Here is a 461,373-nt window from a genome sequence, read left to right as displayed (position 1 = left end):
ACTTCGGTGTTGGTGCTGTGCGACATTAAATTAGTAGTCGCAATCTCAATATGCTTAAGTATCCCCAATACTTCCAAATAATACGTTTTGCCAGCAGGCGTCAATGAAATACGCTGCGGCGTACGATGAAACAGAGAAAGGTTCAGCATCTCCTCTAATTGCGCCACCTGCTTGCTCACAGCGCTTTGAGTCATGTGCATCTCTTGTGCAGCATTGGTAAAGCTTAAATGTCTAGCCGCAGTCTCAAAACATTGCAGCGCGGTGGTCGAAGGATACCTTCTAAAAGCCAAGGGTTTACTAGTGTCAGTGTTCATAGTGTGGTTTCTGTTCGCCCATATCAGTAAAAGTAAAGCCAATAGACTCTATTTTAAACTGTTTAGCGTCCTTTATACTTATAAAGCTTGTTAGCTTAAAGTATTTTTTGAACTGCCTAATATGCCATGCCGATAACACTATTTCTGTATTGAAAAGTAGAAAAATAATAAATCATTATTAGCACCCATATCTAGTCACTGAGCGGTTTAAAGCGTTTTGACAACATTCAATAATATCTTTAAAACTTAATATCATTTATCAAACCACCACTGGTAATTTTTCTTGTTTGAGACCAATGGTTCTCAGCGTACCTTTCGCATCGACCTCTTTAATCACTAACGACCATTCATCATTAATAGCCACCGTATCTCCTGAAACAGGGGCTGTATCTAAGCTTGAAACGATATATTCAGCCACGGTTTGTTGCCACATATTGGTTGACGTATCGTCCGTTTTAGACTTCAGCTTGGTCACTAGAGATTCAGATTCCATAACACCCGTAAAGAACGGTAAATCTCCCAGTTTAACGCTTGGAGATAACAACCAATCCCCATAAAAATCATCAATGGCTCTACGATCTAATTTCGTATCATTAAAAATTTGGGCAATTTGGTTGGCATGATTGCCGCGCATGGCATACCAAACATTGTCGCCAAACTGTAGCTGCGTGTCTTTATCCACCAGTATTAATTTTTGCCGACGAATTAAAGCAAAAAGGTTAATTTCATTAGGACTGATACGGGTTGAAACGGCTTTTGGATGCCGACCCGTTGCAAATGCACCTGCCTTTACTTCAAACTCATAGAGAGTAATGCTGGTATTGTCGGACACCCAAACTTCATGCTCTTCTTTTGGTTCATCGTTGGCAGGAATACGCACTTTAAAAAAGTCCGCCATAATAGGAATGGTCATCCCTTGCAATACTAAAGACAACACCACGACGCCAAACGCAATATCAAACAACATAAATGCGCCGTCTACCGCTGATATCACTGGCAGAATCGCAAGGGTAATCGGCACTGCACCACGCAAACCGACCCACGAAATAAAGCCTATTTCTCGATCTTTAAATTTAAAGGGTTTAACACTGGTATAAACGGCAATAGGACGGGCCACCAAAATCATAAAGGCGGCAATGGCGACCGAATAGTACCAAACGTTAATCACGTTTGATGGGGTGACCAATAACCCCAATACCACAAAAAGAACCGCTTGCGATAACCAAGCAAAGCTATCCATCACGCGCAGCACATGCTCAGTGGCGCGTCCCTTACGATTGCCAATCAGCACACCGGTTAAATACACTGCTAAAAAACCACTACCGCCAATTAAATTGGTCGCAGCAAAAACAGACAAGCCCGCCGATAATATTAAAATCGCATACATGCCTTCAGCTAAATGAATCTTCGGTAGCAATCTAGATAATAAGTAACCGGCAAGTAAGCCCATACCTAGCCCAAAGCCAAGTTGCTGTAATAACAAGCCTATAAAACCAAATATGGTCTGCCCTTCTGGATCCACATTGAGCGCAATTAGACCCGTAACCAACAGAATAGCTAAAGGGTCATTCGCTCCAGACTCTAGCTCTAGCGTGGCTTGTACGCGGTCGTTCAATTTCACGCCCCCATTACGCAATAGTGAAAACACTGCCGCCGCATCGGTTGAACCGACAATCGCCGCCATCAATAAGCCAATGCGCCAGTCCACATCCAATAGCCACGTGACAAAGATGCCTAATACCAATACGGTACATAGTACACCCCAAGTCGCTAACACGACCGCAGGCTTGAGACCTACCCGAAAAGATTGAAAAGAGGTGCGTAGTCCACCATCGAGCAAAATACAGGCAAGCGCGGCTTGTCCAATAAAATTTGCAATACCGTACTGTGAAAACTCAATACCCAAAATACCATCTTCACCCGCCAACATTCCGACGACCAAAAATAGCAATAACAACGGTACGCCTAAACGCGCAGATAACGTACTTGCCATGATACTGGCGAAAATTAACAATGCCCCTACGAGATATAGGATATTCAAGGTATCCATTTTTTTATAAACCCTATTATTTAATAACGCTATGAGTTAATAACGCTTGCGGTAACCAAATGCCCAAGTCTATGGATTTTGACTATATTGAAGAACGACAGATAGAATAACCTACATTTTAATTTTGCTAATGCCAAATGCGATGCCCTCCCTGACCTCCCATCCGCTATTTTTATCCGTCTCGTGACGGTGACTATCATATTCTGCTGTCCGCGATGACCTTTGTTAAAAAAGGCACTCCTTGAATAGTATATAGCGCTCAGGGTTTACTCAACCCCTTATTCAATAATAACGCTGCACAGCGGTTACTTTATGTCTGTATTTATCAATAAAAAAAGGACATGATAATGATTACCATGTCCTTTTTATGATTACTTATAAGTGCAACCACTTTAGCTTTAATAAGTTATAGCCGCTTTGATAATAAGATAATTATTCAGCAGCAATAACCGTTACTTCTACCAGTAATTCAGGACGTGCAAGCGCCGATTCGCCACAAGCGCGGGCTGGTGGTTGTACACCTTCAAACCATTTATCCCATACTTCATTCATTGCGGCATAATCTGACATGCTTTTTAACCAGACAGTGGCGGATAGCATTTTTGACTTATCGCTACCTGCTTCTTCGAGCAACGCTTCAACTTTTTCTAAACAGGTTAGCGTTTGGGTGGCGATATCATCCTCGGCATTGCCGGTTTGACCAGACAGATAAACAGTCTGATTATGAATGACAATTTTACTCATACGTTGGTTACTTTGCAGTTTTTGCATGCTGTTCATCCTTGTGTGTTTACTAACTATTTTTAGCTAACTTAACTATATGTAACTGATAGCGCTAACTGATAATTTTGAGGCAATATCTTAACATACTTATATTTGTGAATTATAAGTTAGAAACACTATGACTTAGAAAAACGCTGCGCATTAAACGGTTCGACATTGACGGTCAATGGCTTGTCATGAATCAGCTCTTCAACGAGACGTCCAGTAATGGGTCCTAAAGTAAAGCCTTGATGGCTATGACCAAAGGCAAACCAAAGATGTTCATGCTTGCCAGCTGGACCAATAACGGGCTTCATATCTGGCATACATGGACGTGAGCCTGCCCACGCCTCAGACTCAACCGCTTCATCTAATGGTAGTATCTTACGCGCCAATTTTAGCACGGTATTGAGCTGTCCAAAGTTCTTTGGTGCATCCATGGTGGTCATCTCAGCGCCGGTAGTAATACGAATACCTTGCTGCATCGGACCCATGACAAAGCCTTTATCCATATCAAACATACTGTGCTTGATGGTATTTTTTCCCGTGATTTTAAAATGCTGATGATAACCACGCATAGGGAATAGTGGCAAATCATAACCTAGTGGTTTGATTAATTCATTCGACCACGGACCAGCGGCAATTACCAAATCATCACTATAAAAAGTGCCGTTATCAGTAAAAACTTTCCAGCCATCCGCTTCCGGAGTAATTTCTTTTACGTCATTCTCTCTTATCTCGCCTTGCATCTCTTGAAAGCTTTTAGCATAGGCTTTAACAAGGGCACTTGGGTTAGAAACCTGCCAAGAGTTTAACCAATGAATCGCACCAACAAAACCATCGAAATTAGCATTAGGCTCCATCGCTTTTAATTCTTCAATGGTCAATACATTATGTTCAACACCCTGCTCGCGATCTTTGTCTGCCGCTGCAATTGCGCTTTTAAGCGTCTCTTCAGAGCGATGCAGTTGCAACCAGCCTTCGCGGCTGATTAGATTTTCAGCGCCAGAGGCGGTAATCATGGTCTGATGCTCATTGGTACAATGCTCAATCAGCGTCTGCCATTCTGCTTCTATTTTTTTAACAGAAGCGGGTGAAGAATATTTCCAATACTGCAGCAGCGCTTGATGATAACGTAGAATAGCCGGTATGCGATAGCGAATATCGGTGCCCTGATTGGGTAATACTCTGACCATCTCAGAGATTTGGCGGGGAAAAGGATGAGTATGAATGGCTTCACGCTGAATCAGTCCTGCATTACCGTAGGAAGTCTCTGACCCTGGTAATTTTTTATCCAACAATAAAACTTTTGAACCGTTTTTTTGTAAATGCCAAGCAGTCGATGTGCCAACCATACCGGCACCAATAACAATAACGTCGTAGCGCATAACCTATCCTTTTCTGTGATGGAAATATAGGAACTTAAAAAATTAGGAGCTTAAATATTTAACAGGTCATGGTAACGCTATTCAGAAAAATATAAAACCACTATCGAACCATTTTTTTTGTTAAGGGCTACTTTTATTTATGATTGCTATGAGAGAATAAGGCGAGACGAATTGCCTCTGTATAGTGTTGTTTGTGAATAGATTCTACTGATTACTTTTAAAAATAGTTTGGCTTTGGAGCTTGATGTATGAACCCTGTTTTTATTGGCTATGGATTTTTAATGTTGGCTATTATTTGTGAAATCATGGCGACGACGTTATTGGTAAAGTCCGAGCAGTTCACACGTCTGCTACCCACACTGTTGATGGCGGTACTATATATAGTCTCGTTTTACTTTTTGTCACAAACGCTTAAAACCATTCCTTTAGGCATTGCCTATGCGATTTGGGGCGGTATTGGTATCGTACTGACGGCGATTATCGGCATCGTCGTCTTTAAGCAAACGATTGATGCCGGAGCAGTGGCGGGTATTACTTTGATTGTCAGCGGGGTTATCGTGATTAATATATTTTCGCAAACGGTGGCTCATTAGAATGCAGGCATTAGCGTTTGGATTTTGGATTTTTAAACCTTTTTTGCGTATTTAAGGATACTCAACTGATTATAAACTACAGGAGCAGACCATTCTATTGCAAGTTGCGGTACGTCCTTGCCAGCCGTAATCATCTTAGCCGCATTAATCCAACCTGCATGACCCACTGCTAATACGGACATATCTATAGACGTAGAGATAGCACTTTGCTCAAGCATACGCGCATTTAACCAATCTTCAATACGATGAAACAACTGTTGCAGGCTTTCCCCATTTTCCGGTGCAAAGTGCGCAAAATTAGCACACCACTCATCAATTTCTTCTTTAGTAATCCGTACCCAAGGGCGACCATCCCAAGCGCCAAAATTAAGCTCAGTCAGGTCAGGCGAAATATGACACTGAAAGCCACGCTTTGCTAGCAGTTGACCCACTTTCAATGAGCGTTGTAAAGGACTAACCCAAATCACTTTGGGTAGATGATGCAGGCGCGCAAAATGCTGAATCTGATTGGCAAGGCGCTTTAGCTTGCGCCTATCAACACTCATATCGGTATGTCCAAGACAAATACCTTTTGCGGCAACAGGCTGAGGATGCCGCCAGATATATAAAGTCATCATAAATCGAACTACTCTTGATAATAGTGCATTTAGATAAAAGGTAGAGAAGCGGCAAGCCCTGCATAAATCGCAACTTCGCTCAACTGCTGAGTCGCTCCCAAACCGTCACCCGTATAGCCGCCTAAGCGTCGACGTAGTAACCGCCGCATATAATCAGTGGCGATTAACGCAAGCACTAATGCCAATAACCAATGCCAAATACTAATTTGGCGCATCGTATTAGGAAACATCGCAATCACTACAGCGATGCCTACTAGCAGCCAACCACTTGCCATCAATCCTTGCAATGGCGTCAATTGCTGCGCCATCGGTTTGGCTTTGGCATGTTCAATTTCACCACCGTAAGGTAAGAATGTAATCAAACTGATAGAGAATAAACGCGACGCGCTATGCCCGATAATAAGTGCCACCAAAGCCACTGATAACGGCATTGACGCTAACAAGGTAACTTTAAGCAATAACGCACTGACTAATCCCAACGTCCCATAAGTACCTAGGCGCGAGTCTTTCATAATCGTCAAGGTACGCTCGCGCGTCAGACCGCCACCCAGACCATCACAAGTATCAGCTAGACCGTCTTCGTGAAACGCGCCAGTCAGCTTAATGCTAAAAGCCGTACTGATAACCGCAGCTACCAAAGGATTAAATAAACTACTACTCAGCCAAAAGACCAGCGCACAAAGTAGTCCTATCAACAAGCCAACTGCCGGAAAATGCCGACTACTTTGGTGTAGCCACTGCGGTTGGTAGTTTGTAAACTCAGGTACTGGGATGCGCGTTAAAAACTGCGTGGCAACCAACAGCAGCCGACACTCATGTTTTATCCTTTGCAATAATCGCTGCCCTGATGAATGAGGATATGACATCAGCTGTTTTGCTCACTGATGCCCGCATCACTAAAACTTGCCATCTCATTCATAATGGCACAAGCCGATTGTAATAACGGATAGGCTAGCGCCGCGCCACTACCTTCCCCTAGTCTCATATGCAGATTCAATAGTGGCGTGGCATGTAATAATTGCAGTAAAATTTCATGCCCTGGCTCTGCGGAATGATGGGCAAAGATGGCATATTGACGAACACCCGGTGCTAAATGCTCTGCAACCAACAAAGCAATACTGGCAATAAAGCCATCAATTAATAAAATCTGGCGTTGGCTAGCGGCTTGTATCAACGCCCCAACCATCATTGCAATTTCAAGACCGCCTAATGCCGCCAGTGCGGCAAATGGCGTTATAGCATCTTCATGACGTTGCAAGACTTGCGTTAAAATCTGCTCTTTTCGCAGTAGTCCAGCATCATCTAGCCCAGTGCCGCGACCGATACAATCAGCAATGGGTAAGTTCCCTAATCTAGCCAGCAACAAACTGGCAGCAGAGGTATTACCAATACCCATTTCACCAACAATGAGTAAATTACCTGTTAATTGCTTGGCAACTTCCATACCGTTATTAAGGGCGATCACGCACTCTTCATCTGTCATCGCTTGCTCATTGAGCGCATCACGGCTGCCATGGCGCACTTTATAATCAAGCAATTGCGGCTGATTTTTAAAAGCAGCACTGTCAAAATCTGTCGCTACACCTGCATCAACTACCTTTAATTCAATATTATGCTGACGTGCCAAGACATTAATTGCAGCACCGCCTTGTAAGAAATTCAGCACCATCTGCGCAGTAACGGCACTAGGAAATGCCGACGTACCATGCACTGCCAAGCCATGATCGGCAGCAAACACTCGAATCTGTGGCTGCTTAATTTGTGGAGAAGTCGTTCCTAGAATCAGACCAATTTGCAATGCTAAGGTTTCAAGTTTCCCGAGTGCACCCAGCGGTTTGGTTTTTGAATCTATTATTTGCTGTAGCTGTAGGCGTAAATCATTACTTTCTATATTAGCTATAGTGGGCGCTGTAAATGTGTTCAATGAAGGAGTCCTGACGGTAATGAATATAAAATAAATGGGTGCAAATGAATACCGCATACTAGCAGATTATGAGGCTTTAACATTTATGAAGTTGTTATTTTTACTCTAAAATGGCAGCTATTTCCTAACTTTATAGTTATGTATAACATTGAGATTAGCCTCATATCTGCCGATTTTAACGTCCTCATTATTTATCTAAAACGTCACTATCAATCATACTTAATAGCGCTTCAGTCAGTGCAAATTGGCGGATATCATTCAGCATGGTCACATCAAAATTATGAACAAAGGCAAAGGATAATTGCCGCGCAGGAGAACACCAAGCAACCGAGCCGTTATAGCCCATATGCCCAAAACCTTGGGCTGCTACGCTTTCATTTTGAGCCTGAATAAGGCTTTGATTATCATTTTGGCACAGGTGAACTAAACGATGATAACCCAAACGCCAGTCCATATTAGTTGGCATCACTGCATCAATACCCGAAATTTGTGGTGTAGATAATTGGATAAACGTTGCCTGATTAATCAAAATTTTACCTTGCCACACGCCACCATTTGCGAGCATGGCATAAATAGTCGCCAACGCTTGCGCTGAGGCAACCCCATTAACTGCAGGCATTACTGCTTGTAGCGTGCGTTCATCATAATAATCAATAGGCGTTGGACTGTTGGGCAATAATGCGGCTTTATAATTTTTTAAATTAAGCTGACTATGGTCAAAATACAAACGATTGATTTGGGTTGCTGTCAATTTATTCTGTATTGATGCAAGATTTCCATCATTAGCAATCTGTTGCCAACAAGAGTAACTGGGCAAACTAGCATAAGTATTCAGTGTCGCTTCAGAGTCTACTTTTAGCACGGGCTTATGTCGTTTACTGCGCTTTTGGCTACTGTCTGAGCTATTGGGATTTACACTTTCAGGCTGACTACTGGTAAAGTTTTTTACTAAGGTAGCCACACGGTTTGCTTTATCAGCAGGCACACCGTAATAACAGCTATCTGCAATACCTAACGGCTCCGTTAAATAATGACGTAGCGCATCAGCCAACGACATATCAGTAGCGGCTTCTATCAACCCGCCTAGCACCCAACCATAAACCAGTGCACTATAAGCGCTGTCATAGTGCTGGGCATTATCGGGCTTGGTTGTTGGCATCGCAGCCACTTTTTCCAACATCCCATGCCAATCAAGGAGCGCTTCACTATCAGTATCTATCGTAGTAATCGCAAAGAGATTGGCTTGATGCGACATCACAGCACGTAAGGTGATATCTTCTTTGCCATTGGCAGAAAATGCCGACCAATAGCTCGCAATCGGTGCGTCATAGTCAAGTAATTGCTGTGATACTAGGACATGTACTAAGGTTGCCAGCACCCCTTTACCCGTAGAAAAATTCAGGGATAACGTATCAGGCTGCCATGGCATTTCTAATTGAGCCATCCCAACGCTTGCCTGTGCGATACACTTGCCAGCCTGATAAACGACCAATGCGCCACCTGCTGGCGCATCATCCAATTGCAAGTCAGTCAATATCTGCTGTAGTCGTTGTTCAAGTTGTTGATTAATATGACAGTGACTACTGTTATGAGAATAATTGTTGTTATTATGACTTTCTGTCATTGTTACCTCGTTATTATTGGTTCATTAAGGTCAGCATTAAAAAAGGCAACCTAGTGGTCGCCTGTTTTTTTAATAAGCCGCATTTATTAGTAGGCACATTTGGTTTAAATTTTAACGTGGCACTAATAAGCGATTGTGCACCTCTTGTTCAAGCCCTGTCAAACCATGGCTATATCCACGCTCCATCGCAGTTTCTATCTTACGCCCACGCAACCAACCGGCACGCAGGGCTGACGCTGCCCCCACCCGATTGCCAGACTTGCAATGCATGGCTATTTTTTTACCATGATACTGCCGCAATAAATTATCAAATGCCAAAATTTTCAGCTGTTTTAAGTCGTCAGCACCGCTTATAGACAGTTGCTCATACTGCATGCCAGTTTTTTTAACAGCGGTCGCCTCATCAAAGCTCAGCTCCTCATCGGGTTGTAAATTAATAACAAGCTCAACACCGGCTGCTGCTAATGCTGCCACTTTATCCTTATCAAGCGCCCCGCATACAATAGTTTGTGCATCAGGGCGAAAATAAGGGACGAGCGCGTCTGCAAGCGCAATGCCGTTATCGTTATCGGTATTGGTTAATTCTTGGATAGTTTGAGTCATAGTCATCATTCTGATATTTAAATACGGATGTTGGAATTGGAAGTGTTTAGCTTACTTATCGTCGCTCAGCAATTTAACCAAACCCGCAAGATGCGGTTTATCATTTTTGGCACTATATAAACCAAAATGACAGCTGTCCTCTGCAGTTTTGAGTTTAGAGATTGGCTCAGCAATCAGCTCTACTTCTGACGGCAAAAATATTGGTAATTTAAAAGAGACATTAACTGTGCAAGCATCTGGTAATACGCCCATCATGCCCAAACATTTGGCTTTAGACCACATGCCATGCGCAATCGCTTTTGGAAAACCAAAGGCACGCGCTGATAAAGGATGCAAATGAATTAGGTTGAAATCACCAGAAACAAAGGCATAACGACGACCAATATCCTCGGGCACTTCAAAAATATTATGCACGCCCTTTTCATCTACCATCGGTTTTACGTTTACCGGACGTGGTTTACTTTTATCGCCAGTGCTTTCCGGTTTTTTGCCACGCGCTAGATAGGTTGATACTCCTTCCCAAATAATATCGTCTTGCGACTTAACCGTAGTCACAAAGTCAAACTGCTGACCTTGCGTGTGGTCACGTAAATTGGCAAAAGTCACGGACATATTCACCGTTTCACGCTCGCCGATAGGACGATATTGGGTCACACTATTGTCTACATGTACCAAACCTAGCATGGTAAAGGGGAAGGCTTCTTTGACCATCATATTCATTTGTAAGGCTTGCGAGAGTACGGCAAAGTAAGTAATGGGTATTTTACCATTATCCGCAAAACCGCAAATCTTACGATAGTCGTTAAGGTTGCCCTGATCAATGTGTAGATCATCCACAAAATAGGTCGCTTGCGGCAACGCATCTTTACCGACTTTTGAGTGATCACCGATAGGCAATAAGCTTTTGATGATATTGGCGTAGGTAGTATGCGCTTTCGGCAACGCATCATAGTGTTTATCTGACATAAATCAATCCTAAGTGGGGCTTTGGCGAGTTTTCTTTAAGTATGAGCTAATTTCTTATTGACAGTTGTTTTACAGTACTTTTATTTTACAGTACTTTGTTGAGTATTTGCTGAAATGCTGCATTAAACACGTTACTAAATAAATCATTGAAAAAAGTTATTTAAACAAATTAACCATTTAGAAAAGCAGCTTATTTCATCAATCGTATATTTTTATCATGAAAAAGCCGCCCGTAGGCAGCTTTTTTACACTTTAATATCAATTCTTTCGTAAATAGTTATGATTTTAGTCATTACCATTAGCTATCAGTGGTTATCATTGATTCATTAGCCTAGCCATTAACTGACTAAGTTTTGACTATTTATGCACCAAGTAAACTTTGACCACAAACGCGTACCGTATTACCATTTAGTCCACCAGATGCTGGTGACGCCAACCATGCAATAGTTTCAGCAACGTCAACAGGTAAGCCGCCTTGACTCATGGAATTCATACGACGTCCCGCTTCACGAATGGCAAATGGAATCGCTTCCGTCATTTGCGTTTCGATAAATCCTGGGGCAACAGCATTAATAGTCATGCCTTTATCGTTATCGGCTAACTGCTTGGCGGTAGCATCAACCAGTCCAATGACACCCGCTTTCGACGTAGCATAGTTAGTTTGACCCAAGTTGCCTGCGATACCTGAAATTGATGAGACGCAAACGATACGCGCGTTATCTTTTAGCACTTCGTTATCAAACATATAACGATTCAGCTTAGCGATACTGGCTAAATTGATATTCAGTACCATGTCCCATTTTTGCTCATCCATTTTTGCTAAGGTTTTATCACGTGTCACCCCAGCATTATGGATAACGGCATCTAAACCACCACGCTTTTCAGCGGCTTCCGCAATCTGCTTGCCAGCATCATCACTGGTGATATCAACCATCAATGTTGCACCGCTAATCTCACTCGCCACTTTTTGTAAATCTACTTGCTGCTGCGGCACATCTAAACAAATCACATGCGCGCCTTCGCGAGCTAACACGCGCGCAATCGCCTCGCCAATACCGCGACTTGCACCCGTAACCAGCATAGTTTTACCACCTAACGGTTGTGACCAGTCGACAGCAACAGCATTGCCTTTATCGACACGGACTACTTGACCTGAAACATAAGCTGAACGAGCTGAGGTGAAAAAACGCAACGTTGAATCAAGATTTTGCTCCGCGCCTGCGCCAACATAAATCAATTGGGCAGTAATGCCACGTTTAAATTCTTTACCAACCGACTTTACAAACCCTTCAAGCGCACGCTGCGCCAATGCGGTCTCGATATCTTCAATCGCTTCTGGCGGACGACCAATAATAATGACGCGACCTGAATTTTCTACATGACTCGCAACCACGTGAAAAAACGCATACACTTGCTTGAGCTCGGACACGTTACTAATATTACTGGCATCGAACACTAATATTTTGAATTTATCTTCATCCTCTGTGTTGGTTTTGGCTTCAATACCCGCGTCAGCAAGCGTAGCTGTGATACCGTCATCACTATTGACAAACACCTCGGCATGCAGCTCAGATAAAATACGAGCGACTGACTGACTAACGCGCTTATCTTCACCGATGGCTGAACCAATCAAAACGCTACCACGTACCAAACGCTGACCACTTTCAAAGCGATCAAGATTTACCGGCAGTGGCAAACCTAGATTTTTCGCGACTTTTTTACCAATAGAAGACTGAACAAAATTACCGTAACGGTCTGACATAATATAATCCTGTGGTTAAAAATTAAAAGGTTTATTAACAATAAAAGAATTTGAGGCGCTTTATTATTATAATACGATATTTTAATGTACTGCTTATAAAGGCGAATCAGCTACACTATTATTAGAATTTAGTAAATGGCGATTGGTTCATAAATACCTTTAAAACGACACTTAACTATACACGGACACGGTAAATATGTCCAAAATCTAATAAAGTCCATACAAATTCGTAAACAGCCAGTCTACAACTTAATAACTTTCCGCATACTTCAATCTCTAAGGCGTATGGTAGAATCAAATATATAGGTTATGACTTATACGCTTAATAATAACCATATATTATCAAATATGCTTTTTTATAATTCATATAAATAAGACTGACCAGTATTATGTTGAGATTTTTAACACTTGCCATTAAGTTATAGTAAACGTTTTACTTAGGTTTTATTTAGATTTTACTTGAAAGATTACATTCGTTACCTGATTTGCTAAAGACATACAATACTGTCGTACAAAGCAATTATGATAAGCCACTGATTTGCTATATATTAATACCACCTTTTATTTGTGATGCCTTTTTATCATTATTTTTTATCGCTACATTAGGCATTTGCATATTTCGCGCCACTTTTACCTTTCGTCTTTTTATAGACTCGTTTTAAGGATAATGTTATGAGTAACGAAAACACTAACTCTACAAGCCCAGTCGTTGACAGCGTTGTGGTTAAAACCAGTGATACGGATAATAGCAAAAACATTCCTAGTGCTAAAACCAAAGCCGATACCACCAGTGATTCTTTTGCCAAGCTTAAAAAAGCCACTGATATTGTCGATGCGGATGGTAAACCTGTAGACAATAGCGCTGAGAACGAACAAGCGCAGAAAAAAGCTAAAATTAAAGCCGATCTGCTGGCTGAAGCTGAGCTTGAAGCATCTGACGAGCCTACTAGTTCTGAAAAAACGGTAACCTCAAAAACAACTAAAACTGAGACAGACAAAGCAGAACAAACCAATAGTGATCAAAAAGACAGTCAGAAAGAAGATAGTAAGCAACAAACCAGTCAGAAAAAAGAGAACACTCAAGATAAAAAAGCGGACAATAAAAAATCTAACGACACCGCTACTGAGGAAAAGACGACAAAAAAACCAGCGAAAGACAACAGCGTGTCAAAATCTAATGACTTAGAGAGTAAGGACAGCAAAGACAGTAAGAATGACAGCACCAAAACAGAAGATAAGAAAACCACAGAAAAAAATGATGCAAATTCTGACGACACCGCAGCCAAGAAACCAAGCACTGTCGCTAAAAAAGCCAGCAAGACTAAGCCTGTTGCCGGTCAACATCGTGTAGCCATCTTAGGTGGTAATCGTATTCCATTTGCTCGCTCGAACGGTGCTTATGCGGATGCCAGTAACATTGATATGCTGACCGCGGCGCTGAATGGTCTGATTGAGCGCTATAATTTACAAGATGAGAAAGTTGGCGAAGTCGTTGCTGGTGCAGTCATGAAGCTAAGCCGCGATATCAACCTAACGCGTGAAGCCGCCTTTAATACCGCGCTCGACCCACATACCCCTACTTATGATATCGCGCAAGCTTGTGGCACTGGTCTACAAGCCACGTTCGCTTCTGCCAATAAAATTGCGCTTGGTATCATTGATTCAGCCATTACTGGCGGTGTTGACACGACCTCAGATGCGCCTATTGCTATTGGTGACGGTCTGCGTAAAGTCATCATTAAACTGGGCGCTGCGAAGAATAACAAGCAACGTCTACAAGCATTGCTGAGTTTGAATCCAACAGATTTAATCGATTCACCGCAAAACGGCGAGCCGCGTACTGGTTTATCAATGGGCGATCATCAAGCTATTACCGCGCTTGAGTGGAACATCAGCCGTGAAGACCAAGATAAGCTGGCATTCAATAGCCACAAAAACCTAGCCCGTGCTTATGATGATGGCTTCTTTGATGATTTGATTACCCCTTATAAAGGGTTAACGCGTGATGACAACTTACGTCCTGACTCTACTCTTGAAAAACTGGGTACGCTTAAACCGGTATTTGGTAAGCATAATGCCAATCCAACCATGACAGCAGCGAACTCAACGCCATTGACCGATGGTGCATCTTGCCTGTTATTGGGTAATGATGACTGGGCGGAAGCGCACGGATTAAAACCACTAGCTTATATCGTCCATCAAGAAACGGCAGCGGTAGACTTCATCGGTAAATCTGGTAATAAAGAAGGTCTGCTCATGGCGCCAGCGTATGCCGTACCGCGTATGCTTGAACGTGCTGGATTGAGCTTACAAGACTTTGATTTTTATGAGATTCATGAAGCATTTGCGTCACAAGTGCTATCGACTTTAAGTGCATGGGAAGATGAAACCTTCTGCCAAGAGCGCTTGGGTCTTGATGCGCCATTAGGCTCTATTGACCGTGACAAACTGAACGTTAATGGTTCATCACTGGCGGCTGGACATCCTTTTGCCGCCACGGGTGGTCGCATTTTAGCCACTGCTGCAAAACTGCTTGACCAAAAAGGGGCAGGACGCGCACTGATTTCTATTTGTGCGGCGGGCGGTCAAGGCGTGACTTGTATCTTAGAAAAATAATAATTTTTAATTAACCGCTGGTTAGTTAATCAAGATCGTATGAACTAAAAAAGCCCTTTCATTTATTAATGAGAGGGCTTTTATTTGGCTTTTATTCTTTATACGGCGTTGCTAGGTTGTTTTTATTTACTTATTTTTATTAAAAATAACTACATCGTATAAGTGGCTAGCTGGCTATCAATTTTACCCGCCAATAAACGTTCTATTTCATTTTTTATTTTTTGTCCTGCGGCATCCGTCCCAATCTGCACCGCAAACCCTGCTGGTCGGTTGGCTTGAGCGGTATGATTAATCCATACTATTTTACCATTCATCGGTAAACGTTCACTAGAATTGGGTAAAGTGACGGCAATAAATACTTCGTCTCCTAGCTGTTGCGCAAGCGTACTGGGTACGAATAATGCACCATTTTCCACAAAGGACAAATAGCTGGCGTATAGGGTTGCGACATCTTCAATATGACAGGTGAGAATCCCGCCACGTCCGGGCATTGCCATGAGCCATTCCTTATGTGAAATAGAGGGTTAAATAAAGGGTTAAATAAAAAGCCTCAGTAAATAATATCGCGATGATCTAGAGATATAAATACGTGCCTTAAAGGCGACAAAATTCTCGCTGTAAACTTATAACTGCGCTAATTGTTGCATCAGCTTATCATAGGCAAATTTTTCTTGCACATTTTGTTGTAAGGCTATTTTTGTTTGCTGTAAATTGCTTGCGAGGGCTGCTAGGGCATTATCACTCGGTTGATAGTTTTGTATGGCAGTGACCAAATCAATATCTTGTTGATTACTGGCAAGACCAAGACTCACGCGCTGAATATCGAGCAGCATCATCTCAGTTAACTGAATAAAATCGCTAATGCCAAGTTGAGTTTGCCAATAATCACTGGCAGCTACGCTACTGCGCTTACCTTGCTGCAGCGCTTGCCATGTGGTCAGCCACAACGCACGCTTGCTATACCAAGATGCTTGCGCCAAATCTATCGCGGTTAAAGGCGCACCATTGGCTAATTGTAGTAATTGTTCTATTTGCGTGGGGCTGACCACTTCACGATTAATAGTGCTGCCGAGGGCATGAGTCACATAATCCTGTGCTGTCGATGCAGCGATAATTTGTAAAGGCAATTGCTGCACGCGGCTCTTAATCGTCGGTAGTAGTTTTGCCGGTGTGTCACTAATTAAAAATAAATAAACTTGCGCTTGTGGTTCTTCTAACGTTTTGAGCAAGGCATTGGCAGCGGCAATCGTCATTTGCTCAGCATGATCCAAGACGCAAATGCGCATCCCTTGTCCACCTTGATAAATAAAAGGTTGTAGGGCGCGGATATCATCTACCTTTGTCGTCAGTGCCGCATTATCAATCGCCTTGGTAGCCGTAGCCTTACTATCAGCTTTTGTTTTTTTGCTAGTACTTTTTAATGCCTCATAGCTCTCGCTACTTGCCGCGCTAATCGGCTTGCTGATTGCGGGTAATACTTGCAAACTTGGGTGCGTACCCGATTTCAGCCATTGACAACTCTCACAACTGCCACAGGCACCAAGGGGATGATTTTCACGCTCGCGGCACAATAACCACGCTACCAAACGCCACACAAACGCACGCTTGCCCATACCTTGCATGCCAGCAGCGAGAAGCGCATGTGGTAACGACTGCTGCGGGGTTAATACTCGCGCGGTCAGTTGTGTCCATAATGTTTGCTGCCAAGGCAATAGTGGCGCAAAATAAATACTATCTGTCATATTTTCCACGTCTATTGCCTTATGATTTGATGTAACTTTTAAGAGCTCTTAGTTAATAATATCAATACTTAATTTAAGAGTGCTATTATTTTTTACTTAGGCTAATTTTTAGTAGTAAATGCTATAAATAATACTCACTACTAATATTATCGATTACTAAAAGCTCTGAAAGTCAGTTAAGCTCATAGCATTTAAACGCTCTAAATCCTCTTGAGTATCTACCCCTGCCGGCAACTGCAAAGCTGCCGCTGCAATCGCGATGTTGCCACCATTTTCTAAAATACGCAGCTGCTCTAAGCTCTCAAGTATCTCAAGTGGCGTTTGTGCCCAATGCACAAATTGCTGCAATAAGCTAACTCGATACGCATAGAGACCTAAATGACGATAGGCGTTTTTTGGCGCAGGCAACACTGAAGATGGTTGCATATCAGACTCTATGGCAAGCGCCACATCGCGATCACAAGGAATGGGCGCACGACTAAAATATAGCGCCCGTTGCGTATCAGCAACCATAGCACTGACCACTTTGACCACTGACGGGCGCATAAAGGTATGATAATCATCAATCGGTTCATATAATGTTGCCATCACACTAGCGCTGTCTTGCACCAATAGCATTTTTACCTGCTCTAGCAATAATGGCGGTACTAACGGCTCGTCGCCTTGCATATTAATAACAATATCATCATCTGCCCAGCCTTTGATGGCAGCAACTTCCGCCAAGCGGTCAGTTCCTGACATATGGTCAGCACGCGTCATTACCACATCATAACCGGCATCCATGCAAACTTTGGCAATACACGCATCATCGGTCGCAATACACATATCATCAGCAAAGTGAGCAGCCTGCGCCTTTTCAGCGACCCAAAGTATCATCGGCTTACCATGAATAGTTAATAACGGCTTACCGGGCAAACGCGTGCTTTTAAAACGTGCCGGAATAACAATATGAGTTTTGATAGGCATTAATATATTTGGCATAAATTATTCCTAGAATAGGTAATACTTTAATAATCACTGACTGCATTTATCAATAAGACAATTATTTATTATAATAAATACGGCACTAAATTCACAATCAATGGACAGCATCTAACCCGATACCCAATGCTATTAATTGCTGCTCCAACGTCTGATAGCAAGCTTCAGAAAGTATAGCGGTCACTGGCAATACCCATAACCGACTTGCGATTTCCTGCTCATCTCTACTGAGTTCCTGACGGTTTTCTGCTTGCAAAAATAATGCACGGATTTTTACCGCATCTTTACTGGTAACAATAATGGGATAATGAGTATATTGCAGCAGTTCTGGCACATTAAAATTATAGTGGTCTGGATAAGCATGTTCAATAACAGCAAAGCCTAGTGTGCTGAGCGTGTCAAAAAAACGCTGCGGATAACCAATGCCACTGACCGCATGAACTTGGCTCCCAACAGATACAGGCGACACCATATTATTGACTTGAAATTCAGGTAATAAAGGCAGCAAAGTATCGGGTTGCAGTTGCATGGTTAAGCGCTTGGTTGGTTGCTTAACGTTATAGGCGATTGGCTGCGCATTTGGCTTTTCATGATAAATGACCGTTGCATTGTTTAACCGTGACATCGGCTCCCGTAAGAACCCTGTCGGTAACAACTGATGACTACCAAAACCGCGTGCCGCATCTACCACAATCCATTCAATATCACGCTGCAACGCATAATGCTGTAAGCCATCATCCGCAATAATCAATTGCAGCTCAGGATGTGCGTGCAATAAAACCTCAATAGCTTGCTGACGATTGGGGCATACTGCCATCGGCACGCCCGTATTCATGACCATTAAATAAGGCTCATCCCCAACGACGCTTGGCAAGCTAGCGCTCGTCACTAACGCAGGCATTTGACGACTATCACCACCGTAGCCACGGCTAATCACACCAACCTGTACACCGTGTTGCTGCAAATGACTGACCAAAGCCATAATCAATGGGGTTTTACCACTACCGCCAACTGTGATATTACCAATCACCATCACTGGAATGGGCGCGCGATAACTTGAAAATAGACCCGCTTTATAAGCTTGTCGGCGCAGCATTGTGACCAGACCATATAACCAACTGATAGGCAGCAATAGCCATAACCAAGCAGCTTGGCGCTGCCATGCGCGGGTAACTGCCGTCTCCATACTCATCAATGCACGCTCATATATCGCTGCTTATTTATTAATATCTATGAAACTCAAAAACTACAATCTTGCGCAAACTACTTAAAATCACGGGCATACATTTGCGCGTAATGACCTTGTTTTTGCATCAACTCGTCATGTGTACCCAGCTCGACAATCCGACCATTATCCAACACCCCAATCCGGTCAGCAGATTCAATCGTCGTGAGACGATGCGCAATAACGATTGTCGTGCGGTCTTTCATGACATTATCAAGCGCCTGCTGAATATAATATTCTGACTCATTATCAAGCGCACTGGTCGCTTCGTCTAATATTAAAATAGGCGCGTCTTTTAAAAGCGCTCTAGCAATGGACAAGCGCTGACGTTGTCCGCCCGATAGCTGCAAGCCCTCTGCACCAATCTGACTTTGATAGCCGTTTGGCATTTTCATAATAAAGTCATGCGCAAAAGCATCTTTCGCGGCACGTTCCACTTCCGCTTGAGTCTTATCTGCTAAACCACCATAGGCGATATTATTAAACACGGTCGTATTAAATAATACCACTTGTTGATTCACCATCGCAATCTGCGCCCGCAGACTCTCTAGAGTAATATCCTCAATCGGTAGCCCGTCTATCGTGATTTGTCCAGATGTTGCGGTAAGGGTTCGCGTCAACAAATTAACCAGTGACGACTTACCTGCCCCACTACGACCGACCAATGCCACGGTCTCGCCCGCATGCACATTTAAATTAAAATCTCGCAGTGCCACGGTCGAGTCTGGATAAATCAAACTGACATTATTCAAATGAATATCGCCTGCCAACGTTGGGTTCAGGACCCCGCTATCTTGTTCTTCAGGCTCATCCAGAAGCGCAAAAATAGATTCACCCGCCGCGATACCTTTTTGTAGCTTTTGATTCACATCGGTCAGTGAGCGTACCGGCTTACTGAGTAATCCAGCAGCCGCAATGTAAGAAATAAATTCACCGGCTGAAATATTATCAATCACCGCAGGACGTAGCGCAAGCCATACCACCACCGCCATTGCAATCGCCATCAATAGCTGCACGGCTGGCGTATTGATACTATTGGTAACCACTACTTTCATACCTTGGCGCAAGTTCTTTTTTGAGATGACATCAAAACGCTGAGATTCGTAGGCTTGTCCGCCATAGTTTTTGACCACTTGATAACCACCAATCACCTCATTAGTAACATGACTGACATCGCCCATAGTCTGCTGAATACCTTTGGACAACTTTAAATAGCGCTTGGAAGCCAGACGAATCAACCACAAGATAGGCGGCAGCACTAAAAATAAAATCAAGGTCAAACGCCAATTGCTATACAGCAAAAACCCAAGCAACGCTACTACCGTCAAACCGTCACGTAATAGGGTTTTCATTGAGTCTGTGCTGGCTGCAGTCACTTGCTCAACATCAAAAATAAGCTTTGATGAAATCGTACCGGCTGGATTCGCTAAATAAAACGAGCTTGGCAAGCGTAATAGCTTGTTAAAAACCTGAACCCGCAGCTCATAGACCAAATTGCGCGACACCAAAGCCGAATAATAATTACCCAAAAAGCTACCAACACCACGCACAAAAAACAGCATGATAATTAACGCAGGAAACCAATCTTGTTTGCTTTGGTCATTTTGATTAATGGCATCAGTGATATATTGTAATAACTTGGCAATCCAAATTTCAGTGGCGGCATTAATAGCAAAGCCGATAACCGTGAGTAACAGCGCCCACCAATATGGCTTAAGATAGCTTAACAGACGCAATAAAGTTTTGCGTTTAAGCGGGCTTATCGGCATGCTTTTAGCAGAAGTCTTTGTAGAGTCAGGGTGATGAGATTGGCTCATAAAAGCCTCAAATGTGATGTGAATACGTGGATTTGCAATGCAGGTTTTCAACATTGACAAATTGGTAAAACCATGAGGATACAGACAATAATAATAAAAAGTCAGTACTAATAGTAAACGCTAAAGTATAGCATTTTCTAAAATATCTGCTTAGGGCTATTACAACAAAGGTTTACCAAGCAACATCTCAGTACCAATTTAACAAGCCCAATCAGCCTCACTTCTATTATTATCCCTGCACGTCTAGATGCTTCATTAAAGCCGTAAACTGGTCTTGATTATGAAAGAATATTTCCACACTACCTTGACCCTCTTTTTTATGTTTAAGCTTAACTTCTGCACCTAATGCATCACTTAATCGTTGGGTTAAACGCTCGATATCAGGTGTCTGCAACACTTCAACACGACTGGCTTTAGGTGCTGGATTTAAGATAGATTTCACCAGCTTTTCAGCTTCTCGTACTGTCATGCCACCATCAATGATTTTTTGCGCGATGATAGGCTGCTGCTCAGACGATAGCGCTAACAATGTACGCGCATGCCCCATATCAAGAGCACTGGTCGCTAAATGATCTTTAACCGTATCGTGAAGTTGGTTAAGACGGAGCAAATTCGAGACAGTGGTACGTGCTTTACCGACCACTTCGGCTATCATGGCATGACTCATACCAAATTCAGTATGAAAACGTTGCAATGCAGCGGCTTGCTCAATCACTGATAAATCTTCGCGTTGAATATTTTCAATCAGTGCCAAAGCGATGGCTAATTCATCGGACAAGGCACGCTCAATCGCAGGAATAACCGATTTACCCGCCATTTTTGCCGCACGCCAGCGTCGTTCACCAGCGATGATTTCATGAGTGACATCAGCGGTACTTTTATCTTCACGCGCCAGCAGTGGACGAATAACGATAGGCTGCATAATGCCATGCTGTTCAATAGAGGACGCCAACTCTCTCAATGCCGTTTCACTCATATCACGGCGCGGTTGATATTTACCAGCTTGCAAGCGCATCACATTAATTTGTATCAGACTGATTTGGTCTTCAGCCACAGTGCTATCGATACTACTGAGCGCCTTAGAATTATTGCGTATCGCACGCATACGGTTCGTACCCGCAGCATCTTGGTTTGCTTTTACCCGTCCTTTAGTGCGACTGCTGTTAGCAGACGCATCTAAAACAGGTTCGGCTAGGTTGTCCAATTCGGTATCTGGCAGAATAGCATCACGCGCGACCATATCATCTTGCAAGGCAGAGGCGGTAATTTGCTTTTCTTTTTTGATTGACCCCAATAAGGCATCTAAACCTCGATTGGCTGCCAATCCTCGTTTTTTCGCCATGATTACCTATCCTCTAACGCTAAAATAAAAGCCAAATTTTTATTAATAATAGCTTACTGTTACAGACAACAATTGCTAAACGTGGTTTTAATATCTTTAATAATGAAGAGTTTATAAAAAACCGTTCATCATTAATTTTACACTTTAAATGACTAGCCTGCTATTTACGACTTTGCTCAATCACTTCAGCTGCAAGCTTTTGATAGGCGCGTGACCCTTTAGACCATCTATCATAAGTCAACACGGGCATACCATGTGCTGGCGCTTCCGCTAAGCGCACGTTCCTTGGAATATGGGTGTCGTACATGATATCGCCAAAATGCGTTTGCAGTTCAGCCGACACATCATTGGCTAAGGTATTACGCGCATCAAATAAGGTTCTTACCACACCACGAATATAAAGCTTAGCATTCAGCTCTTTTAAACGATCAATCGTTTGTGACAAATCTGCCAAGCCTTCAAGTGCATAATACTCACACTGCATCGGAATAATCACCCCATCAGTTGCTACTAAGGCATTGATGGTCAGTAGATTTAAACTGGGCGCACAATCCATAATAATATAATCATAAGGCTGTTTTTGCCCAGTGACTTGGTCTGTGACTAAGTCACTCATTGCCGTCTTTAGTAGCTCATGGCTATTGGTCTGACCCATCAAGGTGATATCCATACCGGCAAGCTCACGATTGGCACCAATAACATCAAAACCTGCTGGACTGGTAACGATGGCTTCTTGTAGAGACACGCCATCGAGGAGCACATCCGCCATGGTTAATGCCAAATCATTTTTATCCAGACCTGTGCCTGTGGTGGCGTTGCCCTGTGGATCTAAGTCAATTAGCAGTACGCGCTTGCGTTTAGCCGCCAAGCTTGCCGTCAAATTCACTGCCGTCGTGGTTTTACCAACACCGCCTTTTTGATTCGCAATGGCTATGATTTCCATACACTCACTCAATTTAATTAATATCGCTTGACTATAAAGCTAGCTTAGACATTTTTATAAGATAATTCAATCAAATGACGGCTGTCATCTAAACGCGGCACGTTCAGTTTAATGGTGTCAATCTGCCATTGTGGTAATAATTCCTGTAGCTCTTCTGCCGTTGGTGCTTTGCCTTTCATCGCACACAAGCGACCGCCACTCGCCAAACGCGGCTGTGCAGCATCGACAAAATCAATCAGGCTAGCAAAGGCTCTAGAGGTCACCACGTCATATTGTCCATCATGCGCCTCAATACGTGCCGCAATCGGAGTCATATTACTCAGTCCAAGCTCACTGCTGACTTGCTTAATAAAGCGGATTTTTTTCTTATTACTATCGAGCGCGGTGCAATGGCGCTCAGGCTGACAAATCGCAATAATGACGGCGGGTAACCCTGCACCCGTACCGATATCCAACAAAGACCCAGCCGGTAAATGCGCTATAATAGCCAAGCAATCAATCACATGCTTAATCAATGCTTCAACCGGATCGGTGATGGCGGTGAGATTATACGCTTTATTCCATAATAAAAGCTGGTCTAAGTACAATAATAACGTGCGCTGCTGACTATCGCTTAACGGTAAGGCTAATGTTTGAACGGATTGTGCCAAAATACTAGCCAGCGTTGGCAACTGTGCCCCAATTTTTGTAAACCCAGTCGGGTCAGTAATAGCAAGTCCTGTACCAGCAGAGGATGATACGGTAGCGCTCTTAGCAGAATCTGACATACAACACGTTATCCCATTTTGATAGGTGAATCATCTATTTTATCATGCGCTCTGCGTGTTGAATAGTTGCAGATTGCGTCAATGTCCGCCATCTTATACTATCTTCGCGGGTATTAAAGCCTTATTCTGCCTAGACAATAAGAATAAAACCTTAAACTGGTCACCAAGAGCGGACAATAATTAACGAATGGTACAAATATTGTGCTTGATAATCAGGCGCATACACCGACATACTCATACACCTTAACTCCCTATTTTTTGAGACGATCACCCTAACGCTTATGACTCAACAGCAGAATGCCCATATGACTCAACCTGTAGCCAATGCCGATATCACAACGACTTCGACAACGACCATTCCTAATGCCGCAAAAACTGACCTCTCAACGCATCAGTCAAAGGTAATAAAGAACAGTCAAAAAAATCCGTTACCAGACCCGATTTTAACGGAAGTTAACCGACGCTGTCGCATCGCTGCTGAGCAATTAAAACGCTATAGCGATGTCAGTCAGCTGCCTGCTGACACCCGTACCGCTCCAGATTTAAACATCGGCTTTGGGCAACAACGTGCACTTAAAGCATTACAGACGGCTTTGGATATCCATGCGAGCGGTTATCATGTCTTTGCGGCTGGTGAAAATGGATTGGGTAAACGTACAGTCATCAGTCGCTTATTGCAGCGCATTGCTGTAGAGCAGCCAACGCCTGATGATTGGGTGTATGTGCATAATTTCACTGACCCGCGTACACCGATGGCATTACATCTACCTGCCGGACAATCAATCCTATTGCAGCAGCAGGTCAACAACTTATGGCAACAAGCCAAAAAACGGCTGAACCAACGCTTTCGTAGCGATCACTATCAAAGCAAAATTGAAGCCATCAAAAATGCCACCCATCAACAAGAAACCCATGCTTATGATGCGCTAAATGCTGAAGGCAAGCAGTACGACTTAGCATTGACCTTTCGTCCCTTTGATAATAAAGCCGTCTTTGTACACCCAAGCCAGCTGCCCACAGAAGATACCAGTGTCAGTGATAGTATTAGTGATGCTGCTAACAGTAATACCGCTGATAATAATGATGATGGTGAGGTAAAAGTAGCAACCAGCCATTTAAATAATAATAATAAATCAACCTCTGCTAAGACTAAAACAACCAGTAAAGACATTGAAAATAAGCATGATGATAATGGTTATGAAGCGGAACTCAGTAATTTTGCACAAAAGAACCATATGCAAAAACGGCTCAATCAGCTCACCATTGCCTTAGAACAGTTAGAAGACGAAGCCAATGATGCCATAGAAGAGCTGCATCACAATATCGCCAAACGGGCGCTACAGCCTTTATTCACGCCTATTCGTGAATTATTTACCGAAAATCAATCCGTTCTCGACTATTTAGAAGCAATGTTTGCTGATATGGTGACCCATGTCGAGCGTATTGTGAATGGTGATGATGAAGAATTTATCGCAGCAGTTTTGGCAACCACGCCAAGTCGTTATGCGGTCAATGTCATGGTCAGCCATAAGCCTGACAGTGGCGCACCCGTTATTTTTGAAGACCTGCCAACCCATCTGAATTTACTTGGTCATGTTGAGCAAATCACCCAACTTGGCACTGTAACCACTGATGTCAGCATGATTCGTGCCGGAGCGCTACACCGTGCTAATGGCGGCTACTTGTTATTAGAAGCCAGTCACGTACTTGAACATCCTTATGCATGGCAAGGGCTCAAACGGGCGCTACAATCGCGCAAAATTAAATTGTCTAGCCTTGAGCAAATGCTCACTTTAACGGGTAGTTTGTCACTATCCCCTGCGCCTGTTGATCTGAATGTAAAAGTCATCTTATTGGGGGAAGCAGACTTATATTATGAGCTGTTAGAACTTGAGCCTGAGTTTGATGCGGTATTTAAAGTACGCGCTGACTTTCATGATGATGTGATTCGTACCAATGAGCACGAATTGGCATTGGTAGCTAAAATGGCGGATATCATTGATTTTGCCAAGCTATACCCCTTTGATAATAGCGCGCAAGCCGCCTTGCTAGAACATTTAAGCCTGCAAGCTGAAGACCAAGACCGCTTAAGTTTGCACAGCGACTTGTTGATTAAACTGCTACACGAATCCAATCGTCATGCCCGCCTTGAAAATCAACGTATCGTTGATGTCCATCATGTCACCCAAGCAATTGCCGATATGGACGAGCGTTCAGGATACTTACGCGACCTCTATTGGGAAGAGCTGAAAAATGGTCAGCAATTAATTAACACCCAAGGTCAAGCCGTTGGTCAGGTCAACGCCTTAACGGTAGTCAGTTATGCCGATAGTGAATTTGGTATGCCTGCGCGCTTAACTGCCGTTATTCAGCCTAATATTGGCGCCGGTGATATTCTTGATATCGAGCGCGATGTTGATTTGGGCGGCAGCTTGCACGCGAAAGGCATGCTCATTATGACCAGTTATTTACGCGCTCTCTTTAGCCAACATCATGCCTTAAACTTTAGTGCGTCATTGGCATTTGAGCAAAGCTACGCCCATATTGATGGTGATAGTGCCACAGTGAGCGAAGCCTGTGCGCTATTATCCGCCTTAGCCAATATCCCGATTAATCAGGCTTATGCCATCACTGGCTCAATGAATCAGCTGGGTGAAGTACAAGCGGTTGGCGGTATTAATGCCAAAATAGCCGGATTCTTTGATGCCTGCCGCGAACAAGCCTTGACGGGTCAACAAGGTGTGGTCATTCCCATGGCAAATGTTAAGCAGTTAATGCTGCGTGATGACATCATTGAAGCCGTGAAATCTGGCAGCTTCCATATTTATGGCGTGAATACACTGAGCGAAGCGTTAACCTTAATGACAGGACTGCCGATTGATACGCTTAATAAAAAGAAACGCTATCGCAAAGAGACCTTATTTGGCAAGGTATTACAGCGGCTGATGCTATGGGATAATAACCAAGATACCGGAGATACACAGCTTGAGGAGGTAACGGATAAAAAATCTAAGAAAAACAAAAAGAGAAAAAACGTAAAGAAAAAAAGAAACGTCAGCAACAACAAGATGATATTGAGTTAGATAAATTTTAATAAACCCAATACTAAAGCGACTGCATACAGGTTAACTCTTAATGACTGCGCAAAAACCAAACGCTCAAAAAACAGCCACGCTCATTAATAATGATGACAGCGCAAGCGAAACCGCGGCAAGTCGTCATGGCGCGGCAACCACCGCTCGCCAATGGCAAGTGCTGTCACAATTGCAGCGTAATCGCTGGGTTGGCACCAGTCATATTTATGAGCAGCTCACGCTTGCAGGCTTCGATATCAGCTTGCGCACTGTGCAACGCGATTTAAACGCCTTAGCCAAGCGCTTTCCTATTGAAAAAAACAATGCCAATCCACAAGGTTGGCGCTGGTGCGATGATGCACCGCTACAAAGTTTACCGCACATGAACCTATCACAAGCGGTCGCCTTTAATATGGTTGAAGCAAACTTAACGCAGCTGCTACCGCCCGTTATCTTGGACGAGCTGTTTCCTTGGTTTGATTTGGCACGTCGGCAACTTAAAAATAGTAAAGTGACGCACTCATGGATTGACAGAGTACGCATTGAGCCTGCAACCCAGCCGCTTATCGCCCCGCACATCGACTTAGACAGTAAAGACCATATTTATCATGCGCTGTTTTATCAATTACAAATCAAAGCCTGCTATACCCGCAGTGACAAAGCGGATGCCAGCGAATATACCCTCAATCCGATAGCCATTATTCAGCGAGGCGTGATTATTTATTTGCTTGCCACGCGTACCGATGATGCTGACGCGATTATTCGCACGTTTGCACTACATCGATTTGCCAGTGTCGAGATACTTGAAAGTATTGCCCAAACACCTAATGACTTCCACTTAGATACCTACTTAGATGCTGGCGGCATGGGCTTTACCCATCCGCTATTAAGCCAAATGCCTGATCATGGTAAAAATACCGCTATCGAATTACACTTTACGAAAACGGCTGGCAAAAGTCTCACCGAAAGCAAACTGAGTCATGACCAGACGGTAACGATTCATGCCGATGACACCCTAACGATTCATGCCACGGTCAACTTAACCTCTCAACTGGTTTGGTGGCTGCGCGGCTTCAGCAACGGTTTATTAGATGCCAAACCAAAGCTACTGTATCAAGCCGTATTGAACCACTCACTGGAATAAAGATCGCAATCCATTATAAAAACTGAATACTATAAAGGCTTATTATGTCGATTACCGCTCCATCATCGCTACTCTCAGACAGCCTGACCGCGCTTGGTTTAACCTCTGATACACTATTTTTTGCCCTAAATTATGATTTTACGCCGACCAAACCGAAAGGTATGCTGAAGCGCTTTAAAGAAAATCAAGGGGCGATTGATATTGATTTGGCGTGCGTATTATATGATGCTAAATGTACAATGAGTGACCTTGTATGGTTTAAGCAATTACGCGATAACACAGAGTCAGTATGTCATCAAGGCGATAGCCTAGACGGTAAAGATCGCGGCGCGCAAACCATGTATCGTGCGCCGTTAGATCAAGAACAAATCCGCCTGTATTTACGCAAAATTCCGGCACATATCACCCATATTGCCTTTATTGCCAGCTCTTACTTTGGACAACCTTTCAGCGCCATTGATGAAGGTGAAATCCATCTCAGTGATGATGAAGGTAACCGTGCTTTTGCAGTAAACTTAAAGCAACTACCGCGCAACTGCAATGCTATTTGGGTCGCTGCCCTGCGTCGTGAAGTGGATGACTGGCATTTAACCCTGCAAAACCTGCCATTAACTGATAACAATCTGCCAAAAGCAGCGCAACAAGTGGCACATGAACTCGCCCGCGCCCTACCTACACCACAAGGAATGAGCAGCTCACACCATGCTGTGTAGGTATAAACCATGCAAAACAGCTATAAAAAATAGGCGATAAACCCATCAGCAGTTTATCGCCCATTTTTAAATAGCCTTATGACTTATGTTAATAATTATGACTTATAACTTATGTTGTCACTAATGTCCACTTAATCTAAAGTTTCACCGCAATGTGGACAGAAGTTCTTTTGACGCACTTCTTCTTCACGGCGCTCAAGCTCCTGCTCACGCAATACCTGCAACACGATATCTTGCGCCTGCTCTTTATCCAATCCCAACTCGCGACGTATTTTATCAATAATGCGCTGATTTTGTATCAAGTCAAAATCACCATCGACTAGAAGCTCACGAAATTGCTGCTCAATATCTTCACGACGCTGCGCCAGCTCATTTGCCAAACCTGTTGCTAAGATACCAGCGGGCAATGCGGCTAGACCCACACCCAATATCGTAATAATCGCCCCTAATATTTTACCTGCGTTTGTTATCGGTACCACATCGCCATAGCCCACAGTCGTAAGCGTGACTACTGCCCACCACATAGCTTTTGGTATCGACTCAAACACCTGTGGTTGGGCAGTCTTTTCCACCAAGTAAATACCACTTGCTGCCATCACAATCATAATGAACAAAATGAAAATAACCGCTTGAAACGAGCCTTTTTCTTTATTGATAACCACCAGTAAAATACGTAAGGAAGCAAAATAACGCGTGAGTTTTAAAATCCTAAACAAACGCAATATGCGTAAGAAACGCAAATCTATATTAACGAAGTGGTTTAAAAATGCAGGCGCAATCGCGACTAAATCAATCAGCGCTGAAGGACTTTTTAACCACTGCCAACGCTGCCGCCACGTCGTATTATCCGGTTTATCGTCAGCCACGCTCCATAAGCGTAGCAAATACTCAATAGAAAACACGGCTATAGAGAAGTTCTCAAAATATACAAAGTAGGTTTTATAATTGCGATACCACTGATCGACAGACTCTGCAATGACAGCTGCCACATTGGTCATAATCAAAAAAATGAGGAAATAATCAACGCAACGACTGAACAGCGTATCATGCTCATCATTCTGTAAAATATTATAAACAAAATGACGAAAGCGCCGTATAGATTGAAATATCATGCCATCCCTTAACGGTATATCATATCGCCAGTATTTTGCTTAACTAACCAGTATTTTTCTTAACTAAAACAATGCGATTAAAAAGCAAATGTAGAGGCAATATTATCAAACTTAATAATGGCACTTATACTAAAATTGCATAGTAGATATAAACTACCACTAATAATAGAATGACTGTGACAGCTAAGCTTAATTGTAAAAATCGTTGTTCAAAATGAGCGCTGCCACTCAAATTATTATCAGGCACCAGTGACATCTCACAGTGTGGACAGTTATCATCCACCTGATTTAATACCATCAAAGAGCGCGCGTGGTGACAACGTAATGGAGAGTTACTGCAATAGCCCATCATAAATTATTGCCACTTTTATTGTCATTATTGTCTTTAAATATTGGTTGTTAAAGCTATCGTCAATAGCTATTTCAATTTTTTATGTCTTATTACTACCATTCTGCATTAGTACCATTCTGCCATAAAAAATAAGGCTAGAAAAACAGTAACTTAAAAGGCATGAAATCTTAAAATTGTAAATTTACATAAGTAAATTACCCGTTTCTGTCTAACTCACTACAGTTTGTAAGGAATATGTATTATAATCAACATAACAGTTAGCAGCCAATTAATGGCTGTAACTTTGCCAATCAGTAATAGATGTCATCCCTCATCTCATACTACTGATAATCATTGATTACCTTAAGGAACAAAATGATGAAACTACAATCCCTAGTTTTAGCTGCTGCTACTGCACTTACTATGACCACCGCTTTTGCTGTACCTGCAGGTACTTGGACAGTTGCCGCGGGCGCACACTATGTTGACCCAAAAAGTGATAATGGTGATGTTACTATAGGTGGCACAAAATATGCTGTAGATGTTGATGGCGATGTACGCCCAACTATCAGTGGCGAATACTTTATCGCTAATAACGTTGGTGTTGAACTACTAGCAGCCATTCCATTTCATCATGACTTTACGTTAACAAATCCTAACGATGCTAATCCATTGACTAATACAATCACAGGTAAAACTCAACATTTACCACCAACGCTTTCACTACAATATCACTTTGATGGCTATAACCTGCCTATGAACGTGAAGCCATTTGTTGGTGTTGGTGTGAATTACACCACTTTCTTTAAAGAAAGAGTCTCGGCTGGTGGTAACTTAAAGCTTGATGATAGCGTTGGTGTAGCTGGTCATATTGGTCTTGATATCCCATACGCCCCAACTGAAGCTTTCCGTATTGATGCCCGTTATATAGATATCAAAACCGATGCTACTTGGAATGGCACTGACATTGGTGAAATCGACATCAGCCCATGGGTTTACGGCGTTGCTTTTGTTAAAAAATTCTAATTTAGCAATAGTATAAGCTAAATAGGATGAATAAAAAAGTCAGCTTTCAGGCTGGCTTTTTTATGTCTAGCATTGAGTACGTCTCATCAATCATAAGTTATAACTTTAAAAAGATCCAATAAAAAAGACCATCCATAGATAGTCTTTTTTAACACGATTAATGCACCAAATCGCTGTTCACGACAGTGCTTATAGCAAGATACGACGCGGATCTGCAAGTAAACTTGCAACATAACGAGTAAATACAGCAGCATCCGCACCGTTAATCACACGGTGGTCATACGATAATGACAACGGCAACATTAAACGCGGCTCAAAAGTTTGCTTAGCAGCGTTCCACTGTGGCTGCATGGTTGCTTCTGAAGCGCCCAAGATACCGACTTGTGGCCAGTTAACCAGTGGTGTAAATGCTGTACCCCCTAAGATACCTTGGCTTGAAATCGTAAAGCTAGCACCTTGCAAATCTTTGGTGCTCAGCTTTTTATCACGGGCTTTAATAGCTAACTCGCCGATTTCAATGGCAATTTGCTTAATGCCTTTTTCGTGAGCGTTTTTAATCACTGGTACGATTAAGCCATCATCCGTTGCTACTGCAATACCCATATTTACACTTTTGCGTAGAATAACTTGGGTATTGTCATCGCTCAAATGACTGTTAAAGCGCGGATGTTGCGTCAATGCATAAGCAGTCGCTTTAACAATAAACGCTAAAATCGTCAGACCAATACCTTGCGCTTTCATACCACCTTTAAGCTCATTACGCAGACTTTCTGTTTCAGTGATATCTGATACATCAAACTGCGTCACTTGTGGTAAGTAAGTATTGTAATTAAGCTGCGGTATCGAGACTTTTTGCAGACGAGTTAAATCTTGCGTTTCAGCCTCACCCCAGATCTCAACATTGCTCATATCAGGCAGTTTTGGCAAACCTGAGCTGGCGACGTTACCACTAACAGGCGCTGCTTGCTGCGTGGTTAAGCTGGTTTTAACATAGGCAAACAGATCTTCTTTTAAGATACGAGCATTTAGCGCTGAACCAATCACTTGTGTGATATCAACACCCAATTGACGCGCCAGCTTACGCACGGCAGGACCTGCATACACTTCTGTTAGTTTAGCGTTGACTTGAGCTTCAGTCAGCTTACCGCCAGTACTTGCCGCTTGATTATTAGCAACAGACTTAGTATCTGCTTGCTTCGGCTGGGTAGATTGAGCTACTGGTGCCGGGGCTTCGGTAGTCGTTGCTGGTTTATCTGACACTTTATCATTTGAAACAGCGTTACTAGCGCTATCAGCTTCAGACGCCGTATCAGTACCCACAATCACGATAAAGTCTTGACCGTTCGCGACCATGTCACCAGTTTTGACCAGTATTTTTGCAATCTTACCTGCTACTGGAGCAGGTACTTCAACTGAGGCTTTATCAGATTCAATCAAGATAATGGACTGATCAGCAGTCACCATATCACCTTCGCTGACCATAATCTCAGCGACTTGCGCTTCATCAACACCTAAGTCTGGTAGGGCGTACGTGGTTGCTGAAGCTGCTTGAGCAGGTTTTGAGGTGCTAGCTTCGCTTGAAACATTGTGACTTTGACTGACTTCAACAGCTTTTTCTTCGCTAGCTACTGATTGCTCGACTGGTGCTTGCTCAGATGCTTTATCAGCATTTTGAGCATCCGTATCTTCAGCAGCTTCACTTTCAAGCTCAATCAGCACCATGCCTTCGCTAACTTGGTCACCAATAGCAATATTAATCTTTGTAATTTTACCAGCAGCAGAGCTTGGTACTTCGACTGACGCTTTATCAGATTCTAATAGGACAATGTTATCGTCTTTGGCAATAACGTCACCGACTTGCACCATAATTTCACTGACTTCAGCGCTATCGACACCCAAATCGGGGGCTTTAATTTCCATCCTTGTTCTCCTTGTCTGGTGATTATGATTCTTTGACGTCATCATCATTGAGTAAATTGGCATCGGCTTTATCTTCAGCGCGACCTTCACTGCTGATTTCATCATCATCTTCAGCAACAAACTCAGGTACAGGAATCGGATTTACATTGCCAGGTGCTGGTGCATCTGGAGAATGGTCATAATAAGGCTGCTGTTGCCACGCAGGTGGATGATCGATATCAATATTCAAGCTTGAAATCGCATCTTTCACCAAACGCATTTCTACTTCGCCTTCATCAGCCAAGCGTTTTAGAGTAGCGACAACGATATGTGCGGCATCAACGTTAAAGAAGCTACGTAGATTTTCACGGGTATCAGAGCGACCATAACCATCAGTACCTAATGTGGTATATGGACGGCTGTCAGGTAACCAAGCACGGATTTGTTCTGAATAATTGCGCATATAATCGGTTGCTGCGACTACCACACCTTCGTGCGGTGCAAGCTGCTCAGTAACCCAAGGCACACGCTCTTCATCCATTGGATGCAGACGGTTATAGTCATCACACGCCATACCATCACGCGTCAACTCATTAAAGCTGGTTACGCTCCACACGTTGGAGGTGATATTAAATTCGTCTTTTAAGATACGCGCCGCTTTTTGCACTTCACGTAAAATAACACCAGAACCCAATAGCTGAACTTGTGTTGAACCATTATCTTCTAACAGATACATACCACGTTTGATGCCTTCTTCAACACCTTCTGGCATGGCATGGTGCTCATAGTTCTCATTCATCAAGGTGAGATAGTAATAAACACGCTCGCCTTCCGCATACATCCGGCGCAAACCGTCATGCATCACCACTGCCAACTCATAACCAAAGCAAGGATCATAGCTCACGCAGTTAGGAACAACGTTGAATAGAATTTGTGAATGACCATCTTGATGCTGTAGACCTTCACCATTGAGCGTGGTGCGACCTGCTGTTGCACCCAACAAGAAGCCTTGTGCTTGACAATCACCCGCTGCCCACGCCAAGTCACCAACGCGCTGGAAACCAAACATCGAGTAGTAAATGTACATCGGAATCATCGGTAACGCATTCACAGAATAGCTGGTTGCTAAGGCAATCCATGCACTCATTGCGCCCGCTTCGTTGATACCTTCTTCTAACATATGACCATCGATGGCTTCTTTATAACCCATCAAGGCTTCACTGTCTTCAGGGGTATATTTTTGACCAACAGCAGAGTAAATACCCAACTGACGGAACATTCCCTCTAGACCAAAAGTGCGCGCTTCGTCAGGAACGATAGGCACAACGCGATCTTGGATGTCTTTATTTTTCAGCATCGCAGCAAGTAGACGCACAAACACCATAGTGGTCGATTGCTCTTTACCGTTACTGCCTTCTAAAACACGATCAAAGATAGACAATTCAGGGATATTCAAAGGAATATGACCGCTGCGACGATTGGGCAAATGACCACCCAACGCTTCACGGCGACCTTTTAGATATTTCATTTCCGCTGAATCTTCAGCCGGACGATAGAAGGGTAGCGTCTCTAATTGCTCATCAGTAAATGGCAGGTCAAAGCGATCGCGGAAATACACCAATGCTTCTTGATCGAGCTTCTTGACTTGATGCGATTTGTTAACTGCTTGGGTAGTAGATAGACCATAGCCTTTAACTGTCTTAACCAATACAACGGTTGGCTGACCTTTGGTTTTCATCGCTTCACTAAATGCAGCATAAACCTTCATTGGATCATGACCACCACGATTTAAACGTGAGATATCATCATCCGTTAACGCATCTGCCATCTCTTTTAGCTCAGGATACTTATTAAAGAAGTGTTCACGAGTGAATTCAGCACTACGCGCTTCGTACAGCTGATACTCACCGTCAACCGCTTCTTCCATACGGTATTTGAGAACACCTGTTTCATCTTTAGCAAGTAGCGAATCCCAATTACCGCCCCAAACGACTTTAATCACTCGCCAGCCAGCACCACGGAATACTGACTCAAGTTCTTGAATAATTTTACCGTTACCACGAACAGGACCATCAAGACGCTGTAAGTTACAGTTAACGACCCAAATTAGGTTATCAAGTTTCTCACGACCGGCAAGTGAAATCGCACCTAAGCTTTCTGGCTCATCGGTTTCACCATCACCCAAGAACGCCCAAATCTTGCGATCTTCTTTCTCTAATAATTTGCGGTTTTCCATATAGCGATGCACATGCGCATGGTAAATCGACATGATAGGACCCAAACCCATTGATACCGTTGGGAACTGCCAATAGTCCGGCATCAAATAAGGATGCGGATAGCTTGATAGTCCTTTACCACCCACTTCACGGCGGAAGTTATCCAGCTGATCTTCAGTCAGACGACCTTCTAAATAAGAACGCGCATACATACCAGGCGCAGAGTGACCTTGGTAATAAATCATATCACCGCCGAAATGATCACTGGCAGCACGGAAAAAATGGTTAAAACCCGTTTCATAAAGGGTTGCACTAGAGGCAAATGAGGCTAAGTGACCACCCAAATCATCATCATTTTTATTGGCACGCATCACCATTGCCAAGGCATTGTAGCGAATCAAAGCGCGAATCTTACGCTCAATCGCCAAATCGCCGGGATACATTGGCTCATCTTCAACCGCAATAGTATTGATATAAGCAGTATCCAAACGATTGAATGGCAGACCTTCTTGCACACCCATGTTATAGAGGGCTTTTAATAAGAACTGAGCGCGATCTTTATCCGCATGCTTAATGACCGACTCAAAAGCCTGTAGCCATTCCTGCGTTTCGGTGCTATCAGCATCCTTATAATAGTTCATCTGTGTTAATCCTTTTATATAAGTCACCCCTGCAACGAGGCAGGGCGTTATTGAATGGAATAGAGTGATAATGCAACGGCTTACTTAACGACTTCCTTGATCCATTAAAGCAGTCCATTGTCTAACGCAGCGATACCACACTGTTAGATTCGAACGATACCTAACTAGCAATCTACTAGATACAAGCTATGTTCAATATATGAGCTAAAGCACTAGCCCTTAATCCAGCGACATAAGTTACCATAATATGGCGAGTTAGGTACAAAAAGATAATATCAACTACCCTACTGCATACCAAACAAGACACCATAGGTGAAAAGTGCTATCCATAATAAGTATATCAAAATTAGATACAAAGCATCTTAATCATAACCGTCTTGTTATTACAAGTCACTTAATAGAGTATGGCATCTTATTATAATCTTTTATTGCTGCAATGTTTATGGTGATTAATACATGACAATATGACAGGCATTTCTCAAATAAATAATGCTTGATGAAAAATCATATAACTTATTAGACATCATAACGTTAGCAAAAATTTCCTTAAACCCTCCCACACCACTTTCTAAACCGCTTATCTAAATACTATGTATAATTACGTATAGATATCGTTATAATAAGTAACTCTTTATTACTATTTTCTGTTTATTATAAAAACATTTTCTTGATTAAAAAATGTTTGATTTTGCTATCTCTATAGGATGATTTATGACTGGTTGCTTTGTATTTACAGCTAATAGTTTAGCCAATTATTTAGCATGGGCAAAATATACAGTCGTATTCGCAATGATGTTGTCGCCGCTTATATCTCATGCTACCCCTCAAAACATGGGACAATTTAAAATAACCAGTCGAAATGTAACAAATGGGACTGCTAACGGCACTTATATAACTTCACAAGGAGCGACTGGTAGCTTTACAATTATACGTAATGAAACCCGTGGTTATAACGCCATGACTTTCACACCTACTACCGACGGTATGCAAGGTATGAACGGTATTGAAATTAAAAATGAGGTCACTACCACCGTCTCACAAGATAAATTTACATATACTTTTACCATTACTCCCGATGATCCAAAATCCATACATACGATTAAAATTGGTCAAGCAAGCTATGCAACAACGGGTAACTCAGAGGTTGCTCGTCAGACTCTAGATTTTGCACAAAGTGACAACACTGCTATACCAGTAAGGGCTTTTGTTAAACAAAACTCTAGTGCTGATTATTATTATGATGCCATGGGCGACTACTTCATGGGAGCAAAGTTCGAAGGTAAAATAGATACTTTCCTTGCCAATCAAAGCACCAGTGCACCTCAGCTCCGTCAAAATGATAGTGGTCCTGCTGGCACAATCCCTATTAATAAACTTTATTACTTTGCTATACCAAATTTAAAAGAGGCTGGAACGACTCCTCCTCCTCCTTATAAATTAACGTTGAATGACGAATTCGTAGAATTTAAGACCGGATTTAGGAAAGGTCAGCTGCCACCTATGCCAACTTTCAAAGATATATTAAAATCTGAAGCACAAAAAGATACATATGCTGTTTTAAGTGAAAATACTACCCTAGCCAAAAACATCAGTTATGTCAGTTATGGGGTTTCAAATATAAATAGCACCTATGTTATAGCCGTCGAAAATGCAAAATCGGTAACTTTGACTTATGAAGGTATCATGAATGGTCATACCGGCTCAACATCTGACGTATTCGGTGAAACCTATAGTGAGTGGATCAGCTTTGGCGTAGAAGGTACGCCAAATTATACTTTCTCAGGCAAAGTATTCAATGATAATGGCGGTATTAATGATACCCAAGCTGATCCACTGCTGGTAGGAGGCATTTATGCTAACAATAAATTTTTTAATGGAATTTTAGATACTGGGGAAAATGGTATCACTGGTAGCACCATTGAGCTAAATAATTGCGCTAGCCCCTCAAAAACTGTTTACGCGATAACCACTACCGATGCTGTAGGATTTTATAAATTTATTCTACCAACTACTAGTATCACAGGAGATGTCTGTATTACAGAAACTGTCCGCCCAGTAAATTATCCTAATGCAACATCATCAAGTACCAGAACAGTCGTGCTAAATGGTACTACCAAAGACTATCCTAAGCAGGACTTCGGGCGTGTCATCGATAAAAATGGCGCGCTTGTATTGGTCAAAGAGCAATCAGCTAACACCTGCACATTTACTAACTTTACTGCTCTAACTTATAGTAAAAATGCGCTTACTAGCTCTGATATAGGCGTAGGAGCAGACATTAAACTCGGTCAATGTATTGCATACAAAATAACGGCACATAATCGCGCTAATATTAATATTAGCGACATTATTGTACAGGATACACTACAGGAAAAAGGCGTAAAAAACGCTAATGTTACCTCATTGCTAGCCCTTCCTGAGCGTGTATCTACGGATTTTACAGATACTCTCGTGGTAGGACAAAATGGTACTGTTAAAACCGTTGCCTTTCCTTTATTAGCTCAGGCTAACCGTTCCTTTTATTTCAACGCTCAATATGGTTCGACTCAATCGAACTAAAAACCAGTTAGTACTCGATTATAGTTCTACAAGAAACTTTTCGTATGTATTACCGCTAAATCTACTTTATCCCCCACTTATCTGATTTTTACCTAGCAAATAGAGGTTTCTCTTCGTATTTTCAATAATTTATATATAATCAAAAAATTACATTAACAATACATTAATATACACCAAGTATACGTAATTTATCTGTTGATTATAATGTAAATTTACTACCTCTCTTTGCTCGGTTGAATAAGGCTTGTATTCTTACAAACCTTTTATATGACCAGGAATTTACTATGAAAACCACATACGCTTTGAAAAGATTATTTTTAACGGTCTTGATATTTACTGCTGTTTTCGGTAGCGCCCAAGCGGCAGATGCTCTAAAAATGGAGCTTCAAGCCAGTAAAATCACTAAAGCCGCTAACGGTAAAGCAATCTATGTTGCCGCCTCCGACGCTAAAACAGGCGAAACGGTACAATATCGCGCCGTCTATACCAATGTTATCGAGCAGCCTATTAGTGACGTTGCTGTCACTTTACCCATCCCTGCCAATATGACATTTACGGGTGAAGCGAAACCTAATAGTGCGCAAGCGACTGTCGATGGGAAGAACTATGCCGATATGCCACTCATGCGTAAAGTAAATGGCAAAGTAGTCAAAATCCCATTATCAGAATACAAGGCGCTGCGCTGGAATATCAAATTGTTACCAGCAAAAAAATCAGCAGACGTTTCCCTAAATACTATTGTTAACTAAATTTAATTACTATTCTACGTTGTATACTTTTGAGGAATCACCGAATGCAGTCAGGCTTATTTAAATATTCAGTATTAACCGTTGGTATTGTTACTGCTATGGGCCTAGCGAGTATCGCTAATTCAGCGGGTCCTTCTGGCGGGGGCTCTGCAAGTTTTAACGTGACAACCAAGCAACCGCTAGCTATATGGTTGCCGGTGTTCCACAGACTGCTGTTTCAAATATAGTAAAAGTCACAGTATCTGAAACCGGCTCATTTACTTTAGACACTGATCGTACGGGTACTATTAATCCACAAGCACAGTCGAACGTGACCTTTACGCATAAACTTACGAATGCCGGTAACGTTACAGATACCTATACCATTGATATTGCCAATATCGCTACAGGCGATGACTTCGATTACGATCTTACAACCAGTAAGATTACCTATAAAATAAATAGTGCAGGTGCAGCAATTGATCTTCCTGCTAACAAACAGATCACACTAGAAGCAGGACAATATGCCGATATTGAGATTGTCGCTAAAAAAGAGACATCTGCAACTAAGAGTCGTATTGATGATATTGGTAAACTTACGGTTAGCGCAGCCAGTGCCTATTTAAGAGCACAGTCTACAAATACTACACCAGAAAAATATACTGCGGTTAATACTGACACTGCTACGACCGCAACTCCTATCTACGCCATTAACAAATCAGCATCTACTAATTTAGGTCTTAATAATAGAAACCTAGATTTAAATAATTCAGGTGCATTCGTTGATTATACGATTACAGTCAAAAACGAAGGTAACGCTACAGGCAGTGAGGTCACCGTTGTAGATGAGCTACCAAGCGGTTTAGTAGCGATACTATCACCAGACGCCAACTATAAAGCACCCACTACTAAGTCATCTATAACTGGCTCTAAAGCAGCTCCTATCATAACAGCAGCAGGAAAAACCATTACTGTATCTGGTTTAGATATAGCAGCTAATGAAGTCATTACTATTACCTTCCGTGCTAAAAAAGCGGAAGGTGCGGATAAATCAAGTGAGTTCAACAACTATGCAACCGTCAAAGACAGTACTAACAATGACGCTACCTTTGATCTTATCGACCACTCTGATGACCAAGCGCATGGTGCTCTAACAGAGAATAACTACGAGACGGTTAAAGCTGGCTCACTCTTTAAAGATAAAGGTAAAGATGACAATACAGCTGCCAACGTCACTGCTTCCAATCAAAGTCGCAAAATCGACCTCACTGGCGGCGATAATAAAGAAGTAGGTTTAGCAAGTGAGAGTTATTACAGCTATACGATAACAAATAACGGCATAGATCTGACAGAAGCAAAAACAGCCGGAGAAGTGTACTTTACTGTTGCGCCTACCGTAGATAACCTTAAAGTGGCTATTGAGAAGGTATATGTAGATGTAGACGGTAACGGCGTCTTTAGCGGTGGCGATGTAGAGTTAACTAAAGTAGGTGGTACTGAGAATTATGATTTACATGATGTTTTAGTAGCATTAGGCAAGACAGGCTTAGCCCCTGCCCCTACTGAGGCAGTAAAAATACTAGTAAAAGTGAACACTACTGGTGCTGACAATGCAACTCCTACCGCTAGTGATCTTGGTAAATCCGAAACCATGAAAGTGGTTGTCACAGCCCAAGGTGCATTACAAGGTACAGCAGCACCGATAGCGGGTGAAAAATCTACCACAATTACGATGCAAGGTATTAAATTAGAAAAGTACCAATATGCTAACACCTGTGGAACAGCACTAACGACTATCGCGCCTGCTAGCTGGGTGAAAACTGACATCACTGATAGCAGCATCGCGAAGCCTGGTAACTGTATCTACTATAAACTGGTCGCCACCAATACCTTTACTGGTACCGATCTCAATACTATTGCTATCCGAGATGAGATACCAGCTAAAGTAACGTACACAAGCGGTGCAGAATCTGAAACTAGTAAAGGCTCTCTAGGTGCATCTATAAACTTTACTAGCCCTAATCTTGTGGGTACATTTGCTACGTTAAAAGGTCAAGAGGCAGGTACACTGTTATTTTCTACTAAAATATCTCAAGCAGGCACAAAGTAATCATATCTTTATATATTATTTGCCACTTTATTTAACCTGATAATTTAGAGAGTATTTCCTAATACTCGTTAGGGAAACTCTACCTTCAGTTTTCATTTACTATTTTCTTTCATAAGTAGGATTACTAATTATGCACCACGCTGTGTCTTCGTCTTGTAACCCACGTTGCCGTATTGGCGCGCTTACTACGTTAGCCACATCGATTCTACTTACGCAAGCAAATATCGCCCATGCCGAAAATGGTAAAGGCGTTATAGATGTGAACAATATCGCTAGTGTCAGCTATATGGTTGACACTGATATTCAACAATATGCCCTATCAAACAAGGTTAACCTTAAAGCCTATACGCTGCCAATATATGACATCAGCATTACGCAATCCCCATTACAAACTATTGGGCTTGGCAGTACGGCAGAATGGGTAAACGTTCTAACCAATAATGGCACTTTCGACCAAACCCTTGCTTTAAGCTATAACTACCCAAGCAGCTTATCCAATTTAAAAGTCTATCAAGACATCAATAAAAACGGTCTTATTGATGCTGATGATTTATTACTCATCAATCCCAATCTACTTAAAATTGCTCAAGGCGAGAGCATCCAACTTATTATTCAAGCGCTTACTGATAGCAATGCTCGCGACGGCGATACCGCTGATATCAAAATCAGGGCGGTGGTAGTTGAAGATAAATCAGTAATGGCGGCTATAACCAATAAACTGGTTATTGTTGCACCCAGTATTCACTTCACTAGTTTTGATTTTAATGAACGTAGAAATAGCTCACAGGTTGGTGAGGATGTTTTTATTGAAGCTAGTTACGTACAATGTAACGTACAACCGAATAAGCCTGACCAAGTATGGCTGACTATTACCTCACCAATGACGGGTGACACTTATTCGCTCAAAGCCATCGAATCAGGCAATAATACGGGCAAGTATCGTCTATCAGCACCAACACAAAATAATGCTAATAAAATTAACGATAAAACCATTCAAACGTTACGGGGCGACAAATTATCCGCTCAGTTAGTCGCTTGTATTGCGCCATCTGTTGGTATTGATGAACAACCAATCCAATCTGACCTGACTTATATCAACGGTTATAGCACTCAAATCGATATCGTTAATAAAAACTCTAGCCTACAGATTATCAAAGAAAGTGATGTTAGAAGTGCTGAGCTTGGTGACTATGTCAACTACACCATCAAAGTCACTAATGATGGCGCAGCGACTGCCCATAACGTGCAGTTAAAAGACGCACTACCGCGTGGTTTCGACTATGTCAAAGGCACCGTACGCTATAATAAAGGCAACATCAATATCAATAAGGCTCAAACGACTGAGTTTAAAGCCGATGGTAAATATCAAGTCTTAAACTTAGGCAATATGGATGTTGGCACGAGTCAAGAAATCACTTACCGCGTATTAGTTGGGTCATCCTCATTAGGCGGTGATGGTATCAACCGTGCGACCGCATACGCTCGCGATGAGCGCAATCAAGTATTCGTGTCCAGAGAAGCGCAATGGGCAATTGATGTCAGCCGTGGCGTTATGAATACTGATGGGATTATTGTCGGTAAAATCTACCACGATATTAACCGTGATGGCATTCAGCAAAAAGAGAATGGCGAGCTTGGTGTCGCAGGTGTGCGTATTTATATGGAAAACGGCAACTTTGTCGTTACCGATCCTGAAGGTAAATATAACTTCTATGGTATCAATGCTAAGACTCACGTCTTGAAAGTCGACCGCACGACGCTACCGACTGGCACAGAACTGATCACCCAAAGTAGCCGTAATGCGGGTGATGCGGGTAGCCGATTTGTCGATTTAAAATATGGTGAGCTTCATCGCGCCGACTTTGCTTTGGTGGGCGGTATGGCAGACAGCACTGCCAGCCTGAACGAACAGCTTATTGCACGTAGCAAAAGTGTCAATGCCAAAAATGATACGCTAGAGCAAGCGGTCAAAAGCGAGCTGATATTAGAGCCAGATTATAATGGTAATCGCAATGACAATATCGATGCTAGCGGCTGTAAGTCGAACGATCATTTAGACCAAGGCATTACCTGTGATTCAGCCATTGTTGCAGATATGGCAAATGCTAACAGCAGACGTGCAGATATGAGCGTTGCCCTCATTGCCCCACCAAAAGCAGAAAAGTTGGAAGAATACCTCAAAGAGATCGTAAATAATAACGTCCATTTTATTAATTTAAGTACAGGTCAACAACTGGCATCATATAAGCAACTGGTACAAGTCCAAGCACCGCTAGGCTCAGAATTCACTTTATATGCCAATGGCAAAATGGTATCTGAACAACAAATTGGTAAAACCGCTGAACAAGAAAAGCAAAACGTCACCGCATTTGACTATTATGCTGTCGAGCTAAAGCGCGGTAGCAATACGTTACGCGGTGTGGCAACAGATATCAATGGTAAGGTCATCTCTGAACAAACTATCGAAGTGATAGCGCCAGATAGCTTACAAGCTATTGACTACCGTACCCAGCAAACGTTAGTAGAAGCCGATGGCATCAGCGAATACCAAGTTGTCATTAGCCTAAAAGACCGTGATAACCGTCCTTATATTTCATCAACGCCAATGACCATCGATACCAATATTGGGCGTATCAACCTACAAGACAGTAATAAAGACCAAGCGGGCACGCAAATAACGGTTAATGGTGGTGAACTACTCATTCCTATCATAGCGCCAAGCGTACCCGGTAAAGGCGAACTAATCATCGATACTGGCAGCAGCAAGCAAATTATTCCGCTACAGTTTACTGCCAAATTGCGCCCCCTTATTGCCGTTGGTATCGTTGAAGGCGTGATAGCGCTCAAAGACTTTGATGGTAACAATATCACTGACGCTCAAGGAGCGTTTGAAAAAGAGCTGCACGAGTTTGCGGGTAATGATGACTATGCCGCTACAGGTCGTGCGGCGATGTTCTTAAAAGGTAAGGTGCGCGGCGATTATCTTCTCACCTTAGCTTATGACAGTGATAAAAAAGGTGAACGTCTGTTCCGCGATATCGAGCCGGGCGAATACTATCCGGTATATGGTGATTCCTCAGCCAAAGGCTTTGATGCGCAATCGACTAGCAAGCTCTATGTGCGTCTGGATAAAGGTCGCTCATTTGCGATGTATGGCGATTTAAAAACACAAATTGATAATGATGATGGCATTAAACTTGGGCAATACAATCGTACTCTAACGGGTATCAAAGCCCAATATGAAGACACTAATACTCGTATTACCGCATTCGTCGCTGAGACCAGCTCATCGCAACGGGTTAACGAGACTCGTGGGCTTGGTATTTCAGGACCTTATCCGCTTGCTGAAAATTTCGATGCCGTCCTTGAAAATTCAGAAACTATTGAAGTCATCACTCGTGATGCCAACAACCCCGGATTGATTATTCGCCGCGAGACCCTAACACGCTTTGCCGATTATGAAATCGATCCTATCAGCCGTAGCTTATACCTAAAAGCGCCGATTGCCAGTCAGGACTTTGATGGTAATCCTATTTACCTACGTGTCACCGTTGAAGTAGATCAAGGCGGTGACAACTATTGGGTTGGTGGTGTGGCAGCCAAACAACAAGTGACTAATAAATTGGCGATTGGTGGTAGCTACATTCATAGTGATGACCCACTCAATAAAGAACAACTTGCCAGCATTAACAGCGTGATTCACTTTAATAATAAATTGAAATTGGTAGCTGAATATGCCAAAAATAAGGCTGAGAATCCAAATTACCAAGCAAGCAATCAAATCAATGCCACACCATTAGCAGACAATAATGTGGAGGGTGATGCTTTACGCATTGAGCTGAATTATGATAATAAGAAAAATACCCGTGCCAAAGCCTACTATAACGATGCTGATAAAGGCTTTGTTACCGGCGCATCGCCTTTAACGGCTGGGCGTACAGAATCAGGTATAGAAGTTACTCACGCCCTCACGAATAAGAAAACAGCACTAAAGCTTGAAGGTATTCGCACCAAAGACCATACCACTGAAGCCAGTGTTGAGGGCATCCAAGCCAGTATTGAACAACGCCTTAGCAAAAATATCACTGGTGAAATTGGGTTGCGTTATTATAAGCAAGACGCGACGGCTGCCTCACGTAATACCCAAGCAGCAACCGATGTAGTCGATATCACCAATGACACCATAATCAACAACGATATTATTAATCAATCTCCTCTTAACGGCGTTAATAACTCAGACAAAGACATTGAAGGCACGACTGTTCGCGCCCGCCTCACGACCCGTCTGCCCAAGCTAAATAATGCTCTACTGTTTGCAGAATATGAGCAAGATATTGACCAAAGCGCCCGCAATGCCACCTCTATTGGTGGTGAAACGTCTCTTGGTAATTTAGGTCGTCTGTATGCCCGCCATGATTTAATCAATAGCTTATCTGGCAGTTATGGTTTGGATGATACTGATGAGCGCCAACGTACTGTATTTGGCTTTGATGCCACTTATATGAAAGACGGTAAAGTCTACAGTGAATACCGCGCCCGTGATGCCATTAGCGCCCGCGAAGCTGAAGCTGCCATTGGTCTTAAAAATAAATGGTATGTGCAAAAAGGCTTAACCTTAAACACCTTATTTGAGCGCGTCGAATCGCTTGAAGGTGAAAAAGATACTACCGCCACCGCTGCTGGTTTTGGGATTGAGTATCTTGCTAAAGAAAACTACAAAGCCTCCGGACGTTTTGAGCAGCGTTGGGGGGAAACCAGTGACACGGTACTGGGTAGTGCAGGCATTGCCTATCGTTATACGGATAACGTTACCTTATTGGCAAAAGATATTTATTCACGCGTCGATTATGATGATGGTCATCGTGCCATTAACCGCTTTCAGCTAGGTGCGGCTTACCGCGAGCAGGATAGCACCAAGCTCGATATGCTGGCTAAACTTGAGTATCGTCTAGATGACAATGCAACCGGTGATGATCCCTACCAAAAAGATGCGGTGATTTGGTCATGGAGCGGCAACTACCATCCAACCCGCCCACTCACCTTATCTGGACACTATAACGGTAAATATACTAAGTATGCTGCTGACGGTATGACGAGTGATAACACTGCCCATGCTATTTCTGCTCGTAGTGTCTATGACATTAGTGAGCGTTGGGATGTGGGGCTGCAAGCAGGTACGTATTGGAATAAGCAAGCAGCTGACTTATCCTATCTGCTTGGTGCCGAAGTTGGCTATAGTCCGATGACCAATCTATGGCTATCACTTGGCTACAACTTTATGGGCTTTGAAGATGAAGATATCGCCTATGACGACAGTACGCAACAAGGGTATTATTTTAGACTACGCTTTAAGTTTGATGAAGATTTATTTAAGCGCCACGACAGCCAAAAAAACAATCGACTCACCACTAAGACCACGCTATAGCGTTTATTCTTGATGCGACATGGTTGATTTTGTCTTACAAAACACTATAGATTATAGACCATATCATCAGTATCATCTTTGATACTAGCTATTACATGGCTCATTATAAAAGCAGGTTTGTATGATATTTAACCTTACCACTCTAGCGACAAAATATATTTTGCAGCGGCTACCGTCTAGAGCTGTATATTCAGCGTTGTTGTTAATAGCTGCTGTGCCAGTGACACACGCTGCCAGCGTTAATAAGAGTAACGCTAGTGATATTTTAGTTGTCCGCTCTATTCGTGCGGCTGCTCACTGCCCTAGTGATGGCGTTAGAGATGTCAAGACTCTCTCACCGCAGCAAAGCTCACAACAGCGCACCATAGACTGTATGCTCATGCAGTTACAGGTCTATCAGCAAGACGACAAATCCGCACGTCAGCACTATCTTGCCTATAAGGCACAAGCGTGGCTGAACTATGCTTATCATAAAGACAGCATCAAAAGTAGAAGCGCAGCGGGCAGCCAAGCCTTACAAGCAGGCAGCCTTTTATTAGCAGCGCTACAAAACGGCACAGATGAACAATTAAGTATCACCACGGATATTCCAACGACGTCAGCGTTGATGCGCCCCGACCTTTGGGCAACGCTGAATGCATTAAAGGATAGTGGTGGTATCAGCGCAGCACCACGCGAATTGGCATTTAGTGAAGTCGCTCTCGTTTGGGCAGCGGCTGACCAATGCGAGCACGGCTGGAGACAATCGGGAACGCATTTTCGCATGGCTGATCGCTGGCTTGAACAGGCGCGTGAAGCTTACGTCAACGCTCATGATTCAGAGACTAATGTGGAACTTGAAAGTCTGATTAACCGTTACTTTAAACAGTACACACCTTTAGATACAGGAGACGATATTTGTCGTGGTCAAAAAATGGACAGTCATAAGTTATATATATCACAAACAATAACCATTCCGATGCCCGTTCCTACCGCTACTTATAACGTTGTTTATTAAAAAAACCAACCATATAATTATTGATAAAAATATAGTTATTCATAAAAATATAGTTATTAATAAAAAACTGACATTAAAAAGCCGGACTAAATCCGGCTTATTTTTTATATTATCTATCGAAATACCTTGAAGTTTTTATCGGCTTTTACGTGGTAATTTTTCTGGCAAGTAGCAACGTAGATAAGCGATAGAAGCAGTTGTGGCTTCTTGTAGATAGCTGTCTGTGATACTCTCATGACGGCGATAAGACAAAGTAAATATACCATTAATAATGCTATAAGTGACTAATAAAACGTCTTCAATATCTTCATAGTTTGGCATCTCATAACGCTCTGATAAACGCTTATAGACCAACTGCACGATTTGATGATCAATGGCTTCACCGAAGCTATCGCCTTCAAAGTCTGGCGTATTGGTATCATAAATCAGCTTAGCTTTAGTATGATCACTATGAAATATTTTCACACAACACTCAACGAGAGCCGTTAAGTACGCTTGCCATCTGTCGTAATCAACAGTCTCTACCGTTGCCAATATCTCTAATATTTCAATCGCATTTAAAAAACGTAATGCTAAAAAGATTGCTTCGATATTAGGAAAGAAATGGTACGCAGAAGCACGTGGAATGCCCGCTTCTTCACATACTGCCGCTAAGGTAATATCGTTAATCGCATGAGTTTCACTCAGCTTTTTGGCACCCATCAATAATTTCTGACGGCGGATACGACCTTGCTGACTGGTAAATTTAAACTTATTGGGTACTAGTTTTCTCGCCAATTCTGAGTCTACTAGTACATCTTCTATTTTATCGTCTTTATTGTCGCTCATTATAGACCTCTTGATGTGACGCCCTAGATTTATATACATGGTATTTATATATATGGTCATTATTGAATAATATGTGCAATGAATGAGCACATTATTGGTAAATTTTGGTTAATACAACCGCTATCAAATTCAATAAAAATACCTAATAAATACTGATATCGTATTAAACAAGGGCGTGAATGGGTTAAAAGAATAATGTATCAATTAACCAAATAACGTAATTAATCATGGAGTTGTATTTTCGCGCGTATAATACCATGATCTGTGACTCTATCGGTATAATCCCACTTTAAATGGTCGTTAAAATAATCTACCCGCTCAACCCGACCACGGGTAAATTTACTATCAGATAAAAACTCTTCTGAGACAAATAATTGATCAATCACTTCGGGCATACCCTGATAAATGTGCGTATATGCCACATCTCTCATCCAACCATAGCGTGCTTGAACCCGTGCAGCGTCAAACAAAGCCACGTCACGCATGCTTTTATCATAATTCACCTCACCTGTCTCCGTCATCAATTGAGTCGTGACACTGCCAGTGACATCATTCATGTCCCCTAGCAGAATTAATGGCTCGCGAGTATGATGCAATCGTTCAATAATCGACATTCGTATTGATGCCGCTTCAGCAGCGCGCATACACAAGCTGCGCAGCTTGGCACGAACACGAATATTTGGATCGTTCATATCTTCTAACAAATTACCTGCCTCATCTCGTAAGAAAAAGGCACGTTTACTTTTAAGATGAGCCGTAATAATCGTAATCGGTTGCCCGAAAGCATTCACACGTAAGACAAGTGGCGGACGATTAAAGCGGCGATACGGTCCGATATCCGGAATATCTATAATCGCCTTATCAGCAATTACTTCTAATAAACTGCTTTCTAACTGCTCAAAACGAGTGATTATGCCCACTGCTGGCGTATTTTGTGCACCGCGTCCTTTAGTATGTGGGCTATTTGGGTCATTACTTGCCAGCGGTATCACGACGTGTTCCGGCTTAAACCCTAATGCTATCGCGACTTCTACCAATGCCTGACTGTCCCAAACTTCCTGCACTGCAATAATATCGGCATGAGCTTTAACCAGTAATTCTGTAATACCTCGTACTTTTTTGTCATAAGCTTTTTTATCATAAGGCGGCGTGTTTTCATAATAAGTACGATTAGGATTGGCGAAGTTCAGCAAGTTAGCAGTGGCTATATAAAATTGCTTATGAGCATCAGTTTCGAATTGGTTTACCATGTACCTCACCTTTTTCTATTTATTATTTTTATTTATTAAAATGTATGTCATTAACGATTGTTTTATAAACTGCTTTTACAAATACTATTTCTAGCGTTTATTAAAACTGTGATTCATTAAACTTAAAATAATTTTACTCTATATTCTTATTAAATAACGATTTATATTTTAAAAATCCATATTTAATTATTTTATAAAAACAAAAAAGCTTCCAAACATTAGTTTGAAAGCTTTAACATAGCATAAATATTATGAACTTACCGTTTAGATTGTAAGTGATATACATTTAAATTTATCTTAATAACAAAGCAGTAATTTTTTTCATTATTTTTTTGTGTTGTAACATTTAGAACTTAAATGGTATAAACATATTGAGTTTTTTAAATTAACTCACACGATTCCAAGCGTCACGAGAGGCGGCACGTGCTTCATTCCATTCCATACGTGATTCGCCTTTGACTTCATGCCATGAACGCTCTAAATCGGCTTCGTGATCTTCAAAGCGAGCGCCAACAGGATAGCGAGCACGATTGGCATAACCTACTGCATAGGCAGGGTGCAAATCACGGTCGTAATCATAACCTTCTCTGTAATAAGGCGCATTGGCATATTGTGCACGCCAATAGGCTTCTTCATGTGTAGGGTCAATTGCTTCTGCTGCTGCATGACCGATACCACCGCCGACGATTGCACCAATCGCGCCACCAATGAGGGTTCCGAGTGGACCTGCTATCGTACCAATAGCTGCGCCTGCTGCCGCACCACCAAGGCCACCAATACCGGTTCCTACTGGATGTGAACCGGGCTCACCGGTAATAATATCCGCATTTAAATCTTTTTTTGTTTCTTTTGACATCTGCTTTACTGCGCTACGATCAATGTCATCATGATGACCTACAACATGGTTACCAATGATATGATGGTCATCTATAATATTATCGTTTTCATGTCTGATGATATGCCCATCAAGCGCATGATCTGTACCTGTTAATCTGCGTTCATTATCGTCAATTATTCGTTCTTTATCGCCTACTTCAAGGTAATGCTCATCGATGACAAGGTTGTTAGGATTTGTAGTGCGGTTATCGTTACTCATAATGTTATCCTTAAATTCATTGTTATATTTTAAATTTATTGTTTATTAAGTTATTTAACTGAATTGTGACATTAAATTGAGGCTTAAAACTGTGTAGGTTTAAAACTATTAAAGATTAAAACCAATGCTCGGTTAATCGGTCACAGATGGAGTATAGGGAGTTAATGGGGATAGCAGATAGGCTGATTATGTAATCTGTGTCCATATTGATATGCGCTTCAGTTACAGCGTGTATCTTTATAACCTCTTTACGAAGCCGAGCGTGATTTAAAGTAACTATTTTCAAATTAACTATTTTTAGGTCAGCTACTTTTAAAATAATTATTAAAGTAGCTATTAAAGATATCATGACTGTCATTATTAAATGGCTATTAAATTTTAAGGAAGGTTATCTGTTGTTAAAAAATACTGTATTTATCAACAATCTTTATTGACTGTTTTAAATACATATTTTAACAGATGATTCAAACTTCTATTAAGGCTCTTTTAACCGCTTGATGCCATTTATCAAGATGTTGCTGACGATTATCCTCAGACATACTCGGTTCAAAGCGTCGATCAAGCTGCCATGAGTCTGCCATTGTGGTGTCATCGTATAGACCACTTTTTAGCCCAGCCAATAACGCTGTACCTTTAGCTGTAATTTCAGTATCTTTCGGGCGCAATACGGGCACGCCTAATAAATCCGCTTGAAACTGCATCAATAAATCGTTATTTGCTGCCCCACCATCAACGCGTAACTCAGTGAGTGGATGCGGACTGTCTTGTTGCATGGCGATAAGTACGTCATAAGTTTGATAAGCGATTGATTCAAGCGCCGCACGGGCAATATGCGCTTTGGTTGTACCGCGAGTCATACCGCTAATACTGGCATTAATATCTGAGCGCCAATATGGTGCGCCAAGACCGGTGAATGCCGGTAACAAAACCACCTCTTCACTACTGCCCACTTGCTGGGCTAACCTTTCAATATCGCAGCTTTGTTTGATGATTCCTAAGTTATCACGCAGCCATTGTACAATTGCACCTGCCATAAACACACTGCCTTCTAGCGCGTAGGTAACCTCACGACTTGCTGTAGAATTGGGTGCTTGTAGTAGGCGCTTACCAGATTCCATCATCTGCCCAAGGGATAAATTATCCGCATGATTAGGTAACGTTGCTCGTTGCCAAGCAATGGTCGTCAGCAGTTGATGTTCGCTAAGTTTCGGCGTCGTACCGATATTCATAAGCATAAAACAGCCAGTGCCATAAGTATTTTTCGCCATGCCAGCCTCAAGACAACCTTGCCCAAAAAGGGCAGCTTGCTGATCTCCTAATACTGCCTGAATGGGTATTTGCTTGGCGAATAGTCCTTTTTTAGTCTTACCAAAGTCACCATCAGAAGGTAACACTTTTGGCAATATGGTCATTGGAATGTCAAAGCACGCGCACAGCTCATCCGACCATGCTAATTTATGAATATCGTATAACAAGGTGCGTGAAGCGTTGGTAATATCAATGAAATGCTCACCGCCTGTCAGCTTGTAAATAAGCCAACTGTCGATAGTACCGACGGCTATCTGACTCCCTTGACTGCTGTTCACGCGCTCTTTAATTCCAGGGTTATGCTCAAGTAACCACGCAATTTTACTGGCGCTAAAATACGGGTCAAGGCGCAAACCTGTGATATTACGAACCTTTTCTGACATACTGCTGCCTTTACGATTTCCCCTTTCATTAGCTTCAGCCGCCAGCTGCTTGCAGTAATCAGCACCGCGCCTATCTTGCCAAATAATCGCTGGTGCGAGTGGCTCTCCCGTTTGTTTGTCCCACATAACGATGGATTCACGCTGATTGGTAATAGCGATACTCATCACATCAGTCGCCAGCAATCCGGCTTGATTAATCACATCATGTGCGCAGCTGATTTGTGTCTGCCAAATTTGATTCGCATCTTGCTCTACATAACCTGATTTTGGCGTTTTCAAGGTCGTCGGTTTTTGTACTATTTTAATGGGTCGGGCATGGTCGTCGTATAAAATCGCGCGACTCGATGTTGTTCCTTGATCTAAGGCTAAAATATACCCTGCCATTACCGACTCCTTTTTTAATGAGGCTTTTTTACAGCATACACCATCACTCGCTTATAGTTATAAGCGAGTGATGTACCAAAACGTTGACTTTTAACGGTAGCAAACATTGTATGATTTTGGCATATCCGTACCTTTATAATAGGGTCTAACATAGCTGACCGTTTTTTTCAATGCCAAACAAACGATTAATGAGCATTGACCCGTCATGATTGTGGCTCTAAAGTGTAAGCCTTGTTATGATTAAATTATTATCATACTTTTTATTACTGGCGTACTGAATTTATGAAATTTGCTTTGTCGTCTTTGTCTACTGCCATGATTGCTGTCATGTTAATGGGATTATCCGTGCCTACTTTTGCAAATACTGAGAACGGTACACAAAAGGGCGACAAGCAATCAAATGGGCTGAACCTGAGTACTTTAACGGATCCTATCACTCATAAAAAAGTTGAGAATAGCTATCCGTTAGAGGTGTCCAGTTTTTTAAGTCTTGAGCAAGCACAAGACATACTCTTGCAAGTCTCGCCCAAGCTTGCGGCTAATCAAGCCGCCATTGCTGCCAGTAACTATCAAACAGACGCGCTTAAAACTATAGACAACCCTTTTGTGTTTGCTCAGGTATCCGCTAACGCCTATACCTTGCAAGAAGATATTGATTTATCGACGCTTAAAAACGGGGTGATTAATGGCGTTAATAATGTTGGTGCCGGTGTCGGCGATGTAGTTGGCGACATCATCCCTCCTACTCCTAATCTACCTAATTTTGGTGAATTAATTGGTGAGCGTCTTCCCGATTCTTATGACTTTAAACGTTCAGGCACACGCGCGAGCGTAGGTGTGGGCGTGGTGTGGCCAGTATATACCGCTGGTCGTACCACAACATTGACTGGATTGTCAGAGGCTCGAACACAAGAAACCGTAGCAGACGGAATATTGGATAAAAACGAGCTGTATAACACGTTGATTGAGCGTTATTTTAAAGCGCAATTGGCAATTATCGCTGCCTACTTACGTGACGATGCTTACGATACGTTGCAGCAAACCGACCATATGGCAAAGCGCTTATTTGAAGAAGGCTTTATCTCGCGTGTTGATCGTCTAGAAGCACAGTCAGCGCTGGCGAATGCCAACAGTGAAGCGGTAAACGCCAATAATGATGCCCGTCTTGCTATGATTGCGTTGCAACGTCTGCTGCGTACGGATTACCGAATTAAGCCCACCACGCCATTATTTGTCTCTAGTCGACCGCTACCTGACGTGAACTACTTTCAAGACTTAGCACTACATCATCATCCGGGATTACAAAAAGTTGCCGCGAAGCGTGCGCAAGCGCAGCAGCTCCATGCGCTGTCAGATACCGGTCATAAACCCACCGTTATGCTATACGGCTATGGTCAATTAGAAGAAAAACCCAGCTGGGTCGCTGGCGTATCAGCCAGTTGGAAGCTGTGGGGCGGACTGGATAAAACCGCAGCACTCGCATCAAGTAGCGCAAAAATCCGCCAAGCAGATTTATCAGAAATTGAAGTCAGTGATAACTTATTATTACTGGTTGAAAAGAACTGGCACGATGTTAATAATGCCCAATCTCGTTATCAAGCGCTGCAAAGCAATGTCGACTTGAGCGCAGAAGTATTACGTTTGCGGCGGTTGGGTCTACAAGAAGGCGTCAATACCACCGTAGAGGTGGTGCAGTCACAGACTCAATACCTCAAGGCGCGTACCGAACAAGCACAGGCAGCGAACAGTTATGTGCAAGCGCTTGCCGCCTTAATGCAAAGCTGCGGTACGCCATTAGCATTCAACGCTTATCTGAATGCCGCTGATATTCGGCTACCAGCGCTATATAAAGAATAATGGCTAGTAAACTCTGCCCTCTTTATCGTAATTATGATTGACCTTACTATTATTTTTGACCCTGTTATTAATACCACTATTAACGCTAATATTAAGCTTATTGCTTTAGGAATCTCATTGTCATGCATGAACCTCACCATAAATCTGACGACTTAAGCAAACCCGAAACGGCGCATAGTGAGGACGTGACTGATAATAGTGCACAGACTGATAATGATGCTAACTATACTGAATTAACAGAATCTGAAACTGAGCAACAACAGACCGCACCTGCATACATACGTGGACAACAGCGTCAGTCAAAAAATGATAAATCCGGCACAATTAAAAAAGCGATCATTGCGCTGATTATTATTAGTGTCCTTGGCATCATCGCTTATGGATTATTCAAAAGTAAGCAGAACAGCGAGCCAGAAATCATTACCTTGCAAGGACAAATGCAAATGCAGCAAACGTCCATCGCGGCAAAAGTACCGGGGCGTATTGCACAAATCTTAGTTACCGAAGGCGATGCCGTAACCGTAGGTCAGCAGCTTATTGAGATGGATTCGCCTGAGATTAATGCCAAGATTAATCAAGCACGTGCTGGCAAACAAATGGCACAAAGCCAACTGGATAAAGCCGAAAACGGAGCACGACCGCAAGAAATTGCGCAAGCAAAAGTAGCATGGCAAGCCAATAAAGCCGCTTCTGACTTAGCAGCCAATACGTATGAGCGTATCAATCGTCTGTATGAAGAAGGCTTAATGGCGCGGCAAAAGCGTGATGAAGCATTGGCGCAATCTTTAGCGACTCAAGACCAAACTGAAGCCGCGCGATTACAATATGAGCTAGCAAAAGAAGGCGCACGAGACGAGGATAAATCAGCCGCTACCGCCCAAGTTGCACAAGTAGATGCCCAACTTGATGAAGCCTTAGCCGCTAAAAAAGAAGCCAATCTAAAAAGCCCGATTGCCGGTATTGTTGATAGTGTGATTGTCAGTCCTGGTGAAGTAATCGGTCAAGGCGTGCCAATATTGACGCTAGTCGATACCAACAATCAATGGGTGGTATTAAATGTCACCGAGACTTATTTGAATCAGTTTGCGATTGGGCAGCAGTTTATCGGTACTATTCCTGCTTTATCAAGTACAGAACGCCCTTATTCTAAACAGTTTACTGTCTATGCCACCTCAACCTTGTCCGACTTTGCCACGTGGCGACCCACCAATAATGACGATGGCTTCGATGTGCGTACCTTTGAAATTAAGGCGCGCCCAACTTCTCCAGACGCACGTATTCGTTCAGGAATGAGTGTCATCGTACGCATTAATCCGCAAGTATCTCACTCTTCAACTCGCAATCCGCCAGAGTAAACCATGCGTCTGATAAAAGCCTTTGTACGTAGTGCTGCCTACGAGCGCCGTTTTTTAGCCAAAAGTCCGTGGGATTTGGCAATGGTAGTCTGGATACCACTTGCGACAGTGATACTGATTTGGTGGATATTTTCGCGAACCCAAATTACTGATTTACCTATTGGGGTCATTGACCAAGACCATAGTCCTCTTGCCAATACGCTCGTACGCTATTTAGAAGCCAGTCCTGATATTACCGTTAAGCAGCTTTATCACTCGCCAGCCGCTGCTAAGGACGCTATTTTGCAACGTGATATTTATGCAATCGTTATTATCCCACCAGATTTTTCACGTAATATTTTATCTGGCAAGCCTTCGCCATTGGTGTTACAAGTGAATGCCCAATACGGCACGCATTCGGGTATTATCCAAAAAAGCGTGCAATCCGTTGTCGGTACATTATCGGCTGGGGTTGAGATTCAGCGTTTGGTCAAACAAGGTATGGCACCCTCGCAAGCGGCAATAGCCTACTCGCCTATCGGTATTCAGCGTGTGAGCTTATTTAACGCAGCGACTAACTATCAGCAATTTTTGGCATCGACCGTCATTCCTGCATTGCTACATATTTTAGCCATGGTTATTGGCGCCACCACTATTGGACGCGAGCTACGCGATAAAAATTTAGGTCACTGGTATCGCTTTATTGCACGCAGTCGTCCTGATTTAACGGTAGAAAATGGTGATAATTGCGATAATCACACACCAAATAACAATATGCCAAATAACAAGACGCCAAATAATCCGTTAAAAAATCAATTACACGCAACACAACACGTCAGTATTTTAGTCGTACTATCAGGTTTAGCAGGTAAATATTTTTGGTCAACGCTTGCTTACAGCCTGTGGTCGGCATTGGCAATATGGCTAACCATTCAGCAGCAAGCTATTGCGAGCGCTTCTATAATAGCGACCTATTTTGGGTTAGTGATATTAATGATGCTGTCTTTTTGGTTAGGTGCTATTTTTACGTTAGGGTCATTTTCGCTGCGCACGGGTTTATCAGCTACTGGTTTTATCTCCGCGCCCTCTTATGCTTTCGCTGGGGTCACTTTTCCTTATATTGCGATTAGTGACAGCGCCAAGCATTGGTCGGATATCTTACCCTTGACCCATTATCTGAAACTGCATATCGCACAATTACAGATGCAAGCTCCGGTCGCCATATCATTGCCTATCATTTATGGCTTAACCTTAGCGACGCTCATTGCTATGCTGCTGACCGCCTTGTTGAGCAAACGTGCGTTGGCGCATCCTGAACGTTGGGGCGCACGCTAATGCCAAAATCAAATCTTGCACCACAACATACCCTCTCAGCACCGACTTTTTTTGCCAGTTTTATACAAACACTTACAGACATCTTTGTCGATAAAGGCGTGCTGTTAATGCTCATTATCGCACCCATTATCTATGGCTTTTTTTATCCGTGGCCGTATTCTACTGAAGTCGTTAATCACGTGCCTGTTGGTATTATTGACAATGATAATAGCAATCTATCACGCACCATCATTCGTTACGCCAGTGCCAGTCCACAATTGGATACACAACGTTTTATCAATGAACACGCTGCTAAAGAGGCGATGTGGTCAAACGACATTGCCGGTTATATGATTATCCCTACTGGACTTGAACGCCAAGTGCTGTCAGGGAAAGCCGCCAATGTCATTGTTCTTGGTAATGGTGGTTATTTTATTTTAAATAAAAATGTGCAGCTTGGTTTTTTGCAGGCAGTCAGCACCGTATCTGCCGGTATTGAGGTTAAAAAAAGTGTGGCACAAGGCGCGTATGCACCTACTGCTGCCAAAAACACCCAAGCCGTGCCCCTAAAAATAATGCCGTTATACAATCAAACGGAGGGCTATGGCGCTTACGTCGTGCCAGCTGTATCTATTCTTATTCTACAACAGACCTTATTAATGGCGACGGCGATGCTGATTGGTACGTGGTATGAGCAGCGCCGCCATGCGACCAGTATTCGTGGCTGGCTTGGGCGTATTATGGCGCTCAGCTTACTCAGCTTTATCATGGGCTGCTTTTATTATGGCTGGGCTTTTGAGCTCCATCATTATGCACGCGGCGAGAATATGCTGGGCAGTTTGCTATTTTTGGCGCTATTTTGCCCAACCGTGGCGACGCTTGGCTGTGTATTAGGGCTTTGGTTCCGGCAGCGTGAACGCAGCTTGCAAATATTAATTTTCAGCTCACTACCGATATTTTTTGTCAGTGGTTATCCGTGGCCAGCCGACCAACTACCTGACATACTACAAGCCGTGCGTTGGCTATTCCCCACCACTCCTGCTATCAATACCTCTGTTCAACTCAATCAAATGGGTGCATCTGTCTCGCAAGTGGCATCTGGATTTTATGTGCTTGTCGCCTTATGGTTATTTTATTTTATCTTATTATTACTTTTCAGATGGCGCACGCAACCTCAATCTAGCAGTCAAAATAAAACTGCTGGATAAGAAAAAATAGTGAATCACTTAATCATATTTTTTATTAAAAAATGAGCAAAAAAAAGCGCCTACAATATAGCAGACGCTTTTTTATTAAATTACAGTTCTAAATAGTAAGCCTTAGAATACGCGGTTAAGACCATTTAACGCTGCTACTCGATACGCTTCTGCCATCGTCGGATAGTTAAAGGTGGTATTGACAAAGTATTCAAGGGTAGCATTACACTTCATGACCGCTTGCCCAATATGAATAATTTCTGAGGCATGGTTGCCGTAGCAATGAATCCCCAAAATCTCAAGCGTCTCACGATGAAATAAGATTTTTAAGACACCAGAACGTTCACCGATAATTTGCGCACGTGCCAGATGTTTAAAGAATGCCTGACCGACTTCATAAGGGACTTTGGCATCGGTTAATTCTTGCTCGGTTTTACCAATACAAGAGATTTCAGGAATGGTATAGATGCCAGTTGGTACGCTAGACACGGGTTCCGCATCACGGTCACCAACCATAAATGCCGCCGCACAGCGCCCTTGGTCATAGGCTGCGGATGCTAATGACGGCCAACCGATAACATCACCAGCCGCATAGATATTCTCTACTTCCGTACAATAAGTATCATCTACTTTCAGCTGTCCACGGCTATTGGCGGTAAGTCCAATAGCTTCTAAATTGAGCCCTTCCGTATTTCCTGAGCGTCCATTTGACCATAAAATCGCATCAGATTTGATTTTTTTACCGCTTTTTAGATACAAGACAACATAGTCATCATAGGTTTCTAAATAGTCAATTTCTTCATTACTACGAATGACCACCCCAAATTGTCTAAAGTCATGGGCAATCGCATCGCTAATTTCGCTATCAAGATAGCTCAATAATTGATTTTGGTTGTTAATCAGGTCAACTTTATAACCAAGACCGGTAAAAATAGACGCATATTCACAGCCAATCACACCTGCACCATAAATAATGATTTTTTTGACCACATAATCCATTTGTAGGATTTTGTCAGAATCAAATACGCGTGGATGGTCAAAATCTAGAATATCAGGGCGATAAGGACGACTACCGACCGTAATAATGGCTTTATTGAAGGTGATGGTTTCAAAGGTATTTTCATCAATCTCAACACGTATCGTATGTTTATCAATGAAATTTGCCCACCCATGAATCACTTCAACTTGGTTACGCTCATAGAATCGCGTGTGGGTATTGACCTGTTGCTGAATCACTTGTCGCGCTTTAGCGAGCACGATATTTAGCGGGACTTGGTGATAGTCCATCGCTTTAGTAAACATCTGGTCACGGCGGAAGTTGATTAAGTTAAACACAGATTGACGCAATGCCTTACTTGGAATCGTACCAACGTGCGTACAGTTACCACCCACTTGCTCACGCGGATCGACCACCACCACTTTCTTACCCGATTTAGCAAGCTTCATCGCCGCTGCTTCACCGGCAGGTCCAGCACCTAATACAACAACATCATAGTCAAACTCATGCTTATCGCCTTTTAGGCGTTTTGAGTCTTTCGTAAAACTAGATTTTACGTAGATACGGGTATCATCAAGGGGATTAACTAAATCTGGATGATGCATGATGTCTTCTAAGACTTGTTCATGTGTTTGCTCTATTCGCTCGTCCTTGCTAGCGGCAGTAGTGACTTCAGGCATCGTCACTGGCGCATCGCCATTATCTGTATTTGATACAGCATCAACGTCTTCACCAATATCATTAGTTGTATCGGCTTTGATTTTTCTTCCCATTGTATCCTCTTTACTCTTTGATTTATCAGCGGGTTCATAGGTGATTATTCAATCATATACTATTAAATAGAATGAACCTTGCAAGATTCATTGGGCTATTTATATTCGTATCGATGTCATAACCACATCAGTGAATTAAAGATACCCGCCTGATAGGTGATAAATACTTCTGTAATATTGATTGCATCGATTGATAGGCGATATATTTGCTTAACCAATGCGACGCTTGAGACCTGTCATCTGTAAGATACGCGTGGCAATCTCTTCCACAGACATCTCTGAGACATCAAGGCTTGGAATCCCTTGAGAGATATAAATACCTTGTATCGCGCGCTGCTCTTGCTGACACTGCTGATAGCTTGAATAGCGGCTACCGGCACGGCGTTCCTGACGTATTTTTACCAAGCGATCGGTATCAATAATCAGCCCAAACAGTTTGTCTTTATGCTCACGTAACGCTTTTGGTAACTGATTGTCGTATAAGTCATCTTCGGTTAACGGATAGTTAGCGGCGCGAATACCAAATTGTAAGGCTAAATATAATGACGTTGGCGTTTTACCTGAACGCGAGACGCCAATCAAAATAATATCGGCAGCATTATAATGACGTGTGCGCGCCCCATCATCATTATCTAAGGCAAAATGCACCGCATCGATACGCTCTTTATAAGTCTCAGAGTCTACATTATCATGAGCATGACCCGAATGACCATCAGGCTCAATGCCGATTTCTTCAGCGATACGCCCAATTAACCCTTCATACATATCTAAGTTACAGCTATGAGCGGCATTAATCTTTTCACGAATCTCAGGATTCACAATCGTATCAAATACCAATGGCAATAGCCCATCACGCTGATACGCGATATTGATTTGTTCAACCGCATCATCAGCGCGCTCCAAGCTATCAACATAGGGCAACACACGGGTTTCAAACGGCACAGAGGCAAACTGACTCAATATAGAGCGACCCAGCGTCTCAGCAGTAATCGCCGTCCCATCAGAGATAAAAAACGCACTGCGGAGGGTTTGTGAATTATCCAAGCTTAACGCATGGTGATTTTGAATGGTGGGCTTATCTTGTTCAGGTGGATTGTTTGAGTACATAACTTGAGAACCTCGAGAGTAGCCTTTGGGTGACTTATTATTGTCTTCTACATCAGTCACTATTTATGAGTACATTATCAGCGCGCTATTTATTCAGACATCAACACACCTTTTATTAGGCGTGTTTTATCATACGTGCTTATTTTATAGCTTACATTATACTCATAATAAACGGCTAATAGGAATCAATGTTAGCATAACTGCTGAACATACATAGCAGTTCAAACCTACTGTTTCTATCCTTTCATTGATATAAATTTTTGCGCCTATTAGGGCTCTTTTAAGCGCATTTGTAAGAGCCGCTTATTTGCTTAAACAATAAAAACATTGACCTCAATGCTCCATTTTTTCAATAAACTTTGTTAATTTTCCATCATTTTCAGCTTTTTCATAAAATATTTAACTAAAGCACTCGAAATTGTCCAACTATAGCGGTATAATTGACCGTTATAATCCTTAATAAATAACCTTATTTTCTGGAGTTATCATGGCAGCGCAATCTACAGCACTCGTAATTAACCTTGATCAGTTAGGAAAAGACGACATCGAGATGGTCGGCGGCAAGAACGCTTCACTTGGTGAAATGATCAGCCACTTATCTGATTTGGGCGTTAGTGTTCCAGGCGGCTTTGCCACAACTTCAAATGCTTTTTACCGTTTTTTAAACGAAACGGGCTTATTGGATAAAATCAATAGCGAGCTTAAAACGCTTGACGTTGATGACGTTGTTAAACTTGCCGCGACGGGTAAAAAAATCCGTAACTGGATTGTTGAACAAGAATTACCAAAAGATTTAGAGCAAGCAGTGCGTGATTCATTTGCAGAAATGAGCGATGGTCAAGAAATTGCGGTTGCCGTACGTTCTTCTGCGACTGCTGAAGATTTACCAGATGCGTCATTTGCTGGTCAGCAAGAAACGTATCTAAATATTCGCGGTATTGATAACGTTCTTATTGCTATTAAAGAAGTATTTGCTTCTTTATATAATGACCGCGCGATCTCTTATCGTGTGCATAAAGGTTTTGAGCATGAAGGCGTCGCCTTGTCTGCTGCCGTACAACGTATGGTTCGTTCAGAAACTGGCGCAGCCGGCGTTATGTTCACCCTAGATACCGAAAGTGGCTTTGACCAAGTGGTCTTTATCACATCAAGCTACGGCTTGGGTGAAATGGTCGTACAGGGCGCAGTAAACCCTGATGAATTCTATATCTCAAAACAGCTACTCGCTAATGGTAAACCTGCGATTATTCGCCGTAACCTAGGTAGCAAGCAAAAGAAAATGATTTATGGCGAAGAAGGCAGCACAGCCAAATCAGTTAAAGTGGTTGATGTTGAAAAGCAAGAACGTATGCAGTTCTCTTTGACTACTGAAGAGCTGACCAATCTTGCCAAGCAAGCCGTGACCATTGAAAAACATTACGGTCAAGCGATGGATATCGAATGGGCAAAAGATGGCGATAGTAATGAAATCTTTATCGTCCAAGCCCGTCCTGAAACCGTTAAGAGCCGTCAAGACAGCAACGTGATGGAACGTTATGTCATTAATACTAAAGATGCCAAAATCTTATGCGAAGGTCGTTCAATCGGTCAGCGTATCGGCGCAGGTAAAGTACGTATCGTTAGTAACTTAAACGAGATGGATAAAGTACAAGATGGTGACGTTTTAGTTTCAGACATGACCGATCCAGATTGGGAACCGGTAATGAAGCGTGCGGCAGCAATTATCACTAATCGTGGTGGTCGTACCTGTCACGCAGCGATTATTGCGCGTGAGCTTGGTGTCCCTGCTATTGTTGGTTGTGGTAATGCCACCGAATTATTGGTTGATGGTCAAGACGTGACTGTTTCTTGTGCCGAAGGCGACACAGGCTTTATTTACGAGAGCCAAATTGATTTTGAAATACAAACCAACTCTATCGAGTCTATGCCTGAGCTTGCTTTTAAAGTCATGATGAACGTCGGTAATCCAGACCGCGCCTTCTCATTTACCCAAATGCCGAACGAAGGTATTGGTCTTGCCCGTCTTGAATTTATCATCAACCGTATGATTGGCGTGCATCCAAAAGCCTTACTAAACATGAACAGCTTACCACGCGAAGTGGCACAAGCTATTAATGAGCGCATTGCGGGTTATGCCTCACCTGTTGATTTTTATGTTGATAAGTTGGTCGAAGGTATCTCAACTTTAGCCGTTGCCTTTATGGATCAGCCTGTTATCGTGCGTATGTCTGATTTTAAATCAAACGAATACGCCAACTTGCTTGGTGGTAAATTATACGAGCCATCAGAAGAAAACCCAATGCTGGGCTTCCGTGGTGCGAGCCGTTATGTTTCTGACAACTTCCGCGATTGCTTTGAGCTTGAATGTAAAGCCCTTAAGCGCGTACGTGATACCATGGGCTTGACCAACGTTGAGATTATGATTCCGTTTGTTCGTACCGTTGATGAAGCCAAACAAGTCCTTGAATTACTTGAGAAAAATGGTCTAAAACGTGGTGAAAATGGTCTACGCGTTATTATGATGTGCGAGCTGCCAACCAACTGTTTACTTGCTGATGAGTTCCTAGAACACTTCGATGGTTTTTCAATTGGCTCAAACGACTTGACGCAATTAACCCTCGGTCTTGACCGTGACTCAGGTATCATCTCTCATTTATTCGATGAGCGTGATCTTGCGGTTAAAAAGCTATTATCAATGGCGATTGCCGCTTGTCGCAAAGCAGATAAATATATCGGCATTTGTGGTCAAGGACCTTCTGATCATCCAGATTTTGCTTACTGGTTAATGGAACAAGGTATCAGCTCAGTATCATTGAACCCTGACTCAGTGCTTGATACTTGGTTCTTCTTAGCAGGTGAAGAAGTCCAATAATGAATGATTACTCATAAGTAATCATTCATAAGCAATAAGACATTACAGTCAAATATTTTAAGAAATATTTAATAAAATATACTGTTATTGGGGTTTGTCTGCCATTCATCATTTATACTGATGAGTGACCAGCCAAACCCTAAGTTGTATATGGCGGATGCTAAAATTGCTTCTTACCTTTACTAAATGTGTTAATAAAGCACACTTGTTAATAGCAAACGTATCCTAATATAATGCAATAAGACATCACTCTCAATGAATGTAGGCAACTATGCAGATTTTCCTTGCTCGAAATAACGTACAAGCGGGTCCTTATGATGTAGATCAGCTCAATATCATGCTAGCATCTGGTGAAGTGACACTAGAGGACTTGGTATGGCATGACGGATTAGATCAATGGCAGCGTCTTGGTAACTTGACGGGTAATCAATACGCTTATCGCCCTATCAACACCTCTACACCTAACACCTCTAGCACCAACGACCATATTATTAATAATGTCACCATCTTTCCTGAAGACTCTGATGCCAATCAAAACGCAGCAAACCCTCAGGATGGCACAAAGGTATCCATTGATAGACTTTATGGAAAACCGGAACGCCCAGCTGACAATACTAAAATCGATATGACGACCAATCGTCAACAAAACCCAGCTCGTAACGTCTCCTTAAATAAATCAAATACCGCGCCCATTACTGCCAAAGATAAAATCATTGGTAATGTCGTGCTCGCGCCTATCATGTCGCGCATATTAGCAACCGCGATTAACGGTTTGCTCTATTTGTTAGCCATCATCCCGCTAGTGATGGCTTTAAGCAAAATGAATATAGACTATACTAAGTTTGAAAATATTCAGAATATGGATGCGGCTTACCAATACTCTATGAAGCTAATGGAGAACATTCCAAGCGCCACCCTAATGATGTCGCAAGCGATGATTTTTGGGTTATTTGCCTTACAGCTATTATTTATTATGCTGCGCGGTCAGTCACTTGGTAAACTGCTTACTGGTATTCGCGTTGTAGATCAAACCACCCACCGCTTACCCTCATTTATCAAGCTTATTGGTATACGCACTCTACTACTGTTTATTATTTACAACTTACTGTTTTCGTTTACCAGCTTTTTAGGTTTTATCGTGATTGCTATCCATTATTATATGGCATCTAAAAGCCCTGAAAATATCGGCTGGCATGATAAACTGGCTAAAACCTTAGTGGTAAAAGCTGATAATAGCCAATTAGCTAAACAGCCAAAATAAATGTCTACAATAAGATAAAAGTCATATCACTAGAAAAGTAGCGCTTAGCCGCTGCTTTTTTATTTGCCCTTCACTAGCATTCTATAGTTATTCAGCAATGCGTATCGATAACCCTTTGTGTTAATAGATAGTTACTGTTATAATATGGCGCTTTATAAGCTAAGCTTATTTCTCATTATTTTGAGATTAGGCTTACCTTATAGATCTCCTTGCTATTAACATAGGGTTGATAGCTACTAATCCGTAAGGAGTCCATTATGCGACATTACGAAGTGGTGTTACTTGTACACCCAGACCAAAGCGACCAAGTTGTCGGTATGGTTGAACGCTATATCAAGCTGGTTCAAGACAATAACGGCATCATCCATCGTCTAGAAGACTGGGGTCGTCGTCAATTAGCTTACCCAATCAACAAGATTCATAAAGCTCATTACGTTCTTTTCAACATTGAAACTAACGGTGAGACTTTAGCTGAGCTTGAAGAGCTGTTCCGTTATAATGACGCGATCATTCGTAGCCTAGTCATGCGCCGTGACGACGCGATCACTGAAGAGTCACAGTTAGCTAAGAATGCCGATGAAAAGCGCGCACGCAAAGCAACTACTCGTCGTCCAGACAGTCGTGAAAACGATAATGACGACAACGACCACAGTGAAGACTAATTAAAGGAGAATACTCATGGCACGTTTCTATCGCCGTCGCAAATTCTGCCGTTTCACTGCTGAAGGCATCACTCACATCGATTATAAAGATGTAGAATTGCTAAAACAGTATATCAGTGAAAATGGTAAAATCGTACCTAGCCGCATCACCGGTACGTCTACTAAATATCAGCGTCAGCTAGCCACTGCTATCAAGCAAGCTCGCTATCTTTCGCTATTACCATACACTGATAACCATCAGGGTTAACCGTTAACTAGGAATGACTCATGCAAATTATTTTGTTACAGCGTATCGTCAACCTTGGTAAACTCGGTGAAACTGTCGATGTAAAACCAGGTTACGGACGTAACTTTCTTATCCCTCTTGGCAAAGCGTTACCTGCAACTGCAGCTAACATTGAAAAGTTCGAAGCACGTCGTGCTGAACTTGAAGCTGAAGAGAAAAAAGAACTTGATGCTGCCCAAGAACGTGCTGACGCATTAACTGACGTTAATGTTATCATGCGCGCTAAATCAGGCGATGAAGGTAAATTGTTTGGTTCTATCGGTACACGCGATATCGCTGAAGCATTAACCAACTCAGGTCTAGAAGTAGATCGCGCTGAGATTAAACTTCCTGAAGGCGCGTTACGTCAAGTTGGCGAATATAATGTTGATATTCAGCTTCATCATGACGTTACTGCTACTATCTTAGTTACCATTCTTTCTGAAGATGGCGATGACCAAGTAGAAGAAGACGATAATGAAGGCGATTATTCTGAAGAGTAATCTTTAGAATATCTGATTCAATGTTAATAAAAAAGTCAGCTTATTGCTGGCTTTTTTGTGTGTAATATTTTTACTATTATAAACAAGGCATCAATAATCTTAATTGGCTAATATTAGGGCGTGTCATCAATTAGAACCGTTATTTTAGGAGAAGTTATACTAATTCTATGTTTAATAAACTGAGTTCAACCACCATGACAAGACGACATGCCCTACATGATGCCAATGGGAGTGAATTAAAGACATTCTTCCAGGTTAACCAAGTGACGTTGGTGTTACCGCCAAAGACAACCAATTTTTTGTAGAAGAAGTTCTGTACCGCTATAAGACAGGCACACCTTGGCGTGACCTACCTGAACGCTTCGGCGACTTTAGAGTCATTCATACTCGTTTTAGTCGTTGGTCAAAAAAAGGTGTGTGGGAGCAGATATTTAATCTGCTGTCTGAACAGTCAGATGATGAATACGCCATGCTAGATGCCACTATTATTAAAGCTCATCAGCACAGTACTGGAAAAAAAGGGATCAAGCCATTGGTTGTAGCCGATGTGGGCTGATGACTAAAATACATACTCGAACAGATGCATTAGGCAATCCTACTGGCTTTTATTTAACGGGTGGCGCAGCTCATGACGTATGTGGCTCAGATAAACTGCTCTATATCAGTATTACTAAAACTTGGCTTGCTGATAAGCCTTATGATGCTGATGCACGCGTCATTGAACGAATTAAATCAGTACAAGGCTATGCATTCATACCGTCCAAGTGTCACCGACTGCAGCCAAGAGACTTTGATAAACAACTTTATAAAGCACGGCACCTAATCTAGAACTTCTTTGCCAAGATTAAGCAGTATCGTGCGATTGCGACTCGCTATGATAAGTTAGCCAGTCATTTCTTGAGTGCGATTCAATTAGTTTCTTGTGTCGTTTGGCTTAATTGATGACATACCCTATATTTTTTCTGTGAATAACTTAATAAAGATGGAAAAACAATAGAATTGAAAACTTCAAATCTCTACCTACATGCTTATAACTTGCTTTATACATACTTATAGTTATGATGAAAAAGTATAGCTATTTTAAATACTGGAAGAAGAGAGATTATGCAGAATTCGTAAATTAAGATGGTGGTATTTAAATCTTTATGGTAAGCAATGGTCATGATCAGCCTATTAGTGTTCCATATATCATCTTTGCGCTGCATGTTTACCAATTTACAGTTATCAATAGATCTCTTGCAAAAGTAACATCATGACTCAGAGTAACCGTATCACTTTTAATCAGATTATTACTATGCCCGACATAAAAAAACTACTTATACAAAACAATGCAGGTTTTAAACGTTACACAGGCATCCATAAAACCACCTTGAACGCTATGTTAGCAGTGATGCAACAGTATGGGGCGTCCAAGTGAATTTAGCTTACAGGCGTAAATCATGCTAGTACTGAGCTATTATCGTGAATATCGAACGCTTTATCACATTGGTATGAACTTCGTTATTCATGAATCGTCTGCCAGTAGTATCCTTCATAAAGTAGAAGATATTCTTATTAAATTAGGTCAATTTGACTTACCTAAAATACTATCTCGAGGTAATGTTGATGATACCAACTGGCCAGCAGTCATTATAGATGCAGCCGAAAATCCCATTGAGCGTCCAAAATAACAGGGTGACCACTACAGTAAAAAAAGAAAGCAACATGACTTAAAAATATAAGTTATCGTGCGTTGGCGAACGGGTCTAATACTCGATGTTCAAACACTCAAAGGGTCTGTACATGACTTTAATCTTTACCAGCAGACCTGCCCTGATTGGCTACCTGTAAACACCAGCCACTTAGCAGAAAGAGGCTACCAAGGTATTGCAAACCTACATAATCAAGCCTTCATACCTTTTAAAAAACCAAAAGGTGGTTAACTATTAGACTGCTGTAAACAAGTAAATCAGTATTTAGCGAAGTGTCGTATTCTGGTTGAGCACAAAATAGGTCTGGCTAAGTTATTCAAAATTGTGACCCAGCGTTAACGCAATCGACGTAAGCATTATGACTTAAAAATGAGGATGTTCGCAGGGTTGGTTAATTTTGAGCTTAATCTTTGACTTTTGCAAGAGGTCTTCTAATACCTGAACCCAGTTGACCTGAGTTCAAGCTTTTTCTTTGATAAGACTATCGATTATAACGTACTACCCTCTAGAACGACGTCTGCAGAGCAATACTTGCCCCTTGATCATTGTAGTTATCACGCCACTCTCCACGATAGCCTGCGGACAGCTTCGTATTGGCGGTTGGCATATAGCTTAGACCAACACCTACAATACCAATTTCACGGCCAATCTCTTGCCCGGTAGTCGTAAAGTTCGCATTAGGCATACCAATGAAGCTGGCAGTAATATCAGAGCGGCGATCACCATTCTCTATTGCTGCTGCTAACTGGCCTGTGAGCGCTAATTTAGGCGTCAGTGCTTGTGACATTTTTACACCAGCTGTCCAGCGTAGCGATTCGTACGTATTCTCATCTACATCTAGGTTGTAAACCCCAGCACCGGTTTCACGATAACCGTCACTTTCAGCACGAGCATAATTCATTTGTGCAAATGGGGTGAAGTTACGTAACTCATTACCGATACGATGACCGATACCAAATCCTGCCTGTAGGGTATCAACAGAATAGTCAGAGCTAGCGGTGGCGTCGGTCAATATTGTAATATGACGCTGACCTTTAACATCGCTGCTACCGGCACCGGCATGGAAGTTCACCTGAGTGGCTTCACTCGCTGCGTAATTACCATACCCAAGTATTTGCCAATTCTTAGTTTTCATTTCATGATCAAGGGCACGGCTATTGCTATCGACATCACTGTCGATATAAGAGAACGCAACACCAAGGTTTAGATTGTCGTTAATGGGGCTGTCAATACCAACGATGGCACCGTAGCTACTTGCATCATAACCAGCAATACCATCTTCTTCGTCATGACTGCTGTCACTACCGATAATTTTCGCCCATACACCACGATTAGGATTGGTGAGACTGCGTTCGATAATAGCTTCCGTGGTCGCGTAGTTGCTGTCGGTGATGATCCGGTTGGTGGCACCCATCAATAGTGGCTGTAATTCATTGGCCGCTGCTGCAAGCTTTGGCTTATTAAAACTTAGCGTGTTAGTAATGAGTGCATCTGCAAGCGCACTGTTACCATTGTTGACCCTATCTTCAATTGCTTCGTCTAAGACACCGGCAAGATCTAGTGCTGCAAGCTTGAACTGATCCAAGCTAATGTTTTCGCTGAGCAGGCTATCAGACAATATATTTTCGTTATTACCCAAGCGATCGGTGGTGGATAAATCTAACATTCTAGATAGACCTAACGCAGTTTGGCTAGTTTCGCTCTCAATAGCATCCACAAAAGTGGCATCGCGCACCATTTTTAAATGCACGCTATTAGCATCGCTATAGTCGGCTACAAAGCTGACCAATGGACTGTTGTCATTAACGGCTGCAAATTTACCAGTAAGACTATTGGCGGATACGACATTATTCCATACAGGATTACCGGTTAGGACTTGTACGGCGTCTGCGGCATTCACTTGCAGCTTACCTTGACTGATATCAGCACTACCCGTCACCTTAAGTTGGCCGTAGTCGGTCAGCGTATTCAGTCCAATCGCTAATACTTCACCCTTGCGCATGTTGTAATCGCCATTTAACTGCAAGGTACCTTGGTTGATGTCGGTGTCGCCGCTCCACGCTTTAGTGGCACTGTTCATGGCCAGTTTACCACTACCCATTTTAGTGAAGTTGCCACTGCCAGTGATTCTGGCGTCATTGAATACGCTGATATCAAACTCATTGGTGTCAATAGTACCGCCACCGCTCGCAAGGTTAATGGTGTTTGCGCTGGTGAAGTTATTGAACAGTGCGGGCTGATTAGCGGCTAACTCTAAGGTGCCATTATCAAAGTTGATCACTGATAATTTAGAATCACTACCTCTGCCAATACTTCTGGTTTTAACCTGTCCGTTGTCAGTGATGTTTAAAGTGCCTTTACCTTTACCTTGATTACCCACTTGCAAACCATTAGTATTCAGTTGTGAATTGCTACCAGTAACGGTTAAGTCACCTTCACTACCGGCTAAAAACCCAAGATAAATTTCACTTGCTTGGGCTGATCCACCATCGGCAATGGTGGCGCTGCCTTTATCACCAAATCCGACGTACGCAATATTAGTATTCAGTTGTGAATTGCTACCAGTAACGGTTAAGTCACCTTCACTACCGGCTAAAAATCCAAGATAAATTTCACTTGCTTGGGCTGATCCACCATCGGCAATGGTGGCGCTGCCTTTATCACCAAATCCGACGTACGCAATATTAGTATTCAGTTGTGAATTGCTACCAGTAACGGTTAAGTCACCTTCCCCCTTGCTTTTACTACCAAGATAGATAACCTGTGATTGGATTGATCCACCGCCAGCAACCGTTGCGCTTCCTTTGCCAGTAGTTCCAACGTACAAATTATCGGTACTCAGTTGCGAATTACTACCGGTAACGGTTAAATTACCTTTACTTCCTGCTAAAAAACCAAGATAAACATCTTGAGTATGGACTGACCCACCGTCAGCAATCGTTGCGCTTCCTTTGCCTGCACGTCCGACGTACGAAGTATTAGTATTCAGTTGTGAGTTGCTACCAGTAACGGTTAAGTCACCTTCACTACCGGCTAACACACCAACATCAATAAGATTCGCTCTGACATATCCACCGTTGGCAATAGTGGCGCTGCCTTTACCGTAACGTCCAATAATCAATAACTCATCAGCATTCAATTGCGAGTTGCTACCAGTAACGATTAAATCACCTTCACCAGTGTCTTTATGCCCAAGACTAATCGTCTTCGCTTGGACAGAACTCCCGTTGGTAATGGTAGTGCTACCTTTACCGTAGTTTCCGATGCGCAAAGATTCGGTTTCCAATTGCGAATTGCTACCAGTAACCGTTAAATCACCTTTGCTACCTATATACTCACCAAGATAAACTGTATTCGCTCTGACGGATCCGCCGTTGGCAATGGTAGTACTGCCTTTACCGTAACGTCCAATAATCAATAACTCACCAGTAGTCAGTTGCGAGTTGCTACCGGTAACGATTAAACCACCTTCACCAGTGTTTTTATGCCCAAGACTAACAGTCTTCGCTTGGACAGATCCGTCGTTGGCAATGGTGGTATTGCCTTTACCGTAGTTTCCGACGCGCAAAGATTCAGTATTCAATTGCGAGTTGCTACCGGTAACCGTTAAATCACCTTTGCTACCTATATACTCACCAAGATAAACTGTATTCGCTTGTAGTTGACCACTAGTAGATATATTAAGGTTGTTATTGCTGCCCTCAGTACCTACATATAATCTATCAGCGGTTAACATACTGTTATCTTTGATTTCTAAGGCAGCGTCTCTATCCATCGTTACAGTGTTAGCTATTTCAATATTACCTTTATCAGTAACAAGTAAACGAGTTTCGCTTATCGATAATGCATTCGCTTTTACAACCGTGTTTACACCTCTGACCTCATCACCAGCAGCAGAAACGCTATAGCTGGCTCCTAGATTAGTGGTCAACCCATTATTATAAATCGCTGCTAAAGCGCTGGTGGTTGTCCCTAATGCTGATACACTGAGTATCGATAACGACAAGACACGTAGGCTAAAACCAACACGTCTATTGGTGATAGCTGAACGACCAGATGACTTACCTTGTGTTTTAGCAATCTCAGACACGCATTGATAAACACCCAACGAGCGATTAAAGACGATACGATAAATATGGTTCATAAAAATACTCTTTATTCTTGTCAGTTATTTGCCCCCCTGTTTATCAATATATTACTTAACCAATTAGTATATTGAATAATTACGGAGTTAAGGGGCATTTTATGAGTCGCAATTAAAATCAGACGTCGATTCAACAACAAAATGGATGGCTGATAGATACTTGTCTAAGGATAATGGCAAATTAAAGTGGGTAATAGTATGCTTAACAGAAGTTTATTTATCCAAATATTCACCATTATCTTTAAATATGTGCATATCAATAACATTAGTGAATCATAACTCGATCTATATCCTTATCATACTGACACTGATATTCTGCATACATTTTCTGGTATTCAAAACTCTCTTTATTGGGTGCTTGCAGTTCCGCGTTATATTTAAGATTGTAGCTAATCTCAACGATATCGCCCTCGTTAGGTAGTGCCTAAAACCTGTCTAGTTTATGGTAGATTTTTTCACCTATCGAAGTTTATTATATGAGGCCAAGCCGATTAACAGCGATTATCTCAACGATATATTGTCGCCCTATAATAGCGTCTCGTTTGTCCCATCTGTATGAAGAATGAGCGCTTCAGATGTCTGTTCGTGCTTGGCATGGTCTTGTGGATTTATCTATTGAATGTTGTACTGAGAATCCATTTTAAAATGCCACTTTGCAATGCGCTGAAACTCTCGCTTCTCTTGCCGATATTATATACCAAGAGCATCGGTTTGTGTTTTACGCTTATCGTTGCCGAAAAAAGCCTTACTATTAGCTAAATTTTCGTATTCTTTTGCAAGCTTATTCATATCCGCTTTAATATATTTTCTTTGCTGCTCTCTTATCTGTTCACATCTTTGTGTAACCAACTGATCGTATTTATGTTAGATATCCAAGGCTTGATTCACTGTCTGTCCCTCGATGATAGAAGGCTGCTTGGCGGTATTTACTTCTTTTTCATATTCAGGTGGCGGTACGGCGATCTTTTTTACCAATCGCGTCAATTTGTAACACTTCTTTTGCCTACTTGATATGCTTATCAAGCACCTTAACCATCATTGATGGTGTTCTTAAATTCTCAACCTATGCGATTGTAGTCGCCTATAGCGATTTTAATACCTTTACGCTCAATGGCTGATCCTTCCCAGCGTAATTTTTCAATAGGTAGTAAGTCTAATCTACGGTCTGCATGGCTGCGGTGGTCTATACATGCTTCAGACCATACATTTTGTAGCTGACGATTAGCAATAGTCGTCCATTCTTTGCGTAACTCTTTGAGTTCATCTTGTGCTCTAGGTAGCTCTAAGTCTTTTAACTGGATGTTTGATAGTTCCATCTGTGATTTATTAGTTAGGGCCATACGTCAATTATCTAGATAGTTCTAGTTTGCGGGTGGTTAGCAGCAAATGGGTATGGTAATTACGGTTGATACCCTTTCATCCGATTCATGTGTGAAAGCATCAACAGCAAAGCCATATTTATTGACCAAATGCCTCATCAACTTATAGACGGCTCGCGCTTTTTCTTTATTAAGCGTCTCGCAAAAGTCATCGCTAGCCCTTGTAAATCCATCATTGGAAGTCAATGAATTGGTACTTTTGTAAGAGCTCTATTACTTAGCTCATGCGGTAGATTAATGACAATTTCTCTAGCGGTACGGCTATTTTTGCGGGTCTCTGCTATCTCCGCTAAATTCCACAGTTTCGCTTGATGTGTTTTTACATTATTAGGTATGTATAACTACTTTGCTAGAACACCGTTGCGCTTACTATAGGCGTGTACATTGCAGGTGCGATCATCTTTAGCCTCAACATCAACACGGTAAGCAGCCGAAGCCGTACGTTTACTACTGCGTGATACTGGCTTAGTCAGTCGGTAATAGTTAGTAGATTACCATATTAAGACTGTCTTGTGCTTTAGTGTTTTAATTTCGAGGGTTAAGTGTAGTGTTCAACTAATTTAGGACAGCCGATAAGAGTTTTTTATTAAAGCAGTGTCTCTCTTTCTCTAGCGGTATTAAGTAATTATTAAAACGGTACGGTCTCACGGGTAGATAATAGCCTCAGATATAATCAATAATGGCGCTTTTAGTCTCACAGATATTCTTATACCCACCTTTTGGCATCCATTGTGTTTTAAAGTTTCTAAGAAAGCGTTCAGTTTGGGCGTTGTCCCATGAGCGAGGATTAGCAAAGCACTGCTTTGCCCGAGTGCAAGGCGAAAGGCTATGCAAGTAATTATTCGGCGATGGCTCATACTTTGTGTCGTACCGTCACAGTCAGCGAATATCTTACTGATGTAATGGGTTCCCTGATCGGAATGAAACACACATCATTTAGTTTCAGGCGGGTCTGATACGCCATCTGCAGCGCTACAGCCCACCAAACAACGGGCATATAAATCTAAGACCACCGCTAGATAATACCAACCGTCTTTAATGCAAATATAACTAACATTACCTGTTCAGGCTTGATTAGGCACAGTGGGGCTGAATGTGCGGTTCAATAGGTTCTCATGTGTTTTATGCGCGTCATCAGCGTACTTATATTTGTGATTTTTTAACTGACAGCTTTTAAATCCTATTTGCACCATCAGCTTACCTATCATATAGCGAGTCAGCTTGATATTATGTACATTCATTAGTATGGCAACGATACTACGAGCGCCTGCTGAGCAGTTGGAGTCGTTGAATATTTGACGGATTAACGCCTTGTACCTAACAGTGTCAAGGCTGATTGGTTTTGGCTAAATTCTATGGTAATAAATACTCTTTGTCATACTAAACAGCTTACACAGAAGGCTTTTACTGACCTGTTTGTCTTGCTCTGCAAGCTGGCGTTCAGGCTGTCCAATGTCAGCAGAGAAGAAGCCTTTTTTAAAATGTTGCACTCCATGGTAAGTCGCTTAACTTATTTGCGCAGTTCTTGTAGCTCTCGCTGCTCATCCGTTAAGGAATTACCAGGTGTAGGTACTTGGCCATTTACTTCTTGACGATATTAGCTCAGCCATTTCTGTAAGGTGGATTTGCCACATCAGCTATTTTACGGTGGTGATCAACGACTAAGCTGGTAGCTTTTAATTTGAATTCTCGGGTATATTAATTGCGTTTGTTGGTCATACTATTTTCCTTCTTTGGGTTAGTATAACCTCTTAGCAGTTGTCCAATTTTATTATGCTACTACAGTTGATGTCTTAACATCTAATACGTGAGACATGCAGGTAGTACTAAATATTTTCTGGTTATCCTTGATAAAAATGTACTTCATCAACTGTCACTGTGGGTATAGCCCTACGTCTTGCGTCACTAAAACAGTTTACTAGACTGTTTTAGTGACGTTCCTCATTCGCGAAGTACGCTGTGTTTTTAGAATGTCTCGCTCATCCTGAGCAACCTTGAGATCACGTTTAATACCTTTATTCTCCTCTATCATGGCCATGAGTTCAGGATCATATTGCTTAGTACCTATAAGCTTGCCTTCATTCGCTTTGTTTTGCCAGTTAGATAAGGTCTGCATGGTTATACATAGCTGCTTTACAGTCGCTGAAATATTACCTTTATTACTGCTATCTTTTTGATGTCCTCAGCTTTGCAAGCTGCACCGTAGATTTTGACTTTCTTAGTCATGATAAACTCCCGTTAATATACTTAGTTTACCAAATTTGGTTCTACAGTTTCTTCAGCATAGATCAGTCCGCAGGATTGGTTAATTTCGAGCTTAATATTTGACTTTTGCAAGAGGTTTACAAATATTCTAACTTTTATTTACTAATAATTGTCTAGTCTTGAGCATATTACTATATAATCATATATATTCTTTTAAGCGGATATTCAATAATTATATATATTCGTTTAAACGAATATTATTACGCTAATCAAGCGTTTATATGGATCATATTATCAATAGTTAGGTTTTCTTAATATTTCAATAAAAATATGACTAATAATGTTTTATATTTTTAAGCTTATAATAAGGGAGATGTTGCCATGGACAGACGAAATTTCCTCAAAGTTGGTTCAGGATCTTTAGCGATTGGTGCGATGGGTATGAGTGGTAATGCATCAGCTCTTATCAACTATAATCCATCTAACCAGCAGGACACACTTATAGATACTAGACTAGCTTTTATCAATGCAAAAGATCAAAGGAATACTCAATGGTGCTGGGCGGCCTGTATAGGTATGGTATTTCTTTATTATGGTTTGAACGTCTCTCAAGAAACGTTAGTTGAGCAAACTTGGGGAGGATTAGTTGACGATATAGGAACTCCTAAACAAATACTTATGAACTTAAACCATCCTTGGATGGATTTAAGAGGTCATGGCTTTTATGTTACAGGTGACTCTTATGCTGCTAATCACATAATGGCAGCTCAAGACTTATCTAATGATATGCCACTAATTATAAGTACTATGGGACACTCAATGGTATTGACTTCTCTTCGGTATGTAGGAGACCAACATGGGCGTGGTGATGTTATTGATGCTATCGTACTAGATCCTTGGGAAGATAAGGGTAGAAGGTCGCTTTCTGAACAAGAATGGTATAGCGCTGATTTTTTGACTCGTATCAGAGTACAAAGCTAGTGATAGTTGTTACTATATAATAAGTTCAAGATAAAATCGATACAGCCAATATCATAAAATAGTTTATTTAAGTTATTTTCCATCCAGCGTTGGCGTAGAAACTTAGCTTGTGCCCATTTCTTCTCGATAGGGTTTAGATTAGAGCTATAGTGTGGCAGCGATAGGATACGATGACCTTTCTTATTAGGGCGTGTTGAACATTCATAACTTCAACCAAAGATAAGCACAAGCGAGAGCTACCGTATTTTCATAACTCTGCTTGAGCTTATCAAACCTAGTGGCAACTGCTCTATAGTTTTTTAACTTAGCGAAAGCGTTTTCTACTAAATGTCGAGCCTTGTACAAGTCCCAGTCCATATGCTCGTTGGTAGACTTCGTATTCTGTTTGCGAGGAATATTATTGGCGCAACCAGCTTGCTTAATATGCGCACGTAGCGCCTCAGAATCATGACCCTTATCGGCACATACGATCACGGTGTCGCTTAAATCCATCTTATCGATTAAATCTGATGCTACCTTCACATCATGTGTGGTGCCATCTGATAAGAGAAAAGTAATAGGGTTATCATGAGCACCGCTGCTATGTTGGTGCGCTTTAATATGAGTACCATCAATAAAAACCCATTCGCAGTCTGAGTCTTTTATTAATAAAGCAAATAGCGCAATAAGCTTATTACTACGAAACCAGCGTTGGTAAGCTTTGTAGATGGTGTTAGGCTTACCAAAATACTCGGGTAAGTCACGCCAAGGGCAACCAACACGCATCCGATAAAGGATACCTTCAACTGTTTGTCTCAGATTTCCTTTGTCATAAATACTCAGTTCTAGTAAGATAGGTCTTAGTCTAGTCCAGTTTTCATCTTTGAGCATGGTGCCAGGCATAGCGAGCGTGATCTTTTGGTGTGAGAACTTAAAGATTAGACGTTCGCTATTTTTGTGGCCTATGCTGTCAATACCGTAGACATTAGCTTGGAAGACTTTGGTTACGCAGCCCGACGGTAAAAGTCAAACCATATCTGTCTTGGCGTTTTATAACTGGACATCTATTAAGAGGTTATACTAACCTAAAGAAGAACAATAGTATGACTAGCAAACGCAATGGTAATCATCCCAACCATAAGACACTTATCAAATAGAATTAAGCTGAGTGGTTTAGTTTCTGTATTAGCGTAAAGCCAACATTGCCCATGTTCAGGGGCTCTTGATTGTAGTGGTATCACCAATCTTCAGGTTGCTGACGAACTTGGTTTAAATTAGCAAACAACTCTTTGTTTAACCAATCATAACGCATCGTTCTATTATATGCGCTCAACATAATATAACACTCTTTACCTGAAAAACACTCAAAATAAAGGGCTAACAGTCTATGACGGTCAGCCCTTTATCGTTGTTTGGTGGAGATGGCGGGAGTTGAACCCGCGTCCGCCAGCATTACGCTCATGAATCTACATGTTTAGTTTCTGTCTTTGGCTTTAATCCGCACCGATCCGACAGTCAGGATGGATTGGACGATTCTCTACTTTTGAACCCAAGCGATTGAGACAATCCCTTGTGGCGATCCTACATGCGGACGCTTCAACTTAGTTGACCGACTATAGGTGATCAGCTACTAAGTAAACAGGGTTTAAGCTGCTAGAGCGTAATTTTCGTCGTTTGCGACTATAACAATATATGTTTGATTAACGAGAGGACATATACTCTCGACATGCATCATTAAGTTTCATTACCAGCGTCGAAGCCAGAACATCCCCAATTGATAGCCGCATTATATAGGAATAATGACCTACGTGACAACCCATTACTCATGGTTATTACATCACGTTACACGTTATCCTTACTTATATCATGCACCGTTTCACGATAATACTTTATTTAACCACTTTCCTATACTTTTAATTTGTGGCATACACACTTGATGCGCCATTGGATAAGTCTGACAATGAACATTGTATCCTTTAGATAATAATAGCTGCTGAGCTTGCTCACCTAGAATAACGGGCACAACGGGGTCATGAGTACCATGCTCAATCAATATTGGCATGGCTTGATTAGCAGCGCTATAATCTATATGGTCATTAGTGGCTAAATAAGTAGACAACGCCATCAAACCTGCTAAACGTTGCGGATAGCCCAATGCTACATGATAGGCGACTGCCCCACCCTGCGAAAATCCAGCAATGACAATATGCTCAGCTGCCACGCCGCGTTCTATCTCACGGGCGATTAAATCACGAATTTGTTGCGACGACTCTTCAATTTGACTGACATCAACTTTACGCTCGATACTCATCTCTAGGATATCGTACCATGCGGGCATCACCATGCCACCATTGATAGTCACTGGACGCTCGGGAGCATGAGGGAAAATAAAACGTACGGCAATATCATCTGCCAAGCCTAATTCCGGTACAACGGATTCAAAGTCATGTCCGCTAGCACCCAAGCCATGCAACCAAATAACTGCGCGTTTGATTTCTTTTTTCGTAGGATTGTGTTCGACAATAACGGCATCTAAATATTTACTCATTGGTTATCCTTTTTAAAACTTTATAGATATAAAAAAGCCCTTTGCAACTCTAAATTGAAGAGCAATAAAGGGCTAGTCATTATTAATAGATTAATAGCCTAATGCACAATAGCTGTTATAGGTGGCACAACATCAGCATTTTGCCCACGATTGCGCAGATAGTGATCTAGTAATACGATGGCAAGCATGGCTTCGGCAATAGGCGTGGCTCGTACACCAACACAAGGATCATGACGACCTTTGGTTAACATATCGACCGCTTCGCCTTGAGCATTAATACTTTTACCCGCAGTGGTGATACTAGAAGTGGGTTTGAGTGCAATACTGACGCGAATATCTTGCCCCGAAGAGATTCCGCCCAAAATACCACCCGCATGATTGGCGGTAAAGCCATCTGGTGTCATCTCATCGCGGGCGCTATGTCCAAATTGTTCAGCGACTGCCATACCATCGCCGATTTCAACGCCTTTAACGGCATTGATACTCATCATAGCATGGGCAATATCGGCATCGAGACGGTCAAAAACAGGCTCACCCAATCCGACAGGGACGCCACTGGCAATAATTTCTAAGCGCGCGCCACAGCTGGTACCTTCACGGCGCAAGCTGTCTATTAAGGTTTCAAAGCGTACAATCGCGTCTTTATCCGCACAAAAGAACGGGTTACTATTCACAAACTCCCAATCGATTTCACTAGACTCAATCTCTTTGCAATGCTCAGAACCCATTTGGGTGACATGACCACGGACTTGGACACCCAAACGCTCAAACAGGTATTTCTTAGCTATCGCGCCCGCAGCAACACGCATTGCCGTTTCGCGTGCTGAGGAACGCCCGCCGCCACGATAATCACGAAAACCGTACTTCATACTATAAGTATAGTCGGCATGACCAGGGCGAAAGGTATCTTTAATCTCGCCATAATCTTTCGATTTCTGATTGGTATTGCGAATGAGCAAACCAATTGGCGTACCCGTCGTTTTACCCTCAAAGACGCCAGAGATAATTTCCACCTCGTCAGACTCACGGCGCTGGGTTGAGTATTTTGAGCTGCCTGGTTTACGACGGTCTAAGTCGATTTGCAAGTCTTCAGCACATAATGCCAAACCAGACGGCACGCCATCGACAATAGCCATCAAGCCTGCCCCATGTGACTCACCGCAAGTGGTCACAGAAAAAAGTTTTCCAATACTATTGCCTGACATGTTTGTCCTTAAACGGGTAAAAGATATCGATTGGTATTTATTATTCGTTTTTCTATAAATAAGTAGTCATCACTCATTAGCCATGACTACTATTAAACGCTATTACTGACTATTGTCTAATAGCTGTACATAATGCGCAAATAAGTTACGGTGTGCGGTTAATTCATCAAACGTAATCGCAAATATGCCATGACCACCATTGGCAAATTTAAGCCAATCAAACTGAATATCAGGGTATGCTTGATTCAATGCCCACTCGCTATCACCAACTTCACAAATCAGTAAGCCTTCTGGACTTAAGTAATCAGCCGCTTCAAATAAAATACGATGTACCAAGTCCAGTCCATCTTGACCAGCGGCTAGCGCATGCTCAGGCTCATATAAAAACTCAGGTGGTAAGTCTGCCATAATCGCCGCATCCACGTACGGTGGATTGGTCACGATAAGCTCATATTGATGCTCAGGTGGAAGCTTGGCAAATAAGTCAGACTCAATCACATTCACTTGATGATTTAGGTCATGATGATCAACGTTGACCATTGCCACTTCCAACGCGCCTTTATCAATATCAACAGCATCAACCAATGCATCGACAAAACGCGTTGCCAGTGCAATAGCAATACAACCAGAACCGGTACACATATCCAAAATGCGCTCAGGCTGTGACAATTGCATCACCTCTAACCCATGCTCATAGAATTTTGACGCCTGCTCAGTGCCCTTTTTACCAAGTGGCTTTGCCAACTCATTGGCATCAAAATAAGGATAAAACTGCTGTTGAATCAGCTCAGCAATAGGTGAACGTGGAATTAAGACGCGTTCATCCACATAAAATGGCAAATCACAAAAATAGGCTAAATTAATCAAATAACTTAGTGGCTTACGTTCAGCAATACGCTCTTCTAACAATGCCAATACTGCCTGCTTTTCTGAGGACGTCAAACGACAGTCCAAGATTTGCTCATCAGCCGACCAATCTAGCGATAAAGAATGCATGACAATGGCTGAGGCTTCAGCGAATTCGTCGGTTGTTCCTTGCGCTACCACTACCTCATAATTGCGCAATTGCGTGACACCAAAGCGGATAAAATCGCGAATACTAAATAACTGCTCACGAGCTTCCTCGAGTTCTGCATGCAAATTAGCAAATTGGGTATGCTCAGTGAGCAATCCAGTCTCGTCCGATGCTGAGTCACTATCTAAATCAACATCAAATTCATGCGAATCATGACCGCTAAAATATTGATTCTGAAAATCTTCTGCACTGATAGTCTGGTGTTCTGACATAACTCACCTTATTGATTACATGCTCATTGGTTACATGCTAATTGGTTAATTAAAATACGGTTAGCGCATTATAGACATAAACGTTATGCAGCGCCAATAACTGTAGAATTTACTTTAAGACTTACTCAAATATTTACTTGAATAAAAGCTACTTTTATCCTATTACGAGGACTTCATACGGCACTTATTCGCTCGCTGTATGACCTTATTCAAAACTTACTAAATCAAGCCTGACGCAATATTGCAGATAGAGCATAACCCAATCATTGCCAAATTGTATTCGATACGTCAGCAACTCATACTTAACGTTATATCACTACAAAAAGATGTATCAAAAATTTGCGAAGCGCCCGAATTATGCGCATAATAGCCCCATTATAACCTTCAACTGTGACTCAATATGATGAAAATAAAGCCACTTATTATTTCTATGTCAATCACTGCCTTGAGTGCTACTATCAGCATCAGCGCTCTTGCCGCACCTATTGATAGTAATCGCACTTTACCAGTGCGCACTGTAAACAATCTACCTAGTCTAGCTGTAAAAACTAGCCTTGAAATTCAGGAAAATCGTAACCGCTCAACAACCAGTAGTAGCGCTGCTATAGCCAAACCTGCGAATAAGCCTAAACTTGCCGCTGATAATATGAGCGTTGAAGAGTTAACGCGCAAAGACGGACAGTCTGATGACATCAGTGGCGGTCAAGTGGTCGCTGATCCGAGCAGCTCCGCATCTTTTAACTCAGCTGATTCACAGGGTTTTGCATTACCTGATGCCGGACAACTTCAAGATGCCAGCAACGACGCTGCCATCAAAAGTATCGCCGATATCGATGGTAAAAAACACACAACGCTGAATCTCTCAAGCTATGCCAAGCAAGTAAATGAGGCGACGTGGACGCCGAACATGAACGTCAACTCAGCAATGACCATCAAAATGCAAGCCTTGCTGGATTGGAATCATGCTTCTCCGGGCGCGATTGATGGCGGTTGGGGTATGAACAGCAAAAAAGCCTTGATTAACTTTCAAAATATGAGAGGCTTGCCAGCAACCGGTAAAATGGATCAAGCAACATGGGATGCCCTTAATAAGAACATTCCTGCTAATAAGCCCGTTTTGGTGACTTACACTTTGACTGATGAAGATATCAATACTAATTTTGCGGTGACTCCAGCAGGCGCAGAAGAAAAGTCTAAGATGAAAGGTTTGTATTATCAAGATATCAAAGAGATGCTGGGTGAACGCTTCCATATGGACGTACGCTACCTTGATAAGTTAAATAAAAATAAAGGCTATAAAGCAGGCGAGACGATTACCGTCCTTAACACGCGTGCGCCGCTAAAAGAACGCATCACTCGTGTGGTCGCTAGTAAAGCAGATAAAACGCTATACGCCTATAATGGTGACAAACTGGTCGCCACCTATCCAACCACAGTCGGTAGTGACAGCACGCCATCACCGCAAGGCACCTTTAAAATCGTGAATAAAGTAAAAATGCCTTGGTATAAAGCCACCGTTGGTGAAGGCGATCAGAAAAAAGTACACATGCTACCACCAGGTCCAAATAGCCCCGTTGGTGTAGTATGGATGGGATTGTCTAAACCTTCTTATGGTCTACACGGTTCACCTAAACCTGAAGGCATTAGCCGCCAAGCATCAGCAGGCTGCGTCCGCTTGACCAACTGGGACGTACTAGAAGTGTATGCCAATATCGAAAATGGCGCGACAGTTGAGCTAAAATAGTGACTGTCGTTTAAATATATTTTTATAATCAAAAAAAAGACCTTTTAAAAGGTCTTTTTTGCGTTTAAATCATTAATGATTATGCGCCAAATGTATCAATAAACGATGCCTTAAACTTTATAACCTTCCTCATTGCCGGTAATACTGCCCACTTTTTTGGTGAAAAACAACCCAACAGGAATAGAGATTAATATACCAACCGCCACTGCCATTTGTATATGTGGAATTTGGTTAAATGGAGATAACAGTGCTGTAATCATCAACACACCAGTGATAACGGTTGCTGCTATTGAATAGATGACAGAGAATAGTGGCCAGTTCATGATGTAATCCTCATATTATGTGTGGGTATAACACCTTTATACGCTATATCCATACCAATAGTAAGCCTTTCTTGTAGACGCGTTGGCTATTTATAGTGACTGACTTTCGTTTAAAACCATGATAATATTATGGAGTTAGTTGAGGTCCTGCAAAAATCGTCGATTTCTCTAGTTTATTATCCCTCCTTTTCGTATTTCTCTCCTTTTCGTATTTCTCTTCTTAATGTCCTCATAAATGCTATCACGCCACCGATACGCGTTATTCAAAATACTTATTCAATAAATGTTAGGTTTTTATTCATTTATCCTTACAATAGAGTCTTACTTTTATTTTCTTGATAAAGACCTATTGCCATGCCATTACCTTCTGCAAAAGACAATCAAAATGGTCAAAATCACATTGCTACGCCTGAAAGCAATGCTACTGATTCTGTGTCAAGTACGGGAGAGGCAGAAGATATGAATCAAAAAATTGATAATGCCAATAACGATAATGATGCAGAAACTGCAGAAACACAGATGCCTGAACCTAAGATAACCCTAACGTCACCAAGCCCCGATATTGCCATCGCTACGTTAGAGACCCCAAATCCTGAAACCCAAATCGCTATCAAAGTGCTCAACTCAGAACCTCAACACGAAAATAATAGCGACCTTCAGCTTGAGGATGCCAGTCAGCCTGAAGAAGTGGTGGTTAAAGAAAATCTTTATACAGCGTCACCCACTAACGACGCAGCTCAAGATACCGCTTCTCAAGATATTGATGAAGAGAATGAAACACCAAAAACAGCAATCCTCGAAAAAGAGGAAGAAAAAGTAGTAGAAAAAATAATAGAAAAAAAAGAAGCCAAACTTGAGTCGTATAAGCAGTTCGTAGCGGAACAATTCAACCATAAAAAAATAGATTATCCTGAAGTACGGATTTCCATTGAAGCCAATGCGCTACCAAGCAAAATGTACTTTGTGATGAACTTTCTGTCCGCCATTATTGCCAGTTATGGACTGATTGCCAATTCAGTAGCAGTAGTTATTGGGGCGATGCTCGTTGCCATGATGCTAGGACCGATTACGGGGGTTGCACTAGCGATTATTGATTATCGAATGCCGTTGCTGCGTAAGTCGCTATTTACCGTTGCGGCAGGCATATCTTTGGTCATATTTGTAGGCTATATCGTTGGTTGGTTACATCAAGGCGAGCCGCTTACTGCTGAAGTTCTCTCACGTACTCAGCCAACCTCTATGGATCTTATGATAGCGCTTGCTGGCGGTACAGCGGGTGCTTATGCCATGGTCTCCCCCAATCTTTCTGTAGCCGTCGTTGGGGTTGCAGTTGCTACCGCTTTGGTACCACCACTAGCCGCAAGTGGTATTTTATTTGCCAATGGCGAGGGGCAACTTGGTTTGGGGGCGCTACTATTGGCCATTACGAATATTATTGCGATTCAATTTACCAATGCGATGGTGTTATGGTTTTTAGGTTTTAGGCGTTTGGTTGATGACGATTATAAATCAAATACCTTTTTCACCTTTCTGCGACGTAATGCGGTCACTGTATTATTATTGATTGGTTTGGGTGTTTATCTCACGATCAATTTAAACACCAGTGCTCGGCAGCAGACTTTTGAGAATCATGTTAAACAGACGATTAGTAGTTACTTTGAAAGCAAGGGTAATGTACTGACCAATACACAATTTGACAAAGCAGATGGCAAGCAGATTATTCGTGCCGTTATTCGTGGAGAAACAACGCCTAGCGCTTATGATGTGCAGCAGATTGAGGCGTCAATTACTCAAGATATACATGATAATTTTCCCAACTACTTACCTATTAAGCTACAGCTACAATATCTTCCCGTACAAGTCATCGAATCCAATCCGCTGATACAAGATAAGCTCGATAAGACGGATGCGAATATTTTAACCAATTAGATTATAGAGTCCACTATTTTTCAGAATAGCTAACTTACAGTACTTACTCATAATATTTACTTTCAATACTTACTCTTAATACTTACTTACCATGCTGAATAATACCCACCCAAGCATATCGTTTGCCAAGAGCTTAGCCGAGTGTGCTAAAATCGCTGGCAAAATTATTTTATTTACTTCTCATTCATTCTATCCGCCAGTAAGGAGCCGCTGTGAGCCAGCCATTTCGCTCAGCCGATATTCGCCAAGCCTTTATAAATTTTTTTATAAGCAAGCAGCATACCCCAGTTCCATCATCAAGTCTGATTCCGCATAATGACCCGACGCTATTATTTACCAATGCGGGTATGAATCAGTTCAAAGAGACCTTTTTGGGTATGGAACCTCGCGACTATACGCGTGCCGTGACCTCACAAAAGTGTGTGCGCGCTGGTGGTAAGCATAATGACTTGGATAATGTTGGCTATACCGCCCGCCATCATACTTTTTTTGAGATGCTCGGTAATTTCTCTTTCGGTGACTACTTTAAGCAAGCAGGTATCGCCTATATTTGGGAGTTCTTAACCGCTGACAATTGGTTGGCAATTGATAAAACGCGTTTGTACGTGACCATTTATCATACTGACGATGAAGCCTTTGATATTTGGCACAACGAAATCGGCTTGCCAGCAGAACGTATTATTCGTATTGGCGATAATAAAGGCACACCATACGCCTCGGATAACTTCTGGACGATGGGTGATACCGGTCCTTGTGGTCCTTGTACCGAAGTATTTTATGACCACGGTGCCGATATCGAAGGTGGATTACCCGGTACACCTGAAGAAGATGGCGACCGCTATATTGAGATTTGGAACTGCGTGTTTATGCAGTTTAATCGCCAAAAAGACGGTACGATGTTGCCACTACCGGCACCAAGTGTTGATACTGGTATGGGACTTGAGCGTATAAGCGCCATCATGCAAGGCGTTCACGGCAATTATCAAATCGACTTATTTACCCATTTGATGGATGCGGCTGCTAAGATTTTAGGCATTAATAATGAGCAACAATCATCGTTAAAAGTGATTGCCGATCATATCCGTGCGGTATCATTTTTGATTGCTGATGGCGTGATGCCAGGCAACGAAGGTCGTGGCTATGTGCTGCGCCGTATTATTCGTCGTGCAGTGCGTCATGGTAATAAGCTTGGCGCAGAAAGCGATTTCTTTTATCAAATGGTTGCGCCATTAGTAGCAGAGATGGGCACGGCTTATCCTGAACTTGTCGCCAAACAAAGCGTAATTGAAAACGCCATTCAAAAAGAAGAAACCCAATTTGCTAAAACCTTGGCTCAAGGTTTACGTTTATTAGCTACTGAGCTTGAAGGTTTACAAGATGGCGATGTATTGTCAGGTGAAGCAGCATTTAAGTTATATGATACTTACGGCTTCCCTGTTGATTTGACCGCAGATATTACGCGTGAGCGCGGTATTCGTATCGATGAAGCCGAGTTTGATGAACACATGCAAGCGCAACGTGAGCGCGCGCGTGATGCCGGAAAATTTGACGTTGATTATAGCAGTGTCATTCAAGTCGAGACGCCAACGACCTTTATTGGCTATGAGCAATTGCATGACGATAATGTCAATATCGTTGCGCTTTATCAAGACGGTAAAGCGGTTGATAGCTTAGCTGAAGGGATGGAAGGCGTTATTGTTCTTGACCGTACGCCATTTTATGCTGAAGGTGGCGGACAAGTCGGTGAGCTTGGCGAAATTCGCAGTGCGTCTGGTGTGTTCGAAGTGCAAGATACCAAAAAATCAGGGCAAGCGATTATTCATTATGGTGTCGTCACCATGGGCGAAATAAATGCCAAGCAAGTGGCTGATGCGCAAGTGCTGTCTAGTATTCGCTCGGCAAGTGCCAAAAATCACTCTGCGACGCATTTATTGCACGCAGCTTTACGTCAAGTATTGGGCAGCGACGTGACCCAAAAAGGCTCGTTGGTATCAAGTGAAGTCCTGCGTTTTGACTTTTCTTATGATAAGCCTGTTAGCCCTGCCGAACTCAGCAAAATTGAACGCTTAGTTAATGAGCAAATTCAAGCCAATGCCCCTGCTTGTATCGAAAATATGTCTATTGATAAAGCGATGGATAAAGGCGCCATGGCATTGTTTGGTGAAAAATACGGTAGCGATGTTCGCGTTCTAACCATGGGTACGGATGTTATCGTTGATGGTAAGCAGCAGCCATTCTCGATTGAGCTGTGTGGCGGTTTGCATGTGCAGCGTACGGGTGATATTGGACTGTTAAAAATTACTAGCGAGGGCGGTATTGCCGCAGGTATTCGCCGCATTGAAGCCGTGACTGGCATGAATGCGGTAAAATATATTCAACAAAGCGAGCAGCAATTGAGCGAACTTGCAGGACAACTTAAAGTAAAACGCCCAGAAGTTGCCCAGCGCGTACGCACCATGAGCGATAAACAGCGTGATCTTGAAAAACAACTTGAACGCTTAGAGCAAAAAATCGCCAGTGCCCAAGCCGCCAATTTACTTGACGACGTACAGACTATCGCGGGTACACCCGTCTTAATCAGCACTTTATCCGGTGTCGATGGTAAGTCTATTCGTACGCTTATGGACGATATTAAATCGAAACTACCTGATAGCATTATTGTTCTCATTGGTGATAAAGATGAACAATTGGCACTAGCGGCAAGTGTGGCGAAATCTGTGATGGCTCGCGTCAAAGCCGGTGACATCATTCGTCATTTGGCAGGTGAGCTTGGTGGTAAAGGCGGCGGTAAGCCTGACTACGCGCAAGGCGGTGCATCAAAAGGAGATAATAGCGTCACCGTTATCAGTGCCCTACCTGCTTGGTTAGAGAGTCAACTTGGTTAAGCAGTTAAATGGTTATTGCTAAAAACACCAGTCTACGCGATACCATTGGTTATGATCCTCATAACCAATTACCATCTATTTAGCTCGTGTCTTGTCTTAAATTTATAGTGCAAATATGGTATAACGTGTAACGGTTAGCAAGAACGGCAATACAGCAGAGCATTCTACAAAACCACTTATTTTATAATCGTTATATTTTTTATAGTTAGGCTTTATCTTCATACACTCAATCAATAATGACATTCGTTTTGCTTGATGCTGAGCGAGAGCCTTTGATAATAATAGGTACATTTTATGGCGTTAATAGTACAAAAATACGGCGGCACCTCAATGGGCAGTATCGACCGTATCAAAAATGTCGCTAAGCGGGTGAAACGCTGGCATGATAACGGTCATCAAATTGTCGTTGTTGTTTCTGCTATGAGCGGCGAGACCAACCGTCTTATCGACTTGGCACGCCAAATCAGCAGCCAGCCTGATCCACGTGAATATGACCAAATGGTGTCAACCGGTGAGCAAGTATCCATCTCACTGCTCGCCATGGCGATTAAAGAACTGGGTGTTGGCGCACAGTCTTTTACTGGTCGCCAAGTTGCCATTAAAACTGACAGCGCGCATAATAAAGCCCGTATCGAGTCTATTGAAGATAAAAATATTCGTGAGCAATTAGACGCCGGTAATGTGGTTATCGTTGCAGGCTTTCAAGGTATAGATGAGCAAGGCAATGCGACCACTTTAGGTCGTGGCGGTTCTGATACCACTGGTGTTGCGATTGCAGCAGCATTGGGTGCGGATGAATGTCAGATTTATACTGATGTCGATGGCGTTTATACCACTGATCCACGGGTCACTTCAAAAGCCAAAAAACTTGAAAAGATTACTTTTGAAGAAATGCTAGAGATGGCGAGTTTGGGCTCAAAGATTTTGCAAATTCGCTCGGTAGAGTTTGCAGGTAAATATGGCGTACCGTTACGCGTGTTGTCTAGCTTTGATGAAGACAATGACGGCAGCTTTGATCAAGACTTTCAAGACAATGTCGGCACCCTAATTACGATAGACGAAGGAGACAACATGGAACAGGCAATCATCTCAGGTATCGCCTTTAATCGCGATGAAGCAAAAATTGTGGTACGCGATGTGCCTGATCACCCTGGTATTGCGTCGGCAATTTTAAGCCCTATCGGTCGCGCAAATATCGAAATTGATATGATAGTCCAAAACCTATCGACCAATGGCATGACTGATTTTAGCTTCACCGTCAATCGCTCTGACATGGAAAAAACCATGAAAGTGTTGAATGAAGAAGTAAAAGACGAGATTGGTGCTAAAGAAGTGATCGGTAACAGTGATGTCGTTAAAGTATCATTGGTTGGCGTTGGCATGCGCTCACACGCAGGTGTTGCTAGCTTGATGTTCCAAACATTGGCTGAAAACAATATCAATATCCAAATGATATCAACCAGCGAAATCAAAGTATCAGTGCTTATCCAAGAGCAATATTTAGAAAAAGCGGTTAAATCACTGCATACTGCTTTTGGTCTTGACCGCGTAGACGGTGACACTAAAGTTGCTGGACAATAATTTATAACAGTCTTGATTAATAACCGTCTTTATTGATAACAATCGTTAGTGATAAAAGCGGTAAGTTATAAATCCTTTGATGTATAGAAGCTTTAATTGGTAAAGCATATAGTTTATCAAAACCGTTATTCACAATATTTGGCCATTACTGATTTAATAGGGTCTTCTACGACCCTATTTTTTTACCTTTTATTTGCCTTTTAGTTGCTGCTCTTAGTATTTACCGCGCAGTTTTGTGAAAAGCCGTGACAGTCTCTATGCTGGCACTTATAATGATTCGTTCATTTGGGCTAAATGAATTTACCTATTATCATCACTATTCACCGCATCTAGGTGATTTTCCTAGCTATCGGATTTTTATAGATAAACAATTTTATCTTAGAAAACCTACAAGTCGCATGAATAAGTGATATCCTGCAACTGAGATATAATCTAATGAGTAATAACTTGTTGATGCGACATAAGGAGTGTGACGCATGTTAATTTTGACACGCCGCGTGGGCGAAACCTTAATGATTGGTGACGAGGTCAGTGTGACTGTCCTAGGCGTTAAAGGCAATCAGGTACGAATTGGTGTGAATGCGCCAAAAGATATTGCGGTACATCGTGAAGAGATTTATCAGCGTATTCAACACGAGCGGTCGGTACAGTCGCAAATGCAACATCTTGAACAAGGCAACTTTGCGCCTTCATTCGATGACGAAGACTATTTTAACCGCTAAGCCGTCATCCTTAACATTTAATCACTAAGCATCTATTCAGCATAAATTATTTTCTGCTTTTGCTACTTGCTTTGAGGTCATTTATTTATGAGTCTCCGCCAATCAGACGTTTCGGCTTTACTCAATGGTTTGAATAAAAAAGCCATTGGTTTCAAGGATGTTATCAGCTTTATTGATGACTTTTATCATTATGTTCCTGTGCCCTTTGTCAATGGCATGGTGCACAATGCTGCTGGCGAAAATGAAGGCAGTGCCAAGATTTTTGGTTTTGCCAAACATCATGGTCTCAATCAGCTGGACACCTTAAAGCTATTCGGTGAGCATTATGCACACGTGCAAGCAACACCAAATGGTGTCGATCATGCCAATATTCGTAATTTTTTACATTGGGGTTGGCAAGGGTTTTTGATGCAAAATAACCCTTTAACTGAGCTTTGAAGCATTGACACGACTGCCATTTAATCGACTGTAAAATACGATAAAAAAGCCACACTATTCAGATAGCGTGGCTTTTTTTATCGTAATAAATAATCACTATTACATCTTTCTGATTCATCAACGTCTTATTTATTAGACATTGTTTATTACATACCGTTTATAAAACATTATTTATCACGAAATTTTACGGGTTGAATAGCGCCTTTCGGATTTGGCATATTGGGATAATGATGTTCATGTTCAACATCGCATTCCTCGCCAACGATAGAGCCATCACTTTTTATGGGTTTATGAATATAGCCAGTGCGTTCAGACGGGGATAGATGTTCATGCTCCCAAATCATAACCGCTTGCATACAAGTTTCGCGCTGTTCGGCAGTTAATTTACGACCATCAGACCATTTACTCAGTTCAATAGCCATACGAAATTTCTCAACCACTTCAGGCGTTAGTGTTGCTAATATCGTCTCTTTATCCATCCTATCTACACTCCTCTACCTTGTGTTTAGCATTTTTTATGCTATCAATTAAATAGTGAACGTTCAATTTTTTATCGTCAAATGCTTGTCGTGAATTCGTCGTTGTTAATCATTCATTTTCAATAATATCATCATCGGTATCCAGACTGAACTCTTCAGCATGTACGTTCCAGTGCAGCTTGGTGCGGCAAGCCTCATAGAAGTCAAAACCTGGTGGGTGTAATAAGGTCAATTTATCAGGATGTTTACGAATATATAAGCGCTGATTTTGCTCAAGTGGCATGCCTTGTTTACCATCTGCACTGACCATCGGCTGCGTACGATTGTCCTCATGAATACGAATGCTAATGTCGCTATTACCACTCACTACAATGGGTCGACTCGATAACGTATGCGGATGCATCGGTACCAGACATATCGCATCCATACTCGGATGGATAATAGGACCACCACCGGATAGTGCATAAGCCGTTGAGCCGGTAGGAGTAGCGACAATCAAGCCATCACTATGTTGACGATAAACATCATGACCGTCAATTTTCATTTGAAAATCGATCATATGTACGGACTTGCCTGCGTGGAGTACGATGTCATTGAGTGCCATATCGGCATGGATAATCTGCTCCCCTTCCCGAATCTCCATTGCCAATAAAAATCGATAATCCAGCTGATAGTCACCCATCAATACTTGACGCAGTTTAAAATCAACCTCGTCAGGATTAACATCGGCTAAAAATCCAAGGCGACCACGGTTGACACCCAGTACAGGCACGCGATAAGGTGCTAACGCTTCCGCAGCGTGCAATATTGACCCATCACCACCAACGACAATGACTAAGTCACAAATCTCGCCAATTAAACTGCGCTCAACGATTTTGACTTTTTCTATTTCAGTAAGGTCTAAGGTTGGTACGTTGGCAGTTTCTACATCCATAATCAGCGTCAGACCCATCTCATTGACAGTTTGGGCAACTCTAGTAAGACTTTGGATAACGCTGCGTTTTCCTGCCCGCCCCATGAGACCAATACGACGAAAGGCGGGGTTTTTGATGGCATGCAACAGTTCTGATTCATGTAAGGGTGGCAATCTTTCTGACTGCGCTGAGTTTTCCATAAAATGACTCGGTATGGCTTTAAAAAGGGCTTTAAAATACGGGACAATGATAACGATAATTGGCTGCTTAAACTAGCATGTTTTAGCGATTATCGTTGTTAACTGTCGTAATTGACCCCATGTACTTTCTATTATGCACTGCTTTCAGACGCATAAACGTCGCTACTTAACATGACTCTCTATATTAGTAAGCTAGCATCTATCTTAAGACGCTAAGCTTTGAGTATCATCACGCAAACACAATTGACAATAATGGCGTTTTTGCTAGAGTAGTCGACATCTATCACATTAACATTTTATTTATATTTTTATTGAGGACACTTCTATGGCTAATCCTATTGTCAGTCGCGCAGAGCTTGCGATTGGTGGCACGCCGATGACCGTCAAAGGCGTAATACAAAAGACCAGTTTATTACTTGGGTTATCTGCCCTGACTGGTGTGGGCTTTTTCTTTTATGCGCTTATGGCAGGTCTGTCGCAAGGTTTTATTACAATGGCAGCCTTTGGCAGTATGTTCGCCGCATTTGGCTTGGCAATGTTTATCACTTTTAAACCACACAAAGCCAAAACTTTTGCAGTGCCTTATGCACTATTAGAAGGTATTTTCTTAGGCGGTATCTCACTATTTTTCATGAGAATGTATCCAAGCGTGCCCGTTACTGCAATGTGTGCAACCTTTGTGACCGCAGCGGTTATGCTGGGCTTATACCGTTCTGGACTGGTTAAAGTGACTGCGAAATTTCGCTCAATCGTTACCTCAGCCCTGATTGCTATTATGTTGGTTTATGTCGCGCAGTGGATATTGTCGCTAGCCTTTGGCTCAAGCCTACCGTTCTTATTTGAAGGCGGCATGATTTCTATTGGCTTTAGCTTATTCGTAATTCTTATCGCTTCTTTCACGCTGTTAATGGACTTTGATAACATTGATCGTGGCGTTGCAGCAGGGGTTTCTGAAGACTATGAATGGTTATTCAGCATCGGTATTCTTGCTACACTCGTATGGATGTATATTGAATTTATGCGTCTGCTAAGCTATCTACAAGATTAATTTATAAGCTTTTATCACTGCTGATGGATGATGAAAAATAAAAACCGTCTGTTGCAAATAGCGACAGACGGTTTTTTACGTTTCAGTTATTGATATTAAAACAAACTAAGCCCGTTTTAAACGTAGTGCATTGAGCACCACGATTAAAGAGCTAAGTGACATACCAATGGCGGCAAGCCACGGTGGCACATAACCAAACACGGCGGGTATAAGGACACTAAAATTATAGCCCAGTGCCCAGCGGAAGTTTTGTTTGATAATACATTCTGTTTTATTAGCGATACGTTTAGCGGCGTAAATGGCTTCAATTTGACCGTTAAGGATAATACTATCGCTTGATACCTGCGCCAAATCAGCAGCACCTGCAATGGAGGTTGACACATCAGCAGCAGCTAAAACGGGGGCATCATTAATGCCATCACCAACCATAAGTACCACTGCGCCCTGCGCTTGTAATTGCTGAATATGGTTCACTTTATCTGTGGGTGATAATCCGTTATATGCCGACTGCATCCCTAAAGAATCTGCAAGTGTAAGCGCTTGTGGGCTTGGGTCGCCGGTTAGCATTATTGAGTCAATACCGAGTGCTTTAAGTTTATCTAGCATCGGTTTTGCCGTATCACGCACCTTATCATTAAAGTAAAAACAAGCCAACGCTTGCCATGAAGCAGACTGTTTTTGGCAAGATGATGTTTGACAAGGCAAGGTTTGATAAGATAATACCACCGCCGAGCTGGCACGATGGGTATCTAAGTCAATATTTAACTTATGACTGCCCTGACTGTCTAAAGCAAAATTCACATGACCGATTCGATATAACACCCCATCAATCAGCGCCTCTACGCCACCTGCGGGATAGTGCTGTAAATGTTGAGTAGCAGGTAAATGCAACTGATAGGCTGCTGTAAGCAGTGCATGCGCAATCGGATGCCGGCTGCCAACTTCTAGAGCAGCTGCAATGGATAACACCTTATCTTTTTGGTCAGTGACGTCCGATATAGCGTTAATGGGCGCTAATAACTCAATATCTAATAAATTGGGCTTACCATAAGTCAGCGTTCCTGTCTTATCAAAAGCAACATGGGTAATCTCTGCTAAGGTTTGCAGCGTATGACCGCGAGTAGTCAAAAAGCCATAGCTCGCCAAACGATTGGTCGCAACGGTTAAAGCAATAGGCGTGGCGAGCGAGAGCGCACAAGGACAAGTGGCGACTAATACCGCGACGGTCGCCCACAGCGCTTGGCTTGGGTCTACAATATACCAACCCACAAACACCAATACCGATAATACCAAAATTCGGGCGACAAACCAGCGAGCCAGCTTATCCGCCTGCTGCGCTAGTTTTGGTTTTTCACTCATTGCACGGTTCATGAGCCTATCAATCAGACCAATCTGACTGTCTTCCGTCAGTGCGGTCACCAGCATTACAAAGGGCTGACTGTCATTCTGTGAACCACCGACAATATAATCCCCTTCATTTTTGAGGATTAAATCGCCCTCGCCTGTTAATAAACTTTGGGATACGGTGGCAGTTTTACTGAGCAAAATACCATCACTGATAATTTCAGCACCGGCATCAATCATAATGATGTCGCCAACTTGCAGGCTTTGCGCGGTTACCATTTTTTTTTGTTCTATACTTAGATTTTGTTCAGTAGTCGGTTGTTGTACTGAAGACTGCATTTTCGGATTGGCTTTCTGCTGCCATTCTTTGGCAATACGCGTCGTCATTTGTAGCGTGCCAGCGTCCATACTTTGCATAAAATCGGGTGAAAACTTTGGTGTGGCTGTGCTTGATGTAGCCGTGCTTAGAACGTCACTTTGAGTGTTTAGCACATTAGGAATAACTGCGGGAGATTCATTATTATCAGACGATTTTAAATGCTGTAAAATTAACTCAGCCGCGGCTTTATCTTCCGCAATTTTTTGTACTAAAATAGGTTCAACGACGACCAAATCATTCGCCATCGTTGCCGCTTTTAGACGTGCATTGTGCTCAATATAACGCCCTGCCAATAAAAAGAAAATAAACATACTGACCGAATCGTAATAGGTCTGACCATGTCCAGTAATAGTCGCGTAAAGACTGGCGAAAAAAGTAAAAATCAGCGCGATACTAACCGGTACATCCATATTAACTTGGCGCGCGCGAATCGCTGACCATGCCGAGGTAAAAAATGGCACACCCGCATAAAAGAACACTGGAATACTAACAAATAACGATACCCAACGTAAAAAATCACGCTGCATTATCAACATGTCACTATATTCACCAAAATAGAGCGCCACGGCATACATCATCGCTTGCATCGCCCCAAGCGCAGCAATACCCAGTCGTAACAGCATTTTATTGGTATGTTTTGCCAACATCGCTTCGTGGGTATCTTGCCGATACGGCTTGGCTTCATAACCGAGAGCATTAATCACCGCTAAGATACGGCTAATCGGCAATTTGCTTTCGTCCCACACCACACGCATACGCTGATTGGTCAAGTTCACCTGACATTTACTAATGCCCTCGATTTCATATAACCGCGACTCAATTAACCACGTACACGCCGCACAGCGCAAGTTATTAACGGACAACTCCGCCACCGATAGACCGTCCTGTGCATAGACAAATTGCGATTTTATTTCATCGTGGTCATAGGCTTCTAGACGGTTCAACTGCGTGGGCAAACTTGCTGTGCGGTTAATCTCTGAGCGATCAAGATAATATTGCTCAAGTCCAGCCTCCACGATGCTTTGTGACGCGAGCTGACAACCCATACAGCACATCTCACGCGATATTCCCAATACCTTCGTATGAAAAGGTGGTCGTGGCACGGGGTCACCGCAATGAAAACATTGTCCTGCTGGTGGTAGCACCAAGCCTTGAGTAATAGAGTGAGCGTCGTAATGAGCGGCGGTAGATGACAAGGCGCTGGACATGGCAGATATAATTTCCTTTAGACAGGCTTGCTTGGAACAACTCTAAGCTTAAAATAAACAAAGCAACGTGAACTTATAGGCTGCTCAGTCAACTCATGTATAGAAAAATCAGCAATAATTATTATCAAAACTAGGTAATAAGCAGATGAATCATTAGGTTATATGGTACTGAGCCATCAGATTAAAAGCCTAAAAAGGTGGCATATAGATGGTTGATAGTGAATACATTTAGTATACACCTTCCCCGCTTGGCTTTAATGAATCAAGACGTCGATGATGATAGATTGAAAATCTTGTCAATTTGCGTCATTATGGAACAGTTTTTTTATGTCAAAATGGTGCGTTATCAGTGCAAAAATCCCCTTCTACTCTATCACAGTATCCTAAGTCTGCCGTAAATACCCTACCGTCGCAGCAGCGTGGGCTTGTGTTTAGCAGTATTTTATTAATTATTGTCATCGTTGGCATGGTTTTATTGGCGCTGTATTTGGTCAAGCTTGATCGTACCATTACCAATAAGTTCGAGGGTAAACGCTGGGATATTCCAGCAAAGGTGTACTCACAGCCGCTTGAACTCTATCAAGACGCCAAAGTAAACGATAGCACCATTAAAACGTGGCTTGAGCTGCTCAATTACCGCAGCAATAAATTTCATGAGCGCACGGGTACTTTTTATAAGTCAGGCAATGATTACATTATTCATACACGTGGTTTTACCTATAGCGCCAGTGATGTTGATAAAGAACAAGTTATCAAGATGACCATCGTGGATAATAAGATTAAGTCGATTCAAAGCACCCAACAAAATGCATCAGGAATTATTCGACTTGAGCCGGTAAGTATTGGCGGTATTTATCCCGATAATAATGAAGATCGCTTGGTCGTTTCATTAGAAGACGTGCCGCAGCCGCTGATTGATGCGCTGATTGCTACTGAAGATCGTGGTTTTTATGAACATAAAGGGGTTTCGGTACGTGGTATCGGTCGCGCTGTCCTGAATAACTTTACAGGGGGCGCTCGACAAGGTGGCTCGACCATTACGCAGCAGCTGATTAAGAACTTTTACCTCAACTCTGACCGCACGATTAAACGTAAAGCGAATGAGGCAATAATGGCAGTGCTCCTTGAGCTGCATTATAGCAAAGATCAGATTTTGCAGGCTTATCTCAACGAGATTTACTTGGGTCAAAACGGCAATCGCTCCATTAATGGTTTTGGCTTGGCTTCAGAGTTTTATTTCGACCAGCCACTTAGTGAGTTGCGTATCGATCAGCAAGCTTTATTGGTGGGTATGGCAAAAGGACCGAGCGTCTACAATCCACGCCGCCATCCAGAAGCCGCTAAAACACGCCGTAATATTGTACTGAATAATATGCTGACTATAGGCACACTTTCGCAAAAAGACTATGATACGGCTATCGCTAAGCCACTCAGCGTTATTGATAAACCTGCGGACGGTAAAAGCCGTTTTCCTGACTTTTTAGATATTGTCAAACGTGAGCTTAATGACGTTTATTATTCAGATGACCTCAAAAATGAAGGTCTCATTATTATCAGTACGCTGGACCCTATTACCCAAATGGCAGCGGATAAATCTGTTTCCAGCAAACTTAACGAGCTACGTCGTACGAGCAGCAAAACCAAGGAGTTACAAGGCGCATTGGTTAGTGCCAACCCTGAAACTGGCGAGCTGGTTGCTGTGGTAGGCAGTGGTAGCGAATTTACTGGCTTTAATCGTGCTGTCGATGCCAAACGCCAAGTGGGTTCATTATTAAAACCGGTCATTTATATGACCGCGTTAGAAAGTGGTCGTTATAATTTGGCAAGCTCTATAGATGATTCACCGATTACGGTTAATCTAAGCGATGGTACCGACTGGACGCCTAAAAACTATGACGGGCGCGATCATGGTCAGGTATCTTTCACCACCGCAATTGCCCAATCGTATAACCAAAGTGCCGTGCGCTTAGGCATGGAGTTTGGCATTGATACTTTTACCAAACAGTTACGCCGCTTAGGGGTTGAAGAAAAAATTCCTAACTATCCTTCCGTATTATTAGGTTCAGTCAATCTTAGCCCGATGGATATGCTTGGTGTTTATCAAGTTTTTGCCACTGGTGGTTTTCGCACACCCATTCATAGTATTCGTACGGTCATTGATGATAAAGGGCGTATTCTACAACGTACAGGGCTGAACACTCAGCGCAGTATCCCACCTGAGACCAACTACTTGACCAACTATGCTTTGCAGCAAGTGGTCAAAACTGGTACGGCTAGACGCATTGAATCGCTTGGTAGCGACCTTAATTTAGCGGGTAAAACTGGTACAACTAATGACTACCGTGATGCTTGGTTCGCAGGCTATAGCGGTAACTATGTCAGCGTGGTTTGGGTCGGGCGTGATGACAACAAACCGATTGGTTTAAGTGGTGGCACAGGGGCATTACCGGTATGGGTTGACTATATGAGCCGTCTTAAGTTAACGCCCGTATCGATGCCGAAACCTGAAGGAATTGAATGGTTATGGCTTGAAAATAACTCTGGTAAACTGTCTAATGAGCGCTGCCCTGATGCGCGCTATCTGCCAGTCATGTCGGCATACTTACCACAAGAAACTAGTAGTTGTGCGACTGACTTGTACCAGCAAGACCGTGCTCGTGAACAAATGCAGTGGCAAAGTCAGCAAGATGATATCAATCAACAGCGCCGCCGTGAGGGTTTAGATATTCCGAATAATGAAGTCATTGATGAGCAAAATAGTAATGATGACATGAACGAAAGTATTGGCAAAGTGTTTAAACGTGCTATTGACTTGTTCAAGAGCCAGTAAGTAGCATTTTTTAAATTTAGACAAGGGGCTTGAGATGACGTTGTTTATGCAACTCTCTAAAACGATGTTTATCAGCAGCATGATAATCGGCACACTCAGCCTAACTGCCTGTGAAACGGTACCGATAGCAGCGATGTCTACTACAACGACGTCTACTAATAGTATCAAAACGTCTGTCACTCAAGTTCCTGTCACTAAAGTCATTGTTAGTTCAGAAAATATGAGTCCAAAAAATGTCGTTTCAAAAAATGCGACTTCAGAATATATGATTACCGAAGATGACTATGTCGACGAAGATGAGGCACAGCACTACCCTCTTGAACCTTATATCATACCTAAGCTGCCAACGTCTTCAGACCGCATAACACAACAAGCACCTGCTGTGCCTTCTCACCATGATGAAAAAATACAGCAACCTGTACCTCCCTCTTATCAGGATTTATTAGAACGCGCACGCCAAAAATCACAACAGCCGACTCATGCTACTACCTCGAATAATAGCAGCTTGCCAGCATTTCAAAAACTAATGCAAACCGGTATGAGTCAACTACAAGCAGGGGACTTAACTGCTGCAGAAAGTAGCTTTACTCGTGCTCAACGTCTCGTGCCTCAGTCGTCAGCGGTATATTTTTATTTGGCACAAGTGGCGCTTAAAAAGAATCAGCCGCATAAAGCGGAAGCCATGGCACGACGCGGTCTCAGTTTCTCGACAGATACCAATCAGCGTCGTGCTTTATGGCAGCTTGTATTGCGCTCAGGGCAACTACAGAACAATGCACGCGTTATTAAAGAGGCGCAGCAAGCTCTACGTTAGAGACTCAAGTAGTCATTTTTTAGCAGCAATTATTTTAATTTTTCAAAAATAAGCACTACCTATCAATAATAAGTACTGCATAATAACTATTATTTATCCCAATTTTTATTTATTTTAACTTAAGGTTATCGTTATGGCATGGCAACAACTGCACCTACAATGTGAAAAAGCAAATGTTGATTTCGCAGAAGCACTCTTATTAGAAGCGGGTGCATTATCTATCTCGCTAGATGATGCCGGAGATCAGCCGTTATTTGAGCCGTTACCTGGGGAATCGCCGCTGTGGGATGAGGTAATCTTGGTAGGGCTTTTTGATGCCACGACAGATATTGGTAGCCGACAAGCGGTTGAGCAATTGAGTCACGATATTGCCGCGCAAGTACACGCCAGTCGTACGTGGGTGACGTCGGTCGATGATAAAGACTGGGAACGTGAATGGATGTCGCATTACAACCCGATTGAATGCGCCAATAATCTATGGATTGTCCCAAATTGGCTGACACCGCCTAATCCTGAGGCGACCAATATTATTATGGATCCAGGTTTGGCATTTGGAACCGGCTATCATGCCACGACCCGCTTGTGCCTTGACTGGCTGACAGAGCAGGATTTAACCGATAAAGTGGTGATTGATTATGGTTGCGGCTCCGGTATTCTTGGGGTTGCAGCGTTATTATTAGGCGCGCGACACGTCTATGCCGTAGATATTGACCCGCAAGCGGTACTGGCTACTAACCAAAACGCGGCACGCAATCATGTTGAAGGTAAGCTACAAGCTTTCTTACCTGAAGAATTCAATGCTTATTGCGCTCAAAATAATGTTGCGCCAGTTGATACTATTGTCGCCAATATTTTAGCAAAACCACTCATTGGTCTTGCCCCTTATTTTGCCACATTAATTGCACCAAAAGGTCGTATTGTGCTGGCAGGATTAATTGAATCGCAGACTGAGCAAGTCACCGATGCTTACAGCCCTTACTTTGCACTCGATGCCAAGCACGCTTTCACGGCACAAGAAGACCAACATTGGCAGCGTTTATCAGGCACATTTACAGGCTAGCAACATGAAATTACATCTGTTACGATATCGTATCAGTATTAATCTAAACTTATGCCGTGTCGCTCTACCTGTAAAAGCTCTAAGTAAGCATATGAGGGTATCGGTCGGTCGTTAATTGACCGAACATCGGCATAGCTACCCCGTATATTTGGATATAAATCTATGACCACGACCAGAAAAATTCAGTGTCCGCATTGTCATGCTTCTTTTAATGTACCGAACGCGCCATTAAATCAAGCTGCCGTTAAAGGGCGCTGTGGTCATTGTCAGCAGATTTTTTTAGTCAATGAAAATAGCGTTGTTTCTGCGCCTACGCAGCTATCATCCACGGCTGAAACAACGCCTGCCCCTAACTCACCAACCAATCATCAGCAAAAAATACTTCTGAATGACAAGACCGTGACCGATAACGTTAAACCGTCAACCACGTCTAAAAAGACAGATAGTGATGTCGACACTAACATCCTTATTTATGACGATATGGAAATGGATGAGACTTCTGATTCCATTGACGGCTATGGCTCACTTGATGAGATGGACGCTTGGCTAACCCAATCAGATGCCCCACCTACCCTTGCTATTGATGCCGAATTAACAGGCATAACAGATAACACAGACACGCTTGATACTCTAATCTTACCAAGTACTGGTCATAGTCAACCCGCTATAGACACCTCTATAAGCTCAGCCGATGCCAATGATATTCATGCCAGTGTAGGTGCTAGCAGTGGCAATCACACCAGCGAAAATGCTTGGCTCGAAACGCTGTTAGAAGAACAAAACCAAGAACAAGATGAACCCACTACCTCAAGCGTAAGCCAGCCAGATAATACTGACTTGACCCAGCTCCTAACAAATATCGGCGTTAAAGCGATTGACGAAGAAACCTTCAATCAAGCACGTGCCAGCAAAATCCAAGAACAAGGACAATCGTCATCACTGTATCATCATCACTCTATTGCCAAGGGCTTATGGCTAGCGGGCTGCTTGGTAATGCTACTATTGCTATCAGCGCAATATGTTATTTTCAATATAGACACTTTGGTGAAAAATCCAACGGTAGCGGCGTGGCTACAGACTATTTGCTCTAGTACGGCCTGTCGTTTACCGCATGCGGATATTAGCGCTCTTACAGTCAATAATATCTCTTATAGAACCAGCCAAGTCACAGCAGCATCTACATTTAGTGATATTCAAGCGAATTTAGTCAATGAAAGCACGCAATCACAGCTATTTCCTAGTCTTAAAGTAAGTGTTCATGGTAAAAATGACATCATTGGAGAATTTATCGCACAACCAAAGGACTACTTATCAAGCACAGAAAGCCAGCTTGCTGGTGAGCGTAGTAAGTCAGTGATGTTTACTGTTCCTGTGCGTGCCAAGCAAATTAGCCAAGTAATAATTAGTCCTATTTATTAATGCATGCATGATTGATCGATGGATTAATACTGATAGCTCAAAGTGTTAACTCATTTAGAATTTTTTGATAGTGATAAGCAAGATTAGCAACAGCTCAACCTCATCAATGATTATTTGAATACTGACTCTCAATTGTTAATGGTAAGGACTTCACCTTATGACCTATCCTACGCGCTCATCTGCCAACCATTTTGCTCATAACGCTGACCCGTCAAATGACTATAACAGCGTAGAGCATTTTTATGATTTAAAAACGCAACACTCAATCATGCCAATGGAAGAGCAGATGACTGAATTTTCAAGCTATCATTCACAGCCTATTGCAGCGTCTGATGCCCAAGCGCCATTACGAGTGCATGTTGAGCGCGTGGTACGTGAGTATTTTGCCACATTGGGTGATGAGCTACCGACAGACTTATATGACTTAATTTTAAGAGAAATAGAGCTGCCGCTATTGACCGTTACTCTTGAGCAAACACGCGGTAATCAAACCAAATGTGCGCAAATTTTAGGGCTTAATCGCGGCACATTACGTAAAAAACTTAAAACGTATCATTTAATGTCGTAGTATTCTTTGGTTTTGCTATAAACCAGCGTAGAATTTTGTGTAAAGTATCCAAATGTTTTATGATAGCGCACATTAATTTTTAAATATCAGTCTTTATACTGATAATATGAGTTCTACGCGGCAATTCATGACGACACTTTATCATGACTATAATTGTCATTACTATCTTGCCAGACGGTTACGTCAGGCTTTTTTATGGAATTGATTTATGGGTACCACACCTCTTGCATTACTCTCAGTCTCAGACAAATCCGGCATTGTTGAATTTGCACAAGGTTTGATTGGTTCAGGATTTGGCTTACTGTCTACTGGCGGCACGTATCGTCTGCTCAAAGAACATGATGTTGCGGTCACCGAGGTGTCTGACTATACGGGCTTTCCTGAGATGATGGATGGTCGCGTCAAAACCCTACACCCAAAAATTCATGGTGGTATTTTAGGTCGCCGTGGGATTGATGATGAGGTAATGAGCGAACATGCTATTGATCGTATTGACTTGGTCGTGGTCAATCTTTATCCGTTTGCTGAGACCATTGCCCGTGCTGATGTGACGATGAATGAGGCTATCGAAAATATCGATATTGGTGGTCCTACGATGGTACGTGCCGCCGCTAAAAACCATGCGCATGTGGGTATCGTTACGGATTCAGCTGATTATCCGCGCGTGCTTAGTGCATTAGCTGACGGCACTGAGCTGAGTGCCGCTTTACGCTATGATTTAGCGGTCAAAGCCTTTGAACATACCGCCCAATACGACGGTATGATTGCCAATTTCTTGGGCAGTCGCGTGAATGAAACACAACAGCCAGAAGATTTTTCACGCACGCTAAATTTACAGCTTGTTAAGGTAGAAGACCTACGTTACGGTGAGAACCCGCATCAAAAAGCAGCGTTTTATGTCGACAGTCATACTGCGCAAAATCCACAAGCATCTATTGCCACTGCCAAGCAGCTACAAGGTAAGGCTTTATCTTATAACAATATCGCTGATACCGATGCCGCCCTTGAATGTGTCAAAGCCTTTACGGCACCTGCTTGTGTGATTGTCAAACATGCCAACCCATGTGGCGTGGCGATTGATAACGACCAAGTTGCCGCCTACCGTACCGCCTTTAGCACCGACCCTGAGTCATCATTTGGTGGCATTATTGCTTTTAACCGTCAGTTAACGCTTGCTGCCGCAAAAGCCATTATTGACAATCAGTTTGTCGAAGTGATTATCGCACCAAGTCTTGAAGATGGCGTATTGGAAGCAACGGCTAGTAAGAAAAACGTACGGGTTCTAATTTGCGGTGAGCTACCGGCACCAACTGAGCGCTTAACGCAGCTTGATTATAAACGCGTTAATGGCGGTCTTTTGGTACAAGAGCAAGATTTAGCCATTATCGGTGCTGCTGACTTAAAAGTGGTGACTGATGTGCAACCCACAGAAGCACAAATGGCAGACCTACTATTTAGCTGGAATGTAGCAAAATACGTCAAATCTAATGCCATTGTCTATGCTAAAAATCAGCGTACGATTGGTGTTGGCGCAGGTCAAATGAGCCGTGTCAACTCAGCGCGTATCGCAGCGATTAAAGCGGAACATGCAGGATTAGTTACTGAAGGTGCAGTCATGGCATCTGATGCCTTCTTCCCATTCCGTGATGGTATTGATAATGCAGCCGAAGTGGGTATTTCTGCGATTATTCAACCCGGTGGCTCAATGCGTGATGATGAAACCATCGCTGCGGCAAATGAGCATGGTATCGCCATGGTATTCACGGGTATGCGTCATTTCCGTCATTAATTTAACCCTTAATAATTAGTCATAAATTGTCAATAAAAAAAGCCACTGTCATTGATACAGTGGCTTTTTTTATTGCTATTTTTTGCTATGATTTTAATTAATGAATGATAAAGTAGCGTTACCTAATGAACGCTACAAGCTCTAACGACCGCGTGCGCCCGCCATATTTGCTTCATTAATTTCAACCTTATAGACCGAACGCAGATAATCTAAATAATCCTGTAGCTGATCCTGCCCTAAGTTATCACGAATAATGGCTGCCGTTTGCGACTTCTCTACAGCAGATAACTGTGATTGCTGCTGGGTTTTGATCGCGTCACCTACGATAACGGTTGCGCCCATTTCCGTCTCGCTCGCCAACGCCATCACGCTATTAGCAGGTGCTTGCTTGCTAAATGCCAAGCCACGCTCTTTTTCTGTTAATAATGGCGTTTGACGATTGACCTCACCCAATGCTTGAAACTTCACAGACTGCGCATTAATATCAGCCGCCGTTTTGATACCAGCCGCTAATTGCTTGGCATCTTTCAGCGCCAACGCACTGGCTTGTTTCTGACGTAATATCTGAGTAATCTGTGGGGTAGCAGCCGCTAAAGTCAGCGTTTTAGTCGGACGATAATTACTTGGTTGTATCCAAGCGATACCGTTACCAACCTCAATGCCCGTGGTCACTGCTTGGTCTTGTACAGTAAACTCATCAAACGCCTGTTTGATGACGGCAGGTTGCGCTAGCACTGAGGTATTGTTCTCTTTACGATAATCTTTAATTCGTTTAAGCGGTATATTTTCTTGCTGCGCAATATCTGAGATACTAAAACCATCTGCCGCTAAGTCATTAATAGCTGTAACTTTATCAGCATAAAGTGATTGACGCTTATACTCTTTGGCTTTAGCCGTCAGCTCTGCACGCATACTCTCTAAGCTCGGTGCTTTACTACCATTATCTTCGGTCACGGTAAATATCTGATAACCAAAACTGGTCTTGATAGGTGCGGTGACATCCCCAACACTTAAACCACTTAATGCTTTTTCAACTACAGCGGCGTCTTTGCCAAATACGGATGGATTAAAGCTACCAATAGCACCGCCACTTGCTCCTGATGGATCATCAGATTCTTTTTTGGCAATAGCGGCAAATGCTTCGCCTTTAGCAAGACGTGCTTTTATTTGTTCTGCTTTTGCTTTAGCGTTATTACCTGTTAATAAGATTTGACTGATTTTGCGTTCATCAACTACGGCAAGCCCTTGTTTAAAGGATTCATACTGTTGTTTTAACTCTTCAGGCGTCACACTATCGACTTTTATCAGCGCAGGGCTGAGCTCGATATACGCCAAATCAACCATCGCATCACTTTTTAGGCGGTCTTTATTAGTATCATAATAGGCTTGCACATCGGCTTTGGTCAATTTTACTTGTTGCTGATAGTCTTGCCAATTGAAACGATGTACCCAAACATTGCGTGCTTCTAGTTGTAAATCAATCAGTTGATTCACCGCTTTCATCGGATAAATTGCGGTACTGACAATACTAGCATTGAGCTGATCCAGACTCAGCTGATTACGGAACTCTGCAAATAGTTGGTCTTTAGTCATGCCACGCTGACGCAAGAAATTTGAAAATTGTTCATTAGAAAACTCACCGTTTTCATCTTTAAAGATCGCTTCTTGGCGTAACAGGCGGTTAATCGTATCATCAGATACGGTCATTCCAAGCTTACCTGCTTGCTGCTCCAATAAAGTACGATCAATCAGACCTTTGAGCACTTGCTCATGCAGCACATCTTCATTTAATAAACTGGCATCATCAAGTTGGTCTAAAACCTCAGAGCGCCGACCATTGACTGCCGTTTGATACTCTGACAATCCCACACTTGCCTCACCTACTTGAGCGATTTGGTTGGGATCAACGCCACTTTGAAAGTAGCTTTCGATACCCAGTAGAGCAAGTGGCGATAGGCATAGAATCAATAAAATGCGACCAGGCCAGCTTTTTAAAAAATCGCGCAATTTATCCATAATTATTTCTGCTTATTAACCTATATTGATTAAAAACCATTGCAATACAATCAGTGTGGGCAATGGTAAAGTGAAGGATGTCAGTGCTTTATAACAGCCAGAGCTTTAAAATAGCCAAACACGGCTTATGTGAGCCAACTGGCTATGCGCGCCCTATGATACGTGAATTTTAGTCTAGACTCAAAATATTCACACTATCGACCGCATATATTTTATATAACAAAAAAGCACCCAAAATAAGGTGCTTTTTTATCACTACATTACTGACAGTCAGTAACGAGCTAGCAAGTCAATAGCGGCTTAGTTCAAGCGCTCTTTTAAGTTTTTACCGGCTTTAAAGCTTGGCACTTTGCTTGCTGGAATAGCAAGTTCTTCGCCAGTTTTAGGGTTACGACCAGTGCGAGCTTTACGATCTTTTACACTGAAGGTACCAAAACCAACTAATGAGATACTTTCGCCTGCTTCTAAAGCTTCACCGATACTTTCCATAACGGCATTTAAAGATTCACCAGCTTGGGTTTTGTTTAGACCACTTTTTTCTGCGATGCTATCAATTAATTCTGACTTATTCATAAAAATTCCTTCAAGTTTAAGGGCTAAAATAAACGCTAATGTCAGGCATTGTATCGCTCTCATATGATTTAAGCAATAAAAACAACTTTCGACTCACGTATTGACGGGTTACACATTATTAACGCCTTTATATCAAGGCTGCATAAGGAGCGCAAGCGATTTTACACTTTTAAGCGCCCTGAACTACGTATTTAACACTTAACATTACGTAAATCACCTGTAATTTGCTATTTATCGTACTATAGCTATATATTTGTCGGCAGCAACCCGCAATTTGGTGCATCATTTCTTAATAGCGCAACAATTTGCTAACTGACACAGATAGGTGTTAGTTTTTATGATGGAAACCTATTAACTATGAGCTATCCTAATTAGGCACTGCGCCATCTTAACGATACGCTATGTTAATAATTATGCCCTATGTTAATTATGCTCTATGATGGTCATCTTGAAACATCAGATGACCTTGTAGTCTACGTTAAGGCAATAAGAATTCATGAGTTTTCTTATGTCTATTTTTAAATTCTCACTTGCCCAATAAAATGGATTATCTACATGAAGCGTTCTACGTTGTCTCACTCTCTTCTTAATATCATTCTGGTGTTCATTGAGTCAGCATTGACGCTACTGCTACGCTTGGACCCTGAGCTACGCAAAGCGGCTTATCCACTCGCCAAACAAGACACCGTTGTCTGTCTGCGTATGTACCTACCGCATGTAGAAGTTTTTGCGACATTTAGTTTTAAAGGCGTGTTGCTCGATGCTAATTTGCCTGCGGGGCGCACTGAGCCCGACGTCATTATTAATGCCTATAGCATTCAAGTCTTAAATGCGCTCACCACACATGATGCTGAAACCACTGATAAGTTACAAATGCGCGGGGATTCTGCCCAAGTACAACTGGTCAAGCATTTCATTATGCAGATGGGTTTTGGTAGTTTGATTCAGAGTGTTATCAAAAGATTTAAAGGCGGTAAAGGTAAACCCAAAGCTAGCGATGCTGAAAGGGAAGTAAAAAATAATAACTACAAATTACGCATCACTGAACAACAAACCCAAATCAATACCCTCACTATTAAAAACCGTGAACTTGAAATGACTGTTAAAGAACTACAGAGCAAGCAAAAATTATTTATGATAACGGCGGTCGTTGCAACCATCATTGCTATCGGCGCTATTATTACCTTATTAATGAATTAATAATCATCACGTTGGTTTAAGACACTTTGTTTAAAACACGTTTATGAATGATTGTTTTTATCAATAACCGTGTTAAATGAGATTAACTGTTTAACACCAATTCAATCTTGACTAAATTAGTCAGGATTGAGTATAATGGCTTTATCGCAGCACACATACAGTTAGCCACCTGTTATTTAATAGCGATGACTTTCGTCTTAGGTACGCATCCATTTCTATATATTTCATTAGATATAAGATACATACTCTAAGCTCGTTATTAACTTTGGTTTATTACTGGACAGTTTGGAGAGGTTTTATGCGCTTAACAACTCGAGGAAGATATGCGGTTACCGCATTGCTGGATTTGGCTCTACAAACCAGCCAACATGATAGTGCTGTTTCCTTATCCGATATTGCTAAGCGGCAATCAATCTCAATATCCTATCTTGAACAGTTATTTTCAAAACTGCGTAAGCGCGGCCTAGTCACCAGTATTCGCGGTGCAGCAGGTGGCTATCGTCTAGCCAAGCCATTAGATCAGATTGACGTGATGAGTATCATCTCAGCCGTTGATGAATCGGTCAACGCCATGCAATGTGAAGGACGTGGCGACTGCCAAGGCGGTACGATGTGTTTGACCCATGATTTATGGTGTGCGCTGTCCAATCATATTGAGCAGTACTTGAAAAATATTACATTAGCACAATTATTAAATATGGAAAATGTGCAGTTCATATCAGAACGTCAGCAACTTCCTTCCATAAAAGATATTAATACTATTACCTTATCGACCAGCGAGGCAAACCCAGCATGAGCCAACATAACAAACTTATTTACCTAGATTATGCCGCCACTACGCCAGTAGCCAAGTCGGTCGCCGCTAAAATGAGCGAATACCTGACGGTAGATGGCATTTTTGGTAACCCAGCATCACGTTCACATGGGTATGGTTGGCAGGCTGAGGAAGCGGTTGAAACCGCGCGTCAACAAGTCGCTGAAGTCATCAATGCTGATCCTCGAGAAATTGTTTTCACTTCAGGTGCAACTGAGTCTGATAATCTTGCTATTAAAGGTGCCGCGCATTTTTATCAGTCGCGTGGTAAACATATCATTACCAGTAAAATCGAACATAAAGCAGTACTTGATACCTGCCGCGAGCTTGAGCAAGAAGGATTTGAGATTACTTATCTTGAGCCACAACCAAGCACAGGTTTAATTTTACCTGAACAAGTGAAAGCGGCATTACGCGAAGATACTATTTTAGTATCCTTGATGATGGTAAATAACGAACTTGGTACATTAACCGACGTTGCCGCTATCGGTGAAATTACACGTGAAGCTGGCGTAATTTTCCATGTAGATGGTGCGCAATCAGTTGGCAAAGTAAAAATTGACCTTGAGACTACTAAAATTGATTTAATGAGCTTTTCTGGTCATAAAGCCTATGGTCCTAAAGGCATCGGTGCTTTATTTGTCAGCCGTAAACCTCGCGTCCGCCTAAAAGCTGAGCAACATGGCGGTGGTCATGAGCGTGGTATGCGTTCAGGTACTTTACCTACGCATCAAATCGTCGGTCTTGGTGCGGCATTTAAATTAGCTAATGAGCGCTATGAAGAAGACCATGCGCATGCGGCAAAACTACGCCAAAAATTATGGGACGGTTTGCAAGATATCGAAGAGATTTATCTTAACGGTGACTTAGAACATAGCGTACCTAATATTGTGAATATCAGCTTTAACTTCGTTGAAGGCGAATCACTCATGATGTCGCTAAAAGACTTGGCGGTATCTTCAGGTTCAGCCTGTACTTCAGCCACTCTTGAGCCATCTTATGTGCTACGTGCTATCGGTCGCCCCGATGAATTGGCGCATAGTTCTATCCGCTTTAGCTTTGGTCGTTACACCACTGAAGAAGATATTGATACCGTTATCAAACAAATGCATGAAGCCGTTGACAAATTACGTGCCCTATCGCCACTTTGGGATATGTATCAAGAAGGCGTTGATTTAGATTCAGTAGAATGGTCTGAACATTAAAACAAAATACTACTGAGACTAGATACTCAGTAATAAGCAAAATTTCGCAATATAATTATTAAACTATTCATCAGACAATTATATATTAAGTGTTTGACCCCAATTATCGATGAGTGCAGAGAAGATATAAACACTCATCATCTAACTAGGAGAAAACTCATGGCCTATAGTGACCAAGTTATTGACCATTACGAAAACCCGCGTAACGTTGGCAATCTTGATAAAAATGCCAAAAACGTTGGTACTGGTATGGTCGGTGCCCCAGCCTGTGGCGATGTAATGCGTTTGCAAATTCAAGTTGATGATAATGGTATCATTGAAGATGCACGCTTTAAAACGTACGGTTGTGGTTCAGCTATTGCCTCAAGCTCACTGGTAACAGAGTGGCTAAAAGGTAAAAGCTTGGAACAAGCCGGTGAAATTAAAAATAGTCATATCGCTGAAGAATTGGCATTACCACCTGTAAAAGTGCATTGCTCAGTATTGGCTGAAGATGCTATTAAAGCGGCTATCAGTGACTATAAAGGTAAACACAGCGCTGCAGAAGCAACGAGCTAAACCCTTTAGCGTGTTAGTTGTGTCGTGGTAGCAGTGTACTAAAAAGCGCCCACGCTAAAAGGTGACAATGACTCTACTGTAATTGTCACCTTTTATTTTATAGACATTGCTAGCAATATTTTTAGTGATTTCAAATTTTTAAATATACGTTATTAGTAGGCGGTTTTTTAGAAAATATTGTCGTATTAGTGGCAATCAATAGGAGTTGGCATGATTGAAATGACAGAACGCGCCGCTCAGCATGTTCGAGACTTTTTGGACAATCGCGGCAAAGGTGCAGGCATCAGAGTGGGTATTCGTACAGCAGGTTGTTCAGGCTTAGCCTACGTTTTAGAGTTCGTTGACACGCCCGATGATAATGATACACGTTTTGATAGTCATAACGTGAGCATCTTTATTGATCCTAAGAGCTTGGTTTATTTAGATGGCTTGTTAATGGATTATGAAAAGGAAGGTTTAAACGAAGGCTTTAAGTTTACCAACCCGAATCAAAAAGGCGAATGTGGCTGCGGTGAATCATTTACGGTATAAATGCGTCTTAGCGATAGACGTTTAACAGGTCGTTGATAGACACAATAAAAACAGAATGTAAGGCGTATGATATGACAGATATCACCCCAGAAGCGCAGTTTGACAACTTCTTTGCATTATTTGAGCAGCCTGTACAATTTGAACTACTTCAAGACAGTCTTGATCAACGCTTACGTCTATTACAAAAGCGCTATCATCCTGATAACGCTGTAAATAATCTTACTGATAACGTAAAAGCTGAGCAAGCATCTGCTCTGATTAACCAAGCATACCAGACGTTAAGTGCGCCAGACAGCCGCGCCGCTTACCTACTCGATATAGCAGGACACGCACAAACGTTAGAACAATCCATCGCTGACTTAAAATTTTTAGAAGATGCGATGGAAATGCGTATGGATTTAGACGACGCCATCAATGATAAAAACTGTGTAACGTTGCAGCAGTTACATCCGCAAGTTGTCGAGCGTTTAAACATCCAATCTACTCGCTTTAACAACGCTTATCAACATAAAGAGTGGCAAACTGCTATCGATGCCACCCAAAAGCTGAAATTTTTAGTTAAGCTCGATGCCGATATTACGACAGGTCTTGATGATGTTGCCAGCACTGAGCAACTTGACGATGATGACTTATATGTCTAATTAGCGTTATAGAATGCTTATGATGGTTAAAATAATGCCTACAATACCGTATAATCAGCTGTTTTAAATATAGATACGTATATTTTACTCATATCGCGGAAAGATGATGATATGCGTGAGCCGTAATCCATTAGTTATTGTCTATCTATATTCGTAGTTATAGCTCTGCCTAGCTTTGCCAAACATTTTTTATTCACTTTATATCTGAGTTGCCTTATGTCTTTATTGCAAATTGCTGAACCCAATCAAAGTGCCAAACCTCATCAGCATCGTTTTGGACTTGGTATTGACCTTGGTACGACGCGTTCATTGGTCGCGGTAGTACGTTCAGGCAAATCGCAAGTCTTAGAGGCAGACCATGATTCAGATACCCTATTGCCTTCTGTGGTTTACTATCCGGCTTCGGGTTCGCCACTCGTCGGGCAACAGGCGTTAGCTCACCTTCCTGATGACCCAAAAAATACCATCATTTCTGCCAAACGCTTTATGGGTCGCAGTCAATCTGATATTAAATTCTCACATCCTTATGAGTTGATTGGTGCAGCAGATGCCATGCCCGCATTTGTCACCGCTCAAGGAGAAGTGTCACCTGTGGAAGTATCGGCTCGTATTCTTGCAGCGCTTAAACAGCGTGCGGTCAGCGCCTTGCCTGAAGACAGCATTGAAGGTGCAGTGATTACTGTTCCTGCATACTTTGATGAAGCCCAGCGTCAAGCCACCAAAGATGCGGCAGAAGCTGCCGGTATCACCGTTTTAAGACTCCTAAATGAACCCACTGCTGCCGCTGTTGCTTACGGTTTAGATAAACGCAGCCAAATACAAGAACAAAGTTATTACCTCATTTACGATCTTGGTGGCGGTACTTTTGATGTCTCTATTTTAAAGCTCACTGACGGCGTCTTTGAAGTTCTAGCAACAGGCGGTAATAGCGCCCTTGGTGGTGACGATATTGATCGTTTACTGACAAATTGGCTCATAAAACAGCTCAATATTACACCCGCTGATGTCAGCCTTCATGACAAGTCGATATTGGCGCAGCAAGCTAAACAGTATAAGCAAGCCTTAACAGATGCCGCGCAAGTGGAGATTAATATTGTTATTAATGACCAGTCTTTTCAAGGGATCTTAAGCCGTGAAGCGTTACTGGCTATTATCGAGCCTGTCAGCCGCCGGACGCTCAGTGTATGCGAGCAAGTGTTACGGGATGCTAAATTAAGCGTACAAGATTTGGACGAAGTCATTTTAGTCGGTGGCTCGACACGCATGCCTGCTATTCAACAAGTGGTCACCAATTTTTTTGCTAAACAGCCTTTATGTCGTCTTAATCCAGACGAAGTAGTCGCATTAGGTGCAGCGCAAACGGCACATCAACTGGTGAATGGCGACAGCAATTTGCTGTTGCTTGATGTGACACCGCTATCACTTGGACTTGAAACGATGGGCGGCTTGGTTGAAGTGCTCATTCCGCGTAATACCCCTATTCCTGTTAAAAAACGTCAAATCTTTACTACTTATCAAAATGGTCAAACCGGCATGGTGATTCATGTGGTTCAAGGCGAACGTGAAACGGTTGATAACTGCCGCTCACTGGGTCGTTTTGAGCTGTACGGTATCCCGCCTATGAAAGCTGGATTTGGACGTATTGAAGTTACCTTTAGCATTGATGCCAATGGTCAATTGACCGTGAGCGCGCAAGAAACCAGCACAGGTACTGAAAGCAGAATTGAAATCAAGCCCGCCTATGGTTTATCTGATGAACAAAAAGAACAGCTGCTTATTGCAGGATTCCAACATGCTGAAGAAGATAAGAATCTGCGCTCTTTGATAGAAACCAAAGTGGAAGCTGAGCGTGAGCTATTGGCTTTACAGTCGGCGCTTACTGATTTTGCTACCTTATTGACGTCTGAAGAACAACAAACACTGACTACAGCCATGCAAACCATGCAAACCACTTTAAACTCTGATGATTTGACCCTTATTGAGACGCAGCAGACCAAACTAAAACCTCATAGCGATGCTTTTGCGGCACGTATTATGAACCAAAGTGTTAAAGCCAGTATGGCAGGAACCAATGCCCGAGACTGGTAACGGATAAAAATAGTTCATTGAACACGATGTCATTACCACCTCATAGCCTTTTAATTTTTTTGAATTAATTAGTACTGGATATATTACCCATGCCAAAGATTACTGTACTACCTCATTTTGAGATTTGCCCTGAAGGCGCTGAAGTTGAACTGGAAGCAGGTAGCAATTTATGTAAAGCGCTGTTGGAAAAAGGCATAAAAATTGAACACGCCTGCGAGATGTCAAAGGCTTGTACCACTTGCCATGTGGTCGTGCGTAAAGGATTCAACGGTTTAGAAGAAATGGACGATATCGAAGCCGATTTGCTGGATCGCGCTTGGGGATTGGAGCCTGATTCGCGGTTATCCTGTCAAGTCATCATAGAAAATGACGACTTAATTATCGAAATACCTAAATATACACTGAACCATGCGAAAGAAAATCATTAATCATTATTGATTTGAACGTCATAAAAAAAGCCTATCATGAGTATGGTAGGCTTTTTTTATGGTGGATAATATTGTCATTAATGATGGCCAGTTGATAAATAGTTAATCAGTAGTAGCGCACTATTTTATCGCATCAAAGCAATCAAAATTATTATGCATTAGTATTTATTATGCGTTAGTCTTATGTTCACTATAATCTTGTCGCTGACTTGCCCTCCTAGCCACTCTATCTTCTTTTTCAAGGCGTTCAAGCGCAAGATTTAAGCGGCTTTTAATCTCTTGATAATCGTAGTTCTTTATATCTTTAAAGTTCAAATGCAGATTAAAGCCAGGCAAGGTGTGGTCGATCCATTTAGATAGCTGACCTTTATTAGCATCAGGGTCAAGCACTTGCCATGCTTTAACCTTATTATCAAAACCTTTTAAGGTGAAAGCGCCTGCATATTCACACTCATAATCATGACAAATATAATCATAAGTACTCTGGCTGATCAGCACCTCACCTTTGCCAGCCGTAGATTCAAGGCGCGAAGCTAAATTAGCCTCTTTGCCAATGAGCGTATAGCTAAGACGATTAGTACTACCAAAATTACCAACATGACAGTAACCGGTAGTAATACCAATACGTACATACAGACCCTCAAAACCCATAAGTCGCCACTTTTGCCGCAGCATGCGCATTTCACGGCGCATATCAATCGCCATAGCCACGCAATCTAGGGCATCTTGACGAGTGCCCCGACTGTCAGGCTCACCAAAAAAACACACCATACCATCACCAATAAACTTATCCAGTACCGCACCGTGCTTGTTAGCAATTAAGGTCATATGGTACATATAGGTATTAAGAATGTCAGCAAGGTTATCCGCACTTAAGCTATCTGACAGCTCAGTGAAGCCTACAATATCTGAGAACATAATGGTCAGCTTGGCGCGTTTATTAAACACAGTGACAGGAATATCAGATTGTACAATCGGTTGCCACACTTGTAACGGCACAAAGCGCGTCAACTTATTAATCACGGATACCATCGTGTTCAACCGTCCTGACGTCTGCTGCACTGCCTCATGATTAGTAATAGCTTGATGATGTATGCCCCAAAACTGCCACAGAGTAGTCAGAATACTTGCCAACAATATCGTCGGTGCTAAAAAACCGTCATCACAGTTCATGCTCATGCCATTTAAAGTGACACTGACATAATAGAACATCAGCATAGTAACGAGCGCTACCATGATAAGTTTAATACGATTTTCAGGGAGACTAATAATGATACGAAGAGCAATTAATAACCCCAAACTTAATGACAATACGCTACACAGCTGCATCACACCCATCACTATAGATAGTAGGGTAACTACGATAGTAGATGTCCAAAAACTTGGCTGCCTACGATAGTTATAGCCTAAAATAATTAAACTTGGCAAGCAAACGACAACCAATAATGCCATAGACATCGGACTGAAATCATCATTTAGGGCTATCAGTAATACGGTAACAATAAGCACAAAGGCTTCAGGATAATCAAAGCGACCCACTTCATCATTTTTTAGCCCAGTTTGAGCGATTAATTTTTTTAAGAAAAGCATGCTAGGCGTCCGCTTAGACAAGAAAGAATGAAGAATAGTAGAGCGATTAGATTTCGAGCGGTAGTAGTATGCTGATAGGCATTTATTAGGTCAGCGTTTATTGTTAAAGTTAGGCTAACTTACTAACTGATGCTCAAAACCGGTCTTAGAGATGACGTAAATATTTACTTAGACAGAGCGGCACGGGAATTATTATCAGAGCGCCAGGCGATATAACATACGCTACTCATAGCTAAAAAGACACCATTTATCGCTCATTTTAAGTAATAATAGCGTTAAGTGATGTCTTGGGTAAAAAATGGTAGTAAATGACGGCTTTTTATTAAGTTTTTGAACTTATACCGAGACATCTAGCATGCAGCTATAACCCAACTATGAGGCTATAGTTGTTTCAAAATCAGTGATTTAATAGTCATTAACAAGTTAAGTTACATTTGCCAATCAAACGGCATTTGATGATGACCACGCAGCGCCATCATTAAGGTTTGTTGCATTTGCGCCAATACTTCTTGGGTATAAGGTATGGCAGGGACGCCCCACACTGGGTTTGGCCACTGCATGTCGTTTTGGTAGCGCACAATATGATGAAAGTGGAGCTGCGGTACTTGATTACCAAGCGCGGCAACATTCATTTTTTCCGCCTGAAAAGTTTTAGCTAGCTGACTTGATAACCAGCTCGACTCACGTAAAAACTGTACCTGATCAGATTCAGACAGCTCATATAATTCTTTGATACCCGAGACACGCGGCACTAAAATCAACCAAGGAAACTGGCAGTCATTAATCAAACGACACGTCGATAATGGGAAATCGCCCACCAAAAAACTATCGGCAGCAAGCTTAGGATGCAATTGGAACATAATGACGGTTTCTCTTGTTATAAAATATCAATAAAAGTAAGGAAAAATAAATGTTAGTGCTATTTTATCAGGTATCCACAGGATAAAATAGCGCCATCACTATTTAGGTGATTTTAGGTCATAGCGATACAGCGTGCTGTAGATAATAGGCAATTAATAGGCAGTTATGTCGCCTCTATAACCATGTGTTCAGTGAAGTAGCGCAATAGGTCTTCTACCACAGTGACCCGTTGCAGGGCGGTCTCAAGCTTATCAGCGTTGCTATAGCGAATACCAGACGCGCCATTCATACGGTAATGCTGACTGTCCGACTGAATTAATTTTATAATAGCGAATGCATCAACAGGCGTATCAGGCGCAAATTCCAGCGTCATACTATTAGCATTTGCATCGATTTTATTAATCTTCAAGGGTTCCGCTTGCAGACGCAGACCATGAACAGCAAATAGCTGTTGAGTTTGCGCAGGTAACGTGCCAAAACGATCAATCATCTCAGTACGAATATCAATCAGAGCTTCTTTATCACCCACGCTACCAATACGCTTATAAAATAATAAACGCTGATGGACATCGTGCACATATTCTTCCGGAATCAGTGCCGATGCATGTAAATTAATCTCACTGGTCAATGATAACGGTGTATTTAAATCTGGCTCTTTTCCTGCCTTAATTGCCTTAGTAGCACGCTCCAACATATCCATATACAAGCTAAAACCAATCGCTTGCATATTACCACTTTGCTGTTTACCCAGTAACTCACCAGCACCACGAATCTCTAAATCTTCACTTGCTAACATAAAGCCTGCACCTAGCGTATTGGCGCGCTCAATGGCATGCAGACGACGCTTAGCATCGCCTTTGAGCCCTTTAATCGATGGTACGAGCAAATAACAATAGGCTTGATGATGGCTACGACCTACCCGACCACGCAATTGATGCAGCTGTGCTAAGCCAAATTTATCCGCCCGTTCAATGATAATGGTATTGGCATTGGGGACATCAATACCGGTTTCAATAATCGTACTACAGATAAGCACGTTGAATTTTTTATGATAATACTGCTGCATAATTTGTTCAAGTTGGCGCTCTTGCATCTGTCCATGTGCGACGCCTACTCGCGCTTCAGGAACCAAATCACGAATGGTTTCTGCCATGCGTTCAATACTGGCAACATCGTTATGCAGTAAATAAACTTGTCCGCCTCGTAATAGCTCTCGTAAAATAGCCTCTTTCATTAAAGCATCAGTCTTTTGCATCACAAACGTTTTAATCGCTAAGCGGCGCGCTGGCGGTGTAGCAATAATAGACATATCACGCATACCTGACAACGCCATATTAAGCGTACGCGGAATCGGAGTAGCCGTCATCGACATACTATCCACATCAGTCTGAATCGCCTTGATACGCTCCTTATGGCGGACACCAAAACGGTGCTCTTCATCAACTATCATCAAGCCTAAATTGGCAAACTTAACATCAGGTTGCAGCAACTTATGAGTGCCAATAACTATATCGACTTTGCCAGCGGCTAAGTCTGTCAAAACCGTCTCTTGATGTTTTTTACCGCCAAAACGCGACAACGTTTCAATACGTATCGGCCAGTCGGCAAAGCGGTCTAAAAAGTTATCTTCATGCTGACCTGCCAGCAAGGTCGTCGGTACCAGAATTGCTACTTGATAGCCCGCATTTACCGCAATGAATGCTGCGCGCATAGCCACTTCAGTTTTACCAAAACCCACATCACCACAAATCAGGCGATCCATCGGCTGATTTTGTTTCATATCTGCCATCACGGCATGAATAGCATTGGCTTGGTCAGGCGTTTCTTCAAACTCAAACTGACTGGCAAATAACTCATATTGCGAGTTATCAATTTTAAAATGAATACCAACTTTGGCTTCACGCCTTGCCTGCATATTCAGCAATTCGGCAGCGACGTCATGAATTTGTTCCAGCGCTTTTTGCTTGGCTTTATCCCATTTCCCGCTACCGATTTTATGTAAAGGAGCATGCGCCGGATCGCCACCGCTATACCGGCTAATCATTTGCAGATTAGCAACCGGTACATAAATACTGGCATCATCTGCATATTTTAGATGAATAAACTCTTGCTCACCATCACCCACATCTAAGGTAATCAAACCACTATAGCGTCCAATACCATGCTCAATATGGACAATTGGACTGCCCTCGGTCATCTCAGTGACGCTTTTAACTAAGAACTCTTCTGAGACGCCACTCTGACGACGGCGGCGTGTTTGTAGTACCTGCCTGCCAAACAGCTGCGTTTCACTAATCATCACCAAACGTTCAGGAACGTAAACCCCGCGCTCAATGGGAGCGACCGTCAGTCCGACATGCGGACGTTGATTGTCATCATTCAAAGCACTAGAATGTTCAGCCGCCAGAAATTCTTTAAAAGTCGCATACCCAGTTATATCAATCTTGCCTTTGAACAGCTCAATTAAAATCTCGCGACGACCCGCAGTTTCAGCAACGATTAATACGGGTGTACCCGTTTGCGCTTGCAGCAGCAAAAAGTCTAGCAGCTCCGCTAACGGCTCTGCTTTCTGATGATTAACCGATAATTGCGGTGGCACTTGGGCGCTTAAAGTCACTAAGCCTTGCAGCTGACTGCTTGCTAATGCGAGCTCGTTGCGCTCACTTAAGATGACTCTCGGATAATTATTAAGATGCTCATTTAGAGTATTGGATAATAAATATAAAAGTTCAGGGGCAACGATAGGTTTATCCACATCATGACGACGCTCCTCATAACGGCGCTGAATTTGTGACCAATAATCGACCTGTCGCTCACTAATCAACTCATCCGTAATAAACAACGTATCGCTGGGCAAATAAGCAAACAGACTACTCTCTTGCTGCCAATCCTCTGCGCTAAAGAACAACGGCTGATAGTACTCAAGACCGCTACTAGCAATCCCTGCCATCACATCTTTATACAGCTCAAATTTACGGCTACTGGTATTGGGAAACATCGCGGCAAAGTTTATCCGAAAGGTCTCTTTGCCTTCTTCTAATGGAAACTCTTTTGCCGGTAGTATCTGAAATTGCTCAATAGGCTGAGAGATATCTGGCAGTTTGTGCAGTAGCGACAATGACTCTTGCCCCATACTGTTATCATTGCCGGCGACTAGATTTTTTAGATCCACGTCTGTCAGTGTGCGCTGTGTTTGCGGATGGAAAAACTTAATGGTTTCAATTTCATCATCAAATAAATCTAAACGCAAAGGGAATGGTTGCCCCATCGCAAAAATATCAACAATGCTACCGCGTACCGCAAACTCACCCGGCTCAAACACATTATCAACTGCTCGGTAGCCTGCCTTTGCCAATAGCTCACGCTGAGTATTAATATCAAAACGATCGCCAACACTCAAATCAAAATGCTGACCAATCAACCAGCTCGGCGGTGCAACACGGTGCATCAACGCTTGGATTGAAATCAGCAGCACGCCCGATTTTGGCATATCGGTTAGCAAATTAATACGCTCGCTAACGATATCCTGATGCGGTGATAGCTCGTCATAGGTCAAGGTTTCCCAATCTGGGAACACATAAGCATCGACGCCGCAAAATGCCAGCTCAGTTTCTATTTGATTGAGCTGGTTTTGATCGCGCGCCACCACAACTTTTAGACGGCTCGCCACATTCCAAATAGGCGTTTGTACTAAACTGGCAAGCCAAAGACTGCTAGCAGCGCCATGAGCAGGTGCCAGCCAACGTCGCTGCGTATGTTGAATAGGAAATAGTTGCTGATTAATAGGAGCAAATGCATCAGTTAAAGCAGAGATAGGCATGGCATATAGGATCGAAGTTAAGAGTCAGAAGTCTATTATACGAACATTTTCACCATTGACCAAAATTTATGCCGTAACGGTTTGTCACTTACACCATAAACCTCGATTTATGCTTGAAAATACAGAAAGTTGCAGAAAGTATTTGTATAAAATACAAAAAAACCTCAGCTTATATACTGAGGTTTTTATTTAATATCATGATAGATAGCTATTTTTTATAATTGGATTGTTTTGGATGGTTATAGTAGAGCGCTATCACTAGCAATCATACCGTTGTTATCGGCATAAATGAACATACCAGAGTTTAAAGTTAAGTCACCAAAGCTGATTTCAATATCCGTCTGCCCTTCATCACGGCGATTTGACTTGCGTGGGATACAACCAAGCGCCATGACGCCCAATTCCATCTGCGCCATATCATCGACATCGCGGACACAGCCATAAATCACCACACCTGCCCAACCATTCACAATCGCTGACTCGGCAATCATATCACCCAAAAGTGCGCAGCGCATAGAGCCACCGCCATCAACGACCAATACTTTCCCGTCGCCATTTTTATCTGTACCATCACTATTTAATAGCTCTTTAACACGGCTATTATCTTCAAAACATTTAACCGTGACAATTTCACCACAGAATCTGTCTTTGCCACCAAAGCTGTAGAACGACTTGCCTTCGATATTAGGCAGACAAACTTGCGATTCAGGATGAGCATCCAATAAATCACAGGTTACAAAGTTTTCTTTATCCATCGTGGTCGCTTCTGACATTATCACATTCCTTGTTGGTGTTTATTTAGTAGTTAATGATTTTTTAGTATTTAATGACTTGGTGGTTAATCAATCATTATGGATGGCTAGCAGCATTTTTTATGGTCATCTAGCTTACTATTTTGCACGCGTCATCGCAAGCATCTGCTTATTTTCAACAATGGTGATGCTAGCAGATATTGGCGCAGCGTGATATTTACGACGCTCATACCCATCATGCGCCGTCACCGCCATAGCAATCGCCACACGCTGGGCAGAAATAGGATGTAGCGGTAATGATTCTGACACCAAGGGTGAAATCAATTGAAAGGCTTTTTGACTGATACTTTCAAGTGGACGACCTTTGTGTTTACCTAATAATAATGACGGGCGAAAAATGACCAACTTTGCAAAATCTAGCGCCATAATAGACTGCTCAGTCTCCGCTTTGACACGATTATATAAAAATCGGCTATCTAGCTTGGCATTCATAGACGACAGCAAAAAGAAATTTTCAACGCCTTTATCGCGGCACAACTTAGCAAAATTCACATTATAATCATAATCTATTTTACGAAAAGCTTCATCGCTACCCGCCTGCTTTTTAGTCGTACCAAGGCAACTAAAGGCATCAGCCGTTCTATCAGCACCCACACTCGCAAACACTTCTGTTAAGTTATCAAAATCATTGACCTGATAAAAGCGCATACTGGCATTAATATAGCGAGGTGGACGCCGTGCAATCACAATCAAGGTTTCATAAAGTGCACTTAGCTGCTTGATAAGGTGTTGCCCTACCAATCCTGTGGCGCCGATTACAATTGCTTTTCGCTGCATATCTCATCCGTCTTTTTTATCGTTATAAACTATCGTAAAATACTGGCATAAAAACAACGCATTCCGTTAAAGTCCGTTAAAGTCCGTTAAAGTCCGTTATTTTGACCTTACACATTTGATATCATATACAAGGTACGCGATAAGTAACGCGATTATTCCTAATATATTGTAAGATATCTTAACAGATAGCCCATGCTGAATATGATTGGTATAACTTCTTTGAGCATTGCTCATCAAATATATTGTCCTAAGCGCAATAATTTGCTAAGATATCCGGCTTTACACGTCGAAGCTGTTTAATTATTCCAAACGGTCTCGGCGCAAGCGATGAGCCATTTATATTGGGCATCGATATCATATTTGACGAGACGGCTACTCGTCACCGATGATTGTACAATCCATTATTTATTGCAATCAACTTTCTATATTTACCTGTCTTTCATAAAGGAGATTCGCGTGGCTAATACTGCACAAGCTCGTAAACGCGCCCGTCAAAATACCAAACGTCGTCAAAACTCTGCATCACAACGCTCAATGGTTCGTACTTATTTGAAGCGTGTTGATGCGGCAATCGCTGCTAAAGACTATGATGCGGCAACTGAAGCTTATAAAAAAGCGATACCAGTTCTTGACCGTATGGCTGACAAAGGTATTATTCATAAGAATAAAGCTGCTCGTCGTAAGAGCCGCCTAAACAAAACAATCAAAGGCTTACAAGCTTAAGATTGGTTGAATTTAGACCAAAAACAAAAAAACCTTGCACTAGTGGCAAGGTTTTTTTATGTCTGTGTATTAATACATCAATGATAAACCTAACAATATGCTTAAAACAAATAGCTAAAATATAGCCCTAATAATCATTAGCAAAAAAGATGTTTTATTAAAGCAGACGGTCTATGTCCATTTGACATCTGGTGGAAGTAACAGCTTGCTTTGGTGGAAACCAGCCGCTTGATAGCTGTCTAATAAAGACCTAATTGCACGACTATATAGCGTGCCGCGCCATACAAAATAAGCATTGGCATCATAAAAAGGCTTATCATCGAACCACAAAAACACTCCTTCCATCATCTTTGGCCAATCTTTCCAATCAATCTCCTGCACATCAAACATGACGGCTAAAAAAGCAGATAATAAGGTGTCATGACTAACCGCCAACATTAAATGTCCGTGTTGTGGTTGATGCTGGTAAAAAAGCGATAAAATATCCAGCCCGCCTTGATAAGCATTTTTTGTACCCTCAAGATTGCCCTGCAAAAATCGATTGATAAAATTAAGCACACCAATCTCTTTAAAGACGACATTGGCAATTTCAGGTTCAGTTACTAAACTTCCTGGCTCAACCAATAGAGACTGATGAGTAATTTGACGCTGTAAACCCGCACCTTCTTGCATAAGCTGCGCGGTATCGATACAACGACCGATTGGGCTTGAGAGACTATCAACATCAAGAGAATAAGGTAAATGACTTGATAACCAATCTCCCCAAGACTTTGCCAATACACGACCTTTAGGCGTCAGTGGCAACTGACAACTGGCAAAGCCATTACCATCAGAACGCTCACGTAATGAATGCCTAGTAAACAAAATCAGCCGCTTGTCTGTGGGTAATAAACTAACGGAAGATATCATACTCTCAGGTAGGTGCGCAGGCGCTGGCATATTTGATATATGCGGTATTAGCGGCTCTACTTGCTGCTCAGGCTTGGGCGAAACAGGTGGTTTACTCATGATGGCTAGCGTAGCAGATTTTTTGTTTATAGTGAACGTAATATAAAATTAGTCGCCATAAAACGATGCTTTATAAAATAATGAGTATAAAACTATGAGTTATAAAACATAAGGCAATAACAGCCACTTATTTAGCCGATATCAACAACCTTGTCCCACGCAAATGCTAGCGCGGTGCTGCTCACTTCATTCGGATAGGCACGTGGATTCACCACTACTCGAGTATTATTAATTCGATAATCAAACGCCTCGTGCGTATGACCATGCACCCACAGTGTAGGCGCCCATGGCTCGTGCATCCATACAGAAAAGTCACTGACAAAAGCGGCATTACTTGGCAAAGTTGCATACTTCTCAGATACCGACAAGGGGCTGATACTATGATGGCTCATAACCACCGTTTTTTTCCCTAGCTGCTTTGAGGTGATCAATGCTTGCTGTAACCACTGGCGCTGCTGTGCATGTAGCTGCATCGATATCTCAGGCGAAAATAATTCGCCACCCGCATAAATCTCCTTATAATCGCGCATAAAGCGTTTCGCAACGTCCATAGTATCTTCCTTAGCTTGATACCGATAGTCGGTCCATAAGGTACAGCCTAAAATACGTACGTCATCACCAATATCGATATGCTGGCACTGGAGCACACGAACGCCTTGGTTATTTGCTGCATTATAGTTATCCCACATCACCAGTTTTTTATCAAAATGCAGCACATCTTCATCAAAGTATTCGTGATTACCCGCAATAGTAATGAGTGGCACTTGCAAGCGCGTGGCTTGCTCTTGTAGCCACAGCATACCCCTATCGCTGTTAGCGGTGTCGCCAGCGACTAAGATAACATCGGCATCTGTTTTCGGAATATGACCTATGGGATGAGATTGTCTAGCATAACTGTCAATATGCAGGTCACTTAAAATCTGTAATTTCATACAATCCAATATTAATAAAAAAGTTAAATGAGTTTAAATATTTAGTGTAGCACTCAACCCCTACTCGTCAAAAAGTAAAAAAGACAACCATAAGTTATCTTTTTTATATCTAGCGATACCTACTGGCTGGTGAGACCTTTAAATACTCTGCAAAATTTTCTGTAATTTTGCCGCCGGATCGACTGCTTGTGTAATTGAGCGACCGATAACTAAATAGTCAGAACCATCCTGTAACGCCTGCGCAGGTGTACAGATACGGTGCTGATCATCAGCACTGTCCTCTAACATACGAATACCCGGAGTTACCAATTTAAAATCAGCACCACATAAGGCTTTTAATACTTTAGCCTCTTGAGCGGAACAAACAACACCATCCAAACCTGATTGCTGGGTCAGCTGTGCTAAGCGGCTTACTTGTACATCTAAAGGATCATTAACGCCTATTTGCGGTAGAACTTCTTGACTCATAGAGGTCAGCACCGTAACTGCAATCAGCAAAGTATCATAATGACCAGTGACCAATTTTTGCTTGGCTAATGACATGGCAGCGCTGCCAGCACTGGCATGAACATTAACCATCCATACCCCTAAGTCTGCTGCGGCTAACACTGCCTGCGCCGTGGTATTCGGAATATCATGGAACTTTAGATCCAAAAATACATCGAAACCACGCTGCTGAAGCGCTTGTACAATAGAAGGTCCAGCACGGGTAAACAATTCTTTACCGACTTTAAGTCGGCACAAAGCAGGGTCTAATTTATCAGCCAAAGCCAATACACCCTCTACCGTCAGATTATCTAAGGCAACGATAATAGGTGACGTCACTATCTGACGGGCGGTACTAGTAGCGGTCTTATCAATCATGAAGTTACCATTTTTCTTAAAATTTTATTATTGAGCGCTATGATATGAATAGCGCGCACCTCATCTTTATCACAATTATGGTTATTACAATAACTTTATATTGCAGCCCTATTGTTATCATCAGTCGCGTTTACGCTTAGTAAGCCCTGTCGCATCATCAGAATAATTAGTCGTCAGTTGCCCTTTCGCCTCATGTAAATGCAGACCTTCGGTATTAGAGGGCACGGCGTTGGTACCATAAACGGCTTGTTCTATAGTCGCCGCATTTGCTTGCCGATCAATCACAATATTTGCTTGAGCAACCTGCTCTTCCAAGTTTTTATTGAGCTTTTGTAGGCGCGCTATTTCCCATTTATTCTGTAAAACACGGAAAATTAATAGCGCCAGCAATATGCCAATGACAACACCTAGTATAAGACAAAGTATCAACAGCAACCCTAAATTCATGGTAGGTGCTTGTGAAAACAGTAGATTAACCCCAATTTCAGTATTATTCGCCAATACCAAACCCAGTGCATAAGCAAAGCTCAAAAATAATAATACCAACAATAAAATGCGCATAATAATTACCTCCCTTTGAAGTGTAGGTTTAATAGCGGCAAATAAAATAAACCGGCTATCAGTAAATACTAGCATTCATTTTATTGAGTAATTGTAGTGATTATCTATCTATTGTTATGATAACGCGACATTATCGTTGACGGCTTCTCGTAACGCCTTGCCTGGCTTGAAATGCGGAATCGCTTTAGCAGGAACCGGCACACTCTCACCTGTTTTTGGATTACGTCCTGTGCGTGCACGACGATGATGTAAGCAAAAACTGCCAAAACCACGAACTTCCACACGGCCATCTTTTGCCAAGGTGTCTATCATTAGGTTTAGAATTTCGCGTACGGCATCATCAATAACCATATCAGTTATGGTGTCACAGTTAGCACTCAAATTGTTAATAAAGTCGGACTTATTAATAGCTTGTTGCATTATTACGCTTGCCTCATTAATGGATGGTTATTATAACTGCGAGAGTAAATCTTGTATTAAGTACTCATATCTTAATTAAAATACTGAATATTCATATATTAATTAAAAGCATTCTCATGAACTACTCTTATTACCACTATTTAAAAGTTCATGATATTTCAAATACTTAGCTCTATTTTACATTTTGTTACTCAGTGTTGCAAATAATAGCGAGAATTAAATAAGCGATAAAATCCAGACAAAAAAAAGCGACCGAAGTCGCTTTTTTTATTACTACTGATTATTACAAGCGTAAAACTTACTGCATTTGCTCTTTAATCAAATCACCAATAGTTTTTGGTTGAGCATCAGTAGTTGCTACTTGTGGTGCACTGCTGCTTAACTCTTTAATCGCTTGACGCTCTTCAGCTTCGTCTTTTGCTTTGATTGACAGGCTGATATTACGTGTTTTGCGATCAACGCTGATGATTTTAGCTTCAACATCATCACCAACATTCAGATGCTTAGTCGCATCTTCAACGCGGTCACGTTGAATCTCTGAAGCGCGTAGATAAGCTTCAACTTCGTCAGCAAGTTCAATCGTTGCGCCTTTAGCGTCAACTTCTTTTACTTTACCATTAACGATAGCACCACGGTCATTATTGACTAGGTATTCGTTAAATGGATCTGAAGTTAATTGTTTCACGCCTAAGCTGATACGATTGGCTTCTGAATCTACAGACAATACCATTGCTTCAACGGTGTCGCCTTTATTGTAGTTACGGATAGCATCTTCACCAGTTTCATTCCAAGAAATGTCTGACAAGTGAACTAAACCATCAATACCGCCATCTAGACCAATAAAGATACCAAAGTCAGTGATTGACTTGATCGTACCAGTGATTTTATCACCGCGCTCATGTTTCTTATCAAACTCATCCCATGGATTGGCTAGAGTTTGTTTGATACCTAAGCTGATACGACGACGTTCTTCATCGATATCAAGGATCATTACGTCAATATCGTCACCAACTTGAACTACTTTTGATGGATGGATATTTTTGTTGGTATGATCCATTTCTGATACGTGTACTAGACCTTCAACGCCTTCAGAGATTTCAGCAAAACAACCATAGTCAGTTAAGTTGGTTACGCGAGCTTTAACCACACTACCTACTGGGTAAGTGCCGCCAACGTTATCCCAAGGATCAGTACCCAATTGTTTTAGACCTAGGCTTACGCGATTGCGCTCACGGTCAAATTTAAGTACTTTAACTTTAAGGTCTTGACCCACTTCAACCACTTCAGATGGGTGCTTAATACGGCGCCATGCCATATCAGTGATGTGCAATAGACCATCAATACCACCAAGATCAACGAATGCACCATAATCAGTTAGGTTCTTAACGATACCTTCGATCTCGATACCTTCTTCAAGCTTATTCAATAGCTCTTCGCGCTCAGCTGAGTTTTCAGCTTCCATAACGGCACGGCGGCTGACCACAACGTTGTTACGTTTTTGATCAAGTTTGATAACTTTGAATTCTAACTCTTTGCCTTCTAGGTGCGTCGTATCACGGATAGGACGAACATCTACCAATGAACCTGGTAGGAACGCGCGCACAGTACCGATATCTACTGTGAAGCCACCTTTTACTTTGCTAGAAATAACACCTTTTACAATCTCATTGTTGTCATAGATTTTTTCAAGGATATTCCACGTCTCGACGCGTTTGGCTTTTTCGCGTGACAGTAAGGTATTACCCATACCGTTATCAACCGCTTCAACCACGACATCAACGCTATCGCCAACTTCTACTTCAAGCTCGCCTTCGTCGCTTAAAAATTCTTCACGTGCAACGATGCCTTCAGATTTCAGACCAGTGTCTACTGTGATCCAATCGTTATCGATGGCAACAACAGTACCGGTAATAACCGAGCCACGCTCGATATCCAGACCCTGATTTTCAATACTTGCTTCAAATAGTTCAGCAAATGATTCCATTATGTCTACCTTTGTATAGCCGTAGCCTGTCCAGCACAGTACGGATCAAATTTATGAAGATGTAAAACGAGAACGAGATACTGGGTTTATATCTTATACCTTCATATAAAAAAACATTTGTTGGTAATAAGCATGTTATTCATAATACTCACTAGCAAAAACTGTCTTTACTTCTTTTAGCACCCATATTCTTATATTAGTAAACAATATGTCTTACTACAATCTTATACTAAAAGCGGATAAAGTGGGCTATTTTTGTAAATTATATTTTATATGCTACGCTTTTCAAAATAATGGCATCAGATAGTCATTAAGCATTAATAATCATTAGTGCAATAACAACCATCAAAAACAAATACCTAATGCCTGACAATGTTCTTTTATCCGCTGATAAACAGTATCAGCATCAAGGGTTGAGCTATCAATCAGTAAGGCATCTTCTGCAGGTTTTGAAGGTGCTGTTGTACGGTTTTCGTCACGATCATCACGCACTTTAATAGTTTCTAAAATTGCATCAAAATCTGCTGTCTGTCCAGCGGTAATCAGTTGAGTGACGCGGCGCTGGGCTCTAGCTTCAGCACTAGCAGTCAAAAATACTTTAACATCGGCATCAGGAAAAACGACTGTGCCCATATCACGACCATCGGCAATCAATCCTGAACGAGTCGCCATATCTTGCTGTAGTTTTAGCAAGGCTTGACGTACTTGTGGGAATACCGCTATTTGTGATGCATATCCGCCAACAGTTTCATTGCGAACTTGCTCACCTATGATGTCACCGTTAACAATAATATCGACGCGACCTGAGTCATGATTAGGTTCAAAAGCAATGTGTAAACTTTTGGTCAGCTCCAATAAAGCTGTTTCATTAATGGGCTGCTGTTGTGTATCCGCACTAATCAATCCTGCCTCAAAAGCTTTTAGTCCAACGATGCGATATAAAGCACCTGAATCTAATAGCTGATATCCTAACGTTTTTGCTAAACGCCATGCCGCTGTCCCTTTACCCGCGCCACTGGGTCCATCAATACAGATCACAGGATAGCGCAAAGAATGTGTCTCCGCGTTATTTATAGTGTAATCAGTCAACGAGCTAGAAACAGTCATAGGGAACACTTATTAAACAATATTTGCTTAGTTATCAATTACTTACTAGATAAATTGCATTGGCACAGCCAAATAGTGCGCCATTATAACAAATAAACCCTACTATCACTAGCATTTCACTGGATATCTTACGGCGGCGTAAGCGCGCTTTTATTCTTTTTTGCTGCCTGCCTACGCTGATGAAAGAAAGTTTTAAGCATTTGACTGCTATGCTCAGCACATAAGCCTTGTTGCACTTGAATACTATGGTTATAAAAGGGTTGAGTGGGCAAGTTTATTTGGCTATTCACCATACCAGCCCGAGGCTCAAATGCTGCATAGACTAACCTATTAACCCGCGCATGAATAAGGGCACCAATACACATGGTACATGGCTCTAGTGTCACATATAAGGTCGTTTGCTGTGGCAACCGATAATTATGTAAACGTTGACACGCGTCCCTTAATGCGACAATTTCAGCATGTGCAGTGGCATCGTGGCGACCAATAGGCTCATTAAAACCTCTACCAATGACTTCATTTTCATGAACCAGTACCGCGCCCACAGGCACTTCTCCACGCTCAGCGCCATATTGTGCAAGTTCTATGGCGTCATTCATCCAGTTAACATCTTGGAGTGACCAAAATTTACTGGTGCTTATGTTATCAATAGAAATAATAGATGGCTGTAGGAGTCGGTTCTGCATGTGCATACTCATTGCTATCTACTCTAATTTACTGCGGCAACTGCCAATCTATAGCCGTTTGACCATACTGAACCAGATAATCATTGGTTTTAGAAAATGGCTTAGAGCCAAAAAAACCGCCACGATTGGCAGCTAATGGCGACGGATGCACGGCAGTTAAAATTAAATGTTTATCCGTATTAATATACTTGCCTTTCTTTTGGGCTTTGCTGCCCCACAGAATAAATACGGTATGGTCTGTTTGCTCATTAACAATATTAATAACCGCATCAGTGAACGATTCCCAACCAGCATTCTGATGGCTATTGGGTTCACCTTCATTGACCGTCAATGAACTATTTAGCAGCAACACGCCTTGCTGTGCCCAATAAGTCAAATCACCATGCGCTGAATAATGCGTACCAATATCATCCGCCATTTCTTTAAGGACGTTATTCAGTGACGGTGGCTTCGGAATGGCTTTCGGCACAGAAAACGATAATCCCATGGCTTGCCCCGGACGGTGATAGGGATCTTGACCCAATATCACGACTTTAACTTGTGATAATGGGGTTAAGTTAAAAGCATTAAACATTAAATGTGCAGGCGGATAAACGCTCGTATCTGACTGATAGGCTTGCTTCAAGAACTCACGCAGTGCATCCATATTATCAGAAGTCAGCTCATCCGCTAACGCTGTTTTCCAGTCTGCTGGCAAACGTACCTTGTCTAAAATGGCTTGTTTTTGTTCAGCCGTTTTAGCTATTTCCTGATCTGTTTGCTCATTATCAAATAATTCCATTGAAATTTAGCCTTATTTTAATTGTTTTATAAAGGGTTAGGATACATATAACGATGAAAAATATCGCTATCTAATATAGGAAATACTGTCAAATAGGATAGTAGCAAAAAACTATATTATTTTTCATTATAAAAGTGGATTAATAACATAAATGAGATGAATAAGTGGCGGTTACCTGACCATAAAAAAACGGCTACTTATCATAGTAACCGTTTTATACGTGTCTTAGTTGTTAATACTAACCAGTTATTAATACCAACTACTTATTAATAACAGCTTATTAGCTGGCTAGTGACTCAGAGTCTGAATGCGGCTCATGAGTTTCCACCACCGTCAATATGATGCGGCTATCCGCTGAACCTTTATCACTTTGCATATTATTGCTGTTATTAAAAGAGGTCTTCTCTATAGAAACACCTTCAGCATCTGTTTCTTTCGGCTCTAACGTCAGATGGACAACGCCGCCATTCACCAAGTCACCAAACAAAATCATATTTGCCAATGGCTTTTTAATCTCATCTTGAATCAGACGCTGCATTGGGCGTGCACCCATCAGACGGTCATAGCCTTTTTCCGCTAGATATTCGCGTACCTCATCGTCAATCTCTAAGGTCACTTGCTTATCATCAAGCTGCACTTGTAGCTCAACTAAGAACTTATCAACGACAGATACCACGACTGAGGTATCAAGCGGATTGAACTGAATAATAGCATCTAAGCGATTGCGGAATTCAGGACTGAACACCCGCTTAAGTGATTCATTATTATCACGGCTATGGTCTTGTTCAGTAAAGCCCATCGAAGAGCGACTGATACTCTCTGCCCCGACGTTAGTGGTCATAATGACAATGACTTGTTTAAAGCTGGCAATACGACCATTGTTATCAGTCAATGTGCCATGATCCATCACTTGTAATAACAAGTTAAAAACGTCGGGATGCGCTTTTTCAATTTCGTCAAACAACAGCACACAGTGCGGATGTTGATTAATTTTCTCGGTTAATAAGCCTCCTTGATCATAGCCTACATAGCCTGGCGGTGCACCAATTAAGCGTGATGCCGTGTGCGCTTCCATATACTCTGACATATCAAAGCGTACTAATTCAACGCCTAATAGATTTGCCAATTGACGCGACACTTCTGTTTTACCTACTCCTGTAGGACCTGCAAACATAAAGGAACCAATCGGCTTTTCAGGTGCTTTAAGCCCTGCTCGCGACAATTTAATCGCATCAGCAAGGGTAGCAATCGCTTCATCTTGCCCAAACACCAAGCGTTTCAAATCGCGGTCTAAATGCTTAAGAACGCCTTTATCGTCACTTGATACCGATTTGGGCGGAATACGTGCTAACTTAGCAACAATAGCTTCGATATCTGCCACATCAATTTTCATCGGTGGTTTTTTATTTGGCACTTTCTGTGAACGATCAGCAGTCTTAGATTGGTCATCCGCTTTAGCGGATGCTACTTCATTCTGCATCTCGTTATCGGTATCAGCGTCATCGTCGATGTCATCAGCATTAAGTACTTGCTCTAAATCAGCAATTAAACTGTCTTCAGTATTAATATCATCCGCATCAGGGATAACGCCTAGACGCTTATATGCACCCGCTTCATCGATAACGTCAATCGCCTTATCCGGTAAGAAACGCTCGTGAATATGCTTGGCTGATAGCTGTACCGCACTAACCAAGGCGGCATCAGTATATTCAACATTATGGAACTCTTCGTAGCGTGGTTTAAGACCGCGTAAGATATCGATGCTTTCATCAATACTTGGTTCTTTAACATCAATTTTTTGAAAACGGCGTGATAGTGCATGATCTTTTTCAAAGACCTGACGATATTCTGTAAAAGTGGTTGAACCCACACAGCGCAATTCACCATTCGCAAGCGCAGGCTTAATTAAATTAGACACATCCATATTACTGCTCATGGACGAGCCTGCACCAATAATCATATGAATTTCATCAATGAATAAGATAGCATTAGGTTTATTCTTAAGCGCGTCCAATAATGCCTTCATACGTTTTTCGAAATCACCGCGATACTTAGTACCGGCAATCAATGCACCAATATCAAGGCTATAAATCACGCAGCCGCTGAGAGGTTTTGGCGCTTTATTATTGATAATTAACCATGCCAAACCTTCGGCAATTGAGGTTTTACCCACACCTGGTTCACCCACTAACAACGGATTGTTTTTGCGACGGCGACATAACACTTGCGCGGCACGCTCAATCTCAGGACCGCGCCCAATTAAGGGATCAGTTTTCCCTTCCGCTGCACGCTGGTTTAGATTACTAGCAAACTCCACCAACGGATCTTTGCTAGTTTTTTCCGACGCAGTACGGCGATCACCCGTCATTGAAGCACGAGGTTCAGAAGGTTCATCTTTATCTTGACCATGCGATAGATACTGAGTCAGCTCAAGACGACTAATACCCTGCTTTTTAAGCAGATAGACAGCATACGTATCATGCTCTGAGAACATAGATACTAAGATATCTGAGCCTTCAACCAATCGACCGCCGCCAATAGACTGCACATGGAAGATTGCACGTTGCAAGATACGATCAAAGCTTTGCGTCGGCTGCGGTGACTGCTCAATATCCACATCTATCGTTGGCGTATGCTTATTGATATAAGCTTCAAGCTCGGTACGTAGGCCAGATATATTGGCATTACAAGCATTCAGCGTATTAGCGGCATGCGTATTCTCTAATAATGCCAATAATAGATGTTCAACAGTGAGGTACTCATGCGATTTTTGGCGCGCAAGGGTCATTGCTAAACGCAAAGAGACTTCAAGATGACGACTTAACATAAGGAATTCCTACGGTTATACCTATCTTTATAATTTGATAGTTTTGTGAATCACATGGTTACTAAATCAGGGCGGCAACTGGACTGTTCAAGGGTAATAGTTGGTTCTTAGCATTATTATTCAATTACTCATTAACCTCTAAAAATGCTGCTCAAAAATTGCGATGATATTGGTATCAGTATTTATCAAAATCATTAACGACTGCCTATATTCATATCAACATGATAAAGCAAGATAGTCAATCTATTAACACGTACTAAAATGTATCAAAGCTTATATCAGCAACATACCATACCCATCAGACCAGCTAATTAAGTTGCTAATTTAGCATACGCTCAATGAACAGACTGACCATAATAAATAGCTGACAATAAGCCCTAAGCTTGCCTGACTCAGGCAGAAAACATCAAAAGTATAATGAGTATAGAAAATAAAGAGTTGTGAAAAGAAGATATAAGAGAATGCTAATAAATCTTAAGACAAAACAGATAATCACTGACGATTAAACCTATATAAGGCTAATCATGGCAAAAATCAAGGGCATCAAAGTTGATGACAGGAGAGAAATAGCGGGGATTTTAAGAAAATTTTACAGCGAAATAAACAGTGAGATAAAATAAGAAAATAGATTAGCATGATTACGTGAGTCATAAAGAATGACGTCTCATTTAATCATGCTGACATAGCAATTTTTTTAAACCACTATGGAGCAAAAAACTAGAATAAAACGATGGAGCGAAAAGCCAGAATAAGACAAAGGTCATTTACCTTATTCGCCATGCTTTATTCGCCCTGATGCGGTTCGATTTGAGTTAATAAAGGATAGCCTTCACGATGCGCCAAACTATTGACTTTTTTAGCTTTAGTTTCAGCAATATCCTTGGGATAAATACCAGCGATTCCTTTACTACTATTATGAATCGTCATCATAATTTCGATCGCGGTATCGACATTGTGGCGAAACTCCGATTGCAGTATATAAACCACAAACTCCATCGGTGTGTAGTTATCATTATACATAACCACCGCATACATTGGGGGCTTGGCGATTTCAGGCTCGGCAACCAGTAAATCAGTGTGTGGAGTGGTCTCGCTTTCAGGATTATGAACCTGCGCACGATGACCGAATGGCAACGCTGGAAAATGCCAATCATCAATCATCGAATGCCTATCAATTAATGTATTTTTTATCATAGCAATCAGTATTCAACAAGGTATGTAAAAAAGGTTTGGTAAATTCATATAAAAAGAGCGTGATGACTCTTTTTATAGATAACTGGTTTAGATAAGTATTAAAATAGCTGGCATACTATTTTTCACTACCTGCCTTACTATCGGTTTTAGGGTTGGCACTCGCTTTCTTCGTAATGACTGGGTTATTACTGGCAATTGGGCTTTGATCCACTTCTGGTAAGTCCAAAAGCGACAGCGGCATACTGTCTACCATATCGCCAAGATTCCAATCATATAATTGTTCTACTTTTTGATCACCGGCTTCTAAATTAAGCTTAACTTGTAACGGTTTAAAGCCTGCTGGCATCACAAAACGACCACGAATACGTACAATCCCTTCAATCGCATAATTTGCAGGTTCTAAAGGCACTTCAATAAAGTTATCTTTATCTTGTAAGGTCAAAGTGACTGCTAGATTTTTGGCTTGACCGTCTTCACTGAGCATACCCACATCAAAGCCGAACTCAAATGCATTCTCAGGTAACGGGTCTATTTTAGCACCCAAAATCTGTAACGGCATACCACCTTGTTTAGTAATCAGTTTGGCATATAAATCATTAAGCTGAGAAATTTGCTTACTTTCTACTTTTAAGGCCTGCTGTGTCTGACGCAGCTCATCTAAGTTGGTTAGACTAATTAACAGCTCTTGTTTGGCTGTCGCGACTTGATTGGTAAGAATTTTATGCTTAATTTTTAAATCTTTTAGCTCTTTACTGCTCTGTTCGATACTGACAGCCGATTGCTTGGTTTCATTTTGCAGCGAATAGTAACCGCGTTGGTAGCCAAGCTTATGACCCAGTAGTAACGCGACGACTGCTGTTACGAGAACGGCGACTACAAACAATGCCAGCAACCATGTTCCTGCACCCCGTTGATTGTTGCCAATACCTGCAGTACTTATAACACGGAACGACCGATTGATGCTCAACGGCAATCGTTGTTGAGATGATTCAATGGACTCAGAGGCAAGCGCGTGACACGACAATCGTGCTGGCTGCAAGGGCAAGCGGGGGGCAGTCTTAACACGCATTTAGACAGTATCTCTTAACAGGAAAACGAGATATTATAACGGAATTTAGAGTCAATACCTAGCACAGCGCTGTAAGCATGCTGACTTCACAGTAAAGATTCTGTGATACGGCGCTACTAGACTCTATATTAAATACTCGATTAAACGTTATTTGTTGGACATTATTAATTTACTGAATATCGCTCATGGCAATGTGTTCATTTGGTATTGTTCATGACGATATTCGTGTGATTATAATCTTACTTAGCATTTAAGGAACAATGGGCGCAGCGTTTAAACCTAGCGTTTCATTAAGCCCAAACATGACGTTCATATTTTGCACCGCCTGTCCTGCTGCACCTTTGACTAAATTATCTTGTACCACTAATATGGTCAATTCAGCGCGCTCGTTGTCTTGATGCACAGCAATACGCAAACGGTTGCTAGCACGTACACTACGAGTATCTGGATACATACCACGTGGCATCACGTCAATAAACGCTTCTGAGGCGTAGCTGTTCTCAAATACTTGCTGCCAGTCCACACCTTGCCCAGCGTCCGTAAGCTCCAAATGAATAGAGCTAAACATACCACGGATCATGGGTACTAAATGTGGTAAAAAGCGCACACGATGAGTAAATTGGCTATTTAATAATTGCGCAATGCCTTGTTCAATCTCTGGTAAATGGCGATGTCCGGTCACGCCATAAGCCTTAAAGTTATCAGTGGTTTCAGCGTAATTAAGCGCGATACTTGCTTGACGACCTGCGCCTGATACGCCAGATTTAGCATCAATCACGATTCGTGCTTCAATTAAACGGTTCGCTTGCTGATTTTGGGCTTCTATAATTGGTTTTAAACCTAAAATAGCGGTAGTCGGATAGCAACCAGGATTACCAACAATCAAAGCATTAGCAAGTTTGTCACGGTTGAGCTCTGGCAAACCATATACAGCTGTTTTCAATAAATCAGGACAAGCATGCGGCTGTTGATACCAATGTTCAAAATCTGCTAGCGACTGTAAACGAAAATCTGCTGCCAAATCAATCACTTTAACGCCAGCTTGGGTCAAGGCTTCAGCTTGCTTCATCGCTACGCCATGTGGCGTGGCAAAAAACACCACGTCACATTGTTGTAGTGTAGACAAGGTCTCATTGCCTAAGTCGCTAAAAACCAAATCAGAAATACCGCGTAAGCTTGGAAATATTTCATCCGCACGCGTACCCGCTTCACTACGCGACGTTAATAAATCAATGGACACCTCAGGATGGGCAGACAATAAGCGAATAAGCTCGATACCGGTGTACCCTGTTCCACCGACGATGGCTGCTGAAATCATAAGATGTCCTTTTTATGAAAAAAATATTAACTATAACGGCTCAAAAATAACTCAAAAAATTTGATTAGACCGCTCATCTATTGAAGATAATCGTAGCTATTAAATTTGGTACTCATGTACCGCATCGATAAATACTTTAGCACGCTCAGGGTCAACCCATTGTGTAATACCATGACCTAAGTTTGCCACATAGCCTGTCTTTTCACCACACGCATACGCACTGTCGAGCATGAATTTCACTTCAGAACGAATGGTTTCTGGTGAACCATAAAGCGTTGCAGGGTCTAAGTTACCTTGAATCGCCTTGCTACGTTGCAGCGTTTTATGCTGCTTGGTAAATTGACGCTGACTTTCGGTTAATACTTGACGCGCACGGTCTAAAGGCATCGTCCAGTCTAGCCCCAACGCATCCGCTTCGCTGTCTGCTTGAATATCCAACCAAAGACCACCGCCTTTGGTAAATAAAATAACTGGAATATTAGGATGACGCATTTTTAGTTCTGCAACGATACGCTTATTATACGCATGGGAAAATTCAACAAATTGACGATGACCAAGTGCCCCGCCCCAACTGTCAAATATCTGTAGTGCTTGTGCACCAGCGATGACTTGTGCATCAAGATAATCAATGACGGCAATCACAAGCTTATCGAGCAGTTGATGTAAAAACTCAGGTTTACTATAAAGCATACCTTTTGTATAGCGATAATCTTTTGAGCTACCACCTTCAATCATATAAGTTGCTAGCGTCCAAGGACTACCTGAAAACCCAAATAGCGGCACTTGACCATTCAATGCGTGACGGATACTGGTGACTGCTCGCATCACATAATCTAGCGAATCATTAACATCAAGCGTTGGTAATCGTTCTAGATCTGACTGCTGACGAATAGGGTATTTAAATTTAGGACCTTCGCCCGCCTCAAAATACAAGCCCAATCCCATCGCATCAGGAATGGTCAAAATATCACTGAATAAAATGGACGCATCCAAATCAAAGCGACGTAGCGGCTGTAAAGTCACCTCGGTGGCGCGAGCGGTATCTTTACACAGACTCATAAAGTCACCCGCTTCAGCACGGGTCGCTTTATACTCTGGTAAATAACGTCCTGCTTGACGCATCATCCATACAGGAGTGGTGTCTACTGGCTCAAAACGCAACGCACGCAGTAATCTATCATTTTTCAAAGTAGGGAATTTTTGATTCGTGGAATTATTATTGTCTGAGAGGCTCATGTACCAATCTCCAAAGTAGAACAATAGGTATTATTGTCAATGTTAATAGAGGATTAATTAAAAAAAACGGATAAATCAAGTTTATTAAAAAATGAGTCGATAAAGCTTATCTAACAATCATGGCGTTTCATAGCCCTGCTATGTATCTCTTAAAATTAAACCACCCGTTTACTAGAGCGATAAGCACCTATCAATAAAAACATATCTGTAAAAACATATCTGTAAACCAATCAATAAACTTATTAACAGAAAAATAGAAGCTTACATCGATAAGGCTAAATTATCACGGTGTACCATCACCACACGCTCTTCTTTATTACCAAGAATTCTATCAAACTGTTCAGTACGTTCACGAGCCACACGGCGCGCATCGGTAGACGAGAAGTTAACTTGTCCAATCGCCAAGCGTTCTCCGGTATCTTGATGAATAATTTCTACCACATCGCCTTCATCGAAGTCGCCACGCACTTCCACCACCCCAACAGGCAGCAAGCTTCTGTTATGCTCGATGACCGCTTTGGCAGCACCTGCATCTACAATTAGCGTTCCTGACATGCGTAAATGTGCGGCTATCCACTGTTTGCGCGCGATGATTTTATCGTGCTCATTGGTCGTTAATAAGGTGCCAACCGCCTCGCCTGATACCACACGGGTAATGACATCATCAATAGCACCACTGACAATCACTGTCGGGCAGCCGCCCATTGCTGCTAAGCGACCCGCGCGAATTTTGGTTAACATCCCACCGCTTCCAAGCTTACCGCCATCACCAGCAATATCAAATAAATAATCCGCCATCGCACGTTCTTGGCGAATCATTCTGGCATCGGGATTATTACGTGGATTATCGGTAAATACACCTTCTTGATCGGTTAAAATAATGTATAAATCCGCATTGACCATCGCTGCCGCCATCGCGCCTAACGTGTCATTATCACCAAACTTAATCTCATCAATTGTAACGGTATCATTTTCATTAATAACTGGCAGCACACGCCATTCTAATAATTGCGTGAGCGCACTACTGGTATTTAAATAACGACTACGATTGGATAAATCATCATGGGTCAATAGCAGTTGCGAGCTTTGTATTCCATGTTGAATCAGGGCTGACCACCATGTTTCAATTAAACCCATTTGCCCAATAGACGCGCAAGCTTGTAAAGCCGCAAGCTTTTTTGGACGTTCCTCAAGGTTCATACGTACCACGCCTTCAGCCACCGCACCTGACGATACAAGAATGACTTCCATACCCTTATTATGCAGTTTTGCAATCTGCTTTGCCCACTCGTAAATGGCAGTTCGATCCAGCCCACGCCCATTATTGGTTAATAATGATGAGCCAATCTTGACAATAACGCGCTTAATATCAAAGTTGCGGGTTTGCGTCATAAACCTTGCTTCTTCGGTCGTTTGCTCGATGTCACCTGCCATAAAAACTCCTGTATATTGCGGGATAGGTTTTAAAATAAGTCTAAAAATAAACCACTGCTCTATAAAAGAAGACTCTGCAAACTAGCAGATATCTTCTTTTATAAGGTACATATTTATAAGGTACACATTACGGGGCGTAAATCACTTCGACACCATCATCGTCATCATCGAAAGCTTCACCATCAAAGCTATCGTCGTCAGGCAAGTCAGTACCTTCACGTTGTGCTTTACGAGCCGCACGATAGGCTTCGCGCTGTGCTTCTGTATTACGGCGCACCTCTATTTCTAAACGCTCAAAGCGTGCTCTTTGTGCTTCAGCAAATTCTGGAAATTCTAACTCACGCTCGCGCTCAAGTTCAATCTCATTCATCAAATGGTATTTAACCGGATCAACACCCTCACCTGTTAAGGTTGAGGTACGAAACACAGCGCCTGTCCAGTCAAGCTCAGCAATAATATGTTCGCAAAGCTCATTTAACTCGTCTGCATCAACTATTTGATCGATTTTATTCAAGATCAAAATCTGTGGCAAATTCGCTAGCTCTGGTGAAAAACGCTCAAGCTCATTAAAAATAATACGCGCATTTTGTACTGGGTCACTACCATCAAGCGGTTGAATATCAACAATATGTAGCAGACGGCGTGTGCGTGCCACATGCTTTAAGAAGCGAATACCAAGACCTGCGCCTTCTGATGCGCCTTCAATCAACCCTGGAATATCTGCCATCACAAACGAACGATGACGACCAATATCGACCACACCTAAGTTTGGCACTAAGGTAGTAAATGGATAATCGGCAACTTTAGGGGTCGCAGCTGATACTTGACGAATAAAGGTTGATTTACCCGCATTTGGCAAACCAATAAGACCAACGTCCGCCACAACTTTTAGCTCAAACTTAAGTACTTTGAGCTCGCCCTCAAAACCTGAAGTGGCTTTGCGCGGTGCTTGGTTGGTTGAGCTTTTAAAGTGAGTATTACCCAGACCACCATCACCACCTTTGGCAATCAGGAAGGTCTGACCGATTTCGGTCATGTCACCAAGCACTTCATCCGTTTCAGTATCAATAACGGTGGTGCCCACTGGCACCGGTAGGAAGACATCGTCTGAGCCTTTGCCTGAGCAGTTTCTGCTATGACCATTTTCACCGCGCATGGCATCGTAGCGACGGGTGTAGCGATAGTCGACTAAGGTGTTGGTATTATCTTCAGCAATAACATAAATGTCACCGCCAGTGCCACCATCACCGCCATCTGGTCCGCCACGTGGGACATACTTTTCTCGGCGAAAACTGGCGATACCGTTACCACCATCGCCTGCTTTTACGGTTACGATGGCTTCATCAATAAATCGCATGTTACGTTCCTTAATTTATAATTTGGGTTACAGCTCGGGCTAATTTTGCCTGTATGTAAAGACGCTCTGCTTAACAGTGCGACCTTACATAAAGCCAATATCGGCAATTACTATGGCGACAACACCCGATAACCAATCAGACTATCGGGTGCTGTATTTAATATCAATGATGACTAGTATAACATTGAAGAACAGTATTCAAACCATGCTTATATAGCGATGTTTAACATAGCCCTCTTTTATACTAGAAATATTAGGCTGGCACTTGAGTATAGCTAATGCCTGCCATTTGTGTGGCTAAACGTAGCACTTGGGTGCTGTAGCCCACTTCATTGTCATACCAAATATAAACGATGGCATGATTATCGGTAAGGATAGTCGCTTGCGCATCCACAACACCAACATGCGTGTCACCAACAAAGTCAGTCGATACCGCTTCTGTTGAGTCAGTATAAGCAATTTGTGACTGCCACTGATTGCTGTTAGATACTTTACGCATAAAGTCATTTAAAGCATCAGCACTAGCTGGCGCAGTTTTTAGATTTAAGTTCAAAATCGCTAAGCTGACGTTTGGCGTTGGTACACGAATAGCGTTACCCGTCAATTTACCACTTAACTCTGGCAATGCTTTACCGACTGCTTTTGCCGCGCCAGTGCTGGTAATGACCATATTTAACACGGCACTACGACCACGGCGATCGGCTTTATGATAATTATCAATCAAGTTTTGATCATTGGTAAACGAGTGAATGGTCTCAACGTGACCATTTTCGATACCGAACTCGTCGTTCAATACTTTTAGCATAGGCGTAATAGCATTGGTGGTACAGCTAGCGGCACTAACAATCGTATCGTCACCAACAGTATTATTATTCACACCGTAAACAACGTTTTTAATCTCGCCACCAGCAGGTGCGGTTAATAACACTTTTTTCACACCTTTAGAGTGTAAATGCTTACCTAAACCGTCTTCATCTTTCCAGATACCCGTATTGTCAATAACCAATGCATTGTCGATACCGTAAGCGGTATAGTCAATTTCACTTGGATCGTTAGCATAGATAACTTGCACAAAACGACCATTAATAATCATTCCGTTATTGTCGTCATCAATACTCACGCCGCCTGTAAAGCTACCATGAATAGAATCACGCTCTAGCAATGACACACGCTTGGCTAAATCACCCGCCTTAGCAGGGCGTACAACAATCGCTTTTAATTGCAAGCCTTTAGCGCTTGATGCTTTTGATAACAGCAAACGCGTTAAGATACGACCGATACGACCAAAGCCGTATAACACCACGTCAGTTGCGCCATTTTGTGCTTGCTCAGAGGTATTTACCGCTTGCAATGCCGCTTCTAAGTCACTGTTATTCACAATGAGCTGACCGACATCAATGCTTGCCGATTGAATATTCGTATGCGCAGCAATCGCTTTTACCATATCTAACGTATCGGCAATAGCAATAGGCTCAGCGCCCGACTCGCGGATTGCCGCTTTTTGATGCAACGCCAATACGCGGCTCACTGATGTGCTATCAAGCGTTTCACCAAACAAAGTTACTTGTACGTCTTGCTCGTTATATAGCTTATTTAACAAACCAATCAATTCGATGGCTTGTTGTTCTTGGTTATTATATTGGCTTAAATGGTCTTGATGTAATTGGCGTAAGGTATCAGCGTTGCTCACGAGAAACATCCTTATAATCAGTAAAGAGTAGGTTCAATAGAAGTTATGATGACTAGGTAACAATAACTTATAACAGTAATGGCACTATGAAGAAACTAGAAGTTGTGTATAACAGTAATGCAATAAGTCTCAGTCTTTATTGCTATCCCTGCGATTAAATCGCTTAGATTTTAGCTTAAAATACCCCATTTTGCCAGTGATAACCGTTATTACTCGCAATTATGCCTATAATGAAAAAGAATTTGGTGTATTGTTAAAATAAAAAGACCGCTTATAAAGCAGTCTTTTTATGCACTCATCACCACTTAGTAGAAAAACTCATTAAGATGCATTGTTAAGGTACAAGAGATTAAGCTCTAACATTCATTAAGGCACAAGAGTAACATTCTGATTGGTTTGGGTGGTTAGCTTAAATTCTTTTAAATCATAGCCTTGTTGCTGGGCAATCTGGCGATACTTAGCATAAGTTTGCTGACTGATATTGGGCGAACGGGCGAGTAACCACAGATACTTGCGGTTAGGCATGCCTACTAATGCTGTTTTATAATCAGCATCACGCGCCAATACCCAATAATCTGCTTTTCCTACCGGTAACCAACGAATCCATGAAGGCAAAAACGTTACTTTGAGCTTACTACCTGAGCTATCGACTGCTTTTGCCAGTCCATTAGCGCTCATCATTGAGCCATCTTCTTTACGGCATTGATTAAGCACATCAATACCTGAACCATCTGCCTTACCTGTATACGTCGCTGTCACGTCACGAGCACAGTTACGCTGAAAATACATCGGTAAACGACCTATTTCATACCACGTGCCTGCGTATTGATCAAGGTCGACACTATCTACAGCCGTCGGTACGGTTGCTGATTGATTATGAATAATTGATGAAGGCTCAACCGCTAGCGTTGCCATACTATTTGCTGCGGTCTTTGTTGCTGTGGTATCCGCAGGCGTTGCATTCATCGGCAAGTTTTGCGGTGCGGCATAAGCTGAGAAAGCAGCTAACGGTATGATAATTGCTAGTGCAATAGCCGTATGTTTAAGAAGTCCATTCATAAATACGCGTTCCGGAATTTGGTTGCTAGGCGCTGATGATAAGCGATTACTTGATTTAACGTTGTTATTTTTAGCATTGCTTTTTTTAATATTATTAAGCGTCGGCTGCGCCTGTCCTTCTGATTGATAAAGGATAGCTGAGGATTTCTCCACCTTATTATTAACCTTGATAGCCGCTTTTTTATACCCGCTATCTTTTTTATAACTGCAATCAATGGTAGCTTTTGCTTGCGGATGATTAGGCTCCATCGTGCCGACCTTAGCATTAGTGACAAGATCATGAGTTGCTAAGCTACTCGGCACAACTTTATCAGAGCTGCTTTTATAAACATCATCATTACTGGCACAGCCGGTTTGTTGCTTTTTATCGTAAGCAAGATAAGGAGTAGTTGACTGCTTAGCCGACTGCAACTGAGAACCGGCTGCCTGTTCGTCATTCCATGCTGACTGAGGTAACTGAGTGGTTTTCATAGTAATACCATTGATTATTATGTAAATAGTGGCGTGTTTAAATTCATCATCTATAAAATCTTAAAATTATTCATTTAAAATATATTGAGCTATTTTGGTAGCTATTAGCTTATTCATTGATGATTTATATTAAGGGCATGGACTCCGTTAATACAGTGTGACAGTGTAGGAAAACGCAACGGTTTGTAAGCAATACTTTCCTTATTCACTGGAATGAGTACAGTGTAACGCTGATGTAAAATATAGGCAAAACAACGCTTTATCCGGCAATATTTTGTCTCAGAATTATGTGTTAATTCAATAAAGTCATAGTATTGACCATTTGCTTGTTAATCTTTTAAAAACTCGCGAATACCGGCAATACTTGTCGCTCCATAATGGCTGGCTTGTTGCGACATTATTGGTGATAGACCACCCAACGAGATAACGGGCATATCAGCCAGTTGCGCCAATGCCGACCACGCCTCCCATCCGAGTGGTACGTCATCAGGATGGCTTTGCGTCGCTAATACCGGTGATAGTAGCATTCCAATAACGGGTGGTTGCTGATTTTTTAGACGGATCGCAGCAAGTTGATTGGCAGCGTAAATACTGTCTATATCATGGCAGCTTATGATTAAGGGTTGGTCTATAGACAGGCATTTAGTATCTTTCTGATTAGGTTTGGGCTGTTTTTTAAGGTCACTAAACCATTGCATCAACTCAGTATGGGTTAAATGACCCGCTTTTATATGCGGATGATTTTGAATATAAGCTTGATGAACGTCTTGATTATCCGTTGTGAGCATTTGGCTAATATGATGATTAGGCAATACGCCATTTATATCAGGACGCAAATCCATTAACTGCTTAATAAGCATTATTTCCTGACTTTGCTCATTGACCGTACTGGCTTTAATACGAATATATACCCACGCGTCTTGCGGTAAATGCTGTTGCTGATAAGCAAGCCATGCGGCAGTTGCGTTTGATTGGTCACTAAAATGCGCTAATGGATAAGTAATCACTAAATGGGTTGGCAGTTGTAACCATGCCAAAATCGTTTGATTCGCAGCGGGTAGCGGATAGTCGCCTGCCAGCAACTTATTTTTATCCGCCCAAACTAGCGGCTGTCCCTCTAACCCGTGACTCTCATACTGATGCTTGGCAAACTGCGCATCTGTTAATGCCACTTGATATACCTGTAAGCACACGTGCTTATCACCGTAATCATGATGCAGACGCCCAAGCTTAACAGCGACATTATCCTTAATATTAATACCCGTCTCTTCACTCACCTCTCGTATCAACGCTGCTCTTGCTGTCTCATCTGCCTCTATCTTACCGCCCACGAACTCATAACGATTGCCTTGATGCTGGGTTTTATTGCGAAATCCTAGTAAATATTGTTGTTGATAATGAATAACGGCAACCGCGACGTTGACGATTGTAGAGGTTGGTTGTACCTGATAACTGAGCATAAAAACGTCCTGTGCATTAAGCCTGTGTATTAAACTTGGGTAGATTTAATCACTCTACTAGAACCTGAGAAAAATTAAAAAATAACGGCATAACTTTCCAAAAGCAACTTTAGAAAAGCCAATAAATTATGGATGTAGAATTACACAAGTTTACATAATAAAGGCATTTTACTTTATTAACCACTTGCAAATAACTTTAATGTAAATGATAATTGTTATCGTTAATTGACTCATTCAGCATATCGTTGTTTCTCCTGTCGCTGTCTATGATTTACACTTACTGAACACTCAACGCCCGCCAAAAGGAATTAATTATGAGTATGGTCCTCTCTCGTTACTTAAACTACCGTGAAAATCGCCTACCTACCCTACAATCACAACATTTATTTGCGCTCACTAAAGAGGTACGAATTAAGCATGAAGGTGAAGAATATCGCCTACGCTTAACCCGTAATAATCGCTTAATTTTGACCAAGTAGTTTTGCTCCATTACTATTTTCTGTATTACCGTTTACTGTAAAACTAACAATATTCTCATAATAGTAAGCAAAAAAAACGCCTTTGATAAGGCGTTTTTTATTGGATAACACTCCTAATATTTTTTAAGCGAGTATTTCTTAAATTGATACCTTTTTAAATTGATACCTATTTTAAAATAGCACCTTTTTAAAACTGCCAACTATATACCACGTCAACGGCATTTTCCGCAGCGGACGTTGCTTCGACATAAATACGGCGCGTGAGCTGATAACGAATCGACAAGCTATTTTGCGCATTAAAAACACCAACACCGTAGCGAATATACAAATCAGGAGTCACGTAACCCGTAACATTAACGTTGGTATCTTCACTGTTACCGGACGCATCAACGGTTAGGCTTTGTAGCCCAAGCGCTTGCCCAATTTGATTGGTGAGCGTGCGCGTGCCACTCAGACCAAAGCTCAAACCCGCTGCCGCTAAGTTATTAGTGACTTCAGACTTAAAGCCTTGTTCACTAATTTGCGTCGCACCAGTATTATTAATACGACCGGTAACCAAGGCGTTCATCGCCTGCTGCTGTGTGAGTCCAGCATTGTTAAAGACGACAATGTTGGGGTTCTCCGTATTGCCTTTGACCCGTAAACCCACCGTTTTTCCGCTAATAGTTTTGACCGCTTCAATACTCAAATTAGGCTTCATCACGTCGCCATTAAAGCGCACTTGCCCATAATTAAGCTCGAGACTTTGCCCAAAGACGTTGATATTGGTACGACGTGATACTTGAATCACACCTTTTGCACGCATCACACCGCTACCGTTTTGGGTAACATTCAATGCGCCTGCCAATGGAATCACTGCGCCAAAGCCACGGAAGTTAATATCATCACCTAAGTCGATACCGACATCGGCATTGATAGACCATGGTTTTGATATCGCTAATACTTCATCGATATTACCAATCAAACGTCTATCGAGAACCACCGCGTCTCCCGTTTGAGTAATGATATCATTGCTCGCCTCTGGTGGACGGATAGTCGCTGAAGGCACACTGATTGCACCTTCAATATTGACATAACGGTCGCCTGGACGCACGATGATGTCAATATCAGGATTAATCTCTGCCAACAATAAGGGTGGCTGCGTCAATACCAAACGATCGCCAATGATACTTAACTTAGCTTGCAGCTTTTGTTGCCAGTTGACTGTGCCTGTCAGCGTGCCTTTACCCGTACCACTATTAAACTTACCATCAATGATTGCTTCAGTACCCCGAATTTTGGCGTCAGCATTGATCCTGCGCAGATTTATCGGTAAATCTAGCATGGCAATACGCCCATTAATAAGCTTCACATCACCGTAAAACTGTGGCTTATCAAGCGTTCCACCCAGTCCACCTGCCATCGTGATATTACCCTCAAGTACCCGCATTCCTGGGAAGAAGGGTTTAAATATGGCTAAGTTCAGCTCATTGAGCACCAGTGCTCCTGAAATTGGCTTTGGCGTTTTGTACGGATCAACGATGACCTCTGCATAACCACGCGCACCGCCACCCGTATTGATATCCGTACGTAGTTTTAATCCTTCAGGAACGGACAACGCAATCAGAGACACGCGCTTGTACGGCAAGATAACTGGGTCAGCGTCGCCATCTTGAATCAGACCAATTTTACCGTTATCTGAGTATAATGTGGTGTTAATGGTCGGTGGCTTGCCACGTTGCCAACCTACAATCGCTCTGCCATCAATTTTGCCGTGCCAATCAATATCTTTAGGTAAGAATACCGCAAATAGCGAGCTATCTAGTTTTTGTACGGCAAGGTTTACTTGTCCACTCGCCGCGGAAGCGATAAGATTTTCACGCAGACATAACTTACCTGTTTGGTCTTCGGCTTGCCAACAATGCGCGGCGAGCTGTACTTTTACATCACTCTCTTTACCTTGATTTTGTGGCAGATTGACAATTAACTGTGCCGGTTGTAACTGGTTCAAAGTGGCATATTTAGACTGCACACGCCCTTTACCAATGATACCAGACCAGCTAACATTTTCACGGTTAAAGCCACCTTTTAGCATGGCTGATACTTCGAGTTTCTCATTAGTCACATCAAGGTTTAGTGTATGCGCCTGTTCTGTACCGTCAAACAACGCAGTGACATTTTTAAAGCTTTGTCCGGCGACATCTAAGCCTTCAGCACTCACAATCAACTGACTTGGACTATTAGCAAGATTGACCACCTTGCCACTGATACGACCTTGACGCAGAATAAAGCCGGGTAACGAGATGCGCTCACCAATCAAGTCAATATAGACAGTCGGTAACGCCTGCCCTACGGGTTGCGTTAAGGTGGCACCGCCAGTGACTTTACCGCTTAGCTTATCCGATAGCTGATCCAGACTGGTAATATTAATCTTCGTCTGTAACTGCCGCGCATTACCATTGGCAGTAACGTAATTATCACCCCAACGTATCACTAAATCATCGGCATTTAAGCTTTCTATTAAAGCGTTGACTTGCTTATATTGCGCTTGTGCATCTTGCGCTTGCAGACGTTTGAAGTAGCTTGCTAAGTCTTCCGGTAAATGTAGTTTGGCGTCTAGACTGCCTTTGGCGCTTAAGGGTTGACCTTTTAGTATGCCACTTAAATTAATTTGTTTTAAGTTGATAGTTTGCTGTTCTTTTGTCCAACGTCCATCACTATTTACCGAGCCTGTAATAACACTCGGGGTATCTTTTAAGAAGTAGCCGAGATTAAAGCGATCCATCTCAGCGCTGATATCCCATGCGATACCTTGGCGTAAATCGACTGACCCTTTAGCATCGATACTGCCGGCTGCACCCACATGGCGGAAGCGGTTAATACGAATCAGCTTATCATCACCGCTGGCATCAATGGTTAATTTACCCACGGGCAATTGATCGGCATCTAATATACCTTCGAAATCCACCGCAAATTGTTGTAATTTACCGGCTGCTTTTGGATTGTTTTGAGGTGCAGGCTGCCACTCGCCGCTGGTGGTCAAATCGCCAGTTAAAATCGCGGCATTGTTAGGTAAGAAGTAGCCTAGATTAAACTTATCAAAGCGTCCATCAACCGTCCAACCGATATTTTTACGTAAATCGAGCGCCCCTTTTGCATTGACCGTACCGGCTTCACCCGCATAATTTAATTTGCGAATACTGATAAGCTCAGGCGTACCAGCGGCGTCTATCGACAGACGACCTTTAGGCACATCTTTGGTATCAATATTACCGTCAAAGCGCGCATCAAAGACCGATAATGTACCACCGATGATATCCACGCTCGCATCGCCACCACCAGTAATACCAATAGCACGGCTATCTTGTGAGGCATCTAGCTGCGCTTTTAAATCGGTGTTATTAAAGGTGAAAATATGGCGTTGACCTTTGACACTGTTTTTGCTGATATTCAGCATTTTCCCACTCGCGTTGATACGTCCAGTCAGACGTTCAAGCGGCAAGTCGCTACGATATTGTTTTGGTAGCAAGCCGTTGGTGCGTGCATCTATCTGCCATGTTAATGGACGTTGTTTGCTTGCTAGCTGAATCTGACCGCTACCCGCTAAATCACCCACAATCCCTTTATAGTTCAGTTTACTGATATCAATAACGTCGCCCGCTTTGCGCACGCTTACGTCATAGTTGCCTTTGGGGGCGACATTGAGCTCATTAATCTCTGCTTTGGCATCAACGGATAAACGCGAGCCACGAACAATGATACTTGCCTGCCCACTTGGGCTGTCGACGTTACCAATATCTGGTAGTTGCTTGCGGATAATATTTTGCCAAGTGGCATCGACATACCAAGGCGCAGGTTGCTTTGACTTTGCTGACGTTTTACCCTGTATAATTTTGGCATTAACATGCTCACCGTCACGCTGACGTAAATCAGCATTGAGCTGTAGGTTGCCCGTAGGATTTTTTTGTTGATAATGAACGGACAAATCACCATTCAGCTGTTGCGGGGCATATACTTTATAGTCAGCATAGTCCTCAGGAATGACACGGCGAATATCAAAGTCGGTAGCAGTCGCCGATATTTTGGCATCAAAGCTATTTTTCCAATCCAATACCCCTTGCGCAAACAAACGCCCAGCAGGAACATTCGCATTCAAGTGCTCGATACGCAGCTGACTATCAGCAATCACAGCGCGTCCACGATAATTTCCCGAGGGAATATCTTTGGCGGTCAGGTCAGTATTAATACGCAAACGAATTTCTGAGATGACACCATCGGCGGTTAACGTGCCATCTTTTACATGGATTTTTTGCGCATCAGCATACGGTATAACGATATCGTCCCATTGCAATTTGGCATGGAACGGTGCGCCTTCATCAAGCCCTTGTACGACAATATCACCGCGCACATCACCTTCATTATAACGGCTACGCACTTTACCAACCGTACGTTTTAGGCTGCCTGTCGCGGTGATATCTAGCGGGTCAATATAGACTTTCTCTAAGGCACTGACTTCAGCGATTGCGGTAAAATCAAGCGGATAATCGCCTTGTAAGTCAATATTACCTTTTAAGGCGGTGACTTTGACAATATCACCATAATGTAAATTTCCGCGACCCACGGTAACTAGACTGTCTACCCACGTTAAATCACGCGTTTTAATATCATGAATAACAATCGGCTCTTTGGTGACTTGCGTATAAACAATGGTCTTTATTTTAGCTTGATCAAAACGTAAACTGACTGGCAGCTTAAGGGTTTTATAATCGTACGGCTCATCTGTTGGTGGCTTTTTATTAATAATTTCAATACGCTGAATATCAGCATCACGCAGATGTACTTCTTTAGCAAAAATGGCTCGCCAGCCAATTTTTACATAAGCTTTATCGACTAAGACTTCTAGCTCATCATTCACCTTAATATCAATATCAGTAACCCACAGACCATCGCGCAGATTACCAGTACCATACTTAAGGTTAATGCCTGTTTCTGCACTAATCTTATCTAAAATAAACTTAGTACCTGAATTAGTACCCGCCATATAAAAGAATATCGCGAACATAATCGCTAGTACGATAAGAATCAGCACCAATAATTTGAGCACAAAAGACAGTGGATACCAACGACGTACCGCGCGTGCATCTCTTTGTGCTGGATCTTCAAGCATTGGATCTTGAGAAGGCTCTTCAGGCGGCGGGGTCTGATTATTCAATGGGGAACTCAACTGATTTAAAAAGGTTCAGTAACGATCTAGGATTTATTTTATCGTAGACCGTTACAATTGGCGCAATATATAGATATTGTTACGGGTTATCGAGCTTAGCATTTACTGATTTACTTATAAAGACTAGTTGCTTATAAAGGCGAGCCAATAAAGAAGTGTAGTCTAATGGGAATATCCTCTTCTGTCACGCCAGCCGCCACATCGACGCGCACCACGCCCACAGGAGACGCCCAACGGATACCAACGCCCACCCCGACTTTGGTATCGGTATTAAAGTCTTTATCATAGGCATTACCCACATCGCTAAATACCGCACCGCGAAAACCGGGTTTAAATTCATAGTTATATTCTGCACTGCCAACAGCGAGTATTTGCCCGCCTGTGAGATAGCCTTTATCTATCGCGGATAAACTATTGTAGTCGTAGCCACGAATACTTTGATCACCGCCGGCAAAAAATCGCAATTTATAAGGCACATCATAGAAATCATCCGCCCAAATATAACCCCCATTTAGACTGCCAAGCACTTGATGTTTCTTATCCTCACCAAAGCTATAAATACCGCTCACCCCAGCTCTCACAATCGCTAAATCGGTGTCGCTAAATGCCTTATTTGCCCCTGCTTCGATACCATAATACTGGCGATAACCGCGTGTTGGATTGGCTACATTATCAACGGTTGTTTTACTAATGCCATAACCGAACAATAATGCTTGCTGTTTGGGATTGGAAGAAACAAAGCGTACGGGTAAGTCGTCTAAATCAGCGTCATCAACACCAGTTTCCAGTTGATCTAGACGATAACGCACAAAGTAGCTGCTATCCCAGCCATTTTCACGATGAATATTGCGTGCCAGCGCTGCTTTTAAAGTTTTAGTCGATAAGTCAAAGTTACCTTTACCTTGGTCGATCGTTTCTTCTTCATAGGTCAGACGCGCCTCTAACTTATCGTTAAGCGGATGATTCCATGGGCGACTACCATAAATCGTGGCATTTTTATTAATCCGCGATACCGCCACTTCAGCGCCTGCTTGATAGCCTTGACGATTGATTAAATTATAGTCAATCTTTCCGGTCGCGCGTACACCGGTATCAGTCCCATAACCAATACCAACTTGGGCATCACGGGGCTTATCAGCGTAGACGAATACATATAGCGGTATTTTTTTACTGGCTTGCACTTGCTCAGGCGTTTTCCGACCTGCAAGGGTAGGAGAAACAAAGTCCTCATCTGCAATCAATAGCTTTTCATCAGGGAATATTTTTTTAGCAACGTTACTGATTGAATCGCTGATTTTACCTAAAATACTGTCTGTTTCTCGGGTCTTTTCGTCAAGTACTCTGTCATTGGGCAGACGACTTAAACGATCCGCTTTTTGTTTAATAGCCGCCAGCTTTTCGTACGTTTCTTCGTCCACTTCAAAATCAATAGGCGCAATATCTGCTGCGTTAACGGTAGCGCCGCTATTGGCATTAATATTGTCATCAGCAGCCACGCCATTATCAGAACGTACACTGGCAGTGCTGATATTGTTGTCAGTACTTGCATTGCTAATATTTGTCGCATTAAGCGCATTATCGCTATTTACATCACTATCTATACCGCTGTTAGAGGTATTATCAAATGCTAAGGTACTGGTTGCGCTAAGATCATCCGGCGGCACGATGGTTTCAACGTTAACGGTATTAAAGTAGCGGGTCGCAGACAAGTCATTACTGAACTTAGCAATATCAGGACGGTAAAATGGATCACCCGCTTTAAAGTTATAGAGCTGGCGCAATAAAGACAACTCAACCGGTAGTTTATCGGGGTCTTGGGTTAAGGTACCCGATTCTTTATCATAAGTAAAAAATACCACATCATCGAATTGGTAACGATCACCCGTGTTATAAACCAAAGATACGTCAGCGGTATTATCAGGTAAGATAATATCAACGGATTTATTCAGCCAATATTGATCAAAATAACCGTAAGTATCACTTAAAGATTCAAGTGCTGCTTTACTGTCTTTATAAATGCCATGATTAAATATATCACCCTCTTTTGGTGGCAGGTTTTGCTCAAGTGCCTTAAATTCTGCCTGCTCACTACCCTCACCGCGTATATTAACAATACGGCTGTCAACGCGCACCGGTTCGCCAAGCTTTTCGATAATCACTTCAATCGTATCGCTGCTAGGTTGACGTAAGCGTAAAGTGATGTCGTAGTAACCAACGGCTTTTGCAGCATCGAGGGCGGTTTGGCGCAAGCGTGGTAAGGCGGCGGTAAAATCAACAACCGACTGTACCGTGGTATCATCAAGTGCCGCTTTAATATTATTTATCGGCTGAATATCGTTGTCAGCTTTGATCAGTTTGGGTGTGCCATTGGCGGCACTGACAGCAGCATCTTGCTGTAAATAAATGATCGTTTTGATGTGTGGTAAACCCATATAACCGCCATTAAATAAGCGATTGTAGGTACGTTTAATAAAACCACCGTTATCACGAGCACGCAGTGCCGGCTTAGCGCCTTGCTGCATACTTTCGGCAACTGCTTGTGTCTCTGCTGTCTCTTCATAACTGGGCAGATAATCTTCGGGATTTAAGGCATCTACTGATTTATTAGCATTATCCGCTCCAGTGAGCAATTCAGAGTTTTGCGTAGCATCTTGCTGAGCTAACGTTTGCTTAGGATTGGCTTGCTGATTGATATCGGTGCTTGCATCAACACGCCCACTACTGACCGCATCGCTCACATTAATAGGTCGCGCCATGATTTCAGCATTCTCAGTACGCGTCTTCGCGCTGTCTCCAAATCCAAGGGTTTCAAGATTGGTCGGTGCAGGCAAAGTGGCAGCATCTAAGCTCACGTCTAAGCCAATAGGTGTTGCACGCCCATTTAACGTTGCCACTGGCGCATCAAAACCACTATTATTACGGTTATTAAGATTGTTACGGTTACTTTGATTGTTCGCAGCATTGACAGCTGCCAGCTCGCGCTCAATTTGCTCAGGAGTCATCATTTGATAACCTTGCTGCTGTACGCTTGCTACTTGCTGCCGCAAATTATCATTGGACGTGCTAGATGATTTACCGTTAATACCGTTATTTGGATTTGAGATTTTCTTAGATTCATTTTTGGACGAATTGTTAGGCGGTTTCTTAGGATTAATGCCTAAGTTTTGCTTGCTATACTCTTCTAAGACTGATTGATCAATAGTACCTTGTTCAACCGCCTTTTTTAAACGTAGCGCATCTAATGCGGTATCAAGCTGAGCGTCAGACAATGCCGTATTATTAGTGCTATTAGCAGTATTATTGGTTTCGGCAGCCATCGCAGGCGCAATACCGAAACCAACCAAGCTACTGGTCAGCGCAGTAAATAACGCAGTGCGACCAAAATAAATGCGTGATTGGGCATCGCCTTTTTGTTCACATTCGCTAAGCCACTCATTTTGGCTAGAGTCTTGATTAAGGTGCAAGCCTGATAACTTGCAAGCTGGACTTAAAGGCTGACGGCTCATGACTACTTATTTCCTATCACCTCACACGGCACAATGATACTGACGACAGTTGTTATTAATAAATAGTCATTAATAGATAGTTATTAATAACAACTATCGTCAAAACGTCTGCTACTAACTAAACAATATCAAAATTTACCGGCGAATAAACTTATGGCACGTGGTTAAAACAGACACGTAAAATTTACGAAGCATAACTGAGTTAATTATTAAATCATAGTATCTGGCGTATGTATTTCTAGCAAAGCCTTGCTATTATACGGTCTAATATTTATTAAACCTATCCTAAAATTTGATAAGTTTTTGATAAAATTAACAATAATCCATAATAATAGTTATAAACCTTACCTTTACTTTGCGTATTTCATCTGTTTTTTACCTTAAACGCTGTCCGCTTGTAGGAGCCCTCATGGCAAACCAGTTTCAACTATTCAAGCGTCGCCGTTTTAGCGCCATGTTTTTTACCCAATTTTTGGGTGCGTTCAATGATAATATTTTTAAGCAAGCACTGATATTAGTGTTGACCTATACCGCTGCCAGTCAGTTGGGAGTAGAAGTTAGTATTTTGAATAACTTAGCAGCGATGCTGTTTATTCTGCCCTATTTTTTGTTTTCGGCATTAGCCGGACAAATCGCTGATAAATATGAAAAATCTAAGCTGACACAAATCACAAAACTGCTTGAGCTGTCAATTATGGTGATTGCAGCCGTGGGCTTTGTATTCGAGTGGTACGCGCTATTATTTGTCGCGTTATTTTTAATGGGCACACAATCTACCTTTTTTGGTCCGATTAAATATGCCTATTTACCACAAGCCATGAAAGGTGAAGAATTAGTCGGTGCCAACGGTCTATTCCAAATGGGCACGTCACTGGCGATTTTACTGGGTATGATTATTGCGGGTGTGTTGACGCAGCTACCACAGTCGTTATATTGGATTAGCGCGGTGGTATTAATAGTGGCAATATTAGGTTACGTGTCAGCGCGGTCTATTCCCAATATGCCAGCGATGCAGCCAGATATTAAGATTAATTGGAATATTTTTACCACCAGTATCGCTACTGTACGCTATTTATACTCGCTACCGTTTTTATACTTTATCATTTTGGGTAACAGCTGGTTTTGGTTTTATGGAGCGACATTTTTGACCCAGACCCCAGAGTTTAGTAAAGTTATCTTACATGGCGATGAGTCAGTGGTAATTTTTCTACTGACGTTATTCTCGGTAGGCGTGTCTATTGGTTCACTACTATGCAAAACCTTAACCAAAAATCAGGTCAGTTTACGTTTACTACCGTTTGGTATTGCAGGCTTGAGTATTTTTGCGATTGACTTGTATTTCTCGTTGTCGGGACTTTCGATTGACATGAGTCAAGAAAAGTTATTAGGCGTTGGTGAGTTGTTTCATGTAGCAGGTAGTTGGCGCGTTTTTGCGGACTTATTCTTTTTAGGGTTTAGTGGTGGCTTATATATTGTGCCTCTATATGCCTCAATGCAGGCATATGCACCCAAAAGTCATCGCGCACGCATCGTTGGCGCCAACAATATTTTTAATGCCATTTTTATGGTCAGTTCTGCCATTTTTGCGATTGTTTTATTGAATAGTTTAAAACTGTCCCTGCCGCAATTATTCTTAATCACCGGTGTGCTTAATATTATCTTTGGAATATTTTTATTTCTTAAGTTAAATAAGCATATTAAACAGGCGATGATACAAACGCATGATGAGTAACTTTAATGCAGGAATATTAAATTTAAAACAACGAATATCAGCATGACATTCAGTTACAGACGTGTCAGTTAAATGGAAGTTATGCTGACAATTTTCATGCCAATATTAAAGATTGTTTGCTATAGTAGAACAAAATCGCATCTATCATTGCATCAATATTGCCTTAATCTGGAGCTATTTATGGCGCTGCGTTCCTTAACCAAAATGGATCATGTATTGCTTGGCGTTGATAAGGCGCTGCGAGCAATGGTTCCCCATTCAAATCCAAGTACGCGCCCACTTCCGGTCAGTAATGATACGATACCTAAACTGAATATCACCGAGGCGCGCCATGTTGCAGGATTGATGCGTATCAATCATACAGGCGAAGTTTGTGCACAAGGGCTGTATCATGGGCAGGCATTTAGCGCCAAAGACAATGACGTTAAGCAAGCGATGCAACAATCAGCACAAGAAGAAGTCGATCATTTGGTATGGTGTGAGACCCGTTTAAGCGAGCTTGGTAGTCATCCCAGTATCTTTACGCCGCTATGGTATGGCATGTCGTTTGGGCTTGGGGCAATAGCGGGCGCCATCTCTAACGAATTTAGCTTGGGTTTTGTCGCTGAGACTGAAGCGCAGGTCAGCGAACATCTCCAAGATCATATTGGGCTACTCCCTGCGCAAGATATACGCTCTAAAGAGATATTGGCGCAAATGGATATTGAGGAGCTGCATCATCGCGAGCTTGCGCTTGAAAACGGTGGTATCGCATTGTCTGCACCTGTTCGCCATACGATGCGTTGGATGGCAAATTGTATGAAAGCTACCGCCTATCACTTATAATTTATATTATATAAAGTTTCATTGAACCATTATTAGCCAGTTTACTGCTGATATTTAACACTCAGGCTACTGAGAAGTATCATTGTTAATTTACTGGGATAATAAAAATTTGTACGATTTTTCATCTGTTTTTCATTATTACACCATAATAGAAAATAGACGATATATTTCTTAACTAAGGTAACTATTTTTATGACTACAACCAGCCAACCCACTCCATTTAAAAAGTCGCATAAGTTTGCGACTATGACCGCATTAGCAGCCGCATGTTCTATGATGCTAACTGTCCCTGCTCTAGCGGCAACCACTACACCAGAAGCAACGGTAACAAGTAGCGTACCAAGCGCTGTTGACTCAACTAAACGTGTCGTTCGTCGTGCAACACCACCTACCACGGCAGTGAACGAGACCGCAAACACGGCTGAGGCAGTTGACGAAGCCACTGCACCATCTTACGCAGCACCACAGGTTGATACACCGGTCAACGTTGCGCAAGTGGCTAAACTTAGACCGTTACCTATAGTAACAGCCTATAAACCGACCTCTTCTGCTCCAATGCAAACACCAGCAGCCAATACGTACCAACCTGCTCCTACAACCAACGCTGGTGCCAATACTGGAAGCAATATCAGTGGCGTTCAACTGGCCAATATTCCAACACCGCAAGCGCAAATTTCAAACATAAGCTTTGTACCAACCGTCATAATCGCGCAAAAACGTGGCTCTGACACTGAAAAATTAGATGTAAGTTTACTTGATGACTTTATCAAAGAAGTTTCGCCTAATGCACGCCATTATCCGCCAAACTTCCCTACCCGCACGCAACGCCATAATGCTCGTGAAAAAATCAAAGTATTAACCGATTGGATCGACCCTTATGCTCGTGCGCCTGAAGCGTCTTACGACATATTGCTACGTGCCGCTAAGCTTAATGGTATGGGTCGTAATTTAGATTTGGGAACAGAATACACCGTACGTGGTGGTCAGTATATTGACCGTGCGATTAAGAATAATCCAAATAGTGCTGAGGCAAACTTCATATTCGGTATGATGTTGTCAGAAGGTGGTGGTTTTAAAGAAGGGCAAAAATATCTCGATCGCGCAGTAGCACTTGGCTATACCGAAGCGGAACAAAGCTTGGCGCAGTCAGATTTATTGAGTGACCGTCGCAGTCAAGCATTAGACCGTTTGCGTCGTCTTGAAAAGCAAGTACCTGACAATGCGGTCATTCGCCAACAAATTAAGCTGGTTGAAGATGGTAAATACTATATTTGGGACTTGTCATCGTCTGATGCCTATGCTAAACCCTCTATGTAGAAGTTAAATAATACAAGCTCAATACTTATTTTTAACATTGCACCATAGTTAAGAATAAGGCTCAAGCGTGAACATTTTATGTTGATACCATGTCAATATAAAGTGTTCGCGCTTTTTTGTGCTTATGGTAATAATAGCGCCATATACTAGCAGTCAAAATATCCATACTTTGAGTGGTAAATAATAAGAACGATAATGTCTTAATGAAAAATAAGCTACACTGATTCCTATATATTATTGCTACCTTTATTAATAATGACCTATTACCTGTTGAGATTATCTATGGCACTTGTCCGCCGTGTTGCCACTGCAACAGTATCTACTGCTAAAAAGCCAACCTTTAACGCTGCTCTAATGACATTAGTGGTTACTATAATGATGCTTACGGCATGTAGTACCGTTTCAGTGAATAAGCAAGCATCGTCTAAAACCATCGCGGCACAGCGCGGTAATATCGTGACGGGCAATAATCTCAGTAGCGATACGGCATCGACATTATTGTCGGCAGGTCTTGATGAGCAAGCATGTTTGCAGCAGTTTGATTTGTGCTTAGATCAGCTGACGGATAGCCTGCTCAATGAGCACTATCGCTCCGCACTGGCTATCTTTTCTGAGCTGCACTACGCTAAAGCAAAACAGCTGGCAAAATCGCCAGACTGCCGTAATGCACTCACGCGTCCACCGCTTGACCCTTATTATGCCAATGCCGCGTTGAGCAAATCACAAACGGATACGCAACGACAAAATACCAATACCTGCCTAACCAATTATCAGGCACGGCTATTTGACGCCATCAAATCCAGTTATACCTATCTATTTTATGACCAATTAGACCATGACTTTGAAGGCGCGGAGACCGAAGAAGCCAAGGCACGCCACCCAAACCGCATTCCAACCGACCTTGATATCCAAACCCAAGACATCTATAACGCTGCCAGTAACGATGTGATTACCCAATTATATCAATCCACGAATAACGCGAATACGATGTTAGGAGATACTGAGAATATTAAGATTGATTATTTGCCGACCTTAGCGACACTGGACAGTAGCAATCAAGCTGCTATTGCTAATAATACACCGCTACGTGGCAAACCCACCGACCAAATTAGAGTCATGAAAATGCAAGTGGATGATTATGGTCTCAATATCTATTTGCCCAATGAAAACAACTATCTACAAAACGCTCACAAGCAAGCCTCTGCCCTTGCCGATTTGGTCTCAACTTATGAGCTACGTTTATCCGGACTTAACTCAATCAGTAAACGCCCCGGCTTAGGCATAAGCTTAGTCGCCTCACTTGACGACCGTTATACCACCACAATTCGCCAATTATTAGTATCGTCGCTCTCTGGAAAATTAACAAAAGCGGCAAGCAATGGCAGTATGGATGATAGCGAGACTAGCGCGCGCATTTATCCGACAGGGCACTTATTAATGACTGGTCTGATTATTCCTGCCGGTGACAGCGTACTTGATGTACTCGGCAGCGAAGAACTTAATATCCACCTCTATAATCCCTACCGTAGCGAAAGCGTGAGTATTTTGGGCGATGATTACCCACTTGCTGCCAACTTCTCTGCCGGTTACGGGCTATGGTTAGCAGAAAATCAGCTTGATGGCGTGGGTTACTTAAACTTATTGACGCGCCGACAAGAAGCCAGTTTGCCCAAATTATTTATGTTAGAACCGTACGATCCTGATAAACGTGTCATCATTATGATACATGGTCTAGCGTCAAGCCCTGCAACTTGGGTCAATTTAACCAACGATATTTTTAATGATGACAAGCTGCGCGATAACTACCAAGTATGGCAAATTTTTTATCCTACTAATTTACCTATTTTAGAAAACCGCTATCAAATCCAAAAATTACTAACCGCCACTTATCAACAAACAGATCCTAGCGGGCAACATCGTGCCAGCAAAAACAGCGTGATTATTAGCCACAGCATGGGCGCAGTCATTGCACGCATGATGCTATCTGATGATAATTTAGCCAAAAATTTAAATGCTCTCGACAATAAAGATTTACTACCTAATACCAATAAACGCCAAATTAACGACTCTCTCAAACAAGCTTTTGGTAATCAAGAATTGGGCATGCGCTTTAAGTTACAAACCTTGCCACAAGTCGATACCGCCGTATTTTTATCCGCGCCCTTTCGAGGTACAGACTATGCGGATCGTTGGTTTACGCGTGCTATTCGCCGCGTCATCTATTTACCCTTGAGTGTGATTAAAACCGTTACCGATAACTTGGCAACCATCGCCACCCAAGGCGACTTGGCGAATAACCCATTAGGGGCGCTATACCTGCAAAATGGTGCGAGTCAATTGAGCGATAAATCGTCATTTATTCAGCTGACTAAAAATATTACCATTAACAAACGAATTACCTTTCATTCAATTATCGCTAATAACGACTCAGATATTACTCAAGGGCTTGCACAAATGCAGCCCAATGGCGCGAAGATTGACTTATCCCAAGCCTTACCTGAACAAGATAAAAACGCCATTTCTACCTCAATACAGTCTGATACAGATGAAAGGACGACGCTAGCCAATGAACCTCTCGTTGCCGCGGTTACTGTGAATGAGGACATTAGCCAAGCGCTCACTGAGCGTTTATCTGATGGGATTGTGCCGTATACCAGTGCCCACCTCGATGGCGCAGCGTCAGAAACTGTAATCAGCGGCGGTCATAGTATTCAAGCCAATCCACAAACCATTCTGACCTTACGTCGTATTTTGCACAAACAACTACAACAACAAACCTCACCGTAATTTAATCTCGCAAATAACGTGTAAGCGTTACTAAATTAACCTTACTAATCTTTTATTTCTGAATATCTGAGCATAAAAGATTGATAAGGTTATATTCCCCATAATCCCCTAGTGGAAAGTTACAAACACTCGCAAAAGCAAACATCTCGAAACAAAACAGACTGATATGAGTATTACAATATTACTCATGCTTCACGAATATTGTTTTAGATATTATCTTAAACCGTACCTCTTAAACATAAATGGTGCGTTCAAAACCAATTTTAAATACAACATAAATTTAAGAAACTATTCAAATCTTAACAAAGACGATACAGTGAGTATGTTTTTAGATTGATAAATATACTTAAACAATACTCAATATATTATTCACTAATTATTTTTATTTCAATAAAGAAAAATATCTCGAATGATGACTGATAGGTGTTAATTGTTTATTAACGTAGCTTGCGTGTACACATAGGGTGGCGCATAATATATTTACTTCAAATTGAAGCCTATTTTGATTTTAAAAATAAATGTTTGATGGTTTATATGGATATAGATTATTCAATTTAGCTAAATAGTCGGTCACCTAATCGCCTTTAGCTAACCCACATTTACAGCTAAATAACTGGCTATTGACCGTAAATTGATGCCTTGATTGATAGGCAATTACGGGCAGTTACCTGAGCGTATCATGGAGTATAGCGCCAGTCAGCTAACAGATAAGGGTAACCGCTTATGTTCGCTACATTTATGATTGACCAACTTGATGCGCTGACGCTTGCGCGTATCCAGTTTGCTTTTGTTATCTCATGGCACATTGTCTTTCCTGCCTTTTCTATCGGACTTGCCAGCTTTTTAACCGTACTAGAACTTCGTTGGCTCAAAACAGGTGAGCCTGTTTATGCGGAAGTTTATAAACACTGGGTAAAAATATTCGCCGTCGTCTTTGGGATGGGCGTGGTATCGGGCGTGGTAATGTCCTACCAATTTGGTACTAACTGGGCTGTCTTCTCCGATAAAGCAGGTAATGTGTTAGGTCCATTACTTGCCTATGAAGTATTAACCGCGTTTTTCTTAGAAGCTTCCTTTTTAGGTATTATGCTCTTTGGTTGGGGGCGCGTTAGTAAACGGATGCATGTGATAGCAACAGCTATTGTTGCTGTCGGTACGCTGATATCAGGATTCTGGATTTTAGCGGCCAATAGTTTTATGCAGACGCCACAAGGGTTTATGGTAGGCGCTGATGGCCTGCTATATCCGACCAATTGGTTAGAAATCATCTTTAATCCCTCATTCCCTTACCGCTACGCACACATGATGACCGCAGCATTTTTGACGACTGCTTTTGTTATTGGTGGTATCGGTGCGTATTATCTGCAGTCCAAGAAACATATCGAACACCGCAAACATGGTCGTGTCATGCTAGGTATGGCAATGGTGATGGCTATTTTCGTCGCGCCTGCTCAGGTAATTATTGGTGATGAGCATGGTCTCAATACGCTAGAGCATCAACCAGCTAAAGTGGCTGCAATGGAAGGGATTTGGGAGAATGAGCGCGGCGCTGCATTACGCTTATTTGCGATTCCTGATCAAAAAAATCAGACGAATAAATACGAGGTTAAAATTCCTTATGTGTCTGGGCTGATTTTGACGCATTCACTTGATAAGGAAGTTAAGGGTCTCAAAAACTGGGCACCTGAAGATCAGCCTGTTGTCATTATCGTCTTTTGGGCATTCCGCATCATGGTTGCTATTGGGTTATTAATGATAATAGTCGGGCTATTTAGTCTTTACAAATACTTTAAAAAACAACAATTCAATCCTGAAAGTAAATGGTTTCATCGCTTATGGATGTTTATGACGCCAATGGGTTTTATCGCCCTACTGGCTGGTTGGTTCGTCACTGAAACGGGACGCCAACCGTGGACAGTGTATGGTGTGATTCGGACGGCTGAAAGTATGTCTCCGGTTGCTGCGCAGCAAGTGGCAACGACACTTATTGGTTTCATTGTGCTGTATGTCTTTGTGTTTGGCGCGGGTAGCTTTTATATCTTACGCTTGATTGCTAAAGGTCCACAGCCGTATGAGAATCCAGCTGATGACAATTTCTACGAGCACTCTATTACTGAAGGTCAAGGTCGCACATTAAGTGGCGATAGTAATGCCAGTGAGAATATGGAGAAAAACTCAGCTGACGATCTGGATAAACCCGCGAATGACAAAGATGACGGAGGGTTACGCTAATGTTTAACTTCGGCAATGTATTAGATTTACCCTTAATTTGGGGCGGATTAATCGCCTTAGCGGTCTTTGTTTACATACTTCTTGATGGGTTTGACTTAGGCTGCGGTATCTTATTCCCATTTGCAGGCTCCGATAAAAACCGTAGCAGAATAATGAACTCTATCGCTCCATTTTGGGACGGTAATGAGACCTGGTTGGTATTGGGAGGTGGTGGCTTGTTCGCCGCCTTTCCAGTCGCTTACGGTATTATTATGACCGGTCTTTATTTACCCGTAACCTTTATGCTGTTTGGTCTTATTATGCGCGGGGTCGCCTTTGAGTTTCGATTTAAATCCTCTTCACGACGCTATGTATGGGATACCTTCTTTTTTATTGGTTCGGTAGTCGCTACCTTTTTCCAAGGCATCATGCTGGGCGCTTTGGTACAGGGTATGGAGGCAAGTAATCGTTTATACAGCGGTGGTCCATTTGATTGGTTCACGCCATTCTCAATCGTTTGTGGTATCGCACTTCTTATTGGGTATGCGCTACTCGGCTCAACATGGCTCATTATTAAAACTGAACATAAGCTACAAGTATGGGCACGTAAAGTGTCTGGTTGGATGCTATCAGCATTGGTTTTGGCGATGATTGTCGTGACGGTATTTATGTACTTTTCTGATATTGAGGCGCTTGAAGGCTGGTTCAGTTTCCCAGGTTTATTGTATCTGGCACCGATGCCGATTATCGTTGTGGCATTATTCTTCTTAATGCGTAAAGATTTGACTGGCGAGCGTGAATATCGTCCGTTTTTATTGACGGTAGCGCTATTTTTAATGGGTTATATCGGGGTTTGTTCTGCGATTTTCCCTTATATCGTACCCTATCAAATGACCATTTATGAAGCTGCCGCGGCTGATACTTCATTATCGTTTATGCTCATTGGCGCAGGTATTATGCTACCGATTATTCTCAGTTATACCGCGTTTGCCTATTATACTTTCAAAGGTAAAACCGACCATGAGCATATGTATTAAGCATCGTTGTTAGAAGATATATATTTAGGAGATGAACATGAAAAATCTCAGCAAAAAACAGTCCCAATGGGCATGGTTTATCGGCTTATATCTCGCAGGTTTTTTGACTATTTTTACCATTGCGCAACTGATTAAACTGGCAATGGGCGTTTAGATATTCATCTATCAGCTTTATAAGTTAATAAAAAACCGCAGTTCTAATCTTATTAAAGCTGCGGTTTTTTTAATTGATTTATTTTTAATATAAAGTTTGAATCGTGCACTGCCTAAATGCTATTTAAGCACCGCGATGCGTACCTGTACCTTTGGTTTCTATAAAAGTATTTATTTGTTCTAAACGCTCAGGTGTTCCCACATCAATCCAGTTATCAGTAATCACTTCAGCGGTCACTTGAAATTTTATCATCGCTTGCCTCAGTAATGGACCAAGCGCAGCCGACTGACCTGTCACCAAGCCATCCACCAAACGTGGCGACATCACACTGATACCCGAAAAGGTATATTTATCCGCGTCACCAATCGGCTGCTCACTTGCCAAGCCATTATTGATAGCAAAGTCACCACCGTTATTGTGCTCAGGATTATCAATCAATAATAAATGAGCGCGCTGATCGGCGCCTAACTGATAATCTCGCAACGGTGCGAAATCAAAAGTCGTCCAAACATCCGAATTAACTAAGATAAAAGGTTCATCTTGCAACTTGCCAGTTTGTAGTGCCTGAAAAATGCCGCCAGCCGTTTCTAGTGGATCATCGTCTTCAAGTGACCAATGCAACTGCACGCCGTATGGCGAGCCGTCACCTAAGGTGTCCATCAATTTTTTCGCAAGCCAAGACGCATTGATGGTGATATCAGTAATACCCGCGGCTTGTAACGCTTTAATATGCCAAACGATGAGCGGCTGACCGCCCACTTCTACTAAAGGCTTAGGAGTTTCAAGCGTCAATGGACGCAGGCGCGTGCCTTTACCTGCTGCTAGAATCATGGCTTGGGTTATTACCGACATGGATATTCCTTATTCTTGAATAAATTAAAGCAAGGCATCTTCTTATCATTAATAGCGTTAGATATATTGCTGTACAAATTTATTTTGATAAGCCGGCAACACAGTATCAATCAACCACTTATTAAAAGGCTCTACTGCTTGCTGCATACTGTCGCTGCCATGTGCACCGAGCCATTCTAGCTCAAAGATAAAATCACACATGACTTTTGGAATATCTGTCAAATATCGATTTTTACCATCGCGCTCAAACAAGCGAATAAAAATTCCCAGTACTTTTAAATGTCGTTGTACACCCATCACGTTGACATCATTTTCAAACTGTTCAGCACTATGAACCGTTTCTAACTCAGCTTGTTTTTGCAACTGCCAAAAGTCATGAATCCAACGTGACACTTGAGTCTCTGACCACTCTACATAGGCATCGCGTACTAATGAGACTAAGTCATAACTGTATGCACCAATCACCGCATCTTGGAAATCAATCACGCCCAGTCGCGTCTTATCTGCTTGATCTTGCATTAGATTGCGACTGTGATAATCACGATGAACAATAACTTGTGGCTGTGCCAAAATTTCTGCAATCAACGCAGATTTTAGGTTTTCCCAAAGCCCCTCATCAAGCTCGACACCGATATAGGGAATGAACCACTCGCTGAACAAATTCATTTCACGAGTCAACATTGCGGCATCATAATCAGGTAATTGGTGCTGAGCTTTTGCTGTTTTTACCGGTAGCTTTTGTAATTCAACTAGCGTTTGCATAGCTAATTGATAATATTCATTAACTTGCGCAGGTGTTGCACCAACCAATAAATGAGCAAACTCTACTGCACCGAAATCTTGCAACACTAGAAAACCTTTGGTCAGATCTTGCGCTATCAATTTAGGCACATTTATCGCAGGCATCATCAGCTTATCTACCATGATAAATTGCTGCATCGCATCTTGTTCATCGGCTGAATCCATGACAATATAGCGCGCCACCTCCGCCCCATTGCTATCCAGTAATTGAATGCGATGATAGCGGCGGGCACTGGCATCACCTGCTAAACTATCAAGGATAAAGTCTTGGTCTTCAAAAACCTGCTGCAACCATTGCTCCAGTTGCTGCTGACGAATGTCAATGGTATCAGTGGTCGTAGCAGGGGTTATTAAGGTTTTATTGGTCATAGAATACATCGCCAGTTAAAGAGTAGTTATCAATAAACTAAAAGAGTGATAAGTTGAGCAAATAGTTGTTAAAATAGCCAGTAATTCGAGTAGGCGAGATTTCTTATAGACTCTGTACCCTGCCGTATTTAGAGTATAGAACGCAAATACACACAAACGTCTACCTACCCTACAAAATTTAGTAATAAAATAAATAGTGTAGCTGATTTGGTTTTTTTTGACTATGATAAGCTATGAATAGTTATCAAAATGGTGATAAAAATTCAGCATATATAACCATAGATTAGCATCTATAAACCGTATTGTGTGCTATTAATAGTATGATAATAAAGTCATACACTGATTTACTAGCAGTCTTATTATTACTAAATCAGTTATCAGTTATCAGTTATCAGTTATCAGTTATCGAAAGTTAATATAATGCGCCGGCATTATGCTAGTACGCTTGCCGTTTGGTTTCATAGTAATGAAATCGCTACGTTACTGAATCCAAATCGCAATCCATTAGGCTCTGCAATCATAGGTGTGCCCTTGTTATATTCTCCGCTTTACCAAAGCATCCGTCTGATTTTATTTGGTGCTTTAAGTTTGACTGGCTTAACCGTGACTATCAATGCCAACGCAAGTCTTGATATACAAACGACTAAGCCACTTATCACTCCGAGCACCGGTGTCGCTAGTAGTGCCTCTAAAACCAATCTCATTGATGCTACTGATACTAGTGACGCCAATATTGACATTGGCACCAATAATAAAGATGCTGATAGCGCCAATGCTGAGGCTGATTTTAGCAGTGATAGCGCTGCCAATGATATTACTGAAATCATCGAGAATAACGATAACACTCCCGTACCATCATTAGCTAACGTTAATACTAACAATGACAGTAAGAGAAATAATACAAAAGCGCGTGTGGCTCAAAGTGCAGCGACAGCTCCAACCATAGATAATAGCCGAATCAATGTCAATGATGATAGTATTCAAGCCAGTCTCACGCGCTTGGCAGAATTTTACGAGTTAAAGCCTGAAACTAATAACAGCGAAAAAAATCTCGATAACGAGAATAGCCAAAATACGGCGCAAACCATTCCAAAGTTGGGTACGAATTTAAATTTACTGCCTAGTGCAGTAGATAGCGCCCAACGCTGCGAAGGACAATGGATTTATCCGACCAGCAATCCTAATTATCAGCGCGCCGTTAATGAAAGTGGACAATCAGCAACCAATCTAAACGGCATCCCTAATAATCAATCACCGTTATTTTCTGAGTCTGATTATGGCTATTATGATAACGTTGATTATGCTGAGCTATCCGGTAATGTCATTATTGATCAAGGCACTCAGCACATCGAAGCGGATAAAATCGTACTGGATTTAAGCAGTGGTGTCGCTGCTGCACAAGGTAAAGTACTGTTTACCAATCAAGCAACTAATAACAATAGCAGCACTAATCAAAATTCGCCTAATAATAATAAAACCACGCTTACCGAAAAGACCTCACAAGGCGGTTTAATTGGTGTCGCGGATAATTTGGCTTATAGTACCGAAACTGGGCAATCAACGGCTTATGACGTGGCTTTTGCAAGCGTACCATTGCAAGCGCATGGCTATGCCAAACGTCTTAATCGTCCTAATGACAGTCAATACGAGCTAGATAATGTCATGTTTAGCACCTGTCCACCGACGGATCGTAAATGGCAACTGGAAGCCAAAAGTATTGACTTAGATACCGATACTGGTCGTGGTAAGGCATATAACACTACTTTCCGTATCGCCGATGTGCCTGTGCTTTATTTGCCTTATTTTAACTTTCCTATCGACAGTCGACGCAGCAGCGGATTTTTATTGCCTAGCGCCAGTATTGGGAGTAAAAGTGGACTTGAAGTCGACGTTCCTTATTATTTGAATTTAGCGCCTAATTACGACGCGACGATTAACGCGCACGTTTATACCAATCGTAATCCGATGCTTTCCGGTGAATTTCGCTATTTGACTGAAAACTATGGTGAAGGTATCTTTAACGGTTCTTATTTACCGAATGATAAAGAATATGATGGCGAAGATCGCAGCAGCTTTTTCTATGATCACTATTGGTCATCAAAGACCATTCCGCGTTTAAGTGGTGATGCTAAATACAGTTATGTCTCTGATGCCGATTATATTAATGACTTTGATACGCTAGGCTTGTCGGATAATACTTTGAACTTGCCACGACGCGCGCGTCTTAATTATTATAACGACTATGTCGATGGTGAGCTAAAAGTCGAAACCTTCCAAACGCTGAATGCATTTACTAATAATGGTGAGGCGTTAGAAGATAAAGATAAACCTTACTCACGCCTGCCACAGTTAACCTTAAACTATCGTTTACCGTGGGCAGAAAAATTTGATATTACTGGGGTTCATGACTCTGCTTATTTTAAAAAGTCCATTAACGATGGCTCAGAAGATGAAAAAAGTGGCGTACGCATCTATAATAAGCTGAGTGCTGTTTACCCTATTGAGTCGGCATGGGGTTATGTGAAGCCCGAGCTTAGCCTACAGCATCTATACACCTCTTATGATCAGGACAGCTTAGAAGATAACGCGCTGAATAAAGCCGATGGCAATCAGTCCGTCTTTGTACCGCAAGCGAGTATAGATGCAGGACTTTATTTTTACCGTGCCGGTTCGCCGTTTGGCGCATTTGACGATACCATGGGTGGTTATCAGCTATTAAGCCCACGTCTTAAATATACCTATTCGCCTTATAAAGACCAGAACAGCATTCCTAACTTTAATACTCGTATTGCGTCAATTAACTATGAGCAACTGTTTTCTGACAGTTGGTTCTTAGGTCATGATCGCCTGCAAGATTTGCATGCCTTTACGCCGGGTGTCAATTATCGTTACATCGACGCAACGGGCGTGACACGTTTTGATGGTAGCATTGCAGAGCAGTTTTATATCGATGAGGGACGCGTTACGCTAGAAGATCAAAAACCGGTCTTCAATACCAATTCTTCAGGCATGGTGTGGAATGCGAGCGCCCAACCTTATAATAATGTTTGGGTCGATGTTAGCGGTGCATTTAATAACAGTTATGACTTGAACTTTATCACGACTGAACTGCGCTATCAGCCTTCTGAAAACAGCTTATTTAACGTCGGCTTTGTGAAACGTCAGCTTGATGACAATACCAATCAGTTGCCTTTGTCTGCATTTACCGCGTCAGCTATTTTCCCTGTTAATAATAATTGGCGCGTACTGGCACAAGGTCAATACGATTATCGCGATAATAAAGTACTTGACTCATTGGTCGGCATTGATTATGAAGATTGCTGCTTTGGCTTTGCCGTTTATGGTCGTCGTTATTACAACGATTTGAATGTAAATGACAAACCAACACAAGCCATTATGGCAGAGATTAGATTGAATGGTCTGGGTAGTGGCAATAGCCGCCTAACCCGATTGCTCGCTGATAAAGTGCTTGGCTTTGAGCCGGTACAAACCGCATGGAAAGACTAATAGAAGGTTTATTTAAAACATAAATCGGTCTGATAATTTGAGTTAAAAAACACTAAACATTTACGTAACAATATTGTGCACAATACCATCCGAATTACGGTGGATATGGCTGATCAGCCACCACCCGATGCGATGACAGTGACGAGGAGCATCATGAGATTTTTTACTTTACGCCAGACCCGCCGTGCAGTCCTGCTTTCTATTAGTATGAGCACAGGAGTGATGCTGAGCCTCAATGCTCAAGCAGCAACTGTCAAACCTGCCAGCGTCGGTGTTGGACAAACTGGTGTCAGTAAAAGCAGCCCAAACAGCGCCAATCAACTCACGCCAGCGAACAGCTCTGATGGCATCATTGCCTTAGTTAATGACAACGCTATCTTAAAAAGCGATTTGTTTGCTGCCATCACGCAAACACAAGCACGCGCAAAAGCCGCTGGTGAGCCAACTGCCAATTCAGCGCAGCTTCAATCTGACGTGTTAAACGCACTTATTTTACGCGAATTACAATTATCATTAATTAATCGCGTTGGTCTTAAACCTGATGAAGCCGCTATTAATCAGCGTCTGGCACAAATCGCGCAAGCTGAAGGACTAAATAGTTTAACCGCGTTACAACAGCGTCTAGATGCCAATCAAGCAGGTAGCTATGCTGCTTTACGTGCCCAATTAATTGAAGACGCAGCGATTCAATCTTTACAACAACGTCAAATATCAAGTCGTGTGCGCATCAGTGAGCAAGATATTGACGCCTTTTTAGCCTCTCCAGAAGCCAAACGTCTGAACCAAAGTGAATATCAAACCATTCACGTGCGTGTACCGTACATAGATGACTATAGCCGTCTGTCTCAAGCACAACGTGATAGCGCACTTAAAGTCGCACAAGCACTACGTACACGCCTACAAGCGCCTAACGTCGATGTCGCCGCTGCCATCGCTGCTGTTCAAGGCAGCTATGCTAGCGCGATACAGGGTGGAGATATGGGCTTCCATAAAGCCGCCGCCTTACCGACAGAGCTAGCAAGCGAAATTACCAAGCTGGCTGTTGGTGCCGTTAGTGAACCGTTAGTGACTCCTGAAGGCATTGATATTATCAAGCTTGCCAATAAAAAATCTGGCGATACGATGGTGATACCGCAGTGGCACACGCGTCATATTTTGATCAAAGTTGATGAACTACAAACCGACGCATTGGCTGAACAAAAAATTAATGACTTATATAGTCAATTGCGTCAAGGTGCTGATTTTGCAGGACTCGCTGCTACTTATTCCGATGACCCTGGTTCAGCAGGTCGTGGTGGTGATCTTGATTGGGTCAGTGAAGAAGATATGATTGGACCGTTTGAAGGGGTTATGAAAAATACTACCGTTGGGGATTACTCAGCACCCTTTAAAACCCAGTTCGGTTGGCACATCCTCAAGGTTGAAGGCAAACGTCAGCAGGATGTGAGCGACCAATATCGCCGTAATATGGCAAGACAAGCCCTTTATCAACGTTTAGCAACGCAAGCTAAAGAAGACTGGTTACAGGAACTACGTTCAGAGGCTTATATTCAAGTATTCCAATAATTACTTGTTAAATATTCATTATTAGTAGCCAATACCAACGTTTCAATTATTTATAAAAAAAGGCATACACACGTGTATATGCCCTTTTTCTATTTGAATAACCAAATAATAAGTTAAATAGAACACTGCTTAATATAAGCTGTAACTGTAGCTATTATAAATTCACAATATAGCACGCAATAAAAAGCCCGAACCTAGGGCGATTGGTTCGGGCTTTAACACTTCTTGTTATTATTATTTTATTATTATTTCTTCCGTGTGACTTAACCTAAGTCTTTAGCAATAGATATAAGGTGACTCATATCTATTACTTCAACACCGCTTCCTGCATATCCTTGTGCTGATAGTGGTATTGTATGGTAATCCGCTATGACTAGATAGACGTTAAAGACCCTATTTGATGTACGCTTTTGCTTACAAGCTAACTTAAGTTGGCTTGTAAGCTGTACTTATCATCAGATATTGGCACTATCTTCCATACGCTCTTCTGAAACTTTACTGCCCTCTTTTTTACCTTCTTTAATTTTATTTTCTGTCTCTTTAATATCTCCTGCCTCTACAGTAGGGGCATTTTGTTCTTGTTCACTGGTGACTTCTGGCTCGTACTGTAAAGTCGTCAGCACTGGAAAATGGTCTGAACCAATAGAAGGCAACCGCTTCATATCTACAAGGGTAAAACAGGCGCTATGAAAGATATGGTCTAGCGCCCAGCGCAAAAATGGATAGTCAACATGAAAGGTATTGATAAAATGCCGCCCTATACGCGGGTCAAGCAATCCTGAGATACGCTGAAAACGGCGAGTCGTCTTTGACCATGCCACATCATTTAAGTCACCTGCCAATATGGCGGTTTGGTTATTTTCTTTAATATGTCTTCCCACCATTAACAGCTCAGCGTCGCGAGTGGTAGATTTATCCGCCTCCGTTGGGCTTGGTGGCATAGGATGTAAACAGTAAAGCCAAATAACGCGACCACTTTGCAGACGCAATTGGGTGTGAATTGAGGGAATATCATCAATCATTAGATACTTAACTTCAGGATTGATGAGCTCAAGCTTAGAATAAAGATGCATGCCATAGAGATTATCTAGCGGCACTTTAACGGTATAAGGATAATCGGGTTCAATAGAACTCAATGCCTGTTGCCACTTTTTATCCGTTTCAAGGGTAATTAGAATATCTGGCTGCTCTTTATTTACCAAATCGACCAATTTTTGGGTCTGGTTATTCGGGCTTAAGACATTTGAGACCATGATTTTAAGTTGATTCGTCGTACCTGCTGCTGTCTCTTTGGCACTTTGTACTTCTTTTTTCCATATCATCGTGTACGGCAGCACCATTCTAAGCTGGAAGCATAACGTTGCCGTCAATGCGATAAATAATAGCCACTGACCCACCTGCCATTGTGCCCCGAACAGCAACATACCCAGCCAAGCAATAATACCCAGCACCAAAATCTGGATACGCGGGAACTCAACATCACGCACCCACCAGTGATCCAGTGGCAGCCAACCCCAAGCAGTGATAAAAGCAACCAACCCTGCTAGCAGCTGTACACCATAATATAGGAGGGAGGAATCCATAAATTTTATTAGCCCATTTTTAAGTAAACGATTCAACATATAGCCAGATCAATGATTATATTCATGTTGTACAAATAATGTTATATCAATAATGTTATATCAATTATTATGCCAGTTATCACCTCAACTCATTATCACTTACTAACTGCTGTTTACTGAGACAGCCTTTTGAATAAATCATTGTCTATGTGATGGCTGGCGCAGGTCTTATTTAGTAAAATCCTGAATAATTCTTGAATGTCTATAGTGACTATTTTTGAGTACTACATTTACCTTAATAACTTAAAGTTATTATGAGGATAGTAATTATTGATTAATAATGTAGCTAAATAATACAAAACGCCTTGCTTTTTATGGTTATTCACGGCATTGTTATCGGCTGATACGGCAACAAATAACTATGATTAAGGATAGGGCTTCATGAGTAATTTAACAGTAGGCTTGGTAGGCTGGCGCGGTATGGTCGGGTCAGTACTTATACAACGGATGCGCGAAGAAAATGATTTCGCTGGTATTACGCCAGTGTTTTTTTCAACCAGTAATGCTGGCGGCGCAGCACCAAGCTTTGATGGCATTAGCCCAAGCCCATTACAAGATGCTCATGATATTGCAGCGCTAGCCGCTTGTGATGCTATTATTACTTGTCAAGGTGGCGACTATACTCAAGCCGTACACCAGCCCTTACGCGATAGTGGCTGGACAGGCTACTGGATCGATGCGGCAAGTACCCTACGCATGGAACATGACAGTATCATTATCTTAGATCCTGTCAATCGTAGCGTGATTGATAGCGCACTAGCCGAGGGTAAAAAAGACTTCATCGGTGGTAACTGTACGGTATCGCTCATGCTGATGGCAATTGGCGAGCTGTTTAATAAAGGCTGGGTGGAATGGGTCAGCGCAATGACCTATCAAGCGGCTAGTGGCTCAGGCGCGAACAATATGCGTGAGCTTATTAATGGTATGGGCGTATTGTATGATGCGGTCAAAGATAAGCTTGCCGATCCTGCTAGTGCCATCCTTGAAATTGACAAGAAAATTGCTGCTACTCAGCGTTCAGCTGACTTTCCTCAGCAGTATTTTGGTGTGCCATTGGCGGGTAGCTTAATTCCATATATCGACTCGCAACTGGAAAACAAACAGTCACGTGAAGAATGGAAAGGCGGTGTTGAAACCAATAAAATTCTTGGCAATAATGCAGAAAACAACATTGCTATCGACGGTATGTGTGTTCGTGTCGGTGCGATGCGCTGCCATGCTCAAGGCTTAACCATTAAGCTGAAAAAAGATATTCCGTTAGAAGAAATCGAAGCAGCGCTTAGAAATAGTGGCAACCAGTGGTTGGATGTGGTCGAAGATGATAAAGAAGCAACCATGAAGCGTCTAACACCGGTAGCGGTTACTGGTACATTAACCGTTGCCCTTGGTCGTCTGCGTAAGCTGAATATGGGCGGAGAATATTTGGGTGCATTCACCGTTGGCGATCAGCTATTATGGGGTGCAGCTGAACCATTACGCCGGATGCTAAATATCATCCGTGAGCCAAAAAACTAATATAGAGATTGAATCTAATAATAAAAAAAGACAGCCGATGCTGTCTTTTTTTATTATTAGATTCACATTATTTTAAGTATGATGAACGCCTTTATTTTTGCTGATAGGCAATCATAATTTCATTACGACGCATAAAGGGCAGGGTCCACGGTGGGTTGTAGCGTGCCAGCTCCGGCTCAGCAGTTCCTACTAACTTTTGGCTTTGCATCCATGTCTGCAGCTCTTTCGTTTTAGCTTCTACTTTTTGAGTTCCAGCCAGCCCTGAGAACTTAATCACAGCATACGTTTTTACTGGTAACTCAGCGATAGTAATATCAGGATTATTGGGCTTAGGCAACGTCTGCATCGTATAGTGACTGGGCATAATAAACTGCATACGCCACTTATTATCCTCCTGTTTCATCATAACGGGTGCAGTCATCGCGATTTTAGAGGGCTCACCTTTACTAGCATTTTCATTAACGGCTTGAGGCTGCATCATAACAGGCGCAGTCATACTAATTTTACTACTACTTGCCGCGCCACTATAGCTCACGTTATTGCCAAAAATATAATCTGCTAATATCTTAAAACCCTGACGACTAGCCGCATCTTGATCACCAGTAACCCACGTTTGTGCGACAATTTGCGCATCATAACGACGCAGTTCAAAGTCTTCCGTTTTTACCAATATCGTGTAGTTAGGTTCTTCGGTAGCCATAGCAACTCCTGGTATGAATAATAAAATGCCGAGTGATAGATAAATTGCGGTTTTCATACACTTTCTCCGCAGGCAGATGGTACGGTTTGATAGCTAATTTATATTCAGCAAGTCAATGATTCACTTTAGCAATCAAATGGACAAGATGTCTGTATCTTTTAGTGACTATCAAATAACTACACGTTAAAAGCAATCCAAATATCCGACCCAAAAAAATACCCAGCAATGCTATAATTAGCGCTATTCCCATAGCTTAGATGCGATTATTATATGCAATTTACACTCCATAAAACAGCCAGTGGTGAGACGCGCGCGCGCCGCGGTACGGTTCATCTTAATCATGGCGATGTACAAACGCCTGCCTTTATGCCCGTCGGTACTTACGGCACGGTAAAAGGTATGCTGCCGCGTGATATTGAAGCCATTGGCGCCGATATCATCTTGGGTAATACCTTTCATTTATGGCTACGCCCCGGTACTGAGGTCATTGACAAGTTTGGTGGTTTGCATAAATTTATGCATTGGGACAAGCCAATTTTGACCGATTCAGGTGGTTTTCAAGTATTCAGCTTGGGTGCGATGCGTAAAATCACTGAAGAAGGCGTGCATTTTAAATCGCCCATTGATGGTGCCAAAGTATTTTTATCACCTGAAAAATCCATGCAAATTCAGTACAGTCTAAATTCTGATATCGTCATGCAGTTCGATGAGTGTACGCCCTATCCTGCCACTCATGATGAAGCCAAAAAATCATTGGAGCTATCACTACGTTGGGGACAACGTTGCCTTGATGAGCATAAAAATTTGGGTAGTACCAATGCCCTATTTGGCATTATTCAAGGCAGTATGTATAAAGATTTACGTCAACAGTCATTAGAGGGCTTGTTAGAGATTGGTTTTGATGGCTATGCGATTGGCGGTCTGTCAGTTGGTGAGCCAAAAGAAGAGATGATAGACGTACTAGATTACATTGCAGATGATATGCCAGCCGATAAGCCGCGTTATTTGATGGGCGTTGGTAAGCCTGAAGACCTCGTTGAAGGAGTGCGACGCGGCGTCGATATGTTCGATTGTGTGATGCCCACCCGTAATGCGCGTAATGGTCATTATTTTGTCACTGGTGATTTGGACAATGCGGGTGTGGTGCGTATTCGCAACAGTCAGTATCGCCATGATGAGCGTCCACTAGACCCAGAATGTGATTGTTATACTTGTCAAAACTTCAGTCGTGCTTACCTTTATCATTTGAATAAGTGTAAAGAAATGCTCGGCGCACAGCTGGCAACTATTCATAACCTACGCTATTACCAAAGATTAATGCTAGGTATTAGAGAAGCCATTGAGCAAGATAACTTTGATGCTTTTGTGACTGAGTTTTATAGTAAACGCGGACAAACGGTTCCCGAGCTACATTTACGCTAGTTTTTATTAATTCTTACTTATTGCTTGTGACATAATAAAAAGGCTTAAGAGATTCTTAAGCCTTTTTATTACTATACTTTCCACTACTTTCTAAGTATAAAGTCTAACCCAATAAGGTAGTCACGAACACCAAAACTACGGCAATGGGTGCGACAAATTTAGAGATGATTTGCCATATTGTCCAAGCACCGTTCGATAGATTAAGCTCTTGCTTAATACTGCGCTGATCCATCTTCCAGCCAAGAAAGATAATGCCTGCAAGACCCGTTAATGGTAGTAAGAACTTACTGGTAATTTTATCAAGTATATCAAAAATTCCATTACCCATGACAGTGAAGTCAGACCATAGATTAAAGGATAACAGCGCTGCAATTCCTAATAGCCAAACAACAACAGCTGCTACAATGGTCGACATCGTACGATTCATGGGCGTACGCTCTTGTAAGAACTCAACGGATGGCTCAAGTAAAGAGATTGATGACGTTACTGCTGCAAAGGTAATTAGTAAGAAGAACAGCGTGCCAATAATAGCACCACCAGTCATGCTACCGAAAGCAATCGGTAAACTGACAAAAATAAGACCTGGACCTGACGCAGGGTCAAGACCGTTATGGAAAATAATTGGGAAAATAGCCAGACCAGCGGCTAAAGCAATGACTGTATCTAAAATCACTACCGTTCTTGCCGTTTTTAGTAGACTAACCTCGCGACCTAAATATGAACCATACGCCACCATGATGCCCATACCGACAGATAGCGTAAAGAAGGCGTGACCCAATGCCGCTAACATCACATCGCTTGTGATCTTATCAAGATTAGGCGCAAACAGATAATTAACGGCTTCCATAAAGCCACCATTTACCACGTTATAACCAACGATGACGAATAAAATAACCCCTAATAATGGCATCAATACTTTAGCCGTCATCTCAATACCACGTGTGACACCAACACCAACAATTATCGCGGTAAGCACCATAAATACGGTATGCCAGATGGTTAATGTAGTTGCTGAAGCCAGCATACCATCAAAGGTTGCACTCACTGCTGCACTGTCCTGACCGACAAAACTACCTGAGCCAGCTTTGGTAATATAGTTAAGTGCCCAACCACCAATAACACTATAAAATGATAAGATTAAAAAACCACCGAGAATACCCGTAGCACCTACAATACTCCAATTACGAGATAATCCTTCGCTCGCTGCGATATCACTAAACGTATTAATCGGATTTTTTTGTCCACGACGACCGATGAGCCACTCAGCAACCAATATTGGAAAGCCGACTAAAGCAATGCAGAATAAATAAGCAATAACAAAAGCGGAACCACCGCTTTCTCCCACCATATAAGGAAATTTCCAGATATTACCTAGCCCTACTGCTGAGCCTACCGCTGCTAGTGTAAAGCCGAAACCCGAGCTCCACTGCGCATGTTCTTGTTTGTTAATAGTCATTTCGCCGTCCTCGTGTTTCTCTTAATAGTGCTCATAGAGAACCATATTTACTCATTAACGATAATCATGAATGATTGTAAATAGCTATAAATAGTGTGCAGCTATTTACTATGAGATTCAATATGACGCAATTAGCAACATTAAGAAAGAATTGTTTACAATGTAATAAACGCTAAGTTTCTGCTAAGCGACCTAATAAGTCAAGTAGCACCAAAAACAAAAAGCCATAACCAATAGTTATGACTTTTTAAATTAAAAATTATAATAAAACATCAATAAAAATATAGAGCTTAAAACTCAGCGCACAACACCGCGCTTGCTATGTTGCAATGAATCGATAAGCAATTGAACTTTAGGTTCTTTTGGCAATAATTCATTTTGTAAGATATGCAGCGCGTCTACCGTATTGAGTCCTGAACGGAAAATGGTCTTATAGGCTTGGCGTAGCATATCAATAGTCGCCTGTGACCACCCTTTACGCCGCATCCCTTCCACATTAAGACCATGTGCATTTGCAGGATTACCCGATACCATCGTAAATGCCGCAACATCTTTTAAGATTAAGCTCGCACCACCTATCAAACTATAGTCATCGACACGGCAAAATTGATGGATGCCTGAATTACCACCGACAATAACCTGACTACCAATCTCGACATGACCAGCAATACCGACATTATTAGCAAATACATTATTATCACCAATAATGCAGTCATGGGCGACATGAGTATTCACCATGAATAAATTATGATTGCCAATCTTAGTTAAACTATTATCTTGCGCCGTACCACGGTGAAAGCTACAAGCTTCGCGAATGGTATTATGATCACCAATTTCAAGCCACGTGCGCTCGCTATTATACTTTAAATCTTGCGAGTCTTCACCAATGCTTGCAAACTGATAAATTTGGTTATGTTGTCCAATTTTCGTCAGTTTTGACACCACCACATGACGATGCAAAATAGTATGCGCACCAATCGTTACTTCGTCACCAACGATACAATACGGACCGATAATCGCTGTGTCGTCAATCGTCGAAGACGGAGAGATGAGTGCTGTAGGATGAATCTGACTCATAATGCAGGCCTTTGTATCATATAGTGCGGGTAAATAGTAAAAAAATGATGTTCATCTAAACAGTCTGGTTCTTACCGTTATATATGGTTATTACCGTTCTATTCATGTTTTGCAGTGATGTGGTGCCTAAAACTTAGAAAGTACTTAAAAAGCACTTCACAGCTATATGGCGTTATGATTGCTCTTGACGCGCAATCATCACTTGAGCACTTGCGGCAAGCTCATCTTCGACATGCACTGTACAATCAAACTTATAAATACCATGACGTTGCATGACGGTTTTTGCACGGATGATTAACTGATCACCAGGAATCACGCGGCGTTTAAAACGTACTTTATCGACGCCTGCGAATAAATACAAATAACCATCTTCTGCTGTCAGACCCGCGCTGATAAAGCCCAACACACCGGATACTTGTGCCATCGCTTCTACCATCAATACCCCTGGCATAATCGGCTCATCAGGGAAGTGACCATTAAAGAATTCTTCATTAATAGTCACATTCTTGATGCCCGTAATACACTCACCCGGCTTACAGGCAGTAATTCTATCCACTAACATAAATGGATAACGATGCGGCAGATAATGCTTAAGCGTATGATAGGTTAACGGTAGCGTTAAACCTTGCTCAGATAAAGCGTTGATGTCTTCATCAGTTAGGGTATCAATATCAATGGCACTCATAACGGGCTTCCTTGCAGTTGTTGCAGACTATTAATAAGACTATCTAATCAGTAATATATATTTATATGAGATAAAGTGTACTTTTCATTTATATTCGATAGAGCTATTCATTACCAAGCTGACGGAAACGCACAGCGGCACGTCGCCATTTGGCGGTTGGCATCGCGGCTGTTCCTGACGAATAAGAACCAGCGGTTTTAATCGATTTAGTGACCATTGTCATTCCTGAGAATGTGACATCATCTGCAATATCAATATGACCATTAATACCCACTGCGCCACCAATAATACAGCGCTTACCAATAATCGTGCTACCAGCAATACCCGTTTTAGCAGCAATCGCAGTACCGTTACCAATACGCACGTTATGGGCGACTTGTACAAGATTGTCAATAATAACATGATTGCCAATGACGGTATCGTCAATTGCACCACGGTCAACACAAGTATGACTGCCTATACGCACATGGTCACCGATAACCACTCGACCTAACTGCGCGATACGCTCCCAGCCGCTGGTACTTGGGTCTCTTGTCGGCGCAAAACCAAAACCTTCAGCACCAATACTCACCCCAGCATGTAGCCGCACATGACTGCCAATCACGCAGTTATGCGCAATAGTGACATGGGACTTAATAATCGCATTGGTGCCAATATGAGTATGCGCTTCAATAACAACGTGTGCATCAATTCGGCTACGTGCGCCAATTTGAACATACTCGCCAATCACACAATAAGGACCAATACTAACTTCGGCACCTATCACAGCACTATCTGCAATGATCGCTGTCGGATGAACACCACTGGTAAAAACCTCAGGCGCAAACAACTGACTACTACTGGCATAAGCCAAATAAGGCGTCGCTACTACAAGCGCTAAAGACGTCGCTGGCACTTGCTCACGATACGCTGCAGTGATGAGCACCGCTCCTGCCTGACTATTGGCAAGACTGGATATATAATGAGGGTCAGCCAAAAAACTGATCTGCGTACGATCAGCATCGGTTAAGCTACCAACGCCATTTAAGCGGGTACTTAACTGCTCAGCGCTCAGCTCAGTTTTATTTAATACTGGCTGGCGCTGTTCGATTCGGGTAATAAGTTGCTCAATCGTTATCATAATTCAAGCTAATATGATTCGTAAAATAAGACATTCGCCAAACTCAAACCTTAGCTTGGTGACCCATTAGAACTTCATGACACTCTTATCCATCTCAGGTATTTAACTGACTTAGAACGTGCTACCAATCTGGAACTGGACGTTCTCAGTCTGATCGCCTTCTTTATCGCCAAATGGCACGGCATAACTCAACGAAATCGGTCCAATAGGCGTATACCACGTCACGCCAACGCCTGCACTAAAGCGTAGTTTATTATCTTGTGTGAGAAGTGGGACACCAGTGTCTTTATTAGTTGCAGGGTCAATAAAGGTGCGGTCTTCTTTATTACTGGTATCAAATACCTGACCACCTTCCGCAAATATAACTGGACGTACCTGATCCGCCCAATCGCCTTTAAATGGCATCGGTAAAATTAGCTCACTACCAAAGCTTACTAAGGCGTTACCACCTACTTCTTCATCGCGGATGCGGTTAAAACCACTAACGGCATCAGCATAACTTTTTGATCTCGGTCCAAGCGTCGATGCTTCATAACCACGTACTGAACCATAACCACCGGCATAGAAGTTTTCATAAAAGGGTAAATCATTACCATAACCCAGTTTGGTATAACCACGTGCTACCCAGTCTTTATAGAATGGATAATAGACGTTACCACGATAAACCAGTTTTTGGTAACTGGCATCCCCAAGTCCTATCGTAGCATCAACCGTATGACTCATACCTTTGGTCGGAAATACTGGACGGTCAAGCGTACTATAGTCCCAACCTAGTAATAGATTATAGGTGCTATAGTCATTTTTGAAACCAGTACGCCCTGAAAACTCATTGTCATCGTTGTTATACCTTTCAAACGAACCGCCATCATCAATCAACTGCTGAACGTTGGATACTCCAAGTCGGCTGCCGCCACGAACGGTCGTGTTATCTAGATTTAAACCAGCACTAACGCGTTTGGTTTCATCAACTGGATAGCTATAATTCAGTGTACCACCATAAGAATCCGTTACATAATTACTGACGTTACGATCATCATATTTGGTTTCACGATAATAAGCACTAATCCCTTGTGACACACCATTTTCAGTAAAGTAAGGATCGGTATAACCTAAGCTATAAGAATCACGAGTTTCTGAGCGTGATAATGCCGCTTTAACTCGATTACCCGTACCCATAAAATTGTTTTGAGTCAAATCTAACTGAAAAGTCACACCACCGCTTTGCGAATAACCCGCAGCGATGGTCGAACTGCCTGATGGCTGCTCTTCAACCGTATAGTTAACATCAATTTGATCAGGCTGATTGGGTACTGGTTTCACATCCACATTGACCGCTTTAAAAAATCCAGTACGCATCAGACGGGTGCGTGATAACTGAATTTTCTCGTTAGAGGCAAGTGTCCCTTCTAATTGACGCATTTCACGGCGCAATACTTCATCTTGGGTGCGTAAATTACCACTAAAGTTGATACGACGCACATAAATAGGACGTGCTGGATCAATATAATAATCAATATCAACGACTTTGGTCACGTCATTGATACGAGGAACCGGACGAACTTGAGCTAAATAATAACCTTCATTACCATAACGGCTTTTTAATGCCGCAGTCGTTGCATCAAGTTTGGCTTGCGAATACTGCTCATTTGGCGCAAAAGTCACTAATTTTTTCAGCTCGTCTTTATCGAACTTGGGCTGACCTAAAAAGTTGATTTCACCAAACTGATATTTTTCGCCTTCCGTTAAGCTGATTTCAATGAATACGCTGCTCTTATCTTCGCTAATATTCAGTACCGCATTATTAACTGAAAAACGTACATAACCGTCATTTTGATACAGGGCGGTCAGATTCTCTAAACTGGCCGCTAGCTTTTCTTTAGCGTAGCGATCTGACTTAGATAACAGGCGCGTCCACGACGATTCCTTGACGGCAAATACATCTCTAATCTGCGAGTCGCTAAAGTGTTTGTTACCAATAATATTGATATCGACGACTTTAGCAGGTTTGCCTTCGATAAAGCGTACATCTAATTTAACACGGTTACCATCAAGTAAAGTCTGGTCGACTTCAATATTACTGTTGTAGTAGCCTTGGCTGATATACTGCTGCTGTAGCTCGTTAGCGACACCTTTTAGTGTTGCTTGTTTAAGCACTTCACCTACTGCTAAGCCAGCGTTTTTAAGCCCTGCTGCAAGCGCTTCTTTAGGAATAAGCTTATTACCATCAAAATTCACTTCGGCAATAATAGGACGCTCAATAACTTCAAAGCGTAGTTGACCACCCTGAACACGACTTTGAATATTTGCAAAGTTATCAGTGGCATATAGCGCTTTGATACTGGCAGCCAGATTGCTATCTGTGACTGTGTCGCCCACAGAAATAGGTAAAACCGGATAGAGACTATCAGCAGTGAGACGCTGTAGTCCGGTAAAGCCGATGTCGGTTACTACAAAGTTTGCCGCTTGTGCAGGCATACTTATCATCGCTACCACTAACGGCAACCCTGCCGCGCTCATAAATAAAGGCGTACGCATAAACACTATCCGTCAATAAAAAACTTGCTTAAGTTAAGGTAAAAAGCACACGTTGTCTAGCCCAATGAAGACAAAGTTTTTGACTCAGTCTTGGGTGACTTCGAACACTTTATATAAAACGTATCATAAAATAAACTAAAAATTACCATTAGTATAGTAGCAACGCTAGAGTCATACCAGCATATCCACTGCATAATTAAGGTGCTATCCCTGTTTAGACGTTAGTTCATCGCGTTTTAATCGGTTAAAGAGATAGCCTTACATCAAAATAGCCGACTGATATCATTACCAATCGCTAACACCATGAAACCTGCCAGCAAGAGTAGACCAATATTTAAACCGACCATTTGTACGCCTTCTGATAACGGCTTGCCACGAATTAACTCGATAAGGTAATAAACAATATGACCGCCGTCCAATACTGGAATAGGCAATAAGTTTAGCACCGCTAGGCTCAAGCTGATTAAGGCGGCGGTTGATAACACCATCTCCCAGCTGATATCAAAACTTTGCTTAGCAACTTTTGCAATGGTAATAGGACCAGATAAATTCTCAAGTCCAATCACACCTGATAGCATTTTTCCCATTGAGCTGACTGTCATCACCGCAAGCTGTTCAGTTTTTTCAAATGATTTAACCAGCGCCTCGCCTGCACCATATTGCACCGTGGTTTTATAGGCATCAGGAATGACAATCTCAGACTGAGCGACCATCGCCCCTATTTGCCCATAAACGTTGCCTAAGGTGTCTTTTTTACCTTGAGGCATGATTTGTAGCTGTACGGTTTTTCCTGCTCGTAGCACGGTAAAGTTTAGCAATTTTTCGGGATTATCACGGATAATTCGGGTGGCACTAATCCAATCTGTTATTGGCGTATCATTAATAGCAGTAATGAGGTCACCAGCCTCTAAGCCTTGGCGACGTGCTGCGCCATCAGGTGATAAATTACCAACAATAGGCGCAATTTCTGGTTGCCATGGCATCATTCCAAAACTTGTTAATGCGTCTTTACCTTGCGCATCCCCTTGCATAAATCGAGTCACTGGTGCTTGGTAAGTCTTTAAATTATTAGTGGGTGTTTCCGTAGATTGCAAGGTGACACTAACATTGTCCGTTTCACCCATCCGTCCTGCTAGACGATAATTAATAGCTTCCCATGTCTGCACGTTATGACCGTCAATAGCGACGATTTTATCACCTGCCGGCAGTTGTGCCATCGCTGCGGGGGTATCCGGTAACACTTGTCCAATCTTAGTCGCCAGCTGCTCTGATGGGGTCATAAACAACACCCAAAATAGCACAATCGCAATAATAAAGTTCATCAGTGGACCAGCGGCTACAATTGCAATTTTCTTGAGCGGATGCTGACGATTAAATGCCAAATGCTGCTCCTGTTCAGCTACTTCACCTTCACGCTCATCAAGCATCTTGACATAACCGCCCAGTGGAAAAGCGGAGATACGGTAGTCAATACCGCTCTTTTTACTTTTCCAACCTGCTATTTTAGGACCGAAACCAATAGAGTACGTTAACACCTTCACACCGCACAAGCGCGCGACAATGAAGTGACCCCACTCATGCAAGGCAACCAATGGACCCAATACGAAGATTGCCGCCAATAGCGTTAATAAGAACGTCATTACTTTTTTGCGCCTCGGTTGCTATGGTTTAAATGAATCATACTTTATTGCGATTGCTTAGTCGCTGTCGATTTTTTTAATTTACTGATGTGATATCAATTATTTTAAATGAGTCACTGTACAAGATATAACTAGTCCATTTTTACGATAGCTATACCATTTTTGCAATAATAGTATCCGTATAAAGGCGTGCAATTTTATCAATTTCTAGAATATCATCAATGTCTGCATTTGCCGTTAAGGTTGATACCTGTACCTGAGTCAATGCTTGCTCATTAATATCGGCAATATCGGTTAAGCGTACTTTGCCCGCTAAAAATGCGGCAACGGCAATCTCATTAGCCGCATTGAGGACGATAGTCGCCTGCGTACCCGCTTTCATTGCTTCACGCGCAAGACGCAAACAGGCAAACTTTTGCAAATCAGGCTTGATAAACTCCAGTCCACTTAGCGCATATAAATCTAAGGGCTGAGAGCCACTATTAATCCGCTGAGGATAACTCAAGGCATGAGCAATCGGAGTTTTCATATCCGGACTACCCAGCTGCGCTAAAAAGCTACCATCACTATATTCTACCATTGAGTGAATGATACTTTGTGGGTGAATCACTACCTTTATTTTATCTTCTGGCAAATCGAATAAATGACAGGCTTCAATCAGCTCAAGCCCTTTATTCATCATCGTTGCTGAGTCGACCGATATCTTTTGACCCATTGACCAATTCGGATGCTTGACGGCTTCTGCGACGCCAGCTTGTTGCATTTGGGCAAACGACTGCTGTAAAAACGGTCCACCTGATGCGGTTAACCATAACTTGCGTACCCCATGACAACGGTCATGGATTTGGGTATTGTCTTGTTGAATAATCGATGGCAAACATTGAAAAATCGCATTGTGCTCAGAATCAATCGGTAATAAGGTAGCTTTATGAGTCTTCACTGCCTCAATCATTACCTGCCCTGCCATGACCAACGCTTCTTTATTCGCGAGTAATATACGCTTGCCTGCACGCGCAGCAGCTAAGGTTGATGGCAGACCTGCAGCACCCACAATCGCAGCAACAACGGTATCGACTTGGGTATCAGTAGCGATATCAATCAATCCGGCATCACCACCCACCACATCAATATCTAAATCAGCTGCATCTAAGCGCTTAGCAAAAGTATCAACCGACTCTAGCGGCACGCACACGCGCTTTGGCGAGAACTGCTGACATAGCGCCAATAATTTATCCAATCGATGATGTCCGGATAAAGCATACACTTCATAATCTTCTAAATGGGTCGCTAAAATTGCCAAAGTACTGTCGCCAATTGAGCCCGTTGCGCCAAGTACTGCGATGCGTTGCGTCATAACCAGTCGTGCCCATGATATTATTAACAGTGAAAATAAAGAGTAAAATATATTAATTATAAAAAATTTTATTTAGTCAGTCAGAACTTATCATCATCTAGATGACTAAGATACCAAGCTGCTGTAGCCCCCAAAATCCAAGCGCAAATATGGGCGTTGCCGATAATAAAGAGTCAATACGGTCTAAAATACCGCCATGTCCTGGTAATATAGTGCCCGAATCTTTCACACCTGCGCGGCGTTTCAGCATAGATTCAAATAAATCACCCAAGACCGATACCAAAATCGTAAGCGCAGACAGCAATACAAAGGCTATCAGTGCCGTACCCGTCAGCTGCAATTTAAAGACACTAATACCAATGACTACCAGTAAGCCTGTCACCAGACCGCCTGCTAATCCTTCCATACTTTTATTGGGGGACACATTCGGTGCCATTTTGCGTCGACCCAGCTTGCGCCCAACGAAGTACGCGCCACTGTCCGCACACCACACCAATAAAAATACGTATAACAACCACCAAGGTGACTGTTGCCACAAATAAAACATCGAGGTAATAGAAGCGGTTAATATCACCACACCCATCAGTGCCAGCTGATTACCGTACCATTTGGTATGCGTGGGAAATTTACTGACCCAAGACAGCGCCATGAGCCATATTATGCAAGACACCACCCACCAAGCTACCCACGTGATTTCAAACAATAATGATGCCAGTGTTATTGCCAATACCATCAACACAAAAACAATCGGCTGTCGCCATTTTGGCATCAGCTTTGTCCATTCATGTGCCGCAATCGTAACACCAACGGCTAATAACGGTGCAAATAAAATAGGTGAGTGGCTCGCAAATAGTGCAATACCAACGATAATTATGAGAATAACTGCCGTTTTAATCCGTTGCCACATATTTACCGCGCCTTGTTCATCGTCAAATAATTTATTGAAAGTCAGAAGCTACTTAAAGTAAGAAGCTACTTTAGTTCTCAAAGATTCTCTTAATAGCACACTATATCAGTTAATTTATATCCGTTGATGATTGTAGCGTAGGCATCTCTACTTGCTCACTAGTTTTACCAAAACGGCGCTGACGCTGAGCGAACTCTGCAATCATGGCTGCCAGCTCTGTTGTCACAAAATCAGGCCATAGCGTTTCGGTGAAAAACAGCTCTGCATAAGCCGATTGCCACAATAAAAAATTCGATAATCGATAATCACCACCCGTTCTTATCAGCATATCTACTGCGGGTACATCAGCAAGCTGCACATATTGCCCCAGTTTTTCTTTGGTAATATCACTCGCTTTTAACTGCCCATCCTGCACTTGTTGCGCCAATTGCTGCGCCGCATGCGCGATATCCCACTGCCCGCCGTAACTGATGGCGATTACTAAAGTCATTGCGGTATGATGCGCCGTTTTAGCTTCCGCATCACTCATCAATGCGCGCAAATCCTCACTTAATAAACTGCGGTCACCAATAAAGCGCAACTGAATCTCATACTTTTGCATACGCGGCAATTGCTCATTAATCGTCAACGCCAGCAAATGCATCAGCAGTGCCACCTCAGCCGGCGGACGTTGCCAGTTTTCACTCGAAAATGCAAATACCGTCAATACCTCAACCCCAATCTCGCGGCAATACTCAACGATAGGATCTAAGGCATCTTTGCCCGCAATATGACCTGCCCCACGCCCTAAGCCTTTTGCTTTACCGTAACGATTGTTACCATCCATAATAATGGCGATATGGCGAGGAATAGGCTTAACTATTAAAGGGGTGGAAGTAGACATGGACGATACGGCTCATTATTAAAGTAAATGTATATGTGTTAACTATTTTGCATTTTTTATCAAAGCATGTTTAGATTTTTAAACATCGAATTGTATCAATGATATCCTATAAACATAGCAAACTTATCATAAAGGAATTCTGTCAATAAATACGATTATCATTTTAAATAATTATATTAGCGCGTTTAAATATCACAGCGATTTAAACGCGCTAATATAACGACAAACAGCCAATGACATTAAAGCATTGGCTGCCTACTCCACATACTATAAAAAATAAAGGCAATGACTTAAACGTTCATCAAATCAGCTTCTTTTTTATTTAAGCGACTGTCAATGGTTTCAATAAACTTATCAGTGATTTTTTGAATATCATCGCTAGCGCGGCGCTCGTCATCTTCTGAGATTTCTTTTTCTTTTGCCAACTCTTTGATATCGTTCATCATATCACGACGGATATTGCGGATAGATACGCGACTGTTTTCAGCTTCACCGCGTGCCAATTTTTGCATATCACGACGCGTTTCTTCGGTCAATGCTGGCATTGGCACACGAATAACATCAGCCGTCATAGGGTTCAGACCCAAATCTGCTTCACGAATGGCTTTATCAACAGCTTGTATCATCGTGCGCTCAAAAGGCTGCACCAATAACGTACGCGAGTCCTCAACGTTGACGCTCGCCACTTGATTAAGCGGCGTAGCCGAACCGTAGTAGCTGACCATCACGCCAGACAGCATACCGGGGTGTGCGCGTCCTGTACGTACTTTACTAAAGGTACTGTCTAGCGCTTCTAGCGTTTTGTGCATACGCGCTTCGCCTTCTTGCTTAATCTCTTTAATCATCATCAATCCTTATTTATCGCTGCCGATAAATCTTATTTATTCATTATTGTTAACTATTCATACTATTTTTTATAACGCCTACCACTGCTAAATGTATAAAATTATAGCCACTTAGTGAAAAACGCGCGTGCCTTCATTTTCGCCCATAATGACGTTTAATAAAGCATTCGGCTTGGTCATATCAAATACTTGCAGCGGTACATTGTGCTCACGGCATAAGGCAATGGCGGTTAAATCCATCACGCCAAGCTTTTGCTCTAACACCTCATCAAAGGTGAGACCATCATATTTTACTGCATCGCTATGTAAACTTGGGTCTTTATCGTAAACGCCATCTACTTTGGTCGCTTTGAGAATCAAGCCCGCTTCAATCTCAATACCGCGCAAGCAAGCGGCTGTATCGGTAGTAAAAAACGGATTACCTGTACCGGCAACAAAAATACAAACTTCGCCATTTTTCAGATAACGAATCGCATTACGGCTGCTATAACTTTCGGTGACTTCGCCAATTGGCAACGCTGACATGAGGCGGGTCTTAATATTGCGGCGCTCAAGGGCATCACGCATTGCTAAACCGTTCATCACGGTCGCCAGCATCCCCATTTGATCGCCAGTCACACGACCGACCAAACCTTCTTTTTGTAATTGTGCGCCACGATATAAATTCCCGCCACCAACGACAATCCCGACTTGTACCCCAAGACCACGCAAATGGGCAATAGATAAGCTCATTTTATCGAGCACGTCGCTATCAATACCCATATCTTTACTACCGGCCAAGGCTTCGCCAGAGAGTTTGAGCAATATGCGAGAATAGCGAGGATTTTTATCAGACATGAGGACACCTTGTTATCATTAAATTAGCATTAAAATTATTGTTAACACATAGATAGAATTAGCCTATAGAGTAACATAGGCTAAATTGCGCTAATTGTAGCAAAAACTGTCCGCTGTTGGTCAATTTTCACCACGAATTGCAAATCAGATTTTTAGTGGTGCTATCAGCGATAGTATTAGCCATTATAACTGGCAAATAAGTCATACTCGCTGGCATCATCAATAGTCACGGTTAAAAACTGACCGACTTGGACGGCAGCTGTAATGTCATCGACATAGACGTGACCGTCAATTTCTGGCGCATCGGCATAGCTACGGCAAATCGCTACACCTTCTTCGCTATCAATTTCATCAACCAATACCATCAAAGTCTTACCGATTTTCTCTTGCAGTTTTTGTGCAGAGATATCTTGCTGTAATGTCATCAGGCGCTCATAGCGTTCTTGCTTGATGTCTTCGGGCACATGATTGGGTAAATCATTGGCGACCGCGCCTTCCACTTCTGAATAAGTGAAAGCACCAACACGATCAAGACGAGCCTCAACCAACCAATCCAGCAAGCACTGAAAATCTTCTTCCGTTTCACCTGGGAAACCGACAACAAAAGTAGAACGAATGACGATATCTGGGCAAATCTCACGCCAAGCATGAATACGCGCCAAAGTATTTTCACTATGTGCAGGGCGTTTCATCGCTTTTAAGATGCTGTGACTGGCATGTTGAAACGGGATATCAAGATAAGGCAGCAGCTTTTTCTCACCCATCAATTCAACGACTTTATCGACGTGTGGATACGGATACACGTAATGCAAACGCACCCAAATACCCAAATCATTTAACGCTTGGCATAAGTCATAAAACTTAGACTTTAGTGGCATACCATTCCAAAAGCTGGTTTTATATTTTAAATCTAAACCATAAGCGGAAGTATCTTGCGAGATGATTAACAGCTCTTTTACGCCTGCTTTTTTTAGCGCCATGGCTTCATTCATCACGCTATCAATCGGACGCGACACTAAGTCACCACGTAAGCTTGGAATAATGCAGAAGGTACAACGATGGTTACAGCCTTCTGAAATCTTTAAGTAAGCATAATGACTGGGCGTTAATTTAATACCCGCCTCATTAATCAAATCTATTTTAGGATTGTATTCTGTATCCGTGCTGCGTTCAGGTTTTGGCACGTGTAGTGCAACGGCGGTAATCACTTCATCATAAGCATGCGCGCCCGTCACTGCTAACACGGCTGGATGCATGGCACGGATTTTATCCGCCTCTTTGCCCAAACAACCGGTGACAATGACTTTACCGTTTTTACTAATGGCTTCACCAATAGCATCAAGTGACTCTTGTACGGCAGATTCAATAAAGCCGCAGGTATTGACCACGACCAAATCTGCGCCTTCATAATCACTGGCAACTTGATAGCCATCGCGACTGAGCTCAGTGATAATGCGCTCACTATCGACCAGCGCCTTTGGGCAGCCCAGTGACACAAACCCAATCTTTGGCGCACTTATTGCGGGACTGGCGGCACTTGTCTGCCCTATTGCATCGCCACTTTGGGCAATACTGCGGTTTTCATTGTGATTGGCTTTATGATGATAGGGCTCACTGGTATCTGTCACGGCTGACTGTTTTGCGTCCTGTTTTTGCATTGGTGCTTGGGCAGGATTAAACACAGTCGCCGTATCTTTTAGCGTTGCTGATGATGAAAGCGGAATGATGGTGGCGGATTCGGTAGACGTTTTGAGCATAGCTGACCTTGCTAGAGATAAATTGGCTGGGCGTATTGTACGTTTTTTTTGCCATAATCACCAGTTTTGAGGCGCTATAGTATTGATTTTTAGTTATATATTATTATCGTACCACCTAACAGCGACGCTTACTATAGGCTGTTAACACCCTACTACCTCACTTTACTTATAAAATATAAATTTAAAAATGTCTAAATATCAATTAGTTAAGATAGAATTAGCGCAAAATAGTAAAATAATTAAAATTAATTGCAAAAAGGGCTTGCCAAACTTTGCAAACTCTATATAATAGCCAACCACTGAGACGCACTACCGAATCAGTTATTTATCTCAATGGAGTTTGAATTTAAACACCAAAGATGATAAGGTAACGAAAATGGGGCTGTGGCGGAATTGGTAGACGCACCAGATTTAGGTTCTGGCGCCGCAAGGTGTGAGAGTTCGAGTCTCTCCAGCCCCACCATTTTCGGATAGTACATCTTAGACCAAATATCAAAGCCTGCTTTTTAGCAGGTTTTTTTGTGTCTGCAATTTATTAAAAAGCTATGAAGTTAATTTATGGCGAGGTTTTAACGCAGTTGCTATTTTCATTCATCATAAACCAGCTTTTGTATCTCTTGATTCATATGATCATTACTTATCCATTTCGCATATATGGTTTTGAAGGTCTATTTTAATCTACTGTCAAAGCAATGATTTATGATACGTGCTACTAAAAAAGTGATAGTAATATTAAAAACGGCTTAAGTAAATTACTTAGCTAGTTATCATTATATGCCCACTTAATTGTGGGCTTTTTTATGGAATCAATGAGATTAACTGACGGGAGCTCAATAACAACTAAAATTGTGTTGACTTTTGTAGCCAAAAAGTCATAATCATATTAGTAAATATTGTTAATATTTATTATCGCTATGTTTATTATTGTTAGGGAGGTGTACATGTCAGAGACTGTCTTAACATATCCGAGTATGTTTAGCTTACTGTCAGATAAGAGTGTGTTTCAAGATGGTAAAGTCTACGCTACCCTATCATTCTACACAGGTAAAAATACAGGTGACGGCTCATACGTTTATATGAGCAGTGTTAATAAAGCCACAGCAAATGGGGGCAGTATTATTGACCCTGATAAGATGGGTACATTAACAAGCACAAACGTTCAGACACAGTTAGTAGACTATCTAAAAAAGCAAGGTACAGGCGTAGGTACAGGCTGTCTTGTAAGAATAGGCGTTGAACATACTGCTGAGATGTACGGTGGATTGCCTAATATACCTACGTTTGACTGTACCCCTTGCTTTAAAAAAATCATAGCTACAATTCAAGCACCCGTTATCAGATTGCTAGAGGGGACTTACTATGTTAAAAGTAAAGTAGGTAAGTCCCCTGCCATCAACATGCCTAATAACTCTGTGGTTAAAGGCGCAGGTATGTACAACTCATACCTTAAAAATATGGACGATGCGCCTATAGTATCTATCCCTATTGGCAGTTATGGTACTCAATACACCACGGTACAAGATTTTGGGGTAGATGGCAACAGACAGCGTTTAGGCGGTGTTTTTTACAATGAGGGCGAAGGCATTGACTTTGGTAAAGGCTCAAAAAATCACATAATTAAGAATATTCACATCAAAGAAACGAATGGGGAGGCTATTGACATTGACGGCTCTGAAGACGTGTATATAGATAATATGTACATTGAAAACTGTAGTGGCAACGGTTTACATATATCAGACGGACAACCACCAAGATATTGCAATGTCAGTAATGTGACCGTTATTAACTGTGCTCATGGGCGTGGTCGTAGTGGGGATGCTCGTTCTGCTGGTGTCCTGCTTAGGGTGTCTAGTCTTAATGTTACTAACTTAATTATTAAAGATTGCTGGATAGGTATTCTACAAAACGGAACGTTAGTATCTAAAGACAAAAAAGAGCACACCAATATTACTAATCTACACATTTCAGGCAGTGCTAATCAAGATATTGTTGTAACAGCCGATGCGTCAGGTATGAACATCACTAACTTTATCATCAAAAGAGCAGCCACTAATGTATACCCAACGACAATTAAGGCAGATATAGGTAAGTCATTCATGCTGAGTAATGGTGATATAGAGGCAGCAGCACACATCTACATAGCAGGGAATGCAACTTCTGGTCGTAGAGGCGCAACCCTTAATAATATTATTGCCCCTAGTTGCACAATTGAGGTTAGGTCTTTTGGTCGTGGCGCTGAACCTTGGTCTTATGTGAGTATCGGTAATGGTTGTGTGTTCTCTAACATGACTCTATCTGCTTTGTACGGATTTAAAGTGTCAGGTGTGACGTGTGACAATATAAACTTAGCAGGGCAGTCACTTAACGGAATCATCAGTGGCAATATAGTGACGCAAAACATAATGACTGACACAGCAGTAGACGCTTTACGAAATATTATGATAACGAATAACCGAGTAGGTGTCGCTGTCGCGCCTGTACTGGTAAATAATATTTATTGCTTAACTATTGAAAATCTAGTGGGTTAGCGCAATCAGTTTAAAAAAACCTCATTCTTGAGGTTTTTTATTATCTAAATTTCAAATAAGAAGTATGTCAAACGACACACCATTTTGAGACATCTTCACATTAAAGCTGTTAGCGTTTTTACCAAAAGTCTGGGTAGCAGTCGTTAGTGCTGTATTTGGACTGATGCTGTATAGTGATATCAGCAAAGACGGAAAAATCGGTATTAATATATCTGTAATTACCAAATTTACAATTACAATCACCATTAGTATTTTTGGTAGTACGGTGCAGCGCATATAAAAATTTACGTTTATTATGCTTACAGCGCGATAACACACGGCATGATTATGCATGCAATCGCTCAACACCATAGCGTTGCTTAGTTTCATCATGAGCTACTTTGACTAGCAACTAACACTGACTACAGTGGATTTTCTGATTACTGATATCGCGTTTCGTCCAATCGTAGTAGCTAGAGGATACAATATCTAATACTTTACACATGCGGGCAATGCTAAAAAACTGCTGATTAGCTTCAATGTAAGCGTACTTCACGAGCTGTGTTTGGCAAAGTACGCGGTGAATTTTTTAGGATCCCTCTTTCCTCTTCAGCTACTTTAAGTTCCCGCTTTAAGCGCTTATTTTCGTCTAGTATAGCGATGAGATCAGGATCGTATTGCTTAGTACCGACAAACTTGCCTTCATTCGCTTTATGCTGCCAATTATATAATGTTTGCATGGCTATACCTAACTGCCGAGCCGTCGCACTCAGATTGCCTTTGTTGTCCGCTATCTTTTTGACAGCCTCTGCTTTGAATTCCGTACTGTAGCTCTACACTTTCTTGGTCATAATAAACTCCTCATTGAGTCGTTAGTTTACCAAGTTTAGTTGTACGGTTTTTTCAGTATAGCTCACATCTTAGAATAAATACCAAGGTTTGCTTCATAGCAGGTTTTTTTGTGTCTGGAATTTAAGCTTGGCGAGCGTTAGATTCTTTATTATAAGTTAACCATTTATAACTGCTTTAGATCTGCTAAAAGCTCCTCCATACTCTTATAGCGTTTCTCAACTCGCTTTGCTAATGCCTTATTCACTATATCTTGATACGGCTGATATGCTTCCGGTAACTTTGATATTGGCTTTTGACAATGTGCAATTGCCCAATCGTGCAACACTTCATTGCTTTTTTGTTCATCCATTTTAAATGGTCTATTACCTGTTACTATCTCAACCATCATTATGCCAAACGCATATATGTCGCTTTGCATAGTTGCACCCTGCCCTTGCCAGCGTTCAGGCGCTAGATAAGCGGGTGTGCCTGCGGGTTTATCACATTTAATCTCATTAAAACGCTGCGCTAAAGCAAAATCCGTCAGTAATAATCTTGGTGTCACTTTGCTATTCTCGGCATCATTGGGCGCAAAATCTTCTAGCAAAATATTGCTTGGTTTGATATCGTTATGTAGCCAGCCATGATGATGTAAACGAGCAATAAGACACGCGCTTTGTACGATGAGATGATATTTTTGCTTATTGGACATTATTTTATTTTGGCGTAAATAATGCGCTAAGCTGCCATTTTTATAATACGGCATGACCATAAAAGTCAGTCGATAAACGCTATCCAATACTTGCAAGCATGATTTGTAGCTGCTTAACAATGCTGGGGCAATAGATGTAGCATTATTTTGAAAGTGTTTTGATGTACTCAAAGTCTTTAAAACAGTAATCTCATGATTAAGATCATTAGAAAATGAGCTATTAACATTAGACAAGTCATCATCATTATCAGCGTTTAACGCCCATTTAATCATCACACAGCCAAACTGAGAATGCTCAGCACGTGTTAACCCTTGATAAACCGTTATTTTGTTATCCTGCTGCTGATTTAAAAACTGCTGACTAATACGTTGATGGGATACTTTATCATAACCTAATTGCGTGAGTGTAACTGCCAAGCTAGGTAGTATCTGTGCTGCTTGGTTGCGCAATTTTTGGGTTTTTGCTTCTGCTGCTGATATATTGCTATTACTATTCTTCATGGCACAGTCAAACCTTTATAACGTCGCTACCGTCTTATTAAACACTACATTCCTTTACTAATTATAGAGCCATTATGTCTGAATCAAATCCTGTATCTATCTTACCTGAACCATTACTTGATTTACTGACTCAGTATTTACAACAACAAGTGACACCGACTATTAAGATTGATCCGGCACAGCTGGCGTATCGTTGGGTTGGTGGACATACCGGTCATCTAGAACCGTTAGCGGTTAATTTGTTTTTGAGCTTGGAGGATTTGCACGGGATTGATACGCAAAAGGCAAAACTGGTACAAAATACACGCCAGTTTCTCAAAGGCTATCCGGCAAACCATGTATTAATGACAGGAACGCGTGGCGCAGGGAAATCCTCCTTGATTCGCGCCTTGCTGCAAGCTTATCATGCCGAAGGGTTGCGAGTGATTGAGATTGCCCGTGATGATTTATTGGTGCTTGATAAAATTCGCGCAGCGATTAATGCGCTACCAGCAGACAGTCAGTGTCGCTATGTGGTGTACTGTGATGACTTGGCATTTAATGGACAAGACGAGAGCTATCGCACGTTAAAGAGTGTGCTGGATGGGTCGCTCGACTCAGAGCAAGATAAGCTACTCGTCTATGCGACCAGTAACCGCCGCCATTTATTGCCGCAGTTGATGAAAGACAATGTTAATATTTATAATGGGCAGACTGATGAAGTTAACCCTTATGAAACTATTGATGAAACGGTATCATTATCTGACCGTTTTGGCTTATGGTTGTCGTTTTATCCGATGAATCAGCAAACCTATTTGCAAATCGTGCAGCATTATCTAGCCATTCAGCAAGGGCAGGCGGCAGCAAATAGTGAGAACGCAAACAAAGAGCTTGCCGAAGATATTAGAACCAACGCGCTACGCTGGGCATCAGAGCGTGGCGGACGTTCAGGGCGCGTGGCATATCAATTTAGCCGCTATTGGATAGGTCAAGCACAACTACAAGCGGCTGATAATTTATTATAAATTCTAAACATTATTCTTTAGCGGCTATTTTTTATTGTCGCGTGCAGAACCTAAGTACTGTATGCGGCTATTGATTTCATCTATTTTTTCCGCTGCTCCATTCACCATATATTGGGCAAAATCTACTGCCAACCACAGATTACCTTGATAGACATTTTGCGCATCTTGGCGAATATGTCCCATATTTGGGGTAGCACTTTGCGGATTATCAAAGCTCTGATAACGGGCGCTAAAGTGAGTAAGGATGAGATTAGTAATATCTGATTTTTGAGCAAATTCACCAACCTGCTGCGCACTACTGTGCATGGGATCGAATTCAGGATTTTTGGCTTGAATACGCGCTAACACTTCGGCAGTATAAGTTGCTTCATGAACCAATAAGTCCGCATTTTTGACGGTATCTGTCAGTAAGTTTGGATTGTCATTATCACCCGCTATAACCACCCGTGTACGCTGTTTCTCATTATCAACATAATCCTCTGAGCGCAACTGCTGACCGCTTGCGGTGGAAACATCTGCGCCTTGTTGTAGCTTGCCCCATAATTCACTGGCTTGGATACCATCTGCTATCAGCTTAGCCGTATTTAAGGTACGATGACTGATGGTCTGCGTGATAGTAAAGGCATGCGATGGCACACGATGCGATAATAGCGTGATGTCAATTTCAAACTGTTGTTGCGCATCTAGGCTAATCTTGACCTTACCATCTTGTTGGGATAATACTTCCTCAATTGCCATAAAGTGAATGGTAAAGGGAAAGTATAATTCAGTGGTTAAAGTGACAGCATCGAGCAGTTTAGCAATGGCTTTTGGGGCAATAAGCGTCAGCGGTGCACGCCGTCCGGACATCGCTGCACTCGCCAACAAACCGGGTAAGCCATAACAATGATCGCCATGCACATGGGTAATGCAAATGACTGCCAACTGATGCAAAGATAATTTGGTATGTAAAAGCTGCTGTTGCGTGCCCTCACCGCAGTCTATCAGTAGCCACGGACGCGCTTTTTTATGATGCTGAATAGTAGATGCGAGACTCTGCGGCTTAGATTTTGCTAGATAAGGATTCAGACATTCAATGGCGAGTGCGGTCACATTACGATGTTTGGTAGGCACACCCGCTGATGTCCCTAAAAAGGTCAGTTGTAGCATAGCTTATTATTCATTTTGTTTATTCATTTTTATTATGAGTGATGACGTGGGATTTATGACACATCACTTATGATACTTTGCACAAGAGGGTCTTGCCACCCTCAATAATTTGTCCACCGCTAGCAAAACACTGGTTGACCATCCGCGATTCATACGACTTCCAGCCGCCATAAAAGCTAGCGACACATAAGAAAGCCACCAACAGCTTTTGTGACCATGCTTTGATAGATACTTGCTGGGGATTTATTGGCGGCTCTACCAAAGGATTAGGAGCTTTAGGGTCAAGCTTATCGTGTTCAGTCATCACGTTACCTTTTATGCGTCATCAGTTATTTATGCGTTGTCAGTTATGAGGCAGTATTTATGAGCCAACATCATACCAAAAACAGCCACTGTTAATTAACAGTAACTGTTTTTAGAATACATAAACCTGTGCGTTAAATATCAACCATTCCATTAGAAATGAAGACTGCCACCTTTGGCTTCCGCACGTTTAAAAGCGGCACGTTCTTGACAGCGGTTTAGCCAATTTAATAAATTAGCATATTTTACCTTGTCTAAGCCTTTGCCTGCATTGGCAGCGACCACCGGCACATACATCTGAATATCAGCCGCACTAAAGGCTTCGCCTGCGAACCAATGATTGTCTTGCAACTGCTGCTCCATCATCGTCAGCATTTTGGTTAAATTACCTTTAATCACACTGTTTTCAACTTGTCTACGAATGGCTCTACTAATGGGTCTTATCAGCATTGGTGACTTTGCAACCACTTTGGTAAACACCAAACGCATGACCAACAACGGCATCACTGAAGCTTCAGCAAAGTGCAGCCAAAAAGTGTACGCCTCCCATGCCGCTTCGTTGTCATCAGCAGGCTTAAACTGCTTCTCTGTATCATAATGCTTGAGCAGATATTCAATAATGAACCCAGACTCAACTATTGCGCGATTATCTACTTCTAATACTGGCGCATGACAGAGCGGATGGATTTTTTTTAAACTCTCTGGCGCTAAATAAGCTTTATTACGCTCATAGCAAGTCAGTTTGTAGTCTACTTCCAGCTCTTCTAACAACCATAAAATACGAAACGAGCGTGAATTTTTTAAATGATGCAAATGTAACATAAATAATCCTAGTCATAAGTAAGCGTAAACAAAGAAAGACGATGCCATTGCTAATGATAATAGCGCACTTACCTAACCTTTAACACAGCCTGCAACCGCAACCGTTACGAAAAATAATGTCTGTCGGGTCAATATTAGCTCTATCAAAGCTTAGCTAAACTGACCTCAATATCAATACTACCGCACTTCTACACAAACGTATTTTACTTGGAATACAATTAATTAATCTTACGCTTCATCTACTCTCTTTCCTGTTGTTTGTTTTGTGTTGATGGCGGCGCATTTTGTGAAAACGATGCGCCACTAATACGCCTTTAATACGGCGATTTTTGATACGGTGACGTGGTGGAAAGCCCTCAATTTGTAGATCCTCATAAGACCGTAAACGGTCGTCGCGCTTGCGAGCCAAATAACTCAGCGTACTATCAATAATCATAATAAATAGCGCAGTAAAAATCATACCGTACATCAATAATGACCCTGATTCTTCCACGTTTTGATGCAAAATAGTGATGGAAAATATAAATAAAAATACGGGTTCGAGATAACATAAAGTACCAAATAATGAAACCGGTAGCTTACGACTGGCTACCATCGTCAGCCACATCGCAGCAGTACTGACAATCCCTAATAGAGGTAATAAATACCAAAGCTTACTGGCGTGTAATGCCATGCTAAAGCCACCGCTACTGTAAAGCACTATTAAGACGATAGGTAACAGTAGCACCAAATCAGACAATAAGCCCGTAATAGGCGGTACAGCTAATTTGCGCCGTAAGAGATAATAAGGCGGATAGCCCAAACACACAAACAAGGTCGCCCATGATATCGAACCATATTGAAAAACATCATAAGCAATGCCGACAGCCGCACATAACGTCGCTATCCACTGCAAACCACTCATCTTTTCATGATAAAAAAAGCGTCCAATGATAATCATGACCAATGGATATAAGAAATAACCCAACGTCACATCAAGACCTAAGCCGTTAACAGGTCCCCACATAAATAGCCAAAGTTGCCCTCCTAAAATCGGAGTCGGCAATATAAATAATAGCCACTCTATTGGGGTTTTTAATGTTTTTAGGTAATCAAAAGTATGCTGCCATTGTTTTAAAAAGCTCACTAATAAAATAATACTAATCAGCATCATAACTATCCGCCACGCCGCTACCTGCGTGCCCGACAATGGCTGTAAAAATAGCCCGAACAAAAATAGTAATGAGAATAGAAAATTTGATATGACTGCTGCGGCAATTCCTTGTACGGTTTGGTTAGTAGTTAGCATAAAAACAGCCTTTAGACGTCGTTTTTAGAAATAGATTTTAGAAAGTACTTTTAGAAAGTGCTTTTAAAAAACATTCTGTAAAAATAGATAATATCAGCCATCATTCATTAAAAAATAAAAGCCTCAGACGATAACGTCTGAGGCTTTTTTGGAAAAATACTTTTATGACAATGCTAATGCAATACTTACAATAAATTATCTCAATTTATATCGGTATGAGCTTACATTCAGACACTTATTCTGCGTCAGTATTAACGCTATCTACGTATTCCTGACCTTCTACCTCAAGGATACCCTCTTCTTGAAGCGCATCGACTAATTCATCATCACTATCAGTTTCTTCATGCTCAACGCATGCCATAGCGACCAACTTTTCATCCTTTGACAGACGAATCAAGGTGACACCTTGAGCGTTACGACCGCTACTGGCAACATGTTCAACCGGTGTACGTACTAGGGTGCCTTTGTCTGATATCAAGATGATATCGTCTTCAGGATTAACATTAGTGGCACGTACTAAAGCACCATTACGCTCGCTGGTTTTAATCGCGATAACACCGCCACCGCCACGATGTTGGGTATTAAACTCTTCAATAAAGGTACGTTTACCAAAGCCATTTTCACAAGCAATCAGGATTTCGCGGACGTTATCTTCAATGACTACGAGCGACTTGATAACCTCGTCAGCAGCTAGGCGCATACCGCGCACACCTTTTGCCGTACGACCTATTGAACGTGCATCATTCTCATCGAAGCGAATGGCTTTACCACTTGACGCAAACAGCATCACGTCTTGCGTGCCGTCGGTAATATGAACGCTAATCAGCTTATCACCGTCTTCTAAACCAATGGCAATCAAGCCGTTAGAACGAATAGTAGCAAACTTCTCAAGCTCAACGCGTTTCACCGTACCATTAGCCGTCGCAAAGAATACGAAATGACCGGTCACTTCTTCAGTCGTTTGCGGTATCGGTAAAATAGCCGTGACCGACTCATCACCGGTAAGCCCGATAAGATTGACTAAGGGACGACCGCGTGCGCCGCGACTGGCAATCGGCACTTCAAAACCACGTAAACTAAACACGCGACCTGTATCTGTAAAACAAAGCACGGTAGCGTGCGTTGAGGTCACAACCAAATGATCGATGACATCGTCTTCTTTCATCGCGGTTGCAGACTTGCCTTTCCCACCCCGTTTTTGCGCCGTATAATCATCGATTGGTTGCGTTTTTGCATAGCCGGTACGCGACACGGTCATCACGACCGTTTGCTCAGGGATTAAATCTTCACGACTAAAGTCAGTACGTGAATCAATAATATCCGTACGACGCTCATCACCAAAATTATCACGAATCTCAATCATCTCATTAGAAATGATGGTCATCAACTTATCAAAATCACCAAGAATAGATTCTAAATGAGCAATTTCACGTAATAAATCTTGATATTCTTCGGTCAGCTTGTCTTGCTCAAGACCCGTTAGACGATGCAATTGCATCTCTAAAATGGCATTCACCTGATCGAGTGATAAGCGATAGCGCTCGATACCATCAGTGCCATCGTTAATTAAGCCAAACGGTGCTTTTGGATCTTCACCTTCGATAAAATCAGGACGTACCGATTGGCTACCTGCTGCCGTGAGCATGGCTTGAACGCTACCTGAGCCCCAAGTGGTATTTAATAAATTTTCACGTGCCATCGCGCGACTTGCCGACACTTTAATCGTCGCAATAATCTCGTCAATATTAGCCAACGCAACCGTCAGACCTTCGAGTAAATGACCGCGCACACGCGCTTTATTCAGCTCATAAATAGTGCGACGTGTGACCACTTCTTGACGGTGACGCACAAATGCCGCAATCAATTGACGTAACGTTAATAATTTTGGCTGACCATTATCGAGCGCCACCATATTAATACTAAAACTAGATTCAAGTGGCGTTTGTAAGAATAAATTATTAACGATAACTTCAGCCGTTTCGCCACGACGCAGGTCAATGGCAATACGCATACCGTCTTTATCAGACTCGTCACGAATCTCACTTATACCTTCTATTTTCTTATCACGAACCAATTCAGCAATGCGCTCAATGAGTTTGGCTTTATTGGTTTGATACGGTACTTCAGTAAAAACAATGCGTTCACGGTCACGATTGACACCGGTATCTGTCATCGGCTCAATATGGTAACGACCACGGATATGCAGACGACCTTTACCCGTACGATAGGCATCTACAATACCCGCTCGACCGTATATAATACCGCCTGTAGGGAAATCTGGACCTGAGATATGGGTCATCAACTCTTCAGCAGAGATTTGCGGATTGCTAGCGTAAGCCAAACAGGCATTGATAACTTCGGTCAGATTATGCGGCGCCATATTGGTCGCCATACCAACGGCAATACCAGTCGCACCATTAATCAATAAATTTGGCACACGCGCTGGCATGACACTGGGCATACGCTCAGAGCCGTCGTAGTTGTCTTCCCAATCGACGGTATCTTTATCCAAGTCAGCAAGCATTTGATGGGTCAGCTTGGTCATACGCACTTCGGTATAACGCATCGCTGCCGGTGGATCATCGTCAATCGAACCAAAGTTACCTTGACCATCAACCATGGGATAACGCAGGCTAAAATCCTGTGCCATACGCACAATCGCATCATACACTGCACTATCGCCATGAGGATGATACTTACCGATAACGTCACCCACTACACGCGCCGATTTCTTATACGGCTTATTGTAGTCATTCGACAGCACATGCATGGCATACATCACGCGGCGATGTACTGGCTTGAACCCATCACGCACATCAGGCAGCGCGCGCGAGACAATCACGCTCATCGCATAATCCAAATAGGATTGTTTTAATTCTTCGACGATGCCAATAGGACTGACCGATTCGCTCATATACCTTCCTTCACTCGCCTCCATCTCCTACCGTTTTACGTCTTAGCTAGCATTAATATGATTGTTAACCATAATCTTTATAGTGATACATAAATAAAGCAGCATAACTATGCAGCGATTATCGAGATATCAACTATAAAAAAGCACTACTAAGGGTGCAAAACAAAGGGGAAATGGCGATACTGTTTTTGTTAAAAGTAATGTTGAATAAAAGAGGTTATTTTAACACAAATTTGCTTATTTAGGGGCATTTGCGCGTCATTCGCCGCAAAGGAGATTTGACGTTTAGGTCTAATATTGTAGACCATCTAGGCGTATTTACTAATTAGTGCTGTCTAGCATTATTTATTGTCTACAGCCCCAATATTAATCCCCAGTAATAAGAATAAAGCTATCTTTTTCTAAGCATTAGATTAAACCTTTATCTATAAAAAATGGCACCCTAATGGATGCCGTTTTTTGATTGCGCTTTTTTAACGCTTAAAACCTATTCAACTTAAGATTTTTTAAATTCTTGATCAAAGAATTCGCGTGTTGCTTGCGTACAAGCCGTGCTGACATGAGTGCCATGATAGGTTCTTAAAATCGCAGCGCCTGCACCTTGCTCGGCTTGTTGTGCCGTACCACCATTATTTATGACATTCTGGTAAGCAGCGGCGTATTCTTGTCCCACTGTGCCAGCAAACTTGGCTTGCACATTATCAAGGACTGTCTGAACGTTCCATGCGTTCATAGACGCTTTTCCAATCAGCGTTAATGTGGTTCTGTCTTTATTAGACCCATCAACGTCCAGCACAGTCACATTTATTTGAGCGGCTGGGTTTTGAGCATTCGCACCCTGCAATATTTTTGCCATTGAACTGGTATTTAAATCATAAAAGACCGATGGATCTTGATTGCCACCACAAAGCAGCGTGGGTATCTTTGGCACATAACCACGTAAATCATTGACCTTTAAAGTTTTACGTAATTCATTTTGCGGATTTAAAGCAGGAAAGGCTCTACCGTTCTGCGCCAATAAATCATCAGGATTCTGTAGCGCATCGATGACATAAGCGGCACGAAAATCAGTTTGAATCAGATAATTACTACTGTCAAATCCAACTGAAGCGAAAGGTAAAGAACTTGCTGGTAAACCATCAAGCACAGGAGAGTTTGTCGGCTTAGCTTGGAACAAGGCGGTTAACGGCAATTTTCCTGCCAATACTAAATCTTCAAAGCTTAGCGCATTGGGTAATTTAGTATTGGCGTAATTACCGGCAAAAATCTCTGTTGGATTGTTATAAATTTTGTTATTTGCTTTTTGTAGGCTAGTGGCCAATAAAGGCGCAAAAGCCGTCGAGCCAATACTCACATTACCTGTAAAAATAGCATCGCCAAAGGCTGCCAAGGCGTATGGACCCGAAGAAGGGGCAATAGCAGTGATTGGTTTGTTCTGCTGCTCTAACAGCCGCGCGGTCGCCATAGTGACGTGTCCACCTTGCGAATAACCTGATAGGAACAGCTTGCCTGAGTCATTAACCTTAGTATAGGTGGCATTATTAGCATTTCTCTGCTGATTGATAGCGGCACGTGCCGTATCTAACGCGGTGACCATTTCTGTAGATTGCTGCTTAGCATTGAGGTACGGATGATAGTTCAGATCAGAGCTATCATAACCGGCATAGTTAGGCGCGACGACTATGTAGCCTTGCGCGGCAAAGTTTGCGGCTATCATGGTTGCTTCTATTTCCGCAGGGTTCTGTGCATTGCCCACTTGTGTAAAATCAAATTTTTGCTCAGTAGTAGTTTCATGCGCATATAGCAGTATCGGGCGGTCGCCCTGACATTCAGCCGTATTGCCACTAGGTATCATCAGCGCGGCTGTGGCATTGGTCGGCTCATTTGCCGCCCCTTTGGTTTGATAACCAATCTTTTCTACTGTCACCCCACATTTCGCAGCGGGTGTGATGGCTTTGCCAATCGTCGAGGCTTCTAACAATTCTTGATCTATTTGAATAGGCGTAAAAGTGGCGATAGACTGAGGGGCATTAATAGACGTGTTAGGCGTGTCATTATCATCGCCACAACCCGCCAGTAGTAATGCACTGGCAACCGCTACTGATAGCAGGCAGCGCGACATAACGGGCGTATTTATTAGATTTATCGGAGAAAGATGATTCGCTTGCTTAGCGACCTTAGTATTCGTCTTAGATATAGTCATGAATGCCATCCTTAGCAATAATATGAGCGTTTTTTAATATTATCAGTAAACCATAACGGTAATATTTATGTCTTATACCTTACTGGTTATACCGTAAAATGTTATCAAAAGATACTACAAACTACGGAAGCAAAGGTCACCTTATAATAAAAGGTCATCCTATAATATTCTCCGCGTAGCGTGATTCACATTCTTGGTATTTTTTTGACAACCTGACAACCTGACGTTTTCGGTTATAGTGGACAAAATATTTCTAACCGCTACACTAAGCACGGTTTAAAATAAGCCACTATTATACAAGCAACAACTATATAGGCATTTATGTTCATGGACATCGTTTTAGCTATCGTCTGGATTTTGGCAATGGTACTTTATAGCTTTTCTAGCGATTATGCCGTCCACTTTCCCAATCACAGCCATCGTGCTCTACCTTTGGTACGCTGGGGTTCGTTATTCATGGCGATGGGACTATCTGCTTATTTAGCGCAAGCGTATCAAGCCAACTTACAAGGGTCGGGTATGTGGATATTTCTTGTCGTGGTATTTATCATTATCACCTTATCCAAACTCACATTTAAATGGCTCATCAATCGACAACGCTCAACTGATATTGCTTAAAGTAAACTTCCTTAGAATAAAACTACTTAGAGTCATATTGCTTAGAGAATGTTATTCACTTAATCCTCGTAAAGACAGTGTAAAACCTTATGCAAATGGATAATAAAGACAGTCAAGCGCCAGATGTCATAGCGCAAAAAGACCAACGTAGCGACCGCAGCTTTGATACGATTGCCGATCATTTTGAAAAAAAAGTCTATGGCGGTTTAAAAGGTGATATTCGGTTAGCCGTATTGCGCCGTGATATTTTTGCTTATGTTAACCAAATGAGCCAAAAGCTAGGGCGACCGCTACATATTTTAGATGTTGGTGCAGGGCTTGCACAAATAGCGATTGAGCTTGCCGCTCAAGGACATACCGTGGTAGTGAATGATATCTCCGCTAATATGCTAGCTAAGGCGAAAGTCAGTGCAGAACAAGCGCAGGCGACAGAAAATATAAGCTGGTACGTATGCCCTTATCAACAGCTCGAAGAACAACTTGCCGCTGAAAACGTCGAGAAGTTTGACTTAATATTGTGTCATGCGTTACTTGAATGGCTGGCAGAACCAGTAGCCGTCATGGACTTTTTTGATAAACATCTGACTGATAATGGGGCGCTGTCGTTATGCTTTTATAACCCTGCAAGCTTTGATTATCGTAATTTGATAATGGGAAATTTTAACCTTCTCGATACCTTGCTTCATAAAGACGACAATCAAGCCGACAATAAAAAAAGCTTGACCCCGAATCATCCGGTAGCCAAGCAAGAAGTAGAATCGTGGTTACAGCAGCATCATTATCAAACACTACTGACTAGCGGTCTGCGCGTCTTTCATGATTACTCACCACTCAAACGTGGCGGTCATAATGACCCCGAAGCCGTGATTCGGATGGAGCTGCGCTACTCACAGCAAGAGCCTTATAAATGGTTAGGGCGCTATTTGCATATTTTGGCAAGTCGCTAGGGTTAAATCGTAATCGCTTGTATTAATAATTAATTATGACCTATCATAATCTGACCATGTGGTGGCGTTGATATTTTTTTCATCGAAAACCACTACGTGTTTCAGCATCGGTAAGATACCAATACGCGAGCCAACCTCATGATTATGATGGCTAGACACTAAAGCCAATACCGTCTGCCCATCGTCCAGTTGCAAACGATAGAGATAATTTGCTCCGCGAAAAACACGCCCAATGACCAATGCCGTCTGCGTACTGTCATCATCGTGAATGACATCGTCAGGGCGTACCAACACCTTAATAGGCGTGCCATTAGGATAATCATAATCGCAATACTGTGGCTGCCCTACCTCATCATAGCATTCCATACGCCGATAAATATCACCAAGCGCAGTCTCGACATGACCTTCTTTAATCACGCCATCTATCATCGCGCCTTCACCAACGAACTCGGCAACGAACGGACTGACTGGCTCGTGATATAGCTCGGTCGGGGTTGCCCACTGTTCCAATTTTCCTTGATGCATCACGCCGACTTTATCCGCTAATGCAAAGGCTTCGTTTTGATCATGAGTGACCAAAATTGCGGTAGTATTAGTACGTTTCAAGATATCGCGCACATTCATGGCAAGTGATTCACGCAGCACCACATCAAGATTAGAAAACGGCTCATCAAGGAGTAATAACTGAGGTTTTGGGGCTAATGCTCGTGCTAAAGCAACACGCTGTTGTTGACCCCCTGACAGTTCCGATGGGCGCTTATCGGCATGTTCAGACAACTCAACGAGACTTAACATTTCAGCTACCCGCGCTTTTTTATCAGCAGCCGACCATTTATTAAGCCCAAACGCAATATTCTTCGCCACGCTTAAATGTCCAAACAGCGCATAGTCTTGAAATACCATACCCATGCCACGTTTAGCAGGAGATACCGCATAGGATTTGCTGGTGGTCTTTTCTGTTAAGCACTGTTCATTTAGCGTAATAATACCCAAACGCGTCGGCTCTAAACCCGCAATTGCTCGTAACGCCGTAGTTTTTCCACAGCCGCTATAACCTAAAAAGCAACCAATCTCACCTTGCTGTAAGGTTAATGACAGTCCATTCACCACTGTTGTATCGTCATAGCCCACTACCAAATCTTGCACGCTAAAATAAGGCTTATCAGTAACGAGCACTGTAGGATGTTCTGTATGGCTGTTGTCTTGTTGGGGTATATTAATATTGTTATCCTGCTGATTTTTGGTCTGTTTATTTCGCGACTGACGGTCTTGTGTGCGATTATTTTGAGTATTCGGTACTAATAGTATTGGCGTAGGTAGTATTGGCTCAGGGGGTACTTTTTGAGTATCAAGCCGAGCATTACGCTTGGTTGAATGTGCATCTGCTTGGTCTGTGGAGTCGTTCATAAGGTCAGTATACATAGACGTTACCAATAAGCGATTAATGAATAGAACGATAAAAATAAGGTCGTGCTCAGTATTATTGTACTAGATAAGGAGATATTAACAGCGTTGGCTAGCCATTTTTGTCACTTTGACGCAGCAATACCCATACTGGAATGAGACCGACCAGCACAATGAGTAAGCTTGGCAATGCAGCCCGCGCCCACATACCTTCACTGGTCATCTCAAACACCCGCACTGCCAACGTATCCCAACCTTGCCGACGCGTCATTAAAGTAATCGGCATCTCTTTCATGACTTCAACAAATCCCATTAATAAAGCGGTTAGCACACCGGGGCTCAGTACCGGAAGTACCACTTGTCGCCAACGTTGCAAGGCGCTATCGCTAAGCAATTTAGCAGCGGCTTCTTGATTGGCAGTCAAGCGCTGTAATTGGCGATCAATCGGCTGAAAGCTAACGGTCATAAAACGCGTGGCTAATGCCAAAAGCATCACCACCACGCTACCTGACAGCACTTGATGCGAAGTAATGCCAAAATCAATCAGTTGATTGTCGAGCCAAGCAATCGGAATAAATACGCCAACCGCTAATACCGTACCCGGCACCACATAACCTAAATTGGCTAAGGTGGTCATTAGCTTAGTGGATTTATCAGGATATTGGCGTTTAATCCACGCAATAATAATGGCAAGCACGGCAATAAATAACGTCGTCATACTCGCCAGCAATAGACTGTTCATGACAAAATCAATATAACGCTCATCAAAATCTTGCCGAAAATTTATCGCTGTCCAATAAAGCAGTTGTAAAAAGGGCACTAAAAAGGCAATCAAAAACACCACGGTACATAACAATGTCATCGCAAATTTAGCACGTTTACTGGTTTCAAAGCGACGATTACTGCCTTGCGACACGGCATTACCGCGCTTTGCTTGCCAATACTGCTCAAACAATACTACGATAAATATCACCCCAATCAGCAAGGCGGCTAACTGAGCGGCAGTGGTTAAACTAAAAAAGCCAAACCATGCTTTATAAATAGCCGTCGTAAAGGTATCGACATTAAATACCGATACTGCACCAAAATCCGCCAGCGTTTCCATTGCCGCCAGTAATAATCCACCAATGACCCAAGGCAGCGCTTGCGGTAACGCCAAACGAAAAAATACTTTACTACGACTCAATCCCAGCATTTGACCCGCTTCCATCGCTCTTCTGCCTTGAGACAAAAAGGCTTGACGCGCCAGTAAGTAGACATAAGGATAAAACGCTAGCGACAATACGATGCCTGCGCCCCAGACATTACGCACCGACGGAATGGCGGTAGTAATACCAAAATCACGCAGACCCGTTTGCAGGGGTCCACTAAAATCAACAATCCCTATCGTGACAAAAGCCAGTACATAAGCGGGTATCGCTAACGGCAACATCAGTGCCCACGTAAAAAAGCGCTGACCGGGGAAACGATACATACTCGTCACCCATGCCAGCGCCGTACCAACCGTACCAGAGATTACCATGACCATCAGTAATAATATTGCCGTATTTTTGAGCACTTGCGGCAAGATATACTCGCGCATGTGCGTCCAAATATCGGCTACCGGCTGTGTCCATGACAGCAGCACGATTAAAATCGGTACGAGCATAAACAACGAAATCAGTCCTAAGACTGATTTCGAGATAATGCGTTTACTAACCGTATAATCCTGACTGACAACACTGCCTTCTTTGACCGTATTATTTTGACGAAAAGATAGTTTTGGCATTGTCATCATAAAATTATTACCATATCAGACACATAAAAGACCATATTATAGTATGTTTATCTGAACTATTTTAGCGGATTATTTATAGCCCGCTTTATCCATCATTTGAATGGCTTGGGTTTGCAACGCACCAAATTTTTGCACGCTGATACTATCTTGTTTAAATGGACCCCAAGATCTAAGCAGCTCAGATTCATCAATCCCTTCTTTAACCGGATACTCTTTATCCGAGCTGGCATAGAGACCTTGTGCTTCATCAGAAGATAGCCATTCCATTAATTTAAGCGCGCCATCTGGATTGTCAGAATTGGCAATCACGCCAGCGCCTGAGATATTCACGTGCGTACCTGTGGTGTCTTGGTTTGCCCAAAATATTTTCACTGGGAAGCCAGGTTTTTCATCAAGCAGGCGACCATAGTAATAGCTGTTAGCGATACCTACTTCACACTGACCAGCGGCAATTGCCTCTAACATATTGGTGTCATCACTAAATACATCTGTCGCTAAGTTAGCCACCCAACCACGAATCACTTGTTCGGTTTTTTCCGCACCTAAATTTTCAATCATACTAGCAACCAGTGACTGGTTATAGACCGCTTTTGATGAACGCAAGCACAGTTTGCCTTTCCATTTTGGATCCGCTAAATCTGCATAGGTTGATAACTGTGCCGCATCCACTTTACTTGGATCATAAAAAATAGTACGCGCACGTAATGACAGACCCGTCCACATCCCTTTGGGATCACGATATTTAGCTGGCACGTTAGTCTCTAAGATAGTAGAAGAAACAGGTTGCAGTAAGCCTTGCTCTGCCGCTTGCCATAAATTACCCGCATCAACGGTCAACAGCATATCGGCTGGCGTATTCTTGCCTTCTGCTTCTAAGCGCGCCATGAGCGGACCCGTTTTATCCGTCACCAGCTCAATTTTTACACCTGTTTCTGCAGTATATTTATCTAATAATGGCTTGATTAACTGCTCATTACGTGAAGAATAAATAGTAACCACTTGGTCGCTGTCAGTTGTTGCAGCACCGTCAATAGCTGCGTCTTGCCCGGCTACAGGTGCTTTAGCATCCGCACCTTGCTCAGGCGTTTCGGCTTTATTACAACCTACCAAACCCAACATCAAGCTAAATACAGCAACAGATAAGCTCGCTTTGATAGAGCGATTAAAAGATAGAGGTGCTGCAACCGCATTTAACGACATGGTTTTCTCCATAATAAATAGGGCAATAAATAGATGAGATAAAACGAAAGAATCAGCTACTGACCGATAAGAAAAACTGAAAACATTCAGATAAGTACAGGCTAAAAACTCAAAGCAATATACTAATAGAAATGATATTAGTTATCAATACATTTATCAAAGATAGTCACTTTCCTCATGCTACTGTTTTTCTCAACCTGTTATTTATAGTTACTGTTTTTATAGTTACTGTTTAGAGATGCGCCCATGCTATACGTAAAGTTAATGCTATTAATGAATGAAAGATTTTTAAAGCGTGCTGTTTAATAACCGCTATTTAACAACCGCTGTTTAGTAACCAATGCCCCAAAATGACATTGACTGCCGTCTCAGTTCTCAGTACTCGACTGCCGATATTGACTGCCTGACAACCTTGTGCCCCGAACAAATCAATCTCGTAATCAATCCAACCGCCTTCAGCACCAATACACACTACGCTTGGCAATACTGTCTTTGTTTGCCCCTCTGTTAACGCTAAAAATGATTGCGATTGTGATTGCAACAAGGCTAGCTGTTGTAAATATTGCATGAGCGACAATTCACTATAAGGATGAGCCACTATAGCGTGCCCAGTAATTAAGCTTGCCAACTCATCTTCAACAAAAGGCTTAAAGCGTTTTTGTAAGGTGATGCGCGGTGCAACCGTATCAACCCCTTGTTGCAAACCTTCTAGCACAAATTCGTCAAGTCGCGCGAGCAGTGGACTTTGCCAATAACTTTTTTGCGTGCGGTAACTATTAATAAGAACGATATCACGCACACCAAGCGCGGTCATATCCATAATCAATCGGCGTAATACTTTCGGGCGTGGCAATGCCAAAATGACGGTGACATCCAACTTTGCAGGAGGCTGTTTGGATAAGTGAACCTCACGTAAATCAATACTATCTTCTGATATTTTATCAATGACGGCAGTACCAAGTTTACCGTCAAGCTGACCAATTTTGAGTGTGTCGCCTACTGTTGCATCCAATACTTTCTGAATATGTTCTATTTGACTGGGCGCATCAATATACGCAAAAGGTAAGGAAAAATGGGTAGCTGGTAATAAAATACAATTCATAGGAATGGTTTACTTAAAGTGAAAGAGTGCTAATCGTGGAAATTATTTATCAACTATTTATTCATCAATTATTAATAGTAGCAAATTGTTTAATAACTTCTTCAATAAGGGTTAATTGCTGGGTAAGTGCTGATTGCTGTTGCGCTGCCAGTTGTGCCCCTGCCTGCCCTGCCAACTGAGCAATATGCGGGTGACTGAGCCAAAATTGCAGCTGCTCATAAATAAGCGCCACATCATCAGTGTCCGACACAGGCTGCATAAATTTTGACTTATCCTGCTCAGAAAAAGGCTCATCAACCTGTTCATCAGACCCACCATTAAGAGTTATCGCCTGATAAAAATTATTATACGGCTGATACAACGCACCCACGCCAGCCAGCATATCCACGACCACTTGGCAAGACTGTGTATAGCGTCCCATTAATATCGGCGTCGCCACACTCGCAGGCTCAACGGGATTATGACCACCAATATCTACCAATGAGCCACCAACCAGTGCCACATCAGCTAAGGCAAACCACGTCATCAGCTCGCCCATACTATCTGCTAAATACACTTGCGTCTGCGCGTGAATGGCGTCTTGATGACTGCGCCTTACCATTTTTAAACCTGATTTTTGGATAAGTGCGGCAACTTCATCGAAGCGTTCAGGGTGCCTTGGCACGATAATTAATAAGGTTTTACTATGTTCAGGTATCGCTAACAGTTGCTGCTGCCATGCCAGCGCAGTATCTTCTTCACCGCTATGGGTACTGGCTACTACCCAAATAGGACGATTTAACTCTCCTAAATCAACGTCTATTATTTTTTCATTGGCAATTTTCGGCTGCGTAATGTCCGTGATAACTGATTTTTGGGTATTAATATCCGTTATTTTAGGGGCATTAATGACCCATTTTAGTGAGCCTGCCACTTGAACATGCGAGCTTTCAGCGCCCAGTTGTTGAAAACGTTGCGCCGATTCTTCATCTTGCGCAATGATTAACGTCAGATTTTGCATCATACTTTGGCTTACGGCACTGATTTTTTGATAACGTTTAAAAGATGCTGCCGATAGCCGACCATTGACCAATATACTGGGAATATTTTGTTGCGCGAGGATGGTTAAAATATTTGCCCACAGTTCAGTTTCGACAAACAAAGCGGCAATAGGCTGTACATGGGCTAAAAATTTCTCAATAACTGCAGGGCTGTCTACCGGCACATAACTGTGGCTCATACGCCCTTGAGCAATATCCTCTGCGAAACGGCTAGCACCGCGCGCAAAACCAGTCTGGGTAGTATTGGTCAGCCAAATCTGATATCCCTGCTGTAATAATTTATCTAACAACGGCGCAACGGTATTGGTCTCACCCAATGAGACGGCATGACACCAAATGACTCTGTTATTGTTATCCTTATCGTTATTAGCAGTAATTTTATTACTTGGACATGGCGGATAATATTTACCAAAACGCTGTGCCACTTCTTGCTGATAGTTAGCACGCTGATGCGAGCGTTGCCAAACTTGCAGGCGATATAATGGCTTTAACAGGCTAATAATTAGTCGATAATATAAAGGAGGTATACTGATTGCGCGCTTGGTTATCGGAGTAGACATGGTTTTTATAGTACCGCTCATTGACTTATTTATAGGTGACGTTTTCATTAAAAAATTTTAATAACGACGTTTAAAAAATAGCGTTTAAAAATAGTATTTATACAAAAATAATTAATAATAAAGCGCCGACAACAATAGCCGCTATCAAAATCTGATAACGCTTAAAGCTATGTTCTTCTTGCTGACGGGTGATGATTAAGCTTTGTGCTTGTTGCCATTGTGCCATCACCTCAGTCGCCTCGATATGACCATTTTCAGCAGCTTGCTCAAGCCAGTATTTGCCATTATTCATATCTTGTGGCACACCGACTGCTTGATAGTACATTTTACTGAGTAGACGTTGAGCACGACTGTCTTTTTGGTTAGCCGCTTGCTTCACCCAATCGACGCCAATATCTTTAGCTTGTTCAGTGTCCGCGGTCAACCCCTCTGCTAGCAGCTCATACATCGCAAGGCGCAGCATCGCAGCAGTATGACCAGCCGTTGCAGATGTTTCTAACAAGTCAAGTGCTTGCTGCCGTGCGGCTTGATGGGAAACTGAAAACACCACTTGGGCGCGCGGTTTATGTTGCTTGGCAATATGCTGTTCAAACTGATCAAGAATTTTGCACGCTTGTTGATAATCACTATGACCTGCTGTTTGGTTAACTTCTATCTCATTAAGCTCAGTTAGCAATTGCGTAAAAACCTCTGGCGTTGGTGGCACTGATTTTAATGGTGTTGTCTGTGTTTGGAAAGGCAAATCTGCTGCTGGGGAACTATTTATAACTTCTTCTTTTATTAGCACTGGTGATGCCGTTTGCAACACCGTACTAGAGGAATTATCATCAACGATATCAGTCGTAATGGCAGTAGCTGCTACGTTATTACTGGCTTCGACTATTGTTGGTTGATGGCTGGTTATAGCAGTTGATGATAATTTTGATGACGATGCGGCTTTTGCCTGTTTATTAGCAATATACTCTGCCGTATTAACGACCGTCTGGTTTGTATTTAAGTGTTCAGTGACTAATGTTGTATTAATTGGTGTGGATTTAACGGGCGATGTATTAATCGCGGTATTTACCGGAGTAGATGCTTCTTTCTTTGATACGTCATTCTTTGTAGCCATCATGCCAGAGGACGGCAATAATTCAGTGACCGCTTGATACAATCCACTGGCAACTTGCCCACCCATTACCGCAGAAAACTGCCTGTCAATATGACCAAATAAGCGCATTCCTATCGGCTCTAATGCGAAAAATAGTGGGGCAACTTTTTTACTTTTGATATCATTAGCAGAAGCGTCACTATATAACACTGCCATATGCTGATAAAAATCATCTACTCCCAACGGTAACTCAGGATAGCGCAACCGCATTTCAAATTGACCATACCAATGAGGCGTATCTTGCCATTGCTGTGCCAAAACGCGTCCCGCATAAAATGCTAAAAACACTAACAGATTACGGAGACGCTCATCACTCAATAAAGCCTTTTCATCCCACGTATGAGACCTAATCAACTCACGACGTATCTGTGTTAACAGCGTATCAACCCGTTGCAAACTATTCAACGACTCATCTAACTCGCAGTCGCGCAGCGCCATTTCATAGGCAATACCACCCGCAATCGAACGATGCCCTAAAAAATCTTGCCAATACCCTTCTGCCATATAATCGAGTGGCGTTTTAGGTAAGGACGTTGCAGTCATCATAGTCATAAAGTAGGCGAATCCTTTTATAATATAAGTGCGCAGTCGTTAAGTAACGCCGTCGATAAGCTACCAAAAATAATTACTATAAATAAAGCAGTTACCTTAACCTAAAATCCAAATGGCTACAATAAAGGACTAAATAAACGCACCACATTATCAAATAAACGCTCGTAATTACTGCGCTGTTGCCATTCTTCTAATCCTAAAAAACGACAGCTGTGTAAATAGGATTCCTGACAGTCAGCCACTTGTGCGACCATTGCTGGTGTATAAATCGCTAACGTCACTTCCATATTTAAATAGAAACTGCGCATATCAATATTAACCGTACCAAATAGACAATAATCATCATCGATAACCACCGTTTTGGCATGTAGCAGACCGCCTTGAAATAAGGCAATGGTCACCCCTGCTTCTAACAACTCTTGATAATACGCTTGCGAGGCATGCTGCACTAAAAACGAATCCACCTTTTCAGGAATAATCAACGTCACCTCAACCCCACGCTTCGCTGCCGTCACCAATGCACCAGATAATGCTTCATCAGGCACAAAGTATGGCGTGGTAATACGAATACGTTTATTAGCGCGGTGAATAATAGTGACCAAAGTATTGTAAATCACATGCGCGGTCACTTGTGGCGCTGAGGGAATCAGTTGCGCCACCACGCCATTTACCACAGGCATCTGCGGAATGACAATCGAATTCGCACCAGTACTGAGTGGCTCAAAATAATCGACGATAGTATTAAGTGCTTTTATGCGACTATTCATATCGTTAATCGTTGGATGGCGCACATACAATTTACGCGTATAACTGTTCACACGTTTATGCAGCGCATCTAGATTGTCATTATTCTCAGCACCAATATCAGTGACCACCACTTTAGCCATCGCAGTTGCGATACTCACCTCGTTCTGACTGACGCTGCGTATCGCCACATCAATCCATTGACCCACCGCTTTATCTTGCTTAAAAAACTTCGGATCAACCAAGTTAAAACTACCGATATAGCCAACATGCTCATCAATAACCACAATTTTGCGATGATTGCGCAAATCAGAACGCTTAAATAAGGTCTTAAATAATCCTACAGGCAGCGACTGATGTACAAATACGCCCGCACCTTCCAACTGATGATGCTCAGCGCTATTAAAAAAGCTAAAACTCCCCACACTATCGATGAGAATATGACATTCCACACCGCGATGCGCGGCGGCAATCAACGCTTGTATAACGTCTTGCACTTGTCCTTTCGGATAAATAATATAAAATTCCATCAAAATCGACCGTTGAGCGCCATTAATATCATCAATCAAACGCTTAAAAATCGCCTCAGGATGGGTCAAAAGCTGCATTTGATGATCTGGAAACACCCCAAAACCTGTCCAACGTGTCCCAATTTTACTGACACCGCGATAGTGCTCAGAAAGTAAATCTTGACCTTGATCAAAAATCAAACGCTCACGTTCTGCCATATCATTCAGGATAAGCCGTGCCTGATCAACGCGCTGCCGATAGCGACTGCCAATCATCGGCTCACCTACCAACATATAAGCAAGTAATCCAAATATAGGCAACGTAAACAAAATAGCTATCCACGCAATCGCCACACCAATGTTGCGCTGTACCGAGACAATGCGTAAAGTCATCACCACCATTAGAACAATATGCAGTATCAGACCCAACCCTGCAAAATCAGTCCATGTCCACGACGCGATATATTGCTCCGCAGCGACAGTGCCTACATTCATCTCCATAACCATCTGACCCATATCATCACAACCAAATAAACAAACCCACAAGCACAAAAATGCTAACAGTATAATGGCTTTTAGCGGTCATACAATAGACAACTATGTAGCCCGCTTTCGTCCTCTATCTTCATCATTTGACCTTTAATAAAACTATTTTATAAAATAAGTGAAAATAGTATTTGACACGCCATTATAAATCTATATAATACACACCCACAGCAACGGGCTTTAATGAGTTCCAACGCTGTTAGATTTATTATTAAGATATTTCGAATGTTAACTAAAGAATGACTCCTCTAGTTAATAAAGCAATTCAGGGTGATTAGCTCAGTTGGTAGAGCGTCTGCCTTACACGCAGAATGTCGGCGGTTCGAGCCCGTCATCACCCACCACTCTTTTAGCGAAGTGGGCTCCTTGATAAGAGCAAGACGCTAAAAACGACCTAAGCAGCGGTAGTTCAGTTGGTTAGAATACCGGCCTGTCACGCCGGGGGTCGCGGGTTCGAGTCCCGTCCGCTGCGCCATATTTAAAACTTAGTTAACTTTTTAAGTTTAAGCAAAGTTTCAGCCTCAAGTATTCGTTTACTTGAGGTTTTTTTGTGTCTATAAAATAATTTAAGTATCTCCCAGATACTTTCTTATCCTCGTTCATATGCAAAATATCAAACCACCACTGAGATCGTTGATACCATCAAAAATTGTAGTTCAAAGACTGTAGTGGCAGGAACAATCAAAAGGTACTGATTCCCATTTAAATTGTAGACTCTGTTTAGATAATAACTTTTGATGAAGTAGAGCAACTAAGCTAAGTAATGATATAATGCCCCGATAATCGATATTTTATGAAGGGTTTACATTATGGCTCGTACAGCTAGCGCATTACACATTTTAGTAAAAGACAAAGAACTAGCTGACGACATTATTGCCAAGCTTAAGAAAGGCGCCATGTTTGATGTGCTCGCTAAAAAGCACTCAACCTGCCCATCAGGTAAAAAAGGCGGCAACTTAGGTGAATTTAAAAAAGGCGACATGGTACCTGCATTTGATAAAGTCTGCTTCAGTGGCGAACTCTTCACCCCGCATTTAGTGAAAACTAAGTTTGGCTGGCATGTGGTTAAAGTGCTTTATAGAACATAAATTTTAGTGGGTCTAGCTTGTCACGTCGCGAGTTCGAGTACCGTCCGCTGCACCATATTTAAAACTGAGTTAACTTTTTAAGTTTAAGTAAAGTTTCAGCCTCAAGTATTGTTTGCTTGAGGTTTTTTTGTGTCTACTCAATTTCTATAATCATTCATAAGACGGATAATGTTTATAAGAATAATAATAAGGATTGTCAGCAAAATTTTAGTGAGCTTGGCGTAGCTGCTATTACTTTATCTACTGAAACACTGTTAAATAAAATCTTTAGTAGATATCATAAGGTCAAAACAGGTACGATATCCTGATACGACAGACAAGGAAGCCTTATCATGACTCCATTTACTCATAACACTACGATTTATAAATTTGCAATAACTGGTGTATCAATAGTCGCCATCCTTGCCAGCAACGGCTGTGCCACCAGCTCATTATTGGACAGCCCAAGCCAATCCAGCACTAAAAACGTCAAGCAAGTATTGTCTGAAGATCAAATCGTGGCTTTTGGTCGTCCTGCCCAATCGTTACCTAATATGCCAAACGCCACAATGGTTATCGTTGGGAATAAAAACAGCTATGTTCTGACCCAAGGCGGTACAGAGATGGTCACTCTGTTAAGCAACTTAACGCCAAAAAACATCCAAGTTCAAAATGATATGTCGTTTTATGTGCCAAATAATGACGGTTACTTCCAAGGTGACATGAAGCTGTCATACGCTAAATTAAAAGATGAATTTAAGCGTGCTGATTATCAGTTTTTCCTACAAAATGGCGGGCAAGATTGTACCACCACGAGTGACCAGCGTATTGCAGCACAGCGCTTTTGCTTTAATATACCCGTTAAAGGTGCTATTTATCCGCAGGTCAATAATCTTTCCCTCATTCAGTCCAAATATCGTCCATTAAGTAAACCCTATACCGTCAGTTTCTACACGCAAACACAGCAAAGTGACGTGTCACATAATGGAAAAAGTGGTGCGCAAAAACTGGTGTTACTACCGTTCGCTCTCGCCTTTGATGTGGTCACTTTTCCCTTTCAGTTATTTGATAGCGTGGTGAATTAACAGTCACTGCTCAACAAAAACGCTTATTAATCAATAATAGTCATGACAATATTTACCACCAAAAAAGCACCCATGATTGGGTGCTTTTTTAATGACGTACCTTTTACATTAATGATTTATCGATTTATCGATTTACCGATTTAACAGAGACTGTCGCCAATAATCACTATGAAAAAATGGCACTGTCCAAGCACTTCACCATGCCGTCAGTGATGCAGCGCTACGCTGAGTAATAAAACCATCTGGCGTTTGCCCATTCGCTGCTTGCCAGCGCTGGAATGCCTTACGCGTATTAGTACCCACTACACCATCCGCCCCTTGTGTGTCATAACCTGCTTGGGTTAGGCGCAGTTGTAAGTTTTTCACTTGCGCCGTTGATAATGGGCGCTCATAGCGTGGCCATGACTGTTGTAGTCCATTTTCTCTAGTAATGGCTTTACCTAATAAACTAACGCCTAGCGCGTAGCTTGATGAGTTATTATATACTTTAATGACGTCAAAGTTTTTACTGAGTAATAGTGCAGGACCGTCTTTACCTGCCGGTAGCCATAGCTCCATTTGCGCATTAGCATCTAGCGAGACATCAGCGATAGTATCAACACCAAGCGCTGCCCATCGAGCAGCCGATTGCTTGCTACCAGATGTGGCGTAATCAAATGAGGCGGGCAATCTGACTTCATAAAACGGTGCAAGACCACGTACCCAACCCGCATTACTTAAATAACTGGCAGTAGAAGCCAATGCATCAGCAGTCGACCACGGGTTTTTATATCCGTTGTTATCACCATCTATCCCTTCTTTTAACCATGTATCAGGGATAAATTGCGTCTGCCCCATGCCACCTGCCCAAGAACCCTGAAGCTGTGACCAAGACACATCACCGCGTTGTAAGAGCGTCATTAATGCCAATAGCTGAGTTTCAGCAAACGCTTGACGACGACCATCATAGGCAAGACTTGCCAATGCACTTGGCAGATGGCTAGTACCGGTTACCACGCCATATGCCGATTCCATACCCCAAATTGCCGTCACGATCTCTGCACTGACACCATATCGCGACTCTAAGCTTGATAAATAGCTGCGCTGTTCGGCAAATTTGCTGCGTCCGGTATTGACACGAGCATCTGATACCGCAGAATCCGCATACTCCCAAGGCATCTTAGAAAACTCAGGCTGACCTGAATCTAATGAGATAACTTGTTGGTTCAAGTTAGCGGACGCAAGCAAACGCTGCACGTCCGAGCTATTGTAGCCCGAGGCAATCGCCCGTGTTGAGAAGTCTGACTTCCAGTCTGCAAAACTGCTATAACTTGCTTGCGGTGCCGGTGTCGGCTTAACCACCTTATTCGGCTGTACAATGACAGGTTTAGGCTTAATAATCGTTTGCGTTTCAGTGACTTGAACGTTGCCTTGGCGCACTGGTTTCTGCTGCGGCTGACTGACGCAACTGGCTAAGAACAACACAGGGAATAGCGCAATATAGTGCTTTTTTAACATCATAAAAGTCTCTAATGAAAATAATAACCAAAAAAAGTAGGACAAATTTAAAGCAAGTTGAAGAAGATAGACGAATGTTCTATCGCAGCTTTATAACTTAATAAATAGAATTTTCTTTTACAATAAGCAAAACACTTTAGCAATAAACAAAGATAAAGTCGATGGATAAGTACGATGATGAGCTGAGTCAAACGCAATCGATAAGCGATTTATTAGAATAGACCGTTTTTAGCATTTATAGAGTTGTCTTAAGACGACAACCTTATCAACAACCATAAAAAAGACACGCATCGGTGTCTTTTTTTGTATTTAAATAAGCAATTCAGAAATAAGAATAATAATTACTTATCATTTTTATTGTCGTCATCACTCTTTATAGCAGGCTGTTCGGCAATAGTCTCTTCGTCAGCCTTTTTACTATAAAATCCTTCGACTTTTTTTCTCTTTAATTCAGGGGCTTTTTTAAGGTTGATATCTGTATCTGTATTGATAACCTCAGTATTAATTACTTCAGTAGTAATCACTTTAGAACCACTCACTTCAGCATTAACCACTTCATCAGCCTTAGGCACAGAGACGATTAAAGGCGCATCAAGCGGCTCTTTTAAAGGGGCACTTTCAGCAATATAGTTACTACCTGCATAGTTACTATCTGCATAATTACCACTTGCCAAATAGTTACCGCTTGCCAACTGCATATTGGCTTCAGCATCTTCAGCCGTGTGCAGCCGGGCTTTATCCAAGCTCGACTCGAATGCACCACGAATCAGTTGCCAAACGAAGCCAATAAATAAGCCTACGACCAGTACAATCAATACTGGTAGCGCGTTACTGGCAGCAGCCGTGGTGTCTTTCATCATAACCGCATAGACGACGCTGATACTTGCAGGCGCAAGCAGACTTGGATCACCAAGGGCGGTGCCAGGGGCTAATAAAACAGCAAATAACACCATCCAACTTATGCCACCTAATGGTTTCGGTAACATGCGCGCCACCAATATCCACAGCGCCAATACGACAATCGAACCGCCAATATAGGCATACATTGGTAAATCGGCGGGTGGAACACCTTTTACCAGCTGACTCCACCAAATAACAATCTCGCCAAGAATGTCACTGATTTTTTCAAGTGGTAAGCTCTGTAAGATACTTTTTAGCCAGTCCATGCGTGTTTAGATACCTGCGTTTATAAGTCATGCGCCAAGTTAATATTTCAGTAGTCTATTGCGCTTTCATTTATGAATATTAGTATTGATATTAATGATTAATATACAAATAAAGCGTTAGAAAGAAATTAACGTGCACGCCGAATAGGTCGATAGTTTATCACGACTTTATACCAAAATGCATATTACAGCTTTTTCAGTCGCTCTTTTTTTACCTGCTCATGGTATTAATTTGAGCAACCGTATTAATGATATTTACTATCTTGAGCATCTAGAGCACGTAATTCTGCCTGCCGACGCAGCACATCTTGCGGTGGCATTTGTACAAAATAACCTTGTGATATTAACTTCGCCACTACTTCTTGTTTATCAACACGAGCAAGGGTTGGCGTCGTTTCTAAGTCTAAATGCATCACAAATTTACTGATGCCCAAACCCGCCCGAAAATCTTTTGGCAATACGCCAAGCCAGTCCTTAATATCGTCAGTGTCATTAGGATAATCAGGACGGGCAATATAGACATACATATCGTCGTGTTTAGGGAATTTATAAATATCACAATGCATAAATATGACCTATCAAAAGCTAAAATTAAAGATAATAGTTAGAAAACAATACCACACGCTAGCAATACTACTGATCCGCCCCATCACTGCGCCGCATAAGACGCTTATTATCAACTAGCGTAGCATAATTCACCTGATTATCAGTAGTGGCTTTACGTATTAGCACCATTATATTCATTGATATCTTTATCAAAATTAATCGACAGTATATGTTTTAGATAAAAACTCTTATTCGAATGCTTAATTTATAAGGTTTATGGGAAAGCATCATAGTAACACGACTAATTTTTATCAAATTAATCTGTTTTGAATCATTTTAACTAACTTTAATTCATTTTAATTCATTTGATGACTTGTAAAACTGGCGTGAACGTTTCATAATAAAAGCGTTTTTCAGGAGAGAGTTTTGCGGCACGGCGCAGCGCTTATTAAGCCTCGTCACTATTTGTTGCCACAATACCACCGAAGGCGCATCCACCCTGCCAATCGCTCAGGTAAAAGGACTGAAAAACACATGCCACCTTTGTTTATTTGCTTTTTGCAAACATAAACATAAACATAACGGCATAACAAATCTGGAGAGCGATAAGGACAGACGATGTCTTATCCACCGAAGGGGAGAAAATGTACTGCCAAATACCTTTAGCGAAAGTATTTTTAGCGAATAAATGTAGTTATCTTTGATAACTGTGCTAAATAAAGGTTGGCAGGCATTGAAAATCTCAGGTCACAGGACAGATAGGGCTTTTGCTTAAACAGACGTATGGCGTCCGTTTAGCATACGGCTTTATGTTTTTGTGTTACCCTTTATCGCAATTTTTGCACGGTGCAATTTTGCTCTTCACGCTATGAGTACTTACTTCATTTAAACACTAGTTTGATGTAAGCACTTACGGCGTACACTTAAGGATTTGTTATGACCGATATCCAAGCTCCAACCACAGACAATCAAGCCCCGCAGCGCACTCCTCTTTATCAGTCTCACGTTGACAGTGAAGGCAAACTGGTCGATTTTTCTGGTTGGGAACTGCCTATTCATTATGGCTCACAAATTGACGAACATGAAGCCGTACGTACCGACGCTGGTATGTTTGACGTCTCACACATGGTCATTGTTGATGTTAAAGGCGCACAAAGCAAAGCATGGTTACAAAAGCTATTAGCCAATGATGTCAACAAGCTAAAAATGGTCGGTAAAGCTCTATACTCTCCTATGCTGAATGAGCAAGGCGGTATTATCGATGATTTAATCGTCTATTTATCAAATGCGGATGAAACCGAATATCGTATCGTCTCTAACGCGGCAACCCGTGATAAAGACATGGCGCAGTTCGAAAAAGTAGCTAAAGATTTTGATGTGACGCTCACTGAACGTAATGATTTGGCAATGCTTGCCGTACAAGGCCCTAAAGCAGTTGAAAAACTGATTCAAGCCAAACCAAGCTGGGCGGAAACTTTAGAGAAAATCACCCCATTTGTTGGCGCTGATTTGACGGACATCGAAGCGCCAAATTGGTTTGTCGCTCGTACTGGTTACACGGGTGAAGATGGCGTTGAAGTCATTATGCCTGCCGATGCTGCTGCTGTTTTCTTTGCATTGCTCAAAGAAAACGGTATTAAACCTGCTGGTCTAGGTGCTCGTGATACCCTACGTATGGAAGCCGGTATGAATTTATACGGTCACGATATGGACGAAACCATCAGTCCTTACGACTGTAATATGGCGTGGACACTGGCTCTAAAAGATGAACGTGACTTTATTGGTCGTGAAGCACTGGTGAATAATCGCAAACAAGCAAAAGACAATAACACAGCTATGAAACAAGTGGGCTTATTGCTCACCAGCCGCGGCGTGTTACGTGAAGGTATGCAAGTAACGATTAACCAAGGTACTGACAACGAGCAAACTGGCGTTATTACCAGCGGCACCTTCTCTCCTAGCCTGAAAAACTCTATCGCTATCGCTCGCGTTCCTGATAGCTTATCTGAAGACGATAACGTACAGATTGATTTGCGCGGTAAAGGTAAATTTGTTGATGTTCGTGTGCTTAAGCTACCTTTTGTTCGTAACGGCAAACAGCAATTTGCTTAATTCTCATCTTGACTACGTTTAACAAATAGTATTTGATTGTTGGTTAATTAACCATTTGACTAACCAACAATCTATAGTTCGTTTTTAGGTGTTGTAACTTTTATTTTTAACCCTCCTCAAAGGAATTTCTCATGAGCAATATCCCAGCAGAATTAAAATACGTCGCCAGTCACGAGTGGTTACGTCTTGAAGACGACGGTACTATTACTGTAGGTATTACTGAACACGCCCAAGACTTACTTGGCGACGTGGTCTATGTTGAGTTACCAGAAGTTGGCGCTAACATTACTGTTGACGAAGAAATCGCTGTTGTTGAGTCTGTAAAAGCGGCATCTGACGTTTATGCGCCTATCTCAGGTGATGTTATTGCTATCAATGAAAATCTTGAAGACAATCCTGAAGTCATCAACTCAGACCCATATGGCGAAGGCTGGTTATACAAAATGAAAGCCGCTAACCTTGAAGACTATGAAGGTCTATTGAGTGCTGAAGAGTACGAAAACGAGCTATAAGTTTTAAGATAGCCTGTATATTAACGGTGATATTTTATCATCCGTTAATATCAAAAATATGTGATACGGCAGATATCAGCGTTCAGTTGGTATCTGCTCCCGCTTTATAGTGAACACGCTAAATTATTAATAATAGGCAATGGATATTCCCTATAACGTCAAAAGATAACCAAGTTATAAAATTGACTTGATGACTTTTGCTTCGTTTTATTTGGAATATTATCCCAGTAATACTGCGATGCCCTATTCACAATTCACTGCTGTTATCTATTTGATAGCCATCATTTTATGGTCTGATTCTGGAGTCACGTATGAAATCCGCTGATACTCATACCAATCATGGCGATGCGAACAGAAATTATACCTCGCAGGCGGCTAATGATAATGACCTTGCTCATGCTCATGCTCATGCTCATTCCCAAGAAAATAGCGATATCTCAAGTAAAGAGACCGTGATGGGTAATGAAACCGTAGATAACCTAGCAACCCCCGAATATACCCCACAATTGCAAGCATTTCGCCAAGTGCTGGAATCCCGTCGTTCAGTACGGCGCTTTACTGATACGCCCATCCCTGATGACGTGCTGACTGATTGTTTACGCTTAGCCATGCTAGCACCCAACTCAAGTAATTTGCAGCCTTGGGAATTTTATGTGATTGACAGCGCGGATAAACGCAAGCGTGCCGTTAAAAACTGTATGAACCAAAATGCGGCAAAAACAGCCTCGCGATTGATTGCTGTAGTAGCGCGTACTGATATCTGGCATGAGCACGCCCAGCAAATTTTGCGTGAATATCCTGATAAGCCTGTACCCAAAAAAGTCAAGAACTACTATGCCCAAATCGTTGCCATGGACTTTATTCGCGGTCCCATGAATGTGATATCAGTAGCGAAATGGGGTGCGACTCAAGCCATTAGGCAGGTTAAAGGACCTATCAAATCACCATACTATACGTTTGATGATGTGAAAAATTGGGCAACAAACAATACGGCACTAGCCGCTGAGAATTTGATGCTGGCATTACGTGCCCATGGGTTCGATAGTTGTCCTATGGGTGGCTTTGATGAGCCGGCGATGAAGCAATTATTAGGCTTAGGTGGCAACCATCATATTGTCATGATGATTGGTGCTGGTGAGCGTGCTGATAATGGCATTTATGAATCGCAGTTTCGTTTTGACCAAACACAACTTGTGCATCATGTATAAATAAATAACTAAGTCAGTTACTTAATAAGTAACTGACTTAAATAACCAAATAAGTAACCAGCGATTGCAGATCGTAAATTAATCTACTTTTTATCTGCTGGGTTTTTATCTGATAGTTTTACTCGCTATCATAGGATGCATTTTTCCCTTATCTATTGTCTGTATTACAAACTCTACCAAGGATTATTATGTCTATTTCTCAAAATCCGACTTTTGATACGTTCAAAGGTTTATTTAACGAATCAGAATTCGTTTATCGTCATCTAGGTTCTGACGATGATAAGCAAGCCGTTATGCTAAAAGAGATTGGCTATGATGATATGGCAAGCTTTATCAATGCGACCGTGCCTGATACGGTTCGTCTACAAAAAGAGATTGATCTACCTTTAGCGATGAGTGAGCACGGTGCACTTGCTAAGTTGCGTGCGATGGCAGACAACATCACGGTGAATAAAAGCTATATCGGTCAAGGCTACTCTCCAGTACGTATGCCTGCGGTTATTCAGCGCAACGTCCTTGAAAATCCAGGCTGGTACACCGCTTATACGCCTTACCAAGCTGAAATCGCTCAAGGTCGTCTAGAAGCCTTGTTAAACTTCCAACAAGTTTGTATTGACTTAACCGGTCTTGAACTTGCTGGCGCGTCATTACTAGATGAAGCGACTGCTGCTGCTGAAGCAATGGCAATGTCAAAGCGCATGAGCAAAAGCAAATCTAATCAATTCTTCGTTGATGAGCGCGTTTATCCACAAACACTAGACGTTATCCGTACTCGTGCCAAATATTTTGGTTGGGACGTTATTGTTGGTGATTTTGAGTTGGCTAAATCTGGCGACTACTTTGGGGCTTTATTCCAATATGTCGGCTCTGAAGGCGATGTTAAAGATTTAACGGACGTTATCAGCGCTGTAAAAGAAAAGAAAACTTACACCTCAGTTGTCAGCGATATCATGAGTTTGGTGTTGCTAAAATCACCTGCTGATATGGGTGCAGACGTTGCACTTGGCAGCACGCAGCGCTTTGGTATTCCGATGGGCTTTGGTGGTCCACATGCCGCCTATTTTGCTTTCTCTGATAAAGCGAAGCGTTCAGCGCCTGGTCGTATTATCGGTGTTTCAAAAGATTCACAAGGCAACACCGCGCTACGTATGGCATTGCAAACTCGTGAGCAACATATTCGCCGTGAAAAAGCCAACTCTAACATTTGTACTTCGCAAGTATTGCTCGCTAATCTTGCCGGTATGTATGCCGTTTATCATGGTCCAACCGGCGTAAAACGCATTGCGACCCTTATCCATGCCTTTGCTTCGGCTTTCGCTGACGTCATCAGAAATGCGGGTGATAATAACTTAAACGTCGTTCATGACCAGTTCTTTGATACGGTAGTGGTTGATTGTGGTTCAGAGAAACTTGCGACGCAAATCTTTGAAAACGCAGATAATGTTGGTTATAACTTATGGCGTTTGGGCGACACTAAGTTAGGCGTTGCCTTCAGTGAAACCAGTGATGAAAACGACTTTAACGTCCTCACTCAGTTATTTGTTAATAAAGCATATGACCTACCAGAAGCCGCTACCGTTTCACTTGATGCGGAACATTTACGTACCGATGCTATTTTAAGCCATCCAGTATTTAATTCGCATCATACCGAACATGAAATGCTACGTTATTTGAAATCGCTTGAAGATAAAGATTTGGCGATGAACCGTAGTATGATTGCATTGGGTAGCTGTACCATGAAACTAAATGCGACCAGTGAAATGCTACCAATTACTTGGCCTGAGTTTGCCAACGTGCATCCTTTTGCTCCGGTTGACCAAGTCTCTGGTTATATCGAAATGATTGACGGCTTACAAGAACAACTAAAAGCCATCACTGGTTTTGATGACGTTTCTATGCAACCAAACTCTGGTGCTTCTGGTGAATATGCCGGTATCCTTGCTATTCGTCGTTACCATGAATCACTAGGTGAGATGAATCGCGATATCTGCTTAATTCCGCAGTCTGCGCATGGTACTAACCCAGCAACCGCTATGATGATGGGCATGAAAGTCGTTGTCGTAAAAACCGATGATAATGGTAACGTTGATATCGCTGATTTGACCGCTAAATGTGAAGAACATAGCGACAATCTTGGTGCCTTGATGATTACGTACCCATCAACGCATGGTGTGTTTGAAGAAGGTATTCGCGATATCTGTGACCTTATTCATAAGCACGGCGGTCAGGTGTATATGGATGGCGCGAACATGAACGCACAGGTTGCGATCATGCAACCCGCTGACGTGGGTGCTGATGTATTGCACATGAACTTGCATAAAACCTTCTGTATTCCTCATGGCGGCGGTGGTCCAGGTATGGGTCCTATCGGTATGCAGGCACATTTGGCACCGTTTATGGCTAACCATAAATTGTTCCCAGTACATAACGCCCAAAAAGATTGCTCAGCGGTATCAGCAGCACCTTATGGTTCTGCCAGCATCTTACCTATTTCATGGATGTATATCGCCATGATGGGTCGTGATGGTCTGCTACAGTCAACCAATCTTGCGCTATTGAATGCCAACTATGTTGCCGCGAAACTTAAAGATGACTATCCTGTTCTGTATGCAGGTAAAGAAGGTCATGTGGCGCACGAATGTATCATCGATATTCGTCCGCTAAAAGAAGAAACTGGCATTACTGAAACTGATATTGCCAAACGCTTAATGGATTATGGTTTCCATGCACCAACTATGAGCTTCCCAGTAGCGGGCACCTTAATGATTGAGCCGACAGAGTCTGAATCTAAAGAAGAGATTGACCGCTTTATCGATGCGCTTAAATCTATCAAAGCTGAAGCCTTAAAAGCAAAAGCTGGTACAGATGGCTGGTCGCTAGAGAACAACCCATTAGTAAATGCACCGCATACTGCTGCGATGATCACTAATGGTGAGTGGGATTATCCATACAGCCGTGATGAAGCCGCATTCCCATTAGCATACATTCGCAACAATAAGTTCTGGCCAAGTGTGGCTCGCGTTGATGATGTGTATGGCGATAAAAACTTGATGTGCTCTTGCCCAAGTATCGAAAACTACATGTAATCTGTAAGCAAGTAGTTTTAAATTACGCATACGATAAACCTCCAAGTCAGCAGCTGACTTGGAGGTTTTTTTATCTCTTATTAACGCTAATAATTCACGTTATAATAAAATAAATGATAATTATGGATATTAATATGTCACAAAAAAACCAAGTTATTCTGATTCATGGTCTCCATCACGCCCCATTTATCATGCGCCCGTTAGCCAAACGTTTGCAACTACAAGGATTTGCTACTTATCAATATGGCTATCGCAGTCTACGTGACGGCATAAAGACCAATAGCGCCCGCCTAAATGCATGGCTTGAGGCACATCATAATCCTGACCAGCCGATAGATTTGGTGGGTCATAGTTTGGGTGGACTGATTATTCGAGATTTTATTGCAGATTATCCGCAATGGCAAATTGGACGTTGCGTCACGCTGGGTACACCACATTTAGGTAGTGTTACTGCGGATTATATTTGGCGATTTGCTCCTCCTATCGTGGGGCAATCCTATATCGATGCCCTAGATGGGACGGTCGCGCCATTACCTGAGCATATCAGTATGGGCGTGATTGCTGGTAATCAGCCTTACGGTTTAGGTCAGTTATTTTTACGTTACCATAATCATCAATTAAAAAAATTCGGTACAACGATACTACCAGAAAATCTGATACATGATGGCACCGTGTATTTAAGGGAGACGAAGCTTGAAGCTGCCGCTGACCATTTAATGATGCCAGTATCGCATACCGGTATGTTGGTCAATGCGACAGTTGCTGAGCAGACAGGCTATTTTTTAAGTAATGGTAAATTTAAACGTTAATCCCCATACCTTGTTGTAGCTCTGTTTTATGTGCTTCGATAACAGGGATTAGCGTTTGCGTGACCCATTCATAGCGCCAGTCTGTTAAGCCTTGTGGTAACTCACTGAAATCTTTATCGAAGGCAATCACTTCGTACAATTGACCGAGCCATTTTTTACGCATCAGCACATTTTCAGGTACACCGATTTGCTCAGCACGCTCAGCAATAGCAGCTTCTACCGCTTTTGATAATACTTTATTTTTAGAACGATAAGGCGGCAATAGACACGCCGGATACTCGGTTGGTGACAGCATTTTTGCTTTATTAATCACCGTCATCAATTCATCACCATACAGGCGCAACATACTACGGTGTATGGTCGTTTTGTGCGCAAGCTCACGCATATTACTGGGTTTTTCAGTAATAATCTCGCGTACAGCTTGTTTTTTAATCACAAAAGTACGCGGCTGATTGGTTGCACGTGCTAGCTCTTCACGCCATGTCGCTACGGCTTGCAATATCGCCATTTGCTCCGCAGTATAACGATAATCTGCCATCGTTAGATACATGTCTTCATCTTCAACATTTTGCGCTTTATACAGCTCATGAGCATAAAGCTGACAATCCGCCCACACATAATCGTACAACCCTTGCGATTTGAGGGCGTGTTCAATACTTAAATATAACGCCGGTAAAAAGCGCACATCATCAATGGCATACTGCTCTTGCTCATCTGATAACGGACGTCTGAGCCAATCCGACTGGCTGTGTTCTTTATCAATATGCATATCCAACTGATCATCAAGCGCCTGCTGATAGCCCATTTGCAATTGTCCCGTTAAATAAGACAACGCAATCTGCGTATCAAAAATATTGGTCAATGGTGGACAGTCAGATAATAAGTAAAAAATACCCAAATCTTCCCCACAAGCATGCCAAATAGCCACATCGACTTCGCTCAGCGCCTGCCAAAGTTCACCCAACTGTAGCTGTGGTGCATCTAATAAATAGATATGATCGCCGGTATTAATTTGCACCAAAGCCAAGCGTGGATAATACGTATCACGCTTAATAAACTCCGTATCTAACGCCACGCGTCCGCAACCTTCTAAGGCATCAATAACCTCATCAAGCTGGTACTGCTGCTTTATCCACGTTACGGGCAACTCATCCGCTGCATCTAACAAGGCATCAATATCCGGCTCTGACGGCAGCATTATTGATGCGTCATTGGCACATACCGAGTCTTTTGGCGCAATATGGTGACTGGTATTCTGAATCGTATCCGTCGTTATAGAGGAATGAGAATGATTGGACTGAGCGTTTGAAGCAAGAGAGTGGTCGGACACGGGCAAATACCTGTATAAATAAAAAGAGAAAACACTAAAAGTGTGGTACTTGACCATAACCAATGAGCGTTAGTAAATTAAAAATAGTAGTTTATGAATTATAACAATATCATGGTACAAAATAGAAAATAGTTATTGATTGTCAAAGCTAAAACGTCATAAAAAAGAACGGTTTTGTAGCGCTTGTCCAAGGGTCATGCTATCAAGGTATTCAAGCTCGCCGCCCATCGGCACACCTTGCGCCAAACGTGTCACTTTAGTCACATGGCGACTGACCGCCTCACTGATAAAGTGTGCAGTAGTCTGCCCTTCAACCGTCGTTCCTGTTGCCAGTATCACTTCTTCAACGGGCTCTTGCTTCACCCGCCACACTAGCTGCTCAATATTTAAATCATCAGCGCTGATACCATCAATCGGTGACAGATGCCCGCCTAACACAAAATAGCGACCACGATATCCTGCCGTCTGCTCAATCGCCATCACGTCGGCTGCGGTCTCAACCACACATAATAAATTATCATCACGTCTCGGGTCTTGGCACAACGGGCAGATATTGTCATCACTAAAGCTATGGCAACGTTGACATTCAACGATATCACGCATTGCCTCATCAAGCGCCTGAGCAAGCGCCATGCCTTGTGGACGTTTTTTCGTGAGCAAATGCAACGCCATACGCTGAGCGCTTTTTTGACCAACACCCGGTAAAATACGCAGCTGTTTAACCAGCTGATCAAATTTGGCTGTAAGCAAAATAACTTCCTTTATAGGTCGTATAATTTTTAGATTGTATAAGTAAACGCACGGTAAAATCTAAAATTGTACCTATAAAAATGGGGTCATATCACTCAGATAACAACCCCAATTTTTACTTCAATATGTAGCACTTAGCGTGAACTAAGACTTAAAATAGACCTTGCATACCCGGTGGTAAGCCCATGCCTGAAGTCGCACCCGTCATGGTTTTTTCATATAATTCGTCAGCTTGACGCACGGCATCATTAATAGCCGCCGCAATTAAATCTTCAATCATATCTGGCTCGTCTTCTAACAAGCTTGGGTCAATTGTTAAGCGCTTGACCACATGACGACCTGTCATGGTTACTTTAACCAAGCCACTGCCTGATTCAGCGTGTACTTCTTTGTTTGCCAATTCTTTCTTTGCCGTTTCGACATTGGCTTCTACTTTCTTTTGCATGGTTTGTGCTTGTTGCATCAATGCTTGAATATTCATAATAATCTCTTATATAGTGATAAATATCATAAAAATAATGGTATAAAAAAGGCGCTTTACTCACAAAATACAAATGCTAACAGCGATTATACCGCCATATTTACAAACTGTCTAAACCACGCGCTAAGTCTTTGATAATATCTTCTACATCTTCTAAACCAACTGATAGACGAATCAGACCATCTTTGACCCCAGCCTCAGCACGCTCTTGCGGTGACAAGCGAAAATGGGTGGTGGTTGCGGGATGGGTAATCGTTGTTTTCGCATCTCCTAAATTATTGGTGATAGACACCATTCTCGTGGCATCAATGACATGCCAAGCGGCAGATTTTGGATCATGCGCACCCGTTGCTTTGACTTCAAAACCCATAATCGCTCCAAAGCCGTTCTTCATATGGTGCTGACGTTTGGTCAATTCATGTGAGGGATGATCGGGCAATCCTGAAAAATGGACAGTGCTGACATTGGGATGATTAACCAAAAACTGTGCCACTTGATTGGCATTGGCACAGTGAGCTTGCATACGCAACTTGAGCGTCTCAAGACCTTTGGTAAATACCCACGCATTAAAGGGGCTCATGCTGATACCACCTGAGCGCACGACGGTAAACACTTCTTGCATCAGCTTATCATTACCGACCAATGCGCCACCAAGCACCCGACCTTGACCATCTAGATATTTAGTTGCTGAATGAATCACGATATCCGCACCTAAATCTAACGGACGTTGCAGCGCAGGCGTACCGAAACAATTATCAACCACCAATAAAATATCATTGGCTTTACACAATTGACTTAAGAAGCCAATATCACAAATTTGCGCTAACGGATTACTCGGACTTTCGCAATAGATGACTTTGGTATTAGGTTGCACGGCATTTGCCCATGCGTCATTGTCAAAGCAATCGACATAGCTGACTTCAACGCCATACTTTGCCATATAGTTATTAAATAGCCCAATGGATGAGCCAAATAATTGATTTGCCGCTAATAAATGGTCACCGGCTTTTAGATACGCCAAACACATAGTTAAAATCGCACCCATACCTGATGCCGTAGCTACCGCACGCTCGCCATTCTCTAACGCAGCAAGGCGGCGCTCAAACGTACGCACGCTTGGATTGGTATGGCGCGAATAGACATTACCCGTTTTAGTGCCATCAAAGTGTGCAGCGGCGTCTCTTGCTGACTTATAGACATAAGAGCTGGTCGTAAATATTGGCTCAGAGTGTTCGCCTTCATCCGTACGGTGCTGACCGGCGCGCACAGCGATAGTCTGCATCCCGTAATCTAGCCCTAAATCTAACGCATCAGAACGCCAATTTGCATCTAAACCACTGTCTAAATCATGGTCTAAATGCTTATTCGCTAAAATGTTATCTTCCTGCGCTTGCGACTGACTCATAACGATTCCATTGTTATTGATTGTTTTAAATTATGACTGAAAGCTGTTAAATATAAAGGTTAATCATCAGAATAAATTCAAAACTTTGGCGAGCAAGATTTTAAGTTTATACATTCAGGTTATGATATCACGCTCACTTGTTTCGGGCATCTACTAAGCGTGCTTACTGGGCATGATTAATAAGCCTTATTCCTAAATGATATTCTGAGTTGCAAAAGAAACTAGGCAATGGTTTAGAATAAAAATTCAGCTAAGAAAAGTAACGTATTTTTAATAGGCAGACCTTGATACACCTGCTAAGCTTAGCAATGGATAAAACCATATCTTTTTAACCTTACTTTTTCAAGTTCAATTTATATTACGAATTGTTGAAAAATAGGCATACTAATTTTAATAGGTTAATACCCAATCTTATCTAAATATCAGCGCCTTCATTTTATAAAACCTCATACTTTAATACTATTATTTAAGATTATTGTTTAATATTTTAAAAAATTGACCATGACGGATACTCAGCGACCGCTCGCCTATCGTAGTCAGTTTTTAGCAAAAGATTAAGCCCATTAAGGTCAACCCGTTATGTCGATGTTTAATATAGACCTAAACAGGCTATCGCTGAGTCTGACGCTCGGGTTAGCCTTGAGTTTGAGTGCCTGTCAAACGTTACCCAAACAGCCACATCTGCCCGCCAGCCAACAGCTGTCAGCGCGTGTGAATGCGCTATATCAGCACGATAAGCATAAAGTCCGTCAGAGTGAGTCCGCCGTTACAACGACTGGCAAGCCTAAGAAGGCTGATTTGGTCACCGCCATTAGCGCCCAAAAAAACATTCATCCTGAGTTATCTGGCTATCACCCTATTGTAACGGGTGCAAATGCTTTTGCGTCTCGCAGTATTCTGACCGGCATGGCTACGCGTAATATCGATGCTCAATACTATATTTGGCATGATGACCAAGCGGGACAATTGCTACTAAAAGACTTGTGGGAAGCGGCTGAGCGCGGGGTTATTGTACGCTTATTGCTGGACGATTTTAATAATAATGCAGCGTTTGATCAGCACTTATTGCGTTTTGCCAGCCATCCTAATATTGCCGTACGAATTATAAATCCTTTAATGCACCGTAAATTTCAGGCATTAAATTTTGTCACCGGACTGCCACGTATCAATCGGCGTATGCATAATAAAAGTATGACTTTTGATAAGCAAATTACCATTATTGGTGGTCGTAATATTGGTGATGAGTATTTAAGTAACAGTCAAAACAGTCAGTTTGCTGATCTCGATGTGCTGCTCATTGGTAAAGTAGTGGCAGACATAGATAACAGCTTTACTAGCTATTGGTCAGCACCGATCTCTTTTGATATTGAAACCTTAGCGACGCTAGATAAAGGCACGACGACTAATTTTTTACAAGGCTTAGACAAGCTTGATGAGAATGAGAAAAATAATACGCGCACCAGCTTAACGGTTTATAGGGCGGCGATTGAAGACTCGACTATTGACTCTGACTTGCTTAATAAGCGCGTGCCTTTTCGCTGGACTGACATGCAGTTTTTGAGTGACGATGTGGGTAAGTTGACTAAAAGCGTCTCTGCCCAGACCAATTTAGTCCATCAACTGCGTACCTTACTGGGTAGCCCCTCTAAGCAATTGACCATTATTTCTTCCTATTTTGTGCCTACCAATGATGGGGTGAATACGCTGGTACAATTGGCGCAATCAGGGACTGAGATTAAAATTTTGACCAACTCCTTTGACGCTACGGACGTCACCGCCGTGCATTCTGGCTACAGCCAATGGCGACCTAAAATGTTGCGTGCGGGTATCAAAATTTATGAGCTAAAATCAACCGCTAGCGAAGAAAAACGGGAGAATAAACTATGGAAAGCCCGTAGCCAATCCTCTACTAGCTTACATGCCAAGACCTTTGCCATTGACGACCATCAAGTATTTGTCGGCTCATATAATGTCGATCCACGCTCAGCCAATATCAATACTGAGATGGGCGTTATTATTAATGACAATGAGCTGGCGCAACAATTGCATGAAGCATTGAGTGATGATTTGCTGAACCAAGCATATGAGGTCAAGTTAACCACTAATGGCAAGTTACAGTGGCACACCGTCGAACATGGGCAAAAGGTCGTTTACGACTCCGAACCAAAGGTTGATGCGGTTGATCATGTCTGGCTAACGATTATGTCATGGTTACCTATTGACTGGTTACTCTAGTGCACTAATCACCCTGAATTTTTCGCATAAGTTGATACATAAGTTTTTGCACTTTTTATATTTTAATAACTCTTTGAGTTTTCAATTAATAACACGATAAATCATCATGGCGACTTGATGATTTATCGCTTTTTATGGTGGACGGTTCTCTGACAGCGTGTTCTATATGTACGCTTTATGATGATTGCCTTAGCTACCATGTCAATAAGTGGATATGTGACTTACTATGCCCTCTCGTTCTCAGTATGAACTGATGTCTTCAAAAGACAAGAACACCGTGTTGTTCGTCTGCTTCAGTAGCGCTGTGGCGTTTTTTGATTTTCTGATTTATTTATATATGGCAGATATCGTCTCGGCTACTTTTTTCCCTATCAGTATCGATCCAGCAGTTATTAGACTGCAAGGGCTTGGGTTGTTTGCGGTCGGTTATTTGGCGCGACCCCTTGGCGGTGTGATTTTTGGGCGCTACGGTGATATTAAAGGTCGCAAGCCTGTGCTGTTGTGTAGCATACTGGTTACCGGGTTGACTATGCTGGGAATGGCATGTCTACCGACTTATGCGCAATGGGGATTGGTAGCACCGGCTCTATTTATCTTTCTACGGCTGATACAAGGAATGGCGTTTGGGGTATATACGCCATTGGCATGGATATTTATCGCTGAGCATGTGCCGCGCCAATATTTGTCACTTGGTTGTAGCTATGTGACGGCAAGCTTTTATGTGGGAGTATTGGCGTGTAATGCCTTTTTTATATGGCTGACGGGTTCTATGACGCCTGAGCAGCTCCTTGATAATGGCTGGCGTTTGCCGTTTTTTGTGGCAGCAGCACTCACCTTTCTGCCATTGTTAGCGTGGCGTTTGATTAAAGAGTCACCGTTTTTTATTGAATTGCGGGATATCAAACCGAAAAAACACATCAATCAACCTTTTACACTATTATTTAAACATTGTCGGCAGTCAATATTTATTGGCTTAATGCTGACGTTGATTATCTCTAGTATCAGTACCGTCATCGTATTATTGCTACCGGATTTGATTGAGTTGCGCTTTACTTTAAACGGTGATTTATTTAATTTTTCGCACAGCCTTGGCATTGTCTTTATGATTTTTGGCTGTATTTTTTATGGGATAATTTCAAATTATCAAAATTTTGGTAAAATTTTAATCATTGGTTCACTGTTATTAATCGTTCAGATGTTCGCTTTTTATTATCATTTACAAGCGGGTGGCGACTATATTTTAATTATGTATGCGCTCTTGGGGTTTTTTGGAGGAATTGTTGGTATGATACCGGCGATTTTTGTGCTGCTTTTCCCAACCAACGTACGGCTCACAGGAATGGCGCTTTCTTATAACATCATGTACGGCATTGTTGGTGGATTAGTACCCTTTGGGCTGACCTATGCGACCATGTTTATCAGCTTTTCACCCGCATTATATATCGCGTTTATTGGCTTTATTGGGGTGATTATGGGGCTTTATTTTTACCATTTACCTGAATTTAAAAGAATAGATACTATTATTTAGCGCATATTATTTAACACAATCCCTTTAAAACTGTTTCGTTAAAACCATTCCGTTAGCATAATGACCGCTGAAATAATGAGGTTAAACCATAGAATATCTATTATTAAAAAATGAATCTTCTAATAATAGGCGTTTAAAAAGAAAGGAAGTAATGATGCTTGATATGACCAATAAGCGGCTGTCGGTTGCGCCGATGATTGACTGGACGACGACCGACTATCGTTATTTTGCGCGGTTATTCAATCCCCATGTCTATCTATATACTGAGATGATTAGCACGGGGGCGCTGCTGCATGGTAATCGTGCACGGCATTTGCGCTTTGATACAAGCGAGCATCCGATTGTCTTGCAATTGGGCGGTGCTGATATCCATGAGATGACGCAATGCGCGGAATTTGCCCAGCAACATGGTTATGACGAGGTTAATATCAATGTTGGCTGCCCATCTGACCGTGTACAGCATAATAAAATCGGGGCGTGCTTGATGGCGGAGCCTGAGACGGTTGCGAATGTGGTCAAGCACATGCAAGCCGCGGTTGATATTCCCGTGACCGTTAAGCATCGTATTGGTATTGATAATTTTGACAGTTATGAGTTTATGACAGATTTTGTGCAGACGGTGGCTGCCGCAGGTTGTACGCGCTTTATTGTCCATGCCCGTACTGCATGGCTACAAGGTCTTAGCCCCAAACAAAATCGTGAGATTCCACCGCTACGTTATGACGATGTATATCGATTAAAGCAAGATTTTCCTGAGCTGACCATTGAGATTAATGGCGGTATTGAGTCGATAGCAGATATTGAAGCGCACTTGCAACATATTGATGGCGTAATGATTGGGCGGGCGTTTTATCATAACCCTTACTTATTAGCAGAAGCCAATACGCTATGGAATCAGCCTATTCCTAAGCGGTCAGAGATTTTAGCGCAATTGTATCCGCATCTACGTCAGCAAGTGGCTCAAGGTGAATCACTGTCAACGATGACACGACATTATCTAGGATTATTTCAAGGGCTGACGGGGGCGCGTAAATGGCGACAAGCATTAAGTGGCAAACCGCATTTGACGCTTGAGGATTTCGAACAAGCCGCCTTTGAAGTGTTGCAACTCAATCCTGATGCTTAGCTTAGCTTAGCCCTACTTTAATTGATCACAGCTTAAGATAGTGAGAATTTACCACATAGCTCACGCCATGCTTTGCTAGCTATTGCCAAACTAAGCGACTTGCAATAAGTACTGGCACATGGCGACACCATTATTTAGAATATGCAGCAGTATAGCTAATAATAATGAGCCAGACTTAATACGCGCATAACAAAATATCAGTGCCAGCACCACAATGGTGCTGACTTCATAGATGCCATATTGCAAATGAATCGTGGCAAAAATAATACTCGTCACTATGCTGGCTATTACCGCGCCACGCTGCCCTGCAAACTGCTCAGTAATCGCTGACCACAGCAATCCTCGGAATATCAGCTCTTCATAAATTGGCGCGATAATCACCATAGCGACGATTAACAGCCATACTGAGCTGACCGTCTGAAATAACGGATCGACAAAGTCGAGTGGCGTTTCATCGAGCCAATACGTCAATGCCTGACTGCCAATCATAAATAGCAACAGGACACCAATCATCGCCATAGCAATGGTTAGCGAAAACGCATTGAGGGCTAAATAGCGTTGAACGTTGCCGCCTTTTAAGCGAATAAGTAAGACGCTAAACAGTATTAATATGACACAGCTAACTATGATGGACAGACTCACGATGGTGCCGTCAGTACTGCCTAAAAATAAAATATCACTCACTGCCAACGTATCAGCGGCTGGTAATAAACACTTGCCAGCAAGATAAATACCGAACAGCTGGCTGACAAAAAAAGTAATGACCATGCCTATAACCAACGCCACCACGCTAAAACGTGAAAATAACGGGCGATGCGTCGACAAATTAACGTCTATGGTAGATAAAGGCTTGGTAGCATTGGTCATAGCATAGTGACTCAAAACAGTAGCAAACGACTGCTTATTCATGTGTGAAAATCAATGATTACTCATGATTATCTATTGTAGTGGCATATTCAGGTCATTTCTATGTTGGTAATTGCTGAGCAATCAAGCTCAAGACGCGCTCAGATACCGATTCGGGATGTTCAAGTGGGAACATATGACCGCCCGCGTGGGTTTCATAAGCAATACCTAAACGAGCGTTGATTTGTTGCGGAAAACGCTGCTTGAAAAAGACACTGTCTTCACCAATAATTAAGGTCAAAGGCGGCTTAGGCGCACGATTCGGTGCTAGCCAATACCACGACGGATTGCTGCGAAATACCGCAACTTCATTCGCTTTAGGAATCGCTAAGGTCACCTTACCATCAGCACGTTCATGTAAACCATGCTGCACATAACCTTGAAAACTTCGCTCATCAAAATGTTTAAAAAATCCCTTATGACGCAATTTTTCATAAGCATCTTCACGACTGTCCCACACATCACGACGATATTTAGAAATACCGGACGGCGATAACTTATCCATCAGCCTATGGTTCATCAGTGGTAGACGGTCTGCGGTCTTTGCCAGATGCCAAAGTAAACTGGTTTTACCATAAATCCAAGGTGGATCGAGTAGTACCGCTTGGCTAAAATACTCAGGCGCACGGTATAACGCTTGCAACGTACACATAGCACCTAGTGAATGCCCAACTGCCACCACTTGCGCGACTCCATGATTTTCACAGGTACGCTGTACGCTATCAATAATCTGCTGGGTGAGGCTACGCCAATGATTGTCTACCGGATAATCAGGATCACCGCCCAACATCGGCACATATTCAATCGTAAAAAACTCTGCCAAACGCGCAAAGAATACCTTATATATCGGACTTGGCATACCATTAGCATGAGCGAAATGAATCACTGGCTTTTGCGTTTTTTGGGAGAGAGGAAGAGACGCAAAGGTCTGCGAATTGATAACACTCATGGCTTTTTCTCACTGATTCTGGTTGGCGCTGATACAATAAAATTAATAGAGAGTAAAACAACAAAACCGAGCCGTTATGCATGGCTCAGTTTTGATAACAATCATAGTCAGTATCTACGACATTAAGCAACTTTATGAAAAAACGTTATTAAAAAATTGTTAAAAAAATAACGTTATTAAAAAAATTCGGGACTAACGCATCTCTGCATTGCCCTGTTCTTGCGGCAATAAATCAAGATTGATACTTGAGCCGATACCCGCGCCCATTTTAACGGCAAAGCGATCCATAAAGAACTGGAACGGATCCATTGGCGTATAGTTCACCACATTTTTAAGCTTAAGCTGTTTTTCTAAGCTCGCGATGCTACCGGTTTTATCGGCTAGACCTAGCGCAATTGACTGCTCACCTGTCCAAAATAATCCTGAGAATAGTTTATTTTCTTCTGGGTTTTTCAAACGGTCACCGCGACCTTGCTTCACGGCATTGATAAAGTGCTTATGGGTATTAGCCAGTACCTTCTCAACATGTTGCTCTTCATATTCCGTGAGCGGACGTGACAAGCTTAAAATATCTTTATACTCGCCAGCAGTAATGGTGCGGTCTTTTACGCCCACTTTATCCATGAGCCCTTCAATATTGTAGCTCGGCATAATAACGCCAATAGAGCCGACGAGGCTTGATGGATTGACATAAATCTCATCCGCAGCAGACGCAATATAATAAGCACCAGAGGCACCAATATCACCAATAACGGCATACAGCTTTTTATTAGGATATTTTTTGCGTAAATCCATCATCGTTTGCCAAATTTCATCTGACTGTACAGGAGAGCCGCCGGGTGAGTTGATATCTAATGCCACGGCTTTTGCATTACTATTCTCAAAAGCACGGGTCAAAGCTTGGCTCACATCATAAGCATTGGCTTTGTCGCCACTACTAATGGTGCCTTGTAGCTCAACCACTGCCAAATGCGGCTTACTGGTATCTATGCCTTCAAGTGCCGTCGGAGCCTTGGTGCTACAACCGCGCCCAATAGTCAAAAATATCAATAAGATATAACCGAACGTGAGCAGCTTAAAAAAGATACCCCAACGACGGGCGCGGCGCTGCTCTACCACACTGGCTAATAACGTGTTTTCAATAAGTCGCCATTCTTGTCCACTTGGCTGATTGGGCGGCAGTGATTGTAGGGGCGCGGGCTGATTTGCAACATTGTCAGGGCGTTTATTAGGGTCTGGTGGCCAGTTGGACATATAACTTCCTAAGTTAGAAACAGTCTACAGCAATAAAAAACAATAATCGCAGCGAGAAAATTTCATTTTTCACTGTGATATAAATCTGCATTAATGAGCTGCTAAGTATGGTGGTATTTTAGTCATGGTTCAATAGTAGAAACTCATAAACCATAAAATCTACGATGATTACTGTGTTATTTGTGACCGCTCAATCTACTTGTGCCTTTGTACCAAGAGCTAATGCCACTTCTAAAGGTTCATTATCATAAGTCATCACCTCATCTACCTGATGCGTCGTTAATATACTAGCAGATACTTGCGATGCACTATGAGCAAGCCACCTTGTCGAGTGCGCCAAAGCATTATTAAGTGCAAATGGCTTGGCGCTACATAACAATGACCATAACTGCCACGTACGTGAATGCGTACTGGCATCAAGCATAAGTCTTGATTGAGCCGATTGAGTTGATAAGTTATCTTGTTGGTTTTTTAGATTTGATTGTCCTAATTTTTCGCCTGAATTTTCTGTTGATGATTTGGTAGAGGATGCTAATTTCTGTGCCGTCAATTTTTGCGACTGCTGCGGATCAGTTGCATTATATTGCACAACGTCTACTGGCATCTTACTATCGATTGCCAATGCACAATCCCAAACGCTGTCATCGTCTATGGTATGCCAGCCAGTTACCACTTGTAGCGTTAAGTCACCATTAGGCAGCTGCCATGTTTTATCTTGCTCGCAGCGTTGCACACTTATCAGAGTTTTAGATTTCGACGCACCTTCATTTAAATAGGCTTGCTGACGGTCTGACCAACGTTCACTACGTCCAGCTTGCCAATATTGCTTGGTGGGGAAATTTTGAACAATTTGTGCAACCGTCATTGGTAGCAGCTCAGGCGCTGACGCCATGTTTTTCTCTGCTGCTTTTTTAGGTGGCAAATCATTGGTTACAGTATCCGTTAACGCGGCAACACTTGTCTGTACCACGATGCCTTCTAGACGATTGATAGATAAGGTGCGCAGCTGTTGCTCTAATGTCGCTGATAACTTGTCAGCCGTCAATGTGCTTGGCATCGTGCGCATCCCTTGCGGACGATGATTGGCTAAGAATAACCAACTGACACTAGCTGAAGTCGTTGACTCTTTAAGCTCACTATTTTGCTTAGCATTATCGCTATTAATAGGATATTGCAACACCGCAGCGCTTAGATAACGGTCGCCAGTCGGTAAAACAGTTAATATTGGTTTTAATGAAAAAGACTGCTGATTGGCAAACACAGTCATCATTAATAAAGCCAAGGGCGGCGCTGCCAACCAGCGACTGAACAGACCGCGCGGTAACAGCCACGGCAGCATGACTAACAACGCCATAATGAGCATAGCCGTATTCATAGGCGTATACAGCCACGCGCCTTTGAGCACAGGTAATGCCGTCAGCCACGTGATTAGCTCATGCAAATTAGCAACGATGGCTGTGACTAATGTCCATATACCATCAGCCACTACGGGCGATATCAGATAACAAAGTCCTGCCAACAAATTAAGCGGCACAATCACCCAGCCAAACAATCCAATGGCAAACAGATTAATGACCAAGCCCCATAGCGACACTTTGCCAAATAGTAATAAAGTAATCGGTAATAGCGCGATGAATAACCAACATTGCAACTTAAATAACCGTTTAACGACTAACCATGTTTTAGTATAAAGTTGATTGTTTTTTTGAATATCAGGATGCTGATGGAAAGACATTTTTTGAGAGCTGTTTTGAGAGCTGTTTTGGCTTTTTAATGTTGATGCATCGTCATATTTTAGGAGTAATGCCACTGCGATAAAAGACAACCAGTAGCCTGCTTGCCACAATACATAAGGGTCAAACCATGCCATCAATATTGCCAACGCTAATAATACACGCATGGTACTAACAGGCAATAAGGTCAATCGTACCAATCCTATCGCAAGTAGCAGCCATGCCGTTCGCGCTGCCGGCACATCAAAGCCTGTAAATAGCGCATAAATAAAAGCCGCGCTAATCATTACCCACAAGCGCACCTGCCAACGCGGCATCGTGCGATATAGTGTCGCCCACTTTCTATCAATCAATAAAGTAACCAAGTTTGCCAGCACAATGGCTAAAAATAGAACATGCGTACCAGAAATGGCTAATAAATGCGAGATGCCCGCCAGCTGATATAAATCTTTCGTCTCACGGTTAATAAGACTGCGATCGCCCGTTAACAAACTTAACGTGACCGCTCGCGCTTGCTGTTGCGCGGTAGAATACTGCGTCCAATCTTGATAAAAATGCTGACGCAATTGCCAGCGTCCTTGATCAATCGTCACACGCAACCGCTGCAGATAAGATTCAGAATCCGCTGTTGATGTTAACGAATTATCAGTGTTCTGAATGGGCGAACCAATAGCTATTATAGTAGCGACACCATCAATATGACGCGCACGTAGCCAGCGATAGCTGTCAAACCCTGACGAATTATTAATAGCTTCTTTTGAATTTTTTAGCGGTGCTAGCGTTAAAGTCATTAATAGCTGATCACCAGGTTGTAAATTATTTAAAGCGGCAAGCTGTCCCTCATTTTTCTTATTATTAGGGTAAGCATTAAGTAAGATACGATATGACTTATCCTCAAATTTACTATCCACTAGATTAGTGGTCGTTTGTGCCTCAATATACTGAGCAGTCGCATTGTTTAAATCTTGCGCCGTAAGATTAGATACTAAAGGTGAGAGTGCTCTTATCATCGCCACTTGTCGATAGCCGCTACTTATCTCAGAGTCATAAACGCTGTCACTAATGCCTTCAATCGTAACCCATGCAGTTACGCGCATCGTATCGGTAACTTTTGTCGCTTCTGCTTGTTGGTAATGACTTAAAGCTTGCCATGCGCTACCAACAATTAAAATGCCGATGCATAGAGTGATAAATAAATAACGAGTCGTATGTAAAGAAAAATGCCGAATAGACAATGCAGGCTGAGACTTACCAGAGCGAGCAGGCGCTACAGCTGGTGCACTACGCTGAGTCGTTACTATCAGCACAATGCTCACGATAATGAGCAACAATGGCATCAGCGAAAAGTTACTGATACTAACCAGTAAATCATTATCGGGTAAGCCTATAGCACTGGCAACTGACAGTGCTGCTATCATAACAATTATTATGAGTATACCAATCAATCCGTACACCAGCACTCCTTGCTTGATGATCTAAACTTAAAGCGTTAAATTTAAAGCGCTAAAAATTCAGAGATAATGATTAATAATTAGGTTTCATTGTTAGGTTAAATAGCCACCACAATCTTAATTCTCATTGTGCTTAGTAATAGCATTACTCGGAAGATTACCCTATACTCAATAAACGTTTGGCGATATTAAGATGCATTGACTTTGCCGCCACTTCTATCCTTGTTGCTAACGGTATTATCACTGATAATATCACTAGGACGCCCGCCTCTCACGCAATAGTGAGCAGTCAGTATTTAATGATTAAGAGCTAGCCTGTGCCAAAAAAACGACTCAAAAGCATGTTGCCCACGCCCGAAAAAATACTAGAAAGCCGCTCTTTAAAGCTATTGGCGCCACATCTGGTTGATCCTCGTTTGTGGCATTTTAATCGTCATAGTTTAAATAAAGCGGTTTATATCGGTGTGCTTAGCGCCTTTTTTCCGCTACCCGGACAGATGTTACTGGCATTAATTGGTTCGCTTATTTTTCGTGCTAATGTACCAATGGCGCTTGGTCTCACGTGGATTACCAATCCAGTGACCACCCTACCTGTTTTTTATGCGGCATATTATGTTGGTGCTAAGATTCTTGACGTACCCATGATTAGTTTACGACTGATTGGCAAGATGATATCTGATTTTAGTTTATGGGTATTAGCAGGTGGTGACAATCCCTTCACGACCTATAGCGGCACCGTATCGTTATCCGCATTTTGTTTAGGATTGATAATACTGGCAGTGATTACCAGTATTATTTGCGGCTTAGCGTTCAAAGTAATTTGGCGGTATAAGACCATTATCAGTTGGCAAAAACGCCCGCAAGAGACGTCTAATAAACCGCCAAAACAGTAATAAATAGTGATAAGCAGTATCGGTCTCAATACTGCTTATTAAAAAGAAACCACTTATTAAAAAATAAACAACCGCTTAATAATTTTCCCAATGCCCATTACGTAGCAAGAGCTGTCGATCAGCAAGTGCCGCTAAATTACGGTCATGAGTGACCATTAATAGCGCCGTTTGCATGGTGCTTTGTAGTTCTGATAATAAGCCAAAGACACTTTGCGCGTTATCATAGTCCAAATTGCCTGTGGGCTCATCGGCTAAAATAAGGGACGGTTTCGTTACCAACGCACGTGCAATGGCTACCCGTTGACGCTCACCACCCGATAGCTCACCAGGTCTATGGTCTAAACGATGACCTAAGCCCACGTTTTCTAACAGCTCAATAGCTTGCTTACGCGCATCTGTCGTCGATACTTTTGGACGCATCAATAACGGCATTGCCACGTTTTCTACCGCGGTAAATTCTGCTAATAAATGATGAAATTGATAAATAAAGCCCAAATACTGATTACGCATTGCCCCGCGTTCAGTTTCATTCATATGATTTAAGCACTTACCGTGTAGCCACACCTCACCACTGGTCGGTGTATCAAGCCCACCCAGCAAATGTAGCAACGTGCTTTTGCCAGAGCCACTCGTACCGACAATAGCAATACGCTCACCCGCCTTTACCGACAAATCCAGACCGGTTAAGACCTGTGTGCGTACCGTACCTTCGTCATATATCTTACTAATATTGCTCGCCTCTAATATGGCAGACATAGCGTTTCCTTTATTCGTACTTCATAACCGCATGATTAAAAAATGATAAATCTAAACGCAATGAGTCAGTATCTACTCATAGCGTAAAGTTTGGGCTGGCTGAATTTTAGCCGCACGACGCGCAGGATAAATAGTGGCTAAAAAGCTCAGAAAAAATGATGCACCCGTAATCAGTACCACATCAACCCAGCGTAACTGTGATGGCAAATAATTAATAAAATAAGCATCAAATAAATGCAAACCAAAGCTTTGGTTAATAAAGCCCAAGATATCACTAATCGTCAGCGCAAATATCACGCCCAATATCGTACCCGCAACCGTACCAATGACACCGATAACGACGCCTTGCACCATAAAGACTTGCGTAATCAGACGCGGAGACGCACCAAAGGTTTTTAGAATCGCAATGTCTGCTTTTTTGTCGGTGACCAACATCACTAGGCTTGAAACAATATTGAACGCGGCAACTAAAATAATTAAGAACAGCAGCAAGCCGACCATCGCTTTTTCCATTTGAATCGCCCCAAATAGATTACCGTGGGTTTGCGTCCAATCGTTCGGATAGAGCTGGTCAGGAGCAATTGCCGCTGCTTTTTGTGCTGCTATTGGAGCAGTAAAGATATCATTAAGCTTGAGACGAATACCTTGCGCACCCGGTGGTAAACGCAGCAATTTAGCCGCATCACTCATGGGAATAAATGCCATGATGCTATCGACTTCTGGGCTGATACTAAAAATACCCGTTAAGGTAAAACGCTTAAAGCGCGGTATCACGCCAGCAGGTGATGGTGACGCTTCTGGCAGCACTAACGTGACTTTATCACCGATAGTCAGACCAAGCGATTGCACCATCTCTTCACCGAGCACAATACTGAAGTCACCGCTTTTTAGCGTATCGATACTGCCTTCAGTCATGTGCTCATTGATAATGGAAACGTTTTTCTCATATTTAGGATCAACACCTGTCACCATGATGCCAGCGACTTGACCATTTGAAGTCAACATCCCTTGCAACTGGATAAAGGGCGCAACCGCCACCACTTCTGGGTCTTCTGCTTTGATTCGATTCGCTAACACTTCCCAGTCACCGATAACCTCAGTTGCCGTGACTGTTGCTTGCGGCACCATGCCCAAAATACGGGTTTTTAGCTCGCGATCAAAACCATTCATCACCGATAAAACAGTGATTAATACTGCAACCCCAAGGGTCAAACCGATCATCGAAATCAGTGATATAAAAGAGATAAAGCGGTTACTGCGCTCTGCTCGAGTGTACCGTAGACCAATAAATAACGCTAAAGGACGAAACATATTCAAACTCTTTATCTTATCTATGTGCAACTGTGTATAAGCTTTAAAGCTATCGGGCACATAAATATGGTTTTAGATAACCCATCTGTTTATGCAGCAATTCATGCAACTAGGGCTATCAAAAAGGAGATAGTTTGACACAAATTGTCTAACATATGCCATTCATTCATAAAAACTGCCGATATTTTCTAACAAAACACAGTGCTTGATTATTATTTTTTGTGAGGGACTTGCTATTCGTTGTTTCTATACCTATATATTATAGACTAGGGACAATCATCATTAACTGACCGTTTTTGGTTGACGACCTTTTACTGATTATATTACCGTGTATCCTAAACCAATTATTTTTAAATATTGGTCGATATATAAATAACAACAGTTTAGCGTCTAAATTTCATAGCTGACTTAATTTTGAGTATCTTCATGGCCATTAATTATCAATATAAAAATATCCAGTCTCCCACAAAGGTTACCTTAACCAACGAGCAAACTGCTGGTCATGCCGATCATTGGCGTATTTTAACCGATGATATGAGTCATGATGTACCTCAATGGTTACAACAAATGATTGCAAAAGCGGCAATGCCTAAAGGTCTTAATGCCAATGTGAGTTCGAAAGACAATCGTATATTGCTTTCAGAAGATCAGCATTGTCATATCAATCAAGTGCTGGCGATGAAAGACGGCAAACCGGAATGTTTCATTAATGCTTATCCATGCGTCAACGGTCCCTATGGTTTAGACTGCCGCATTGAGCGCGTGATTGTTAATGAAAATACCCATGATGCGGTTCTACGGTTACGAACCGCTGATGGCAGCATCATTTACGCTTTTGATCAGCTGTATACGGCTAATCAACATCTATATCAACAGAATACCTCTTATTTTGTGAACTTTAGCGCTTGGGCGCATGAGATTACAAACAGTGAGCAAAAAGAAGTCATCGTCATTAAAGACCAAGAAGCCATTCGTTATCATCGTGCCTTTAACGATATCGTCGCGGCTAACGATGGTAAGATACCTGATAATTTACAAGAGCAGATTAAAGACTGGCAGCCTGAAACCAAAGAGCAAATGCAACCCGTAGAAATTAATCTGGGTCATATGTGCGCTTATTTATTTGGTGATACTTTAGGACAAGAGGATGAAGCATGGTGTCAAGGTCAAGTATTGGGTAAACAAGAGACACTATTTAATGGTAAACCCATCATTTTATTTGACGTGGTGATATTGCGTGAGCAAAATGCCACGCCATTCGTAGTACGTATGGCGGCAATGAGCACATCGGCTAATAAAGCCATTCAAGTCAATGATTATGTGCAAGCCAATATTTGGCTACAAGCAGCGATATATAAAGAAAATCAGACGAATGCCACCTCCTCACAGTCGCAAGCAAGTTAATCCAACGTATTAATTGTTGAGCAAAAAATTATTGATAAAAAAAGCCCCTAATTCACGTTAGGGGCTTTTTTTGCTATCTCATTGTTGATTGACAAGGTTGATTTACAAAACCAGTTTAAAGTACTTAAACTAACAGTACTAAGCCATATTAGTATTTGCACGAATACGTTTGAACAGCTCTTTTTGTTCTGTACTTGGGCGTGCAGACTGTAGCGCCATCAATTGTGTCATGTCCCCTTCAACACGAATCTGACCGCCCATAAAAGCACCCATAACCTCATTCATATCAAAATCGGTAATGATAGACATTAAGAGTTTACGATCTAATAGCAAGGTAGCGGTTGCATCTGCATTTAGACCACGATGCAAATAGCCATTAGCAAAGTTGGCTTCAATATCTTGCTCAGCATCAGCCACTTTTAAATTAATAACCATATTAGCCAAGGCAGGTGGCAAATTCAGCTCACCAGCTTCTTGACCAAATTGCTCAACTTGCTCAAACCATGCGTCCGACAAAAAATCTAACATTTTATTATCCTTAGTAAATATCACATACGATAAACGCCCACACAATAAAGAGTGGTATCTATGTTGATATTGAAATTTAGTTGATACTGAGATTCAAAAAAAGTTATTGTTTAAAATTGCTTGAACATTATGTGCCAATATTTTCACTACCACTGACGTGTAATGTTAACCCGCCTTATTATGGCGCGGTTTTAAAGTAAGTAAAACCCAAAACTATGACTATTTGCCAAACGGTAACAAATTCTCATATTTTTTCTTATATTTGTAGTACGCATTGATGTTTTTAGTGCGTATCGAAAGCTGCTATCACCCATTTAAGTCTCATGAGAACTTGCTACCTTTGCCATTAAATGAACTAACATAGTAATCCCTTGCATATTGTGTTGATATGTTGGAATTTTTTGTTATGATGAATGCCGTTGACCGTTAGCCTTGGCAGTATTATCTGATTAATCATAATTATAATGGTAGTCACTGAAAGATGCTGAGGCTATTCAAGCATTTTTGTCTTAACATCGCTACCTTATCAGCGTATTATGAGTTAAATAATATTGTTAACGATATGTTAGTCATTTATGACAAACATATATCAAGATAGATGTCTAACGCTTACCAATATTTCTAGTATAGATATTTTCATTCATCCTATTTTTATTGTAAATTTTCTTATTTCTACAATAAAAATAAGGGTTTACAGCCAATTTGTTACGATATTAACAAAGGTTGCAGACCTGTTTATTTACCAAAGAGTTTGTATTTTGGCGCATAGTTCTGATGATATTTGCTTAATATTGCGTTACAATACCTTAAACAGAATCGGGAGTTTTAACTAAACATTACGTAAACATGTTTTTGTCAGCCGTCGCTAGCACGTATCTATCATTAAAAGAGTATCTCGTTAATCAAATATGTTTCAATTATTAACGTCAGTAGTCGCTATTTTTTATTAGTCCTGATAAAGATACATACTTATTCTTAATAGATTATTGATGCTCAAAGATGGCTCTTTCTCTTATTTACCTTAACGATGTATTAATTATTCTATCCCCGCTTAGCAGTGCGCGCCTTAAATTTTAGTGCCACTCACCCATCAGCAGCAGCTGATAATCGTCAAAATTCTAAGCTGATAGTTAATAAGTCATTACGGTAATAAATAAGTCAGACAACCGCATGTACCGCAAATAGTATCTTGTTATTTTGTTATAACGTAGATGTTGCGAAGCGTTAGTTAATTCTGTTGATAATTCGGGCTGTAAAGGAATCATCCAATGAGTTTACAAAACACAGCAGTCGCCCCAGTTGACCGTGAGTATGAAATCACTGTTATACGATTTTTTACGATTATGGCCGTAGTTTGGGGCATCGTCGGCATGAGTATCGGTGTGTTCATTGCTTCACAGCTGGCATGGCCAGCACTGAACTTTGACATTCCGTGGATCACATTTAGTCGTCTAAGACCACTACACACTAACGCCGTTATTTTTGCGTTTGGTGGTTGTGCATTGTTCGCAACGTCTTACTACATCGTTCAACGTACGTGTAAGACAAGATTATTTGCCCCATATTTAGCATGGTTTACCTTTTGGGGGTGGCAGGCTGTTATTGTATCAGCTGTAATCACGCTTCCTTTAGGGTTAACGTCGACCAAAGAATACGCTGAACTTGAATGGCCGATCGATATTTTGATTGCTTTGGTATGGATTTCTTATGCCATCGTTTTCTTCGGCACACTAATCAAACGTAAAACCTCTCATATTTATGTGGCTAACTGGTTCTTTGCCGCCTTCATTATTACGATTGCGCTACTGCATATCGTGAATAGTATGGCAATTCCTGTTAGTGCCTTTAAGTCTTACTCATTATATGGCGGTGCAACCGATGCGATGGTGCAGTGGTGGTACGGGCATAATGCGGTAGGTTTCTACTTGACGGCAGCTTTCCTTGGGATGATGTATTACTTCGTTCCTGTACAGATTGGTCGTCCTATTTATTCTTACCGTTTGTCTATCGTTCACTTTTGGGCATTGATTGCTTCATATATGTGGGCTGGTGGTCACCATTTGCATTATTCAGCGCTTCCAGATTGGACGCAGTCTCTAGCAATGGTATTCTCAATCATCCTATTTGCTCCATCTTGGGGTGGTATGATTAACGGTGTACTAACGCTATCAGGTAGTTGGGATAAGCTGCGTACCGATCCGATCATTCGCTTTATGATTGTGGCATTGTCGTTCTATGCGATGTCAACGTTCGAAGGCCCAATGATGTCAATCAAAACGGTCAACGCACTATCGCATAATACGGATTGGACAGTGGGTCACGTACACTCAGGCGCACTTGGCTGGGTTGGTATGATCACGATTGGTTCACTATATGTGTTATTACCGCGTATCTATAACAAACCAAAAATGTACTCTATTAGTCTTATCACGACGCATTTTTGGCTAGCAACAGCAGGTACTATTTTCTATATCGTATCTATGTGGATTTCAGGTATTGGTCAAGGCATGATGTGGCTAGCGACGAACCCAGATGGTACCTTAGTCTATAGCTTTGTTGATACCGTTGAATTCTCGCATTTCCCATATATTGGCCGTGCGTTTGGTGGTCTGCTGTATGTATCAGGTATGTTTGTTATGGCATACAACGTTTATAAAACGCTCAAGATGCCAGAAGGTAAGCCTGTAGATATTGCTGATCCAACTGATCATGAACCTAGTGTCGATCAAATCTCGACAGCTAAAGTATAAGGAGCGATCATGGCTGGTACACCGCATGAAATTATTGAAAAAAATACAGGCTTGTTGGTCATCGGTATCGTTATTGCGATTAGCTTTGCAACGCTCGTTGAGATTGTACCGCTGATATACGATCAAAAAGGACCAGAAGAAGGTGGGGTGAACGCTCCCCTGCCGGCTATGGAACCGTGGACAGCGCTTGAATTTGAAGGTCGTGATATCTATATTCGTGAAGGTTGTCACGTCTGTCATACCCAAATGGTTCGTCCATTACGCGCAGAAGTTGAACGTTATGGACCATACTCGCGTGCTGCTGAGTCAACGTGGGATCACCCATTCTTATGGGGATCAAAACGTACAGGACCTGATTTGGCACGTGTTGGCGGACGCTATTCTGAAGATTGGCAAAAGCAGCATTTAATCAATCCACGCTCGCTAGTGCCAGAGTCCGTCATGCCAGGTTTCCCTTGGCTTGCTAAAAACGAAGTTGACGGTGAGAATATTCAGACTAAAATGCGTCTTTTCCGTGACCGTTTTGGCGTCCCTTATACTAATGAAGACATTGATGGGGCTCCTGATGCTGTTCAAGGCGCTACCGAGCTTGATGCTTTGGTTGCCTATCTTCAACAGTTAGGTACTGCGATGGAAGGACAGCGCTAATGGGTATTGGTGAATTACAAACAATTGCGACCGTTTCTGCCTTTATTGCCTTCGTAGGCGTTGCATGGTGGGCGTATTCGCCAAAAAACAAAAAACGCTTCGAAGAAGATGCACAACTTGCGCTTGATGATGAGGATAAAGAGTCCTTGTCTGACGAGCAGCGCAATAAGGATGAACAATGACATTTTTTTGGAGTTCTTGGATTACCATCTTAAGTTTTGGATGTTGGCTTTTCATCCTTGGTGCTTTATTGATGGTATTAAAGTTTAAGCCAGAAGTAGAAGAAGACGGTACAACCGGTCACGAATACGACGGTATCCGCGAATACGATAAGCCTTTACCAAAATGGTGGTTAGTTATATTTTTTGGCTCTATTGTTTGGGGTGTTGTCTATTGGGTATTCTTCCCTGCTATGTTTCCAAAAAGCTGGGATGGTATCGCAACCGTAGAAGTTGACGGTAAGACAGTACCTTGGACGTCTAAAAACGAGCTATATAGTGACCTTGAAAGTAATAACAAGGTATTCACTGATAACTTTGAAAAAAGTATATTGGTACAAGCAAATGCTGCTGATGCAGCGAAGACGTTGGCATCACTCTCTGAGATGCAAGCAACCATGCGTCGTAGCGATAAGCCACCTGCAGATTTGCAAACTAAGATTGATGAGAATATTGCAGCACTGGCACCTGACGTTGTTAAGCTGTCTGAAAATCCAAATGCATTAAAAGTCGGTAGCCGTTTGTTCTTACAGAACTGTGCAGTTTGTCACGGCTCTAACGCTAAAGGTGCAACAGGCTATCCTAACTTAACTGACAATGATTGGTTATATGGTGGCGAAGCTAGCAATATTTTAACCACGCTACATAATGGTCGTGTTGGTGGTATGCCTGCTTGGCGCGACCAAATCGGTGAAGATGGCGTACGAGCAGCAGCTGAATATGTGCTATCGTTATCGCCTGATCATGGTAGCAAGAGCAATGGTGAGCTTGATAATACTTTAGTCACACAAGGTCAAGCTATCTTTAAGCAGCAATGTGCCCTATGTCATGGTCAAGATGGTAAAGGGATGATTTCTGCAGGCGCGCCTAACTTAACGGATAATGTTTGGTTATATGGTGGTGAGCGTGAGACGGTACGCGAGACTTTACGTTATGGTCGTGCAGGCGTTATGCCACAATGGGAAACCAAACTGGGTAATGAACGTATTATGCTACTTGCCGCTTATATCTATTCATTATCAGATAAAGGCGTGCCAACCGCTACAGCTACCGTACCTGCAAATGCACCGGCTCCTAAAGCAGTAGCCAGCGCAAATTAAGACTGTTTCATTCTTTATTGAGCCATAAAATGGTATAATTTACAAAAAGGAGAATTGCTATTGCAGTTCTCCTTTTTTAGTTCATGTACTACTTTTTTCAGATGTTTCGTAATGAGGAATTTTTGCTGATTACTTAATAATTTTAACAGAAGGTTTATTCTCACTTATTAATAAACAAAATTCTATAGCTACATTTTTGTATATATTATAAGTGTTATAAGCCAGTCAAACCTAGACGCTGCTTTAACTTTCATGCTTATGCAATAATTGTTTTTTTGTATTATTACCCCATTTATAGTGAAGGCAATGTTAAAATGATTGTCATTAAAGTCCGTTATTTATAATCGCTCATTCGGTGGTTAGAACCTGCATAATATTCTTACTACTTACTGACATTGATAACAGCGCAAGCTCACACATCGTATTTTTATCATAAGTGTATGTTACCCATGCCAGCAGACTGATTCTTTTTTTAAAGAGGCAAGTTTATGTCAGCACCACAACCCAATCGCATTCCTGTACATGAGGTCGATCTCAACGCCACTAAAAAACGTATTCATCCTCGTTTTATTACTGGTTTTTATCAGAATATTCGTGTCATTAGCATGTATGCCTTTTTGGCACTTTTTCTGATTTTACCGTGGCTACGCTATAATGGTAGGCAAGCTATTTGGTTTGACGTGCCATCACAGCATTACTATATTTTTGGCATGACTTTTTTAACGCAAGACTTTTACTTTATTGCAGCATTTGCGCTTATTGCGGCTTTCACGCTATTTATGGTGACTGTTTACGCAGGGCGGGTGTGGTGTGGCTATGCGTGCCCACAAACGATTTGGACGCATATGTTCCAATATGTTGAGAAATTGGTCATTGGCGACCGTAATAAACGTATTAAGTTCGATAAAGAACCAATGAGCGCGACTAAAGCGTTTAAGCGCTTTGTGGTGTACTTTATTTGGTTTGTGTTTTCGACGATTACCGCGACTACTTTCGTCAGTTATGTATCAGGCACAGATGCCTTATATCAAAGCTGGCAGATGATAGGATTCATACCTGTTCCTAATTGGTCAACATGGATATGGGTATCCATGTTTATTTTTACTTTTGCCACTTATGTTAATGCCGGTTATATGCGTGAGCAGATGTGTATTCAAATCTGTCCGTATGGTCGTTTTCAAAGTGTGATGTTCGATAAAGATACGCTAGTAGTCTCTTATGATTATGATCGCGGTGAACCTCGCGGTGCGCGCAAAAAAGGTACTAATCCTGAAGCTTTAGGTGACTGTATTGAATGCCAGATGTGTGTGCAGGTATGCCCTACTGGGATTGATATTCGTGATGGTTTACAAGTAGCGTGTATTCAGTGTGCTGCTTGTGTCGATGCTTGTAATGAGATTATGGACAAGGTTGGTTATCCACGCGGATTGATCCGTTATACCACCGAGCGACAGTTGGTAGAAAAAGAGAATACCCGAGTATTCAGTCCACGACTTTTTGCTTATCTAACGCTACTTACCGTATTGTGTGGTGGTGTTATATATGCCTTGACGGATCGCGTGCCGTTAGAGATTGATATTCGCCGTGACCGTAATCAGCTGTCATCAACCAATGCCCAAGGTATGATTGAAAACAGTTATGTCGTTAAGCTGACCAATAAAACCCAAGAAGCACACACTTATAAAATTACTTTAGCGCCACAAGAAGGTCTGAGCCTACAACTGCGCTTTAATGATGTGCCATTAGATCCTGGTGAAAGCTTTGATATGTCAGTCAGTATTTCCGGTGACCCTGCCGTTGTTGCTGAAGGTCAAACACCGGTGACTTTAAATGTGGTTAGTGAAGATGGTAAATATAAAGTGAGTAAACAAAATATATTTACCACTCAAGGTCAGTAAGCCTTTAAGAGATACTAATTTCTGCTAAGTGTTTTATTATCAGTGACTTAGCAGATGCAGCACTTGTTAAATCAAGCTATACTGACTGCGGTTATTCATTATTATTAAACGAACAGCTAGCAGTTGTGTTTATCAGCTGATACATTAAATAGGTATTTTATGTCTGCTCCGATTCAAGCCCCGAGCTTTAAACAGCAAGACCGTCAGCCATGGTATAAGAATTACATGGTGGTTATCTTTGTCATTGGTATGCCCGCTTTTGTGGTTATTGCCTGTATTTGGTTTGTTTATTACTCTTATCAAATTCGTGATAGCGTGGTACGTGATGACTGGTATATGGACGGTAAGACGTTATATCATGATGTTGGTCGCGATAAGCTGACTTATGATTTAGATTTGCACGGTAAGATGCAGTTTTCACCAACAGGTGAAGTGATATTTTATCTGGACTACCCTGAGCAAAGTTTAAAAACCGGTAAACTGCTTAATGGTGAACCGTTAACTTATCCTGATACTTTAGACCTTTCTATTTCTCATGCCACAGATGTGCATAAAGACCGTGATGTCGTCTTGCATCATCAAAGCGGCAACAAATATAGTGCGCAAGTAAAACTGGATGAGGTAAAAGCTAAATATTACCTACAAGTTAGCCACGATGGTAAAAATGACTGGCGCATGAAAGATGTGGCAAAACTACCACGCCCCGAAGTAAGTTTTAATCCGTTACAGGTCTTTGCAAAGAGCTAATGTCTGGTTATTAAATGACTGAAACTATTAGTTTTTGACATCAGTTATGACATTGATAATGTAAAAAATCCAGCTAACAATAGCTGGATTTTTTGATACATGATTTGTTTATGATAGTGTTTAAATAACAGGATTGATGGTTGGTATTTTTTGACTTAGCGTGGTATCAGTTTCAATAACGGCCTGTTTAGCAAACTTGGGATTAAAGGTTTGCGTTTTTGGAGCGACGGGTAAACCAATCTCCGTCAAACTATCTGTCTGCCCTGCCTGAATATTATCGCCTTCAAATAAACGCTCATTATCATCACGCTCTAAGCTCAGACGCTCGAAGTCAAACAGTTCTCTATCTGCCAATTGTGACGGTGCAACATTTTGCATGGCTTTAAAAATAGATGCCAAACGCTGCGGATGCGCATTATCCCACTCGCGCAGCATGTCATTAATAATGGCGCGTTGTAGATTGGTCTGACTACCACATAAGTTGCAGGGAATAATTGGAAATTCTTTTAAGCGCGCATACTCAATAATATCTTTTTCTTCAACATAGGCTAATGGACGGATAAGCAAATTTTGCTTGTCATCGCTCAATAGCTTGGGTGGCATGGATTTTAGCGCCCCACCATGAAATAAATTGAGAAAAAAAGTGGCTAACATATCATCGCGATGGTGACCAAGGGCAATTTTGGTCGCGCCAATTTGTTTTGCAAAACCATATAACGAACCTCGACGCAAGCGCGAACAGGCGGAGCAATAGGTTTTTCCTTCTGGTACGACACTTTTGACAATACTATAGGTATCTTTTTCTAGAATATAATGCGCAATGCCTTGTTCATTGAGATAGTTAGGCAACACCTCTTCCGGATAGCCCGGCTGTTTTTGATCCAGATTTACCGCAACGATGTCGAAGCTAATGGGCGCGATACGCTTTAACAATAGCAAAATATCAAGCAACGTATAGCTGTCTTTACCGCCTGAGACACAGACCATGACCACGTCGCCGTCTTCGATCATATTAAAATCACGAATTGCCCACGATACTTGTCTACGTAGCTTTTTTTGGAGTTTGCGAAAGTATGCAGCTTGGCTATCTGACTGCTGCATATCAGACGGTTCGTTGTTATCGTCATCGTCATCTTCAGACGCATTATCTAAAAAATTTGGCGCATTATTAAACTCGGGATAAAGGTCAATATCGGCAGACGTTCTGTCCGATTGTGGCACAAAGGTAGGCGTAAATAAGGCGGCGGCGGTCATAAATTACTCGATATTTATATAATGATGGTTTTGTAATAAAGCGGATGGCGCGATGTCGTCATAATGTATAGCGACAGCCAATGCGGTCTTACAATTAGCAGCGATTATAACAAAATTTACTAAGCGATTGAAAAGATGACCTTAATTTTTAGAAGCAAAAATTCGTAGTATTATTCGTAGAAATAAATATATAAATAGCTGAGGTTTTTATACTATAGGAAATTGCTTGGCTATTTACCTAGCCTGTGCTTTAGGCCTGCAATGACAGTCTTTTTGAGGCTATTTTCTACACTGTATTGTCTTCACGGTTTTGTAATGGATACAATTTTGTTAATATAACGCTTCTTTACCTATTAATAATGACAGACCTAACTATGACTAACGCTACGCTTACTGCTTCTACTGATAAAACTCAAAATGCCGTCGTACTACTCTCTGGTGGACTCGACTCTGTCACTTGTTTGTATTGGGCAAAGTCGCGTTATGCCTCTGTTACCGCCCTGAGCTTTAACTACGGACAGCGCCATAATAGTGAGCTGATCGCTGCAAAAGCCATTGCCGAATCAGCAGGGGTCAATCACCGTATCATTGATATTGATATCGCTCAGTTGGGTGGTTCGTCACTCACTGACCACAGTATGATTGTGCCCGATGGCGATGCTGATAAGTTTCCCAATAAAAAACATGATGAAATCGATAATGATGCTATCCCAAACACTTATGTACCGGCGCGTAATACGATATTTTTATCTTATGCCTTAGCCGTTGCTGAAGTCACTGATGCCAATCATATCGTCATTGGCGTTAGCTCAGTCGATTACTCGGGCTATCCTGACTGCCGCCCTGAATACATTGCCGCCTTTGAGCACATGGCAAATCTAGCGACCAAAGCGGGCGTTACCGGACATCATCTGAAAATCCAAACCCCACTACAACAACTGTCGAAAGCACAAACGATTGAGCTTGGTTTATCGCTTGGGGTAGATTACGGTCAAACTATCTCCTGCTATCAGGCAGATAGTCAGGGTCATGCTTGCGGCGTGTGCGACAGCTGTGCTCTGCGACGTCAAGGCTTTGCACAAGTCGGTATCGCTGACCCAACTCATTATCAAGCATAATGATAATTTAAGTATCAAATTAATATTCAGTAGTGCTTCAAAATCAAATAAAGCAAACTATATAAACATATGCGTAACATTTAATTGCATCAATACAGCAGGCGCATAGTATTTATTGCCAAAAATAGTTGTTATGGTAGAGAAGATTGTATTTACGATCATTGGTTAAATTTTTAGTACCTCGTTTTCATTATTGTTTTAATGTATTTATAACGCCCTTTGAGAGAATATTTATGAAGCTGTTGCAACTCCTACCTATAGTATTTATTGGTCTTATTGCCATGCCGCAAGCCAATGCAATAGACATCAAACAAGACAATATCAATGCCTGTATCAATGGCGCGGTAAAATATAAAGTCGCTGACAAAGCGACGGCATCTAAACTCTGCACTTGTACCATCGGTGTCCGTAGCAAAATGACCATCGGTCAAATGTGGGAAATCGAAAGCTACGCCCAAAGTAAAAAAGATCCATCAACGCTACCTTACGTGAAAAAAATGCAAAAAGACTTGCAACAATGTACCGTAGGACTCGATTTAAAACAGCCTCAAAAACCTGCTTAAATAAAGCAAATACTGCTTATGAAAATTAAAAGACTGGCAATTGTCAGTCTTTTTTTGTTGCCAACAGTTGCCAATAAACAGCCAAAATGTAAGACTGATACTTTGCTATAACCCATCAATGAATAACGCCCCACTCCAAGATATTAAAATTAAATTAAAACTAAAAAGGAATTTATAATGGCTAAGCCAACCACCGAAGTGATTGCTCTACCTGAATTTCCAGTAACGATAGTACGCGAGCTTGACGGTAATTTTATTCATGATGACATTAGCTTAAAAGAGTTGATTGAACACAAAAAGAAAGGACTGATTCTCTACTTTTATCCAAAAGATGACACCCCAGGCTGCACGACACAAGCGACTGACTTTACTGCAAATATCAATGCTTTTGATGCTCTAGGTTACGATATCATTGGCGTTTCCCGCGATAGCGTTGAGTCTCATAAAAAATTCCTTGATAAATATGACTTACAAATACCCCTAATCAGTGATAGCGATGAAAAATTATGCCAGTATTTCGACGTTATTAAAGAAAAAAATATGTATGGCAAAATGACCATGGGGCTAGTACGCTCAGCATTTGTATTTGATAAAGAGGGCACATTAACGCATGCCCAGCGTAATCTGCGCGCTGCTGGTTATACTGAGCGGTTATTGACTGAATTAGCACCAGCATCGTAATGGATAATAATAAAATTTCTCACCATCTCATCATCTATCATTCGGTAATAATATGACGACACACACTGATAGCACCTCTGTTCCAATTACCCGTCAAGTAGATGTGGCAATTATCGGTGCAGGTACTGCTGGACAAAATGCCTTTCGCGCAGCCCGTAAAAGCACTAAAAATATCGTTATTATTAATGCTGGCTTTTGGACGACTACTTGTGCCACTGTTGGCTGTATGCCAAGTAAGCTATTGATTGCAGCTGCTAATCGTGCGCACGAAGCTAAAGATTCTGTGGCATTTGGTATTCATGCTGAGGTAAAAATTGACGGTAAGCAAGTCATGGCTCGTGTTCAGTCAGAGCGCAACCGTTTTGCCAGTTTTGTTGAACAACAAGTTGAGAGCTGGTCTGAAGTTGAAAAAATATCAGGGCGGGCTCGCATTAACCAAGAGGGTATTATCGAAGTTAATAATGAGCGTATTAAAGCCGATAAAATTATTATCGCGACTGGTAGTACGCCTTTTATTCCTGACGGTTGGACTGATAAGCTTGGTGAGAGATTGCTCACTTCAGACACGATTTTTGAATTGACAGATTTGCCTAAATCTTTGGCTGTTATCGGTGCAGGGGCAATCGGCTTAGAGCTAGCGCAAGCTTTTAGCCGATTGGGCGTTGCAATTACGTTATTTAACCGTGTTAATCAAGTCGGTGGTCTCAAAGACGAGGATATCAATCAAAAGGCGATTGACTGCTTAGGTGCTGAGCTGACTATGCAGCTAAATAGTCAGATTGAAGACGTTGGCACGTATGGGGCTAATAGTGATAATAATAATGAAAAACCAGCCGCCTTTATTAATTATATAGACAGTGAGGGACAAGCACATGAGTGGTGCGGCGAGTATGTACTGGTCGCGACCGGACGGCAAAATACAATTGACCAATTGGGCATTGAGAACTTAGGTGTTAGCTTAGACGATAAAAATCGCCCGCAAAATTTAGATATAAATACCGGACAAATTGGCAATTTGGAGGTTTATATTATTGGGGATGCCAATGCACATCTTCCCCTACTTCACATTGCTAGCGATGAAGGTTTTAATGCAGGCAGCACAGTTTGTGAAGATAATAAGAACGCGTATATTCGTCCGCCTACCGTGCCATTATCCATTGTGTTTTGTGAACCGCAAATTATGACTGTCGGTATGTCGTTGCCCGAGATTCAAGAAGCAGCGTTAGAATATGTCATTGGTAAGGTAAGTTTTGATAATCAAGGGCGCAGTCGTGTCATGGGCGTTAATTGTGGGCTATTACATATTTATGGCTGCAAACAGACCGATAAAATTCTAGGCGCAAGCATGGTTGGACCAGATGCAGAATATGTTGCTCATATTTTAGCGGTTGCCATAACCAATGACTTGAGCATTAAAGACGTGCTTGATACGCCTTTTTACCATCCGACTATTTTAGAAGGTCTGCGTACTGCGCTACGCGATGTGCAAGTGCAAATGTCTATACCCCACCAAAAGCAAGGAATAGAGGAAGATAGCTTTTAATCACGTGCTCCGTTACACTTTTAGATAAGCTTTACTGACCAAAACCTCCATGGATAAGACAATGGCAATCGCTGGTATTACTGATTTTTTTCAAGAGATTGCGCGTGACTTGCATTCCAGTTTATATCTTGCTATCGGCGGTACACTAGAGGAAGAATCTCGCGACTGGACGGCTCATGCTGTAGAGTTGACCAGTACCAGTATTAAAATCCTCATATTACTTGTGATATTGGGGTTTTTTTATTGGCTGGCGATTTATTTGGTCAAGCACAACAGCGCCCGTATTCGCCTCAACGAGCGGCGCACTAAGATTGTGCGCTCAGTGCTGCGTTATATATGGGTAGTCGCCAGTATGCTTGCCATCATGAGCCAAATTTATTTTGATACCAGTACCGTTAAATCGATGGCAAAAGCCAGTGTTTGGGCAGGAATCTACTATGTACTCTGGGCATCTTCTGGGCAGATTATCCATAAAGTGCTTCAGCATTATGGTCTGAATGCTTCTATCGAGCAATTACTAAAAAATATTTTAACGGTACTGATTTTAGTCTTTGGTCTTGCCAGCGTAATGGCACAATTTGGCTTTGATATTGTATCGTTAGTGGCAGGTTTGGGGATTGTTGGTTTAGCAGTTGGCTTTGCAGCACAATCAACGCTAGCTAATTTTATTGCTGGGATTACTATTTTAATTGATCAAGCCTTTCAGGTGGGCGACTGGATTAATATTAATAATGTTGAGGGACGGGTGGTGATTATATCACTGCGTACCACTCATATTTTAACCCGTGACAATATTACTGTCATTGTGCCAAATGCCACTGTTGCTTCTTCAGAAGTGACCAATTTAACGTCCAAGAATTTTATTCGTTTTGACATTCGGGTACGTATTGCTTTAGAAGGTGATATCGATGCGGCACGTAGTGAGATATTAAAGGTGCTCAGCGATACGGATGTGGTATTAAGTCGTCCTGAAACGTCAGCGACAGTAGCAGAAATTGGCGAGTCTGGTATCTTTTTTATCGTACGCTTTTGGGTCAAACCAGCGGCGGTTGCAAGGATGCCAAAAATAAAAGAAGGTCTGACAGAGAATATCAAACGCGCTTTTGATGCCGCCAATATCACCACGCCCTATCCACATATACGCTTGCTAATACCAAAAGATGATGACTATCCTATCACCACTGCGCTCGCAACTGACCCGTTATTAGCAGCTGACACACAGGCAGCAGAAACCGCTACAGACACTAGCGCACTGATTAGTAAAAATGACTAGCCATCGATACTGAAGCCTGCCTCAAGTAACTGATTTAACTACCGGCTTCAAGTACTGGCTTTAAGTAAAAGTTATCAGCTCTAAACCTTATGCTTTGAATTATGGTAAAATTACTGGTCAGATTTTCTTATTTATGCTTCGCTTAGTCCATTTAGCCACACAGGTATCCGTATGACCGAACACACCGCGCCCACTGCTTTATCTACATCGACCGCATTATCGCTTGACCTGATTATCACCTGTGCCGATGGGCTAGAAGTACAGCTACAAACGGAGCTGACCAGCTTCGGTATTGAGAGCGAAATTAAAAGTACCGGACGTCTGAACGTTACCGGTTCGCTACGTGATTTATATACCATTTGTTTATGGTCGCGGGTTGCCTCGCGTGTATTAATGCTGATTAAACGTAAAAATATCAATGCCGAATATGATGTGGCTGAACAGCTATATGGCTTGGCAAAATCGACAGATTGGACAAAAGAGTTTAATCTCGACCAAACCTTTGCCATTCGTCTGTCTGTTGATAAGCGCGTCGCGGTTAGCCAGCAGTTTGCGATGCTGCGTATTAAAGATGCGATTGCCGATACTTTTAATGAAGTTTATGACAGCCGTCCAAACGTCGACAGTAAAAACCCAGATTTCTCTATTTTCGCTACCGTTAATGATAAACAAGCAGAATTATACCTAGATTTATCAGGTACTAGCTTGCATCGCCGTGGTTACCGTGTAGCAATGACAGATGCGCCTTTAAAAGAAAATCTAGCGGCTGCTCTACTTTATAGTGCGGGCTGGCATAAGAAAAGTGCCGAAGGTGATGCGCCTTACTACAATGCGTTAATTGACCCCATGTGTGGTTCAGGAACGTTTCTTATTGAAGCCTTACTGATGCATTGCGATTATGCGGTTGGCATTGATAAAGCGGCTAATCAATTTGGTTTTTATCAATGGCAACATCATGATAAAACGCTATGGTTGTCGATGATTGATGATGCACAAACGCGATTCCGTGAAGCATTAGCGATTGCTTGTGAGCAACCCGATACCCTGCCCCTTATTTTAGGGTTTGATGCGGACAGCGGTGCTATTCTAGCCACCGAAAAGAACTTAATCGCTGCTGGTCTCCATGACTTATTACCCCTTATCGACCTTGAAACCCGCGCTCTTGACCAACTTAATAATCGCTTACTCCCAATGGTGAATGACGGCAGATTAAGTAATCCGCTCATTATCACCAATCCACCTTATGGTGAACGGTTGGGCGATGAAGAGATGATTAAACCACTATATCAAGCGATTGGGCTTATTTTGCAAGACAGCTTTGCCGGTAGTGGTATCACGCCAATGCTTGGCATATTAGCGTCACACGTTGAACAAGTGGATATCTTGCCGATTAAAGAGCCAAAAACCTTGCGCTGCCATAATGGTGCAATCACGGTTTATTTCCGTTACGGCACATTGATTGCTGGGAAAGTCGGTTATTTAATGAGCCAGTTTGAGAAGCGTGAAATTGTGTCTGAAGAAGGACAAGATTTTATCAATCGCTTACAAAAAAATCTGGGTCGCCTAAAAAAACAAGCCAGTAAAGACAATGTCAGTAATTTGCGTGTTTATAATGCCGATTTGCCCGATTTTAAAGTGGCTATCGACTTATATGGCGATTATGTGCACGTACAAGAATATGCGCCACCAAAAACGATTCCACCTGAAACTGCGAAAAAGCGCTTTAATTTGGCATTGATGGGTATTCGTGAAGTGTTTGGTATTAACCGTGAGCAAATTTTTATTAAAACCCGCGCTCGTCAATCGGGTAATGACCAATATAGCAAGCAAGGCAATACCGAAAAGCGCGGCAAATTCTATGTGGCGCGTGAAGATGGCGCTTATTTTTACGTGAACTTTACCGACTATCTTGATACTGGTTTGTTTATCGATCACCGTAATATGCGCGCGCGTATCAAAGCCAATAGTAAAGGTAAAGCGGTGCTAAATTTATTCGCTTATACTTGTACCGCCAGTGTTCATGCGGCATTGGCAGGCGCTAAAAAAGTTACTAGTGTCGATTTGTCACAGAACTATCTTGATTGGGGCAAACAAAACTTTGCGCTCAATGGTCTTAATGTTAGTGGTAATAAATATCATTTTGTCGCCGCCGATATCTTTGAGTGGATTAAAGACAATACGGAACAATTTGATATTATCTTTATTGATCCACCGACTTTTTCAAACTCGAAAAAATTCCAAGGAACGTTTGATGTGCAGCGTGACCATACGGCGCTCATCAATCGGGCGATGAACCGTTTAACCGCTGATGGCGTGTTGTACTTCTCAAACAACTTTACTCGTTTTGAGTTGGATGAGCAGTTAACTGAACGCTACAACATTATTGATATCACGGCGCAAACTATTGGCTTTGACTTTGATGTTAAAAAACCGATTCATCAAAGCTTTGAGATCCGTCACCGTTAAATTGACTACAGTCTAAAAGCACTTAATTTGACAGCGTTTATTTTTTAGTCAATTAAGTAAGCATGGATAAGTAATCACGGATTTAAAAAAATAATGACTCAATCGACTTTGATTGGGTCATTTTTTGTTGTTATGATAGAGTGCTACTGAGTAAACATGTTTTATATCATCGTTTACTTTATTTTAATAACTCAATCTAATAATTCACTCTAATAACAAGGATATATCATGGCTTTATCATTGAATAAAGGCGGTAACTTATCACTAACCAAAACTGACCCCAACTTAAATAAGCTACTTATTGGACTTGGCTGGGATGAACGCGCAACTTCTGGTGCCGAGTTCGATTTGGATGCCAGTATATTTTTAGTCGGCACTTCAGGTAAAGTACGCGGTGATCACGATTTCATTTTCTATAATCAGCTTAAATCAGACAATGGCGCGGTTGAACATACGGGCGATAATCGTACGGGCGAAGGCGATGGTGATGATGAAGTCATTAAAGTAAATCTAGCGCAAGTGCCGGCTGATATTGATAAAATCGTCGTCACTGTGACCATTCATGATGCTGCTGCCCGTAGCCAAAACTTCGGTCAAGTTGCGAATGCCTTTATCCGCGTTGTTAATGAAGAAACGGGCGTTGAAGTGGTGCGTTTTGACTTAGCAGAAGACTATTCAGTAGAAACAGCCATGGTATTTGGTGAAGTTTATCGCCATAACGGCGAGTGGAAATTCCGCGCCGTTGGTCAAGGCTATTCAGGCGGCTTGCAAGCGATGTGTCAACAATACGGTGTTAATATCTAAAATGTACTTTGCATTTATATCGTGCCTAAAAAGCAAAGCACTACTGGTTGCAAAATAGCCACAATTCGCTATAGCAAAATATTTAATAATGCTTTATGTTTCATTTAAAATTATGCACAAAAAGTGGCTAGCGATAGCTGCTTTTTTATTGTCTATCTCTTTAATAGATAGACCTGAGCTTTACGTAACCAGACAGGATATGTCATGAGACATTTTTATTTAGACTTCATTTTCACGGCTATCGCATTGATGGTGGCCGCGTGGTGGGGATATTCACATAGTGGTATGGGCGGGCTGATATCCGCGCTGTCAATTACCGCTATTTTGGCCGTCATGGAGATTTCGTTATCATTTGATAACGCGGTGGTCAATGCCTCAGTGCTCAAGCATTGGGACAAATTTTGGAAAATGATATTTTTAACCGTTGGTATTTTGATTGCCGTATTTGGTATGCGTTTGGTATTCCCGATTGTCATTGTCGCGGTTACCGCTGACCTCGGTATGATGGAAGTGGTCAATTTAGCCTTATACAATCCAGAAGAATATTCAGCAAAACTCTTAGCACACCATGCTGAAATTTCAGCCTTTGGTGGTATGTTCTTGTTATTAGTGTTCTTAAACTTTTTATTCGATGAAAAAGAAGTGCATTGGTTTGACTGGTTAGAGAGCCGCTTAGCCAAATTCGGGCAAGTAAATGCAATGAGCGTTTTTGTTGCCCTTGCAATCCTGATGTTATCTTTAACATGGGTAAACGACGCACAAGCACCTGCGGTATTGATTGCAGGCGTTTGGGGTATTTTAATTTATCTAGGCGTACAAGTCGTGTCAGGTATGCTTGAAGGCGACCTTGGTGAAGAAGAGGAAGAAGGCAACGAAAGTAGTGGTGCTGGTGCTGCCGCAGGTAGTGCTATTATGAAAGGCGGTATTGCCGGCTTCTTATATCTTGAAGTCCTTGATGCGTCATTCAGCTTTGATGGTGTGATTGGTGCATTTGCCATTACTAATGACGTGATTATCATCATGTTGGGCTTGGCAATTGGTGCGATGTTCGTACGTTCAATGACTATCTTTTTGGTAGAAAAAGGTACGCTTGATGAGTTCATCTATCTTGAGCATGGCGCACATTACGCTATCGGTGCGCTTGCTCTTATCATGCTGTTATCGATGAAATTTCATGTACCAGAATTGGTTACTGGTCTTATCGGTATCGCCTTTATTGGTTGGGCATTACTGGCATCGCTCAAGCATCGCAAAATAGAAGCACAAAAAGTTGTTGAGTAGATAATGAGTAAATATAGTAAAAATTTTAATTAATACCACTCTGCTTTAAAGTTGTATTTTTATCACAGGTTATATCAAGCATTTGGTATAACCTGTTTTGTTTTTTGACTGCCTACTTTTTCGTCATCTTTCTGAATATTAATCCGCTTATATTTTTAATAACAATACCTTGCCTATTATACTCCGGATGTTAAAAAGCTATCAGCTGTGCAGGGTTATTGTGTTGCTTAGTAAACAGACAAAATTCGTCTTGCTTAGTGCTCATTCGCTTAGTATAGTAAAACGTAATGAGATGCAGCATATAGCTCACGGGTAGCATTATAAGTAACTAGCGCCCTAATAGTTACTATGCTGTATTATTTTGAGTACACTTTATAATCAAAAAATTAATTCAATTACTAGACTTTTAATTAATAAACCAAAGGACATTTACATGGCTATCAGCTTAACAAAAGGCGGCAACGTAAACTTATCAAAAGAAGCACCAGGCTTAACCAACATTACCGTTGGTCTTGGTTGGGATCCCCGCGCTACTGACGGTCAAGATTTCGACTTAGATGCTATTGGCTTCTTGGTAGATGAGTCTGGCAAAGTGCGTAATGACCAAGATTTTATCTTTTTTAATAACTTAAAGTCAGACAATGGTGCCGTTGAGCACACTGGCGATAACCGTACTGGCGAAGGCGACGGCGATGATGAAGCCATCAAAGTAAATCTAGCGAATATTCCAGCTGACGTGAGCAAGATTGCTCTATGTGCCATTATTTATGACGGTCAAGCTCGTAACCAAAACTTCGGTCAAGTAGGCGATGCTTATATCCGTGTCATTAATGATAATGGCGCGGCTGAAATCGCCCGTTATGACCTATCAGAAGATGGTAGCACTGAAACAGCAATGATTTTCGGTGAGCTATATCGCAATAGCGGTGATTGGAAATTCCGCGCCGTTGGTCAAGGCTTTAGCGGTGGTCTAGGTCCATTAGCCGCGTCTTATGGTGTTAATGTTTAAGACTAAAAGCTGAATCGGCAAATTTAAAAAAGCCATCAAGTGTGCCCTATTATCACATTTGATGGCTTTAAAAGTACTGGGCTAGTGAAAATATGTTTTAGGACGTCGTTTTAAAAGCGTACTCGAAATTACATAACCATATTTAGAACACTGTATTTACAATACTATATTAAAGCATCGATATAAGGATTTTCCCTCTATGGCAGCAACCTTTAGCTTAATCGGTACGATTGAACCTTTTTTACATTGTAACCTTAAAAAGGGCGATTCCATTTATTGTGAAGCCAATGCAATGGTAATGATGGAGTCTAACCTTGAGCTTAAAGGTAAGCTACAGGGCGGAATCATGCAGTCATTGATGCGCCGCTTCGCCAATGATGAATCACTATTTCAGCAGCAGATCGAAGCCGTTAATGGTGAAGGTGACTGTTTACTTGCCCCAACGCTTGATGGCGATATGCAGATACTTGATGTAGGTGCGCAGCAATATACCTTAAGTGATGGAGCATTTGTCGCCGCTCAGACTGGAGTCGATGTTGTCGCTAAGATTCAGCGTAATTTAGGCGGTGCAATATTCGGCGATACCGGTGGCTTTATGGTCATGCAAACTCAAGGTAACGGTCAAGTGGTAGTATCTGGTTTTGGCTCGTTGTTTGAGATTGATGTGGAACCCGGCAAAGATGTGATTATCGATAATGGTCATGTAGTCTGTTGGGATTCGCGCTTAGAATATAAGCTCTCGGTCGCTACCAGTAAGAAAAAAGGCTTTTTAGGTAACATCATCAACTCAGTGACCAGTGGCGAAGGTATGGTTTTAAACTTCTCTGGTAGAGGTAAAGTGGTTATCTGCTCGCGCAATCGTGATAGTTATCAAGGCTGGATACAAAGTCTGTTGGGCACTAGCTCAGGCGGGCGCGGCGGCAATAGTAGTCTTTTAGGCAATGTATTGTAATTAAAAATTTGAATATTTTAGCCAAATTTTATCAGTACCAATCTGTGTTTTTTATAACGTCAACAACAACTATTATAAGGATTATCGCATGGCAGTCAGTCTCCAAAAAGGACAAAAAATCTCCTTAAGCAAAGAAGCCGGCGGCACGCTCACTCAAGTAAAATTAGGCTTGGGCTGGGATGTGGCACAAGCGCCTCAAGAGAAAAAAGGTGGGCTATTAGGTAAATTATTCGGCGGTGGCAGCGGTGGTGATTCTATTGATTTAGACGCCTCTTGCATCATGTTTGATAGCAATAAGCAGCCCGTTGATACCGTTTGGTTCAGTCAATTACAATCAAAAGATGGCAGTATCCTTCATACGGGTGACAATCGCACTGGCGCGGGTGATGGCGATGATGAGGTCATCAATGTTGATCTCTCCAAAGTGCCTGCCAATGTGACATCACTGGTATTTACCGTTAATAGCTTTACCGGACAGAGCTTTGAGAAAGTCGAAAATGCGTTTTGCCGTATCGTTAACGCCAATAATAACAGTGAAGTTGCGCGTTATAACTTGTCATCACAAGGTCCTCATACGGCAATGATTATGGCAAAAGTTTATCGTCATAATGATGAATGGAAAATGCACGCCATTGGTGAAACCGCTTCTGGGCGTACTTTCCATGATTTAATGCCGGCTATTACTCCGCATGCTTAATTAATGTTATACGATAAATTAGTGATAATAAAAAAGCCCAGCTATTGTAAATAGCTGGGCTTTTCAATTTGGCTCTCATTACTATTGTTTTTTACTTCTATTCTTTCTACCAATAAAGTCTCAACCGAAGACACAGTTTATCTCTCATTGCTCTGTATAGTTAGTTTGAAATAAATTCGATACGTCAATATTATCGTGCTGTTGAGATATAAACTAAACAGGCAACTCGTTGCTCCTTATGTACATCTCGTCGTCTATATGTCCCTTCCGTAGGATTAGTAACAGTGGCAGCACATTCTGTAATACTATTTTGTTTACAAATGATAAATAAATTACATTCTCTAAAATGGATTATTTGGAGTAAACAAATGTCAGACCATAAAATTGATAGCGTTGATAAAGAAGCGGGGCAAAAGAAGAAGTTCGAGATGCCACATATTTATGTCATCTTATTTGTATTCAGCGCCATCGCCGCTATTCTTACTCACTTTATACCTTCTGGTAAATATGACCGTGTACTTGGACCAGAAGGTAGAACAACCATCGACGCCACGTCCTACCATTTAATAGAGCAAACGCCAGTTGGCATCACCGAATTTTTAACTGCTGTACCTAGGGGTCTTATCGATGCCGGTGAAGTCGTGTTCTTCACATTCATCATCGGTGGTATGTTTATGGTGCTTAGAAGAACGGGAATTATCGAAGTTGTCGTTGATAAGTTAGCCCGTAGATTTGCCAATAATGGCTTGTTGCTCATAGCAGTATTAACCACAACATTTGCTTTTATTGCCACACTAATTGGTACGCCCGAATTATCATTAGTCTATATTCCAGTTATTATGCCCTTAATTATTGCTTTGGGATACGATTCGGTAACGGCTGCTGCGATTTCACTATGTGGGACTGGTGCTGGTTTTAGCGCCGGTGTGCTTAATCCAATCAATACAGGTCTTGGACAAAAGTTATCAGGATTACCAGTATTCTCAGGAATGGGATTACGTTCAGTCGTATTCGTTTTAGCAGTCACTGCCGTGGTTTTCTTTATTATAAGATATGCGAAAAAAGTTAAGAAAGATCCGTCCAAAAGTTATGTCTATGAAGAAGATAGTGAAAAAAGAATAGAATTTAATCAAATTGTTGGTGGTACTGCGCTTACCATGACATATCGTCAAAAGCTAGCTGCCTATGCCACGCTTATTCTATTTGCAGTACTCGTATACGGCGTGCTGCAGCAAGGCTGGTTCATGATAGAGATGTCTGGACTCTTTGTCATCATGGGCATCGTCGTTGGACTGATTGCTGGTCTTAAGCTTACTGAGATATGTGAGGGATTTAACCAAGGGTTTAAAGATGTATTGATGGGCGCATTTATCGTCGGCTTAGCTCGTGCAGTCGCTGTCGTCTTAGAAGATGGCAACGTCATGGACACTCTTGTACACTCTTTAGGGACTTTAGTTGGAGATTTACCTCCTGAGTTGGCAGCAGTTGGTATGTATTTCGTCCAAACTGCCATTAATTTTGTGATCTCGTCCGGTAGTGGCCAAGCTCTTGTCACGATGCCTATTATGGCACCACTTGCTGATCTCGTTGGCGTGACCAGACAAACAGCTGTTCTAGCCTATCAACTTGGCGATGGCTTTACTCACGTTCTCTTCCCTACCAGCGGATATTTTATGGCAGCACTGGTTATCGCGGGTGTGCCTTATCAAAAATGGCTGCGCTTTTTCTTACCTCTTTTTGCGGTTTGGGCGATGATTGCCATTGGCTCTCTAATTGTCGCTCAAATGATTGGTTGGTCATAACCAATCATTAAATAGCTTTGTTCAAATAAAAGGGGGAAATGTTTATGACATCTACTCCTTTTATTTATACTTAAGTACTATAAACCCAGCACTTGCTTAATCGCCTTAACGTAAGTACGACTTACCGAAATTTTAGCGCCGTTTTTTAATACAATCAAATAGGTTCGATTAAACCAAGGCTCTAACACCGCTATTTGTTTGATATTAACGATATAACCCCTATGTACTTGAATGAAATCGTCCCCAAGTTTGTCCATCATTTTATAAAGCAAAGTATCTGTTGTGTATTTTTTTTCTACTGTTTGGATATATGCTTGCCGATTCTCAGTACCGATATATAAAATATCTTTAGTATTGATGACGATAATTCGATCATTTTCTTTTACGGTAATACTATATTTTTTCTCTTTACTCATCGAAGGTGCGGGTTCAGCATTACTCTCTAAACGAGGCATACTAATCAATTTTATCAACTTGTCCACCGCTTTTAGCAGTCTAACTTTATCAATGGGCTTAACAATATAATCTATAGCATCAAGCTCAAAAGCATCTAATGCGTACTCACCATAAGCGGTGACGAACACAATCATAGGTCGCTTTTTCATATTACTAAATTGCTTAGCAAGATCTAAACCATTGCCATTTTCCAACTCTATGTCCAAAAATACCGCATCTGGCTGTTTCTCATTAATATCCCACAGGGCTTGATGAATATCCTCCGCTTCACCAATCACATTTATCTGCCCTGTATCATTGAGCAAATAAATCAATTCTTGTCTTGCCAATAATTCATCTTCAATCACATAGACATTCATCAGCACTTTTCCCTAAGTTTTAGCTGGCAAGCTAATAGAAACACACGTTCCCTTACCAGGATGACTACTGATAGCGAACCTAGCATCTTGACTATATAATGCGGTAAGCCGTTCTTTTATATTAAATAGTGCCGTGCCACTGCCATCCTTTGAAGACTTGACCACACGTTCACCCAAATCTACCCTGCGATTTAACTCTATGCCAACACCATTATCCTTCACTTTAATAGTAATTAGATTATCAGTACCAACTCTAATTTCAATAGAAACGATGCCTTTTATTTTTGCCTTTTTAAATTCGCCATGCTTGATGGCATTTTCAACTAAGGGTTGGATAATAAATGGTGGGATAAGTAGATCTGTTGCATCACTATCTATTGCTATTTGCACATCAAATTTATTGGGAAAACGAGCTTGTTCAATGGCTAAATAAGCTTGTACATTTTCCATCTCTTTATCAACCGATACTAAAAAATCGCCAATGCCTGATAAGTTGTTGCGTAGATATGTCGATAAGTGTAGTAATAAATCTCGAGCGAGCATGGGATCAATTCTACATAAAGCGACAATGGTATTGAGCGCATTAAATAAAAAGTGAGGTTGAATTTGCGATTGTAGTGCTTCTATTCTCGCATTTTGTAATAACTTATTGTGTCGCTCAATCTCGCCAATCTCTAGTTGACTTGAAAAGAGCTTTCCTAACCCTTCAATCAGCTCTCTTTCAACAGCAGTAATGTGTATCGAACTGCCATAATAAAAGGTAATGGTGCCAATTGTTTTATCCTGAACATAAAATGGCAGTACTACCGCTGCGCGGCTTTTAGCTTTATTTGAAAATACCCACTTTGATTTTGATTCACTTAGTACAGATTTTCCCGTTTCTAACACTTTTTTACGCAGGATTAAATCTTGCTCACTTTTTCTGTTTTGATCCGCAGCTGTTCCTGTGTACGCAAGTTCGCGTAACCCTCTGGTTATCGCAACATGCTCCACACCTGTTAACTGTTTAATTATTTTTATACTTTCTTTGGCAGAATTTTCATCCAATCCTGCGCGAAATAAAGAGAAAGTGCGATCAGCAATTGAAAAGGTTTTTACCGTCTGATTTGCTCTCGTTCTTTCCTCTTCTTGCACCGTATTGTAAAATATCATCGCACATATCCAGATACCAATACTATTAATAACAATGATTGGAACACCTGTAAAACTGATTAATTTGAGCGCGCGCATATGATCAGTAGTTAAGATGGGAACAGCTATAATCTGAATGGTTAAAATAATGATACTGATAAAAAACATATGCTTGGGTCTAATGAGACTCATACCCCGACGCTTGTAGCCAAACCAGCCTGCAAGCGCGCCTCCTAAGATAGATATCCAAAAAATAGAGTCGCTAATAAAGCCACCCATCAATAAGCGGTGCCCGCCTGCAATCACGGAAGCACCGATACCAACGATTGGACCTGCAAAAAAGCCGCCAATGATAATACCAATATTGCGGGTATCTGCTACAGCATTATGCGAATTAAGCGTAGGATTCCATAGGCTTGAGACAATCCTTTGGTTCTCAGGCTCTACAACAAGCGCTGTATAATTGCCAATAACCCCAAACATGCCAAAAATGATGATTAAAATACATAAATCGCCAATACCGACCCGATAGTAAATCATTTTTCTAAAGATAGATAAGCGTGTGATTAGAAAAGCAATGGTTATAATCAGTGTCATCCTTGACAACATTTGTGTGATCAATTCCCACATTAAGACATCTCATTGTTGTAATGAATATAGATATTATCTTATAGGTAGTAACCAAACTAATAATTACTATCAAGCCCTTCACTAAATTGCAATGGGTTTATCAGACCTACTAATTTAGAATAAAATACCTATTTACTACCCCGCTTCCAGCTAAAGCCCCAGTTAAAGGCTTTGTCCATTTCTTGATGACCTTTAAAATATTCATTAATACGTTCAACATTGATGCTGCCATTTTGATTGACTAAGCGCGCAATTGCACACATAGGTAAATTGCCTGCGCCTTCAGTTAAGCGTGTCTCAATCGGTGGCTGCTCAGGGACATGAATGGTGACCACACCATCGGTTTGCGCCCAATTCGGTGCGCCTTCATAGATGAAAGCAAAGATAAATATTTCCTCAATTTGCGCCCATTGTTGACCATTAATATCGAGCCATTCTCCGCCACTGGTCTGCCCCGTTCTATCATCGGCGCGCAAATACACGTAAGGCGCTGATGATAAGCTGCCAAAGCGATTACCCAATGCTTGAATCAGTGTTTTCTCACCAGTTTTAAGATGAATCATCGCCCCTACATCTAAATCAATGCCGCCAGCACTATGCGATTTAAATAAATCAGATAACAAGCCTTTTTTGGGCGCTTGTTTGTCGATATTTGGCTTTTGGTTCCAATTGAGGTTGACCGATATTTTGCCGAAGTCATCACGCTTTTTAAGATTAATACTGGATTGATTTTTAGTTAAGGTAATTTTGCTTAAATTAACTGAAGAAGCTTTTGTGTTAGCTGTGGGAATCGGTGGTGGACTGCCTGCTTTTTGAGTATTGATAGGTTTTTGGGTATTGATAGCGGCAACGGGATTAGCCTGTGTGGGTACATCATCGGCAATCTCAACGCCAAAATGTTCGGATAACGGTTTCAGTCCGCCATCAAAACCTTGGGCAATAAAGCGAAACTTCCAACTGCCCTGCCGACGATAGCATTCTGCTAAAATAATGGCTTTTTCACTGCGCCCTGTCGCACTGAGCTGACAACTGAGTAACACTTGATTGCCTCGCATGACTTGAATGTCAACATCGCCAATCTGCGCAAGGGGTTGATCGCTTGAAAATGCGAGCGCAATTTTATCAATATTCACAGGCTGTGCAGGTAGATTGATATCAAAAAAACCATCGCTATCATGACCGCGAAAGCTGACATTGCCATCATCGCTGCGGGTCTGACCATAAAAAATCATATCACCATCACCGCGCACCCGTCCATCGGTAGTCAAACGATAGGCGGCACAGTCAATAGCGTTCTGACTCATAATACGAATGCTAATATTGTCATTCGGTAAAGGTGCATTGGCTCCGGCAATCAAGGTTTGGCTCATAGTTTATCCTTATCATTCATATTATTTTTTATCGTGGTGCACAGCGTATAGTAGCACGAATGTCTACTATTGCTTAACGAGCTCATCTAGCAAAATAATTGCAGCGAACCGGTATGCAAGTTATCGTTAAGCATTTATATCCGGCTGCATTTGTATATAATGGCGGTGATATAAAACAGTAAATAATAAAATAAATAACGTAGGTACTGAGAGAATGATGAATAACGATAACAATACTCATAGCAACCTTCAAGTTGACGTGGCAGCATGGTTGGCTGAAGGTCAATCTAGCCAGCGCGATATGCTCAAAAGCCTACAATTATTAAAAGCACAATTTCCCACTCCTTTTAACGTTATTGCCTCACATCGCCAAGAGCGTCCAGAAATTTTTGAGTTTGCGGATAACGTGTATTATGAGCCAGCCAATACTATGGCTAATAATGATATCGTTGATGATGAAGATGAGCCTATCCTTGAACAGTACCTTGAAGCAGTTATGCCGCGCTGGCAATTTGTATTAGAAAATGCCAAGCAAAATAACGTTAAAGTCTTGCTCACAGGTCGTAACAGTCGCGACTATGAAGCCCATCGTGAGGCATTTTCTGCCGCCGGTATTCGCTTATTAACTGGCGCTACTAGCGTGTCCGCCTTAGAAAGTATTGATGATAAATTTGCGTTTATGCAGCACTGTCACGCGCATAATATTCCAGTCGCCCAAAGCTGGCGTTTTGATAATACCGCCGAGCTAACTGCCTTACTTGCTGAACATGACCATCAGCCACTATGCGTGAAGCCGGTGACTGGCATTTTTGCGCAAGGGTTTTGGCGATTGGATACTGGTAAAGATACAGATGAGCGCTATGATAGCTTTGAGCATTTATACTTCACAGAAGATAAAAAAATAAGCACCACGCAGTTTATTAATGCTTATAGCAACAGCCAAATGATGCAGGAGCAGCCCGTTCCGATGCTATTAATGCCGTATTTATCGGGGCAGGAATATTCTATCGACGTAGTGTGTGAATATGGTGACGTGTTAGCCGCCATCACCCGCCATAAAACGGGTAAAATTCAACATATCGGCTATGACGAATCGGTTATGGCAGTGGTTATTCCCTTAATTAAAGCGTTTGGCTGTGATGGCATTGTCAGCGTACAGACCAAAGCTGACGATGATGGCAATCACCGTGTGCTTGAAATCAATAGTCGTCCCTCTGGTGGCATTGGTTATACCACTCATAGCGGTGTCGACTTAACGCAAGTCGGCTTTGCTTATTGGCTAGGGTTGACGGCTAAGCCAAAACTAGAAAATATTATTAAACAAATTACGCCCTGTCAGGTGCGTTCTATCATGATGAGTGCCAAGCTTTAATAGGTTAAACAAAGCACTAAGGAGTGTCATGACAGCTACGTTCAAGAACATCGCCGTACTTATCGATGCTGATAACACTTCTGCTCATACAATTGGTGATATTTTAAAAAAAATAGAAAGCTTTGGATGTATCACTTGCAAAAATATCTATGGCGATTGGGGTAACGCCCATATTCAAGGATGGCGAGAAGCACTGCTAACCCATACCTTAAATCCCATACAACAATTTGCCTATGTCACCGGTAAGAATACGACCGATATTGGCATGGTTATTGACGCGATGGATTTGCTGTATAGCAACCAATACGACTGCTTTTGTCTGATTTCTAGTGATAGTGATTTTACTGCTTTGGCGCTGCGTATCCGCAAAAATCATGTAAACGTTTTTGGCTTTGGTAAAAAAATTACGGTTAAGGCTTTTTTTCAAGCCTGTGATAATTTTTATTATGTTGAGGACTTATTACCGTTACCGCCCATACCAAAGAAAACTGTAGCAATACCCAAAAAAAACTCTGCTCAAAATAATTTAGTAACGCCCAAACGAGTTAAAATACCAGTCGCAATCCCACCAACCACCGATACGTCCAAACGTTGGACAACCAAGCAATTAAAAACCCAAACACACTTGATTAGTATCTTAAATAAACTGACAACAGAAAATCCAAAGTCTGATAAAGGCTGGTCACATTTGTCTTATATTGCCAGTCAAATCAACCAACATCATCAAAATGTAAAATGGGGGAAATACGGCTATAAGAAGTTTTCGGATTTGATGATAGCGTTAGACGTATATGAAGTACGCCAAGTCAATAAGAGCTTGTCTATTAAGATAAAAGAAGCGGCTAAGACCACCATAATTGCCAAAGCTAATCCGCAACAAGCAAGCAAAGCATGGGATGAACAGCGGCTAAAATGTGATACGAAACTATTGAACAGCCTACGTGCTGCTATTAATAACAACCCTAAAATGGAAGCCGGACGCTGGGTAAACTTTGGCGCAGTTCGCCAAGCCATGATGGCACATTATCCCGATTTTACCCCACAATATTATGGTTACACTAAACTTCCCGCTATTATCAAAAAAATCAGTTTGTTTGAAACAAAAACGGTAAACTCCGCTCTTTATGTGCGCCAAAAAACATCATAATTAGTGGTCACTGAGCAAAAAATTATAGCCATAGCGACAACGCTAATTAATGCCTATAACCAACATGAATGCAGCAGCTGACACGGCGAATTTAAGGATAAAGTAAGCCAATAAAAAGGGCGCTAATAGTTTCAGCTATTAGCACCCTTTTATCATCCTACTCAAAAACATCTGTCATGAAAAGTAAAAAGTATCTAATCGTCTTATTAAGTGGCTCGCCTTCAAGTCCTTAAACAACCATTACAATGCCGGTGGCGTACCTTCAGCATTAGAAAGCACCGCATCAATTTGTATTAAAGCATCCATCGGAATAGCGGACACCCCAATGACCGTTCTGGCAGGTAAATCACTGTTAAAGAAGCTCGCATAAATATTATTTACCGCAGCAATATCAGCAATATTTTTAAGTTGAATCGTTACTTTAACGACATCGTCCATGACATGATTAATACTCTCTACTATCGCTTTGATATTGTCTAAGCACTGCGTTGCTTGTGCCGTTATATCGCCTGCAACTATCTCGCCTGATACAGGACTGATAGGCAATTGCGCTGAGATATTATTATAATGAGAAAACGCAACGGTTTGCGTTGACAGCGAATTTTTTGGGGCGTTTGTGGTATTGTTGGCTTTTATAACGATGCCATGTCTGTCTTCAACGGCTTGCGGAGGCGTGCCATCGCCGTGCGATACCACAACATCAATCTGTACTAACGCATCCATCGGTAACGCTGACGCCGCACTGACAGTTCGTGCCGGCATATAGCCTACCGTTCTAGCAATCGCTGAATCTGGGAAAAAGGTCGTGTAAACTTCATTGACAGCATCCGTATTTGCAAGGTCTGTTAAATAGATATTTACTTTGACAATATCATCAACAGGCACATCGATACTCTCTAAAATAGCCTTGATATTTTTTAGGCACTGTCTGGTCTGCTCTTTGACGCACCCAGTCACTAAGCTACCGGTGTTAGGGTCGATAGGCAATTGCGCTGAAATATTATTGTAATGAGAAAACGCGACCGTTTGCGTTGACACGGATGTTTTTGGGGCATTGTCCGTGTTATTTGCTACTTTTATCAGCTCACAAGGTGCTTGCGGATGCGTACCTTCACCATTTGAAATGATAGCGTCTATTTGTATCAATGCCTTATCCATAGGTAGCGCGGCTACGGATAGCACCGTACGTGTAGGCAGATAGCTTTGGAAAAAGTTAGCATAAACTGCATCTACAGCGGCAATATCAGCGATATTTTTTAGGAATATCGTTATTTTGACGACATCATCCATGACATGATCGATGCTATGGGCGATGGCTTTGATATTGTCTAGACACTGGGTTGCCTGCGCGCTTATATCACCTGCGACGACTTCGTTTGTTGTTGGGTCAATAGGTAATTGACTGGAGAGATGGTTATAATGAGAAAACGCCACCGTTTGGGTTGATAGTAAGCTCTTTGGGGCACTGTCCGTGTTTCTGGATGCTTTTACAATGATAGTAGTCATGCGCAGATAAGTCCTATTTAATATTTATTGTTATATCGCTTTTGGGTGAGTGTGGCTTTTGGTTTGATACTGTTTTTTTGGAACTGCTTTTTTCTCGCACTACTTATTTTGAGACGAGACCATTGAAGCTAAAAAACCGCCACTAATGGTAGATAACTTTACCATAATAGCCATTCATATACCTACTAATAAACTTGGTTTGGGATAAGTAAAACAAAGCATAAGAAGATATTTTAATTCATCAAAGTAAGTGCAATAACAGTAAAACGTCACGGTTGTGGTTGTGATAAAATCGCGGCAATTAATAGTAATATACAAAAAAATTTAAACATGGGATACATCGACACGATGACTGAGACTTACAATGACGCTACCGCTGATCATTTACATCAATGCGCCATCACCCTACCTCGTGGTACGCTTGCCCTAACGTATCAGATAAATGCAGCAACCAAACGCGTCAATGACAAGCACAACCTAGATACCGACGTCCAACCTTATCAATTAGCAGACTTGTTAGATTTTGCACAACGTATCAATCCAAAACGGGCATTTTTATTTGTATCAAAAGTGCTCGGTCGGCATATCCCTATTGCACCCATTACCATGCGTCAGGCTTTTACTGATTTGGCAAATTTAGTGCCCAATCATTTATCTGAGCCTATTTTAGTGATTGGTATGGCAGAAACTGCGGTTGGTCTGTCGGCTGGTGTCCATCAAGCCTTGCAAACTCGCTATCCACAAGCGATATTACTAAATTCTACTCGTCACGCGCAGCACGATGAGGACAATAAAAACACTTTGCTCACCACTTTTAGCGAAGACCACAGTCATGCCAGCCAACATCTGATATATCAAAGTGCCGATAGCGTTACCCAAGCGCAATTACTCGCCAGTAAAACGCTAATTATGGTCGATGATGAAGCCTCAACCGGTAACACTTGTATCAATGTGGTTAGCGCCTTACGTGATGCAGGATTGACGCAATTAGAGCACGTTCATCTAACGACGTTGGTCGATTGGTCATTAGGTCAGGCAGGCATGGATGACGCTTTATCTGAGCACTTACCAGATATCGACTTTCATCGCCACCATTTACTATCTGGCGCTTGGCAGTGGACGGATGCACCCAATCCTGAGCCAATTATTATGCCATCAGTTGATACCACAGCGGCAGGTTCGCAGCCTATTTTATCTACGGGTCATTGGGGACGTTTTCCAACCCTTGATAGCACAAATGGTTTTGATAATTATCTCGCGAGCTTCCAAACTGCCTTTACACGTTTTAGTCGACAAGCAGCAGTTGATAAAGAGCAGTTGCCAAAAAGAATCTTGGTATTGGGCAGTAATGAGTTTGTTTGGTTGCCGTTTTTATTAGCCGAATGGCTAGAGCAAAACACGAATATAGATAGCATTAACAGCACTGTTAAATTTAGTGCGTTAACCCGTTCACCGATTGCGCTTGGTGGCGCGATTCATAACATGCTGAGCTTTACCGATAATTATGGTCTAGGCATGACCAACTTTGTTTATAACGTCGAGCCTAGCGACTGGGATTTGATTGTCCTGTGTGTGGAAACCCCTGCGGATAGCGTTGATGCCATGTGGGCAGAGTTAGATAATGTGTTGGTGGTGAGTCCTGCCTCGTCAATTCTATTATAAAATATACATTTATGGCGTACGGACAATCCTATGACGACTACTTTTTTTCAGCCTAATTCCAATATCATCAAGCCTTATGCCTTAATGGATTTGGACGACACACTATTTCAAACGCAGCGCAAGATTGATGCTTGGGAGTTACCAACCGCTGAACCTGAACACTTAGTGTGCGCGACGGTTAATAAACAAGGCGAGCCATTAAGTTTTATGAGCCAACGTCAAGCTGCATTCTTTAATTGGCTACTTGCCAGCACCGAATTGATTGCAGTCACCGCTCGTGATACCTCTGAAATTAAACGGGTCAAATTACCGTTTGACAGTTGGCAAGTATTGACTCATGGCGCAGTTATTTTAATGCCAAATGGTCAGCCGCTTAGTGACTGGCAGCAAAAAATGAGTGAGCAACTCTACCCTCTACAAGATAAGTTAAATCAGCTCATTCAGCTAATCTCTGAACATCGTGCACAGAATGATAACGGTCATAATGATTTAATATTTACGATGCATACTGACTGCTTTCATAATAAAGAATTAGTCATTTATTTGGCGATTAAACATGCAAAAAAAGATCATCAAGCGTTGGAGTCATTAGCCAAGCAATTACCGATATTGATTCCGGATTTTGATACGCATTTTTATGTGCATGTGAATGCGAATAATTTAGCGATACTGCCGCACGCTGTTCATAAGCAACATGCCGTACAGTTTTTATTAGCGCATCATTTAGATAATCAGCGACCCAGTTTTGGCTTTGGTGATAGCTTGGCAGACTTACCTTTTCTGCAACTATTAGACTGGTATGGTATGCCGAGTCGCGGTCAATTACATTCACAACTTCAAACGTGGCACGCCTAATGAATCCTATAAATCCAGCTATTAACCCAGAGCAACTTACCTTAAGTGGATTTGGTTCAGGCAGTTACCTTGGCAGTGATGTGACGGTGCTGCTTGATATGGTCGATAAAAATGTGGTTGCCGATGTGCCTGTTGCGCAAAAGGAGGCGTTAATCCAAAGTGGTCAGCGCCATTATTCAGATATGATTACCTTAGAGGGCGCACCAAGTGCCATACACGAGCACCTATATGAGCAAGCCTTAGTACAAGGGACACCACGAGCGGCTCATGATATTGCCAATCTTGCGTATTCATTACATCAGTTATTTAATGCCAGCGTGAATAGCGAACGCCCTTTGGTATTGGTGAGCTTAGTACGTGCAGGCTTGCCTGTTGGCGTGTTATTACAACGTGCTTTGGCAGATAAAAATAGCACCTATGCACTGCCAAGCGCGCATTATGGTATAAGCATCATTCGTGATCGTGGGCTTGATCCAGTAGCATTGCAAATGATTTTGAAGACGCATCCAAATAGCCCAATTGTCTTTGTCGATGGCTGGACGGGTAAAGGGGCGATTTATCAAGAATTGGCAACCAGTCTTGCGCTATTTAGTGATCCTAATCATCCAAATTATGCCAATATCTTTCATCAAGGAATTGGTGTTATTCCACTTCTCACTCTTGCCGATCCCGCAGGCGTTGCTTGGCTTGCGGCAAGTGAAGACGATTGGTTGATTCCATCAGGATTGCTTAACAGTACGGTATCGGGATTAATCTCACGTAGCTTATATACAGCGCCGCAAGAAGGGCTACATCGTAGTGTGTTTTATGATGACTTAGTAGACGGTGATCACAGCTTGGCGTTCGTTAATCATATTGATGCGGCTCGACAACAATTAACGGCATTACCTGAGCAATTACCAACCTTTAAACAGCCGCGTTATAGCACCAAACCCATCATTGACATGCTAGCAACGCGCTATCAAATTACTAATCGCAATCGTATTAAGCCGACCATTGCTGAGGCAACGCGGGCGATATTACGCCGTGATCCTGAATGCGTATTACTGGCGGACAATAATCATCCCGATACTGCTTTATTGCGGCATTTATGTGCCGAGAGAGATATTAATATGGTTATGTTAGGTGCTAAAATACTCCCCTATCAAGCGGTTACGATTATTAAACAGCGCAACACCAACAATTAACAGCGTCGATAAGTGCATCGCTATTATACTTTTATTTCTTATTCCTCACTATTTATGATGCCTACTATGCTAGATACACCAGCTACGCTTTACCAAAACACCCAGTCTTACGCGCACCTCATTACTGAACGTCATGCCATGGTTAAACCGCACATGTATCATCCTTATCAGCTGGGTGCAAGCCTATACATGCCTGCCACTCGGCAAGATATCTGGCAAGTGATTAAACGCGATAAGTTACCAACGATTAATAGTATTATTATTTGTCTTGAAGATGCTGTCAGTCATAATGATGTGGAACTGGCGCTCACGAGATTGCAGGAGTTGCTTAATACGTGGGCATCGCATGTCAACAGTATTAATACGCCCTCGAACCCAACCGAGACGCATACTCAGCCAACTCGTCCGTTAGTTTTTGTGCGTCCACGTAATCCGTTGATGCTTCAGCAGTTAGCGGACTTTGACAACATCGATTTGCTTGATGGTTTTGTGATGCCCAAAGTTGATATGTATAGCCTGTCTAATTGGCGCTTATCCTGTCAAAATCTGAATACTGACCAATTATTGATGCCAACCTTAGAGACTGCGGCGCTATTCAATCCGCATCACAATCAAGAATTGGCGATTGCCTTTAAAGAAGCCTTTAGTCAGCCTATTTTTGCGCTACGTATTGGCGGTAATGACTTATTTGCTGAGCTACGTTTACGCCGTCCTAAAGACAGTATTATTTATGATACCCCGATTGGCACGCTTGCGTATCAACTGCTCGGTTGCTTTGTACCGCATGGCTTTTATTTGACCGCGCCTGTCTTTGAGTATTTGGATCAGCCAATGCTGTTTATGCAAGAGCTAACCCGTGATGTGAGCTTAGGATTGGTCGGTAAAACCGTCATTCATCCGAGTCAAATTGCCTTAGTACAACAAGCCTATTGCGTGCCACTAAGTATGTTGGACGAAGCGCAAGCCATCTTGCACAGTGAAGCAAAAGCGGTGTTTAAGTATAATAACACTATGCTAGAACCTGCCACCCATCGCGCTTGGGCGAATGAAATCGTCAATCGAGCCGAGGTATTTGGTACGATAAATGATGGCAATAGTGACTATAAACCGTTGCTATAAAACCTGAGCATTCATGCCATACATATTTAATATAAAAAGCCGCTATCCATTAAGATAACGGCTTTTTTGTTAAGCCTGAAAGTTAAACACAATTTGTTAAGAAATGACTAATCACGGTATTCACTTGTTCTGGTTCTTCGACGGTTGCCGTATGCCCAGCGCCCTTAATAATCGCCAGCTTTGAGCCTTTAATCGCGAAATGCATACGCTCAGATTTTGGATAAGGCGTTGCCATATCCTCATCACCAACGACTATCAAGGTAGGTAAGGTAATATTCCCCAACTGCTCATAGATACCTTGACGTTCAATCACACCCATCGTCGCTTTCGCCACCCCAAATTTATGATTATTTTGTAGTTGGGCTAGCCATTCCTTACATTCCCCTATGCGTGTTTTGTCTTGCAAAAAACTATTGCCAAACATAATTGGTAGCACTTTTTTACTCACTCGCCTCATACCTAACCAACGAATCGCACTGAGAAGTTTACGATAACGCGGCGCCGTTCTAGGATCTTCAGGATCAGCAGAAGTGCCTATTAAAATCAAGGATAGCAAACACTCAGGATAACGAATCGCCATACGCTGCGCGATAAATCCACCCATGGACAAGCCCACAAAATGACACTGTTCAATATCTAGTGTGGTCAATAAGGCGATGGTATCTTCCGTCAACGTATCCATATCATAGCCAGACTTGGTAATCTGCGACTGCCCTTGTCCACGAAAATCAAAAGTGATACAGCGATACGCCTCTTTAAAGTAAGCAACCTGTTTATCATACATGCGTGTACTCCAGAGCAGCCCATGCGCGAATACCATCACGGGTTTTTGCATATCGTTTGGTGCACTGTCTTCATAATAAATATCAATATTATTAACTTGAATATGAGGCATCACTACTTCCTTGTTGGACAGCTATCAAAAAACAGCCATCAAAAAATGCACGTATTACTTGGTAAATCTTTGCGACTCACGTCTATTCTTCAGCATAAATCACAAGGATTGGTTTTCATAGGCTTATTTTAAAGCCCGTCACCGCCTACTCACTAATGACATTATTGAAGCGTATCTTTAGCGCCCACGAAATCGCCTTTTATAATTACTTCAAACTGCTATAGTAATTACTACTGAATTATCGTGTTTATAAGGACAATATCATGACATCGTCTCTAATCGATTATCAAACCGACAACTATATTGCTACCATCACCATGAATGACCCTAAAACTCTTAATGCCTTTAGCACCTCACTTAAAAATGCCATGATGGAAGCATTGAATCAAGCGGATGCCGATGAGCAAGTACACGTCATTGTTTTACAAGGTGCGGGTAATCACTTTTCTAGTGGTGGTCATATCGGCGAGATGCTAGAAAACGGGATGGAAAGTGAAGCACTTGCTGACAAAATCCATTTTATGGTATCTGAGGTTGCTGAGATTAGCCTAAAGCTGCGTAATATTCACAAGCCAATTATTGCCAAACTAGAAGGTGCAGTCGCAGGTGCAGGTATGAATCTGGCATTGACTTGTGACTTTCGTATTGCCGCTGATAATGCAAAATTTGTGCAAGCGTTTGTAAATATTGGGCTGATACCTGATGCGGGTGGTATTTATCTATTGAATCAACTTATTGGCGCAGCAAAGACGACCGAACTGGTAATGCTGGGTGATAAATTAACAGCGGAAGACATGGCGCGCTTAAATTTGGTGAATGAGGTCGTCAGTAGTGAAGATTTGGATGTTAGCGTACACGCCTTAGCGACTCGTCTCAGTAATCTACCAGCAAAAGCACTCGCCTCGATGAAGCACATGATTAATACCCATGCGTTTATGGGGCTCAACGAAGCGCTGGATATGGAAGTCAATCAACAAACGATGATGGCGCAAACTGAGGATTTTAAAGAAGGAATTACGGCGTTCATGGAAAAACGGAAGCCGATTTATGTAGGTAAATAAAAATATTAACGTTATAGTCCTATGTTAATATGCGGACAGATGACATTACCTTATCAGCGTATTTTTATCATTATTTGCTATTTATCCATGGATTTAAAACAAGGCAGTTTATGAACAAGATTCTTCTGAGCTTTTCTTTACTATTATTAACATCAACAGCTATAGCAGATTCTTTTTGGGATCATAACGGCTCTACCATGCGCTTACAAGACTATGGCAGCCAACGTATTTTTACTTATGAATATCCATCGGTGAGAATGCAAAAAGCAGGCATTACACAAGGCGATGTATTGTTTGATGGCTATAAAAAAGGCGATAAATATTACGGTACGGCACGCGTGTTTTCAAAGTATTGTGATTACAGCCTTCCTTACAAGGTTAGTGGCAACGTTTACAGTGGACCAAGAGTAGTACTCATCGGAACGCGTAACAGCTACGATGCTGGCTGCATTCCTAATGGCAGATTAACAACAGATAAGTTGGTCTTTACATATATTCGCTCAGAATAAACGACCTTATCCTCAATAATCTATGGCAGCCGATTACTTCTTAAGATGATTGCGCCATACCTTATTGAATAACAGACTTTTTAGTCTGAATTATTACTACAATTCTGAAGAAATGCTATGACTACAAAGCTTGTTCTTAATAAGCTTTGCCTTACTTCGCAGGTGGTCCCCATTGATTGGTTTCATTTTTAGTATCACTCGCCAGAAATACAATTAATAATATAGCACCAACTAATGGGATAAGGGTTAATAAGAACCACCAACCTGAGCGACTGGTATCGTGTAACCGACGAATTGTCACTGAAAGGCTAGGTATAAATAAGCCAAGCACTACCAACACATAAAACAATCCCGTATCTGAATTAAATATTATTGAATCTAAAATCATTGCAATGAATACTAAAATAAATTGAGCAAGGGTAAAAAACCAAAACTCTTTACGACGGGCACGCCCAGAGAAATTGGTATAATTTCTTAATCCTTTTTTAAACCAATCAACGATACTGTAGTTTGCTTCAGCACCATGATTATTAACAACGGCAGTATTTGGTAGTGGTGGCGGCGTTACTTTATTCAGCATATTTTTATTTTCCATAGATATTCTATTTGTAGCCTCTAAAAGCAAAACTAACAAACTTAATTAACGAAATTTATTATAACACTCAATAAAAGTTTGCAAATACTTACTGCTGATTTTAAACTTATAAATAAAAACCCCGCATCATAACGATACGGGGTTTTCTTACTTATAACTTTTAGAAATTTATAACTTTAAAAACTAAGCCAATTGAGCGACGTTAATTTTATCTGCTTCTTCAGTATAGGTTTCCATACGGTCGAAGTTCATGTATTTGTACACTTCTTCGCCCATGCTATCGAGCATACCCGCATACTGTTGATACTCTTCATTGGTTGGTAATCTACCCAATACCGCAGCAACCGAAGCCAGCTCAGCAGAGGCTAGATAAACGTCAGCACCTTGTCCTAAGCGGTTCGGGAAGTTACGCGTTGACGTCGAAACGGCTGTAGAGTTCGGTGCGATACGTGCTTGGTTGCCCATACATAATGAACAACCTGGCATCTCAGTACGAGCGCCCGCTTGTGCATAGATGTTGTAGTAACCTTCTTCCATCAACTGACGCGCATCCATTTTGGTTGGTGGCGCAATCCATAGACGAGTTTTTAAGCTACCTGCTGGGACATCTTGTAGCAATTTACCAGCAGCACGGAAGTGACCAATATTGGTCATGCATGAACCAATGAATACTTCATCAATGGTATCACCAGCAACGTCAGCTAAGGTTTTTGCATCGTCTGGATCATTCGGGCAGCAAAGAATCGGCTCTTTAATTTCCGACATGTCGATGACCATATCGATGGTATATTCTGCATCTTCGTCAGCACGCATCAGACTTGGATTAGCCAACCATTCTTGCATGCCTTCAATACGACGGCTAATGGTACGCGCATCGCCATAACCTTCTGAAATCATCCATTTTAACAAGGTGATATTTGAAGTTAGGTATTCTGTCACTGATTTCTCAGACAAGGTAATGGTACAACCTGCCGCACTACGCTCAGCGGAGGCATCAGACAATTCAAACGCTTGCTCAGCGGTCAAATCTTCTAAACCTTCAATCTCAAGAATACGACCGTTAAACTCGTTAATTTTACCTTTTTTATCAACGGTTAATAAGCCTTCTTTAATCGCTTGATAAGGGATGGCATGTACTAAGTCACGTAAGGTAATACCTTTTTGACGCTCACCGATGAAACGGACACGGACAGATTCAGGCATATCCAGTGGCATGACACCCGTCGCCGCCGCAAACGCTACCAAGCCAGAACCGGCTGGGAATGAGATACCAATTGGGAAACGAGTATGCGAGTCACCACCAGTACCAACGGTATCTGGAAGTAGCATACGGTTCAGCCATGAGTGAATAATGCCGTCACCTGGGCGCAAGCTAACACCGCCACGGTTCATGATAAAATCAGGTAACGTATGCTGAGTTTCGATGTCCACTGGCTTTGGATAAGCAGCCGTATGACAGAATGATTGCAATACTAAGTCAGATTGGAAACCTAGGCAAGCCAAGTCTTTTAGCTCATCACGGGTCATTGGACCAGTGGTATCTTGCGAGCCAACGGTAGTGATTTTTGGTTCGCAATACATACCCGGACGTACGCCTGCTAGACCACATGCTTTACCAACCATTTTTTGCGCTAAGGTAAAGCCTTTACCAGTATCGGCTGGCTCTTCTGGCTTGGCAAAAACGTCTGAATGACCCAAACCCATATATTCACGAGCACGATTGGTCAGACCACGACCTACGATTAACGGAATACGACCACCGGCACGAACTTCATCAAGTAAGGTTGGTGAATTTAGTTTAAAGGTTGATAGCACTTCATCAGAATCATGCTTAGTGATTTTACCGTCATACGGATAGATATCAAAGACATCGCCCATATTTAAGTTATCAACGGCTACTTTTTCAATAGGTAATGCGCCTGAGTCTTCCATGGTATTAAAGAAGATAGGTGCAATATTGTTACCCAATACTAAACCGCCACCACGTTTATTTGGCACATTAGGAATATCATCGCCCATCAACCACAATACTGAGTTGGTTGCCGATTTACGGCTAGAACCAGTACCGACTACGTCGCCAACATAGGCTAAAGGATGACCTTTTTCTTTTAACGCTGCAATTTGTTTCATCGGACCAATCACGCCCTCAACGTCAGCGGTAATACCGTCGCGCGAGTTTTTGTGCATGGCTAATGAGTGCAATGGGATATCAGGACGGCTCCACGCATCTTGCGCAGGAGACAAGTCATCGGTGTTGGTTTCGCCCGTTACTTTAAATGTCGTATAAGTGGTCTTTGCTGGTACAGCATCACGGCTCAAGAACCACTCTGCATCTGCCCACGATTGAATGACTTCTTTCGCAATCGCATTACCCGCTTCTGCTTTTTCAGTCACGTCATGGAACGCATCAAATACGAGTAAGGTTTTTTTTAATGCGTCAGCAGCGTACTGTGCGACGTCGCTATCATCTAATGCAGCAACCAATGGCTGCACGTTATAGCCACCTTGCATCGTACCTAATAGTTCAACTGCTTTTTGCTTATTGACCAACGACGACTGCGCCTCACCTTTTACGATAGCCGCTAAAAATGCAGCTTTCACGTAGGCGGCTTGGTCAACACCGGCAGGAATACGATTTTCTAATAAGTCTACCAAGAACGCATCTTCGCCCGCTGGAGGATTTTTTAGTAGCTCAACCAAATCTGCAACTTGCTTCTCATTCAGTGGAAGCGGTACAGTTCCTTGCTCAGCACGTTCTGCGACATGTTTACGATAAGCTTCTAACACAATAGTCGTCCTCGTCGGTTGGTTCAGCACACCACGTGAGTGGTCAGTATGACTGCCTGCATCGGTGCGCTGTATTAAGTAATTACACTTAAACAATATAGCTTAAATCAACTTAGATGTTAATGACCCTATTGTGAAATCCGGCGCATAGCCAACATTTATTATAAAAATGGGAGGTATTTTTCAGCGCAGATTACTATAAGTAAACTTTTAGTTATCGCTAAATCATTATAAAACATATTGATAAAGTGCATTGATAAGGTTAATAGTAGCATTCAGTTAATTTCACCGTGTTTTTTTGGTCATTTTCTGTTAAATTAGACACAATATGGCTACCAATACGCCTTAAGACCTCACTATCGCACAATGTGCACAATGGACTGTGCTATTGCAGTGCTTAGCACTATTATTTTTTAGGTCTTAGCTTTTACTATAAAGAATAGTCGTTAGAAAACCAGTCATTACAAAACCAAGCATTATAAATGCCAGTTATCCGTGTATGAGTAAGCTTGAACACTGTTAAGCTTACGTATTGCTCAGCTTATCTTTATATTTCTCGCTCACCTTAAACACAAACAGCAAAAACAGACAACATTTACTTTGCATATTCTTCGTGAAGCGTCATTGATGTCATCTCGTTTATAGATACGCCTGAGAATTACTATTACGGGATGAAAAAAAACATAATTTTTGCTATAATCAATCTATTATTATTCCATTCCATTGTCATTAAATAACAAACAAAACCCTTATCTTATAACCACTTAGGGTAATTAGGGTTTAGGATTAGTCTATGAGCTCAATAGCGGTACAAACCTACGTTCCGGCTGCCAAAGCCAAACCAAAAAAAGCCATCCAAGGCGAAAAACTACGTGGTTACGATAAAGTTGCACGTATCCCAATTAAAGTGATTCCAACGGTCGAGGCCAAGAAAAAGCCTGACTGGATTCGTGTGAAGCTGTCCTCACCGGCAGAAGTGGCGCGTATCAAAGCCAAGCTGCGTGAACAAAAGCTTTACACCGTTTGCGAAGAAGCCGCCTGCCCGAACTTGGCGCAGTGCTTCTCTGATGGTACGGCAACCTTTATGATTATGGGTGATATCTGTACGCGTCGTTGCCCGTTCTGCGACGTGGGTCATGGTCGCCCGAATGAGTTAGATAAAGATGAGCCGCGCCATACCGCCGAAACTATTTTAGGTCTTAAACTAAAATATGCGGTTATTACCTCTGTTGACCGTGATGATTTAAAAGACGGTGGTGCGGCACATTTTGTTGAAGTATTGAATGAATCACGTGCGCTGAGCCCAAATTGTTTAATCGAAATCTTAGTTCCTGATTTCCGTGGACGTATGGATATCGCGTTAGATTTATTAACCGAGACCGCGCCTGACGTGTTTAACCATAACATTGAAACTGTGCCACGTTTATATAAAGCATTCCGTCCCGGTTCTGATTATCAGCATTCTTTAGACTTACTCAAAATCTATAAAGAACGTCGTCCTGATATTGCGACCAAATGTGGCTTTATGGTGGGCTTGGGTGAAACGGAAGAAGAAATTTACGCTTTACTTGATGATTTAAAAGCGCATGATGTCGATATGATTACCGTTGGTCAATATTTGCAACCCAGTAAAAACCACGCGCCCGTTGACCGTTATGTCCATCCTGACGAGTTCGAGCGTTATATGGAATATGGCAAAAAACTGGGCTTCTTTAATATTTGGGCAGGTCCAATGGTGCGTTCAAGCTACTTTGCTGACCGTCAATTCTATGGTGAAGATTGCCCAGCACCTATCCGTAGTCAGAAGGCACTGATTGCTGAAGGTAAATTGGGCTGCTAAGGGTTAAAAAAGACATGATTTGTCATAAATCGTCGTCATTTATTACGAATATTTAATCATTAAAAAAGAGGTCATCATTGACCTCTTTTTTTGTTTTTATTGATAGCAATAAAATTTATGAATATCATCTATGATTAATAGCTTACATAGTTAATAACTTGCATGAGTAATAGCTACTATAACCGCTTGCTTATAAATGTATACTTTTAAATAGCTATCATTAACGCTACATCATGGAGTTATAAAAGAAATGTCATTGATCTAAATGGCATTGATACTAGAATACGCTTAAAGCGATCACCACGTATTTGTGAATATTTTTCAGAACAACGTAAAGTATCGCGTATACAATGTAAAATGGCGGATCTGGTCATTTTAAATAAACTCTACTTACAAATACGCACACCTTAATAATAGAAGTAAATAAAATCATCCCTACAATCAAAGCAGGTGAAACTATTTATCAGCGTCTCACACCATAACAGCGTTATAATAGCGCCACAACTATTAGTAGATGTTCAACTTTTAGCGCTATTTTAATTTAAGGAACCGCTTATGAGTCACCCTGAGCACATTACGTCTTCCGATCATACCCATTATTTGCATCATACTTTTTTTGAACCGAAAGATAACGATACCAAAGCAACGCTGTTGATTGTCCATGGTATGGCAGAACACAGCGGACGCTATGCCGATTTTGCGCAGTTCTTGGCTGATCATGGCATTGCTGTAGCGACTTATGATCAGCTTGGACACGGTCAGACGATTAAAACACCTAATGAGTTGGGATTTTTCGGTGATGAGCATCCTGTGCAGTCGTTACTCAAAGACGTGATTATCATGTCCGATGCGTTAAAGGCGCGTCATCCTAATGTACCGCATTTTATACTAGGGCATTCAATGGGCTCATTTATTGTGCGCACTGTGCTGAAGCATCATGCTCAAGAATTTGCAGGTGCTATCTTGATGGGCACATCCGACGCCAATCCATTGGTAAAAGTATTGATTCCAATTAATAAGATGCTAGCAAAAAAGGCGCCTAAAAAGCCGAACACGCTATTTGCCGAATTCATCAATAAACGCCTGAATGCCAAGCTTAATACTCGTATTTCAACCTCTAAATTTGCTTGGTTGAGTGAAGATATCGCGAACATTGAAGCCTATGAAGCTGACCCATTAGCAGGTTTTGAGTTTACTAATAACGGCTTTATGACCTTGTTTGTCTTGATGCAAGCGGGTCTGCATAAACGATGGGCGACCACCATTGCGAAAGATTTTCCCATGCTGTTTGTGAGTGGTAAAAACGATCCGATAGGAGATATGGGTCAAGGTATTCGCCGTGTGGTCAATAAATTGCGCAAACAAAAATTTAGCAATATAAATATGCGTCTCTATCCTAATATGCGTCATGAGCCCTTACATGAACAACATCATAGCGCGGTCTATTATGATATTTTACATTGGATGCGGACTTTAAGTTCGTAACGGCTGATGTGGTTTCCTAATATTAGCTAAAATAGCAATCCACTACTCTTCACTCTTTATCTTTTAGGATAATTTTATGTCATTACAACAAGTTATCGAACAGGCTTTTGAAAATCGCAATGAATATAGCCCAAGTACGATGCCACAGGACGTCCGCGACGCTATCAATCAAGTCCTTGAACAGCTTGATAACGGCAGCTTACGTGTTGCTGAGAAAAAAGAGGGCGAATGGGTGGTGAATCAATGGGCGAAAAAGGCGGTGTTACTGTCTTTCCGTCTCAATGACAATTACGTCATGCCAGCGGGTGAACACGTACAGTTTTATGACAAAGTACCGACTAAATTTGCTGATTGGACCGAAGCGCAATTTAAAGCAGCAGGCGTACGCGTTGTGCCACCAGCGGTTGCTCGTAAAGGCTCATATATCGCCGCCGGTGCGGTACTAATGCCGTCTTATGTGAATATCGGTGCGTATGTCGACCAAGGTGCGATGATTGATACGTGGGCGACGGTTGGCTCATGTGCCCAAATCGGTAAAAACGTGCATCTATCAGGTGGCGTTGGTATCGGTGGCGTATTAGAGCCATTACAAGCCAATCCAACCATTATTGAAGACAACTGCTTTATCGGAGCGCGTTCTGAAATCGTTGAAGGTGTAATTGTTGAAGAAGGCGCTGTCATTTCGATGGGGGTTTATATTGGTCAATCTACCCGTATTTATGATCGCGAAACAGGCGAAATTCATCGTGGTCGCGTGCCAGCCGGTTCAGTCGTTGTACCGGGCAGCTTACCGTCTGAAGATGGGACGCACAGCTTATATGCGGCGATTATCGTGAAAAAAGTCGATGCGCAAACCCGTGCTAAAACATCCGTCAATGAGTTATTACGTTTAGCCTAAAGGGTAATTATTAACCCAGCAATAGCTCATAAAATAACGGTTAAAAGAAAGGTGCTGAAGATATTCTTTAGCATCTTTTTTATACTTTTAATTTAGTACAGCGTCGTCGAGCACTGTGCGTTATAATCCTTTGCTTATAACCTTTTTATGCATTTTTTACAGAAATTAGTATAAATACACCTAACGCTATTAATTAGCTGTAGCACTATTTTTCTTTTTTATCAGTAAAGCTATTCTGATTATCCCATTCTTTTATTTGATATTGACATTGTTATGACTAAGCCATCGCTACGCACATCCGCTATTCCTGTCACTGATCCTGAAGCAGGTTTACGCCTGACCGAGATTTTTTATTCCTTGCAAGGTGAAGCCATTACTTCAGGCTTGCCGACGATATTTGTACGTTTAACGGGCTGTCCGCTGCGCTGCGTGTACTGTGATACTGAATACGCTTTTACAGGTGGCGAGCGTCAGTCACTTGAGGCGATTATGGCAACCATTGCCAATTTCCCCTGCAAACGTATTTGCTTAACGGGCGGTGAGCCATTAGCGCAACCAAATGCGATTGAGCTAATGAAACGCTTACTGGCTGATGGTTATGAGATTTCTCTCGAAACCGCAGGCGCACTGACGGTCGAAAATGTCCCGACAACGGTCAGCAAAGTCATGGATTTAAAAACCCCAAGCTCAGGGGAAGTAGACAAAAACTTATGGTCAAACCTTAATTACCTGACTCAGCACGACCAAATTAAATTTGTCATTATGAACCGTACTGATTATGACTGGGCAAAGTCGAAATTGTTTGAGCATAATCTCGATAAATTGGTTGGGACAGTTTGGTTTTCACCAATGTTTAATGTCGCACAAGATGACACCTTAAACGATAACAGTCCAGAGGTGCCCGTATTAGCGCGTGAACTTGCCGAATGGATGCTTGCAGATGCGCTGCCCGTCCGCTTTCAATTACAGCTGCACAAAATCATTTGGGCAGATGCAAAAGGTAAATAGCTCGGCGCACATTTAAGCCAAATCGTAAAGAAAACAGTAAGGACACAAGGATGGTCAAACTCATTTTATTGGGCTTATTAGCAGGTGCTTTATTTAGCTCGACGTTTATTTTAAATGAGCTGATGAGTTCGGCAGGCGGGCATTGGTTTTGGTCAGCCAGTCTGCGTTATCTCTTTATGTGGCTGATGTTGACCGTTATTATTGCCCTACAGCAAGGCGCTGGTCGGATTAATGAGCTATGGGCACTATTTCGTGCGCATTGGGGCTTTTGGTGCGTGACCGGTGGTATCGGCTTTGGGTTATTTTATACCGGCATTTGCTATGCAGGCGACCATGTGGCTGGTTGGGTCGTTGCCGCTACTTTTATGTTTACTGTGGTTACAAGCTTGCTGGTACTGCTCGCCTTTGGGCAACGTTTTGATAAAAAGTTCATCTTATACGCGCTATTGGTTTTTATTGGCGTGATATTGGTCAATGTCAGTGAAGGCTTAGACGCCGCAAGCGTGATTGACGTTCAATCTACACCGATGACAGAAATGCTGTTATATGGTGCCCTGCCTGCCTTGATTGCGGCATTTAGCTATCCAATTGGTAATCAGTTGGTATGGCAAGTATCCTACAACTCGCGCAAACATAGTGCAGCGTTACAAAAAGCGCGTGACGATAATGCTATAGACTCTAGCAATATTAATACCATTATTAATATTGCTAGCACAATCAGCACCTTACCCCAAGCTTCGATTCAACATAAATCCATGCTCCAAAAGCTAATTGCACGCATTCCGGCTATAGAAACTGATTTACTGCAAAACGCCTTTAATAAAGTCTGGTTAATGTCGCTTGGCAGTTTGCCATTTTGGCTAATTTTAGGCATTATAGTGCGTCCTGAATTGCCAAGCTCCTCGCAAGTTTTCAATACCCTTCTCGTTGCCTTATTGGCAGGCGTTGGTGCGACCAGTATCTTTTTATATGCGCGTGAAAAAGCACAAACCTCTAGCGAAGTTGCGGGCGTCGATTCGACGCAAGCCAGTGAAGTCATATTTGCCCTCATCGGTGGCATATTCTTACTCGGTAATGTGGTGCCTTCAGCAATGGGCTTATTCGGTATTGGGCTGATTATACTGGGGCTAATACTGTTTGCTAAAGACGGTTAGTCAAGTGCTTATGCATTAGCTGTTATGCCTTATCTATTGTTTACCCATTGAGCTAGATTTACACCATTAAATTTATTATGCTTGGCGTCATCTCTGTAGTGTCGGTAATTGCACTGCGTTTTGCTTGGCATTCTCCCTCCATTCGCTGGGTTGGCTAAACTCTTAGCCACTTCAGTGTTTTTTTATGTGAACCATTATGATCAGTATTATCAGTGTCAATATTTATGCGTGGTTTAACGCCTGCTGTCAGGCTTTATTTGGCAAGTCTTTCGATCTATTCTTGTCGCCTATATCAACCAGTCTCACGCTTGGCGCTGCTGCACCGCCCATTCCAGTCACAACTGCCGTTCACCCACCAGCGGTTCTGACTACGGATTTTGTGACCCGATTTGAGCCGACTTCCTTTATGTTTTGGCTGGAGATGTTTGGTATCTTTGCGTGTAGTGTGTCGGGAACGGTGATTGCTAAACATAAAAACTTCGATATGTTTGGCTGTATTTTAGTGGCGATAATTGCTGCGATTAGCGGTCCGACGGCACGTGATATTATTTTGGATCGCTATCCGTTATTTTGGATGATAAACATGAATTATTTACTGATTATCACCATTACTTCGGTGGGCTTTCAGATATTTTGCAATCCAAAATCAAGCCATGTCGATGGTTTATTAAAGTTATTTGACGGCATGGCGCTGGCGATTTTTACTTTAATTGGTATTCAAGTGGCACAAGAAATGGGCGCTAATATCCCCATTTGTATCTTACTTGGCGTATTGAATATTTTGTTTGGTGGCGTGATTCGTGACATGCTGTGTAACGAGATTCCGCTAGTATTACAGCGTGAGATTTATGTCACTGCGGCGATTATTGGCGGAATATTGTATTTTGTCCTAGAAGGTATGGGCGTGACGCCTTGGATAAAAGAAGCAGTAACGATGATGACCATCTTTGTGATTCGAATGATGGCAGTACGTTATGATTGGCATTTTCCAGATATCAGTTTAGATATCAGTTTAGTAAAAAAACCAAACCTGTAATACATTAAAAACCAGCAAAGAACAGGGCGTTAATCAGTCAGATTAACGCCCTGTTCTTTGCTAAAAATGATGGTAAACATCAACTTTTAAGTATCAGCAACCACTGCCAAATCCTTAACCATAAGTTGCAAGCTTTGTTTACCATTCCACTCATTGATATCCAGCTGAAATAACAGGTGTACTTTTTCTGCACGGTAATCCCAGACACTGCTGTCATAATTAAAACAAATAGCATCAATCGGATATTGCACATCGGAGTAACGCAGCGATAATTTTAAATGTTTGTCTTTTAACACTTTAAAACTCAATACTTCAAAGACACCGTCAAATATCGGTGGCGCAAATCCATGTCCCCAAATGCTCGCATCGGTTAAATGCTCGGCAAACCATAGGCTAAAATCTGTAGCTTGTAATGCACCATCGGTGAATTTTTGCTCAGTAAAGATATCATCTTCCAGCTTTGCTACCACGTCATTAAACGCGTCAACAAATGCCTCAAAATTGCCACGCTTGATGGTCAACCCTGCTGCCATCGCATGCCCGCCAAAATGAGTGATTAAATCAGGATGTTGCTCCGCCACTTGCTCAATGGCATCACGAATATGCACGCCAGCAATCGAGCGTGCCGAGCCTTTAATCGCATCTTCGTCACCTGTGCATTCAACATCGGCTGGCGCAAAAACAATACTAGGACGGTAATGACGCTCTTTTAAACGCCCAGCCACGATACCGATTACGCCTTGATGCCAGTCATCTCGATATAGCACAATACTGCGCTTGCTGTTATCAACATTGTCGACCCCATTTTGCGCGTCATTTTCGTCATTAATCAGGCTACTATCATTGTCTGCTAAATCACTACTATTATTAGCAGCATTTAACGTCTCGATAATATCATCGGCTTGGCTACGCATCTCGCCTTCAACTTGGCGACGATTGCGATTGAGCTGCTCAAGCTCATGTGCCAAACGTTGCGCCTCGCTCCAATCTTCGGTGAGTAAACACTCGATACCAATGCGCATATTATCCATCCGCCCTGCCGCATTAATACGGGGACCCAAGATAAAACCAAAATCTTGCGCCTGCAACTGTTTCGGGTCGCGTCCGGCTTGCTCAAGGAGCGCCAAAATGCCTAGGCAGCAGCGCCCTTGACGAATGGCTTGTAGACCATGATGTACCAAGATACGATTGTTTTTATCCAAAATACCGACATCGGCAATCGTACCGAGCGCCACTAAGTCCAAATATTGACTGACCTGTACCGTTGACTTGCCAGCTTCACGGCGCAGTTTTGCTAAGCGCCCGAGCACATAAAATGCCACGCCCACGCCTACCAGTGCTTTACTGCTAAAGTCGCAGTGTTGCTGATTGGGATTGACCACGGCTTCGGCAGGCGGTACAGGCTTGGTGGTAAGATGATGATCAGTGATAATGACCGTGATGCCATCAGCTTGCGCCCGTGCCACGCCTTCATGGCTAGAGATACCATTATCAACGGTCACAATCATCTGCGGCTGATAAGTCGCAATGCCCAGCTCAACAATTTCAGGGGTTAAACCATAACCATATTTAAAACGGTCGGGCACTAAAAAATCGACTTGTGCACCCATAGCGGTCAAAGCGCGCATCATCAAAGCCGTACTGGTCGCACCATCACAATCAAAATCGCCAACAATAAGGATACGCGCATTTTTATCAATGGCATCATCTAACAAACGCACCGCTTCACTAACACCATGCAGCATCTCAGCGGGCAACAAACCCGCCAGTCCAGTTTCTAGCTCGTCAGGGTCGTTAATGCCGCGTCCTGCATAGAGGCGCGCTAGGGTCAATGATTGGGCAGCAAGCGGTTGCAATGCGGCGGGCAACTCGTCAATGCGAGTGCCGGTATATCGGGGGGTTAAATTTAGCATGTCAGTATTCTACTGGCTTTGGTAGGCGGTCACAATAGCTATCTATGCTACCATCGTCCACCATGCGACATATGGTGTCGTAACAATAGTGCAGGATTTTATCATTACTTTGTCCATATCCTTTATTATGCTTACTTATTACTCTTGCTTATTACTTTTGCTTAGTTTCTGTTTACAAAAACGATGCATAGAGACGGCATTTTTTGTATTTTGATACAAAGCTATGATTGCATGCAGGCGATAAATCCATAGAATGATAACTAATCGTCAAACTGACTATTTATTCCATGACTATTCTATTTATTCCCTATTGATATCTTTATAAGGTTACTATTATGCACACCACGCCCGCTGCTGAAAAAATCCCAAATACCATCGATCCAAGTTTAGATTTAGAACAAGTCAAACAAGAATGTCTGGCGTTGGTCAAAAAACGCGCCAAATATTCCGCTGGTGTGGCAGTTATCCCTGTGCCATTCTTCGATGTTGCCGTTGATGCCGGTATGTTAACCCAACTGCTGCCTGATATCAGTGAACGCTTTGGTCTGATTGAAGGTCGTGAATCGGCAATTGATTTAGAATCGCGTGAAGTACACTGGAAAGAGCTCAAAAATCGCACCGTTGATTTTGCAGGTTTGATGGCAACGCGTGGTATTGTCAAAAAAACCATTCAAGGATTTGGTGGTCGTATTGCAGCGAAGCAAGTGACTAAATTTATCCCGCTTGGTGGACAACTGGTTGCCGCGACGATGGGTTATATGATTTTTAAGAAAATTGCCGTTGACCATATCGAAGAATGCTATAAATTAGCGAAAGATATTCAGCAAAAACAACATGGCAAAAACGTGTAATGATAGTTACCCATTCGTCTTAATCTTAACATCCAATTCAGTATCCAACTCAACACCCAATCAGCCAAGATTCTTTCTTGGCTGATTTTTTAGCCTTTATATGACTTGATTATACTAATGATAAAAAGCGGTTTAATAATCATATTTAACAATACGACGATTAAACCGCTTATCAGTGATTAATAGCTATACCCTTTTCTCAATCAACTTTTTGCTCGATAATAATTCGCATAGTAGGCATCTTACTTTTTCTATCAACGTGAACCATTGCTACCCAATCATCGTATAACGCAAATCTATCGCCAAACTTTAACTGCGAGCGTTTATCAAGTTTCAATAATGCTTTCAGCTGCCCATCATGGTGAACGACAGGAATAAGCGCCGTTAAGACATCCGCTAACACAGGCAACGATTGACCTGCTATCGGCTTAATATCATAGATGACGTTACTGGTATCACATCCGTCCAAAGTAGCCGTTACTTGTAGTTTATTTATCTGCGCCTTTTCAGTGATGACTTGTGTATATTCATGCATATCAATGTCGATATCACGAGAGACGCCGCGCGTGAGTTTTAGCAGGGTTTTATTTTTAATACCAGCCAATCGGCAGTTGTCTCGATAATAAGTACTGATAGGGACACCATTTACCCAATTCACGGCAAACTCAAGTGGTGGGTCTATCGGCGACCCATCTTCATAAGCCTCAGGATGGCTACGATAATTTGGTATTGCCTGATAATTAATATTTTTACCTACAATGCTATACTCAACAATGTGCTCACTAAATGGCGCATATAGTAATATCTCATGGTCTTTTACTATCTTTTGCTTGTTATCCAATATCAAATAATGAATCGCACTATTGGTATAGACACTGCCACCCAATGGACCCGAAGACTCAATCTCAAGCGCCAAATCTTGAATACCGTCCTTATTAAAGTCTTGTGCTATCAACGGCAATAATCGCAGGCTATAATTCATGCTCTGCTCGTCACCATCAGCATATTCATATTTATCAGAACACTCATACTCAAGATCAGCTCTGACTCTAGGGTTTGGCTTAGGCAGTGAGCAACGCTCCTCTACCAACTCAATAATCAACGCTTTAGGTATTTTGATTTCAGCAGCAAACGCCCCCGAGCTGATACCCAACGTTCCCAACAAGAGCGTAGATAGCATAAAATAATATCGGAACATACACGCCCCAGTAACTATTAAAGTTTAGCCTTAAAATAGCATGAGTACAGAGATGGGTAAACAGATTAAGCGTATTTGAGATAGGTTGCTAAATACTTAAAAAATGGGCTCAGAACCTCTCTATTTCGTCCATCTTCAACATGAATTAAGTCAATGTTCTAAAAATATGTAATAATCGCACGTTATTGTCAGTAAACCAAAACGCACAATACTGATTACTTATAGACACGACTTTCAGCTAATCTTAAAAAAACATTACAGGATTGAACCATGAAAAAATTATTAATTTCTACTGCACTGCTTGCGACATTTGCTTTATCTGGCTGCGCGTCAACAGGCACTGACACCAATACTGGCACTGCTGTTGGTACCGCAAACAATATTGGGATGAATGTATTAAAAACGGTTATCGACAACCAATGCCGTTATGAGATTGAAAAGCAACCTGCTTGGCGCATCGTTAGTATCGCTATGAATGAGAATCAACAAGAGGCGGCAAAAAGCAAAGTTTGTGGCTGCGTCAGTGAGCAAGCACCGCAACAAGTGACTCTTGTTGAGCTGGGCAATGCAGCTATAGACTCTAAATATAGAGTACAACTAGCGACTAAAGTCATCGCTAACACTTTACAAAGTTGCTACAGCACTATGTTAAAGTAAATAGCTATTGATTAAATTTATAGAATAAAAAAGGTGCGTTATTTGAGCATAACGCACCTTTTCTTATGTTTTCATATTATCGATATTTACAAAGATCAGATATCACACAAAGATATCTAAAAAATTAGTTTTAGTCTGTTTTAAATGCATTTGAGTCTATATGTAAAGAGCCTGATGAAGGTAAAATGATATTGGTAAAATATTTAGATCTACCATCGATAACCTTGTTCACCTCTGAGACTAAATCATCGATAATGTCGTCATAAATCCCGTGCTCCAGCTCTCTTTCAAACGTAGTAAACGGATGCTTACGCGCCGCAGATCTGACGTCCGTGACCCCGTGCTTCGTATAGAATATATTGACTCGACCATCACTATTGAGTACACAGTTTAAATCACCTTCTTCAACCACCATTTTTACACTCTCCGGCATAAAAATATAGTCATCTACATCGAGCAGTTCTTTTTCTACGCCACGTTTTAATAATGCTTTGATATCAAACATAATCCATCCTTAAAGTTTAATTTTTTATAATGATGCATTCAGCACGGCGCGCATCGCTACCCTGCTTTATGTCTCTATCCTATATAAACAGGGCGTTTTATTTAAGATGTAAAATGTAAAGGGATGTTTGAGATTGGAAATTATATTATTCTAATAAGTATTATAATAAGATAGCATTTACTGAAAATACTCTTTTCTAAAATGTAAAGACAGTTAAAGGAGTATATAAAATGATGAGTGAAGAAGAATCTTATCTTCAAGAAATACGTAACGAATATGAAAGAAAGTCTTTTTTCTTGCACCATGACTTAGGTGCTGATGTGCATTGGTTATTTACCCAAGCACTTTCAGCACTGGATTCTGAGCTTTATTTACCAGCTTGCACGAGCTTTGTAAATGGTATTGAAGCTTCACTTAGGATAACTATGGCTCAAATTAAAAAACCATGCATAGTGATGGATCTTGATAACATATCTACTCTAAGTAATAGTCTGTTGCTAGTAGCTCAAAACAATGGACTGCCTATAGAAGCTCTAGCCTTCCCAGAAGAAAAGCTATTTTTAAAAAACTTAAACTCTAAAAGACCAAATAAAACAGATGTGGAAATCGTTCGAATAAGACACAATCTTTGCCATGGAAATTTTTTGGAATACACAAATACTGACCTTGGTGAAGGTAACTACTTTTTCACTCCTGAATGTTGTCGTCCATTAGCGCACCAACTTCATGATTTGTGTTGTGAATGGACAGTACAGCTAGGTAAGTTCAGAGCAGAACTATTTAAAAGATCGAATCAGCTTTAATATATTTATTAAGCAAAAAAAGCGAGTTAACTATCCGCTAACCCGCCCTACTCTTTTAAACTCTACCTTTCAACTTCTAAATCAAATGCGCCTTTAACCCCAACACTTTATCGCGCGTTTTTGCGGCATCCTCAAACTTCAAGTCACGTGAAAATTGCTTCATCAACTTCTCAAGACGATTGATTTCTTTCGCCAATAAGTCAGGACTGCGTAAGATGCTGATATCAACATCAGGCAAGTTGCTTTTGACAGGAATCGCTTGATTATCATTAGCGTCCAAATCTTCACCAGTATCGATTTTATCCGTGACATTACGGCGCGCGCCTTTTGGTGTGATGTTATGCTCAAGGTTAAAAGCGACTTGTTTTTCGCGGCGACGATCGGTTTCATCAATCGCTTTTTGCATGCTGTTGGTGATACGGTCGGCATAGAGAATAGCTTTACCGTTAATATGACGTGCCGCACGACCAATCGTCTGAATCAAAGCGCGCTCCGAACGCAAAAAGCCCTCTTTATCCGCATCAAATATCGCCACCAATGACACTTCGGGCAAATCAAGACCTTCACGTAGCAAGTTAATCCCGACCAACACATCATATACGCCAGTACGCAGCTCATGGATAATTTGCATACGCTCAAGGGTATCAATATCGGAATGCAGATAAGCGACTTTGACATTGTATTCTTTAAGATAACTGGTCAAATCCTCTGACATACGCTTGGTCAAAGTAGTAATCAAAACACGCTCATCTTTGGCACTGCGTATGGTAATCTCCGACAACACATCATCGACTTGCGTTAAGACGGGACGAATCTCAATCTCAGGGTCAATCAAGCCCGTTGGACGCACGACTTGCTCAACCACTTGTTCGCTATGCTCAAGCTCATATAACGCAGGGGTGGCACTGACATAGATAGTTTTAGGCTTGATACGTTCCCACTCTTCAAACTTCATCGGGCGGTTATTCATCGCACTTGGCAAACGGAAACCGTAATTGACCAAGTTCTCTTTCCGCGATCTATCGCCTTTATACATCGCACCAATTTGCGACACCGTCACGTGCGATTCATCAAGGAACAATAAGGCATCTTCTGGAATATAATCAAACAAGGTTGGCGGCGCTTCCCCTGATGGGCGACCGGAGAGGTGCTGCGAGTAGTTTTCGATACCGTTACAGTAGCCAAGCTGCTGAATCATTTCAAGGTCATACTGGGTACGCTCTTTAAGTCGTTGCGCCTCAACCAGCTTATTGTTTTCACGGAAATATTCTAAACGTGGCTCAAGCTCAGCACGAATGGTGTGCGTTGCCGCCTCTAACTTATTACGTGGCGTCACATAATGCGATTTTGGATAAATGGTAATTCTCGGCACGCTACGTACAGTTTTGCCCGTTAATGGATCAAACCAAGAGATTTTCTCCACTTCATCATCGAACATGTGCACGCGCACCGCAAGCTGTTCGGACTCAGCCGGATAGATATCTAATATCTCACCACGCAAGCGATAAGTTCCGCGCCCAAAGTCCAGCTCATTACGCATATATTGCATTTCAACCAAACGCTTAATCACGGCAGTACGATCGACTTTATCGCCCACCACGATATGTAATAGCATTTTTAGATAACTTTCAGGGTCGCCCAAACCGTAAATACAGGATACAGATGCGACAATAATGGCATCACGGCGCTCTAATAATGCCCGCGTGGCGGACAAACGCATTTGGTCAATATGATCATTAATGGCACTGTCTTTTTCGATAAAAGTATCGCTCGCCGCCACATAAGCTTCTGGCTGATAATAGTCATAATAGCTGACGAAATACTCAACCGCATTATTAGGGAAAAACGCTTTAAACTCGCCATATAACTGCGCGGCAAGCGTTTTATTATGCGCCATAATAATCGTTGGACGTTGAGTTTCAGCGATGACCTTTGCCATGGTATAGGTCTTACCAGAGCCCGTCACCCCAAGCAATAATTGCTCGTCCATGCCAGCATTGATGCCTTTTACTAATTTTGCAATCGCCTGTGGCTGATCGCCTGCTGGCTCAAACTCAGTAACCATCTCAAAGGCACGACTGGCTATTTGCGTGCCGGACGCATTCACGCCACTGATTTCAGCTTCGCCTTGCAGCTGGGTGGCCAATTGATTTAACTGACGCGATGAGCGCGGTTCGGGCATACGCATAATGGCTTTCTTCTTCTTAAGGTTTTTAATAATATGGGGCTAAACCATTATTTTTAAAGGTCATTTATCGTGTTAAACCACTACAAATGGATGCAAAAACACGCAATAAAAATCTCAAAAAATCAGGTATAGTCCAAAGACAATTAATCAAGGAACGAATTATGAAAGGTCATTGTCTATGCGGTAACGTGACGATTGAATTAGAAGACATTAATACTTTTGAAGCCTGTCATTGCACCATGTGTCGCCGTTGGGGCAGCGGACCATTGATGGCGATACACAGTCACTCAAAGCCTAATATTCAAGGTGAAGAATCAATGACAGTCTACCCATCCTCAGCGTGGGCAGAGCGCGCCTTTTGTCATAAATGCGGCACGAATTTGTATTATCATCAGCTCGGTTCTGAGACCTACGTGCTATCACTAGGACTTTTTCAAGATAACCCTAACTTGACCTTTGAGAGCCAAATTTTCATTGATAAAAAGCCGGATTATTATGCTTTTGCCAATGACACAACTAATCTAACCCAACAACAACTGTTCGATAAATTTAAAGAAAAAGGTATTCAACCTGAAGAATAAGAAACTCTAAAAATGACTATTTTATTAAAAATATTCATCAAATTTGCATAGATTGGTCATTAGGTTTACAAAGCTTTTCATGGTTAACAAAGTTGTTACACGACCACTCTATAAAGCCTAACGGTCAGGGGTTCAATATCTTATTTAAGCTGTTATTATCGATAGTGAATTAATTAAGAATATAGAAGCGCGATGGCTATTATGATTTTTTAGTACGAGTCTAAATAGTGAAAACATGCGTGATAAATATACTTACCAATAAGTTTTAAACTCAATAAAATAAAATCTAATAATGGAGTAAAAATATGAGAGAACGTTACGCAAGTGGTATAGATGACGCAACCGCACAAAAAATGATTGATTTGCTTAATGCTAATTTAGCAAATTTGATTGATTTAAGTATGGATAGTAAACAATGCCATTGGAATCTTCAAGGCACTGGCTTTATTGGGGTTCATCAGCTATTAGATGCTACGTATGCTCGCTTAACTGAAGCATTTGATACCGTCGCTGAACGCATTGTTATTCTTGGTGGTAAAGCCAATGGTATCTCTAAACGCGTAGTTGAAGATTCTATTTTAGAAACTTATCCTACTGATATCACTGATGTTGAGCAGCATATCCGTGAGCTCACCAACCGTTATAAAACCATTGCTGCATCATTACGTGAAGGCATTGATGCTGCTGGTGACGCTGGTGATGAAGATACCGCTGACTTATTGACTGAAGTGAGCCGTATTGTTGATAAAGATGCTTGGTTCATCGGTGCTAATGCGCCAAAAAAATAAGTTTTATATTAAGTAAAATCTAAATAGAAATTAAAAAAAGGTCACCGATTAGTAATAACTAGTTGGTGACCTTTTTTATGCGTTCGTTCTACCTGTTTTTTATGCGTTATTTCTACCTGATAGTATTTAAAAGTAGCTGTTGAAAAATAGGAACTCAACCACTTACTTTTAAACCTTGGCTATTAAGTATTAAGCTTGAGCACCGGCGCATTGGGCACTGATAAGGTTAAAATAGCTTCTTGAAATATCGGATTGGCACGGAATTGATTTTCGATATCTTCAAATGTTTGGGCAATATCGTTTTCTTGTTGGTTACCAGTAATATCGACCGCTGCCACCATAAATATCTTTTTGGGTCCTACCCACTCTAAATGCAGATATGACACGCTCTCAATATCGGCATGTGCCAGCAGCTCACCCAGCACATAATGGTGCATTTTCTCCGATACTTTATGCCCAACCAGAAAATCACGGTTACGGCTGATTAAGAAGATTGCCACAGCACCTAATAATAATCCCACCACAATAGAACCGAGCGCATCCCAAAACGGCTCGCCAGTATACGCATGCATACCCATCGCAGTGGCAGCAATCACCAAGCCAATGACCGCCGCTAAATCTTCAAAAAATACTCCGCGCAACGTAGGGTTAGAAGTATCAATCACATAACCAAGTGCACTAATATTCAGCACCTCGCCATGCTTTTTGCTTTCTCGATAAGCTTGCATTAATGACAAGCCCTCAAGCACAAAGGCGACCGCCAAAATGACAAAGCCAATGGTGTAATCGGTCTCAGTTTCAGCGGCGTTCCACTCTGTCACACCGGTATAAATGGAGACAATTGAGCCAGCCATAAAGACGCCAAATGCCGCTATCATCGACCACACATAGGACTCTTTGCCATAACCTAGTGGATGGCTTCTATCCGCAGGTTTTATCGATTTCTTCTCAGCGACAATCAGTAATGTACCGTTACCCGCATCTGCCCAAGAGTGCGCTGCTTCTGCAATCATAGACGCAGAACCCGTCATCACAGCGCCCACTGTTTTAGCAATGGCAATCAGTAAGTTTGCACCAACAGCGATTAATACTGTAGTGAGCGAGCTTGAAGGTTTTTTATTATTTTCAGGTGTGGAATTACTATTATTAGGAATATTTACGCTGTCATCATTAACATGAGACATAGGAGATATGCCTGCACCGCGCGCACGCGGAAGACTTTGAGCATGAGGCGGAGCCGTTAGCTGGGTGGTGGGCTTAGCAATAGATGGTTTTAGGCTCATGATGAACTCATTTAAACAGTGCCATTAGAGTAACTATGGCTTAAAGTAACTGCGGCTGGTGAATACCGTTACTCTAAATGTACTATTAGTTAAGTTGAAAGATACATTAGCTTAAAATAAGTTTGTAAAAGTATCAGTAACTTTTTAGTGAGTCGTTGTTTAGAATATGAGCAATTTATTGATTAAATGCTATTTTTTTTGGATTAATCTTCATGGGTTGATTCTAGTTCACCGACCATGGTGGAGATATCACAGCTGGGGCGGCTTGAGTTTTCCATATGTAGGCGTTTACGCTCTATCGCCGCGTCAGAACGACATTTCTGCATCGGTGTCTTCAGCTCAAGTGGTGGAATGGGCGTCGGTTTACCATTATCATCAATCGCAACCATAGTAAAATAGCAGCTGTTGGTATGGCGAATCGTACGCGCGCGCACGTCTTCTGCCTCTACACGGATACCGATTTCCATCGACGTTCTGCCCACATAATTGACACTGGCAGCAAAGGTGACCAGTTCGCCGACATAAATAGGCTCGCGGAACATCACTTGGTCAACCGATAGCGTCACGACATAGCTACCGCTATAACGACTGGCACACGCGTAAGCGACTTGGTCAAGCATTTTAAGCAAGTCGCCACCATGAACATTACCGATGAAGTTTGCCATATCAGGCGTCATCAGTACCGACATATATAGTTCGTGATTTAAGGGGGCTTTTTTGGCAGTTGAAGAGGTATTATCTTGAGGCATAGCAATCCTTACTATTATAAACATCCATTGTTGGTGCGCTATTTAAGATAGCACAGATTTAGTGTAGCGCATATTCAGGATGCTTAAATAGTTTTTCTTAACGGCAAGTATATATTCCATTAATACAATGCTATTCATAAGTTAAATCGATAAGTAGGAATAAAAGTTAACCTAACCTTTAACCTAACCAATGAAAGCGATATGCCAGCCACGCAACCATCGCGCTGACTGAACCGGTTAATAAGCCACCCCATGCAAAATCTACCAATGCGGTATCGAGCGTAAAGCCTTTATACAATGCCAAGTTGGTAAAGTCATACGTCCCATATGCCATCAGACCAATCAGCCCACCCAATAAAAAGATATGCCCAATGGATGCCTGTGCTTTGATTTGTGGATATAAAATGAGGACACATAATGCAAACAGGTAAAACAGATAAAATACGCCAGCGGCAGCCATATTAGGTTTATCAGCAAGTAAATGACCGATACGCGCCTCATAAAATGCGCCTTTCATGGTAGTCAGCCAAACCGAATCAATACCCAAAAATATGACAACGGCAGTAAGGTAAATAAATACATAGCCCATAATAATATCCTTTTTATGATGGTATGCTTTATGGCTGTCGCCAGTTTTTACTTGTACGTTAATATGATTTTATAACAATTATTTGCTCATTGTTATGCACTTGTCATTACTTAAATATCATCACCTAAAGAAGAAAGAAAGTCTTTAACTTAAGCGCACTTAGCAACATTTGTAGGTGCACGTTCACTATCCTCATCTTGCGCTGGTAAATCAGAAAAATGTAGCGTATCAATATTATTCGGCTTCACCGCTGTTACTTGTACCACGCCAATCGTACGTTCTAAAAAACCACCTTCGCAATAACAGAAATAAAACTCCCATAAGCGAATAAACGCTTCATCATAACCTAACGCCTTAATCTCTTGTCGCTGCGACATAAACGCTGCTCGCCAATCTCGCAAGGTATAGGCATAATCAAAACCATAATCATGCAGCTGCTTAATGACCATATCAGTCTGTTCAGTGAACTGTGTGTTCAGCTCTTGATTGGACAACAGACAGCCTCCGGGGAAAATATGCGTCTGAATAAAATCAACTGAGTCCACATAATCATGATAGTTTTGGTCATTAAAAGTAATGGCTTGTAGCACCATCAAGCCTGTGGGTTTAAGTAAATCATTACATTTGGCAAAAAACGTTGGTAGAAATTCATGCCCGACCGCTTCAATCATTTCAATACTGACTAACTTATCATACTGCCCTGTTAGCTTGCGGTAATCCTGCTTGAGTAACGTAATATTATCGGTCAGACCTGACGCTTCCACACGGCGTTGTGCTTCTTGATACTGAGCGTCTGAAATGGTGGTAGTGGTCACGTGACAGCCATAATGCTTGGCAGCATAAACAGCAAAGCCGCCCCAACCTGTACCAATCTCAAGCACATGGTCTTCGGCTTTAAGCTGTAAACGCTGACAAATAAGCGCCAACTTATGCTGCTGCGCTTGTGCAAGAGAGGTATCAGGTGTTGGATAAACCGCTGAGGAATACATCATCGTCGGGTCTAAAAAGCGCTCATACATCGCATTACCTAAATCATAATGCGCTAGAATATTGGACTTCGCGCCAGTATGATCGTTACTGCGTAATTGATGCTTGGTTTTCTCAAAGGTCTTGCTCATACGTGCAAAACGACTTTCTAACTGATTAAGTACGGCTAAATTACGTGCCGCCAGTCGTATAAATCCCGTTAAATCATTAGTATCCCACTCACCATTAATATAGCTATCCGCAAGCGCAATTGAGCCGCCAAATAATAGCTGACGGTAGACGTTGCTATCATGAATGTTGAGCGTCACATCGAGCGCATGTCGCCCTACTGCGGAGCTGCTGGCAGCTAAAGTAGAAATATCAGTTGAATTACCAGCCTGTTTTTGCCCAAAGGTTTGACTATTTGGCTTCTCTGCATCGAAGTCTTCAATTAACGTCAAACTTCCAAACTGTAAATGGCTGAGCGCACGAAATACTACCTTTCTGGCTAAATGATTGACACCTTGGCTAATCGGTTTTAGCACAGTGGTATCATTGACCACTTGACTCAGTCGCGCAGTGATTTTCTCTAAGGTTGAGGTTGGCGTGCGGTCGGTTGGGCGTGCTGGCATCGTCTTATCATCCTTGTGGCAAATGAGCAGATTCTTTTAAAAAAGAAGATTGTCATTACTATAGTTGTCACTACAATAATAGATAACGTCATATTAGATAACGTCTAAAGCACATTTGATATTTAATTTTTAAATACCAAACATACTCCACGTTCATACTATTTACTTCTTAGGCATCAATATTTGTGTCGGCATTACTTTTTCAATACCTTTTAGCGCACAGCTTTCATCTTGCATAGCACCGCCTGAACCACCAACGGCAATAGCGCCTATCACATCATTACCGAATTTTAATGGCACACCGCCACCAATAAGTAATAAGTCGTGTACGGTGTTCAAGTTATTTGAGTCTGGATTAGCACGGGCATTGTTTGCTAATAGGCGTGAAGGCGTTTTGGTAGACAGTGCAGTATATGCTTTACGAATAGCGGCATCCGTATTGTGAGGACCTACGCTATCATCACGCTGTAGCGCAATAAGGTTACCCGCACGATCAACAACCGCAACGACCGCAGATTTACCTTCTGCATGACACGCACCCATTGTAGCGTCGATGAGCTGATTGGCAAGCGTCAGTGACACGTTAGGCTGTTGTAATACCAGACTAGGCTTAACCGCTGATGGAGCTGCCATAACGGACGTGCTACCTACGATAATGGCAAGGGCAAATGCTGCTTTTGATACTGACTTTGAGATTGATAACATAAAAACCCTTAAAAAATAAGCCACTGCTATGAGCAAGGTTGCTATAAATTACTGTCAATTAACATGCAAATAATAGCTTATAATTGTTAAATTTAATTTATCAAAAATGTAAACGTTGTAAGTCCTACTAACAAATTGTTATTGAGGTCATTTTTGCTGCTGACTGTCTGCCAACTTTTCATCATAATTAATATAAGGCACTTTCTTAATGGCATAGAGCTTAAAAGCGTGCCAATAAATACGAGTAAGCGAAGTGATATTCATCAGTGGATTGTTACGTAAACTATGGCGAATAGTATGGTCAGTCATCGGTACGCCAGTCATTTTTATACCCGTTTTTAATACTTCTCCACGTGCGTCACTGATATTAATCGCAATACGAACCTGCAAACAGTTATCTGGCTGATTTTTTATTGAAACTTGCCAGCGATATTGCTGATCAATAGGATTGAACGGTGAGACATGAAAATCTTTATCGTGGCAGAATTCAGTATCCGCGCCATTCAATAAAAATCCATAATAATGGCGCTTATCCCATGGCGTATTAGAGACTTCTGCCAAAATATGAGTCGGCACATTATCGATATCAAAACCTAAATAAAAATTCACCGGACTAAAATAAATGCCCGCATTACGGCAGACCATCATCCCTATCATATCGCCTAACGGAGCGCTACCCGTCTGTTTTATAAATGTCTGTCGTAACCGCTGTTCAAGTGCTACGAAATCGTCGTCCACCGCTTTTTCTGAACGTTGAGCATCAATTAAGTAATCATCGGCACAAAACTTCTGTAACGCTTTATGCTGTGCTGAAAATAACGGCAACCCTTTTTTAAATAATTTACTGTTACTAAACGATGCTGTCGTAACCTCTGGTAACGACAGCCCTGCCGCTAAAGCGCTAATATTGACACCCCAATAACGGTACGGATAAGCAAACTTATTCACACTGGGTAGCAAACGACTGTGCCATGTCGTCCCTTGAAACAGCTGGTGCGGTATAGGATGAGGTAATACGTTCGGTAATGTAGAGTCAGACGAGCTAGGAATGGTAGACATAAGGCTCTCTTTATTTATCACGTCATTTATCTATTCATTTAACCAGTGATTCAATGATTTATCGCAGAACTATTTAGCTTTTTCTTTCATGCGTTTACTAAAAAACCCGCGCTTTTTCTTCTGACTAAACTCATGCACAGTAGGTTGCAAAGTAGCAATATAATCAACCAGTTCTTGATTGGTCGTAGCAGTAATGACTTGGCGTTTTTTCAATTTACGTGAGTTTTTATCCGCGTTTACAGGTAAATCTCGATAACGAAATGGCGTATGCGCATTTTCAGCATCAGGTAAATGGTTTGAATCCACTTCATCTTTAATATCAGTATGATTGCCCAGTGCCTGACAAACACGCAGCCCACTTCTAACCCCATCTTCATGAAAACCGTTAAACCAATAAGCGCCACAAAAATGAGTATGCAAACCACTACCAGAAATTCGTGACCATTGTGCTTGCGCTTCAATCATCTCATTGTTATAAATCGGATGGCTATAATCAATTTTCTTAATTACATGCGTCTCATCAATGCTTTTATTGAGTGTCGCCGGATTAAGTGTGACCAAATAATTATGCTGCTTGGTCAAGCGCTGCAAAATATTCATATGATAAGTGAGCACGGGTTTTGAAGTCGGTTGCTTAGCGTCAGTTTTATTTTTTGGTACGTCGTCAATCAAGTAATTCCAACTTGCCCACGCCAAAGGCTTTTTCGGTAAGACGCTGCTATCGGTATGTAGGACAGCGGTATTATTAGTAAACTGAAAATGACTTAATATTTCAGTTTCGTCCTTGCTCGCATCTGCCAATAAGCGCTGCGCTGTATCGGCATGACAAGCAAAAATCACCTCGTCAAATATAAGCGTTTCTGCGTTATCATCTGTCTTATTCATAACCTTAAGCGTTACTTTATCTGCGCTACGCGTGACCGCAGCCACTGGACTATTTACTTTAATTGTACCGCCCGCTTTAACAAAGCGCGTGACCAATTTATTCACATATTGTTTTGAGCCACCTTTAATCGTGAACCACTGTGGGCGATTGACCACCTCAAGCAACCCATGATTATCGAAAAACTGCGCAAAAAATACCAAGGGAAAATCCTGTACTTCTTTAAGGCTCGTTGACCAGATAGCAGACACCATCGGCAGTAAATAATTATCCGTAAATAAATTACCATAATGCTTGCTGTCTAAATAACTACCAAGCGTCTGCTTTGTTAATACACTCACATCCTGACCTTGTGCTTTTGCGGTGTCGAAATCTTGACATAACTGGCGAATATGCTTGTTAAACTGCAAAATATCTTTAATAAACTGCCAAAATTTTGGGTTTAATACGTTTTTACGTTGCGACAATAAAGTGTTTAGCGTATGTCCATTATATTCAAAATTACGGGCAACGTTTTTTACTGAAAAGCTCATGTCTGTTGCTTGAAACGGAACTTGTAAATCATGTAACAGTCGGAAAAAATTTGGATACGTACGTTCATTAAACACAATAAAACCAGTATCAATCGCACTGGTTTCTGAATGCTTACTGTTGGTTTTTTTACCCGTTTGCAGCGTCACATCAATCGTATTCACATGACCGCCGATATAGTCATTGGCTTCAAATATCGTCACCTCATATTGTTTAGACAAATAATGCGCACAAGTCAGCCCCGATACACCTGAACCAATGATGGCGACTCGCTTTTTATCTTGGACATCTATAACGTCCGGTAAATCGCGGCTGTTGTTATTCAAAACATTAGAGGCATTAGAATTAGAAGCGCTAGAGACTGCTTTTGTACGCTTAGCTTTACGATGGAAAAACGACATAAAGACGTTCCTTGTTGTTTTTTTAGATATTCTCAGGTATATCAAGACAAGCTATTTTTTATTCATCTTTTTGCTAACTTGTTGCCACACCATATCTGGCAATGCACCTAACGTCTTTAGCGGTAAGGTTAGCTTTTTAGGAAACTCAATGACTTCATCCCCATTGTCAATACCATTACGAATGGCGCGGCTTGCCTGCTCTGTGGTTTGGATAAAAGGCATAGGAAAGTCGTTTTGTTTTGTCATTGGCGTTTCTACAAATCCTGGTACGACCAAGCTCACCGCCACATCATGCGGTGCAAGGCTAATTTGCAAAGTTTTCATGAGATAATGAATCGCAGCTTTCGAGCTGCCATAAGCTTCGGCACGAGCAAAAGGCACATAAGCAGACGCAGAACCGATACCCACGAGCCGACCCTTTGACGCAATAAGTTGTGGCAATACACCCTCAATCGCGTGCGATAACGTGCCCATATTTACTGATATGACTTTCATAAATACGCTGCTATCAAAGTTTGGCATATCTAAATATTCGCACATGCCTGCACCACAAATTGCCAAGTCAATTTGACTGGTTTTAGCAAACGCTTCCATAACCTTTTCGCGATCCATCAAATCTACATTAATGGGCATTGCACCCAATTCTTTTAGCTCAGCAAGCGCGTTAGTATCACGCCCAACCGCATAGACCGTATGACCCGCTAATAGATAATCTTTTGCCAATTGCTTACCGATACCAGATGTCGCACCAGTAATTAAAATATGCATTTTTTTAGGAGTAGCAGTCATTGTTAACATCCTTTTATAATCGTTATTTGCAATATAAAACTTTTAATATGGATAATACTTTGATCGATTAACCGTTATTTTGGTGACGCTCAGCTAATCAAACTAGAACATAAATTTATCAAATCTAAACAATGAAAGTTTAAGCAAGTATAATATAAGCAGCTATGATTATTGTTGTAACTTCGCAAACAAATGATTAGCCACTCACCGTTATTGTCATCAATAAAGCGCATAATCCTATCCAGTCTCCCTATCGTTAAATAGCGGCATTATTTTCTATATTTTTTATACTTTCCCTTAATGGTCGCTTAAGACAGTGTTGAGTTGTCATGTTACAATGTGATAAGCCAAATTTTAGAGCGCTGAATTTAGCGACTTAACACCGATTATAATGCTTATACCGCCTATTCTCACTGTACATAAGGCGCTGATAGTACGGTTATCACCGCTATTGATGTACTTAAAACCAAAGCAAAAACCACAAGGATTTCCAATGAGCGAACTGCAATTGTCTGACCGCGTCAACAGTATTAAACCTTCACCAACGCTTGCTATCACCAGTAAAGCCGCAGAGCTGAAAGCAGCCGGTAAAGACATCATCGGTTTAGGTGCAGGTGAGCCTGACTTTGATACCCCAGAACATGTGAAACAAGCAGCTATGCAAGCGATGAATGAAGGCTTTACTAAATATACTGCTGTTGATGGTACGCCTGCGCTCAAAAAAGCCATTATTGAGAAGTTCAAGCGTGATAATGACATCAGCTATGAGCCGAATGAGATTTTGGTGTCTGTGGGTGGTAAGCAATCGTTCTTTAATTTAGCCCAAGCATTTATTAACCCAGGTGATGAAGTCATCATTCCTGCGCCATATTGGGTTAGCTATCCTGACATGGTTATCATGGCTGAAGGTGTACCAGTCATCGTTAAATGTCCTGCTGAACAAGACTTTAAAATCACGCCAGAACAGTTAGAAGCCGCTATCACTGACAAAACCAAACTGTTGGTACTAAACAGTCCTTCTAACCCAACGGGTATGATTTATAGCCTAGATGAGCTAAAAGCCCTTGCTGAAGTACTCAAAAAGCATCCCCAAGTTTATGTTGCATCAGATGACATGTATGAGCACATTCGCTGGACGAGTGATAAGTTCTACAATATCTTAAACGCAGCGCCTGAGTTAAAAGAGCGCGCCATCATTCTAAACGGCGTGTCAAAAGCCTATGCTATGACGGGCTGGCGTATTGGTTATGCGGGCGGTCCAGCAAAACTGATTGGCGCGATGAAAAAAGTACAAGGTCAGTCGACTTCTTGCCCAACGTCAATCAGCCAAGTGGCGGCTGAAGCCGCTATCAGCGGTGACCAAAACGTCCTAGATCCAATGATTGCCGCTTTTGAACAGCGTTGTGACTTGGTCGTTGATGGCTTAAATGCCATTAAAGGCATCACTTGCTTGCGTCCAGATGGCGCATTCTATGTGTATCCAAATATCGTGCCATTAATTAAAGCCGCTGGTCTAAAGTCTTGTACTGAATTCTCAGCATGGTTACTAGAAAAAGTTGGCGTGGCTGTCGTACCTGGCGATGCGTTCGGACTTGGCGGTCATATGCGTATCTCTTACGCGACTGATGAAGCCACACTAAAAGACGCACTCGCTCGTATCGAAAAAGCAGTGGCGGAACTGGACGTTGCTGAATAAGTACTAATCACCTAAAGTTAAATACTAACTATATTAAATACTCGCTATAAAGAAAAAGGACGTCCCGATTGTGGGCGTCTTTTTTTATTTTGCTTTTTTATCGTAAAATAATGACTAAATACACACTATTTCATACTTTTTATTAAAAATTTAAAAATAAAGCTTGACGTATTTTTTATCTTTGCTAGAATACGCACCACTTAGAACGAACTCGAAAGCGTTTATTCTAAGCTCGCAGTAAGATAATAACCCTTACCGCTTATTCCTCAATAGCTCAGTTGGTAGAGCGTCGGACTGTTAATCCGTGTGTCCCTGGTTCGAGCCCAGGTTGAGGAGCCATATTCTAGTAGTAAATATTTGAATCCTTTTTGATTCGATTATGGCACTTGCCAAAACCCTCATCTCTTTGATGAGGGTTTTTTTATGGCTGTGAGTTTTATGTTTATATTGGTGCCGATGCTGATGCTGATGCTGATGCTGATGCTGAACTTATTTTATATTTTTAAGAGCAGCGCTATATCCTAAGAATAAAAATACCCTTTTATTTTTGGAAACATTTATCGTGTTTTTAGATAACCGTTACGTTACACTAGCTTCAACTTTCATTAATAAATTTATTTAGATACGCCAATGTGGGAAATTTTAAACACCTCAGCTTTTGCGCCTTTTGCCATTGCTGCTTTAGTTTTGCTTATTTTATTAGTCGTTGAGCTACTGGGATTTTTCTTTGGTGGCATCAGCGGCTTTTTGGATAATATCTTGCCCGATGCGTTAGTCGATGCGGATTTCGATAGCAATATCAGTATGAATGCAGATGCTGATATCAGCTTAGGGTTAAAAGCGCTTGACTGGCTGTATGTCGGTCGTATTCCCACCATGATATTGCTTATTGTGTTAATTGCCAGCTTTTGTATCTCAGGCTTTGTGATTCAGCAATTGGCATTTGCAGTATTAGGTAGCTTTATATCACCTTGGCTTGCCAGCCTTGATGCGCTTGTTATCAGCTTTCCATTGCTAAAAATCATTGCTAGTTTGCTTTATCCTATTTTACCCAAAGATGAAAGCAGCGCGGTCAGCGCAGACTCATTGGTCGGACGACAGGCGCGTATTGTTTTAGGCTATGCCAGTATCGGGCAACCAGCACAAGCCAAGCTCACTGATGAGCACGGGCAAACGCATTATGTTATGGTTGAGCCTGACCCTGATTGTATATCTGGTCACCACGCCCGCAGTCGGGTGTCCTTACCCATTGCCGCTGAGGTTAATAACCCTGCCGTCACTATTACCGCTGAAGATGCTCTCATTATTACTAAAAAAGCCAGTGGGCATTACTTAGTCAAAAAATTATAAGAGTTAACCAGTCTTCAAATCTTCAAAAAAACTCATTCCAAATAAAAATAATACGCCTTATCTCTTTCTCATACTGACACATTTATAGGATTGCTATGGAAATTTTGATTTATTGGCTCGTTATCGCAGGAGTTATTGTCGTTGCCCTGCTTATTATCGGCTTTATTTTCACACGGCTCTATACTCGCGCCAGTAAAGAGGTGTCTTTTGTGCGGACGGGTATGGGCGGTGAGAGCGTTATTCTGAATGGTGGCGCGTTTGTGCTGCCGGTATTGCACGAAGTCATTCCGGTCAATATGAATACCCTACGCCTAGAAGTGCGTCGCGCTGATACTGAAGCCTTGATTACCAAAGACAGAATGCGCGTCGATGTTAAAGCAGAGTTTTATGTGCGTGTCAGCCCGCTAAAAGAGTCGATAGCTACCGCCGCGCAAACCTTAGGTATGAAAACCATGGCACCCAGTGAGCTAAAAGAGCTGGTCGAAGGTAAATTCGTTGACGCCCTACGTGCCGTTGCGGCTGAAATGCAAATGGAAGAGCTGCATGAAAAGCGGGTGGATTTTGTGCAGCGCGTTCAGCGTGCCGTATCAGAGGATTTGGCTAAAAATGGTCTAGAGCTAGAAACGGTTTCACTGACTGGACTCGATCAGACTAAGTTTGAATACTTTAATCCCCAAAACGCTTTTGATGCTGAAGGTATGACGCGTCTGACCAAAACCATTCAAGAGCGTCTAAAACTGCGTAATGATATTGAGCAAGAAACGGATTTGGCTATTAAAACTAAAAACCTAGAAGCAGAACGTAGCCGCATCAATATCGTTCGTGAAGAAGAGTATGCCAAGCTTGAGCAAGAGCGTGAAATCTCTATTCGCCGTGCGGAACAAGCCTCTAATATCGCAACTGAAGAAAGCATCAAGCAGCGTGAAGCGGAGGCAGCCAAAATCTCAGCGCAACGCGAAATTGACCTGCAACGTATCAATGCTGACCGTGATACCAAAAATCAAAATATCATGAAAGAGCAGGCGGTTGAGCAAGCCAACATCGAACGCCAAAAATCGCTTGAGTTATCAGAACAAGAACGACAAATTGCAGTCGCTGAAAAGTCACGTGCAGAGTCGATGGCAAAAGCCGAAGCCGATAAAGCCCGTGCCCTTGCAGTCCAACAGGCAGAAAACGTTACCACCGTGCGTGAACGTGAGATTGCTGAGCGTGCCAAAGCAGTACGATTGATTAAAGCGTCGGAAGAAGCCGAAATAGACGCCATTGAAATCAAAGTCGCCGCGCAAGCTGAAAAACAAGCCGCTGCCGATAGAGCAGAAGCGGTGCGCATTGAAGCCCAAGCAGCAGCAGATAAGCAGCGTTTAATTGCACAAGGTGAGGCAGATGCACAACTGGTCATTGCCCATGCAACAGCCGAAAAATACCGCGTTAAAGCCGAAGGACAAGAAGCACTCAATAAAGCGGCAAATATGCTGTCATCCGATCAAATCGATATGCAAATTCGTATTGCCCTGCTTGAGCGCTTACCCTCAATTATCGCCGAATCGGTCAAGCCTATTCAAAACATTGATGGCATTAAAATTCTGCAAGTGGGTGGCAATGGCGCGGGCATGCTTGGTGGACAAGTGCCAAATGGTGTTGCAGCAGATGCTACGGGCAATGGCTCATCAAGCAATTCATTAGCGGATGACATGGTCAGCTCAGCCCTACGCTATCGCAGTCAAGCACCGCTCATTGATCATTTATTGGGTGAGCTTGGACTGGCAGGTGGTGGCGACATGAATGCATTGACTAGTGCCTTAGTAGATTCACAGTTTAGCCCTGTCAACAACAAACGCACCGCTGACAACAAAGCTAACGATAACAGTAGTAATCGTTCTTAGATATTAAATAGCATCTCATCGCTAAATAAACATATTAGTAAAAACATTTAACAACCCTTGTCTATAGTAATAACTGTTTTATATAGCCTTGGTGTTATTGAACCTTAATAATAAGACTGATATTTCAGAAAAAATAGGATTTTTGATAAAAAAACTTAAACTTGATAATTAATTGATCATTAAGGTTGACAGATATCAAAACCTTGGCTAGAATACCTCCCACATAACGCAAACACTGTTACACAGTTTGTCGTTATCACAGCTTATTCCTCAATAGCTCAGTTGGTAGAGCGTCGGACTGTTAATCCGTGTGTCCCTGGTTCGAGCCCAGGTTGAGGAGCCATATTCAAAGAGACCTTCATCGCTATTCGATGGAGGTTTTTTTATGGACGCTATTTTTAGGTTCACTAGTGTTTAGGTACGGTTAACGTTTTAATTCAACACGCTTTGCTGTATGGTAAGTATTAACGATTTTCGTCCAAGTTCTTTATTCCTACTCACTAAAAGTAATGGTTTATTATGATACCTGTACGCATCAAAAATAAGTTTTCTGCTCATCCGCAAAAAGTTATGCGCCCTATCAGCATCCGCCTCTCTGAGGAGATGATTGAACTATTAGGTGCAACATCAGCGGAGCTAGGCTTCAAGCGCATCCAAGGGCTGATTCGTTTATATATACGCCAAGGGCTTGACCGCGATCATCAGGACTACACATTAGCGCATGATGAGCTATTTATTGAAACGCTACGTAAGAATGGCGTCAGTCAGCGTATTATTGATGAAGCCATCGTTGTGACGCATAATAGCAATATCACTCATCCGTTATCTGAACTGCAAGATAAATGATAAGCTCTCATAAAAAGACTGACTTTATTATTATTGCTTAATAGCCTAACCATCTCTATCTAGTTTTTACTAGCAGATATTCTTAGGCTAGGTTTACTTAATCGTGCCTAGCCTTTATCTTTGCCGTGACAAATACGTTTTTCTGTCTACTACTCTCATAAACACGATATCTAATCCCGCCTACCCTTAATCTCTATTTTTTATCTTCTTGCAAAATTTAACACAATCTTGCGCGCTGATTTGACTCTATCTCTTTTAAAACAAGGTATATTCAAGTCGGTAACTTAGATTAATTGCCTAAAATTTAGTCACACTAAATTAGAATTAAAGAACAGTAATAATGAAAAGTTGGCAATTTGAGGTAAAAAAATTGAGGTAAAAAGGAGGTAGATAATGTTAATTTTATTAAAAAAACGGTTATCAACAGATAACTCTACTTTCATAAATAAATCTATCGTGTCATATCACACGATTTTGAACCGCTCTATACAGCACACACATCACTTACTATTATTGCTACTAGCGTTTGCTATGGGTTCAGTCATCACCGGCTGTTCCATGCCACAAGCTGACCCCAGCCAACAGTCCATACCCACAGACTCCAATCAGTGGCAGGAAAAGCTCGGGAAAACCTTTGAGCAGCTTTCTGAGAGCGATAGGCAGCTACTAAGCCGCTATATGCTACGTATGAAGCTTAGTGAGGCCTTTGAGGCAGGCGCAGTGCCGCGTACTACCATTAAGCAGGCTCTAGTACAGCAGCGCGAATATGAGCGGCTTCATCCTAATAATCCTACGGGTAAGAAAAGTCCTATTATCGCCAATCAACAACTTGGGCGGATTCAGGCGCAAACTTACCCTATCGCTCTACTGCCTGTCAAAACCAGTAATAGTGATAGCCTAAACCAAGTTAAATTGCAGTTTGTACTGTCTAATGAAGGCACAATTCCCATTCAAAGCTTTAAAGGCTCGCTGCTCATGCAAGATGCTAAGCTCGCCAAAGGTAAAAATTTTAATGTGCCAATCACGACGTTTGTACCACCTATTGCACCTGAGCAGTCGAGTACAATCGTGATTGAAACCAGTATTGAAGATATAAATGTGATGCGCGCGATTAAAAATGCGCAAGATGTCACCATCATCATCAGTGAAGGCACATTGATACTTACGGATGGTCAAAAAATTGAATTTTTAAATAAACTAACTAAGTAATCAGTATGTCGTTAGCGGCATAAAAAAAGCCCTAATCAATAATGATTAGGGCTTTTTTAGACTTAACAAATAATAGAAATGATGCCAATTGCTTACTAATATCAGCTACCAAAATACATCCCTCTACCACTGCTACCATTGGTACCAAGAATCAATAGGTTAGTATCTACATCATCTAAACTCGCAACCCCTGTAAGCGTTTCTCCAGCCGCAGAACAGTTAATTTGACCAAAAGTTATGCTGCTCTCAAAGTATCGTTGTGAAGCAACTTGTGTAAATTTACCCGAAATATCACAACCTTTGATATCTTTACCAGTGAAGTTACCATTCGTCGTAAATTTAATTGTTGCCTCAGCTGCACCCGTACCACTGGTCACATATAACGGAGCAGTGATTGTTTTATTATCAATCTTGTCCAAAGTATGCTTTTTAAATGAAGCCGTTTTGAGCTTTAGATTGTACGTTATCGGTTTTGAAGGCAGTTCGTAGAATGTACCATTAATAACGCCTAATTTATAATCACCAGTAATCGTATTATCGCGAGAAGCACGGTTATTATCATAAGGATAGCCTTTTGCTGATACCTGAAATTTATTATTATTGAGTATTATTGGACCATTACTGCTGAGAAAGCCTATGACATTGTCAGGCTTATCCTCTGCATAGGTAAACCATAACCTACTATTATCGTCAACCAAACCTTCTAAAAATTCTTTTTCATTTGTTCTACCTTCATAAAAACCTGGCATTAGCTTAACACTAAGATTAGGGTCTGGATTAGGATCAGGGCTAGAATTTGAGTTAGAACTAGAATCATCACCGCCACAACCTACAAGGGCAGCACCAACTAATAAATACAACGCTAGTTTTTTCATTGGCTTATCCTCACATTTGTTTATTAAACAGCAATACTTATGATAGTAAATAGCAATGAGGATACAAGCAATAACCACATTCGTCTTTTATTCTCTAAATTGTTCACTTCATGTAGCTATTGTAACCCACTCGCACCTTTATAAAATTAAAAAAGCCTGTAGCGTCAAGAGATATTACGATGAACTGACGTGAGATTATTATGAATCCAGATACAAAAAAAATCCCCAATCACAAATATGATTGGGGATTTTTTATTTTTCTTAAACATTGTACTTAAATTTGGCGGAGACGGAGAGATTCGAAACCTCTGTATAACGTGACGACTTCAGGCATCAAAACTCTAACCCCTTGTTATATAACGTTTCTGTGATAAGTATTCATCAATATGTACCCTATATATCAGCCCACTACTAGCCCACGGTTAATTAATAATATGCCCAAAAGTACACAGTAAAGATTAATGGGTTTTAATACTTAGATATTTCATACAGTCAAATAAAAAGGTAATAAAGGTAATAATTATTTAATATTCTCTTGTAACCCTTTATTTATATAGCTTATAAGAATTTATTAAAAGGTAATAAAAAAGTAATATATAAGTAACAAATTACTTTTTAGAAAGGTGATATCCCTATATATATAAGTCATTGTTTTAAATGGTATTTATAAAATATTACCTTTTTCGTTACCATCTATTACCTTTTAAGGGTAATAAAATTAATCAGCATTATCATATACTTACATACATAGTTTTAACTTATTACCACCATTACCTTTTCTTTTTGCCGTACCAATATTTCAAGACTCTAAAAACGCCGCATAAGTCGCATTATACTGCATCAAATTGCATTACGCCCTTAGACGACTATCGCTTAACTGTGGGCATTCTGGCAGCATTTTGATGCATTAAAATAAGGGCATTAAGTATGCAGAACTCGGGCGGGAGGGAGCGATTTTTGCCGTGGTCAGGCGACAAAAAAAGACCGCTAAAAAATGAGCGGTCTTTTAATTAAAAAATAAATTTATGAGTCAGATTTGGTCAGTTGGTACTCATTGAAGCTAATGATTGTCTCACCGACCTGATCATTGATGTCGAGTAGCATGTTTTGTAGTGTGAGTATCTCATGCCAATAAAATACTTCAGCAGCTTTCTTGGCGTCACCAAATCCGCCAGCATTGTTTGGCACCACTCCCATAAGTTGAGGTGGTACGCGGTGACCGGCTAATGTGTCATCACGCGATGCAATCTTGATATTAGCAAACTCATCTTTGGCAGCGACCTCTGCCAATGGAATAACTTTAACACCATCAGGTTTACCATTTGGTGTGTACATAAACAAGTTCTTAAAGTTACCCGCGCCCTTTGATTCTCGCACTGCATCTTCTAAATCGTCAACGTCTTCTTGTGTCGATAATGGATCTGATACATGCAAGATATAACCAGCATGGGCACCATTTTTGTAATACCGACGGCGGAATAGTGTAGCAGCTTCATTGAGTGTAATGGCGTTGACACTGCTCAGATAATCAGGAACGCCATAAATTTCTTGATTGATGTCGGGATTAAATATATGAATGACTTGCTCATTGTATTCAATCGCCGCACCTTGTCTATAATCAACATGGTGATAACCCTCTCCTTTGATTGACTTGCGTGTATTACGTGCAAGTTTTGGTCGCAGCTGTAACACACCACCCAATCTATTACGTACTACTTGAACATAAGCATTATCAAATACTAATAGATTAATTACTAGACCAATAAAGGCTTGGCGGCTTAACTTGGGATGCGGCTTGTATAGGCTGACAAGTACATTACGCTTAGTAATCAGCGCGCTGGTGTGGTGACTGGTCGCATGATACATCTTAGCCACAGCATCAATATCGTAGGGATATTCATAGTGATTTTGATACATGGGACAATATTCATACTCAAACATGCTGCGCCCATCAAGCACCGGCTCAGGGTCACCAAAGCTATGCATGATTACTTTCTGACCAGTTATGGCTTTTTCATCTGTGTCTGTCATCTATGTACCTTTATTCGTGATTTGTGGACGCCGTCATTGATTTGGTCTGTACTTGCAAGTGGTGCTTTTTCGAGCGCGTTCATGATTGCCCATGCAATATCACTGTGACCAACTTCTTTACTTCGGCTACTAACAAACGTCATTTGGCGTTGACTGCCAGTTAATGCTTGCTTGATAGCAATAAATGCCTTGGCAATATCAATGCTGCCTGCATCAAAATGTAATTTGCGTCTGGTAAAAAGCTCTTTTACTCTGAGCGCCATGCGCGTCTTACTCTCAACGCTATAGATAATGGCGGTGTAGTTCGGATAGAATTTTTTAACGTGTTCAGCGACTGAGATACCAGCCCCTGTTGTATCGATACCTAAAAACTCAACATCGTAACGCTCGCAAATCTTTTTGATATGCTGGGCTTGGACGTGTGGTGGCATGTGGTCAAGGTGCATACGCTCTAAGATACGATACGGCTGACCTTCTTTTTCGGGTGGGGCAACAACTGCCAATGCCGGTCTATCACCGGTAAAGCTTGGGTCATAACCTACCCAAACTGGTTTGGCAAACTTCTTACTACCCAGCGGTGTAAAGTCGTCCCAAATCTGCCAGCTATCAACCATATTCGGCTGCAGTACTGACAACGGAAAGTAGCTGTTACTGTCATCTAAAAAGACACACATAAACAGGTTTGCAAATCGTTCGGGTGTGTATTCCAGTAGCAGCTGTGCTATATCAAGTTTGTCAAAACCACCTCTAATTGCATCTTTGATAGTGACAATTAACCGCCACTTTCCGTCGTCACAGTAACGACCACCCTTTAATGCGCTGTGTGATGTATCAATATCTTTTTTATTGACACCATCTTTACCTGTCCAAAACGCATAGGCTTCATGCAAGACACTGCTTGGCGTAGATAAATAAACTTGTTGAAAGTGACTTTGTGACGCCATGCCTGATGCGACAGCGCGGAACTCTTTAAATTTACGAATCCAGAAAAACTCATCCATGATTACATCGCCATGACGACCCTGTGCCGTCAATGCGTTAGTGCCCATGTAATACAGACTGACCTGCGTATTGTCTTCTAACGACAGTACGATTGGCTCCCCACCAATATTCCTGCCTAATATTTCAAATACAAAAGATTTAATGTATTCGATAAATTGATACGCCTGCGCCTTACTTGCTGACAAGAAAATCTTATTTTTTTTAGTCCTTAATGCATTTATCAACGCCCATAGTGCGATGACATACGTGGCACCAATCTGACGAGACTTGAGCATCATAAATATACGCGCAGCGCGATGCTTCTTGTTGCCGTTCAATATTTCGACCCAACGTTGCTGGAACGGATATGGCTCAAGCATCAAGTTAAAGGCTTCTTCTAGCGCATCAATGTCTTCTTCTGTAAACAAGTTTCTGACAGCAGGCTTACGATCTTCTTTATATCTATTAGAGAGTTTCGGATTCAGTGTCGCGCCGTTACCACCGTCGTTATAACGCTCGATTTTTGCTGTCCGCTCTAATTGCTGGTTAAAGAAGTCAATTTCTTTATATTCAGCATTTCCTTTTTTATCCATGTTAATCAGCATAAGCATCCGAGCTTGCATCGCTGATTTTACATTCTCAAAAATACTGGCACGCACCCATGCGTCACGCTGTTTCCAACTGGCAACCGTTGGGCGCTTTTCGTTTAATTCTTTTGAGATTTGAGTGACGCTCAGGCCTTGCGCGTAGAGCAATCTTGCGCGTTCGCGATTGTCAGCAATGGCAGCATCAATGATGTCAATTTGGTCAGTAGTCATAGTGCTATAGCTTATAGCTCGCAACCCTTGCAACCACGCGCTTTGTAACCGTAAAGGCGCTTTACGGTTAACAACCGGTTGCCCGTCACCCCCTTTAGCCGACAAACTAAAGCCTATTTAAAAGTTACCAAACCTACTCATAAACTTTAGCAACTGAGATTCATTATGGCTGACCCTGTATTGCCCGGTAAACGAGTCGTCAAACGCTTTCGCGTCGCCCGTGAGGGTCAGACGGTTGACGGTCGTTCGTTGTCCCAACAACAAATTATTGATATGTCCGAGACTTATGACCCTGTTGAATACACGGCACGTATCAACTGCGAGCACATGAGTGGTCGCTGGTCTGGACTCAATAGTAATTACGATGCAGGCGCTTTGGGTGACATCATCAAAGTTGATCATCAGATGGAAACGTTTAGGCAAAATGGCGTTGATGTACAGTTGATGTGCTTGTATGCCACTTTGTCAGTACTGCCTGATTTGGTTGAAGCCAATCAAAAAGGTAAAAAGATTTTTACGTCTATCGAATTCTATCCAAAGTTTGCAGATACAGATCGCGCTTACTTAGTGGGCTTGGCAGTGACTGATCAACCAGCCTCACGTGGTATTGAGCCACTCAAATTTAACCGTAATACAGACGCCTTGCGTACTGACATTAATGACCAAGAGCTTATCCTTATGAGTAAAAATGTCCCAGCGCCAGTGATTGATAACACCAATACCACTGAGCAACCAAAGACAGTACCTACCGACAATCAAAATATGAATACCCAACCTGAAAGTGATGGCTTTTTGCAAAAGCTATCTACTATTTTTGCTTCCAAAAAATCAGGCATGAGTACTCAAGAGCAAGAATTGGTCTTACAGTCATTTAAAACGCTCAATGACAAAACTGATGGTGTGGTTGAAGAAAATACAACGCTAAAGACCCAATTGTCTGAATTAAAGACTGATTTTGAAGCGCTAAAAATCCAGCTGTCATCTGAACCTGCTACTAACTTGACGAATACTCCGCCGAATGCTGGCACAGGTGGTCAGCTCACAGCGTTTTAATTGGCGCATCAACATTAATTTTTCATGAGGATAACTATGTACGTTTTAGATGATATAACCGCCCTTGCGTTGCAAGATTATAAAAAGCAAGTGGCGCGGGTGAACGGTAGTGAAAACTTTGCCGCCCCAATGACTGTCTCTCCAACACCTGAACAAAAAATGATTGAGGCGTACCAAGAGCAAACCGACTTTTTGGCACGTATCAATATCCAGCCTGTTAAGCAGGCACATGGTCAAAAGCTTGCGCTTGGTAACGGTCGAACTGTTGCCAGCACTACTGACACTCGGAGCCAACCGCGCCGCCCAACACATCTTGGTGACGTAGAAGGCGTTGATGATTACTTATGCACCCAGACTGACTATGACATTGCTTATGACTATGACGTTATTGACAATTGGGGTCATCTACCTGATTTTCAGCTACGTATGGCGAACTTGGGCGTCAAATCAGTCGCGCAGGATAAGCAGCGTATTGGCTTTAACGGCACGCACCGCGCCAAGACGTCTAATAAATCGCTCTATCCAAAGCTACAAGATGTCAATATCGGTTGGCTGGAAAAAATCCGTGGTTATAGCCCAGAACGTCATATTGATGGTATTTCGATTGGTTCTACGCATGAATTTAAGAATATTGATGCGCTGGTGGAAATGGCAGTCAATGAGCTAATCGGTGAAGAGTTTCAGGATGCGGATGATTTGGTCGTGATTACCAATCGCAATCTGGTATCTGATAAATACATCGGTCTAATTAATCAAAAACAAGCCGCCACTGAGCAAGCAGCTGCCAACGCACTTTATCAAAAAAAGCAGCTGGGCACACTATCTGTTGATACCCCCGCGTTTTTCTTACCAAATGCTATCTTAATCACCAGCTATGACAATCTGTCTATCTATCAGCAGCGCGGTACTTTACGCCGTCACTTGCGTGATGAACCTGAATGGAATCGCACTACTGATTATCAGTCAGTGAATGAATGCTATGTGGTACAAGACTATCGCAAAGCCGTTCTTATCGAAAACATCGTCGTGGAGGCTTAAATGAAAACTAATTCTTTACGCGCTCACTTTGTTAAAACGCAAGCGGCACGTAAAGCCGCTTCTGCCAATGCTGACCCGCGCTTATCAGCGCAGGTCTTAGGTCGTCGCACTGGTACAACGATGGTTAGTCAATCGACACCCATCAATGATGCGCCTGATGACGACACCAATCCTGATGCTGGCAGCAACATCGAACTGAAGTTTTGGAACGATGACCAGCACCTATCAAACATCCAATCCATCAGTCATAAGATAGAACTTAAAAAAGAGTTCTTGCCATTCTACTTGCCTTGGATTGAAGGCACGATTGCTGAAGGTGTTGGCGGTCAAAATGACATGCTGGTCAAGCTGATGGTGTGGTGTCTAGACGCTCATGAATTTAAGACCGCTATTGATATTGCTGAGTATGCATTGCTCAATGATTTTGTGATGCCTGAGCCATTTACTCGTGATGTTGCGACCGTATTTGTCGAGCAGTTATCCGATGAAATGCTTAAAAACGTCGATAATGTCGGCGCTCATGCTGAACTCATCCTACGTGCTATTGATAGTACGACTGCTCAAGATATGCCAGACCAAGTGCGCGCTAAATTATACCGCGTGCTTGGTGACAGCTTAAAAGATGCCAAGCCTGACGAAGCCATCCATGCTTATGAAACTGCGATTAAGCTTGATGACTCTGTTGGCTGCAAAAAAGACCTCGGGCAGCTGCGAAAAGTAGCTGCTGAGTAACGTCCCCACCCGGGAAGCGGCTCACTAAGACAATGCTATTTGCTGATCGCATCATACCAACGTCAAAGTGACTACCGCTTTTCTTTTATCTGCAGGTAATGTCATGTTGATCAATCAGCAAGTCCAAGCGCAAAACGTCCCAAACCATTATGCGCATCTGCCGTCTGTCAATACAGATGACATGGTGCAGCTCATGCGGATTGATAAAACGCTTGGCGCTGAGCGTATCGCGGGTTATATCAACGGTGCATATGATACGGTCAACGGCGACTTACCTGCCCCCTTTTTTAGTTTGCTGACTCTACAGCGTCATTTATCTGATAAGCGTATCAGTAAAGATAGGTTTGACCGTACTTATAAGCGTGCCGTTATGCACGAAGCGGCTGCGCTTATCGCTGATAACTATGTTGACTACGACACCACAAGCCAAGGCGCTATTAGTGGCGATGTACAGCTTACCAAGTCAGACCGCTTGCGCCGTATTGTCAGTCATTGCATTGCTGATATGACAGGTCGTCGCCGCAATCGCGTGAAGCTGTTATGAGTCCGGCTCAATATCAGCGAACCATTCTTGCCATTCAAAACGATACGCTAGATGCCATCGCTTACCGCATCTATGCCAACCGCTCTATAGATATGTTGCCAAAACTCATTGAGAGCAATCCTGACTATTCGCCAATTGCTCTGTTGCCTACTGATGCTGTTGTTATCTTGCCTAATGACCATGCTGCCGTTGCAGCACCCTCTATAAAATTATGGGACTAATATGAAAAAACCGACTACTAAAAAAGTCTGGCTATTACGCATCGGCTGCGCGCTGGGATGGCTTGTCGCCGTCATAGTATGGATGTTATTAACTATCAGTCATGCCAATGCCGATGCTGCTTTTTCTTCTGCACTGCCTTTTTTGACCCCATCCATGCTGGTCGCCACCATCATCGGCGCTGTGGGTAGCTTTTTAGCATTCGGTGAAGATAAAAAGTTCCCACCGTCTGCCACCAGTTTGGGTCATATCCTATTGGGGTTCGGTGCGGGACTGTTCTTTACCCGTGGCAGCTTAGAGCTCATGGGTTATATCGATAGCAGTGATGATGTTGTTTTGCTCGTCAGCTTTTTATGGGCAGGTATTGGCTATTTTTTCTTACGCCTGGTCGTTGCGGTAGTCAAATCAGAAAAGATGGTGGAGGTACTGCCAGATTGGGCTGCTAAATTATTAGGAGTCAGCAAATGATGTTACTTATCAATATATCAGCAATGATCTTGGCAGCGTTTATGCTGTTATGGATGATGATGAGCACGCGCTGTCACGACAGCGTTGGCTGGTGGGCATTCCGACTATTGGCCTGTTATGCCCTAGTCTGCTTTGTTTATCTGGCTTACGACACCTTTCTCATCGGCAACAATTTGCCCATCCGTTATACGGTCATCCGTTTTGGTTGCTTGGCACTGGTCGCTGCTATGCTGTTATCGTGGCGCTTAATCAGTGCTCAAAATAAAAAAGTACAAAATCACGATTTTAGCTCACAGCTTACTAAGATTTTAAAAAAAGGAAAGTAATCATGTCTGATACTACTGTTTTTGATAAAGCCTTTGAGCGTTTGATGAAAAACGAAGGCGGCTATGTCAATCATCCAAAAGACCCTGGTGGCGAAACGATGTACGGTGTCACCAAGCGCGTGGCTGTTGCTCACGGTTATAGCGGAAATATGCGAAACTTATCAAAATCGTTTGCGAAAATGGTTGCACGTAAATCATATTGGGATGCGACATGCTGTAATGATTTTGACCCCCTCATTGCCCCGCAATTATTTGATGCCGCCTATAATCATGGTCCTAGTAATGCTATTAAATTTCTACAACGCGCAGCTGGTTTAAACGGCAAGCAGATAGACGGTATTGTAGGTTCGCAAACCATTGGCGCTGTCAACAAGCTCACACCTAATGCGGTCGTCCTAAACTTCTTAGCAGCACGTTTAGACTTTTTTACCCGCATTGGCACATGGGATGCTTTTGGCAAAGGCTGGTCGCGCCGAATCGTTGAGCAGTTAGAAGCAGCTGCAGTAGATCTGCAATGAAATACCTACAGCAATTAAAAGATGACCTACTTACTAACTTTGCGACACAACTGACCGCTGACAAGGTGCATCTTTTTTTGGTAAATGGCGAGCTGGCATCCAACAGCGGCGATATTAATTATACCGCGCGTTTTTTGTTTATTGATTGTCGTGACAGTGATCCATTTAGTCTAATGACTTATATCCGAAAATGGTTTGAATCAAAAGGCTATGCAGTACCAGACCTTAATTTTGACAGTGAAATCATTGATGCTGAAACTTATGATTTAACTGTTGATATTGGTCTAATAGATAAGCTGGTTGTCAGGGATGATGGCAGCTACTCACTATGCCCACCAAAGGTTTGGTCTGATATGCTGGGCGATTTTGTCACTAAAAATGTCAAAGATGCGGTCGAACTATGAGTGACAACTTTGACGAACTAGCGCTTTGGCTTGAACGTATCGCTCAGCAGCTTAATGATGGTCAAAAGCGGACGCTTAATAGACGCTTATCCACCAAACTTCGAGCGAATTTAAAACGCCGTATTGCCGCGCAAACAGATCCAAATGGTCGACGCTTTACCCCGCGTAAACGCAATCAAATTGGCAGTATCAGAAGTGGCGCTATGTTTAAGCGTTTGCCAAAAATGATAAAGACCGCTTATAGCAGCAGTCATGCGGAAGTTGGCTTTTCTGGACGTACTGCTGAAGTGATGGCAGTGCATCAATACGGCAAAACTATCAAGCCAAGTGCCAATGCCCGTGCCACACGCTACGCTGTCCGTGAGACTGTTGGCTGGTCTGAGGAAGATAAGCAGTTAATTATTGATGAGATAAAAGATTTTTTATTAAATAAATAAAAGCCTCATTGATTGACACCAATGAGGCTTTCATAAATGACGGCTATTTTAATTGTCTGATTCAGGCATTTTTTGTCTTAATACGACATTATATGAGTCGATAAAAGTTTCTAATATGTCATCCTTTGTATATCTAGTTACTTGAGATGAAGTTTTTTCAATTATCAATTTAGTCAAGTCAAAAGCGACACGTTCGTATAATTCTTTATTTTCAACCATGTTAAGTATCATCCTTTTATTAAGTTAAATTTGAATTTAGCAATATTTCCACCTGAATACAACCGCAAAAAGACTTTTGTGACAAGCCCCACTATAAATTTAGCGGGGCTTTTTTATAACCGTAAAGCGCCTTTACGGTTAAGCATTAGATGCACTGTCCGCAGCTTAATTGCAGACTATACGCATGAACGCAGAAACCCAACGACGCTTACACAATATCGCAACCATCGGCACAGTCATCAAGATTGATGCCGATAAAGCTTTGATGCGTCTGGCTGTTGGCGACAATGAAACCGACTGGTTGAATATCCCTACCATTGCAGCCGGAGCTATTAGCGTGTGGCGTTGCCCTAGTATTGGTGAGCAATACTTACTGGTTTCACCAAGCGGTGAGTTAGCTAATGCCATCCCTGTGATTAGCTTATACAGCGACCACAATCCCAGTCCGAGCACCGACCCCAATGAAATCCGCATCCGTTATAACGACACTGACTTTTGCAGCGTTGATGTGGTTAATAGCCAACTCACTATGCATATCAGCCAAATCACGAATCAAGCCGCAACCAGTATTGTATGGGACACCCCAACAGCCACAGTAACCGGTGATTTACAAGTCGATGGCTCTATCAATTGCGGAAAATCTATTACTGCCGCTGACGAAGTGATCGCCAGTGGTATTGCCTTAACCACGCATACGCATGGCGGCGTCAAGTCTGGTGCATCAAATACAGAGCAGCCGCAATGATGACATACGCAGCCGGAATGTCTCGCACCAGCGGTGAATTACTCAATCAAGATGAGCATTTGCGCCAATCCATACATGACATTTTGACCACACCGCTTGGTACACGCTTGATGCGCCGTGAGTATGGCAGCTTACTGCCCTTTTTAATTGATGCCCCAGCTAATGATGCCACGCGACTCAAACTAATGGCAGCGACAGCAACCGCCCTTATCCGTTGGGAGCCGCGTATTAAGGTTAGTAAAGTTAGCCTATCGTTAATTAATGACGGTATCAATAGCGGCTGGAATACATTGATTGAGATGCGACGTGCTGACAGCTCAACGCTGACCACATCATTATCTTTAGTGCGAGGGGCAACATGAATAACGTATTTACAGCGATCAATTTACAAGGCTTACCGCCGCCAAACTTAATTGCGCCTATTGCTCCTGAAGCAGAATTGCTCGAAATCCGCACCGAGTTTGCTGCCAAATTTCCAGCGAACCACCCCATCCATGCGGCATTGGCATTAGAGTCTGAGCCAGTCAATAAAATATTAGAAGTGCTGGCATATCGTTACAGCTTAAAAGTTAGTGAAATCAATCGTACAGCGCGCAGCTTGATGCTTGCTTACGCGACCAATGCTGACTTGGATCATATCGGCGTTACTTATTACCGTGTCGAGCGTAAAGTTTTACAATTAGAAGATTTAACAACCAATCCGGTCACGCCTGAAATCCTAGAAGATGACAGTGATTATCGGGACCGTTTAGCCTTGTCAGTCGAAGCAGAAACCAAAGCAGGTAGTGCTGGGGCTTATTTATTCCACGCACTATCGGCAAGCTCGCAAGTGTTTAACGCCACCGTTCACAGTCCCGCCCCTACTGAGGTTGACGTGTATTTATCTGGTCAGATTGAGGGTGACGTACTCGATCAAGCGACCAAAACAGTCGGCGTTGACCAAGTAGCTATTGATGACGTTACTCGTGCGCTGACCGCTGATGATGTACGCCCAATGACGGACTTGGTACGCGTACACAGTGCCACTGCAAAAGCTTATGAGATTAACGCGGTTATTTATATTAAAGCCGGTATTAGCCCACAGCTGATACTCGCACAAGGTTTAGCTGACTTACGCGCTTATTTACGTACCGAGTTTAAACCCGGTCGCCGTATTGCTACCAGTCGAATTATTGGCGCATTGGATGTCAATGGTGTCAGCCGTATTGAGCTAATTAGCCCCGCATCTGATGTGCTGGTCGACGTCTCACAAGTGGCGCATTGCACCAGCTATGACATCACGGCGGTGAGCAGCAATGACTGATTTGTCTTTATTGCCCGCTAATAGTAAACCGCTTGAGCGTGAGCTTGCCACATTAACATCAAGACTTGAGTCAATACATCTGCCATTCGATTTGATTTGGGATGCCGATAACTGCCCAGACGAGTATTTGCCGTTTTTAGCGTATGCGTGGTCAGTCGATGAATGGAATGATGCCTGGTCGATAGCAGTACAGCGCGATGTTATTAAAAACTCAGTCTGGGTACATCAGCGAAAAGGCACCTTAGGCGCAGTTAAACGCGCTTTATCACTTATTAATTACGACACCAATGTTATCGAATGGTTTGAGCAAAACCCAGCAGGCATCCCTGGTACATTTAGCATTGAGGCACACCCGCGCAACGGCATTATTACCGATTCAGACCGTCAAATCCGTGCCGTCGTTGATGCTGTTAAACGCCTGTCTGCACATTACGATATTTATTTTGGTACGACTGTTAAAGCTACTATCGCCGCCGTTGCTGTCCCAGCCGTGGGCGTTGAAATCACTGTTACTAACTGACCTAAAAACCGATAAGGACTCACTATGCCAAACAATCAACAACCTCAAGGCGTCACCAAATACGCTAACAATCCTGCTGCCAATAGCGCTGGCAAATATGTCGTTGATTTAAAAATGCCCGAAGATACGGGTATTGCGACCGCCAGCCACTTAGCATTAATCATTGACGATGCCAAAGCACGTACTGACATCGACCTTATTTTTGACCCAGCGTTATTACGCACGCGCATGGATTCAGTCCATATCGAAGTGGTCAGTGGCATTGCTACAAATCTGAATATCCATACGTTACAGACCCCTGCGCATCTTGCCGATTACACCACTGCACCCAAACGCACGTTAGCAATTGCCGCCAATAAGCCAGTGCTATTTACGGCAAAAAAATTAGGCGACGTTATTGTATTTGATGGCGCTGCTATCGACCGTGTCTTGATGCCAGCGGCACCTGATAATGGTGCTGGTATTCAACTTTAATTTAGCTAAATAAAAGGCTTGTCATGACTTATCAGCTATTACTGACCACTCTTGGACAACAAAAGATTGCCGCCGCTGCGAATGCAGGCAGCCAGCCTGTGCGCATAGCCGAGTTTGCTGTAGGTCAGGGCGTTAATGTTGACTTTAGCCAGCGCCTTGATCAGCAAGTGCTGGTCAGTAAGCGCTACCAAGGTACGGTACTTAATGTCAGCGCCACCGCAACGGCTGGACAATACGAAATCACTTGTGTCGTGCCCCAAGAATTTGGCGGCTGGACGATACGCGAATTTGGCTTGATTGACAGCGCTGGCGATTTGATTTGGGTTGGACGTCTGCCCGAGGTGCAAAAACCTGCAGAAAATAGCACAGCGGCGGTGGACTACCGTATCAAAGCTGTGGTCAGTCTTGCTAATTCTGATGTGACGCTCGTTATTGATGCCAACGTGATTATGGCAAGCCAATCGTGGGTTGCTAATAATTTTGTGAGCAATTCAAGATTTGCACAGTTTCTAGATTTGGCTTACCCGTATGGTCATAAATACTGGTCACATGACAAGACCAATCCTAAACCGTTATTTGATGCGATGTTTGGCTTTGAGACCTTTTGGCGACCACTTACTGGTGTCCAGCTGGTCGGTGTTGACGAGACCGACTCGCATATTAGTTTACCCGCTGTCTATGCAGGAGCTAAAGGCGATGTCACTCCCAACAATATCGCGCCCGACCATTACCCACTTTATACCAGCTATCTATGGGAACGTTATGACCCTAATAATAATGAAGTGCGTTATGACGGTCAGAGCGGCTACGACGGCTCTGTTGAATATCAATAGCTTCATTATTAATAAAGCAATAAGGCGAACAATATGAGCACTCTTGCACTTACCCCGCAATGGCATGACGCGATCAATCAAGTTGAAACCACCGAAAAGATTTTAGGCGGTGCCGCCGGTAATGCCAATCTTGCATCGAAGCAGCTGGCAGAAAATATTCTTTGGTTAAAGCAGACAATAGAAAATATACGTAATGAGCCTATCAAAGTCGGTGATATTTATACCACGACTATCAGTCACGCCACCGCCGCCGCCGTTAATACTCATCATGGATATGGTACTTGGGAACGCTTTGCCGAAGGTCGTACGCTCGTTGGTTATTCTACTAAATCCACCGACATTGCAGAATATAAAACGATGGGCAATGAGTTTGGTGAAAATACGCACAAGCTGACCGTCGATGAAATGCCAAGCCATAGGCATACACTAAAACACGGTAGAGACAACGGTATAACTGATAATGATGCAGGAACGATTGCTTCTGATACGCCAATATGGTCTAACCAATATATTCCAGATAGCACTATTGGCTCAGCAGGCGGCGACCAACCCCACAATAATACTCAGCCTTCAAAAGTCGTCGCGAATTGGCTACGTACCGCTTAACTCAATAAATTCAAAGGACACCACTATGGCAGCATTTCACCACGGCATATCAGCTCAAGAAAAGACCCAAGGCATCTTGCCCATGCGCAACGCCAATGTCAGCGTAATTGGTCTGGTCGTCACCAGTACAGACGCTGATAACGATATGTACCCGCTTGATACGCCCGTTCTATTAACGGGCATCACACAAGAAAACATCGACAAGGCTGGCACAACCGGCACGCTTCGCAATTGCCTGCAGTCGATACGCGATATCTACAATCCAACAGCGGTGATTTTACGTGTGACTGAACCGCTTAACGCTGACACCTTAGATGTGTTATTAACCTGCCAATCCCGCTTTGGTCTGATGCCGAAACGTTTAGGTGCGCCTGAAATTGATACGCCTGATGTTGTATTGAAATTAGTCTCTATTGCCAAGCGTCGACGTGGCATGGTCTATGCCCAACCTCGTAATGTAGATGGCACGCTTATCATAGATAAAGCGTTGATTACGGCTTATCGTGATACTTATGGTGACCGTGAGCTTTGTATTATTGATGGTGAATGGGGTGTGCCGGGAAAGTCTGATAGTGGGACAGGCAGCACTGATGGTAGAACCGACTTTGCAACACTACCTATAAATAACTCAGTCACAATTGATAATTCTGATGGGTCGTTTAATAACCAAGATTCTTTTTTTAGTATTGAGGTTAATGGTGTGATGTATAACGCTGATAAGTCGCAGGACGTTACACGGCTGGCGGCTCCTGACTTATATGCTCAAATATCAATGTATCGTAGCTCGGATGGTAGTATCAATTTTAGCCCTCTGGTTACTGGTCCTCTAGAGGTGCGATTAAGTCCAAGCGCCGCGCAAAAAGTATATTCCGACCTTTATTTGGCGGGCGAAGGCACTATCGAATCGGACGGTACATTTGTGTTTAAGCTAGGTACGGCTTAATGCTCATGTCGTACTGCACCACATGCCACCAACGACTTTGGCAACTTAAACAAACGCTAGAGCATAATCTAGCGTTTACCCAAGCAGGCAGTGTTGAGCTATGTATCTTGGCTTACAACGACACCGAGACGTATCAGTATTTGCGTGAACACTACGCGGAGTACATAGCTGATGGTCGCTTGCGCGTCCTTGATTGGCGAGACGAAAAGGCGTTTGCGGATGGCAGCACTTGGTCATGCGGCTATGTTAAGCACTTAGCGCACCTCATGGGGCGTGGCGATGTACTGTTTAACTTGGACGCGGACAATTTTATTGACGACGAGCTACATAAAGCATTGCTATCGCTACAGCCCAACGAGCTATTAATTACGCTGCAATCTGAATGGCGCGATGATGGTCGTAGCGGTCGCATTGGTGTGCATCGCTCAATGTACGGTAAAGCAAGGTATAGAGATAAAGGGCGAGGTGACGATGGCGACTTTATCAGTCAATGTATCTCGCAAGGCGCTAGGGTTCAGCAGATTCGTTGCGCCATGACACCAATAGACAATGAGAGATAGCCATGATTTTATTAACGGGTGGCGCAGGCTATATCGGCTCACACATGCTGCTTGCACTACTACAGCGCGGTGATGATGTGGTCGTGCTAGACAACTTATCGACGGGTAGTAAGCAGGTTTTTGACCATGTTTGCCGTATATCAGGTAGCAATGCTGAGTTTGTGCAAGGCGACATACGCGATACAGACTTATTAAACATCGTATTCAGTCGCTTACCCATTGACACGGTAATACACATGGCGGGTCTAAAGTCAGTCAGTCAGAGCGTGGTTGAGCCGCTACGTTATTATGATAATAACGTTGTCGGGTCAATTAATCTACTAAACGTCATGCGCAATTTTGGCGTTAAGAAGCTACTGTTTGCATCGTCAATATCAGCATCCAAGCCGTGCAGTCCTTATGCTCAATCAAAAAGTATTGTTGATGAAGCTATGAAAGATATGGCAGCCAGTGATGATACCTATAGCTTTATATCATTGAGATACAGCAACCCTATCGGCTGCTATGACGTGACACTTGCGGATACCAGTCAAGATAACTTACTACCAGCGATTATGCGCGTCATTAACGGTGAGCAAAGTTATTTAACAATATTTGGTAATGACTACGACACACCCGACGGCACCGCCATGCGTGACTACGTGCATATATTAGATGTGGTCGACGCTAGTTTACTGGCTTTGGATTATCTCGATAACCATCACGGTCATCACTGTTTGCCTGTTGGTTCAGGAAAAAGCACCAGTGTTATGCGGATATTAGAACTATTCGCACAACAGACAAACCAGTGTTTGCCTTATGTCATCAAAGCAAGGCGTACTGGCGACACGGCTGATTCTCATTGCGATATCAGTCAGGCTTGTCAGCAACTTGGGTGGCAGCCCAAACATAGTATTTACGATGCAATAGCTAGTACAACCAATTTCTCAATTACAAAAGGATTATAAACATGGCTACAACTATCCAAGCTATCCCAATCATCGCCACCGCCCTTGCAATGCGCGTCATGATCGATGAGAGCTACCCTGCAAGTTTTACCAAATCCATCTCTAACATCCCCGTACCTGGTGTCAACGGCATCATGCAGCCCCGCACGTGGGATTTAGAAGACCCAAACACCGAAGTGGGCTATTTAAACGCCAATGAAGTGACCTCTGTTATCCAGCACGAAGGTTTTAGATTTTGGGGCAATCGCACCTGCTCTACTGACCCGCGCTTTGCGTTTGAGACGGCTACCCTCACTGCCCAATGGTTGCTCGATACGATTATCAATGGCTGTTTCCCCTTTATTGACCAGCCTATGACTGTAGCATTAGCAGGCGATATTATTGACAGCATCAACGCAAAGTTACGAGCTACAGTGTCAAAGGGATGGCTCATTGGCGCAGCGGTTTGGTACAACGAAGAGTTAAACAATCCTCAGGACTTGAGCCAAGGTCAACTTTGGGTAGATTACGACTATACGCCTGTACCGACGCTAGAAAATTTAGGTCTGAACCAGCGCATTACTGACCGCTACTTAATCGACTTTGGCAAGCTCATTGCACAAACCGCTTAACCTACTGACTATTAGCTAAAAAGGATACACGCAATGGCAAAACAGATGCCTGCAGTACTCAAGAATTTTAACGTCCGTATTGCTGGTGACAGTCATGCGGGCACCGCCAAAGCCATCACCCTACCTGAGATTGTCAAAAAGACTGAGGAATATCGCGCCGCCGGTATGATCGGCGACGTCAATTTAGACTTGGGTTTTGAGGCAATGGAAGCAACCATTACTTATACCGGTGTCGACTCACGCCACCTTATGCAATTGATGTCGTGCGGTATCAGCGACTTACCGATTCGTTATATCGGCGCGTATGAGCGTCAAGATACTTGTACCCATGTCGTGCGTGATATTTATATGCGCGGCTCAGTGACCACATTGCCATTGGGCGAAATGGAGCTGGGCAGTATCAATGAGCAAGAGCTAACCTATGGTGTGACGTACCTAAAAGTCGTCGATGATGGTCTAACTTTATTAGAAATCGACTTTGTAAACGGCATCTATATTGTCGCCGGTAAAGACATGACTGGCGAAATCAATGACAAGTTAGGTCTATAACTCTTTTGGTCAATCGTCAACGTTTGGATAAAAGGCGATTAGCTAGTTGGTGCGGTGACGGCTCACCAAGGCGATGATCCTCTGATAATACTCGATGGTTTTATCATCCAAACATGGTCAACTTACTTAAAATATTATTAATCAAATCACTAAACAAATATAACAGGACATTCTTATGACTAAGCAAGCAGCAGTAGAAGCCATCGCAGTAGGTACAGCAGTAGCCGAAACTAAAAATAATACCACCCCACCACCATTACCAACCAACCCAGATATTGAAACGGTTGAGTTTGATAACCCTATCGTCCGTGGCAATTTAACCATTACAGAAGTCAATATTAATAAGCCCAAGACTGGTGCATTGCGTGGCTTATCCTTATCAGACGTCTTAAAGCTAGACGTAGATACCATTATTAAGCTCGTACCGCGTGTCAGCACCCCGCCTTTAGCCGAACACGAAGTTGCCAATCTTGACCCCACTGACTTTTTAAGCATCAGCACAGCGGTGGTCGGTTTTTTCGCCAGCAAGGAACAGCGAGCGAAAGCACGTCTGGAAGCCGAAACAATCAAAGCCGCCGAGAAAGCAGAATCCCTCACTGCGTAGATGATGTCATAGCAGATCTGGCTGTCGTGTTCCATTGGCGACCGTCAGACTGCGAGGATATGGATATTGATGAGCTAATGGATTGGCACGACAAAGCGCGCAAACGTAGCGAGACTGATAAATGATAAACAACGATATTAATATCAAAGAATACGACACGCTTGCGCTGGTCTGTGATTATCAAAATGATAACGGCGTGCCGATTAGTTTAGATAACGTCACTGTCACAGCGGATATACAATCCACCGTAGGGCAGCTCATCGAACCGCTTAATGTACGCAAAATGTTAGAAACAGGACGATTTGCACTATTACGAGACGCAAGCCGTCTGTCTTTTGGTCAGTATCGAATAGACATCTTATTTACGAGTGACATTACTGGTCGTAGAGTTGCAAGCGAAACTTTTAATATTAATGTGCATCGTGCCGTTACATCACCAAGGGGATAAAGATGGCTAAGCTAATGGTAAGAAACGAGCCGGACCCAGCATTCCCTACGAGTAACACAATCAAAGTCAATGTTAACAGATTAGCAGTTGGCAGCTCATTGCCCATCGTATCAACAGCCACTGGCAATATTATTACCCAAAACCCTGACGGACTATACGCCACCATTGATAAACCTGATGATATCTTAAATTTTATTACCGCGATTGATAACGCACTATTAAGAGGATAAAGCTCATGCCGTATTACACCCAAGCACAAATTGATAATATCGGCGCGGTCATCGGTGATCGTGTCAGTAAAGCCACCAATCCTACCAAATTAGCCACTGCTATTGATGCTCTGCCAGACCGCAACCTCATCACAGATAGCGAGCGCGCTAAGTTATCAAGCTTAGAGGGTACTAAGTTTTTGGGAACATTTTTAACCGTCAGTGCTATTCCTACCGTGGGCGCAGTAGCCGGTAGCTACGCTGATGTCGATGCCGGTGTTGGCAGTGACGCTGAGCGCTATATCTATGATGTGAATGCTAATAAATTTGTCAAATCAGTGTCACAAATTGCAGGCGAAACCGCCGCCAGTATCAAGACGAAATATGAGTCTAATGCCAACACCAATGCCTTTACTGACAGCCATAAAACCAAGTTAGATAATATTACTGAAGCGACGGACATCACCAGCTTTACCGCCGCATTGGACGGAGCACTTGCGTAATGACTGTCGTTTATACCCAATCACAAGTTGACGCTATTGGTGCAAAGATAGGTGGGGCGATTAAAAAGGTTAGAGATAACATCAATATCACTGACCAGAATACAGGGCAAGCTCTTAATATTTGGACAGGGACACAAGCGCAGTATGATGCAATTGCCTTAAAAAACCCCAATGTTTTATACGTGGTAAAACCATGATTCAGGATATTAGTATTGGCGAGTTGCCTGCCAATAGACTGTATCAAGGCGACACATTAATTTGGAAGCGCAAGGCGACTATCCCAACAGACTATATTCTGCGCTATGATTTTAATGGCGATACGGTTGATAAATCACCCAGTGGATTAAACGGGATTAAGACAGGAACCGCTAATTTTGTTGCGGGCAGAAAGCAAGGGACTCAGTGTCTGGACTTTGTATCGGGATGCGTCTATACACCCGCCTACTTACCCGTAAATAGTGACAAAGCGACGATTAGTTTTTGGGCTAAATTACTAGACCTCAATCGTTCGTATCAATGCCTTATGGAGATTGGTCGTGATGGTGCCAGCAACGATTTTGGGGCTTGGCTTAATGATGTTGTTTCGGGGCATATTGAGATAGTGACTAGTGGTAATAGCCGCATCCACGTACGGACAGCAGCAACTAATGAAATACAGGGCTGGCAGCATTTCGTCATGACGGTTGATAATAGCCGAGATGCGAATAACACGTCTTTTATCTATGTAGATAATATCGATAAGACGATATTCAACGCCAACTATAACGCTGATATTTCAGGTGTGTTTAATAATGAAAGATTTTATATCGGGCAGCGCAATGCATCTGCATTCCCTTTTGTGGGAAAAATGCAAGATGTACGTATTTATAATCGAATATTGACCGCAGATGAGCGTACAGCATTATTTCTTGAATAGGCGGCAAACATGGCAAATAACTTAGACCTATCAGCCACACTCAAATTGATCGACGATATTTCCGCGCCCCTGCGCGGCATTATCGATAGGTCTGACAAACTATCTCAGTCGTTTGAGCGAGCGACGCGCACAGTCGATGCGTTTAATAACAGCTTAGCGCATGTCAACAGTAATGGCATGAGCAGACTCAATCAACCTATCGAGCGCACAAACAGCCTACTCACCAAAAGCCGCCAGCATGTCAAAGCCTTGGCTGGTGATTTTATGCTGGTCGTCAAAAGCATATCAGCGGCACATAACAAAGCTGACAGCTTAGCAAAATCATTTGCAAACACTCGGAAGCAGATGCGACAGCAAGCCTTAGGTGGCGCTATCAAAGCAGGTGGTGCCGCTTTTGCTGCTTATCAAGTTTTGAAACCATCTATTGAATTTGATAAACAGATGAGTGCAAACCAAGCGGTACTGGAGTTAGAAAAGACTTCTGCTGAGATGGCTAAGCTTAGAGCGCAAGCGATCAGCGAAGGCGCTCGCTCAGCGTTCTCTGCAACCCAAGCTGCCCAAGCACAGTTTGAATTGGCGGCTGGGGGCTTTACTGCGAAGCAAGTTATGGATTCATTGGCTGGTTCTTTGGATTTAGCTGCAGCAGGACAAGTCGATCTTGCTTTAGCCGCGCAGATAGCAGTAGGTACACTGAACGGCTTTGGTATGGAAGCAAAGCAAATTGGGCGCATGAATGATGTACTAGTAGCTACAGCTAACAAATCAGCCGTAGGCATTGAAGATTTAGGTGAGGCTATGAAATACGCCGCTCCCATCGCCAAGCTTTACGGCACAAGTATTGAAAAAACCAGTGCGATGATGGGCATATTAGGTAATAACAATATTAAAGGCAGCGAAGCTGGCACTGGTATCCGTACAATTTTAACTCGGCTTGCTTCTACACCGAAGCCAGTTAGAGAGGCTCTGCATGGTCTAGAGATTAAAACGGTAAATAAAGATGGCACTATGCGAGAAATCGACGAAGTGCTAGCTGAGATAAACCAAAAAACAAAGAACTTAAGCGATGATGTTAAGTTCGACATATTTAAAAGTTTGGCAGGTGAAGAGCATTTATCAAAATTTGCAGTGCTAGTTGACAATGCTGGGAAGCTTGATGAAAAGACCGGCAAGGTTGTGAATAACATTACTGAGTTTACAAAGGCACTAGAAAACGCTAAGGACTTAGCGGGCAAAGTAGCAGAAACTAGAATGGATAACTTGGCTGGGGACATTGATCAAATGTTAGGCGCGTGGGAATCTATGTCTATCACGCTGGGTGGTGAAGGCGGTGTCCTCAATGCAACTTTAAGAGCATTAGTCACGAATATAACGGAGATAATCAATAAGTTCACCGCTTGGGCTCAAGCCAACCCTGAGCTTGTCAAAACCATAGCCTCATTAGCAATCAAACTTATCAAAATCAACTTAGCTATTTGGGGGCTTAAATATGGCGCGGCGCTCATGTTTGGCACATTCTTTAGCATGATAGCCAGCTTTATTAAATTTGGCGCGATCATGCTGGTATTTAACGCCATACTAGCAAAGCTTGGTATATCGTTCTGGGGTAAGTTTAGGTTGATGGGACAGGCTGTATTATGGTTCAGTAAATTATTCGGTAGAGTCTTCTTGTTTTTAGCGCGCAACTCCATCCCTTTTGTGATTACGGCTATTCGTGCTCTAGCCATAGCATTAGTGAGCACACCTATTGGCTGGGCTATTATGGCGATTGCACTGGCAGCATTATTGCTGATTAAATACTGGCAGCCAGTCAAAGCCTTCTTTGCAGGATTATGGACAGGATTTTTGGAGGGCATGGCACCGCTGCTCGCAACATTAAGCAGCTTAGGGTCTATGCTGTCAACAATGTTTGCACCACTGCGTCCCGTGCTAGATATGATTATTGGCGGCATTATGTGGCTCGGTAGCGCACTGATGTCATTGATTGCGCCATTCGTGGCAACCGATGCACAGTTAGCCACGGCTACGTCCTATGGCAGTCAGTTTGGTTTTGTATTAGGCACGATTGTCAGTTTAATTGGTCAAGTCGTTGCAGGTTTAGTAGGGGCGTTGGCGCTAGGGCTACAAACCATTGGTACGGCTATTGGTACATTTGCGGCGATGATTGTCGTGCACGGTGGTGCTGCGATTAGTTATATAGCCAGTATCCCTGCACGCATGATGGCATTTTTAGCAGGGCTACCTGCTCAGATGTCAGCGATGGGCGGTCAAATCATGGAGGGTTTGAAAAATGGCATTATGGGTAGAGCGCAAGCGGTGTTAGCAGGGATACAAAGCGTAGCCAGTCGCATCAAATCAGCATTTACAGGCATGATGGGTATTCACTCGCCAAGCCGTGTGTTTGCCGGTTACGGTGATTATATGATGCAAGGACTAAATAATGGACTACTCAAAAATGATAGCCCTGTGTCCGCCATGCTAAAGACCAGCAATAGCTTACGCGATGCCATGGATACAAGTGAGATTCGCTTTGACAATCGCAAGCCAATTAGCGCCAGCGCCATGATGGGCGGTAGCAGCAACCAAGGTCAGCCAACGATAGTCAATAACTTTACTATCAACGCCCAGCCCCACCAGTCTGAGCAGCAGATTGCTGACTTGGTAGTCGCCACCATGCAGCGCCAGCAGTTAGGTCAGCGCAGCAGTAACACAGCCCTTTATGACACAGCGGAGCAATGGTCATGATTTTATCGCTCGGACAGTTTGTCTTTAACGTAGATACCATGACCTTTGCCGAGATACAGCGCAGCCGGTCGTGGTCGTATGGCAGCAACTCTATTGCTCAAGGGCGTGACCAGCATCAGTTTACCGGTGCTGGTGAGGAGACCATCACTATCCCCTTTATGATTTATCAATCGCACGGCTTTGGCAATCGCCAATCCATTGACGACTTGTCAGAGATGGCAGACAGTGGCAGTGGCTACGTACTCATTGATGGCAGTGGCTATATCTATGGCGTATTTGCCATCACATCGCTTGATGAGACACGCAGTCACATCACCAATAGCGGTGTAGCACGCAAGATTGATGGCACCATGAAATTAATGCGTGTCGATGACGATCGTATCCAAACCGATAAGGTAGTCGAATCAACCCCCACAGCACAGGCAGTCTAACCATGTTACGAACACCTATACTCAAGCTAACCGCTGATGATAAGCCGCTAAGTGATAACGTTATGGCAAGGCTCATGACCCTATCCGTTACAGATAATAAGAGCATGGATGCGGACGAGCTATCCATCACACTAGATGACCATGATGGTGCACTGGCACTACCCAAGCGCGGGGTCAAGTTACAATGTTGGATGGGTTTTGTGGATGCGGGTGTACATGATATGGGCACTTATGTCGTGGATAGCTGCGAATGGAGCGGGTCACCGGACACGATAACCATCAAAGCCAAATCTGCTGACTTTAAGTCATCATTAAAAGAAGGTCGCAGCCAGTCCTATCACAATGTCACACTGGGCAAGATTGCAGACGCTGTCGCCAAACGCCAACAGCTAGAGTTATCCATCAAGCCAGAGCTGGCAAATATAGATGTCGGTCATGTAGACCAGACGGACGAGTCAGATATCAATCTATTGACCAGACTTTGCCACCAATATGGCGCGGTGGTCAATATCAAGCACGGTAAGCTACTCATATTTACCGCCAACAGCAATGTCAGCGCCAGTGGTCATCCACTTAACTTGACTCTTATCACTAGGCAGACAGGCGATTCCTATCGTTTCAGTGTAGAGGACAGACAGGGCGACTATACGGGTGTGTCAGCTCGATACCAAGATACAGGCAAAGCCACCAAGAAAACAGCAACCGCAGGCAACGTAGAGAAGCGCGGTGGTGGCGATGACCCCAACACCAAAACCAAAAGGCTAAAGGGCGCGTATAAAAGCAAAGAGGCAGCGGCAGCAGCCGCTAATGCCGAGATGAAACGCATTGAGGACGAACAAGCAAAGTTTAGCATCAACACTGCCTACGCCTACCCCGCTGTTACCACGGAAAGCCCTATTATATTGCAAGGATTTAAAGCAGAGATTGACAAACTAAAATGGACGGTAGACAAGGCAACGCATGACTATAGTAAGTCAGGCGGATTGACGACGCAGATGGACTTAGTGGCTTCGATTAAATAAACTCATTGATTGTTATCAATGGCATCTATAAAACGAACGGCTTGACGAGTGATTTTATATATAGCACCTCCCTTTGATCCTCTGGTTAAAGTGATTAAACTAGCATTAACCAGGCTATCTACATCTGTCTCAATAAACCTTGGCTCACTATAAACAACCGCTGAATTATCAAGATAGTAAATATTATCTGCCCCCTCATAACTCCAAGTTTGTAAGTGACGCATCTCAACACTATCTGATTTAACGAACTGTCTTAACACGTCAATAGCCTGATCTGATAAGCCATTATTAAAATCAAACCTTGACGCAATGCTACCCAAACCCTGCATATGACTTGCCAGAGACATCATAAGGTCGTTTAAAGTGGATAATTGAGCCATGACCTGTTCGTGATTTTGGTTCATAAAAGAAGTAAGGTCTTGTTGTAAACTAGCATTACTTTCAATAATGGTAATCATATTGCTGTGATTATTTTCACTCAACCACTGCTTAAAGCTTTCTATATCTTTTTTACCTTCTCTACCAGCAGTAAAAGTGGCAAGTAACCCAACTATCGTGGCAAATGCAAAAGGATCCATTCTTTATCTCCATGATGTAAACATATTTTTGCTAAATAAGTTATAATAACACTTGCTTGGGAGCGCCGATATAAGGCTATGCACGAATAAGGCGGACACATATCGTGGTGTGTATTTCAGCCCCAAGCGACCTAATTTGAATGAATAAAAAGCCCTACTATTTATAGTGGGGCTTTTTGTTTACTAACTCAAAGTCTAAGGTGATACTGACCAACTCTTGCCGTCCCAAACACCGAAGTAAGGTTCCACAGGTTCTAGGGAATCTTTAAAAAGACTTGAAGTTTGAACTTCGAGATGATCTATATAATTATAATCAATCGGGTCACTGAGGAATCTTCCCGGCTCCTTATGGCTGAAGTGCGCCAAACTAACTTGCAAAGAAAGACTAATATTTTTTACACTTTTATTTTTAAATAATTCTGTCAAATAATTCATTATTTCTTTATAAGCTTGTAGTTTGCTGTCGGCTTGACATCTAACATACCACAAGTTATTTGCGCCTTTACGCTTTTGAAAGCCTAACTGCTCATTATCAATATCTAAACCCTTATAGATAGAATTCCAAAATCCTTCATGATTATTATAATTATTAAATACTAATAAACCAGTGTAAATAATGTTGATACCTTTTAATGAATTATAATCTTCACTATCTAATAAATCTTTGAACGTCGGTTTCATACTTTATCCTTAGCTATCAAAAGATTTTCTCACGTTGTCGGTGCTTAATAATAGTCTAATCCCAGTCTACCGGCTCACGATACACGCACCATCCCAGTGGTAATATAATCACTGGCGTGGCATGTTTAAAGAAGTGCTCCAGCCAAATTAACATCCATCTGTCATATTCTATACTCATAGTAATCAACTAAAATTCACGTCCATTATATTTAGCAAGGGTAACTTCCCAAAGCGGAGTATCACTATTTAACTTATCTTCTAAACTATCAGATGATTCATTGATATCAAATAATGGCAGCAGTTGTGCAAAACTTATATCACCGTCGTTATCATTTACAATAGTTAATAAATATTTACCCTCATATTTACCACCGTATTGTTTAATCAAGTTAACGCTTGGACTTTTAATAGAGAATATAGCAGACGGATTATTTTTAGTAGCATAGTCATCAGCAACTAGCAGACCATTAGTAATTACATAATGCCAATTATCACCATGCGTAGCTAACGGTCTATTATTACTATTATCAGCCTCAACCTTTGAGTGAACCTCTATCGCGCCATTCTCATGTACGGTGTAATCATCCTTAGACAGTCCAGCTTCAGCAGCGACTTCATCCATATCTATGACTTGCGGCTCCGGCTTGTTACACCCAATCAATGCAAATGCGAGTATTCCGCTAATAAAGAATAATTTGAATGTAGTCATATCTAACGACACACTTTTTTTGATTGACTAATCTTTCCGTTATTACAGACAAATTTACCGTTTTGACAATGCGACACGCCGCCCATACTCTTAGAGCACGGGTAGTTTTGAGCATTGGCGGCAATGACTGGCGACATCATTAACATAGATATAAAAAACGCTGACCAATAATTCATAGAGCTTATCCTTAGGTTTAGTTGAAGATTACACATTATTTATCATTACTTTTATTATCAATAATTTGCGCAATACGCTCAAACGCTAGCTGTTTCATCACCTCACCCATCTGTTCAGGCGTCAGTCCTGACTTCTCAATCCAATCATCCGCTGCTCTCACATCCATTGGTATCTTGTGTGGGTGAGTTTCCAGCTTAAGACTTTCCTCTAAACGAGCAACAATTTCTGCATTCATAGATCTTTTGTTTTTTTCTGCCAACTCATTAATAGAGTCTTTTAGCTCAGGAGACATCCGAAGTTTATACTGTGGGTAATCTCTGCTCATGGCTCGTCACCTTAAAATAGATCAATGATACGTTATTCAAAATAGGTTGACAATTAAACCACCGTGGTTTAAATTATATAAATGGACTACGGTGGTTCACTAAGGAGTATTTATGTCGATGCAACCCCAAATGAAGATACGCTTTCTTGACCCTTCATTGCATGAATGGATTAAAAAGCAAGCAGAAATAAACAAACGAACATTGAATGGAGAAGTTAATTATCAACTTGAGCAAGCTATGCTTACACAACAGAAGGAGAGTCAAAATGGAAAAAAGGTATAAATATATCAGCAAGCGTCACCGTATAGAAGAAACCTTAAATATGAGAGATTTAGGTCACGGCATCTACTTAGGTGTAAATATGCAAAGGCAAATTCGTTGGGACGAAACTATGGAGCAAACTACCAGCATTGTTATTCCAAGCGATGAAATTCCAAACCTTATCGAATATCTGCAAGGAATACTAAAAGATGAAAAATAACCCCTGCACTACTCAAGTGATTAATACTTACCTGCGTGGTCAGCAGCTACTAAATCGCCACTTGCAATTATTGCAGGCAATAAAAAAGGCAGAGAACCCCCGCCAAGAAGTATCTGCCTTTCGAAAAACCACTGTTAATTTCATTAAAGTTAACTCTTTTAATCAATCAACTTTAGGAATTAATCAGTATGTCTAATCATATCACAACGGATAGTAATATGAGTACCAATAACAATAAAACCGTTGCAGACGAACTATATCGCATCCATTGCTATGCAGAAACATTAGCTAAGCTTTGTAGTACAAGTAGCCACAGCAACCCCATCACCCCTGAGCATTTGCAGCAAATTTTTAAAGATATTGCGAGTGTAACTGATATAGCATCAGCAAGGTTTTATAAGCTGTCTGAGTAAATTTTAAATCCCAACTAATCTGTAAAAAGACCGTCAGCAATGGCGGTCTTTTTTTTATCTATTCAGCAGCGATAAATGCTCTTACCAATCTCATTAACATCTTTGGATCATTAGCTTGACGGTATAGCTCAAGCCATGTTCTTTCATTTTCAGTCAAGTCAGATGCCGACTCACCAATACGCTGACCAGTTAATACATAGTGCATATCATAACCGAGCGCTGCAAACGCATGCGCTTGCAGCATATCAGGAGCAGCATGTCCGTTCTCATAACGCGACAACGTTGCAGCACCTAGACCCAAAGCGTTATACACATGTTTCTGAGTAAAATTTAACCGTTGACGCTCGACAGTTAGACGAATGCCAATACGTAAAATCAATTCGAGAGAGCTATTATTCATATTGATAACCTTATAACATTGACTTATCAATTTTGATAAGTCATAATTCTATTTGTTAGTCAACTTGCTAGATAGTTAGCAATCTAACATAAAAACGCATTATCCATTAATAACTATTCGGAGACACCACGATGTCTAAATCCACTTTATCTGTGCGCATTCCTGAAGATAAGCACAAATATTTACGATTCAAAGCGCTCCATTCGGGACAGCAGCTACAGCATTTAGTGACTGAAATCATTGATCATTACCAGCAGGACGACGCTGAGTATATGGCAAAGTTCAAAACACTTATTAACCCTGAAGCTGAAACCGAGGAGAAGAACAATGTCACATAAAAACTGGGACAACGTCCGCGACCATCGCCTATACGGCTACATGAATCAAAAAGAGCTAGATGCCTTTTTAGAAGCCATGAGGTTGCGGGATATTGGGCAGCAAGCCACTGCGGTACGCCTATTCGTATCAGAAATGTCTGAGCAAGTCATTATCAACCATCGTCAAAATCAGTTTAAGCCACAGCAAATAATCATACCAACTGTGAATTACCATTTTCCTGGCGGTAAATTCACCGTTAATTAAGTATCTAACTGGAGACCTCATGGCAAGCCCTACTAGACCGTCAGCATATATAAACTGCCCACACTGCAATGGCAGAATGCGCACCAAAGGACACGTTACATTCAGCGCATTAACCAAGCAACTGGTAGCCGCTTGCCAAAATCCAGAGTGTTTATTTTCATCCAAAGTAACGATAGAAATCAGTCAACAGTTACAACCCAGCCTACGCCCCAATCCTGAAATTGCGGCGGCATTAACCAGATAAGGATAACCACGATGTCTAAATCAAATACCCAATCACCCGTCATGTCTTTACCGACGCACTCACAGTCTAATCACCTATTAAACCTGTCAACAGATACTAGAGCCGCACTGTGTGAAGTGTTTGCCACAGCGGCTCATGCCCATAAACAAGAATATCTAGGACGTAAACGCGTGTTAAGAGAGCATGAAGCTCAAGAAGATCATGATAAAAAGCATACTGATGTACTCATATCGTTATGTGCATTTTCAGAACGCTACTTAAAAGAGTTAGCCAAAACATTTAAGGCAGTGACTGGTAGCGAATACTGGATGGAAGAAGTCCAGAAGATTATTCAACAAGCCAACCAAATCGCTTAATTCACTTAAAAAACTAGGTAATATCATGACACGAATTAATGACAAAGTCGTAGACCGCCTGATATCGGACTACGGATTCAAAGTAAGTGGCGACTGGCTTAGAGAGGGTCGTTGCCCAGATTGCAGTAAAAAATCTTTATTCACTCACTCCAGCACACCCCGCGTCGTCAAGTGCGGTCGCTTAAATAAATGCGGCATGGAAGTCCATGTAAAAGACCTCTTTACCGACCTTTTTACCGACTGGTCAGCGACGTATAAGCAAACGGATATCAGCCCCAATGCCGCCGCTGATGCCTACCTAAACGAAGGGCGCGGTCTGAGTATCAAGCCAGTCAAAGGCAGCTATAGCCAAGAGCTGTATTTTAATCGCGATTTAAATCTGTCATCAGCAACCATTCGTTTCCAACTGCCAAATGGCGGTTGGTGGGAGCGCATCATTGACCAAGCCGATAGATTCCCGCGTAAGGCAAACATCAAGTATGGCTATGAAGTAAAGGGTTACTGGTGGTGGCACCCAGCTAATACCCAGATGCCGACTGAGATTTGGATAACCGAAGGTATTTTTGATGCTATCGCGCTTGCCGAGCATGGCATTGATGCCGTCAGTAGCATCAGCTGCACGAACTTCCCTGAGCACAGCCTTTATGAGCTCAAAAGCCAATACGCCAAAGCTAAACATACTCTGCCCAAACTGGTCTGGGCGTTCGACAATGACAAGGCAGGTAAAGATGGTATCCATCGCTGTGTAAAAGCCGCGACCGACATTGGCTTTGACTGCGTGGCAGCTCAGGCTCCTTATGAGAAGCACCGTCAGCTGGACTGGAACGACCTACATGAAATGGGTCGTCTCACACCTGAACACATTGATAACTATAGCTATTTTGGAGACCTACTGACTGCCACATCAGCCATGCAAGCGGCTGTCATCATGTATATGCACACCAAGCGCACCAGCTTTTATTTCGAATACAACTACCGGACTTGGTGGTTTGAGCTAGATACCAAAGCATTATCAACTTGTATCGGTGTAGAAAAGCATCAAGTCGGCACTTACCTTGAATCTGTCAGTGACTTAACGGACATTGATGAGCAGATGCCAGAGTTTGTTAAGAGCTGCAGTACTGTCACCGAACTATGCAACGCCAAGCTTGAAGCACTTTATTTTCAGCGTAACGAAATCACTGACGAGTCTTGGTATTTTATGCGCGTCAGTACCGCAAAAGGCGATGTCACCACCACCATCACAGGCGACCAGTTATCCAGTCCATCCAAATTTAAGCCGCGTCTGCTATCAGTATATGCCGGTGTGTTCTGGACAGGCGCAGCCGGTCAGCTTGATATCATCATGCGTCATCAGACTGAAGCCCTCAAAGAAGTAAAAACCACCGACTTTATTGGCTACAGCAAAGAGCTTGGCGCGTACATTTTTAATGATGTCGCCGTACACAAAGGCAAATCCGTCGCTATCAACAATCAAGACTACTTTAAGTTAGGTCGCCTTGAAGTCAAGTCATTGGCAAACTCCCCAATCATGCAATTGAACACCAAAGACAAGCCATCATTCGACTGGTGGTCAAAATTCAATCAGGTGCGCGGTGACTATGGCACCGTCGTTATGGCGTGGTGGCTGGGCACCTACTTTGCTGAACAGATACGCGGTATAGATCGCAGTTATCCCTTCTTTGAATTGGTCGGTCAAGCCGGTGCAGGTAAATCACGCTTACTAGAATTTTTATGGCGGTTGTCAGGTCGTGAAGACTACGAAGGCTTTGACCCGTCAAAAGCCACATCAGTCGCTATCTATCGTGAGTTCGCCCAAGTATCCAACATGCCGATAGCACTTATTGAGGGCGACCGTAACGACCAAGACGGCAAACAATCTTACTCAAAGTTTGAATGGGATCAGTTAAAAGACGCTTTCAATGGTCGCAGCATTCGCAGTCGTGGTGTAAAGAATAACGGTAACGATACATACTCTCCACCGTTTAGGGCAGCCATTATGATTAGCCAAAACGAGCCTATTCAAGCCTCTGAAGCCATGCTTACCCGACTGCTACATATCCGTTTAACCCGTGAAGGTCAAACCTTAGCCGGTAAACACATTGTCGACGAGCTTGACCGCATACCGCTCGATGTGACCAGTCAATTTATGGTCAAAGCCATTCGGAATGAAGAAGCCATTTTGCAGACTTACAAAGAAAAGGTGCGTGTCTACGAAGCCTTTTACCACGCAGCTGGCATCACCCATACTCGTATCGCGCTAAATCACGCACAGATAGCAGCGATGGTTGACTGTTTACACATGCACGTATTAGAAGACGTCATGACAGAAACACAAGCCAAAACAGCCAAAAGTACATTGATTGCAATGTCAGAGCAGCGCGTGGCAAGACTGTCTAATGATCATCCACTTGTTGAGCAATTCTGGGAGATTTACGAATACATGGACACATTGGGCAACTGTGACATGAACCACTACCCAGCTGACCGCAAGCAAATCGCCATTAATTTACCAGCGTTTTACAAAATCGCGCAGCAAGAAGGTCAGCGTCTGCCAGAACAGACTGAAATGAAACGACTACTTAAATCTAGCCGCAAGCACAAATTCATAGATTCCAATGTGGCGGTATCAAGTGCAGTGTATAAAGCAAAAACAGTAAAGTGCTGGGTATTTGATAACGGCGCGGGGTCATGATGAACGGACCAATAGAAAAGATATTTCGCATCATGCGTCTGATTAATAGCAGCAACCAACCCTTAAATCCGAGAGAAATAGCGGACAAAACAGACATGAATATTCGCACCGTACAAAGGCTTGCACTACATCTGACAGAAGAAGGGCTGATTGATTTTGGTAATCGTAGCAACGGCTATGAATTTATGAAAAAAGGATTAAAAGTATGAACCTAATCCGCGCCCTATTTCCTTATAACCGTGAAAGTCCTTTGCACTGGATAACCTTTGATACCATCAGCGGTCAAATGATCGACTGCTCAATGCACCCAACGCACAAACAGCGCGCTCTTTATCAAAACAAGCATTACAGCATTAACAAAGACAAAATTGAAATGCGCTGCGAGGTCGAAGTTTACCAAGAGCGCAAATATGAATCATTAACTGAAATAAGAGTAGGAGAATAAATACATGGCAGACGACATCGATAGAGCAAACGATGTGGCTCAAGCATCAATAGAGCGCATGATTGCCAATGCACCCAAATTTAGTGAGCCTTCTTATCCAGAATGTATGGATTGTGGCGAAGACATTCCCTATAAGCGGCAACAAATTGGCGGCATCAAACGCTGCATTGACTGCCAAAATGTCTTAGAAAGGAGGCGCTAACCTAAAAAACACCGCAAAATTACCATTTTAGGGTAATCATTAATCTAAATCAAATCAGTAACATAAAAAGAGATAATAGAGTATTTACCTCTATTACCTCTTTTTTTTACTACCGTAGTTTTACCGCGCATTTACCGCTCACATAAAGAGCGCATCCACGTTATAACCCTACTTTTGACCTGAAATCAAAGGATATAAAATGTCTGCAGGCATAGAACCATTAAAAACCAGCATCCGCATCTGGTGGCGTGACGCTAGTGGCAAGCGCGACCGCGAAACGCTGTACGACACACCGCCTACTGACGCCAATATTAAAAAAGCTACTGCCATCGCCCAATCGATAGATACTCAGATTCAAATGGGCACTTTTGACCGTGACCAAACATTCCCCAACTCGCCTAAGCGCAAAGCATCCTATTTTGGCTATTATTTAAACCAATGGCAAACCATAGAGCAATCACTGGTGTCTCCATCATCGTGGACGACCTATTTGAGCAAGGTAAATAACCACATTAGTGACTACTGGACACATAAACAGATTGCCAAAATCACCGTAGAAGATGTTGAAGACTGGGTATATAAGAATTTAATTAAACAAAAGCAGCTTAGCTCAAACACGATTAAAGAGATATTAGGCTTATGGCGCAAGATTTACGGCTACTGGTCACGCCATCAGAGCACAGCGAACGATCCCTCACAGTACATCAAACTTAATTTTAATGATCCAGACGACATATATCCTTTCAACCGAAGTGAAATAAGTTTAATTATAAAAAATGAGTCGGACCAGGCGCGTAAAAATCTATGGACGGTGATGATATGGTCAGGACTATCCTCACATGAGCTGCTGGCATTAGCCGTATCCGACCTAGACTTGGATAATGGCCACGCTTACATTCGACGTGGTGTGGTCAAAGGAGTTTACCGCGTCACAAAAAACCGTAGGCGCAAACGCCAAGTTGAGTTATTACCAGTAGTTATTGAGGCGCTGCATAATCAGATTGAACTGATAAAAGATGTCCCGCTGCACACAGTAATGATAACCGAGCGAGACCATAGAACGAAACGGCCGCATTCATTGCAATTTCTTTGGCACAATCCAAACACCGGCACACATCACACTTACGAGCAGCTGCGCCACCAATGGCGTGACTACCTAGAAAGCATCAATGTAGATTATCGACCGCTAAATAATGGTCGTCATACTTATGCAAGCCAAGTCTTATCGACTGGCGTTGTCTCAGCGGAATGGTTAGCCAATCAACTTGGGCATAGCAATACCGATATGATCCATAAGCATTACGGCAAATTCATCCCGCAAGATTCTGGCCACATCATCAAGATATTAAACAATGCCTTACAGATATAGCCCATTCCAGCCCACGGCGAAAGAACTAGGCTTTTCAGTGTAACAACGCTGGAAAGCCTTTATTTATGCGCCCTCACAAAGTATTTATAACGATTTAGCATAAATAACCAGCCCATACAGTAGCCCAGCGCATCAAACACAACTCAAATTACAGGCATTAAAAAAGCCTGCACAAGGCAGGCTTAGTAAGGCTTTCAGCAATTTCTGCTATAACCTCGAATTTGGCGGAGACGGAGAGATTCGAACTCTCGAAGGGCTATGAACCCTTGTCGGTTTTCAAGACCGGTGCATTCAACCGCTCTGCCACGTCTCCATTGGTGCATCATTATATAGAGATATGAAAAGAATGCAAGTACTAAAACAAAGAAAATGTATTATTTTTTCAGTCGCTATTTTATTCGCTATTTTATTGATACGCTGTGCTGCTTAGCCGACTGTTTATCTGACGCAAGATGTAGGCACATATCAAGCAGTCGATTGGCATAACCCCATTCATTATCATACCATGCAAACACTTTATACTGATTGCCCACTTGCATCAATTGCTCACCATCAATGATTAACGACTCAGGCTGATGGATAAAGTCACTCGATACTAATGGCTCATCGGTATAAGCCATGATGTTCATCAAGTAGCCTGCGCTAGCGGCTTTTAGTGCCTCTCTCATGGCTTCGACAGTGACATCGGGTGTCGTAAATACAAAGGTGACGTCAATAGCAGCGACATTGATGGTAGGTACGCGAATAGAATGACCATTAATTTTACCAATCATATTCGGCAAGACGCGCTCGGTGGCGGCGATACTACTCGAGGTGGTCGGGATGATATTATATCCCGATGCACGCGCCCGTCTTGGGTCACGGTGCGCTTGATCAAGCACGGTTTGGTCAGCGGTGACAGCATGAATTTCGGTCATCATCGCCGACTCTACCCCGAAGGCTTTATCCAAAGTATCAATGAGTGGCACTAACGCTTGCGTGGTACAAGAAACACTAGAGATAATCGGTAAGTCCGTATTCAGCTCGTCGCTATTGACCCCCATCACAATACAAGCATCCACATTATCAAAGGGTGCGGCACCGATAATCACTTGACTGGCGCCCGCGTCAATATGTAAATGTGCTTGCTCGTAAGCGCGAAAATAACCGGTACACTCGAGCACGACATCAATGCCTAGTGTTTGCCATGGTAATTTTTGTGGGTCTGCTTCTGAGAGCATACGAATGCAGTAGGTATAGTCGTTTTTGGTCAGACACAATTGCGTCTCACTGGTCTCGTTAGCATTATGCGTAACTAACTCCGCATTTACCCCAAGTCGGCTTAAGCGTCCATGCGTACTATCAAATTTTAATAAATGCAATAAAATATCAGCGGGTGCTAAGTCATTAATTGCCACGACGTGAATCGCACGTCCTAGCACTTCAAAGCGTTCTAGCAGCGCGCGTAGTACATTGCGCCCTATGCGTCCAAAGCCGTTAATCGCCACTCTGAGCGGCTGTGTATGGTCACTATTGGCATGAAAAGCGGTCGCAACCGCAAAATCGGAGGTCAGACAGTATTTAGCTCTAGAAAAATCAGGCATAAGACGTTATCACTATCCATGTGGAAAATCGGGGTGTTCAGGCGGCATATAGAAAATGACGGCATGAGAGTAAGCGTGCTGATATCAACACGCTGTTAAAGTTTTAGTTATAGGTCACTATTTATAGATGATTATAATGAGTAGCTGTTATGAATAACTTACGGGGTAATAAAAATCAGTGCTAGACGAATGGTATTGTAATCGAGCGTTTGTTTTAAATGTTCATAGATGGGCTTAATTTTAATATTGCCATCATCCGCAAAGTCATTGGGATTATTTGCCACTTTAATAACTACATAAGCATTACCAACAGCCGTCATCACCGCATCATCAGGACGCAAATGGTCACAAGCAAGGCTTGGGTCTTGGCGTTTCAAATCACTAATATGGCGCATAATGGTCGATTGTGCAAGTCCACGCGCTTCAGCAATCTCCACAATGCTCAGGCTTGCTTCTAATAATAACCGTGTGGCAAGTAAAGTGCTTGCAGATTTATCAGCGATTTGATTGCCCAGTTTCTGTTTTTTGTTTTGTTGTGCTAATTGCTGTTCGCGGCGCTTTTTTTGTAAGCTGGCATAGGCGTCAATGACGGATTTACTTAATGTACCACCCGATTTTAAGATAAAGTTATCATGTTCTTGCTTCATGCTTTTTTCATCAAGCATGGCATAATTGGCATCGGCTTCATCAGAAAGCACCAAAAAACGCTTATCCGCACCGCGCGCCAGTGGGTCTAATTGTAAGCTCATTTCATTCATACCAAGCAGCTGCAAACCTGCCAGCGATTTAAGCCGTGACAGCGCCACATAGCCTTGCCCCAGCTCAAAAGTGCGTGATAAATCAATCTCGGCGGCATCAAGGGTCATGCCTTGTGACTTATGAATGGTAATTGCCCATGCCAAGCACAGCGGCACTTGCTCGTAACTTGCCAGTACCTCGCCGTGCTCATCTTCAATAATCCACTCTTCTGGCTCAGCAACCACTTCACGCCCTGTATTTAATCTGACGACTGGCATTTTTTTGGTGATGGCTACTTTCTTCTTCTCTTTTGATTTTTCTTTCTTATCGACTTTTGCTTTAGACTTACTGTCCGTGTTTGCGTCATCATCAATGAGCGCATCACTCTTACTACTGTCGTCTTCCACTTTTACCGCAGCAAAGCCAACCAATTCGCCCATCGTGCCGTTAGAAACGCCAAGCTCAGTATTATTTTTAATAAACATTACTTTTGCGCCAACTTTTAAGATAAGTTCATCTTGGGTACGCACGGTCTTTTTTAGAGTCTCAACCAGTTTAGTGTCACCGTTTAAAGTGGCATCAAAGCGCATGGTCTCGCCTTTTAAATCGGCAAGCTCTTTATCATTGATTTTATTGACGTTCAAATTATGGGTATATAAGCGCGTGCGTTTGATATCGATATCTTGATTAAAAGTATTTTCAAGGGCGGTAATCGATTCAAAACTCACTTCTTGACGACGAATTTGATTCAAAATATCGTCCAAATCAATACCCCCATTTGCCTCTTCGCTCACCTGACGATGTTGCTCACTGAGATAACAAATGTGAAAGCTCGCATCAAGCCACGCTTGCGACATAAAGGCAAACTTTTCACGATTACTCTCACCGCGACTGCCAATCGGTGGCAACTGAAAAAAGTCACCGGCAACCACCACCTGAATACCACCAAATGCTAACGGACTTTTACGCACGTGCTTGAGTACTTCATTAACCACATTCAGCTGCTTGGCATGGAGCATTGATATTTCATCGATAATCAGCACCGCAGTGTCTTTAAGTCTATCCGCTAAAAACTGCTTACGTGCTAAATTGCTCAAATCACGCTCGGAGAGCTCATCCTTAATACCGATACCTGACCAGCTATGAATAGTCGTACCATTCATATGGGTTGCAGCAATACCGGTACTTGCAGTGACAGCAACGGGCACACGGCGCGCGCGCAGATAATTGATATATTGGTTAAGGGTATAGGTCTTGCCTGAACCTGCTGAACCCGTCAAAAAGACGTTTTGACCTGTTTTTAGAATATCAAGAGCAGAAGATTGACGCATATATCCAAACCAACCAATAATATAAGAAGAAGAAAAATGAATAACGATAATGGTTAAAAATACTTAAGAACAATTATAACAGCTCGCTTGCCATTGCAAACCACTTTAACGCCATACCGAGATATAACTTAACGTTATATAAATTGCTACAAACTATTATTAAAATTAGCTATCAGTCCGGACAAAAGCTCAGTAGGATAGAGTGAGCTTGTAAAAGACAGTAATACGATCAGGAAGATCAAACGTTGTCTCAGTTCATTAACGAGGCAGATAACTTAACAAGGAGTGGTTCATGTTATACGCTTATCCTAATACTGAAAATAGTCCGGTACAATTTCGTAAAAAGTACGATAACTTTATCAATGGAGAATGGGTTGCGCCTGTTGATGGTGAATATTTTGATAATCCAAGTCCCATTGATGGCAAAGTTATCTGTCAAGTGGCACGCTCTAAAGCCGCAGATATCGAAAAAGCATTAGACGCCGCCCATGCTGCAAAAGATGCTTGGGGTAAAACCAGCGTCACTGAACGCTCTAATACCTTACTAAAACTTGCCGATAGTATCGAAGCCAATCTTGAAAAAATCGCTATTGCTGAATGCTATGAGAATGGCAAACCAGTTCGCGAAACCCTTGCTGCTGATATTCCACTAGCCGTTGACCATTTGCGTTATTTTGCTGGTGCTCTGCGCGCGCAAGAAGGTGGTATCAGCCAAATCGATGAAGATACGGTGGCATATCACTTCCATGAACCTCTTGGCGTGGTTGGGCAAATTATCCCGTGGAACTTTCCCATTTTGATGGCGATGTGGAAGCTTGCCCCTGCCCTTGCTGCCGGTAACTGCGTAATTCTAAAGCCTGCTGAGCAAACGCCTGCTTCTATTTTATATATGCTCGATGTTATTGGCGCGGCGGATATTTTACCCAAAGGCGTGCTTAACGTGGTTAATGGCTTTGGCGTTGAAGCGGGAAAACCGCTTGCCTCGAACCCACGTATTAATAAAATCGCCTTTACTGGTGAGACCACAACTGGTCGCCTAATTATGCAATACGCCAGTGAAAACATCATTCCAGTGACGTTAGAGCTTGGCGGTAAAAGTCCTAATATCTTCTTCGCTGATATTATGGATGAAGATGACGATTTCTTGGACAAAGCTATTGAAGGCTTGCTTATGTTTGCCTTTAACCAAGGGGAAGTCTGTACTTGTCCATCTCGTGCCTTGGTACACGAAAGTATCTATGACGAGTTTATTAAACGCTGTATCGCGCGCGTAGAAGCCATTAAATTAGGCAATCCGCTCGACACTGAAACCATGGTTGGCGCACAAGCCAGCTCTGATCAATTAGAAAAAATCCTCTCCTATCTCGATATTGGTAAAAAAGAAGGCGCAAAAGTGCTCATCGGTGGTGAACAAGCTAAACACGATGGCGACATTGCAGACGGCTATTATGTGCAGCCGACTATCTTTGAGGGCACAAATAACATGCGCGTGTTCCAAGAAGAAATCTTTGGTCCCGTACTTGCGGTGACTACTTTTAAAGATGACGAAGAAGCCATGGCTATCGCCAACGATACGCTATATGGTTTGGGCGCTGGGGTGTGGACACGTAATGGCACGCGCGCCTATCGCTTTGGACGTGGTATTAAAGCCGGTCGCGTGTGGACCAATTGTTACCATCATTATCCTGCACATGCAGCATTTGGCGGTTATAAACAATCGGGCATTGGGCGTGAAAACCACTTAATGATGCTCAACCATTATCAACAAACCAAAAACATGCTGGTGTCTTATAGCACCAAAGCAATGGGCTTTTTCTAAGATATTTGTTTGCAGGATTTTATTTACAGCGTCATGAAGTTATAGCTTAGAACTTTCTTAATCATTTAACTTAGTCTCTTAAACTGAAAGAAAACAACTGGAGTACTATCATGAGTAACAAAATGAAAGCTGCGGTATTACATGAGTTTGGTCAGCCTTTACAAATCGAAGAGGTAGATATTCCTACTCCAGGTGCTGGCGAGATTTTGGTTAAGATGCAAGCTTCAGGTGTTTGTCATACAGACTTACATGCGGTTGAAGGAGACTGGCCAGTAAAACCTAGCCCACCATTTATCCCTGGACACGAAGGCGTAGGCCTGATAACAGCGGTTGGCGAAGGCGTGACCCATGTCAAAGAAGGCGACAGAGTTGGCGTTGCTTGGCTATATTCTGCCTGTGGTCACTGTACCCATTGTTTAGGTGGTTGGGAAACTTTGTGTGAAAGCCAACAAAACTCTGGTTATTCGGTCAACGGTAGTTTTGCAGAATATGTTCTGGCCAATGCCAACTATGTCGGTATTATCCCTGAGAGTGTTGATTCCATTGAAATTGCACCCGTTTTATGTGCAGGCGTTACGGTGTATAAAGGCCTTAAAATGACCGAAGCCCGTCCGGGCGATTGGGTCGTTATTTCAGGTATCGGCGGACTGGGTCATATGGCCGTACAGTATGCGATTGCTATGGGACTAAACGTTGCCGCCGTAGATATCGATGATGAAAAACTTGCCTTTGCCAAAAAGCTAGGCGCTACTGTCACTGTTAATGCTAAAGACACGGATCCTGGCGAGTATCTTAAAAAAGAGATTGGTGGTGCTCATGGTGTGCTAGTAACAGCCGTATCCTCTATAGCATTCGATCAGGCACTGAGTATGGTAAGACGTGGTGGTACGGTGGTCTTTAATGGTCTACCAACAGGCGATTTCCCAGTATCAATTTTTGATACCGTTCTGAACGGTATTACCATTCGTGGTTCAATCGTTGGTACACGACTCGACTTACAAGAGTCATTAAATATGGCAGCAGCAGGCAAAGTAAAAGCGACTGTCACCGCTGAACCATTAGAGAATATCAATGATATCTTTGAGCGTATGCGTAAAGGACAAATCGAAGGGCGCATTGTAATTGACTACAATATGTAGCTGTATGATAGTTTGGTGATTAGTACGCTTAATCATCAATGATAGGTCGTATCATTTTCAGCCACATGGTACTACTCATGTGATTGATTGGGATACGACCTTTTTTATTTCTATATAGAACACTTATTTTTAAGAATTAAAATTTTAACGATAAGGAATACCGCATGAAACTCACAGCTACGGAATCCTGTAAAGCGCTGATTAACTTACTAAAATCCAAACATGGCGAGTTAATGTTCCATCAATCAGGCGGCTGCTGTGATGGCAGCTCTCCCATGTGTTATCCATTAGGCGAATTTAAAGTAGGCGGGCAAGATGTGTTGGTCGGTGAACTGGCAGGTTGCCCATTTTATATGGGAGCCGCACAATATAAATTATGGCAACATACCGATTTAACCATCGATGTGGTCAATGGTCGCGGCGCCAGCTTTTCGCTAGAAATACCCGAAGGTAAGCGTTTTATTCTGCGCTCGGAGATATGTGCGGTTGAAGACTAAATAACAGTATTTAATCACCATTCACTCAATCACTCACTCGCTAACTAATATTCACAACTCCCCAGCATTTAGGAAACTGCATACAGCCATAAAATGACTGACCTTGCAGTGTACCTTTTTTAGCAACGCGCTCAATCATCTCACCATTACATTTTGGGCAACTAGGTATATCAGCACGAATACCAGTAGAAACATTAGAAACATTAGAAATGCTAGGATTGTTCACGGACTCAGTAACGAGAGTATCATTATTAACAGGTTCTACTTCAGCAAGCGCAAATGGCGTGATAAAAACGGTATTACCCATAAAGTTATCATTTGTAAAACTATCATTGATAAAATTATCCATCGGCGATTTATCTTGCTCAACTTGACCAGACCATTGATGAATTTCTCTCGTTTTAGCTGCAATTTGTACTTTTGGTATAGTGTTTAAGCCTGTATTAGGCTTGGTATTTAAAATTTTTGCCGGTGCGTTTATTGGCTGATTACTTGCATTACCATGCTTATTTTTTAAATACGCTTTATGCTGGCGATTGGTTCGCCAAGATTTAGCAAAGCGATTGGTTTCTATCTGCTCAACTATCGACTGAACGTCTGCTTCGGTGAATATTTTATCCTGCTTTCTTTTAATATAAGACACCATGCCGCTCTTCATGACATGCTCAGGTAGCTCATCAGCCGTCTTAATCTCACATTCTCCAATAAATACAATCATAGAATGAAAATAATGCATATCCAAATCCAGTAACTCGGATAAGGTTTTGATATGTAAATAATTCTGACGTAATGGGTTTTGGAACTTGTACTTTCTACCCATTATGGTTTGCGTCCATTGCGCTTGCTTTTCACTCCCAAATATCCAACCTTTATAATGCTTAGTTTCAATGACGAAGATGCCATGAACAGAAACGATAACATGGTCAATCTGAGTACTGCCACCATTAGCTAATGGCAAGGTTATGTTATTTAGGAGGTGGTAAGTATGCTTATCAAGCATGAGCCACGTGGCAATGTTGATAACTGTCTCGCCTACTATGCCTTTAAAACTGGATATCAGTGACATATTTTTTATCTCAGTATAATAATGCCGTAAAAAAGGCGTTAGCGCGTCTTACTTGCTCACTTAATTTTTGCGATGATATCATAAACAATTGTTTTATTACGCTATAAAAATCGTCAAGCTAAAGGTAGACTGTCACAGCATAATAACTAACGTTAATTTTAATTTTGCTCTTTGGATTATAAGTATGAATACATTCCCTACTGCTTTACTCAAAATAACGCTGAGTACCTGCTTATTACTGTCATTACCAGCCGCAACTATGGCTGCTACCCCACAAAAATGGAAGTTGGATGTGCCAAAAACCAACGTCGATTTCAAAGTCGCGTATTTAGGCAATGGCACGGTTGACGGGCAATTTCATAAAGTAAACGGCAATATTAACTATGATATAAAAAAACCAACGCGCACTACGATAAATTTTACTGTAGATACCAGTAGCGTCGATACCGGACGCCGCCTGCGAGATAAGTTTTTGCGCCGAAAAGAGCTGCTGAATAGTGCACAGTATCCGACGATGACCTTTGTCTCAAAGAAAGTGAATATGATTAACGCTAAAGAAGCGGACGTAACGGGTGACTTTACGGTGTTGGGTCAGACCAAACCGTTAACCGTCAAAGTGACACTTGCCAATGTTGAAAATGATCCTGTCACTAAAAAGCCTACTTTAAAATTTCGCGCGACTGGCATCATTGATAGATATACCTATGGCGTGACTGCGTTTCCAAAAGTCGTCGGTAATATGATACCGCTTGATATTACGGGTCATCTGATTGCTGCCAGTTAGTTTTACTGTTAAAAATGCTACTAAAAAATATCAAAAAAAAGAGTATTTAGAAGTCTAGCTACTCTTTTTTAGTTTTGGGATTTGGTTATTCTAAAGGTTAGAAAACGGCAAAAGATTAGACTCTAGATATGAATGCTTTATAAGTGGTGAAATATGCGCGGCATGGGTCGGTTTCTCTTTAATGATTTTACTCGGCGCTCGTCCCTCACGCGCCATTTTTCATCATGGTGGTTAAGCAAGGCGTTGTTTTATTTATTTGAATTTTCATCTTCTAGCACTTGTGAAGAACACTATTGCTAACCTTCACTACGATGGCTGTTGCGTCTATCAAGTTAACAGAACAGATGTCATGACGTTATTCCAAATAATTCCTCATAGCACTGGCAAATAACTTCTAAACAGCTTTCTAAGAACTTATCATCAACATAAATTAAAGTTTCAATTTCTGATACATCACCTTCATTTCTAAAAGATGAATTAGCAGGTGTAATTTTGAACGGTAGACTATTTCGTTTTTCTAAAAGTTTTGTATAGGAAGCACCTTTTCCGTGCTTTAATACATTAATTGCATAATAGAACAGTTCGAAATTTTCGAGCAATACTATCTTATTATTTTTTTCAAGCTTCTGTTTTAACTCTTTAAAAGCTGAACCTTTCTCAACCTTAATTTCATTTTGGATTACTGCTTCAAATAACGAGAACATTCCTATAGCAAAAATGGCTCTCTCCCATTGCATCTTTTGAAGTGTTAATACTAATCTACTCGAACCTGAATCCTCAAGTTCAGTATAAATTAATCCTTCGATTCTATTAAAATTTTCAATATGTGTTTCTGTACTTTCAGATATGATTTGAATAAATCTTTACACCGTTATTTTCCTTAATATATTCAATAGAGAACAACTCAAAAAATCAAAAATTACACCATAAAAAAGAGCTGCCAAATTAATCTAGCAGCTCTTTCATAAACTTAAAACTAAGTCTTAATTAAACCAAACTAGTCACCGCTTCAATCACCGCTTCAGTAGTAATACCAAACTCTTTATACAACTGTTCAGCAGGTGCAGATTCGCCATAAGTGGTCATGCCAATCACTTTGCCATCTAAGCCGACGAACTTATACCAGTAGTCGACATGCGCGGCTTCTACTGCTACGCGGGCACGGATATTGGCAGGCAATACGGCTTCACGATAGCTAGCGTCTTGCTCTACAAAAATCTCAGCACAAGGCATAGACACCACACGCACACCTACGCCATTTTGGCTTAATGTTTCATACGCTTGCATGGCAAGACCAACTTCAGAACCTGTAGCGATGATAATCGCTTGTAGCTCGCTTTGTTCTTTAGCAAGCACATAACCGCCTTTAGTGATATTGCTAACTTGCTCAGCATCACGTTGTTGATGTGGCAAACTTTGACGGCTAAAGATTAGTGCTGATGGATTATGCTTTGATTTAATCGCTTCAACCCAAGCACTAGCAGATTCTGTCGCATCACAAGGACGCCATGTACGTAGATTAGGCGTGGTACGTAGGCTAGTCAATTGCTCAACCGGCTGATGCGTTGGTCCATCTTCACCCAGACCGATAGAGTCATGCGTGTAGACATGAATCACGCGCTGCTTCATGAGCGCGCCCATACGTACGGCATTGCGCGCGTATTCCATGAACATAAGGAAAGTGGCAACATAAGGAATAAAGCCGCCATGCAGCGCGATACCGTTGGCAATTGCCGTCATACCAAATTCACGCACGCCATAATAAATATAGTTGCCAGCGTCGTCGTCTTGGATGCCTTTTGCGCCTTTAAATAGCGTCAAGTTAGAACCCGCTAAATCGGCTGAACCGCCAAGCAATTCTGGTAATAAAGGCTGTAAAACATTAATCGCATTTTGACTGGCTTTACGACTGGCAACATCACCGCCTTGTTCTTGCATTTGTTGAATATAATCTTGTGCTTTTTGATTAAAGTCCGCAGGTAAATTACCTTGTAGGCGGCGTTCTAATTCGGCAGCCAATTCTGGATATGCTTTTTTATAATTCTCAAAGTCCGCTTGCCAGTTATTTTGTAACGCTGTACCTTTCGCTTTACCATCCCACGCTTGATAGATTTCTTCATCTAATTCAAATGGGGCATGTTTCCAAGATAAGGCATCACGGGTTAACGCAATTTCATCATCACCCAGTGGTGCACCATGACTGATGGCTAGACCTTGTTTGTTCGGGCTACCTGCACCAATCGTGGTTTTACAAATGATTAGACTTGGCTTCGTGGTTTCAGTGATAGCATCATTGGTCGCTTTAGTAATCGCATCCGCATCATGACCGTCTACCTTGATGACTTGCCAGCCATACGCTTCAAAACGCGCTTGGGTGTCATCCGTGAACCAACCTTCAACATCGCCGTCAATTGAGATGCCATTATCATCATAGAAGAATACTAATTTGCCAAGTTTAAGCGTACCGGCAAGCGAGCACACTTCATGACTGATACCTTCCATCAAGCAGCCATCACCTAAAAATGCATAGGTATGGTGGTCAACGATGTTATGTCCGTCACGGTTAAACTGTGCCGCTAACGTTTTTTCAGCAATCGCAAAACCAATCGCATTCGCAATCCCTTGACCTAATGGACCAGTCGTCGTTTCTACACCTGGGGTATAGCCAAGCTCAGGATGACCAGGGGTTTTCGAGTGCAATTGACGAAAGCTTTTTAGGTCATCAACGCTAACGTCATAACCGGATAAATGCAGCAACGAGTAAATAAGCATCGAGCCATGACCGTTTGATAATACAAAGCGATCGCGATTATACCAATTAGGATCAGCAGGGTTGTGTTTTAAAAACTTGCGCCACAATACTTCCGCAATATCCGCCATGCCCATCGGCGCACCGGGGTGACCAGAATTGGCTTTTTGAACCGCATCAAATGAGAGTACACGGATGGCATTGGCTAACTTACGTTCACTAATTGGAGCTGGCATAGAGTGTCCTAGTATTACTGATAAGAGGAGAGTTTACTCAGAGGATAACTAAGTAAGGATGCGACCTGCACCCTTACAGTGCAGACTATAAAATCAAAGGCTAATATTAACATATTTGGCACTAGCCACGCCAAAAAATGGCATGACAAGGCCGTTTGTATTTAACAATGATTCATATCAGTTTTATCAAATTGCTTATGAAATTACCTATCAGAGTAAGCAGCGAATCATAAAAGCAAAATAGCTATCTAAGCTGAAATGGTTTCAGCACCGCCCATAAACGGACGCAATACTTCTGGGATGGTAATACTACCATCCGCGTTTTGATGATTTTCCATGACCGCTAATAAGGTACGACCAACCGCCAAGCCTGAACCATTTAACGTATGCGCCAGACTAGTTTGCTTGCCGTCTTTAACGCGTGTGCCCATACGGCGTGCTTGAAAGTCGCCACAGTTTGAGCAACTTGAAATTTCACGATAGGTATCTTGGCTGGGTAACCACACTTCGATATCGTACGTTTTTTGCGCGCTAAAGCCCATATCGCCAGTACAGAGTTTCACCACGCGATACGGCAAATCCAGCTGCTGTAAGATAAATTCTGCTTGTCCAGTCATGGCTTCTAGCAAATCATCAGATTGCTCAGCCGTGGCAATATTGACCATTTCAACCTTTTCAAACTGGTGCTGACGAATCAAACCACGGGTATCACGACCATGCGAACCGGCTTCACTACGGAAACAGGGCGTATGCGCGGTGAACTTTAATGGTAATTCTTTGATATCCAAACGCTCACCACGTACCAAATTGGTCATCGGTACTTCAGCGGTTGGAATCAGATAAAAATCAGTGCCGTCATTATTGGTATGATTGGTCAATTTAAACAAATCATCTTCAAATTTAGGCAGTTGACCCGTACCTTTTAAGCTTTCTGAATTAACAATATAAGGTACATACGTTTCGGTATAGCCATATTTCATGGTGTGAGTATTAAGCATAAATTGAATCAATGCACGATGCATCTGTGCCAATTGCCCTTGTAACACACTAAAGCGACTGCCCGTTAATTTAGCTGCCGCTTCAAAATCAAGCATACCAAGCGTCTCACCAATATGGCTATGGTCTTGAACATCAAAATCAAAGCTACGCGGTGTGCCCCATGTGCGCATCTCGACATTATCATCTTCTGACGTACCAACAGGCACATCGCTTGCAGGCAAGTTAGGAATTTGTAGCGCCGCTTGATTGATACGTTCTTGCAAGGTACGCAATTCATCTTCAGCGGTCTTAATCTCGCCGCTCACGCTTTGCATTTCCGCCAATAATTCACTGGCATCTTCACCAGATTTTTTGAGATTACCGACCTGTTTTGCTCCGGCATTACGACGCGACTGCAAATCTTCCGTTTTTACTTGCAATGCTTTGCGCTCAGTTTCGATGGTTTGCCAAAAATCGATATCAAGGGCATAACCACGGGTCGCCAGTTGCTGCTGTAAGTCGTGCAAGTCGCCGCGTAAGAGTTTCGGATCAATCATAATATCTGCCTATAGCGCTGATGGTCGAGGGATAAAAAGAATATTAAAGGGGTTAATATAAAATAGTTGCTATGATAACAAGACCCAGCCGTTTTGACTATGTCTTGACAGCGTTTTGACCATGTTTTGACTGCGTTTTCGCGTGCGTCTATTATCGCTTAATAGCTGTAAATATGTGCGATAAGCGCAGACAGACCTGCTTATCTGTTTCATTTACAGACGCTTTTCGGTAAGATAAGCACAGAGTCCAATTCCACCTGCAGCCAAGTGACGCGTAATCGTTTACGCTCAACGTTTTTTATTTATTGACTGTTATCCAACGCTTTTAATCTAAGTATCTGAGAACCTTTTATGGCCCTTTACCCTTACACGCTACAACCTGTCGCCTTAAACCTCACTGAAGCTGAGTTTCAACAAGCACAATACGAGCTATTTACTAACGCTCAACCCTCTTTTGGTCTAAAAAGCCTTAAGAAAAAAGAATGGATTATTATAGGCATCGGTGTCGTATTAGCAGTGTCAGGGTTAATGTTTGTAACGGGTTATTCCACCATTATCTTTTGGATGATGCTGGTCGCCATCGTGATTTACCTCTTAGTGCGCACTCTTGGTTTTAAATGGTATGTCAAAAAAGAGTTTGAAAAACAAGTCGCCGCGCAAGAAATGCCCGATGAGATGCGTCAAATGAAACTTGGCGTACAAAAGCATGGTCTAGTCATGGCAATGCCCGTCAATCAAACCGATATGTTTAATAACAATCAAATGCGTGGTATGCAAATGCGAGCGGGCTCAATGCAGCAAGCCGTTATTCCGTGGAGTGCGATTAAAAGCTGGGATGAAACAGACGACTATATCTTTATGATGTTTGAAGTAAAAGGTCAACAAGGCAGCCAAATTGTACCAAAACGCTTGCAGGCACAGAAATTCCCCATTGATACTGTGCGCCAACATTTGCAAGAAGTCGTGCCGATTCGAGGCTTACAAACCGCACACTTACAGCAGCCTGAGTCATAGGGCAATAGCGTTGAGTTATTAACGGCTTTCAGTGTTGTTATTGATAGTATTATTATTAGCGGTATCAATATTGGTTTTATAAAACATAACATCGGTTTTGATTTGTTTAATTTAACTTATTATGAATAGTTTGTTATGATGATAGCCATTAAAGATAAGACGATTATTAGACTGATTTAACTATTGATTTTTAACTATTAATTATTTTTTAAATCGGTGTTCTTTTTACTCACACTACAAGGATAATATTATGAGTAACACAACTATCAATAACGATACCAACCAAATTGGTCTAGAAACGACTGAGATAAGCCAAGTCATTGCAAAATTAAATGGTTTATTGTCTAGCTACCATATGTTCTATATCAACGTGCGTGGTTACCACTGGAATGTTAAAGGTGAGCACTTCTTTACTTTGCATCCTAAATTTGAAGAATTATATACTGCGCTACAAATCCAAATTGATGAAATTGCAGAGCGCATATTAACCCTTGGTGGCACGCCGCTACACGCTTATAGCGACTTTGCTCAGCATACTAGCATCAGCGAAGACAAGAACGTAAAAGACGGCACGCGTTGTGTCAATGGTGTGGTAGCTGGTCTACAGGAATTGATTGAAGAGCAACGTCAAGTGTCTGCACTGGCAATAGAAAGTGAAGATCAAGGCTCAGCAGATTTGGTTGATGCTTATGTACAAGAACAAGAAAAACTGGTGTGGATGTATACTGCATTTTTAGGCTAATCACTTTAGATGAATATTGTTCTAATAATTTAACCGCAAAATATAAAAAAGCACCCTAATTAAGGTGCTTTTTTTTGGCAAAATTTATTTAAAGAAAATAAATTATTTTTGCATCCATTGGCGCATTTTTTCGCGCTCAGCAGGCGTAGCATTGAGCCATAGCTGCATAAACTGGTCAAGATTATTAGTAGACTGATTGGTGCTTGCAACGGGCGCTACGCTATAACTGGTAGACGACACGGCACCAGAAGTCACAGCGGGCTGACCCAATGCTGCAATCGCTTGCTGGTTTTGTAATTCCGCATCACCGCCGCCACCAAACACGCCGCCCATTGCTTTACCGAGTCCTGAGAAGATACTGCCATCATTACCGCCTAGGCTTTTTTGGCTTGCAACTACGGTATTATTTTGTTGTATCGCCAAAACTGGACTTTCAGCATACTTTTTGGCAGCGGCATAGTCTTCTGGCTGATTGAGCATGGTCAAACGATAAGTTTGATTATCCGCCAAATCTGCTGCCACACTGATATTGCCTGAACGCAAATAATCATGCTCGTCACGGCGCAAATTATATAAACGGTCATATTTAGCAGTAATCACATGCTTACCGGGCTGCAAGATGAATTCTTTGGTTAAGGACTGAAAAACACTTTGTTTGAGCTCTTGACCATTGATAGCGGTGACTTTAATGTTGTCGTCTACCAGTAGCGTCACTGCCGCATGAGAGAGCATAGATAGTGAACCCACACCAACCAATAACGTGCTAACCGTCAATTTTTTTAGTCTAGAAGCAGTGATTTTCATAAGCTATCCTATCAATAATGATGACATTAGGGGTAAGTGGAGGTAGATTAAATAAAGGTGGCAATAAGAAACCGTATGGCGTGCTACTTGACCAAGTTAAACGCTTTGAGAATCTAAAATTCTAATGGCATAGTTTGATTGTCATGGTCTGCCGCGAGCTTGTCCACTTGTGTTTCTTGGGTAATATCAGCAAGCTCAGCCACCAACGTTTGCTCGTCAATCGTGCGCATGGCATCACTAATGACGGCTTTGGAGATATTACTACGTCCAAGATTAGAGAACATAGGCTGGATATAATTGAGTACCACCATCATGGCACCGATTCGATGCGGTCCTTCATTGAGCAGATAATCAATAATACGCTCATCAAATTGCCAACCACGGCGACGTAAAATAGACTGCAATAAAGCTTGACGGTCGGCTAGATCGCGACCATTAGGTACTTTAAAGGTCGGTGCTTGTGACAACCTACTCAATAAATCTGTTAATTGAAACGGTAGTTCACCTGCAGGTTTATTCGCGGCAAATAATAACTGACGTTGCCCTTCTCGGCTACGATTAATCAGATGAAACAAAGCCTCTTGCCATTGGCTACTCTGTTCAAGAATCTCTAAATCATCAATAGCAATAACGTCGAAAGTCTCAAGTGAGGACAACACATTGACATCAGTATGTATCAGCTCATTGAGCGACAGACAAATCGCAGACTTATCCATTTCAACGAATGATTCACAGATAGCGGATAACAGGTGAGATTTACCGGTGGCGGGGCTGCCGAACAGGTACAGTTGACCAATCAGCCCGACATGTAATTGCCGTACTGCATCAATAATTGACATCCAACCGGGACCGGAAAAGTCGCTGAGACTCGCATCATGCTTGATGTCCAGATTGAGACTTAGCTGTGCTTCTGCCATGAATCATCAACTCAATTTGCGTAGCGCGCAATAGCTAACTAGAAGGCTACTCACTATTTTATTTTTATTAAACTCACCGTTATTTTACCAGTGATATATTTGCATTCACTAAAACTGCTTTCTCGAGTTTATCTATTCGAGGCGCAATGAATTATCTACTCAAAGCACAAACACATCTTACCCTATCAGAACCACTATAGTAACGGCAACATTGCAAAAATGTCGCCTATATATACCATACTTACAAAATGACTGACAAGTATTTTGGGTATTGAGTCTGATTAGCGGTTCGTTTCAGCGCTGATATATTATCAAATTAGCCCATTAAGCTATCGTTAATAGTAATAAAATGATTAATAGCCATTAAAATGTCTTGTGCTGATGTCTTTATTTTCTTTCAAATAAATCCAGTTGCTTGCGACCTTTATAAAAATCAGTGGTTCGATAATGAGCATACAAATGAATAAACAGCACATTCAGCACCGCAGATACAGGTAGAGCAATGAGCATACCCACAAAGCCTAATAAGCCTGCGCCTGCCAATACGGCAAAAATAACCCATAATGGGGACAAACCAATTTTATCACCCAGTAATAAGGGTTGCAGCACATAGCCTTCAGCCGCTTGTCCCACTAAGAATGCACCGACAATTAAAGATAAATGGAACCAGTCGAGACCGAATTGGAATAAACCCGCGACAATAGAGGCAATAAATCCTAAACCAAAACCTAAATAGGGCACAAAACTTGCGATACCCGCTGTCATGCCGATGATAAGCCCAAGCTCCAGTCCAATCAGCTGTAGCTGTACGGCATAGATGATACCCAACAACACCATCACCAATAATTGACCTTTAATAAATGCCATTAACGCTCGGTCACATTCTTGCGCAATACCAACAACCTTTTTACTATACGCAGCAGGAATAGCCATTTTCCAACTCAATAAACGTTGGTCCCAGTTGAATAAAAAATAAAAGGTTAAGATAGGCACTAACACGATAAGACCAGCACTATTAATAAAACTCATGCCTGAGGCCAATATTTGAGTCATGACGCTACTGGCATCTGCAAATTTATAATTCGTTTGCATATACTCAACCAGCGTTTCAGAGAAACCTTTGACTTCTAATGGTGGCAATTGAATACGGGTGTAATTAACAATCCATTCTCGCGCTACATTATTGTACCAACTTAAAATTTGTGGTAAATATTCCCAAGCGGCTTGCATTTGACGCCACAGGGTTGGCACCAGCCACCATAACAGTATCACCATGCCTATGGTAATCGTGGCATACACCACAAGAATTGCCATCCAACGTCTGATGTATTTCGATAGTTTTTTGACCAGCGGATTAAATAAATAAGCAAGTACAAAAGCGCAAAGAAAAGGAATAATAACCGGCATCATCAGATGCAGCATTACTAATGCGATCACAATGGCAACGACGATAAATAATCGCCGAAAAAAAGGATCTATCGATTGGTGAATCATGACAGGCAATCCTACAAGTAAGCTGATAGTGTTGTTATAAGTATAATATGGTCTAGGCTAATTATTTTATTATCGCAGAGTCGATAAAAAAAGCAGTGATTTTTTGTTTCTTAGCGATTTATTTAGCGCATATGTTCAGTGTTAGCATAATTATCATCAATGTTGGTCGAATATCGACAAGTTGCTTTGCGAGTGTGGTCTATTTTTGGGTATAATGCGCGCACTATTATCAAATTCTTCTTCATTAATTTCGTTAAATGTCTTTAATTCCCTATCCCAACTGTGAGATGACCATGAGTAACAAGCCTTCTTTAAGCTACAAAGATGCTGGTGTTGATATTGATGCTGGCGATGCGTTGGTTCAGCGCATCAAATCCGTGGCAAAAGCCACTACTCGTCCTGAAGTAGTGGGTGGACTTGGCGGCTTTGGCGCGTTGTGCCGCATTCCAACGGGCTACACCTCACCGCTTTTAGTATCTGGTACAGATGGCGTCGGTACTAAGCTAAAATTAGCCTTACAACTGAATCGTCATGACACTATCGGCATTGATTTGGTCGCTATGTGCGTCAATGATTTATTGGTTTGTGGTGCTGAGCCGTTATTCTTTTTAGATTATTATGCAACGGGTAAACTTGATGTTGATGTTGCTGCTACCGTAGTAAGTGGTATTGGTGATGGTTGTAAGTTGGCAAACTGTGCCCTTATCGGTGGTGAAACTGCTGAAATGCCGGGTATGTATCAAGACGACGATTACGATTTAGCCGGATTCTGTGTCGGCGTGGTTGAAGAAGCAGAAGTCATCACTGGTGACAATGTTGCCGAAGGCGATGTGCTGATTGCTTTAGCCTCAAGTGGTGCCCATTCTAACGGTTACTCATTAGTACGTAAAGTTATTGAAGTCAGTGGTATTGATGTGACGACTAGCACTGAACAGCTAGATGGACAGTCTATTCAAGATGCGCTCATGGCGCCTACTCGCATTTATGTTAAAGCTATTAAAGCGTTGCAAGATACGCTTGGTAACCACAACCTGCATGCGATGTCACACATCACTGGTGGCGGTTTAACGGATAATTTACCTCGCGTTCTTCCTGACAATCTAGCCGCGAGCATTGATACCAACAGCTGGCAGTTCTCGGAATTATTTACATGGTTACAAACGCAAGGTAATATTGATCAAAGCGAGATGTACCGTACCTTTAACTGTGGCGTAGGTTTTGTGATTGTCGTGCCAAAAGATAAAGCTGACGAAGCCATTCAAACGCTAAATGACGCGGGCGAAAATGCTTGGGCAATTGGTGAGATGGTCAGCCGTGAAGCGGATGCCGTGGTGTACCGTTAATGCCAGCGCATGAACTACCACTAAGCAATACACAACAGCAGACTAAGCCGTTACGCATTGCAGTCTTAGTATCAGGCAACGGCAGCAATCTGCAAGTATTAATAGATGCGATGCAAGGTGGCGCGTTACCGATTGACATCGTTGGCGTTATTAGCAACCGCGAGGACGCTTATGCCGTCACGCGCGCGCAGCAAGCAGGTATTCCTATTGCGGTGTTGTCTCATACGGAAAGCGGCAAGCGTATGGGTATTAAGACTTTTGAGACGCATGCTAGTGCCCAGCTTGCAGCTTGGCAACCTGACCTGATTATATTGGCAGGCTTTATGCGGGTATTGAGTGCCTCATTTATCGATAATGTACCAGCGCCGATGATTAATTTGCATCCGGCACTACTGCCCGCTTATAAAGGGCTTGATACCCATCAACGCGCCATTCAAGCAGGCGAGCGTTATCATGGTTGTAGTATTCATGTGGTCACCGCTGAGCTTGATGCAGGGCAAGTATTAACCCAAGCCTTGCTAAACATTAACATCAAAGATACGGCTGAGAGTTTACAAACCCGTGTGCAACAGCTTGAACATCAACTGTTACCATGGACGATTTTATTATTAGCAAAAGGTGCGTTATCTCTTGATGCTGATGAAACCTCTAAATCTGTATCCGCTCATTTACCCGCATTACCCTTGCAGTTATTTTTAGATATCTAACTGATTTCTAGCTGATTTCTAATATCAAAGGTAGTATGACTAGCATTAACCACAAAAAAGCCCCGTTGTTCTTCTTAGAATAACGGGGCTTTTTTGCATCAGATATTTAATATTAAAAATTTCAAATATTTTTAAAATAAATGATTAATCACCGGAATATCTTGATGTTCTTCTTCATCAGCAACCACTTGCCTTGCCACATGCATAATTAACTGTCGTAACCAGCGGTGAGCTGGATGATGCTGTAATAAAGGCGACCACGCCATCGTCAGCTCAAATTCAGGAATAAAAAACGGTGGCTCTTTCATGATGATGCTGGTATTGTTTGTCTGCATCCGCGCCACTCGGGTCGGCAACGTGGCAATAAGATCTTTGTTGGCAGCAAGCATTGCTGGCATCTGATAATGACGGGTAAAGACACTGATTTTGCGCTTTTGACCCAGACGTTGCAACGCTTGATCGATAGAGCCCAGACCGCCAGACTTCTCTGGATTAACGCCAAAGCCCACGCCCATACCTGTTTTTGACACCCAAACGTGCTGACCTTTTAGATAGTTTTTCAAATTAAAGCGATTGGCATAAGGGCTATCAGCAGACAGTAAACAGCTAAACGTATCACGCCAAACCAATACTTGGTGAAAGCTTTGTGGAATCTCATTGAAACGATTAATCGCTAAATCGACGCGCCCTTGTTCCATATCGCGATACGACACATCAGAAGGTGTTAAAAAGTCTAAAATGACATTAGGCGCTTCAGAACGCAATGCTTTAACCAACTTTGGTACGAGCGTCGCTTCAGCATAATCTGAGGTCATAATACGGAAAACACGCGAGGTACTATAAGGTCGAAACTCAGTACGCGGCTCAAGAACTTGCGTCAAATCAGCGAGTACTTCACGAATGCGCGGCTGTAGCTCTAACGCGCGCTCTGTTGGCGTCATACCTTCTGATGAACGTACCAATAATGGATCATTAAATAACTTACGTAAACGCCGCAAGATATTACTCATGGCTGGCTGGGTGATTCCCAACTGCTCAGCGGCGCGTGTGACATTTTTCTCCCGAAGTAATACATCTAAATGTACCAATAAATTTAAATCAACCCGCTGTAAATTCATATGTATTTCTCTTCGCCCTAGAATAAGTACCACTTAAATTTCGACAATCTATCTGCTACGCTTACCTAAATTCAATTTAAAGTAGCGCTTTAAATGTTTTTTCTTAACGATATTGTATTTTTTAATAATTGCTTTAATTTAGTTTTTAAGTCTCAAACCCTTGTTTATATTGTACTATAAATAAAATAAATACCAAGGATAACAACCATAAATTAGATAAATTATAGCAAGGTCGCTATAGTGAGCATCATAAACCACCTAAAAGGTAGGTTATAAATTTCGCCAAGTTATGCTTTGCATTTATATTAGAATGTAATCACTTAAATTGTAACGACATAATAACTAATATCGAATACAATGACTTACTATCAACAACGCCTCATGAGCGTTTATTTGACAAGTTAAAATTTTTATCTTTAAATGCGTCATGAGTTATTGTATCATTTCTTAGCGATAAGTAGGCGTACTGCTGAATTAGTATCGTAGAGAAATTTATATACTCCTGAATTATTATTCAGTGCTGCATCAGCTTATCTATTGCTGTGAACAAATAGCTCGAAACTCGATGTTAGTTTACAGAACACAAAATGTTTCTATTTTTAGCACTCTACTCATTTAAAACCCTTGTTTTTTTTCTTAGGTTTGTTTAGGGTAAGTACGGCTAAGATTTATGATCAATTGCTACTTGTGGTTTATGGATTGAACTTCAATACATTCTTAGTCATGCTTGCAACAATTAAGTTTCGATATAACCAATGTAATCGCAATCCCCGCAATTTCAGTGCAACAACATAGTTATAATCACTTTCATACTTGATTTTTTGTGCGTTAATCTTTAATACCCCACCAAGGAGAAGTCTAGATGTCAACTTATACATCTGCAATCGAACGTGTACGTGAATTGAAAGCAAAATACGGCAACTGGGAACACATCAGCGAAACTGATGCTGCCCGTATGATGGTACAAAACCGCTTTAAAACTGGTTTAGACATTGCAAAATATACTGCAAAAATCATGCGCCAAGACATGGCAGAATACGATCAAGATACTTCTAAGTACACTCAGTCTTTAGGTGCATGGCATGGTTTTATCGCTCAACAAACCATGTATGCAAACAAAAAGCATTTCGGTACTACTTCTAAAAAATACATCTACTTATCAGGTTGGATGGTAGCTGCCCTTCGTTCAGAATTTGGTCCATTACCTGACCAATCTATGCATGAAAAAACCGCAGTATCTGATCTTATCGAAGAAATCTACACCTTCTTACGTCAAGCTGATGCTAAAGTACTAAATGACTACTTCCGTGAGCTAAACGCTGCTGAAGAAGCGGGTCAAGACACTAAAGCTATTCAAGATAAAATTGAAAACTTTGAGTCGCATGTTGTGCCAATCATTGCTGATATCGATGCTGGTTTCGGTAACGAAGAAGCGACTTACTTGTTTGCTAAGAAACTTATCGAAGCAGGTGCTTGTGCACTACAAATCGAAAACCAAGTATCTGATGCTAAGCAATGTGGTCACCAAGCGGGTAAAGTTACTGTACCGCATGAAGACTATATCTCAAAGCTTAACGCTATCCGTTATGCATTCTTAGAACTTGGTGTTGAAGACGGCGTTATCGTTGCTCGTACTGACTCTGAAGGCGCATCACTAACGCAAAAAATCCCAGTATCAAATGAGCCAGGCGACTTAGCTTCTAAATATATCGATTTCATCGAAATGGAAGAAGTTACGCTAGAAACTGCTAACGAAAACGATAGCTTGCTTAAGCATGACGGCAAATTGGTTCGTCCTAAGCGTTTACCAAACGGTCTGTATCAATTCCGTGAAGAAACGAACATTGACCGCGTTGTTCTTGACTGCGTAACTGCTCTTGAAAACGGTGCTGATCTACTATGGATCGAAACACCTACTCCTAACGTTGAACACATCAAAATGATGGTTGATCGTATTAAAGAGCAACAACCACAAGCGAAATTGGTCTATAACAATAGCCCATCGTTCAACTGGACGCTAAACTTCCGTAAGCAAGTAATTGCTGCATGGGAAGCTGAAGGTAAAGATATCTCTGCTTATAACAAAGATAACTTGATGAGCGGCGATTACGACGATACAGAATTGAACACTGCTGCTGATGAGCTTGCGAAAAACTTCCAACGTGATGCTGCTCGTGAAGCAGGTGTATTCCATCACTTAATCACACTACCTACTTACCATACTGCAGCTTTAGAGATGAACGAATTGTCTAAAGGCTACTTCGGTGAAGACGGTATGCTTGCTTATGTTGCTGGCGTACAACGTAAAGAAATCCGTGCAGGTGTTGAAGCAGTTAAGCACCAAGCAATGGCTGGTTCTGACATCGGTGATGATCATAAAGAGATCTTCTCTGGTGAGAACGCACTGAAAGCTGGTGGTGGTAAAAACACTATGGATCAGTTCAAATAAGCCATACTCTATAAAGTACATTTTATAGAAAAAGAAAAACCGCCTTACATAATGTAGGGCGGTTTTTTATTGTCTTTAAACTTGATTATCTTTAAATTTTATTGCCTTTAAAACAGTCTACGTTTAGACAACTTTATAGCTAAATAATCGTTATTCTTAATACCTCTAGTGCATACCCTCTTTGGTTAATAGCCACCTTTAACTCATCTTAAGGTTTAAGATATAAAGCTCCTTAAAATTAAGCATGACTATCTTCTATGTTATCACTGCTCTCTTTCTCAAGTAACTTTTGGCGTTTGGACATTATGCGATATTTTTTATGCTTACCAACACTAATTTCAGTCGTTATAGACTTATGATTCCTATCAACCACTATTGTTTTATTTTGTATTTTGGCAACTTTATTTCACTAAAACATAACAGCATACGACTACAATAAAACATAAGCGCTACTAACTGAATAATTTGTCATTCTCTAACGCTATCGATAGGATGATAAAGTCACCATTATTGGTTAAAACAAGCATTGGTTGAAACAAGCATTGGTTGGAACTAACATTTTTACAACTGTCGTTACTTGAAATTAAGGGAAAAGCTCATGCAAGAAATAGAGTTGAAATTTTTAGTGCCCCAAGCCCAATTGAAAGGTTTAATGCGCCAAGCAAAGGTTAAATCCTCACAAGATATACACATGGCTGCCCACTATTTCGATACCCGCAAGCAACAGCTAGCAAAGGCAGGCATCGGTCTGCGTATTCGCCAAGAGGGTGATACGTGGGTACAAACGATTAAAGCCGGTGGCGATGGTATCGCTGCGCGCTTAGAACATAATGCCGTCTTGGATAACGAGCATGTCCAAACGATGCTTGATAACAATAACTTGATGCCTGATTTGACCATTTATAAAGAAACGGCAATTGCGCCTGCTTTAGCTGACTTCAAGTTAAAAAAACTGGCTAAAAATTTAACTCGTCAGTATGTGACCGATGTGCAGCGTACCACTCGCTTGCTAGCAAATGGCAAAGATGAGCATAGCAGCAGTCTTGAAGTTGCTTATGATTATGGGGAGATTATCGACGGTAACGATGAGAACCAACGTCAAGTCATTCAAGAAATTGAGTTTGAGCTGATTTCAGGTGAGATAGAATTTTTATTTGAAACCGCTAAAATCTGGTGTAAGCGATATAAATTGTGCTTATCTACGGTAACCAAAGCTGAACGAGGCGGTTTGCTAATTAACGGGCAAGACTATAGCGCCGCGGTCAGTGCTGATTTGGCGCAGCTGAATATCAGCAAAAATAGCAGTGTGCCCACATTTATACGCGCTGTCGTACATAACTGCTTGCTACAAATATTACCAAACAGTAGCGCCATTGCGGCTGGTAGTGACGATCATAATCATGTTCTACAACTCTCTATGGGACTTAACCGCCTATCTGTCGCTCTCAACACTTTTAGTACCTTCTCCGAGCAGATAAATGCTGAATGGCACTCCATTCTCAGGCAAACTGAGACCTTAGTAGATGCCTACCTCGAGCTTGATTATCTGATGGCGCATATCGAACCGACATTACAAGAGCATGGTGCACCCAGCGTAGATTGGACAGCAGAACCTGAGAAAATGACGAACAAACCTGTTGATGCGGTGTGTGCCAATACCTTTCAGCTGACATTATTAGCGCTTATTGAATTTACTATGAGTGACCCTTGTATTGAAGCTGAGTCATATACCCTCGCAGTAGATGAACTACCAACCATTTTATCTAAAAAGTATATGGAATTACTGGAAACTGTTCAAAGTCTTGACAATAAGGACGCTAATGTTCCTGAGTACAAGGCTTTAGAATCTAACCGTTTATATCCTAACGATTTAACGGTTAGCATTTTAAATAAGATATACCGTCAACTAGACGCTTTAAAATATATAAGTGAGTTTGCAGCGCCACTATATTCGCCAAAGAAGAGCAAACGCTGGTTAAAACAATTGATAAAAGCACAAAAATCATTAGAACCATACTATTATTATCTACAGTGCCAACAGCGCTATCAACAACAAATAGCCACAGACGCTAACGCATTATATGGCGCTGGATGGTTTGCTGCTAAATTACAGAGTGAACGTAAACACTGCCAAAAATGCCTAAACCGTCTCAAAGACAGCGCGATATTTTGGTGATAAATTTTTAATAAAAAGTTGACTATAAAAAAGACAGCGCCATTATTGGAAGCTGTCTTTTTTATAGCTGTTAACGTTTTAATTCTAGTTATCTAGTCCAAGAACTCGCATACGTTGGTTAAGTGGCTGATAAATTTTTTCGCCAGCAGGTTCCAAAATATTACCAAACGGCATTTGCGCAATGAGCTCCCAGTTATCAGGAACATCAAATGCGGCGGCGACATCATCATCAATCAATGGATTATAATGCTGCAAGCTAGCACCCACGTCCAAGGTATGTAACTCTGTCCACAGCGCATACTGATGCATCGCTGAGGTTTGATGCGCCCATAGCGGGAACTTATCTGCATATAGTGCAAACTTATCTTGTAGCGATTTTACAACTTCTTTATCTTCAAAAAACAGCACAGTACCCGCGCCTGCTCGAAAGCCATCCATTTTTTGCTTACTACTTGTAAAGTCAGCGTCACCAACCTCTTGACGCAGTTTGGCTTCGGCAATATCCCACAACTGTCGATGTTTCTTACCAAATAATACAATCAGCCGCGAGGATTGAGAATTAAAAGAAGATGGCGTATGTAAGAGTACACGCTCAGCAATATTGACAATCGCCTGTGGCTCTACTGGCAGCGCATTGCCTAAGGCATAGATAGTACGGCGTTCATCGAATGCTTGTTGTAAGCTCACTAGAGTCTCTGTAGTCATCTATATTTTCCTCATTATTATTTAGCATTTTATTGATATTTAGTATTTTATTTAATGGTGTTATTCGGTATATAGTATTAAATACGGTCACTATTATACCAATATTCTTAACGATTCGTCGTTACTGTTAATTTAATTTTATTAATAGTCTTGTAACCACACTGTCCTTTTCACTCTAAATATTCTTTTATTACTTTAGATTTTAGTCATTACTTTTAGCCGGCAACGATAGTTACTGGTGTACCTTCTATCACCTGTTCGAACAGCTCGATGATATCTAGATTGCGCATGCGGACACAACCGTGCGAGAGTGGCATATCCATAGGCTCATTATCAGGTGTACCGTGAATATAAATGTAGCGCTGATAGGTATCACAGCCGCCTTGACTGTTACTGCCTTTATTGACGCCTTCTTCTAAACCTGCCAGCCATAAGATACGACTGAGTATCCAATCGCGCTCAGGATATTGCGCACCAAAAGCAGCGCTGTAGATTTCTCCTGTCGGTACACGTCCGACAAATACGGCATTGATAGGCTGTTCGCCACCTATCTTTTCAGCGATAACATGTTTGCCAAGCGGGGTACAACCACTATCTTGCTGACTACCGATACCATTTTTGGCGGTTGAGATATCATAATGACCTATCTCTTTATCATGCTGATAAACGCTCAACGTCTGCTTTTCAATGTTAACAATTAGACGTAAAGCGGCATCTTTTATATTGTTTTTACTGGCACTATTTATCATTAAGCAGTATCCGTTTTTGATTATTATTAATTTTATTAATGAGAAACTTCACTTGTGAAAGCATTCGTAAAAGAAAGTATCTGACCTTTATCGTAATGCTGACCCAAAAAAAACAGAGACATCACATCTCTGTTTTTTATTTTAAGTTAAATAAGTCATTGTAGAATTGACAAATACCTATTTAGACAAATCACGACCACGGCTGGCTTCAATAGCCAAACGTAGACCATTTAGACGAATGAAACCTTCGGCATCTTTTTGATCATACGCACCAGCATCATCTTCAAAAGTAGCGATTTTTTCATCGAATAGTGAATCGTCTGACTTACGTCCAACGACGCTCACAGCGCCTTTGTACAATTTCACGCGAACCGTACCGTTGACGTATTCTTGTGATTTATCAATCAATGCCTGTAGCATCATACGCTCAGGACTGAACCAGTATCCGTTATAGATAATTTTTGCATAGCGTGGCATTAGTTCATCTTTTAAATGTGCGGCTTCACGGTCAAGTGTTAACGATTCAATACCGCGATGCGCTTTAAGCATAATCGTACCTGCTGGCGTCTCGTAGCAACCGCGTGACTTCATACCCACGTAACGGTTTTCCACGATATCTAAGCGACCAACGCCATGCTTACCACCAATGTCGTTTAACTTAATCATCACTTCAAATGGCTTGAGTTTTTCGCCATCAATCGCAACGATATCGCCTTTTTCGTATTCTAATTCTAGATATTGCGGTGCGTCAGGTGCTTCTTCTGGGCTAACTGACCAACGCCACATATCGTCTTCTGCTTCGGCATAAGGATCTTCTAGAATGCCACCTTCATAAGAGATGTGTAAAAGATTGGCATCCATTGAATACGGTGATTTTTTCTTATTACCGGCATAGTCGATAGCAATATTATGTTCTTTAGCATATTCCATCAAGCTTTCACGGCTTGACAAGTCCCACTCACGCCAAGGGGCAATCGTTACCACATCAGGCGATAAGGCAACAGCGCCAAGCTCAAAACGTACTTGGTCATTACCCTTACCAGTTGCGCCATGGCTGATAGCATCAGCGCCATGTTCTTTAGCAATCTCAACCAAACGCTTGGCAATAAGCGGACGCGCAATAGATGTGCCTAATAGGTATTCGCCTTCATAAATGGCATTGGCACGGAACATTGGGAACACATAATCACGCGCAAATTCTTCACGTAAATCTTCAATATAGATATCTTTGATACCCATGGCTTGCGCTTTGGCACGTGCCGGCTCAACTTCTTCGCCCTGACCAATGTCAGCGGTGAAGGTAATTACCTCAGCGTCATAGGTATCTTGCAGCCATTTGGCGATAATAGACGTATCCAAACCGCCAGAATATGCCAAGACGATTTTATTAATATTTTTTGGATCTAGCTTAGCCATGAAAAACTCCTGATATGGGCTGGTAATTGTAAAAATCATGCAGAAAAATGACACGAATAAACAATAATTCGTAAGAATCAGACAAAAGATAGGATGTCTACTCAGTGTACATCATATTTAGGATAGGCAAAAGTGCAACCACGGTATGACGTTGCTATTTATTGCAAGTTTATCTTATATTTGCAGCCAAGCTTAAGCGCTTATTCAGTCGAACAGGCAAATCTGTTATTATAACAGCAGACTAAATGCTATCATTATATGACCTGCAATTCGCCTGTTTCTCCCCGTATTTTATGATATAGAGCACTATGACCCCTATGAATAATTCAATTAGAGAGTTAACCCTTCTGCAGCCAGACGATTGGCACATTCATTTACGTAATGGTGATGCCTTGGCGACTACTGTACCGCACGCGGCAACCAGTTTTAACCGCGTTATCTGTATGCCCAATCTTGTACCACCCGTTAAAAATGCCGATGATGCCCGCGCCTATCGTGAGCGCATTTTGCATCAGCTTGCTGACAGTAATATCAGTGCCGATCGTAAAGCGACCTTTGATCCACGCATGACCTTATATATGACTGACCATACCTCAGTTCAAGATATCGAAATCGCAGCGAAATCAGGTATTGTACAAGCCGTTAAGCTCTATCCTGCTGGTGCCACCACCAATTCAGCCGATGGCGTCACCGACATTCTTGCTTGTGCTGATGTTTTTGCAGCGATGGAAAAGTATAATTTACCGCTATTGCTTCATGGTGAAGTAACTCACGCTCACGTTGATATTTTTGACCGTGAAAAGCGCTTTCTAGATGAAGTCTTAGTACAAATTATTGCTAATTTCCCCATCCTTAAAATTGTACTAGAACATATCACTACCAGCGATGCCGCAGATTTCGTCCTTGCGCAAGGCAATCAAGTCGCTGCAACGATTACCCCGCAGCATATGATGCTCAATCGCAACCATTTATTACTAGGCGGCATCAAGCCACATTTGTATTGCTTACCTATTTTAAAGCGCGAAACGCATCAAAAAGCCTTATTAAATGTAGCAACCAGTGGCAGTTCGAAGTTCTTTTTAGGTACAGATTCAGCCCCACATGCCACAGATAAAAAAGAAGCCGCTTGCGGTTGTGCGGGCTGCTATAGTTCCCCAACCGCCCTACCGCTATATGCCACTGCTTTTGATAGCATCGGTAAAATTGATAAGCTAGAAGGCTTTACCAGTCGCTTTGGCGCAGAGTTTTATGGACTACCAGTCAACACCAATACTGTCACATTAATCAATACCCCGATGCAAGTCCCGACACATTACCCGTACTTTGATGGCTCAACACTCACGCCACTAATGGCGGGTGAAACATTACCTTGGTCGATTAAAGGCTAATAGCTATTTTACGCTGCGCGATAATATAAGCATATTGCCTGTATTATTGAGCTTAATTATCGCGCTTATTTATGACGTACGACCTGCCTATTATTTATTCAATATATAGCCCAACCGATATAAGCGATTTAACTTGTTATGACCAACTCAAATAATACTGCCCCAGCTACTGATGATTTGCCAAATAATGCTTATATTCATGAAGAAAAATCAGCGGCAGAAACAGCAGCAGAAATATTGACACCAATGACTTTAAAAGAACGCTTTCGCAAATTTTTACCCGTGGTTGTCGATGTTGAAACGGCCGGTTTTAACGCCCAGACCGACGCGCTATTAGAAATTGCTTGCATACCGATATTGCTAAACGAGCACGGTATATTTTATCCAGGTGCCGCTTTAAGTGCTCATATTGAGCCTTTTGCAGGGGCAAATTTAGAACCAAGTGCCCTAGCTTTTACCGGTATTGACCCTAATAATCCGATGCGCAAAGCGATTGCTGAAGATGAAAAAACCGCACTACGCCGGATTTTTAAAGGTCTAAAAGAAGTACGCAAAGAAGAAGATTGCCGTCAATGCGTATTAATCGGGCACAACGCCCACTTTGACTTAAATTTCTTAAATGCAGCCGTCCTACGTACCAATAGTAAAAACCACAATCCGTTTCACCAGTTTTCCGTATTTGATACCGTTACCCTATCAGCACTGGCATTTGGACAAACTGTACTAGCGCGCGCGTGTAAGGCTGCTGGGCTTGATTTTGATGGCAACCATGCACACTCTGCACTATATGACACCCAAAAAACAGCCGAACTGTTCTGTCACATTCTTAACCTCTATCCAATGTTGCCCAACGCTTTACTAGTTGCCGCGTCTGATACGGATAGCAGTGATATCACCGATACAGACAGCTCACAACAATAACTAAACAATAGCCCTATTATTTTAAATTATACTTATTATTAAGTCGCTTGAAGATTTTAAAGAATTTGCGTCGTTCAATATTATTTATATCCTATTTGTTAGTTCTGTTACGGCAATAAATTGTCAGGGAGGACGTTACTATGGAACCGCAACACATTTTATGGGGCACAATTATTGGTTACATGATGTTTGCTTTAACTATTAGCACTTGTACTTCTTTATGGATTCGCCATCATTTAAAGAGTAATGACTTACATCCACGTCGCGCTATCAAAAAAAGATATTTAATGGCAAAAAGGCGGAAAAAATATTTAAATGCAAAAAACATTCGAAAATAGCTTGACAGTATTTAGCTTTCCTATTATTATATGCACCACTTCAGCGTAAACAGTGAAAGTAGCTGAAGCATCACTAGTCCCCATCGTCTAGTGGCCTAGGACACTGCCCTTTCACGGCGGTAACCGGGGTTCGAACCCCCGTGGGGACGCCATATATTAAAAGATTATTATTAGATTTACTTGATAATAATCTTTTTAAAACCCTCAAAATCTTATAAGTTTTGAGGGTTTTTTTATGTCTGTTATTTTTTATAAACCATCTCTTTTATAATATATATTTTTTAACAGCTATATAAATTTTCCACAAAAGTAAACAGCAAAAAAGCCAGCAATATGCTGACTTATATCATAAAAACTTATCGTCTATCAAAGTAGTATTCACAAAAAATAGTATTCAAGGCAATATTAAAACTTTCCTGACAACATAAACCACAATAGTGCGATCACAATTAACGCCCCTAACACGGTCTGAATTAAGAAAAAGGCTTGATGTTGTCCCACGACTTTAGTAAGAGTAATCCCTAGAGCATTATATTTAACAGGTTGAATATCCACCTCGCCTAATTGCGCTTGGTTTTTATAATAGCGCTGTAGTAAGCCTATAAATTGCTCGACTTCTTCCATACTCCAAGAATAGGGTTTAAAGGGCATTAGTTCTTTCATTTTAGGATCTTTAAATAACCACCTTTCGAGAACTATAGAGCGCAGTGACCAGCCTTGAAAACGGCGTACATCAATTTCTGAAAAGTCTAATATCTGCAAATCTTTATGCCGATTATCAATTAATAATTGATTTTTTAGATTGGTCAACGCCTGCTCTGTTCCTTCAATATACTGAAAGAAATATCCATTACCATAACAAAGAATACCAGTAATATTATGGTCTTTATTATTTTTGATAGAGGTTTTGGCGATATCATTAAGCGTGCTCGCGCCTGTAAGACCTATTGAAGTAATACGGCTTATATATACGAACTGGTACAGGTCTATCACTTTCGAGCTTGTCATGTCTGTGAAAGTCGACAATCAGCTTCTCCTTATTATTAAGCCAATTTGAGCGAACAAGTTGGCTGATAGCTATCAGACGATAGTATAGAAGCAGATTTCAATACAAATCGGCTTCATATACCATTGTTTTTATAGGGGAATTATAATTATTGTATTAACTTGGTTACATCATAGGTTAGTTCAGTCAACAAAGCAATTTATTACGATAATACAACAATACATTATTGTAACTTAAAAATAATAAATAAGTAGTCTATATTCGAAAAAACGAATATATTATCTAGAGAGTGAGAAAACCTCAATATAATGGTAGCAACAGTTTTTCGCTAACGGGATATTTTAAAATAGGCAAGATTAAAATATGAAAATATAAATCTACTTATTAACGCTGACTATCAAGAATGGCGGCTATCAAAGTCGCATCATCGGCATAAGTAAGCTTAATATTCTGACGACTTCCACTAACCAGCCGAATAGGTAAAGCGAGATACTCAAAAGCACTGGCTTCATCAGTAATAGATAGCTGATGCATGGCAACATAAGCCAATACCTGACGCAACTGACTCACGCGGAAGACTTGCGGCGTTTGCGCTTGCCACATATCCGTGCGATCAATCGTGCGCGCAGCATAATGCTGCTCATCATTATTAGCGTCAGGAACTGGACTGGACTGAGACTGCTTTAGTGTATCGACAACCGGCGTGGCTAAAATAGCGCCATAAGGTTCAAGCATGGCTGCCTCAATGACATGATCAATATCGCTACGAGGTACAGCAGGACGTGCGGCATCATGAATAAGAATTAAGTCCGAGTCTTCGGCACCTGCAGCGACGATAGCTTCTAAACCTGCGAACACCGACTGCCAACGCTCTGCCCCACCCGTGGTGTATTGAATAGGCATTGCAAAATCAAGCGTTTGCGCGGTGCTATCATTAGCGGCAATCACTAATAAACACTGCTCAATATACGCACTGCTCGCCAATCTAGCGACACTATGTTGCAATAAGGTTTGACCAGCAATCGGTAAATACTGCTTGGCTATAGAGGCACCGAAGCGACTACCGCGACCAGCTGCGACAATCATAGCGTGCACTTGAGGGTTCGTATTCATGATGACATCGTCACAGGATAAGGCTAAGCTTATGAGAAGAACGTATAGACATAGCAGAAAAAAAACAGGAAAGGTAAACTAATAAAGCTAGCAACAGAAGATCATTAGCGACTATATGTCGTAGATGCAGTGGATACTTGGACAAAAGTCTCATGCGGTTTGATTAGACCTAAGTCTAAACGCGCGTGCTCTTCTACTGCCTCCAGACCATTCTTTAAATCATGGACATCAGTACGCAATAAGTTATTTTCAGAAATCTGATTACCATTTAAGCGTTGCTGTTCTTCAATTTGTGCCAGCAACTTATTATGCTCAAAATGCCCATTCTCACCCATCCAATACTGATATTGCATGCCTAACAGCACGATAATTGCTAAGGCAAATAACATAAACTGGCTAAAATATTTCATAGAAAAATAACGCCAAACACTGAGAAAATGAGAATAAGAAGTTTAAAGGAAAAATACCATACTACTAAAGCCGTAAACCTACTTGGCAGCATACGAGGATAATCACGATATATTGCCAAGCAGTATTTTAAACCATTTATTGTTTAACCACGTAAACCAATAAACTCTTCACGACCACGGTAGCTGGCGCGAACTTGCTGTTCGATACGCAGCAGTTGGTTATATTTTGCGACGCGATCTGAGCGGCACAATGAACCGGTTTTAATTTGACCAGCAGCCGTACCCACTGCTAAATCAGCAATGAACGTATCTTCGGTTTCGCCTGAACGATGCGAGATGACCGTTGCATAACCATTCTTTTTCGCTAAATAAATGGCATCTAGCGTTTCTGAAAGTGTGCCAATTTGGTTGAATTTAATCAAAATAGCATTGGCAATATGCTGATCAATACCTTGCTGTAAAATAGTCGGATTGGTCACAAACAAATCATCACCAACCAACTGGACTTTATCACCAAGCTGCTGAGTCAAATATGCCCAACCTTCCCAATCTGACTCATCAAGACCATCTTCGATAGAGATAATCGGATATTGACGGGCAAGACCGACTAAATAGTCTGAGAACCCTTGGCTATCGAAAGATTTGTTGCCTTCACCTGCCAACACATATTTACCATCTTTATAGAATTCACTGGCAGCACAATCTAGCGCTAGATGAATGTCTTCGCCAGCCTTGTAACCTACTTGTTCAATGGCTTGCATGATAACGGTAATGGCTTCTTCATTGCTACGTAAATTAGGGGCAAAGCCACCTTCATCACCGACTGCCGTATTTAGACCTTGTGATTTTAATACTGATTTTAAGCTATGAAAAATCTCAGTTCCGGCTCGCAGGGCTTCTGAAAAGCTGCTAAAACCAACTGGCTCAATCATAAACTCTTGGATATCAACGGTATTATCCGCATGCTCGCCGCCATTGATAATGTTCATCATCGGTACAGGCATGGTGAGTGAGGTCTGATTACGCAAGTTTGCGATATACTGATACAGTGGCAAACCTTGTGATTTTGAAGCAGCTTTAGCGGCAGCAAGTGACACGGCTAATATGGCATTGGCACCAAGATTGTCTTTATTTTCGGTACCATCAAGGGCAATCATCGCATCATCAAGACGCTGCTGTTCGGTAACATCGGTGTTCATAAGTGCGGTGCGAATTTCGCTATTCACATTGGCAACTGCTTTTTTGACGCCTTTACCCATGTAACGAGCTTGATCACCGTCACGTAACTCAAGCGCTTCGCGTGAGCCAGTTGACGCGCCACTAGGAGCGACTGCACGACCAATGGTGCCATCAGCCAAGATAACATCGGCTTCAATCGTTGGGTTACCGCGCGAGTCTAAAATCTCACGAGCGCGAATGTCTTTAATTTGAGAGACGTTTGTGGTTTCTTCAGCGTACATGATGTCTGTTAATTCCTTTGGTCATGCCAGGTTTATGGGATAAAAAAGAGGCAATAGCATAAAAACGTAATCAGCAACTCATTGCCAAAACTGCTTATTTAATTAAATGATAAGGTCAATAATAGATCAGTTTTGGTGTCTGATTATACTTACTAATAGTGTTTGGCATCATAGCATAAATTCAATAAAACATCGCCCATCTTGAGGCACGCTATGCTGGCTTTAATCCGCTATGATTTAATCAGCTATCAATTTATGCTTGTTTATGAGTATCAGATGCAGCCATAGTTTCAGTCATCGCTTCAGTTATCGCTTGAGCATCATGACCTTCAACTTTAGTGGTAAATTGGGTTAAGCGCAACGCATTCATTAATACAGAGATGGAACTTAGCGCCATTGCTGCTGCGGCAATCATTGGGTTTAAAAAGCCAAACGCTGCCAGCGGAATACCCAGACAGTTATAAATAAAGGCAAAAAATAGGTTTTGTTTGATATTGCGTACGGTCGCTTGGGCGATTTTTTGGGCGGCATCTATATGCATGAGTGACTCGCCCATTAATCTTGCTGAGGCGCTATGCTGCGCGACATCTGTGCCTTCGAACATCGCAAAGCTGGCATCTGCTGTTGCCATCGCTGGCGCATCATTCACGCCATCGCCTGCCATGGCTACTTTATGACCTGCAGTTTGTAATTTGGCAATGCGTGTGGCTTTATCACGCGGGCTCATGTTGCCATAGGCGGCTTGAATGCCCAATTGTGCAGCAACATGATCAACGACTGACTGCTTATCACCACTCATCAAAATAACATTAATACCAGCATCTTGTAGTGTCTTAATCGCTTGCGGGGTATCGGCTTTTAAATCATCCGCTAAGGCAAAAGCGCCCAACGGCTCATCATTAATACTTACCGCCACCGTACTGGCAATTTGCCACACTTTAGGCATTAATTTTGGTAAGTTCAAATTAGCAAATTCTGCACTACCTACTTTTATAATACCAAGACCATCAATAGTTGCTTGAATACCAGCGCCTTTAATTACACTGATATGAGTGACCGGTAATAATGATAAATGACGTTGTTTTGCTGCATTGACCAATGCAGTTGCTAAAGGGTGACTGGCATGTACTTCAACACTAGCAGCCAGTTGCAGCACCTCATTGACTGCGATTGAACTGTCCACCATCACCTGACCTACGATGGTTGGTTTACCAATCGTGAGCGTGCCCGTTTTATCTAACACGACGGTATCGATATCGCCTGCCGCCTCTAAACTTTGCGCGTCTTTAAACCAAATACCATGTCGTGCAGCCACGCCCATACCCGCCATAATAGCGGCTGGCGTTGCTAAACCAAGGGCACATGGGCAAGCAATAACCAACACGGACACCGCATGCATCAACGCAGTGTCAACCATACCGGTTAACCACCACGTTAAGCCAAAAGTAACCAATGCAATCGTAACCACGACTGGCACAAAAATCGCGGTGACTTTATCAGCAAGACGCGCCAGCTTCGCTTTAGATCCTTGAGCATCGTTGAGCGCTTGTACCATATCACCAAGCTGAGTATCCCGACCTTTGGCACGTACACGGTACAGTAAACTGCCATTTTCGACCAATGCTCCTGCCAGCAGCTGACTGCCCTCTTGTTTTTTGAGTGGCACTGATTCGCCAGTCAAATGGCTTTCTATACAATAGCCTGAACCATCAATGACGATACCGTCTGTGGCAACGCGACTGCCATGTTTGGCACGTAAGATATCACCCACTTGCACATCAGTCAGTGCTACATTGTGAAAATCACCATTCGGCTGCTGTTGCTCGACCGTATCTGGTGTTAAAGACAATAATAAGTCGATACTGTTTAAGCTATGCTTTTTGGTACGCTCCTCTAAATACTTGCCTGTACGCACAAAGGTAATGACCATTACCCCTGCTTCAAAATACACCTCAGCGCCATGCTGCGCGGCGTCCTGCAACATATTGCCCATGCTACTGTCGCCATGCGTCAGCCAAATATAGGTTGAATATGCCCAAATGGTGACCGTACCAAGGACAACCAGCACATCCATATTTGCCAAGCCACCTTTGATAGATGCCCACGCGCTTTTATAAAATGGTAATGCCAAGCCAAATTGAACAATCGTTGCTAAAACAAACTGTATCCACACCGGCGGCATCAACGCCATACCAAAACCCGCCACCATGCCTACCATACCAACTAGAAAAGGTACTAAACATACCCAAAGCGCAATCAGTCGCCACGACAGACGATGCACCGTATCTTCATCCTTTTGAACAAACAACGCTTCAGTGCCCTGGACATTCGCGACAAAGCCTGTTTTATTCACCCATTCTGTAATTTCTATAGCAGTTGTCTGCGTTGGGTCGTAGTCTACGTTTGCTGTCTCACCAGCAAAGTTCACACTGACCTCATAAATAGCAGGCTTTTTATTCAGTACCTTTTCGATTCGCGACGCACACGCTTGACAAGTCATGCCCTCAATCGCCAACTGCAAATGCGCCCGTTGCGGCGGCAATTGACTATCAGCTTGGATATCAGTCTCTAATTGGTAGGACTGGTCAGGGTCAGTGCGGATGGAATCATTCATAGAGAAAACTCGTTATGGCAATTACAAAAATTAAAAACAAATAGAGAAGCGATATATTAAAGCGCTACTGCATTAAAGTATTCAGTGGACATTAGATATTAGACTGCTGGCTAAATTTTCAAGTGGGATTTTTTAAACCGCTCATATTATACTAAAAAACATATCCAATCGTAATTGGTTATGAGCTGCTATCAGCTGATATGCCGCTATGCTCATCATTGCAAAAATAACTAATTAAAAAACCAGCTTCAGAAGCTGGTTTTATGATAAATATTCGCAGTTTACGAATTAACTACTATTGCATCGAAACCTGCATCCTCAATTGCCGCAGCAATGTCTTCAGCACTGGTTAAGCTATCATCAAAAGTGACGGTGGCTTGATTATCAGCAAGCTCGATACTAATCGTCGTTAGACCGTCAATACCAGCAGTGGCAGTATGTACACTTGCCACGCAGCCGCCACAAGTCATGCCATCAATTTTAATGATACGCGTTTGTTCTGCCATCTTAAACTCCTTATTACTATCAGATTTGATTTCTTATTTATAAACGTCTAGTGATGATGTGGGTTCTGTGGAGAGTCAATAGGAAACGGCTGAGTCACATAATCCACCATACTAATTGCAGCGGTAAATGCATGAATACTGGTTTCGGTATCCTCATAGCGTACGGTAGCAATGTTCCTAGCAGCATCAAGATCAATGGCTGTCACGCCATGAATATTCTTTAAAGCCACCATTAAGCTGTCGAGACCCTCTGCATCATCAATATAGTCGATACTTACTTGTGCAATTTGAATCGCCATGAGCTTCTCCTTTTATTTAGATAATTAATGAGTATCTAGAACATCAAAACCTTTTACCAAGTCATCAATCTGCTTTATCTGTTGCAAAAAGGGTTCTAACTGGCTCATGCGGAGCGCACAAGGTCCATCGCACTTTGCGGTTTCAGGACTTGGATGCGCCTCCAGAAACAATCCAGCTAAGCCTGTTGCTATGCCCGCACGTGCAAGCGTAGTAATCTGCTCGCGGCGACCGCCAGCGCTGTCACTACGTGCGCCCGGTTGTTGCAAACTGTGCGTCACATCAAAAAATACAGGCACATTCATCTGCTTCATGGTATCAAAGCCTAACATATCAACGACCAAATTATTATAACCAAAGGCACTGCCACGCTCGCATAAAATCAGCTTATCATTACCCGCTTCAAGGCATTTATTCATGATATGGCGCATCTCATGCGGCGCTAAAAATTGGGCTTTTTTAATATTAATAATCGCGCCCGTCTTCGCCATTGCTTCCACCAAATCTGTCTGTCTCGATAGGAATGCAGGCAGTTGGATAATATCCGCCACTTCAGCCACAGGCTGTGCTTGATACGGTTCGTGCACATCGGTGATAATCGGTACTTGGTATTTTTCTTTAATTTGCCCAAGCCAATCAATGCCTTGCTCTAAACCGGGACCCCGAAACGAAGTCAAGCTTGAACGATTGGCTTTATCAAAGCTGGCTTTAAATACATAGCCGATACCTAAACGTTGACAGATATCAATATATTGCTCAGCAATCTCAAATGCCAATTCTCTTGATTCTAAAACATTCATACCGCCGAATAATACAAAAGGTTGGTCATTACCAATAGTGATTGCGCGTTCTTTATTAGGCGTATACAGCTCAATATGCGACTGCGCGGTGATTAAATGTTCCATAAAATACTGCCCTCTTTCTTATTATCAATTGTCTTCCGTCTATTGTAACTGATAGCAGACTTAAAAAAAGTGCCTCCACGTAACTAAGCAATAATCACGTTATCATTGTTTAAATAATTTAAGAAATGAAAGATAAAAAAAGACCAATCCGCAGACTGGTCTTTTTATCGTAACGTAACGTTTAGCTTTAAGCCGTTAATAACTCAACATTATCTGCTGGCGCTATAATTTTTTGCCGCTTTAACAAAACTATTAAATAATGGATGACCGCCACGTGGCGAGCTGGTGAACTCCGGATGGAACTGCACGGCAACAAACCAAGGATGATCGGCAAGCTCAACCGCTTCCACCAAATGCTGCTTGGCTGAATAACCAGAGATACTCATACCTGCTTGTTCTAATGGCTCAATATAACGATTATTCATCTCATAGCGATGGCGATGACGCTCAGTAATATTGGTCGCGCCATAGATTTGCGCAAGTTTGCTACCAGCAACCAATTCGGCTTGCTGTGCACCCAGACGCATGGTGCCACCTAAGTCAGAATCATCACTACGGATTTGTAACTCACCGCGCTCATCTAACCATTCGGTAATCAAACCAATAATAGGCTCAGCCGTTTTACGGTCAAACTCAGATGAATTGGCATCAATATTAAGCACGTTGCGCGCATATTCGATCACGGCTAACTGCATGCCCAAGCAAATACCTAAATAAGGCACCTTGTTTTCACGAGCATAAGTGATGGCTTTCATTTTACCCATCGTGCCACGCTCACCGAAACCACCGGGCACTAAAATAGCATCAGCATTGTCTAATTGCGCAAGTAAGCTATCATCATCTTCCAAACGTTCGGCATCGATATAGTCAATCTTAACCGCCGCTTTGTGGACAATACCCGCATGCAGCAAGGCTTCATTAATTGATTTATACGCATCCGGCAGCTCGACGTATTTACCGACCATGGCAACCGTTACGGTAGATTCTGGATTCAGCTGTGCTTCCACCACTTTATCCCAATCACTCAAATCGGCTTCTGGCACATCAAGTCCAAAGCGCTCACAAATCAAATCATCCAAATCTTGCTCGTATAACGTGCGTGGAATCTGATAAATACTCTTGGCATCTTCACACATGATGACCGCCCGTTCTTCAACGTTGGTAAATAGCGAGATTTTGCGGCGATTGTCTGGTGAGATTTCATGCTCTGAGCGACAAATCAAAATATCAGGTTGTAGACCAATAGAACGCAGCTCTTTTACCGAATGCTGCGTCGGCTTGGTTTTTGTCTCACCAGCACTGGCAATATAAGGTACTAGCGTTAAATGCATCAGCATCGCTTTGTTGCGACCTAGCTCTACTTGCATTTGGCGGACTGCTTCCATAAACGGTAGCGACTCGATATCACCGACCGTACCGCCAATCTCAATGATAGCAACATCGTATCCTACGCCACTAGCGATAATCTTACTCTTAATCTCATCGGTAATGTGCGGAATAACCTGTACCGTACCGCCTAAATATTCACCACGACGCTCTTTATTCAGCACGTTTTGATAGATGCGACCACTGGTAAAGTTATTACTCTTGCTCATTTTTGAGTGGCGCAAGAAACGCTCGTAATAGCCCAAATCTAAATCCGTCTCTGCGCCATCTTCAGTGACGAATACCTCACCATGCTGAAACGGACTCATCGTACCCGGATCGACGTTAATATACGGATCCATCTTGGTCATCGTCACGCTCACACCACGGGCTTCAAGGATCGCAGCAAGAGAAGCGGCAGTAATACCTTTTCCTAGTGAGGACACTACCCCACCGGTCACAAATATAAACTTGGTCATAGCACTCTATCGGTAATTGGTAAAGAAGGATTTTACTAAAAATACGCCACAAAATATAGGGCAAAAGCACAAACTCTTTCAAACTCTTAAATTTTAATGTCTATCTAACCTATCGTTGCCACCCTTTAAAAGGTGATAATAAAAAACTCACCACAAAGGATGAGTTTTTTATCACGACATTACTAATAACCTTAACAAGTGTAGAGTGAATTTAGAACTTATATTCTAAACCACCGCCCACTGCAAAGACATTAATATCGGAGCTGATAACATCGTAACGCTCGAACTTCTCTTTACCTGCGCCGTTAATTTTGTTTACTTTTCCAACCGCTACATAATCTGCTGAGTTTTTACCGACATAAGCATGAGCAATGACGTTTTTCTTAAACTTGTATTTACCACCCAGAACGATTTGGTCAGAGTTAGAATCACTAAAACCGTTTAGATTATCCGTCTTATTATATTGCATATAAACTGAAGCAGGCTTGGTAAAATTTGTCAGACCCATTTCGCCACTAACTACTAGACCTTTTTCTTTTTTAGAACCAACAAAGTCATAATCCGCTTGCTGATACATGACACCCATTGTGAGCGGTGCCGCGATATACTTACTCAAATCAGCGCTTGCCGTAGCACGGATAACATCACCACCATAATTTACTTTATTTTTTTTCTTTGGATCTGTTGGATTTAGCAGATTGATATCATCATCCATATCCATGTCTTTACTATAGGCAATACCGGCAGTAAAGCCAGTGCCTTGATCAAACATTAGTGACGCACCAAAGCCATTACTACTGTCTTCGAACTTTTCGTCAGCCGCATACTGTAGCGCTAGCTCTAGTGGTAAATCTTTATACTTAGGCGCAATCCAAACAATTGAATTATTTTGACGTGAATCATCCAGCATATTTAGCGCGCGAACTTCATTTTCGCTTTTCAGCTTACTATCGCCTAGGTTATCCCAGTAACCTTCGGTTAAGCTGACGTTATTCACATAACCAAGCACTGATGAGTTACGACCAACGCGGAATTCGCCGAGCTTTTTGTTCGCCACACCTAAATACGTATCACGGCTTTTAAAGGATTGGTCATCACCATCGACACTAGTACCATATTCCAACTTATAAACAACGTCCGTATTGGCCGTTATTGCCTCAGAGCCTTTAATGCCCAAACGTGAAGAATGTGAGTTAATCTCTACTCCCTTCTCATTATAATCTGTTAAAGCTTCTGCGCGCTCATTGGCATTGAGCAGCGTCTTAACATCTGCATCAGAATTAACATAATCAGCAGACATAAATATCTTGCCATAGATTTCTGGCTTAGCTTGCGCAGTAGATATAGATAAAACAGCAACTGCTGACGTTAATAATAGTTTTTTCATGGGAATATCTCAATTTTAAAAATTTAATCATGGGCTGCTTTTAGAAGCAAAAACCCACAATGCTATCGCCACTAATATCCGCAAGTGTCAGGTATAAACGATCACTGAGATTAGTCAGAAGTAAGTGTGACAGGAGAGTATTACGATGAAAGGGAACTATATTACTTACATAAGTAAAACTATAAATATAACGATCATATAAATTTACGACTTTAAAGCGTTCAAGCGTAACAATCATTGCCAAAACTGTACTTCGGCGACAAGAATAACAACTTTGACATAATTTGCAACATATTCATTAAATAATAACCACGCGCTTGTACACCAGTAAAAGAGCACGCTTGCCGCCGTTATTGAATGAGATATGATATTAAGAACGAAAAATAAAGATACGTGGCTGCAAACTAATAAAGCAATAGCTCACTGTCTGTGGGCTATTGCTTTATATAGCTAAATTATATTCTAAACCGCTTTACCTCTAATGAGACTTAGCACTGGCTCTTTGCTTAAACACCAATAAACAGACAACTATAAACACGAGCAATGCCGCTGATGCACCAAATCGGCTCAATGCAAGCCCGCCATGATCAACAGGTTTATCTAAAAAATCCCCTAACACTGCGCCTAATGGTCTAGTGAGAATGAACGCTGCCCAAAATAATATAGTTTTCGAAATATTAGTCCAAAAATGTGCCGCTGCGATGATCGCTAATAAGCTACCAAATATAATGGCGCTCATGGTATACCCCATGCCTTTCGTATCGGCTACCCAATCTCCAAGTGCTGTACCCAACGTTTGCGAAAACATAATCGTTGTCCAGTAAAATATTTCCGCCTTGGGTGAGACAATACTATCAACGCTGATACTGCCCATCGTTTTGCGCCAAACGAATAAACATAGTATCAACATGGCGAATAATAATGCTGACCCACCTGCATAGCCAATACCTAATGATCGATCAACAAAATCTGCAATCGTTGTCCCTAGCGTAGTCGTAGCAATAATCGTCAGCCAATAAAGCCACTTATTAAACCCTTTTTCTTTGATTTGTGTCGCCACTGCGACGGCAAATATGACCGCGAATATTGCGGTACTGACGATATATCCCAAGTTAAGCGACATGGATAGAGAATCACCAGCCGTTTCGCCTAAAGTAGTCGCAGCCACTTTAATGATCCAAAATAATAAGGTGACCTCGGGTACTTTTACTAATGCTTGCTTGACATTATCCATGTAATCATCTGAAATGTGTTTGTCCATTTTTAGACCTCTCTCATTTATTATTTTGACGTCATAATTCTAAGTAATAAATTTATTTCCCTTATAAGCAGTTTTTATACTAAAAAACCACCTTATCTTAGCTCTAATATAATGACACCAAAGTCGTTAAGAAAATGTAAAGAGACACAAAAAAAGACCTATCAATTTTGATAGGTCTTTTTTTATATGCTTACTGTATGTCAAGCAAGTAACTTACAAGCCGTTTAGAATTTGTATTCTAGACCAGTACCAACGACCACAACTTTAGCATCGCCGTTAACAAGAGTCTTTTTATCATCTACATCTACATAAGTAAGACCGATATTATCCGCTTTATTTACACCAGCATAGGCATGAGCAATAATGTTGTCTTTAAACTTATATTTGCCACCAACAACGATTTGATTAGATTTAGCATCGTCGAAACCATTTAGGTTTTTAGTGTTGTTGTACTGAGCATAGATAGACGCTGGATGAGCAAAGTTTGATAGACCCATATTAGCGCTAACTACTAGACCTTTCTCTTTAGCAGAATTATTACGATCATCATAATCAGCTACTTGATATAGCGCACCTAAGGTTACAGGAGCTGCTACATATCTGCCTAAATCAACAGTAGCGGTACCGCGAATGATATCACCGTTAATATTTTGGTCTTTATCATAAGCCAAACCAGCAGTGTAGCCTGTACCTTGATCAAACATCAATGCAACACCAAAGCCTGCATTATCATTACTGTTTTGATCGTCAGAGCTGTACATTGCAGAAAGCTCTAATGGCAAGTTTTGGTATTTTGGTGCAGTCCAGATCACTGAGCTGTTGATACGCTTACTGTCAGCCATATTCAATGCATTAACAGTTTGGCTTTCCATGGAGTTATTACCCATGTTATCCCAATAGCCTTCGTTCACAACAACGTTGTTAATTCTGTCTAGGCTAGATTGGTTTTTACCAACACGGAACTCACCGAACTGCTTGTTAGCCAAACCAAGATACGTATCACGGTTAGAGAAAGTAGCCTTATCACCGTCAATACTTGTGCCATACTCTAAACGATAAATAACATCGGTATTAGCCGTCATCGCTTCAGAGCCTTTGAAGCCAATACGTGAAGAATGAGAGTTGATTTCTAGCGTATCTTCACTGACATTACTGGCAGCCAAAGTAGATGAGTCAAAGTCAGCATTGACGTAGTCAGCAGCTAAAAATGCTTTACCGTAAACAGTTGGTGCTGCGTTGGCTGCAGATACAGATAGAGCAGCTATTGCTGAAGCTAGAAGTAATTTTTTCATGGGGATATCTCCACTTTACAATTTTAGTAATGGGGCGCTGTCATTTAAGCCAGAACCCCAAATGGTATCGTCACAAATCCTCAAAGATATAATGTGTAACTGGCTACCGCAATGAGTCAGAAACAAGTGTGGCGAAGTTCTATTACCGTAAGATGAAAAAACTTTAACTTACATAACTCATACTACTAATGTAACTATTATGTAAACTTAAGCTCTTAGCGCTTTACTGTGTAACATACGTTACCAAACTCATACTTCGGTTACAAGCATAACAACTTTGACATAATTTGCAACATTTTTTTTAGCGTTATACTTCAGATATTTTTGTAAAAATACGAATAATAATCATCTACCGATATGCTCTTTACCATAAAAAATCCACAAAAAAACACCCCTACTCACGCGAGCAAATAGTGGTGCTAAGCGCCTTCCAAAATGATGAAACGCGCTAGAAATTAAGATACCAAAATCAGGTGCTAGCCCAACTTATAAGCTGCCTTTTAACGCGCGACGGGCGTGGTGTAGTAGAGGCTCAGTATAGCCACTTGGCTGCTCACGACCTTTGAAGATCAAATCACAAGACGCTTTAAAAGCGATAGAGTGTTCAAAATTGGGCGCCATTGGCTTATAGCAAGGATCATTGGCATTTTGCTCATCGACGACTTTTGCCATGCGTTTCATGACTTCCATGACCTGTTCTTCAGTGACGATACCATGTAGCAGCCAGTTGGCTATATGCTGACTTGAGATACGCAAAGTCGCCCTATCTTCCATCAGACCCACATCATGAACGTCAGGTACTTTTGAGCAACCAATGCCTTGGTCTACCCAGCGTACGACATAACCTAAGATACCTTGCGCATTATTTTCAAGCTCTGTTTGTGCCTCTTCGATAGTCCACGCAGTGTCTTTAGCCAATGGAATGGTCAAGATATCATCTATGTTGGCGCGTTTACGTGATTTTAAGCTACTTTGGACTTCAGCGACATTGACCATATGATAATGAATACTATGCAGGGTCGCACCCGTTGGTGACGGTACCCATGCTGTATTAGCACCTGCTTGTGGATGGGCAATTTTTTGCTCCATCATCTCTTTCATGTCATCAGGACGCGCCCACATGCCTTTACCAATTTGCGCATGACCTTGCAAACCCGTCTCTAATCCAATGTCTACGTTCCACTGTTCATAAGCCGGTAGCCATACTTGCTCTTTCATTTTAATTTTACGTACGAATGGTCCTGCATTCATACTGGTGTGCATCTCATCACCGGTACGATCTAAAAATCCGGTGTTAATAAAGATAACGCGCTCTTTGGCTTGGCGAATGGCTTCTTTTAGATTCACCGTCATCCGGCGTTCTTCATCCATAATGCCCATCTTAAGGGTATAACGCGGTATATCTAAAATATCTTCGGATGCGGCAAATAAATCATTAGCAAATTTAACTTCATCAGGACTATGCATTTTTGGCTTAACGATATACATAGATCCGGTACGCGAGTTTGATAACTTAGTCTTACCTTTGATGTCGTTTAAGGACATGAGTGGCGTGATTAAGGCATCCATAATGCCTTCAAAAACCTCTTCTTGACCATCCCCTAAGTCAACGAGGATAGACGGATTTTGCATCAAATGACCCACGTTACGAATCAGCAATAATGCACGACCTGGCAAGATTAGTTGACCGCCCTCTGGTGTCGTATATTCTCGATCTGGATTTTGTTTACGAGTTTGTACTTTGCCATCTTTTTCGAAGCTTTCTGCCAAATTGCCATTCATAAGACCAAGCCAGTTGCGATACACGGCAACTTTACCATCAGCATCGACCGCCGCAACGGAATCTTCACAATCCTGAATCACACTGATAGCAGACTCAAGCAACACGTCTTTAATAAATGCAGGATCGTCTTTACCAATAGGATTGTTGGCATCAATCTGAATCTCAACGTGCAAATTATTATTCTTTAACAAGATACCGGTTAGGCTATTTGCTTCGCCAACATAACCAACAAGCTTGCTAGGATCTTGTAGCGTGGTAGTGCTACTGCCTTGAGTCAGAACAAGTTTACCGTCAATCACGGCAAAACCAGTCACATCATTATAAGAACCTGTGGCTAGCGTAAAATGTTCATCTAAGAAATTTTTAGCATAGGCGACAACTGCTGCACCGCGTTTTGGATTATAAGCGCGTGTGGTCTCTTGACCATTGTCTTCACTAATAACATCCGTACCATACAGCGCATCATACAGACTGCCCCAACGTGCGTTCGTGGCATTTAGCGCATAGCGAGCATTCTTTACCGGTACGACAAGCTGCGGTCCTGCAATATCCGTAATTTCTTTATCGACATTTTCAGTAGTCACCGAAAATTCATCACCTTCTGCTAGCAAATAACCGATATCTTTTAAGAACTGCTTATAAACAGGATAATCAATTTCACCGTTTTTGGCAGGATGGTCTAGATGCCACTGATCAATCTTGGCTTGTAGTTCAGCACGAGTTGCCAGTAGCGCCTTATTGCGTGGTGTTAATTCCTTGACGACCTTCTCAAAACCCGCCCAATAACTCTCCGAATCGACGCCGACCGTTGGCAGGACTTCATTTTCAATAAAGTCATACATCAATGGATCGATAGCAAGAATGCCTTTTTGGATACGATTAGCGTGAGAAGCCTGGCTCATAGTGGTGTCCTTATCGGTTCGGGAGGGGTATTGATGTTAGTTTATTATGTCGGCTATCTAAACTAATGAACGCTTATATCAAGCTAAAATTAATGAGAAATTACACTTACATTCTGTATGCACATTTTATATAACAAAGGCTAGTCAGAAATTGATAGTCATTGGCATACTGGCGATATTTGAAAAAATTCTTAAACAAATGCCTATATGACGCCCTATAGCAAATACACATATCACTCTGCTATCACTTTAGTCATATAACAGAATACAAATCGCTATCTTCACGCCACTCTTATCCTGTTGTCAAAACATAATGAGTAATACATGGCGATGCAGGGCATTAACTGTCACTTGAAATTTAACACTTATTTAATCAATAAGGGCTAATACCAATCAATAGTAAGACAAAATGTCTCAAAAACAAAATGTATCGTACTATCATATAAGAAAATAAACAAGGAAAGACCATTCACAAAATAAATAATGAAGTTTTATAATAATGATACCCTAGAGGCTATCTGCCTTTGGCAGTATAATATTGCTTACTTTACAAGATGACTAACGAGTAAAGATAAACTGTAAGTAATCGTTACAATCCCTATTTATAATTAAACATTATAAATAGGGTAATTTTCACTCAAGTATTCCACCCTATCCTTATTGACGCTCTTGTTTAATTGAACCTATTGTTCAATCGACCCTATTGTTTACTCAGATAAGCAACGTAGCCGTTTCAATCAATAGTGATAGGATCAATTATTTACATAATGATTTTTAATATAGGCTTTTGAGATTATGAGTACCCATCAAACCAGTATGCTGGAAATAAATGCGCAACCAGAAGACAGTGTCGACATTACTCAGCTACGGACACCCATAAAAGTTGATCTCACGCCTATCTATGCATTCTTAGGAAGCAGAACCTCACAAGCATGGGTCAATGCCGCACTTAATAATTTGCCATTAATTATCCAAGACCATGCCAACTGCGAAAAAAAAGCCGCAGGTACGGCAATGAATCTGATATTTCGCTATGAATTTTCTTATGATTTGCAGCGTAAGCTTGCGCAGTTAATTCGTGAGGAGATGCTGCACTATGAGCAAGTACTGGGTATCATGAACGAGCGCGGACAAGAGTGGAAGTATCTAAGTGCGGGGCGCTACGCCAAAGGTATGCTAAAACATAAGCGCACCCATGAGCCTGCTGCCATGGTCGATGTGTTGATTATTGGTGCGTTTATTGAAGCGCGCTCTTGTGAACGCTTTGCGGCGTTGGCAGCGGAGATTGATGAGCCACGCTTGGCAAAATACTATCGCTATTTATTAAAATCTGAAAGTCGTCATTTCGAGGATTATTTGATGCTAGCACAATCCTTGTCTGAGGATAATATTGATGAACGCGTTGCCTTCTTTAAAGAAGTAGAATCTGAACTGATAACCAGTCCTGATAGTGAGCTTCGTTTTCATAGTGGTGTGCCCGCTTAACTCTATCTATGAACCATATAACAGCCGTAAAAAAGCAATACCATCGCTAATATAAGTTATATAGCAGATGGTATTGCTGATTATTTATATCTACTAATTACCTTTATAGCTCTTTATAGCTGTTATTTACTTTTAATCTTTCTCATCAGGGTTTAAAACCCGCCGTTGGGCATTATCAATAGTGGCATAACGATTCATATCGTTTATCTCTTCACTTTTTGGCGCATTACTACTGACGGTATGCTCATTAATATTGTCATCAAATGGATTACCTTTTTGGTCACGGTGATCGGTCTGATGAGCAAGATTGTGACCATCATCAAGATATTTTGAACCGACTACCGTTTCTCGGAGAGTCTCCGTACCTTTATGGATAGGAGCATGGCCTTCAATATCACTATCGGTAGACATCACATTATAATGATTATGATGAATGCCTGCATGGCTATGCTCTTCATGATCAGGATCATCACTAACATATCTAGCGCCTATCACCGTTTCTTGAAAAGTTTCTGTACCCTTGTGATTATCATGATCTATGTGATCGTCATGCTCTACAATATGATGCTCTGAATCATGGTTGTGCTCTAAAGGATGAGTATTGCTGTCAACAATACGGGTTTTAGTCAATGCCGGATCTTTAGTTTGCATAATAGTGTCCTTAAAAATAGTGTCATTAAAAGTATTAACTTACTACCATTAGAATCTAAATTATCACTAAAACTGCTGTTGTCCGTATCAGACAGAATTTGTCTTTACGACTCAGAACTATAAAAATTTTAAGGGTTTAATTGCACCTTGCTGTCTGGCTACTATCCCTATCTTCCTACTGTTTTAATAATTCACTTTTAATTATTCATTGCCTTTTCGGCTCAAGTCGAAAGCATTTAATTCACCAACATTTTTGCCGCCATCGGGCAGATTTTCTTCTTTACGAGGATCAGCGTATATCTCATCGGTTTCCTGAGATTTTTGCTGTGGACCTTTGATATCTGGATCGTATTTGCGACCCTCATAACTGTCTTTGGGGTTATCTGGTGCGAGAGCGGCAGGGTCATTAACGATTACGGCTTCTTCATTATTAACAGTTTTTTTATTAATTTCTGGCTGCATGGTCATCATTAATTCCTCGTATATGTATATATAGAATAAAAACTGAATAGATAAGGTGAAAGCTTATATGACGGTTATATAACTATTATTTATCAGTACGAACGTCTTCATCAATAAATGGTGTCTTTTGCGCGTCAGTTAATGGTTCGGGTGCATCAGCTTGTTTGTTATACTGCAAGTTTTGTTCAATTTGCTGAACATCTGCATTATCAGCAGCTTTTTTAATGTCTGACGTATCGTTATTGGTGGTACTCATTATGCTTTCCTTTATTATTAGTCACTTTTATTATTAGTACTTTTAATAGCTTAATTAATATGACTTTAGCTTATTTAACTTCGATTATAGGTATATCGTTGAGGGGTGAACCAGTGTACTGCGGTATCAATATGTGAGTATGTGTGAGGTTCGAACATAGTTTGTAACTGTAGCGTATGTCCCATATAAAAAAAGCCACGCTCAGATTGGAATCTGAGCGTGGCTTTTATTTTTAAAACAGTTATTAGAAATTTTATTAAAAACTTTAGTAAAAATATCGAGATGAGCGTTTATTGGCTTTGTCTACTGGCTTAGATATATCACGCTATTTTTATTCGCCAACTCGGTTGATGACTTTTAATAGGTAGTCTTGAGCAATATGGACGGGCTCGTTTTCTGCCGGTTGATTTTGCTGCCAATCACCTTTGCCATCCAACGCCCACGATTGGGTATTGTCTTTTAGATAGTTCAGCATGCCATCATGATAGATTTGTTTAAACAAGCCTTTATCTTCAATCGGGAATGCCACTTCTACGCGATGGAACAGGTTACGATCCATCCAGTCGGCGCTAGAACAATACATGCGCTCATTACCCTTATTGTAGAAGTAATAAACGCGCGTATGCTCTAAAAAGCGCCCAATGACTGAGCGTACCGTGATATTTTCAGACAAGCCTTGCACTTGTGGGCGCAAACAACACATAGAACGTAAAATGAGTTCAATTTTGACCCCTGCTTGCGAGGCGTCATACAGCTTATCAATTAGGCGACGCTCAGTCAGCGCATTGACCTTAATAATAATATGAGCGCGCTTGCCTGCTTTCGCATGGGCAATTTCATCGTCAATAAAGCTGATAAGCTTATCGTGTAGGGTAAATGGCGCGTGCAGCAGCTTTTTGAGGTTAGCCGGCTTACCCATGCCGGTCAGCTCTTGGAAGATTTTATGCACATCTTCTGAGATATCTGGGTCAGCCGTGAATAAGCCGTAATCGGTATAGACTTTCGCATTTGCGGCGTGATAGTTACCTGTACCCAAATGCACATAACGGCGGATGCGGTCATCTTCTCGGCGGACGATGAGCATGAGTTTGGCGTGGGTTTTGTAGCCAACAATACCATATACGACGACTGCGCCGGCTTCTTGTAAATAGTTGGCAACGGCAATATTAGACGCTTCATCAAAGCGCGCACGCAGTTCAATAACAGCGGTGACTTCTTTACCATTACGTGCCGCTACAGCCAGTGCTTTAACGATTTCAGAGTTGGTACCAGAGCGGTATAAGGTTTGCTTAATGGCTAAGACTTTGGGGTCATTTGCCGCTTGCCATAATAAGTTAACCACAGGCGTAAACGAGTCAAAAGGATGATGCACGAGCACATCAGCTTTACGCATAGCAGCGAACATGCTGGTGGTTTTATCTAGCTTATCGATATCACGACGAAATGGTTTGGGTACAATGCGGGTAAAAGGCTGATAACGCAACTCTGGCAGATTAAAGTCAAATAATAACCGTGTTAAATTGACTGGTCCATTGACGCGGTATAATTGTCTACTATTAAGCTCAAACTCATTGAGTAAATAATCGCTGATTGGCGTTGGGCAATCAGTCGTCACTTCAAGGCGTACTTTATCACCAAAGCGACGATTTTCAAGCTCACCCTCAAGCGCCTTAGCAATATCATCAACATCATCAGCTAAATCTAAATCTGCATTACGGGTCAATCTAAATTGATGACAGCCCGTTACGTTCATGCCCGGGAATAACTCACCGATATGCTCATGAATGACGGCTGAAAGCATAACATGGTGTTCTTTGCCACCAGTGAGCTCGTCAGGTAGGCGAATCACACGCGGTAAGCTGCGCGGTGCAGGAACGATTGCCAAATTAATATCGCGACCAAAGGCATCTTTGCCTTCTAGGGTGGCGATAAAGTTCAGGCTCTTATTCACCAATCGTGGGAACGGATGCGCAGGGTCGATACTGATCGGCGTTAGTACTGGTGACACTTGCTCAATAAAGTAACGCTTCATCCACGCTGACTGTGCGGCATTCAGCTCATCACGTTTCAGATAACGAATGTCTTGTTCTGCTAATGCTGGCAAAATATCTTCGTTCAGAATACGATATTGTTCCGCAATCGCTTTGTGCGTGATGTTTGATATCTCGTCGAGAACCTCACTTGGGCTCATACCATGCGGACTATCAGCAACATTACCAAGATTCAGCTTTTGCATGATGCCAGCAACGCGGATTTCAAAAAACTCATCCATATTCGATGAAAAAATGATTAAAAAGAATAAACGTTCAAGTAATGGATGACGCGAACTGGCTGCTTGCGCTAAGACACGCAGATGAAACTGTAATAAGGATAAGTCGCGATTAATATAGCTGTTCGGAGAGTATGTGCCATCTTCTGAACGCTGCCAGCCAATCTGGGTAAGAGCGGTCGCTGCGGCTGAGATATGGTTTGTTTTGATTGCCATTGGCTTTGACGGTATAAGCGCTGATGTTTTTGGCATGGCTTTTGTTGCTACTTTGACTAATGCGGTTGTGGGCGTTTTTGCTGATACTTTTGCTGTTGATACTTTTGATGTTGATGCTCTTGGCTTTCTAGCTGTCGTTGTAGGCTTGGCAGTGGACGCTCTTGGTTTTCTGACAGTTTTGGGTTTTTCAGGGGTTGTCAGTACAGTGAGTGGCTTTGCAGTGAGTGGCTTTGCAGTGAGCTGAGCTGGATTATTGCTATTTTTAGTTTCTTGAGTAGGATTAACAATGCTACTGTTATCAGTTTGCGTATCGGTATTTTGCGTTGCGACAACTTGCGGCGGCTGTTCTTGAATATTACTGCTCTCGGTAATGTTACCTTTTTTTTCAATACTGTCTTTTTCAGAATGGTTATTGTTAATACTTTCACTATGCTCATTATTTGCGTTGGTCATGCAACTTCTCCCCTATTATTGTTACGGTACTACTAATCTTTACACTAGCAATTTTTGCAAAACATTACTTTTTAGCAGTAGATTATTGAAATTTCCATCTATATTAGACCTAACTGCCTTATTTGTCGTTCATTAAATGAAAATAACTTTAATAAACAGTGGAACACTTATGGCAAGATGGCATTATTCATGCGTCTTTGGATAATGCGCTGCTTATTGCGCAAACGTTTATCACCCTTGTTTTTACCGTAATATTTGGGATTAGGGAGCATCGCAATCAGTAACGCGGATTCATCACGGTTTAGCGTGGCAGCTGATTTATTAAAATAATGGTGTGCAGCAGCATCAATACCATAAATACCTTCGCCAAATTCTGCTACATTTAAATACGCGGTTAAGATGCGCTGTTTGTCCCATAAGGTTTCAATAATGACAGTGATAATGGCTTCTTCAACTTTACGGGTATACGAGCGATGCGAGGTTAAAAACAGATTTTTTGCCAGCTGTTGGGTAATGGTCGAACCGCCTGCCGACATACTTCCGGATGCCTCATTCTTTTTACGTGCCGCTTCAATACCGTCTAAGTCAAAGCCATTATGTTGGCTAAATTTGGAATCTTCACTGACAATCGCCGCTTGCTTTGCCGACTTGGCTATCGCGTCATAATTCGCCCATTTCTGGGTAACGCTACCACCCGATAATCGGTGCGTCAGCATAAACATGCTGTTATTAATTGGTTGTGTCTTCCACATCAAAAGCAATCCCGCGACCAACACATGAAAAGCCACTATCAGCAGTATAAGTGCCAATAATAACCGTTTGATGAACTTACCCATACTTGTCATGCGTGCATTATCCGAGTGTTTTAAGGAATAAATAATCTGAGCGCAACACCGTAGCATCTAGCAATCTTTAGATAGCGGTGTGTGGCTACTGTGATAAATAGCAGGCTATCTTACCTAATCTCACTATCGCTGTCATTATTTGCCTGCTTTCTTTATCATATCAATAACGTAAATCCTCACTACAACCCAACGTTTTGAACGCTCTGAATAGTATTTAAAACGGTAACCTTTAAAAAAATATTATTAATAATAATGATGACAGTGAGAAGTCAAGATGAGGTCAGATATGAATCCAGACAAAAATCTAAGTACAAACATAAGTATAAACATAAGCACAGCTATGAATAATAACTCTGTGGAAGAACTACGAGCACAAATTATCAACGCAGCGCCGAGTTTTAACGATTCAGAAAACTTTAATAACTCTGAAAACCTTAATAGCTCTAAATATAAAGAGTATAAAGATGAGTGGTGGTTATTGGGAACAGCGGGCTGTCATTTATGTACGCAAGCAGAGCAATTATTGGCGCAGTTTCAGGCGGTCTATCCCATTACTTATCAACATATTGATATCGCAGATTTCGATGAACCATTAATGATGACATTTGCCACCACTATTCCGGTACTACTTACCAAAACTCAGCGTTTAAACTATCCATTTTCGGTAATGGACTTGCAGCGTTTATTATAAAAATTAGTCAACAGTATTTGAGCGGGCGCTAGCGTATCCTTTATACTAGCGTCCGCTTTCTACTTAATTATCAAGGGCAACCCCATGAAAGATTTGAGTAAAATTACTGAAATTGAAGACCTACGCCAAGTCGCTCAGCGCAAAATACCGCGTATGTTTTATGATTATGTCGATTCAGGGTCGTGGACACAGACCACTTATCGCAATAACGAAACGGACTTTGACCGCATTAAGCTCCGTCAGCGGGTACTGGTCAATATGAAAGGGCGCTCACTTGCTACCGAAATGTTAGGGTCGCCTGTAAAAATGCCAGTTGCCATTGCACCTACTGGCTTTACCGGAATGATGTGGGCAGATGGCGAGATTCATGCGGCACGAGCAGCAGAAAAATTTGGCGTGCCGTTTTCACTATCGACGATGAGTATTTGCTCTATTGAAGATGTGGCAGAACATACCAGCGCCCCTTTTTGGTTTCAGCTATATGTGATGCGCGACCAAGATTTCATGGCAAATCTTATTAGCCGAGCTAAAGCCGCAAATTGTTCCGCACTAATCTTGACTGCTGACTTACAAGTATTGGGGCAACGGCACAAAGATATTAAAAATGGTCTATCCGCGCCACCAAAACCAACACTTGCCAATATTTTAAACTTAATGACTAAGCCTGAATGGTGCATGAATATGCTCGGCACCAAGCGCCGCACCTTTGGTAATATCGTTGGTCATGCTAAGAATGTAGAAGATTTATCATCACTATCAGCTTGGACAGCGGAACAATTTGACCCTGCTCTCAGCTGGGATGATGTGGCGCGCATTAAAGATATGTGGGGCGGCAAATTAATTATCAAAGGTATTATGGAACCAGAAGATGCCGTACTAGCGGCGCGTAGTGGTGCCGATGCTTTAGTGGTATCCAACCATGGTGGTCGTCAGCTTGATGGTGCGCCCTCTTCTATTTCGGCACTTAGCGATATCGTGCAAGCGGTACGCGCTGAAAACAGTCAGATTGAGATATGGCTTGATAGTGGTATTCGCTCCGGTCAAGATGTACTCAAAGCGATGGCTTTAGGCGCGAATGGTACGATGATTGGACGCGCCTTTTTGTACGGTCTTGGTGCATATGGCGAAGATGGTGTCCGCCGTGCCCTTGAGTTGATTTATAACGAGTGTGACATTACCATGGCGTTTTGTGGACATACCGATATTAACCAAGTGCGTGATGATATCTTAGTCAACGGCACTTACGAACAGCTCAAATCGGCATTGCCTTATATAGCACCGATGCGTTGGTAGTAAAATAATGAATACCGACAGAGGACAGCTTTGTTTATATTCTGCTTATCTTTTATACTGTACACGTACCCTTTAATAGATATAGCGCGTTATGACTATCCAACAACTCTTAAAAACGGCACCTGTCACCACGGTGCTATTGGTCTGCTTTATTGGATTGTATGTCCTCCAAGTCCTATCTGGCGTGCATGCTAATAATCCGTCAACAGAGGCGCTACTAACATGGGGCGCTAATGCGCTGCCGTTTACAATGGGCGATGACCCGTGGCGGTTGGTCAGTAGCGCATTTTTGCATATTGGCTTGATGCATTTATTGTTCAATGGCTTTGCGATGTACTTCTTTGGTCAAATCGCAGAGCCGATGTTTGGCTCTAGCAAATTTTTAGCATTGTTTTTACTTGCCGCCATTGGTGGTAACCTCCTCAACAATCATCTCACTTGGCAAGGAATTTTAGCGGGAACGTCACAACCGGGGTTATCCGCTGGCGCGTCTGGTGGTATTATGGGTATCGGCGCCGCCTTATTGATAGCAGCATTATTTAAAATATCTGTTAATGGCATGGTACTGAACCTCAAAAGCCTTATCATTATTATGGGCATTAACTTGGTATATGGCTTTGCGGTTCCGGGGATTGATAATGCCGGACATATTGGCGGTGCTATCACGGGTATGATTATCGCGTTGGCTATCGGCATCTCACAACGCCAACGTATCGCTGCGATGCAGGCAGTAACGCCCATTTATCAGACAGATTACGTTAACTATTCAAACGATAGTACGATTAATAATATCTACCCCACTATAAATCCTAATAGTAGCCAGAATAACAATTATAATAATGCCGACACTACTAAACCTACTGTTCTTTGGCAGTGGTTGCCGTGGGTGGTCATGCTACTTATTGCTATTAGCTTCATCTGGTGGTGGCAAGACATTCATAATCAAATATTACAAGTATTAGCAGCCGGACAATAATTTTTTGGCATTCCACCCTACTCCTTTATGAGACTCAACTATGTCTAAAGCATCGACTTTAACTAACGCTATTACCTCTATTCTTAGCACTCGTACTTTGTTATGCGCTTTAACGGCAACTGCTTTATTCAGTGTGGCGGGCATGGCAAATGCTGCGCCTTTTAAAAACTTGCCTGCTGACCAAGATGCGGAATTAAGTGTTGGTGCAAACGTAATCATTAACAACTCAGCTTATGACGTCGATGGCGCAGAAGTGCTCGTGTTACCGGGCGTGTTTTATGATAATAATAAATTCTACGCTCGCGGCGCACAAGCAGGTGCTTATCTGATTAATGATGGCACCAATCAGCTGTCTGCCTACGCTCAACTTGCAGGTAGTAAATTTGATCCTGATGATGCCAATGGTGCGCTATCAGGTCTTGATAAACGTAAAGCTTCCGCTGCGGCAGGTGTAACCTATCTACGTCGTACGCCAATTGGTGGCTTCCGTGGACAGTTTGCCACTGATATTTTAGGTCGTAACGATGGTAATTTAGCCCGCTTAACGTACCTTGCCAAATTTACTAAGGATAAATTAACCGTCTATCCAAGCGTGGGCGTTGAATGGCATGACGAAAGCTATAATGACTATTATTATGGCGTCAGTAATAAAGAATCTGCGCGCACAGGCGTTGCTGCTTACTCACCTAGCCAAAGCTTTAACCCTTATGTTAGCGTCAGTGCCAACTACGATATTAATGATAAATGGGCAGGATTTGCCAGTCAAACTTTAGATTATCTCTCAGATGAGCAATACGACAGCCCAATGGTGGACTCGCGTACTGAGTCAACGACTACGCTTGGTTTGCTTTATAAGTTCTAATATTTTTTAGATTTTTAAAGCGTAAAAAAAAGACCTTATCGCGTGATGTGATAAGGTCTTTTTTATTTTGATGTACAGTAAACATCATAAAATAAAATCATGAAAACTGTATTTTATAAGTGCTTAACTCAATTTAACCAGCTATTGCATCTAAAACTTTTTGACCGTCAGGCATACTAGATCTTACAGGTAGAAAAACAACATTACGATCAAGAATTTTCTTAATTTTAGCAGCTGGTAATGGTGTTTCTAATACAACAAAATCTATCAATTTTTGGTAATGGCATTCGTCTGTTTCGCCCTCATAGTCCTTTTTAAGCGTTTCTCCTGAACCCTTACCATAAGCCACAATACCCACTCCATTCTCATATAAGAAAACAGTATCATTTTTTTGAATCTTATTAATCTGACGTTTACACTTACCATAAAATGCAGCCACTATACCTTTATCTAACATCTCTTTTTGAGCACCTGAATCATATCTTTTATTGGTATTTAAAACGTGGAAATTTGTAGAAATTTTGTCGTTAATATCATCCTCTGCAAGAGCGTCCTCTGCAACTTTCATCCCTTCTTTAATAAGATCAAGCATAACATCTTGCTTTGATATTGATAAATATTCTGCAAGATCCTCAATGACTAACTGAAGTTCTTTTGGAATTCGTACCGTAGTGGCCACAAATTCACTTTTCATTTTCTTTGCTTTTTGGGTTTCTAGAATTTTACTTTTAATATCTGACATGATGGAACGCTCCTTAGTTGATTACCTATGTACTTTAATTCAAAATCTAAAATAAATCAACAATGATTTATATTGGATTCATAAAATAAATCAAGAATATATATAGACTTATATTAATTTCAAATTAACAAACAAAAAAAACCTTGCCACATTACATGACAAAGTCTTTTTATTACTTAAAACAAAAGTCTAAATTAAGAAGGATGCACCATATCCGCAGGCGTTACCCATTCATCAAACTGAGCTTCAGTTAACAGCTCTAGTTCAACCGCAACTTGCTTCAAAGTTTTGTTTTCTTTATAAGCCGTCTTAGCAATTTTCGCCGCATTTTCATAACCAACATGACGGTTCAAAGCAGTCACTAGCATTAACGAGTTATGCAAGAAGTCATCGATTTTATCTTTTACAGGCTCGATACCAACCGCACAATTATCATTGAAGCTATTACACGCATCGCCCAATAATTGGATTGATTGTAATAAGTTATAAGCGATAACTGGTTTAAAGACGTTTAGCTCAAAGTTACCTGACGCGCCCGCCATGTTAATAACGGTATCATTGCCCATCACTTGTGCAACCACCATCGTCATCGCTTCTGACTGGGTTGGGTTCACTTTACCTGGCATGATAGAAGAACCTGGCTCATTTTCAGGAATCGTCAACTCGCCCAAGCCGCAACGAGGACCTGATGCCAACCAACGCACATCATTAGCGATTTTATTTAAACTTGCAGCGACTGTTTTTAGCGCACCAGAGGCAAACACTTCGGCATCACGAGCGGCCAATGCTTCAAATTTATTTGGTGACGTTACAAACGGTAGATCCGTTAAGGTCGCCAATTGCTCAGCCGCTTTTACCGCATAATCAGGATGCGCATTGAGACCTGTACCAACCGCTGTACCGCCAAGTGGCAACTCATATAAGCCTTGTAACGCATTATCAATACGCACCAAAGAATGATCAAGCTGGCTCACATAACCGCTAAATTCTTGACCTAATGTCAAAGGCGTGGCATCTTGTAAATGGGTACGACCAATTTTGACGATACTATCGAATTCTTTGGCTTTGCTGTCTAAAGTAGCGCGCAATGCCTTGATAGCGGGGATCAGTAAGCTGTTAATTTGACGGGCAGCAGCCACACGAATCGCGGTTGGGAAGCTGTCATTGGTCGATTGCGCATGGTTTACATGGTCATTTGGGTGAATCGGCTGATAGCTACCGCGTGCATTACCTGCGATTTCGTTGGCACGGTTGGCAAGCACTTCGTTCATGTTCATGTTCGACTGCGTACCAGAACCGGTTTGCCAAACAACAAGTGGAAACTGGTCGGTTAAGCCGCCATTAATCACTTCATCTGCTGCTTGGACGATTAAATCGCGCTTGTCTGCATCGATACGGTCAAGACTGGCATTGGTAATTGCCGCGGCTTTTTTGACTAATGCCATGGCTTCAATCATTGGACGCGGCAGAGTCTCGCCACCAATCTTAAAGTTTTCACGGCTACGCTGAGTTTGCGCGCCCCAATAGGCTTCTGCCGGAACTTCCACGTTGCCCATGGTATCTTTTTCGGTACGAGTTGCCTGATTCTGTGTCGACATAACTGTCCTCTTTTATGATTGATTTTGAGAAAAAAAAGAGCCTAAACCTTGGCTCATCTGACTGACCGTGACTGCGATTTACAATATAATAGCACGACTTATCACAAATATCTTATCGTCGGCTCAAGGTCTTAAGTTCATATTTGTAATAATAATAATATGAACCGTATCGCTAAAGCCAATTATTTATAAAAAAAAGCATTTTATAGCGAAAAAGCATTCGACACCTTAGAATCATGGCTTAAATTAAAAAAAAGGTAACTAAAACATGATAGCTACTATAGCCACTTGTGATGACGAGCAGTCACAGCCCCAATCACCCGTAATCAGCAATCCGCCCAGACGCCAGTTTACCCGTCAGCGTCGCCAGTTATCGGCAAGCGAACGCCAACAACTTGCTCATAGCGCAAGTTTGCATTTAACTAAGCTACAACAGCGCTTGCCTGCGCGTGCACGAATTGGCTTATATTACGACGGCTTTGGTGAGCTACCGACGCAGCCATTATTAGACTGGGGTCATCGCTTGGGTTATCAGCTTTATTTACCTGTGGTGGGCTCATTGGGTCATCATGATAAACAGCTGCGTTTTTCTCCGATTTATCATCAACACTTGGTTAATTTACACACACGCATACACCGACTTGGTATGGAGCAAAATCACCATCGTAAGCTGCTTTGGGCGCGGGAATTAGATGTTATTATTTGTCCCTTAGTTGCCGTCGATAATCACGGTAATCGTGTGGGGATGGGCGGTGGTTACTATGACACCACACTTGCCAAGAGTTATCAATCGGGCTATAAAAAACCATTAAAAATTGGCTGGTGTTACGATTTTCAAGTGGTCGAACAATTGGCAAAGCAGCCTTGGGATGTACCATTAGATGGTCTGATTACACCAAGTGGTTTGAGGTGGTTTTAATGAAGGATAATAAAAAACCTATAGACGCTAACTCTAGCGCCGAGCATGTCGAACAACATTTGCAAACGCTAGAGAAAACCGATGTCACAGAGATGCTGTATTACAGTCAAGAACAGGCTTTTAATACGGAGGAATTGGCAAAGGTAATCAATGAACAACGCTTAAACGAATTATTGGCGCGAAGTGATGCGTTTTTAAGTAGTTTGAATGGTGAAATTAAGGACTTTGATAAATAATTTATAGAATAAAAAAGCGAGCATACTTTATGGTTATACTCGCCTTTTTAACATTTTATTTGTATTAAAGCACCATCGCTGCAATCCAACCAAATATCAGTAACGGAATGTTGTAATGGATAAAGGTCGGTATCACACTGTCCTTGATATGGTCGTGCTGACCATCAACGTTCAGACCAGACGTAGGACCCAAAGTAGAATCAGAGGCAGGCGAACCAGCATCACCAAGCGCGCCAGCCGTACCGACAATAGCCACCGTCGCTAAAGGGGAAAAGCCGAGTGAGATACACAGCGGCACATAAATCGCTGCCAAAATTGGAATGGTCGAGAATGACGAGCCGATGCCCATCGTCACGATTAACCCAAGTAATAGCATAACAAAGGCTGCCATCGCTTTATTACCACCAAAAATAGCCGTCGCCCCATCCACTAACGGCTGAATTTGGTCGGTCGCTTTCATAACTTCAGCAAAGCCTTGCGCGGTAATCATAATAAAGCCAATCATCGCCATTAGCTTGATACCGTCATTAAAGACCGTATCTGCATCACGCCATTTGACTACGCCTGTCGCCATAAACACGCCAAAACCAAACATCGAGCCGAGCAGTAATGAGTCGGTATACATCTGCACGACAAAGGCGGTGACAATTGCCACTATCGCAACCAACGTTTTCATCTTAGTTTGTGCTTGCGCGTGAGCAGCGGTTTTACTTAACGCATCATTTTCCAACGCCTCATCATGTGCTGCTTTATCCATCGCCAATTGCTTATATTGACGTGGCTTGCGATAACTGATAAATATCGCGGTCAATAGTCCAACTACCATACCCAGTGCTGGAATTGCCATCGCTTTAGTGACTGATATATTACTGACATCAACCCCTGCTTCACCGACATTTTTCAGCATGATTTGATTGAGGTAAATATCGCCAAAGCCATAAGGGATAAACATATAGGTGGTCACCAACCCAAAGGTAATCAAACACGCAATCAGCCGTCTATCAATATGCATCCGGTTAAATGCCAATAACAATGGCGGTACGAGTAGCGGAATAAAGGCAATATGAATCGGAATTAAGTTTTGGCTAAAGCAGCTCATCATCACCAAGCCAGCAAACAGCAGATACTTAATCATGCCGCCTGTACCTCCCGCATCAATACGCTTGATCACTGCCCCTGCCAATGACTGAGGCAAGCCCGAATGCGCAATCGCTACCGCAAATGCCCCAAGTAACGCATAAGACAGCGCAATCTGTGCGCCATTCTTGATACCATCTTGAAACGCAGTCAACGTATCGGTCAAGCCCATTCCCGCTATTAAGCCGCCAGCAATTGCCCCAATCAGTAAGCTGAGTACCACGTGTACCCGCGCCAGTGATAGCCCTAGCATGATAACGACTGCCAGTAGCACCGCATTGATGGTCATATTTATCCCTTTTTACTCTGTGATTTATTACTTAGTTTTAACCCGTTTTCTAACTTTGCTGTCTTAAACACGCATGCTAATTTTTTAGAATAGTGTTGCCCATAATAAAGACGCGCGCCATTTTACCTGATTTTGGCTTTAAAACCTACGCGCAGAACCCAACTAACAAGAAGATGATTGCCACTATTTTTTATCCGCTTGAACGGCGAGCCTTGCAATTTTTTCTGGGGACACCATTATTTAAACATGAACCGCCAACTTGACTTTACAAGTCTGGTTAACAAGGAAATAAAACATATGACTGACTATAATATTGATAAAGACAACATTGACATCAACACTGACGTTGAGACAGAAAATGAGTCAACAGTCGAAGAGAATGCTGCTGTGACCACAGAAAGTGATAAGCCTGAAAACTATTTACCGTTACTGGCGCTACGTGATGTGGTCGTTTATCCGCACATGCAAATTGCACTATTCGTAGGTCGTGCACCATCGGTCAAAGCCGTTGAGTTAGCCCAAGCCGAGTATGGCGATAAAGTTTTGGTTGTGGCGCAAAAAGACTCACTTACCGAAGATATTGACCAAGATAATCTCTATCAATACGGTACGGTTTGTCGCATCGTGAGTACCATGCCGCATGATAGCGATGAGAACTGCATTAAAGTGCTTATCGAAGGTCAATACCGCGCGCGCGTCGATGCGCTAGAAGACCATGATGATGTGTTGATGGCGAAGTTTGAGCGTGCTGACCTTGATGTGCAACTGGATGACAGCCAACAAAAAAACACCATCAAAGCCCTAACCGGTTTATTTGAAGGCTATGCCGATGCGCGTTTACGTAATGCTCGCGAGCTAACGCGTGTGGCTAAGCGTATCGATGATTTGCTTGAGCTGGTGTATTTTATCTCAACCCGCGTATCGATGGATTTGGATATTAAACAATCGTTTTTAGAAAAAGATGATCTCAAAGCGCACATCAATACCTTGACCGAATATTTGGTCAAACAAAGCGCTGAGCAAAATATCGAGCAAGACATTCAAGACGCGGTTCGTCAGCAAATGGAAGACAATCAGCGCGAATATTTCTTAAATGAGAAGATGAAAGCCATTAAAAATGAGCTGTCAGATATGAATGACGGCGCATTTGATAGTGATGACGATATTAGTGAGCTTGAACAACGCTTAGATGAAGCGGACTTGCCAGAAGATGTGCGCAAAAAAGCTGAACAAGAGATGAAAAAACTCAAAATGATGCCGCCCGCGTCTTCTGAATCTTCAGTCGTGCGCACCTATATTGAGTGGATTTTAGACACACCATGGAACGCGACGACCAAAGTTTCTATCAATTTAGATAAAGCCAAAACCATCTTGGATGAAGATCATTATGGCTTGCAGGATGTGAAAGACCGCATCTTAGAATACTTAGCCGTACAATCACGCGTCAAAAAACTTCGTGGTCCGATTCTCTGCTTAGTCGGTCCTCCCGGTGTCGGTAAAACTTCTCTTGGTGAATCAATCGCACGCGCAACAGGTCGTAAATTCGTGCGTATGGCACTTGGTGGCGTCCGAGATGAAGCTGAAATTCGTGGACATCGTCGTACGTATATCGGTGCGATGCCCGGCAAAATCGTGCAGTCATTAGCAAAAATCGAAGTCAAAAATCCGCTATTCTTATTAGATGAAATCGATAAAATGGCGCAAGACTTCCGTGGCGATCCGGCATCTGCATTGTTAGAAGTGCTTGACCCGTCTCAAAACCATAACTTTAACGACCATTATTTAGATATGGATTTGGACTTATCACAAGTCATGTTTATCTGTACCGCCAACAGTATGGACATTCCAGCCGCCCTACTTGACCGTATGGAAGTTATTCGCTTGCCAGGCTATACCGAAGATGAAAAGGTCAGTATTGCCAAAAAATATCTCGTGCCAAAAGCCATTAAGAATAATGGTCTAAAAGAGGGCGAGATTGAGATTGTTGAAGCGGCACTGCACAGCATTGTGCGCAGTTACACCCGTGAAGCTGGCGTGCGTAATCTCGAACGTGAAGTCAATAAAATCTGCCGAAAAGTCGTTCGCGGTGCAGTTGAAACCAATGGCTCGCGCGCACCGAAAAAAGATGAACGGCAGCTGATTGTGGTTGATGATAGCAATATTGATAACTACCTTGGTGTGCATCAATATGACTATGGTCTAGCGGAAGAAACGCCTGAAATTGGGCGTATCACTGGACTGGCATGGACGCAAGTTGGCGGTGAGCTGCTCACTATTGAAGCGGTTGCAATGAAAGGCAAAGGTGAGCTTATCGTTACCGGCTCACTTGGCGACGTGATGAAAGAATCTATTCGTGCTGCAATGAGTGTGGTTCGGGCGCGTGGCGACAGCTTAGGTATCGACTACGAAACCTTTAAAAACACCGATGTCCACGTCCATTTACCAGAAGGTGCGACACCAAAAGATGGTCCATCAGCAGGTGGTGCGCTAACCACCGCACTGGTATCGGCATTGACAGGTATTGCTATTCGTCCTGATATTGCCATGACTGGTGAAATTACCTTACGTGGTAAAATCCTACGCATTGGTGGTCTCAAAGAAAAACTACTTGCGGCACATCGCGGCGGTATCAAGCACGTCTTGATTCCAGCGACCAATGAGCGTGACTTAGCTGATATTCCTGATAACGTTAAAGCAGGTCTAACCATTCAGCCTGTCGCAACGATTGATGAAATCTTAAAAGTGGCATTGGTCAGTATGCCAAAACCGCTTAAACCTGCCAAAGTGACGGTCGATAAAACCAAAGGTCAAGCGCTGCATAATTAATCGAACCTTCCATAATTTAGCCTTAGCAATCAAAAAGCCGCTTACGCAATGTAGGCGGCTTTTTTTAGCAATAACAAACAACAATCTTATTAAAATATCATGCTATATTTTGGACAAATGTTTATTTGGTAATAATAATAATGTTAAACCGTTCAGCTCTATACGTATGTTCAGTTGTGTCGTTTTCAATAGGTCTAATAGGCTGTCAATCCACTTCTGTTGCAAAGGCTCAGCTGACCGCTGCCATCATCAATACAACCCCTATTCAAAATAACTCTGAAATTACAGACGAGACGACAGTAAAAAACGCCTTACCTACTCATACTGACTTATCTATTACTAACGAGCTGTTAGAGCGCTACAACTGGCGTTTGGTTAGCGCTGTTCATAATACTTTTGATGATAATAGAAAGATTATATCTCGACAGCCTATCAGTGATTTTTATTATCCTAACCATCCTATTTCACTCGAATTTAGAAATAGTCCAGACGGTCCATATGTTGCTTTTAATGCAGACTGCAATGGTTCTAGTGCGCCCTATTTTCTGTTAACAGATAATACTTTCAAGGTAAGTAACATCCTTAGTTCCGCGATAAATTGCGGTGAAACAGGCAATCGCATTGAGACCGCTCTATTTGATTTAATGCGCAATAGCAGCAGTAATCTCACGTTAAGCTTACAATCCAAAAAACTGGAATCAAAAAACCAAACTCAGTTTCCACCCTATAACCTACTACAAACAATGGCATCAGGCGAAACCTTAGTTTGGCAAAATAAAGAAAGGCCTCAGCGTTAATTTAAGTTTGGAACGCAAAAAAGCCTAGCAATAAATGCTTGGCTTTTTTGTTCATATTGACTGTGCTTTAACTATCCATAAATCTTATGAAAAAACAGCTTACTTAATCTTCAGCGTCAAATAATACGGCTTAGACATATTACTGGCGCGTGCTTGATTGCGTGGCTGTAATACACGGATAATATGCTTGCCGGTTTTATTAAGTGTGACCGTTTGCGTGCTTAAATCTGTTGAGTTAGTGCCGTACAATATAGGATATAAATCAGCGCTACCAACGATCGTCGCACTTACCCGCTGCCCTTTTTTAGCATAAAAGTAGTATTCACAGTAGTTGTTACCCTTTACTGCACCAGCTCGGCTCACATCATAGCGACCTTTATTCATACGCAACTCTTTAGCACCGCAATCGTCACTATATTGCGTGTCGCCTGTTTGCGTTGCTGCTTGCGCGGTGACAGTTCCCGCCCCTAACATTACCACGACCAATCCAGTTGAGCCGACCAATTTAAACAAAGCTTTCATGCTCACTCCTAATTATTACGAATTTAGTTATTACGAACTTAGTTATTATTTAAACCTACTATCAAACAGCTATTTTGCAGGACTGCTGCTTTATTTACCATGTCATTTCGTCAGCTTATCTTAACGTTCTGTTATTAATATAAGACTCTCTGTTAGCCGCAGCTTACATATAGTAACGCTTTGTTGCGCTTCTAATGAATATCTATTTTTGATGCTTCGCTATACTGGTTACGAGTTAAAGAATAATGACCATTTTATCTAAAATGGATTTTAATAAAATTAAATATAAGTGGAGATAATAATGAAAAAAATTATAATGGCGAGTGCCTTGTTATGTGGTTCTGCTTTAGCAATAACCGGTTGCCAAAGTACAGAAGGACAGCTCAAAACTGGAAATCCACTCAGTCAGCCCGTACTAAAATCAATCATTAAAACCACTGATGCCAGTCATACCGAAGTCGGTCAAATGTATTTACGTCCTGTTGACGGTGGCGTGCAAGTCTATGGTAAGTTGACGCATTTAAAAGCGGGTCAGACAGTTGCGCTGCATATTCATGAAACCGGAAGCTGCGATATGATGGGTAAAGCAGCAGGCGGACATTTTAATCCAGACAATAAGCCGCATTCTAATCCTGATGATATGAATGGTCATGCTGGTGACTTGCCGAATTTGACTGCTAATTCTGATGGCGTCGCGACGATTAACTATGTGAATAAGAAAATCTCTGCAGCAGAAGCAGGCAAATATAGCGTCAACCGTTTGGCATTTATCGTGCATGGTGGTGCTGATGATTACACTAGCCAACCAGCGGGTGCATCAGGTGACCGTATTGCTTGCGGTATTATTGAAAAGAACTAATAAATTTTATTTGTAAAAATTATTTATGATATAAAAAAACCTCTTAATGAATAAGAGGTTTTTTATTGAGCACTTATTATAGATTAAGCGAGAAATAGCTCAATTACTCTTCTACCCATTCGCCATTACGCCAGTACACACCCCAACGCGTGGCTTTGCCGTTTTTCTCAGAGCCGATATATTGCTCTTTTTTCTTACGTGACCAACGTAAAATGGTTGGGTTACCGTCAGGATCTTCGTCTGGTCCGGCAAATAGATACTGGAACTTTTCTTCCATCTTATCTTTAACTTCTCTTAATTCAGCTAATTTTGGTGGACGCGTCTCACGAATTTTTGGAAATTTAGAAGCTGCTAAGAACATACCTGCCGCCCCTTCACGTAAGATGAAGTAGTCTTCATGCTTCGCCGATTTTAGCTCTGGCAAATGAATGAGATCCATGCGTGGCGGTGCAGCCTCACCCGTTTTCAACACTTTGCGCGTATTGTCACACTTTTGACACGCAAAGTAAGGACCAAAGCGTCCGGTCTTAAGCTCCATTTGCCCATCGCATTTATTACAATCAATGGTAGGAGAATCCGAACCCGGTATTTCAAACTTGCCTTCTTCTAACACATAACCATCACAATCAGGATTATTACCACAGACGTGCAGTTTCAAGCCGCCGTCAACAATATAACCATTCATTGCCGTACCACATTTCGGGCAGCGCTTTTTCTCCATTAAATCTCTGACTTCAGCGGCTTCATCATCGCCTTCTGGGTCATCGAGATTGGCAAAAGCCTCTACTGGCATTAAATTCTTGGTGCCTTTACAGCGCTCTTTAGGCGGTAAGTTATAACCAGTACAACCTAAAAATACGCCTGTAGAGCCGGTACGCAACTGCATCGGACGATCACACAAGTCGCAATGGATATCTGGTACATCGGTCGGATCATTAGGGCGCATCCCGTCTTTATCTTTAGCGTGCTCAAGCTTCACTTTAAAGTCGCTGTAGAAATCATCTAGCACATCTTTCCAATCTTGCTCACCTTCAGCAACGTGATCGAGCTTGTCCTCTAACGCGGCAGTAAAGGTATAATCCATTAAATCTGGAAAACTTGCCGTTAATCTATCAGTGACAATATCACCCATTTTTTCAGCAAATAAGCGTTTGTTTTCAAGTTTTACATAACCACGGTCTTGAATGGTTGAGATAATTGAGGCATAAGTGGAGGGACGACCAATGCCTTTTTTCTCAAGCTCTTTCACCAAGCTCGCTTCGGTAAAGCGCGGAGCAGGTTTGGTGAAATGCTGACTGGGATCGAGCTTATCTAAAATCAGCTCATCGCCTTTTTTAACATCTGGCAATAAGGTGTCATCGGTTTTGGCGGGAGATAATACTCTGGTATAGCCATCAAAGACCATGGTACGACCGCGCGCTTTTAACTCAACGTCAGCAGCCGCTACAAATAGATTGACCGACAGATATTTCGCAGGTGTCATCTGACAAGCCACGAACTGACGCCAAATTAATTCATACAGACGAATCGCATCACGCTCGACATCTTTAAGTTGGGTAGATTTTACATGCACAGCAGAGGGGCGAATCGCTTCATGCGCTTCTTGGGCGTTTTGTTTATTACCATAAAAATTGGGCTTTTCTGGCACATATTTGCTGCCAAAATTATCTTCAAGATAACCACGAACAGTATTTAAGGCATCGCCAGATAAAAACGTCGAATCGGTACGCATATAAGTAATATGACCGGCTTCATACAGACGCTGCGCCAAAATCATGGTCTTTTTAACAGAGAAACCTAAACGCGTGCTTGCTGCTTGTTGCAATGTCGAGGTAATAAACGGCGCGCTAGGTTTCGACTGCGTTGGTTTCTCTTCGCGTTCTTTGACGATATAACTTGCAGAATTAAGAACGTCTAAAACCTTATCGGTCTGCTCTTTATTGACCAACTTCAATGGTTTGCCATCTTGTTTGGTCACTTCTAGACGAATAGGCGTTTGCTCAGCGTCTGTAGCGTTTTTGGCTTTACTATCTGCAATATGGGTATCTGCAAAAATCTGCCAGTACTCTTCAGGAATAAAGGCACGAATTTCATGCTCACGTTCAACGACCAGACGCATGGCAACCGACTGTACGCGACCTGCCGACAGACCACGGGCAACTTTTTGCCATAGCAGTGGCGATACCATAAAACCAACCACGCGATCCAAAAAGCGTCGCGCTTGCTGCGCATTCACGCGGTCGATATCAAGTTTTGACGGCTGCTTAAAGGCATTTTGAATGGCAGTTTTGGTAATCTCGTTAAAGACCACGCGCTCATATTTGCTATCAGCACCACCAATCACTTCTTTGAGATGCCACGCGATGGCTTCCCCTTCTCTATCCATATCCGTTGCCAGATAGATTTTATCGGCGTCTTTGGCTAACGCCTTTAGTTCTTTGATAACTTTGGTTTTATTCGGCAGCACTTCATAAACTGCCGCCCAGCCATGCTCAGGGTCAACGCCCATACGACGCACCAAGGCTTGCTGAGTTTTTTCTTCTTTGCTTAAGCCCTCGTCTTTTTTAGTCGTTGTCGCCTTTTTAGCGCCTTTACTCGCGCCCACTGGTAAATCTCGCACATGCCCAATACTAGAGCGTACGATAAAGTCATTACCCAAGTATTTATTAATCGTTTTTGCTTTGGCGGGTGATTCAACGATCACCAACGATTTACCCTTAGCGCTATTGGCAGAAGGTTCATCGATAGACGTTGCGCTTTTTGTACTTGTGGTTTTTGCCATTTGTGACGACACCAGAATAAATGAATTAAAAGTAAATAGAATTTAGCAGCGTTGCCCGTTGTTATCGCTCATTTATTTATTATAACGGCTACTGCTAATAAAAATGGTCATAAAACAGACGAAAACTATCAAATAGAGCTAAAGCTATCAAGACGTTACACTGCTAAGAGTTAAGATGTCAACTGTAAATAAATACGCAGGTCACGAAACAACCTTTTATATGACTGATAAATACAAGCTTATTGTTTTTAGAAAACTTGCTATTAAGTTTTTATCTGCACTACTACAATTTGATAAGCAATTTTTAATTAAAAGCTTTTGTTGAGCATTTTGCTATTAATGCCACTATTTTTATGAGTGCTATTTTTATGAGGACTATTAACACTACTATCATTAGCATTAATATTGTTAGCACGACTGCGCGGACTTGCCTGCATTTGTAATGCCCACTGTTCAAGCTGCGCTTTTAGTATCAATAAGTCTGCTTCAATCTCAAAAGACTTATAGGCAGGATTGGTTGCCGGACGCACATAAGCGATATCTTCCCAATAAATGACAATGCTATTGGCTTTAATCAATAACGCTTTGACAAAGGGTTCAATCGTTGGTGGTAGTGCCAGCGCCACTTTATCTAAATTAAAGCTCGTAGACACATGTCCACCACTGCCCGAGGTGCTATCAGCAACACCGCTATCAGGACGCCATTGTCCATCAATCGCTTTATAGCGTGTGTGCGGCATTTGTACATTGTCCAGCACTAAGCCATATTGTCCAAGCATACCGCGACCATATTCATTGTCTTTACCTTTGATCCAATCCGGACAAGCAACCAGCTTTGGATTGAGCTCTAGCCGACGCGCAGTCATGCGTAGTCTATCCAAACGTTGGTCAATACCGCTCGGTTTGAGTGCCATCATACTCCCGAATACGAATAGTACAATAGCAACGGCAATCCATATTCCCATGACACTCTAGCCTTTTAGCTGAATTAAATGTTAACTGCCAATAAAGTACAGCCGATCGTGATATGCAGGTAATTAAATAGGTACTTAAGCAAGTACTTAAATAGGCACACCTATTTAAAAATCAAGTTTACACCCTTGTTTGCGACCCGTATTACTCGCCAGCATCTTACTATTTAACCTTTTATATCAATCTCTTAAGAATCATTAAAATAAATCTGATAACAAGACATCAAATGTTACTGATAATAAAAAATGCTATGATAAACCATAATTTTAAACGTGCGCAGGTTTATTATGACTAATATTATAAAAACACCGTCCCTGTCTTTGCTGTCTACCCATAAAACTCTGTCTGTACTCACACTAATGGGGGCTGCGCTACTGGCTGTATCCGGTTGTGCGACGACTCAAAGCCTAACACCGCAGCAGTGCCAAGCCAGTAATTGGCAAGAAGTTGGCTATACAGATGGGCTGCGCGGTCGCTCAGGGGATTACTTTGGTCACTATATTAATAGCTGCGCCAGCGTCGTCGGGGCAACGCCCAATCGTATCGTTTGGGAGCAAGGTCGCCAGCAAGGACTGAAAAAATATTGTACCGAACTAAATGCCTATAAGCTTGGTCGTGAAGGCTATGACTGGCAGCCTGTCTGTCCCCTTGACGGCATTGAAAAGCTAGAAGAGGCGTATGCACAAGGGCGCTACTATTATATCCGCCAACGTGACCTTGATAACTTACGTTCGCCTTATTACTCGCCATCGCCGTTTGGTTATGGCTACGGACGCTTTGACTATCCTTATCGCCCCTTTGGTTATGGTTGGTAATAATTAAGTAGCGGTTCAATAGTGCTTAATACTTGTTATAAATTATCCGATTTAATAATAAATTTAACCATCAACAATATAGTAGTCAAATAAAGAAAACCCCGCAGGGTAATCCTTGCGAGGTTGGAGATAAGTTTTATTATTTTATTTATTTTTCTTTTTATTCTGCTGATTTTTCTATTACTAACCGCATTTGCTTGTATTGTGAGCGCTTGTTTTTAGTGCCTGTTATTCATTTATAAAAGCTATTCATTCACAAAGGCAATTTTACTCAGTCCTGCTTGGCTTGCCGACGCTAGTACTTGCGCCACGGTATCATATTTGCTGTCTTTGTCCGCGCGCAGCTGAATAGCAGGATCTTTGCCCGTCGCACTTTGTTGTTGTAGCCGCACATTTAACTCTTCTATACTGACAGGCTCACTGTCCCAAAAAATACCTGCATCTTTATCAATGCTGATTTGAATCACTTCGGGCGGCTGCTCATTGATAACTGCGCTAGTCTTGGGTAAATCGAGCGGCACGGTAGGATTCAAGACTGTAGCGGTCAATAAAAATATAATCATCAATACCAACATGACATCAATCAGCGGAATGAGGTTCATCTCATTCATGCCTTGTACGTCATCATCACCTAACTGAAATGCCATAGAGTTCTCAATCATTTTCGCAATTGTGTGTCATTGTTCTAACCAGTTCTGTTTATATACAGCGCGACTTTCATTTTATAATTGTGAAGGTAACGATTTATGCTGGTCAGAGTTTTGCTCATTAAAAACTGGTTTAGTATGACTCACACCAGTCTTTGCTACATTGGTTGCTACCTGAGCATGATTAGGATGACTTTGATCCGCTGCCGGTTGAGCGGTTGTTAGGACAACAGATTGCGCTAGCAAATCATGCGCGCGATCATTGGCATGGTACATGACACGACGGTTGATACGCACGGCAAGGTTATAAAACACCACGGCTGGAATAGCAACGGCAATACCTAAACCAGTCATAATTAACGCTTCACCAACGGGAGCGGCAACTTGTCCAAGCCCCGCTTGACCACTGACACCAATATTATGTAGCGCATGAAAAATACCCCATACCGTACCAAATAGCCCAATAAATGGCGCAATGGCGGCAGTCGTACCTAAGATAGGCAAACCACGCTCACTGGTATAGCGATAGCGTCCGATATGTTGGAGCAAGGCTTGCTCAGTGACCAAACGACGTCCTGCGGCATCCAATCCTGACAATGCGGGACGCTTTTCTTGCATTTGCTGACTTAAATCATCAGCAACGTCCATCGCCAGCTTGCGACTTTGCAACACGCGGAGGATACCGGTTACCCAAGAAAACATCGATAAGAGCAAGAGTACGAAAAACAGGCTTTTGGTCACCATGTCGCTATATTGCCAGTAGCTTGCAAAGTCCATGTCAGACTCCTTAATAAAGTGTGCAATCACATAAACCTGCTGCGACTATCGCATGAGGTTCTATCATGAAAAATTATAATTGAATAAGCTTATAAGTGGATGATTTTAAGGTACGGCATAGCTGATAGGTAAAGTCACATTGCCCACCACGGGCGCGCCATTGTTCATAAATGGTTTGAATTTACCGGAGCGAACTTGACGCTGCGCTTCTTTATCTAGAATGGCATTGCCAGAGGATTGTGCCAAACGGACGCTATCAATGCCGCCTTGCTTGTTGACTCGTAGTACCAACACCACATTAAAGGTATCGCCCGAGTTAGCACCCCTTGAGGCACGGTCAGGAAAGCTAAAGTTTGGTTTTGATTTCCAATTGGCGTTACTGGCACTAAAATTCACTGGGGTGTTACTGGCAGCCTCGGCTTTTGTCATATCCGCTTTTGCTTTGGCATCTGCCTGCGCTTTTGCCGCCGCTTCAGCATCTTTGGCAGCTTTTGCTTGTTGGTCGGCTTTGACTTTATCTTGCGCCGCTTTTTCTTGTGCGGCTTTCTCTGCCGTCTCTTTAGCCGCTTTTGCTGATTTGGCATCTGCTGCTTGCTGTTCACGCATAGCAGAATCTTGCTGAGCTTTTGCCTGTGCTGCTGCCTGCGTTGCTTCTTGCGCTTTTTGAGCATCAAATATAGCAGCGGCTTCAGCAGCACGTTGGGCATTCTGCACCGCATCAATTTGACGCTGTTTTTCTGCTAGCGCTTGCTCAGCTTCGGCATTATTTTTGATATCGCGCGTCTCTTTTACAAGATCATCTTGATGAACAATTGGCTCTGGTTTTTTTTCTTCCACCCTTTTATGTGCTACTGGCGGTTTTGCTTTCTCAACAGGCTTAGGCTTGGTTTCAGGTTTTGGCTTTATATCAGATTCAGGCTTAATTTTCGGCTCAGTAATTGGTGTAGACGTCGATTTTTGCTTAACTGGTTCAGGCTTAGCAGCAACTTTTGCTTCAGGGATAACTTGAGAAACAGGAGTAGGCGCTGGCGTATTTTCAAGCTTTACCTTCTCTTTGACAGTTTCAAGTTCTTGCACTTCAACAGGCAGCGTTATCATTTGTATTTCGATAGGTGGCGTTTCCATCACTTTATCAATAGGCGGCGCGGGTTTTATGGCAACCAACGCCATTGCCGTGAGCACATGCAACCCCACAACGCCACTGATAGCAATCAAGGTCAATTTACGTGGTGGCGCGTTGAAATTCGTTGGTTCCATAACACCCTAACATTTGGCTAAAATCGAAGTGGCTTGATATTAATACAAACGATAACTATTATCAATAAAATAATAAATTTATTGATAATTATTCTCTCTTATATCTACTAAATACTCTCTTACCTTCTTCAAAACTCTTTTTTAAATGTAGCTACAAGCCCCGTCTACTATAGTAATTACTGATTTCCTAATAAAGGTAAACCGTACTATTAATAGAAATCGTTATCATTATCATTGATAAAAAGCATTAATTCCTTTATCATGAACGCTCTTTATTGGCTCTATGTTATTAATAGTATTTTATACATTAATAATAAAACGAAGCGTAATAACCGATAAGCATTGAGTGAGCGCCAATATATAAGCTGTAAAAATATAAACTGTGAAATGGGCGCTGCTCTCTACTTTGCTAATCTTTCCTAAACGTACTGATTATAACCTGCAATATACCGAGTGTTTTATGTTTACCAATATCCCTGCTACGACTAATTCTGTCACGTCTTCTTTATTCAAACGTCCTCTGTTAACCGCTATGACCGCCGCCTTGCTTGCCAGCATCAGCCTAACAGGCTGTTCATCGCCTGAATCTAGCGATACTGCGTCAACGGAAAATGCGACCTCTACGGCGTCTGATAATGACGCTGTCTCTGCCAGCACTATCGATGTTGATACAGTTAAAGGCAAAGTGAGTTTACCGATTAATCCATCACCGATTGTGGTGTATGACATGACGTTAATGCAAGATTTAGCAGCGCTAGATGTGGCTATTGATGGTAAGCCAAGTGGTCTGCATTTGGATAATTTACAATCAAAAAAACAGCCTGACCCGAAAGAAATGGGTACTGTTTTTGAGCCTGACCTTGAAGCATTAAATGCCATGCAACCGCAAGCTATTTTAGTCGGTTCACGGATGGCAGAAAAATACAATGAGCTGTCAAATATTGCCCCAACGCTCGATATGAGTATTGATACCGCTAATATTTATGAATCAAGCAAGCAGCGTTTACATGACTTAGGCGCACTGTTCGGTAAAAGCGATCAAGCGGCTAAGCTCCAAAGTAACATTGACGGTCTGATTGAAGAAACCAAACCTTTAACCAAGAATAAAGGCAATGGCTTGGTGGTGATGGTCAATGGTAATAAGCTGTCAGCCTATGGTTATAAATCACGCTTTGGCTTTGTGCATACGGTGTTAGGTGTGCCGATGGTAGATGGCAAGATTGAAGATGCCAAACATGGTCAGCCAGTATCCTTTGAATATTTGCAAAAAACCAATCCTGATTGGTTATTCGTAATTGATCGCAGTGCCGCTATTGGTGAAGACAGTGTGGGTGCCAAAGCCGTATTGGATAATCCATTGGTTGCGCAAACCACGGCATGGAAGAAAAACCAAGTGGTTTATCTGAGTCCAGATTCTTATTTAGCTTTTGGTGGTTATCAGCAGTGGATGCAAGATTTAACGGCGATTAAAACCGCATTTGCGAACGCCAAGTAACAGGTACTGTTTTATAAACTCTAAATTTTTTGAGTTATCAATATCAGGTAAGAAAATTTAAATCACCATTTGTAAACCAGTAATAAGCTATCCGCCGTTATGTCACTATTTTCTAATCATACTACTGTCGATATTGACAACCCTAGCAGCTCTTTGCCCACTGCCCAATCGCGGTGGCAGCGGAATATTAGCAGTTATCCTAACCATAAGCCGCGCCATACAAAAATCCCACCTTGGTTAATCAATACAGCAAGCCTCATTGTGATGGCGCTGTTGGTATTGCTAAGTTTATCGATTGGTGTGGCGGATTTTTCATGGTCAGGGATTTTTCATAGCCTTATCAATCACAGCGCCAATTCTGACAGCTCATTGATGTTGGTCAGCCGTTTGCCGCGGACTATTGCTATTATTTTGACCGGTATTGCCATGGCGGTTGCGGGCATGATTATCCAAGTGGTGCTTAAAAATCGCTTCGTTGAACCGTCAATGGTGGGTGCAACCCAAAGTGCTGCATTGGGTTTATTAGTAGTGAGTTTATTTTTTCCTGCCAGCGCTTTGATTATTAAAATGGGTGTGGCAACCATCGCTGCGGTATTTGGCATGATGCTCTTTATGCTACTTATTCACCGTATCCCGCCAACTGACTTTTTGATGATTCCGCTGATAGGCATTGTGTTTGGCGGCATTATTGATGCTATTACTACATTTATCGCTTATCAAACTGAGACGTTACAGATGCTCAGCGTTTGGCAATTTGGCGACTTCTCAAGCGTGTTAGCAGGACGCTATGAGCTGCTTTGGTTCACTGGCGTACTTTGCATTATCGCTTATATTATCGCCGACAAACTGACTATCATTGGTTTGGGAGACAATATTGCTTTAAATTTAGGCATCAGTAAGCGTCATGTAACGTGGATTGGCGTCGGCATGGTCGCCATGATGAGTGCCGTGGTTGTAGTTACGGTTGGGATGATTCCATTTATTGGTCTAATCGTGCCGAATATCGTCAGTCGTATTATGGGCGATAAGCTCAGGCGCAGCTTGCCAGCGGTTGCATTGCTTGGTGCTTCAGCGGTATTACTCTGCGATATTATCGGGCGCTCTATTCGTTATCCGTTCGAGATTCCAGTAGCAACCGTGTTTGGCGTGGTCGGTACAGTGATATTTTTATGGCTGCTATTACGTGCGCCTGCCGAATCCTGACTTTTATAACCGACTTATCATTCCTAACTTGATTATTTTACCTGCCATTCTCTTTGAGAAGATTAGCATATGCATTCACATTCCGCCTCAACTACAGCAGATATAGATATACCTCAGTTGTCCTCATCTACCAAACCATCAAGGTTATGGTCAGTGATTGCTCAGCATCCCAAATTCATTGCTACGATCATTTTACTCATTTCAGCCATTTTATTTTTGACGGTTAATGTTCATGGGCATTGGGACTTTGCCTTGCCACTGCGCGGTAAAAAACTCTTGGCGCTGATGGTAGTCGGTTATGCGATTGGCGTCTCTACTCTGCTATTTCAAACCTTAACCCACAATCCTATTTTGACGCCCTCATTGTTGGGCTTTGATTCGCTGTATGTATTGCTCCAAAGCTTACTAGTGTTTTTCTTGGGCGCGATTAGCTTTACCAGTCTTAATCTGATTGCTAAATTTTCACTTGAGATTGTGTTGATGTTTGGCGCGTCGCTATTGCTATTTAAACTACTATTCTCCAAAAGCAGTCAGGATTTAACACGGCTGATATTAGTCGGCGTCATCTTTGGCGTGTTGTTTCGCAGCTTATCAGCACTGATTGCGCGGCTGATTAATCCAGATGATTTTGTGGTGGTGCAATCGGCAAGTTATGCACAATTTAATACTGTCAATCCGCAGCTCCTTGGTATCAGTCTCTTTATTTGTGTGGTGAGTGCACTATTTATTTGGCGTTGGCGTTTTAAATGTGATGTATTGATGCTTGGTAAAGCGCAGGCTATTAATCTCGGTATAAATTATCAACGTTTAGCCTTTGGGTTATTAACCGTTATCGCCGTCTTGGTCGCAACCGCCACGGCATTGGTTGGACCAGTGACTTTTTTTGGTTTATTGGTCTGTGCATTGACTAATCGCATGGCGCGTAATATGTATCATAGCGAACGCTTGATATTAGTCAGTTTAGTAGCGATGATTTGTTTAGTGCTGGGTCAAACTGTGTTCGAGCAAGTCTTAGGTATGGCTGGCTTATTGTCAGTAGTCATTGAATTGGCAGGTGGCTTGGTATTTTTAGCATTGATATTTATGTCACAGCGCCGTTAAGGTTTAGAGTTTATTACACATTCAGCTAAAAATAAGAACGATTATGATTAAAATAACTGGCGTATCGCATCATATTGGCAAGCAAAAAATCTTACATGACATTAGCTTATCTTTGCCATCCTCACAAGTCATTGCCTTAATTGGTCCCAATGGCGCGGGTAAATCAACGTTGTTTTCGGTAATGGCACGCCTGCAACCGCTGCAAAGTGGACAAGTCAGTTTTTCTGAGCACGATATTGTCCAATGCGATGCACGCACGCTTGCCACGACGGTAGCGATGCTCAGTCAAGATAATCAAGTCCAAGGGCGACTGCGGGTGCATGAGCTACTGATGTTCGGGCGCTATCCGTATCATCAAGGACGACCCACTGCGAAAGATCAGCAAAAAGTAGATGAGATTATCGAGCGCTTTGAGCTTGAACCATTAGCCGATCGTTTTTTATCTGCGCTCTCTGGTGGACAGCGGCAACGTGTGCTGATTGCGATGATTGTTTGCCAAGATACGCCGTATTTATTACTCGATGAGCCGTTGAATAATTTGGACATGTATCATTCTGGACGCTTGATGCGTGAGCTACGTGAATTAAGTCATACTCAGCAAAAAACGGTGGTCATCGTCTTACATGATATCAATCAAGCCGCGCAATTCGCTGATACCGTTGTGACGATGAAAGACGGACAGGTAATGGCAATCGGTCGCCCAGTCGATGTAATTACCAAAGAAACCATGAAAGACCTCTATAACGTTGATGTGACCGTACTTAACCATCAAGGTCGTCCGGTGATTGTCGATACGGTGTAATACTTATCAGCTCTAAAGATTGACGCTTATACTTTTGCGCAGCTTTTAAGCGCTGTTGTCGTCCTTTGTACCATAAATATACGCCTGTACCAGACAACACCGCGACCGCTAATCCAATCAAGGCTAAAAATATCTGATATAGCAGATGACCTACGCCTTGACTAATATGTCCCATATGCAAGGTTGACAACCATTGGTCAGTTTTACTACCAAATGACGCATTTTGATAAGCAAAATTCACGCGCTCAACGCTACCATCTCCTGCATTGACCGTAATCGACGACGCACCGCCTTTTTTACCAATATCTTTATTGGTTTTAAAGCGCAGTTGCCATTGATTGTCTTCTTCTACCCAACGCATACCCAATAATTGCGTGACGCTTAACCCATTTTTTTGCGCAGCAATATTTGCTTGCTTCGTTAAATACTCAATACTATTGGCTTTGTTAACCAGATTAGCGGTGCCCGTTTCACTTCTCACTAACTCGCTAGATTTGTCAGCTTTATTTCCTTTACCTTCTCTGCCCTCAAGCCCGACCACAACTTGCATCACTGGTTGGTATACTTGCTGTAAATTAAAACCCACACTCGACCATGCAATCACAAACAGCATCACCCACAGCCACAAGCCAAACGCATGATGCAGGTCATAATTGAGCTTAAAGGTATTGGTTTTGGTACGGATTTTCCATGCCGGTAGCCAACGTTTTAATAGAGAAGTGCGTTTTTTAGTAGGGATTTTTTTAATAGCAGACTTATCATTAATACTGCTATTTTTAACCGCTCTTGGAAAGGTTAAATAAAAACCAATAAAGCAATTAATCGTCCAAACCAATGACACCACGCCTAATATCAGTTTGCCAATGTCACCAAGCAACAATTCGCGGTGCAACCAAAATACTTTCCACATAGTATTTTGCCACGCCCACTGCTCTTTATCACGTGTGCCAAGAATGTCACCTGTAAAGGGATGAATATAAACTTCTTGGAATAATGGCTCAGGATTAACTTTATTATTTCCTCGGAATTTATCAACTATAAAGACGGCTGATTTTTTTGGTTCAATGGCAGTTGGCATGGTTGAAAAACCATATTCTGGATAGGCACTGACTACCTTGTCATGAAGCACAGCAATAGCTAGCGTCGACATTTGACTATCCTCAACATAAGCCAAACGCTGATTAAAGATATCGTCTAACTCATCATGAAATGCTAGCAACGAGCCTGTAATAGCCGCAATAATTAAAAAAGCTGCTATCGCAAGTCCAGTATAACGATGAATCCAAAGGCAGGTTGGGCGTGGATTAAATAAAATCATTGGTTATTATTCTTTATTAATGTAGATAAATGGTCGTGATACAACCAAGGCTTGATTGATAATAACTTGTGAAGAATGTGCAATAAAAAGCCAGCTCTCATCTACAGACAGCTGGCTTTTTTACTTCTCAATCTTTTATTAGTCAATCCATTATTCATCAATCAGTAGTGATTTAGAACTGATAGGTCAATGACGCTTTAATGTTGCGACCTGGCTCAAAGTCTGTAGCGGCATCATCAGCGGTATTTAAGCGAGATGAGTGGCTAGCGTAAGCTTCATCAAAGATATTATATACCCCAACCGTCGCCTTTAGATTGTCCATTTGACGTGGTGTATAGTTCATATACACATCATGCACATCATAATTTGGCTTGGTATTTTGTTTGTTGTCTGTGATCGATGCCACATAAGTACTGCGCCAGCCTAGACCAATGACATCATTTGGCTCATAGTTCAAGTTCACCATGTAACGATCGCCTGAGTTCGAACCACTGCCAGTCACTGACGGAATGCTATCGCCTGTTTTGTCACCTTTACTACGCGCGCGAGCATAGCTCAAACCCATACTAAAGTTATCCACTTTATAATCAGCGGCAAGCTCAACACCTTTGATTTTATAATCTTCGTCGCTATTTACCACACCTTGGCAAGTACCGCCAGATTGTCCAGTTGCGCAGTCTAAGCCAACACGAGTACCGCCAGAACGTACAAATTGAATAAAGTTTTCGATATCGGTTTCAAAGTATTTAGCACTCAATTGTAGCGCATCGCCTGCTACCGTTAAGTCGCGCAATGTCTTGACAATACCAATTTCAGCATTTGACCCTTCTTCGGCTTTTAAATTGCTATTGACGTAAGTATTGTCACCGTCCGAATTAAAAATCGCTTGGCTGAGATCAGGACCATTAAATAACTGCGTATAACTGGCAAACACTTGCGTCATTGGGGCAATTTCATAACTGGCAGCAAGTGCGCCGACGACATTATCGTACGTTTTGCCACCAGCAACGAACTCAGGAGATTCATAGCGGTCATAACGCACACCGGGCGTTAAAGTTAACTTACCGTTTTGCCATTGGTCTTCTAAATATACAGAGGTGTTTTTTGCCGAATCACTGCCACTTTTAATAAAATCGCGCGACATCTCTGATTCTTTTTTATAGTGCTCAACACCCGCTATCAGTTTGTGCGTGCCGATATTAGTGTCAATCGTACTGGTATTTTGAATTTTCCCGCCGATGGTTTTAACCTGTGCATCAAACTCAAATCCGGGTTTTGTAACATAGTCAGAATCACGTAAAATGCGGGTTTTGGTTTGATAAACATTGGCATCAACATCTATCAACTTGCTTGCCGGATTATAAGTGTAATCTAGCCCATAAGTATCGCGTTTAATATTTTGCGGTATTGGCGCGTCATTACGACTAGGAAAATCTGGGCGGAATGGGAAAATACCTTTCTTTTCAGTACTGCTAAAGCTGGCGCCAATATGATGATCCTCGGCAATATAAGCACCCGCTTTTAATAAGATATTTTCGCCTTTGCTGTCTTCAAATAGCTCACGACCGTTACCATCCTCGCCCGAATTGGCATCGCGCTTGCCATAATAAGCCAATAAATCAATATTATCGGTTGGTGCAGCAAAGACGGTCGCTGACGTTAATAACTCATCATTATTACTGGCATAACCTGCGTGTAGTTTGGCACCGATTTTTTGACCCGGTTTTAGCAAATCTGCGGCATCAACGGTTTTAAATGCCACTGCGCCGCCTAACGCGTCATTACCAAGCGTCACCGAATTATTACCCACCGCCACTTCAGACTGCTTTAATAAATCAGGGTCAATGGTCACATCACCCATATGATAAAACAAAGTACCTTCTTGTCGAGCGCCATCAATCGTTACTTTCAAATTGGTATCATCGAGCCCACGTACGCGGATACGCTGATTGACCGTTGATGTACCGCCTACAGTAACCCCTGGTATAACATTCAAAAAATCACTTAAATGGTCGGCTTGCGCAGCTGGCGTATAATCTTCTGTATACACAGAACCTTCTTGTACCTTGTCTCGTACCGAACTGTTCGCCGTTACCGTAATCGTTTGTAAGGAAGTACTCGGTGTCGTATCTGCACTTGCCATCTGTGAGCATAATACTGCCGCTATACCAACTGATAAAACTGTTAATTGACTAGAAAATCTCGCTTCACGCATAACTGACTCACTTTATTTGACTGTAAAAACCCAAGAATTCTGTGTGCTATTATTTTTTGTATGTTGAAGCTAGCGCTATATTGGTCTGGAGCGATGGGCGCTTATATATTTTGCGTACCGCATTTATTGTCAACCCGTAGTCTTAAGCGTCCGCAACTCGCAAATAAAAACAGTATTGCGAATACAAATGATAATAATTAACATTAAGAAGAAATGCATAATAACGAACTGTTAATAATTTAGCAATACTAGAAATAAAAAATATCACGTAGAAATAAAAAATTGGGTGGTAGTAGCTGACTGTGCATGTCTGATTATGCAGATTCAAATAGGATGATAGTGACTGAACCAGTCGGGACTGACAAAAAAGTGGTAGAAACAACCGTATTGATTGTAGAAAGTAGAAACTCAAAGGTCAAAAAAGCTGACTAAATAGTCAGCTTTTTATCTGCAATAACTGATAGAATGGTGAATAATGAATGGAATATATATATTGTTCATTAGCATAAATATAAAACCGATATTAAACCTTGCCAACTAAAAAAGTAATATTTTTTAACCATATTCAGGTTTAAGTCCACAGCCGTGCAAAATAAAGGGTACTAAGAACTCAGCGGCACGAGTTTCATCTTCTTTATCGTAAGCCGTTTTTCCCATTAAGCCGACGATTTCAGTTTCAAATTCAGCATAACGCTGCGTGGTTGCCCATACTAAAATTAATAATTGCAATGGATCAGCAATACTGATTTTTCCTTGCTCATGCCATACTTTCATCACTTGCACCTTATCAAGTGCCCACTCTTGCATCGTTGTCGACATAAAATCATGCAGATGCGGTGCGCCACCGATGACTTCCACCGCAAACAACTTATGGCGATTGGGATGCGCAAAGGCTTGATGCAACTTAGTACGAACGAATTTTTCAATGACCGTTTTGGGATCACTATCCACCGTCATGGTCACCAAGCCCTCGTTCCACTCTTGAATAATAGAGCGTAACACTACCCGATATAGATTTTTCTTATTTTTAAAATAGTAATGAATATTGGCTTTTGGCAATCCGGCACGGTCAGCGATACCTTGCATCGTCGCGCCACGATAGCTTTTGAGGACAAATTCTTCCTCAGCTGCCGTTAAAATCAGTGCTTGATTGCGCGCACGAATATCTTGCTGGCTGCGAGGGGGAGGTGCTTCCGTTGCACACGAATTATTTTTCTGATTATTTTGAGTCATCATAGTCATAACTTAGCCCATACGGCATTTTTGTTAGAAAAGACGCTATATTCCTTCCAGTAGTTACAATAAATACTACTTTTTATAGAACATAGCACGACAAATTGAAAGTTTTTGTATAAAATAGTTGACCAAACGGTCAGGTTTTTGCACAATAGACAATATAAACCAATTACGTTTTAATTAGTATCACTTTAGCAGACGATTCACCTAGTTAAACTCTCAGATTATTTTATTGAGCGCGTTCACTGTTAATCACGAACGTTGCTACCTCACAATATTGGTTTACGCCTTATCGAGTTATATAACTTAAACGTTATGCAAAGGGATTGCTATATCATTGTTGCCTGACAGACTGTCGGGCTTCCCTATTAAAAGAAAAGGATGTCATCATGAGCTTAACCCTGTCACAATTTAATGCCCTTTCTCAAGAAGATGCTACCGCGCAACTCTTAACTTGCTGTACCAGCAGCAGCTGGGCACAAACGCTTGCTGGCGCACGTCCTTTTGCTGATATTGATGCCATGCTTGCTGCAAGTGACGATGCTTGGAATACAGAGCAAACCAGCGAAGCTAATTTAATGGAAGCCTTTGATGGTCATCCACAAATTGGTAACGTTGATTCATTAAAAGAAAAATATCGTAACACGCAAGACAGCGCAGCACATGAGCAATCAGGTGCGGCTGAAGCTGAAGACCAAGTACTCGAAGACCTTGCTCAAGGTAACCAAGATTATTTAGATAAGTTTGGCTTTATCTTCATTGTATTCGCTACTGGCAAAAGCGCGCAGCAAATGCTTGATTTATTATTGGCACGTCTACCAAATGATCGCGCAACTGAACTTGCCAATGCCGCTGCTGAGCAAAATAAAATCACGCGTCTACGTATCCAAAAGCTATTAGGCGCCGCATAAATTATATATTAACACATTACTAGGTGATGTCTGCCAAATGACATCACCGTAATACTCATACAACCCTATCATTACTTACCTATAATAAGGAAATACTATGTCCGCTACCCTTTCATCACATATTTTAGATACTCATCTTGGTAAGCCTGCTGCGGATATCGCAGTTACCCTACATCGCATTAAAGACAGCGGTGAAGCTACATTACTGGCTAATGGTACGACCAACAACGATGGTCGCGTAACGCCTGATAGCTGGCAGTTTGATGCTGCTGTTGATAGCGCTGAGTGTAACTTAGCCAATGGTCGTTATACCTTAACGTTCGATACTCAGTCTTACTTTGACGCACAAAAACTGACTGCGTTTTATCCGCAAGTTATCATCGATTTCGTAGTCAGCGATGCTACTCATTATCATGTGCCACTATTATTAAGTGCTCATGGCTATGGCACGTATCGCGGTTCGTAATTTATGATGTCTATCAAGTTTTTGTGATCTGATAGGCGTATCAAATACGGGCATTTAGTAAAAATATTATTTAGTAAAAATATTATTTAGTAAAAGTATTATTTTTAAATCTGTAAATACATCACAAATCGCTAATTCTTGTAGTTTGATTCATTGTTTTAATCGCTCGATTTAAATTAAAACAATAGATTGCTTACTGATATAAAGTCGTTTGATTCTCGCTACTCCTATGGATGGTATTGAAAGAATCAGACATCAGATATCTAAGCCGGCACCGCCATTATTTGTCTCATCCTGTTGGTATAACTAGATTGTTATACCAACAGGATGTGCCGCCGCCGTTACCACTTACTAAGATATAGCAATACAAAAGGACACTTGCTACATGGGCGCTTATTATCTCGATTGGCTAAACTTATTCTTCCGCTGGTTTCACGTCATCGCTGGTGTGGCATGGATTGGCGCATCTTTTTACTTCGTATGGCTAGACATGAGCCTTCAGAAGCCGCCAGAATGGAAAGCCAAAAAAGGCATTTCAGGTGATCTTTGGGCTGTTCACGGTGGTGGTTTCTATGAAATTGCCAAATATAAACTTGAACCTGAAGAGATGCCAAAAACACTTCATTGGTTCAAATGGGAAGCTTATACCACGTGGCTAACTGGTATGGCGATGCTATCTATCGTCTATTACGCCAATGCGACTGCTTATTTGGTAGATCCAACTAAGATTGCGTTTACCAATATTCAAGCAATCGCTGTCAGTTTAGCCTTCTTGTTTGGCAGCTACCTTATTTATGAACTTATTGTTCGTAGCCGTATAGGTAAAAATAAACTGGTTTTTAGTGTCACTATCTTTATATTAATGGTTATTGCCACTTGGGCTTCTTATCAGCTGTTTAGTGACCGCGCCTCATTCATCCACGTTGGTGCCATCTTAGGTACAATCATGGCAGGTAACGTATTCTTCGGTATTATGCCTGCGCAGCGTGCGTTGGTAGATTGCGTTCGTAAAGGTGAAAAACCAGGTCCAGATGTAGCCGCTTTAGCATTAATGGCCAGAAACCGGTCGGTGATGAACAACTACTTTACCCTACCGTTAATTTTTATCATGATTAGTAATCACTATCCAATGATGTATTCACATGCACAAGGTTGGTTGGTATTGGTATTCGTAGGTGTTATTACGGCAACTGCCCGTCATTTCTTCAACGAAAAACACTTGGGTCGCAATAAACCAGGATATTTAATCGGTCCTGCGATTGCTACTCTTGCATTAGTCTTCTGGATGCGCCCTGCACCGATTGTAGCGGCACCTGCTGCACCAGTTACTAGCGCAACGACATCTACTGATAGTGCTATGGCTGGCGCTGCGTCAGGCGATGAAGCTATTATGGCAGTTGTGCATGAACGCTGTACTACTTGTCATGCCGCACAACCAACCCAAGCTGGCTTTGCTGCGCCACCAGCAGGCATTATTCTTCAAACGCCTGCAGATTTGAAAATTCATAAAGATAAAATTGTGGTAGCCGTACAAAGTGGTTATATGCCATTAGGTAACATCACTAAGATTACTGATGAAGAACGTCAGCAGCTAGTCGCTTATACCTCAGGTTTATAATTTTAAAACTGTTATCGTAAAATTGTTATATAGTATTACTAGTTGGTTCACTACTAGCTAGTAATACTAGATTTATCCTAGAACACACGATAATAATTCATATTATTACCGTATGTTCTAAGATAAATTTATGTTACATCGCTTATTCATCATAATCTCTCTTACGTTTTAGCTAACACTACTCTATAACCTCAATTTTTATTTATTTTAAGCAAAATAACCTTGACCAAATCTTCATATAGACATACAGTAAAAGAAGGCTTAATTGTGGCTGTCATCTGCTAAAAGGAATAACAGATGTCTGATAAACGGCAACAGAATCCAACTATATATGATCACAGTCAACTTGATCCTAATATCAAACACTCAAGACTATATAACGAAGACTTAGCACCATTACCGCCTCATGAGCGCACTTGGGGCTGGTTTTCTATCTTTAATGTGTGGTCAAATGACATTCAAAGCTTATTCGGCTATACCCTTGCCGCTTCATTATTTTTAAGTTATGGCTTGAGCGGTTGGTGGGTAATGGCAGCGATTATATGTGCTGGCTTTATCGTCATGCTGATGGTCAATCTGACAGGCAATCCAAGTGTTAAATATGGTATTCCTTTTCCAGTACTCATACGAGCAAGCCTTGGCATCAATGGTGCAAACTTACCTGCGGTTCTACGTGCCATTATTGGCATTTTTTGGTACGGAGTGCAGACTTATTTTGCCTCAACTGCCGTTGCCATTTTATTAACCCTAATTATTGGTGGTTCTGATGCCACTTTATTAGGTCTTAATAGTACCGCTTGGATTGCCTTTGTCATCGTTTGGCTGTTTCAAATCATGCTGTTTTGGGCAGGTATTGAGCCTATCAAGCACTTTTTAAACTGGGCGGGACCTTTAGTATATGTCGTGATGGTGGTTCTGATGGGCATGATATGGTATCAGTCAGGAGACAAATTACTGCCAGCCATCAGCTCTATTTTTACCAGTAATAGTAATTACGATGGTAATCAGTTACAGGCATTTACCGCGATTGTCGGCACGATGGTGGCATATTTTGCAGCGGTAGTGATTAACTTTGGTGACTTCTCACGCTTTTTACGTAGTGAGCGAGATATGAAGTTGGGGAACTTAATCGGTCTACCAATCAATATGTTTTTCTTCTCCTTTATTGCGCTGGTCATTACCGCTGGTACGTTGGTCGTGTTTGGTGAAGCGTTGACCAATCCTTCTGATATTGTGGAGCGTGTTAATGCTGTACCTTTAACGGTTGTAGCCGCCCTGACTTTTTTTGCGGCAACGGTTGGTATCAACATGGTTGCAAACTTTATACCGCCTGCTTATGACTTGGCGAACCTATTTCCTAAGCATATTAGCTTTCGAAAAGGAGGTTTAATTACTGCTATTATTGCATTTTTTGTTGGCGGTCTATGGTTATCCTTTATCAGTAAAATAGGCATTGTTGGTTTTGTGAATGCCATCGGTGCCGTTATTGCGCCTTTCTTTGGTATCCTAGTGGTCGATTATTATCTCATTAAACGCCAACATATCGACATGAATGACTTATTTTCTGATAAGCCCACGGGTGCCTACTACTATTATAAAGGATGGAATATCCGCGGATTGATTGCCTTTACAATAGGTGCTTTATTCTCTATTGCTACCATACTCGTGCCCGTACTGACCAAGCTTGAAGGTTACGGATTCTTAATGGGTGCAGCAATTGGCGGTATTGTTTATTGGTTACTCATGCGCCCTTACGCGGTATCACCGACTGTAGTTGTAGAATCATAAAAGAAATAATATCTACAAAATAGGTCAATACTAAAGCTATAGTACTAACTATTATGCTTATATCAACTTTATTATCTCCACCGCTTTTAATTTATAGCCTTTTAAGTTATAACATTGCTGCTAAACCATCATATGATATTCATATGATTACTAAGTCTTGAGTAACTATATTGCTCTTTTTTCATAAAGGATAAAATACAATGACGCAGAAGATTACCAGTGACTTTGATCAGGACGCTTATCCTCGCGACCTCAAAGGCTACGGCAATAATCCACCAAAAGCAAATTGGCCAGGTGGGGCAAAAATAGCGGTTCAGTTCGTACTGAATATTGAAGAAGGCGCAGAAAATAGTGTCCTTCATGGCGATGGTCACTCTGAGCGCTTTTTATCTGACGTACTAGGTACGCCTGAATTTCTCAATCGTCACCAATCTATTGAGTCTGCCTTTGAATACGGTAGCCGCGTTGGGGTTTGGCGTGTACTAGACGTATTTAAAGAATACGGCTTACCTATTACTACCTTTACCTGCGCCACTGCTGCTGAAAAAACGCCGCATATTGTTGAGCGTATCTTGGAAGATGGGCATGAAGTTGCAAGCCACGGTTTGCGCTGGATTACTTATCAAGATATGTATCGTGAGACTGAACGTGAGCATGTACGTGCTGCCACTAAAATATTTGAAAGAATGCTTGGCGGACAGCCATTAGGTTGGTACACTGGTCGCGATAGTCCTAACACGCGTGAATTAGTTGCCGAACAAGGGGGTTATATCTATGACTCCGATTCATACGCCGACGAGCTCCCATACTGGCTTAACGTCAAAGTACAAGACGGCTGCAGTCTGACTCGTAAGCCGCATCTGGTTATTCCTTATACGCTTGAAACCAACGACATGCGTTTTTCTTCAAGCCCAGGATTTACCAACGCCGAACCGTTCTACCAATATCTCAAAGACAGTTTCGATACTCTATATGAAGAAGGCGCACATACGCCAAAAATGCTGACGATCGGTTTACACTGCCGTATCATTGGTCGTGCCGGTCGTATCACCGCATTAAAACAATTTTTAAAGTATATCACCAGCAAGCCTGACGTTTGGGTATGCCGCCGCGATGAAATCGCTAAGCACTGGTATGAAAATCATCCAGCCACTGCCGATAATACTGCAAACTGGATGTAATCCTAGACAGCTCGTTATTCATCTGTTTCAAAATCTTATCTAGCACTCTATATTTGTTTATCTAAACAAATATAGAGTATATGCGGATTAATCATATGACATAACCAGCAGTAAACTGCAAATGAACTGTCTGATTACGACTGCAAAAATCGTCACAAAAACCATAATTCTGTTATTGACCATTGAGGGTCTCTAACTTATAACTTAATAACGAAACCATTCCAGCCTATCATTCACGTGCGTGTTAACATCTTCCCTGATGGCGGTTTAAGCCGTGTACGCATGCGTGGTCAAGTAGCTGATACGGACACTCATTAAGGCGAAACCATGAAAACTACAATAATTGCAAAACCTTTAACTAAAGCTGCATTTGCTCCTTATGGCTCAGTGATTGAGCCTTATGATGATCAAGAAAAATGCCCTGAAAACAGTTGGGATATCAATCGCGGCTACGCTTGTCGCCATAACGCTATCTCAAAAGTTAGTCATGACGGCGGCGAAGTTGGTTTTAGTATTTTCCGTACCAAAAGACGTGATTGCCCCATTACCCTATCGGTTATGGAATATCATCCGTTTGGTACGCAAGCCTTCTTTTCTATAAATTCAACAGACTATATAGTTGTTGTAGCCAAAGCTGGTGAGCCACCTAAATCTGCTGATGATTTGGAAGTGTTTTATGCTCATTCGTATCAAGGCGTACAGTATGATGCCAATGTTTGGCATCACCCGCTACTAGCGCTAAAAGCGGATTGTGATTTCTTAGTTGTCGATCGTATCAATGGCGATGGTAATAACTGCTATGAATTCGAGATTGATGATTGGGAAGTTTGTGTCGATGTGTCTGCTGAGCAAGCTAAATCAGAGAGAGCAAAGGCTAATACTGTTTAGAAATTAAATAAGTAGTCTTTTGGTTATGCTCTAAAAAGCACACTGACAACACACATAGCAACAATTGTTATAAAAGACCGCCAAATCAAGCAGGCTGAAAGCTGGTTAAGAAACGGTTGCAGTGATCCCTACTAACAGTGCTATACGTTACTTTGAGATGCTTGAGACGAGAATAGAGCTTTCTTTATCTAATCGTTTTATCTTAGCAAGAGAGCTCAACAATTCAGGAGAAAATTGCTCATTATACGTACGATTTGCTATAATATGAGTATGATTTGCTATAAAAAACTGGTCAAAAAAACATCAAATGTTAAGGCAACATTTACCGATATTTTTAATTAGTGAAAGTCATTTTTTATTACTAATAATGGTTTGTATATAGTCTAAACTGCTCCCTGATTTGTAATGAATTAAGACCGTGCACACCCTTGCACGCAATGCCTTATCATCAAGTCGATGTTTTTGAATGTTAAAAATGCCTGCTTGACATCAATGATACTGGACTCGTGGTAGACAGAGCAATTTTACGTATTTCTAGTCAGCATATCTGCAACTGGTTACAGCACGGAATTTTAGATATATATTAAATTTCCGTGCGTCATTAAAAGAATGGCAGCCGTTATCGATAAACAAAATGAAAACGATCCAAACTACCCGGCTATGTCTAACGTCTAACAATTTTGACAATAGCTTAGTCTTTCAAGCTGCATGTGATTTAGTGTTTAAAGGAAAGTCCCAGCCAAACGGATATACCTCTCCTTTGCTCAACGATTCAAATTCAAAGGTTCAAACACAAATTTATCGCAGCACAAAACCCCAACTAAGGAACATTAGCAATGACAACAAAAAGTACTTATTACGCACCAACTGGCGGATTGCCTCCACAAACACAATTACTATCTGACCGCGCTATCTTCACCGAAGCTTATGCGATTATCCCTAAACGTGTACTAACTGACATTGTGATCAGTTATTTACCTTTCTGGACAGGCATGCGCATGTGGGTGCTTGCACGTCCACTTTCAGGTTTCTCTGAAACATTCTCACAGTATATCGTCGAAGTTGAGCCTAATGGTGGCTCAGAAAAGCCTGAGCTAGATGCAAACGCTGAAGGTGTTGTATTCATCGTTGAAGGCGAAATGGATATCACTATTGAAGGTGAAGTGCATCATCTTGAATCAGGTGGTTATGCATTCTTACCACCTGGTTGCAAATGGTCATTGAAAAACAATAGCGACAAGCATGTTAAATTTCATTGGATTCGTAAAGCTTATCAACATTGTGAAGGTGTTGATGTGCCTGAAGCGTTTGTAACTAGCGACCATGATGTTGAAGCTATTGAGATGCCGGGTACTGGTGGCGTATGGACAACCACTAGATTTACAGAGCAGTCGGATATGCGTCACGACATGCATGTAAACATTGTAACTTTCCAACCAGGTGGCGTGATTCCATTTGATGAAACTCATGTCATGGAACATGGTTTGTATGTATTAGAAGGTAAAGCGGTTTATCACTTAAACGGTGAATGGGTAGAAGTTGAAGCAGGTGACTTTATGTGGCTACGTGCGTTCTGCCCACAGTCATGCTACGCTGGCGGACCTGGTCCATTCAGATACTTATTGTACAAAGACGTGAATCGTCATATGCCGTTCATTCGTCCAGTAAAATAAGCAAGATAAAGCTAAGGCTTTATATTGTTTTAGTACTACCGTTTTAATGCTATTAATGCTTATAAATATCAAAAGCCAGCTAATCGAGATTAGCTGGCTTTTTTGTGTTTGTAAGATAAGTAAAATTTTCGCATGGGTGGCGCCTACTACCAACTAACTTTCAATACGCTGCAAAAATGCCTGTGTCCGTGGGTGCATTGATAACTCAAACATCTGCTCAGCGCTACCCTCTTCAACGACTTTACCATCTTCAATCAATACCACATGATCAGCAACGTCACGAGCAAATTTAATCTCGTGAGTGACGACCACCATCGTCCACCCTTCTGATGCTAACTGCTTCATGGTCTCTAATACGTCTTGTACCAACTCCGGATCTAATGCGGACGTGGGCTCATCAAATAATAACAAAGACGGCTCGATAGCAAGCGCGCGGGCAATACCAATACGCTGCTGCTGACCACCCGATAATTGAAACGGATACAGATCTGCCTTGTCTGACAATCCCACTTTAGCAAGTAATGCCAAGGCTTGTGTCCGACTTTCAGCTTTTGATTTTCCTTGAACGATCACGGGTCCTAAGGTTAAATTTTCCAGAGCAGTTTTATGCGGGAATAAATTGTAAGACTGAAATACCATGCCCGATTTACGCTGTAATGCAAGTAAGGTTTTTTTATTTGGCTTATTGGCAAAATCTACCGTTAGACTGCCATCATCAAAGGCAATCACGCCTTGATCAGGAATCTCTAACGCATTAATACAGCGTAAAAAAGTCGTTTTCCCTGAACCTGATGGTCCTAATATAACGATTACCTTACCTTTATGAATGGTCAAATCAATACCTTTTAGCACTTGATTGCTGCCAAAAGCTTTTTGAATATTAGTGATTTGAATCATAAACTTTCCTATTGTACCGATATTGGTGACTATATATAGCGAGTAATATAGAGCGAATCACTAAGAATTTATTTGGCAATATAACGATCTAATCGCGTCTCAAGCTTACCTTGGATAAAGGTTAGGAATAAACAGATGCCCCAATAAATAATCGCCGCTTCTGTATAGACCAGCATAAATTCATAATTACGGGCGGTGATAATCTGTGCTTGTTTAAACAGTTCAGTAACTAAGACCAAAGACGCTAGCGAGGTATCTTTTACCAAACTGATAAAGGTATTGGATAATGGCGGTACAGATACCCGCAGCGCTTGTGGCAATATCACATGGCGAAAAGTTTGCAGATAAGTCAATCCTACCGTTGCACCCGCTTCCCACTGTCCTTTTGGAATCGACAAAATAGAGGCGCGTACCGTCTCTGACGCATAAGCACCAATATTAAGTGAAAAGGCAATAATTGCGGAGGGAAAAGGGTCTAACTTAACACCAATACTCGGCAAGCCATAAAAAATAATAAACAGCTGTACGAGCATTGGTGTACCACGAATAGCGGACACATAAACACGCGCTAGGCGATAAATAATCTCATGAAACCAGCCCACACGCGGCACAATACGGATGAGTGCCACACTCAGGGCAATACTCATTCCTATCGCAAAGGAAATCAATGCCAGCGGTATTGAATAATAAATACCGCCTTTTAGCATGGGCCAAAATGAAGTGATAACAATATGCGCCCGCTCAGGCGTCATAAATGGCAATAAGGCTAATAAATCAGCAAACACTGACGTTATAGTGGCTAGCATTAGTTTTGTTTGCTTATGTCAGCACCAAAGAATTCTTGGCTAATTTTAGTCAACGTGCCATCAGCTTTCAGGGCTGCCATCGCTTCATCGATTTTAGCGACTACGGCATCATCACCCTTACGCAATATCAAACCTGAACCACGCAGCTCACTTGCAGGGGCAACCAGTTTAATCTCAAGTCCACTGTTTGGAAATTTCTTTAAATAATCCAATACTGCCAGATTATCATTCATGGTAAAGTCAGCGCGACCTTGTTTGACCAATTCAACCGCTTGCGCCATACCATCAACAGGTACAATTTCTGCTTGGTAGCGTTCTGCTAGCTCGCCATAGTTACTGCTAAGCGATTGTGCTGAGCGCAAACCTTTTAACGCCTCCCACGAGCTATAACGATTATCTTCTTTTGGCGCTAACACGACCGCACCTGACCAGCTATATGCGGTGGCTTTGTCATACTTCGCCATACGTTCAGGCGTGGTTAGACTCACTTGGTTCGCGACCATATCAAAGCGTTTAGAATCCAAGCCTGCCAACATCGCATCCCACTGAGTTTCCTTAAAATCGACCTTAACGCCCATTTTATCAGCAACGGCACGCGTCACCTCAACATCATAGCCGGTAAGCTTACCGCTCTCATCATGATAAGTGAACGGTGGATATGTACCCTCTGTACCCACGTTAATCGTACCGCCACTGTTAACACGTTGCAGCAGCTCTGAGCCGCCATCTGCCGCATTATTAGTCGTATCAGCATCATTGGTATTGGACTGACTACATGCCGCAAGCAGTATCGTGCTAGCAGCGAGAGTTAATAAAGCGCGACGTTTCATAAGATATCCTTATACGAGTGAATGAGTAAGGCATTTAAAATAAATAACCAGCTAGCGACTATCAATGTCATCACTAAATACAGCTTAGGCTAGTTTTAGTAGTCTGGTTAGAATGATGTTAGGTTGCTCAATTTGAGGATTCCGCACTTGTTTTTCAAGAACAATATGAATTTAGCATTAAATTAACTTTCAAAATGAAGCTTAATTCAATGCTAAATGATAATTAATCTTTGAATATGACTAGCGGCACATTACTAAATGACCCAAAAAGTATCAAAGCTGCTTTATTGTTTCTATACTATCGCAAATGGAATATAAGAAACGTACAAAAACAGTGAGTATGCTTAAGATTATCGTCTTTCTCTAGCAGAATACGATAAAGCATCTGCTAACTATTATTAACAGATACTATTTATCCTAATTTTCTGTGTAGTCAATCAATTTTACCGCTCTGTTTCAGCAATTACTTTTTTAATAACCTTATTATTTTTTAGATAAAAAAATACCGCGCCTATCAACAATGGATAGACGCGGTATCAGTCAACTATCAGCTCTTAATAGAGCAAACTCAATATCTTAGTTTAAGATACCGTATGCCACTAGTGCATCTGCAACACGCTTGAAGCCAACCATGTTTGCGCCAGCCATATAGTCAATATAGCCGTTATCTGTCTGACCATATTGCTCTGATGCTTTCGCAGCGCTGTCATGAATGTCTTTCATGATACATTTTAAACGCTCATCCACTTCTTCAAACGTTTGAT

At 42.1% G+C, this 461,373-nt stretch carries 382 protein-coding genes, 7 tRNA genes, 1 other RNA gene, 5 pseudogenes and 2 riboswitches (2 of these 397 running past the window's edge); of the genes and pseudogenes, 202 read left to right on the top strand and 193 right to left on the bottom strand.

Going from position 1 to position 461,373, the window contains the following annotated elements; genetic code table 11:
* The 4 genes from AOC03_RS11350 to AOC03_RS11335 all read right to left on the bottom strand — a co-directional run.
* A protein-coding gene (locus tag AOC03_RS11350; protein WP_062536089.1) for a LysR substrate-binding domain-containing protein crosses the window boundary here: on the bottom strand, positions 1 to 314 show its 5' end (the start). 634 nt of this gene lie to the left of the window's left edge; the window shows 314 of its 948 coding nt (coding positions 1–314); the start codon lies at positions 312 to 314; the stop codon falls past the left edge of the window.
* Positions 315 to 573: 259 nt separating this feature from the next.
* Positions 574 to 2,364, bottom strand: a complete 1,791-nt coding sequence (locus AOC03_RS11345; protein WP_062536087.1) for a potassium/proton antiporter — start codon at positions 2,362 to 2,364, stop codon at positions 574 to 576.
* 432 nt (positions 2,365 to 2,796) lie between these two features.
* Complete coding sequence (locus AOC03_RS11340; protein ID WP_062536084.1) at positions 2,797 to 3,135, bottom strand: RidA family protein; 339 nt, start codon at positions 3,133 to 3,135, stop codon at positions 2,797 to 2,799.
* Between the two features lie 128 nt (positions 3,136 to 3,263).
* Positions 3,264 to 4,514: an NAD(P)/FAD-dependent oxidoreductase gene (locus AOC03_RS11335; RefSeq protein WP_062536082.1), complete on the bottom strand. Its 1,251-nt coding sequence runs from the start codon at positions 4,512 to 4,514 to the stop codon at positions 3,264 to 3,266.
* Positions 4,515 to 4,762: 248 nt separating this feature from the next.
* On the opposite strand from AOC03_RS11335, the gene AOC03_RS11330 reads away from it, so the two are divergent.
* Entirely contained in the window at positions 4,763 to 5,107 is a 345-nt protein-coding gene (locus tag AOC03_RS11330; RefSeq protein WP_062536080.1) for a DMT family transporter, read from the top strand.
* 32 nt (positions 5,108 to 5,139) lie between these two features.
* Here AOC03_RS11330 and AOC03_RS11325 read toward each other — a convergent pair whose 3' ends face one another.
* From AOC03_RS11325 to AOC03_RS11295, 7 genes are all read right to left on the bottom strand, one after another.
* Positions 5,140 to 5,724, bottom strand: a complete 585-nt coding sequence (locus tag AOC03_RS11325; protein ID WP_237182063.1) for a histidine phosphatase family protein — start codon at positions 5,722 to 5,724, stop codon at positions 5,140 to 5,142.
* A 29-nt stretch (positions 5,725 to 5,753) separates the two neighbouring features.
* Positions 5,754 to 6,590 (bottom strand): adenosylcobinamide-GDP ribazoletransferase, encoded by an 837-nt coding sequence (gene cobS / locus AOC03_RS11320; RefSeq protein ID WP_062536077.1) that lies wholly within the window; start codon positions 6,588 to 6,590, stop codon positions 5,754 to 5,756.
* The gene (cobT, locus tag AOC03_RS11315) at positions 6,590 to 7,648 is read right to left on the bottom strand and encodes a nicotinate-nucleotide--dimethylbenzimidazole phosphoribosyltransferase (RefSeq protein WP_062536075.1); all 1,059 of its coding nucleotides are present in this window, start codon (positions 7,646 to 7,648) and stop codon (positions 6,590 to 6,592) included. The genes cobS and cobT overlap by 1 nt, the downstream gene beginning before the upstream one ends.
* A 187-nt stretch (positions 7,649 to 7,835) precedes the next feature.
* Positions 7,836 to 9,272, bottom strand: a complete 1,437-nt coding sequence (locus tag AOC03_RS11310) for a serine hydrolase domain-containing protein (protein ID WP_062536073.1) — start codon at positions 9,270 to 9,272, stop codon at positions 7,836 to 7,838.
* A gap of 111 nt (positions 9,273 to 9,383) precedes the next feature.
* A complete protein-coding gene (locus AOC03_RS11305; RefSeq protein ID WP_227514244.1) occupies positions 9,384 to 9,875 on the bottom strand; it encodes a beta-lactamase hydrolase domain-containing protein in 492 nt (163 codons plus the stop codon).
* Positions 9,876 to 9,926: 51 nt separating this feature from the next.
* Positions 9,927 to 10,841, bottom strand: coding sequence for a MaoC family dehydratase (locus AOC03_RS11300; RefSeq protein WP_062536069.1), 915 nt, complete (start codon positions 10,839 to 10,841; stop codon positions 9,927 to 9,929).
* A 361-nt stretch (positions 10,842 to 11,202) separates the two neighbouring features.
* Positions 11,203 to 12,603, bottom strand: coding sequence for a 3-oxoacyl-ACP reductase (locus tag AOC03_RS11295; protein ID WP_062536067.1), 1,401 nt, complete (start codon positions 12,601 to 12,603; stop codon positions 11,203 to 11,205).
* Between the two features lie 1,164 nt (positions 12,604 to 13,767).
* On the opposite strand from AOC03_RS11295, the gene AOC03_RS11290 reads away from it, so the two are divergent.
* Positions 13,768 to 15,219 carry an acetyl-CoA C-acetyltransferase gene (locus tag AOC03_RS11290; RefSeq protein ID WP_084785905.1) on the top strand — a complete coding sequence of 484 codons (1,452 nt, stop codon included), beginning with the start codon at positions 13,768 to 13,770 and terminating at the stop codon, positions 15,217 to 15,219.
* Between the two features lie 149 nt (positions 15,220 to 15,368).
* Here the strand turns inward: AOC03_RS11290 and AOC03_RS11285 are convergent, their stop codons facing one another.
* From AOC03_RS11285 to rsmG, 8 genes are all read right to left on the bottom strand, one after another.
* Complete coding sequence (locus AOC03_RS11285) at positions 15,369 to 15,716, bottom strand: PilZ domain-containing protein (RefSeq protein WP_062536065.1); 348 nt, start codon at positions 15,714 to 15,716, stop codon at positions 15,369 to 15,371.
* Between the two features lie 126 nt (positions 15,717 to 15,842).
* Positions 15,843 to 16,961: a DNA polymerase III subunit delta' gene (locus AOC03_RS11280; protein ID WP_062536758.1), complete on the bottom strand. Its 1,119-nt coding sequence runs from the start codon at positions 16,959 to 16,961 to the stop codon at positions 15,843 to 15,845.
* 156 nt (positions 16,962 to 17,117) lie between these two features.
* The gene (kdsB, locus tag AOC03_RS11275; RefSeq protein ID WP_062536063.1) at positions 17,118 to 17,942 is read right to left on the bottom strand and encodes a 3-deoxy-manno-octulosonate cytidylyltransferase; all 825 of its coding nucleotides are present in this window, start codon (positions 17,940 to 17,942) and stop codon (positions 17,118 to 17,120) included.
* A 97-nt stretch (positions 17,943 to 18,039) separates the two neighbouring features.
* Positions 18,040 to 19,134 (bottom strand): tetraacyldisaccharide 4'-kinase, encoded by a 1,095-nt coding sequence (lpxK, locus tag AOC03_RS11270; RefSeq protein WP_062536061.1) that lies wholly within the window; start codon positions 19,132 to 19,134, stop codon positions 18,040 to 18,042.
* Between the two features lie 71 nt (positions 19,135 to 19,205).
* Positions 19,206 to 20,936, bottom strand: coding sequence for a lipid A export permease/ATP-binding protein MsbA (gene msbA, locus AOC03_RS11265; protein ID WP_227514341.1), 1,731 nt, complete (start codon positions 20,934 to 20,936; stop codon positions 19,206 to 19,208).
* Positions 20,937 to 21,213: 277 nt separating this feature from the next.
* Positions 21,214 to 22,326, bottom strand: coding sequence for a ParB/RepB/Spo0J family partition protein (locus AOC03_RS11260; protein WP_062536057.1), 1,113 nt, complete (start codon positions 22,324 to 22,326; stop codon positions 21,214 to 21,216).
* A 160-nt stretch (positions 22,327 to 22,486) separates the two neighbouring features.
* Positions 22,487 to 23,269: a ParA family protein gene (locus AOC03_RS11255; protein ID WP_062536055.1), complete on the bottom strand. Its 783-nt coding sequence runs from the start codon at positions 23,267 to 23,269 to the stop codon at positions 22,487 to 22,489.
* Between the two features lie 44 nt (positions 23,270 to 23,313).
* Complete coding sequence (gene rsmG, locus AOC03_RS11250; RefSeq protein WP_062536053.1) at positions 23,314 to 24,036, bottom strand: 16S rRNA (guanine(527)-N(7))-methyltransferase RsmG; 723 nt, start codon at positions 24,034 to 24,036, stop codon at positions 23,314 to 23,316.
* Positions 24,037 to 24,341: 305 nt separating this feature from the next.
* Between rsmG and AOC03_RS11245 the strand changes: the two genes are divergently transcribed.
* The 3 genes from AOC03_RS11245 to AOC03_RS11235 are packed head-to-tail and all read left to right on the top strand — an operon-like array spanning position 24,342 to position 28,967.
* Positions 24,342 to 27,119, top strand: coding sequence for an ATP-binding protein (locus AOC03_RS11245; RefSeq protein ID WP_157049320.1), 2,778 nt, complete (start codon positions 24,342 to 24,344; stop codon positions 27,117 to 27,119).
* Between the two features lie 52 nt (positions 27,120 to 27,171).
* A complete protein-coding gene (locus AOC03_RS11240) occupies positions 27,172 to 28,254 on the top strand; it encodes a helix-turn-helix transcriptional regulator (protein ID WP_062536049.1) in 1,083 nt (360 codons plus the stop codon).
* A gap of 44 nt (positions 28,255 to 28,298) precedes the next feature.
* Complete coding sequence (locus AOC03_RS11235) at positions 28,299 to 28,967, top strand: TerD family protein (protein ID WP_062536047.1); 669 nt, start codon at positions 28,299 to 28,301, stop codon at positions 28,965 to 28,967.
* Positions 28,968 to 29,098: 131 nt separating this feature from the next.
* On the opposite strand, the gene AOC03_RS11230 is transcribed toward AOC03_RS11235, so the two are convergent.
* Positions 29,099 to 30,079, bottom strand: a complete 981-nt coding sequence (locus tag AOC03_RS11230; protein ID WP_062536045.1) for an ion transporter — start codon at positions 30,077 to 30,079, stop codon at positions 29,099 to 29,101.
* A 709-nt stretch (positions 30,080 to 30,788) separates the two neighbouring features.
* Here AOC03_RS11230 and AOC03_RS11220 point away from each other — a divergent pair.
* The gene (locus AOC03_RS11220) at positions 30,789 to 31,436 is read left to right on the top strand and encodes an OmpW/AlkL family protein (protein WP_062536041.1); all 648 of its coding nucleotides are present in this window, start codon (positions 30,789 to 30,791) and stop codon (positions 31,434 to 31,436) included.
* A gap of 189 nt (positions 31,437 to 31,625) precedes the next feature.
* On the opposite strand, the gene AOC03_RS11215 is transcribed toward AOC03_RS11220, so the two are convergent.
* Both AOC03_RS11215 and aceE read right to left on the bottom strand, forming a co-directional pair.
* On the bottom strand, positions 31,626 to 33,356 hold the full coding sequence (locus AOC03_RS11215; RefSeq protein ID WP_062536039.1) for a 2-oxo acid dehydrogenase subunit E2: 1,731 nt from the start codon (positions 33,354 to 33,356) through the stop codon (positions 31,626 to 31,628).
* A 22-nt stretch (positions 33,357 to 33,378) separates the two neighbouring features.
* On the bottom strand, positions 33,379 to 36,192 hold the full coding sequence (aceE, locus tag AOC03_RS11210; protein WP_062536038.1) for a pyruvate dehydrogenase (acetyl-transferring), homodimeric type: 2,814 nt from the start codon (positions 36,190 to 36,192) through the stop codon (positions 33,379 to 33,381).
* Positions 36,193 to 36,903: 711 nt separating this feature from the next.
* Between aceE and AOC03_RS11205 the strand changes: the two genes are divergently transcribed.
* The 5 genes from AOC03_RS11205 to AOC03_RS11185 all read left to right on the top strand — a co-directional run bounded on the left by AOC03_RS11205 (position 36,904) and on the right by AOC03_RS11185 (position 48,011).
* A complete protein-coding gene (locus AOC03_RS11205; protein ID WP_062536035.1) occupies positions 36,904 to 38,751 on the top strand; it encodes a hypothetical protein in 1,848 nt (615 codons plus the stop codon).
* A gap of 284 nt (positions 38,752 to 39,035) precedes the next feature.
* Positions 39,036 to 39,500, top strand: a complete 465-nt coding sequence (locus tag AOC03_RS11200; protein ID WP_062536034.1) for a hypothetical protein — start codon at positions 39,036 to 39,038, stop codon at positions 39,498 to 39,500.
* 187 nt (positions 39,501 to 39,687) lie between these two features.
* The gene (locus AOC03_RS11195) at positions 39,688 to 41,589 is read left to right on the top strand and encodes a DUF11 domain-containing protein (protein ID WP_062536032.1); all 1,902 of its coding nucleotides are present in this window, start codon (positions 39,688 to 39,690) and stop codon (positions 41,587 to 41,589) included.
* 130 nt (positions 41,590 to 41,719) lie between these two features.
* Entirely contained in the window at positions 41,720 to 47,014 is a 5,295-nt protein-coding gene (locus AOC03_RS11190; RefSeq protein ID WP_062536030.1) for an SdrD B-like domain-containing protein, read from the top strand.
* A gap of 121 nt (positions 47,015 to 47,135) precedes the next feature.
* Entirely contained in the window at positions 47,136 to 48,011 is an 876-nt protein-coding gene (locus AOC03_RS11185; protein WP_204247912.1) for a hypothetical protein, read from the top strand.
* 135 nt (positions 48,012 to 48,146) lie between these two features.
* On the opposite strand, the gene AOC03_RS11180 is transcribed toward AOC03_RS11185, so the two are convergent.
* The 4 genes from AOC03_RS11180 to glpK all read right to left on the bottom strand — a co-directional run bounded on the left by AOC03_RS11180 (position 48,147) and on the right by glpK (position 53,260).
* Positions 48,147 to 48,839, bottom strand: coding sequence for a TetR/AcrR family transcriptional regulator (locus AOC03_RS11180; protein ID WP_062536027.1), 693 nt, complete (start codon positions 48,837 to 48,839; stop codon positions 48,147 to 48,149).
* 221 nt (positions 48,840 to 49,060) lie between these two features.
* Positions 49,061 to 50,089, bottom strand: coding sequence for an endonuclease/exonuclease/phosphatase family protein (locus tag AOC03_RS11175; protein ID WP_062536025.1), 1,029 nt, complete (start codon positions 50,087 to 50,089; stop codon positions 49,061 to 49,063).
* 385 nt (positions 50,090 to 50,474) lie between these two features.
* Positions 50,475 to 50,945, bottom strand: a complete 471-nt coding sequence (locus AOC03_RS11170) for a glycine zipper domain-containing protein (protein WP_204247962.1) — start codon at positions 50,943 to 50,945, stop codon at positions 50,475 to 50,477.
* Positions 50,946 to 51,649: 704 nt separating this feature from the next.
* A complete protein-coding gene (glpK, locus tag AOC03_RS11160) occupies positions 51,650 to 53,260 on the bottom strand; it encodes a glycerol kinase GlpK (RefSeq protein WP_062536020.1) in 1,611 nt (536 codons plus the stop codon).
* A gap of 282 nt (positions 53,261 to 53,542) precedes the next feature.
* Between glpK and AOC03_RS11155 the strand changes: the two genes are divergently transcribed.
* From AOC03_RS11155 to AOC03_RS11140, 4 genes are all read left to right on the top strand, one after another.
* Positions 53,543 to 55,117 (top strand): TolC family protein, encoded by a 1,575-nt coding sequence (locus tag AOC03_RS11155; RefSeq protein ID WP_062536019.1) that lies wholly within the window; start codon positions 53,543 to 53,545, stop codon positions 55,115 to 55,117.
* A gap of 122 nt (positions 55,118 to 55,239) precedes the next feature.
* On the top strand, positions 55,240 to 56,472 hold the full coding sequence (locus AOC03_RS11150; protein ID WP_084785852.1) for an HlyD family secretion protein: 1,233 nt from the start codon (positions 55,240 to 55,242) through the stop codon (positions 56,470 to 56,472).
* Between the two features lie 3 nt (positions 56,473 to 56,475).
* Positions 56,476 to 57,786, top strand: coding sequence for an ABC transporter permease (locus AOC03_RS11145; RefSeq protein WP_062536017.1), 1,311 nt, complete (start codon positions 56,476 to 56,478; stop codon positions 57,784 to 57,786).
* Positions 57,786 to 58,973: an ABC transporter permease gene (locus tag AOC03_RS11140; protein WP_062536015.1), complete on the top strand. Its 1,188-nt coding sequence runs from the start codon at positions 57,786 to 57,788 to the stop codon at positions 58,971 to 58,973. The genes AOC03_RS11145 and AOC03_RS11140 overlap by 1 nt, the downstream gene beginning before the upstream one ends.
* 111 nt (positions 58,974 to 59,084) lie before the next feature.
* Here the strand turns inward: AOC03_RS11140 and sthA are convergent, their stop codons facing one another.
* Both sthA and ppsR read right to left on the bottom strand, forming a co-directional pair.
* Positions 59,085 to 60,731, bottom strand: coding sequence for a Si-specific NAD(P)(+) transhydrogenase (gene sthA / locus AOC03_RS11135; RefSeq protein ID WP_062536013.1), 1,647 nt, complete (start codon positions 60,729 to 60,731; stop codon positions 59,085 to 59,087).
* Positions 60,732 to 60,941: 210 nt separating this feature from the next.
* Positions 60,942 to 61,838: a pyruvate, water dikinase regulatory protein gene (gene ppsR, locus AOC03_RS11130; protein ID WP_062536011.1), complete on the bottom strand. Its 897-nt coding sequence runs from the start codon at positions 61,836 to 61,838 to the stop codon at positions 60,942 to 60,944.
* 487 nt (positions 61,839 to 62,325) lie between these two features.
* Here ppsR and ppsA point away from each other — a divergent pair, with 487 nt between their 5' ends.
* The 7 genes and pseudogenes from ppsA (at position 62,326) to AOC03_RS12725 (ending at position 69,071) form a co-directional block, all read left to right on the top strand.
* Positions 62,326 to 64,710, top strand: coding sequence for a phosphoenolpyruvate synthase (ppsA, locus tag AOC03_RS11125; RefSeq protein ID WP_062536009.1), 2,385 nt, complete (start codon positions 62,326 to 62,328; stop codon positions 64,708 to 64,710).
* Positions 64,711 to 64,981: 271 nt separating this feature from the next.
* Complete coding sequence (locus AOC03_RS11120; protein ID WP_227514243.1) at positions 64,982 to 65,971, top strand: RDD family protein; 990 nt, start codon at positions 64,982 to 64,984, stop codon at positions 65,969 to 65,971.
* Positions 65,972 to 66,228: 257 nt separating this feature from the next.
* Positions 66,229 to 66,633 (top strand): 30S ribosomal protein S6, encoded by a 405-nt coding sequence (rpsF, locus tag AOC03_RS11115; RefSeq protein ID WP_062536007.1) that lies wholly within the window; start codon positions 66,229 to 66,231, stop codon positions 66,631 to 66,633.
* Between the two features lie 16 nt (positions 66,634 to 66,649).
* Positions 66,650 to 66,880 carry a 30S ribosomal protein S18 gene (gene rpsR, locus AOC03_RS11110; protein ID WP_062536005.1) on the top strand — a complete coding sequence of 77 codons (231 nt, stop codon included), beginning with the start codon at positions 66,650 to 66,652 and terminating at the stop codon, positions 66,878 to 66,880.
* A gap of 20 nt (positions 66,881 to 66,900) precedes the next feature.
* On the top strand, positions 66,901 to 67,401 hold the full coding sequence (gene rplI, locus AOC03_RS11105; RefSeq protein WP_062536002.1) for a 50S ribosomal protein L9: 501 nt from the start codon (positions 66,901 to 66,903) through the stop codon (positions 67,399 to 67,401).
* Positions 67,402 to 67,595: 194 nt separating this feature from the next.
* Positions 67,596 to 68,343, top strand: a pseudogene (locus AOC03_RS12595) (IS5 family transposase).
* A gap of 497 nt (positions 68,344 to 68,840) precedes the next feature.
* Positions 68,841 to 69,071, top strand: coding sequence for a helix-turn-helix domain-containing protein (locus AOC03_RS12725; RefSeq protein ID WP_157049319.1), 231 nt, complete (start codon positions 68,841 to 68,843; stop codon positions 69,069 to 69,071).
* Between the two features lie 526 nt (positions 69,072 to 69,597).
* Here the strand turns inward: AOC03_RS12725 and AOC03_RS11090 are convergent.
* The 4 genes and pseudogenes from AOC03_RS11090 to AOC03_RS12875 form a co-directional block, all read right to left on the bottom strand.
* The gene (locus AOC03_RS11090; protein WP_062535999.1) at positions 69,598 to 73,236 is read right to left on the bottom strand and encodes an autotransporter domain-containing protein; all 3,639 of its coding nucleotides are present in this window, start codon (positions 73,234 to 73,236) and stop codon (positions 69,598 to 69,600) included.
* Between the two features lie 1,058 nt (positions 73,237 to 74,294).
* A complete protein-coding gene (locus AOC03_RS11085; RefSeq protein ID WP_162199622.1) occupies positions 74,295 to 74,552 on the bottom strand; it encodes a MobA/MobL family protein in 258 nt (85 codons plus the stop codon).
* Positions 74,553 to 74,797: 245 nt separating this feature from the next.
* Entirely contained in the window at positions 74,798 to 74,899 is a 102-nt protein-coding gene (locus tag AOC03_RS13055; RefSeq protein WP_420480460.1) for a hypothetical protein, read from the bottom strand.
* 1,499 nt (positions 74,900 to 76,398) lie between these two features.
* A pseudogene (locus AOC03_RS12875) lies at positions 76,399 to 76,841 on the bottom strand (transposase); the annotation flags it as partial.
* A gap of 360 nt (positions 76,842 to 77,201) precedes the next feature.
* Here AOC03_RS12875 and AOC03_RS11075 point away from each other — a divergent pair.
* Complete coding sequence (locus tag AOC03_RS11075) at positions 77,202 to 77,801, top strand: papain-like cysteine protease family protein (protein WP_062535994.1); 600 nt, start codon at positions 77,202 to 77,204, stop codon at positions 77,799 to 77,801.
* Positions 77,802 to 78,002: 201 nt separating this feature from the next.
* Here the strand turns inward: AOC03_RS11075 and AOC03_RS11070 are convergent, their stop codons facing one another.
* The 6 genes and pseudogenes from AOC03_RS11070 to prmB all read right to left on the bottom strand — a co-directional run bounded on the left by AOC03_RS11070 (position 78,003) and on the right by prmB (position 82,820).
* Complete coding sequence (locus AOC03_RS11070; protein WP_062535993.1) at positions 78,003 to 78,683, bottom strand: IS5/IS1182 family transposase; 681 nt, start codon at positions 78,681 to 78,683, stop codon at positions 78,003 to 78,005.
* Between the two features lie 256 nt (positions 78,684 to 78,939).
* Positions 78,940 to 79,104 (bottom strand): annotated as a pseudogene (locus tag AOC03_RS12715) (integrase core domain-containing protein); the annotation flags it as partial.
* Between the two features lie 89 nt (positions 79,105 to 79,193).
* Positions 79,194 to 79,552, bottom strand: a transfer-messenger RNA (tmRNA) gene (ssrA, locus tag AOC03_RS11065).
* Positions 79,553 to 79,656: 104 nt separating this feature from the next.
* Complete coding sequence (locus AOC03_RS11060) at positions 79,657 to 80,328, bottom strand: alpha/beta hydrolase (protein WP_062535991.1); 672 nt, start codon at positions 80,326 to 80,328, stop codon at positions 79,657 to 79,659.
* Positions 80,329 to 80,426: 98 nt separating this feature from the next.
* Positions 80,427 to 81,533, bottom strand: a complete 1,107-nt coding sequence (gene aroC / locus AOC03_RS11055) for a chorismate synthase (RefSeq protein ID WP_062535989.1) — start codon at positions 81,531 to 81,533, stop codon at positions 80,427 to 80,429.
* A gap of 102 nt (positions 81,534 to 81,635) precedes the next feature.
* Positions 81,636 to 82,820 carry a 50S ribosomal protein L3 N(5)-glutamine methyltransferase gene (gene prmB, locus AOC03_RS11050; RefSeq protein ID WP_062535987.1) on the bottom strand — a complete coding sequence of 395 codons (1,185 nt, stop codon included), beginning with the start codon at positions 82,818 to 82,820 and terminating at the stop codon, positions 81,636 to 81,638.
* A 430-nt stretch (positions 82,821 to 83,250) separates the two neighbouring features.
* On the opposite strand from prmB, the gene AOC03_RS11045 reads away from it, so the two are divergent.
* On the top strand, positions 83,251 to 84,564 hold the full coding sequence (locus tag AOC03_RS11045; protein ID WP_227514242.1) for a L,D-transpeptidase family protein: 1,314 nt from the start codon (positions 83,251 to 83,253) through the stop codon (positions 84,562 to 84,564).
* Positions 84,565 to 84,674: 110 nt separating this feature from the next.
* Here AOC03_RS11045 and AOC03_RS11040 read toward each other — a convergent pair whose 3' ends face one another.
* Complete coding sequence (locus AOC03_RS11040) at positions 84,675 to 84,887, bottom strand: hypothetical protein (protein WP_062535982.1); 213 nt, start codon at positions 84,885 to 84,887, stop codon at positions 84,675 to 84,677.
* A gap of 354 nt (positions 84,888 to 85,241) precedes the next feature.
* On the opposite strand from AOC03_RS11040, the gene AOC03_RS11035 reads away from it, so the two are divergent.
* From AOC03_RS11035 to AOC03_RS11015, 5 genes and pseudogenes are all read left to right on the top strand, one after another.
* Complete coding sequence (locus AOC03_RS11035; RefSeq protein ID WP_062535980.1) at positions 85,242 to 86,816, top strand: DUF389 domain-containing protein; 1,575 nt, start codon at positions 85,242 to 85,244, stop codon at positions 86,814 to 86,816.
* A gap of 212 nt (positions 86,817 to 87,028) precedes the next feature.
* Positions 87,029 to 89,701 (top strand): alanine--tRNA ligase, encoded by a 2,673-nt coding sequence (alaS, locus tag AOC03_RS11030; protein ID WP_062535977.1) that lies wholly within the window; start codon positions 87,029 to 87,031, stop codon positions 89,699 to 89,701.
* A gap of 294 nt (positions 89,702 to 89,995) precedes the next feature.
* On the top strand, positions 89,996 to 91,282 hold the full coding sequence (locus AOC03_RS11025) for an aspartate kinase (protein ID WP_062535975.1): 1,287 nt from the start codon (positions 89,996 to 89,998) through the stop codon (positions 91,280 to 91,282).
* Positions 91,283 to 91,758: 476 nt separating this feature from the next.
* Positions 91,759 to 91,926: pseudogene (gene csrA, locus AOC03_RS11020) on the top strand (carbon storage regulator CsrA); the annotation flags it as partial.
* A gap of 165 nt (positions 91,927 to 92,091) precedes the next feature.
* A complete protein-coding gene (locus tag AOC03_RS11015; RefSeq protein ID WP_062535973.1) occupies positions 92,092 to 92,442 on the top strand; it encodes a HopJ type III effector protein in 351 nt (116 codons plus the stop codon).
* Positions 92,443 to 92,609: 167 nt separating this feature from the next.
* Here the strand turns inward: AOC03_RS11015 and AOC03_RS11010 are convergent, their stop codons facing one another.
* Positions 92,610 to 92,921, bottom strand: coding sequence for a YeaC family protein (locus tag AOC03_RS11010; protein ID WP_062535971.1), 312 nt, complete (start codon positions 92,919 to 92,921; stop codon positions 92,610 to 92,612).
* A 109-nt stretch (positions 92,922 to 93,030) separates the two neighbouring features.
* Positions 93,031 to 94,035 carry an NAD(+) kinase gene (locus AOC03_RS11005; RefSeq protein ID WP_062535969.1) on the bottom strand — a complete coding sequence of 335 codons (1,005 nt, stop codon included), beginning with the start codon at positions 94,033 to 94,035 and terminating at the stop codon, positions 93,031 to 93,033.
* A 325-nt stretch (positions 94,036 to 94,360) separates the two neighbouring features.
* On the opposite strand from AOC03_RS11005, the gene AOC03_RS11000 reads away from it, so the two are divergent.
* On the top strand, positions 94,361 to 95,083 hold the full coding sequence (locus tag AOC03_RS11000; protein WP_062535967.1) for a Bax inhibitor-1/YccA family membrane protein: 723 nt from the start codon (positions 94,361 to 94,363) through the stop codon (positions 95,081 to 95,083).
* A gap of 105 nt (positions 95,084 to 95,188) precedes the next feature.
* Here AOC03_RS11000 and AOC03_RS10995 read toward each other — a convergent pair whose 3' ends face one another.
* Entirely contained in the window at positions 95,189 to 98,014 is a 2,826-nt protein-coding gene (locus tag AOC03_RS10995; RefSeq protein ID WP_062535964.1) for a heavy metal translocating P-type ATPase, read from the bottom strand.
* Between the two features lie 349 nt (positions 98,015 to 98,363).
* Here AOC03_RS10995 and mrcB point away from each other — a divergent pair, with 349 nt between their 5' ends.
* The 6 genes from mrcB to purH all read left to right on the top strand — a co-directional run bounded on the left by mrcB (position 98,364) and on the right by purH (position 106,494).
* Positions 98,364 to 100,844: a penicillin-binding protein 1B gene (mrcB, locus tag AOC03_RS10990; protein ID WP_084785850.1), complete on the top strand. Its 2,481-nt coding sequence runs from the start codon at positions 98,364 to 98,366 to the stop codon at positions 100,842 to 100,844.
* A 46-nt stretch (positions 100,845 to 100,890) separates the two neighbouring features.
* Positions 100,891 to 101,658: a tetratricopeptide repeat protein gene (locus tag AOC03_RS10985; protein WP_227514241.1), complete on the top strand. Its 768-nt coding sequence runs from the start codon at positions 100,891 to 100,893 to the stop codon at positions 101,656 to 101,658.
* A 133-nt stretch (positions 101,659 to 101,791) separates the two neighbouring features.
* Positions 101,792 to 102,718, top strand: a complete 927-nt coding sequence (gene prmA / locus AOC03_RS10980) for a 50S ribosomal protein L11 methyltransferase (RefSeq protein WP_062535960.1) — start codon at positions 101,792 to 101,794, stop codon at positions 102,716 to 102,718.
* Between the two features lie 162 nt (positions 102,719 to 102,880).
* Positions 102,881 to 104,137, top strand: coding sequence for a zinc-ribbon and DUF3426 domain-containing protein (locus tag AOC03_RS10975; protein ID WP_062535958.1), 1,257 nt, complete (start codon positions 102,881 to 102,883; stop codon positions 104,135 to 104,137).
* Positions 104,138 to 104,423: 286 nt separating this feature from the next.
* Positions 104,424 to 104,705 (top strand): helix-turn-helix domain-containing protein, encoded by a 282-nt coding sequence (locus AOC03_RS10970; RefSeq protein WP_157049361.1) that lies wholly within the window; start codon positions 104,424 to 104,426, stop codon positions 104,703 to 104,705.
* A gap of 208 nt (positions 104,706 to 104,913) precedes the next feature.
* On the top strand, positions 104,914 to 106,494 hold the full coding sequence (purH, locus tag AOC03_RS10965; RefSeq protein ID WP_062535956.1) for a bifunctional phosphoribosylaminoimidazolecarboxamide formyltransferase/IMP cyclohydrolase: 1,581 nt from the start codon (positions 104,914 to 104,916) through the stop codon (positions 106,492 to 106,494).
* Positions 106,495 to 106,635: 141 nt separating this feature from the next.
* Here the strand turns inward: purH and AOC03_RS10960 are convergent, their stop codons facing one another.
* The gene (locus AOC03_RS10960) at positions 106,636 to 108,510 is read right to left on the bottom strand and encodes a SurA N-terminal domain-containing protein (RefSeq protein ID WP_062535954.1); all 1,875 of its coding nucleotides are present in this window, start codon (positions 108,508 to 108,510) and stop codon (positions 106,636 to 106,638) included.
* A gap of 300 nt (positions 108,511 to 108,810) precedes the next feature.
* A complete protein-coding gene (locus AOC03_RS10955) occupies positions 108,811 to 109,083 on the bottom strand; it encodes an HU family DNA-binding protein (RefSeq protein WP_062535952.1) in 273 nt (90 codons plus the stop codon).
* 555 nt (positions 109,084 to 109,638) lie between these two features.
* Between AOC03_RS10955 and AOC03_RS10950 the strand changes: the two genes are divergently transcribed.
* The 8 genes from AOC03_RS10950 to fdx all read left to right on the top strand — a co-directional run bounded on the left by AOC03_RS10950 (position 109,639) and on the right by fdx (position 116,548).
* Positions 109,639 to 110,283 carry a hypothetical protein gene (locus AOC03_RS10950; RefSeq protein ID WP_062535950.1) on the top strand — a complete coding sequence of 215 codons (645 nt, stop codon included), beginning with the start codon at positions 109,639 to 109,641 and terminating at the stop codon, positions 110,281 to 110,283.
* Positions 110,284 to 110,581: 298 nt separating this feature from the next.
* A complete protein-coding gene (locus AOC03_RS10945) occupies positions 110,582 to 111,079 on the top strand; it encodes an Rrf2 family transcriptional regulator (protein ID WP_062535948.1) in 498 nt (165 codons plus the stop codon).
* A complete protein-coding gene (locus AOC03_RS10940; RefSeq protein ID WP_062535946.1) occupies positions 111,076 to 112,302 on the top strand; it encodes an IscS subfamily cysteine desulfurase in 1,227 nt (408 codons plus the stop codon). The genes AOC03_RS10945 and AOC03_RS10940 overlap by 4 nt, the downstream gene beginning before the upstream one ends.
* 159 nt (positions 112,303 to 112,461) lie before the next feature.
* Positions 112,462 to 112,860 (top strand): Fe-S cluster assembly scaffold IscU, encoded by a 399-nt coding sequence (iscU, locus tag AOC03_RS10935; protein ID WP_062535943.1) that lies wholly within the window; start codon positions 112,462 to 112,464, stop codon positions 112,858 to 112,860.
* A 210-nt stretch (positions 112,861 to 113,070) separates the two neighbouring features.
* Positions 113,071 to 113,391: an iron-sulfur cluster assembly protein IscA gene (gene iscA, locus AOC03_RS10930; RefSeq protein ID WP_062535941.1), complete on the top strand. Its 321-nt coding sequence runs from the start codon at positions 113,071 to 113,073 to the stop codon at positions 113,389 to 113,391.
* A 71-nt stretch (positions 113,392 to 113,462) separates the two neighbouring features.
* The gene (hscB, locus tag AOC03_RS10925) at positions 113,463 to 114,032 is read left to right on the top strand and encodes a Fe-S protein assembly co-chaperone HscB (protein WP_062535939.1); all 570 of its coding nucleotides are present in this window, start codon (positions 113,463 to 113,465) and stop codon (positions 114,030 to 114,032) included.
* Positions 114,033 to 114,248: 216 nt separating this feature from the next.
* Complete coding sequence (gene hscA / locus AOC03_RS10920; protein WP_062535937.1) at positions 114,249 to 116,120, top strand: Fe-S protein assembly chaperone HscA; 1,872 nt, start codon at positions 114,249 to 114,251, stop codon at positions 116,118 to 116,120.
* An 89-nt stretch (positions 116,121 to 116,209) separates the two neighbouring features.
* Positions 116,210 to 116,548, top strand: coding sequence for an ISC system 2Fe-2S type ferredoxin (gene fdx, locus AOC03_RS10915; protein ID WP_062535935.1), 339 nt, complete (start codon positions 116,210 to 116,212; stop codon positions 116,546 to 116,548).
* Between the two features lie 168 nt (positions 116,549 to 116,716).
* Here the strand turns inward: fdx and AOC03_RS10910 are convergent, their stop codons facing one another.
* From AOC03_RS10910 to AOC03_RS10890, 5 genes are all read right to left on the bottom strand, one after another.
* A complete protein-coding gene (locus AOC03_RS10910) occupies positions 116,717 to 118,138 on the bottom strand; it encodes an adenylate/guanylate cyclase domain-containing protein (protein ID WP_062535933.1) in 1,422 nt (473 codons plus the stop codon).
* Between the two features lie 428 nt (positions 118,139 to 118,566).
* A complete protein-coding gene (locus AOC03_RS10905) occupies positions 118,567 to 118,998 on the bottom strand; it encodes an HIT domain-containing protein (protein ID WP_062535931.1) in 432 nt (143 codons plus the stop codon).
* Positions 118,999 to 119,162: 164 nt separating this feature from the next.
* The gene (gene mfd / locus AOC03_RS10900) at positions 119,163 to 122,819 is read right to left on the bottom strand and encodes a transcription-repair coupling factor (RefSeq protein WP_062535929.1); all 3,657 of its coding nucleotides are present in this window, start codon (positions 122,817 to 122,819) and stop codon (positions 119,163 to 119,165) included.
* A gap of 239 nt (positions 122,820 to 123,058) precedes the next feature.
* Positions 123,059 to 123,592: a ribonuclease E activity regulator RraA gene (rraA, locus tag AOC03_RS10895; protein ID WP_062535927.1), complete on the bottom strand. Its 534-nt coding sequence runs from the start codon at positions 123,590 to 123,592 to the stop codon at positions 123,059 to 123,061.
* 117 nt (positions 123,593 to 123,709) lie between these two features.
* On the bottom strand, positions 123,710 to 124,408 hold the full coding sequence (locus tag AOC03_RS10890) for an NAD-dependent epimerase/dehydratase family protein (protein WP_062535926.1): 699 nt from the start codon (positions 124,406 to 124,408) through the stop codon (positions 123,710 to 123,712).
* Between the two features lie 456 nt (positions 124,409 to 124,864).
* On the opposite strand from AOC03_RS10890, the gene rpsT reads away from it, so the two are divergent.
* On the top strand, positions 124,865 to 125,131 hold the full coding sequence (gene rpsT / locus AOC03_RS10885; RefSeq protein WP_062535924.1) for a 30S ribosomal protein S20: 267 nt from the start codon (positions 124,865 to 124,867) through the stop codon (positions 125,129 to 125,131).
* A gap of 171 nt (positions 125,132 to 125,302) precedes the next feature.
* Here the strand turns inward: rpsT and AOC03_RS10880 are convergent, their stop codons facing one another.
* The 19 genes from AOC03_RS10880 to AOC03_RS10790 form a co-directional block, all read right to left on the bottom strand.
* Complete coding sequence (locus AOC03_RS10880; protein WP_062535922.1) at positions 125,303 to 126,139, bottom strand: histidine phosphatase family protein; 837 nt, start codon at positions 126,137 to 126,139, stop codon at positions 125,303 to 125,305.
* A gap of 131 nt (positions 126,140 to 126,270) precedes the next feature.
* On the bottom strand, positions 126,271 to 127,071 hold the full coding sequence (locus AOC03_RS10875) for a metallophosphoesterase (protein WP_062535920.1): 801 nt from the start codon (positions 127,069 to 127,071) through the stop codon (positions 126,271 to 126,273).
* Between the two features lie 138 nt (positions 127,072 to 127,209).
* Positions 127,210 to 127,935: an orotidine-5'-phosphate decarboxylase gene (gene pyrF, locus AOC03_RS10870; RefSeq protein WP_062535918.1), complete on the bottom strand. Its 726-nt coding sequence runs from the start codon at positions 127,933 to 127,935 to the stop codon at positions 127,210 to 127,212.
* Positions 127,936 to 128,055: 120 nt separating this feature from the next.
* On the bottom strand, positions 128,056 to 128,496 hold the full coding sequence (locus tag AOC03_RS10865; RefSeq protein ID WP_062535916.1) for a lipopolysaccharide assembly protein LapA domain-containing protein: 441 nt from the start codon (positions 128,494 to 128,496) through the stop codon (positions 128,056 to 128,058).
* A gap of 114 nt (positions 128,497 to 128,610) precedes the next feature.
* A complete protein-coding gene (locus AOC03_RS10860) occupies positions 128,611 to 128,916 on the bottom strand; it encodes an integration host factor subunit beta (protein ID WP_062535914.1) in 306 nt (101 codons plus the stop codon).
* 298 nt (positions 128,917 to 129,214) lie between these two features.
* Positions 129,215 to 130,903, bottom strand: coding sequence for a 30S ribosomal protein S1 (gene rpsA / locus AOC03_RS10855; RefSeq protein WP_204247959.1), 1,689 nt, complete (start codon positions 130,901 to 130,903; stop codon positions 129,215 to 129,217).
* A 342-nt stretch (positions 130,904 to 131,245) separates the two neighbouring features.
* Positions 131,246 to 132,007, bottom strand: coding sequence for a (d)CMP kinase (cmk, locus tag AOC03_RS10850; protein ID WP_062535910.1), 762 nt, complete (start codon positions 132,005 to 132,007; stop codon positions 131,246 to 131,248).
* A gap of 128 nt (positions 132,008 to 132,135) precedes the next feature.
* The gene (gene tadA / locus AOC03_RS10845; protein WP_157049317.1) at positions 132,136 to 132,693 is read right to left on the bottom strand and encodes a tRNA adenosine(34) deaminase TadA; all 558 of its coding nucleotides are present in this window, start codon (positions 132,691 to 132,693) and stop codon (positions 132,136 to 132,138) included.
* Positions 132,694 to 132,721: 28 nt separating this feature from the next.
* On the bottom strand, positions 132,722 to 133,474 hold the full coding sequence (locus AOC03_RS10840; RefSeq protein WP_062535908.1) for a uracil-DNA glycosylase: 753 nt from the start codon (positions 133,472 to 133,474) through the stop codon (positions 132,722 to 132,724).
* A gap of 280 nt (positions 133,475 to 133,754) precedes the next feature.
* Positions 133,755 to 136,301, bottom strand: coding sequence for an ATP-dependent Clp protease ATP-binding subunit ClpA (gene clpA, locus AOC03_RS10835; protein ID WP_062535906.1), 2,547 nt, complete (start codon positions 136,299 to 136,301; stop codon positions 133,755 to 133,757).
* Between the two features lie 783 nt (positions 136,302 to 137,084).
* Positions 137,085 to 137,495, bottom strand: coding sequence for an ATP-dependent Clp protease adaptor ClpS (locus AOC03_RS10830; protein WP_062535904.1), 411 nt, complete (start codon positions 137,493 to 137,495; stop codon positions 137,085 to 137,087).
* A 115-nt stretch (positions 137,496 to 137,610) separates the two neighbouring features.
* The gene (locus tag AOC03_RS10825) at positions 137,611 to 138,564 is read right to left on the bottom strand and encodes a hypothetical protein (protein WP_204247911.1); all 954 of its coding nucleotides are present in this window, start codon (positions 138,562 to 138,564) and stop codon (positions 137,611 to 137,613) included.
* Between the two features lie 250 nt (positions 138,565 to 138,814).
* The gene (gene argC, locus AOC03_RS10820) at positions 138,815 to 139,882 is read right to left on the bottom strand and encodes an N-acetyl-gamma-glutamyl-phosphate reductase (protein ID WP_062535901.1); all 1,068 of its coding nucleotides are present in this window, start codon (positions 139,880 to 139,882) and stop codon (positions 138,815 to 138,817) included.
* 99 nt (positions 139,883 to 139,981) lie between these two features.
* Positions 139,982 to 141,118 carry a uroporphyrinogen decarboxylase gene (gene hemE, locus AOC03_RS10815; protein ID WP_062535899.1) on the bottom strand — a complete coding sequence of 379 codons (1,137 nt, stop codon included), beginning with the start codon at positions 141,116 to 141,118 and terminating at the stop codon, positions 139,982 to 139,984.
* 261 nt (positions 141,119 to 141,379) lie between these two features.
* On the bottom strand, positions 141,380 to 142,552 hold the full coding sequence (gene proB, locus AOC03_RS10810) for a glutamate 5-kinase (RefSeq protein ID WP_062535896.1): 1,173 nt from the start codon (positions 142,550 to 142,552) through the stop codon (positions 141,380 to 141,382).
* A 127-nt stretch (positions 142,553 to 142,679) separates the two neighbouring features.
* A complete protein-coding gene (gene cgtA, locus AOC03_RS10805) occupies positions 142,680 to 143,909 on the bottom strand; it encodes an Obg family GTPase CgtA (RefSeq protein ID WP_062535894.1) in 1,230 nt (409 codons plus the stop codon).
* 253 nt (positions 143,910 to 144,162) lie between these two features.
* The gene (locus AOC03_RS10800) at positions 144,163 to 145,608 is read right to left on the bottom strand and encodes a glyceraldehyde-3-phosphate dehydrogenase (RefSeq protein WP_062535891.1); all 1,446 of its coding nucleotides are present in this window, start codon (positions 145,606 to 145,608) and stop codon (positions 144,163 to 144,165) included.
* Between the two features lie 357 nt (positions 145,609 to 145,965).
* Entirely contained in the window at positions 145,966 to 147,129 is a 1,164-nt protein-coding gene (locus tag AOC03_RS10795; protein ID WP_062535889.1) for a lipocalin family protein, read from the bottom strand.
* Positions 147,130 to 147,458: 329 nt separating this feature from the next.
* Positions 147,459 to 148,589: an NUDIX domain-containing protein gene (locus AOC03_RS10790; protein ID WP_062535887.1), complete on the bottom strand. Its 1,131-nt coding sequence runs from the start codon at positions 148,587 to 148,589 to the stop codon at positions 147,459 to 147,461.
* A gap of 320 nt (positions 148,590 to 148,909) precedes the next feature.
* Between AOC03_RS10790 and hemP the strand changes: the two genes are divergently transcribed.
* Positions 148,910 to 149,068: a hemin uptake protein HemP gene (gene hemP, locus AOC03_RS12575; protein WP_420480459.1), complete on the top strand. Its 159-nt coding sequence runs from the start codon at positions 148,910 to 148,912 to the stop codon at positions 149,066 to 149,068.
* Between the two features lie 187 nt (positions 149,069 to 149,255).
* Here the strand turns inward: hemP and AOC03_RS10785 are convergent, their stop codons facing one another.
* A complete protein-coding gene (locus tag AOC03_RS10785) occupies positions 149,256 to 154,214 on the bottom strand; it encodes a translocation/assembly module TamB domain-containing protein (protein WP_062536748.1) in 4,959 nt (1,652 codons plus the stop codon).
* A gap of 188 nt (positions 154,215 to 154,402) precedes the next feature.
* Positions 154,403 to 157,777: an autotransporter assembly complex protein TamA gene (locus tag AOC03_RS10780; RefSeq protein ID WP_062535885.1), complete on the bottom strand. Its 3,375-nt coding sequence runs from the start codon at positions 157,775 to 157,777 to the stop codon at positions 154,403 to 154,405.
* 409 nt (positions 157,778 to 158,186) lie between these two features.
* On the opposite strand from AOC03_RS10780, the gene AOC03_RS10775 reads away from it, so the two are divergent.
* The 7 genes from AOC03_RS10775 to AOC03_RS12710 all read left to right on the top strand — a co-directional run bounded on the left by AOC03_RS10775 (position 158,187) and on the right by AOC03_RS12710 (position 167,840).
* Positions 158,187 to 159,509, top strand: a complete 1,323-nt coding sequence (locus AOC03_RS10775) for an MFS transporter (RefSeq protein WP_062535883.1) — start codon at positions 158,187 to 158,189, stop codon at positions 159,507 to 159,509.
* Between the two features lie 186 nt (positions 159,510 to 159,695).
* Positions 159,696 to 160,334: a 2-polyprenyl-3-methyl-6-methoxy-1,4-benzoquinone monooxygenase gene (gene coq7 / locus AOC03_RS10770; RefSeq protein WP_062536744.1), complete on the top strand. Its 639-nt coding sequence runs from the start codon at positions 159,696 to 159,698 to the stop codon at positions 160,332 to 160,334.
* 192 nt (positions 160,335 to 160,526) lie between these two features.
* Complete coding sequence (locus tag AOC03_RS10765; protein ID WP_062535881.1) at positions 160,527 to 161,651, top strand: hypothetical protein; 1,125 nt, start codon at positions 160,527 to 160,529, stop codon at positions 161,649 to 161,651.
* Between the two features lie 282 nt (positions 161,652 to 161,933).
* Entirely contained in the window at positions 161,934 to 164,438 is a 2,505-nt protein-coding gene (locus AOC03_RS10760; protein ID WP_062535879.1) for an esterase/lipase family protein, read from the top strand.
* 723 nt (positions 164,439 to 165,161) lie between these two features.
* Positions 165,162 to 166,670 (top strand): cytochrome ubiquinol oxidase subunit I, encoded by a 1,509-nt coding sequence (locus AOC03_RS10755; protein ID WP_062535877.1) that lies wholly within the window; start codon positions 165,162 to 165,164, stop codon positions 166,668 to 166,670.
* Entirely contained in the window at positions 166,670 to 167,686 is a 1,017-nt protein-coding gene (gene cydB, locus AOC03_RS10750; protein ID WP_062535874.1) for a cytochrome d ubiquinol oxidase subunit II, read from the top strand. The genes AOC03_RS10755 and cydB overlap by 1 nt, the downstream gene beginning before the upstream one ends.
* Before the next feature lie 37 nt (positions 167,687 to 167,723).
* Complete coding sequence (locus AOC03_RS12710) at positions 167,724 to 167,840, top strand: DUF2474 domain-containing protein (RefSeq protein WP_147222506.1); 117 nt, start codon at positions 167,724 to 167,726, stop codon at positions 167,838 to 167,840.
* Between the two features lie 123 nt (positions 167,841 to 167,963).
* Here the strand turns inward: AOC03_RS12710 and murU are convergent, their stop codons facing one another.
* Positions 167,964 to 168,692 carry an N-acetylmuramate alpha-1-phosphate uridylyltransferase MurU gene (gene murU, locus AOC03_RS10745; RefSeq protein WP_062535872.1) on the bottom strand — a complete coding sequence of 243 codons (729 nt, stop codon included), beginning with the start codon at positions 168,690 to 168,692 and terminating at the stop codon, positions 167,964 to 167,966.
* A gap of 57 nt (positions 168,693 to 168,749) precedes the next feature.
* Entirely contained in the window at positions 168,750 to 169,871 is a 1,122-nt protein-coding gene (locus tag AOC03_RS10740; RefSeq protein WP_420480440.1) for an aminoglycoside phosphotransferase family protein, read from the bottom strand.
* A gap of 522 nt (positions 169,872 to 170,393) precedes the next feature.
* Here AOC03_RS10740 and AOC03_RS10735 point away from each other — a divergent pair.
* Positions 170,394 to 173,369 carry an LPS-assembly protein LptD gene (locus AOC03_RS10735; RefSeq protein WP_062536742.1) on the top strand — a complete coding sequence of 992 codons (2,976 nt, stop codon included), beginning with the start codon at positions 170,394 to 170,396 and terminating at the stop codon, positions 173,367 to 173,369.
* A 153-nt stretch (positions 173,370 to 173,522) separates the two neighbouring features.
* Positions 173,523 to 174,935, top strand: coding sequence for a peptidylprolyl isomerase (locus tag AOC03_RS10730; protein ID WP_062535868.1), 1,413 nt, complete (start codon positions 173,523 to 173,525; stop codon positions 174,933 to 174,935).
* A gap of 455 nt (positions 174,936 to 175,390) precedes the next feature.
* On the opposite strand, the gene AOC03_RS10725 is transcribed toward AOC03_RS10730, so the two are convergent.
* Positions 175,391 to 176,518 carry an endonuclease/exonuclease/phosphatase family protein gene (locus AOC03_RS10725; RefSeq protein WP_062536740.1) on the bottom strand — a complete coding sequence of 376 codons (1,128 nt, stop codon included), beginning with the start codon at positions 176,516 to 176,518 and terminating at the stop codon, positions 175,391 to 175,393.
* Between the two features lie 420 nt (positions 176,519 to 176,938).
* On the opposite strand from AOC03_RS10725, the gene asd reads away from it, so the two are divergent.
* Positions 176,939 to 178,072, top strand: coding sequence for an aspartate-semialdehyde dehydrogenase (gene asd, locus AOC03_RS10720; protein ID WP_062535865.1), 1,134 nt, complete (start codon positions 176,939 to 176,941; stop codon positions 178,070 to 178,072).
* A gap of 91 nt (positions 178,073 to 178,163) precedes the next feature.
* On the opposite strand, the gene AOC03_RS10715 is transcribed toward asd, so the two are convergent.
* Positions 178,164 to 178,772 carry an SOUL family heme-binding protein gene (locus AOC03_RS10715; RefSeq protein ID WP_157049316.1) on the bottom strand — a complete coding sequence of 203 codons (609 nt, stop codon included), beginning with the start codon at positions 178,770 to 178,772 and terminating at the stop codon, positions 178,164 to 178,166.
* Between the two features lie 270 nt (positions 178,773 to 179,042).
* On the opposite strand from AOC03_RS10715, the gene tgt reads away from it, so the two are divergent.
* Positions 179,043 to 180,194 carry a tRNA guanosine(34) transglycosylase Tgt gene (gene tgt, locus AOC03_RS10710; RefSeq protein WP_062535861.1) on the top strand — a complete coding sequence of 384 codons (1,152 nt, stop codon included), beginning with the start codon at positions 179,043 to 179,045 and terminating at the stop codon, positions 180,192 to 180,194.
* A 103-nt stretch (positions 180,195 to 180,297) separates the two neighbouring features.
* Here the strand turns inward: tgt and AOC03_RS10705 are convergent, their stop codons facing one another.
* The 12 genes from AOC03_RS10705 to rimO all read right to left on the bottom strand — a co-directional run bounded on the left by AOC03_RS10705 (position 180,298) and on the right by rimO (position 195,290).
* Entirely contained in the window at positions 180,298 to 181,650 is a 1,353-nt protein-coding gene (locus AOC03_RS10705; RefSeq protein ID WP_062535859.1) for a sodium-dependent transporter, read from the bottom strand.
* A gap of 297 nt (positions 181,651 to 181,947) precedes the next feature.
* Positions 181,948 to 182,727 (bottom strand): acyl-ACP--UDP-N-acetylglucosamine O-acyltransferase, encoded by a 780-nt coding sequence (lpxA, locus tag AOC03_RS10700; RefSeq protein ID WP_062535857.1) that lies wholly within the window; start codon positions 182,725 to 182,727, stop codon positions 181,948 to 181,950.
* A 172-nt stretch (positions 182,728 to 182,899) separates the two neighbouring features.
* Positions 182,900 to 183,412, bottom strand: a complete 513-nt coding sequence (gene fabZ, locus AOC03_RS10695) for a 3-hydroxyacyl-ACP dehydratase FabZ (protein ID WP_062535855.1) — start codon at positions 183,410 to 183,412, stop codon at positions 182,900 to 182,902.
* 103 nt (positions 183,413 to 183,515) lie between these two features.
* Positions 183,516 to 184,532 carry a UDP-3-O-(3-hydroxymyristoyl)glucosamine N-acyltransferase gene (lpxD, locus tag AOC03_RS10690; RefSeq protein WP_062535853.1) on the bottom strand — a complete coding sequence of 339 codons (1,017 nt, stop codon included), beginning with the start codon at positions 184,530 to 184,532 and terminating at the stop codon, positions 183,516 to 183,518.
* Between the two features lie 111 nt (positions 184,533 to 184,643).
* Positions 184,644 to 187,067: an outer membrane protein assembly factor BamA gene (gene bamA / locus AOC03_RS10685; RefSeq protein WP_062535851.1), complete on the bottom strand. Its 2,424-nt coding sequence runs from the start codon at positions 187,065 to 187,067 to the stop codon at positions 184,644 to 184,646.
* 263 nt (positions 187,068 to 187,330) lie between these two features.
* The gene (gene rseP / locus AOC03_RS10680; protein WP_062535849.1) at positions 187,331 to 188,707 is read right to left on the bottom strand and encodes an RIP metalloprotease RseP; all 1,377 of its coding nucleotides are present in this window, start codon (positions 188,705 to 188,707) and stop codon (positions 187,331 to 187,333) included.
* 151 nt (positions 188,708 to 188,858) lie between these two features.
* Positions 188,859 to 190,061, bottom strand: a complete 1,203-nt coding sequence (gene ispC, locus AOC03_RS10675; protein ID WP_062535847.1) for a 1-deoxy-D-xylulose-5-phosphate reductoisomerase — start codon at positions 190,059 to 190,061, stop codon at positions 188,859 to 188,861.
* A gap of 97 nt (positions 190,062 to 190,158) precedes the next feature.
* On the bottom strand, positions 190,159 to 190,968 hold the full coding sequence (locus AOC03_RS10670) for a phosphatidate cytidylyltransferase (protein ID WP_062535846.1): 810 nt from the start codon (positions 190,966 to 190,968) through the stop codon (positions 190,159 to 190,161).
* 109 nt (positions 190,969 to 191,077) lie between these two features.
* Positions 191,078 to 191,851: a polyprenyl diphosphate synthase gene (gene uppS, locus AOC03_RS10665; RefSeq protein WP_062535844.1), complete on the bottom strand. Its 774-nt coding sequence runs from the start codon at positions 191,849 to 191,851 to the stop codon at positions 191,078 to 191,080.
* 290 nt (positions 191,852 to 192,141) lie between these two features.
* A complete protein-coding gene (frr, locus tag AOC03_RS10660) occupies positions 192,142 to 192,696 on the bottom strand; it encodes a ribosome recycling factor (protein ID WP_062535842.1) in 555 nt (184 codons plus the stop codon).
* A gap of 111 nt (positions 192,697 to 192,807) precedes the next feature.
* Positions 192,808 to 193,533 (bottom strand): UMP kinase, encoded by a 726-nt coding sequence (gene pyrH / locus AOC03_RS10655; RefSeq protein WP_062535841.1) that lies wholly within the window; start codon positions 193,531 to 193,533, stop codon positions 192,808 to 192,810.
* A gap of 176 nt (positions 193,534 to 193,709) precedes the next feature.
* Entirely contained in the window at positions 193,710 to 195,290 is a 1,581-nt protein-coding gene (gene rimO, locus AOC03_RS10650) for a 30S ribosomal protein S12 methylthiotransferase RimO (protein WP_062535839.1), read from the bottom strand.
* Between the two features lie 378 nt (positions 195,291 to 195,668).
* Here rimO and AOC03_RS10645 point away from each other — a divergent pair.
* A tRNA-Leu gene (locus AOC03_RS10645) sits at positions 195,669 to 195,753 on the top strand.
* Positions 195,754 to 196,231: 478 nt separating this feature from the next.
* Positions 196,232 to 197,818 (top strand): right-handed parallel beta-helix repeat-containing protein, encoded by a 1,587-nt coding sequence (locus AOC03_RS10640; protein WP_062535837.1) that lies wholly within the window; start codon positions 196,232 to 196,234, stop codon positions 197,816 to 197,818.
* 328 nt (positions 197,819 to 198,146) lie between these two features.
* On the opposite strand, the pseudogene AOC03_RS12705 reads toward AOC03_RS10640, so the two are convergent.
* Positions 198,147 to 198,591: pseudogene (locus AOC03_RS12705) on the bottom strand (transposase); the annotation flags it as partial.
* Positions 198,592 to 198,812: 221 nt separating this feature from the next.
* Positions 198,813 to 199,841, bottom strand: a complete 1,029-nt coding sequence (locus AOC03_RS10625; protein WP_062535833.1) for a serine/threonine-protein kinase — start codon at positions 199,839 to 199,841, stop codon at positions 198,813 to 198,815.
* Positions 199,842 to 199,915: 74 nt separating this feature from the next.
* Here AOC03_RS10625 and AOC03_RS10620 point away from each other — a divergent pair, with 74 nt between their 5' ends.
* The gene (locus AOC03_RS10620; RefSeq protein ID WP_062535831.1) at positions 199,916 to 200,845 is read left to right on the top strand and encodes an ATP-binding protein; all 930 of its coding nucleotides are present in this window, start codon (positions 199,916 to 199,918) and stop codon (positions 200,843 to 200,845) included.
* Positions 200,846 to 200,869: 24 nt separating this feature from the next.
* Here the strand turns inward: AOC03_RS10620 and AOC03_RS10615 are convergent, their stop codons facing one another.
* The 6 genes from AOC03_RS10615 to AOC03_RS10590 all read right to left on the bottom strand — a co-directional run bounded on the left by AOC03_RS10615 (position 200,870) and on the right by AOC03_RS10590 (position 209,524).
* Entirely contained in the window at positions 200,870 to 201,994 is a 1,125-nt protein-coding gene (locus AOC03_RS10615) for a ribonuclease Z (protein WP_062535830.1), read from the bottom strand.
* A gap of 67 nt (positions 201,995 to 202,061) precedes the next feature.
* Positions 202,062 to 202,298 (bottom strand): hypothetical protein, encoded by a 237-nt coding sequence (locus AOC03_RS10610; RefSeq protein ID WP_062535828.1) that lies wholly within the window; start codon positions 202,296 to 202,298, stop codon positions 202,062 to 202,064.
* A 152-nt stretch (positions 202,299 to 202,450) separates the two neighbouring features.
* Positions 202,451 to 203,119 carry a glutathione S-transferase gene (locus AOC03_RS10605; RefSeq protein ID WP_062535824.1) on the bottom strand — a complete coding sequence of 223 codons (669 nt, stop codon included), beginning with the start codon at positions 203,117 to 203,119 and terminating at the stop codon, positions 202,451 to 202,453.
* Between the two features lie 235 nt (positions 203,120 to 203,354).
* Positions 203,355 to 204,407 carry an EamA family transporter RarD gene (gene rarD / locus AOC03_RS10600; protein WP_062535822.1) on the bottom strand — a complete coding sequence of 351 codons (1,053 nt, stop codon included), beginning with the start codon at positions 204,405 to 204,407 and terminating at the stop codon, positions 203,355 to 203,357.
* A 235-nt stretch (positions 204,408 to 204,642) separates the two neighbouring features.
* Positions 204,643 to 207,321, bottom strand: a complete 2,679-nt coding sequence (gene gyrA / locus AOC03_RS10595) for a DNA gyrase subunit A (protein WP_062535821.1) — start codon at positions 207,319 to 207,321, stop codon at positions 204,643 to 204,645.
* A gap of 496 nt (positions 207,322 to 207,817) precedes the next feature.
* A complete protein-coding gene (locus AOC03_RS10590; RefSeq protein ID WP_062535819.1) occupies positions 207,818 to 209,524 on the bottom strand; it encodes an alpha/beta hydrolase family protein in 1,707 nt (568 codons plus the stop codon).
* Positions 209,525 to 209,851: 327 nt separating this feature from the next.
* Here AOC03_RS10590 and AOC03_RS10585 point away from each other — a divergent pair, with 327 nt between their 5' ends.
* Both AOC03_RS10585 and AOC03_RS10580 read left to right on the top strand, forming a co-directional pair.
* Positions 209,852 to 210,142, top strand: coding sequence for a hypothetical protein (locus tag AOC03_RS10585; protein ID WP_062535817.1), 291 nt, complete (start codon positions 209,852 to 209,854; stop codon positions 210,140 to 210,142).
* Positions 210,143 to 210,237: 95 nt separating this feature from the next.
* Entirely contained in the window at positions 210,238 to 211,089 is an 852-nt protein-coding gene (locus AOC03_RS10580) for a methyltransferase (protein ID WP_062536738.1), read from the top strand.
* Positions 211,090 to 211,122: 33 nt separating this feature from the next.
* Here AOC03_RS10580 and AOC03_RS10575 read toward each other — a convergent pair whose 3' ends face one another.
* The 7 genes from AOC03_RS10575 to AOC03_RS10545 all read right to left on the bottom strand — a co-directional run bounded on the left by AOC03_RS10575 (position 211,123) and on the right by AOC03_RS10545 (position 221,634).
* Positions 211,123 to 212,496 carry an ABC transporter ATP-binding protein gene (locus AOC03_RS10575; protein WP_227514238.1) on the bottom strand — a complete coding sequence of 458 codons (1,374 nt, stop codon included), beginning with the start codon at positions 212,494 to 212,496 and terminating at the stop codon, positions 211,123 to 211,125.
* Positions 212,497 to 212,605: 109 nt separating this feature from the next.
* Entirely contained in the window at positions 212,606 to 214,270 is a 1,665-nt protein-coding gene (locus AOC03_RS10570; protein ID WP_062535815.1) for an ABC transporter permease, read from the bottom strand.
* Positions 214,271 to 214,339: 69 nt separating this feature from the next.
* Positions 214,340 to 215,470 (bottom strand): extracellular solute-binding protein, encoded by a 1,131-nt coding sequence (locus AOC03_RS10565; RefSeq protein ID WP_062535813.1) that lies wholly within the window; start codon positions 215,468 to 215,470, stop codon positions 214,340 to 214,342.
* 316 nt (positions 215,471 to 215,786) lie between these two features.
* On the bottom strand, positions 215,787 to 216,572 hold the full coding sequence (locus AOC03_RS10560; protein ID WP_062535811.1) for a 16S rRNA (uracil(1498)-N(3))-methyltransferase: 786 nt from the start codon (positions 216,570 to 216,572) through the stop codon (positions 215,787 to 215,789).
* 64 nt (positions 216,573 to 216,636) lie between these two features.
* Positions 216,637 to 218,172 carry a 3-deoxy-D-manno-octulosonic acid transferase gene (locus AOC03_RS10555; protein ID WP_227514237.1) on the bottom strand — a complete coding sequence of 512 codons (1,536 nt, stop codon included), beginning with the start codon at positions 218,170 to 218,172 and terminating at the stop codon, positions 216,637 to 216,639.
* Between the two features lie 97 nt (positions 218,173 to 218,269).
* Positions 218,270 to 219,874, bottom strand: a complete 1,605-nt coding sequence (locus AOC03_RS10550; protein WP_227514236.1) for a tetratricopeptide repeat protein — start codon at positions 219,872 to 219,874, stop codon at positions 218,270 to 218,272.
* Between the two features lie 116 nt (positions 219,875 to 219,990).
* Positions 219,991 to 221,634: a cardiolipin synthase gene (locus AOC03_RS10545; protein WP_420480458.1), complete on the bottom strand. Its 1,644-nt coding sequence runs from the start codon at positions 221,632 to 221,634 to the stop codon at positions 219,991 to 219,993.
* A 307-nt stretch (positions 221,635 to 221,941) separates the two neighbouring features.
* Between AOC03_RS10545 and AOC03_RS10540 the strand changes: the two genes are divergently transcribed.
* The 4 genes from AOC03_RS10540 to AOC03_RS10525 all read left to right on the top strand — a co-directional run bounded on the left by AOC03_RS10540 (position 221,942) and on the right by AOC03_RS10525 (position 223,825).
* Positions 221,942 to 222,017: transfer RNA gene (locus AOC03_RS10540), tRNA-Val, on the top strand.
* A gap of 54 nt (positions 222,018 to 222,071) precedes the next feature.
* Positions 222,072 to 222,148: transfer RNA gene (locus tag AOC03_RS10535), tRNA-Asp, on the top strand.
* A gap of 334 nt (positions 222,149 to 222,482) precedes the next feature.
* Entirely contained in the window at positions 222,483 to 222,761 is a 279-nt protein-coding gene (gene ppiC, locus AOC03_RS10530) for a peptidylprolyl isomerase PpiC (RefSeq protein ID WP_062535808.1), read from the top strand.
* A 332-nt stretch (positions 222,762 to 223,093) separates the two neighbouring features.
* Positions 223,094 to 223,825: a hypothetical protein gene (locus AOC03_RS10525; RefSeq protein ID WP_062535806.1), complete on the top strand. Its 732-nt coding sequence runs from the start codon at positions 223,094 to 223,096 to the stop codon at positions 223,823 to 223,825.
* 195 nt (positions 223,826 to 224,020) lie between these two features.
* On the opposite strand, the gene AOC03_RS10520 is transcribed toward AOC03_RS10525, so the two are convergent.
* The 3 genes from AOC03_RS10520 to AOC03_RS10510 all read right to left on the bottom strand — a co-directional run bounded on the left by AOC03_RS10520 (position 224,021) and on the right by AOC03_RS10510 (position 227,054).
* On the bottom strand, positions 224,021 to 225,325 hold the full coding sequence (locus tag AOC03_RS10520; RefSeq protein WP_062535804.1) for a lytic murein transglycosylase: 1,305 nt from the start codon (positions 225,323 to 225,325) through the stop codon (positions 224,021 to 224,023).
* A gap of 338 nt (positions 225,326 to 225,663) precedes the next feature.
* The gene (locus AOC03_RS12870; protein WP_227514234.1) at positions 225,664 to 226,488 is read right to left on the bottom strand and encodes a hypothetical protein; all 825 of its coding nucleotides are present in this window, start codon (positions 226,486 to 226,488) and stop codon (positions 225,664 to 225,666) included.
* Positions 226,489 to 226,733: 245 nt separating this feature from the next.
* Positions 226,734 to 227,054: a YcgL domain-containing protein gene (locus AOC03_RS10510; protein WP_062535802.1), complete on the bottom strand. Its 321-nt coding sequence runs from the start codon at positions 227,052 to 227,054 to the stop codon at positions 226,734 to 226,736.
* Positions 227,055 to 227,438: 384 nt separating this feature from the next.
* Positions 227,439 to 227,570, top strand: a riboswitch (glycine riboswitch).
* 49 nt (positions 227,571 to 227,619) lie between these two features.
* Positions 227,620 to 227,802, top strand: a riboswitch (glycine riboswitch).
* 168 nt (positions 227,803 to 227,970) lie between these two features.
* Between AOC03_RS10510 and gcvT the strand changes: the two genes are divergently transcribed.
* From gcvT to AOC03_RS10485, 5 genes are all read left to right on the top strand, one after another.
* Positions 227,971 to 229,146 carry a glycine cleavage system aminomethyltransferase GcvT gene (gene gcvT / locus AOC03_RS10505; RefSeq protein ID WP_062535800.1) on the top strand — a complete coding sequence of 392 codons (1,176 nt, stop codon included), beginning with the start codon at positions 227,971 to 227,973 and terminating at the stop codon, positions 229,144 to 229,146.
* Positions 229,147 to 229,277: 131 nt separating this feature from the next.
* A complete protein-coding gene (gene gcvH, locus AOC03_RS10500) occupies positions 229,278 to 229,658 on the top strand; it encodes a glycine cleavage system protein GcvH (RefSeq protein WP_062535798.1) in 381 nt (126 codons plus the stop codon).
* A 455-nt stretch (positions 229,659 to 230,113) separates the two neighbouring features.
* On the top strand, positions 230,114 to 230,866 hold the full coding sequence (locus AOC03_RS10495) for a nitroreductase family protein (protein ID WP_062536729.1): 753 nt from the start codon (positions 230,114 to 230,116) through the stop codon (positions 230,864 to 230,866).
* A gap of 188 nt (positions 230,867 to 231,054) precedes the next feature.
* On the top strand, positions 231,055 to 233,952 hold the full coding sequence (gene gcvP, locus AOC03_RS10490; RefSeq protein WP_062535796.1) for an aminomethyl-transferring glycine dehydrogenase: 2,898 nt from the start codon (positions 231,055 to 231,057) through the stop codon (positions 233,950 to 233,952).
* Positions 233,953 to 234,086: 134 nt separating this feature from the next.
* Complete coding sequence (locus AOC03_RS10485) at positions 234,087 to 234,761, top strand: esterase/lipase family protein (protein ID WP_157049314.1); 675 nt, start codon at positions 234,087 to 234,089, stop codon at positions 234,759 to 234,761.
* Here the strand turns inward: AOC03_RS10485 and AOC03_RS10480 are convergent.
* The 4 genes from AOC03_RS10480 to AOC03_RS10465 all read right to left on the bottom strand — a co-directional run bounded on the left by AOC03_RS10480 (position 234,751) and on the right by AOC03_RS10465 (position 238,727).
* On the bottom strand, positions 234,751 to 236,091 hold the full coding sequence (locus tag AOC03_RS10480; RefSeq protein ID WP_062535792.1) for a ribonuclease D: 1,341 nt from the start codon (positions 236,089 to 236,091) through the stop codon (positions 234,751 to 234,753). The two genes, AOC03_RS10485 and AOC03_RS10480, sit on opposite strands and share 11 nt — an antisense overlap.
* Positions 236,092 to 236,247: 156 nt before the next feature.
* A complete protein-coding gene (gene recR / locus AOC03_RS10475) occupies positions 236,248 to 236,841 on the bottom strand; it encodes a recombination mediator RecR (protein WP_062535791.1) in 594 nt (197 codons plus the stop codon).
* A gap of 151 nt (positions 236,842 to 236,992) precedes the next feature.
* Complete coding sequence (locus AOC03_RS10470; RefSeq protein ID WP_062535789.1) at positions 236,993 to 237,322, bottom strand: YbaB/EbfC family nucleoid-associated protein; 330 nt, start codon at positions 237,320 to 237,322, stop codon at positions 236,993 to 236,995.
* A gap of 100 nt (positions 237,323 to 237,422) precedes the next feature.
* The gene (locus AOC03_RS10465; RefSeq protein WP_062535787.1) at positions 237,423 to 238,727 is read right to left on the bottom strand and encodes an O-succinylhomoserine sulfhydrylase; all 1,305 of its coding nucleotides are present in this window, start codon (positions 238,725 to 238,727) and stop codon (positions 237,423 to 237,425) included.
* A 579-nt stretch (positions 238,728 to 239,306) separates the two neighbouring features.
* Between AOC03_RS10465 and AOC03_RS10460 the strand changes: the two genes are divergently transcribed.
* From AOC03_RS10460 to dusA, 3 genes are all read left to right on the top strand, one after another.
* Positions 239,307 to 240,962 carry a phospholipase D family protein gene (locus AOC03_RS10460; RefSeq protein WP_062535785.1) on the top strand — a complete coding sequence of 552 codons (1,656 nt, stop codon included), beginning with the start codon at positions 239,307 to 239,309 and terminating at the stop codon, positions 240,960 to 240,962.
* A gap of 226 nt (positions 240,963 to 241,188) precedes the next feature.
* The gene (locus AOC03_RS10455) at positions 241,189 to 242,490 is read left to right on the top strand and encodes an MFS transporter (protein ID WP_062535782.1); all 1,302 of its coding nucleotides are present in this window, start codon (positions 241,189 to 241,191) and stop codon (positions 242,488 to 242,490) included.
* Between the two features lie 154 nt (positions 242,491 to 242,644).
* A complete protein-coding gene (gene dusA / locus AOC03_RS10450; protein WP_062535780.1) occupies positions 242,645 to 243,616 on the top strand; it encodes a tRNA dihydrouridine(20/20a) synthase DusA in 972 nt (323 codons plus the stop codon).
* A gap of 90 nt (positions 243,617 to 243,706) precedes the next feature.
* On the opposite strand, the gene AOC03_RS10445 is transcribed toward dusA, so the two are convergent.
* The 4 genes from AOC03_RS10445 to AOC03_RS10430 form a co-directional block, all read right to left on the bottom strand.
* Positions 243,707 to 244,483, bottom strand: coding sequence for a CPBP family intramembrane glutamic endopeptidase (locus AOC03_RS10445; RefSeq protein WP_062536724.1), 777 nt, complete (start codon positions 244,481 to 244,483; stop codon positions 243,707 to 243,709).
* 100 nt (positions 244,484 to 244,583) lie between these two features.
* Positions 244,584 to 245,471, bottom strand: a complete 888-nt coding sequence (locus AOC03_RS10440; protein ID WP_062535778.1) for an alpha/beta fold hydrolase — start codon at positions 245,469 to 245,471, stop codon at positions 244,584 to 244,586.
* Positions 245,472 to 245,663: 192 nt separating this feature from the next.
* The gene (gene sppA / locus AOC03_RS10435) at positions 245,664 to 246,725 is read right to left on the bottom strand and encodes a signal peptide peptidase SppA (RefSeq protein WP_062535776.1); all 1,062 of its coding nucleotides are present in this window, start codon (positions 246,723 to 246,725) and stop codon (positions 245,664 to 245,666) included.
* Positions 246,726 to 246,915: 190 nt separating this feature from the next.
* Positions 246,916 to 249,876 carry a ComEC/Rec2 family competence protein gene (locus AOC03_RS10430; protein WP_084785903.1) on the bottom strand — a complete coding sequence of 987 codons (2,961 nt, stop codon included), beginning with the start codon at positions 249,874 to 249,876 and terminating at the stop codon, positions 246,916 to 246,918.
* 350 nt (positions 249,877 to 250,226) lie between these two features.
* Here AOC03_RS10430 and AOC03_RS10425 point away from each other — a divergent pair, with 350 nt between their 5' ends.
* Positions 250,227 to 250,802 (top strand): DUF2062 domain-containing protein, encoded by a 576-nt coding sequence (locus AOC03_RS10425; RefSeq protein WP_227514232.1) that lies wholly within the window; start codon positions 250,227 to 250,229, stop codon positions 250,800 to 250,802.
* 75 nt (positions 250,803 to 250,877) lie between these two features.
* Here AOC03_RS10425 and lolD read toward each other — a convergent pair whose 3' ends face one another.
* Both lolD and AOC03_RS10415 read right to left on the bottom strand, forming a co-directional pair.
* A complete protein-coding gene (lolD, locus tag AOC03_RS10420; protein WP_062535770.1) occupies positions 250,878 to 251,558 on the bottom strand; it encodes a lipoprotein-releasing ABC transporter ATP-binding protein LolD in 681 nt (226 codons plus the stop codon).
* 72 nt (positions 251,559 to 251,630) lie between these two features.
* The gene (locus AOC03_RS10415; protein ID WP_062535768.1) at positions 251,631 to 252,869 is read right to left on the bottom strand and encodes a lipoprotein-releasing ABC transporter permease subunit; all 1,239 of its coding nucleotides are present in this window, start codon (positions 252,867 to 252,869) and stop codon (positions 251,631 to 251,633) included.
* Positions 252,870 to 253,295: 426 nt separating this feature from the next.
* On the opposite strand from AOC03_RS10415, the gene AOC03_RS10410 reads away from it, so the two are divergent.
* The gene (locus tag AOC03_RS10410) at positions 253,296 to 254,273 is read left to right on the top strand and encodes a hypothetical protein (RefSeq protein ID WP_062535766.1); all 978 of its coding nucleotides are present in this window, start codon (positions 253,296 to 253,298) and stop codon (positions 254,271 to 254,273) included.
* Between the two features lie 138 nt (positions 254,274 to 254,411).
* On the opposite strand, the gene AOC03_RS10405 is transcribed toward AOC03_RS10410, so the two are convergent.
* Entirely contained in the window at positions 254,412 to 254,801 is a 390-nt protein-coding gene (locus AOC03_RS10405; protein ID WP_062535764.1) for an SCP2 sterol-binding domain-containing protein, read from the bottom strand.
* Between the two features lie 1,268 nt (positions 254,802 to 256,069).
* Here AOC03_RS10405 and ccoN point away from each other — a divergent pair.
* From ccoN to AOC03_RS10375, 6 genes are all read left to right on the top strand, one after another.
* Positions 256,070 to 257,551 carry a cytochrome-c oxidase, cbb3-type subunit I gene (gene ccoN / locus AOC03_RS10400; protein ID WP_062535762.1) on the top strand — a complete coding sequence of 494 codons (1,482 nt, stop codon included), beginning with the start codon at positions 256,070 to 256,072 and terminating at the stop codon, positions 257,549 to 257,551.
* A 9-nt stretch (positions 257,552 to 257,560) separates the two neighbouring features.
* Positions 257,561 to 258,199, top strand: coding sequence for a cytochrome-c oxidase, cbb3-type subunit II (ccoO, locus tag AOC03_RS10395; protein ID WP_062535759.1), 639 nt, complete (start codon positions 257,561 to 257,563; stop codon positions 258,197 to 258,199).
* Positions 258,199 to 258,381 carry a CcoQ/FixQ family Cbb3-type cytochrome c oxidase assembly chaperone gene (locus AOC03_RS10390; RefSeq protein ID WP_062535757.1) on the top strand — a complete coding sequence of 61 codons (183 nt, stop codon included), beginning with the start codon at positions 258,199 to 258,201 and terminating at the stop codon, positions 258,379 to 258,381. The genes ccoO and AOC03_RS10390 overlap by 1 nt, the downstream gene beginning before the upstream one ends.
* A complete protein-coding gene (gene ccoP / locus AOC03_RS10385) occupies positions 258,378 to 259,517 on the top strand; it encodes a cytochrome-c oxidase, cbb3-type subunit III (RefSeq protein ID WP_062535755.1) in 1,140 nt (379 codons plus the stop codon). Before AOC03_RS10390 ends, ccoP begins: the two co-directional genes overlap by 4 nt.
* A gap of 488 nt (positions 259,518 to 260,005) precedes the next feature.
* Positions 260,006 to 261,415: a cytochrome c oxidase accessory protein CcoG gene (gene ccoG / locus AOC03_RS10380; RefSeq protein ID WP_062535753.1), complete on the top strand. Its 1,410-nt coding sequence runs from the start codon at positions 260,006 to 260,008 to the stop codon at positions 261,413 to 261,415.
* Between the two features lie 159 nt (positions 261,416 to 261,574).
* Positions 261,575 to 262,162: a FixH family protein gene (locus tag AOC03_RS10375; RefSeq protein ID WP_062535751.1), complete on the top strand. Its 588-nt coding sequence runs from the start codon at positions 261,575 to 261,577 to the stop codon at positions 262,160 to 262,162.
* A gap of 120 nt (positions 262,163 to 262,282) precedes the next feature.
* On the opposite strand, the gene ttcA is transcribed toward AOC03_RS10375, so the two are convergent.
* Entirely contained in the window at positions 262,283 to 263,263 is a 981-nt protein-coding gene (gene ttcA, locus AOC03_RS10370) for a tRNA 2-thiocytidine(32) synthetase TtcA (protein WP_420480457.1), read from the bottom strand.
* 527 nt (positions 263,264 to 263,790) lie between these two features.
* Here ttcA and queC point away from each other — a divergent pair.
* The 12 genes from queC (at position 263,791) to AOC03_RS10310 (ending at position 277,605) form a co-directional block, all read left to right on the top strand.
* The gene (gene queC, locus AOC03_RS10365; RefSeq protein WP_084785844.1) at positions 263,791 to 264,534 is read left to right on the top strand and encodes a 7-cyano-7-deazaguanine synthase QueC; all 744 of its coding nucleotides are present in this window, start codon (positions 263,791 to 263,793) and stop codon (positions 264,532 to 264,534) included.
* Between the two features lie 233 nt (positions 264,535 to 264,767).
* Entirely contained in the window at positions 264,768 to 265,097 is a 330-nt protein-coding gene (locus AOC03_RS10360; RefSeq protein ID WP_062535745.1) for a hypothetical protein, read from the top strand.
* A gap of 177 nt (positions 265,098 to 265,274) precedes the next feature.
* Complete coding sequence (locus AOC03_RS10355; protein WP_204247909.1) at positions 265,275 to 265,778, top strand: peroxiredoxin; 504 nt, start codon at positions 265,275 to 265,277, stop codon at positions 265,776 to 265,778.
* 52 nt (positions 265,779 to 265,830) lie between these two features.
* Positions 265,831 to 267,321: a dihydrolipoyl dehydrogenase gene (locus AOC03_RS10350; protein ID WP_062535739.1), complete on the top strand. Its 1,491-nt coding sequence runs from the start codon at positions 265,831 to 265,833 to the stop codon at positions 267,319 to 267,321.
* A 61-nt stretch (positions 267,322 to 267,382) separates the two neighbouring features.
* Positions 267,383 to 268,594, top strand: coding sequence for a mechanosensitive ion channel family protein (locus AOC03_RS10345; protein ID WP_062535737.1), 1,212 nt, complete (start codon positions 267,383 to 267,385; stop codon positions 268,592 to 268,594).
* A 171-nt stretch (positions 268,595 to 268,765) separates the two neighbouring features.
* A complete protein-coding gene (gene rlmKL / locus AOC03_RS10340; RefSeq protein WP_062535735.1) occupies positions 268,766 to 271,060 on the top strand; it encodes a bifunctional 23S rRNA (guanine(2069)-N(7))-methyltransferase RlmK/23S rRNA (guanine(2445)-N(2))-methyltransferase RlmL in 2,295 nt (764 codons plus the stop codon).
* 228 nt (positions 271,061 to 271,288) lie between these two features.
* A complete protein-coding gene (locus AOC03_RS10335; protein WP_062535731.1) occupies positions 271,289 to 271,864 on the top strand; it encodes a TerD family protein in 576 nt (191 codons plus the stop codon).
* A gap of 204 nt (positions 271,865 to 272,068) precedes the next feature.
* Positions 272,069 to 273,145 carry a DUF475 domain-containing protein gene (locus AOC03_RS10330; RefSeq protein ID WP_062535729.1) on the top strand — a complete coding sequence of 359 codons (1,077 nt, stop codon included), beginning with the start codon at positions 272,069 to 272,071 and terminating at the stop codon, positions 273,143 to 273,145.
* Positions 273,146 to 273,578: 433 nt separating this feature from the next.
* Positions 273,579 to 274,154: a TerD family protein gene (locus AOC03_RS10325; protein WP_062535727.1), complete on the top strand. Its 576-nt coding sequence runs from the start codon at positions 273,579 to 273,581 to the stop codon at positions 274,152 to 274,154.
* A gap of 199 nt (positions 274,155 to 274,353) precedes the next feature.
* On the top strand, positions 274,354 to 275,106 hold the full coding sequence (locus AOC03_RS10320; protein ID WP_062535725.1) for a TIGR00266 family protein: 753 nt from the start codon (positions 274,354 to 274,356) through the stop codon (positions 275,104 to 275,106).
* A gap of 88 nt (positions 275,107 to 275,194) precedes the next feature.
* On the top strand, positions 275,195 to 275,803 hold the full coding sequence (locus tag AOC03_RS10315) for a TerD family protein (RefSeq protein ID WP_062535723.1): 609 nt from the start codon (positions 275,195 to 275,197) through the stop codon (positions 275,801 to 275,803).
* 284 nt (positions 275,804 to 276,087) lie between these two features.
* Positions 276,088 to 277,605, top strand: a complete 1,518-nt coding sequence (locus AOC03_RS10310; protein ID WP_237182062.1) for a YfcC family protein — start codon at positions 276,088 to 276,090, stop codon at positions 277,603 to 277,605.
* Between the two features lie 77 nt (positions 277,606 to 277,682).
* Here AOC03_RS10310 and AOC03_RS10305 read toward each other — a convergent pair whose 3' ends face one another.
* The 3 genes from AOC03_RS10305 to AOC03_RS10295 all read right to left on the bottom strand — a co-directional run bounded on the left by AOC03_RS10305 (position 277,683) and on the right by AOC03_RS10295 (position 281,551).
* The gene (locus AOC03_RS10305; RefSeq protein WP_162199621.1) at positions 277,683 to 278,408 is read right to left on the bottom strand and encodes a LytR/AlgR family response regulator transcription factor; all 726 of its coding nucleotides are present in this window, start codon (positions 278,406 to 278,408) and stop codon (positions 277,683 to 277,685) included.
* A 24-nt stretch (positions 278,409 to 278,432) separates the two neighbouring features.
* Positions 278,433 to 280,181 (bottom strand): LytS/YhcK type 5TM receptor domain-containing protein, encoded by a 1,749-nt coding sequence (locus AOC03_RS10300; protein WP_062535717.1) that lies wholly within the window; start codon positions 280,179 to 280,181, stop codon positions 278,433 to 278,435.
* A 128-nt stretch (positions 280,182 to 280,309) separates the two neighbouring features.
* Positions 280,310 to 281,551, bottom strand: a complete 1,242-nt coding sequence (locus AOC03_RS10295; protein ID WP_062535715.1) for a TerD family protein — start codon at positions 281,549 to 281,551, stop codon at positions 280,310 to 280,312.
* Positions 281,552 to 281,765: 214 nt separating this feature from the next.
* Here AOC03_RS10295 and AOC03_RS10290 point away from each other — a divergent pair, with 214 nt between their 5' ends.
* Positions 281,766 to 282,923 (top strand): ATP-grasp domain-containing protein, encoded by a 1,158-nt coding sequence (locus AOC03_RS10290; RefSeq protein WP_420480439.1) that lies wholly within the window; start codon positions 281,766 to 281,768, stop codon positions 282,921 to 282,923.
* Positions 282,924 to 282,951: 28 nt separating this feature from the next.
* Positions 282,952 to 284,070 carry an NYN domain-containing protein gene (locus AOC03_RS10285; RefSeq protein WP_062535713.1) on the top strand — a complete coding sequence of 373 codons (1,119 nt, stop codon included), beginning with the start codon at positions 282,952 to 282,954 and terminating at the stop codon, positions 284,068 to 284,070.
* Positions 284,071 to 284,310: 240 nt separating this feature from the next.
* Here the strand turns inward: AOC03_RS10285 and AOC03_RS10280 are convergent, their stop codons facing one another.
* Positions 284,311 to 285,576: a RidA family protein gene (locus tag AOC03_RS10280; RefSeq protein WP_062535711.1), complete on the bottom strand. Its 1,266-nt coding sequence runs from the start codon at positions 285,574 to 285,576 to the stop codon at positions 284,311 to 284,313.
* A gap of 348 nt (positions 285,577 to 285,924) precedes the next feature.
* On the opposite strand from AOC03_RS10280, the gene AOC03_RS10275 reads away from it, so the two are divergent.
* The 4 genes from AOC03_RS10275 (at position 285,925) to AOC03_RS10260 (ending at position 290,399) form a co-directional block, all read left to right on the top strand.
* Positions 285,925 to 287,238, top strand: coding sequence for a phosphoribosyltransferase domain-containing protein (locus AOC03_RS10275; protein WP_062535709.1), 1,314 nt, complete (start codon positions 285,925 to 285,927; stop codon positions 287,236 to 287,238).
* A 30-nt stretch (positions 287,239 to 287,268) separates the two neighbouring features.
* Positions 287,269 to 288,093 carry an HAD hydrolase family protein gene (locus tag AOC03_RS10270; protein ID WP_062535708.1) on the top strand — a complete coding sequence of 275 codons (825 nt, stop codon included), beginning with the start codon at positions 287,269 to 287,271 and terminating at the stop codon, positions 288,091 to 288,093.
* Entirely contained in the window at positions 288,093 to 289,280 is a 1,188-nt protein-coding gene (locus AOC03_RS10265) for a cysteine protease StiP domain-containing protein (RefSeq protein ID WP_062535706.1), read from the top strand. The genes AOC03_RS10270 and AOC03_RS10265 overlap by 1 nt, the downstream gene beginning before the upstream one ends.
* A 66-nt stretch (positions 289,281 to 289,346) precedes the next feature.
* Positions 289,347 to 290,399 carry an HpcH/HpaI aldolase/citrate lyase family protein gene (locus AOC03_RS10260; RefSeq protein ID WP_084785842.1) on the top strand — a complete coding sequence of 351 codons (1,053 nt, stop codon included), beginning with the start codon at positions 289,347 to 289,349 and terminating at the stop codon, positions 290,397 to 290,399.
* 82 nt (positions 290,400 to 290,481) lie between these two features.
* On the opposite strand, the gene AOC03_RS10255 is transcribed toward AOC03_RS10260, so the two are convergent.
* Positions 290,482 to 291,294 carry an alpha/beta fold hydrolase gene (locus AOC03_RS10255; protein ID WP_062535704.1) on the bottom strand — a complete coding sequence of 271 codons (813 nt, stop codon included), beginning with the start codon at positions 291,292 to 291,294 and terminating at the stop codon, positions 290,482 to 290,484.
* A gap of 263 nt (positions 291,295 to 291,557) precedes the next feature.
* Here AOC03_RS10255 and AOC03_RS10250 point away from each other — a divergent pair, with 263 nt between their 5' ends.
* On the top strand, positions 291,558 to 292,355 hold the full coding sequence (locus tag AOC03_RS10250; RefSeq protein WP_062535702.1) for an enoyl-CoA hydratase/isomerase family protein: 798 nt from the start codon (positions 291,558 to 291,560) through the stop codon (positions 292,353 to 292,355).
* A 110-nt stretch (positions 292,356 to 292,465) separates the two neighbouring features.
* Positions 292,466 to 292,864 (top strand): hypothetical protein, encoded by a 399-nt coding sequence (locus AOC03_RS10245; protein WP_062535700.1) that lies wholly within the window; start codon positions 292,466 to 292,468, stop codon positions 292,862 to 292,864.
* Between the two features lie 151 nt (positions 292,865 to 293,015).
* Here the strand turns inward: AOC03_RS10245 and AOC03_RS10240 are convergent, their stop codons facing one another.
* Positions 293,016 to 293,459, bottom strand: coding sequence for a DUF805 domain-containing protein (locus AOC03_RS10240; protein ID WP_084785841.1), 444 nt, complete (start codon positions 293,457 to 293,459; stop codon positions 293,016 to 293,018).
* A gap of 183 nt (positions 293,460 to 293,642) precedes the next feature.
* Positions 293,643 to 296,246: a bifunctional aconitate hydratase 2/2-methylisocitrate dehydratase gene (gene acnB, locus AOC03_RS10235; RefSeq protein ID WP_062535698.1), complete on the bottom strand. Its 2,604-nt coding sequence runs from the start codon at positions 296,244 to 296,246 to the stop codon at positions 293,643 to 293,645.
* Between the two features lie 793 nt (positions 296,247 to 297,039).
* On the opposite strand from acnB, the gene lipA reads away from it, so the two are divergent.
* From lipA to AOC03_RS10205, 6 genes are all read left to right on the top strand, one after another.
* Positions 297,040 to 298,086, top strand: a complete 1,047-nt coding sequence (gene lipA / locus AOC03_RS10230) for a lipoyl synthase (protein ID WP_062535695.1) — start codon at positions 297,040 to 297,042, stop codon at positions 298,084 to 298,086.
* A 555-nt stretch (positions 298,087 to 298,641) separates the two neighbouring features.
* Complete coding sequence (locus AOC03_RS10225; RefSeq protein WP_062535693.1) at positions 298,642 to 299,571, top strand: alpha/beta fold hydrolase; 930 nt, start codon at positions 298,642 to 298,644, stop codon at positions 299,569 to 299,571.
* 76 nt (positions 299,572 to 299,647) lie between these two features.
* Positions 299,648 to 300,469: a 2,3,4,5-tetrahydropyridine-2,6-dicarboxylate N-succinyltransferase gene (gene dapD / locus AOC03_RS10220; protein WP_062535691.1), complete on the top strand. Its 822-nt coding sequence runs from the start codon at positions 299,648 to 299,650 to the stop codon at positions 300,467 to 300,469.
* A 273-nt stretch (positions 300,470 to 300,742) separates the two neighbouring features.
* Complete coding sequence (gene queE / locus AOC03_RS10215; protein ID WP_062535690.1) at positions 300,743 to 301,477, top strand: 7-carboxy-7-deazaguanine synthase QueE; 735 nt, start codon at positions 300,743 to 300,745, stop codon at positions 301,475 to 301,477.
* 50 nt (positions 301,478 to 301,527) lie between these two features.
* Positions 301,528 to 302,631 (top strand): multidrug resistance efflux transporter family protein, encoded by a 1,104-nt coding sequence (locus tag AOC03_RS10210; RefSeq protein WP_062535688.1) that lies wholly within the window; start codon positions 301,528 to 301,530, stop codon positions 302,629 to 302,631.
* 196 nt (positions 302,632 to 302,827) lie between these two features.
* Positions 302,828 to 303,667, top strand: coding sequence for a trimeric intracellular cation channel family protein (locus tag AOC03_RS10205; RefSeq protein ID WP_227514231.1), 840 nt, complete (start codon positions 302,828 to 302,830; stop codon positions 303,665 to 303,667).
* 86 nt (positions 303,668 to 303,753) lie between these two features.
* Here the strand turns inward: AOC03_RS10205 and recJ are convergent, their stop codons facing one another.
* Positions 303,754 to 305,580 carry a single-stranded-DNA-specific exonuclease RecJ gene (gene recJ / locus AOC03_RS10200; RefSeq protein ID WP_062535685.1) on the bottom strand — a complete coding sequence of 609 codons (1,827 nt, stop codon included), beginning with the start codon at positions 305,578 to 305,580 and terminating at the stop codon, positions 303,754 to 303,756.
* A gap of 335 nt (positions 305,581 to 305,915) precedes the next feature.
* Between recJ and AOC03_RS10195 the strand changes: the two genes are divergently transcribed.
* Positions 305,916 to 306,431, top strand: coding sequence for a hypothetical protein (locus AOC03_RS10195; protein WP_062535682.1), 516 nt, complete (start codon positions 305,916 to 305,918; stop codon positions 306,429 to 306,431).
* Between the two features lie 199 nt (positions 306,432 to 306,630).
* Here AOC03_RS10195 and AOC03_RS10190 read toward each other — a convergent pair whose 3' ends face one another.
* The gene (locus AOC03_RS10190; protein WP_062535681.1) at positions 306,631 to 307,611 is read right to left on the bottom strand and encodes a hypothetical protein; all 981 of its coding nucleotides are present in this window, start codon (positions 307,609 to 307,611) and stop codon (positions 306,631 to 306,633) included.
* 288 nt (positions 307,612 to 307,899) lie between these two features.
* Here AOC03_RS10190 and AOC03_RS10185 point away from each other — a divergent pair, with 288 nt between their 5' ends.
* Entirely contained in the window at positions 307,900 to 308,286 is a 387-nt protein-coding gene (locus AOC03_RS10185; RefSeq protein ID WP_062535679.1) for a hypothetical protein, read from the top strand.
* Positions 308,287 to 308,416: 130 nt separating this feature from the next.
* Here the strand turns inward: AOC03_RS10185 and AOC03_RS10180 are convergent, their stop codons facing one another.
* On the bottom strand, positions 308,417 to 308,791 hold the full coding sequence (locus AOC03_RS10180; protein ID WP_062535677.1) for a hypothetical protein: 375 nt from the start codon (positions 308,789 to 308,791) through the stop codon (positions 308,417 to 308,419).
* Between the two features lie 230 nt (positions 308,792 to 309,021).
* On the opposite strand from AOC03_RS10180, the gene AOC03_RS10175 reads away from it, so the two are divergent.
* Complete coding sequence (locus AOC03_RS10175; protein WP_062535675.1) at positions 309,022 to 309,594, top strand: hypothetical protein; 573 nt, start codon at positions 309,022 to 309,024, stop codon at positions 309,592 to 309,594.
* 76 nt (positions 309,595 to 309,670) lie between these two features.
* On the opposite strand, the gene uvrB is transcribed toward AOC03_RS10175, so the two are convergent.
* Positions 309,671 to 311,782: an excinuclease ABC subunit UvrB gene (uvrB, locus tag AOC03_RS10170; protein WP_062535674.1), complete on the bottom strand. Its 2,112-nt coding sequence runs from the start codon at positions 311,780 to 311,782 to the stop codon at positions 309,671 to 309,673.
* A 161-nt stretch (positions 311,783 to 311,943) separates the two neighbouring features.
* On the opposite strand from uvrB, the gene AOC03_RS10165 reads away from it, so the two are divergent.
* Positions 311,944 to 312,363, top strand: coding sequence for a GFA family protein (locus AOC03_RS10165; RefSeq protein WP_062535672.1), 420 nt, complete (start codon positions 311,944 to 311,946; stop codon positions 312,361 to 312,363).
* Between the two features lie 305 nt (positions 312,364 to 312,668).
* The gene (gene dps / locus AOC03_RS10160) at positions 312,669 to 313,151 is read left to right on the top strand and encodes a DNA starvation/stationary phase protection protein Dps (protein WP_062535670.1); all 483 of its coding nucleotides are present in this window, start codon (positions 312,669 to 312,671) and stop codon (positions 313,149 to 313,151) included.
* A 182-nt stretch (positions 313,152 to 313,333) separates the two neighbouring features.
* Here dps and AOC03_RS10155 read toward each other — a convergent pair whose 3' ends face one another.
* The 8 genes from AOC03_RS10155 to AOC03_RS10120 form a co-directional block, all read right to left on the bottom strand.
* Positions 313,334 to 314,434, bottom strand: coding sequence for a cation diffusion facilitator family transporter (locus tag AOC03_RS10155; RefSeq protein WP_062535669.1), 1,101 nt, complete (start codon positions 314,432 to 314,434; stop codon positions 313,334 to 313,336).
* A gap of 203 nt (positions 314,435 to 314,637) precedes the next feature.
* On the bottom strand, positions 314,638 to 315,183 hold the full coding sequence (locus AOC03_RS10150; protein ID WP_062535667.1) for an acyl-CoA thioesterase: 546 nt from the start codon (positions 315,181 to 315,183) through the stop codon (positions 314,638 to 314,640).
* A 178-nt stretch (positions 315,184 to 315,361) separates the two neighbouring features.
* On the bottom strand, positions 315,362 to 315,772 hold the full coding sequence (locus AOC03_RS10145; RefSeq protein ID WP_062535665.1) for a DUF2177 family protein: 411 nt from the start codon (positions 315,770 to 315,772) through the stop codon (positions 315,362 to 315,364).
* Positions 315,773 to 315,921: 149 nt separating this feature from the next.
* Positions 315,922 to 317,370, bottom strand: coding sequence for an SAM-dependent methyltransferase (locus AOC03_RS10140; RefSeq protein ID WP_062535662.1), 1,449 nt, complete (start codon positions 317,368 to 317,370; stop codon positions 315,922 to 315,924).
* 162 nt (positions 317,371 to 317,532) lie between these two features.
* The gene (locus AOC03_RS10135; RefSeq protein ID WP_062535660.1) at positions 317,533 to 318,075 is read right to left on the bottom strand and encodes a GlcG/HbpS family heme-binding protein; all 543 of its coding nucleotides are present in this window, start codon (positions 318,073 to 318,075) and stop codon (positions 317,533 to 317,535) included.
* 147 nt (positions 318,076 to 318,222) lie between these two features.
* Positions 318,223 to 319,134 carry a DUF1365 domain-containing protein gene (locus tag AOC03_RS10130; RefSeq protein ID WP_084785840.1) on the bottom strand — a complete coding sequence of 304 codons (912 nt, stop codon included), beginning with the start codon at positions 319,132 to 319,134 and terminating at the stop codon, positions 318,223 to 318,225.
* 69 nt (positions 319,135 to 319,203) lie between these two features.
* Entirely contained in the window at positions 319,204 to 320,949 is a 1,746-nt protein-coding gene (locus AOC03_RS10125) for an NAD(P)/FAD-dependent oxidoreductase (RefSeq protein WP_062535654.1), read from the bottom strand.
* Positions 320,950 to 321,000: 51 nt separating this feature from the next.
* The gene (locus AOC03_RS10120; RefSeq protein ID WP_062535652.1) at positions 321,001 to 321,738 is read right to left on the bottom strand and encodes an SDR family NAD(P)-dependent oxidoreductase; all 738 of its coding nucleotides are present in this window, start codon (positions 321,736 to 321,738) and stop codon (positions 321,001 to 321,003) included.
* A gap of 493 nt (positions 321,739 to 322,231) precedes the next feature.
* On the opposite strand from AOC03_RS10120, the gene AOC03_RS10115 reads away from it, so the two are divergent.
* The 7 genes from AOC03_RS10115 (at position 322,232) to AOC03_RS10085 (ending at position 328,722) form a co-directional block, all read left to right on the top strand.
* Positions 322,232 to 323,434 (top strand): pyridoxal phosphate-dependent aminotransferase, encoded by a 1,203-nt coding sequence (locus tag AOC03_RS10115; RefSeq protein WP_062535650.1) that lies wholly within the window; start codon positions 322,232 to 322,234, stop codon positions 323,432 to 323,434.
* Positions 323,435 to 323,697: 263 nt separating this feature from the next.
* Positions 323,698 to 323,773, top strand: a tRNA-Asn gene (locus AOC03_RS10110).
* Between the two features lie 291 nt (positions 323,774 to 324,064).
* Positions 324,065 to 324,784, top strand: coding sequence for an OB-fold-containig protein (locus AOC03_RS10105; RefSeq protein ID WP_062535648.1), 720 nt, complete (start codon positions 324,065 to 324,067; stop codon positions 324,782 to 324,784).
* A 95-nt stretch (positions 324,785 to 324,879) separates the two neighbouring features.
* Positions 324,880 to 326,667: a flotillin family protein gene (locus AOC03_RS10100; RefSeq protein WP_062535646.1), complete on the top strand. Its 1,788-nt coding sequence runs from the start codon at positions 324,880 to 324,882 to the stop codon at positions 326,665 to 326,667.
* A gap of 267 nt (positions 326,668 to 326,934) precedes the next feature.
* A tRNA-Asn gene (locus tag AOC03_RS10095) sits at positions 326,935 to 327,010 on the top strand.
* A 176-nt stretch (positions 327,011 to 327,186) separates the two neighbouring features.
* On the top strand, positions 327,187 to 327,513 hold the full coding sequence (locus AOC03_RS10090) for a hypothetical protein (protein ID WP_062535644.1): 327 nt from the start codon (positions 327,187 to 327,189) through the stop codon (positions 327,511 to 327,513).
* Positions 327,514 to 327,906: 393 nt separating this feature from the next.
* Positions 327,907 to 328,722 (top strand): hypothetical protein, encoded by an 816-nt coding sequence (locus tag AOC03_RS10085; RefSeq protein ID WP_227514230.1) that lies wholly within the window; start codon positions 327,907 to 327,909, stop codon positions 328,720 to 328,722.
* Between the two features lie 101 nt (positions 328,723 to 328,823).
* Here the strand turns inward: AOC03_RS10085 and AOC03_RS10080 are convergent, their stop codons facing one another.
* From AOC03_RS10080 to AOC03_RS10070, 3 genes are all read right to left on the bottom strand, one after another.
* Entirely contained in the window at positions 328,824 to 329,597 is a 774-nt protein-coding gene (locus AOC03_RS10080; protein ID WP_062535643.1) for a hypothetical protein, read from the bottom strand.
* A 1,023-nt stretch (positions 329,598 to 330,620) separates the two neighbouring features.
* Entirely contained in the window at positions 330,621 to 331,628 is a 1,008-nt protein-coding gene (locus AOC03_RS10075; RefSeq protein WP_062535641.1) for a phage portal protein, read from the bottom strand.
* A complete protein-coding gene (locus AOC03_RS10070; protein WP_227514229.1) occupies positions 331,625 to 333,532 on the bottom strand; it encodes a terminase large subunit domain-containing protein in 1,908 nt (635 codons plus the stop codon). The genes AOC03_RS10075 and AOC03_RS10070 overlap by 4 nt, the downstream gene beginning before the upstream one ends.
* A 60-nt stretch (positions 333,533 to 333,592) precedes the next feature.
* On the opposite strand from AOC03_RS10070, the gene AOC03_RS10065 reads away from it, so the two are divergent.
* The 10 genes from AOC03_RS10065 (at position 333,593) to AOC03_RS10020 (ending at position 339,166) form a co-directional block, all read left to right on the top strand.
* Positions 333,593 to 334,480 (top strand): GPO family capsid scaffolding protein, encoded by an 888-nt coding sequence (locus AOC03_RS10065; RefSeq protein ID WP_062535639.1) that lies wholly within the window; start codon positions 333,593 to 333,595, stop codon positions 334,478 to 334,480.
* Between the two features lie 36 nt (positions 334,481 to 334,516).
* A complete protein-coding gene (locus tag AOC03_RS10060; RefSeq protein ID WP_062535636.1) occupies positions 334,517 to 335,518 on the top strand; it encodes a P2 family phage major capsid protein in 1,002 nt (333 codons plus the stop codon).
* The gene (gpM, locus tag AOC03_RS10055; RefSeq protein WP_062535634.1) at positions 335,519 to 336,250 is read left to right on the top strand and encodes a phage terminase small subunit; all 732 of its coding nucleotides are present in this window, start codon (positions 335,519 to 335,521) and stop codon (positions 336,248 to 336,250) included.
* A gap of 103 nt (positions 336,251 to 336,353) precedes the next feature.
* On the top strand, positions 336,354 to 336,794 hold the full coding sequence (locus AOC03_RS10050; RefSeq protein WP_062535631.1) for a head completion/stabilization protein: 441 nt from the start codon (positions 336,354 to 336,356) through the stop codon (positions 336,792 to 336,794).
* Positions 336,791 to 337,015, top strand: coding sequence for a tail protein X (locus AOC03_RS10045; protein WP_062535629.1), 225 nt, complete (start codon positions 336,791 to 336,793; stop codon positions 337,013 to 337,015). The genes AOC03_RS10050 and AOC03_RS10045 overlap by 4 nt, the downstream gene beginning before the upstream one ends.
* Position 337,016: 1 nt before the next feature.
* A complete protein-coding gene (locus tag AOC03_RS10040; RefSeq protein ID WP_062535627.1) occupies positions 337,017 to 337,481 on the top strand; it encodes a hypothetical protein in 465 nt (154 codons plus the stop codon).
* Positions 337,478 to 337,807, top strand: coding sequence for a hypothetical protein (locus tag AOC03_RS10035; RefSeq protein ID WP_062535625.1), 330 nt, complete (start codon positions 337,478 to 337,480; stop codon positions 337,805 to 337,807). Before AOC03_RS10040 ends, AOC03_RS10035 begins: the two co-directional genes overlap by 4 nt.
* A gap of 2 nt (positions 337,808 to 337,809) precedes the next feature.
* Positions 337,810 to 338,325, top strand: coding sequence for a glycoside hydrolase family 108 protein (locus tag AOC03_RS10030; protein ID WP_062535623.1), 516 nt, complete (start codon positions 337,810 to 337,812; stop codon positions 338,323 to 338,325).
* A complete protein-coding gene (locus AOC03_RS10025) occupies positions 338,322 to 338,729 on the top strand; it encodes a phage tail protein (RefSeq protein WP_062535621.1) in 408 nt (135 codons plus the stop codon). The genes AOC03_RS10030 and AOC03_RS10025 overlap by 4 nt, the downstream gene beginning before the upstream one ends.
* Positions 338,726 to 339,166: a phage virion morphogenesis protein gene (locus AOC03_RS10020; RefSeq protein WP_062535619.1), complete on the top strand. Its 441-nt coding sequence runs from the start codon at positions 338,726 to 338,728 to the stop codon at positions 339,164 to 339,166. Before AOC03_RS10025 ends, AOC03_RS10020 begins: the two co-directional genes overlap by 4 nt.
* Before the next feature lie 48 nt (positions 339,167 to 339,214).
* Here AOC03_RS10020 and AOC03_RS12700 read toward each other — a convergent pair whose 3' ends face one another.
* The gene (locus AOC03_RS12700; protein ID WP_157049313.1) at positions 339,215 to 339,385 is read right to left on the bottom strand and encodes a hypothetical protein; all 171 of its coding nucleotides are present in this window, start codon (positions 339,383 to 339,385) and stop codon (positions 339,215 to 339,217) included.
* Between the two features lie 184 nt (positions 339,386 to 339,569).
* Between AOC03_RS12700 and AOC03_RS10015 the strand changes: the two genes are divergently transcribed.
* From AOC03_RS10015 to AOC03_RS09915, 22 genes are all read left to right on the top strand, one after another.
* Positions 339,570 to 340,130 carry a phage baseplate assembly protein V gene (locus AOC03_RS10015; protein WP_062535617.1) on the top strand — a complete coding sequence of 187 codons (561 nt, stop codon included), beginning with the start codon at positions 339,570 to 339,572 and terminating at the stop codon, positions 340,128 to 340,130.
* Entirely contained in the window at positions 340,127 to 340,492 is a 366-nt protein-coding gene (locus AOC03_RS10010; RefSeq protein ID WP_062535615.1) for a GPW/gp25 family protein, read from the top strand. The genes AOC03_RS10015 and AOC03_RS10010 overlap by 4 nt, the downstream gene beginning before the upstream one ends.
* Positions 340,489 to 341,433 carry a baseplate assembly protein gene (locus AOC03_RS10005; RefSeq protein WP_062535613.1) on the top strand — a complete coding sequence of 315 codons (945 nt, stop codon included), beginning with the start codon at positions 340,489 to 340,491 and terminating at the stop codon, positions 341,431 to 341,433. Before AOC03_RS10010 ends, AOC03_RS10005 begins: the two co-directional genes overlap by 4 nt.
* Positions 341,426 to 341,953 carry a phage tail protein I gene (locus AOC03_RS10000; RefSeq protein ID WP_062535611.1) on the top strand — a complete coding sequence of 176 codons (528 nt, stop codon included), beginning with the start codon at positions 341,426 to 341,428 and terminating at the stop codon, positions 341,951 to 341,953. The genes AOC03_RS10005 and AOC03_RS10000 overlap by 8 nt, the downstream gene beginning before the upstream one ends.
* A 24-nt stretch (positions 341,954 to 341,977) precedes the next feature.
* Positions 341,978 to 342,427, top strand: coding sequence for a hypothetical protein (locus AOC03_RS09995; protein ID WP_062535609.1), 450 nt, complete (start codon positions 341,978 to 341,980; stop codon positions 342,425 to 342,427).
* A 23-nt stretch (positions 342,428 to 342,450) separates the two neighbouring features.
* Positions 342,451 to 343,260 (top strand): phage tail protein, encoded by an 810-nt coding sequence (locus AOC03_RS09990; RefSeq protein WP_062535607.1) that lies wholly within the window; start codon positions 342,451 to 342,453, stop codon positions 343,258 to 343,260.
* A gap of 33 nt (positions 343,261 to 343,293) precedes the next feature.
* Positions 343,294 to 343,866, top strand: coding sequence for a phage baseplate protein (locus AOC03_RS09985; RefSeq protein ID WP_062535605.1), 573 nt, complete (start codon positions 343,294 to 343,296; stop codon positions 343,864 to 343,866).
* Positions 343,867 to 343,891: 25 nt separating this feature from the next.
* Positions 343,892 to 344,809, top strand: a complete 918-nt coding sequence (locus tag AOC03_RS09980) for a hypothetical protein (protein WP_062535603.1) — start codon at positions 343,892 to 343,894, stop codon at positions 344,807 to 344,809.
* Between the two features lie 5 nt (positions 344,810 to 344,814).
* Positions 344,815 to 345,369, top strand: coding sequence for a hypothetical protein (locus AOC03_RS09975; protein WP_157049312.1), 555 nt, complete (start codon positions 344,815 to 344,817; stop codon positions 345,367 to 345,369).
* 2 nt (positions 345,370 to 345,371) lie between these two features.
* A complete protein-coding gene (gene galE / locus AOC03_RS09970) occupies positions 345,372 to 346,316 on the top strand; it encodes a UDP-glucose 4-epimerase GalE (protein WP_062535597.1) in 945 nt (314 codons plus the stop codon).
* 2 nt (positions 346,317 to 346,318) lie between these two features.
* Complete coding sequence (locus AOC03_RS09965) at positions 346,319 to 346,927, top strand: phage tail sheath C-terminal domain-containing protein (protein ID WP_062535595.1); 609 nt, start codon at positions 346,319 to 346,321, stop codon at positions 346,925 to 346,927.
* Positions 346,928 to 346,960: 33 nt separating this feature from the next.
* The gene (locus AOC03_RS09960; protein WP_062535593.1) at positions 346,961 to 347,476 is read left to right on the top strand and encodes a phage major tail tube protein; all 516 of its coding nucleotides are present in this window, start codon (positions 346,961 to 346,963) and stop codon (positions 347,474 to 347,476) included.
* A gap of 175 nt (positions 347,477 to 347,651) precedes the next feature.
* Positions 347,652 to 348,080 carry a phage tail assembly protein gene (locus AOC03_RS12570; protein WP_084785839.1) on the top strand — a complete coding sequence of 143 codons (429 nt, stop codon included), beginning with the start codon at positions 347,652 to 347,654 and terminating at the stop codon, positions 348,078 to 348,080.
* Between the two features lie 59 nt (positions 348,081 to 348,139).
* Positions 348,140 to 348,205, top strand: coding sequence for a GpE family phage tail protein (locus AOC03_RS12955; RefSeq protein WP_248842590.1), 66 nt, complete (start codon positions 348,140 to 348,142; stop codon positions 348,203 to 348,205).
* A complete protein-coding gene (locus AOC03_RS09950) occupies positions 348,202 to 348,528 on the top strand; it encodes a hypothetical protein (protein WP_062535591.1) in 327 nt (108 codons plus the stop codon). The genes AOC03_RS12955 and AOC03_RS09950 overlap by 4 nt, the downstream gene beginning before the upstream one ends.
* Before the next feature lie 2 nt (positions 348,529 to 348,530).
* Positions 348,531 to 348,758, top strand: a complete 228-nt coding sequence (locus tag AOC03_RS09945; RefSeq protein ID WP_062535589.1) for a hypothetical protein — start codon at positions 348,531 to 348,533, stop codon at positions 348,756 to 348,758.
* 5 nt (positions 348,759 to 348,763) lie between these two features.
* A complete protein-coding gene (locus AOC03_RS09940; RefSeq protein WP_062535587.1) occupies positions 348,764 to 349,240 on the top strand; it encodes a hypothetical protein in 477 nt (158 codons plus the stop codon).
* Positions 349,240 to 349,437 carry a phage upper tail fiber protein gene (locus tag AOC03_RS09935; RefSeq protein WP_062535585.1) on the top strand — a complete coding sequence of 66 codons (198 nt, stop codon included), beginning with the start codon at positions 349,240 to 349,242 and terminating at the stop codon, positions 349,435 to 349,437. Before AOC03_RS09940 ends, AOC03_RS09935 begins: the two co-directional genes overlap by 1 nt.
* Positions 349,434 to 350,156 carry a LamG domain-containing protein gene (locus AOC03_RS09930; protein WP_062535583.1) on the top strand — a complete coding sequence of 241 codons (723 nt, stop codon included), beginning with the start codon at positions 349,434 to 349,436 and terminating at the stop codon, positions 350,154 to 350,156. The genes AOC03_RS09935 and AOC03_RS09930 overlap by 4 nt, the downstream gene beginning before the upstream one ends.
* Positions 350,157 to 350,165: 9 nt before the next feature.
* Positions 350,166 to 352,898: a phage tail tape measure protein gene (locus AOC03_RS09925; RefSeq protein WP_062535581.1), complete on the top strand. Its 2,733-nt coding sequence runs from the start codon at positions 350,166 to 350,168 to the stop codon at positions 352,896 to 352,898.
* Positions 352,895 to 353,329 (top strand): phage tail protein, encoded by a 435-nt coding sequence (locus AOC03_RS09920; protein WP_062535579.1) that lies wholly within the window; start codon positions 352,895 to 352,897, stop codon positions 353,327 to 353,329. The genes AOC03_RS09925 and AOC03_RS09920 overlap by 4 nt, the downstream gene beginning before the upstream one ends.
* 2 nt (positions 353,330 to 353,331) lie before the next feature.
* The gene (locus AOC03_RS09915; protein ID WP_062535577.1) at positions 353,332 to 354,351 is read left to right on the top strand and encodes a contractile injection system protein, VgrG/Pvc8 family; all 1,020 of its coding nucleotides are present in this window, start codon (positions 353,332 to 353,334) and stop codon (positions 354,349 to 354,351) included.
* A 2-nt stretch (positions 354,352 to 354,353) separates the two neighbouring features.
* Here the strand turns inward: AOC03_RS09915 and AOC03_RS09910 are convergent, their stop codons facing one another.
* The 5 genes from AOC03_RS09910 to AOC03_RS09895 all read right to left on the bottom strand — a co-directional run bounded on the left by AOC03_RS09910 (position 354,354) and on the right by AOC03_RS09895 (position 356,821).
* Positions 354,354 to 354,929 (bottom strand): hypothetical protein, encoded by a 576-nt coding sequence (locus AOC03_RS09910; protein ID WP_062535575.1) that lies wholly within the window; start codon positions 354,927 to 354,929, stop codon positions 354,354 to 354,356.
* 195 nt (positions 354,930 to 355,124) lie between these two features.
* Positions 355,125 to 355,610, bottom strand: a complete 486-nt coding sequence (locus AOC03_RS09905) for a hypothetical protein (RefSeq protein ID WP_062535573.1) — start codon at positions 355,608 to 355,610, stop codon at positions 355,125 to 355,127.
* Between the two features lie 187 nt (positions 355,611 to 355,797).
* Positions 355,798 to 356,319 carry a hypothetical protein gene (locus tag AOC03_RS09900; RefSeq protein ID WP_062535571.1) on the bottom strand — a complete coding sequence of 174 codons (522 nt, stop codon included), beginning with the start codon at positions 356,317 to 356,319 and terminating at the stop codon, positions 355,798 to 355,800.
* Between the two features lie 2 nt (positions 356,320 to 356,321).
* Positions 356,322 to 356,495 carry a hypothetical protein gene (locus tag AOC03_RS12800; RefSeq protein ID WP_204247908.1) on the bottom strand — a complete coding sequence of 58 codons (174 nt, stop codon included), beginning with the start codon at positions 356,493 to 356,495 and terminating at the stop codon, positions 356,322 to 356,324.
* 35 nt (positions 356,496 to 356,530) lie between these two features.
* Entirely contained in the window at positions 356,531 to 356,821 is a 291-nt protein-coding gene (locus AOC03_RS09895; protein WP_062535569.1) for an Arc family DNA-binding protein, read from the bottom strand.
* Between the two features lie 112 nt (positions 356,822 to 356,933).
* Between AOC03_RS09895 and AOC03_RS12695 the strand changes: the two genes are divergently transcribed.
* The 4 genes from AOC03_RS12695 to AOC03_RS09880 are packed head-to-tail and all read left to right on the top strand — an operon-like array spanning position 356,934 to position 357,716.
* Positions 356,934 to 357,104, top strand: a complete 171-nt coding sequence (locus AOC03_RS12695; protein WP_157049311.1) for a hypothetical protein — start codon at positions 356,934 to 356,936, stop codon at positions 357,102 to 357,104.
* Positions 357,088 to 357,303, top strand: coding sequence for a hypothetical protein (locus AOC03_RS09890; RefSeq protein WP_062535567.1), 216 nt, complete (start codon positions 357,088 to 357,090; stop codon positions 357,301 to 357,303). Before AOC03_RS12695 ends, AOC03_RS09890 begins: the two co-directional genes overlap by 17 nt.
* Complete coding sequence (locus tag AOC03_RS09885) at positions 357,293 to 357,499, top strand: hypothetical protein (protein ID WP_062535565.1); 207 nt, start codon at positions 357,293 to 357,295, stop codon at positions 357,497 to 357,499. Before AOC03_RS09890 ends, AOC03_RS09885 begins: the two co-directional genes overlap by 11 nt.
* Positions 357,492 to 357,716: a hypothetical protein gene (locus AOC03_RS09880; RefSeq protein ID WP_062535563.1), complete on the top strand. Its 225-nt coding sequence runs from the start codon at positions 357,492 to 357,494 to the stop codon at positions 357,714 to 357,716. Before AOC03_RS09885 ends, AOC03_RS09880 begins: the two co-directional genes overlap by 8 nt.
* A gap of 58 nt (positions 357,717 to 357,774) precedes the next feature.
* Here AOC03_RS09880 and AOC03_RS09875 read toward each other — a convergent pair whose 3' ends face one another.
* A complete protein-coding gene (locus tag AOC03_RS09875; protein WP_062535561.1) occupies positions 357,775 to 358,116 on the bottom strand; it encodes a helix-turn-helix domain-containing protein in 342 nt (113 codons plus the stop codon).
* Between the two features lie 131 nt (positions 358,117 to 358,247).
* Here AOC03_RS09875 and AOC03_RS09870 point away from each other — a divergent pair, with 131 nt between their 5' ends.
* From AOC03_RS09870 to AOC03_RS09835, 9 genes are all read left to right on the top strand, one after another.
* Positions 358,248 to 358,454, top strand: a complete 207-nt coding sequence (locus AOC03_RS09870) for a hypothetical protein (RefSeq protein ID WP_062535558.1) — start codon at positions 358,248 to 358,250, stop codon at positions 358,452 to 358,454.
* On the top strand, positions 358,444 to 358,698 hold the full coding sequence (locus tag AOC03_RS09865; RefSeq protein WP_062535556.1) for a hypothetical protein: 255 nt from the start codon (positions 358,444 to 358,446) through the stop codon (positions 358,696 to 358,698). Before AOC03_RS09870 ends, AOC03_RS09865 begins: the two co-directional genes overlap by 11 nt.
* Positions 358,699 to 358,717: 19 nt before the next feature.
* Positions 358,718 to 358,942 (top strand): ogr/Delta-like zinc finger family protein, encoded by a 225-nt coding sequence (locus AOC03_RS12560; RefSeq protein WP_084785836.1) that lies wholly within the window; start codon positions 358,718 to 358,720, stop codon positions 358,940 to 358,942.
* Between the two features lie 11 nt (positions 358,943 to 358,953).
* On the top strand, positions 358,954 to 359,298 hold the full coding sequence (locus AOC03_RS09860; RefSeq protein ID WP_062535554.1) for a hypothetical protein: 345 nt from the start codon (positions 358,954 to 358,956) through the stop codon (positions 359,296 to 359,298).
* Positions 359,299 to 359,323: 25 nt separating this feature from the next.
* Positions 359,324 to 361,993: a toprim domain-containing protein gene (locus AOC03_RS09855; protein WP_062535552.1), complete on the top strand. Its 2,670-nt coding sequence runs from the start codon at positions 359,324 to 359,326 to the stop codon at positions 361,991 to 361,993.
* Positions 361,990 to 362,202: a helix-turn-helix domain-containing protein gene (locus AOC03_RS09850; protein WP_062535550.1), complete on the top strand. Its 213-nt coding sequence runs from the start codon at positions 361,990 to 361,992 to the stop codon at positions 362,200 to 362,202. The genes AOC03_RS09855 and AOC03_RS09850 overlap by 4 nt, the downstream gene beginning before the upstream one ends.
* A complete protein-coding gene (locus tag AOC03_RS09845; protein WP_062535548.1) occupies positions 362,199 to 362,438 on the top strand; it encodes a hypothetical protein in 240 nt (79 codons plus the stop codon). The genes AOC03_RS09850 and AOC03_RS09845 overlap by 4 nt, the downstream gene beginning before the upstream one ends.
* A gap of 4 nt (positions 362,439 to 362,442) precedes the next feature.
* A complete protein-coding gene (locus AOC03_RS09840; protein ID WP_062535546.1) occupies positions 362,443 to 362,640 on the top strand; it encodes a TraR/DksA C4-type zinc finger protein in 198 nt (65 codons plus the stop codon).
* Between the two features lie 199 nt (positions 362,641 to 362,839).
* Positions 362,840 to 364,009 (top strand): Arm DNA-binding domain-containing protein, encoded by a 1,170-nt coding sequence (locus tag AOC03_RS09835; protein ID WP_062535544.1) that lies wholly within the window; start codon positions 362,840 to 362,842, stop codon positions 364,007 to 364,009.
* 222 nt (positions 364,010 to 364,231) lie between these two features.
* On the opposite strand, the gene AOC03_RS09830 is transcribed toward AOC03_RS09835, so the two are convergent.
* The 3 genes from AOC03_RS09830 to AOC03_RS09820 form a co-directional block, all read right to left on the bottom strand.
* Positions 364,232 to 364,322, bottom strand: a tRNA-Ser gene (locus AOC03_RS09830).
* 88 nt (positions 364,323 to 364,410) lie between these two features.
* The gene (locus AOC03_RS09825; protein ID WP_062535541.1) at positions 364,411 to 365,592 is read right to left on the bottom strand and encodes a type I glyceraldehyde-3-phosphate dehydrogenase; all 1,182 of its coding nucleotides are present in this window, start codon (positions 365,590 to 365,592) and stop codon (positions 364,411 to 364,413) included.
* A gap of 158 nt (positions 365,593 to 365,750) precedes the next feature.
* Positions 365,751 to 367,661: an AAA family ATPase gene (locus tag AOC03_RS09820; RefSeq protein ID WP_062535539.1), complete on the bottom strand. Its 1,911-nt coding sequence runs from the start codon at positions 367,659 to 367,661 to the stop codon at positions 365,751 to 365,753.
* Between the two features lie 292 nt (positions 367,662 to 367,953).
* On the opposite strand from AOC03_RS09820, the gene AOC03_RS09815 reads away from it, so the two are divergent.
* The 3 genes from AOC03_RS09815 (at position 367,954) to AOC03_RS09805 (ending at position 371,116) form a co-directional block, all read left to right on the top strand.
* A complete protein-coding gene (locus AOC03_RS09815) occupies positions 367,954 to 369,480 on the top strand; it encodes an aldehyde dehydrogenase family protein (protein WP_062535537.1) in 1,527 nt (508 codons plus the stop codon).
* A gap of 110 nt (positions 369,481 to 369,590) precedes the next feature.
* Entirely contained in the window at positions 369,591 to 370,619 is a 1,029-nt protein-coding gene (gene adhP / locus AOC03_RS09810) for an alcohol dehydrogenase AdhP (protein WP_062535535.1), read from the top strand.
* A gap of 164 nt (positions 370,620 to 370,783) precedes the next feature.
* Positions 370,784 to 371,116, top strand: coding sequence for a DUF779 domain-containing protein (locus tag AOC03_RS09805; RefSeq protein WP_062535533.1), 333 nt, complete (start codon positions 370,784 to 370,786; stop codon positions 371,114 to 371,116).
* A gap of 40 nt (positions 371,117 to 371,156) precedes the next feature.
* Here AOC03_RS09805 and AOC03_RS09800 read toward each other — a convergent pair whose 3' ends face one another.
* On the bottom strand, positions 371,157 to 372,182 hold the full coding sequence (locus tag AOC03_RS09800; RefSeq protein WP_062535532.1) for an NERD domain-containing protein: 1,026 nt from the start codon (positions 372,180 to 372,182) through the stop codon (positions 371,157 to 371,159).
* 184 nt (positions 372,183 to 372,366) lie between these two features.
* Here AOC03_RS09800 and AOC03_RS09795 point away from each other — a divergent pair, with 184 nt between their 5' ends.
* The gene (locus tag AOC03_RS09795; protein ID WP_062535530.1) at positions 372,367 to 372,966 is read left to right on the top strand and encodes a YceI family protein; all 600 of its coding nucleotides are present in this window, start codon (positions 372,367 to 372,369) and stop codon (positions 372,964 to 372,966) included.
* A gap of 347 nt (positions 372,967 to 373,313) precedes the next feature.
* On the opposite strand, the gene AOC03_RS09790 is transcribed toward AOC03_RS09795, so the two are convergent.
* From AOC03_RS09790 to serS, 3 genes are all read right to left on the bottom strand, one after another.
* On the bottom strand, positions 373,314 to 373,703 hold the full coding sequence (locus tag AOC03_RS09790) for a hypothetical protein (protein ID WP_062535527.1): 390 nt from the start codon (positions 373,701 to 373,703) through the stop codon (positions 373,314 to 373,316).
* Positions 373,704 to 373,953: 250 nt separating this feature from the next.
* Positions 373,954 to 375,951: a transketolase gene (gene tkt / locus AOC03_RS09785; protein ID WP_062535525.1), complete on the bottom strand. Its 1,998-nt coding sequence runs from the start codon at positions 375,949 to 375,951 to the stop codon at positions 373,954 to 373,956.
* Between the two features lie 248 nt (positions 375,952 to 376,199).
* Entirely contained in the window at positions 376,200 to 377,486 is a 1,287-nt protein-coding gene (gene serS / locus AOC03_RS09780) for a serine--tRNA ligase (RefSeq protein WP_062535523.1), read from the bottom strand.
* A gap of 351 nt (positions 377,487 to 377,837) precedes the next feature.
* Between serS and AOC03_RS09775 the strand changes: the two genes are divergently transcribed.
* A complete protein-coding gene (locus AOC03_RS09775) occupies positions 377,838 to 378,500 on the top strand; it encodes a YcxB family protein (RefSeq protein ID WP_062535521.1) in 663 nt (220 codons plus the stop codon).
* 250 nt (positions 378,501 to 378,750) lie between these two features.
* Positions 378,751 to 379,242 (top strand): Dps family protein, encoded by a 492-nt coding sequence (locus tag AOC03_RS09770; protein ID WP_062535519.1) that lies wholly within the window; start codon positions 378,751 to 378,753, stop codon positions 379,240 to 379,242.
* 102 nt (positions 379,243 to 379,344) lie between these two features.
* On the opposite strand, the gene AOC03_RS09765 is transcribed toward AOC03_RS09770, so the two are convergent.
* The 3 genes from AOC03_RS09765 to AOC03_RS09755 form a co-directional block, all read right to left on the bottom strand.
* Positions 379,345 to 380,046, bottom strand: coding sequence for a DUF2057 family protein (locus tag AOC03_RS09765; RefSeq protein WP_062535517.1), 702 nt, complete (start codon positions 380,044 to 380,046; stop codon positions 379,345 to 379,347).
* 113 nt (positions 380,047 to 380,159) lie between these two features.
* Positions 380,160 to 380,963 (bottom strand): DnaA regulatory inactivator Hda, encoded by an 804-nt coding sequence (gene hda, locus AOC03_RS09760; protein WP_062535515.1) that lies wholly within the window; start codon positions 380,961 to 380,963, stop codon positions 380,160 to 380,162.
* 387 nt (positions 380,964 to 381,350) lie between these two features.
* Positions 381,351 to 382,457 (bottom strand): AI-2E family transporter, encoded by a 1,107-nt coding sequence (locus AOC03_RS09755; protein WP_062535512.1) that lies wholly within the window; start codon positions 382,455 to 382,457, stop codon positions 381,351 to 381,353.
* Positions 382,458 to 382,750: 293 nt separating this feature from the next.
* Here AOC03_RS09755 and purM point away from each other — a divergent pair, with 293 nt between their 5' ends.
* Both purM and purN read left to right on the top strand, forming a co-directional pair.
* Positions 382,751 to 383,800 carry a phosphoribosylformylglycinamidine cyclo-ligase gene (purM, locus tag AOC03_RS09750; protein ID WP_062535510.1) on the top strand — a complete coding sequence of 350 codons (1,050 nt, stop codon included), beginning with the start codon at positions 382,751 to 382,753 and terminating at the stop codon, positions 383,798 to 383,800.
* Positions 383,800 to 384,507 carry a phosphoribosylglycinamide formyltransferase gene (purN, locus tag AOC03_RS09745; protein ID WP_062535508.1) on the top strand — a complete coding sequence of 236 codons (708 nt, stop codon included), beginning with the start codon at positions 383,800 to 383,802 and terminating at the stop codon, positions 384,505 to 384,507. The genes purM and purN overlap by 1 nt, the downstream gene beginning before the upstream one ends.
* A gap of 131 nt (positions 384,508 to 384,638) precedes the next feature.
* Here the strand turns inward: purN and AOC03_RS09740 are convergent, their stop codons facing one another.
* Positions 384,639 to 385,625, bottom strand: a complete 987-nt coding sequence (locus AOC03_RS09740; RefSeq protein ID WP_062535506.1) for a LysR family transcriptional regulator — start codon at positions 385,623 to 385,625, stop codon at positions 384,639 to 384,641.
* Between the two features lie 862 nt (positions 385,626 to 386,487).
* Here AOC03_RS09740 and AOC03_RS09735 point away from each other — a divergent pair.
* Positions 386,488 to 388,074: an isocitrate lyase gene (locus AOC03_RS09735; RefSeq protein ID WP_062535504.1), complete on the top strand. Its 1,587-nt coding sequence runs from the start codon at positions 386,488 to 386,490 to the stop codon at positions 388,072 to 388,074.
* A gap of 598 nt (positions 388,075 to 388,672) precedes the next feature.
* Entirely contained in the window at positions 388,673 to 390,250 is a 1,578-nt protein-coding gene (locus AOC03_RS09730) for a CYTH and CHAD domain-containing protein (protein WP_062535501.1), read from the top strand.
* Positions 390,251 to 390,334: 84 nt separating this feature from the next.
* Here the strand turns inward: AOC03_RS09730 and AOC03_RS09725 are convergent, their stop codons facing one another.
* The 3 genes from AOC03_RS09725 to AOC03_RS09715 form a co-directional block, all read right to left on the bottom strand.
* A complete protein-coding gene (locus tag AOC03_RS09725) occupies positions 390,335 to 390,955 on the bottom strand; it encodes a nitroreductase family protein (protein ID WP_062535499.1) in 621 nt (206 codons plus the stop codon).
* Between the two features lie 215 nt (positions 390,956 to 391,170).
* The gene (locus AOC03_RS09720; RefSeq protein ID WP_062535497.1) at positions 391,171 to 391,704 is read right to left on the bottom strand and encodes a L,D-transpeptidase; all 534 of its coding nucleotides are present in this window, start codon (positions 391,702 to 391,704) and stop codon (positions 391,171 to 391,173) included.
* 177 nt (positions 391,705 to 391,881) lie between these two features.
* The gene (locus AOC03_RS09715) at positions 391,882 to 393,120 is read right to left on the bottom strand and encodes an argininosuccinate synthase (protein ID WP_062535495.1); all 1,239 of its coding nucleotides are present in this window, start codon (positions 393,118 to 393,120) and stop codon (positions 391,882 to 391,884) included.
* Positions 393,121 to 393,437: 317 nt separating this feature from the next.
* On the opposite strand from AOC03_RS09715, the gene pyrC reads away from it, so the two are divergent.
* From pyrC to AOC03_RS09700, 4 genes are all read left to right on the top strand, one after another.
* Positions 393,438 to 394,508, top strand: a complete 1,071-nt coding sequence (gene pyrC / locus AOC03_RS09710) for a dihydroorotase (protein ID WP_062536711.1) — start codon at positions 393,438 to 393,440, stop codon at positions 394,506 to 394,508.
* 246 nt (positions 394,509 to 394,754) lie between these two features.
* Positions 394,755 to 395,429, top strand: a complete 675-nt coding sequence (rnt, locus tag AOC03_RS09705) for a ribonuclease T (protein WP_062536704.1) — start codon at positions 394,755 to 394,757, stop codon at positions 395,427 to 395,429.
* Positions 395,430 to 395,569: 140 nt separating this feature from the next.
* Complete coding sequence (locus AOC03_RS12690) at positions 395,570 to 395,767, top strand: hypothetical protein (protein WP_157049310.1); 198 nt, start codon at positions 395,570 to 395,572, stop codon at positions 395,765 to 395,767.
* Between the two features lie 76 nt (positions 395,768 to 395,843).
* Positions 395,844 to 395,919: transfer RNA gene (locus tag AOC03_RS09700), tRNA-Glu, on the top strand.
* 253 nt (positions 395,920 to 396,172) lie between these two features.
* Here AOC03_RS09700 and AOC03_RS09695 read toward each other — a convergent pair.
* The 13 genes from AOC03_RS09695 to AOC03_RS09635 form a co-directional block, all read right to left on the bottom strand.
* Positions 396,173 to 396,793 carry a BLUF domain-containing protein gene (locus AOC03_RS09695; RefSeq protein ID WP_062535493.1) on the bottom strand — a complete coding sequence of 207 codons (621 nt, stop codon included), beginning with the start codon at positions 396,791 to 396,793 and terminating at the stop codon, positions 396,173 to 396,175.
* A gap of 364 nt (positions 396,794 to 397,157) precedes the next feature.
* A complete protein-coding gene (gene ispD, locus AOC03_RS09690) occupies positions 397,158 to 397,886 on the bottom strand; it encodes a 2-C-methyl-D-erythritol 4-phosphate cytidylyltransferase (protein WP_062535491.1) in 729 nt (242 codons plus the stop codon).
* A gap of 104 nt (positions 397,887 to 397,990) precedes the next feature.
* The gene (locus tag AOC03_RS09685; RefSeq protein ID WP_062535489.1) at positions 397,991 to 398,296 is read right to left on the bottom strand and encodes an FtsB family cell division protein; all 306 of its coding nucleotides are present in this window, start codon (positions 398,294 to 398,296) and stop codon (positions 397,991 to 397,993) included.
* A gap of 143 nt (positions 398,297 to 398,439) precedes the next feature.
* On the bottom strand, positions 398,440 to 399,756 hold the full coding sequence (eno, locus tag AOC03_RS09680; RefSeq protein WP_062535487.1) for a phosphopyruvate hydratase: 1,317 nt from the start codon (positions 399,754 to 399,756) through the stop codon (positions 398,440 to 398,442).
* A gap of 253 nt (positions 399,757 to 400,009) precedes the next feature.
* The gene (locus AOC03_RS09675; protein ID WP_062535485.1) at positions 400,010 to 402,370 is read right to left on the bottom strand and encodes a heavy metal translocating P-type ATPase; all 2,361 of its coding nucleotides are present in this window, start codon (positions 402,368 to 402,370) and stop codon (positions 400,010 to 400,012) included.
* Between the two features lie 281 nt (positions 402,371 to 402,651).
* Entirely contained in the window at positions 402,652 to 402,876 is a 225-nt protein-coding gene (locus AOC03_RS09670; protein WP_062535483.1) for a heavy-metal-associated domain-containing protein, read from the bottom strand.
* A 47-nt stretch (positions 402,877 to 402,923) separates the two neighbouring features.
* Entirely contained in the window at positions 402,924 to 403,175 is a 252-nt protein-coding gene (locus AOC03_RS09665; protein ID WP_062535481.1) for a hypothetical protein, read from the bottom strand.
* A 24-nt stretch (positions 403,176 to 403,199) separates the two neighbouring features.
* Complete coding sequence (gene kdsA / locus AOC03_RS09660; protein ID WP_084785834.1) at positions 403,200 to 404,078, bottom strand: 3-deoxy-8-phosphooctulonate synthase; 879 nt, start codon at positions 404,076 to 404,078, stop codon at positions 403,200 to 403,202.
* Between the two features lie 209 nt (positions 404,079 to 404,287).
* Complete coding sequence (locus tag AOC03_RS09655; protein ID WP_062535478.1) at positions 404,288 to 405,922, bottom strand: CTP synthase; 1,635 nt, start codon at positions 405,920 to 405,922, stop codon at positions 404,288 to 404,290.
* A gap of 211 nt (positions 405,923 to 406,133) precedes the next feature.
* Positions 406,134 to 407,309: a porin gene (locus AOC03_RS09650; RefSeq protein WP_062535476.1), complete on the bottom strand. Its 1,176-nt coding sequence runs from the start codon at positions 407,307 to 407,309 to the stop codon at positions 406,134 to 406,136.
* Between the two features lie 478 nt (positions 407,310 to 407,787).
* Positions 407,788 to 408,570 carry a hypothetical protein gene (locus AOC03_RS09645; protein ID WP_157049309.1) on the bottom strand — a complete coding sequence of 261 codons (783 nt, stop codon included), beginning with the start codon at positions 408,568 to 408,570 and terminating at the stop codon, positions 407,788 to 407,790.
* Positions 408,571 to 408,794: 224 nt separating this feature from the next.
* Entirely contained in the window at positions 408,795 to 409,862 is a 1,068-nt protein-coding gene (locus tag AOC03_RS09640; protein ID WP_062535474.1) for a porin, read from the bottom strand.
* A gap of 486 nt (positions 409,863 to 410,348) precedes the next feature.
* A complete protein-coding gene (locus AOC03_RS09635; protein WP_062535472.1) occupies positions 410,349 to 412,547 on the bottom strand; it encodes a malate synthase G in 2,199 nt (732 codons plus the stop codon).
* 816 nt (positions 412,548 to 413,363) lie between these two features.
* On the opposite strand from AOC03_RS09635, the gene AOC03_RS09630 reads away from it, so the two are divergent.
* Positions 413,364 to 414,032, top strand: coding sequence for a tRNA-(ms[2]io[6]A)-hydroxylase (locus AOC03_RS09630; protein WP_062536698.1), 669 nt, complete (start codon positions 413,364 to 413,366; stop codon positions 414,030 to 414,032).
* A gap of 132 nt (positions 414,033 to 414,164) precedes the next feature.
* On the opposite strand, the gene AOC03_RS09625 is transcribed toward AOC03_RS09630, so the two are convergent.
* From AOC03_RS09625 to mtgA, 5 genes are all read right to left on the bottom strand, one after another.
* The gene (locus AOC03_RS09625) at positions 414,165 to 414,683 is read right to left on the bottom strand and encodes a hypothetical protein (RefSeq protein WP_062535470.1); all 519 of its coding nucleotides are present in this window, start codon (positions 414,681 to 414,683) and stop codon (positions 414,165 to 414,167) included.
* Positions 414,684 to 414,884: 201 nt separating this feature from the next.
* Positions 414,885 to 415,154: a hypothetical protein gene (locus tag AOC03_RS09620; protein WP_062535467.1), complete on the bottom strand. Its 270-nt coding sequence runs from the start codon at positions 415,152 to 415,154 to the stop codon at positions 414,885 to 414,887.
* Positions 415,155 to 415,230: 76 nt separating this feature from the next.
* On the bottom strand, positions 415,231 to 415,401 hold the full coding sequence (locus AOC03_RS12795; protein ID WP_204247907.1) for a hypothetical protein: 171 nt from the start codon (positions 415,399 to 415,401) through the stop codon (positions 415,231 to 415,233).
* Positions 415,402 to 415,732: 331 nt separating this feature from the next.
* The gene (gene ppk1 / locus AOC03_RS09615) at positions 415,733 to 417,886 is read right to left on the bottom strand and encodes a polyphosphate kinase 1 (RefSeq protein WP_062536696.1); all 2,154 of its coding nucleotides are present in this window, start codon (positions 417,884 to 417,886) and stop codon (positions 415,733 to 415,735) included.
* Between the two features lie 620 nt (positions 417,887 to 418,506).
* Positions 418,507 to 419,184: a monofunctional biosynthetic peptidoglycan transglycosylase gene (mtgA, locus tag AOC03_RS09610; RefSeq protein ID WP_062535465.1), complete on the bottom strand. Its 678-nt coding sequence runs from the start codon at positions 419,182 to 419,184 to the stop codon at positions 418,507 to 418,509.
* A gap of 340 nt (positions 419,185 to 419,524) precedes the next feature.
* On the opposite strand from mtgA, the gene AOC03_RS09605 reads away from it, so the two are divergent.
* The 4 genes from AOC03_RS09605 (at position 419,525) to AOC03_RS09590 (ending at position 423,006) form a co-directional block, all read left to right on the top strand.
* A complete protein-coding gene (locus AOC03_RS09605) occupies positions 419,525 to 419,875 on the top strand; it encodes a glutaredoxin family protein (RefSeq protein WP_062535463.1) in 351 nt (116 codons plus the stop codon).
* Between the two features lie 84 nt (positions 419,876 to 419,959).
* Positions 419,960 to 421,168, top strand: coding sequence for an alpha-hydroxy acid oxidase (locus AOC03_RS09600; RefSeq protein ID WP_062535461.1), 1,209 nt, complete (start codon positions 419,960 to 419,962; stop codon positions 421,166 to 421,168).
* A gap of 91 nt (positions 421,169 to 421,259) precedes the next feature.
* Positions 421,260 to 422,144 carry a rhomboid family intramembrane serine protease gene (locus AOC03_RS09595; RefSeq protein ID WP_062535460.1) on the top strand — a complete coding sequence of 295 codons (885 nt, stop codon included), beginning with the start codon at positions 421,260 to 421,262 and terminating at the stop codon, positions 422,142 to 422,144.
* 40 nt (positions 422,145 to 422,184) lie between these two features.
* Positions 422,185 to 423,006, top strand: a complete 822-nt coding sequence (locus tag AOC03_RS09590; RefSeq protein ID WP_062535458.1) for a MipA/OmpV family protein — start codon at positions 422,185 to 422,187, stop codon at positions 423,004 to 423,006.
* Between the two features lie 133 nt (positions 423,007 to 423,139).
* Here the strand turns inward: AOC03_RS09590 and AOC03_RS09585 are convergent, their stop codons facing one another.
* Entirely contained in the window at positions 423,140 to 423,748 is a 609-nt protein-coding gene (locus AOC03_RS09585; protein ID WP_062535457.1) for a hypothetical protein, read from the bottom strand.
* Positions 423,749 to 423,942: 194 nt separating this feature from the next.
* Entirely contained in the window at positions 423,943 to 425,346 is a 1,404-nt protein-coding gene (gene fumC, locus AOC03_RS09580; RefSeq protein ID WP_062535455.1) for a class II fumarate hydratase, read from the bottom strand.
* Positions 425,347 to 425,614: 268 nt separating this feature from the next.
* Here fumC and AOC03_RS09575 point away from each other — a divergent pair, with 268 nt between their 5' ends.
* Entirely contained in the window at positions 425,615 to 426,265 is a 651-nt protein-coding gene (locus AOC03_RS09575) for a 5-formyltetrahydrofolate cyclo-ligase (protein WP_062535453.1), read from the top strand.
* Positions 426,265 to 426,501: a hypothetical protein gene (locus AOC03_RS09570; RefSeq protein ID WP_062535450.1), complete on the top strand. Its 237-nt coding sequence runs from the start codon at positions 426,265 to 426,267 to the stop codon at positions 426,499 to 426,501. The genes AOC03_RS09575 and AOC03_RS09570 overlap by 1 nt, the downstream gene beginning before the upstream one ends.
* Before the next feature lie 64 nt (positions 426,502 to 426,565).
* Here the strand turns inward: AOC03_RS09570 and AOC03_RS09565 are convergent, their stop codons facing one another.
* Positions 426,566 to 427,927, bottom strand: coding sequence for a Na+/H+ antiporter family protein (locus AOC03_RS09565; RefSeq protein ID WP_062535448.1), 1,362 nt, complete (start codon positions 427,925 to 427,927; stop codon positions 426,566 to 426,568).
* Positions 427,928 to 428,224: 297 nt separating this feature from the next.
* On the opposite strand from AOC03_RS09565, the gene lon reads away from it, so the two are divergent.
* Complete coding sequence (gene lon / locus AOC03_RS09560; protein WP_084785833.1) at positions 428,225 to 430,753, top strand: endopeptidase La; 2,529 nt, start codon at positions 428,225 to 428,227, stop codon at positions 430,751 to 430,753.
* Positions 430,754 to 430,929: 176 nt separating this feature from the next.
* Positions 430,930 to 431,550: an META domain-containing protein gene (locus tag AOC03_RS09555; protein ID WP_062535446.1), complete on the top strand. Its 621-nt coding sequence runs from the start codon at positions 430,930 to 430,932 to the stop codon at positions 431,548 to 431,550.
* 99 nt (positions 431,551 to 431,649) lie between these two features.
* Here the strand turns inward: AOC03_RS09555 and AOC03_RS09550 are convergent, their stop codons facing one another.
* Positions 431,650 to 432,072 (bottom strand): hypothetical protein, encoded by a 423-nt coding sequence (locus AOC03_RS09550; RefSeq protein ID WP_062535444.1) that lies wholly within the window; start codon positions 432,070 to 432,072, stop codon positions 431,650 to 431,652.
* 301 nt (positions 432,073 to 432,373) lie between these two features.
* Between AOC03_RS09550 and AOC03_RS09545 the strand changes: the two genes are divergently transcribed.
* A complete protein-coding gene (locus tag AOC03_RS09545) occupies positions 432,374 to 432,931 on the top strand; it encodes a superoxide dismutase family protein (protein WP_062535442.1) in 558 nt (185 codons plus the stop codon).
* Positions 432,932 to 433,034: 103 nt separating this feature from the next.
* Here AOC03_RS09545 and topA read toward each other — a convergent pair whose 3' ends face one another.
* Positions 433,035 to 435,713 (bottom strand): type I DNA topoisomerase, encoded by a 2,679-nt coding sequence (gene topA / locus AOC03_RS09540; protein WP_062535441.1) that lies wholly within the window; start codon positions 435,711 to 435,713, stop codon positions 433,035 to 433,037.
* Between the two features lie 308 nt (positions 435,714 to 436,021).
* Complete coding sequence (locus tag AOC03_RS09535; RefSeq protein ID WP_227514227.1) at positions 436,022 to 436,678, bottom strand: hypothetical protein; 657 nt, start codon at positions 436,676 to 436,678, stop codon at positions 436,022 to 436,024.
* 294 nt (positions 436,679 to 436,972) lie between these two features.
* On the opposite strand from AOC03_RS09535, the gene AOC03_RS09530 reads away from it, so the two are divergent.
* Positions 436,973 to 437,500: a DUF2799 domain-containing protein gene (locus AOC03_RS09530; protein ID WP_062535439.1), complete on the top strand. Its 528-nt coding sequence runs from the start codon at positions 436,973 to 436,975 to the stop codon at positions 437,498 to 437,500.
* A gap of 245 nt (positions 437,501 to 437,745) precedes the next feature.
* Here AOC03_RS09530 and AOC03_RS09525 read toward each other — a convergent pair whose 3' ends face one another.
* The 3 genes from AOC03_RS09525 to AOC03_RS09515 form a co-directional block, all read right to left on the bottom strand.
* On the bottom strand, positions 437,746 to 438,147 hold the full coding sequence (locus tag AOC03_RS09525; protein WP_062535438.1) for an ExbD/TolR family protein: 402 nt from the start codon (positions 438,145 to 438,147) through the stop codon (positions 437,746 to 437,748).
* Positions 438,148 to 438,222: 75 nt separating this feature from the next.
* Positions 438,223 to 438,924: a MotA/TolQ/ExbB proton channel family protein gene (locus AOC03_RS09520; protein WP_062535435.1), complete on the bottom strand. Its 702-nt coding sequence runs from the start codon at positions 438,922 to 438,924 to the stop codon at positions 438,223 to 438,225.
* Positions 438,925 to 439,029: 105 nt separating this feature from the next.
* A complete protein-coding gene (locus AOC03_RS09515; RefSeq protein WP_062535432.1) occupies positions 439,030 to 440,181 on the bottom strand; it encodes an energy transducer TonB in 1,152 nt (383 codons plus the stop codon).
* A gap of 460 nt (positions 440,182 to 440,641) precedes the next feature.
* On the opposite strand from AOC03_RS09515, the gene AOC03_RS09510 reads away from it, so the two are divergent.
* The 4 genes from AOC03_RS09510 (at position 440,642) to AOC03_RS09495 (ending at position 444,782) form a co-directional block, all read left to right on the top strand.
* Positions 440,642 to 441,676, top strand: a complete 1,035-nt coding sequence (locus AOC03_RS09510; RefSeq protein ID WP_062535430.1) for a siderophore ABC transporter substrate-binding protein — start codon at positions 440,642 to 440,644, stop codon at positions 441,674 to 441,676.
* A gap of 99 nt (positions 441,677 to 441,775) precedes the next feature.
* Positions 441,776 to 442,879, top strand: coding sequence for an ABC transporter permease (locus AOC03_RS09505; RefSeq protein WP_157049308.1), 1,104 nt, complete (start codon positions 441,776 to 441,778; stop codon positions 442,877 to 442,879).
* 69 nt (positions 442,880 to 442,948) lie between these two features.
* Positions 442,949 to 443,980, top strand: a complete 1,032-nt coding sequence (locus tag AOC03_RS09500) for an iron chelate uptake ABC transporter family permease subunit (protein WP_084785832.1) — start codon at positions 442,949 to 442,951, stop codon at positions 443,978 to 443,980.
* Between the two features lie 43 nt (positions 443,981 to 444,023).
* Positions 444,024 to 444,782: an ABC transporter ATP-binding protein gene (locus AOC03_RS09495; RefSeq protein ID WP_062535428.1), complete on the top strand. Its 759-nt coding sequence runs from the start codon at positions 444,024 to 444,026 to the stop codon at positions 444,780 to 444,782.
* On the opposite strand, the gene AOC03_RS09490 is transcribed toward AOC03_RS09495, so the two are convergent.
* The 3 genes from AOC03_RS09490 to AOC03_RS09480 all read right to left on the bottom strand — a co-directional run bounded on the left by AOC03_RS09490 (position 444,742) and on the right by AOC03_RS09480 (position 449,557).
* Positions 444,742 to 446,100, bottom strand: a complete 1,359-nt coding sequence (locus AOC03_RS09490; protein ID WP_062535426.1) for a PepSY-associated TM helix domain-containing protein — start codon at positions 446,098 to 446,100, stop codon at positions 444,742 to 444,744. The genes AOC03_RS09495 and AOC03_RS09490 overlap by 41 nt on opposite strands.
* Before the next feature lie 172 nt (positions 446,101 to 446,272).
* On the bottom strand, positions 446,273 to 448,315 hold the full coding sequence (locus AOC03_RS09485; protein ID WP_062535424.1) for a TonB-dependent receptor domain-containing protein: 2,043 nt from the start codon (positions 448,313 to 448,315) through the stop codon (positions 446,273 to 446,275).
* 555 nt (positions 448,316 to 448,870) lie between these two features.
* Entirely contained in the window at positions 448,871 to 449,557 is a 687-nt protein-coding gene (locus AOC03_RS09480; RefSeq protein WP_227514226.1) for a TetR/AcrR family transcriptional regulator, read from the bottom strand.
* A gap of 383 nt (positions 449,558 to 449,940) precedes the next feature.
* Here AOC03_RS09480 and uraD point away from each other — a divergent pair, with 383 nt between their 5' ends.
* The 8 genes from uraD to AOC03_RS09445 all read left to right on the top strand — a co-directional run bounded on the left by uraD (position 449,941) and on the right by AOC03_RS09445 (position 458,076).
* Positions 449,941 to 450,462, top strand: a complete 522-nt coding sequence (gene uraD, locus AOC03_RS09475) for a 2-oxo-4-hydroxy-4-carboxy-5-ureidoimidazoline decarboxylase (RefSeq protein WP_062535422.1) — start codon at positions 449,941 to 449,943, stop codon at positions 450,460 to 450,462.
* Between the two features lie 97 nt (positions 450,463 to 450,559).
* A complete protein-coding gene (gene uraH, locus AOC03_RS09470) occupies positions 450,560 to 450,928 on the top strand; it encodes a hydroxyisourate hydrolase (RefSeq protein WP_062535420.1) in 369 nt (122 codons plus the stop codon).
* A 385-nt stretch (positions 450,929 to 451,313) separates the two neighbouring features.
* Positions 451,314 to 452,546, top strand: a complete 1,233-nt coding sequence (locus AOC03_RS09465; protein WP_062535417.1) for a urate hydroxylase PuuD — start codon at positions 451,314 to 451,316, stop codon at positions 452,544 to 452,546.
* Positions 452,547 to 452,843: 297 nt separating this feature from the next.
* On the top strand, positions 452,844 to 454,334 hold the full coding sequence (locus AOC03_RS09460) for an NCS1 family nucleobase:cation symporter-1 (RefSeq protein ID WP_062535415.1): 1,491 nt from the start codon (positions 452,844 to 452,846) through the stop codon (positions 454,332 to 454,334).
* A 200-nt stretch (positions 454,335 to 454,534) separates the two neighbouring features.
* The gene (gene puuE, locus AOC03_RS09455) at positions 454,535 to 455,515 is read left to right on the top strand and encodes an allantoinase PuuE (protein ID WP_062535413.1); all 981 of its coding nucleotides are present in this window, start codon (positions 454,535 to 454,537) and stop codon (positions 455,513 to 455,515) included.
* A gap of 237 nt (positions 455,516 to 455,752) precedes the next feature.
* Positions 455,753 to 455,833, top strand: a complete 81-nt coding sequence (locus AOC03_RS13050) for a hypothetical protein (protein WP_227514336.1) — start codon at positions 455,753 to 455,755, stop codon at positions 455,831 to 455,833.
* A 9-nt stretch (positions 455,834 to 455,842) separates the two neighbouring features.
* Complete coding sequence (locus AOC03_RS09450) at positions 455,843 to 456,403, top strand: ureidoglycolate lyase (RefSeq protein ID WP_062535411.1); 561 nt, start codon at positions 455,843 to 455,845, stop codon at positions 456,401 to 456,403.
* Between the two features lie 836 nt (positions 456,404 to 457,239).
* A complete protein-coding gene (locus AOC03_RS09445; protein WP_062535409.1) occupies positions 457,240 to 458,076 on the top strand; it encodes a bifunctional allantoicase/(S)-ureidoglycine aminohydrolase in 837 nt (278 codons plus the stop codon).
* A gap of 153 nt (positions 458,077 to 458,229) precedes the next feature.
* On the opposite strand, the gene AOC03_RS09440 is transcribed toward AOC03_RS09445, so the two are convergent.
* From AOC03_RS09440 to gdhA, 4 genes are all read right to left on the bottom strand, one after another.
* Positions 458,230 to 458,973 carry an amino acid ABC transporter ATP-binding protein gene (locus tag AOC03_RS09440; protein ID WP_062535407.1) on the bottom strand — a complete coding sequence of 248 codons (744 nt, stop codon included), beginning with the start codon at positions 458,971 to 458,973 and terminating at the stop codon, positions 458,230 to 458,232.
* Between the two features lie 68 nt (positions 458,974 to 459,041).
* Positions 459,042 to 459,725 carry an amino acid ABC transporter permease gene (locus AOC03_RS09435; RefSeq protein WP_204247956.1) on the bottom strand — a complete coding sequence of 228 codons (684 nt, stop codon included), beginning with the start codon at positions 459,723 to 459,725 and terminating at the stop codon, positions 459,042 to 459,044.
* 53 nt (positions 459,726 to 459,778) lie between these two features.
* On the bottom strand, positions 459,779 to 460,609 hold the full coding sequence (locus tag AOC03_RS09430) for an amino acid ABC transporter substrate-binding protein (RefSeq protein WP_062535402.1): 831 nt from the start codon (positions 460,607 to 460,609) through the stop codon (positions 459,779 to 459,781).
* A 576-nt stretch (positions 460,610 to 461,185) separates the two neighbouring features.
* Positions 461,186 to 461,373, bottom strand: the 3' portion of a protein-coding gene (gdhA, locus tag AOC03_RS09425) for an NADP-specific glutamate dehydrogenase (protein ID WP_062535399.1). It continues 1,159 nt past the right edge of the window; only the last 188 of its 1,347 coding nucleotides appear in the window; its start codon lies beyond the right edge, outside the window; it ends in the stop codon at positions 461,186 to 461,188.

The sequence above is a fragment of the Psychrobacter urativorans genome (genome assembly GCF_001298525.1).
Lineage (GTDB): Bacteria > Pseudomonadota > Gammaproteobacteria > Pseudomonadales > Moraxellaceae > Psychrobacter > Psychrobacter urativorans_A.
The sequence above is the reverse complement of the archived record's forward strand: the minus strand, read 5'-3'. Positions and strand labels throughout refer to the sequence as shown.

Excerpts from the sequence above, each read along its gene's own strand:
- AOC03_RS11345 (WP_062536087.1), bottom strand. The coding sequence starts at position 2,364 with ATGGATACCTTGAATATCCTATATCTCGTAGGGGCATTGTTAATTTTC.
- AOC03_RS11340 (WP_062536084.1), bottom strand. The coding sequence starts at position 3,135 with ATGCAAAAACTGCAAAGTAACCAACGTATGAGTAAAATTGTCATTCAT.
- AOC03_RS11335 (WP_062536082.1), bottom strand. The coding sequence starts at position 4,514 with ATGCGCTACGACGTTATTGTTATTGGTGCCGGTATGGTTGGCACATCG.
- AOC03_RS11330 (WP_062536080.1), top strand. The coding sequence starts at position 4,763 with ATGAACCCTGTTTTTATTGGCTATGGATTTTTAATGTTGGCTATTATT.
- AOC03_RS11325 (WP_237182063.1), bottom strand. The coding sequence starts at position 5,724 with ATGATGACTTTATATATCTGGCGGCATCCTCAGCCTGTTGCCGCAAAA.
- cobS (WP_062536077.1), bottom strand. The coding sequence starts at position 6,590 with ATGTCATATCCTCATTCATCAGGGCAGCGATTATTGCAAAGGATAAAA.
- AOC03_RS11310 (WP_062536073.1), bottom strand. The coding sequence starts at position 9,272 with ATGACAGAAAGTCATAATAACAACAATTATTCTCATAACAGTAGTCAC.
- AOC03_RS11305 (WP_227514244.1), bottom strand. The coding sequence starts at position 9,875 with ATGACTCAAACTATCCAAGAATTAACCAATACCGATAACGATAACGGC.
- AOC03_RS11300 (WP_062536069.1), bottom strand. The coding sequence starts at position 10,841 with ATGTCAGATAAACACTATGATGCGTTGCCGAAAGCGCATACTACCTAC.
- AOC03_RS11295 (WP_062536067.1), bottom strand. The coding sequence starts at position 12,603 with ATGTCAGACCGTTACGGTAATTTTGTTCAGTCTTCTATTGGTAAAAAA.
- AOC03_RS11285 (WP_062536065.1), bottom strand. The coding sequence starts at position 15,716 with ATGGCAATGCCCGGACGTGGCGGGATTCTCACCTGTCATATTGAAGAT.
- AOC03_RS11280 (WP_062536758.1), bottom strand. The coding sequence starts at position 16,961 with ATGACAGATAGTATTTATTTTGCGCCACTATTGCCTTGGCAGCAAACA.
- kdsB (WP_062536063.1), bottom strand. The coding sequence starts at position 17,942 with ATGCCAAATATATTAATGCCTATCAAAACTCATATTGTTATTCCGGCA.
- lpxK (WP_062536061.1), bottom strand. The coding sequence starts at position 19,134 with ATGAGTATGGAGACGGCAGTTACCCGCGCATGGCAGCGCCAAGCTGCT.
- msbA (WP_227514341.1), bottom strand. The coding sequence starts at position 20,936 with ATGCCGATAAGCCCGCTTAAACGCAAAACTTTATTGCGTCTGTTAAGC.
- AOC03_RS11260 (WP_062536057.1), bottom strand. The coding sequence starts at position 22,326 with ATGGCGAAAAAACGAGGATTGGCAGCCAATCGAGGTTTAGATGCCTTA.
- AOC03_RS11255 (WP_062536055.1), bottom strand. The coding sequence starts at position 23,269 with ATGGAAATCATAGCCATTGCGAATCAAAAAGGCGGTGTTGGTAAAACC.
- rsmG (WP_062536053.1), bottom strand. The coding sequence starts at position 24,036 with ATGTCAGATTCTGCTAAGAGCGCTACCGTATCATCCTCTGCTGGTACA.
- AOC03_RS11245 (WP_157049320.1), top strand. The coding sequence starts at position 24,342 with ATGACTCAACCTGTAGCCAATGCCGATATCACAACGACTTCGACAACG.
- AOC03_RS11240 (WP_062536049.1), top strand. The coding sequence starts at position 27,172 with ATGACTGCGCAAAAACCAAACGCTCAAAAAACAGCCACGCTCATTAAT.
- AOC03_RS11235 (WP_062536047.1), top strand. The coding sequence starts at position 28,299 with ATGTCGATTACCGCTCCATCATCGCTACTCTCAGACAGCCTGACCGCG.
- AOC03_RS11230 (WP_062536045.1), bottom strand. The coding sequence starts at position 30,079 with ATGATATTTCAATCTATACGGCGCTTTCGTCATTTTGTTTATAATATT.
- AOC03_RS11220 (WP_062536041.1), top strand. The coding sequence starts at position 30,789 with ATGAAACTACAATCCCTAGTTTTAGCTGCTGCTACTGCACTTACTATG.
- AOC03_RS11215 (WP_062536039.1), bottom strand. The coding sequence starts at position 33,356 with ATGGAAATTAAAGCCCCCGATTTGGGTGTCGATAGCGCTGAAGTCAGT.
- aceE (WP_062536038.1), bottom strand. The coding sequence starts at position 36,192 with ATGAACTATTATAAGGATGCTGATAGCACCGAAACGCAGGAATGGCTA.
- AOC03_RS11205 (WP_062536035.1), top strand. The coding sequence starts at position 36,904 with ATGACTGGTTGCTTTGTATTTACAGCTAATAGTTTAGCCAATTATTTA.
- AOC03_RS11200 (WP_062536034.1), top strand. The coding sequence starts at position 39,036 with ATGAAAACCACATACGCTTTGAAAAGATTATTTTTAACGGTCTTGATA.
- AOC03_RS11195 (WP_062536032.1), top strand. The coding sequence starts at position 39,688 with ATGGTTGCCGGTGTTCCACAGACTGCTGTTTCAAATATAGTAAAAGTC.
- AOC03_RS11190 (WP_062536030.1), top strand. The coding sequence starts at position 41,720 with ATGCACCACGCTGTGTCTTCGTCTTGTAACCCACGTTGCCGTATTGGC.
- AOC03_RS11185 (WP_204247912.1), top strand. The coding sequence starts at position 47,136 with ATGATATTTAACCTTACCACTCTAGCGACAAAATATATTTTGCAGCGG.
- AOC03_RS11180 (WP_062536027.1), bottom strand. The coding sequence starts at position 48,839 with ATGAGCGACAATAAAGACGATAAAATAGAAGATGTACTAGTAGACTCA.
- AOC03_RS11175 (WP_062536025.1), bottom strand. The coding sequence starts at position 50,089 with ATGGTAAACCAATTCGAAACTGATGCTCATAAGCAATTTTATATAGCC.
- AOC03_RS11170 (WP_204247962.1), bottom strand. The coding sequence starts at position 50,945 with ATGTCAAAAGAAACAAAAAAAGATTTAAATGCGGATATTATTACCGGT.
- glpK (WP_062536020.1), bottom strand. The coding sequence starts at position 53,260 with ATGGCAGGGTATATTTTAGCCTTAGATCAAGGAACAACATCGAGTCGC.
- AOC03_RS11155 (WP_062536019.1), top strand. The coding sequence starts at position 53,543 with ATGAAATTTGCTTTGTCGTCTTTGTCTACTGCCATGATTGCTGTCATG.
- AOC03_RS11150 (WP_084785852.1), top strand. The coding sequence starts at position 55,240 with ATGCATGAACCTCACCATAAATCTGACGACTTAAGCAAACCCGAAACG.
- AOC03_RS11145 (WP_062536017.1), top strand. The coding sequence starts at position 56,476 with ATGCGTCTGATAAAAGCCTTTGTACGTAGTGCTGCCTACGAGCGCCGT.
- AOC03_RS11140 (WP_062536015.1), top strand. The coding sequence starts at position 57,786 with ATGCCAAAATCAAATCTTGCACCACAACATACCCTCTCAGCACCGACT.
- sthA (WP_062536013.1), bottom strand. The coding sequence starts at position 60,731 with ATGGGAAGAAAAATCAAAGCCGATACAACTAATGATATTGGTGAAGAC.
- ppsR (WP_062536011.1), bottom strand. The coding sequence starts at position 61,838 with ATGTACTCAAACAATCCACCTGAACAAGATAAGCCCACCATTCAAAAT.
- ppsA (WP_062536009.1), top strand. The coding sequence starts at position 62,326 with ATGGCAGCGCAATCTACAGCACTCGTAATTAACCTTGATCAGTTAGGA.
- AOC03_RS11120 (WP_227514243.1), top strand. The coding sequence starts at position 64,982 with ATGCAGATTTTCCTTGCTCGAAATAACGTACAAGCGGGTCCTTATGAT.
- rpsF (WP_062536007.1), top strand. The coding sequence starts at position 66,229 with ATGCGACATTACGAAGTGGTGTTACTTGTACACCCAGACCAAAGCGAC.
- rpsR (WP_062536005.1), top strand. The coding sequence starts at position 66,650 with ATGGCACGTTTCTATCGCCGTCGCAAATTCTGCCGTTTCACTGCTGAA.
- rplI (WP_062536002.1), top strand. The coding sequence starts at position 66,901 with ATGCAAATTATTTTGTTACAGCGTATCGTCAACCTTGGTAAACTCGGT.
- AOC03_RS12725 (WP_157049319.1), top strand. The coding sequence starts at position 68,841 with ATGCTAGTACTGAGCTATTATCGTGAATATCGAACGCTTTATCACATT.
- AOC03_RS11090 (WP_062535999.1), bottom strand. The coding sequence starts at position 73,236 with ATGAACCATATTTATCGTATCGTCTTTAATCGCTCGTTGGGTGTTTAT.
- AOC03_RS11085 (WP_162199622.1), bottom strand. The coding sequence starts at position 74,552 with ATGGAACTATCAAACATCCAGTTAAAAGACTTAGAGCTACCTAGAGCA.
- AOC03_RS11075 (WP_062535994.1), top strand. The coding sequence starts at position 77,202 with ATGGACAGACGAAATTTCCTCAAAGTTGGTTCAGGATCTTTAGCGATT.
- AOC03_RS11070 (WP_062535993.1), bottom strand. The coding sequence starts at position 78,683 with ATGCCTGGCACCATGCTCAAAGATGAAAACTGGACTAGACTAAGACCT.
- AOC03_RS11060 (WP_062535991.1), bottom strand. The coding sequence starts at position 80,328 with ATGAGTAAATATTTAGATGCCGTTATTGTCGAACACAATCCTACGAAA.
- aroC (WP_062535989.1), bottom strand. The coding sequence starts at position 81,533 with ATGTCAGGCAATAGTATTGGAAAACTTTTTTCTGTGACCACTTGCGGT.
- prmB (WP_062535987.1), bottom strand. The coding sequence starts at position 82,820 with ATGTCAGAACACCAGACTATCAGTGCAGAAGATTTTCAGAATCAATAT.
- AOC03_RS11045 (WP_227514242.1), top strand. The coding sequence starts at position 83,251 with ATGTCAATCACTGCCTTGAGTGCTACTATCAGCATCAGCGCTCTTGCC.
- AOC03_RS11040 (WP_062535982.1), bottom strand. The coding sequence starts at position 84,887 with ATGAACTGGCCACTATTCTCTGTCATCTATTCAATAGCAGCAACCGTT.
- AOC03_RS11035 (WP_062535980.1), top strand. The coding sequence starts at position 85,242 with ATGCCATTACCTTCTGCAAAAGACAATCAAAATGGTCAAAATCACATT.
- AOC03_RS11025 (WP_062535975.1), top strand. The coding sequence starts at position 89,996 with ATGGCGTTAATAGTACAAAAATACGGCGGCACCTCAATGGGCAGTATC.
- AOC03_RS11015 (WP_062535973.1), top strand. The coding sequence starts at position 92,092 with ATGAGTCTCCGCCAATCAGACGTTTCGGCTTTACTCAATGGTTTGAAT.
- AOC03_RS11010 (WP_062535971.1), bottom strand. The coding sequence starts at position 92,921 with ATGGATAAAGAGACGATATTAGCAACACTAACGCCTGAAGTGGTTGAG.
- AOC03_RS11005 (WP_062535969.1), bottom strand. The coding sequence starts at position 94,035 with ATGGAAAACTCAGCGCAGTCAGAAAGATTGCCACCCTTACATGAATCA.
- AOC03_RS11000 (WP_062535967.1), top strand. The coding sequence starts at position 94,361 with ATGGCTAATCCTATTGTCAGTCGCGCAGAGCTTGCGATTGGTGGCACG.
- AOC03_RS10995 (WP_062535964.1), bottom strand. The coding sequence starts at position 98,014 with ATGTCCAGCGCCTTGTCATCTACCGCCGCTCATTACGACGCTCACTCT.
- AOC03_RS10985 (WP_227514241.1), top strand. The coding sequence starts at position 100,891 with ATGCAACTCTCTAAAACGATGTTTATCAGCAGCATGATAATCGGCACA.
- prmA (WP_062535960.1), top strand. The coding sequence starts at position 101,792 with ATGGCATGGCAACAACTGCACCTACAATGTGAAAAAGCAAATGTTGAT.
- AOC03_RS10975 (WP_062535958.1), top strand. The coding sequence starts at position 102,881 with ATGACCACGACCAGAAAAATTCAGTGTCCGCATTGTCATGCTTCTTTT.
- AOC03_RS10970 (WP_157049361.1), top strand. The coding sequence starts at position 104,424 with ATGACTGAATTTTCAAGCTATCATTCACAGCCTATTGCAGCGTCTGAT.
- purH (WP_062535956.1), top strand. The coding sequence starts at position 104,914 with ATGGGTACCACACCTCTTGCATTACTCTCAGTCTCAGACAAATCCGGC.
- AOC03_RS10960 (WP_062535954.1), bottom strand. The coding sequence starts at position 108,510 with ATGGATAAATTGCGCGATTTTTTAAAAAGCTGGCCTGGTCGCATTTTA.
- AOC03_RS10955 (WP_062535952.1), bottom strand. The coding sequence starts at position 109,083 with ATGAATAAGTCAGAATTAATTGATAGCATCGCAGAAAAAAGTGGTCTA.
- AOC03_RS10950 (WP_062535950.1), top strand. The coding sequence starts at position 109,639 with ATGAAGCGTTCTACGTTGTCTCACTCTCTTCTTAATATCATTCTGGTG.
- AOC03_RS10945 (WP_062535948.1), top strand. The coding sequence starts at position 110,582 with ATGCGCTTAACAACTCGAGGAAGATATGCGGTTACCGCATTGCTGGAT.
- AOC03_RS10940 (WP_062535946.1), top strand. The coding sequence starts at position 111,076 with ATGAGCCAACATAACAAACTTATTTACCTAGATTATGCCGCCACTACG.
- iscU (WP_062535943.1), top strand. The coding sequence starts at position 112,462 with ATGGCCTATAGTGACCAAGTTATTGACCATTACGAAAACCCGCGTAAC.
- iscA (WP_062535941.1), top strand. The coding sequence starts at position 113,071 with ATGATTGAAATGACAGAACGCGCCGCTCAGCATGTTCGAGACTTTTTG.
- hscB (WP_062535939.1), top strand. The coding sequence starts at position 113,463 with ATGACAGATATCACCCCAGAAGCGCAGTTTGACAACTTCTTTGCATTA.
- hscA (WP_062535937.1), top strand. The coding sequence starts at position 114,249 with ATGTCTTTATTGCAAATTGCTGAACCCAATCAAAGTGCCAAACCTCAT.
- fdx (WP_062535935.1), top strand. The coding sequence starts at position 116,210 with ATGCCAAAGATTACTGTACTACCTCATTTTGAGATTTGCCCTGAAGGC.
- AOC03_RS10910 (WP_062535933.1), bottom strand. The coding sequence starts at position 118,138 with ATGCTTTTCTTAAAAAAATTAATCGCTCAAACTGGGCTAAAAAATGAT.
- AOC03_RS10905 (WP_062535931.1), bottom strand. The coding sequence starts at position 118,998 with ATGTTCCAATTGCATCCTAAGCTTGCTGCCGATAGTTTTTTGGTGGGC.
- mfd (WP_062535929.1), bottom strand. The coding sequence starts at position 122,819 with ATGCCTATCTCTGCTTTAACTGATGCATTTGCTCCTATTAATCAGCAA.
- rraA (WP_062535927.1), bottom strand. The coding sequence starts at position 123,592 with ATGTCAGAAGCGACCACGATGGATAAAGAAAACTTTGTAACCTGTGAT.
- AOC03_RS10890 (WP_062535926.1), bottom strand. The coding sequence starts at position 124,408 with ATGCAGCGAAAAGCAATTGTAATCGGCGCCACAGGATTGGTAGGGCAA.
- AOC03_RS10880 (WP_062535922.1), bottom strand. The coding sequence starts at position 126,139 with ATGAGTAAACCACCTGTTTCGCCCAAGCCTGAGCAGCAAGTAGAGCCG.
- AOC03_RS10875 (WP_062535920.1), bottom strand. The coding sequence starts at position 127,071 with ATGAAATTACAGATTTTAAGTGACCTGCATATTGACAGTTATGCTAGA.
- pyrF (WP_062535918.1), bottom strand. The coding sequence starts at position 127,935 with ATGATTGATAAGACCGCTACTAGTACCGCCCGTCAGATAGTGACGTCA.
- AOC03_RS10865 (WP_062535916.1), bottom strand. The coding sequence starts at position 128,496 with ATGCGCATTTTATTGTTGGTATTATTATTTTTGAGCTTTGCTTATGCA.
- AOC03_RS10860 (WP_062535914.1), bottom strand. The coding sequence starts at position 128,916 with ATGCAACAAGCTATTAATAAGTCCGACTTTATTAACAATTTGAGTGCT.
- cmk (WP_062535910.1), bottom strand. The coding sequence starts at position 132,007 with ATGACTGTTTCTAGCTCGTTGACTGATTACACTATAAATAACGCGGAG.
- tadA (WP_157049317.1), bottom strand. The coding sequence starts at position 132,693 with ATGCAGAACCGACTCCTACAGCCATCTATTATTTCTATTGATAACATA.
- AOC03_RS10840 (WP_062535908.1), bottom strand. The coding sequence starts at position 133,474 with ATGGAATTATTTGATAATGAGCAAACAGATCAGGAAATAGCTAAAACG.
- clpA (WP_062535906.1), bottom strand. The coding sequence starts at position 136,301 with ATGTTAAGTCGTCATCTTGAAGTCTCTTTGCGTTTAGCAATGACCCTT.
- AOC03_RS10830 (WP_062535904.1), bottom strand. The coding sequence starts at position 137,495 with ATGATAAAAAATACATTAATTGATAGGCATTCGATGATTGATGATTGG.
- AOC03_RS10825 (WP_204247911.1), bottom strand. The coding sequence starts at position 138,564 with ATGCGTGTTAAGACTGCCCCCCGCTTGCCCTTGCAGCCAGCACGATTG.
- argC (WP_062535901.1), bottom strand. The coding sequence starts at position 139,882 with ATGATTTCAGCAGCCATCGTCGGTGGAACAGGGTACACCGGTATCGAG.
- hemE (WP_062535899.1), bottom strand. The coding sequence starts at position 141,118 with ATGAGCCTCTCAGACAATAATAATTCCACGAATCAAAAATTCCCTACT.
- proB (WP_062535896.1), bottom strand. The coding sequence starts at position 142,552 with ATGGCAGGTGACATCGAGCAAACGACCGAAGAAGCAAGGTTTATGACG.
- cgtA (WP_062535894.1), bottom strand. The coding sequence starts at position 143,909 with ATGCGATTTATTGATGAAGCCATCGTAACCGTAAAAGCAGGCGATGGT.
- AOC03_RS10800 (WP_062535891.1), bottom strand. The coding sequence starts at position 145,608 with ATGTTTCTCGTGAGCAACGCTGATACCTTACGCCAATTACATCAAGAC.
- AOC03_RS10795 (WP_062535889.1), bottom strand. The coding sequence starts at position 147,129 with ATGAAAACCACTCAGTTACCTCAGTCAGCATGGAATGACGAACAGGCA.
- AOC03_RS10790 (WP_062535887.1), bottom strand. The coding sequence starts at position 148,589 with ATGCTCAGTTATCAGGTACAACCAACCTCTACAATCGTCAACGTCGCG.
- hemP (WP_420480459.1), top strand. The coding sequence starts at position 148,910 with ATGGTCCTCTCTCGTTACTTAAACTACCGTGAAAATCGCCTACCTACC.
- AOC03_RS10785 (WP_062536748.1), bottom strand. The coding sequence starts at position 154,214 with ATGCTTGAAGATCCAGCACAAAGAGATGCACGCGCGGTACGTCGTTGG.
- AOC03_RS10780 (WP_062535885.1), bottom strand. The coding sequence starts at position 157,777 with ATGAGCCGTCAGCCTTTAAGTCCAGCTTGCAAGTTATCAGGCTTGCAC.
- AOC03_RS10775 (WP_062535883.1), top strand. The coding sequence starts at position 158,187 with ATGGCAAACCAGTTTCAACTATTCAAGCGTCGCCGTTTTAGCGCCATG.
- AOC03_RS10765 (WP_062535881.1), top strand. The coding sequence starts at position 160,527 with ATGACTACAACCAGCCAACCCACTCCATTTAAAAAGTCGCATAAGTTT.
- AOC03_RS10760 (WP_062535879.1), top strand. The coding sequence starts at position 161,934 with ATGGCACTTGTCCGCCGTGTTGCCACTGCAACAGTATCTACTGCTAAA.
- AOC03_RS10755 (WP_062535877.1), top strand. The coding sequence starts at position 165,162 with ATGTTCGCTACATTTATGATTGACCAACTTGATGCGCTGACGCTTGCG.
- cydB (WP_062535874.1), top strand. The coding sequence starts at position 166,670 with ATGTTTAACTTCGGCAATGTATTAGATTTACCCTTAATTTGGGGCGGA.
- AOC03_RS12710 (WP_147222506.1), top strand. The coding sequence starts at position 167,724 with ATGAAAAATCTCAGCAAAAAACAGTCCCAATGGGCATGGTTTATCGGC.
- murU (WP_062535872.1), bottom strand. The coding sequence starts at position 168,692 with ATGTCGGTAATAACCCAAGCCATGATTCTAGCAGCAGGTAAAGGCACG.
- AOC03_RS10740 (WP_420480440.1), bottom strand. The coding sequence starts at position 169,871 with ATGTATTCTATGACCAATAAAACCTTAATAACCCCTGCTACGACCACT.
- AOC03_RS10730 (WP_062535868.1), top strand. The coding sequence starts at position 173,523 with ATGAGATTTTTTACTTTACGCCAGACCCGCCGTGCAGTCCTGCTTTCT.
- AOC03_RS10725 (WP_062536740.1), bottom strand. The coding sequence starts at position 176,518 with ATGGATTCCTCCCTCCTATATTATGGTGTACAGCTGCTAGCAGGGTTG.
- asd (WP_062535865.1), top strand. The coding sequence starts at position 176,939 with ATGAGTAATTTAACAGTAGGCTTGGTAGGCTGGCGCGGTATGGTCGGG.
- AOC03_RS10715 (WP_157049316.1), bottom strand. The coding sequence starts at position 178,772 with ATGGCTACCGAAGAACCTAACTACACGATATTGGTAAAAACGGAAGAC.
- tgt (WP_062535861.1), top strand. The coding sequence starts at position 179,043 with ATGCAATTTACACTCCATAAAACAGCCAGTGGTGAGACGCGCGCGCGC.
- AOC03_RS10705 (WP_062535859.1), bottom strand. The coding sequence starts at position 181,650 with ATGACTATTAACAAACAAGAACATGCGCAGTGGAGCTCGGGTTTCGGC.
- lpxA (WP_062535857.1), bottom strand. The coding sequence starts at position 182,727 with ATGAGTCAGATTCATCCTACAGCACTCATCTCTCCGTCTTCGACGATT.
- fabZ (WP_062535855.1), bottom strand. The coding sequence starts at position 183,412 with ATGAGTGCCATTGATATTGATACCCTAACTGATGAAGACATCAACGCT.
- lpxD (WP_062535853.1), bottom strand. The coding sequence starts at position 184,532 with ATGATAACGATTGAGCAACTTATTACCCGAATCGAACAGCGCCAGCCA.
- bamA (WP_062535851.1), bottom strand. The coding sequence starts at position 187,067 with ATGCGTACGCCTTTATTTATGAGCGCGGCAGGGTTGCCGTTAGTGGTA.
- rseP (WP_062535849.1), bottom strand. The coding sequence starts at position 188,707 with ATGACGTTCTTATTAACGCTATTGGCGGCAATCTTCGTATTGGGTCCA.
- ispC (WP_062535847.1), bottom strand. The coding sequence starts at position 190,061 with ATGACGCAACGCATCGCAGTACTTGGCGCAACGGGCTCAATTGGCGAC.
- AOC03_RS10670 (WP_062535846.1), bottom strand. The coding sequence starts at position 190,968 with ATGTGGCAACGGATTAAAACGGCAGTTATTCTCATAATTATCGTTGGT.
- uppS (WP_062535844.1), bottom strand. The coding sequence starts at position 191,851 with ATGTCTACTTCCACCCCTTTAATAGTTAAGCCTATTCCTCGCCATATC.
- frr (WP_062535842.1), bottom strand. The coding sequence starts at position 192,696 with ATGATTAAAGAGATTAAGCAAGAAGGCGAAGCGCGTATGCACAAAACG.
- pyrH (WP_062535841.1), bottom strand. The coding sequence starts at position 193,533 with ATGTCTGATAAAAATCCTCGCTATTCTCGCATATTGCTCAAACTCTCT.
- rimO (WP_062535839.1), bottom strand. The coding sequence starts at position 195,290 with ATGCTCAAAACGTCTACCGAATCCGCCACCATCATTCCGCTTTCATCA.
- AOC03_RS10640 (WP_062535837.1), top strand. The coding sequence starts at position 196,232 with ATGTCAGAGACTGTCTTAACATATCCGAGTATGTTTAGCTTACTGTCA.
- AOC03_RS10625 (WP_062535833.1), bottom strand. The coding sequence starts at position 199,841 with ATGAAGAATAGTAATAGCAATATATCAGCAGCAGAAGCAAAAACCCAA.
- AOC03_RS10620 (WP_062535831.1), top strand. The coding sequence starts at position 199,916 with ATGTCTGAATCAAATCCTGTATCTATCTTACCTGAACCATTACTTGAT.
- AOC03_RS10615 (WP_062535830.1), bottom strand. The coding sequence starts at position 201,994 with ATGCTACAACTGACCTTTTTAGGGACATCAGCGGGTGTGCCTACCAAA.
- AOC03_RS10610 (WP_062535828.1), bottom strand. The coding sequence starts at position 202,298 with ATGACTGAACACGATAAGCTTGACCCTAAAGCTCCTAATCCTTTGGTA.
- AOC03_RS10605 (WP_062535824.1), bottom strand. The coding sequence starts at position 203,119 with ATGTTACATTTGCATCATTTAAAAAATTCACGCTCGTTTCGTATTTTA.
- rarD (WP_062535822.1), bottom strand. The coding sequence starts at position 204,407 with ATGCTAACTACTAACCAAACCGTACAAGGAATTGCCGCAGCAGTCATA.
- gyrA (WP_062535821.1), bottom strand. The coding sequence starts at position 207,321 with ATGAGCGAATCGGTCAGTCCTATTGGCATCGTCGAAGAATTAAAACAA.
- AOC03_RS10590 (WP_062535819.1), bottom strand. The coding sequence starts at position 209,524 with ATGACTATATCTAAGACGAATACTAAGGTCGCTAAGCAAGCGAATCAT.
- AOC03_RS10585 (WP_062535817.1), top strand. The coding sequence starts at position 209,852 with ATGGACATCGTTTTAGCTATCGTCTGGATTTTGGCAATGGTACTTTAT.
- AOC03_RS10580 (WP_062536738.1), top strand. The coding sequence starts at position 210,238 with ATGGATAATAAAGACAGTCAAGCGCCAGATGTCATAGCGCAAAAAGAC.
- AOC03_RS10575 (WP_227514238.1), bottom strand. The coding sequence starts at position 212,496 with ATGAACGACTCCACAGACCAAGCAGATGCACATTCAACCAAGCGTAAT.
- AOC03_RS10570 (WP_062535815.1), bottom strand. The coding sequence starts at position 214,270 with ATGATGACAATGCCAAAACTATCTTTTCGTCAAAATAATACGGTCAAA.
- AOC03_RS10565 (WP_062535813.1), bottom strand. The coding sequence starts at position 215,470 with ATGTCGTTAAATGCGGTTGCAGCACCTCTATCTTTTAATCGCTCTATC.
- AOC03_RS10560 (WP_062535811.1), bottom strand. The coding sequence starts at position 216,572 with ATGAATTGTATTTTATTACCAGCTACCCATTTTTCCTTACCTTTTGCG.
- AOC03_RS10555 (WP_227514237.1), bottom strand. The coding sequence starts at position 218,172 with ATGTCTACTCCGATAACCAAGCGCGCAATCAGTATACCTCCTTTATAT.
- AOC03_RS10550 (WP_227514236.1), bottom strand. The coding sequence starts at position 219,874 with ATGACTATGATGACTGCAACGTCCTTACCTAAAACGCCACTCGATTAT.
- AOC03_RS10545 (WP_420480458.1), bottom strand. The coding sequence starts at position 221,634 with ATGGTTATGGAGATGAATGTAGGCACTGTCGCTGCGGAGCAATATATC.
- ppiC (WP_062535808.1), top strand. The coding sequence starts at position 222,483 with ATGGCTCGTACAGCTAGCGCATTACACATTTTAGTAAAAGACAAAGAA.
- AOC03_RS10525 (WP_062535806.1), top strand. The coding sequence starts at position 223,094 with ATGACTCCATTTACTCATAACACTACGATTTATAAATTTGCAATAACT.
- AOC03_RS10520 (WP_062535804.1), bottom strand. The coding sequence starts at position 225,325 with ATGATGTTAAAAAAGCACTATATTGCGCTATTCCCTGTGTTGTTCTTA.
- AOC03_RS12870 (WP_227514234.1), bottom strand. The coding sequence starts at position 226,488 with ATGGACTGGCTAAAAAGTATCTTACAGAGCTTACCACTTGAAAAAATC.
- AOC03_RS10510 (WP_062535802.1), bottom strand. The coding sequence starts at position 227,054 with ATGCATTGTGATATTTATAAATTCCCTAAACACGACGATATGTATGTC.
- gcvT (WP_062535800.1), top strand. The coding sequence starts at position 227,971 with ATGACCGATATCCAAGCTCCAACCACAGACAATCAAGCCCCGCAGCGC.
- gcvH (WP_062535798.1), top strand. The coding sequence starts at position 229,278 with ATGAGCAATATCCCAGCAGAATTAAAATACGTCGCCAGTCACGAGTGG.
- AOC03_RS10495 (WP_062536729.1), top strand. The coding sequence starts at position 230,114 with ATGGGTAATGAAACCGTAGATAACCTAGCAACCCCCGAATATACCCCA.
- gcvP (WP_062535796.1), top strand. The coding sequence starts at position 231,055 with ATGTCTATTTCTCAAAATCCGACTTTTGATACGTTCAAAGGTTTATTT.
- AOC03_RS10485 (WP_157049314.1), top strand. The coding sequence starts at position 234,087 with ATGTCACAAAAAAACCAAGTTATTCTGATTCATGGTCTCCATCACGCC.
- AOC03_RS10470 (WP_062535789.1), bottom strand. The coding sequence starts at position 237,322 with ATGAATATTCAAGCATTGATGCAACAAGCACAAACCATGCAAAAGAAA.
- AOC03_RS10465 (WP_062535787.1), bottom strand. The coding sequence starts at position 238,727 with ATGAGTCAGTCGCAAGCGCAGGAAGATAACATTTTAGCGAATAAGCAT.
- AOC03_RS10460 (WP_062535785.1), top strand. The coding sequence starts at position 239,307 with ATGTCGATGTTTAATATAGACCTAAACAGGCTATCGCTGAGTCTGACG.
- AOC03_RS10455 (WP_062535782.1), top strand. The coding sequence starts at position 241,189 with ATGCCCTCTCGTTCTCAGTATGAACTGATGTCTTCAAAAGACAAGAAC.
- dusA (WP_062535780.1), top strand. The coding sequence starts at position 242,645 with ATGCTTGATATGACCAATAAGCGGCTGTCGGTTGCGCCGATGATTGAC.
- AOC03_RS10445 (WP_062536724.1), bottom strand. The coding sequence starts at position 244,483 with ATGACCAATGCTACCAAGCCTTTATCTACCATAGACGTTAATTTGTCG.
- AOC03_RS10440 (WP_062535778.1), bottom strand. The coding sequence starts at position 245,471 with ATGAGTGTTATCAATTCGCAGACCTTTGCGTCTCTTCCTCTCTCCCAA.
- sppA (WP_062535776.1), bottom strand. The coding sequence starts at position 246,725 with ATGTCCAACTGGCCACCAGACCCTAATAAACGCCCTGACAATGTTGCA.
- AOC03_RS10430 (WP_084785903.1), bottom strand. The coding sequence starts at position 249,876 with ATGATAGCAGCACTGTCAGTTGCCAGTGCTATAGGCTTACCCGATAAT.
- lolD (WP_062535770.1), bottom strand. The coding sequence starts at position 251,558 with ATGTCTGCCATATTAGAGGCGAGCAATATTAGTAAGATATATGACGAA.
- AOC03_RS10415 (WP_062535768.1), bottom strand. The coding sequence starts at position 252,869 with ATGTTTCGTCCTTTAGCGTTATTTATTGGTCTACGGTACACTCGAGCA.
- AOC03_RS10410 (WP_062535766.1), top strand. The coding sequence starts at position 253,296 with ATGGCCATTAATTATCAATATAAAAATATCCAGTCTCCCACAAAGGTT.
- AOC03_RS10405 (WP_062535764.1), bottom strand. The coding sequence starts at position 254,801 with ATGTTAGATTTTTTGTCGGACGCATGGTTTGAGCAAGTTGAGCAATTT.
- ccoN (WP_062535762.1), top strand. The coding sequence starts at position 256,070 with ATGAGTTTACAAAACACAGCAGTCGCCCCAGTTGACCGTGAGTATGAA.
- ccoO (WP_062535759.1), top strand. The coding sequence starts at position 257,561 with ATGGCTGGTACACCGCATGAAATTATTGAAAAAAATACAGGCTTGTTG.
- AOC03_RS10390 (WP_062535757.1), top strand. The coding sequence starts at position 258,199 with ATGGGTATTGGTGAATTACAAACAATTGCGACCGTTTCTGCCTTTATT.
- ccoP (WP_062535755.1), top strand. The coding sequence starts at position 258,378 with ATGACATTTTTTTGGAGTTCTTGGATTACCATCTTAAGTTTTGGATGT.
- ccoG (WP_062535753.1), top strand. The coding sequence starts at position 260,006 with ATGTCAGCACCACAACCCAATCGCATTCCTGTACATGAGGTCGATCTC.
- AOC03_RS10375 (WP_062535751.1), top strand. The coding sequence starts at position 261,575 with ATGTCTGCTCCGATTCAAGCCCCGAGCTTTAAACAGCAAGACCGTCAG.
- ttcA (WP_420480457.1), bottom strand. The coding sequence starts at position 263,263 with ATGCAGCAGTCAGATAGCCAAGCTGCATACTTTCGCAAACTCCAAAAA.
- queC (WP_084785844.1), top strand. The coding sequence starts at position 263,791 with ATGACTAACGCTACGCTTACTGCTTCTACTGATAAAACTCAAAATGCC.
- AOC03_RS10360 (WP_062535745.1), top strand. The coding sequence starts at position 264,768 with ATGAAGCTGTTGCAACTCCTACCTATAGTATTTATTGGTCTTATTGCC.
- AOC03_RS10355 (WP_204247909.1), top strand. The coding sequence starts at position 265,275 with ATGGCTAAGCCAACCACCGAAGTGATTGCTCTACCTGAATTTCCAGTA.
- AOC03_RS10350 (WP_062535739.1), top strand. The coding sequence starts at position 265,831 with ATGACGACACACACTGATAGCACCTCTGTTCCAATTACCCGTCAAGTA.
- AOC03_RS10345 (WP_062535737.1), top strand. The coding sequence starts at position 267,383 with ATGGCAATCGCTGGTATTACTGATTTTTTTCAAGAGATTGCGCGTGAC.
- rlmKL (WP_062535735.1), top strand. The coding sequence starts at position 268,766 with ATGACCGAACACACCGCGCCCACTGCTTTATCTACATCGACCGCATTA.
- AOC03_RS10335 (WP_062535731.1), top strand. The coding sequence starts at position 271,289 with ATGGCTTTATCATTGAATAAAGGCGGTAACTTATCACTAACCAAAACT.
- AOC03_RS10330 (WP_062535729.1), top strand. The coding sequence starts at position 272,069 with ATGAGACATTTTTATTTAGACTTCATTTTCACGGCTATCGCATTGATG.
- AOC03_RS10325 (WP_062535727.1), top strand. The coding sequence starts at position 273,579 with ATGGCTATCAGCTTAACAAAAGGCGGCAACGTAAACTTATCAAAAGAA.
- AOC03_RS10320 (WP_062535725.1), top strand. The coding sequence starts at position 274,354 with ATGGCAGCAACCTTTAGCTTAATCGGTACGATTGAACCTTTTTTACAT.
- AOC03_RS10315 (WP_062535723.1), top strand. The coding sequence starts at position 275,195 with ATGGCAGTCAGTCTCCAAAAAGGACAAAAAATCTCCTTAAGCAAAGAA.
- AOC03_RS10300 (WP_062535717.1), bottom strand. The coding sequence starts at position 280,181 with ATGTGGGAATTGATCACACAAATGTTGTCAAGGATGACACTGATTATA.
- AOC03_RS10295 (WP_062535715.1), bottom strand. The coding sequence starts at position 281,551 with ATGAGCCAAACCTTGATTGCCGGAGCCAATGCACCTTTACCGAATGAC.
- AOC03_RS10290 (WP_420480439.1), top strand. The coding sequence starts at position 281,766 with ATGATGAATAACGATAACAATACTCATAGCAACCTTCAAGTTGACGTG.
- AOC03_RS10285 (WP_062535713.1), top strand. The coding sequence starts at position 282,952 with ATGACAGCTACGTTCAAGAACATCGCCGTACTTATCGATGCTGATAAC.
- AOC03_RS10280 (WP_062535711.1), bottom strand. The coding sequence starts at position 285,576 with ATGACTACTATCATTGTAAAAGCATCCAGAAACACGGACAGTGCCCCA.
- AOC03_RS10275 (WP_062535709.1), top strand. The coding sequence starts at position 285,925 with ATGACTGAGACTTACAATGACGCTACCGCTGATCATTTACATCAATGC.
- AOC03_RS10270 (WP_062535708.1), top strand. The coding sequence starts at position 287,269 with ATGACGACTACTTTTTTTCAGCCTAATTCCAATATCATCAAGCCTTAT.
- AOC03_RS10265 (WP_062535706.1), top strand. The coding sequence starts at position 288,093 with ATGAATCCTATAAATCCAGCTATTAACCCAGAGCAACTTACCTTAAGT.
- AOC03_RS10260 (WP_084785842.1), top strand. The coding sequence starts at position 289,347 with ATGCTAGATACACCAGCTACGCTTTACCAAAACACCCAGTCTTACGCG.
- AOC03_RS10255 (WP_062535704.1), bottom strand. The coding sequence starts at position 291,294 with ATGCCTCATATTCAAGTTAATAATATTGATATTTATTATGAAGACAGT.
- AOC03_RS10250 (WP_062535702.1), top strand. The coding sequence starts at position 291,558 with ATGACATCGTCTCTAATCGATTATCAAACCGACAACTATATTGCTACC.
- AOC03_RS10245 (WP_062535700.1), top strand. The coding sequence starts at position 292,466 with ATGAACAAGATTCTTCTGAGCTTTTCTTTACTATTATTAACATCAACA.
- AOC03_RS10240 (WP_084785841.1), bottom strand. The coding sequence starts at position 293,459 with ATGGAAAATAAAAATATGCTGAATAAAGTAACGCCGCCACCACTACCA.
- lipA (WP_062535695.1), top strand. The coding sequence starts at position 297,040 with ATGAGCTCAATAGCGGTACAAACCTACGTTCCGGCTGCCAAAGCCAAA.
- AOC03_RS10225 (WP_062535693.1), top strand. The coding sequence starts at position 298,642 with ATGAGTCACCCTGAGCACATTACGTCTTCCGATCATACCCATTATTTG.
- dapD (WP_062535691.1), top strand. The coding sequence starts at position 299,648 with ATGTCATTACAACAAGTTATCGAACAGGCTTTTGAAAATCGCAATGAA.
- queE (WP_062535690.1), top strand. The coding sequence starts at position 300,743 with ATGACTAAGCCATCGCTACGCACATCCGCTATTCCTGTCACTGATCCT.
- AOC03_RS10210 (WP_062535688.1), top strand. The coding sequence starts at position 301,528 with ATGGTCAAACTCATTTTATTGGGCTTATTAGCAGGTGCTTTATTTAGC.
- AOC03_RS10205 (WP_227514231.1), top strand. The coding sequence starts at position 302,828 with ATGATCAGTATTATCAGTGTCAATATTTATGCGTGGTTTAACGCCTGC.
- recJ (WP_062535685.1), bottom strand. The coding sequence starts at position 305,580 with ATGCTAAATTTAACCCCCCGATATACCGGCACTCGCATTGACGAGTTG.
- AOC03_RS10195 (WP_062535682.1), top strand. The coding sequence starts at position 305,916 with ATGCACACCACGCCCGCTGCTGAAAAAATCCCAAATACCATCGATCCA.
- AOC03_RS10190 (WP_062535681.1), bottom strand. The coding sequence starts at position 307,611 with ATGCTATCTACGCTCTTGTTGGGAACGTTGGGTATCAGCTCGGGGGCG.
- AOC03_RS10185 (WP_062535679.1), top strand. The coding sequence starts at position 307,900 with ATGAAAAAATTATTAATTTCTACTGCACTGCTTGCGACATTTGCTTTA.
- AOC03_RS10180 (WP_062535677.1), bottom strand. The coding sequence starts at position 308,791 with ATGTTTGATATCAAAGCATTATTAAAACGTGGCGTAGAAAAAGAACTG.
- AOC03_RS10175 (WP_062535675.1), top strand. The coding sequence starts at position 309,022 with ATGATGAGTGAAGAAGAATCTTATCTTCAAGAAATACGTAACGAATAT.
- uvrB (WP_062535674.1), bottom strand. The coding sequence starts at position 311,782 with ATGCGTATGCCCGAACCGCGCTCATCGCGTCAGTTAAATCAATTGGCC.
- AOC03_RS10165 (WP_062535672.1), top strand. The coding sequence starts at position 311,944 with ATGAAAGGTCATTGTCTATGCGGTAACGTGACGATTGAATTAGAAGAC.
- dps (WP_062535670.1), top strand. The coding sequence starts at position 312,669 with ATGAGAGAACGTTACGCAAGTGGTATAGATGACGCAACCGCACAAAAA.
- AOC03_RS10155 (WP_062535669.1), bottom strand. The coding sequence starts at position 314,434 with ATGAGCCTAAAACCATCTATTGCTAAGCCCACCACCCAGCTAACGGCT.
- AOC03_RS10150 (WP_062535667.1), bottom strand. The coding sequence starts at position 315,183 with ATGCCTCAAGATAATACCTCTTCAACTGCCAAAAAAGCCCCCTTAAAT.
- AOC03_RS10145 (WP_062535665.1), bottom strand. The coding sequence starts at position 315,772 with ATGGGCTATGTATTTATTTACCTTACTGCCGTTGTCATATTTTTGGGT.
- AOC03_RS10140 (WP_062535662.1), bottom strand. The coding sequence starts at position 317,370 with ATGCCAGCACGCCCAACCGACCGCACGCCAACCTCAACCTTAGAGAAA.
- AOC03_RS10135 (WP_062535660.1), bottom strand. The coding sequence starts at position 318,075 with ATGTTATCAATCTCAAAGTCAGTATCAAAAGCAGCATTTGCCCTTGCC.
- AOC03_RS10130 (WP_084785840.1), bottom strand. The coding sequence starts at position 319,134 with ATGTCTACCATTCCTAGCTCGTCTGACTCTACATTACCGAACGTATTA.
- AOC03_RS10125 (WP_062535654.1), bottom strand. The coding sequence starts at position 320,949 with ATGTCGTTTTTCCATCGTAAAGCTAAGCGTACAAAAGCAGTCTCTAGC.
- AOC03_RS10120 (WP_062535652.1), bottom strand. The coding sequence starts at position 321,738 with ATGACTGCTACTCCTAAAAAAATGCATATTTTAATTACTGGTGCGACA.
- AOC03_RS10115 (WP_062535650.1), top strand. The coding sequence starts at position 322,232 with ATGAGCGAACTGCAATTGTCTGACCGCGTCAACAGTATTAAACCTTCA.
- AOC03_RS10105 (WP_062535648.1), top strand. The coding sequence starts at position 324,065 with ATGTGGGAAATTTTAAACACCTCAGCTTTTGCGCCTTTTGCCATTGCT.
- AOC03_RS10100 (WP_062535646.1), top strand. The coding sequence starts at position 324,880 with ATGGAAATTTTGATTTATTGGCTCGTTATCGCAGGAGTTATTGTCGTT.
- AOC03_RS10090 (WP_062535644.1), top strand. The coding sequence starts at position 327,187 with ATGATACCTGTACGCATCAAAAATAAGTTTTCTGCTCATCCGCAAAAA.
- AOC03_RS10085 (WP_227514230.1), top strand. The coding sequence starts at position 327,907 with ATGTTAATTTTATTAAAAAAACGGTTATCAACAGATAACTCTACTTTC.
- AOC03_RS10080 (WP_062535643.1), bottom strand. The coding sequence starts at position 329,597 with ATGAAAAAACTAGCGTTGTATTTATTAGTTGGTGCTGCCCTTGTAGGT.
- AOC03_RS10075 (WP_062535641.1), bottom strand. The coding sequence starts at position 331,628 with ATGACAGACACAGATGAAAAAGCCATAACTGGTCAGAAAGTAATCATG.
- AOC03_RS10065 (WP_062535639.1), top strand. The coding sequence starts at position 333,593 with ATGGCTGACCCTGTATTGCCCGGTAAACGAGTCGTCAAACGCTTTCGC.
- AOC03_RS10060 (WP_062535636.1), top strand. The coding sequence starts at position 334,517 with ATGTACGTTTTAGATGATATAACCGCCCTTGCGTTGCAAGATTATAAA.
- gpM (WP_062535634.1), top strand. The coding sequence starts at position 335,519 with ATGAAAACTAATTCTTTACGCGCTCACTTTGTTAAAACGCAAGCGGCA.
- AOC03_RS10050 (WP_062535631.1), top strand. The coding sequence starts at position 336,354 with ATGTTGATCAATCAGCAAGTCCAAGCGCAAAACGTCCCAAACCATTAT.
- AOC03_RS10045 (WP_062535629.1), top strand. The coding sequence starts at position 336,791 with ATGAGTCCGGCTCAATATCAGCGAACCATTCTTGCCATTCAAAACGAT.
- AOC03_RS10040 (WP_062535627.1), top strand. The coding sequence starts at position 337,017 with ATGAAAAAACCGACTACTAAAAAAGTCTGGCTATTACGCATCGGCTGC.
- AOC03_RS10035 (WP_062535625.1), top strand. The coding sequence starts at position 337,478 with ATGATGTTACTTATCAATATATCAGCAATGATCTTGGCAGCGTTTATG.
- AOC03_RS10030 (WP_062535623.1), top strand. The coding sequence starts at position 337,810 with ATGTCTGATACTACTGTTTTTGATAAAGCCTTTGAGCGTTTGATGAAA.
- AOC03_RS10025 (WP_062535621.1), top strand. The coding sequence starts at position 338,322 with ATGAAATACCTACAGCAATTAAAAGATGACCTACTTACTAACTTTGCG.
- AOC03_RS10020 (WP_062535619.1), top strand. The coding sequence starts at position 338,726 with ATGAGTGACAACTTTGACGAACTAGCGCTTTGGCTTGAACGTATCGCT.
- AOC03_RS12700 (WP_157049313.1), bottom strand. The coding sequence starts at position 339,385 with ATGGTTGAAAATAAAGAATTATACGAACGTGTCGCTTTTGACTTGACT.
- AOC03_RS10015 (WP_062535617.1), top strand. The coding sequence starts at position 339,570 with ATGAACGCAGAAACCCAACGACGCTTACACAATATCGCAACCATCGGC.
- AOC03_RS10010 (WP_062535615.1), top strand. The coding sequence starts at position 340,127 with ATGATGACATACGCAGCCGGAATGTCTCGCACCAGCGGTGAATTACTC.
- AOC03_RS10005 (WP_062535613.1), top strand. The coding sequence starts at position 340,489 with ATGAATAACGTATTTACAGCGATCAATTTACAAGGCTTACCGCCGCCA.
- AOC03_RS10000 (WP_062535611.1), top strand. The coding sequence starts at position 341,426 with ATGACTGATTTGTCTTTATTGCCCGCTAATAGTAAACCGCTTGAGCGT.
- AOC03_RS09995 (WP_062535609.1), top strand. The coding sequence starts at position 341,978 with ATGCCAAACAATCAACAACCTCAAGGCGTCACCAAATACGCTAACAAT.
- AOC03_RS09990 (WP_062535607.1), top strand. The coding sequence starts at position 342,451 with ATGACTTATCAGCTATTACTGACCACTCTTGGACAACAAAAGATTGCC.
- AOC03_RS09985 (WP_062535605.1), top strand. The coding sequence starts at position 343,294 with ATGAGCACTCTTGCACTTACCCCGCAATGGCATGACGCGATCAATCAA.
- AOC03_RS09980 (WP_062535603.1), top strand. The coding sequence starts at position 343,892 with ATGGCAGCATTTCACCACGGCATATCAGCTCAAGAAAAGACCCAAGGC.
- AOC03_RS09975 (WP_157049312.1), top strand. The coding sequence starts at position 344,815 with ATGTCGTACTGCACCACATGCCACCAACGACTTTGGCAACTTAAACAA.
- galE (WP_062535597.1), top strand. The coding sequence starts at position 345,372 with ATGATTTTATTAACGGGTGGCGCAGGCTATATCGGCTCACACATGCTG.
- AOC03_RS09965 (WP_062535595.1), top strand. The coding sequence starts at position 346,319 with ATGGCTACAACTATCCAAGCTATCCCAATCATCGCCACCGCCCTTGCA.
- AOC03_RS09960 (WP_062535593.1), top strand. The coding sequence starts at position 346,961 with ATGGCAAAACAGATGCCTGCAGTACTCAAGAATTTTAACGTCCGTATT.
- AOC03_RS12570 (WP_084785839.1), top strand. The coding sequence starts at position 347,652 with ATGACTAAGCAAGCAGCAGTAGAAGCCATCGCAGTAGGTACAGCAGTA.
- AOC03_RS09950 (WP_062535591.1), top strand. The coding sequence starts at position 348,202 with ATGATAAACAACGATATTAATATCAAAGAATACGACACGCTTGCGCTG.
- AOC03_RS09945 (WP_062535589.1), top strand. The coding sequence starts at position 348,531 with ATGGCTAAGCTAATGGTAAGAAACGAGCCGGACCCAGCATTCCCTACG.
- AOC03_RS09940 (WP_062535587.1), top strand. The coding sequence starts at position 348,764 with ATGCCGTATTACACCCAAGCACAAATTGATAATATCGGCGCGGTCATC.
- AOC03_RS09935 (WP_062535585.1), top strand. The coding sequence starts at position 349,240 with ATGACTGTCGTTTATACCCAATCACAAGTTGACGCTATTGGTGCAAAG.
- AOC03_RS09930 (WP_062535583.1), top strand. The coding sequence starts at position 349,434 with ATGATTCAGGATATTAGTATTGGCGAGTTGCCTGCCAATAGACTGTAT.
- AOC03_RS09925 (WP_062535581.1), top strand. The coding sequence starts at position 350,166 with ATGGCAAATAACTTAGACCTATCAGCCACACTCAAATTGATCGACGAT.
- AOC03_RS09920 (WP_062535579.1), top strand. The coding sequence starts at position 352,895 with ATGATTTTATCGCTCGGACAGTTTGTCTTTAACGTAGATACCATGACC.
- AOC03_RS09915 (WP_062535577.1), top strand. The coding sequence starts at position 353,332 with ATGTTACGAACACCTATACTCAAGCTAACCGCTGATGATAAGCCGCTA.
- AOC03_RS09910 (WP_062535575.1), bottom strand. The coding sequence starts at position 354,929 with ATGGATCCTTTTGCATTTGCCACGATAGTTGGGTTACTTGCCACTTTT.
- AOC03_RS09905 (WP_062535573.1), bottom strand. The coding sequence starts at position 355,610 with ATGAAACCGACGTTCAAAGATTTATTAGATAGTGAAGATTATAATTCA.
- AOC03_RS09900 (WP_062535571.1), bottom strand. The coding sequence starts at position 356,319 with ATGACTACATTCAAATTATTCTTTATTAGCGGAATACTCGCATTTGCA.
- AOC03_RS12800 (WP_204247908.1), bottom strand. The coding sequence starts at position 356,495 with ATGAATTATTGGTCAGCGTTTTTTATATCTATGTTAATGATGTCGCCA.
- AOC03_RS09895 (WP_062535569.1), bottom strand. The coding sequence starts at position 356,821 with ATGAGCAGAGATTACCCACAGTATAAACTTCGGATGTCTCCTGAGCTA.
- AOC03_RS12695 (WP_157049311.1), top strand. The coding sequence starts at position 356,934 with ATGTCGATGCAACCCCAAATGAAGATACGCTTTCTTGACCCTTCATTG.
- AOC03_RS09890 (WP_062535567.1), top strand. The coding sequence starts at position 357,088 with ATGGAAAAAAGGTATAAATATATCAGCAAGCGTCACCGTATAGAAGAA.
- AOC03_RS09885 (WP_062535565.1), top strand. The coding sequence starts at position 357,293 with ATGAAAAATAACCCCTGCACTACTCAAGTGATTAATACTTACCTGCGT.
- AOC03_RS09880 (WP_062535563.1), top strand. The coding sequence starts at position 357,492 with ATGTCTAATCATATCACAACGGATAGTAATATGAGTACCAATAACAAT.
- AOC03_RS09875 (WP_062535561.1), bottom strand. The coding sequence starts at position 358,116 with ATGAATAATAGCTCTCTCGAATTGATTTTACGTATTGGCATTCGTCTA.
- AOC03_RS09870 (WP_062535558.1), top strand. The coding sequence starts at position 358,248 with ATGTCTAAATCCACTTTATCTGTGCGCATTCCTGAAGATAAGCACAAA.
- AOC03_RS09865 (WP_062535556.1), top strand. The coding sequence starts at position 358,444 with ATGTCACATAAAAACTGGGACAACGTCCGCGACCATCGCCTATACGGC.
- AOC03_RS12560 (WP_084785836.1), top strand. The coding sequence starts at position 358,718 with ATGGCAAGCCCTACTAGACCGTCAGCATATATAAACTGCCCACACTGC.
- AOC03_RS09860 (WP_062535554.1), top strand. The coding sequence starts at position 358,954 with ATGTCTAAATCAAATACCCAATCACCCGTCATGTCTTTACCGACGCAC.
- AOC03_RS09855 (WP_062535552.1), top strand. The coding sequence starts at position 359,324 with ATGACACGAATTAATGACAAAGTCGTAGACCGCCTGATATCGGACTAC.
- AOC03_RS09850 (WP_062535550.1), top strand. The coding sequence starts at position 361,990 with ATGATGAACGGACCAATAGAAAAGATATTTCGCATCATGCGTCTGATT.
- AOC03_RS09845 (WP_062535548.1), top strand. The coding sequence starts at position 362,199 with ATGAACCTAATCCGCGCCCTATTTCCTTATAACCGTGAAAGTCCTTTG.
- AOC03_RS09840 (WP_062535546.1), top strand. The coding sequence starts at position 362,443 with ATGGCAGACGACATCGATAGAGCAAACGATGTGGCTCAAGCATCAATA.
- AOC03_RS09835 (WP_062535544.1), top strand. The coding sequence starts at position 362,840 with ATGTCTGCAGGCATAGAACCATTAAAAACCAGCATCCGCATCTGGTGG.
- AOC03_RS09825 (WP_062535541.1), bottom strand. The coding sequence starts at position 365,592 with ATGCCTGATTTTTCTAGAGCTAAATACTGTCTGACCTCCGATTTTGCG.
- AOC03_RS09820 (WP_062535539.1), bottom strand. The coding sequence starts at position 367,661 with ATGCGTCAATCTTCTGCTCTTGATATTCTAAAAACAGGTCAAAACGTC.
- AOC03_RS09815 (WP_062535537.1), top strand. The coding sequence starts at position 367,954 with ATGTTATACGCTTATCCTAATACTGAAAATAGTCCGGTACAATTTCGT.
- adhP (WP_062535535.1), top strand. The coding sequence starts at position 369,591 with ATGAGTAACAAAATGAAAGCTGCGGTATTACATGAGTTTGGTCAGCCT.
- AOC03_RS09805 (WP_062535533.1), top strand. The coding sequence starts at position 370,784 with ATGAAACTCACAGCTACGGAATCCTGTAAAGCGCTGATTAACTTACTA.
- AOC03_RS09800 (WP_062535532.1), bottom strand. The coding sequence starts at position 372,182 with ATGTCACTGATATCCAGTTTTAAAGGCATAGTAGGCGAGACAGTTATC.
- AOC03_RS09795 (WP_062535530.1), top strand. The coding sequence starts at position 372,367 with ATGAATACATTCCCTACTGCTTTACTCAAAATAACGCTGAGTACCTGC.
- AOC03_RS09790 (WP_062535527.1), bottom strand. The coding sequence starts at position 373,703 with ATGCAATGGGAGAGAGCCATTTTTGCTATAGGAATGTTCTCGTTATTT.
- tkt (WP_062535525.1), bottom strand. The coding sequence starts at position 375,951 with ATGCCAGCTCCAATTAGTGAACGTAAGTTAGCCAATGCCATCCGTGTA.
- serS (WP_062535523.1), bottom strand. The coding sequence starts at position 377,486 with ATGATTGATCCGAAACTCTTACGCGGCGACTTGCACGACTTACAGCAG.
- AOC03_RS09775 (WP_062535521.1), top strand. The coding sequence starts at position 377,838 with ATGGCCCTTTACCCTTACACGCTACAACCTGTCGCCTTAAACCTCACT.
- AOC03_RS09770 (WP_062535519.1), top strand. The coding sequence starts at position 378,751 with ATGAGTAACACAACTATCAATAACGATACCAACCAAATTGGTCTAGAA.
- AOC03_RS09765 (WP_062535517.1), bottom strand. The coding sequence starts at position 380,046 with ATGAAAATCACTGCTTCTAGACTAAAAAAATTGACGGTTAGCACGTTA.
- hda (WP_062535515.1), bottom strand. The coding sequence starts at position 380,963 with ATGGCAGAAGCACAGCTAAGTCTCAATCTGGACATCAAGCATGATGCG.
- AOC03_RS09755 (WP_062535512.1), bottom strand. The coding sequence starts at position 382,457 with ATGATTCACCAATCGATAGATCCTTTTTTTCGGCGATTATTTATCGTC.
- purM (WP_062535510.1), top strand. The coding sequence starts at position 382,751 with ATGAGTAACAAGCCTTCTTTAAGCTACAAAGATGCTGGTGTTGATATT.
- purN (WP_062535508.1), top strand. The coding sequence starts at position 383,800 with ATGCCAGCGCATGAACTACCACTAAGCAATACACAACAGCAGACTAAG.
- AOC03_RS09740 (WP_062535506.1), bottom strand. The coding sequence starts at position 385,625 with ATGAATTTACAGCGGGTTGATTTAAATTTATTGGTACATTTAGATGTA.
- AOC03_RS09735 (WP_062535504.1), top strand. The coding sequence starts at position 386,488 with ATGTCAACTTATACATCTGCAATCGAACGTGTACGTGAATTGAAAGCA.
- AOC03_RS09730 (WP_062535501.1), top strand. The coding sequence starts at position 388,673 with ATGCAAGAAATAGAGTTGAAATTTTTAGTGCCCCAAGCCCAATTGAAA.
- AOC03_RS09725 (WP_062535499.1), bottom strand. The coding sequence starts at position 390,955 with ATGACTACAGAGACTCTAGTGAGCTTACAACAAGCATTCGATGAACGC.
- AOC03_RS09720 (WP_062535497.1), bottom strand. The coding sequence starts at position 391,704 with ATGATAAATAGTGCCAGTAAAAACAATATAAAAGATGCCGCTTTACGT.
- AOC03_RS09715 (WP_062535495.1), bottom strand. The coding sequence starts at position 393,120 with ATGGCTAAGCTAGATCCAAAAAATATTAATAAAATCGTCTTGGCATAT.
- pyrC (WP_062536711.1), top strand. The coding sequence starts at position 393,438 with ATGAATAATTCAATTAGAGAGTTAACCCTTCTGCAGCCAGACGATTGG.
- rnt (WP_062536704.1), top strand. The coding sequence starts at position 394,755 with ATGACTTTAAAAGAACGCTTTCGCAAATTTTTACCCGTGGTTGTCGAT.
- AOC03_RS12690 (WP_157049310.1), top strand. The coding sequence starts at position 395,570 with ATGGAACCGCAACACATTTTATGGGGCACAATTATTGGTTACATGATG.
- ispD (WP_062535491.1), bottom strand. The coding sequence starts at position 397,886 with ATGAATACGAACCCTCAAGTGCACGCTATGATTGTCGCAGCTGGTCGC.
- AOC03_RS09685 (WP_062535489.1), bottom strand. The coding sequence starts at position 398,296 with ATGAAATATTTTAGCCAGTTTATGTTATTTGCCTTAGCAATTATCGTG.
- eno (WP_062535487.1), bottom strand. The coding sequence starts at position 399,756 with ATGTACGCTGAAGAAACCACAAACGTCTCTCAAATTAAAGACATTCGC.
- AOC03_RS09675 (WP_062535485.1), bottom strand. The coding sequence starts at position 402,370 with ATGAATGATTCCATCCGCACTGACCCTGACCAGTCCTACCAATTAGAG.
- AOC03_RS09670 (WP_062535483.1), bottom strand. The coding sequence starts at position 402,876 with ATGGCAGAACAAACGCGTATCATTAAAATTGATGGCATGACTTGTGGC.
- AOC03_RS09665 (WP_062535481.1), bottom strand. The coding sequence starts at position 403,175 with ATGGCGATTCAAATTGCACAAGTAAGTATCGACTATATTGATGATGCA.
- kdsA (WP_084785834.1), bottom strand. The coding sequence starts at position 404,078 with ATGGAACATTTAATCACCGCGCAGTCGCATATTGAGCTGTATACGCCT.
- AOC03_RS09655 (WP_062535478.1), bottom strand. The coding sequence starts at position 405,922 with ATGACCAAGTTTATATTTGTGACCGGTGGGGTAGTGTCCTCACTAGGA.
- AOC03_RS09650 (WP_062535476.1), bottom strand. The coding sequence starts at position 407,309 with ATGAAAAAACTATTATTAACGTCAGCAGTTGCTGTTTTATCTATATCT.
- AOC03_RS09645 (WP_157049309.1), bottom strand. The coding sequence starts at position 408,570 with ATGGACAAACACATTTCAGATGATTACATGGATAATGTCAAGCAAGCA.
- AOC03_RS09640 (WP_062535474.1), bottom strand. The coding sequence starts at position 409,862 with ATGAAAAAATTACTTCTAGCTTCAGCAATAGCTGCTCTATCTGTATCT.
- AOC03_RS09635 (WP_062535472.1), bottom strand. The coding sequence starts at position 412,547 with ATGAGCCAGGCTTCTCACGCTAATCGTATCCAAAAAGGCATTCTTGCT.
- AOC03_RS09630 (WP_062536698.1), top strand. The coding sequence starts at position 413,364 with ATGCTGGAAATAAATGCGCAACCAGAAGACAGTGTCGACATTACTCAG.
- AOC03_RS09625 (WP_062535470.1), bottom strand. The coding sequence starts at position 414,683 with ATGCAAACTAAAGATCCGGCATTGACTAAAACCCGTATTGTTGACAGC.
- AOC03_RS09620 (WP_062535467.1), bottom strand. The coding sequence starts at position 415,154 with ATGATGACCATGCAGCCAGAAATTAATAAAAAAACTGTTAATAATGAA.
- AOC03_RS12795 (WP_204247907.1), bottom strand. The coding sequence starts at position 415,401 with ATGAGTACCACCAATAACGATACGTCAGACATTAAAAAAGCTGCTGAT.
- ppk1 (WP_062536696.1), bottom strand. The coding sequence starts at position 417,886 with ATGGCAATCAAAACAAACCATATCTCAGCCGCAGCGACCGCTCTTACC.
- mtgA (WP_062535465.1), bottom strand. The coding sequence starts at position 419,184 with ATGACAAGTATGGGTAAGTTCATCAAACGGTTATTATTGGCACTTATA.
- AOC03_RS09605 (WP_062535463.1), top strand. The coding sequence starts at position 419,525 with ATGAATAATAACTCTGTGGAAGAACTACGAGCACAAATTATCAACGCA.
- AOC03_RS09600 (WP_062535461.1), top strand. The coding sequence starts at position 419,960 with ATGAAAGATTTGAGTAAAATTACTGAAATTGAAGACCTACGCCAAGTC.
- AOC03_RS09595 (WP_062535460.1), top strand. The coding sequence starts at position 421,260 with ATGACTATCCAACAACTCTTAAAAACGGCACCTGTCACCACGGTGCTA.
- AOC03_RS09590 (WP_062535458.1), top strand. The coding sequence starts at position 422,185 with ATGTCTAAAGCATCGACTTTAACTAACGCTATTACCTCTATTCTTAGC.
- AOC03_RS09585 (WP_062535457.1), bottom strand. The coding sequence starts at position 423,748 with ATGTCAGATATTAAAAGTAAAATTCTAGAAACCCAAAAAGCAAAGAAA.
- fumC (WP_062535455.1), bottom strand. The coding sequence starts at position 425,346 with ATGTCGACACAGAATCAGGCAACTCGTACCGAAAAAGATACCATGGGC.
- AOC03_RS09575 (WP_062535453.1), top strand. The coding sequence starts at position 425,615 with ATGATAGCTACTATAGCCACTTGTGATGACGAGCAGTCACAGCCCCAA.
- AOC03_RS09570 (WP_062535450.1), top strand. The coding sequence starts at position 426,265 with ATGAAGGATAATAAAAAACCTATAGACGCTAACTCTAGCGCCGAGCAT.
- AOC03_RS09565 (WP_062535448.1), bottom strand. The coding sequence starts at position 427,927 with ATGACCATCAATGCGGTGCTACTGGCAGTCGTTATCATGCTAGGGCTA.
- lon (WP_084785833.1), top strand. The coding sequence starts at position 428,225 with ATGACTGACTATAATATTGATAAAGACAACATTGACATCAACACTGAC.
- AOC03_RS09550 (WP_062535444.1), bottom strand. The coding sequence starts at position 432,072 with ATGAAAGCTTTGTTTAAATTGGTCGGCTCAACTGGATTGGTCGTGGTA.
- AOC03_RS09545 (WP_062535442.1), top strand. The coding sequence starts at position 432,374 with ATGAAAAAAATTATAATGGCGAGTGCCTTGTTATGTGGTTCTGCTTTA.
- topA (WP_062535441.1), bottom strand. The coding sequence starts at position 435,713 with ATGGCAAAAACCACAAGTACAAAAAGCGCAACGTCTATCGATGAACCT.
- AOC03_RS09535 (WP_227514227.1), bottom strand. The coding sequence starts at position 436,678 with ATGGGAATATGGATTGCCGTTGCTATTGTACTATTCGTATTCGGGAGT.
- AOC03_RS09530 (WP_062535439.1), top strand. The coding sequence starts at position 436,973 with ATGACTAATATTATAAAAACACCGTCCCTGTCTTTGCTGTCTACCCAT.
- AOC03_RS09525 (WP_062535438.1), bottom strand. The coding sequence starts at position 438,147 with ATGGCATTTCAGTTAGGTGATGATGACGTACAAGGCATGAATGAGATG.
- AOC03_RS09520 (WP_062535435.1), bottom strand. The coding sequence starts at position 438,924 with ATGGACTTTGCAAGCTACTGGCAATATAGCGACATGGTGACCAAAAGC.
- AOC03_RS09515 (WP_062535432.1), bottom strand. The coding sequence starts at position 440,181 with ATGGAACCAACGAATTTCAACGCGCCACCACGTAAATTGACCTTGATT.
- AOC03_RS09510 (WP_062535430.1), top strand. The coding sequence starts at position 440,642 with ATGTTTACCAATATCCCTGCTACGACTAATTCTGTCACGTCTTCTTTA.
- AOC03_RS09505 (WP_157049308.1), top strand. The coding sequence starts at position 441,776 with ATGTCACTATTTTCTAATCATACTACTGTCGATATTGACAACCCTAGC.
- AOC03_RS09500 (WP_084785832.1), top strand. The coding sequence starts at position 442,949 with ATGCATTCACATTCCGCCTCAACTACAGCAGATATAGATATACCTCAG.
- AOC03_RS09495 (WP_062535428.1), top strand. The coding sequence starts at position 444,024 with ATGATTAAAATAACTGGCGTATCGCATCATATTGGCAAGCAAAAAATC.
- AOC03_RS09490 (WP_062535426.1), bottom strand. The coding sequence starts at position 446,100 with ATGATTTTATTTAATCCACGCCCAACCTGCCTTTGGATTCATCGTTAT.
- AOC03_RS09485 (WP_062535424.1), bottom strand. The coding sequence starts at position 448,315 with ATGCGTGAAGCGAGATTTTCTAGTCAATTAACAGTTTTATCAGTTGGT.
- AOC03_RS09480 (WP_227514226.1), bottom strand. The coding sequence starts at position 449,557 with ATGACTATGATGACTCAAAATAATCAGAAAAATAATTCGTGTGCAACG.
- uraD (WP_062535422.1), top strand. The coding sequence starts at position 449,941 with ATGAGCTTAACCCTGTCACAATTTAATGCCCTTTCTCAAGAAGATGCT.
- uraH (WP_062535420.1), top strand. The coding sequence starts at position 450,560 with ATGTCCGCTACCCTTTCATCACATATTTTAGATACTCATCTTGGTAAG.
- AOC03_RS09465 (WP_062535417.1), top strand. The coding sequence starts at position 451,314 with ATGGGCGCTTATTATCTCGATTGGCTAAACTTATTCTTCCGCTGGTTT.
- AOC03_RS09460 (WP_062535415.1), top strand. The coding sequence starts at position 452,844 with ATGTCTGATAAACGGCAACAGAATCCAACTATATATGATCACAGTCAA.
- puuE (WP_062535413.1), top strand. The coding sequence starts at position 454,535 with ATGACGCAGAAGATTACCAGTGACTTTGATCAGGACGCTTATCCTCGC.
- AOC03_RS09450 (WP_062535411.1), top strand. The coding sequence starts at position 455,843 with ATGAAAACTACAATAATTGCAAAACCTTTAACTAAAGCTGCATTTGCT.
- AOC03_RS09445 (WP_062535409.1), top strand. The coding sequence starts at position 457,240 with ATGACAACAAAAAGTACTTATTACGCACCAACTGGCGGATTGCCTCCA.
- AOC03_RS09440 (WP_062535407.1), bottom strand. The coding sequence starts at position 458,973 with ATGATTCAAATCACTAATATTCAAAAAGCTTTTGGCAGCAATCAAGTG.
- AOC03_RS09435 (WP_204247956.1), bottom strand. The coding sequence starts at position 459,725 with ATGACGCCTGAGCGGGCGCATATTGTTATCACTTCATTTTGGCCCATG.
- AOC03_RS09430 (WP_062535402.1), bottom strand. The coding sequence starts at position 460,609 with ATGAAACGTCGCGCTTTATTAACTCTCGCTGCTAGCACGATACTGCTT.